General features: G+C 39.9%; 415 protein-coding genes, 5 tRNA genes and 1 riboswitch (2 of these 421 only partly in view). Of the genes, 195 read left to right on the top strand and 225 right to left on the bottom strand.

Annotation, left to right across the window (positions count from 1 at the left end):
* Together VUI23_RS11935 and alr are read left to right on the top strand one after the other, a co-directional pair.
* Positions 1-836 carry the 3' portion of an aminotransferase class IV gene (locus VUI23_RS11935; protein WP_342804504.1) on the top strand. It extends 28 nt beyond the left edge of the window, so the window shows 836 of its 864 coding nt (coding positions 29-864); the start codon falls outside the window, past its left edge; the stop codon is at positions 834-836.
* A 52-nt stretch (positions 837-888) separates the two neighbouring features.
* Complete coding sequence (gene alr / locus VUI23_RS11930) at positions 889-1,989, top strand: alanine racemase (RefSeq protein WP_342804503.1); 1,101 nt, start codon at positions 889-891, stop codon at positions 1,987-1,989.
* A 35-nt stretch (positions 1,990-2,024) separates the two neighbouring features.
* Here alr and fur read toward each other — a convergent pair whose 3' ends face one another.
* Positions 2,025-2,450 (bottom strand): ferric iron uptake transcriptional regulator, encoded by a 426-nt coding sequence (gene fur / locus VUI23_RS11925; protein WP_216047515.1) that lies wholly within the window; start codon positions 2,448-2,450, stop codon positions 2,025-2,027.
* Between the two features lie 282 nt (positions 2,451-2,732).
* Here fur and VUI23_RS11920 point away from each other — a divergent pair, with 282 nt between their 5' ends.
* Positions 2,733-4,742 (top strand): methyl-accepting chemotaxis protein, encoded by a 2,010-nt coding sequence (locus tag VUI23_RS11920; protein WP_342804502.1) that lies wholly within the window; start codon positions 2,733-2,735, stop codon positions 4,740-4,742.
* Between the two features lie 110 nt (positions 4,743-4,852).
* Here the strand turns inward: VUI23_RS11920 and fldA are convergent, their stop codons facing one another.
* The 4 genes from fldA to VUI23_RS11900 all read right to left on the bottom strand — a co-directional run bounded on the left by fldA (position 4,853) and on the right by VUI23_RS11900 (position 8,236).
* Positions 4,853-5,377, bottom strand: a complete 525-nt coding sequence (gene fldA, locus VUI23_RS11915) for a flavodoxin FldA (protein WP_216047513.1) — start codon at positions 5,375-5,377, stop codon at positions 4,853-4,855.
* Between the two features lie 41 nt (positions 5,378-5,418).
* A complete protein-coding gene (locus VUI23_RS11910) occupies positions 5,419-5,637 on the bottom strand; it encodes a DUF2788 domain-containing protein (RefSeq protein WP_216047512.1) in 219 nt (72 codons plus the stop codon).
* A gap of 60 nt (positions 5,638-5,697) precedes the next feature.
* The gene (locus tag VUI23_RS11905; RefSeq protein ID WP_342804501.1) at positions 5,698-6,483 is read right to left on the bottom strand and encodes an alpha/beta fold hydrolase; all 786 of its coding nucleotides are present in this window, start codon (positions 6,481-6,483) and stop codon (positions 5,698-5,700) included.
* Positions 6,484-6,589: 106 nt separating this feature from the next.
* Positions 6,590-8,236, bottom strand: a complete 1,647-nt coding sequence (locus VUI23_RS11900; protein WP_342804500.1) for an electron transfer flavoprotein-ubiquinone oxidoreductase — start codon at positions 8,234-8,236, stop codon at positions 6,590-6,592.
* Between the two features lie 437 nt (positions 8,237-8,673).
* Between VUI23_RS11900 and VUI23_RS11895 the strand changes: the two genes are divergently transcribed.
* Together VUI23_RS11895 and VUI23_RS11890 are read left to right on the top strand one after the other, a co-directional pair.
* Entirely contained in the window at positions 8,674-9,423 is a 750-nt protein-coding gene (locus VUI23_RS11895; protein ID WP_216047510.1) for an electron transfer flavoprotein subunit beta/FixA family protein, read from the top strand.
* Positions 9,423-10,349 carry an FAD-binding protein gene (locus VUI23_RS11890; protein WP_342804499.1) on the top strand — a complete coding sequence of 309 codons (927 nt, stop codon included), beginning with the start codon at positions 9,423-9,425 and terminating at the stop codon, positions 10,347-10,349. Before VUI23_RS11895 ends, VUI23_RS11890 begins: the two co-directional genes overlap by 1 nt.
* 99 nt (positions 10,350-10,448) lie before the next feature.
* On the opposite strand, the gene VUI23_RS11885 is transcribed toward VUI23_RS11890, so the two are convergent.
* The 3 genes from VUI23_RS11885 to VUI23_RS11875 all read right to left on the bottom strand — a co-directional run bounded on the left by VUI23_RS11885 (position 10,449) and on the right by VUI23_RS11875 (position 14,885).
* A complete protein-coding gene (locus VUI23_RS11885; RefSeq protein WP_216047508.1) occupies positions 10,449-10,757 on the bottom strand; it encodes an isoamylase early set domain-containing protein in 309 nt (102 codons plus the stop codon).
* 572 nt (positions 10,758-11,329) lie between these two features.
* Positions 11,330-13,636: a TonB-dependent receptor gene (locus VUI23_RS11880; protein ID WP_342804498.1), complete on the bottom strand. Its 2,307-nt coding sequence runs from the start codon at positions 13,634-13,636 to the stop codon at positions 11,330-11,332.
* Between the two features lie 265 nt (positions 13,637-13,901).
* Positions 13,902-14,885, bottom strand: coding sequence for a helix-turn-helix domain-containing protein (locus tag VUI23_RS11875; RefSeq protein WP_216047506.1), 984 nt, complete (start codon positions 14,883-14,885; stop codon positions 13,902-13,904).
* 152 nt (positions 14,886-15,037) lie between these two features.
* On the opposite strand from VUI23_RS11875, the gene VUI23_RS11870 reads away from it, so the two are divergent.
* The 5 genes from VUI23_RS11870 to VUI23_RS11850 all read left to right on the top strand — a co-directional run bounded on the left by VUI23_RS11870 (position 15,038) and on the right by VUI23_RS11850 (position 20,089).
* Positions 15,038-16,837 carry an acyl-CoA dehydrogenase gene (locus VUI23_RS11870; protein ID WP_342804497.1) on the top strand — a complete coding sequence of 600 codons (1,800 nt, stop codon included), beginning with the start codon at positions 15,038-15,040 and terminating at the stop codon, positions 16,835-16,837.
* A gap of 25 nt (positions 16,838-16,862) precedes the next feature.
* Entirely contained in the window at positions 16,863-17,870 is a 1,008-nt protein-coding gene (locus VUI23_RS11865; protein ID WP_342804496.1) for an NADP-dependent oxidoreductase, read from the top strand.
* Positions 17,867-18,631: a glucose 1-dehydrogenase gene (locus VUI23_RS11860; protein ID WP_216047503.1), complete on the top strand. Its 765-nt coding sequence runs from the start codon at positions 17,867-17,869 to the stop codon at positions 18,629-18,631. Before VUI23_RS11865 ends, VUI23_RS11860 begins: the two co-directional genes overlap by 4 nt.
* A gap of 86 nt (positions 18,632-18,717) precedes the next feature.
* Positions 18,718-19,482, top strand: a complete 765-nt coding sequence (locus tag VUI23_RS11855) for an SDR family oxidoreductase (RefSeq protein WP_342804495.1) — start codon at positions 18,718-18,720, stop codon at positions 19,480-19,482.
* 25 nt (positions 19,483-19,507) lie between these two features.
* Positions 19,508-20,089 (top strand): hypothetical protein, encoded by a 582-nt coding sequence (locus VUI23_RS11850; RefSeq protein ID WP_342804494.1) that lies wholly within the window; start codon positions 19,508-19,510, stop codon positions 20,087-20,089.
* 35 nt (positions 20,090-20,124) lie between these two features.
* Here VUI23_RS11850 and purB read toward each other — a convergent pair whose 3' ends face one another.
* The 4 genes from purB to VUI23_RS11830 all read right to left on the bottom strand — a co-directional run bounded on the left by purB (position 20,125) and on the right by VUI23_RS11830 (position 23,978).
* Positions 20,125-21,498: an adenylosuccinate lyase gene (gene purB / locus VUI23_RS11845; RefSeq protein ID WP_342804493.1), complete on the bottom strand. Its 1,374-nt coding sequence runs from the start codon at positions 21,496-21,498 to the stop codon at positions 20,125-20,127.
* 9 nt (positions 21,499-21,507) lie between these two features.
* Positions 21,508-22,182 carry a high frequency lysogenization protein HflD gene (hflD, locus tag VUI23_RS11840; RefSeq protein ID WP_216047499.1) on the bottom strand — a complete coding sequence of 225 codons (675 nt, stop codon included), beginning with the start codon at positions 22,180-22,182 and terminating at the stop codon, positions 21,508-21,510.
* Entirely contained in the window at positions 22,143-23,267 is a 1,125-nt protein-coding gene (gene mnmA / locus VUI23_RS11835) for a tRNA 2-thiouridine(34) synthase MnmA (protein ID WP_342804492.1), read from the bottom strand. Before mnmA ends, hflD begins: the two co-directional genes overlap by 40 nt.
* Before the next feature lie 135 nt (positions 23,268-23,402).
* Entirely contained in the window at positions 23,403-23,978 is a 576-nt protein-coding gene (locus VUI23_RS11830) for a pseudouridine synthase (protein ID WP_303500964.1), read from the bottom strand.
* A gap of 306 nt (positions 23,979-24,284) precedes the next feature.
* Here VUI23_RS11830 and VUI23_RS11825 point away from each other — a divergent pair, with 306 nt between their 5' ends.
* A complete protein-coding gene (locus VUI23_RS11825) occupies positions 24,285-26,507 on the top strand; it encodes an NADP-dependent isocitrate dehydrogenase (RefSeq protein ID WP_342804491.1) in 2,223 nt (740 codons plus the stop codon).
* Positions 26,508-26,625: 118 nt separating this feature from the next.
* Here VUI23_RS11825 and cspD read toward each other — a convergent pair whose 3' ends face one another.
* On the bottom strand, positions 26,626-26,844 hold the full coding sequence (gene cspD, locus VUI23_RS11820; protein ID WP_342804490.1) for a cold shock domain-containing protein CspD: 219 nt from the start codon (positions 26,842-26,844) through the stop codon (positions 26,626-26,628).
* Positions 26,845-27,051: 207 nt separating this feature from the next.
* Here cspD and clpS point away from each other — a divergent pair, with 207 nt between their 5' ends.
* A complete protein-coding gene (gene clpS / locus VUI23_RS11815; protein WP_303500961.1) occupies positions 27,052-27,372 on the top strand; it encodes an ATP-dependent Clp protease adapter ClpS in 321 nt (106 codons plus the stop codon).
* A 267-nt stretch (positions 27,373-27,639) separates the two neighbouring features.
* On the top strand, positions 27,640-29,904 hold the full coding sequence (clpA, locus tag VUI23_RS11810; protein ID WP_216047493.1) for an ATP-dependent Clp protease ATP-binding subunit ClpA: 2,265 nt from the start codon (positions 27,640-27,642) through the stop codon (positions 29,902-29,904).
* A gap of 91 nt (positions 29,905-29,995) precedes the next feature.
* Here the strand turns inward: clpA and infA are convergent, their stop codons facing one another.
* The 4 genes from infA to trxB all read right to left on the bottom strand — a co-directional run bounded on the left by infA (position 29,996) and on the right by trxB (position 32,691).
* The gene (infA, locus tag VUI23_RS11805; RefSeq protein ID WP_008844395.1) at positions 29,996-30,214 is read right to left on the bottom strand and encodes a translation initiation factor IF-1; all 219 of its coding nucleotides are present in this window, start codon (positions 30,212-30,214) and stop codon (positions 29,996-29,998) included.
* A gap of 78 nt (positions 30,215-30,292) precedes the next feature.
* On the bottom strand, positions 30,293-30,994 hold the full coding sequence (locus tag VUI23_RS11800; RefSeq protein WP_303500960.1) for an arginyltransferase: 702 nt from the start codon (positions 30,992-30,994) through the stop codon (positions 30,293-30,295).
* Between the two features lie 2 nt (positions 30,995-30,996).
* Positions 30,997-31,695 carry a leucyl/phenylalanyl-tRNA--protein transferase gene (gene aat / locus VUI23_RS11795; protein WP_342804489.1) on the bottom strand — a complete coding sequence of 233 codons (699 nt, stop codon included), beginning with the start codon at positions 31,693-31,695 and terminating at the stop codon, positions 30,997-30,999.
* Positions 31,696-31,734: 39 nt separating this feature from the next.
* A complete protein-coding gene (trxB, locus tag VUI23_RS11790) occupies positions 31,735-32,691 on the bottom strand; it encodes a thioredoxin-disulfide reductase (RefSeq protein ID WP_342804488.1) in 957 nt (318 codons plus the stop codon).
* A 344-nt stretch (positions 32,692-33,035) separates the two neighbouring features.
* Here trxB and yfbV point away from each other — a divergent pair, with 344 nt between their 5' ends.
* On the top strand, positions 33,036-33,482 hold the full coding sequence (gene yfbV, locus VUI23_RS11785; RefSeq protein WP_216047489.1) for a terminus macrodomain insulation protein YfbV: 447 nt from the start codon (positions 33,036-33,038) through the stop codon (positions 33,480-33,482).
* A gap of 30 nt (positions 33,483-33,512) precedes the next feature.
* Here the strand turns inward: yfbV and VUI23_RS11780 are convergent, their stop codons facing one another.
* On the bottom strand, positions 33,513-34,001 hold the full coding sequence (locus VUI23_RS11780) for a SprT family zinc-dependent metalloprotease (protein WP_216047488.1): 489 nt from the start codon (positions 33,999-34,001) through the stop codon (positions 33,513-33,515).
* 92 nt (positions 34,002-34,093) lie between these two features.
* Complete coding sequence (gene sppA, locus VUI23_RS11775; protein WP_342804487.1) at positions 34,094-35,956, bottom strand: signal peptide peptidase SppA; 1,863 nt, start codon at positions 35,954-35,956, stop codon at positions 34,094-34,096.
* Positions 35,957-36,213: 257 nt separating this feature from the next.
* Here sppA and VUI23_RS11770 point away from each other — a divergent pair, with 257 nt between their 5' ends.
* The gene (locus VUI23_RS11770; protein ID WP_342804486.1) at positions 36,214-36,765 is read left to right on the top strand and encodes an NAD(P)H nitroreductase; all 552 of its coding nucleotides are present in this window, start codon (positions 36,214-36,216) and stop codon (positions 36,763-36,765) included.
* Positions 36,766-36,909: 144 nt separating this feature from the next.
* Here the strand turns inward: VUI23_RS11770 and VUI23_RS11765 are convergent, their stop codons facing one another.
* From VUI23_RS11765 to VUI23_RS11755, 3 genes are all read right to left on the bottom strand, one after another.
* The gene (locus tag VUI23_RS11765) at positions 36,910-38,082 is read right to left on the bottom strand and encodes a saccharopine dehydrogenase NADP-binding domain-containing protein (protein WP_342804485.1); all 1,173 of its coding nucleotides are present in this window, start codon (positions 38,080-38,082) and stop codon (positions 36,910-36,912) included.
* A 257-nt stretch (positions 38,083-38,339) separates the two neighbouring features.
* Positions 38,340-39,776 (bottom strand): pyruvate kinase, encoded by a 1,437-nt coding sequence (gene pyk / locus VUI23_RS11760; RefSeq protein WP_216047484.1) that lies wholly within the window; start codon positions 39,774-39,776, stop codon positions 38,340-38,342.
* Between the two features lie 200 nt (positions 39,777-39,976).
* The gene (locus tag VUI23_RS11755; RefSeq protein WP_216047483.1) at positions 39,977-40,828 is read right to left on the bottom strand and encodes a MurR/RpiR family transcriptional regulator; all 852 of its coding nucleotides are present in this window, start codon (positions 40,826-40,828) and stop codon (positions 39,977-39,979) included.
* Between the two features lie 287 nt (positions 40,829-41,115).
* Between VUI23_RS11755 and zwf the strand changes: the two genes are divergently transcribed.
* The 5 genes from zwf to VUI23_RS11730 are packed head-to-tail and all read left to right on the top strand — an operon-like array spanning position 41,116 to position 46,749.
* Positions 41,116-42,609 (top strand): glucose-6-phosphate dehydrogenase, encoded by a 1,494-nt coding sequence (gene zwf / locus VUI23_RS11750; RefSeq protein ID WP_216047482.1) that lies wholly within the window; start codon positions 41,116-41,118, stop codon positions 42,607-42,609.
* A 1-nt stretch (position 42,610) separates the two neighbouring features.
* Complete coding sequence (gene pgl / locus VUI23_RS11745; RefSeq protein WP_342804484.1) at positions 42,611-43,303, top strand: 6-phosphogluconolactonase; 693 nt, start codon at positions 42,611-42,613, stop codon at positions 43,301-43,303.
* Between the two features lie 8 nt (positions 43,304-43,311).
* The gene (gene edd, locus VUI23_RS11740) at positions 43,312-45,147 is read left to right on the top strand and encodes a phosphogluconate dehydratase (protein WP_342804483.1); all 1,836 of its coding nucleotides are present in this window, start codon (positions 43,312-43,314) and stop codon (positions 45,145-45,147) included.
* On the top strand, positions 45,137-46,090 hold the full coding sequence (locus VUI23_RS11735; protein WP_216047479.1) for a glucokinase: 954 nt from the start codon (positions 45,137-45,139) through the stop codon (positions 46,088-46,090). The genes edd and VUI23_RS11735 overlap by 11 nt, the downstream gene beginning before the upstream one ends.
* A gap of 5 nt (positions 46,091-46,095) precedes the next feature.
* Positions 46,096-46,749, top strand: coding sequence for a bifunctional 4-hydroxy-2-oxoglutarate aldolase/2-dehydro-3-deoxy-phosphogluconate aldolase (locus tag VUI23_RS11730; protein ID WP_342804482.1), 654 nt, complete (start codon positions 46,096-46,098; stop codon positions 46,747-46,749).
* Between the two features lie 122 nt (positions 46,750-46,871).
* Here VUI23_RS11730 and VUI23_RS11725 read toward each other — a convergent pair whose 3' ends face one another.
* The 8 genes from VUI23_RS11725 to VUI23_RS11690 all read right to left on the bottom strand — a co-directional run bounded on the left by VUI23_RS11725 (position 46,872) and on the right by VUI23_RS11690 (position 56,063).
* A complete protein-coding gene (locus VUI23_RS11725) occupies positions 46,872-48,239 on the bottom strand; it encodes an MATE family efflux transporter (protein ID WP_342804481.1) in 1,368 nt (455 codons plus the stop codon).
* Positions 48,236-49,462, bottom strand: coding sequence for a gephyrin-like molybdotransferase Glp (gene glp / locus VUI23_RS11720; protein WP_342804480.1), 1,227 nt, complete (start codon positions 49,460-49,462; stop codon positions 48,236-48,238). The genes VUI23_RS11725 and glp overlap by 4 nt, the downstream gene beginning before the upstream one ends.
* Positions 49,463-49,617: 155 nt before the next feature.
* On the bottom strand, positions 49,618-50,475 hold the full coding sequence (locus tag VUI23_RS11715; RefSeq protein WP_216047475.1) for a TraB/GumN family protein: 858 nt from the start codon (positions 50,473-50,475) through the stop codon (positions 49,618-49,620).
* A 295-nt stretch (positions 50,476-50,770) separates the two neighbouring features.
* Complete coding sequence (locus tag VUI23_RS11710) at positions 50,771-50,980, bottom strand: hypothetical protein (RefSeq protein ID WP_216047474.1); 210 nt, start codon at positions 50,978-50,980, stop codon at positions 50,771-50,773.
* Positions 50,981-51,314: 334 nt separating this feature from the next.
* The gene (locus VUI23_RS11705) at positions 51,315-53,075 is read right to left on the bottom strand and encodes a sugar phosphorylase (RefSeq protein WP_342804479.1); all 1,761 of its coding nucleotides are present in this window, start codon (positions 53,073-53,075) and stop codon (positions 51,315-51,317) included.
* Positions 53,076-53,093: 18 nt separating this feature from the next.
* Positions 53,094-54,317: a glycosyl transferase gene (locus tag VUI23_RS11700; protein ID WP_342804478.1), complete on the bottom strand. Its 1,224-nt coding sequence runs from the start codon at positions 54,315-54,317 to the stop codon at positions 53,094-53,096.
* Complete coding sequence (locus VUI23_RS11695; RefSeq protein WP_216047471.1) at positions 54,310-55,152, bottom strand: HAD-IIB family hydrolase; 843 nt, start codon at positions 55,150-55,152, stop codon at positions 54,310-54,312. Before VUI23_RS11695 ends, VUI23_RS11700 begins: the two co-directional genes overlap by 8 nt.
* Entirely contained in the window at positions 55,149-56,063 is a 915-nt protein-coding gene (locus VUI23_RS11690; protein WP_342804477.1) for a kinase, read from the bottom strand. Before VUI23_RS11690 ends, VUI23_RS11695 begins: the two co-directional genes overlap by 4 nt.
* A gap of 250 nt (positions 56,064-56,313) precedes the next feature.
* Positions 56,314-56,486, top strand: a riboswitch (molybdenum cofactor riboswitch).
* Between VUI23_RS11690 and moaA the strand changes: the two genes are divergently transcribed.
* From moaA to VUI23_RS11635, 11 genes are all read left to right on the top strand, one after another.
* Positions 56,476-57,444 (top strand): GTP 3',8-cyclase MoaA, encoded by a 969-nt coding sequence (gene moaA, locus VUI23_RS11685; RefSeq protein ID WP_216047469.1) that lies wholly within the window; start codon positions 56,476-56,478, stop codon positions 57,442-57,444. (Overlaps the previous riboswitch by 11 nt.)
* A 2-nt stretch (positions 57,445-57,446) precedes the next feature.
* Positions 57,447-58,043: a molybdenum cofactor guanylyltransferase gene (locus tag VUI23_RS11680; RefSeq protein ID WP_342804476.1), complete on the top strand. Its 597-nt coding sequence runs from the start codon at positions 57,447-57,449 to the stop codon at positions 58,041-58,043.
* Positions 58,044-58,074: 31 nt separating this feature from the next.
* Complete coding sequence (gene moaB / locus VUI23_RS11675; RefSeq protein ID WP_342804475.1) at positions 58,075-58,614, top strand: molybdenum cofactor biosynthesis protein B; 540 nt, start codon at positions 58,075-58,077, stop codon at positions 58,612-58,614.
* A gap of 1 nt (position 58,615) precedes the next feature.
* On the top strand, positions 58,616-59,131 hold the full coding sequence (gene moaC, locus VUI23_RS11670) for a cyclic pyranopterin monophosphate synthase MoaC (protein WP_303500948.1): 516 nt from the start codon (positions 58,616-58,618) through the stop codon (positions 59,129-59,131).
* Between the two features lie 7 nt (positions 59,132-59,138).
* Positions 59,139-59,384 (top strand): molybdopterin converting factor subunit 1, encoded by a 246-nt coding sequence (moaD, locus tag VUI23_RS11665; RefSeq protein ID WP_216047529.1) that lies wholly within the window; start codon positions 59,139-59,141, stop codon positions 59,382-59,384.
* Complete coding sequence (moaE, locus tag VUI23_RS11660) at positions 59,384-59,860, top strand: molybdopterin synthase catalytic subunit MoaE (RefSeq protein ID WP_342804474.1); 477 nt, start codon at positions 59,384-59,386, stop codon at positions 59,858-59,860. Before moaD ends, moaE begins: the two co-directional genes overlap by 1 nt.
* A 269-nt stretch (positions 59,861-60,129) precedes the next feature.
* The gene (locus tag VUI23_RS11655) at positions 60,130-62,385 is read left to right on the top strand and encodes a TonB-dependent receptor (RefSeq protein WP_216047464.1); all 2,256 of its coding nucleotides are present in this window, start codon (positions 60,130-60,132) and stop codon (positions 62,383-62,385) included.
* Positions 62,386-62,395: 10 nt separating this feature from the next.
* Positions 62,396-63,469, top strand: a complete 1,074-nt coding sequence (locus VUI23_RS11650; protein WP_216047463.1) for a dienelactone hydrolase family protein — start codon at positions 62,396-62,398, stop codon at positions 63,467-63,469.
* 21 nt (positions 63,470-63,490) lie between these two features.
* Positions 63,491-63,967, top strand: coding sequence for a Rid family detoxifying hydrolase (locus VUI23_RS11645; RefSeq protein ID WP_216047462.1), 477 nt, complete (start codon positions 63,491-63,493; stop codon positions 63,965-63,967).
* Positions 63,968-64,062: 95 nt separating this feature from the next.
* Positions 64,063-64,413, top strand: coding sequence for a RidA family protein (locus tag VUI23_RS11640; RefSeq protein WP_216047461.1), 351 nt, complete (start codon positions 64,063-64,065; stop codon positions 64,411-64,413).
* A gap of 75 nt (positions 64,414-64,488) precedes the next feature.
* Positions 64,489-64,887 (top strand): YkgJ family cysteine cluster protein, encoded by a 399-nt coding sequence (locus VUI23_RS11635; protein WP_342804473.1) that lies wholly within the window; start codon positions 64,489-64,491, stop codon positions 64,885-64,887.
* A 123-nt stretch (positions 64,888-65,010) separates the two neighbouring features.
* On the opposite strand, the gene cmoB is transcribed toward VUI23_RS11635, so the two are convergent.
* On the bottom strand, positions 65,011-65,982 hold the full coding sequence (gene cmoB, locus VUI23_RS11630) for a tRNA 5-methoxyuridine(34)/uridine 5-oxyacetic acid(34) synthase CmoB (protein ID WP_342804472.1): 972 nt from the start codon (positions 65,980-65,982) through the stop codon (positions 65,011-65,013).
* A gap of 2 nt (positions 65,983-65,984) precedes the next feature.
* Positions 65,985-66,713: a carboxy-S-adenosyl-L-methionine synthase CmoA gene (cmoA, locus tag VUI23_RS11625; RefSeq protein WP_216047458.1), complete on the bottom strand. Its 729-nt coding sequence runs from the start codon at positions 66,711-66,713 to the stop codon at positions 65,985-65,987.
* Between the two features lie 196 nt (positions 66,714-66,909).
* On the opposite strand from cmoA, the gene VUI23_RS11620 reads away from it, so the two are divergent.
* From VUI23_RS11620 to VUI23_RS11610, 3 genes are all read left to right on the top strand, one after another.
* Positions 66,910-67,548, top strand: coding sequence for a response regulator transcription factor (locus VUI23_RS11620; protein WP_216047457.1), 639 nt, complete (start codon positions 66,910-66,912; stop codon positions 67,546-67,548).
* A 45-nt stretch (positions 67,549-67,593) separates the two neighbouring features.
* The gene (gene add / locus VUI23_RS11615; protein WP_342804471.1) at positions 67,594-68,589 is read left to right on the top strand and encodes an adenosine deaminase; all 996 of its coding nucleotides are present in this window, start codon (positions 67,594-67,596) and stop codon (positions 68,587-68,589) included.
* A 175-nt stretch (positions 68,590-68,764) separates the two neighbouring features.
* Entirely contained in the window at positions 68,765-69,478 is a 714-nt protein-coding gene (locus VUI23_RS11610) for a hypothetical protein (protein WP_342804470.1), read from the top strand.
* A 216-nt stretch (positions 69,479-69,694) separates the two neighbouring features.
* Here the strand turns inward: VUI23_RS11610 and fadE are convergent, their stop codons facing one another.
* From fadE to purM, 4 genes are all read right to left on the bottom strand, one after another.
* Positions 69,695-72,157 (bottom strand): acyl-CoA dehydrogenase FadE, encoded by a 2,463-nt coding sequence (gene fadE, locus VUI23_RS11605; RefSeq protein WP_303500939.1) that lies wholly within the window; start codon positions 72,155-72,157, stop codon positions 69,695-69,697.
* 219 nt (positions 72,158-72,376) lie between these two features.
* The gene (locus VUI23_RS11600) at positions 72,377-73,117 is read right to left on the bottom strand and encodes a DUF3108 domain-containing protein (protein WP_252728898.1); all 741 of its coding nucleotides are present in this window, start codon (positions 73,115-73,117) and stop codon (positions 72,377-72,379) included.
* A complete protein-coding gene (gene purN / locus VUI23_RS11595) occupies positions 73,077-73,727 on the bottom strand; it encodes a phosphoribosylglycinamide formyltransferase (protein WP_342804469.1) in 651 nt (216 codons plus the stop codon). The genes VUI23_RS11600 and purN overlap by 41 nt, the downstream gene beginning before the upstream one ends.
* Positions 73,728-74,768: a phosphoribosylformylglycinamidine cyclo-ligase gene (purM, locus tag VUI23_RS11590; protein ID WP_342804468.1), complete on the bottom strand. Its 1,041-nt coding sequence runs from the start codon at positions 74,766-74,768 to the stop codon at positions 73,728-73,730.
* A 245-nt stretch (positions 74,769-75,013) separates the two neighbouring features.
* On the opposite strand from purM, the gene VUI23_RS11585 reads away from it, so the two are divergent.
* Positions 75,014-76,123 carry a DUF2066 domain-containing protein gene (locus tag VUI23_RS11585; protein ID WP_342804467.1) on the top strand — a complete coding sequence of 370 codons (1,110 nt, stop codon included), beginning with the start codon at positions 75,014-75,016 and terminating at the stop codon, positions 76,121-76,123.
* A 1-nt stretch (position 76,124) separates the two neighbouring features.
* A complete protein-coding gene (gene hda / locus VUI23_RS11580) occupies positions 76,125-76,847 on the top strand; it encodes a DnaA regulatory inactivator Hda (protein WP_216047450.1) in 723 nt (240 codons plus the stop codon).
* A 92-nt stretch (positions 76,848-76,939) separates the two neighbouring features.
* On the opposite strand, the gene VUI23_RS11575 is transcribed toward hda, so the two are convergent.
* The 3 genes from VUI23_RS11575 to arsC are packed head-to-tail and all read right to left on the bottom strand — an operon-like array spanning position 76,940 to position 78,302.
* Positions 76,940-77,362 carry a DUF2069 domain-containing protein gene (locus VUI23_RS11575; RefSeq protein ID WP_216047449.1) on the bottom strand — a complete coding sequence of 141 codons (423 nt, stop codon included), beginning with the start codon at positions 77,360-77,362 and terminating at the stop codon, positions 76,940-76,942.
* Positions 77,359-77,949: an NAD(P)H:quinone oxidoreductase gene (gene wrbA / locus VUI23_RS11570; protein WP_216047448.1), complete on the bottom strand. Its 591-nt coding sequence runs from the start codon at positions 77,947-77,949 to the stop codon at positions 77,359-77,361. The genes VUI23_RS11575 and wrbA overlap by 4 nt, the downstream gene beginning before the upstream one ends.
* Positions 77,949-78,302, bottom strand: a complete 354-nt coding sequence (gene arsC, locus VUI23_RS11565; protein WP_216047447.1) for an arsenate reductase (glutaredoxin) — start codon at positions 78,300-78,302, stop codon at positions 77,949-77,951. Before arsC ends, wrbA begins: the two co-directional genes overlap by 1 nt.
* 135 nt (positions 78,303-78,437) lie before the next feature.
* Between arsC and VUI23_RS11560 the strand changes: the two genes are divergently transcribed.
* The gene (locus VUI23_RS11560; RefSeq protein WP_342804466.1) at positions 78,438-78,932 is read left to right on the top strand and encodes a TlpA disulfide reductase family protein; all 495 of its coding nucleotides are present in this window, start codon (positions 78,438-78,440) and stop codon (positions 78,930-78,932) included.
* Here VUI23_RS11560 and VUI23_RS11555 read toward each other — a convergent pair.
* Entirely contained in the window at positions 78,929-80,389 is a 1,461-nt protein-coding gene (locus tag VUI23_RS11555) for a M48 family metalloprotease (protein WP_216047527.1), read from the bottom strand. The genes VUI23_RS11560 and VUI23_RS11555 overlap by 4 nt on opposite strands.
* Before the next feature lie 319 nt (positions 80,390-80,708).
* Here VUI23_RS11555 and VUI23_RS11550 point away from each other — a divergent pair, with 319 nt between their 5' ends.
* The gene (locus tag VUI23_RS11550) at positions 80,709-81,782 is read left to right on the top strand and encodes an AI-2E family transporter (RefSeq protein ID WP_216047445.1); all 1,074 of its coding nucleotides are present in this window, start codon (positions 80,709-80,711) and stop codon (positions 81,780-81,782) included.
* Between the two features lie 66 nt (positions 81,783-81,848).
* On the opposite strand, the gene bcp is transcribed toward VUI23_RS11550, so the two are convergent.
* Entirely contained in the window at positions 81,849-82,316 is a 468-nt protein-coding gene (gene bcp / locus VUI23_RS11545; RefSeq protein WP_216047444.1) for a thioredoxin-dependent thiol peroxidase, read from the bottom strand.
* A 71-nt stretch (positions 82,317-82,387) separates the two neighbouring features.
* Positions 82,388-82,915: an ACT domain-containing protein gene (locus tag VUI23_RS11540; RefSeq protein ID WP_216047443.1), complete on the bottom strand. Its 528-nt coding sequence runs from the start codon at positions 82,913-82,915 to the stop codon at positions 82,388-82,390.
* A 230-nt stretch (positions 82,916-83,145) separates the two neighbouring features.
* Here VUI23_RS11540 and dapA point away from each other — a divergent pair, with 230 nt between their 5' ends.
* The 4 genes from dapA (at position 83,146) to VUI23_RS11520 (ending at position 87,008) form a co-directional block, all read left to right on the top strand.
* The gene (dapA, locus tag VUI23_RS11535) at positions 83,146-84,033 is read left to right on the top strand and encodes a 4-hydroxy-tetrahydrodipicolinate synthase (RefSeq protein ID WP_216047442.1); all 888 of its coding nucleotides are present in this window, start codon (positions 83,146-83,148) and stop codon (positions 84,031-84,033) included.
* Positions 84,034-84,055: 22 nt separating this feature from the next.
* Positions 84,056-85,162, top strand: coding sequence for an outer membrane protein assembly factor BamC (bamC, locus tag VUI23_RS11530; RefSeq protein WP_303500934.1), 1,107 nt, complete (start codon positions 84,056-84,058; stop codon positions 85,160-85,162).
* Between the two features lie 36 nt (positions 85,163-85,198).
* Entirely contained in the window at positions 85,199-86,302 is a 1,104-nt protein-coding gene (locus VUI23_RS11525; protein ID WP_303500933.1) for a phosphoribosylaminoimidazolesuccinocarboxamide synthase, read from the top strand.
* Positions 86,303-86,393: 91 nt separating this feature from the next.
* Positions 86,394-87,008: a flavin reductase family protein gene (locus VUI23_RS11520; RefSeq protein WP_216047439.1), complete on the top strand. Its 615-nt coding sequence runs from the start codon at positions 86,394-86,396 to the stop codon at positions 87,006-87,008.
* A gap of 17 nt (positions 87,009-87,025) precedes the next feature.
* On the opposite strand, the gene VUI23_RS11515 is transcribed toward VUI23_RS11520, so the two are convergent.
* A complete protein-coding gene (locus VUI23_RS11515) occupies positions 87,026-87,424 on the bottom strand; it encodes a hypothetical protein (protein WP_216047438.1) in 399 nt (132 codons plus the stop codon).
* 270 nt (positions 87,425-87,694) lie between these two features.
* Positions 87,695-88,075 (bottom strand): hypothetical protein, encoded by a 381-nt coding sequence (locus tag VUI23_RS11510; RefSeq protein ID WP_216047437.1) that lies wholly within the window; start codon positions 88,073-88,075, stop codon positions 87,695-87,697.
* Between the two features lie 462 nt (positions 88,076-88,537).
* Here VUI23_RS11510 and VUI23_RS11505 point away from each other — a divergent pair, with 462 nt between their 5' ends.
* From VUI23_RS11505 to VUI23_RS11495, 3 genes are all read left to right on the top strand, one after another.
* Positions 88,538-88,975, top strand: a complete 438-nt coding sequence (locus VUI23_RS11505) for a hypothetical protein (RefSeq protein WP_342804465.1) — start codon at positions 88,538-88,540, stop codon at positions 88,973-88,975.
* Between the two features lie 504 nt (positions 88,976-89,479).
* A complete protein-coding gene (locus VUI23_RS11500) occupies positions 89,480-90,379 on the top strand; it encodes an HNH endonuclease (protein WP_342804464.1) in 900 nt (299 codons plus the stop codon).
* 130 nt (positions 90,380-90,509) lie between these two features.
* Positions 90,510-92,468, top strand: coding sequence for a UvrD-helicase domain-containing protein (locus VUI23_RS11495; protein WP_342804463.1), 1,959 nt, complete (start codon positions 90,510-90,512; stop codon positions 92,466-92,468).
* 377 nt (positions 92,469-92,845) lie between these two features.
* Here VUI23_RS11495 and VUI23_RS11490 read toward each other — a convergent pair whose 3' ends face one another.
* Positions 92,846-94,000, bottom strand: a complete 1,155-nt coding sequence (locus tag VUI23_RS11490) for an IS110 family transposase (RefSeq protein ID WP_342804460.1) — start codon at positions 93,998-94,000, stop codon at positions 92,846-92,848.
* Between the two features lie 155 nt (positions 94,001-94,155).
* On the opposite strand from VUI23_RS11490, the gene VUI23_RS11485 reads away from it, so the two are divergent.
* Positions 94,156-94,428 carry a hypothetical protein gene (locus tag VUI23_RS11485; RefSeq protein WP_342804462.1) on the top strand — a complete coding sequence of 91 codons (273 nt, stop codon included), beginning with the start codon at positions 94,156-94,158 and terminating at the stop codon, positions 94,426-94,428.
* Positions 94,415-94,804 carry a hypothetical protein gene (locus VUI23_RS11480; RefSeq protein ID WP_342804461.1) on the top strand — a complete coding sequence of 130 codons (390 nt, stop codon included), beginning with the start codon at positions 94,415-94,417 and terminating at the stop codon, positions 94,802-94,804. Before VUI23_RS11485 ends, VUI23_RS11480 begins: the two co-directional genes overlap by 14 nt.
* 430 nt (positions 94,805-95,234) lie before the next feature.
* Here the strand turns inward: VUI23_RS11480 and VUI23_RS11475 are convergent, their stop codons facing one another.
* Positions 95,235-96,389 carry an IS110 family transposase gene (locus VUI23_RS11475; protein ID WP_342804460.1) on the bottom strand — a complete coding sequence of 385 codons (1,155 nt, stop codon included), beginning with the start codon at positions 96,387-96,389 and terminating at the stop codon, positions 95,235-95,237.
* A gap of 131 nt (positions 96,390-96,520) precedes the next feature.
* On the opposite strand from VUI23_RS11475, the gene VUI23_RS11470 reads away from it, so the two are divergent.
* The 4 genes from VUI23_RS11470 (at position 96,521) to VUI23_RS11455 (ending at position 98,482) form a co-directional block, all read left to right on the top strand.
* Entirely contained in the window at positions 96,521-96,949 is a 429-nt protein-coding gene (locus VUI23_RS11470; protein ID WP_342804459.1) for a hypothetical protein, read from the top strand.
* Positions 96,950-97,183: 234 nt separating this feature from the next.
* Positions 97,184-97,786, top strand: a complete 603-nt coding sequence (locus tag VUI23_RS11465) for a PEP-CTERM sorting domain-containing protein (protein ID WP_342804458.1) — start codon at positions 97,184-97,186, stop codon at positions 97,784-97,786.
* 151 nt (positions 97,787-97,937) lie between these two features.
* Positions 97,938-98,195 (top strand): type II toxin-antitoxin system Phd/YefM family antitoxin, encoded by a 258-nt coding sequence (locus VUI23_RS11460; protein WP_216046741.1) that lies wholly within the window; start codon positions 97,938-97,940, stop codon positions 98,193-98,195.
* Entirely contained in the window at positions 98,183-98,482 is a 300-nt protein-coding gene (locus tag VUI23_RS11455) for a type II toxin-antitoxin system RelE/ParE family toxin (RefSeq protein ID WP_342804457.1), read from the top strand. The genes VUI23_RS11460 and VUI23_RS11455 overlap by 13 nt, the downstream gene beginning before the upstream one ends.
* Before the next feature lie 75 nt (positions 98,483-98,557).
* Here the strand turns inward: VUI23_RS11455 and VUI23_RS11450 are convergent, their stop codons facing one another.
* Both VUI23_RS11450 and VUI23_RS11445 read right to left on the bottom strand, forming a co-directional pair.
* The gene (locus tag VUI23_RS11450) at positions 98,558-98,875 is read right to left on the bottom strand and encodes a CcdB family protein (protein ID WP_342804456.1); all 318 of its coding nucleotides are present in this window, start codon (positions 98,873-98,875) and stop codon (positions 98,558-98,560) included.
* On the bottom strand, positions 98,875-99,120 hold the full coding sequence (locus tag VUI23_RS11445) for a type II toxin-antitoxin system CcdA family antitoxin (RefSeq protein WP_216046738.1): 246 nt from the start codon (positions 99,118-99,120) through the stop codon (positions 98,875-98,877). Before VUI23_RS11445 ends, VUI23_RS11450 begins: the two co-directional genes overlap by 1 nt.
* A gap of 285 nt (positions 99,121-99,405) precedes the next feature.
* Between VUI23_RS11445 and VUI23_RS11440 the strand changes: the two genes are divergently transcribed.
* The 16 genes from VUI23_RS11440 to VUI23_RS11365 all read left to right on the top strand — a co-directional run bounded on the left by VUI23_RS11440 (position 99,406) and on the right by VUI23_RS11365 (position 110,101).
* A complete protein-coding gene (locus VUI23_RS11440; RefSeq protein ID WP_342804455.1) occupies positions 99,406-99,633 on the top strand; it encodes a type II toxin-antitoxin system RelE/ParE family toxin in 228 nt (75 codons plus the stop codon).
* The gene (locus VUI23_RS11435) at positions 99,626-99,910 is read left to right on the top strand and encodes a helix-turn-helix domain-containing protein (protein ID WP_342804454.1); all 285 of its coding nucleotides are present in this window, start codon (positions 99,626-99,628) and stop codon (positions 99,908-99,910) included. Before VUI23_RS11440 ends, VUI23_RS11435 begins: the two co-directional genes overlap by 8 nt.
* A 530-nt stretch (positions 99,911-100,440) precedes the next feature.
* On the top strand, positions 100,441-100,704 hold the full coding sequence (locus tag VUI23_RS11430) for a hypothetical protein (protein ID WP_342804453.1): 264 nt from the start codon (positions 100,441-100,443) through the stop codon (positions 100,702-100,704).
* A 28-nt stretch (positions 100,705-100,732) separates the two neighbouring features.
* On the top strand, positions 100,733-101,125 hold the full coding sequence (locus VUI23_RS11425; RefSeq protein ID WP_342804452.1) for a hypothetical protein: 393 nt from the start codon (positions 100,733-100,735) through the stop codon (positions 101,123-101,125).
* Between the two features lie 40 nt (positions 101,126-101,165).
* Positions 101,166-102,062, top strand: a complete 897-nt coding sequence (locus VUI23_RS11420; protein WP_342804451.1) for a PhzF family phenazine biosynthesis protein — start codon at positions 101,166-101,168, stop codon at positions 102,060-102,062.
* A 96-nt stretch (positions 102,063-102,158) separates the two neighbouring features.
* Positions 102,159-102,530: a MerR family transcriptional regulator gene (locus tag VUI23_RS11415; protein ID WP_342804450.1), complete on the top strand. Its 372-nt coding sequence runs from the start codon at positions 102,159-102,161 to the stop codon at positions 102,528-102,530.
* Between the two features lie 72 nt (positions 102,531-102,602).
* The gene (locus tag VUI23_RS11410; protein ID WP_216046733.1) at positions 102,603-103,595 is read left to right on the top strand and encodes an NAD-dependent epimerase/dehydratase family protein; all 993 of its coding nucleotides are present in this window, start codon (positions 102,603-102,605) and stop codon (positions 103,593-103,595) included.
* Positions 103,596-103,720: 125 nt separating this feature from the next.
* Positions 103,721-104,086, top strand: coding sequence for a hypothetical protein (locus tag VUI23_RS11405; RefSeq protein ID WP_342804449.1), 366 nt, complete (start codon positions 103,721-103,723; stop codon positions 104,084-104,086).
* Between the two features lie 463 nt (positions 104,087-104,549).
* The gene (locus VUI23_RS11400) at positions 104,550-105,143 is read left to right on the top strand and encodes a class I SAM-dependent methyltransferase (protein ID WP_342804448.1); all 594 of its coding nucleotides are present in this window, start codon (positions 104,550-104,552) and stop codon (positions 105,141-105,143) included.
* Positions 105,144-105,209: 66 nt separating this feature from the next.
* The gene (locus VUI23_RS11395; RefSeq protein WP_342804447.1) at positions 105,210-105,656 is read left to right on the top strand and encodes a hypothetical protein; all 447 of its coding nucleotides are present in this window, start codon (positions 105,210-105,212) and stop codon (positions 105,654-105,656) included.
* Positions 105,657-105,902: 246 nt separating this feature from the next.
* Complete coding sequence (locus VUI23_RS11390; RefSeq protein WP_342804446.1) at positions 105,903-106,319, top strand: GNAT family N-acetyltransferase; 417 nt, start codon at positions 105,903-105,905, stop codon at positions 106,317-106,319.
* A gap of 78 nt (positions 106,320-106,397) precedes the next feature.
* Positions 106,398-106,814 carry a hypothetical protein gene (locus VUI23_RS11385; RefSeq protein ID WP_342804445.1) on the top strand — a complete coding sequence of 139 codons (417 nt, stop codon included), beginning with the start codon at positions 106,398-106,400 and terminating at the stop codon, positions 106,812-106,814.
* Between the two features lie 60 nt (positions 106,815-106,874).
* Positions 106,875-107,456, top strand: a complete 582-nt coding sequence (locus VUI23_RS11380; protein ID WP_342804444.1) for a hypothetical protein — start codon at positions 106,875-106,877, stop codon at positions 107,454-107,456.
* A 586-nt stretch (positions 107,457-108,042) separates the two neighbouring features.
* Positions 108,043-108,762, top strand: coding sequence for a hypothetical protein (locus VUI23_RS11375; protein WP_303501583.1), 720 nt, complete (start codon positions 108,043-108,045; stop codon positions 108,760-108,762).
* Between the two features lie 414 nt (positions 108,763-109,176).
* Positions 109,177-109,671, top strand: a complete 495-nt coding sequence (locus VUI23_RS11370) for an N-acetyltransferase family protein (protein ID WP_342804443.1) — start codon at positions 109,177-109,179, stop codon at positions 109,669-109,671.
* A gap of 121 nt (positions 109,672-109,792) precedes the next feature.
* On the top strand, positions 109,793-110,101 hold the full coding sequence (locus tag VUI23_RS11365; protein ID WP_342804442.1) for a hypothetical protein: 309 nt from the start codon (positions 109,793-109,795) through the stop codon (positions 110,099-110,101).
* Positions 110,102-110,280: 179 nt separating this feature from the next.
* Here VUI23_RS11365 and VUI23_RS11360 read toward each other — a convergent pair whose 3' ends face one another.
* Both VUI23_RS11360 and VUI23_RS11355 read right to left on the bottom strand, forming a co-directional pair.
* Positions 110,281-110,520, bottom strand: coding sequence for a DUF2061 domain-containing protein (locus VUI23_RS11360; protein ID WP_216046728.1), 240 nt, complete (start codon positions 110,518-110,520; stop codon positions 110,281-110,283).
* A gap of 575 nt (positions 110,521-111,095) precedes the next feature.
* On the bottom strand, positions 111,096-111,965 hold the full coding sequence (locus tag VUI23_RS11355; RefSeq protein WP_342804441.1) for a DMT family transporter: 870 nt from the start codon (positions 111,963-111,965) through the stop codon (positions 111,096-111,098).
* A 657-nt stretch (positions 111,966-112,622) separates the two neighbouring features.
* Between VUI23_RS11355 and VUI23_RS11350 the strand changes: the two genes are divergently transcribed.
* The 8 genes from VUI23_RS11350 to VUI23_RS11315 all read left to right on the top strand — a co-directional run bounded on the left by VUI23_RS11350 (position 112,623) and on the right by VUI23_RS11315 (position 117,751).
* Entirely contained in the window at positions 112,623-113,129 is a 507-nt protein-coding gene (locus VUI23_RS11350) for an N-acetyltransferase (protein ID WP_303501575.1), read from the top strand.
* Between the two features lie 63 nt (positions 113,130-113,192).
* Entirely contained in the window at positions 113,193-113,582 is a 390-nt protein-coding gene (locus tag VUI23_RS11345; protein WP_342804440.1) for a hypothetical protein, read from the top strand.
* A 135-nt stretch (positions 113,583-113,717) separates the two neighbouring features.
* Complete coding sequence (locus tag VUI23_RS11340) at positions 113,718-114,149, top strand: Rid family hydrolase (RefSeq protein ID WP_342804439.1); 432 nt, start codon at positions 113,718-113,720, stop codon at positions 114,147-114,149.
* 58 nt (positions 114,150-114,207) lie between these two features.
* Positions 114,208-114,810 carry a DUF998 domain-containing protein gene (locus tag VUI23_RS11335; RefSeq protein ID WP_342804438.1) on the top strand — a complete coding sequence of 201 codons (603 nt, stop codon included), beginning with the start codon at positions 114,208-114,210 and terminating at the stop codon, positions 114,808-114,810.
* A 71-nt stretch (positions 114,811-114,881) separates the two neighbouring features.
* Entirely contained in the window at positions 114,882-115,103 is a 222-nt protein-coding gene (locus VUI23_RS11330) for a hypothetical protein (protein WP_216046722.1), read from the top strand.
* Positions 115,104-115,640: 537 nt separating this feature from the next.
* Entirely contained in the window at positions 115,641-116,153 is a 513-nt protein-coding gene (locus VUI23_RS11325) for a hypothetical protein (RefSeq protein WP_342804437.1), read from the top strand.
* A gap of 379 nt (positions 116,154-116,532) precedes the next feature.
* Complete coding sequence (locus VUI23_RS11320) at positions 116,533-117,192, top strand: hypothetical protein (RefSeq protein WP_342804436.1); 660 nt, start codon at positions 116,533-116,535, stop codon at positions 117,190-117,192.
* Between the two features lie 205 nt (positions 117,193-117,397).
* Positions 117,398-117,751: a DUF1428 domain-containing protein gene (locus VUI23_RS11315; protein ID WP_216046719.1), complete on the top strand. Its 354-nt coding sequence runs from the start codon at positions 117,398-117,400 to the stop codon at positions 117,749-117,751.
* Positions 117,752-117,961: 210 nt separating this feature from the next.
* Here the strand turns inward: VUI23_RS11315 and VUI23_RS11310 are convergent, their stop codons facing one another.
* The 3 genes from VUI23_RS11310 to VUI23_RS11300 form a co-directional block, all read right to left on the bottom strand.
* Positions 117,962-118,492 (bottom strand): hypothetical protein, encoded by a 531-nt coding sequence (locus VUI23_RS11310; RefSeq protein ID WP_342804435.1) that lies wholly within the window; start codon positions 118,490-118,492, stop codon positions 117,962-117,964.
* Positions 118,493-118,552: 60 nt separating this feature from the next.
* Entirely contained in the window at positions 118,553-118,762 is a 210-nt protein-coding gene (locus tag VUI23_RS11305) for a hypothetical protein (protein WP_342804434.1), read from the bottom strand.
* Between the two features lie 455 nt (positions 118,763-119,217).
* Positions 119,218-122,235: a diguanylate cyclase gene (locus VUI23_RS11300; RefSeq protein ID WP_342804433.1), complete on the bottom strand. Its 3,018-nt coding sequence runs from the start codon at positions 122,233-122,235 to the stop codon at positions 119,218-119,220.
* Between the two features lie 401 nt (positions 122,236-122,636).
* Between VUI23_RS11300 and VUI23_RS11295 the strand changes: the two genes are divergently transcribed.
* The 3 genes from VUI23_RS11295 (at position 122,637) to VUI23_RS11285 (ending at position 126,612) form a co-directional block, all read left to right on the top strand.
* Positions 122,637-123,869, top strand: a complete 1,233-nt coding sequence (locus VUI23_RS11295; RefSeq protein ID WP_342804432.1) for a DEAD/DEAH box helicase — start codon at positions 122,637-122,639, stop codon at positions 123,867-123,869.
* A gap of 600 nt (positions 123,870-124,469) precedes the next feature.
* Complete coding sequence (locus VUI23_RS11290; protein WP_342804431.1) at positions 124,470-126,176, top strand: protein adenylyltransferase SelO family protein; 1,707 nt, start codon at positions 124,470-124,472, stop codon at positions 126,174-126,176.
* Positions 126,177-126,354: 178 nt separating this feature from the next.
* Positions 126,355-126,612 carry a hypothetical protein gene (locus tag VUI23_RS11285; protein WP_303501553.1) on the top strand — a complete coding sequence of 86 codons (258 nt, stop codon included), beginning with the start codon at positions 126,355-126,357 and terminating at the stop codon, positions 126,610-126,612.
* Positions 126,613-126,914: 302 nt separating this feature from the next.
* Here the strand turns inward: VUI23_RS11285 and VUI23_RS11280 are convergent, their stop codons facing one another.
* Positions 126,915-127,082, bottom strand: coding sequence for a hypothetical protein (locus VUI23_RS11280; protein WP_342804430.1), 168 nt, complete (start codon positions 127,080-127,082; stop codon positions 126,915-126,917).
* A 309-nt stretch (positions 127,083-127,391) separates the two neighbouring features.
* Between VUI23_RS11280 and VUI23_RS11275 the strand changes: the two genes are divergently transcribed.
* The 6 genes from VUI23_RS11275 to VUI23_RS11250 all read left to right on the top strand — a co-directional run bounded on the left by VUI23_RS11275 (position 127,392) and on the right by VUI23_RS11250 (position 132,450).
* Positions 127,392-128,009 (top strand): hypothetical protein, encoded by a 618-nt coding sequence (locus VUI23_RS11275; protein ID WP_216046713.1) that lies wholly within the window; start codon positions 127,392-127,394, stop codon positions 128,007-128,009.
* A 216-nt stretch (positions 128,010-128,225) separates the two neighbouring features.
* The gene (locus VUI23_RS11270; RefSeq protein WP_342804429.1) at positions 128,226-128,699 is read left to right on the top strand and encodes an HAD family hydrolase; all 474 of its coding nucleotides are present in this window, start codon (positions 128,226-128,228) and stop codon (positions 128,697-128,699) included.
* 166 nt (positions 128,700-128,865) lie between these two features.
* A complete protein-coding gene (locus VUI23_RS11265) occupies positions 128,866-129,210 on the top strand; it encodes a 50S ribosome-binding protein YggL (protein ID WP_342804428.1) in 345 nt (114 codons plus the stop codon).
* Between the two features lie 117 nt (positions 129,211-129,327).
* Positions 129,328-129,819, top strand: a complete 492-nt coding sequence (locus VUI23_RS11260) for a hypothetical protein (protein ID WP_342804427.1) — start codon at positions 129,328-129,330, stop codon at positions 129,817-129,819.
* Between the two features lie 355 nt (positions 129,820-130,174).
* Positions 130,175-130,735 carry a gluconate 2-dehydrogenase subunit 3 family protein gene (locus VUI23_RS11255; protein ID WP_342804426.1) on the top strand — a complete coding sequence of 187 codons (561 nt, stop codon included), beginning with the start codon at positions 130,175-130,177 and terminating at the stop codon, positions 130,733-130,735.
* On the top strand, positions 130,732-132,450 hold the full coding sequence (locus VUI23_RS11250; protein ID WP_342804425.1) for a GMC family oxidoreductase: 1,719 nt from the start codon (positions 130,732-130,734) through the stop codon (positions 132,448-132,450). Before VUI23_RS11255 ends, VUI23_RS11250 begins: the two co-directional genes overlap by 4 nt.
* Positions 132,451-132,819: 369 nt before the next feature.
* Here the strand turns inward: VUI23_RS11250 and VUI23_RS11245 are convergent, their stop codons facing one another.
* Together VUI23_RS11245 and VUI23_RS11240 are read right to left on the bottom strand one after the other, a co-directional pair.
* Positions 132,820-134,466: a LamG-like jellyroll fold domain-containing protein gene (locus VUI23_RS11245; RefSeq protein ID WP_342804424.1), complete on the bottom strand. Its 1,647-nt coding sequence runs from the start codon at positions 134,464-134,466 to the stop codon at positions 132,820-132,822.
* Complete coding sequence (locus VUI23_RS11240; RefSeq protein ID WP_342804423.1) at positions 134,463-135,008, bottom strand: sigma-70 family RNA polymerase sigma factor; 546 nt, start codon at positions 135,006-135,008, stop codon at positions 134,463-134,465. The genes VUI23_RS11245 and VUI23_RS11240 overlap by 4 nt, the downstream gene beginning before the upstream one ends.
* A gap of 368 nt (positions 135,009-135,376) precedes the next feature.
* Between VUI23_RS11240 and VUI23_RS11235 the strand changes: the two genes are divergently transcribed.
* The gene (locus VUI23_RS11235) at positions 135,377-138,844 is read left to right on the top strand and encodes a glycosyl hydrolase (protein ID WP_342804422.1); all 3,468 of its coding nucleotides are present in this window, start codon (positions 135,377-135,379) and stop codon (positions 138,842-138,844) included.
* Between the two features lie 231 nt (positions 138,845-139,075).
* Here VUI23_RS11235 and VUI23_RS11230 read toward each other — a convergent pair whose 3' ends face one another.
* The 4 genes from VUI23_RS11230 to VUI23_RS11215 all read right to left on the bottom strand — a co-directional run bounded on the left by VUI23_RS11230 (position 139,076) and on the right by VUI23_RS11215 (position 145,515).
* Positions 139,076-140,569, bottom strand: a complete 1,494-nt coding sequence (locus VUI23_RS11230) for a sulfatase (protein WP_342804421.1) — start codon at positions 140,567-140,569, stop codon at positions 139,076-139,078.
* Between the two features lie 24 nt (positions 140,570-140,593).
* A complete protein-coding gene (locus VUI23_RS11225) occupies positions 140,594-142,069 on the bottom strand; it encodes a sulfatase (protein ID WP_342804420.1) in 1,476 nt (491 codons plus the stop codon).
* 38 nt (positions 142,070-142,107) lie between these two features.
* Entirely contained in the window at positions 142,108-143,574 is a 1,467-nt protein-coding gene (locus tag VUI23_RS11220; protein ID WP_342804419.1) for a sulfatase, read from the bottom strand.
* A 138-nt stretch (positions 143,575-143,712) separates the two neighbouring features.
* Positions 143,713-145,515 carry a glycoside hydrolase 43 family protein gene (locus VUI23_RS11215; protein ID WP_342804418.1) on the bottom strand — a complete coding sequence of 601 codons (1,803 nt, stop codon included), beginning with the start codon at positions 145,513-145,515 and terminating at the stop codon, positions 143,713-143,715.
* Positions 145,516-146,463: 948 nt separating this feature from the next.
* Here VUI23_RS11215 and VUI23_RS11210 point away from each other — a divergent pair.
* The 10 genes from VUI23_RS11210 to VUI23_RS11165 all read left to right on the top strand — a co-directional run bounded on the left by VUI23_RS11210 (position 146,464) and on the right by VUI23_RS11165 (position 157,504).
* The gene (locus VUI23_RS11210; protein WP_303501548.1) at positions 146,464-147,093 is read left to right on the top strand and encodes a hypothetical protein; all 630 of its coding nucleotides are present in this window, start codon (positions 146,464-146,466) and stop codon (positions 147,091-147,093) included.
* Positions 147,094-147,170: 77 nt separating this feature from the next.
* Complete coding sequence (locus tag VUI23_RS11205) at positions 147,171-147,830, top strand: hypothetical protein (protein WP_342804417.1); 660 nt, start codon at positions 147,171-147,173, stop codon at positions 147,828-147,830.
* A 186-nt stretch (positions 147,831-148,016) separates the two neighbouring features.
* Complete coding sequence (locus VUI23_RS11200; RefSeq protein ID WP_342804416.1) at positions 148,017-149,390, top strand: serine hydrolase domain-containing protein; 1,374 nt, start codon at positions 148,017-148,019, stop codon at positions 149,388-149,390.
* 107 nt (positions 149,391-149,497) lie between these two features.
* Positions 149,498-150,010, top strand: a complete 513-nt coding sequence (locus VUI23_RS11195) for a YgjV family protein (protein WP_216046708.1) — start codon at positions 149,498-149,500, stop codon at positions 150,008-150,010.
* A gap of 174 nt (positions 150,011-150,184) precedes the next feature.
* On the top strand, positions 150,185-151,459 hold the full coding sequence (locus tag VUI23_RS11190) for a TIM barrel protein (RefSeq protein ID WP_342804415.1): 1,275 nt from the start codon (positions 150,185-150,187) through the stop codon (positions 151,457-151,459).
* A gap of 66 nt (positions 151,460-151,525) precedes the next feature.
* The gene (locus VUI23_RS11185; protein ID WP_342804414.1) at positions 151,526-152,365 is read left to right on the top strand and encodes a methyltransferase domain-containing protein; all 840 of its coding nucleotides are present in this window, start codon (positions 151,526-151,528) and stop codon (positions 152,363-152,365) included.
* Between the two features lie 133 nt (positions 152,366-152,498).
* Positions 152,499-152,921, top strand: coding sequence for a GNAT family N-acetyltransferase (locus VUI23_RS11180; RefSeq protein WP_303501540.1), 423 nt, complete (start codon positions 152,499-152,501; stop codon positions 152,919-152,921).
* A 155-nt stretch (positions 152,922-153,076) separates the two neighbouring features.
* Positions 153,077-154,075, top strand: coding sequence for an alpha/beta hydrolase (locus VUI23_RS11175; protein ID WP_342804413.1), 999 nt, complete (start codon positions 153,077-153,079; stop codon positions 154,073-154,075).
* A gap of 804 nt (positions 154,076-154,879) precedes the next feature.
* Entirely contained in the window at positions 154,880-155,758 is an 879-nt protein-coding gene (locus VUI23_RS11170; protein WP_216046704.1) for an NAD(P)-dependent oxidoreductase, read from the top strand.
* A gap of 801 nt (positions 155,759-156,559) precedes the next feature.
* A complete protein-coding gene (locus VUI23_RS11165) occupies positions 156,560-157,504 on the top strand; it encodes an AEC family transporter (protein ID WP_216046702.1) in 945 nt (314 codons plus the stop codon).
* A 96-nt stretch (positions 157,505-157,600) separates the two neighbouring features.
* On the opposite strand, the gene yfaE is transcribed toward VUI23_RS11165, so the two are convergent.
* The 5 genes from yfaE to ubiG form a co-directional block, all read right to left on the bottom strand.
* Entirely contained in the window at positions 157,601-157,870 is a 270-nt protein-coding gene (gene yfaE / locus VUI23_RS11160; protein WP_216046701.1) for a class I ribonucleotide reductase maintenance protein YfaE, read from the bottom strand.
* Positions 157,870-159,000 (bottom strand): class Ia ribonucleoside-diphosphate reductase subunit beta, encoded by a 1,131-nt coding sequence (gene nrdB, locus VUI23_RS11155; protein ID WP_342804412.1) that lies wholly within the window; start codon positions 158,998-159,000, stop codon positions 157,870-157,872. The genes yfaE and nrdB overlap by 1 nt, the downstream gene beginning before the upstream one ends.
* A 69-nt stretch (positions 159,001-159,069) precedes the next feature.
* Positions 159,070-161,391: a class 1a ribonucleoside-diphosphate reductase subunit alpha gene (nrdA, locus tag VUI23_RS11150; protein WP_303501531.1), complete on the bottom strand. Its 2,322-nt coding sequence runs from the start codon at positions 161,389-161,391 to the stop codon at positions 159,070-159,072.
* A gap of 492 nt (positions 161,392-161,883) precedes the next feature.
* On the bottom strand, positions 161,884-162,570 hold the full coding sequence (locus tag VUI23_RS11145; RefSeq protein WP_342804411.1) for an HAD-IA family hydrolase: 687 nt from the start codon (positions 162,568-162,570) through the stop codon (positions 161,884-161,886).
* Positions 162,571-162,572: 2 nt separating this feature from the next.
* On the bottom strand, positions 162,573-163,286 hold the full coding sequence (ubiG, locus tag VUI23_RS11140) for a bifunctional 2-polyprenyl-6-hydroxyphenol methylase/3-demethylubiquinol 3-O-methyltransferase UbiG (protein ID WP_342804410.1): 714 nt from the start codon (positions 163,284-163,286) through the stop codon (positions 162,573-162,575).
* Between the two features lie 261 nt (positions 163,287-163,547).
* Between ubiG and gyrA the strand changes: the two genes are divergently transcribed.
* The 8 genes from gyrA (at position 163,548) to pyrF (ending at position 173,988) form a co-directional block, all read left to right on the top strand.
* Positions 163,548-166,238 (top strand): DNA topoisomerase (ATP-hydrolyzing) subunit A, encoded by a 2,691-nt coding sequence (gene gyrA, locus VUI23_RS11135; protein WP_216046696.1) that lies wholly within the window; start codon positions 163,548-163,550, stop codon positions 166,236-166,238.
* 79 nt (positions 166,239-166,317) lie between these two features.
* A complete protein-coding gene (serC, locus tag VUI23_RS11130; protein ID WP_303501524.1) occupies positions 166,318-167,403 on the top strand; it encodes a 3-phosphoserine/phosphohydroxythreonine transaminase in 1,086 nt (361 codons plus the stop codon).
* 3 nt (positions 167,404-167,406) lie between these two features.
* Positions 167,407-168,687 (top strand): 3-phosphoshikimate 1-carboxyvinyltransferase, encoded by a 1,281-nt coding sequence (gene aroA / locus VUI23_RS11125; RefSeq protein WP_216046694.1) that lies wholly within the window; start codon positions 167,407-167,409, stop codon positions 168,685-168,687.
* Between the two features lie 183 nt (positions 168,688-168,870).
* The gene (cmk, locus tag VUI23_RS11120; protein WP_216046693.1) at positions 168,871-169,560 is read left to right on the top strand and encodes a (d)CMP kinase; all 690 of its coding nucleotides are present in this window, start codon (positions 168,871-168,873) and stop codon (positions 169,558-169,560) included.
* Between the two features lie 103 nt (positions 169,561-169,663).
* Entirely contained in the window at positions 169,664-171,340 is a 1,677-nt protein-coding gene (rpsA, locus tag VUI23_RS11115) for a 30S ribosomal protein S1 (protein WP_216046692.1), read from the top strand.
* Positions 171,341-171,421: 81 nt separating this feature from the next.
* A complete protein-coding gene (gene ihfB / locus VUI23_RS11110) occupies positions 171,422-171,712 on the top strand; it encodes an integration host factor subunit beta (RefSeq protein ID WP_216046691.1) in 291 nt (96 codons plus the stop codon).
* A 403-nt stretch (positions 171,713-172,115) separates the two neighbouring features.
* Positions 172,116-173,285 (top strand): lipopolysaccharide assembly protein LapB, encoded by a 1,170-nt coding sequence (lapB, locus tag VUI23_RS11105; RefSeq protein ID WP_303501519.1) that lies wholly within the window; start codon positions 172,116-172,118, stop codon positions 173,283-173,285.
* Between the two features lie 7 nt (positions 173,286-173,292).
* Positions 173,293-173,988, top strand: a complete 696-nt coding sequence (gene pyrF / locus VUI23_RS11100) for an orotidine-5'-phosphate decarboxylase (RefSeq protein ID WP_342804409.1) — start codon at positions 173,293-173,295, stop codon at positions 173,986-173,988.
* Between the two features lie 74 nt (positions 173,989-174,062).
* Here the strand turns inward: pyrF and ald are convergent, their stop codons facing one another.
* On the bottom strand, positions 174,063-175,193 hold the full coding sequence (gene ald / locus VUI23_RS11095) for an alanine dehydrogenase (protein ID WP_342804408.1): 1,131 nt from the start codon (positions 175,191-175,193) through the stop codon (positions 174,063-174,065).
* A gap of 129 nt (positions 175,194-175,322) precedes the next feature.
* Here ald and lrp point away from each other — a divergent pair, with 129 nt between their 5' ends.
* From lrp to serS, 6 genes are all read left to right on the top strand, one after another.
* A complete protein-coding gene (gene lrp / locus VUI23_RS11090; RefSeq protein ID WP_216046686.1) occupies positions 175,323-175,808 on the top strand; it encodes a leucine-responsive transcriptional regulator Lrp in 486 nt (161 codons plus the stop codon).
* 95 nt (positions 175,809-175,903) lie between these two features.
* Complete coding sequence (locus VUI23_RS11085; protein ID WP_342804407.1) at positions 175,904-178,351, top strand: DNA translocase FtsK 4TM domain-containing protein; 2,448 nt, start codon at positions 175,904-175,906, stop codon at positions 178,349-178,351.
* 5 nt (positions 178,352-178,356) lie between these two features.
* The gene (lolA, locus tag VUI23_RS11080; protein ID WP_252728704.1) at positions 178,357-179,001 is read left to right on the top strand and encodes an outer membrane lipoprotein chaperone LolA; all 645 of its coding nucleotides are present in this window, start codon (positions 178,357-178,359) and stop codon (positions 178,999-179,001) included.
* A 2-nt stretch (positions 179,002-179,003) separates the two neighbouring features.
* A complete protein-coding gene (locus VUI23_RS11075; RefSeq protein WP_342804406.1) occupies positions 179,004-180,311 on the top strand; it encodes a replication-associated recombination protein A in 1,308 nt (435 codons plus the stop codon).
* 11 nt (positions 180,312-180,322) lie between these two features.
* The gene (gene crcB, locus VUI23_RS11070; RefSeq protein WP_216046683.1) at positions 180,323-180,706 is read left to right on the top strand and encodes a fluoride efflux transporter CrcB; all 384 of its coding nucleotides are present in this window, start codon (positions 180,323-180,325) and stop codon (positions 180,704-180,706) included.
* A gap of 10 nt (positions 180,707-180,716) precedes the next feature.
* Positions 180,717-182,012 carry a serine--tRNA ligase gene (gene serS, locus VUI23_RS11065; RefSeq protein ID WP_216046682.1) on the top strand — a complete coding sequence of 432 codons (1,296 nt, stop codon included), beginning with the start codon at positions 180,717-180,719 and terminating at the stop codon, positions 182,010-182,012.
* 52 nt (positions 182,013-182,064) lie between these two features.
* On the opposite strand, the gene VUI23_RS11060 is transcribed toward serS, so the two are convergent.
* The 5 genes from VUI23_RS11060 to VUI23_RS11040 form a co-directional block, all read right to left on the bottom strand.
* Positions 182,065-182,403 (bottom strand): TusE/DsrC/DsvC family sulfur relay protein, encoded by a 339-nt coding sequence (locus tag VUI23_RS11060; RefSeq protein ID WP_216046681.1) that lies wholly within the window; start codon positions 182,401-182,403, stop codon positions 182,065-182,067.
* Between the two features lie 8 nt (positions 182,404-182,411).
* On the bottom strand, positions 182,412-182,699 hold the full coding sequence (gene tusB / locus VUI23_RS11055; protein ID WP_216046680.1) for a sulfurtransferase complex subunit TusB: 288 nt from the start codon (positions 182,697-182,699) through the stop codon (positions 182,412-182,414).
* The gene (gene tusC / locus VUI23_RS11050) at positions 182,696-183,055 is read right to left on the bottom strand and encodes a sulfurtransferase complex subunit TusC (RefSeq protein WP_216046679.1); all 360 of its coding nucleotides are present in this window, start codon (positions 183,053-183,055) and stop codon (positions 182,696-182,698) included. The genes tusB and tusC overlap by 4 nt, the downstream gene beginning before the upstream one ends.
* Entirely contained in the window at positions 183,052-183,444 is a 393-nt protein-coding gene (gene tusD, locus VUI23_RS11045) for a sulfurtransferase complex subunit TusD (protein WP_342804405.1), read from the bottom strand. The genes tusC and tusD overlap by 4 nt, the downstream gene beginning before the upstream one ends.
* Before the next feature lie 88 nt (positions 183,445-183,532).
* Positions 183,533-184,210: a Bax inhibitor-1/YccA family protein gene (locus VUI23_RS11040; RefSeq protein WP_342804404.1), complete on the bottom strand. Its 678-nt coding sequence runs from the start codon at positions 184,208-184,210 to the stop codon at positions 183,533-183,535.
* A gap of 303 nt (positions 184,211-184,513) precedes the next feature.
* On the opposite strand from VUI23_RS11040, the gene VUI23_RS11035 reads away from it, so the two are divergent.
* From VUI23_RS11035 to VUI23_RS10985, 11 genes are all read left to right on the top strand, one after another.
* Positions 184,514-184,605: transfer RNA gene (locus VUI23_RS11035), tRNA-Ser, on the top strand.
* 809 nt (positions 184,606-185,414) lie between these two features.
* Positions 185,415-186,059 carry a UvrY/SirA/GacA family response regulator transcription factor gene (gene uvrY, locus VUI23_RS11030; protein WP_216046676.1) on the top strand — a complete coding sequence of 215 codons (645 nt, stop codon included), beginning with the start codon at positions 185,415-185,417 and terminating at the stop codon, positions 186,057-186,059.
* 12 nt (positions 186,060-186,071) lie between these two features.
* On the top strand, positions 186,072-187,898 hold the full coding sequence (gene uvrC, locus VUI23_RS11025; RefSeq protein WP_216046761.1) for an excinuclease ABC subunit UvrC: 1,827 nt from the start codon (positions 186,072-186,074) through the stop codon (positions 187,896-187,898).
* Positions 187,899-187,943: 45 nt separating this feature from the next.
* Positions 187,944-188,525 (top strand): CDP-diacylglycerol--glycerol-3-phosphate 3-phosphatidyltransferase, encoded by a 582-nt coding sequence (pgsA, locus tag VUI23_RS11020; RefSeq protein ID WP_342804403.1) that lies wholly within the window; start codon positions 187,944-187,946, stop codon positions 188,523-188,525.
* A gap of 162 nt (positions 188,526-188,687) precedes the next feature.
* A tRNA-Gly gene (locus VUI23_RS11015) sits at positions 188,688-188,763 on the top strand.
* Positions 188,764-188,767: 4 nt separating this feature from the next.
* Positions 188,768-188,841: transfer RNA gene (locus tag VUI23_RS11010), tRNA-Cys, on the top strand.
* 65 nt (positions 188,842-188,906) lie between these two features.
* Positions 188,907-188,993 (top strand) — tRNA-Leu (locus VUI23_RS11005).
* A 536-nt stretch (positions 188,994-189,529) separates the two neighbouring features.
* Positions 189,530-190,426 carry a YihY/virulence factor BrkB family protein gene (locus VUI23_RS11000; RefSeq protein WP_216046674.1) on the top strand — a complete coding sequence of 299 codons (897 nt, stop codon included), beginning with the start codon at positions 189,530-189,532 and terminating at the stop codon, positions 190,424-190,426.
* A 566-nt stretch (positions 190,427-190,992) separates the two neighbouring features.
* Positions 190,993-194,241 carry a glycoside hydrolase family 15 protein gene (locus VUI23_RS10995; RefSeq protein ID WP_342804402.1) on the top strand — a complete coding sequence of 1,083 codons (3,249 nt, stop codon included), beginning with the start codon at positions 190,993-190,995 and terminating at the stop codon, positions 194,239-194,241.
* Between the two features lie 129 nt (positions 194,242-194,370).
* On the top strand, positions 194,371-194,751 hold the full coding sequence (locus VUI23_RS10990) for a VOC family protein (protein ID WP_216046672.1): 381 nt from the start codon (positions 194,371-194,373) through the stop codon (positions 194,749-194,751).
* Positions 194,752-195,039: 288 nt separating this feature from the next.
* On the top strand, positions 195,040-195,954 hold the full coding sequence (locus VUI23_RS10985) for a choice-of-anchor L domain-containing protein (protein ID WP_342804401.1): 915 nt from the start codon (positions 195,040-195,042) through the stop codon (positions 195,952-195,954).
* Positions 195,955-196,070: 116 nt separating this feature from the next.
* Here VUI23_RS10985 and hutH read toward each other — a convergent pair whose 3' ends face one another.
* From hutH to hutC, 3 genes are read right to left on the bottom strand one after another with little or no spacing between them, the layout of a single operon-like run.
* The gene (gene hutH, locus VUI23_RS10980) at positions 196,071-197,591 is read right to left on the bottom strand and encodes a histidine ammonia-lyase (RefSeq protein WP_342804400.1); all 1,521 of its coding nucleotides are present in this window, start codon (positions 197,589-197,591) and stop codon (positions 196,071-196,073) included.
* Entirely contained in the window at positions 197,584-199,263 is a 1,680-nt protein-coding gene (gene hutU, locus VUI23_RS10975) for a urocanate hydratase (RefSeq protein ID WP_342804399.1), read from the bottom strand. Before hutU ends, hutH begins: the two co-directional genes overlap by 8 nt.
* Positions 199,264-199,294: 31 nt before the next feature.
* The gene (gene hutC, locus VUI23_RS10970; RefSeq protein ID WP_342804398.1) at positions 199,295-200,002 is read right to left on the bottom strand and encodes a histidine utilization repressor; all 708 of its coding nucleotides are present in this window, start codon (positions 200,000-200,002) and stop codon (positions 199,295-199,297) included.
* Between the two features lie 98 nt (positions 200,003-200,100).
* On the opposite strand from hutC, the gene hutI reads away from it, so the two are divergent.
* Together hutI and hutG are read left to right on the top strand one after the other, a co-directional pair.
* A complete protein-coding gene (gene hutI, locus VUI23_RS10965; RefSeq protein WP_342804397.1) occupies positions 200,101-201,312 on the top strand; it encodes an imidazolonepropionase in 1,212 nt (403 codons plus the stop codon).
* Positions 201,305-202,270 carry a formimidoylglutamase gene (hutG, locus tag VUI23_RS10960; protein ID WP_342804396.1) on the top strand — a complete coding sequence of 322 codons (966 nt, stop codon included), beginning with the start codon at positions 201,305-201,307 and terminating at the stop codon, positions 202,268-202,270. Before hutI ends, hutG begins: the two co-directional genes overlap by 8 nt.
* On the opposite strand, the gene VUI23_RS10955 is transcribed toward hutG, so the two are convergent.
* The 7 genes from VUI23_RS10955 to xdhA are packed head-to-tail and all read right to left on the bottom strand — an operon-like array spanning position 202,267 to position 210,305.
* Positions 202,267-203,466: a urate hydroxylase PuuD gene (locus VUI23_RS10955; RefSeq protein ID WP_342804395.1), complete on the bottom strand. Its 1,200-nt coding sequence runs from the start codon at positions 203,464-203,466 to the stop codon at positions 202,267-202,269. The genes hutG and VUI23_RS10955 overlap by 4 nt on opposite strands.
* Positions 203,467-204,795: a guanine deaminase gene (gene guaD, locus VUI23_RS10950; RefSeq protein ID WP_216046664.1), complete on the bottom strand. Its 1,329-nt coding sequence runs from the start codon at positions 204,793-204,795 to the stop codon at positions 203,467-203,469. It abuts the gene before it with no gap.
* Positions 204,796-204,801: 6 nt separating this feature from the next.
* On the bottom strand, positions 204,802-205,125 hold the full coding sequence (uraH, locus tag VUI23_RS10945; protein ID WP_216046663.1) for a hydroxyisourate hydrolase: 324 nt from the start codon (positions 205,123-205,125) through the stop codon (positions 204,802-204,804).
* A gap of 15 nt (positions 205,126-205,140) precedes the next feature.
* On the bottom strand, positions 205,141-205,647 hold the full coding sequence (gene uraD / locus VUI23_RS10940; RefSeq protein WP_342804394.1) for a 2-oxo-4-hydroxy-4-carboxy-5-ureidoimidazoline decarboxylase: 507 nt from the start codon (positions 205,645-205,647) through the stop codon (positions 205,141-205,143).
* The gene (xdhC, locus tag VUI23_RS10935) at positions 205,644-206,498 is read right to left on the bottom strand and encodes a xanthine dehydrogenase accessory protein XdhC (protein ID WP_216046661.1); all 855 of its coding nucleotides are present in this window, start codon (positions 206,496-206,498) and stop codon (positions 205,644-205,646) included. Before xdhC ends, uraD begins: the two co-directional genes overlap by 4 nt.
* The gene (gene xdhB / locus VUI23_RS10930; RefSeq protein ID WP_342804393.1) at positions 206,495-208,873 is read right to left on the bottom strand and encodes a xanthine dehydrogenase molybdopterin binding subunit; all 2,379 of its coding nucleotides are present in this window, start codon (positions 208,871-208,873) and stop codon (positions 206,495-206,497) included. The genes xdhC and xdhB overlap by 4 nt, the downstream gene beginning before the upstream one ends.
* Complete coding sequence (xdhA, locus tag VUI23_RS10925; RefSeq protein ID WP_342804392.1) at positions 208,866-210,305, bottom strand: xanthine dehydrogenase small subunit; 1,440 nt, start codon at positions 210,303-210,305, stop codon at positions 208,866-208,868. The genes xdhB and xdhA overlap by 8 nt, the downstream gene beginning before the upstream one ends.
* A gap of 283 nt (positions 210,306-210,588) precedes the next feature.
* On the opposite strand from xdhA, the gene VUI23_RS10920 reads away from it, so the two are divergent.
* From VUI23_RS10920 to VUI23_RS10910, 3 genes are read left to right on the top strand one after another with little or no spacing between them, the layout of a single operon-like run.
* A complete protein-coding gene (locus tag VUI23_RS10920) occupies positions 210,589-211,233 on the top strand; it encodes a TetR family transcriptional regulator C-terminal domain-containing protein (protein WP_342804391.1) in 645 nt (214 codons plus the stop codon).
* Positions 211,234-211,247: 14 nt separating this feature from the next.
* Positions 211,248-212,162: an allantoinase PuuE gene (gene puuE / locus VUI23_RS10915; protein WP_216046657.1), complete on the top strand. Its 915-nt coding sequence runs from the start codon at positions 211,248-211,250 to the stop codon at positions 212,160-212,162.
* Positions 212,163-212,174: 12 nt separating this feature from the next.
* Positions 212,175-213,182 carry an adenosine deaminase gene (locus tag VUI23_RS10910; protein ID WP_216046656.1) on the top strand — a complete coding sequence of 336 codons (1,008 nt, stop codon included), beginning with the start codon at positions 212,175-212,177 and terminating at the stop codon, positions 213,180-213,182.
* 16 nt (positions 213,183-213,198) lie between these two features.
* Here the strand turns inward: VUI23_RS10910 and VUI23_RS10905 are convergent, their stop codons facing one another.
* Complete coding sequence (locus VUI23_RS10905; RefSeq protein ID WP_342804390.1) at positions 213,199-213,807, bottom strand: cupin domain-containing protein; 609 nt, start codon at positions 213,805-213,807, stop codon at positions 213,199-213,201.
* 55 nt (positions 213,808-213,862) lie between these two features.
* On the opposite strand from VUI23_RS10905, the gene VUI23_RS10900 reads away from it, so the two are divergent.
* Both VUI23_RS10900 and VUI23_RS10895 read left to right on the top strand, forming a co-directional pair.
* Positions 213,863-214,180, top strand: coding sequence for an antibiotic biosynthesis monooxygenase (locus VUI23_RS10900; protein WP_216046654.1), 318 nt, complete (start codon positions 213,863-213,865; stop codon positions 214,178-214,180).
* Positions 214,170-215,021, top strand: coding sequence for a sulfurtransferase (locus VUI23_RS10895; protein WP_342804389.1), 852 nt, complete (start codon positions 214,170-214,172; stop codon positions 215,019-215,021). The genes VUI23_RS10900 and VUI23_RS10895 overlap by 11 nt, the downstream gene beginning before the upstream one ends.
* A 31-nt stretch (positions 215,022-215,052) precedes the next feature.
* Here VUI23_RS10895 and VUI23_RS10890 read toward each other — a convergent pair whose 3' ends face one another.
* The 6 genes from VUI23_RS10890 to VUI23_RS10865 all read right to left on the bottom strand — a co-directional run bounded on the left by VUI23_RS10890 (position 215,053) and on the right by VUI23_RS10865 (position 222,058).
* Entirely contained in the window at positions 215,053-216,306 is a 1,254-nt protein-coding gene (locus tag VUI23_RS10890; protein WP_216046652.1) for an allantoate amidohydrolase, read from the bottom strand.
* A gap of 2 nt (positions 216,307-216,308) precedes the next feature.
* Complete coding sequence (locus VUI23_RS10885) at positions 216,309-217,532, bottom strand: alanine--glyoxylate aminotransferase family protein (RefSeq protein WP_342804388.1); 1,224 nt, start codon at positions 217,530-217,532, stop codon at positions 216,309-216,311.
* Between the two features lie 8 nt (positions 217,533-217,540).
* Complete coding sequence (locus tag VUI23_RS10880) at positions 217,541-218,362, bottom strand: sulfite exporter TauE/SafE family protein (RefSeq protein ID WP_216046650.1); 822 nt, start codon at positions 218,360-218,362, stop codon at positions 217,541-217,543.
* 19 nt (positions 218,363-218,381) lie between these two features.
* Positions 218,382-219,977: a gamma-glutamyltransferase gene (locus tag VUI23_RS10875; protein WP_216046649.1), complete on the bottom strand. Its 1,596-nt coding sequence runs from the start codon at positions 219,975-219,977 to the stop codon at positions 218,382-218,384.
* Positions 219,974-221,161: an amidase gene (locus VUI23_RS10870; protein WP_342804387.1), complete on the bottom strand. Its 1,188-nt coding sequence runs from the start codon at positions 221,159-221,161 to the stop codon at positions 219,974-219,976. The genes VUI23_RS10875 and VUI23_RS10870 overlap by 4 nt, the downstream gene beginning before the upstream one ends.
* Positions 221,162-221,245: 84 nt before the next feature.
* On the bottom strand, positions 221,246-222,058 hold the full coding sequence (locus VUI23_RS10865; protein WP_216046647.1) for a MurR/RpiR family transcriptional regulator: 813 nt from the start codon (positions 222,056-222,058) through the stop codon (positions 221,246-221,248).
* Between the two features lie 101 nt (positions 222,059-222,159).
* Here VUI23_RS10865 and cobB point away from each other — a divergent pair, with 101 nt between their 5' ends.
* From cobB to VUI23_RS10840, 5 genes are read left to right on the top strand one after another with little or no spacing between them, the layout of a single operon-like run.
* Positions 222,160-222,882, top strand: a complete 723-nt coding sequence (cobB, locus tag VUI23_RS10860) for a Sir2 family NAD+-dependent deacetylase (RefSeq protein WP_216046646.1) — start codon at positions 222,160-222,162, stop codon at positions 222,880-222,882.
* Positions 222,879-223,535, top strand: coding sequence for a LysE family translocator (locus VUI23_RS10855; protein WP_342804386.1), 657 nt, complete (start codon positions 222,879-222,881; stop codon positions 223,533-223,535). The genes cobB and VUI23_RS10855 overlap by 4 nt, the downstream gene beginning before the upstream one ends.
* Before the next feature lie 19 nt (positions 223,536-223,554).
* The gene (locus VUI23_RS10850; RefSeq protein WP_216046644.1) at positions 223,555-224,319 is read left to right on the top strand and encodes a hypothetical protein; all 765 of its coding nucleotides are present in this window, start codon (positions 223,555-223,557) and stop codon (positions 224,317-224,319) included.
* Positions 224,312-225,121: a glucosaminidase domain-containing protein gene (locus VUI23_RS10845; protein ID WP_216046760.1), complete on the top strand. Its 810-nt coding sequence runs from the start codon at positions 224,312-224,314 to the stop codon at positions 225,119-225,121. Before VUI23_RS10850 ends, VUI23_RS10845 begins: the two co-directional genes overlap by 8 nt.
* Positions 225,118-225,747, top strand: a complete 630-nt coding sequence (locus VUI23_RS10840; RefSeq protein WP_216046643.1) for a DUF2987 domain-containing protein — start codon at positions 225,118-225,120, stop codon at positions 225,745-225,747. The genes VUI23_RS10845 and VUI23_RS10840 overlap by 4 nt, the downstream gene beginning before the upstream one ends.
* Positions 225,748-225,765: 18 nt before the next feature.
* On the opposite strand, the gene VUI23_RS10835 is transcribed toward VUI23_RS10840, so the two are convergent.
* The 12 genes from VUI23_RS10835 to ccoN form a co-directional block, all read right to left on the bottom strand.
* On the bottom strand, positions 225,766-226,827 hold the full coding sequence (locus VUI23_RS10835; RefSeq protein ID WP_216046642.1) for a patatin-like phospholipase family protein: 1,062 nt from the start codon (positions 226,825-226,827) through the stop codon (positions 225,766-225,768).
* Between the two features lie 15 nt (positions 226,828-226,842).
* Complete coding sequence (ttcA, locus tag VUI23_RS10830; RefSeq protein WP_216046759.1) at positions 226,843-227,730, bottom strand: tRNA 2-thiocytidine(32) synthetase TtcA; 888 nt, start codon at positions 227,728-227,730, stop codon at positions 226,843-226,845.
* A 136-nt stretch (positions 227,731-227,866) separates the two neighbouring features.
* Complete coding sequence (gene uspE, locus VUI23_RS10825; protein ID WP_342804385.1) at positions 227,867-228,799, bottom strand: universal stress protein UspE; 933 nt, start codon at positions 228,797-228,799, stop codon at positions 227,867-227,869.
* Between the two features lie 114 nt (positions 228,800-228,913).
* Positions 228,914-229,651: a fumarate/nitrate reduction transcriptional regulator Fnr gene (gene fnr, locus VUI23_RS10820; RefSeq protein WP_216046640.1), complete on the bottom strand. Its 738-nt coding sequence runs from the start codon at positions 229,649-229,651 to the stop codon at positions 228,914-228,916.
* Between the two features lie 25 nt (positions 229,652-229,676).
* Positions 229,677-230,342, bottom strand: a complete 666-nt coding sequence (locus VUI23_RS10815; RefSeq protein WP_342804384.1) for a sulfite exporter TauE/SafE family protein — start codon at positions 230,340-230,342, stop codon at positions 229,677-229,679.
* Positions 230,339-230,524, bottom strand: a complete 186-nt coding sequence (ccoS, locus tag VUI23_RS10810; RefSeq protein ID WP_216046638.1) for a cbb3-type cytochrome oxidase assembly protein CcoS — start codon at positions 230,522-230,524, stop codon at positions 230,339-230,341. The genes VUI23_RS10815 and ccoS overlap by 4 nt, the downstream gene beginning before the upstream one ends.
* Positions 230,525-230,546: 22 nt before the next feature.
* Positions 230,547-232,934 carry a heavy metal translocating P-type ATPase gene (locus tag VUI23_RS10805; protein WP_342804383.1) on the bottom strand — a complete coding sequence of 796 codons (2,388 nt, stop codon included), beginning with the start codon at positions 232,932-232,934 and terminating at the stop codon, positions 230,547-230,549.
* Positions 232,934-233,425: a FixH family protein gene (locus VUI23_RS10800; RefSeq protein ID WP_216046636.1), complete on the bottom strand. Its 492-nt coding sequence runs from the start codon at positions 233,423-233,425 to the stop codon at positions 232,934-232,936. Before VUI23_RS10800 ends, VUI23_RS10805 begins: the two co-directional genes overlap by 1 nt.
* Positions 233,426-233,495: 70 nt before the next feature.
* Positions 233,496-234,476, bottom strand: coding sequence for a cytochrome-c oxidase, cbb3-type subunit III (ccoP, locus tag VUI23_RS10795; protein ID WP_216046635.1), 981 nt, complete (start codon positions 234,474-234,476; stop codon positions 233,496-233,498).
* Positions 234,469-234,654, bottom strand: coding sequence for a cbb3-type cytochrome c oxidase subunit 3 (locus tag VUI23_RS10790; protein ID WP_216046634.1), 186 nt, complete (start codon positions 234,652-234,654; stop codon positions 234,469-234,471). Before VUI23_RS10790 ends, ccoP begins: the two co-directional genes overlap by 8 nt.
* Position 234,655: 1 nt before the next feature.
* Positions 234,656-235,261: a cytochrome-c oxidase, cbb3-type subunit II gene (gene ccoO / locus VUI23_RS10785; RefSeq protein WP_216046633.1), complete on the bottom strand. Its 606-nt coding sequence runs from the start codon at positions 235,259-235,261 to the stop codon at positions 234,656-234,658.
* 11 nt (positions 235,262-235,272) lie between these two features.
* Complete coding sequence (gene ccoN, locus VUI23_RS10780) at positions 235,273-236,718, bottom strand: cytochrome-c oxidase, cbb3-type subunit I (protein ID WP_216046632.1); 1,446 nt, start codon at positions 236,716-236,718, stop codon at positions 235,273-235,275.
* A 451-nt stretch (positions 236,719-237,169) separates the two neighbouring features.
* On the opposite strand from ccoN, the gene VUI23_RS10775 reads away from it, so the two are divergent.
* Positions 237,170-237,478, top strand: a complete 309-nt coding sequence (locus VUI23_RS10775) for a hypothetical protein (protein ID WP_342804382.1) — start codon at positions 237,170-237,172, stop codon at positions 237,476-237,478.
* 12 nt (positions 237,479-237,490) lie between these two features.
* Here VUI23_RS10775 and bfr (VUI23_RS10770) read toward each other — a convergent pair whose 3' ends face one another.
* The 3 genes from bfr (VUI23_RS10770) to VUI23_RS10760 form a co-directional block, all read right to left on the bottom strand.
* Complete coding sequence (gene bfr / locus VUI23_RS10770) at positions 237,491-237,958, bottom strand: bacterioferritin (protein WP_342804381.1); 468 nt, start codon at positions 237,956-237,958, stop codon at positions 237,491-237,493.
* Positions 237,959-237,961: 3 nt separating this feature from the next.
* On the bottom strand, positions 237,962-238,438 hold the full coding sequence (gene bfr / locus VUI23_RS10765) for a bacterioferritin (protein WP_216046629.1): 477 nt from the start codon (positions 238,436-238,438) through the stop codon (positions 237,962-237,964).
* Positions 238,439-238,558: 120 nt separating this feature from the next.
* Complete coding sequence (locus VUI23_RS10760) at positions 238,559-240,133, bottom strand: cation:proton antiporter family protein (protein WP_216046628.1); 1,575 nt, start codon at positions 240,131-240,133, stop codon at positions 238,559-238,561.
* Between the two features lie 455 nt (positions 240,134-240,588).
* On the opposite strand from VUI23_RS10760, the gene VUI23_RS10755 reads away from it, so the two are divergent.
* From VUI23_RS10755 to glgC, 4 genes are all read left to right on the top strand, one after another.
* Entirely contained in the window at positions 240,589-241,011 is a 423-nt protein-coding gene (locus tag VUI23_RS10755; RefSeq protein ID WP_342804380.1) for a hypothetical protein, read from the top strand.
* Positions 241,012-241,186: 175 nt separating this feature from the next.
* Complete coding sequence (locus tag VUI23_RS10750; protein WP_342804379.1) at positions 241,187-243,592, top strand: PAS domain S-box protein; 2,406 nt, start codon at positions 241,187-241,189, stop codon at positions 243,590-243,592.
* The gene (locus tag VUI23_RS10745) at positions 243,585-244,193 is read left to right on the top strand and encodes a response regulator (RefSeq protein ID WP_342804378.1); all 609 of its coding nucleotides are present in this window, start codon (positions 243,585-243,587) and stop codon (positions 244,191-244,193) included. Before VUI23_RS10750 ends, VUI23_RS10745 begins: the two co-directional genes overlap by 8 nt.
* A gap of 540 nt (positions 244,194-244,733) precedes the next feature.
* Positions 244,734-246,041, top strand: a complete 1,308-nt coding sequence (gene glgC, locus VUI23_RS10740; protein WP_342804377.1) for a glucose-1-phosphate adenylyltransferase — start codon at positions 244,734-244,736, stop codon at positions 246,039-246,041.
* A gap of 50 nt (positions 246,042-246,091) precedes the next feature.
* Here the strand turns inward: glgC and VUI23_RS10735 are convergent, their stop codons facing one another.
* Entirely contained in the window at positions 246,092-246,619 is a 528-nt protein-coding gene (locus tag VUI23_RS10735; protein ID WP_342804376.1) for a GNAT family N-acetyltransferase, read from the bottom strand.
* 590 nt (positions 246,620-247,209) lie between these two features.
* On the opposite strand from VUI23_RS10735, the gene VUI23_RS10730 reads away from it, so the two are divergent.
* From VUI23_RS10730 to VUI23_RS10705, 6 genes are all read left to right on the top strand, one after another.
* Entirely contained in the window at positions 247,210-248,235 is a 1,026-nt protein-coding gene (locus VUI23_RS10730; protein WP_216046622.1) for an HlyD family efflux transporter periplasmic adaptor subunit, read from the top strand.
* Positions 248,235-251,006: a ribosome-associated ATPase/putative transporter RbbA gene (rbbA, locus tag VUI23_RS10725; protein ID WP_342804375.1), complete on the top strand. Its 2,772-nt coding sequence runs from the start codon at positions 248,235-248,237 to the stop codon at positions 251,004-251,006. Before VUI23_RS10730 ends, rbbA begins: the two co-directional genes overlap by 1 nt.
* Positions 251,007-251,009: 3 nt before the next feature.
* Positions 251,010-252,134 carry an ABC transporter permease gene (locus VUI23_RS10720; RefSeq protein ID WP_303499950.1) on the top strand — a complete coding sequence of 375 codons (1,125 nt, stop codon included), beginning with the start codon at positions 251,010-251,012 and terminating at the stop codon, positions 252,132-252,134.
* Positions 252,135-252,294: 160 nt separating this feature from the next.
* Positions 252,295-254,037: a potassium/proton antiporter gene (locus VUI23_RS10715; protein ID WP_342804374.1), complete on the top strand. Its 1,743-nt coding sequence runs from the start codon at positions 252,295-252,297 to the stop codon at positions 254,035-254,037.
* A 327-nt stretch (positions 254,038-254,364) separates the two neighbouring features.
* Positions 254,365-256,083 (top strand): cation:proton antiporter, encoded by a 1,719-nt coding sequence (locus VUI23_RS10710; protein WP_342804373.1) that lies wholly within the window; start codon positions 254,365-254,367, stop codon positions 256,081-256,083.
* Positions 256,070-257,023 carry a universal stress protein gene (locus VUI23_RS10705; RefSeq protein ID WP_216046618.1) on the top strand — a complete coding sequence of 318 codons (954 nt, stop codon included), beginning with the start codon at positions 256,070-256,072 and terminating at the stop codon, positions 257,021-257,023. The genes VUI23_RS10710 and VUI23_RS10705 overlap by 14 nt, the downstream gene beginning before the upstream one ends.
* A 111-nt stretch (positions 257,024-257,134) precedes the next feature.
* Here the strand turns inward: VUI23_RS10705 and VUI23_RS10700 are convergent, their stop codons facing one another.
* The 5 genes from VUI23_RS10700 to VUI23_RS10680 all read right to left on the bottom strand — a co-directional run bounded on the left by VUI23_RS10700 (position 257,135) and on the right by VUI23_RS10680 (position 263,869).
* Positions 257,135-259,855 carry a cation-transporting P-type ATPase gene (locus tag VUI23_RS10700; RefSeq protein WP_342804372.1) on the bottom strand — a complete coding sequence of 907 codons (2,721 nt, stop codon included), beginning with the start codon at positions 259,853-259,855 and terminating at the stop codon, positions 257,135-257,137.
* A gap of 213 nt (positions 259,856-260,068) precedes the next feature.
* On the bottom strand, positions 260,069-260,425 hold the full coding sequence (locus VUI23_RS10695; protein WP_342804371.1) for a hypothetical protein: 357 nt from the start codon (positions 260,423-260,425) through the stop codon (positions 260,069-260,071).
* A 340-nt stretch (positions 260,426-260,765) separates the two neighbouring features.
* Positions 260,766-261,086 (bottom strand): YdbL family protein, encoded by a 321-nt coding sequence (locus VUI23_RS10690; protein WP_216046615.1) that lies wholly within the window; start codon positions 261,084-261,086, stop codon positions 260,766-260,768.
* Between the two features lie 6 nt (positions 261,087-261,092).
* The gene (locus VUI23_RS10685; protein ID WP_216046757.1) at positions 261,093-261,242 is read right to left on the bottom strand and encodes a YnbE family lipoprotein; all 150 of its coding nucleotides are present in this window, start codon (positions 261,240-261,242) and stop codon (positions 261,093-261,095) included.
* 26 nt (positions 261,243-261,268) lie between these two features.
* Entirely contained in the window at positions 261,269-263,869 is a 2,601-nt protein-coding gene (locus tag VUI23_RS10680) for a YdbH domain-containing protein (protein WP_342808214.1), read from the bottom strand.
* A gap of 274 nt (positions 263,870-264,143) precedes the next feature.
* Between VUI23_RS10680 and VUI23_RS10675 the strand changes: the two genes are divergently transcribed.
* Complete coding sequence (locus VUI23_RS10675) at positions 264,144-264,725, top strand: 3'-5' exonuclease (protein ID WP_303499941.1); 582 nt, start codon at positions 264,144-264,146, stop codon at positions 264,723-264,725.
* Positions 264,726-264,821: 96 nt separating this feature from the next.
* Here the strand turns inward: VUI23_RS10675 and VUI23_RS10670 are convergent, their stop codons facing one another.
* The 3 genes from VUI23_RS10670 to VUI23_RS10660 all read right to left on the bottom strand — a co-directional run bounded on the left by VUI23_RS10670 (position 264,822) and on the right by VUI23_RS10660 (position 267,177).
* A complete protein-coding gene (locus tag VUI23_RS10670; protein ID WP_342808212.1) occupies positions 264,822-265,316 on the bottom strand; it encodes a DUF3592 domain-containing protein in 495 nt (164 codons plus the stop codon).
* Between the two features lie 8 nt (positions 265,317-265,324).
* Entirely contained in the window at positions 265,325-265,753 is a 429-nt protein-coding gene (locus VUI23_RS10665; protein ID WP_342808210.1) for a hypothetical protein, read from the bottom strand.
* A 1,229-nt stretch (positions 265,754-266,982) separates the two neighbouring features.
* Entirely contained in the window at positions 266,983-267,177 is a 195-nt protein-coding gene (locus VUI23_RS10660; protein ID WP_216046610.1) for a CsbD family protein, read from the bottom strand.
* Between the two features lie 307 nt (positions 267,178-267,484).
* On the opposite strand from VUI23_RS10660, the gene VUI23_RS10655 reads away from it, so the two are divergent.
* Positions 267,485-269,074 (top strand): Na/Pi symporter, encoded by a 1,590-nt coding sequence (locus VUI23_RS10655; protein WP_342808208.1) that lies wholly within the window; start codon positions 267,485-267,487, stop codon positions 269,072-269,074.
* 11 nt (positions 269,075-269,085) lie between these two features.
* Here VUI23_RS10655 and VUI23_RS10650 read toward each other — a convergent pair whose 3' ends face one another.
* Entirely contained in the window at positions 269,086-270,180 is a 1,095-nt protein-coding gene (locus tag VUI23_RS10650; RefSeq protein WP_216046608.1) for a glycerol dehydrogenase, read from the bottom strand.
* Positions 270,181-270,420: 240 nt separating this feature from the next.
* On the opposite strand from VUI23_RS10650, the gene VUI23_RS10645 reads away from it, so the two are divergent.
* Positions 270,421-271,368: a DnaJ C-terminal domain-containing protein gene (locus VUI23_RS10645; protein ID WP_342808206.1), complete on the top strand. Its 948-nt coding sequence runs from the start codon at positions 270,421-270,423 to the stop codon at positions 271,366-271,368.
* 1 nt (position 271,369) lies between these two features.
* Entirely contained in the window at positions 271,370-271,669 is a 300-nt protein-coding gene (locus VUI23_RS10640; RefSeq protein ID WP_216046606.1) for a chaperone modulator CbpM, read from the top strand.
* A 482-nt stretch (positions 271,670-272,151) separates the two neighbouring features.
* Here VUI23_RS10640 and VUI23_RS10635 read toward each other — a convergent pair whose 3' ends face one another.
* From VUI23_RS10635 to VUI23_RS10610, 6 genes are all read right to left on the bottom strand, one after another.
* Positions 272,152-272,958 carry a DUF1080 domain-containing protein gene (locus VUI23_RS10635; protein ID WP_342808204.1) on the bottom strand — a complete coding sequence of 269 codons (807 nt, stop codon included), beginning with the start codon at positions 272,956-272,958 and terminating at the stop codon, positions 272,152-272,154.
* Positions 272,946-273,527: a gluconate 2-dehydrogenase subunit 3 family protein gene (locus VUI23_RS10630; protein WP_342808202.1), complete on the bottom strand. Its 582-nt coding sequence runs from the start codon at positions 273,525-273,527 to the stop codon at positions 272,946-272,948. Before VUI23_RS10630 ends, VUI23_RS10635 begins: the two co-directional genes overlap by 13 nt.
* Positions 273,527-275,212 (bottom strand): GMC family oxidoreductase, encoded by a 1,686-nt coding sequence (locus VUI23_RS10625; RefSeq protein WP_303499931.1) that lies wholly within the window; start codon positions 275,210-275,212, stop codon positions 273,527-273,529. Before VUI23_RS10625 ends, VUI23_RS10630 begins: the two co-directional genes overlap by 1 nt.
* A gap of 266 nt (positions 275,213-275,478) precedes the next feature.
* Complete coding sequence (acnA, locus tag VUI23_RS10620) at positions 275,479-278,208, bottom strand: aconitate hydratase AcnA (RefSeq protein WP_342808200.1); 2,730 nt, start codon at positions 278,206-278,208, stop codon at positions 275,479-275,481.
* A 268-nt stretch (positions 278,209-278,476) separates the two neighbouring features.
* Complete coding sequence (locus VUI23_RS10615; protein WP_342808198.1) at positions 278,477-279,148, bottom strand: transporter substrate-binding domain-containing protein; 672 nt, start codon at positions 279,146-279,148, stop codon at positions 278,477-278,479.
* Between the two features lie 145 nt (positions 279,149-279,293).
* Positions 279,294-279,548 (bottom strand): hypothetical protein, encoded by a 255-nt coding sequence (locus tag VUI23_RS10610; RefSeq protein WP_216046601.1) that lies wholly within the window; start codon positions 279,546-279,548, stop codon positions 279,294-279,296.
* 136 nt (positions 279,549-279,684) lie between these two features.
* Between VUI23_RS10610 and fabA the strand changes: the two genes are divergently transcribed.
* The gene (gene fabA, locus VUI23_RS10605; protein WP_216046600.1) at positions 279,685-280,203 is read left to right on the top strand and encodes a 3-hydroxyacyl-[acyl-carrier-protein] dehydratase FabA; all 519 of its coding nucleotides are present in this window, start codon (positions 279,685-279,687) and stop codon (positions 280,201-280,203) included.
* Between the two features lie 50 nt (positions 280,204-280,253).
* On the opposite strand, the gene rmf is transcribed toward fabA, so the two are convergent.
* From rmf to VUI23_RS10440, 33 genes are all read right to left on the bottom strand, one after another.
* Positions 280,254-280,430 (bottom strand): ribosome modulation factor, encoded by a 177-nt coding sequence (rmf, locus tag VUI23_RS10600; protein WP_216046599.1) that lies wholly within the window; start codon positions 280,428-280,430, stop codon positions 280,254-280,256.
* A gap of 311 nt (positions 280,431-280,741) precedes the next feature.
* Positions 280,742-282,496: a DUF3466 family protein gene (locus tag VUI23_RS10595; protein WP_342808196.1), complete on the bottom strand. Its 1,755-nt coding sequence runs from the start codon at positions 282,494-282,496 to the stop codon at positions 280,742-280,744.
* 70 nt (positions 282,497-282,566) lie between these two features.
* Complete coding sequence (locus VUI23_RS10590) at positions 282,567-284,456, bottom strand: ABC transporter ATP-binding protein (RefSeq protein ID WP_342808194.1); 1,890 nt, start codon at positions 284,454-284,456, stop codon at positions 282,567-282,569.
* Positions 284,453-284,686 carry a glutaredoxin family protein gene (locus VUI23_RS10585; RefSeq protein WP_216046596.1) on the bottom strand — a complete coding sequence of 78 codons (234 nt, stop codon included), beginning with the start codon at positions 284,684-284,686 and terminating at the stop codon, positions 284,453-284,455. Before VUI23_RS10585 ends, VUI23_RS10590 begins: the two co-directional genes overlap by 4 nt.
* A 20-nt stretch (positions 284,687-284,706) precedes the next feature.
* Positions 284,707-286,806, bottom strand: a complete 2,100-nt coding sequence (rlmKL, locus tag VUI23_RS10580; protein WP_342808192.1) for a bifunctional 23S rRNA (guanine(2069)-N(7))-methyltransferase RlmK/23S rRNA (guanine(2445)-N(2))-methyltransferase RlmL — start codon at positions 286,804-286,806, stop codon at positions 284,707-284,709.
* A gap of 102 nt (positions 286,807-286,908) precedes the next feature.
* Positions 286,909-287,463 carry a cell division protein ZapC domain-containing protein gene (locus VUI23_RS10575; RefSeq protein ID WP_216046594.1) on the bottom strand — a complete coding sequence of 185 codons (555 nt, stop codon included), beginning with the start codon at positions 287,461-287,463 and terminating at the stop codon, positions 286,909-286,911.
* Positions 287,464-287,522: 59 nt separating this feature from the next.
* Entirely contained in the window at positions 287,523-288,533 is a 1,011-nt protein-coding gene (gene pyrD, locus VUI23_RS10570) for a quinone-dependent dihydroorotate dehydrogenase (RefSeq protein ID WP_216046593.1), read from the bottom strand.
* Positions 288,534-288,612: 79 nt separating this feature from the next.
* The gene (locus tag VUI23_RS10565; RefSeq protein ID WP_216046592.1) at positions 288,613-293,451 is read right to left on the bottom strand and encodes an NAD-glutamate dehydrogenase; all 4,839 of its coding nucleotides are present in this window, start codon (positions 293,449-293,451) and stop codon (positions 288,613-288,615) included.
* Positions 293,452-293,702: 251 nt separating this feature from the next.
* A complete protein-coding gene (locus VUI23_RS10560) occupies positions 293,703-296,018 on the bottom strand; it encodes an MMPL family transporter (RefSeq protein ID WP_216046591.1) in 2,316 nt (771 codons plus the stop codon).
* On the bottom strand, positions 296,015-297,046 hold the full coding sequence (locus tag VUI23_RS10555) for a YCF48-related protein (RefSeq protein ID WP_216046590.1): 1,032 nt from the start codon (positions 297,044-297,046) through the stop codon (positions 296,015-296,017). Before VUI23_RS10555 ends, VUI23_RS10560 begins: the two co-directional genes overlap by 4 nt.
* Positions 297,047-297,108: 62 nt before the next feature.
* Complete coding sequence (locus VUI23_RS10550; protein WP_216046589.1) at positions 297,109-298,476, bottom strand: DUF1329 domain-containing protein; 1,368 nt, start codon at positions 298,474-298,476, stop codon at positions 297,109-297,111.
* A 12-nt stretch (positions 298,477-298,488) separates the two neighbouring features.
* A complete protein-coding gene (locus VUI23_RS10545; RefSeq protein ID WP_342808191.1) occupies positions 298,489-300,567 on the bottom strand; it encodes a DUF1302 domain-containing protein in 2,079 nt (692 codons plus the stop codon).
* A 178-nt stretch (positions 300,568-300,745) separates the two neighbouring features.
* Positions 300,746-300,967, bottom strand: coding sequence for a DUF2835 family protein (locus tag VUI23_RS10540; protein ID WP_216046587.1), 222 nt, complete (start codon positions 300,965-300,967; stop codon positions 300,746-300,748).
* Between the two features lie 4 nt (positions 300,968-300,971).
* Positions 300,972-303,563: an aminopeptidase N gene (gene pepN / locus VUI23_RS10535; protein ID WP_342808189.1), complete on the bottom strand. Its 2,592-nt coding sequence runs from the start codon at positions 303,561-303,563 to the stop codon at positions 300,972-300,974.
* Positions 303,564-303,613: 50 nt separating this feature from the next.
* Positions 303,614-305,101, bottom strand: coding sequence for a Na+/H+ antiporter NhaC (nhaC, locus tag VUI23_RS10530; protein WP_216046585.1), 1,488 nt, complete (start codon positions 305,099-305,101; stop codon positions 303,614-303,616).
* Positions 305,102-305,114: 13 nt separating this feature from the next.
* Positions 305,115-306,452, bottom strand: a complete 1,338-nt coding sequence (locus VUI23_RS10525; protein ID WP_342808187.1) for a sodium-dependent transporter — start codon at positions 306,450-306,452, stop codon at positions 305,115-305,117.
* 256 nt (positions 306,453-306,708) lie between these two features.
* A complete protein-coding gene (gene prc, locus VUI23_RS10520) occupies positions 306,709-308,754 on the bottom strand; it encodes a carboxy terminal-processing peptidase (RefSeq protein ID WP_216046583.1) in 2,046 nt (681 codons plus the stop codon).
* 4 nt (positions 308,755-308,758) lie between these two features.
* Positions 308,759-309,409: an RNA chaperone ProQ gene (proQ, locus tag VUI23_RS10515; RefSeq protein ID WP_216046582.1), complete on the bottom strand. Its 651-nt coding sequence runs from the start codon at positions 309,407-309,409 to the stop codon at positions 308,759-308,761.
* Positions 309,410-309,421: 12 nt separating this feature from the next.
* Complete coding sequence (locus tag VUI23_RS10510; protein WP_216046581.1) at positions 309,422-309,724, bottom strand: hypothetical protein; 303 nt, start codon at positions 309,722-309,724, stop codon at positions 309,422-309,424.
* On the bottom strand, positions 309,721-310,191 hold the full coding sequence (locus VUI23_RS10505; protein ID WP_252728702.1) for a GAF domain-containing protein: 471 nt from the start codon (positions 310,189-310,191) through the stop codon (positions 309,721-309,723). The genes VUI23_RS10510 and VUI23_RS10505 overlap by 4 nt, the downstream gene beginning before the upstream one ends.
* 203 nt (positions 310,192-310,394) lie before the next feature.
* Entirely contained in the window at positions 310,395-311,078 is a 684-nt protein-coding gene (locus VUI23_RS10500) for an SIMPL domain-containing protein (RefSeq protein WP_216046580.1), read from the bottom strand.
* A 1-nt stretch (position 311,079) separates the two neighbouring features.
* Positions 311,080-311,337 carry a DUF3862 domain-containing protein gene (locus VUI23_RS10495; RefSeq protein ID WP_216046579.1) on the bottom strand — a complete coding sequence of 86 codons (258 nt, stop codon included), beginning with the start codon at positions 311,335-311,337 and terminating at the stop codon, positions 311,080-311,082.
* A 42-nt stretch (positions 311,338-311,379) separates the two neighbouring features.
* Positions 311,380-312,609, bottom strand: coding sequence for a nucleoside recognition domain-containing protein (locus VUI23_RS10490; RefSeq protein WP_216046578.1), 1,230 nt, complete (start codon positions 312,607-312,609; stop codon positions 311,380-311,382).
* 134 nt (positions 312,610-312,743) lie between these two features.
* Positions 312,744-313,877 carry an alanine--glyoxylate aminotransferase family protein gene (locus tag VUI23_RS10485; protein ID WP_216046577.1) on the bottom strand — a complete coding sequence of 378 codons (1,134 nt, stop codon included), beginning with the start codon at positions 313,875-313,877 and terminating at the stop codon, positions 312,744-312,746.
* A 488-nt stretch (positions 313,878-314,365) separates the two neighbouring features.
* Positions 314,366-314,884: a gamma carbonic anhydrase family protein gene (locus tag VUI23_RS10480; protein WP_216046576.1), complete on the bottom strand. Its 519-nt coding sequence runs from the start codon at positions 314,882-314,884 to the stop codon at positions 314,366-314,368.
* A 28-nt stretch (positions 314,885-314,912) separates the two neighbouring features.
* Positions 314,913-315,773 (bottom strand): acyl-CoA thioesterase II, encoded by an 861-nt coding sequence (locus VUI23_RS10475; RefSeq protein WP_303499912.1) that lies wholly within the window; start codon positions 315,771-315,773, stop codon positions 314,913-314,915.
* Positions 315,774-315,793: 20 nt separating this feature from the next.
* Positions 315,794-317,626 (bottom strand): protein kinase, encoded by a 1,833-nt coding sequence (locus VUI23_RS10470; RefSeq protein ID WP_342808185.1) that lies wholly within the window; start codon positions 317,624-317,626, stop codon positions 315,794-315,796.
* Between the two features lie 15 nt (positions 317,627-317,641).
* The gene (gene rlmJ / locus VUI23_RS10465; RefSeq protein ID WP_342808183.1) at positions 317,642-318,508 is read right to left on the bottom strand and encodes a 23S rRNA (adenine(2030)-N(6))-methyltransferase RlmJ; all 867 of its coding nucleotides are present in this window, start codon (positions 318,506-318,508) and stop codon (positions 317,642-317,644) included.
* Between the two features lie 110 nt (positions 318,509-318,618).
* A complete protein-coding gene (locus tag VUI23_RS10460) occupies positions 318,619-320,208 on the bottom strand; it encodes a dihydrolipoyllysine-residue acetyltransferase (RefSeq protein ID WP_342808181.1) in 1,590 nt (529 codons plus the stop codon).
* A 13-nt stretch (positions 320,209-320,221) separates the two neighbouring features.
* Entirely contained in the window at positions 320,222-321,199 is a 978-nt protein-coding gene (locus tag VUI23_RS10455) for a transketolase C-terminal domain-containing protein (protein ID WP_216046571.1), read from the bottom strand.
* Complete coding sequence (locus VUI23_RS10450; RefSeq protein ID WP_216046570.1) at positions 321,192-322,385, bottom strand: thiamine pyrophosphate-dependent dehydrogenase E1 component subunit alpha; 1,194 nt, start codon at positions 322,383-322,385, stop codon at positions 321,192-321,194. The genes VUI23_RS10455 and VUI23_RS10450 overlap by 8 nt, the downstream gene beginning before the upstream one ends.
* Positions 322,386-322,719: 334 nt before the next feature.
* Positions 322,720-323,514 (bottom strand): DUF2189 domain-containing protein, encoded by a 795-nt coding sequence (locus VUI23_RS10445; protein WP_342808179.1) that lies wholly within the window; start codon positions 323,512-323,514, stop codon positions 322,720-322,722.
* A gap of 222 nt (positions 323,515-323,736) precedes the next feature.
* Entirely contained in the window at positions 323,737-324,264 is a 528-nt protein-coding gene (locus VUI23_RS10440; RefSeq protein WP_216046568.1) for a hypothetical protein, read from the bottom strand.
* A gap of 188 nt (positions 324,265-324,452) precedes the next feature.
* Between VUI23_RS10440 and VUI23_RS10435 the strand changes: the two genes are divergently transcribed.
* The 11 genes from VUI23_RS10435 (at position 324,453) to VUI23_RS10385 (ending at position 338,727) form a co-directional block, all read left to right on the top strand.
* On the top strand, positions 324,453-325,670 hold the full coding sequence (locus VUI23_RS10435; protein ID WP_342808177.1) for a pyridoxal phosphate-dependent aminotransferase: 1,218 nt from the start codon (positions 324,453-324,455) through the stop codon (positions 325,668-325,670).
* Between the two features lie 215 nt (positions 325,671-325,885).
* Positions 325,886-326,482: a 5'-deoxynucleotidase gene (gene yfbR, locus VUI23_RS10430; RefSeq protein WP_342808175.1), complete on the top strand. Its 597-nt coding sequence runs from the start codon at positions 325,886-325,888 to the stop codon at positions 326,480-326,482.
* A gap of 286 nt (positions 326,483-326,768) precedes the next feature.
* On the top strand, positions 326,769-328,934 hold the full coding sequence (locus tag VUI23_RS10425) for a TonB-dependent receptor (protein ID WP_216046565.1): 2,166 nt from the start codon (positions 326,769-326,771) through the stop codon (positions 328,932-328,934).
* Positions 328,935-329,305: 371 nt separating this feature from the next.
* Complete coding sequence (locus VUI23_RS10420; protein WP_342808173.1) at positions 329,306-330,616, top strand: sensor histidine kinase; 1,311 nt, start codon at positions 329,306-329,308, stop codon at positions 330,614-330,616.
* Positions 330,616-331,263 carry a response regulator transcription factor gene (locus VUI23_RS10415; protein ID WP_342808171.1) on the top strand — a complete coding sequence of 216 codons (648 nt, stop codon included), beginning with the start codon at positions 330,616-330,618 and terminating at the stop codon, positions 331,261-331,263. The genes VUI23_RS10420 and VUI23_RS10415 overlap by 1 nt, the downstream gene beginning before the upstream one ends.
* 366 nt (positions 331,264-331,629) lie before the next feature.
* Positions 331,630-332,949 (top strand): anti-phage deoxyguanosine triphosphatase, encoded by a 1,320-nt coding sequence (locus VUI23_RS10410; RefSeq protein WP_303499899.1) that lies wholly within the window; start codon positions 331,630-331,632, stop codon positions 332,947-332,949.
* Between the two features lie 95 nt (positions 332,950-333,044).
* Entirely contained in the window at positions 333,045-334,046 is a 1,002-nt protein-coding gene (msrP, locus tag VUI23_RS10405) for a protein-methionine-sulfoxide reductase catalytic subunit MsrP (RefSeq protein ID WP_342808169.1), read from the top strand.
* An 11-nt stretch (positions 334,047-334,057) separates the two neighbouring features.
* Positions 334,058-334,681 (top strand): protein-methionine-sulfoxide reductase heme-binding subunit MsrQ, encoded by a 624-nt coding sequence (gene msrQ / locus VUI23_RS10400; protein WP_342808167.1) that lies wholly within the window; start codon positions 334,058-334,060, stop codon positions 334,679-334,681.
* A 62-nt stretch (positions 334,682-334,743) separates the two neighbouring features.
* Positions 334,744-335,124, top strand: coding sequence for a hypothetical protein (locus VUI23_RS10395; protein WP_216046559.1), 381 nt, complete (start codon positions 334,744-334,746; stop codon positions 335,122-335,124).
* A 171-nt stretch (positions 335,125-335,295) separates the two neighbouring features.
* Complete coding sequence (locus VUI23_RS10390) at positions 335,296-335,766, top strand: YchJ family protein (protein WP_342808165.1); 471 nt, start codon at positions 335,296-335,298, stop codon at positions 335,764-335,766.
* Between the two features lie 429 nt (positions 335,767-336,195).
* Positions 336,196-338,727 carry a TonB-dependent receptor gene (locus VUI23_RS10385; protein WP_342808163.1) on the top strand — a complete coding sequence of 844 codons (2,532 nt, stop codon included), beginning with the start codon at positions 336,196-336,198 and terminating at the stop codon, positions 338,725-338,727.
* 390 nt (positions 338,728-339,117) lie between these two features.
* On the opposite strand, the gene VUI23_RS10380 is transcribed toward VUI23_RS10385, so the two are convergent.
* From VUI23_RS10380 to yceD, 18 genes are all read right to left on the bottom strand, one after another.
* On the bottom strand, positions 339,118-341,001 hold the full coding sequence (locus tag VUI23_RS10380) for a DUF885 domain-containing protein (RefSeq protein WP_342808161.1): 1,884 nt from the start codon (positions 340,999-341,001) through the stop codon (positions 339,118-339,120).
* 86 nt (positions 341,002-341,087) lie between these two features.
* Positions 341,088-342,539 (bottom strand): amidohydrolase, encoded by a 1,452-nt coding sequence (locus tag VUI23_RS10375; RefSeq protein WP_342808159.1) that lies wholly within the window; start codon positions 342,537-342,539, stop codon positions 341,088-341,090.
* Positions 342,540-342,541: 2 nt separating this feature from the next.
* Positions 342,542-343,714: a M14-type cytosolic carboxypeptidase gene (locus tag VUI23_RS10370; protein ID WP_216046555.1), complete on the bottom strand. Its 1,173-nt coding sequence runs from the start codon at positions 343,712-343,714 to the stop codon at positions 342,542-342,544.
* 220 nt (positions 343,715-343,934) lie between these two features.
* Positions 343,935-344,780: an HAD family acid phosphatase gene (locus VUI23_RS10365; protein ID WP_216046554.1), complete on the bottom strand. Its 846-nt coding sequence runs from the start codon at positions 344,778-344,780 to the stop codon at positions 343,935-343,937.
* A gap of 47 nt (positions 344,781-344,827) precedes the next feature.
* A complete protein-coding gene (locus VUI23_RS10360; RefSeq protein ID WP_303499887.1) occupies positions 344,828-345,601 on the bottom strand; it encodes a glycoside hydrolase family 75 protein in 774 nt (257 codons plus the stop codon).
* A 73-nt stretch (positions 345,602-345,674) separates the two neighbouring features.
* Positions 345,675-346,448, bottom strand: a complete 774-nt coding sequence (locus tag VUI23_RS10355; RefSeq protein ID WP_216046552.1) for a YchF/TatD family DNA exonuclease — start codon at positions 346,446-346,448, stop codon at positions 345,675-345,677.
* Positions 346,449-346,470: 22 nt separating this feature from the next.
* On the bottom strand, positions 346,471-347,358 hold the full coding sequence (gene holB, locus VUI23_RS10350; protein ID WP_216046551.1) for a DNA polymerase III subunit delta': 888 nt from the start codon (positions 347,356-347,358) through the stop codon (positions 346,471-346,473).
* On the bottom strand, positions 347,343-347,981 hold the full coding sequence (gene tmk / locus VUI23_RS10345; protein ID WP_303499886.1) for a dTMP kinase: 639 nt from the start codon (positions 347,979-347,981) through the stop codon (positions 347,343-347,345). Before tmk ends, holB begins: the two co-directional genes overlap by 16 nt.
* Positions 347,982-348,001: 20 nt before the next feature.
* A complete protein-coding gene (mltG, locus tag VUI23_RS10340) occupies positions 348,002-349,000 on the bottom strand; it encodes an endolytic transglycosylase MltG (protein WP_216046549.1) in 999 nt (332 codons plus the stop codon).
* A complete protein-coding gene (pabC, locus tag VUI23_RS10335; protein ID WP_342808157.1) occupies positions 348,993-349,826 on the bottom strand; it encodes an aminodeoxychorismate lyase in 834 nt (277 codons plus the stop codon). Before pabC ends, mltG begins: the two co-directional genes overlap by 8 nt.
* Before the next feature lie 86 nt (positions 349,827-349,912).
* Positions 349,913-351,151: a beta-ketoacyl-ACP synthase II gene (gene fabF, locus VUI23_RS10330; protein WP_216046547.1), complete on the bottom strand. Its 1,239-nt coding sequence runs from the start codon at positions 351,149-351,151 to the stop codon at positions 349,913-349,915.
* 77 nt (positions 351,152-351,228) lie between these two features.
* Positions 351,229-351,468: an acyl carrier protein gene (gene acpP / locus VUI23_RS10325; RefSeq protein ID WP_008844663.1), complete on the bottom strand. Its 240-nt coding sequence runs from the start codon at positions 351,466-351,468 to the stop codon at positions 351,229-351,231.
* 178 nt (positions 351,469-351,646) lie between these two features.
* Positions 351,647-352,387, bottom strand: a complete 741-nt coding sequence (gene fabG / locus VUI23_RS10320) for a 3-oxoacyl-ACP reductase FabG (RefSeq protein ID WP_216046546.1) — start codon at positions 352,385-352,387, stop codon at positions 351,647-351,649.
* 12 nt (positions 352,388-352,399) lie between these two features.
* Positions 352,400-353,329, bottom strand: a complete 930-nt coding sequence (gene fabD / locus VUI23_RS10315) for an ACP S-malonyltransferase (protein WP_216046545.1) — start codon at positions 353,327-353,329, stop codon at positions 352,400-352,402.
* Between the two features lie 34 nt (positions 353,330-353,363).
* Positions 353,364-354,323 carry a beta-ketoacyl-ACP synthase III gene (locus tag VUI23_RS10310; RefSeq protein ID WP_303499883.1) on the bottom strand — a complete coding sequence of 320 codons (960 nt, stop codon included), beginning with the start codon at positions 354,321-354,323 and terminating at the stop codon, positions 353,364-353,366.
* Positions 354,324-354,326: 3 nt separating this feature from the next.
* Positions 354,327-355,358 carry a phosphate acyltransferase PlsX gene (gene plsX / locus VUI23_RS10305; RefSeq protein ID WP_216046543.1) on the bottom strand — a complete coding sequence of 344 codons (1,032 nt, stop codon included), beginning with the start codon at positions 355,356-355,358 and terminating at the stop codon, positions 354,327-354,329.
* A gap of 2 nt (positions 355,359-355,360) precedes the next feature.
* Positions 355,361-355,531 carry a 50S ribosomal protein L32 gene (rpmF, locus tag VUI23_RS10300; protein WP_216046542.1) on the bottom strand — a complete coding sequence of 57 codons (171 nt, stop codon included), beginning with the start codon at positions 355,529-355,531 and terminating at the stop codon, positions 355,361-355,363.
* Positions 355,532-355,541: 10 nt separating this feature from the next.
* Positions 355,542-356,075: a 23S rRNA accumulation protein YceD gene (yceD, locus tag VUI23_RS10295; RefSeq protein WP_216046541.1), complete on the bottom strand. Its 534-nt coding sequence runs from the start codon at positions 356,073-356,075 to the stop codon at positions 355,542-355,544.
* Between the two features lie 108 nt (positions 356,076-356,183).
* Here yceD and VUI23_RS10290 point away from each other — a divergent pair, with 108 nt between their 5' ends.
* A complete protein-coding gene (locus tag VUI23_RS10290) occupies positions 356,184-356,777 on the top strand; it encodes a Maf family protein (RefSeq protein WP_342808155.1) in 594 nt (197 codons plus the stop codon).
* A gap of 23 nt (positions 356,778-356,800) precedes the next feature.
* On the opposite strand, the gene rluC is transcribed toward VUI23_RS10290, so the two are convergent.
* Entirely contained in the window at positions 356,801-357,760 is a 960-nt protein-coding gene (rluC, locus tag VUI23_RS10285; protein ID WP_342808153.1) for a 23S rRNA pseudouridine(955/2504/2580) synthase RluC, read from the bottom strand.
* Positions 357,761-358,483: 723 nt separating this feature from the next.
* Here rluC and rne point away from each other — a divergent pair.
* Complete coding sequence (gene rne / locus VUI23_RS10280) at positions 358,484-361,465, top strand: ribonuclease E (protein ID WP_342808279.1); 2,982 nt, start codon at positions 358,484-358,486, stop codon at positions 361,463-361,465.
* Positions 361,466-361,570: 105 nt separating this feature from the next.
* Here rne and VUI23_RS10275 read toward each other — a convergent pair whose 3' ends face one another.
* From VUI23_RS10275 to VUI23_RS10235, 9 genes are read right to left on the bottom strand one after another with little or no spacing between them, the layout of a single operon-like run.
* Positions 361,571-362,032: a thioesterase family protein gene (locus VUI23_RS10275; RefSeq protein ID WP_342808151.1), complete on the bottom strand. Its 462-nt coding sequence runs from the start codon at positions 362,030-362,032 to the stop codon at positions 361,571-361,573.
* On the bottom strand, positions 362,033-362,779 hold the full coding sequence (locus VUI23_RS10270) for a rhomboid family intramembrane serine protease (RefSeq protein ID WP_342808149.1): 747 nt from the start codon (positions 362,777-362,779) through the stop codon (positions 362,033-362,035).
* 58 nt (positions 362,780-362,837) lie between these two features.
* The gene (locus VUI23_RS10265) at positions 362,838-365,081 is read right to left on the bottom strand and encodes a molybdopterin cofactor-binding domain-containing protein (RefSeq protein WP_342808147.1); all 2,244 of its coding nucleotides are present in this window, start codon (positions 365,079-365,081) and stop codon (positions 362,838-362,840) included.
* A complete protein-coding gene (locus tag VUI23_RS10260) occupies positions 365,078-365,560 on the bottom strand; it encodes a (2Fe-2S)-binding protein (protein ID WP_216046536.1) in 483 nt (160 codons plus the stop codon). Before VUI23_RS10260 ends, VUI23_RS10265 begins: the two co-directional genes overlap by 4 nt.
* Before the next feature lie 15 nt (positions 365,561-365,575).
* Positions 365,576-366,187, bottom strand: coding sequence for a nucleotidyltransferase family protein (locus tag VUI23_RS10255; RefSeq protein WP_216046535.1), 612 nt, complete (start codon positions 366,185-366,187; stop codon positions 365,576-365,578).
* On the bottom strand, positions 366,184-367,194 hold the full coding sequence (locus VUI23_RS10250; protein WP_216046534.1) for an XdhC/CoxI family protein: 1,011 nt from the start codon (positions 367,192-367,194) through the stop codon (positions 366,184-366,186). The genes VUI23_RS10255 and VUI23_RS10250 overlap by 4 nt, the downstream gene beginning before the upstream one ends.
* Before the next feature lie 9 nt (positions 367,195-367,203).
* Complete coding sequence (locus VUI23_RS10245) at positions 367,204-368,292, bottom strand: RDD family protein (protein WP_342808145.1); 1,089 nt, start codon at positions 368,290-368,292, stop codon at positions 367,204-367,206.
* Positions 368,293-368,296: 4 nt separating this feature from the next.
* Complete coding sequence (locus tag VUI23_RS10240) at positions 368,297-369,475, bottom strand: VWA domain-containing protein (protein WP_342808143.1); 1,179 nt, start codon at positions 369,473-369,475, stop codon at positions 368,297-368,299.
* Positions 369,475-370,311, bottom strand: a complete 837-nt coding sequence (locus tag VUI23_RS10235) for a MoxR family ATPase (RefSeq protein ID WP_342808141.1) — start codon at positions 370,309-370,311, stop codon at positions 369,475-369,477. The genes VUI23_RS10240 and VUI23_RS10235 overlap by 1 nt, the downstream gene beginning before the upstream one ends.
* Before the next feature lie 246 nt (positions 370,312-370,557).
* Between VUI23_RS10235 and cysK the strand changes: the two genes are divergently transcribed.
* From cysK to VUI23_RS10220, 3 genes are all read left to right on the top strand, one after another.
* Positions 370,558-371,526: a cysteine synthase A gene (gene cysK / locus VUI23_RS10230; RefSeq protein ID WP_216046530.1), complete on the top strand. Its 969-nt coding sequence runs from the start codon at positions 370,558-370,560 to the stop codon at positions 371,524-371,526.
* A 213-nt stretch (positions 371,527-371,739) separates the two neighbouring features.
* Positions 371,740-372,102 carry a hypothetical protein gene (locus VUI23_RS10225; protein ID WP_252728701.1) on the top strand — a complete coding sequence of 121 codons (363 nt, stop codon included), beginning with the start codon at positions 371,740-371,742 and terminating at the stop codon, positions 372,100-372,102.
* 13 nt (positions 372,103-372,115) lie between these two features.
* Complete coding sequence (locus VUI23_RS10220) at positions 372,116-372,754, top strand: NUDIX hydrolase N-terminal domain-containing protein (protein ID WP_342808139.1); 639 nt, start codon at positions 372,116-372,118, stop codon at positions 372,752-372,754.
* 21 nt (positions 372,755-372,775) lie between these two features.
* Here the strand turns inward: VUI23_RS10220 and VUI23_RS10215 are convergent, their stop codons facing one another.
* The 4 genes from VUI23_RS10215 to ggt all read right to left on the bottom strand — a co-directional run bounded on the left by VUI23_RS10215 (position 372,776) and on the right by ggt (position 376,246).
* A complete protein-coding gene (locus VUI23_RS10215) occupies positions 372,776-373,135 on the bottom strand; it encodes a Fis family transcriptional regulator (protein ID WP_216046527.1) in 360 nt (119 codons plus the stop codon).
* Positions 373,136-373,220: 85 nt separating this feature from the next.
* The gene (locus VUI23_RS10210) at positions 373,221-373,505 is read right to left on the bottom strand and encodes a pyrimidine/purine nucleoside phosphorylase (RefSeq protein WP_216046526.1); all 285 of its coding nucleotides are present in this window, start codon (positions 373,503-373,505) and stop codon (positions 373,221-373,223) included.
* 270 nt (positions 373,506-373,775) lie between these two features.
* Positions 373,776-374,393, bottom strand: coding sequence for a hypothetical protein (locus VUI23_RS10205; RefSeq protein WP_342808137.1), 618 nt, complete (start codon positions 374,391-374,393; stop codon positions 373,776-373,778).
* A 104-nt stretch (positions 374,394-374,497) separates the two neighbouring features.
* Positions 374,498-376,246, bottom strand: a complete 1,749-nt coding sequence (ggt, locus tag VUI23_RS10200; RefSeq protein WP_303499868.1) for a gamma-glutamyltransferase — start codon at positions 376,244-376,246, stop codon at positions 374,498-374,500.
* A gap of 102 nt (positions 376,247-376,348) precedes the next feature.
* Here ggt and rrtA point away from each other — a divergent pair, with 102 nt between their 5' ends.
* Positions 376,349-376,996, top strand: a complete 648-nt coding sequence (gene rrtA, locus VUI23_RS10195; RefSeq protein WP_342808135.1) for a rhombosortase — start codon at positions 376,349-376,351, stop codon at positions 376,994-376,996.
* 30 nt (positions 376,997-377,026) lie between these two features.
* Here the strand turns inward: rrtA and VUI23_RS10190 are convergent, their stop codons facing one another.
* Positions 377,027-379,531, bottom strand: a complete 2,505-nt coding sequence (locus VUI23_RS10190) for a prolyl oligopeptidase family serine peptidase (RefSeq protein ID WP_342808133.1) — start codon at positions 379,529-379,531, stop codon at positions 377,027-377,029.
* 154 nt (positions 379,532-379,685) lie between these two features.
* On the opposite strand from VUI23_RS10190, the gene VUI23_RS10185 reads away from it, so the two are divergent.
* The gene (locus VUI23_RS10185; RefSeq protein ID WP_216046521.1) at positions 379,686-380,228 is read left to right on the top strand and encodes a glutathione peroxidase; all 543 of its coding nucleotides are present in this window, start codon (positions 379,686-379,688) and stop codon (positions 380,226-380,228) included.
* Between the two features lie 245 nt (positions 380,229-380,473).
* Here VUI23_RS10185 and VUI23_RS10180 read toward each other — a convergent pair whose 3' ends face one another.
* A complete protein-coding gene (locus VUI23_RS10180) occupies positions 380,474-381,715 on the bottom strand; it encodes a cystathionine gamma-synthase family protein (protein WP_342808131.1) in 1,242 nt (413 codons plus the stop codon).
* A complete protein-coding gene (locus VUI23_RS10175) occupies positions 381,705-382,331 on the bottom strand; it encodes a 1-acyl-sn-glycerol-3-phosphate acyltransferase (protein WP_216046519.1) in 627 nt (208 codons plus the stop codon). Before VUI23_RS10175 ends, VUI23_RS10180 begins: the two co-directional genes overlap by 11 nt.
* Positions 382,332-382,605: 274 nt before the next feature.
* Here VUI23_RS10175 and VUI23_RS10170 point away from each other — a divergent pair, with 274 nt between their 5' ends.
* From VUI23_RS10170 to VUI23_RS10150, 5 genes are all read left to right on the top strand, one after another.
* Complete coding sequence (locus VUI23_RS10170) at positions 382,606-383,859, top strand: serine protease (protein ID WP_342808129.1); 1,254 nt, start codon at positions 382,606-382,608, stop codon at positions 383,857-383,859.
* Positions 383,850-384,815 (top strand): FHA domain-containing protein, encoded by a 966-nt coding sequence (locus VUI23_RS10165; RefSeq protein WP_303499861.1) that lies wholly within the window; start codon positions 383,850-383,852, stop codon positions 384,813-384,815. The genes VUI23_RS10170 and VUI23_RS10165 overlap by 10 nt, the downstream gene beginning before the upstream one ends.
* A gap of 3 nt (positions 384,816-384,818) precedes the next feature.
* Positions 384,819-385,586, top strand: a complete 768-nt coding sequence (locus VUI23_RS10160) for an NRDE family protein (protein WP_216046516.1) — start codon at positions 384,819-384,821, stop codon at positions 385,584-385,586.
* A gap of 82 nt (positions 385,587-385,668) precedes the next feature.
* Positions 385,669-386,859, top strand: a complete 1,191-nt coding sequence (locus VUI23_RS10155) for an amino acid aminotransferase (protein ID WP_216046515.1) — start codon at positions 385,669-385,671, stop codon at positions 386,857-386,859.
* Between the two features lie 175 nt (positions 386,860-387,034).
* Positions 387,035-388,273, top strand: a complete 1,239-nt coding sequence (locus VUI23_RS10150) for a DEAD/DEAH box helicase (protein WP_216046514.1) — start codon at positions 387,035-387,037, stop codon at positions 388,271-388,273.
* Here the strand turns inward: VUI23_RS10150 and VUI23_RS10145 are convergent.
* The 3 genes from VUI23_RS10145 to topA form a co-directional block, all read right to left on the bottom strand.
* Complete coding sequence (locus VUI23_RS10145; protein ID WP_303499858.1) at positions 388,270-388,725, bottom strand: YaiI/YqxD family protein; 456 nt, start codon at positions 388,723-388,725, stop codon at positions 388,270-388,272. The genes VUI23_RS10150 and VUI23_RS10145 overlap by 4 nt on opposite strands.
* Before the next feature lie 54 nt (positions 388,726-388,779).
* Complete coding sequence (locus VUI23_RS10140; RefSeq protein WP_216046512.1) at positions 388,780-389,343, bottom strand: DUF2058 domain-containing protein; 564 nt, start codon at positions 389,341-389,343, stop codon at positions 388,780-388,782.
* Between the two features lie 76 nt (positions 389,344-389,419).
* Complete coding sequence (gene topA, locus VUI23_RS10135) at positions 389,420-392,056, bottom strand: type I DNA topoisomerase (protein ID WP_342808127.1); 2,637 nt, start codon at positions 392,054-392,056, stop codon at positions 389,420-389,422.
* A gap of 334 nt (positions 392,057-392,390) precedes the next feature.
* Between topA and astB the strand changes: the two genes are divergently transcribed.
* A complete protein-coding gene (gene astB, locus VUI23_RS10130; protein WP_342808125.1) occupies positions 392,391-393,731 on the top strand; it encodes an N-succinylarginine dihydrolase in 1,341 nt (446 codons plus the stop codon).
* A 62-nt stretch (positions 393,732-393,793) separates the two neighbouring features.
* Here astB and VUI23_RS10125 read toward each other — a convergent pair whose 3' ends face one another.
* On the bottom strand, positions 393,794-395,968 hold the full coding sequence (locus VUI23_RS10125) for an Ig-like domain-containing protein (protein ID WP_342808123.1): 2,175 nt from the start codon (positions 395,966-395,968) through the stop codon (positions 393,794-393,796).
* A gap of 122 nt (positions 395,969-396,090) precedes the next feature.
* Here VUI23_RS10125 and VUI23_RS10120 point away from each other — a divergent pair, with 122 nt between their 5' ends.
* A complete protein-coding gene (locus VUI23_RS10120; protein WP_216046508.1) occupies positions 396,091-397,452 on the top strand; it encodes a dicarboxylate/amino acid:cation symporter in 1,362 nt (453 codons plus the stop codon).
* Between the two features lie 52 nt (positions 397,453-397,504).
* On the opposite strand, the gene VUI23_RS10115 is transcribed toward VUI23_RS10120, so the two are convergent.
* The 7 genes from VUI23_RS10115 to pnp form a co-directional block, all read right to left on the bottom strand.
* A complete protein-coding gene (locus VUI23_RS10115; protein ID WP_303499854.1) occupies positions 397,505-398,746 on the bottom strand; it encodes a lipoprotein-releasing ABC transporter permease subunit in 1,242 nt (413 codons plus the stop codon).
* On the bottom strand, positions 398,743-399,432 hold the full coding sequence (lolD, locus tag VUI23_RS10110) for a lipoprotein-releasing ABC transporter ATP-binding protein LolD (protein WP_342808122.1): 690 nt from the start codon (positions 399,430-399,432) through the stop codon (positions 398,743-398,745). Before lolD ends, VUI23_RS10115 begins: the two co-directional genes overlap by 4 nt.
* 10 nt (positions 399,433-399,442) lie before the next feature.
* Complete coding sequence (locus tag VUI23_RS10105; protein WP_216046505.1) at positions 399,443-400,501, bottom strand: CNNM domain-containing protein; 1,059 nt, start codon at positions 400,499-400,501, stop codon at positions 399,443-399,445.
* A 5-nt stretch (positions 400,502-400,506) separates the two neighbouring features.
* Positions 400,507-402,537, bottom strand: a complete 2,031-nt coding sequence (locus VUI23_RS10100) for a S9 family peptidase (protein ID WP_303499997.1) — start codon at positions 402,535-402,537, stop codon at positions 400,507-400,509.
* 189 nt (positions 402,538-402,726) lie between these two features.
* Positions 402,727-404,064 carry a M14 family zinc carboxypeptidase gene (locus VUI23_RS10095; RefSeq protein WP_342808121.1) on the bottom strand — a complete coding sequence of 446 codons (1,338 nt, stop codon included), beginning with the start codon at positions 404,062-404,064 and terminating at the stop codon, positions 402,727-402,729.
* A 126-nt stretch (positions 404,065-404,190) separates the two neighbouring features.
* Entirely contained in the window at positions 404,191-404,499 is a 309-nt protein-coding gene (locus VUI23_RS10090) for a DUF1244 domain-containing protein (RefSeq protein WP_216046502.1), read from the bottom strand.
* Between the two features lie 85 nt (positions 404,500-404,584).
* Complete coding sequence (gene pnp / locus VUI23_RS10085) at positions 404,585-406,696, bottom strand: polyribonucleotide nucleotidyltransferase (protein WP_216046501.1); 2,112 nt, start codon at positions 406,694-406,696, stop codon at positions 404,585-404,587.
* A gap of 310 nt (positions 406,697-407,006) precedes the next feature.
* On the opposite strand from pnp, the gene VUI23_RS10080 reads away from it, so the two are divergent.
* On the top strand, positions 407,007-407,741 hold the full coding sequence (locus tag VUI23_RS10080) for a hypothetical protein (protein WP_342808119.1): 735 nt from the start codon (positions 407,007-407,009) through the stop codon (positions 407,739-407,741).
* A 171-nt stretch (positions 407,742-407,912) separates the two neighbouring features.
* Entirely contained in the window at positions 407,913-409,184 is a 1,272-nt protein-coding gene (locus tag VUI23_RS10075) for an aminotransferase class I/II-fold pyridoxal phosphate-dependent enzyme (RefSeq protein ID WP_303499850.1), read from the top strand.
* A gap of 71 nt (positions 409,185-409,255) precedes the next feature.
* On the opposite strand, the gene VUI23_RS10070 is transcribed toward VUI23_RS10075, so the two are convergent.
* The 8 genes from VUI23_RS10070 to VUI23_RS10035 all read right to left on the bottom strand — a co-directional run bounded on the left by VUI23_RS10070 (position 409,256) and on the right by VUI23_RS10035 (position 415,883).
* Entirely contained in the window at positions 409,256-409,465 is a 210-nt protein-coding gene (locus VUI23_RS10070) for a hypothetical protein (protein WP_342808118.1), read from the bottom strand.
* A gap of 165 nt (positions 409,466-409,630) precedes the next feature.
* Positions 409,631-409,715: transfer RNA gene (locus VUI23_RS10065), tRNA-Leu, on the bottom strand.
* Between the two features lie 22 nt (positions 409,716-409,737).
* Positions 409,738-410,085: a preprotein translocase subunit SecG gene (gene secG, locus VUI23_RS10060; protein ID WP_216046498.1), complete on the bottom strand. Its 348-nt coding sequence runs from the start codon at positions 410,083-410,085 to the stop codon at positions 409,738-409,740.
* A 9-nt stretch (positions 410,086-410,094) separates the two neighbouring features.
* Positions 410,095-410,820, bottom strand: a complete 726-nt coding sequence (tpiA, locus tag VUI23_RS10055) for a triose-phosphate isomerase (protein ID WP_216046751.1) — start codon at positions 410,818-410,820, stop codon at positions 410,095-410,097.
* A 118-nt stretch (positions 410,821-410,938) separates the two neighbouring features.
* A complete protein-coding gene (gene glmM, locus VUI23_RS10050) occupies positions 410,939-412,279 on the bottom strand; it encodes a phosphoglucosamine mutase (protein ID WP_216046497.1) in 1,341 nt (446 codons plus the stop codon).
* Between the two features lie 4 nt (positions 412,280-412,283).
* Positions 412,284-413,111 carry a dihydropteroate synthase gene (gene folP, locus VUI23_RS10045; protein WP_342808116.1) on the bottom strand — a complete coding sequence of 276 codons (828 nt, stop codon included), beginning with the start codon at positions 413,109-413,111 and terminating at the stop codon, positions 412,284-412,286.
* Between the two features lie 94 nt (positions 413,112-413,205).
* On the bottom strand, positions 413,206-415,149 hold the full coding sequence (gene ftsH / locus VUI23_RS10040; RefSeq protein ID WP_342808114.1) for an ATP-dependent zinc metalloprotease FtsH: 1,944 nt from the start codon (positions 415,147-415,149) through the stop codon (positions 413,206-413,208).
* Between the two features lie 104 nt (positions 415,150-415,253).
* A complete protein-coding gene (locus VUI23_RS10035) occupies positions 415,254-415,883 on the bottom strand; it encodes an SAM-dependent methyltransferase (protein ID WP_342808112.1) in 630 nt (209 codons plus the stop codon).
* Between the two features lie 94 nt (positions 415,884-415,977).
* On the opposite strand from VUI23_RS10035, the gene yhbY reads away from it, so the two are divergent.
* From yhbY to VUI23_RS10010, 5 genes are all read left to right on the top strand, one after another.
* Positions 415,978-416,274: a ribosome assembly RNA-binding protein YhbY gene (gene yhbY / locus VUI23_RS10030; RefSeq protein ID WP_216046493.1), complete on the top strand. Its 297-nt coding sequence runs from the start codon at positions 415,978-415,980 to the stop codon at positions 416,272-416,274.
* 224 nt (positions 416,275-416,498) lie between these two features.
* Entirely contained in the window at positions 416,499-417,059 is a 561-nt protein-coding gene (locus VUI23_RS10025; protein ID WP_342808110.1) for a GNAT family N-acetyltransferase, read from the top strand.
* The gene (locus VUI23_RS10020; RefSeq protein WP_342808108.1) at positions 417,046-417,852 is read left to right on the top strand and encodes an SAM-dependent methyltransferase; all 807 of its coding nucleotides are present in this window, start codon (positions 417,046-417,048) and stop codon (positions 417,850-417,852) included. The genes VUI23_RS10025 and VUI23_RS10020 overlap by 14 nt, the downstream gene beginning before the upstream one ends.
* A gap of 114 nt (positions 417,853-417,966) precedes the next feature.
* Positions 417,967-418,188 carry a hypothetical protein gene (locus VUI23_RS10015; protein ID WP_216046490.1) on the top strand — a complete coding sequence of 74 codons (222 nt, stop codon included), beginning with the start codon at positions 417,967-417,969 and terminating at the stop codon, positions 418,186-418,188.
* A gap of 2 nt (positions 418,189-418,190) precedes the next feature.
* Positions 418,191-419,912, top strand: a complete 1,722-nt coding sequence (locus tag VUI23_RS10010; protein ID WP_342808106.1) for a GGDEF domain-containing protein — start codon at positions 418,191-418,193, stop codon at positions 419,910-419,912.
* A gap of 51 nt (positions 419,913-419,963) precedes the next feature.
* Here the strand turns inward: VUI23_RS10010 and VUI23_RS10005 are convergent, their stop codons facing one another.
* The 3 genes from VUI23_RS10005 to VUI23_RS09995 form a co-directional block, all read right to left on the bottom strand.
* Positions 419,964-420,752 (bottom strand): peptidoglycan-binding protein, encoded by a 789-nt coding sequence (locus VUI23_RS10005; RefSeq protein WP_216046488.1) that lies wholly within the window; start codon positions 420,750-420,752, stop codon positions 419,964-419,966.
* Positions 420,753-420,951: 199 nt separating this feature from the next.
* Entirely contained in the window at positions 420,952-421,434 is a 483-nt protein-coding gene (locus tag VUI23_RS10000; RefSeq protein WP_303499840.1) for a peptidylprolyl isomerase, read from the bottom strand.
* Between the two features lie 27 nt (positions 421,435-421,461).
* Positions 421,462-423,849 (bottom strand): ATP-binding protein, encoded by a 2,388-nt coding sequence (locus VUI23_RS09995; protein ID WP_342808104.1) that lies wholly within the window; start codon positions 423,847-423,849, stop codon positions 421,462-421,464.
* 244 nt (positions 423,850-424,093) lie between these two features.
* Between VUI23_RS09995 and leuS the strand changes: the two genes are divergently transcribed.
* From leuS to VUI23_RS09925, 14 genes are all read left to right on the top strand, one after another.
* Positions 424,094-426,697, top strand: coding sequence for a leucine--tRNA ligase (leuS, locus tag VUI23_RS09990; protein WP_303499839.1), 2,604 nt, complete (start codon positions 424,094-424,096; stop codon positions 426,695-426,697).
* Between the two features lie 4 nt (positions 426,698-426,701).
* A complete protein-coding gene (gene lptE, locus VUI23_RS09985; RefSeq protein WP_342808102.1) occupies positions 426,702-427,217 on the top strand; it encodes an LPS assembly lipoprotein LptE in 516 nt (171 codons plus the stop codon).
* On the top strand, positions 427,217-428,239 hold the full coding sequence (holA, locus tag VUI23_RS09980; protein WP_216046483.1) for a DNA polymerase III subunit delta: 1,023 nt from the start codon (positions 427,217-427,219) through the stop codon (positions 428,237-428,239). Before lptE ends, holA begins: the two co-directional genes overlap by 1 nt.
* A gap of 119 nt (positions 428,240-428,358) precedes the next feature.
* Positions 428,359-428,676, top strand: coding sequence for a ribosome silencing factor (gene rsfS, locus VUI23_RS09975; protein ID WP_342808100.1), 318 nt, complete (start codon positions 428,359-428,361; stop codon positions 428,674-428,676).
* Between the two features lie 31 nt (positions 428,677-428,707).
* A complete protein-coding gene (gene rlmH, locus VUI23_RS09970) occupies positions 428,708-429,178 on the top strand; it encodes a 23S rRNA (pseudouridine(1915)-N(3))-methyltransferase RlmH (protein WP_216046481.1) in 471 nt (156 codons plus the stop codon).
* Positions 429,179-429,180: 2 nt separating this feature from the next.
* Positions 429,181-431,094, top strand: coding sequence for a penicillin-binding protein 2 (gene mrdA / locus VUI23_RS09965; protein ID WP_216046480.1), 1,914 nt, complete (start codon positions 429,181-429,183; stop codon positions 431,092-431,094).
* 9 nt (positions 431,095-431,103) lie between these two features.
* Positions 431,104-432,222 (top strand): rod shape-determining protein RodA, encoded by a 1,119-nt coding sequence (gene rodA, locus VUI23_RS09960; RefSeq protein WP_216046479.1) that lies wholly within the window; start codon positions 431,104-431,106, stop codon positions 432,220-432,222.
* Positions 432,223-432,317: 95 nt separating this feature from the next.
* Positions 432,318-433,277 (top strand): lytic murein transglycosylase B, encoded by a 960-nt coding sequence (gene mltB, locus VUI23_RS09955; RefSeq protein ID WP_342808277.1) that lies wholly within the window; start codon positions 432,318-432,320, stop codon positions 433,275-433,277.
* Positions 433,274-434,095, top strand: coding sequence for a septal ring lytic transglycosylase RlpA family protein (locus tag VUI23_RS09950; RefSeq protein ID WP_216046477.1), 822 nt, complete (start codon positions 433,274-433,276; stop codon positions 434,093-434,095). Before mltB ends, VUI23_RS09950 begins: the two co-directional genes overlap by 4 nt.
* 259 nt (positions 434,096-434,354) lie before the next feature.
* On the top strand, positions 434,355-435,527 hold the full coding sequence (locus VUI23_RS09945; RefSeq protein ID WP_216046476.1) for a serine hydrolase: 1,173 nt from the start codon (positions 434,355-434,357) through the stop codon (positions 435,525-435,527).
* Between the two features lie 45 nt (positions 435,528-435,572).
* Complete coding sequence (gene ybeD / locus VUI23_RS09940) at positions 435,573-435,836, top strand: DUF493 family protein YbeD (protein ID WP_216046475.1); 264 nt, start codon at positions 435,573-435,575, stop codon at positions 435,834-435,836.
* Between the two features lie 27 nt (positions 435,837-435,863).
* Positions 435,864-436,505 (top strand): lipoyl(octanoyl) transferase LipB, encoded by a 642-nt coding sequence (gene lipB, locus VUI23_RS09935; RefSeq protein ID WP_216046474.1) that lies wholly within the window; start codon positions 435,864-435,866, stop codon positions 436,503-436,505.
* Positions 436,498-437,460, top strand: a complete 963-nt coding sequence (gene lipA / locus VUI23_RS09930; RefSeq protein WP_342808098.1) for a lipoyl synthase — start codon at positions 436,498-436,500, stop codon at positions 437,458-437,460. The genes lipB and lipA overlap by 8 nt, the downstream gene beginning before the upstream one ends.
* A gap of 81 nt (positions 437,461-437,541) precedes the next feature.
* The gene (locus VUI23_RS09925; protein ID WP_342808096.1) at positions 437,542-438,393 is read left to right on the top strand and encodes a peptidylprolyl isomerase; all 852 of its coding nucleotides are present in this window, start codon (positions 437,542-437,544) and stop codon (positions 438,391-438,393) included.
* 9 nt (positions 438,394-438,402) lie between these two features.
* On the opposite strand, the gene VUI23_RS09920 is transcribed toward VUI23_RS09925, so the two are convergent.
* From VUI23_RS09920 to VUI23_RS09895, 6 genes are all read right to left on the bottom strand, one after another.
* Positions 438,403-438,840, bottom strand: coding sequence for a MarR family transcriptional regulator (locus tag VUI23_RS09920; protein ID WP_216046471.1), 438 nt, complete (start codon positions 438,838-438,840; stop codon positions 438,403-438,405).
* A gap of 18 nt (positions 438,841-438,858) precedes the next feature.
* Positions 438,859-439,143, bottom strand: coding sequence for a putative quinol monooxygenase (locus tag VUI23_RS09915; RefSeq protein WP_342808094.1), 285 nt, complete (start codon positions 439,141-439,143; stop codon positions 438,859-438,861).
* A 113-nt stretch (positions 439,144-439,256) separates the two neighbouring features.
* A complete protein-coding gene (locus VUI23_RS09910; protein WP_342808092.1) occupies positions 439,257-442,319 on the bottom strand; it encodes an SMC family ATPase in 3,063 nt (1,020 codons plus the stop codon).
* A 10-nt stretch (positions 442,320-442,329) separates the two neighbouring features.
* Positions 442,330-443,457 (bottom strand): exonuclease SbcCD subunit D, encoded by a 1,128-nt coding sequence (locus VUI23_RS09905; RefSeq protein ID WP_342808090.1) that lies wholly within the window; start codon positions 443,455-443,457, stop codon positions 442,330-442,332.
* A gap of 130 nt (positions 443,458-443,587) precedes the next feature.
* Entirely contained in the window at positions 443,588-445,435 is a 1,848-nt protein-coding gene (locus tag VUI23_RS09900; protein WP_342808088.1) for a DUF885 domain-containing protein, read from the bottom strand.
* A gap of 127 nt (positions 445,436-445,562) precedes the next feature.
* Positions 445,563-446,897, bottom strand: coding sequence for a M24 family metallopeptidase (locus tag VUI23_RS09895; protein WP_342808275.1), 1,335 nt, complete (start codon positions 446,895-446,897; stop codon positions 445,563-445,565).
* A gap of 164 nt (positions 446,898-447,061) precedes the next feature.
* Between VUI23_RS09895 and ansA the strand changes: the two genes are divergently transcribed.
* Positions 447,062-448,075, top strand: coding sequence for an asparaginase (gene ansA, locus VUI23_RS09890; RefSeq protein ID WP_303499832.1), 1,014 nt, complete (start codon positions 447,062-447,064; stop codon positions 448,073-448,075).
* Between the two features lie 21 nt (positions 448,076-448,096).
* Here ansA and VUI23_RS09885 read toward each other — a convergent pair whose 3' ends face one another.
* The 10 genes from VUI23_RS09885 to malQ all read right to left on the bottom strand — a co-directional run.
* Positions 448,097-450,907, bottom strand: a complete 2,811-nt coding sequence (locus tag VUI23_RS09885; RefSeq protein ID WP_342808086.1) for a DUF349 domain-containing protein — start codon at positions 450,905-450,907, stop codon at positions 448,097-448,099.
* Positions 450,897-451,178 carry a DUF1315 family protein gene (locus VUI23_RS09880; protein WP_216046465.1) on the bottom strand — a complete coding sequence of 94 codons (282 nt, stop codon included), beginning with the start codon at positions 451,176-451,178 and terminating at the stop codon, positions 450,897-450,899. The genes VUI23_RS09885 and VUI23_RS09880 overlap by 11 nt, the downstream gene beginning before the upstream one ends.
* Positions 451,178-451,504 carry a hypothetical protein gene (locus tag VUI23_RS09875; RefSeq protein ID WP_342808084.1) on the bottom strand — a complete coding sequence of 109 codons (327 nt, stop codon included), beginning with the start codon at positions 451,502-451,504 and terminating at the stop codon, positions 451,178-451,180. The genes VUI23_RS09880 and VUI23_RS09875 overlap by 1 nt, the downstream gene beginning before the upstream one ends.
* A gap of 85 nt (positions 451,505-451,589) precedes the next feature.
* A complete protein-coding gene (locus VUI23_RS09870) occupies positions 451,590-453,263 on the bottom strand; it encodes an AGCS family amino acid carrier protein (RefSeq protein WP_216046463.1) in 1,674 nt (557 codons plus the stop codon).
* A gap of 64 nt (positions 453,264-453,327) precedes the next feature.
* A complete protein-coding gene (locus VUI23_RS09865; RefSeq protein WP_342808273.1) occupies positions 453,328-454,455 on the bottom strand; it encodes a M14-type cytosolic carboxypeptidase in 1,128 nt (375 codons plus the stop codon).
* 218 nt (positions 454,456-454,673) lie between these two features.
* Positions 454,674-456,119, bottom strand: coding sequence for a glyceraldehyde-3-phosphate dehydrogenase (locus VUI23_RS09860; protein ID WP_216046462.1), 1,446 nt, complete (start codon positions 456,117-456,119; stop codon positions 454,674-454,676).
* 247 nt (positions 456,120-456,366) lie between these two features.
* A complete protein-coding gene (gene msrB / locus VUI23_RS09855; RefSeq protein ID WP_342808082.1) occupies positions 456,367-456,759 on the bottom strand; it encodes a peptide-methionine (R)-S-oxide reductase MsrB in 393 nt (130 codons plus the stop codon).
* Between the two features lie 30 nt (positions 456,760-456,789).
* On the bottom strand, positions 456,790-458,865 hold the full coding sequence (gene glgX / locus VUI23_RS09850) for a glycogen debranching protein GlgX (protein ID WP_216046460.1): 2,076 nt from the start codon (positions 458,863-458,865) through the stop codon (positions 456,790-456,792).
* Positions 458,866-458,869: 4 nt separating this feature from the next.
* On the bottom strand, positions 458,870-461,053 hold the full coding sequence (glgB, locus tag VUI23_RS09845) for a 1,4-alpha-glucan branching protein GlgB (RefSeq protein ID WP_216046459.1): 2,184 nt from the start codon (positions 461,051-461,053) through the stop codon (positions 458,870-458,872).
* Positions 461,054-461,126: 73 nt separating this feature from the next.
* Positions 461,127-461,373, bottom strand: partial view of a 4-alpha-glucanotransferase gene (gene malQ / locus VUI23_RS09840; RefSeq protein ID WP_303499824.1) — the final stretch only. The gene runs 1,949 nt beyond the window's last position; only the last 247 of its 2,196 coding nucleotides appear in the window; its start codon lies beyond the right edge, outside the window; it ends in the stop codon at positions 461,127-461,129.

The following is a 461,373-nucleotide window of genomic DNA, read 5'->3' as shown; positions in this document are numbered from 1 at the left end:
GTACTTTTATGCCTCAAAGCAAGGCAATGATATCTCCATTAGATCGTGGATTTTTGTTTGGTGATGGGATTTACGAAGTCATACCTGCTTACGATCGCAAAATGGTCGGTTTCACTCCGCACATTGCACGTTTGCAAACGAGTTTATCCGCTATTGGCATTACACTAGATTGGTCTGTCGACAAGTGGCGTACAGTACTGAATGAATTATTGGAGCACAATAGTGGAGATAGCCTAGCGGTTTATATCCAAGTGAGTCGTGGTGTCAGTCCAAAACGTCAGCATGGATTCCCAGATAATGTTAAGCCCACAATGTTTATGATGTGTTATGCCATAAAACCACCGGTTAACTATGATGATTCTGATAACAAAGGATTAGCCTTAGTCAGTCAACAGGATCTGCGTTGGCGTCAATGTCATATTAAGTCTACGTCTCTACTGGGTAACGTTTTGCATTATCAAAGTAGTCAAGATCATAAAGTAGATGAATGTTTACTTTACAATGAAAATAAGCAGATTACTGAAGCATCCTCATGTAATGTTTTTGTGGTGAAAGACAAACAAATTTTCACTCCGCCGTTAGACTCTCAATTATTACCCGGCATTACTCGCGCGATCGTACTAGATTTATTAACCACTCAAACTAACTACCAAGTTTTTGAGCAGAATATTAGTCTACAACAAGCCCGTTCAGCTGATGAAATATGGTTAACCAGCTCGACCAAAAATATCGCTCCAGCAGTGAGTTTAGATGGTGAAGCAATAGCAGATGGAAAAATTGGTGAAATATACAAAGAACTAAACCTGTTATTTAATAAATTTAAATACGATTACTGATTTCTAATTTTAATCGTTAGACATTCCCTTTGCTGTAGGACAGGTATACTTAATGAGTCGCCCCACCGAAATTACTATTGATTTGAACGCGTTAGTGGCTAATTGTAATTATGCAAAATCACTTTCTCCAGACAGTCAGACTGTCGCTGTAGTTAAAGCAGATGCCTATGGTCATGATGCTGTCGAAATCGCTAAAGCGCTGCAACAGCATGTGTCAATGTTTGCCGTTTCTAGCCTTGAAGAAGGTCTCGAATTGAGGCTGCAGGGCATCAAACTACCGATTCTGTTATTGGAGGGCTGTTTTCACCAAGAAGAACTATTTATTGCGTGTAAACAAGGGTTTAGTGTGGTTATGCATAACCAGTTGCAGTTGCAGATGTTACAAAATTTGAATGCTGAAGAAGCGGTTGAAGTGTGGTTGAAAGTTGATACAGGTATGCATCGGCTTGGATTTCAACCTGAAAATGTAACTGCTATTTTTAGCCAGTTAAAAAGCACTAAGCAGGTTAACAACGTGGTGCTTATGACGCACTTGTCAGTGGCTGATGAAATCGATAACCACTTTACCAGCTCTCAACTAAAGAAATTTATTGCTTGTTGTGAACAATTAGAAGGTAAATTTTCAGAGACAATTTATACCAGCATAGCGAATTCGGCTGGGATAAAAGCATGGCCGTTAGCCAGAGGAACATGGAATCGTCCGGGGATTATGTTGTATGGCGTGTCGCCATTTATGTCTAATCACGATATGCAGCAACAACTAATACCAGTTATGACGTTAAAGTCAAAGGTCATTGCACTGCGAAATGTTCCGCAAGGTGAAAGTGTAGGCTATGGCAACACTTGGAAAGCCGAACAAGAGTCTGTAGTGGCAACAATCGCTGTGGGGTATGGTGATGGTTACCCCCGCACAGCTAAGCTTGGAACACCGGTACTGGTGAACGGTCAAAGGGCTAAGCTGTGTGGCAGAGTGTCTATGGATATGATCACGGTTGATGTTACCGGATTGCTAGATATAGAAGTTGATTCTGACGTTGAATTGTGGGGAAAAAGTTTATTGGCTAACGAAGTTGCAAGCTGGGCAGATACCATTGGTTATGAATTGGTAACGCGGATGCCTAAACGAACTCGTCGCCGAATCATTAACCTATAGAAGATTGAATTTCTACTTCAATCTTCTAATTAAGATTACATGTCTTCGTCACAATTCCCATCGGTGCACTCACCATAAAGATACAAGCTGTGATGAGTTAACTTCATTTTGTTCTGACTAGCGACTTCGTCTTGACGTTTTTCAATAATCGGATCTTCAAATTCGATTACTTTGCCGCATTTTAAGCAGACTAAATGATCATGATGTTGTTTGTGGCTAATTTCAAATACAGACTTACCGCCTTCAAAGTGGTGTCTATTCAAAATTCCCGCATCATCAAACTGATTCAAAACACGGTAAACAGTCGCTAAACCTATTTCTTCACCTTGCTCAATCAATAACTTGTATACGTCTTCAGCACTAATATGTTGGTTCGCAGGTTCCTGCAAAACCTCGAGGATTTTAAGTCGTGGCAGGGTAATTTTTAGCCCTGCTTTTTTTAATTCTTTATTTTGATCCATCTGTTTTTCTAAACGATAATTGGTGGGTTCATTATAGGGAAGTAATTCAAATATGAAAGGGATAGCGAACAAACTAATCACTAAAGGGATTAAATATTTCAATTACATCAACATTTTTTTAACATAGCGTGCTTTCTGAACAGATTTACGAATTTAAACTCACAAACTGAGTGCTTGTCCAAATGTTCTATACTGAATTATTTCAAATTGAAAATTACGTCAAATTTAATATCCATTCTTGATTAGAAGGGATAAATCGTTTGGCTAAGTTTAGGATTCGATATGAGACTAAATGTAGTAGGTAAGATTATTGCTGGTTTCGTTTTGGTCGGTTGCGTGATGGTGGTCACCAATATAGTGTCTTATTTTGGATTGGCTGATATTCGTGATTCCGCGCAAAGTGTAGTGCAACAGAAAATGCCGGTGCAAGCCAGCATGTTGCAAGTTCAAACCGGAATTTTGTCACTGGCTACAATATCGACAAATGCTTATTTTGAACAATCCATAAAGCAATTGCAGAGTAATCAACAAACCTTCGATCGGTTGTCCACAGAGTTCACTGTTAACCTCAAAAACCTTAATCAAATAATTGGTGAAACAAATACTGCGTTTCAACTAGGCGCACAGCATGCATCCGCGTATGTTACACAGTCTAAGAATATGTACCAAGCGAGAGTTCAACAGCTGTTATTGACAGCAGAGATCGACCAAAATGCGGCTAATATTATTGCTGTGGCTGACGAAACTAGTGCGCTATTAGGTGACTTAACCTTCTTAGAAGGGGATGCTCCCAATCTCGATATCTTGATTGGTACGGCGATTAATGCAGACAATAAAATTATGCCGTTATTTAGTGCAATAAAAGAGTACATAACAACCAATAACACTGAAATAAGTGAAACGATTAAAGGGGATATTGAATTTACCTTAAGTAATGTAGCAGTCGATATTGACTATTTAAATAGATTATCAGAAACAGTAGACACCCAAGGTTACATTGACGGGCTGAATGCACAATTCTCACAATTACAAAAACTACTGTTACAAGATCCCGGTTTATTCTCAGCTCAACAGGAAAAAATTTCGTTACTTGTTAAAGCAAAAGATTTTAATGTTATTGCCAATCAACATTTAGATAGCGCTAAACAACACTTTTCGACGGTTTTTTCCGAAGTTAACCAAGATACTTTATTAGGGCAAAATGCCATTATCGAAACGGTTAACTCTAACATTTGGAAAGGTCTTATATTTTTATGTATTGCTGTTGCTGCGGCAATAATCTTTGGAAGCATAACGACGCGCAGCATTGCAGCACCCATCGCAAGAATTAATCGTAGTTTAGGACTAATTAGTAGCGGAGATTTAACCCATAAGGCGTATTCAACCAATCAGGACGAATTTGCTATATTGGCAACCAACGTTAATAAAGTCACTGAAAGCTTGCGTGCGGTTGTTGAAAAAATACTATTGCAAGAAGCGTCGTTAGAAAATGCCATGCAAACAACCGCCAATTTGAGTGAACAAACGTTAATTCAAGTTGAGCAGCAAAAACAACAACTCAATTTAACCGCCGCTGAAACCAATTCTATTCGACAAGCGAGCAAATCTAACACGCAACAAATTCAGCATGGTATGCATCAATTGCAACAGGTGAGTAAACAAAGTGCCAATGTGAGTAAATTAGTTTCTTCAACTCATAAGCAAATATCTGAACAAACTCAACAAGCAGAGCAATCCTCTACCATTATTCATCGATTAGACGAAAACAGTAAAAAAATTGGCAGTATATTAGACGTGATTAAAACAATTGCACAGCAGACCAATTTATTAGCATTAAATGCCGCAATTGAAGCTGCAAGGGCAGGTGAGCAAGGGCGTGGTTTTGCAGTCGTAGCAGATGAAGTGCGTACACTAGCAAATCGTACCCAAAACTCGACGGCCGAAATTGAAGCTATGATTGAAAGTTTGCAGCTTGATGCAGAGCAAGCTGTCAAAGCGATTAGCAGTGGTAATGAATTTGCCAAGCAAAGTGAGCAGCAAATTTTTGACGTGGCACAGCAAGTAACACAAATAAATGAAACCATAGATAGTTTACGAAAAATGAATCAAGAAATTGTTAGCTCTACTTTGGAGCAGGATAGCTTGTTTGAGAAAATTGCAATTAAACTGAACAATGTCGTCGATTTGGCTGAGAAAAGTGCGGAATCTACGCATTCTTCAACCGCGGCAAACCAAACATTAACTGATTTGATGGTTGAAATGAAAAAGGCAGTTAGTCAGTTCAAGTTGTAAACGGGGTTGTTTAAACCCCTTGTTGTGCGAGGCACAACAAGGGGTCGACTTTACAAGTACATTCAACACTTTGTTGCTATGTTGATAAAGGGATAAATAATTCGAGTAATTTATGCCAGCTCAGACAAACAAAGCTCTTCGTGAATCTGTTTGCACCAGTCTTTCACTCGCTGCTCGGTTAGCTCTGGTTGACGATCTTCATCGATGCCAAGCCCAACGAAGTGTTCGTCGTCTGCCATGCCTTTAGATGCTTCAAAATCATAACCTTCACACGGCCACTGTCCTACCAAAATCGCACCTTTGGCTTCCACAATATCCCGTATCATACCCATCGCATCTAGAAAGTATTCAGCGTAATCTTCTTGATCGCCACAACCGAAAATAGCGACTAGTTTGTCGTTAAAATCAATTTCTTCCAGCTCAGGAAAAAAATCATCCCAATCACATTGAGCTTCGCCGTAGTACCAGGTAGGGATCCCGAATAAAAGTAAATCGAATTCGGCAATGTCTTCTTTACTGCTTTTAGCAATATCATGAACATCAATGAGATTCTTACCCAGTTCTTTTTGGATCATTTTCGCAACATGTTCTGTGTTGCCTGTATCACTTCCAAAAAATAAACCTACACTTGCCATTCCAACTTTCCTTTACTTAACTAATTCGATGCCTAATTATATTAAATGCCACTGTTTTCCCAAAAGATCTGGATCAAACCTTTAGCAATAAATCCGGCTGCACCTAAAAATAAAACAAGATAAACAACTGCTCGACCAAGGAAGGGCACATTGTTCTTTTTTAATACATCGTGTATCGCAAACCCCATAAGGGCAAATAGCGCGACCAAAGTCAGGTTTAACACGATTGCCTCTATTTGCTCATAATATTCATTTAGCATCGCAAAACCTTCAGAATAAAAAAACGCGCAGAATATACCACACAAAGTGACGCAAGCGAATTACCCACAAGTATCATTTTGCAAAAAATCGCTGACTAAACGATTAAAGATGACTGGTTTTTGTGCATGTAACCAATGTCCAGCTGAACCAATCACTTTTGCACTGCTATTTGGAAACAATGCACTAATGGCAGATTTGTGTTCAGGTAAAATATAGTCTGACTGACCACCTTTAATAAAAAGTACCGGTACCGAGCAAACATTATCACTGCTAATTCCTTCAGAAATTGCGGGGTAATCCCGTTGCAGTAACTGTAAGTTAAAGTCCCAGCGCCAGTTACCATCAACTTGTTTTAAACTTTTTAATAAAAATTGACTTACACCAGGCTCTTTTAAATATTCAGACATCACAGCATCTGCATCACCTCTTGACGTTATACTTTTTAAGTCAACGGCATTTAATGCTTTAAATACATTCTGGTGGCGAGGTGTATAGCTCACAGGAGCAATATCAGCAATGACTAACTTGTCAATTAGTTGCGGGTTATCGAGGGCTATTTTCATGGCTATTTTGCCGCCTAAAGAATGCCCTAAAATGGATACTTTTGTTATGTTCACAGAAGCTATTAACTGTACAATTTTGTTAGCATAGCTAGTGAATGAAAATGCATCAGTAAAAGCCGATTTACCATGGTCAGGTAAATCGATACTCAAAACATTGTGACTGTCCTCAAGTGCTTTTCTTACCATAGACAAATTATCTAGGCTGCCAAATAGGCCATGTAAAAGTACTAAATAAGGTTTTTCAGCTTGATTGCTGCTTAAATGATAATTAATAGATTGCATAAGTGTTTAGATAGGGATAATTGCTCGCTAAAACAAGCAATTTAATTGAATTAATTGCACATAGCCAGAAATTAGCCACATTCTGACTATGTGTTTAACAGATTACTTACATATTAGGGTAATTAGGTCCTCCTGCACCCTCAGGTGTTACCCAAACAATATTTTGCGTAGGATCTTTAATATCACAGGTTTTACAATGCACACAGTTCTGCGCGTTAATTTGCAACTTTTTGTCACCCTCAGGGCTGTCAATAATCTCGTAAACGCCAGCAGGACAGTATCGTTGCGCCGGTTCATCGTATTTCGGTAAGTTTATGACGATGGGAGTTGCCGGATCTTTTAAACGCAAATGGCAAGGCTGATCTTCTTCGTGATTGGTATTCGATAAAAATACTGATGAAAGTTTATCGAAACTAATTACGCCGTCAGGCTTAGGGTATTCGATTTTCGGAAATTCACTGGCTAAGCCTATAGCGCCATGATCAGTAGTCGTATCTTTAAGCTTAAAGAGGACTTTACCACCAAGGATATTTTGCTCAAACGTATTGTAAGCTCCCCCTAAAAAGGTACCAAACTTGTGTAATGCAGCGCCGAAATTCTGTGAACTATAAAGTTCTTTGTACAGCCATGAATTTTCGAATTTTTGTGCATAGTCGGTTAAATCTTGACCCACTTTATCTTGGCTGATTGCCTCAACAATGGTTTCAGCGGCCAGCATGCCCGATTTCATCGCTGTGTGATTTCCCTTTATTTTTGCAAAGTTAAGGGTGCCTGCATCACATCCTACAAGGATCCCCCCTGGAAATGTCATTTTGGGAAGGGAATTATATCCTCCTTTAGCAATTGCTCTGGCACCATAGGAAACCCGCTTACCACCTTCTAAATATTGCTTTAGCACTGGATGCTGTTTAACTTTTTGGAATTCGTCAAAAGGACTCAGGTGTGGATTCTTGTAGTTAAGATCAATAATGATCCCCACTAAAACTTGGTTATTCTCTGCGTGATATAAATAACTTCCACCGGTTTCGCTATTGAGTGGCCAGCCAGCAGTGTGAACCACCAAACCTTCTTGATGTTTGCTTGGGTCGATATCCCAGATCTCTTTAAAGCCAATACCATAATGTTGAGGTGCTTTGTCTTTATCGAGTTCAAACTTAGATATCAGTTGTTTGCCCAAGTGACCACGACACCCCTCGGCGAAAACTGTGTACTTTGCTCGTAATTCCATGCCAGGCATATAGCTGTCTTTGTGTTCGCCAGAAGCACTTATGCCCATATCGCCGGTGATAATTCCGCCCACGCTGCCATCTTCGTTGTATATTATTTCTGAAGCGGCAAAGCCTGGAAAAACCTCTACGCCCAATTGTTCCGCTTGATCGGCTAACCAACGGCATACATTCCCCATACTAACGATATAATTACCTTGGTTGTGCATGGTTTTTGGGGTCATGAAGTTAGGTAATTGCGTCGCTGAGCTTTGATTCTTTAAATAGTAAATGTGGTCCTCAGTGACTTTTGTGGTCAGAGGGGCCCCTCGGTCATTCCAATCAGGAAAAAGTTCGTCCATAGCTTGGGTTTCGAAAACCGCACCAGAGAGAATATGGGCACCAACTTCTGAACCTTTTTCAACTACACATACCATTAACTCTTGTTCATTTTGTTGAGCTAATTGCATAATTTTACAAGCAGTTGATAGTCCGGCTGGCCCAGCACCTACAACTACAACATCAAACTCCATCGATTCACGTTCCACGGGTTTCTCCCCTTATAGATATCTATTAATTAAAGAAATAAACAATTAAGTAACTATCACCCACAGTTACCAAAGTTGATTGATACTATTCATCAAGTATATAGTTTGCATCAACCAAAAAGCAGGTCCTGAAAGTACCTTTTAACCTGTCATTAAAATCAATTAAATCAATATCTTACTTGGCAAATTAATCTTGGTTTTTGGGCGAAATTAAGCTTGAAAAATAGCGCTTTTTATTAACATTAACATAATAAAACTTAAGCTCAAATGGAAATAATGACCTACAATTTATAACCAAAATACGGGAAGCCAGATTTGTAACTTTGATAACACTTAGTTGACGCTTAGGTAAACAGCCAGTAAATTTACGCAACCTTACAAATACGCATAATTTGCGTTATAACTTCTCTACACTTTATATCTGATTAGAGGTAAACATGAAAATTTTAGTGCCGGTTAAACGTGCCATTGATTACAACGTAAAAGTACGCGTTAAAGCCGATAACACAGCGGTTGATTTGACCAACACAAAGATGTCTATTAATCCGTTCTGTGAAATCGCAGTCGAAGAAGCGGTTAGACTAAAAGAAAAGGGTATTGCCACTGAAATCGTGGTGGTTTCAATAGGTGATAAAGCCTGCCAAGAACAAATAAGAACCGCTTTAGCACTAGGTGCAGATCGTGGAATCCAAATTGATACCAGTGAAACGCTAGATTCTTTACAAGTTGCTAAACTTCTATCAAAAGTGGTTGAAGAAGAGCAACCAGGCTTAGTTATTCTAGGTAAACAGTCTATTGATTCGGATAATAATCAAACCGGTCAAATGTTAGCTGCGCTAACAGGTATGCCACAGGGTACTTTTGCATCTGTTGTGGATGTGGATGGTGATAAAGTAAAAGTGACCCGTGAAATTGACGGTGGTTTACAAACTGTTGAATTGAATCTTCCAGCGGTGGTGACTACAGATTTACGACTCAATGAGCCACGTTATGCAACGTTGCCTAATATTATGAAAGCAAAACGCAAACCTATCGATGTTAAAGCGGCTGATAGTTTTGGTGTAACGCTTACGTCGAACGTTAAAACGTTAAAAGTAATGCCGCCAGCACAACGTAAAGGTGGTATTAAAGTAGCTGATGTAGCAGAGCTCGTCGAGAAATTAAAAACAGAAGCGAAGGTGATCTAATGGCTGTTTTAGTATATGCAGAACACGACAATGAACAACTAAAATCTGAAACTCACAAGTTAGTTAATGCGGCCAGTAAAATGGGCGCAGATGTGGTTGTTTTGGTTGCAGGACAAAACTGCACAGGCGTAGCTGAACAAGCAGCTAAGATTGCAGGAGTAAGTAAGGTGCTATTGGCAGATAACGCTGAATACGCTCATCAGTTAGCTGAGAATATTGGCGAGCTGGTCACAGAGTTAGCTGCTGATTATTCTCATGTGATTGCAGCCGCTACCACCACCGGCAAAAACTTTATGCCTCGTGTAGCTGCACTATTAGATGTCGCACAGATATCTGATGTTATTGCTGTTGAAAGCGAAGATACCTTTGTCCGTCCTATTTATGCCGGTAACGCAATTGCTACGGTACAAAGTAGCGACAGCAAAAAAATACTCACAGTTCGAGCTTCAGCATTTGACGCTGCAGAAGAAACAGGCTCAGCTGCTGTCGAAGCAATTGATAATGTGAAGACTTCTGAAAAATCATCATTTGTTAGTGCTGAATTGACCAAATCTGAACGTCCTGAATTAACTGCCGCTGAGGTCATTATTTCAGGTGGTCGCGGAATGCAAAATGGTGAAAACTTCAAGTTACTTGAAGGTATCGCTGATAAATTAGGCGCTGCAATTGGTGCATCTCGTGCTGCTGTAGACGCTGGCTTCGTACCAAATGATATGCAAGTTGGGCAGACGGGTAAAATCGTTGCTCCTCAACTGTATATTGCGGTGGGCATTTCTGGTGCCATTCAACATTTGGCGGGTATGAAAGATTCAAAAGTCATTGTTGCTATCAACAAAGATGAAGAAGCGCCGATCTTCCAAGTTGCCGACTACGGTTTAGTGGGAGATTTGTTTGATGTGTTGCCTGAGCTAGAAGCGGCACTTTAGACTATATAAAAATTATAAAGGCAGTCTGCTGTGAAGCAAAACTGCCTTTTTTATGATTCGTTGTTAGTCGTTTTTTGTGCTGAAGATAGTTAGCAAAAATTACACAGATACGACAGAGTTCTCATCAAAGGAAATTGGTGATGTTACGTAAGCATCGGCGTTCCAATCATTTTCCCATTTTTCATCGTCTAATAAATATCGAAATTGATATTCTGCATCAGCTGGAAGATCTACGGTTGAAGAGAAAGAACCATTTTTCAGTTTCTTCATAGGAGCCGTAGCAGTATCCCAATCATTAAAGTCGCCCACTAAACGCACTGTCTCAGCATTCTTAGCTTCTTCCTTCGATAATTTGAAAGTTACTTTACACACTGGTTTCGATTTAAGATATTGTTTTTTGAAGCTCATAAGCTCCTCCTTTAGGTAATTAAATTACATTAATAGGCTATTAATGCAGCAATATTACAGTTTTAATCTAATTTTGTGAAATATAATTACACCATTTCCCGATTTAATCAGTGCAATCTAAGTGGATACGCCCTCATAAGGTGCGAAATTAAGCTCCCGCTTAAATTTTGTGCACTGATTTGGCGTGAAATCACCTTTTTAAACGGTTTACCTGCTATTTATAAGTTATTAACTCATATATTGTGCCAATTTTCCTTAATCTAGATCAACAAGTATACAATCATCGTTGATTACAAAATTCATTGTCTTGACCAACATAATTTACTGCTTGATGTAACTACCGAAATTCAGATTAAACGATGGGTAATTATAGACTCATATTGTTTGGATTTTGTAGTTTCGAGGGGGAAATTTTTAGTTTAATGATGTGCAAAATGGCAAGTAAAAACAGCTGAAGTCTGTTTCTAATTGGAGATGAAATTATCTGCAGTTTCGCCCTTGCTAAGTATTAAAGCAGATAAAAAAACGATCCTAAAAGGATCGTTTTTATATGTATATGAGGTATTTTTAAATTAATAGAAGCTTATTTTTGCTTCAATACCAAAGATACGTGGTTGGTTCATAATTCCAGTTAGGTTATTGAAATCTATTGCACCTTTTACATTATCTTCATCGGTAATATTTCTACCGAAAAGTGCGATAGTGTAGTTGTTTTGGTAGTTCTCATAACCAATACGCAGTCCACCTTCGTAATTACTATCGGTGGTGAATTCAACTGAATCATATAGGAATAAACTGGTTTCACCTTGGAAGGCCCAATCTGTGAATACAAATAATTCGCCATCATCGCCGATTGGTGTAGCGTATCTTGCGGTGAAGTTGAAAATTGTTTCAGGCGCTTGTGGGAAAGGGTTGCCATCGATGCTTGCGGCATAACCATCAGGACGTGGATCAAATACGGTGCAATTTCCTGTGAATGCAAAATCAGCATTGGCGCCACATGGTAGGATAGTCAAACCACTATCTTGAATTTCTGTGTGGTTATAACTGTAGCCTGCAGTTAATGTTAGATAGTCTGTTACCAAATATTCCACATCAATTTCGAAACCATATCCGACACCTTTGTCAGCATTGATCAGCGCAGTCGTATTTGCACCACCGCCAATTGCACTTAATTGCATGTCGTCAATTTCATAGTAAAAAGCAGCGGCATTGATGCGTAAGGTATTATCTAACAGGTCTTTTTTGATACCCAATTCAGCAGAATTAATGGTTTCTGCTTCTGCAACTGAAGGACTTGCTTCAAATGCAACATCGCGGCCTTGTATGGTTTGCGCTCTAAAACCATTCGCTAGTCGAGCAAACACTGAGGTGTCGTTATCTAGCTTATAATTTGCGCTTAGTTCCCAGCTTAATTGTCCATCATCAACATTGATGTCTTCGTACTCTTGGATTGATGCAGCACCAATTACTAACGCGAAGCCGTCAACATTCTGTTCGCCAACGATCAAAGATTTTTCATCATAGGTATAGCGAAGACCACCAGTTACCTCTAATTTTTGGTTAACTTGATAAGAGGTTTGACCAAAAACAGCCCAAGTCGTGTTTTCATGATAGACGGTGGTCGCGCCGTAAAATCCATCTATACTGGTTACGTTAAAAGATGAATCATAATAAAATGCGCCCACTTGCCAACTCATCGCTTCATCTGTTTCACTGGCTAGGCGAATTTCTTGAGTTAACTGTTCTAAATCATCCAACTTATCTTGTGTAACTGCAGAAAACGCAATGTTACCAGGGAAAGTGGTTTCTTCAGTACCATCACCATTTATATCTGCTGGTTCGTTTAATACTACACCACCATCAATATCACCTAAGCTATAACCTTCAGCTTGTTCGTATGCGGTAATGCTGGTTAAAGACATATTTTCAAGCGCAAATTCTAATTTTAGAGAGGCCCCATAATTGTTGTACTCTTGCGGATTATTGTCAGCACCATTACCATCAATATCGCCATCATAGTAAAGCACGTCACGATCATAATTTTCGTTTAGGTCGTTGCTACCTTTGGTAAATATGTTGGCGCGGAATATAGACGCTGTGCCATCTAACTCTCTGCCGTGAACGTTTAATAAGGCAGAAAAGTCTTCATTTGGTGAGAAGAGTAGTTGTCCACGCCAAGCTTTTTCATCGAAACCACCCATGGCGTCATTTTCGCCAGTATAGGCATTATCAATCCAATCGTCACGATTCTGCGATAAAACTGAAAAACGACCTGAAAGGTTATCGGTTAGACCACCGCCAACAGCACCTTCGAAGTTTAACGTACCTAAATTGCCGACTCCTAATTTCATATAAGCATCGAAGTCTTCAGTGGGCTTCACTGAATCAAATTTTACAATGCCGGCGGTGGTATTTCTACCAAATAGGGTGCCTTGCGGTCCTCGTATTACTTCTACTTGCGAAACATCAAATAATGGGAAGCTTTTTAATATGACGTTTTCTTTTACAACATCATCCATCACAATAGAAACAGGTTGAGATGCGGCTAAATCGAAATCTGAATTCCCCAATCCGCGAATATAAAACCGTGGAGCAACACGACCGTTAGATGTCTCGGCATATAGTCCAGGTACTCTCACTGCTAGTGCAATGATATCTTCACCACCGGAAAAGATACTTTCAAAACGTTCACCGTTTAATGTAGCAATTGAGATTGGAACATCTTGAATACTTTGCGTGCGTTTTTGTGCCGTCACGGTGATTTTTTCCAAACTACGCTCTGCGGCAACGGTATCTTGCTCTTGAGCGAAACTTAATTGGCTAAATAAGGCCGATTGTATGCACAGTGCAATCACTGTTTTATTAAGTGTTTTCATTATATTACCAAGTTGTTAATTTAAATTAGTTGTGTGTTTATCCTTTTGCTTTTTAACCTTGAGAAGAGATAAAAAGCGGATATATTTTTAGAATTGGGTCATGTTTTAAGCTGCAAACATTATTTGGGCGCTAGTGTAATTTTATATTCCAACAGAATCCAATATTTATAGCTCAGATACGACCAATGCTTTAAAGATAGTCATAAATGCCGACATTATTCGGTTATTTTTCAGATTTTTCGTTTGTTATTTAGCGAGTTCGAATTTAACTATAAGTACGAAAGAATTTTTTGCGATATTGACTCGGAGATAAACCGGTTAGTGAGTTGAACAATCGTGTGAAAGAGCGAGGATCTTCATAACCTACTTTTGTCACTATGGCTTCCAACGAAGAGTTCTCGGTTTCTAACAGTTTCTTAGCCGCTTCGACGCGAATGGATTGCAAATATGAAAAAGGAGTTTGCTCTGTGGCAATTTTGAAACGTCGCAAAAAGGTACGATTGGTTAGGCTAACTTGATTCGCCAGTTGGTCTAATGAAATAGGTTGATGATAGTTACTTTCTAACCACTCTTGCGCACGCAAAATCTCAGCATCTTGATGATATTTTTTACTTCTTAATTGCGCGTAAGCGGCTTGATTTCCCCGAGAAATATCCAACACATGGGCTTTAGCTGTATTGGTAGCCACATCATGGCCGCAATATCGCTCAATCAATAGCAGGGCTAGATCGAACCAAGCCATGCCGCCACCGGAACAGTAAATATTACCATCTTGTGTAATGAGTTTGTTCGACAACAAATCAACTTGTGGGTAACGCTTAGCAAATGTCTCAGCATATCCCCAGTGTGTTGTCGCTTTTTTATTATTCAAAATGCCTGCTTCGGCGAGAAAAAAAGCGCCGCTACAATTACTGGCAATATCAGTTCCTTTGCTATTGAAATATTGTAAAAAAGGTAGCAGGTTACGATTTGCTGACAACACCTCTTCGAGTTTTCCGCCTATAGTTGGAATGATTAATATGTCAGTTTGGTCAACATCTTCAATGGCTACTTGGCTCTTTAAAGTGAGGTGGTTGATGCATTCAATATCACGTTTTCCCACTGAAGCTAGCTGAACATTAAAAATTCGTTCAGGGGGTTTGCCTTGCATCCGTTGCCAAGTCACACCCGCTAACGCAAATATATCTAATGCGCCTGTTATTGCACTGGCATAAGCATGTTCATAACCTAAAATGGTGACATTGTGCACGTTAAAATGACTCTATATAAGTTGGGTTTTTAAAAGCTTATCACGATTATGAATGTGTGGCGATATTAGCCATAAAAGAGTCAATAATGACAGTTAGCGTACAGGTCTAAATATGTGATGCTAGGTGCATGATCTAACTAAGGATGCACCTAATGAATGATGAATTAATCCACCCTAAAGAATTACCGTTTCAATTATATGAAGTGCTCGATATTGAATCGTTATTGCAACGTGAACGTTTTGCTGAACACAATAAAGAAACCTTCGATGCCATTTTAGCAACAGCTAACAAAATCGCTTCTGAGAAGTTTGCCACCCATAATGCTATTGCCGATGCAGATGAACCCAAATTTGACGGCACAACAGTGCATATGATCCCACAAGTTAAAGAGGCATTTGATGCTTATAACGAGGCGGGATTCATGGCTGGACGTTATGATTTTGAAGAAGGTGGAATGCAGCTTCCTGAAACCATAATGATGGCAACCTCTGGCTACTTTATGGCGGCTAACCCATCGACTTCAGGGTATGCCTTCTTAACCGTCGCCGCAGCCAATGTGATTGGTAATTTTGCTTCAGAATCGTTAAAGCAACAATTTATGCCAAGAATGCTCAGTGGCGAATTCACCGGCACAATGGCATTAACCGAACCCCACGCGGGTTCTTCACTGGCAGACATACGAACTAGTGCGGTTAAAGCCGAAGATGGTAGTTACCGTATTAAAGGCAGTAAATTATATATCTCTGCCGGTGAACATCAGTTATCTAACAATATTGTACATTTAGTGTTAGCCAAAATTCAGGGCGCTCCTGCTGGCGTTAAAGGTATTTCACTGTTTGTTGTACCTAAATATCGCTTAGATGAAGCGGGCGAGCCAAGTACTAAAAATGACGTTGCATTGGCCGGATTGATTCACAAAATGGGCTATCGCGGCACAACCTCTACCGCATTGAGTTTCGGTGAAAATGGGGATTGTCATGGGTATTTGTTAGGGGAAGCTCATCAAGGGCTTAAGTACATGTTCTTGATGATGAACGAGGCGCGAATCGGTGTTGGTTTTGGGGCCGCTATGATTGGTTATAGTGGCTATCAATATTCTTTAGCTTACGCAAAAGATCGCACTCAAGGCCGTATTCCTCCAAATAATGCACCTACAGATCCGGCGACCGAAATTATTAATCATGGTGACGTCAAACGTATGTTATTGGCCCAAAAAGCCTACGTTGAAGGTGCAATGTCCCTTTGTTTATATGCCGCTAGGTTAGTGGATGATGTGAAAACGTTGGAATCTGCAGAACAAAGAAAAGTGACTGAAGAGCTGTTGGATCTGCTCACGCCTGTGGTTAAAGCATGGCCATCTGAGTTTGGCGTGAAGGCAAATGATTTAGCTATTCAAGTCTTAGGAGGAGCAGGCTATACACGAGAATACCCAGTTGAACAGTGCTGGCGTGACAATCGCCTTAACCCTATCCATGAAGGGACCAATGGTATTCAAGCCTTAGATCTGCTCACACGCAAGTTGTGGCAAGCAAATGGCGCAGGTTTAAACACATTGCAAACCCGCATACTGGCAGATTTTAACACTGCGACGGGAGAGAACTGTGCTCCTTTAGTGAAATTCACTTTGGACTATATGGCAAAAATGCAACCGCTAATTCCGGTGCTTGGAGAAGCATTGCGAAATGAAAAGCTGCCTAATTTATTGGCTAATGCCCAATGTTTCATGAATGTATTTTCGAGCATTGTGATGAGCTGGATTTGGATCCGTCAAGCAAACGTGGCGGAAAAAGCATTGGCAGAGTGCAAAGCTGAAGATAAGTCATATTACCTTGGCAAAATTCAAGCGGCAAAATACTACATCAATTGGGAACTCCCTTTGATAGATAGAGACTTAAAACTACTTCAAGCATTCGACAGTAGTTGCAGCGATATGCAACCCGAATGGTTTTAATCACAAAGAAATGGAAACAACAATTATGAAAAGCAGACAATTTCTTTTAGCTTCACGTCCGGTAGGGACGCCAACGGCAGCAAACTGGGATTTTGTGAGAACAGAATTACCCACACTTGGAGACAATCAGATAAAGGTTAAAGTCCTGTATATTTCTCTCGATCCCGCCATGCGTGGTTGGATGAATGAAGGTAAATCCTACATTCCTCCAGTTGGTATTGGCGAAGTCATGCGAGCCGGTGGTGTCGGTGAAGTGCTCGAATCAACTGATCCTAATTTTAGCGCTGGAGACTTTGTATACGGCGGTTTTGGTGTGACCGATTTCGCCGTTATTTCAACTCAGGGCGTGTATAAAGTTGATCCCAATTTAGCACCGTTAGAGCGCTATTTAGGTGTGCTAGGCATGCCGGGTATGACTGCATATTTTGGTATTTTGGACACCGGTCAGCCTAAAGCTGGCGAAACTGTTGTGGTTTCAGGTGCTGCTGGCGCTGTAGGCACTGTTGTTGGACAAATCGCAAAAATCAAAGGTTGTCGAGTGGTAGGTATTGCCGGCGGTGAAGATAAATGTCGTTATTTGATTGATGAATTAGGGTTTGACGGTGTCGTTGATTATAAAAATTCAGACGTTAAAAAAGCCTTAAAAGAGCAGTGCCCAGATGGTGTTGATGTGTTTTTTGATAACGTCGGTGGCGACATTCTCGATGACGTATTAACTCAGATAAACATGAAAGCCAGAATTGTTATTTGTGGCGCAATCAGTCAATACAACAACACTACAGCAGTTAAAGGCCCTTCAAATTACTTAACATTATTAGTCAATCGAGCTCGTATGGAAGGCATTGTGGTGTTTGATAATATTGAAAATTACGGCAAAGCAGCAGCTGAAATGTCAGGTTGGATCGCTGAAGGTAAACTGATTGCCAAAGAACACGTAGTAGAAGGATTAGAAACTTTTCCTGATACCTTACTGATGCTTTTCAGAGGGGAAAATTTTGGTAAGTTGGTGATTAAAGTGGACCATACATCATGAAAGCTGCAGACGTAGAAAATAAACATATAGTGGTTACAGGCGGGGCATCAGGGATTGGCGCTAAAACTACCGAGTTATTGGCGTCTCGGGGAGCTAAAGTGTTTTTTGGCGATCGTAATGTCGAGGGTGGAAAGGCCCTGAGTGAAGCGCTACAAGCGCAGGGATACGCTGTAGAGTTTTTTGCATTAGATGTTACTCAAAATGATTCTGTTAAAGCCTTTTACGCAGCAGCCATCGCTAAATTTGGACAAATTAATGTGGCCCTCAATAACGCTGGTGTCGACCATACACCGGCACGCATGTTGGATGTTCCAGATGAAGAGTTTCATCGCAATATTGCAATCAATTTGACAGGCGTCTGGTACTGCATGAAACAAGCTATTCAGCATATGCTGGAAGTGGGTGGTGGCCATGTAATTAATTTGGCCTCAGTCGCTGGAGTATCGGGGGCACCGACTATATCCGCTTATGGCGCATCGAAACATGGTGTGATTGGACTGACTAAATCAGTCGCTATTGAGTATGCTCGGGCCAATATTCGGGTTAATGCGGTATGTCCTAGTTTTGTTAAAACTCCCATGGTTGAAACTGTGTTGGCGAATTTTAATGAAAAGCAACAGAACTCTCTGATTGGTGCTAACCCAATGAAACGCCTTGGTGAAGCAGAAGAAATTGCCTATGCAATAGCATGGCTGTGCAGTGATGAATCAAGCTTCATGACAGGCCATTCAATGGTGTTAGATGGCGGATTAACTGCTTAATTAAATTATCCTTAGGCTCTTAGTCGTAAGGGCAATTAATTTCCAGAGCGCTTAAATGCAAAGCTCTTTATTTACAGGAACAAAAAATGAACAAAAATTTATTCGATTTAACTGGGAAAGTGGCATTAGTAACAGGTGCTAGTAGAGGCATCGGAGAGTCGATTGCACGATTACTCGCTGCTTATGGCGCTGAGGTGATTGTTTCAAGCCGTAAAATTGATGGTTGTGAAGCCGTTGCCCAGAGCATTCGCGATAATGGCGGTAAAGCCCATGCTATGGCTTGCCACGTTGGCGAAATAGCACAAATAGATGCTACCTTTGCGCAAATCAAAGAACAGTTTGGTCAACTAGATATTTTGGTGAATAACGCTGCGGCCAATCCCTTTTTCGGACACATTTTAGATACTGATCTTGCCGCCTACGATAAAACTGTAGATGTGAATATTCGCGGTTATTTCTTTATGTCAGTGGCTGCCGGTAAAATGATGAAAGAGCAGGGCGGTGGGGTTATTCTTAATACGGCTTCGGTGAATGCACTTTCGCCAGGCGACATGCAGGGTATTTATTCAATTTCGAAAGCTGCCGTAGTGAGCATGACCAAAGCTTTCGCTAAAGAATGTGGCAGTTTAAATATTCGCGTTAACGCGCTACTTCCAGGTTTAACCGATACTAAGTTTGCATCCGCGTTAACCACTAACGATAAGATCCTAAAACAAGCTCTGCAAATTATTCCATTAGGCCGAGTAGCTGATCCTGATGAAATGGCGGGGACTGTGTTGTACTTGGTATCCGATGCATCAAGTTACACAACCGGCACCACAGTTGTGGTTGATGGTGGTATGATGGCGTAAATACGTCATCAATATAGGTAATTCCATGGTTCATCAGTTAGTGGTTTGTTCGGATATTTTTGGGCAAACGGCGTCCTTCAAACAATGGTGTAACCAAGTTTTACCTGCGGACTGGCAATTAACCATTGTCAGTCCGTATATCTCTTCGGTGAATTTTACTGATGAAGCTTTGGCTTATTCCGCATTTCAACGAGCAGGCGGCATAGAAAAATATGCCATGCGAATTTCAGCCGCTTTAGCAGCCAGCCTTGCCAACAAAACCGTCATAGGCTTTAGTGCCGGGGCAGCTTCACTATATAAGTTGTTGAGTGAAAAAGACTATTCGCAAAGTATCGATAATTTTTATGGTTTTTATCCAGGCCAAATACGTTTTTTTACTAAACTCAAGCCTTCTCTACCAACCCAACTTTATTTTCCCCATAAAGAACCGAATTTCAACATAGATACTGTGATTGACGAATTAGCTATACATGACAATGTGAAGTGCCAAAAGACGGAATTCGAACATGGTTTTATGAACTTGGCATCAAGGGGATACAATAAAGACGCTGAGCTAATTTTTACGCAAGAAATTAAGCAGATATTATCGCTCCAAGCAGGTATTTAACCAACTTGGAACGATAAACATGGTGTAGATGAGGGTTATGCTGTGATTTTTTCAACCAAAGCAATTGCATCGCCAATATAATTTGCGGGTGAAATTTGCTTCAATTCAGTTTTCACATTATTGGGTAAATCTAAATTATCAATAAATTCAGCTATCGCAGCCTGATCGACTTTTTTACCTCGAGTAAGCTCTTTTAACTTCTCATAAGGTTTTTCAATACCATAACGTCGCATTACTGTTTGAATGGGCTCAGCCAACAATTCCCAATTATTGTTAAGCTCGTTAAGCAAACTTTGCTCATTTACCTGTAATTTACTGATCCCTTTCAAAGTAGATTCATATGCAATTACAGAGTAGCCCATACCCACACCGAGATTTCTCAAGACAGTAGAATCAGTTAAATCACGTTGCCATCTTGAGATAGGTAACTTAGTGGCTAAATGATTAAACATTGCATTGGCTAAACCCAGATTACCTTCAGAGTTTTCAAAATCAATAGGGTTGACTTTATGGGGCATGGTTGAAGAACCAATTTCGCCGGCAATGGTTTTTTGTTTAAAGTGACCTAGGGCAATATATCCCCAAATATCTCGATCGAAGTCGATCAAAATAGTGTTGAAACGGGCCATTGCATCATAAAGCTCAGCAATGTAGTCATGGGGTTCAATTTGAGTTGTGTATTGGTTCCAATTTAACCCTAGACTTTCCACAAAAGACTGTGAAAAAGCATTCCAGTCTATATCTGGATAAGCACTTATGTGAGCATTATAGTTACCCACTGCTCCATTGATTTTACCCAAAATAGTGACGTCTTTAATTTGCTCGCGCTGACGTTGTAAACGATGCATGACGTTAGCCATCTCTTTACCCATAGTGGTAGGAGAAGCTGGTTGCCCATGGGTTCTTGCCATCATAGGGATACTTTTATAATCAATGGCTAAGCGTTTAGTCTCAGCAATTAATTTGTCACAGTAAGGCAATATAACTTGTTCTCTTGCTTCACTTAACATTAGTCCATGAGACAAGTTATTGATGTCTTCAGAGGTACAGGCAAAATGAATAAATTCACTGACACTATTTAGCTCTTGGTTATTTTCAACTTTTTCTTTTAAAAAATACTCAACGGCTTTGACATCATGATTGGTTGTTTTTTCAATGGCTTTGATACGCAGGGCATCTTGTTCACAAAAATTATCAACGATATTATTGAGTAAAGTCATCGCTTCCGCTGAAAATGCCGGTACTTCGGTAATTTCGGCGGTGGTAGACAATTTTTGTAACCAGCGTACCTCGACTAGAACACGATATTTTAGCAAACCGTATTCACTGAAATAGTGTCGTAAGGCTGAACTTTTCGAGCCGTAACGGCCATCAACGGGGGAAACTGCAGTTAGTGCAGACAATTCCATGAATTACTCCTATTGAGATTGGTGAATACTGTGTTGTAACGTCAATGCGTTTGCCACAATGCTTTTTCGGTTAAATAAAATTTGTCGTCTTTTACCGCCTAATTGGCGCCATAAAACGGCAGAACGTAGACCACTTAATAAAAGCGCTCGGACTCTATGTTGGTTAGCGTCTTTCTTTAATTGATTAGGGGTGCCGGCTATTTGGATTTTTGCGCCCAAAGGGCTTATTACATCTGAATAAACACTGGCTAAATTACTGATCATTTGTTCATCGAATAAATCTAAATGTAAAGTTTGACGTTGAATTTGCTCTATGCGTTTTGATAGCTCATCTAACTTTTTCGATGATTTTTTGAGTTTGCGCTCTAAGCCTAAGATGCTGGCGATATAACGGGTAATTTCAGCGTCTTTTTGCATAGGTGTATTACCTAACTGGCCAATTAACGTACCCAGTCCAAGCTTTAAGTTTTCGATACTACCATACACTTCAATTGTGCTTTGGGCATCAGTAAGAACTATGCTATTGATACTTGCCTTGAATGCATCGATGTCGGCTTCGCCTTTTCGGGCTACTGACTGCACTAAGGATGCGGCCTGACAAACACCGGCTAAGGCTAAGGTTTTTTCTTTTTCATTGTCTATGTTCAACGCAAATAACTCTCTATAATTCCGCCACCTAGACATTCATCTTGTTGATAAAATACCGCGGATTGCCCAGGTGTCACTGCTTTTTGAGGATCATCAAAAAGCACTTTAATGTGGCCGTTAGGCTGAGGCGTAATAGTACAGGGAATATCTTCCTGACGATAACGTGTTTTTACTGCACAACGTATTTCTTGTTGCGGACCTAAGCGGTCAACCCAATGCAGTTGGTTTGCGATTAAGCCTACAGAGTAAAGGGCTGGGTGATCTGCGCCTTGGCCAACAATTAACACATTACGTTTGACGTCTTTGTCGACGACATACCAAGGTTCATCGCCAAATTCTTTTTTACCACCAATGTGCAAGCCTTTACGCTGACCAAGAGTATGGAACATCAGTCCATCATGTTGACCTATCTCAATACCTTCAGCGGTTTCAATCACGCCAGGTTGAGCAGGTAAATACTGTCCTAAAAAGTCTTTGAACTTTCGTTCACCAATAAAACAAATACCCGTACTGTCTTTTTTATCGTGAGTAATAAGATCTTGCTGCTCAGCAATTCTGCGTACTTCAGGTTTTTCGATATTGCCAACAGGAAAGAGGGTTTTGGCAATATGTTCTTCCCCTAATGTGTACAGGAAGTAACTTTGGTCTTTATTTGAGTCCAAACCACGCAACATTTTCCAGTGACCATTTCTCATTTCACGGCGCACGTAGTGCCCTGTGGCAATATAGTCAGCACCTAAATCTTCAGCTGCAAACTCTAAAAAAGCTTTAAATTTGATTTCCTTGTTACACATAATATCTGGGTTCGGGGTACGCCCAGCCCGATATTCTTCAAGAAAATATTCAAAAACGTTGTCCCAGTATTCGGCAGCAAAATTGATTGTATGTAACTCGATGCCAAGTTTGTCAGCTACTGCTTGCGCATCTGCTAAATCTTCAGCAGCTAAACAATATTCATCACTGTCATCTTCCTCCCAGTTTTTCATAAACAGGCCTTCAACTTGATAACCCTGTTGCTGAAGAAGATAAGCGGCCACAGACGAATCCACACCACCAGACATTCCAACGATGACTTTTATGTTAGCGTTTTGTAAATTTGTGGTCGTGTTCATATTTGACATATTTGCTGGCGAATTCTTGGCTGCTAAATTGGGCGGCAAGTCTAGCAAAATAAAGCCTTTAGATAAATACGCAGGATTACAAAAAAGAACTAATTTATAACCAAATAATTAAACCATAATGGTTTTCTGAACTCCCTATAAAATCCGATATTTTCCGTTCTCTATGCCGTCAATTGTCCACTGCCCAATTTGATAACGAATAAGGCGTAGAGTGGGGAAACCGACGGCTGCAGTCATTCTTCGAACTTGTCGATTACGCCCTTCAGAAATGGTTAACGATATCCAACTGGTTGGAATATTGGCTCTAAATCTTACCGGCGGTACACGTTCCCATACATCTGGAGGTGGAATTTTTTTAACTAGGGCGGGCATCGTTGGACCATCTTTCAATTCGATGCCTTTACTTAATTTACTAATAGCTTCCGGCGTAATATCACCATCTACCTGTGCCCAATAAGTTTTGGCAGTCTTCTGTTTTGGGTTGGCAATTTGATGTTGCAGTCTACCGTCATTGGTTAATACTAATAAACCTTCACTATCCCGATCTAATCGCCCAGCAGCATAAACATCAGGTACATTTATAAAGTTTTTAAGAGTTTTACGATTTTGCTCATCGGTAAATTGGGTAAGCACATCAAAGGGTTTATTAAATAAAAGTACGGTTCTTTTTTGAGCAGTTGGTTTCTTTTTTATGTGTTTTTTTTGATTCATTTTGAATAACTATTCACTTTTTTATGGTTTTCGTGTGCTTGGATCTAGTAAACGGAGTTTAGCCCATATATCATTGTTTGTTAGCATCTATAACCTTTCGTGATGAACTATTTATTGTCGTTGTACACGAAGACTCAATCTAATTTATGCATAAATAATGTAATAAAATACTGGTTATAATAGCTATATTGATTAGAATCTGTGCTCAAATTTTTAAGTTTTTTGATAAATTTTTTAATTATCAGCGCTTTCGTCTGAGTAATTTGGATTAACCAGGCGGTTACGCCGCCACCACTGAGGTATATAATGACTACATCAAAGTCTAAGATTATTTACACAAAAACTGATGAAGCCCCTGCGTTGGCTACATATTCACTTTTACCCATTGTACGTAAATTTGCTACTGCAGCGGATATAGAAGTTGAAGTGAGTGATATATCGTTAGCTGCCAGGATTTTGGCTATCTTCCCTGACTACCTAACCGATGAGCAAAAAGTCCCTGATGCATTATCTATCTTAGGGGATCTTACCCAGTCACCAGAAACAAATATTATTAAACTGCCGAACATCAGTGCTTCAATCCCTCAATTAAAAGCTGCGATTAAAGAGCTACAAGATAATGGTTTCGCGTTACCTGAATTTCCAGAAAATCCGCAAACAGACGAAGAAAAAGAAATTAGAAACCAATACGGTAAAGTGTTAGGTAGTTCAGTAAACCCAGTACTTCGTGAAGGGAACTCTGATCGTAGAGCACCTACAGCGGTTAAAAACTATGCGAAAAAACATCCTCATTCAATGGGGCCATGGAGCCAAGCTTCTCGCACCCACGTTGCCCACATGCATGGTGGTGATTTCTACTCAGGTGAGAAGTCAGTCACGGTAGAGAAGGCGGGTCATGTTCGTATCGAATTCACCGACACTGCTGGTAATAAAACGACGCTAAAGCCGCGTGTTGATTTACTTGCTGGTGAAGTGATTGACGGCATGTGCATGAGCAAAAAAGCATTGTGTAAATTCTTTGAAGAACAAATTCAAGATGCCAAAGAAACGGGTATTTTGTTTTCTTTACACGTTAAAGCAACCATGATGAAAGTGTCTCACCCAATTGTATTTGGACACTGTGTTAAGGTTTTCTACAAAGAATTGTTCGATAAGTACCAAGACTTGTTTGATGAGCTAGGTGTTAATCCTAACAATGGTCTGGGCAGTGTTTACGATAAAATCGCAACCTTACCTGCTTCTCAGCGCGCCGAAATTGAAAAAGATATTAACCGTTGTTATCAAGACCGTCCGCCGCTAGCGATGGTTAATTCAGACAAAGGTATTTCTAACTTGCACGTACCAAGCGATGTTATTGTTGATGCGTCTATGCCTGCAATGATTCGTAGCTCTGGTCAAATGTGGGGTCCAGATGGAAAACCTCAGGATACTAAGGCTGTTATCCCAGAAAGTACTTATGCAACGATTTATCAAGAAGTGATTAACTTCTGTAAAACTCATGGTGCATTTGATCCAACTACTATGGGTACAGTTCCAAACGTCGGTTTGATGGCGCAAAAAGCTGAAGAATACGGTTCTCACGATAAAACATTTGAAATGACCGGTGACGGTAAAGTACAAATAATCGATCAAGATGACAATGTACTTATCGAGCACGCGGTTGAAGAGGGTGATATCTGGCGTATGTGTCAGGCCAAAGATGCGCCTATTCGCGATTGGGTGAAACTTGCGGTTACTCGTGCAAGACTTTCAGGTATGCCAGCAATTTTTTGGTTAGATGATGAACGTGCTCATGATGTTCAACTAATCAACAAAGTAACTGAGTACTTAAAAGAGCATGATACTGAAGGTTTACACATTGAAATAATGGCGCCAGTTCGTGCTATTCGTTACACCATGGAGCGCGCTATTCGTGGTTTGGATACGATTTCTGTTACCGGCAACGTATTGCGTGACTACCTAACTGACTTATTCCCAATTTTGGAACTAGGTACCAGTGCAAAAATGTTGTCTATAGTGCCACTAATGGCCGGTGGCGGATTGTTTGAAACGGGGGCTGGCGGTTCTGCGCCAAAACACGTTCAACAATTTGTTGAAGAAGGGCATTTGCGTTGGGATTCGTTAGGTGAGTTTCTTGCTATCGCCGTATCTCTTGAAGATGTAGCGATTAAAAATGACAATGGTAAAGCTAAGGTATTGGCAGCAGAGTTAGATAAAGCTACTGAAACCCTGCTGAATAATGGTAAGTCACCATTACGTAAAGCGGGACAACTTGATAACCGTGGTAGCCATTTCTACTTGGCTATGTATTGGGCACAAGGGCTTGCTAGCCAAACTGAAGATGCTGAATTGGCAGAGTATTTTGCACCAATTGCAAAAGCATTAAGTGACAATGAAGAAAGTATTGTTGCGGAAATTGATGCAACTCAAGCTAAACCAGCAGATATTGGTGGATATTATTATCCAAATGAAAGCTTAATTACTAAAGCAATGTGTCCAAGTTCTACACTAAATTCAATTATTTCTTAATTGTATTTGGACTTTATCGATCGCATCCATTAGGGGCGGTCGATAAACAAGACACACAAAAAAGCAGGCAATGTATGCCTGCTTTTTTATTTGAAAAGTAGTATTAAGTCTAGCTTAACTATCTTTCAGGTTCGTCGCTTATGCCTATGTTCTCTGCATGTAAGCCTTTTGGGCCTTGCTGAATTTCATAGGTCACTTCTTGACCTGCTTTTAAAGAACGATAACCGTCCATCTTAATCGTGGAGTAATGTGCGAAAATATCTTCTCCACCATCATCAGGGACAATAAAACCGAACCCCTTTGCATTGTTAAACCATTTGACTTTTCCGACCGCCATACATCTGCTTCCTTTTAATCCCTTGAACTGACACTGCTTAATCCCCACTATAAGTATAGTAAAGATAGGGCAAATCGACTGCATAACGTTTTACCCTATTTAAAATGTAGATATTTTAACCTACAAATGTCAAGGTCAAATTAATTTAATCGACAAAAATTGTAAAAAACAGCACAATTTAAGTCAAAACGGCACTATTATTTGAATATGAGCAAAGATAATACGATAAGCATAGATCACAACAAGCACTTAGAAGCGGTTAAAAAGAAAGTTGAACCGCCTCCGATGTACAAAGTTTTGATCAATAACGATGATTACACACCGATGGATTTTGTTATCGAAGTGTTGATGCGCTTTTTTAATATGGACGCAGAAAAGGCCAGTCAGCTAATGTTAACTGTCCATTACCGTGGTCGCGCTGTTTGCGGTGTTTATACAGCTCAGATCGCCGAAACCAAGGTGATGCAGGTCAATCAGTATGCCAGAAAGCATCAGCATCCATTGATGTGCAGTATGGAACAAGCATAAACGAACTTAACTACGGTTAAATGTCTTTAGCTAAAGTTTTTATGCCGCTGATCGCACAAAACATTTGATTTTAACCTTTGAATCAGAGAGTCTGATTACGAAGAAAGATGTGAAAATGGAGGCTTTAACCACTGAAATGTTAGTTTCTAAACAGCGTTTTTGTGGCTAATAAACTGATCAATAAGGTTTTATCCGTATTCCAGATAAAAATCAGCGTCAGTTTACTTCAGGGTTAACTAACCAACCCGATTTTAGGAGGGTATAAGTATGTTGAATAAAGATTTAGAGCAGACCCTTAACGAAGCGTTTATATTTGCCAGAGAGCATCGTCATGAGTTTATGACGGTGGAACATCTGTTACTAGCGCTTTTAGATAACAAAGCCGCCAGAGAAGCTCTCAAAGCTTGTGGAGCAAATATTGAGTCAATAAAAGCTGAGTTGGTCGATTTTGTCAAAGACACGACTCCGCTAATCTTAGAAGATGACACTAGCGACCGTGAAACGCAGCCCACTTTAGGGTTCCAGCGAGTGCTTCAGCGCGCGGTTTTTCATGTGCAGTCATCTGGCAAAGAAGAAGTGACAGGTGCCAATGTTCTGGTAGCGATTTTCAGTGAACAAGAATCTCAAGCGGTTTATATTTTGAAAAAAACCGATGTCACACGCTTGGATGTGGTTAATTTCATATCCCATGGTGTGAGTAAAAATGATGAAGAATCCAGTATTGAAAACCAAGAAGAGACTGTCGAAGGTGAAGAAAATACCTCGGTGCTTGAAAAATATTCTTCCAATTTAAATGTTCTGGCCAAAGCGGGTAAAATTGATCCTCTTATCGGTCGAGATGCTGAATTAGAAAGAACCATTCAAATACTATGTAGACGACGCAAGAATAATCCACTACTAGTGGGCGAAGCTGGCGTCGGTAAAACCGCCATTGCAGAAGGTTTAGCGTATCGCATAGTGAATAACGAAGTGCCTGAAGTAATAGCTTCATCAACAGTCTACTCATTAGATTTAGGTGGATTATTAGCGGGAACTAAATACCGTGGTGACTTCGAAAAACGCTTGAAAGGTATTCTTAAAGAGCTGAGTAAAGATGACGATGCGATATTATTTATCGATGAAATTCATACCATCATAGGTGCAGGTGCCGCATCAGGTGGTGTTATGGATGCATCTAATTTGTTGAAACCTAAGCTTAGCAGTGGCGAGCTGCGCTGCATCGGCTCTACTACTTATCAGGAGTACCAGGGTATTTTTGAAAAGGACAGGGCGCTTGCACGACGTTTCCAAAAAATTGATGTGGCAGAACCCAGTGTGGCTGATACCACAAAAATTCTTATGGGGTTAAAAAGTCGCTATGAGAAACACCATAGTGTGCGCTTTACTAATCAAGCGATTAAAGCGGCCTCAGAGCTCTCTGCTAAGTATATAAACGAGCGTCACTTGCCTGATAAGGCTATTGACGTGATCGATGAAGCAGGGGCTTCACAGCGCTTATTACCCGTATCTAAGCGACGTAAAACTATTGGTGTAGGTGAAATAGAGCACATTATTGCCAAAATGGCCCGTATTCCTGAAAAGTCAGTATCAGCTTCTGACAAAGAAACACTGAAAAATCTGACACGGGATTTGAAATTAGTCGTGTTTGGACAAGACCAAGCCATTGAAACCTTATCTGATGCGATTCGTTTGTCTCGTTCAGGTTTGGGAATTGAAACTAAACCTATTGGTAATTTCATGTTCGCTGGTCCTACAGGTGTCGGTAAAACAGAAGTTACTCAACAATTAGCCAAAATTATGGGTGTAGAGTTGGTCCGCTTTGACATGTCTGAATATATGGAACGCCATGCGGTCAGTCGATTGATTGGTGCTCCCCCAGGCTATGTAGGCTTCGATCAGGGGGGCTTGTTAACGGATGCCGTGATTAAAAATCCTTACTGTGTTGTGTTGCTTGATGAAATTGAAAAAGCCCACAGTGATATTTACAACATTTTGCTACAAGTGATGGATCACGGAACCTTGACCGATAACAACGGACGCAAAGTTGATTTCCGTAACGTGGTTTTAGTTATGACCACGAATGCCGGTGTGCAAGAAACCATTAGAACGTCGATTGGTTTCAAACAGCAAGATCACAGCTTTGATGCAATCAGTGAAATTAATAAAATATTTACGCCGGAATTTAGAAACCGTTTAGATGGGATCATTTGGTTTAATCACCTTGAGTCAGATGTCATTCTTCAAGTGGTGGATAAATTTATTATTGAGCTGCAAGTACAGCTGGATAACAAAGGTGTGTCTATGGAGATTGACGATGCAGCTCGTAATTGGATTGCAGAAAAAGGTTACGACAGAGCAATGGGCGCGCGTCCAATGGCCAGAACTATGCAAGAGTATGTGAAGAAAAATCTAGCTAACGAATTGCTATTTGGTGAGTTGGTGAATGGTGGTAGTGTTAAAATCACCATGAAAGACGATAAGCTTAAGTTTGATTATTCTAATCAAAGCTCTAAACAAGCCAGTAAAGTGTAATCGTTTAAGTTACTAGTTGTTGCTAGTCCAGATAAACAAAAACCCAGCTAGGCTGGGTTTTTTTATGCTCAATTAGCAAAAGGAACGTCTCTTATCTGGCGCGATAAATGATACGGCCTTTTGTTAGGTCGTAAGGAGTCATCTCAACTGTTACTTTGTCGCCAGTTAATATACGTATATAGTTTTTGCGCATCTTTCCTGAGATGTGCGCAGTGACGACGTGTCCGTTTTCTAATTCAACCCGGAACATAGTATTAGGAAGTGTGTCCAATACGGTACCTTCCATTTCAATACAGTCTTCTTTCGCCATGTAAGTTGTTTACCTCAATTAATAAGTGTCAAAAATGCCGCGCAGATTTTGCCCAATATAAGAGCAAGAGTAAAGGACCTAAGTGCTTTTTTTTGTGATTAATTGCCATTTATTGTCAATAAAGCGCTGGTGAGGGTAAAAATTAGCCTTGTAGCTCATTTTTTGACAGGCATCTATCTGATATCCCAAATACAAAAATGTTTTATTATTGAGCTTGGCTTGTTCAATTTGTTTGATAATTGCGTAAGTTCCAATGGACCGATTGGTGAATTCAGGTTTGAAAAATGTATAAAGAGCGGAAAAACCGTCACTCAAAACATCGGTAACAGCAACACCTATTAAAGTGTCATCTAAGTGGAATTCAATAAAAAGAGTGTCTAACCAATCACAGTCGATGAATCCATCATATTGATTTTTGCTTGCAGGAAACATGCTACCGTCGTTATGGCGTTGATTAATATATTGGGCGTAAATTGGATAATACTCAGGTTTATTTTTCGAGCTGGTAAACACTTGAATATCGGAATTCTTATTTATAATTCGCCGTTGGCTTTTCGACGGTAAAAAGTTATTAGCTGGAATTCTAATTGATTGGCATGCGTTACATTGGCGACAATGAGGGCGGTAAATTTGATCACCGCTACGGCGAAAACCCTGCCCAAGTAAATAATTGTATTGGTTATCCAGTTCATCATCAGTGTCTGTCACTAGCACTAGCAACTGTTCTTTCTGCTCGGCTAAATAACTGCATGGAAATTGTTGAGTTAGTCCAAATTTCATGTTCATACCGACAACATCCGAGGAGTCCACGAGTTAGATGTTTGTTTTTCTGCCGCAGAGGATAATAATCTTAAAAAAGTCGCTCTGGGTATCTCTTCACAACCTAAAGTGGCTAAGTGGGGGTTTTGCATTTGGCAATCTATAAGTTCTACACTATTCGTTCTCATCAGATTAACTAAATAGTGAAATGCGACTTTAGAAGCGTTGGTTTGTAGGCTAAACATGGATTCCCCGCAAAAAACATTATTGACGAAAACACCATATAAACCACCAATGAGTTGTTTATTATTCCACACCTCAATAGAGTGGGCGTAACCGGCCTTATGCAGCGCTTTGTATGCGTTTATCATATGCGCTGTTATCCACGTACCACTGTCTTTACGAGGCGCATTGGAGCAAGCATCGATAACATCATTGAAGCGTTCATTAACTGTTACCTTTGGATTGGTCTTGCGGATATGTTTGAGTAAGCTTTTGCTGCTTTTGTATTTTTCAGTGAAAACAACCCCTCTAGGATCTGGGCTCCACCAAAGAATAGGTTCTCCTTCAGAGAACCACGGGAAAATTCCGTGCTGATATGCGCTGACTAAACGTGCAACACTCAGATCCCCTCCAAATGCCAGTAATCCATTAGGATCAGCTAGTGCCTCGTGAGGGGAAGGAAAGGTTACGGAAGCGTCAAGCTTATGCAGCGAAATCATTTACTATATATTCTCATACACAAGCTTGACGTGTTTTCCTTAATTTTCTAATGCATCCAAGAATTTTTCTGCATCTAACGCGGCCATACATCCTGTACCGGCAGATGTAATTGCTTGACGGTAAACATGGTCGCATACGTCTCCAGCGGCAAATACACCTTCAACGCTAGTCTGCGTTGCATTACCTTCAAGACCGCTCTTAATCTTAATGTAGCCATCTTTCATATCCAATTCACCTTCGAATATGTCGGTGTTAGGTTTGTGTCCAATGGCAACGAACAAGCCCATAATATCAATTTCTTCAGTCGCACCAGAATTGACATCTTTGATACGCACGCCGGTTACGCCCATTTCATCACCTAGCACTTCATCAAGGGTTTTGTCGAGATGCATTACTACGTTGCCGTTTTTCGCTTTTTCAAACAAACGATCAGACAATATTTTTTCACTTCTAAATGAATCACGTCTGTGAATAACATGAACTTCTGACGCAATATTAGATAAATATAAAGCTTCTTCAACGGCAGTATTACCACCGCCGATAACCGCTACTTTCTGGTTACGATAAAAGAAACCATCACAAGTAGCACAGGCTGAAACCCCTTTACCCATAAATGCCGTCTCAGATTCCATACCCAAATATTTGGCTGATGCGCCAGTTGCAATAATCAGAGCGTCACAAGTATAAGTGCCGTTATCACCTTGAAGTGTGTAAGGGCGTTTAGACAGGTCAGTTTTATTAATGTGATCGAAAATGATTTCAGTATCAAATTTTTCAGCATGTTTTTGCATTCTAACCATAAGGTCAGGACCGGTTAATCCCTCAGGATCGCCGGGCCAGTTTTCAACTTCTGTTGTAGTGGTAAGTTGTCCGCCTTGCTGAATCCCTGTAAGTAGTACCGGATTTAAGTTTGCTCGTGCAGCATAAACCGCAGCAGAATAACCTGCTGGTCCAGATCCCAAAATCAAAAGACGTACGTGTCTAACATCAGACATATTTAGTTCTCCAAAAGTAGTCAGGATTGAACCAATCCATCTGACCAAAAAATTAAATAAAAAGTGTTTCTAAACATATGGATTTTTTAACTAGATTCAACGGTCAAAAAATTATTTAGATCAAATATTTTAAGTTTTAAGCAAACCTTAATAAAAAGTTCTGATTAATATTCACTTAATGGGCAAATAAATAATCATCGTTTTTATATTATTTATCTATTTTACGTGGTTTTGCCCGTTGTTTTATCCTGAATTCTACTATTTCGTTAATTTATTTTGGTAAAATTAGCGATTAAAGATTATTCTTATAGTTACCAGTAGTTAATCAATCTGCAAGGATTCAAATGTCCCAGAGCATGACCGGAATTTTCAAAGATGGTCAAGAGTATATGAAAACTTGGCCGATGGAAAAGCAGCTGAATGCACTTTTTCCAGAGTATCGTGTGATTAGCGCTACTAAATTGTCGATTACAATTATGCCCCCCATCGCTGTATTGAGTGCGTTTTCTATTATTAATTTTTATGGTGATATTTTCATACCTCAGGGAATCGCCATTGGTGCATTTTTTCTTAGTCTTCCTCTGCAAGGATTAATGTGGCTTGGTCATCGTTCTAACCAAACTCTTCCTCCTGCCTTACGGGCGTGGTATCAAGAAATTCATCATAAGATGCAATTACAAGGGGTGACCGTTAGCCAACAACGGGCTAAACCTCGTTATAAAGAACTGGCGAAATTATTAAAAACTGCCTTTAAAGAACTTGATAAAGTGTTTACAAAGCAGTGGTTTTAGTAGCTTTTGGATTATTAATTTAATTGAAAATCAGGTTATTTCTAGCAACTCTTGTTGGCACTTCCGGCAACAATAAATCTGTTGTTTGTTAACCACCTTGTTATGCCTTCTCAACGTCAGCTTAACTGTCCCGCACTGACACTTATAGTCAAACATTTTACCTTGGGTCTTGGTTGTGTCCATTTTATGTCTTACCGTTGCGGGTAAGTTGAACACATTATTCATAATTGATTGCCATTCAATACCATGGGGTTTCACACGTTTGAATAACTGGAATGTAATGATGTGAGCAACTTCGTGAGGAATCACAGTAACAAGAAACTCGTCAAAATTATCCATCAATAAAGTGCTATTGAGCTTTATCAGGTTTTTTTGTAAGTGAGCCGTTCCTGCTATATTTCCCCGTTGATTAAACATCAGAGTAGGGGCTACAAACTTTCGATGAAAATAAACTTCAGCCATTTGAATACAGTCTAATACTCGCTGCTGAATTATTTTTTGTTGTGCAAAACTGATCATTTAATTGAAATTGTTTTTAGGTGCTTATTTGAGTGTAGAGGTGATGATTAATGGCCTAACTAGACCATTAATCATCGAGAGGATAATAGAGGTTAGTTTATTTCACAAGCTAAACAATGAGCATAAACACCATTAGGATCATTCAATTTTGTGACGGCATCTACCTCTTCAACTAGTTGTTTAACAAAGCCAGCTAGCGCAGAATCTTTTTTGGCGAAGCTGCCATGTCCAATTGTTTGAGAAGCTTGCCCTAAGAATTCTTTCCAGAATTTTTCACTAGGGCTTAAATCTCGTTCGACATATTTGGTTTCGTAGTTTTCCAGTTTCGCTAAATCTGCCGCAGCGGAAACGGCATCATCTAAAAACCCTAGGTTATCAACTAAACCTAATTCTTTCGCCGTTTCCCCAATCCAAACTCTACCTTGGGCAATTTTGTCGACAGCTTCCACCGTCATGTTTCTTTCCTTGGCAACTAAGTTAAGAAATTCTTGATAACCATGATTTATGCTCATTTGAATAACTTGGCCAGCTCTAGGATCAAGTGCTTTAGTCACGTTCAATCCAGAGAAGTCCGTGGTACCCACACCATCAGAGTGAATGCCTAAATAATCAAGGGTATTTTCAAAGGTCATAAACATGCCAAAGATACCAATAGAGCCAGTAACAGTGCTAGGCGCTGCCCAAATCTCATCCGCAGCAGCTGAAATCCAATAGCCACCTGAGGCACCATAAGTACTCATCAAAGCAACGACAGGTTTATTTGCAGTTTTTAGGTTTTCAACTTCTTGGCGGATAATTTCAGAGGCAAATGCGCTGCCCCCAGGGGAGTCTACATACAATACTACTGCTTTGACCGAGTCATCTAATCGGGCTTTACGAAGCAACTCAGCAGTACTGTCACCGCCGATGTCTCCGGCTTTTTGAGTGCCGTTTAAAATCGACCCTTTGGCGACCACGATTGCAACATGATCAACATCAACTTGTGGAAGATGATAAATGGGTTTAATTACTTTTAAGTAATTATTTAGGCTTATTTGACTAAAACTCTTATGGTTTTTGTCTTCGCCGACAATATCAATTATTTCTTGTCTTATAGCTTCACGAGTAGGCAATCCATCTACCCAACCGTTTTCCATTGCGTAGGCTGCAAAATCACCATCAACTTGTTCAAATTTGAGTAAAAATTGATCTAGATCTTCATCAAAAGCGCTAGTTGATAGATTACGTGCTGCAGCAACATCTGCTTTGTATTGATTCCAAAGTACTGTCAACCAAGCTTTATTTGCTTCTTTTGCCGGCTCAGACATGTCATCGCGAATGTAAGGTTCAACAGCCGATTTATATGTGCCTACTTTAAACACATGAGTTGTCACTTTTAACTTTTCTAAGGCTGCTTTGTAATAGGTTGGGTAACGTCCATAACCTTCAAACATCATCGCGCCCATAGGGTTCATGTAAACTTTGTCGGCTTTACTGGCCAGGTAGTACTGACTTTGAGTATAGTAGTCTGCTATGGCATAAACAGGCTTTCCACTTTCTTTAAAATCGTCAATGGCCATTGCCACTTGCTTCATTTTATCCATGCCTACATTGCCCATACCTTGAAGTTGCAGAATCAAGGTTTTAACGCGATTATCATGTTTGGCATTTTCTAACGCGAACAGCACATCCTTTAATAACACTTCTGGATTTTCTGGCTCTTGACCAAAAGCTTCTTCCAAAAATTTGTTCATTGGATCAACATAGCGTTTCTCAATCACGATATCGCCTTCAATATTGAGAACTAATGCTGTACTTTTAGGAACCAACACTTTGCCATCATCTTTCATTAGCATCGCAATGAAACCGATAGCCAAAATAATAAAGATAATATTAAAAAATGCTTTTCGACAGAAATTTAAAACTGTCCAGATTCCAACAAAAAAAGATTTAGTCCAACTACTACCATTTGCCATATAGAAATTCACCTGAAATTGTACAATTTGCTTATCCTAACGAATTTTAATAATTAAGCGACAATACAAATGTAATTTTTTATGAATGAAATGACTTTTGTGGTAATTGTGCTCAATTAAACGGCAAAAGATTCGAAACCTCGGGCGCTAAAGCTTTAACGACAATTAAATTCACAAGGAAATTCAGATTGCAGTTGCAGTAAAACAGTGAAGTTTGCATACTAATATATCAATTCTGATTTAGTCACTGGGTTAATATGCAAGCTATTGAATTATTGTTAAACAGACGCTCTCAACCAAGATTGAAAGGGCCAGCCCCTCAAGGTCAGCAGCTTGAAATAATTATGCAGGCAGCATTGCGCGCGCCTGATCATGCCGGTTTAACACCGTGGAAGTTTGTTGTTTGTCAGGGAAGGGGACTAATTAAGTTAGGTGAGATTTTCGAAGAAGCGGCAATTAATGAAGATCTAGATGAAAACCAGATTAAACGGGCACCACAAATGCCGCTTCGAGCTCCTATGGTTATTGTCGCTATCGCCAAATACTCAGAGCATGAGAAGGTGCCATGGATTGAACAAGTTGCTTCCGCTTCGTGTGCCGTCCATGCAATGCAAATGGCTGCGGTAGCACAAGGTTTTGGCGGTGTATGGAGAACAGGAACATTCGCTCAAAATGAAGATGTTAAATGTGCATTTTTCTTAGAAGAAAAAGATGAAATTGTCGGTTTTCTCTATTTAGGTACGCCTACAACAGAAGCGATGCCAGCCCCGCAGCGCAGCAGCAGTGATTATTTTGAGTTTTGGAATTAGTTACTCAGACCATAATTTTGCCTAAGCGCTAAACGACTGAAAGAAAAAACGCCCCATTTTGAGGTGGCCCTCAGTAATTGGATTGTCCAACTGTTGAGGCCTCGTTAGATTTGGGGCGTTTTAGATGGCTAGATAAAAAGCTATTTATTCGACATTAAATGTCATGCCTGCTTTGTCAATTAATCGGCTGATCAATTTATCTCCCATTGCTGGCGCCGTAGTCCAAATACCACCTTTCACTGTTAGCTCATCCTTAGCAAGGCAAACGGCAGACTCCGAAATCATTTTAGAGGTCGTGCCATAGCCCGGGTCCATGTTGCCTTTTACTGAAACAGTTAACTGATTTTGGTTTTCTTGAGCTGAGAAAATAACATCAAAAAAGCCTGCTTCACGTTCCTCTTTACTTGGCCCTTCACCAGGTTTTGGTCCCTCGTCACTGGCCATGCTTTTGTCTGCAGCAACGTGGTCTGCAATTGCTTTGCCTTTTTCACCAGGGCCGGTAAACATCATTTCGTCGTATACAAAATCCTCGCCATACTGATGGGATAATAAATAATTTGAACGATGTATATTCCGAGTATTGATTGCCGCCATAATAAAAGGAGCAGACCAACTATTAAACTCTTCTTCATAAATAGGTTTATTACCCAAAGGCTGTTCAGGGCCTTTAAACGTCGGCGTTAGTGCAAATGGATTTAATAATACCTGCATTACCGATTTATCTTTTCTCGCGGCCGCCATGGTAGCTTGTAGACTGGCTTTAGTGCCACCAGAAAACGTACCTTTCATACCTCTTACGCGACCTTTAACTCGGCTAAAGGTATGTGAGAATTTTTCTTTTGCTTTTTGCTGAAGAAAATACACACCCAAGTCAAAGGGGATTGAATCGAAACCGCATGAAAATACGATTCTAGCGCCACTTTTTTCCGCGCTATCTTGGTGTGCGGCTATCATGTCATGCATCCATGTAGGCTCACCACACAGATCCACATAGTCGGTACCAGTTTGTGCACACAATGCGACTAAATCATTGCCATATAACTGATATGGCCCTACAGTCGTCAACACTACTTTGGTGCTTTGTACAAGAGATTTCAGGCTGTCTACGTCGTTTGAATCAGCGATTATGCAATCTACATCGGAACTTAGGTTTAAGTTCGATTTTATTTCGTTTAGTTTGCTGAGGTTTCTGCCCGCGATAGCCCAGTTTAGATCTTGTTTGCTTGGGTAAGTTTTTGCTAAATATTCTGCAACGAGTTGACCGGTAAAACCTGTTGCGCCATATACAATCACATCATAAGTTGGTTTCGACATCATAATAGCTACTAATCATTTTCTAATTATAGGAAGCATGATAGTAAACAAAATAGATACAAATTAAGAGTTGATATGATTTATTAGCGACTATTGATATGGAGAATAGTTGATTTAAATAAGGGCTGATTGAAAAAGCCTTGCGGCTAGAAAAAGCAGAAACAAAAGATTGGGGAAGGGCAGATTTAGGAATTAAAAAAGCACCATTGCTAAGGCTAGCAATGGTGCTCATTAAATTAAAACTGAAATTGAAACTTTATTTAGGGAACAGTAACAATCTTAAATGCGTTAGTAGAGCCTATGGTTTCCATTTCATCACCATAAGTCATAACAAAACAATCACCACTTTCAACGATACCTTTGCTTTTTAAAACATCAATAACGTCTTGTTTCAATTTACCCGGCTCACTGCCTCGAGAATCGAAATAAACCTGTTTGACGCCTCTGAAAAGGGCCATAGTATTTAACGTTGATTCGTGTCTTGATAAGGCATAGATAGGCAACGAAGTAGTAATGCGAGACATGATTTTAGATGTGTTACCACTTTCGGTTAACGCTATCAAAGCTTTGATGCTAGCCAAGTGGTTGGCCGCATACACTGCTGAAAGCGCAACAGTCTCACTCACTGATGTGAATTTTTCATCGACGCGGTGTTTAGATATTTTAACGCTTGGGTGAGTTTCTGCACCTTCACATACTCGCGCCATCGCGGCAACGGTTTCGATGGGGAATTCACCGGCTGCGGTTTCGGCAGAAAGCATCACTGCATCTGTGCCATCTAATACCGCATTTGCCACGTCCATTACTTCGGCTCGAGTTGGCATAGGGCTGCTGATCATCGACTCCATCATTTGCGTAGCAGTGATCACTACCTTGTTCATTTGTCTGGAGCGGGAAATCAATTTTTTCTGTACACCAACTAACTCTGCATCACCAATTTCAACACCTAAATCACCACGGGCAACCATTACCGCATCTGATGCTTGGATAATGTCATCTATTGCTTCATCACTGGCGACTGTCTCAGCTCTTTCGACTTTGGCGCAAATAAGCGCTCTACAACCTGCTTCTACCGCAAGTTTACGAGCATAATCTAAATCAGCTCCACATCTAGGAAACGACACGGCAAGATAATCAACGTCCATTTGTGCGGCCGTTTTAATGTCTTGTTTGTCTTTCTCTGTTAACGCTTCTGCAGATAACCCGCCGCCGAGACGGTTGATGCCTTTATTGTTAGACAGCTTTCCACCTACAGTTACTTTGGTGAATACTTTTCTACCTACTACTTTTTCAACTAGCAGTTGAATTCTGCCATCGTCTAATAACAACAAATCATCAGGGTGCACATCATCTGGTAGGGCTTTGTAGTCAATTCCTACAGATTTTTGGTCGCCATCTTCTTTGCCCATTTCAGCGTCAAGAATGAATTCATCACCGATGTTTAATTTAATTGGACCATCTTTGAACCGAGACACTCGAATTTTTGGACCTTGAAGATCACCAAGGATAGCAATGTATTTCCCCAATTTTTTGGCCACATCTCTTACAATTTTGGCTCTATTAATATGGTCTTCTGCAGTTCCGTGAGAGAAATTCATACGCACGACATTTGCGCCTGCCTTGATAATACCTTCTATCATTTCAGGGGTGTCTGTTGCGGGTCCAAGAGTAGCGAGAATTTTAGTACGTCTTAACATAGAGTTTAGTGTCCGACTTGGTTTGTTAAAAAATAACCTGAATTGGCGAATAAAAAGCCGATTTGTGCTTTTTCGGCAAATAATCTGACAGCAAACTCAGGTTTTTGTAATTTTATTACAAAATAGTAGTGCAAAGTTGCGTAAATGTGAATTAATTTAAGTAAATACTTTGATGAATATTAAATGACAGTCACTGTAAGCTACTCGTCTCGCTTTTCAAATCTAGACCCTCTGAGTGTATCTTTTACACGTTTTAGGTTTTCTCTAAACTTACCACCGCGTCTTAAAGTAAAGCCGGTAGCGAGAATATCAATTAGAATTAATTGCGCGATTCTGGATGCCATTGGCATGTACATGTCAGTATCTTCAGGCACCTCGAGTGATAAAACTAAATTACACTCTTTGGCTAATGGGCTATTTTTAGATGTTATCCCAACTACAGTTGCATCGTTTGCTCTGGCAATATGTGCGATCTCCACTAGGCTTTTTGTTCTGCCAGTGTGTGAGATCAATACGACGACGTCATCTTCAGTGCTGTTCATGCAACTCATACGTTGCATCAAAATATCTTCAAAATAGACAACGGGAACGTTGAATCTAAAAAATTTATTAAGGGCATCGTGGGCAACAGAAGCACTTGCCCCTAAACCAAAAAACGATATTTTTTGAGCTTGGGTAAGCAAATCAACGGCACGATTGATTGTATTGATATCGACTGATTGCCTTGCAACTTCTAATGACGCCATGGTTGATTCGAATATTTTTTTAGTATATTCCTCAGGCCCGTCATTTTCCTCGACATGTCGATTGACATAGGGCGTTCCGTTGGCAAGACTTTGGGCAAGATGCAGTTTGAAATCTGGAAATCCCTTAGTGTCTAGGCGACGACAAAACCGATTAACGGTTGGTTCGCTGACATCTGACATTTTAGCAAGTGTAGCTATACTTGAATGTATTGCTGTTTGAGGATTATCTAAAATTATATCCGCTACTTTTCTTTCAGATTTACTAAAAACGGATTTATTTTGTGTTATTTTTTCAAGAATATTCATCGGTGCATAAATCTTATTGTTTTGTTGCGACTTAGTTTAAACGACATTTAACACTACTTTTGTCGGTTTGTTACAGTAATTGTTGTAAGTTTTTACCAAATTAGCCAGCATTTTTTATAAGTTTTGTTAAAATAACCATATTATTTGTAATTAAACAAGAGACGTAATATGTTGTAATATTACAACATATAATGTTAAATTTTAGCTCAATTGTCATAATAAAACGTAATTCATTTGTTGTAATTACATTTTATTAGTGTTCATTCTTCTATATATAGGTCATTAAAATGGTGTTGGAAAATTCTATTGAACCGTGCGACTTTGTCCTTTTTGGTACTAAAGGGGATCTGGCCCGCCGTAAATTATTGCCGGCTTTATATCAGTTAGAAAAAGCAAATTTAGTCCACGCCGATTCACGTATCATCGGTGCGGCTCGTCAAGATATCAGCAACGAAGAATATGTTGAGGATGTTAAAGATAGTATCGTTGAATTTAGTGGCGAAGCCCTATGTGAAGATACTTGGAATCGTTTTTCAGAAAAATTAGATTATGTTTGTGTCGACATGAAAGACATAAATAGTTACCCATCGTTTAAACAGCATGTAGATAGATCGCGGACTATGGTTTGCTACTTAGCAACGCCACCTTCTATCTTTGGTGACATTTGTAAAGGCTTGCACAATGCAGGTGTTATCGATTCGAGTGTACGTGTTGTGCTTGAAAAACCACTTGGTCATGATTTGAAGTCGTCAAAAGTCATCAACGATCAAGTTGCTGAGTTCTTCGACGAAAAACAAATTTATCGAATTGATCACTATTTAGGTAAAGAAACTGTTTTAAACCTTGTTTCATTACGCTTTGCCAATTCAATTTTTGCAACCAATTGGGATCATAACTGTATCGACCATGTGCAAATTTCTGTGGCTGAATCAGTTGGGATTGAAGGCCGTTGGGGATATTTTGATGAAGCTGGTCAAATGCGCGATATGGTGCAAAACCACTTGTTGCAAATCCTAACGTTGATTGCCATGGAACCGCCCGCAGTTTTAGATGCAGACAGTATTCGTGACGAAAAGTTAAAAGTGTTGAAAGCGCTTAGACCTATTACCGCTGCCAATGTACAAACAGATACTGTACGTGGTCAGTATGTAGGTGGTTTTGTAAAAGGCAAAGAAGTACCTGGCTATTTGGATGAAGAAGGCGCTAATACCAAGTCTGAAACAGAAACCTTTGTATCACTCAAAGTTCATCTAGATAACTGGCGTTGGGCAGGGGTTCCGTTTTACCTGCGTACTGGTAAACGTTTGCCAAGCAAAACCAGTGAAGTCGTTATTTACTTTAAACGCCAACCTCACAATTTATTTGGGGAAAGTTTTGCGCAATTACCACCTAATAAATTAACCATTCGTCTGCAACCTGATGAAGGTGTTGAAATTACCGTAATGAACAAAGTACCTGGGCTAACTAGTAGTGGTTCCATGGACTTGCAAAAATCGCGCTTGAACCTAAGTTTTTCTGAAGAGTTCAAAGATGACCGTATTGCCGATGCTTACGAAAAATTACTGTTAGAAGTGATGATCGGTAATCAGGCATTGTTCGTGCGTCGTGATGAAGTTGAACAAGCTTGGACTTGGGTTGACGGAATATTCCGCGCTTGGGGTGCCAACAATGATTTACCTGAACCTTATCAGGCTGGTACTTGGGGTCCAGTAGCATCAATAGCGCTGCTAGCTCGAGATAATCGTGCATGGTATGAATCGCGAATTGGGAAGAAAAAGTAATATGGCGCTAATTGAAACTAAATATTCTTCAGTTGAGCTTTTGAATCAAGATTTTTCAAGTCAAATCGCAGATATCTTGAAACAAGGAATAGCCAAAAACGGTCGAGCTAGTTTAGCCGTTTCAGGTGGACGTACTCCGGCTGCGATGTTTAATCAGCTTTCTAAGCAAGACTTAGAATGGGAAAAGGTAGACGTAACCTTAGTTGATGAACGCTGGGTGGACGAAAGCGATCCGGCGAGCAATGCTGCAATGGTGAAGCGTGAACTATTGATCAATAAAGCCGCAGTGGCGAATTTTTTTGGATTAAAAACATCAGAGGCCGATGCCTGTGATGCCGTGTCTTTTTTAAATACGAATTTAAGCAAGATAAAAACGCCTTTTGATGCGTTAATTCTTGGCATGGGTGAAGATGGTCACACCGCTTCGCTGTTTCCCTGTTCTGAACAATTGGAACAAGGCTTAAATACCAATTTAGATAGCGATTATATTGCGGTTACTCCTACCACTGCGCCAAATCAAAGAATGTCACTAACATTAAAAAGTATACTCAACAGTGAAAATATCTTTTTACATTTAGTGGGTGAATCTAAAAAACGTATTATCGACATTGCTCAGCAAAGTGATGACGCCTTGGAAATGCCTATTCGAGCCGTCTTTAATAATACCGATGTAAAACTTATTTGGGCTGCTTAGGAGAACATATGAATTCTGTGATTCAAGAAGTAACCGAGCGGATTATCGAACGAAGTCGACAATCCAGACAAAATTATCTAGACAAAATTGAAAGCGCACGCTTGCAAGGGCCACATCGTGGTGTTTTATCTTGTGGCAACTTAGCCCATGGTTTTGCTGCCTGTAATACAGAAGATAAAGCTGATTTAACTAGCTTAACTAAATCAAATATTGCCATTGTATCGTCATACAATGACATGCTTTCTGCACACCAACCTTATGAAGCTTATCCGCAAATACTAAAAGATGCTATTCGTGATATCGGTAGTGTTGCCCAGTTTGCCGGTGGTGTTCCGGCTATGTGTGATGGGGTTACTCAAGGTAATCCTGGCATGGATCTGAGCTTGATGAGTCGTGATGTCATTGCTCTTTCTACCGCAGTAGGGCTGTCGCATAATATGTTCGATGGCGCATTGATGCTGGGCATTTGTGACAAAATCGTCCCAGGATTATTAATGGGCGCTTTGAGTTTTGGACATTTACCAACAGTTTTTGTACCTGCGGGTCCAATGCCTTCTGGTTTACCTAATAAAGAAAAAGCGCGCGTACGCCAAATGTTCGCTCAAGGTAAAGTAGGGCGCAAAGAGTTACTTGAATCAGAATCGAAAAGTTATCACTCAGCGGGTACGTGTACCTTTTATGGTACCGCTAACAGTAACCAATTAGTGGTTGAGGTGATGGGACTGCATTTGCCAGGCTCTTCTTTTGTTAATCCAGGTACGGATTTACGGGATGAATTAACTAAAGCCGCTGCCCGTCAAGTGACTCGATTAACCGATTTAGGTGATAATTATACGCCTATTGGTCATATTGTGGATGCCAAAGCATTAGTCAATGGCTTAGTCGCATTACTTGCAACAGGTGGCTCAACTAACCACACCATGCATTTAGTTGCAGTCGCACGCTCTGCGGGTTATGAGATAAATTGGGATGACTTTTCTGACATTTCCAATGCAGTACCTTTGTTAACACGGATTTATCCGAACGGTTCTGCTGATATTAACCACTTTACTGCCGCTGGCGGTATGGCAGTTTTGTTTAAAGAATTGCTAAGCGCCGGTTTATTGCATAACGATGTGAAAACCATTTGTGGCGAAGGGTTAGAACAATATACCAAAGAACCTACATTGAAAGATGGCGAGTTGACTTGGCAAGATGGTCCGGCTGAGTCATTTGATCCTGAAGTGATCTCATCTGTTGCTAAACCATTTAAACCCGATGGCGGTTTATCTGTTTTGCATGGCAATTTGGGCCGTGCGGTGATGAAAACTTCGGCATTACGTGAACCTCATTGCAAAATTAAAGCTCCGGCAGTGGTATTTGAAGATCAGTTCGAATTGGCCGATGCCTTCAAGGCCGGTGATTTAGATAAAGATTGTATTGTTGTCGTTCGTTTCCAAGGTCCGGCAGCGATTGGTATGCCTGAACTGCATAGTTTAACGCCGCCTCTTGGTGTGTTGCAGGACAAAGGCTTTAAAGTTGCTTTAGTCACCGATGGTCGTATGTCTGGTGCATCTGGAAAAGTACCAGCTGCTATCCATGTGACCCCTGAAGCCTATCACGGTGGTTTGTTAGCCAAAGTCGAAAGTGGCGATTTAATCGAGCTCAACACTGAAACCGGTGAGATGTGTTTATTGGTTAGCACTGAAGAATTGGCGAAACGAAAAACTAAAGTGGCACAAACTGACAAACACCAAATTGGTATGGGCCGTGAAATGTTTGCTTCTATGCGCAACTCTCTAACGGGTGCAGAGCAGGGCGCATGTTCTCTATTTGCTGGATCAGGTAATCAACATGACCTCTAAATTCGTAGCCGATGTCGGTGGGACAAATATTCGTATTTGCCAAGTTGAAGGACATAACTTAATCAATATCAAAAAATATTTATGTGTTGATTTTCCTACGATTGAAGATGCGATTAAACATTACTTTAGCGAATTTCCAGAGGTTAAGTTTAGTTTTGGGTGTATCGCAATAGCGTGCCCGGTAATCGGTGATTGGGTAAAAATGACCAATCACACATGGGAGTTTTCCATTGACCAGCTAACCAAAGGTTTATCTTTGGATTGGCTGGGGGTTATTAATGACTTCACTTCTGTGGCGCATTCATTGCCAGTGTTAAAGGATGATCAAAAAGTTCAAATTGGCGCTGGTGCGCCAAAATTGAATGCCAATATTGCTGTTTTTGGACCAGGTACGGGTTTAGGTGTAGAACACCTCACTTTTACGGATAAAGGTTGGAAAGCTCTAGATGGCGAAGGCGGACATGTTGATTTTGCCGCAAATGACGAGAATGAATTCGCTATTTGGCGCTACCTTAAAAAGAAATTAGGGCATGTGTCTGCTGAAGAGGTTTTATCAGGCCGTGGCATCGTACATATCTATGAAGGGTTGGCAGAGAAACATCAGCAAGCAGCTATTTTTGCTGATCCAGCCCAAATTACTGAAAAAGCGCTATCTGAAGAATGTGAAATCTGCGTAGAAACATTGCAGCAGTTTTGCAAAATTATGGGTAGTTTTGCAGGTAACTTAGCGCTTAATTTAGCAACCTATGGCGGCGTATATATCGGTGGTGGTATTGCTTCACGTTTTGTTGACTTTATTAAAAGTAGTAAGTTTCGTGCTCGTTTTGAAGACAAGGGACGATTTAGACATTATGTCTCTAACATCCCAACCTACATCATTACAGAACCTGATCATGGTTTACTGGGCGCAGCTGCCTATTTACAACAGAATCATAAGGAGTAAGCAATATGTCATTTAATTGGAAAATGAGTTCGCAAGAAGTTTTTAGTCAGGGGCCAGTCGTACCTGTATTAGTTATCAAAAATATTGAACATGCAGTACCTGTTGCAAAAGCTTTAATAAAAGGCGGCATTAAAGTACTTGAAGTGACATTACGCACTGAAATCGCTCTTGATGTGATCAAAAAAATCGCCACTGAAGTTCCTGAAGCCATTATTGGTGCTGGTACAGTGACTAACGAAGCGCAGTTAAAGCAAGTTGAAGAAGCAGGCGCTATTTTTGCAATTAGCCCAGGGATGACTACCAGCTTATTGGAAGCAGGCAAACGTTGTTCAATATCTCTAATCCCAGGTATAGCTTCAATATCTGAGCTGATGACTGGATTGGATATCGGTTACACACACTTTAAGTTTTTCCCTGCAGAAGCTTCAGGTGGTATAAAAGCGCTGAAATCTATTGGCGGTCCTTTCCCTGATATCACGTTTTGTCCAACAGGTGGAATCGGTCCGAATAATTATTTAGATTACTTGGCTTTGCCAAACGTTCAGTGTGCTGGCGGTTCTTGGTTGGTGCCAGACGATGCGGTTGAAGCGGGTGATTGGGATCGTATCACTGAGCTTGCTAAAGCGGCGGTTGAAGGTGCTAAAACACTTTCTAAGTAGTGTTTTTTAGCCACTGAAATGAAAAAAGCTTGTATTTATTACAAGCTTTTTTTGTTGGTGAGACAGATGTGTTTAAACCTTTTTTTGAAAGCTCTATTGTCACCGGTTTAGTCTAAAAAACCTTAAGCATTGTCAAACATTTCAGGGTGTAATCTCAATCGTTTTTGAATAACACTCAATCTGAACCCCAACATAATAGCGGCACTTGTTAACCCGCAAATAAAACCGATCCAGAATCCAGATGCACCTAAAGCAGGTACAATAAAATCGGTTAGCGCTAGAATTATTCCGGTTGGCAAACCCACGCCCCAATATGCAAAAAAGCAAATAATGAACATCGCAGTTGTATCTTTGTATCCCCGTAATGCACCTGCGGATATTGCTTGAACAGAATCGGAAAGCTGAAACATTGCAGCTAGGGTCATTAGGCTCATGGCCAGCTCAATCACTTGCCGATTTTCAGTGTAAAGCATGGAAATTTGTTGTTTAGCGACTATGGTTATGATTGCTGTAAAACACGCAATAAAAAGGCCTAAAAGGATTGCCGTTTTGGTTGCCAATGCTGCGCCAACCTGATCTTGTTTACCCCAAAAATGACCTACACGTATAGTTGTTGCCATACCTAAACTCAGTGGAAACATAAACATGGTCGCTGAAAAGTTGAGGGCGATCTGGTGCGATGCAACGGTTAATGGTCCAAGTGGTGACAATAGCAGTGCAACCACACCAAATAAGGTCACTTCAAAAAGTAAGGTCAACGCAATCGGAAGTCCCAACTTTAAAGTAATGTAAATTTGTCTAATATCGGGTTTTGACCAGTTCTGAAATAAATTGCTGTTAATACGCTTAGACAAATGGATATAGAGTGCGGTGCCAATAAACATCGCAAAAAATACTAAGCTTGTTGCCAAACCACATCCAACACCACCCATAGCCGGCAAACCAAATTTACCGTATATCAATATATAGTTTGCTGGAATATTGATGATTAACCCTAATCCCATGATTAACATAGTCGGTTTAGTAAATGACAAACCTTCGCAATAATTACGCAAAATTTGATATCCAGCGAACGCTGGGGCTGATACAACAATGTACTTCATGTAATCAGTAGTGATATCGCGTAATTTGTCTTCGATGTCCATCAACGAAAACCAGTACTCTATAAAGAATACTGAAAGAGCAATACAGATCGATACTGGAATAATCAAATAAAACGCTTGGTGAACCTTTTGCGCTGCTTTTTCCGATTCGCCAGCTCCGTGCAGTTTCGAGACGATTGGCGGAATGGCCATCGCTAGACCTTGTACAAAGCACAAGATGGGAATGGTAATGCTGAACCCAATTGCCACTGCTGCCATATCGGTTGCTGAATAGCGGCCTGCCATGATGGTATCGGACACACCCATTAAGGTTTGGGTAATTTGAGCAATAAGCAGCGGCCAAGCAAGGTTTACTAGCTGCTTTAATTCGGTTTTTAAATTAGTCAAAATAATTCAATCTTAATTTTTGCGCCTGTCGGCAAGTTAGTCTGTTCTTTTTCCAGGAGAATATAACAATTTGCGGATGCTATGGATGACATGATGCCAGAGCCTTGACTACCATTAGGTTTTACCCAATATTCTCCGTGTTCGTCTTGGTATGCTATGCCTCTTTGAAAATCAGCACGCCCAGCTCGCTTAAAAATAGGAGCAGCGCAGGTAGCGTTAATCGTAAACTGGTTAACGCTTTTGCGTCCCATAAGTTTATGTAATAGGGGCGTTACTAGTTTTTCAAAGGTGACATAAGAGGAAACGGGATTTCCAGGTAAACCACAAAATATGGCATCATTAACCATACCAAACGCAAAAGGTTTTCCTGGTTTAATCGCGACTTTCCAAAAATCGATGCGTCCTACTTTTTCTAATACTTGCTTAACATAATCAGCATCGCCTACGGAAACCCCGCCACAGGATAAAATTAGATCCGCCTTACGACTGGCATCTAATAAAACGTCTGCAATTTTATCGGGATCATCTTCTATGATGCCATAATGAATGATATCTACATTCATTTGCTGCAATAAACCCTGTAATGCGAATCTATTACTTTCGTATATTTGACCATTTTTCAACTTATCGCCAGGCACCACTAATTCATCCCCCGTTGCGATAATTGCCACTCTAGGTTTGCGCAATACAGTTACTGAAGGTTCTCCAATCGAGGCTAATAATGCCATATGTGCAGGCGTGAGTTTTTCTCCCGCTGCGATAACTTGCTGTCCTAATTGGATGTCTTCACCGGCAAGGCGAACACTGTTACCTGCCTTTGTAGCTTGATTCAAAACGATGTTATTTTCGTGTATCGCTACGTTTTCTTGCATCATGACGGTATTCGTACCGGCGGGCAGGATTGCGCCTGTGGTTATTCTGATGCAGTGTCCCGCTTTTACCTCATCATCAAAGGGCTGCCCAGCTAAAGCTTGTCCTTGAATGGTTAATGTGGTGCCTTGGGGTAATTCGTGGTCAACCTGAAACGCAAACCCATCCATTGCTGAGTTATTTTTTGGCGGCACTTGCAGTTTTGCAAAAATAGCCTCTGCGGTGATTCGGTTCAATGCATCTATGATTGAAATAGTTTCCTGCTCTACTAAGGTATCGCATTGCTGCAACATTTTATCTAGTGCATTTTCAATTGGCATTAAGTTCGGCATGGTGGAGTCACTATTTTTCATTCAAATTAACACTAAAGCTGGAAGTAAAGGAGGGCGCTAATATAACGTGATTTTAATGGGTTACCAAATCAAAATAATCAAAACTTTGACTATGATTGTATATAGAAAAGAGGTAGTTAGCGCATTGTGATTATACTAACTACCTAGAAACGAAATTAGTATTTTTCGATGCTGTAGCCTTTTTCTTGCATTAATTTAAGTACGCTTTGCTCACCCGCTAAATGTAATGCCCCGACTAAAATTAATTCGTTTTGTTGGTTGTCAAAAAGTTGTTCAATCTTAGGTAGCCAGTTTTTATTACGCTGAACTAATAATTGATCATAAATCTCTGGATAATCACGCTGCATTTCATCAATACCTATTTCTGCTAATTTGTCTAAATCACCGGCACGCCAAGCATTAATCAGTTTTGGCATCATTTCTTTTATTTTTGCTACATCTTTAAGGCTATAGGCAATCATGGCGTCTTCTTCCCCTTTACCCATGTCTGCCAGCATAGCCATTTGTTCTTCAGGCTCTTCAAACCATTTTGCTTGCTTTTGATCGCCCATACCCTTGGTAGAGTAATATACATCTACGCCAGCACTGCTTACCCCCATCATTTGCAGTTCAATCATCGACAAGGTGACGGATAAAAAGCTCGGTTTTAGCATAGAAAATTGTTGCAAAGAGAGATTACGTTGTTGTAAATGAGTTTCAAGATCTTGGTAGGTTTGCTCTGACAAAAAGTCTTTAATGGTCTTACCATCTTGCAATAAAATATACTGTAATGATTGCTGTTGGAATTCGGGACTATTCATTCTGACGATATCGGATTCAAATACTAGCGTATCTGAAGCTTGATAAGCTTTTTCAAACTCTTCAGGCAAAGGATAATCTGTTGCACTTAATACATGGATTGTGCCACCGATAATTACAAAGTCATCTCCTTTACTTATTTTCCATAAGGGTGCGGCTTGCGCATAAAAAGATTGCAAAACCATAAATAATGAAATGAATAAAATTTTGTACATGCTGTAAATTCCTTGACGTATTGCTTACTAATTATCCAAATAAAAGAGGGAGTACTTTAGGTTAATCGTGACAGAACAAGTGATGTTGTTTACTTGACCATTTCGTTCAATTAAACGTCGATAATACTTTTATATGATGTCTGAACCTATTGATAACATATTTTAATTATTAAAAATATGCCTAATTAGGTTATGGCTGGGGAAATAATATAGGCAATTGCGTTAGCGGGAAAAACAAAAAACAACACCAACTCAATGTAGGTGTTGTTTGAATGTTGAATGACTATTCGAAACCTTAGTGTTCGGCTAACTCACTAGGGGTTAGGTAACCATCTTTGTTCATATCTAATTCTGCAAAAACGGCTGACAACGCTGGATCGCTTGCCGCTTCTTCTACACTTATACGACCATCTGCATCTGTATCTAAAATTGATATTTTGTCTTCTTGTGCATAAACAGAACTACTGGCTAAAACGAACGCGCTGATAAGGATAGCTTTTTTCATCTTCATATCTCCACTTGATTTAGATTTTCGTGTTTCGGATTAATACAGGCACTACTCAAATTGCCTCTTAACAAAACAACAATAACGTTTGTTGTATAAGTGGGGTATTACACTTACCGTGCCAGAATGGAGATGTCTTTTAATATCATATGGTTATGATTAATTTGTGTGGGGAGGGTTGAAATGCTGCGAGAAAAGCATGTAAATAACATGTTAATGTGTGTATGTTCGGTCACACTAATCGAAGGGGTAAAATATTTATCAAATAAATCATGGAGATAGGGTGGTGCAAAAAAGTGACAGCAAACTATCCCCATGACTTATAACATAGACTTTACATACTGCGAGTGTTACTTATCCAAACCGTTTGATACGGCGATAAAATAAAATCAGAATGATCTAAAATGATTTCATTTCCAGTGATGAGATCCCACCAACAGTCTGTTCCAATTAAGTTAATATCCGACATAACAACAGTTTGCTGTGTATCAGTGATATTGCTTATACAGAATATGCTTTGTCTTCTATCGATACTTTGTCGCCAAAAGCCAAATAATTTATTCCCTAACTGCAAGGTAAATTGTGTGGCGTTGGGATGAAATGCCTTTTGATTAATTCGAATTGACAGTAAATGATTCATCCGTTGAAGTGCTATGGCATGCTGGCTGTCTTTATTACTCAGTTGATCTTCAAGTTCCGACATATCCCAGCGCCTACGGTTAATGGAGCGATTCTGGCTGGTATTAGTGACCCTTTCATAATCATTCCCGGTGGCCAGTAAACTATGCACATACAACCCAGGTATGCCTTCAAGTGCAAACATAATTTCGTGAGCACAAATGAATCTTTCCATACCTAAATTATCAGGTCCTTTAGTGGTTCCTTTTAACGCATCGAATAAAGCGATATTAATTTCGTAGGGTTTTTGCTTGCCACCGGGTAGGGTACGCCAAGACACCATCCCGCCAAAACTCTGCATAGTGTTAACCAAGGTATTGATTTCTTTTTCATCGAGTAAACCCTCTGCTGGGCGCAGACCTATGCCGTCATGGGAGGCAATAAAGTTAAAATAGGTCGTCCCGTTTTGTGCAGGGGGCATGCTCATTTGCCAGTTCTTTAAATAAGTACAGTCTCCGGTAACCAATGTGTTGACCAACAGCGGTGGCAATGAAAAGTTGTACACCGCATGGGCTTCGTTAGCATTACCAAAATATGTGAGGTTTTCACGATTAGGAATGTTAGTTTCTGTAATAATAATACTGTCGTTTTGCGCATATTCGATTAATGTTCGAAGTAAGCGAATAACTTCATGGGTTTTTTCCAAATTGATGCAGGTAGTGCCTGATTTCTTCCAAAGAAAAGCAACCGCATCTAACCTGAAAATTCTGACACCATGATCCAAGTATTGACGGATTATTGAAACAAAGGCCGCCAAAACCTTAGGATTTTGAAAGTCAAAGTCCACCTGATCATGACTAAAAGTGCACCACACTTTTTTAATTCCGTTCTCGGTTTTGGTTTCCCGTAACAATTCCGATGTGCGCGGTCTTACCACGTTAGAGATATCGTAATCGTCATCAACAGTGAAGAAAAAATCACTGCCAGTGCCTTCACATTTAATAAAATTATCAAACCATACGCTGCGCGAAGAGCAGTGATTAATGACCAAGTCGGACATTAAGCGATAATTGCTGGAAATTGACTTAACGTCTAACCAATTACCCAGAGATTCATTCACACTCGAGTAGTCAATCACCGCGAAGCCATCATCTGAACTATAAGGAAAAAATGGCAATATATGCACCGCATTAATTGTATCTTTCACATATTTGTTCAAAAACTGGTGTAACGTTACCAATGGATTCTGCGTTTCTGACTCTATGCTATCCCCATAGGTAATTAATATAATGTCCTGTTCGTTCCAATGATTTTGATGAGGCACTGGAACCTGTCTATCGCTTACCTCATCTAATCTCATTGTAGTGATAAGAGACTTTGCGATTTCCTCACTACTTTGAGGAATATCAACCCCTTGATAAATGACATCTAAGTGATGTTGTACTTTTTCACACAGCCAGGTATAAGCTTCAGACATTTATGTATCCCCTTACTGTTAATATCGAAACTCTTCGTAGTCCATTTCAACTGCATCTTTGATGCGCTCAAGTATATCTGGAACAGCACTAATAACTCGGTTCCAACTCGGTATGAAGGGGGTTTCCATTGGGTTTTCAAGGAAACTTTGACCTGCTTTCATAATGTTTTCAGCAAACATTTCTACCGCTTTTTCTTCTCTATGGATGTCTAGTTCTAAACCATTCATTACCGCATCGTTGTGGTATGTTTCAACAAAATCTAATGCAATACGAAAATAGGTCGCTTTGAGTGTACGGAAGGACTCATTGGTGAATGTAAACCCTTGCGTTGCCAACTTACGAAATAGTGCTTTGGTAATGTCTATGGACATTTTAGACAAGCCACCTTGATCGTTATGTAAGGATAGATCTTGGTGTTTGTGGTCATAAGTTTCAGCAATGTCTACCTGACACAAACGATTATGGGAGTAGTTTCGGTGCATTTCGGACAACACGCCTATTTCTAATCCCCAATCGCTAGGAATACGAATATCATTTAACACATCACGTCTGAATGAAAATTCGCCCGCCAATGGATATCTAAAACTGTCCATGAATTCTAAGTATTCGTTATTACCTACGGTGCGTTTTAACGCTCGTAACAACGGAGTCACTAATAAGCGGGAAACACGACCGTTAATTTTCCCATCTGCTACACGGGCATAATAACCTTTACAAAATTCATAATTGAACTGTGGATGAGCAACCGGATAAATCAATTTGGCAAGTAAGCTTCGATCATAGGTTAAAATGTCACAATCGTGCAGCGCGATGGATTCTGCCCGTCCTGTGGCAAGAATATAGCCCATGCAATACCAAACATTGCGGCCTTTACCCATTTCTTTTGGCGCTAAGCCCATGTCGGCTAATTCTTTATCAATGGCTTTTAAACGCGGGCCATCATTCCACAAAATACGATGGTGTTGCGGAAGTTTGTCAAAAAACTTAATAGCGTGCTGATATTGTTCTTTTGAAGCTCTGTCCAAACCAATTACAATTTCATTTAAATAAGGAACTTTGCAAATATGATTGATGATTTCAGGCATTGCTTCGCCCTCAAGTTCAGAAAACAAACTTGGCAATAGCAGCCCTAAAGGACGTTTTTTAGAAAAGGCCAACAATTCAGATTCCATTTCATCAATGGGACGTTTTGAAAGTTGGTGTAATGTTGTGGTTATTCCGTTTTGGTAAAAATCAGCCATTTTCTGGCTCCTTTAACGTTAAATTTAATATTTTTTGAAGACATTCAGTCCAACCCTCAGGTCCTTCGAGTTGGCTATCAAACACATTTTCTGTACGTTGTAATTGCGGGTAGTCGTTAACGGGAGACTTGATGCGCACTGCAATGTCTGCAGCATCAAGCATAGCAGCATCATTTTGACCGTCTCCTAATGCAATTGAAACCCAGTTTATCTCTGGATATTGGCGTTGTAATTCACCGACAAACCAATTTAACGCTGCACCTTTATCTGTTTCTCCTGAAATATGAATAAAGCGTCCGCCTATCAGGGTTTTAGCCCCCAATTGTGTGACGCACTTGATAAATTCTTTCTTTTGTTGTTCGCTTCCAAGCCATAATACTGGTTCACCGTATAACCTATTTGCAGCCCGTTTTGCTTGTTCCGGTTCTAATCCAGTAGCATCACATATCTCGGAAAGTGTCATTTTTGAAAAGTGGGTAAATTGACCGGCAAAATCACTTTCAATTTTCTTTAGTAAACTTAACCAATAACTTTTCTTGGAGGTGAAATTGCGAACCCAATTTTTACCAACCCATTGGGTATGTGCGGGTTTTTTCTTGAAGAAACCATGTGGGATATGGATTGCCGCGCCATTTTCCACAATGAACGGACCTTGTAAGTCTAATTGCTCGGTCAATTCCTGCATTTCATCATAGGTTTTACTGGTATTCGGAATAACTGGAATATTATTTTTTTTCAAAAAAGCGAGCATCTTTTTTGCGGCTTCGTGGCTGTAAGAATGATGATCCAGTAATGTGCCATCCATATCGGTAAAAATGACAAACTGGTCGCTCATTTTATCCCCTTTACGTTGATAATTTTTCGATGTTTATCTAATTCAAATACGACATCACAGGTTTCACTAAGAGTAGCCAAACTCTGATCCGTTAGTCTTTGATAGTGCTGAATAAATCGTTTAATTTCGTTTGCTGACATAATCCCACTGTTAGCTTCAGAATTCGAAGCAGTTGCCAATTTTTGGATAAGTTTTTGTTCTTGCTGCAAGCGCCAATCAAATACACATTCAAAAGAAGGTGCTTTTAACATTACCCAAAAATCCATTAATTGATATAAGTTTTGATATTCAGTTTGCAGTTGTTGATTAACAAAAGTGCGCCAAACGCTATTGCTGTCTTCTTCAGACTCTAAGGTGTTTACCGGAACTGACAGCTGCTCGTTGGTTTGCGCAGTGACTCCCCAGCACCAACCTTCCATCAATATAATATCCACAGGCTCTTCGATGATAGGCCAATCTTCCGTTGGGAAAGGGTCGTCTGTTGCTTTATTAAACCGTGGAATGGCAAACCCAGTTTTGCGTTCCTTTAAACTGAGCAATACTTGTTTTAATAACGCTGTATCGTGGGTCCCTGGTACGCCACGGGTCGCTAATAAAGGATGTATATTTTGCGCTAACTGTTGTCGATAATCTTTTGAAAAATAAAAGTCATCGAGTGAAAGGTTTATCACGCGCAGTTGTTTTATTTCTACTAAATAGGTGAGTACCAGTTCTGTTAGGGTGGATTTACCAGAACCTTGGCAACCATTAATACCAACAAAAATCGGCCCTTCTGCACCGTCATGGTGCATTTTTAGTTTTTCAGCTAAAGGGATGAACCATGTTAGCGCAACGTCGCCAAAGTTCGCATCGAGTTGGTGTTTTTCGATAAAGGCTTCAAGTAGCCTTTTAGATTCTGGGGTTACCTTCAAAATTAGCCTTTATAGAGTAAATAATTAATTGGAATTTTCATTATCATCAAATAGAACTTACAACAAACGTGCCAATATGGTGCTAATTTTATTTATACAATTGTGCAAAATAAGATTCATTGATTTCAAATAAGCTCGATTATCTTCATCAACAATAAACAATTTGCGTTGCACCTCAATAGTGAGGTTAAATGCCATTATCAACAATGCTATACTAACGCTCAGTAAGATCTTAATATAGTAAGTGATAGTAAAAATGAAACTCCGAGCCTCTATTACTAAGTATTGAAATACAATATAGGTAGTTTTGGCCGCAACTATAATGGGTTGCCAGGGTAAATTGGGAAACTAGTTTGCCTCCCGCTACATGTTCAACAATTTGGTTGTTCGTGACTTTGGAAAGGTGTTTAACGTGTTAAAAGATAAATATGGACGTCGCTTCCATTACTTGCGGCTGTCCGTCACAGATGTTTGTAACTTCAGTTGCGACTATTGCCTTCCTGATGGTTACCAATGCGACTCCGATCGTAATTTTTTAAGTTTGTCTGAAATTCGCCAAATATGTGCTGGTTTTGCAGAGCTAGGAACTAAGAAAATTAGGATAACCGGAGGTGAGCCCTCATTACGCAAAGATCTCCCTGAGATTATACAAATTGCCGCCTCAACACCTGGTATTGAACAGGTTGCAATTACCACCAATGGTTATCGTTTAGAACAGCAAATCGACTCTTGGGTAGATGCGGGTCTGAATTCGCTGAATGTCAGCATAGATAGCCTTGATCCTCGCATGTTCGAAAGTATCACCGGACACGATAAACTCGAAACGATTTTGGCAGGTATCAGTCGTGGTATTGAACGTGGCTTAAAAGTCAAAGTAAATGGCGTGCTAATGCGCCAATATAACGGTAACGAACTCAGTGTATTTTTAAACTGGTTAAAACATACACCTATTACCTTTAGACTTATTGAATTGATGGAGACGGGTGAAAACAAAGATTTTTTCAAATTAAATCATTTGTCTGGTGAGCCAATTCAGCAGTATCTAACTGAAAACGGTTGGAGCCCAGTGATCCAAAATAACACCGCCGGGCCCGCTCAAGAATTTTGGCACCCTGATTATCAGGGTAAAATTGGCCTTATCATGCCTTACAGTAAAGACTTTTGCGCGACCTGTAATCGACTTAGAATAAGTGCAACTGGTAAGTTACACCTATGTCTTTTTGCTGATAAAGGTTTGGATATTCGAGAATATTTACAACAACAAGATACACAGCAATTACAGCGACAATTGCAAAAATTGTTAGGTGATAAAGATGCAACGCATTGGTTAGATCAAGGTTTCACGGGTGCCACTAAACACTTGGCAATGTTAGGCGGTTAAAGATGTTGGCTGAACCAGACTGCTTAAGCAAAACCTTGGGACTGATTTTAGCCGGAGGGCGGTCTAGTCGAATGGGGGTTGATAAGTCCACATTGAATCTGGCTGGCGTGTCTTTTTTACAACTTGCCATCAATCGTTTTGAATCCATCGGGATCAAAAATCAGGTGATTAGTTCTAACACCTTAAAAGGTGCGCTTACCGACAGATTGATTGATAAGGGGCCTTTAGCTGCACTGGATGCGGTGTTAAATCTTCCTGAACATCGATTAGCCAATGTCGACAGCTTATTAGTTGTTCCCATTGATATGCCGGTATTCCCAGCAGATAGTCTAAAGCAACTTGCTTTACAGGGGCGAGAACAGCATTCAGCTTGTTATTTCCAATCTCATCCTATGCCGTTTTTTATCATCTTAGATGATAATTTTAAGCAAACACTCAATGGGCAAATTCAATCCAATGATCGATCTATATTTTCGTTGCTGAAAAAACTCGCCGCAACTGAAATTGAATTGTCTGAAGACCAAATTTCACAACATGCTTTTTATAATGTAAATACGCCCGAACAAATGCAACAAGTGAAACAAATGTTTCCATGCTAGATGGGGTTTAGAACAGTTTTATGGAGGACAAATGCCTGCTACCAATAAGTTTATAGCACTGAATATCGCTGTGTTAACTGTGTCGGATACCCGAGATGAGGAAACTGACACATCGGGACGTTACCTAGTTGAGGCGGCAAGCAGTGCTGGGCATCAAGTGGTGGAGAAGCGAATTTGTAAAGATGATAAATATCAACTGCGTAGTATCGTTTCTAATTGGATCTTAGCGGAAAATGTTCAGGTAGTGATCACCACTGGCGGCACAGGCTTTACACCAAGGGATATGACTCCAGAAGCATTAGAAGTACTATTTGATAAGCAAATCGAAGGGTTCGGCGAGCTATTTCGACATATTTCTTATCAACAAATTAGTACTTCTACTGTGCAATCCAGAGCGCTGGCAGGAATGGCAAACGGCACTGCTATATTTTGTTTACCAGGTTCAACTGGTGCATGTAAAACCGGCTGGCAAGATATATTACTGGAACAATTAGATAGTCGTCATAAACCTTGTAATTTTGTGGTTCACCTAAAAAACCTCAATATTGAGCAATGCGAAAGTAGGGGATAAGGTGAGTAATCAGTCAACAGAAAGTGGAAAAAGCCTAAGCCATATCGATCACAAAGGTCGGGCAAATATGGTGGATGTAACCGACAAGGCCGTCACTCAAAGAACGGCCAGAGCGTCTGGATTTGTGCAAATGCAGGCTGATACATTAACTATGATCGCAAATGGACAACACGCTAAAGGTGATGTTTTTGCGGTGGCTCGCATTGCAGGTATACAAGCCGCGAAAAAATGCGCTGATCTAATTCCGCTGTGCCACCCATTAATGCTATCTAAAGTACAAGTGGATTTTAATGTTGATACAACAACAAATCGCGTAAATATTTTGGCTACCTGCAAACTGGCGGGGCAAACTGGCGTTGAAATGGAAGCGCTGACGGCTGTTTCTGTCGCTGCATTGACGCTTTTTGATATGTGCAAAGCGGTTGATCCGCATATGTTGATTGGCGATATTAAAGTTGAGCAAAAAAGTGGTGGAAAGACAGGCAATTGGCACCGCAGCGAATCTCAATCGTGTTAAAGAGGGTTTGATGAAAATACTGTTTTTTGGTCAACTGAGAGAACAACTGGGTGTTGCAGAATTATTGTTAAGCGAAACCCCCGATACTGTGCATGCTTTGCGTGATGTTTTGGCTTCTAAGGGCGAACTTTGGCAACAGTATCTATCAAGCGGTAATATTTTGGTTGCGGTTAACCAGACCATAAGTGACTTTGATACTGTTTTACAAGCAGATGACGAAGTGGCGTTTTTCCCTCCGGTCACTGGAGGCTAATGATGTTTAAAGCAAGCCAGTTAATTAACATTCTCGTACAGCCGCAAGATTTTGAGCATGCTGAAGAATATCAACGACTGAAAAATCATGGTACTCAATATGGTGCCATTGCTACCTTCACTGGTTTAGTTCGGGATATGAATTTAGGTGCAAATGTTAAGGGATTATTCCTCGAACATTATCCCGGAATGACGGAGAAAGTACTCGAAGATTTGGCTCTACAAGCGACCCAAAAGTGGTCATTAGGCGCAATCACTATCATTCATCGAATTGGGCAGTTAGATGTCAATCAACAGATTGTGTTTGTCGGAGTGAGTGCTAAACATAGAAAAGAGGCGTTTGAGGCTTGCCAGTTTTTAATGGATTTTTTAAAAACCCAAGCGCCCTTTTGGAAAAAGGAACTTAGGGACGATGCTGAGTATTGGATTGAAAAAAGACAATCTGATGATCTTGCTGTACAAAAATGGAGCAAGTGATAGGCTTCGACTTTCACTATCCCATAAACTCTTCCTAGACCTAAATAACCGCTAATTTGGAGTTAATTGTAGCCTCATTGGCTATTTATATTGCCGTTTATAGGCGCGTTTTATCCGCAACAAATCATGTGTAAATTAACAAATTTTCTAATTTCATTAACAACTTAGCTTGCCAAGTTAAGAAAATACTATCAACATGGTACAACTGAACAAAATAGTTAATCTAATTAAATGATTTGTTTTATAAAAAAGAGTAAAAGGAACCTCTAATGAAAAGTCTAGTTACTGATTTACCCAGCAAATTTTCCATTTGTCAAAAAGGCCTGATTACCAGTATCGCATTAGCTTTGTCTTCCAACAGTATCGCTCAACAAACACCGCAAGCGGATACTGACAATGAAGAAGAATATGAAGTCGTTGTTGTTACCGCCCAAAAAAGAACCCAACAATTATCTGAAGTCCCCATCGCAATTTCGTCTTTCAGTGCGTCCAGTATTGAGCAAACTGGGATTACCCAATTAACTGAACTTGCTGATTTCATTCCTAATTTATCCATTACTCGCACCACTGACTTTACCTCGGCCATTACGATTCGTGGGGTAGGGGCGAACAGCCGAAATATCGGTTTTGACACGCGAGTAGGGGTTTATTTGGACGGCGTATATCTTGGTCAGTCTCCAGCTCTAAACCAAGAGTTACTTGATTTAGAACGAGTAGAAGTATTACGCGGACCACAAGGTACCCTGTTTGGTAAAAACACGGTAGCTGGTGCAATTAATTTAATATCCAAAAAGCCGTCTGACGAGCTCGAAGGAAAATTGAGTGCTTCTATAGGTAACATGGGCGCTCGGGAAATTCAGGGCCAGATTAACGTACCCATTTCGGATACCAGTGCGGCTAAATTTTCGGTTACTAAGTTGGATCGTGATGGGTATATCAAAAACCTTACGACAGGCAACGATTTAAACGAGCGTGATGCCTTAGCTTATCGCGGTCAGTTTCGCTCACAACTATCTGACAAGTTAGAGCTTAACTTTAGCGTAGATGGACTGAACACCGAACGCCTATCATTTTTAGGGGAAGCGATTTCCGATACCCTAAGCACTATGCTGGATTTGGCTGCTCCTGAGAAAGATGAAGTCGCCACCACTATAGATACCTTTGAGAAGCGCGATATAGTCGGCGGATCATTAGACTTGTCTTATTCTATGGACAATGGCTACGACATAAAATCAATTACAGCATATCGTGATACCGATATTTTTTATCGTAATGATTCGGATTATGCAGCGGCTGATTTATTGGTGATTGAATATTCTGATCAATATGAGCAGTGGTCTCAAGAATTTCAATTCATCTCTCCACAAAATGATTCCGGCCTTGATTACGTCGCTGGATTGTATTTATACCGTCAAGACGCAGATACTCGACGAGATGCAATCAATGGTGTCCATTCATTCTTGTTTGGGAATGTACCAGGTTCAGTCGTAACCAATACCGGCTTTGTGACAACTGACAGTTATGCAGCTTATTTTAACGGTGGTTATGACCTGAGCGAAGACAGCTCGCTTGCTTTGGGATTGCGCTATACGGATGAGACAAAAGATCTTGATTGGTTGCTAGACGGTTCTGCTTCAGGGATTTTTGGTATTGGTAGTACTGACGGTCAACTGGTCGACTCACGTAGCGACAACTATGTATCTTATGCACTGAGCTTTAACCATGCTTTTAATAAAAACCTAAACGGTTATGCTAAATATTCAACTGGTTTTAAAAGCGGCGGTTATAATCTCGACTTCATCACCAATGCCGACCTCGCAGCGGGTATTCAATTTGATAAAGAAACCGTTGGTAGTGCAGAGTTGGGTTTAAAAGGTAACTTTTACCGTAACAGCTTAATTTTAAACTTCGCAGCATTTAGTTCTGAATTTAAAAACTATCAAGTTAATCAATTTATAGACTTGGGTAATGGTGCATCCTCAATTTCAATCCGTAATGCTGCCAAGGCGAATACCCAAGGTATAGAGCTTGAAATGACTTATAGACCTATTAGCAACCTAGAAATTCAAGCAAGTATGGGATTACTGGACACTGAATTTGATAGCTTTCCCGGTGGCCTAACTGGTGGCGGTAATGCCGAAGGAAAAGATCTAATCAATGCACCAGACAGTAATTTTTCGATTGGTGCTCAGTATATAACTGAAATTAGTTCACTTAACGCTGATTTAACGTTGCGCTTTGATGTTACTCACAGTAGTGGATTTTTTACCACAGTTGATAATGTCAAAACTGCAACGTTGGCCGATGGCACTGTTGTCGATTTTGGCCATGTGAACAGCATCACTCTAGTTAACGCGCGCATAGGTCTACTCGGCACTAACAATGGTTGGGAAGCGTACCTTTGGGGCCGTAACTTAGCTGACGTTCGTGATCCGACTGATAATCGTAAAGACTTTTTCGGTACGGTTACTTCAAATTATCAAGAGCCTCGCACTTACGGTGTAGAAGTGGTTTATAGCTTCTAAGGAGAAAACAATGCGAGTATTTTTGTTGTGTTTAGCATTTGTCACATTTGCTAGTTTATCTCAGGAAAAGAGGCAGCCACCAGCGTTGCCTGATTTTCCAGATTATCCGCCAGTAAGTGAAGTAACGGCGCAGACCAATGGCGATGTTTACTTTTCTTCAGTTACCCCTGGAGATTACAAATGGCTTGTCTTAGCGGAACAAAATCTCGCTGAAACTACCGTAAAAGCGCAATTGTTCTTGCCCGAAGGGGCAAGTGCCAGCAATCCAGTTCCTGCAATGGTAATTATTCACGGCAGTGGGGGAATTCTGCCTAGCCGTGAAATTGCCTATGGTCAATGGATGGCTGATCACGGTATTGCTGGTTTAGTGGTTAATTCCTATGGAGCTCGGGGCGTAACTGACGAAACGCCCTATGGGCTGCGAGTGGCCATTGTCAGCGATGCAGATGAAACTGCTGACGCATACGGTGCGCTAAAATTTCTAAACCAACATCCGGCAATTAATCCCGAAAAAATTGGCTTAATGGGCTTTTCCTATGGCGGAATGGCGACCCGTGCCGCTTTGGACAGTCGAATTCATCAAAATATGGCCGCGAAGGTTTTGCCTTTCGCCTTACATCTAGATTATTACGGCCCATGTCATTTTGATTTACAAACCGCTAAAACTACGGGGGCGCCATTATTTAGCTTACGTGGGGCAGAAGACAAATCAAATGACTTGGAGGCCTGTGCACGTCTTGAGAATCGTTTAAGAGACGCAGGTTCCGCAATTGGCAGTACTATCTTTCCAAGTGCTGGACATGGCTGGGAAATGGCTACACCAAGACAATTCATCGCCACCTTAAATCCAGCACCCTGTAATCAAGTTTTGTTGGAAAACGGTGATTGGCAAATAGACGGTAAAACAATTACTGTGCCTGATGAACTAAGTCGCCAAGAAAAGTATCTTTTCCGACTCGGCTTATTAGGACAAATGAAACAGTCTTGTATGTCTGAGGGATATATCATGGGACAAGATAAACAAACCCATGGATTATCTAATTTGCTACTTTCCCAATATACCTCAGCCTATTTATTAAATTAATCTCAGCACAATGGAGTTGCTATGAAATCGTTTTCGACTGTAATCTTTGTTTTATGTAGTTTGCTATTGTTGTTTCCAATTAGCAGTCACGCCAATCCACAATCTAGCAACAGCATAAAACGTCTTAGTTCTGAGCAATTTAAACAGTTAAATTTGCCCTTTTCCCAAGCAGTAGAAGCGAATGGGATCTTATATTTATCAGGCGAGTTAGGTGTGATCCCCGGCCAACTTAAACTAGTGGAAGGGGGCGTGGTAGCCGAAACACATCAAGCTCTGCAAAATATTAAGGCAACCTTAGAGAGATTTGGTTCAGGCATGGACAAAGTGATCAAATGCACCTTGTTCTTAGCTGATATTAACGAATGGGGGGATGTCAACAAAGTCTATATTGAGTATTTCAAAGAGTCTCTACCTGCTCGCAGTGCCGTTGCTGGTAGCGGTCTTGGTTTAGGCGGTAGGGTTGAAATTGAATGTATGGCTTTGGCCGCAGACGCATAAAAATCGGAGCCGGCGGCTGGTTATTTGAAATTTAAGTTTAGCCAGTCGTTGTGTTATTCTCGCCCGCATTCAAACCTGCCAAACAAACATACACTATGATAGAAAGAATCGAAAGCACCCCGCGGATGAGCCGCATTGTTAAACATAACGGCACCATTTACTTATGTGGGCAAGTCTGCAAAGACGCTGAAAAAGATATTACTGAACAAACAACTACTATGTTGGAAAAAGTCGACGAGCTTTTACATAAAGCAGGAAGCGATAAAAATCACATATTGTCAGCAACCATTTATGTCAAAGATATGAGTTACTTTTCTGCGATGAATGCCGTATGGGATGCATGGGTTCCAGAAGGCCACGCACCGGCTCGTGCCTGTGTTGCTGCAAAAATGGCAAGAGAAGCGCTGTTGGTCGAAATATCAGTGGTTGCAGCAGAAAAAAGTTAAGCACAAGTTTTACGCCGCGCGTAATCTATATTTTTGTTAGACTAGCGCGCTATATCGATTATAAATTAGTAAATAATGAAAGATTGTAATCAATGCGGAAAGTGCTGTATTAAATACGGCGGTGGCGATCTTAGCGCGAGTAAAGAAGAAATTGATTTGTGGGAAATATTTAACCCCGAGATATTTGAATACGTTAAGAATAATCAAATATGGTTCGATCCTGAGTCGGGAAACAGATTGAAAACCTGCCCATTCTTGGAAATCGAGCCTCAACAAAACCCGCTTTCCAGCAAAAAGTATAGCTGTAGCATTTACCAAAATAGACCAGAAGATTGTCGCCATTATCCCAGTCTTATTTCAGAAATGATAAGGGATGAATGTGAAATGATTGAAGTTAAAGATTTAACAAATCAAAAGCAGGCGCAAAAGAAACTTGATGTTCTGATGCAAGATAGTCGCCCTGCAAACGGTTAATAAGCTGGCAATCACAAATAGGTGATTGCGCTTAATGAATTCACTCGCTATGTTTGCGCAGAACATGTGTTGCAGTGGCGTTAAGCCTAGCGTTTGTATCTGCAGTTATCCCTAATTACATGCTTAAACCGTTGCCGTGAGCACTGCTCGAATGGGTGCAGGGTAGCCCTCAATCGTTTTTGTATGATCGTTGGGGTCGAGAAAATCAGCTAATGATTGACTGTCCATCCACTCTGTTTTGCGTTGTTCATCTAAACTTGTAGGTCCTACATCAACCACTTTTACATGTTTAAAGCCAACTCGTTGCAACCACACAGTTAGCGCCTTTGTACTGGGCAAAAACCACACATTACGCATTTGTGCATAACGTTCTCCGGCCATTAATACGCTGTGCTCATCCCCCTCAACTACCAGCGTTTCTAGGACCAATTGTCCACCAGGTCGCAGTTGCTGTTTCAGTTGTTGTAAAAAATCAATGGGGCTACGTCTATGATATAAAACACCCATAGAGAAAACCGTATCGAAGGCTTTTAAATCAGGGAGTTGTTCTACGCCAATGGGTAACAAATGAATGTTAGGGTTAGGATTAAAATGTTTAATGACCTGAAATTGCATTAAAAACAATTGCGTTGGGTCTATGCCTACAACAAAGTTTGCATCTTCCCCAAGCATCCGCCACATATGGTATCCACTGCCGCAACCAATATCTAATACTGTCCTGCCTGCGAGGGGTTCAATATGGGGCAGCACACGGTCCCACTTCCAGTCTGAACGCCATTCTGTATCAATAAAAATATCATGAATATAAAATGGACCTTTGCGCCAAGGTTTAAACTGTTTTAACAAACCGGTTATTTGGCGTTTGGTGTATTCATCAATATCGTCTGCAGTACCCATTCTAACCGCTTCTTTCAAATCGGTCTGTGACACATTAGTTTGCGGAAGTTTGCTTAGCAATTTTTGCCATTTGGCATAATCACCATGTAACTGCTGCTTTTCCCAAGCCGAAATTTGCGCGGGCAATACTTCTAGCCAATCACTTAATTGAGTCTGTGCAATAAGCGCATAAAATTGTTTAAACCAGTCATGAGCCATACTTATTTAACCACCAACATTGAAGTGAAATTGAAGCAACAAAACCACATCACAAAATTCTTAAAGCCCGCATTGGCCAACCTATTTTGATGGGTAGGTATGGAATCAATTAGCATGACGTTTTCAATTGCAGAGCGTTTTTGACTTATTTCCAATTCGCTGTATCCGTTATTTCGTTTAAATTCGTGATGTAAATCAATCACTAGTTCATTGGCTAAGCTGTTTTCATGACTAATTTTTTCAGACAGCACAAGAACCCCGCCAGGTTTCATCCCAGAGTAGATTTTTTGGATAAGAAAATCTCGTTGATTCGGAGGGATAAACTGCATAGTGAAATTCAGCACAACTACCGAGGCGTTGCTAATCTCAAAATCAAGAATATCATCACAGTAGACATTTACCGGTATGTCAGATTTAAATGCGTTGAGATGCAGTAGGCATTTATCTACCATTGCCTGAGAGTTATCAACGGCTATGATTTTACAGTCCGATTGTTTAACACTGCGACGCATGGCTAAACTCGCCGCACCTAACGAACAGCCTAAGTCGTATAAATTGCTGTCTTGCTGAGCAAAGCGATTGGCAATTAAACCTATATTATCGATAATGGTGCTGTAACCCGGTACCGAACGTTGGATCATATCTGGAAATACTTGCGCAACCGCTTCATCAAAACAGAAATCGTTTACTTTTGATTTGGGTTGCGAGTATATCGCGTCTTTTTGGCTCATCGTTTATAACTCACAAACACGATTAAAAAAATTTTCGGCAATTCTACCTGTGGCGATCGGTGTAAGCAAATCGAGCTAAAACTTTGAATATTTGAATACAACTGTAAAAACTTAGTTTAAACTTATCAAAATATAGACTAAAGTCTAAGCGTAATTTTGACGATATATTAATAATTAAAAATACAAGGGAAGTTTCATGCCAAAATTTCTAATAGCGGATGACCATCCGTTATTCAGAGAAGCATTAAAAGGTGCTTTGACTCCTTTATATGAGGAAGTGCAATTCGTTGAATCAGATGGGCTTGAAACAACGTTAGAGTCAATCCAAGCTTGTTCGGATATTGATATCATACTGCTTGATTTAAGCATGCCAGGCTGTGAAAAATTTTATGGGGTAATTCGTGTTTGTGGAGATTTCCCTGACATCCCTGTGATTGTTATTTCTGCTAGCGATCATCCCAAGATAATCTCTCAGGCCCTTGGTTACGGCGCAAAGGGCTTTGTTTCAAAATCAGCTGCTGTTGCATCCATTGCAGAGGCAATAGATACCGTTCTTGAAGGTGGTACTTGGGTACCTGAAGATTTGAAAAGTAGTATCGATAGCATATCTGGTGAGCAGCAAGAGATTGCATTGATGGTTGCCGAGTTAACCCCAAAGCAGTTTCAGGTGCTGAATTATTTGCAAGAAGGCTTGCTTAACAAACAAATCGCTTATGATATGGATGTGACTGAAGCAACTGTTAAAGCGCACACTAGTGCCATATTTAAGAAGTTGAAAGTTAACACCAGAACGCAAGCTGTATTGTTAGTTGAAAAGTTGCAGTCTAATATTTAGATATTCCGAAAACTCAAATTTAACTAATTTTTCAAGGTCTTTTTGATGATAGATTATGCTTTGCCATTAGTTGATTTGCATCGGCATTTAGATGGTAATATTCAACCCCATACAATATGGGAACTTGCCCAAAAACATCATATTCAATTACCTGCTAACACGTTGCAAGAAGTGGAACAGTTAACCCAGATTAATGATAAAACCAGTGATCTGTTGGCTTTTCTGGCAAAACTTGATGTGGGTGTGTCAGTTTTGGCTGACTATGATGCTTGTTATAAAGTGGCATATGAGAATATGCGAGATGCTAAGAATAGTCGCTTAGATTACGTTGAATTGCGCTTTTCTCCTTACTACATGGCTAAATCTCACGATTTGAATATGGTTGAGCTGATTGCCGCTGTTATTGATGGGGTCAGAGCCGGCGAAAAAGACTTTGCTGTGAAAGCCAATTTAATTGGCATATTGAGTCGCACCTTTGGTGCACAAACTTGTATGCAAGAACTTGATGCTTTATTGGCTTACCAAGACGACCTAGTTGCACTAGATTTAGCTGGCGATGAATTGGGTTATCCTGCTGAATTATTTATGGATCATTTTGTAAAGGCCAGAGATGCAGACTGGCACATTACCGTCCACGCCGGAGAAGCAGATGGTCCACAAAGTATTTGGAATGCGATATACAAGCTAGGCGCTTCTCGGATTGGTCATGGTGTTACTGCTGTGCAAGATGAAAAGCTGTTGGCGTATATGGCAGATAATAAAATTGCGATTGAGTCTTGCCCAACATCGAACTATCAAACCGCTACTGTAAAAAATTTAAAAAAACATCCGATGGCGACATTTTTAAAGCACAATGTTTTAGTCACTTTAAACACTGATGATCCTGCCGTTTCAAATATTGATATTGCCCATGAATACCAGATTGCGCATGAAGTTTTAGGGATATCAGAGCAGCAATTAAAAACCATCCAACTGAATGGGGTTAAAGCTGCTTTTTTAAGTGACGATGAGAAAAAAGCATTGTTAAATAAAGGCGTATAAGGGGCAGAGCATTCCGCTTAGCGTTAGCTTAAACCCAAGGTTGCGAATAACACAATTCAACAGTAGTAAAATCCCTAAGGTTTGGCATCTGCTAAAACAATCCTAGTTTTATGGCAACTAATGATAGGTTGCCCATGAAAATTTGCATGTAAAATATGACAGGTCCAAGCCTTCTATGAAATCAATTCTATTGTTAAACATCCTCGTTTTTATTGGGTTAATCAGCGGGTGCGCGTCGCAACCAAAGGTTTATATTTACGGCAAATACCTCGATAAACAACAAACTAATGAACTCAATGAAGCGTTAACGGCACGCAATTTTTTAGTTGAGTTTAATGATTTCGATTTTCCCACCTCGATTACCCAAAATACCATCTTGTATTCATTATTATTAGAGGATGCCGAAACGTTAACGGTTGCACAAAACATATTTGAACAATTAGATATAGCTGTCGATAATGTGCAAGGTTTGACGAATGGGAACCATTGGTACACGAAAAACTCGCTAGCTTTATTTGTATTTCCAGCTGAAACAAGTCTTCATAGCGGTGTATTTAAGCAAGATCTTGCACAAACTTATCAGCTTGAAGTAAACGAAGATTGCCAATTGAAGGCTGATTTAGAATTGAAGCCCAATGGCAAATACCGTTTTATTATCGATAATCCCGCTACACAGCTTAACAAATATTTACAGGGCGATTGGCTTTATCGGCAATATCCATATTTAGAACTTCGTCCTGATAAGGAACCTTATAGTTCAGGGTATTTTCAGATTTCTAAAATCTCAGAGCAGGATCAGATCAGTAAAATTGATTTTATCCGTTTAACGGCTATTGAGTCTAAAGTTGTTCCTGCTGGTTGCACGCTAGAATTCGGCCTCCGCTATTAACCATTAGCAATGGGGGAGTTTTAATCTGGTTAATTTGTTAGCGCGAGGATGAACGCAGGTTTGTAGGTTTTAAGCTGACAAAAAAAATCCCACTTAGTAAGTAGGATTTTTAGTTCTAGGCATATTTTCTAGTTCTAGACGGTCTATCCCTATTCAGTTCTAGACAGTCTATTCCTTTTCAGTTCTAGACAGTTTTTCTAGTTGCTAAAAAGTGCTTTAGCTTGCCTTGCTGCGGGGCTTTCTTTTAGGTTTGAGTAGGGTTTTATCAGCCATTAGCTCTTCAGGTGCAAAATCGTCAACGTTGATAGTATCTAATCTGCCTTGTTCAGCCCGTGCCATTAATTCAGACTCTTCTTCGGTTAGCACGCCCAATTCCAATCCTTTTTTGCCTACTTCATTTAGCTGCGTAAATGGATAGCGCTCATCTGCAGCTTTACACACTTTGTCATACAGTGGTTCAGCGGCTAAAATGTCATCTAAAATTTGCTCCAATTTACCCATAGGATTGCCTTCGTCACGACCTAGGTATTGACCTTCAGCTAGACGATTACGGGCCTCACCTGGGGTTTGTAAAAGGGTGGCAATTTTATGATCCAATTCATCACCAGGTTTGGTGAAACTCTTACCAAACGGCATAATAATCGCCCGCAAGAAATAACCTAAAACTTTATTGGGGAAGTTATGCAATAACTCATCAATAGCCGTTTCCAATGAATAAAGGCTGTCTTGCATTGCGCGGTGTAACAGCACTAAGTCTTCTTTTTGACGACCTTGGTCATCAAACTTTTTAAGGGTAGCTGATGCTAAGTAAAGATAGCTTAAAATATCCCCTAAGCGCGCTGAAAGCCTTTCTTTGCGTTTTAACTCGCCGCCAAGAACAGCCATTGCAACATCTGATAATAATGCCATATTGGCACTGTAGCGCTTCATTGCTTTGTAGTATTTACTGGTTTCATCATCAAAAGGCGCATCGGCTGTGATTGCTCCTGTTAACGAATACCACCAACTTCTGAAGAAGTTACTCATTGCAAAACCAATATGACCAAACACTGCATGATCAAATTCTGCTAAGGCTTCACTTTCATCTTCTTTACCTGCGGCATACATTTCTTTTAACACAAATGGATGACAGCGTATTGCGCCTTGGCCATAAATCATCATGTTACGGGTCAAGATGTTTGCACCTTCAACGGTAATTGAAATAGGTGTTCCTTGATAAGCTCTACCCAAATAATTATTTGGACCAAGCATTATGCCTTTGCCGCCGTGAACATCCATGGAATCGTTTACTACTGAACGGATATTTTCGGTTAAGTGATACTTACAAATCGCTGAAATGACAGAGGGTTTTTCGCCTAAATCGACACCTTTTGTGGATAGACTTGTTACAGCATCCATCATATATGCGTTTGAGCCGATACGACCAAGCATTTCTTCGATGCCCTCCATTTTACCCACAGGAATTTTGAATTGGCGACGAATTCGCGCGTAAGCGCCCGTTGCTAGGGCAATTGATTTTGTAGCACCGGCAGCTGTTGAGGGCAGGGTGATACAACGTCCCACCGATAAACACTCAACCAACATACGCCAGCCTTGGCCAGCCATTTCTGCACCACCAATTATGTAGTCTAGTGGAACGAAGATGTCGGTGCCTTTCAAAGGCCCATTTTGGAATGGGATATTTAAAGGAAAGTGTCGATTACCAATTTCTAACCCCTTTGTATCGCGCGGGATTAAAGCGCAGGTAATTCCTAAATCTGACTCACCACCCAACAGACCTTCTGGATCTGTCATCTTGAAAGCTAAGCCAATTACAGTGGCGACGGGAGCTAAGGTAATATAGCGTTTATCAAAGGTAAGCTTCATACCAATGATTTCTTCGCCTTGCCAAGTGCCTTTGCACACTACACCAGTATCTGGAATAGCGCCTGCATCTGAGCCTGCTTCTCTACCGGTTAACGCAAAACAAGGTATTTCTTCCCCAGTAGCGAGACGCGGTAAGTAGTGATCTTGTTGTTCAGTGGTACCATAGTGTTGTAACAGTTCGCCAGGACCTAAAGAGTTGGGTACACCAACGGTAGTAGCCAAAACCGCATTACAACCTGATAACTTTTGTAATACTCTGGATTGCGCATAGGCGGAAAATTCCAAACCACCGTATTTCTTTTTGATGATCATGGCGAAGAATTTGTTGTCTTTAAGAAACTGCCAAGTTTCAGGCGATAAATCGGCACGAGTGTGGTGCACTTCCCAGTCATCAACCATACGACAGGCTTCTTCAACAGGCCCATCTAAAAATGCTTGCTCTTCCGCACTTAAAACTGCTTTTGGAATGGCATGCAATTTTCTCCAATCAGGATTACCGCTGAAGATTTCACCGTCCCACCAAACAGTACCGGCATCAATTGCTTCTTTTTCAGTAGTGGACATTTCCGGCATGATTTTACGATACATATCGAGCATTGGCTGTGTCATGTATTGCTTTCTAACAGATTCCATATTCAACGGAATCGCAATGCCTAAAAACACTAACCAAGTGAAAAAGCCAACATATCCAAAGGTAGTTGCAAGTAGCAACACTAAGCCAACAATTACACAGGCGTTAAGTAACCTCAATCGGAGAAAACTGACTACGCCTACAGCACCGATAACGGTGACTAACCACAATATAATATTCATTCTAAAGACCTTTTTCTGACCAAGAAGTAAAAATATGCCTGTTTTTGATGGAGATCAAATGCATTCATCTTATAGCTAATTATAAGCATGGCTATATTACTGATGTTTTCAAGGCTAATTTGCTATTTAGAGGGGTTCCTTGAGTGAAAAATAAGCATTCAAAAGTAATTGAATGCTATTTATCACGTTTCTTGTACGTTATTGCTAAGGAAATGGATGTTAGTTACTTGCCGCAGCTGTTGTAAAAGCAGAAAGCTGGATGTCGCCTTGTTCTTCGCCATCCTTAAATTGCTTCAATCTTACTAATTGATAGCCGAGTGATGGCGCAAACCATGCGTAGGTTTCGCGAGTGGAATTAGGACGGACTATTTTAACTTTAACACCTTCTAGTAAACCATAAGGAAGAGAAAGCTGCTCAGTTGACATCACAACTAAATTGTATTGTTTTAATTCGCCGCGATAGTTCAGCAGATTGTACTGTAATTCTTTTTTACCGGCAGCAAGCTGCAGTTGTATGTCTAACCGGTAAAGTTGGTTATCGAATTCATCATGCCACTGTACGCTGGATTCATTATTGATTTTGATGGAGTTTTTTTGCCGATCAAATTGAGCGACTAAACTTTTGTCAGAACCGAAACCGGTGCGTTCGTAACTGTATTTGAAGGGAATAATGTTATCGTCATTAAAGCTAAATAAACTCACTTCTGTGCGTTTATCGGATAAAAAGAACATTGAAACCTTAGACTGATAAGATAAACGAAAACGTTGACGACCAAGAGACTCAAGTTTTAAGTTTGCGGTACCTAGTTCTTTACCAAAACGAAATGCTTTGTAATGGGCATCAAATTCGGTTAATTCGGCAGCGTGTACGCTAGCACCCAAGTTGAGGCAGAATAATACTATTCCCCATAACAAGCATTTAATCAGTCGCATATCCGTTTTGTGGAAGTTCCTGTCCATCTAATACTGCCTTATTGTTGATCATCAGTAATCGCTGCTTACAAAACCAGTCTACAACAAGTGGATATATATTTCGCTCTTGTTGCTGGACCCTTTCGGCTAATTCAGCAGCTGTATCATGCTCAAAAACTGGTACTTTGGATTGAATAATCACAGGACCACCATCAAGTTCTGGTGTCACGAAGTGCACGGATGCACCATGTTCCAAGTCTTTTGCATCAATGGCTTTTTGATGGGTATTTAAACCTTTGTATTTAGGTAACAAAGAAGGGTGGATATTGATCATCCTGCCACTGAAGCTAGTTACAAATTGTTCGGTTAAAATACGCATAAAGCCAGCGAGTACCACTAAGTCAGGTGAGTATTTATCTATTGCTGCTTTTAAAGCTTGGTCATATTCAACACGGCTGTCAAACTCTCGGTGATTAACACAAAGTGCATCGATTCCGGCATTTTCTGCTCGTTGTAAGCCAAACGCAGAGGGTTCATTGGAAATAACCGCTGTGACTTTTGCTAAATCAGTTTTGTCACTGAAATAGTCGATAATGGCCTGTAAATTAGAACCATTACCGGAGACTAATACAACGATTGATTTTGCTGAACGACTCAATTAAACAATCTCAACTTGTTCTTGTTGCTCACCGCATTCAGCGATTTCACCTAGTACCCAAGCATTTTCGCCCAGTTCATTTAGGTAATTTACCGCTGCTTGCGCTTCTGCTTGTGGTAATACAATCATCAGACCAACACCACAGTTAAAAGTTCGGAACATTTCGTGGTCGGTGATATTTCCATTTTCTTGAAGCCAATCAAAAATGGCAGGTCTTGTCCAACTGTTGCGCTGAACTACTGCTTTTGCATTGTCAGGTAATACCCGAGGAATGTTTTCCCAGAAACCACCACCGGTGATATGAGAAATAGCATGAACACTGTGCTTTTCTAACAAAGCTAAGACAGATTTAACGTAAATCCGTGTTGGTTCGAGCAAGTGATCAGCAATAGTACTGTCTGCAAAGGGGGTTTCTGGATCTGTACCACTGACTTCCAGTACTTTTCTGACTAAAGAATAGCCATTTGAATGAGGACCTGAAGAGGCAAGGGCAATGATTGCATCGCCAGGAGCAACTTTACTACCGTCGATTACTTCATCGGCTTCAACAACACCTACACAAAAACCAGCCACATCGTAATCGTTACCGTGGTACATGCCAGGCATTTCAGCGGTTTCGCCACCAATCAGTGCACAGCCAGATAATTCGCAACCTGCACCTATGCCGCTGACCACTTCGGTAGCCGTATCTACATCAAGCTTACCGGTTGCGTAATAGTCTAAAAAGAATAATGGCTCTGCACCTTGAACAATCAAATCGTTAACGCACATAGCAACCAAATCGATGCCGATACCAAAATGACGTTTAAGATCCATCGCTAGTCTTAATTTGGTACCTACACCATCGGTGCCTGATACGAGTAAAGGAGAACGATACTTTTGAGGAATTGAGCACAATGCACCGAAACCTCCCAAGCCGCCTTTCACTTCTGGGCGGTGAGTTTTTTTGGTCACGGACTTGATTCGTTCTACCAGTTGATTTCCTGCATCAATATCGACGCCTGCGTCTTTATAGCTCAGAGATGGGTTAGAATCGCTCACAATATTCCTCAGTAAAAAATTTTTGCGGATTTTATCAGTATGACAAAAGAAAAGGTACTGTAAATCGAGGTATTTTCTATCTAGACAGTAAACATCGTCAATCAAGAGGTTATTTTTATCTGATAAATATTGCCAAATCGCTTGAAAAACGTACGGTAAAGGCAAACAAGCTTTAAACAAATGGTGAAATTTTAATTTAGATCTATGACAATACCGCTTTGAATTTTCAAGAGTGTTTAATACTAATGCGTTGTCTGCTGTTTTTAACATTGTTAATGGTCGCCCAACTTAATTGGGTAAACGCCGCTGTTGTCGAGGGTTTGTACAATGCGTCTGTTGTGGTTTCAGACCAATCTACGAATGCGCAGAAAAAGGCGGTTAAGCAGGCCCTAGCAGAAGTATTGGTTAAAGTTAGCGGCAATCGCGCGTTATTAAATGATCAAGAAATTAAATCGTATTTAAACAATGCACAAAATATTTTGTTGTCGTACGCTTATGAATCAACACCTGAAGGTTTACTTTATAAAGCTGAATTTGATGTCAATAAAGTGGAAAGTGTTCTACGTTCAACAGGATTTTCCATTTGGGGTAAGCATCGACCGCAAACACTTGCATGGATAGCGATTGAAGAAAAAGGCACGAATTCCCGTAAATTATTGACAGACAGCATTCATCAAAACTTGATAGAGATGGCAAAAGAAACAGCTCAACGTCGGGGAATAGAAGTTGCTTTTCCGGTGATGGATTTAACGGATATCCAACAGGTAAGTGTTTACGATGTTTGGTCGAGCTATACCCAAAATTTAGTCCAAGCCAGTGAGCGTTATGACACCGAATATGTGATGTCAGGGCGTTTATTCTATCGCGATGAGCAGCCCGTTGTTAATCAGTTTGAAGGTGATCCTGAAATACAACCAGAACCTAAAAAACTCGACGTTTGGGTTCTCGAATGGATAATAACTCGACGAGGAGCATTTGATTCTGGTGAAGTGGAAGCTAGTTCCCCTGAACTTGCAATGCAAAAAGCGATTGATATGGTGGCCGATGAGCTAGCTGCTAAATATGCTATTGAAGCTGTGGCTGGGAACTCGGTTGAAAACAAAACGGAAATTGTAATCGGCAATATTTCATCTCTAACTACTTATATGGAAGTTCTCAACTTTTTAAACAACTTATCAGTGGTTATCGACGTTAGATTGATTGAACAGCAAGGTAGTTTCTCTACTTTTGAGTTAGAGTTATTTGGTGCCAAAGAAAATCTTGACGAAGCGTTTAGGTTAGACAACAGAATGCAAAGTCCAATGGATGATTTTAGCCAACCTGTAGTCAATAAACCCTATTTTTGGAGACCTTAATTTGGTTGGCGATCAGTTACCAAAACAAATTTCTTTAGATGTTGATTTGCCTGACGAACAGACATTCGACTCTTTGGTCGTTGGCAGTAATTCGTTAATTTATCAACATTGCGGTTTGCTTGTTGAACAAAACGACTCCACTGAATTGCCTTTTCTGACCTATATTTCAGGGGCTGCGGGTACGGGGAAAAGTCATTTGTTAGTGGCGATGTCACACAATGCAGCACAACAACAAAAATCCCACTTTTATTTGGCATTAGATGCCTCTCTTCGCTATCCCCATACTATTTTAGATGGAATGGAAAACATTCAGTTGTTGTGCATAGATAACATTCAACATATTCAGCACAGTGAAGATTGGCAAAGAGCGTTGTTCGATTTAATTAATCGTATTCGTGAAACCCAACACTGTAAACTTGTGGTGAGCTGTGATCGTGGACCTAAACAACTGCAATTTGAGTTAGCTGATTTGGTCTCACGTTTGGCCTGGGGGATTAGCTTTAGCTTAGCGCCACTAGACGATCAAGATGCGTGCGAAGCCTTAAATATTAAGGCCAAGCAGCGCGGGATCAGTATCTCCCGTGAATCACTGCAATTTCTGATCAGTCATGCTAAACGAGATATGCATAGCCTTGTCGCTGCCCTAGATGAATTGCAGTTTCAAGGCATTCAAGAAAAACGTAAAATTAGTATTCCCTTCATTAAACAAGTGCTTGAACTTTAATTGTTCAGTTTATCTTGGCCAATTAGCAACTAAATCATTAATCACTTTTAAACCACTAGCCACTTCTCTGTAAACATCAAATGCTAAGCGGTTTATTTTCCGAATGTGGCTTTTTCTTTAGCCATTTCATCTTTCAATTTTGGAATGCTTAATCCTAATTCTTTACCTCTAAGACGTGCATAAAAGCTGCAACCAATAAACATTCCAACACTTAAAACAATCTCGATTAACGCATAATAACGTTCATTTTCTACCGCGTAAAAGCTGGTGAGGCCATGCATGATATAAAACATGACAATAAAATTGGCCCACGCATGGGTATAAGGTTTGCCCCTTAAAATCCCCGACATTGGTAACAACAATGGGATGGTCCAAACAAAGGTTAGAAAAATTTCAAATTGTTCACTTCTGCCTGTGGGGTTCGCCAACAGGAGATGCCAGATTGGAACCCATATTAACAACAATAGGTAACTTACTAAGGCTAATTTTCGATAAATACTGGTTGGAATTTTCATTTTTGTCCTAGTTTTTGCGCTAACATGGCAAGTCGTTTTCCCTGTGCAATGCACAGTGATTGTTCGTCTTGACTTAATATCGATTTGTTTTGCAAACTAACGTGGGTCACGCCATAGGGGGTTCCGCCGGTTACGGTGGAATGTAACTCGGGTTCAGAATAGGGCAGACCACTTATTAGCATGCCGTGATGCAATAACGGGATCATCATGGTTAATAATGTAGACTCTTGCCCACCGTGCATACTGCTAGAGGAGGTGAACACACATCCTGGCTTACCATTTAGATTGGCTGACAACCACAATGAAGAGGTTGAGTCCCAAAAGTGTTTCATCGCACTACTCATATTGCCAAAACGAGTCGGGCTGCCGAGAGCTAAACCACTGCAGTTCGCAAGTTCGTCCAAGCTCACATAAGGATCACCTGATTCAGGGACGGCCTGCTGGCTAAAATCTATGCCTGTGGCTACCTTAGGCACAGTGCGCACTATCACATCAGCGCCTTGCATCTGAGCACCTAAGGCTATTTTATTGGCTAAATTTCGGGTAGCGCCATGCAGGCTATAATACAAAACTAAAATGGGACCCACTAGAGAATTTCCAGCACAGCTTCTGGTGGGCGTCCGATTTTAGCTTGTGTGTTATTCACCACAATAGGACGCTCAATAAGCTTAGGGTAGGTGGCCATTGCCGCGATTAACTGGGCTTTGGTAACACTGTCTTCACCGAGATTATTATCCGTGTAGTCTTTTTCTTTCACGCGCATCATTTTTCGTGGATCATCGATATTCAATTGCTCCATGAGTTGTTCGATTTGCGAAACCGTTAATGGCGTCTTTAAATATTCAATTATTTCCGGCTGATAACCCTTTTCGGTTAACAACTCTAATGTTTGACGACTCTTGCTACAGCGAGGATTATGATAAATTCGTAAGTTTTGCATAATATGATTACTTTTCATTGCCAATTAAATTGCAGTATTCTAAAGGTTAATGCACAACGGCAACAAATGTTATTTGGATTTGTTCGAATAATTTCATGTTGAGACGAATTAGAAGTATAGGGTAGCGCAAAGTTTATGTTTAAAAAGTTAATCTTCGTGAGTTGCGGTTTAGCTGCGGCTATAGCTGGTTTTTACTTGTCGTTGAGCCTCAAATCTGATTTTACTACTGTGGAAGGGCAAAGTTACCAATGGCAAGATTTTGAAGGACAGTATTTAGTCGTGAATTATTTTGCAGAATGGTGCGCCCCTTGCCTGAAAGAGCTCCCTGAATTAAATCAGTTTGAATCTTTTGCGAAGGAGCAACCCGATGTGTCGTTGCTGGCGGTTAACTTTGATAATTTAGGTGATCCTGAGTTACAAGAGTTAAAACAGAAGTATCAAATTGATTTTAGGGTTATATCCGGATTGCCAGAAAATGCCGTTTTTCACAAGCCGAATTCCCTACCTACTACCTTTATTATTGGCCCTGACGGTGCACTAATTAAGCAGCTACAAGGTGAACAAAATAATGCTAGTTTACAGAATATTATCACTCAACTGCGTCAGCGACACAGCTTAGCGTCAAGTTAAAGGGCTTTAATCTTGTCTATTTGCTCTCTAATTTGATCGATTCTGGCTCTAATTCGTTGTTTCTCTAATTGTCGGTCACCGGCAAAATTATATGCACTGTGCAGCTCATCTATGGCTCTAGGATAAGCTCCAACTAATGCAAATACTTCCGCTTTACTTTGATGCATCTCTAGCATCTGACGATTTTCAAGGTAAGCATCTGTGAGTAACTGCAGGGCCAACAGATTATTCGGATTAACCAATAAGAAGTCTTTTAATAAGCTAGTAGCTCGTTTTATATCACCTTTTTTAACCAGTATATTGGCTAAATTCAATGCAATCACACTGTTATGAGGGGTGTGTTTTGCCTGTTCTGATAGCATCGCAATAGCAGGTTCATAATCCTTTTGCGCGATAGATAAGTCGGCGGCAATATCCAAGTAGAAAAGATTATCTGGATCGCTCTGAATCAGTTGCTGCACGATATTCTGCGCTTCGGCATATTGTTCATTTTCAAAATACGACAATGCTAATCCATACAAGGCGGATTGTTTGAACACATACTTTTGCTTATCAATGATGTCTTTGAAACCAGTAATATTGTCTTTCGGATTTCCATAATAGCGAGCCACGATTCTGGCTTTGGCTAAATGAAAACTGAGTCTTTCGGGAACCTGTCTAACGTTATATGAACTGGCTCTACTGCGGGCATCTGCAATACGAGATTGAGGCAATGGGTGAGTCATCAAATAAGCGAATGGAGTGGATTGAAGGCGGTACTTTTCCGCTAACTTTCCAAAGAATGTGGCTGCCGCATTGGGATCGTAACCACTTTGTGCGAGCACTTGAATGCCAATTCGGTCAGCTTCGCGCTCGTTAGAACGTGTATAGTTAATCGACGCTTGTTGGGCTGCGGCGTTGGTTGCACTTAATGCTGCCATGCCCGCTTCAGGGTTTGCTAAGGCCAACAATACACTACCAAATATTGAGGCTAACTGAAGGGGCGAGGATTTTTGTTGAGACTGCATCTTACGAGCAATATGACGTTGGGTAACGTGGGCAATTTCGTGGGCTAGTACTGATGCCAATTCACTTTCGTTGTCTGAATTGAAAATTAACCCAGTGTGTACACCTATGTGACCACCAAAAAATGCAAATGCATTGATATCGGCACTATTAATTAGAAAAAATTTGAACGGAAATTTTACGTTATCAGCTTGCACAACCAAACGGTTTCCCAAATCTTGCAGGTATTCGTCTAATAAGGGATCGCTCAACAGCGGAGCTTGACCTCGAAGTTGGCGCATTAATATGTCACCAATTTGGATTTCTTTGTCAATGCTGATGGCATCCGACGCCACCACACCTATTTCAGGTAAGGCGTTACGTTGGTGCTGGTCGCTTACCTGCGCTATCGCTGAAGTTGATGAAAAAGCGAAGACTGCAGAAGCTACTGCTATAAAAAGACTCTTGGTCATATTTTTCAAACTAACTTCTCTCAAATTTTTCTATCCACTCTAAATGTATGGGTTAATGCGTCTGTTTGAAACAGCTATAGGCAAATAAGTTCAGTTTTATACGTCAATATTGTGTAAATCTATCGGTAATATATCATTACACTATGTATATAGGAGCAGATATCTTAAATTCTAATTTCACTTAAATTTAATTATTAATCGTGCAAATATAGTGTAAATTATTATGCAGTTATAAAACGAACCTCACAGCAAGTTGCATTACAGTCATTGTAGTGTTCAGGAAACAACCCCACAGAAGTAAAAATAGGCAGGAAATCACATGTTTGAGATGTTAGATCGCTGGTATAAGCGTAAGTTTTCGGATCCGGATTCTCTTATGCTGTTAATGCTATTGATCTTTGTATCGGTATTGTTCGCAATTTGGGGCGATATTTTGATGCCAGTCATTGTTGCAGCTGTTATTGCATATTTACTTGATTGGCCTTTGATGCAGTTAATGAAGTTGGGATTAAGCCGGGTCTATGCCACCGTGATTATTGTGTTGGTGTTTATTGCGGTTTGTATTTTAACCTTTATTGGTTTAGTGCCCGTTATTACTCAACAAAGTGTGAATTTGATTAAGGAAACCCCGCAAATCTGGAATAAAGGTCAAGAGTGGCTGTTAACTTTGCCGGATCTGTACCCCAATTTCATCCAAATTTATCATATTCAAAATGTGTTGCAGGAGATCAATCAAAAGATTGTACAAGTTGGTGAAACACTTATTTCAGCTTCATTTAGCTCGTTGGCAGATTTAGGCGCAATTTTAATCTATTTGATTTTGGTGCCGTTGATGTTGTTCTTTATGCTCAAAGATAAGGACGTATTGATTGCGAATCTGCTGCGGATATTGCCAAACGAGCGACGTTTGATCAAACAAGTGAGCTCAGAAATGAACTTGCAAATTGCCAATTATATTCGTGGAAAAGTAATTGAAATTATCATTGTTGGTGCGGTTTCATCGGTGACATTTGCGTTTATGGATTTACGCTATGCTGTGCTGTTAGGGGTGTTAGTTGGATTTTCTGTGTTAATCCCATACATAGGTGCGGCAGTGGTTACTTTGCCCATCGCCATAGTGGCGTTATTTCAATGGGGTATTACTCCCGACTTTTGGTATCTAATGATTGCCTATGGCATCATTCAAGCGTTAGATGGCAATGTGTTAGTGCCGATCTTATTTTCAGAAGCGGTCAGTTTACATCCTATATATATTATCGTTGCCGTACTGTTTTTCGGTGGTCTGTGGGGCTTTTGGGGCGTGTTTTTTGCGATTCCCTTGGCAACACTGGTTAAAGCGGTGATAAATGCGTGGTCACCCAGTGTAACTTATACCCCTGAAAGCGGAACTTAAGGTAGGCTTTAAACACACAAAAGGGAGCTAATATGCTCCCTTTTTCGTGTTTAGTGTTTGTGCGTATTAGTTGTTGCTTAAATAGTCTAAAACGACTTGGTGGTGGTCTTTGGTTTTGAATTTATCAAATACATGGGAGACAACACCTTGGGGGTCGATCAAAAACGAGATGCGGTGGATACCGTCGTATTCTTTACCCATAAACTTTTTTGGTCCCCACACGCCAAACTGATCTGCCACAGCATGATCTTCGTCTGACAATAATGTGAAGTTTAGTTGTTCTTTGTCGGCAAATTTCGGCAAACGTTTTTGTGCATCTGGGCTAATGCCTAAGGTAACCACATTAAGTTTGTCTAATTGTGCTTTTGAATCTCGTAAACCTTGTGCTTGCACAGTGCAGCCTGGGGTCATTGCTTTCGGGTAAAAATACACTAAAACATTTTTACCTTTAAAATCGGCTAATGAGACGGGATTATCATTTTGGTCTTGTAAGGTAAATAGCGGGGCTTTGTCGCCAGCTTTAAGTCGATTCATGGAAAAATCCTAATCAGTTGAGTTATGTTTAACAATCTATTGGCATCTACGAATTTATCAATTTGTCCAAATTAATGGTTTTCGCTGATTTTGCCTTGCAAATTTAAGCTATCCAGTAGCTCATTGAATTGTTTAGTGAGCCCGACCATATCACCTTCAAGAGGCATACTAGCTACAAATTTAACTTTCATCTTTTCTTTTTGGCTATCTTGGTCGGTAAAAGTGTGTTGACGCAATGCACTAATAGCAGCATCGAAACTGGTTAACAGGGTTGAAACCTTATGAATCACGCCAGGTATATCGTCGCCGCTGATTTGCACGTCGATGAGATGCTCCAAGTTTTGCTTACTGTGGCGCTTTGTACGTTTCATCATAGACAGGAGATCATGGCTCTGGCAGGTTTGTGGTATTTTCAGCTCAGCCTTGGTGATTTCTAATTGCGAACCTTCCAGAATCATAGTTAGGGAAAAGTCTTCGCCATAAATAGCTTGCCGACTATCCAATATATTGCAACCTGTGGCGCTAACGGTATTGGAAATTTCACTTAAAATTCCCACATTATTGCCGCCCATAATGGTAACGATGAGTTGTTGTTTCATTAATTAAAATTAATTCAAAGTAAAAACGATGGGCGCATTATAAAGGAATTTTTAAGCTATTAAAAAACAACTATTTAAGTTTATTGATAAGGAACTAATTTAGCAGCAGAAAATCCAACCCTGCGAATCTTGTCGGTAAACAAAATAGGGCATTACTATTTTATTGATTATGTGCTTGTTTTTAGCGGGCTTGATCATTACCATTAGGCGCTCATTTTTGTGGAGAAAACATGTTTAAAGGTAGTTTTGTAGCGCTTGTGACCCCGATGGACCAAAACGGGGACGTAGATTATGTTGGCCTTAAAAAGCTAGTTGAGTTTCATATTGAAAATGGTACTCATGGTTTAGTGTCTGTAGGCACAACTGGCGAATCAGCAACTTTACCCTTTGAAGAACACATCGAAGTGGTGAAAAAGACGGTTGAATATGCAAATAATGCTATCCCAGTAATTGCGGGCAGTGGTGCGAATTCTACCTCTGAGGCTATTTTCTTAAGTAAACAGTTGGCCAATACCGGTATCGCCGGTTTTTTGAGTGTGGTGCCTTATTACAATAAACCACAACAAAAAGGCATGGTTGCGCATTTCGAAGCTATAGCGGATGCCACCGATTTACCGGTTCTGCTATATAATGTGCCGGGCAGGACGGTCGCGGATATGCTTCCTGAAACGGTTGCGATATTAGCAAAACACAAAAATATCGTAGGTTTAAAAGATGCGACTGGCGATATGCAACGTTTAAAAGAAACCCAAGCTGTAGTACCCGAAGACTTTTTGTTACTTAGCGGTGACGACTTAAGTAGTTGTGAATTTTTATGCAACGGTGGTCACGGTGTGATTTCAGTAACGGCCAATATAGTGCCGGCGGAAATGGCTAAAATGTGTGAATCTGCGGCAGCTCAAGATTTTGAACAAGCAAAAAGAATTAATCAATCGATTGCAGCCTTACACGAGGCGTTATTCATAGAGCCCAACCCAGTGTTGCCTAAGTGGGCTTTATACAAAATGGGCTTGATAGACAGTGCTTTTTTACGATTACCATTAATTCTTCCGGAACTCCAATCCAAAAAAGATATCGAAGAAGTCATGCGTGCAACAGGCATTCACATTAATGGTTAGAAAATACACTAAGGAAAAAAGCATGGCTCGATTGACAATGTTAGCAGTATGTCTAGGTGTAGGCGCGTTAAGCGGTTGCACTAGCCTTGAAGAAAGGCAACGTGCCAATGGTAATTATGATTACGTAGAAGCTGAAGAAAAAGTACCGTATAAAGTACCCAGTGACGTAGATACACCCTATTTAAAGAGTGATTATGACATACCTCCAATAGGAGAAAATGCCCCTAAAGAGTTGGTTGGAGATAAAGTTACGGTGACATCACCTTCTTTAGTCCTGCCTTTAGTGTCTGGCTCACATGTAGAAGAAGGTTTAAAAGAAGCGACGGTTTGGTTTGATCAAATTGATGATTCAGAAGCCTTAGATACTACGATTTGGAATTCGGTTATCAGCTTTTTAGATGATCGGGATATCGGTGTCGTGAATTTTGACAAAGAAGCACAAATATTAGTAACCGATTGGATGATTATTGAGCCTGATAAAGATAATGGCTGGTTTAATTGGACGACGACAGAGCGGAGTATTGGTCGACGCTTTGAATTCAACCTTGATATTAAACCTCATGGTCGAACGGCAAAACTGAAAGTACAATTACGTGATTACCTAGAAACCATTGGTGATGATGTTATTGCCGATATCAATTTCGAACAATCTCGCCGTAACGAAGTAGAAATATTAAACCAAGTTATTAGTCATTACGAAAAGCAAGTGCGCTTGGAAGATGTAAAGAGAATTCGTCAAATTCGTAGTGGGTTTGGTCTGGAAATGGGATTCAACCCAGATGGCAATCCTGCTTATGTAGTTGATGGTCAATATGATTTGGTTTGGCCCCGTCTATTGTTAGTGCTCCGTAAACTGGGCTTTAACGTGAAAGATTTAGATAAATCGACTGGGTTGCTGTTTGTAAATTACGGTGGAGCTGAGAGTTCTTGGTGGGATAACTTATTCTCTAAGAGTGATGGTCAGCTTGATTTAGAAAAAACCGACTACCGTATCCAAGTTAAGAAACAAGGTCCGAAAACGTCATTTACCTTATTGAGTGAAGAAAGCGAACCCTTTGAAGTCAAAAAAGTGACTGATTTGTTCCCTGCGTTTAAAGAAGCGATGGGCACAGAGAACTTAGATATTTAATCGAAACAACTAGCATTTAATTGGAATTTGCAACAAATGAGTTTAGCCAACACGGTTTTAGCGGTAAATGATGACTTACCGATTCGAACCCATGCTCCCGTTCATAGCGGAAAGGTTCGCTCGGTATATTGGTTAACTGAACAAGACAGTCGCCGGCTGATTCAGCAACACAATTATGATGTGGCAGAAGACACGCCTTTAGCAGTGATGGTTATCAGTGACCGTATTTCTGCGTTTGATTGTGTCTGGCGCGCTGAAGGTGGTTTAGACGGGGTACCTGGCAAAGGTGCAGCGTTAAATGCGATATCTAATCATTGGTTTGATTTATTTAAACAACAGGGTTTAGCAGACAGCCACATTCTTGATGTTCCTCATCCACTGGTTTGGATAGTACAGAAAGCCAAACCAGTTCTAATTGAAGCTATTGGACGACAGTACATCACCGGCTCTATGTGGCGAGCATATAGTAAAGGTGACCGTGACTTTTGTGGTATCAAATTACCTGAAGGTCTTGAAAAAGATAGTAAATTACCTGAATTGCTTATCACGCCGTCAACGAAAGGTGTTCTGAAAGGGATACCAGGTGTCCAAGAAGCAGATGATGCCAACATAACAAGGCAGTCTATTGTTGAGCATTTTACCCGTTTTAATTTTAAACAATTAAGCGATGTGGATTTGTACGAAAAGCTGTTAAAGCAAGGTTTTGATGTTATCTCTTCGGCGTTGGCTGAAATTGATCAAATATTTGTTGATACAAAATTCGAGTTTGGTTATGTCAAAGACAGACAAGGTAACGACAAGCTAATATACATGGATGAAGTGGGGACTCCCGATTCGTCACGTATTTGGGATGGTCCTGCATATCGCAATTCACAGGTAATTGAGAATTCTAAAGAGGGCTTTAGACAAATGCTATTGCAGTATTTTCCTGAGCCTGACATTTTGCTTAACAAAGACAGAATGACCGAGCGGTTCGCGTTAGCGCAAAATAATTTACTTCCGCAACAAGCACTTATGGATTTATCTCAAACCTACGTGAATATAGCTGAAAAAATTACCGGTAAACAATTACACCTTAGCGATAATCCTAAACAAGAAATTATCGACGTGCTCAAAGACAATTACGGATTGGTTGATTAATTTAACCAGTCCGATAGCTCAACTCAAAAAAAGTTAGTAGCGCAAAACAAGCATTAACGTGAGTCAAGTTTAGGCTTTTGCAGGGGGGAATATGTCGAATAACTATCATTTTTATCAGCCCAAAGATGGTCATCCGTTAAAACATGATCCATTCAATGCCATTATCGCTCCAAGACCAATTGGTTGGATATCTACAGTCAATCAAGATGGTTCTGCTAACCTAGCGCCATATAGCTTTTTTAACGCATTTAATTACACACCACCGATTATCGGTTTTTCTAGCATCGGTTATAAAGACAGTGCAAGAAATGCGCAACGCAGCGGTGAATTTTGTTGGAATTTGGTTAGCGCTACGTTAGCCGAAGAAATGAACCAAACGAGTGCTATGGTTGATGGCGATGAGTTTGAATTGGCAGGTTTACAAAAGCGAAAATCAACTATTATCAGCCCCCCACACGTAGCCAAATCACCAGTGGTTATGGAATGTAAAACGACACAGGTTATTCAATTAAAAACCGCAGATAACAGCCTCTGTGAGACCTTTTTAGTTTTAGGGGAAGTCGTTGCGGTGCATATTGAAAAGTCGGCAATTGTCGATGGTGTTTACCAAACCGCCTTTAATCAACCCATTATGCGCGGCGGTGGGGTAGGAGACTATTTTTCAGTAGATGAAGCACAAAAATTTGAAATGTTAAGACCTAAATAACTCATTCGAATAAAATGCTAACTCGCTATTTGTTGTTTTTGGATTTCCTCAAACCACATTAACGCTTCATCTTTATTGCTGAAATATTGAATATTTTGATGTTTGAAAGATTTGACTCTGTGCCTAGCGATTTGTGCGATAATCTTGTTTTCTATGAGTAAGGCTTTGCCTATCATATTACGGGTATTTAACCACTGATTAAACTCATCAATAATAGTGTAAGCCTCAGGAGTTGCACCTTCTAACTGCAGCATATCTGCAAAGATTAGAAAATCTTTATTGCCAAACTGTTCAAGCAACTCTCGCGCCTCCTGTGCAAGATGGGTTGTAGTTGCAGCATTAAACATTCCCACGAAACGCATAAATGCAATGTTGCCGTCGATATACAGGTTGTAAGAACCATAAGGCGTTTTCATAATCATTTTCCTCTTGATTAAGTTTGCATAGCCCAGGTTGCAAACGGGTTAAATTATTCCTTGAATAGGTGAATAATAGTCAAGTTGACGATAAAATAAACATAAATAATGCCAATTTAGCCTAAAGTATAAGGCGCATAAAATGCTGTTTTTGCTGGTTTGGTGCGCTTGAAAGTAAGCTGAATCTGAAGTAAATCGGTTTAGTGTTTATAAGCGTGTTTTTTGATAGAGAGAGGTTGCTTAGGTTTGCAATTATCTAATTTGGAATGTCTATTTTATCTGTTTAATCCACTTCACAGCTTCGTTAAAATCATGGAAATATCTTAAGTTCTGTTTTTTTAATTCAGGTACTCTTTCAGACACTATTTTTCCCACAACGTCGTTTGAAACTACGATCGCTTTGGCTGCCAAATTTTGGGTATTCACCCATTGATTAAATTTATCGATCATTTCATATCCCTCAGGAGTAAGGCCCTCCATAGCGCGAATATCGATAAGATTACAAAAGGGTTTACCATCAAATTGGCTAATCATTTTTCTCGTTTCACTCAAATATGCCTGAGCTGTACTGCCACTAAACATACCGGTAAACGTTTGATAAACAACGTTGCCTTCAACACGAAATTGATAAGATCCAAGAGGCGTTTTCATTGAAGCCGTTCACCACCCAATTAATTAATATGACTCGTTTTTAGAGGGGACTCACTATCACCTGATCTAAATATGACATAAGCGTTTAATTTGAGAAAGTATAAAGGGAATTATTTTTCACTGCGAAGAAAAATCATTGTATTGCTTTGCCGAAGCATCAATTTTACTTATTAAGTGAAAACAACGTTAAAAATCATCCTCAACTGGAAAACAATCAATCTCAATAAATGATTTATCCCAAAATAGTGCTTTTTTCCAGATAACAGCGGATTTCAAGAAAATTTCCAGATTCCAATCAAATATCATTATTTAGTTTGCCTATATTTTTATACTGTACAGGGAGTTACCTACTATGCTAAAAAAGATACAATAGATAATTAAGGAAAATTTCGGTGTTATTTCAAGGAATTTTTCTAACTAAGAATATTGTTATGTTGCAATTGACAGTGGAGGTTTGAAAAATTGAAATTGAAGATGCTTACATGCTTATTTATTTTCTTTATTTCTTCAACTCAGGGATCGGAAAAGCAAATTTGGGGTGAGCTAGCGTCCCTAGATACTATTGCAATTGAAAAGAGTTCTATCTCTTTTTTATTAGAACAAATGCCTGATCTAAAAGGCGTTGAAATTAAGCTAGTACAAATAAATGCCCAATATCACAAGAATGGTCCTTCACTTGAATCTTTGTTTATTCATGCAAATTCTTTTAAACCAATCTCTGAAAATAAAACTCTTGGCGTTCAGGATCTAAGCTACGGTATAAGTCATTACATGGAACTTATTAGAGTAGAGTTTTCAACTGGTGGCATACCTGAACGCATCAGTTATAACGAGCCTCTTCTTGGGCAAAATAAGGAAGAATCACTAGAGAGGTTTAAAGAGTTTTATGACTCATACTAATATTTGTAGTGGGCAACATAACAAAACAATCAACATCATTCGCTTCGCTCATTGGGAAAAATCCTCGCTGGCACTTCGTGCCAAAGCATTCGGCTTTTCCCGTTATTGTAAGCGTTATAGCGCTTTGTCTCGTCAAATTATTAGTTGCTCTAAAGGCTGATATTTTCCGTATTTCTTTGAGTTAACTACCGCCTTTTTCCGTAATCGGCCAGTGCTTTAATTAACTAAAAATAATTCCTTCCCAACCAGTTTTATCAAATTCAGTCCAAAGTAACGTTTATCAATAGTTGTAGTTTTCTGGCAGTTTGGTTTAGTCTAGGGTAATAATTTTAATCAATGTTGTTGTGTTACAGGCTTGTGGCGGCAAAGCCGCGAAAGTAAAGTGGGGTGGCGCAATAACAAACAAATGTTGCTGACCCAAACTCGCGGCCATTGTTCGTGCCTCACAAAGTGTAGGCCACCAGTTTGTGCAGCAAATTCGGGCGTTAGGTTTAATAGGTTTCTATGACAATTCTATTTTGTAATATTGGCTGGATGGAAAGATATGAAGGTATCGATGGAGACACTATTGAACGTGGTGGAGCCTATAACGACACGGAAATTGGCCATGAAGTATGTAATTTTTCTAATGTTAATGGATCTGTATTCGGATATGTACAGCCAACTGGGCAAATAAAAATAGAGAGGCTTGGAGCTGATAAAAAGTCTTCATTCATTGAAGGTGTAACCGTTGTTTGGCTAGCAGGACCTGAATCTGGAGGGACAGCAGTGATTGGTTGGTACAAAGACGCTACTGTTTACAGAGAAAAACAGAGATTATTACAACCATCTGACGAACAAAGGCTTAATGGAGTTGAAACATATAGAGTGAAAGCATTATGGAGTAATGCTGTTTTATTACCTATAGAAAAGCGTACATTATTAATTCCTCGGGCAGTAAAAGGAGGCATTGGACAAAGTAATGTTTGGTATGCAGATTCTCCGGATAGCTTGGTTCATGTATCAAAAGTAAATGATTTAATTGGTGGCATTACAGAGAGTGATGACACTCCTGATGTAGACGAAGAAGCTTTTGGAACTGAAGGAAATCCTCGTTTAAGAGCTCATATAGCCCGAGAGCGAAATTCAAGCATTATTAAGAAAAAGCGAAATAAAGTTCTAGCAGAAAAAGGGGGTTTAAAATGTGAAGCTTGTAACTTCGACTTTTTTGAGGTTTACGGAGAATCAGGGAAAGAGTTTTGTGAAATTCATCATTTGGTACCGTTACATAAAAGCGACGGCATAATTAAAACTAAATTATCTGATTTAGCAGTTGTTTGTTCAAATTGTCATCGAATATTACATAGAGCCAAACCAATGCTTTCTGTAGAAAGCCTAAAAAAAGCTATCAAACGTAAAAAATAAACCTAACAAGGTCAATTAAACGGAACTAAAACAGTGGGTTAAGTTTTGCTTCGCTACACATTATAACCCACTATTTTAGTCCGCTTATTGCGGCGTTATGCTCAAAGTAGTTCAGTCAAACTGAGAATGTATGGCCAAAATATTTCCAAACCTTGAAGTCATCAAGAAAAGCAAGCAGAAGCCGACTGAAGGTGAGTTATTTCTTCTGAATGAGTTGTCGCAGAATTTTGATGCGGAAGTGGAGATATACTTTCAGCCATTTTTTAATGGTGAAAGACCTGACATTATTATTATTCACCAGATATTGGGTGTAATCATAATCGAAGTAAAAGACTGGGACTTGTCATTTTATAATTTGGATGAAAACAACAAATGGCATGTAAATAAAAATGGGGCGGTAATACGCTCACCGTTCGCCCAAGTTTTTGGCTACAAGAAGAATATGTTTGAGCTTCATATTAATGGGCTTTTAGAAAAAAACTTAAACAATAAGAATTTTTACAAGGCGATATCTTGTTACGTTTATTTCCATAGCGAGAACAAAGACTCTATTCAAAGATTTTTTTCTCCCAGAATGGACGAATTCAAGAATATGCTCAGAGAGCATAATAATACATATGCTGAAAACCCAATAGACTATGATAAATATGAAAGAAAGAGAGAATGGCTGAACTCAAAAATAAGAAGGTTTGAAAGGGATTTATATAAACATGCTGTCACCAAAGACCAGTTAATGAAGCTCAAGTTTCCATTTTCTAGCAAAAGTGAAATATTTCCATTATCAATCTATGAGACTTTCTTAAGATATTTACAGCCCCCTTTCCATTATCTTAATGATGGGAAAGAAATAGAGTACACAAAGGTTCAAGAAAGGCTTGTAACCAGCGAGCAAGGAAAACGAGAGAAAATTAAAGGTGTTGCAGGATCAGGTAAAACCACTGTACTGGCAAAAAGAGCTGTAAACGCACATGCGAGACATGGAGGTAACGTTCTTATACTCACGTTTAATCTTACTCTTAGGATGTACATTAAAGACAAAATAAATGAAGTGAGAAGTGATTTTTCCTGGGGAGCTTTTGGCATCATTAACTACCATAGATTTATGAGTGCAGCACTCAGTCAATATGGAATAGACGTAAGTGTTCCTGAAGAAATGAAAAATGATAAAGATAAGCTCAGTGCTTACCTAGATTCGAAATACTACTCAAATGAAAATGTTTTTGAAAGTTGCGAAATTGAAGAGAAATTCGACACAATATTAATCGATGAAATTCAAGACTATAAGCCTGAGTGGATAAAAATAATACGTAAATACTTTTTAACTGACCAAGGTGAAATGGTTCTTTTTGGGGACGAGAAGCAGAATATTTACGAAAGGGAAATTGATGAAGAAAATGCCACAAAAGTAGTTCAAGGTTTTGGTCGCTGGAATAAGCTGTCTAAATCTTTTCGTTATAAAGAAGATTCTCACATATTAGATGTTGCAAAAAGGTTTCAGGAAGTATTTTTTAGTGGTCGGTACGAACTCGATTTTGCAGAGGCGATGCAACCCGCGTTGTTAGGAGTTGGGGTCAATCAATGTGTATTGATTGACGCAAGCGATATCAATTCAATTGTTAATTATGTTTTTTCTGTCGCAAAACGTGAATCTATTCACCCAAATGACATGGTTATTCTTTCATCCAGCATTTCTCAAATGCGGGAAATCGATTTTTTAATAAGAAAAAATCCAAATTTTAACGAAAAAACTTTGACAACATTTGAAACCAAAGAAGCTTATGAATCTTTACGCATAGGCCGTAGTGAAATTGAAAAAATAAGAAGTAATAAAAAATATGGATTTAACCTGAATAGTGGTGTTTTAAAGATATCGACAATACATAGTTTTAAAGGTTATGAATCACCAACTGTTTTTTTGATTGTTAATGAGCTAGATAACGCGGAGTTGGTTTACGTTGGCCTCACAAGGGCAAAGTTCAACCTGGTTGTTTTTGTCATAAAAAACTCTAAATATTCCAACTTCTTTGAAAGCGCTCTTGAAGTAATTCAATTATCAGGCGCTATAGAAAACGATATGGAAAGAGCATAACAAAGTGCTGCTGTCGGACAATTTTTCCGCTACACTACAAAATTGCCGCAGAGCACGGCGTTGGTATGACTCCCTTTGTCAATAAAAACCGAGTGTCTCCCTGACATTTTTTCGGTCCATAATTAATTATTCTTTCACTCAAATAAATTGAGCTAACGCACCGGATGAGGCAGTAATGTCGTCGGTTGTCATGCTGGTATCCGTAGGTTACTTATTCAGTGAATAAGCAGAGCTGACCTTACTCGTTCCGCCGTGACACCTTCTCATCAGTCTATGCTCGTGGATCAATAACGGTTAAGTTACTGCCATCATAACGCCCTCGTAGGTTGTGCCACATTCCGCGGCCTGATCCGAATGCGTTAACTCAAAACTTGTCATCATGCGGGTACTCGACTTAATCTTAGTTTGGGGTTTACTGGTGTGAGTACCACCTCTTTGGCAATGGCCCAAATGTAGGCTGCCATTTCTCGGGCAATTGCAGTAATGATTAAATTGTAATGTTTGCCTTTTTTATTCATGCGTTGATAGCGTTTACACAATCGAAGTTGTGCTTTCCACGCAATATCGACGATATCTTTGGGTAAGCCTTCCTGTCGTAATTGAATATCCGTCGAGATATTAGCTGGGTATCGATAACTGTGAGCGCCCTCAATGAGTAACCGTCTTGCTCGACCATTACCGCATTTGGTAATGGCCCCTAAATGCCGTTTTCCGCCTGACGAATGTTCACTGGGAACCAGACCGAGGTAAGCCATTAGTTTTCTGGGGTGGTCAAAACGATGTAAGTCTCCGAGTTCAGCGACTACGCCTACTGCAACTAGTAATCTTACTCCCCGCATTGCCTGAATTGCTTTTACCACAGGATAATATCGCCATTGAAATACATGGTGGGTTAACTCATTGTCGAGTCGTTCTAAGCGACGTATTCGTTCTTCAATGGTTTGCAGTTGTTCTTGCAAAACGATGTGCTGAGCTGGGTGGGGCAGTATCAATTCGGTTAACCAGCGCAAGTGTTTCTTTGACCAATTGGCGGAGCCTGCATAACGAATATTATTACGTAGCAACAACGCTTTGAGTTGGTACTTAGCTTCTTTTAAATCTTTCATCGCCGCTTCACGTGCGCGAGATAAATCCCGCACCGCTTCATCTTCTGGCTCGGGTACATAGATAGGCGTGAGATCTTCTGATTTGAGTAATTTGACTAGTTTGAGTGCATCACGTCTGTCCGTTTTAATCCGTTCACCCGGCTTTTTAGGAATGAGGGACGGTGCGACCACATAACAACAGTGGCCTAGGCTGGTGATCAAACGATAAATCCAATAGCCACAAGGTCCTGCTTCATAGACAACATGTAATGTTGCACCTGGATATTTAGACTCGAACTGCCTTATGAGTTTTTTCATGCTGACTTTAGACGACGGTATTCTGCCATAATGCACAGGCTGTGCCCCTCGTTGCTCTTCGCAATAAGCCACTTCGTTAAATTCTTTGTGAGTATCCAATGCTAAAAAAATTATGCTATGTTTGTTCATGCTAGCCTCCAAATGATTTAGTCTTTAGCAAACTAATTATGGTTCCGGCCAGCGCTCTGGTGGCTTTTAGCTAACCCACGAAAATGCGGAGGCTAGCATTATCAAAGGGAGTCATTGTGTCTAGCTGCCATGCAGAATTAAAGTAAGGAGAAAGTTTGAAATCACTGGATAGAGATAAAGTTGCACAAAAACTTAGTGAAAAAGGGGCAACGAAACCTTGCCATAGATGTGGTCAAAATGCATTCACAGTATTAGAAGGGTATACAAATATCCAGCTACAAGATGACTTTACAGGTGGTATTGTTTTTGGCGGTCCGAGTGTCCCTGTAGCTCATATCGCTTGTAATAATTGCGGTGCATTAACTTCCCATGCCCTTGGTGCATTGGATATGCTTCCTAAAGAGGAGGCTACTAATGGAAAACAATGATCAAGTAGCGAGTTTTAGCACAGGTGATGAAAGTCGTTTTGTTAACGAGCGTAGATCAAATGTTAAGTCTGATCTAATCGAAATAACAGAAGATAAACTGGAAAACATCCTTATAAAGCACATTAAGCGAATGGGAACTAGAAAAGGTTGGTTAGCCCCATTAGGTTTATTTATTTCAGTTGTGTTAGCTAATGTATCAGCTACATTCTCTGCAAAATTTGGAATACCAGCAAGTACATGGGAAGCTATTTTTGTTTTGTCTGCAATCGGCTCAGGAGTTTGGCTTTTAGTTAGTCTCATTGCTATGTGGCTTAACTGGAAGGAAAGCTCAACTGATTTTCTTATTTGTAAAATTAAAGATTCAGATGAGAGTTAAGGGCAGCTAACAAGGCATTTAAACGGAACAAAAATTGTTGGTTATGTTTCGTGCCTCAACAAGTTTAACCAACAATTTTTGTTCCGCTTAATGCGGCGTTGGTATGACTCCCTTTGTCAATAAAAACCGAGTGTCTCCCTGACATTTTTTCGGTCCATAATTAGTTATTCATTCACTCAAATAAATTGAGCTAATGCACCGGATGAGGCAGTAATGTCGTCGGTTGTCATGCTGGTATCCGTAGGTTACTTATTCAGTGACTAAGCAGAGCTGACCTTACTCGTTTTGTCCCGCGCCGGTCACCGGTTGCACCTTCTCATCAGTCTATGCTCGTGGATCAATAACGGTTAAGTTACTGCCATCATAACGCCCTCGTAGGTTGTGCCACATTCCGCGGCCTGATCCGAATGCGTTAACTCAAAACTTGTCATCATGCGGGTACTCGACTTAATCTTAGTTTGGGGTTTACTGGTGTGAGTACCACCTCTTTGGCAATGGCCCAAATGTAGGCTGCCATTTCTCGGGCAATTGCAGTAATGATTAAATTGTAATGTTTGCCTTTTTTATTCATGCGTTGATAGCGTTTACACAATCGAAGTTGTGCTTTCCAAGCAATATCGACGATATCTTTGGGTAAGCCTTCCTGTCGTAATTGAATATCCGTCGAGATATTAGCTGGGTATCGATAACTGTGAGCGCCCTCAATGAGTAACCGTCTTGCTCGACCATTACCGCATTTGGTAATGGCCCCTAAATGCCGTTTTCCGCCTGACGAATGTTCACTGGGAACCAGACCGAGGTAAGCCATTAGTTTTCTGGGGTGGTCAAAACGATGTAAGTCTCCGAGTTCAGCGACTACGCCTACTGCAACTAGTAATCTTACTCCCCGCATTGCCTGAATTGCTTTTACCACAGGATAATATCGCCATTGAAATACATGGTGGGTTAACTCATTGTCGAGTCGTTCTAAGCGACGTATTCGTTCTTCAATGGTTTGCAGTTGTTCTTGCAAAACGATGTGCTGAGCTGGGTGGGGCAGTATCAATTCGGTTAACCAGCGCAAGTGTTTCTTTGACCAATTGGCGGAGCCTGCATAACGAATATTATTACGTAGCAACAACGCTTTGAGTTGGTACTTAGCTTCTTTTAAATCTTTCATCGCCGCTTCACGTGCGCGAGATAAATCCCGCACCGCTTCATCTTCTGGCTCGGGTACATAGATAGGCGTGAGATCTTCTGATTTGAGTAATTTGACTAGTTTGAGTGCATCACGTCTGTCCGTTTTAATCCGTTCACCCGGCTTTTTAGGAATGAGGGACGGTGCGACCACATAACAACAGTGGCCTAGGCTGGTGATCAAACGATAAATCCAATAGCCACACGGTCCTGCTTCATAGACAACATGTAATGTTGCACCTGGATATTTAGACTCGAACTGCCTTATGAGTTTTTTCATGCTGACTTTAGACGACGGTATTCTGCCATAATGCACAGGCTGTGCCCCTCGTTGCTCTTCGCAATAAGCCACTTCGTTAAATTCTTTGTGAGTATCCAATGCTAAAAAAATTATGCTATGTTTGTTCATGCTAGCCTCCAAATGATTTAGTCTTTAGCAAACTAATTATGGTTCCGGCCAGCGCTCTGGTGGCTTTTAGCTAACCCACGAAAATGCGGAGGCTAGCATTATCAAAGGGAGTCATTGTGTCTAGATTGCCCATGAAGTTTCTGAAATCTTTAGTTTTACTGTCATTGATTAGTCTGTCCTCGTGTTATCGAATACATCATGAGCCATATGGAACAATGCATTTTTCAGTTTCAGATATGGATAAGGCAGAACTCATTACTGTTCTCGACTCGTTTGCAACTGACAATGCACTAGTTAAAATTCAAGAAGGTGGTGAGAGAATACTTTCCCAGGAAATGAAACAACACGTTCACGCGATATACGAAAATTCAAGTAACTATCAATTTGCAGTTCAAAATTTTCTAAATGAATTCTGCTACTCTTCGTCATCGTACGATTTCGACAAAAATGATCATACATTGGCTGAGGAACTTTCGAAGAAGCTAAAAAGTAGACTTGAATCCGTATTTAACGAAAGAATTACTTTTTACGTTGATCAGTATTGCAAACAGGCAATCTAACAAACGCATAAAAATGGACGCCTAACAGTTGGCTGGCGCTCATTCTTCGCTAAGTTTAGCCAACTGTTATCCGCCATTTATGCGGAGCGTTAGGCATTAAGATGGTGTCGATTAATTTTACACTCGCCATTGGGAAAACAGAAAGATAGAACAAAAACAATAGGTTAAAAACTGGCCCGTTTATTGCTCTTCGTCATTGGGTTTATATTTAACAATTATTAAAAGGGTTTTCTTATGAAAATATCAATGCTTCTGTTTGCGTGTATTTTTGCCAGTACAGCAAACGCAGGGCTGATAACAAGCTCCTCCGACTCTTCAATATCAGGGGCTACTGTAATTGACTTTGAGTCGCAGACTATTGGCTCGTCTTCTAGCTACACTATTGGTGATGTTACATTTTCAAATGCAGGAACAGGCACCTTAGGAATTGCGAATTATACTACCGGTGGAGTATATGGAACTTCCGGGTTGGAGCTTTCAACCAGCGCAGCGGTAGGATCATTCAATATTGACTTCTCTACATCGGTTTCAGCTTTCGGCATGATATGGGGTGCCGCTGATGGGTATTGGAATATGAATATTTTTGATGATTCAAGCACCCTTCTAGAAAGCCTATTTGTTCCTGCTCAAACATCGCCTTACATTGGTTTTATTGGTGCAAACACAACGAATATTTCTCGAGTGGAGTTTGTCGGACAGTATGCCGACTGGGTTAAAATCGATGACTTTAGCTATGTAACCGAGAGCGCTACGTCAGTGCCAGAGCCTACTTCCATTGCTTTGTTAGGTCTTGGGTTGGCTGGCTTGGGTTTTTCTCGTAAAAAAGCAAAAGCCTAACAAGCGCATTAACTCGGACAAGCAAAAAAATGGGGCTTTACTGCCCTATTTTTTTGCTTGCGGGTTATGCGAGCGTTAGCCGTAAATTTGAAACGGCAAACGCGTGTGATACTATAGTGATACATTTGCGCATTTTATAATTGGATTCATCATGAGAGTAGAGCTAGTAACAACATTAAAGCGACAAGCAACCAAGATATTGGCTGAGCTACATTCGTCAAAAGAACCAGTGTTAATAACAGAGCATGGACAACCGTCTGCATATTTAGTTGATGTAGATGACTATGAGTTCATGCAACAACGAATGCAGATACTCGAAGGTGTTGCTCGAGGCGAGCAAGCTATTAGAAATGGCGATACATTCTCTAATGAAGATGCAAAAGAAAAAATGAGTAAATGGCTGAAGTAAAATGGACTGCTCCTGCTTTAAATGACTTAAACGAAATAGTTGAATATATTGCGTTAAGTAATTTACCTGCAGCCAAAAATTTAGCACAAAAGGTGTTTGATAAAGTTACTAGACTAGAGAGACATCCTGAATCGGGGAAAATCCCGCGTGAATTAAAAAACTTAAACTATAGAGAAGTTGTTGTTAATCCATGTCGTATTTTTTATAAAATAGATAATGATCTAGTTTATATACTTCATGTTATGCGGCAAGAGCGTGATCTGAGAAAGTTTATTTTACGCAGCTAAATACGGCTAACAAAAACTTCATGGTTGGAATTTTACTGCTGGTAAAGCGCTCCTAAAATCCCCATATGCAAAGCGTTATATGCCAGTGATGGCGAAGTCTATCGCATCTATCAACAACGCTCTTGACGCTTCTAATGTACCAACAGGGTTTTTAAGCACATCTTCGGGTATAGAGGTAAGCTGCTGGGTCATAAATAAGTAAGTGCTGCTATCAAACTCTATTTCAGGCGTTAATTTTTTCATTAACATGCTGGGTTTAGCGTTTACATTTGTCAATGGCACAACTAAGCGAGTGGCCAATTGATCGATTACCGAATTTTGGACGTCGACTAGATAAGGATAAGCCTCTCTCGTTTTCTTACTTGGATTTTTGTATACATCAAATTGCGGCATTAAAAATCCCTGTACTCATCGCTTAAACTACCGTTCTCGGCGACAAATTCATTGTAGGCCTCTACCGCAGCCTTGTTTTCTTGTTTCCATTTTTCAGCTTCTATAAATTTAAGTTTATTGCTTAATGCTTGCTCTAGGGTTGCAGACAAGTTAATTTTTAAGCTTCTGGCCTTTTCTAACAAATCACTATTGAGGCTTAAATTTGTTGCCTTTTTAGGTGCGGCTAAATCGTAAAGGTCTGCCATTGCTATGCTCCAACTTAATTTTTAATCAGTATACGCATAGTAATGCGCATTTAAAAGCATGGTTGGCATATGACTAACACATCATGCTCATTCGCTGCGCTCATTGGGACGTTAGCCATTCAATTCTCTATTTGATTTTGGTAATCCATTGGATTACGCTCTGTGAATGCAAAATACAATAGCCGAACTACCTGAGTACATCAAACGTACTGATTCTCTTTAAATGAATCAGAGCGCAAGGATGTTATTGACTACTTATCTGAGCATCCCAAAGCGAGGACTCTAATGGAAGGTACTGGTGGTATTCGGAAATTGCGTTGGAGTAAAGGCAATAAGGGTAAGAGCGGAGGCATTCGGGTAATATACTACTATCATGATGAACGTATTCCGCTTTATTTATTAACGATGTTTGGGAAGAATGAACGGGCTAATTTAACGAAAACCGATAGAAACTCTCTTTCGAAACTTGTCAAAATATTGGTAGTAAAAGCTTTGGAGAAACATAATGACTAGTGCATTTGAAAGTATTGCTCAAGGTCTAAAAGAAGCAATAGATCTGAACGATGGCAAAAAAGTAGCAGCCAGAGTTCATAGAGCTCCAGACGTTAATGTGGCTGAAATACGGCAAAATCTTGGACTAACTCAAATGGAGTTTGCTTCGAAATTTTGTATTAGCGTTTCAACTCTACGTCACTGGGAAAGAGGTGATCGTAATCCACATGGCCCAGCACTTGCTTTGTTAAACGTGGTTGCTAAAGAACCTCAAGCGGTTTTGCGAGCACTTGGCTAACAAAAACATGAAGTCGGACGTTCCCGAAGAGCACGGGCCCCCCGCTTATGGTAATTGTTATGAGCCAATAGACTATGACATTTTTTGAATTTTCCGTTCTTTTAATTCCAACCTCTTGTCTAGTGTTCGCCTACCTGTTTTGGGTTCGTGCTAAGGAAAGGCCACGTTATTTTACTGCTCTTTGGTTGGTGTTTCTATGTTTACTATTTATCTTGGGTTGGCATACTTGGGAACCAGAACATGAAATTAGCCAATTCGGCAGTGCTTTATTGGTAAGTGCTAGTATTTGGTTAAATGGTATCCCCATGGTTACTACAATAAAAACTAGTAAGTTAAGATTTTGGGTAATTCCATTATCTGGGCTGCTGGCTGTTTTATCGGTATATTTTTGTTTTTACCTTTTAGCCATCACCAATCAATTATGGGGGCTCTAATGGCACATAACAAAAAAATCATTGTGGGAATTTTACTCGCTGAAAAAGCGCTCCTAAAATCCCATATGTTAAGCGTTATGTGCCAAGGAAATTGAAGTGGGGTTAATTGAATCTATATTGATTGGTTTGCAATTTGACCGATTGCAAAAACCATTGGTGTTTTTCTCAATGCTTATTGGCTTTTTCTTTTTCTCAGTCGCAGGGGGGGGCGTTCTTTATGGCGTATCAGAAGTAGTTTTTAGCGACAAGGAGGGTAAAGATGCAATCATTGGTCCTTTAGTCGGGATGATCGCTTTTTCTCTCCTATTCTTTGGGCTGGCTGCGGTTTGTGGTCATTTTATAAAAAAGTGCGTGAGGTAATGTCACATAAGAATATTGTTAACTGCCTATGAAATTGACCACCGACTTTGACAAACTAGGATTTCATGACGCTTCAATTGAAAAAATTAAGCGTCAGTCTGAATCTGTTATTTTGGATATAAAAGGTGCATTTATTTCAAAAGAACACCCTGGGTCAGGAGGCCAAGACTGGAAGGTCGAAGAAGCTACATTAGAAATTCTCGGTGTAGCTGAAGAGAGAGCCACCTATTGGGATGATGACAAGGCAGCAAAGGATCATCCCGAGCCAAAATTTCCCCTGGATGAAATCATGCATGCATATTTTATGGATGGAGTGTTTTTATTCGAAGGGTTTAAACAAACAGAACCATGGTACGAATGGTTTATAACTGCAAATTCATTTATCTTGGAGGTTAAAAGTGCATCCAAGCTCAGTAGTTAACAAAGTAAGGTTATTACGGCGTTAGGCGCAAGGGAAATTCATGCATACATTAAGATTCAAAAAGATAGATGCTTTTGCCTCCCAATATTCAACAGGGAATCCAGCAGCTGTAGTATATCTTGACTCAGCAGAAAAGCTTTCCAGTGCGGAAATGTTACAACTAGCAAAAGAACTGAAAGGGTTTGTCAGTGAGGTTGGTTATGTCAGTCCAGGGACTGATACTGATTACCACCTTCGATATTTTTCTTCTGAAAGAGAGGTCGCCTTCTGCGGACATGCAACAATAGCTATCCTAAACGACATAGTCGCCAATAGTAAGGCAATGCAAGAAAAGTCAATATTGTCTATCTCGACAATGACTGATCGTTTAATGGTTGAAAACCGTTACAAAAGTGAGAAAAGCGTTTATATATCGGCACCACCCGCTCGGTTCTCCTCAAAAAATATTAGCATAACTGATATTGTCTCAGCATTTAATTGTCACATTAATGACATTGACCAATTACAACCAATCCAAATTGTGAACGGAGGGCTTGAGACTCTTATTGTCCCTATAGCTGGACTAGAGTCCATACTTTCTGTGACGCCAGACCTTCAAACTCTCAACAAATTTTGCATACAAATTGGAGTGGATATTATTATCTTGTATTCGTCAGAAACTGTTGCTCAAGAGTGTAAATATCGGACGAGAGTTTTCGCACCAACATTTGGTTACCTTGAAGATCCAGCAACAGGTTCAGGCAATTCAGCTTTAGGTTATTATCTCTTAAAGCACGGAAAGTGGGATGGCGAGATGATAAAAATAGAGCAAAATAGTTTCCGAGACTCCCCGAATTACGTGCAGATTTTTTCAACAGAAACTGATATTGAAAATTGTCAGGTCTGGTTTGGTGGAGGAGCAGTCTTAAGGATAGATGGGGTATATATTTTATGCTAAAAAAGCTTGCCCAAAATGGCCCAACAAGAAAAGTAAACGGACGGTTTCACCGCCGCTTATTGTGGTGTTACACCCGACTTAGAATTGAGTGAAAACATGTATATAGGAGAAGTTTCGAAGCTAACCGGCGCGTCAAAAAAAGCGATCCATCACTACGAGGAGCTAGGGTTGTTGTCGGAGGTGTCTAGATTAGGAAAGTACCGCATTTATGATAAGCATCATGTAGTTATAATCTCAATGATAAAGCGGGCGCAATCTCTGGGCTTTAAACTTTCAGAAATGCTGCCGATGATGAAGGTTAAGGCGAAAGAGAATCGCTTTCCGATCGAGATTGCTATAGATGCAATAGAGCAAAAGCAGAAGCAAATTAAAATCGCGATCGAACAAGCCAAACAGTTAGATGTTGAGTTAGGATCATTAAAAAAAGAACTGATTGATCAATTTTCGTTTGACCACGCAGACAATTAAAAACGCTTGACTGTTCCCCTAGGGGAAGAGTTTATAGTCTTGTCACTTAATAATCTGATAGGTGAATATAAGATGTCTAATGTGTGTTTAGTAACTGGGGCAAACGGTCATTTAGGGGGGAATTTAGTTAGAGAGCTCATAGCGCAAGGAGAAACGGTAAGAGCAGGTATGCGTGATATTCAAAATGTGGATGATTTTTTTCACTTGAATTGCCAAGTCGTTTATACTGAAATGCAGGATATAGAATCAATGAAAAAAGCCCTGGAAGGTGTTGATATTTTATATCATGTTGCAGCTGTATTTAAGCATTGGGCTAAAGATCCTATTAATGAAATCGTCGAGCCGAATGTGAAAGGGACTGAAATTGTCCTTAAAGCTGCGGCACAAGCCAATGTTAAAAAAGTTGTTTATGTTAGCTCGGTTGCGGCTGTAGGACATGATGGGACTTATCTTGATGAAAATAGTTGGAACGCTTTATCTGACAATGCCTATTACAACTCTAAAATAAAATCAGAGCAAAAAGCATGGGAGCTGGCAAAAAAGTACCAACTTTGGATGGTTTCCGTTCTACCCTCAGCAATGATTGGTCCCCATGCCAATCGACTGACAGACACTATGCAGTTTATTGAAACAATTAGAACCAATAAGCTTTTAGTAGATCCTCATTTTTTCTTTAATTTCGTTGATGTTCGCGATGTGGCAAAAGGCATAGTGGCTGCTACTACGAAAGGTAATTCTGGTAGCCGCTACATATTGGCAAATAACAGAGCTTCGTCACTTCCTGAGATATACAAAGCAGCCCAATCGGCAGGAATTAACCTTAAGGTTCCAGCACGCTTACCAAAATGGTTGATGTATTTTATTGCCTTATGCTCAGAGCTAGGAGCTAAGATGACAGGTAAACCAGCTGAGCTTATTAGAAGCCAAGTGGCCTTATTCTACGGCGTAAGGCAAGAGTATGAGATAGCGAAAGCACGTAACGAACTGGGATACGAACCTCGCTCAGCCTCAGAAGCTTTACTTGGCGTATTTGAGTATCTTAATGGGCGCCAAAGTGAAAGATAGCATAACAAGTCAATGCTCGCGGAGCCAGCGACGTTGCCAATCATTTGTGATGTTGCTACGCTCCGTTATACCACTAAAATGGCTCCACTTCGCTGGGCCGCTGGCAGCACTTGGAAAGGAATCATATGTTTAAGCAAATTGTTCTTTTTGGAATTAGCTTGGCATTCATTACACTACTTTTTTCATTCTATGCCGCGTGGTATGCAGATATTCAGGTTTCGTTGATAAATAACGTTCTCAATAGCCTTATTTTTGCTTTCGTCGCCAGTATCGGTTTTGCTGTAGGTTGCAAAATTACCAACTTCCAATTCAATTTTAAGCAGCTTTCGATTGCAGCTATTGGCGTCTTTTTGTTTAATCACTCTCTACAAAATATACTTGATACAGCTAGCAAGCCTATCTTTATTAAAATATTAGTAATTTTTGCTGTAGCGTTACTTCTTTCCTGGCGCTTACCTGTCATCTTCAACAAACGTGCAGCTAAAAAATGAATTATGATGTTCGTAAATTCACCGAGAATCTTACTCGCAGGCCTTCGGCCAATGGGCTCCTAAAATCCCCATATGTTAAGCGTTACAGCACGTAAGCCTTTTAATTTTCTGTATAGCGAAAAGGCTGATTTCTTCTGTATTTCTCTGACTTAACTAGTGCTTTTTTCCGCTATCGACCAACCGATTTTTTATTTCAAATATTTCCAGCTAAAATGGTTTTCTCAATACCAGTTCAATGTACCACCATCGATAGTTGTAGTTTTCTGGCGGTTTGCTTTAGTCTAGGGTAATTATTTTAATCAAGGTTGTTGTGCTAATTGCTTGTGGCGGCAAAACCGCGATAGTGAAGTGGGGGCGCATTAATAAACAAATATTGCTGACCCAAACCCAATTGCTACTGCTCGTGCCTCGCCAAGTATAGCCAGCAAGTTAGCACTTTTAATACGGAGGTTAAGGCTCTCAAATGGAACCATCTGCACTCGGTAAAAAATACGACAAAATTGCTCAGTGGTGGCATGACCAACACATAGAGTCCTTTTATGGTGTCAGTCAATTTGAACGAGCCATTGGATATGCCTCGAATGGTGGAAAAGCACTTGATGTAGGTTGTGGTGTCGGGGGAAGGTTTGTGAATATATTGCAACATCGCGGCTTTTCGGTTACTGGACTTGATGTTTCCAAAGAAATGGTAAAGCTGGCTAGCAGTAACCACCCAGAACACTATTTTTTACACCAGGATATTTGCTCATGGGATACAGAAGAAAAGTTTGATTTCATCGTTGCGTGGGATAGTATTTTTCACTTACCGCTTGTTATGCAAAAGCCTGTTGTTGCGAAGTTATGCCAGTTTTTAGCCAAAGGGGGGGTATTAATATATACATTTGGCAATGACGAGGGAGAGCATACTGATCAGTGGCACAATGATACTTTTTACTACAGCTCTATTGGTATTAACGAAAATATGAAATTACTTATGAATAATGGACTTTCTATTTTACATCTTGAGCTAGATCAGTATCCTGAAAAACATGTTTATACAATCGCCACTAAGCCTTAATAAATGTATCTATTTGACCGCTTTGGGTAGCAAATTATAGCGGCGTTAGGGCACAAAGGAATCAAGATGCGGAGTGAATTTCAATACTTTATGAATCAAGATGATCATGCAATCTTTGACGATCATCTTCGCAGCATTGATGGAGTGAGCATCAAGCAAGGGAAGGGCTTTGATGAGATTTTACTAGATGATGGCTTCATCCAGTATAAACGAAGCCTCTTAGAAGACGGAATCCTAACTTCCGGTCGCATTGCAATTGCTTCCACTGACTTGGATGGTGCTTACAACTTCTCATCACATCAGGCTGTTGAGTCACTGTACAAAAAATTAAGAAAATGGCTTAAAAATCGTAGCGTCAATTCCTTAGTGTGTTACAACGAGACGTCAGAGAAACCTGCGAAACAAGCTGTTAAAACCTTTTGGCTAGGAACTGGCGCTGAGAAAGCACTCACTGATTCAGCGATTAAGCTAAAGCAATTTAAAATGGGCAAGGCCGTATTCGAGCTTGCATAAAACCCCAACAAAACGCTTCGGCCGACGGGCCAAAGGCGCACGCGGCTGAGCGTAATCGTTGAGGCTGTAGAAAATGGTCGAAGCCAAAAAGCTATCGTGCTCTGCTTTAAATGTAATTGTTGTTCAATAGTGAAAGCTATCTAGGTTTCACATAGCAGTGCATTTTAAAGTCAGATTAGGCTAATTTTTATAGTCAATTTTAAGGTGAGGGTTTTTCTACACCCTAATTATATGTAAAAGGAAGTTATGAGCATCGAATATAAAATTAATCACCCAATAAGTGCGGATCAATTCATAGCGCTGTTGACTGATTCGACATTGGGTGAGCGCCGACCAATTCAAGATCGGGAATGTATTACGGGTATGATCTCGAATAGCAATCTTACGGTTAGTGCCTGGGACTCCGAAAAGTTGGTGGGTATTTCTCGCTGTATGACAGATTTTCATTACGCGTGCTATCTGTCAGATTTAGCCGTATCTGAAAAGTATCAAAAATTGGGCATTGGTAAGCAATTACAAATTCTCACCCAGAATCAGCTTGGGCCACGTTGCAAACTAATCCTTATTGCAGCACCGGCAGCCAATTCATATTATGAGCATATTGGTTTTTCAAATAATCCGCGTTGCTGGGTACTTGAGCGTGATGCAAGTGTTCACAGCTAACAAGGCGATTAAATTCGCTCCCTACAGTCGACGGACGTTCGCTAGCACCGTATATGACAGTGTTAGCAGCCATTCATCATGAATAAATGGCGTATCGAATATAATGCTAACTACACTAAAACTCCCTTGAGCTTTTGGGGGCACAAAGATTTGGATCATGAAGTTTGGGCATATGCGAAAGAATTTGATCCGAAGTTACCAAGGGCGATACCTTGTAGAGGCTTTCCAATGCTCATTGTTGATGTACTTGTTGTTCAATTAATATTTGCATCAGTAGCTGAAGTAGAGCACTTTCTATTTGTAATTGGCCAAAAAAACATGCCTACAACGCAGCAACTGTCTAGGCAACGTATTAACAATTATGGGCCGAATAGACATTGGTTACGCCGTTTACCCTCTAGTATCAAAGCTTGGTCTAAAAGAAAGCGAATTATTCCAATAGTGGAGAAAGGGTTGCATGAATTTCGGGAAGGTAGTGCTTTTTCAACTGCTTAAAAATAATATGCGGTTCTTAGGGGGCGCATTATTTAACTGTTATGCTACAAGGAACATACAGTGTTAAGACTTACCGCTATTATTACTTCGTTGCTGTTTGTGACTTCATGCGCAGCAACTTCACCTCAATTGAATTTAGGTACTCCTGTAAATATTTATGGTGTTTCATCGTTATCACCACAAAATGGAAGTTGGTCTGTTATCACTTCAACTGGTTATCAAGTTGTACTTGGGACAAAGCTAAACGATAACAGTAGTGGCATCATAAATATGTCTCTATATCAATTACCTGAATTTTATTCAGACCAGGAATTCCTGACACACGTGGTTAAGCATAGAGCATCCTCAGCAGATATCGGCAGGTTTGAACTTAAACAAAATACCGAAGAGTTAGTAAAACTAAATGGTGCAACATGCGTAAAGCACACAACCATTTCCCAAGATAACAATGCCAAAATAGACAGCAATAAATCAGCGTCAATGCAGATAGAATATCTTGGCTATAATTGTATACACCCTTTTAAAAAATCTGTAGGTGTTCACACAGAATATTCTTTCCGTCACTTTAAAGACAAAGAGCACCCAGAGCTAACTAAAAACGCGGAAGAGTTTTTTAGTAACATAAAATTTAAAGAGCTTTAGTAGCATAACTAGGTGTTAGGTCTCTATTATTTGATTTTTAACCCTAAATCCCTGGAGAAACCAGTGCAAAATTTGTCAATACTGCGTTTTCTGAGCGCCTTATGCAGGTAATGAAGAGACTGAAAGTGGAACGCGCACTACATTCTTAAAAGGATCTCACAGGGAAATTCAGGTATTACGCAAGAAATTTGTGGGCAAAACTTGGAATATTATGATTGGTGTAAGTGCAATCAATCACGAAGGGGAATATGGTGCTAAATTCTTTTATCCTGATAATGCTATAAATACCGATAAGTCGACATGGCGGACGTTTTCATTTTCCAACGTCAAGGCCGTCAAAAAATGAACCTTCAACCTAACAAGTCTATAAATTGTGATTCGAACTAGCTTGTCAGATTCTATTGCAAACAACGCAATTAAACTGCCAGCTTGTCTTACACATTATTGAGGTGTTATGAAAACGCACATTGAATAAACGCGAGTAAATAACAATCGCATGTTCTGGGTCAAAAAAGCCGTTCTTTGTTTCTCTGATTTTTTAGGCCAGTGATGCGAAGTGTTGATCCGCTAAGAGGAAATTTCAGCAATGGATATAGTGATAGAGATACTTAAAAATACTTCGCTGTGGGAGATATTATTTCTATTTGGCTTAATTTATTTATTCTCCAATCGGGGTTTTAGAGAGCGTATAACCAAAATTAAATTTGGCGATTTTGAACTTGAGCTAATGGAGTTGAAGAAAGAGGTACAGGAGGGCAAAGAAAAGATAGTTGAATTAGAAGCTGAAGTTGAGAATGATCGCAGGTTGTTTGAAGATATTTTGGACAGTTTCGACCCTAGTGCGCCTGTAAGCGAACTAGCGGCGGCAAGAAGAGCAATTAAATCTGAAGCTCAGAATCTTTCGGAAGTTGATTCCTTGAGGAAGTACCTAAGAATGGGCGCACAACCTGAAGAGCTATATGTGGCTGCCGTTAGTATCAGAGAACGACGCCCTGTCACTTTACTTCCTGATTTAATTGGCTTTCTTGATGAGTTGTCTGATGATCGAGAGCTCGGCGGCTTTCGGTTGAATACAGTTTGGACTCTAGTAAGCGCCTTACATTTAACACTTATATCTTCAATTAGAGACGGAGTAGGCTCCAAACTGAATCAAACTAAGCTTAATCAGGCGGAGAAAATGCTCTGCAAACTCGAGAAGCATACAAAGGTTCAGTCTGATAGACCTGACAATCCCTTGAAGGGAATACGTGGACCAGTAAAGCATGCGTTAAACTGGGTAAAAAAGGGAATTAAAGATACGGCCTAACAAGAAAAATGTACACGACCCAATAGTGTTTGGCTCTTTTTATCATAGCCTAGGGCAATCCACAGAATCGGTCGCGTTATTGGCAGCGTTATAAGACATGGAGAGTTCGTAAATGTATGAGAGTCAAATATTTCAGCAATTTTGATTAGTTGGTTTTCAATATTATTAGTTATTTTTGTTGTTTAATTTTGCTTTTAGTTTAACTGCGTGGTTTCAGTGGTGGAAGTATGGGAACAAAAAGTTTTTTCTGAAAACACTTTTTGTTTGGCCTATCAGTTTTTATTATAGGCTTAAATTTGTCGCGTTTGACGATAATGGCAGCTAACAATTTTGGCCACTCAAACACACAAGAAACCCGCGCCAATGCTTTTAAGCGTTGGGTATAAATGTATTTTTAACTACTAGGAACTGTTAATGATAATTAGAGATGCGGTTTTAGGTGATGCCTCAGAAATTGCCGAAATCTACAATTTCTATGTTGTAAATACGTGCATAACTTTTGAAGAGAGAAAAGTTTCAGATGAAGATATGTCTATTAGACTTAGCAAAGTCGCAGACTGTAATTTACCATGGATTGTAGCCGTTTTAGATGAAGCAATTATTGGATATGCCTATGCAACCAAATGGAAGGAAAGAAGTGCTTATCGGTTTTCCGTAGAGTCAACGATCTATCTTTCTAGTGAATATCATGGAAAAGGTTTGGGTGCCGTTTTATATGAATCGCTCCTTAGTAAGCTTAAACCTATCGGGATAAATAATGTAATTGGAGGCATAACTTTGCCTAATCCAGCTAGTGTTGGCTTGCACGAAAAATTGGGAATGGAAAAAGTCGCTCATTTTTCTAAAGTAGGCTTTAAATTTGATAAATGGTTAGATGTTGGGTATTGGCAATTGAGTCTACGTACCTAACGACAAAATTAAGTTCGCCGGCTACGCGCTCTGGGACGCTAATATGTGAAGTGACTCGATTTGCTCTGGTTTTAGTCCACATGCCAGCGCTCCTTATTTAAAAGTTAGGTGCACAAGTATCATGTTTAGAGTTTTTATTTTGTTGATTAATTTTGTTTTAGCTGATTTTAGTTTAGCGACAGAAAAGGTAATTATTTCAAGCTATGCCAAATACCTTGCAAGCAATCAGCTTTTAATAAAGGGCGAAGTTTATACCTTTGATGAGCTAATGGCACATTTGGAAAAGGAGACTTCTCAAGGCAATATTATCGACCTTTCAATTTCTGGAAAACCTTCTGAGCAAGATTTGATATTGGCTTTAGCGGCTAAGATCCAACAAAGACCTGAATATAAAGGTGATGGCGTAGCTGTCTTTATTATTTCGTGGTAATAGCTGCGTGGTAATTTTTAGATGTAAACTTAACAATCACATAACGTTCATTCGTTGCGCTCTTTGAAACGCATTAGGTAGTTGGCTTGGCCATTTTTGCCGTCGGGCTACACCCACATATTTGGACGTTTTATTCTAAGGGTCAGGGCAATAAAGTACTTTTTGTATTTTATTGGTCACTAAGATAGCAATGTCATGTCGTTTTGTGGAAAAGCCTGCTTTGCATTGCCATTTCCATTCCGAGCAGACTGGCTTTCAAATCTTTTCCATACACGTTCGTGAAAATAGAATACAACGGTATTAACCGCAGGCTCTACAAGGGCTACTGCACCACCTATAACGGCACTGCCAGTTAATAAATAAGTTACTGTAAATGCCACTGAAAAGTGCAAACAAGCGAAGGTAATTGTCTTTTTCATAATATTTTACTCAATTAGAATTTAAATCTGATAATGAGAATTATTATCATTAATGGGTTTGAAAGCCAATTGATTTTTACGAACACTGTCATCAAATAAATCAATCGTACAAAGTAGGGCGTATTGTAATTAGCGAAGAAGTGCAATGCGGTCGACTTAAAAAAGCGGCATTTCAAATCATATTTATATACTGATCAGAGCATTTAGAAAAAAAATTTGTAAAGCATTAGCAGCTATTTCTATCATCACCTTTGCTGAATTGAAAGAGACTCAAACTATAGATTTATGGACGCTAACCCAATAGAAAAAAGGTAATTAATGCCGCTATTCAAATACGATAATTTCTAAGTGAAGCTTAAATCTACTACTAATTTATAGCCATATTGTTTGAAGTAAGGGGGTAGAAAATGTGAAGATTTAACGCAGATTGCATTAAATAAGAGACGCTCCTGGTACGGCAAATAAGTTCTTTAACAATCTTAAATATCGACGCCAACCTCATGTTGATGATTTGCTTGTAGTCGTTATAAATGAACAATTGACGGACAGAGCAGGCTCGAGCGCAAATAAAACAGCTAGACACTCATATCAACGGCTTTTTTCGGGGTAAAACTACTGCCGATAGAAGCGACAATAACCAGTGCAATGGCAGCCCATTGTAGCAAACTTAAGTGTTCGCTAAGAATGGCCAAGCCTGCAAGCGCTGCAATGGCTGGCTCTAAACTCATGAGTACGCTAAATGCCTGTGTAGGCATGTTTCTAAGGGCGACCATTTCCAAAGAGTAGGGCAAGGCACTGGATAGCACGCCAACCAATAATCCTAGTGGTAAAACTTCCCAGCTAAATAATGCTAATCCTTGGGTCACTACGCCAACAGGAAAAAGCATGATGGCCGCTACCGTCATACCTAAGGCCACTGTCACGCCACCTGATACTTGTTTGCCTGAGCGAGTGCCAAACAAAATATAACCAGCCCAGCATCCGCCAGCCCCCAACGCCATTAACGCACCAGCTAAGTCTAAACCTTCTGTACTAGTCAAATCAGGCATTAGCAGTACGATCCCTGCTATGGCACAGGCAACCCAAACGAGGTCACTTTTTTGTTTAGAGGAAAACAATGCCACAGCTAAAGGACCTGTGAATTCAAGGGCGACGGCTATACCTAACGGAATACGTTCTATTGCCAAATAGAACAGGATATTCATACCGCCTAAACATAGACCGTAGATAACAATGCTGCGCCAATCACTGCCATGAGGAAGAGTGCGCCACGGACGAAATACTAACCAAAGTATGGCAGCTGCGAATCCTAATCGTAGTGCAGTAGTGCCTTCTGGACCAACTATCGGGAAAAGCTGTTTGGCTAAAGACGCTCCAGACTGAATAGTCACCATTGCCAACAAAACACAGCCTATGGCAGTGAGAAGTACACGATTGATTTGCATCGAGATATTCCCGAAAAATTAATAAATTGAAGTGGCCGCATTTTACATGAAGAAATATGAATTCACACTGCATCTTGCCTATTTCAAGCTGCAATATTGCTGCTGGATATGACGAACTATTTTTGTTGTGTTTGGTGCTTTATTAGAATAGCTCAAAAGAATTAGCATGAAAAAGTGGGCGGGAGCTATTTTTAGCATAATTCGTCATAGTTTGAAGGCTAAATCTAGGCTGTATTTGTAGAGTGGTTGATTGCTTCCTCTATTCCTGATTTTGCAACGTCCATATTCACAATTTGATTCCAGCGCTACTGAGCTTTTATCCGCAGGAACTTTTTTACTAGGGCTATATTTCATCTTTAACGGTATTGTATCTCTTGGGCAGTATTATTTAGTGTTCAAATCTTTATCGGAACCTGAGCTATTTTATTTTTGGCAAGGAATTGTGAGCCTAATATTTGGCCTTACGCTGAGTGTGTTTTCTTTTAGTTTATCAAAGTGCTGGAGACTTATAAGGTTTGCAGGTACATAACAAAGTTAATCAAGTGAGTTCCTTCATCGGCGGACGCATATTCGTTGGCTGGGGCTCAATCTTCGCCAATTTTTGCCGACAAGCTTGCGCTCCATATGTGAAGCGTTAATCTTCTGGGAGATGTCCGATTGAGTATTCGTATCCGAAAAGAACAATCAAGCGATGTTCAAAGTATCCATGATGTTACTGTTGCAGCGTTTCTTGATGTAGCACATACCGATCACACGGAGCAGTTTATTGTTAACGCACTTCGTGAATCTGGTGTGTTATCGATTTCCCTTGTTGCTGAGGATGGAGGCAATATCGTAGGCCATGTGGCGCTTTCTCCTGTAACTATTACTGATGGTGCCAACAGTTGGTATGGTTTGGGCCCTATCTCAGTTCTTCCCAATAATCAGTGTAAAGGTATTGGCTCGAAACTCATGAATGCAGCTATTCAAGTGCTAAAGAATATAAAAGCTAAAGGTTGTGTTGTGCTCGGAGACCCAAGTTACTATCATCGTTTTGGCTTCAAGCCTACAGAGGGCTTGGTGCTACCTGATGTACCACCGGAGTATTTTCAAGCCTTGTTGCTTCAAGGAGATGCATCTCAAGGAGTTGTTACTTATCATGAATCTTTTTCTGCAAAGGGGTGAAAATGAATATGCGGCTAATAGTAACCGCATCATTTAACTGTTATGGCTATAAGGAAATTCCGAATGATTAAATGGATATCGTCGCTCTTTAGTAATAAAGAAGACGAAAATCAAGATGTAAAGAGCCCCTATGCCGCTATAAAGGTTTGTTTTGACGAAAAAAATGCGTGGGTACATTGGCCAGAAAAGGAACCACAGTCTATTGCTTGGAATGAACTTATTGGCGTAGCGGTGGAAACAACTGATGAAGGTCCATTTGTTGAGGATGTGTGGTGGCATTTGGCAACCAAAGACGGAGTTATAACTTATCCTAGCGAGGCCACTGGAGCCGGTGAATTTCTGAGGCGCCTTCAAGATATTCCAACTTTTAATAATGAACGGCTCATAAAATCAATGTCATCTACAGAGAATCAAACCTTTATACTTTGGGATCATGAAGGGCGTCATGAATAAATCGATAACAATCGGCTCAAACCGACCTCCACTACATTGCTCGTTTGTGCTTTTCCGCTACACTCGAAAAAAACTATCAGTCCCGTTCGGCAGCTTAGCCGGACGTCATATTTACTGCATATTATAGGAGTTCAATTGCTAAATTTAGCCAGAATAATAGTGTGTTTATCTAGTTCGCTCTTTCTTTTAGGGTGCGTCAATACAAACAAATCCATTGAAAGAAAAAGTTATTTCCCTTGGGAAAATGAAACTGGCTACTCGCAAGTGGTGAAACATGGCAACACTTTATATGTCTCAGGTATCACAAGTGAAAAGACTACTTTTGATGGGCAAATAGATGACATTTATACTAACATCAAGAAAATGTTGGCTGACTATGGTGTTGGTATGGATGCAATTGTAAAAGAGGTTATCTTCACTACAGATATTGAAGGGTTGAGGGCGGCTATTGCAACGCGAAAGGCTCACTTTAACGGTAAATATCCATCTTCAACTTGGGTTGAGGTTAAAGGACTCTGGAGCAAATCTCACTTGCTAGAAGTTGAGATAGTTGCTGCGTTACCATAATTATAACAATACGAGTCAGTCACACAGTTAACGTTAGTTTTTCAAGGAGGAATTGGATTTGGATGTTATTTTTTCTTACGCAGGGATTATTGCTTCAGTATGGATAGTTATAGGTATTTATATTGCTTCTCGGTTTTATCCAAACTATAGCCATTTAAAGCAATTTTGTAGCGAACTAGGCGCTTTTGATAGTCCTACTCAAAAACTGTCTCCTGCAATTAATAACTATCCATTAGGGGCGTTGCTCGTTGTTTTTGGATATTACTTAATCATTGCATTTCAGGCGCATCTACCAACTGTAGCAATAGGTGTAATGGTTATTGTTCATGGCATTTGTACTTGGGTATGTGGTTTTTTTCCGATGGATGCCGACGCATATACACAGTATCCTTCTAAAAGCTGTAAAATTCACTCATGGTCAGGGCTAATAATGCTCGCTTCATTCATCATTGCTCCGCTAATCGTTGCCTTTTCCAGCTATTATCCGTTGCCACTTCGAGTTTTTTCGGTTGTGTGTGTTTTGGGTTGTTTTTATTTTTCCTATAGATTAGCTAAAGCATTTAAAATAAAAACTGTTCCTGGGCTCCATCAAAGGCTCAGCTACGGCTTTCAGATTCTATGGTTGTTTGTTTATTCTCTCTGCGTGGTAGCTAAAGCCTAACAAAAAAGTGTTAGCAGTTACTGCGTTCAAAAGTTCAGCTATTATCGTTATGATACAAGGAGATTTCGTAAATGTATGAGAGTCAGTCAAATATTTCAGCAATTTTGATTAGTTGGTTTCCGCTATTGTTAGTTATTATCGTTGTTTGGTTGATCCCTTTATTTGTAATAGGAAAGTCAAATAAAGTGGGGAAAAAAGAAAAGCTACTCTGGTTATTTGCTACTTTTTTTGTGAGTTGGGCAAGCTTCATACTCTACTTGATAATTGCACCAATCTTAAAAGATGACGAGTAATCTGCATTATAATAAACCAATCAACTCGGTCTTTCGCAAAAGGCGTGTCAGCCGCTTATTTGAGGGGGGAGGCATTGTGGATAAATTTGCGCACATTTTGAGGATACGATTAATTTTTCCGGCGATACTAGCTGGAATCATTTGTTCTATAGGATTGGTTTGTTTTAATTACACCGCTAATGATTGTTCCGTGTTTACTCGTCTCAGTTGCAATAGCATATATTTATCTTTATCAATTTAAGCTTTGTAGTTTAATCGCCAATAATGGACCTTATCAAAATACTAGAGTCTATTTATTAACTACTATATTGTCTTTGGTATTAGGTATTGTTGCAGTCGGCTATATGTTCCAGTATCTCAATAAAATTGAATTGGTGTTGTTTTATCCAGACATTATATTTACTTTAGCGACTATTCCACATGTGTTTGTTTCTATCATTTTAGCAATTTGTTATTTCAGAAATAAAGCTTAATAAGGCCATTAAAAGCGGGCCGGTAACCGTTTATGGCGGCGTTTATGCAAAAAGGAGTTTTAGAATGCTCTTCGATTGGTTTAGCTCTGCAAAGCCAAATGTATACCTAGGCTCGATAGCAGTGGTAAATGATAGCAATCTTTCCAAAATAGAGTCATTTTTTTCCATAACGGGCAATTCACTACAAGATCATATTCACCAAAAGCTCGAAGAGATTTTTTGTCTTGAGCGTATTTCATCTATCCAAGAACCTAAAAAATCAGATGTTGGTTTGGATGTTGTTATAGTTAGTTTACATGGCGGTGATGCATTTTCCATAAATTTTGGAACCGTTGGTCTACCTATATTTTGGCGTCCCAAAATTAAGTTAGTGTCGCGGCTTTATAATCTTAAGCAAAATAAGACAATTAAAACGTTCAGCGTTTCTAAATCCGTTACATGGGGTGAATTTATAGCTAAACAGTTTAGTCTTAAAGGTCTATTTCGTTGGGGCCCCCTTTACCATAAGGAAGACATGGAAATCTTACTGTATCAGGCATGTTTTGAATTAATAGATAGAATGCGTAAGGCTATTTAACCTGTGGTTATAACAAACAAATTAAATCACTGACTCGCGCTTTTTTCCTCAGTTTATTGGCGCATTAGTCATACGATGAGATTCGCATTACTTTAAATTTCGGAACACTCATTGCGTTTTCCTTTTTCTTCAGGAAATGAGTACCCACCTATCTAGCGTCAAGATAAAGCAGCTGTGCCCTCTACGTGTATTTCGGTAAGGCTGTTTGTTACGTCATTTGCTAAGATAAAGTTGCATATGTGAGTATGGCTGAAAGGACAAATCTGTGGAAAAACGTTCGGGTTTTCCCTGTTTAAAAAGTTAGCTTTTGTTACATATTAAATTCGTTAATAACTATTCTTTTAGGTAAATTCAAATTTTTCTAATCAAGGATAGAGTCGTGAATAAATTACAAAAATTGGCGGGCGTTGCAGCACTTTTTGAGGCTGCTATTTACATATCAGCTTTTATTTTTTATGGCGCGTTTTGGGATTACCCAGTCAGTTCAGATGATACACAGAAGTTTATCTTTCTAACGAATAATCAAGTGGTTTTATCGGTAGTTAATTTAGCTATGTATGTTGTCTTTGGTGTTTTTCTGGCTGTATTAGTTTTAGCAATCCATCAACGGATGCACACTAAAGTCCCTGTTTTATCACAAATAGCCACAGCTTTCGGTATTATTTGGGTTGGCCTTGTCATAGCAAGTGGAATGATTGCAAACGTAGGATTAGGGGCTGTAATTGATTTGTCAGCTAAAAACCCAGAGCAAGCAATGACGCTTTGGGTTGTTATTAATACCGTAGTTGAAGGGTTAGGGGGAGGTAACGAAGTCGTAGGAGGATTATGGGTTCTGTTATTGAGTATTGCAGGTTTAAAAACTGGTGAACTACCTAAATTATTAAATTGCTTTGGTTTATTTATTGGTACTGTTGGTATTCTCACTATTTATCCTGCAGAAGTACTGACAGAAATATTTGGTTTGAGCCAAATATTATGGTTCTCTTGGTTAGGTGTGGCAATGCTTATGCGCTCCAATAGCCCTGCGCAAGTTCGCTAAAATCAATCCCTAAAAATGATAAAGCAGGCGAGTGTAAAATTAACCCCAATTCATATTTATAGAATTGAAAAATCTAGATGTTCAAGGCAAAGTAGATAAAGTTAAAAAATAAACAGAGAAGTAGGAAATGCACAAACAAAATTACCTTTTTTCTACAGGCTCGTTATGTAAATTTTCAACCTATAAAGTATACAAGGAATAATATATGTCTTATGTCGATGGGTTTGTTGCCGCTGTACCAACTGTAAATAAAGAAAAATATATTGAACATGCGAAGTTATCTGCGCTCGTTTTCAAAGATCACGGAGCATTGAAAATTACTGAAAGTTGGGGAGATAACGTTCCTGATGGTGATATTACATCCTTCCCAATTGCAGTGAAGTGTAGCAAAGATGAAACTGTCGTGTTTTCATCTGTTGTATGGCCAACAAAGGAAGTTCGTGATGCCGGTTGGGAAGCAATTATGAACGACCCTAGGATGGACCCAGAGCAAAACCCAATGCCTTTTGATGGCAAGCGTTTAATATATGGCGGCTTCGAAGTTATTTTAGAAGAATAACGTCGAGAAATAGTTAACATAAGAGCAAACTAAGCACGAGGAATGCTGTAACCAGCGCCACTTCTAAAGGAGTGGCGCTGAGTCGTTTTATTATCCAGTTTGAGGAGCGCTTCGCAAAGCACATTAACTAAATGGCAGTTACACAGAATCTGTTACATGCTCAATCTGTTACAAGAGCAATGAATCCTTTAGAACTCGCTAGACTGTTATTTATCTCTTTTTGGGAATGCCAAGTATCTCCAGCGCTTCTTCACTAAGCGCACGTGCCCTTTGAAGATCCTCAAGCCCCCACTTGCTCTTTTGCTCGTCATTTATCATCCATTGCTGTAATCCTGACATAGCTCTTCCAATGGCAATATTTAAACAATTAATCGCTCTTGCTACTTCAGGGCTAGGTGCTTCTAAACACGTAATTTTATTTAAATCATTTCTCACTCGATTTAACTTTTCTAAACTAATATCCATTCTCGTTTTGCGATCGCCCACTTCAGCATAGGCACAAGCACGGTCTATGTAATGAGCAACCGTTTGAAAAGTCGGTGCGGCATTACGTTCTTTGTTTTTATTCGTTTGTTTTTCGCGCAAAATAGAAAATATTATGGGAACGGAAATAGCGGCAACAGCGATAACCGCTGCTATTATCGCCAACCACAGTTGCCATTGTGGCATAGGAGCGCAAAGTGAATCACTCCAAGGAAAACAATAGTTAGTTAAATTTTCAGTTGATGGATGCTGTGTCACTCTAAATACCTTTTAGTGGTAGTTAAGGTTTGGGATTAATTAACCCAGTTTAGTATTAAGTTATTGGTTATGCACACAAACTTCTTGTTTTGGGGCTTCCACAACGAAACATTGCAAGTTACTGGCATATCGTACTAAATGTAATTTTACATAGTTATTTGCTAGTTCTTCGCCAGCGACATAGATAACAGCGTACTCATTAATAGCAAGGATAATTTGATGCCACGTGACAGTGGCAATACCATCACTGCCACTGGGGGCGGCCTTCACTAAAACCTATCTAATCATCTGCGGCTTTGTATGCAAACAGTGATAAACTTGAGATTGAGATAATAAATCCTAACGAGCAAGTATGAGGTTATTTAGTTTTTGGAAAACGATGTGTATTTGTTTTATTCCGCTGGCGATTGTCTATCAATTGCTTTGGACCTTGTTTCTCACAGATATGCCTGCGCAATTCTGGACGAGTAGTACATCTAGTCAGTTTGTATTTTTTAAAGGGGTAGGTGAGTTAATGATGTATTCACTTATGCTCTGGTTTTTAATTTCACGAACAAAAACAGATTCATCCACAAGCAAAACCCTATTTTGTACGTTACTTGGCTGCATTATTTTATACACTAGTTACGCTATGTTAATGAGGTTGCCGTTTAGGTCAATAGTCGCTTTTAATTAATGTAAAAACCATCGATTTCAGGCACATTCGTCCTATAGCGCTTACAAAACTAGCTTGTATGTTTATAAGCAATTTGATTTCTACCATTTTCTTTTGCTTGAAAAAGCAAGGTGTCGGCTTCCTTAATGCAGCGAGTTAAATTGTTGTCGGCTTGCACGACAGCTAAACCACCAGAAAGTGTTATTTGAATTTTTTCAGCTGTGCCGTTGAGGGTGAAATCGGCGACCTGACTTCTTACTCTCTCTGCTATTTTAAAGGCAATTTCAATGTTGTCAGTGTGAATCAATGCAATAAATTCTTCGCCTCCCCAGCGGCCTAGTTTGTCATCAACACCTAACGAGTTTTGAATTTTTTGAGATATCGCAATCAACACTTCATCTCCTACGTCATGGCCATATGTATCATTTATATTTTTGAAAAAATCAATATCGAATAAAACGATACTGAAAACTTTGTTAGCGTTATTTTTACTGTTATTGCTACTTTCATTATATTCAGCCAGTTGCTTTTTGGCTGCGTGGGTAAAGCCTCTGCGATTAAATATATTCGTCAGTGGGTCTAAATCAGATAACTTACGCAATTTGTCGTTAGCCAGGGCTAAATCCCGTGTTTTATTGGTGACTTCATTGGCTAAATGCTGTGAACGCAAATAAAGGCTGTAAGAGCGCCAGCGGGCATATAAATAGATACTCAGAAGTGCCAATATTATCCAAAGTATCAAAGCCACATTTGACAAATACCAAGGTGGTGAAACCTCTATGTCCATGGATACATGATCTGCTAACCATTCTCCGTATCTATTCGTGGCTTTTATTTCAAGTACATAATGACCAGCAGCTAGTGATGTATAGGTTATTGAGCGTTTGTTGCTTTTTAGCTCCTGCCATAGAGAATTAAAACCTATTAATCTATGGGCATATTTTATTTTCTCTGGGGCGACCAATTCAGTTGCAGCAAATTCAAATGTGACGACTATGTCACTATCCTCTAACGCCAAAGACAAATCTTTGAGCGTTGATAAGGGATCGTTAGTTGTATTAATTTTGCGGCTACCTAAATGTTCATTTAAGATATCGATATGTGTAAGATTTAACCTTGGGTTTACTTTAGGCCTGACAATTTCGTCTGGGTGAAAATGGGTTAAACCGTCTGAACCAGCAAAAAAGATACGACCGTTTGAGTTAATCGATTTACCACCAATAAAATAGCCGCCTTTAGCGGTTCCATCAGTACTGTCGTAAAATTCTAAACTAGAATAGTCTGCTGCTATTTTAGCTATCCCTTTGATACTGCTAACCCAAAAATTTTTCTGCTGATCTTTTACAATAGCGGCTATTGAAGCATCTTTTAACGAACTGGTTGGAAACAGCTCAGTAAAGTGCAATTTACCTGTTGTTTCATCTTCGGTCATATTAAACAAACCTTTAGAATTCACAGCCACTAAATACTGGTTGTTAGATTTGCTAGATATCCACGAAATATAATTTCCAGGTAAAGAGTCGCTAGGTAAAGAATTAGGGTTGTTATTATCATGTTTATAATTCAGTTGGGTTTTTTCAAGTGGATTGACTTTTATTAATCCTTTCGGCGTTGCTAACCAAACTTTATCCGGTCCACTAACATGAATACCTAAAACTCTGTCGGCTTCGTAGTGATGAATAATTTCAAAGGTATTAGGGTTATAGTGATACATGCCATTAGATACCGTACCTAAATAAAGATTTCCTTGCTCGTCGTTTTCTATTGAGTAGATAGGGATGCCATTTAAACCAACACTCGATACACCATTTTTACTGTCGTTAAGACGTGCTAATCCTACTCGTGTGCCTATCCATAACATGTCATTTGCAGCTGAATAATGGGTTCCTAATAAAATATTGCTCGTACCTTCATTAATGTCATCTTTTTCAAAATTGACCAACGTACTGGAACTTAAGTTTGCTTCGATCTTCCAAAGACCTTCAGGGGAGGTCGCCCAGAGTGTTCCTTGATTATCTACTTCTGCTGCAAAGATAACTTTATTGTTGTCTATAGCGACTCTTTGAAAGAGTAAAGATTGGGGGGAAACCACACTAAATCCGCTAACTAAAGTGCCATATAGAACTTGATCAGAGGCATCTATGAACAAGCTGTTAATTTTCGATTTACTGTCTGAATCAGCGTTTGAAGTTTGGATTGGAGTAAGTGCTTGTCCATTTTTCACATCTGAAAAAATATTTAGGCCAGAGTTAGTGGCTACCCATACTTCACCTGATTTTGTTTGTTCGATATCGTTAACGATATTATGTGAAAGACCTTGCTCTTTGGAAAAGTGTTGCTTTGTAACCGGTTCATAATTAGCGTCAAAGGTATAATGAAAAAGACCTTTACCATTTGTGCCAACCCAAAGGTTTTGGTTTGAGTCGATAAATACTGACCATACCAAAACATCACTCAGTAGAGTGGGTAGCCATTTTTGCGATCGGGTATCTAGCCTAAATACACCAGCATTAGTAGCGAAATACAGTATATTTTGCTGATCAGATACAATTTCATATATGGTTAACATCGCCGGTGAGTTGGGCATATTAACTTCACTGAAGCTTTCGGATAAATTTGCTTTAGTAAATAGCTTCGAGTCCGCTTCGAGCCATAAATCGTTATTTTGGTCAAAATGTAAAGCTGTGACTCGTTGATAGTCCTCTCCTGGATTGGATGAGAGGAGAATATCTTCCATTTTTCCTAATGCATTATTGAAGCGATGCAATCCACTGGTGGTAGCCAACCATAAATTGCCATTCTCGTGATTAAGTTCAAGATCGTTAATACGAGTAGAAAGTAAGCCATTTTTCGTCGTTGCCGTTTGAGCAAAGTTGACGAAAGAATAACCGTCAAATCTGTCTATTCCTTTTTGAGTCGCCAGCCAAATATAGCCATCTAAATCTTGCTCAATATCGTATACGGTTATTTGTGATAAGCCATCTTGGGTACTTAAAGTACGTTTAGATAGCAACGCTTCCTTGGCGCTCGAAGAATAGGCATTTGCTACTATCCCAAAAAAAAGAGCTAGGCTAATCCATAAATGCAAAGTTGATACCTTCCTGTACTTAGTTTTTTTGTTTACATATCATGCTTTTAGGCTAGTTCATTAGCTGCAGATTTTAATATGTAAAGTGAAAGGGCGGTTACTTTAATTAACAATAACACCTGTTTGAACCACTCTGCCAATTGATTCAACGAGACTACCTTATTAAATCATATTGTTAACATACTAAAATAAAACAATGAGTTACAGAAGATATTAGTGATTTTAATGTACGAAGGGCATTTATATTGACGATTATGTTTTTTTTCGGATATGAATAGAGTAACGATTGCCTAAAACTATATTGAATTACAGGAAGTGCTATTAATATTTGGTCGAAAAGTTTGGCATATAGGGTAGGGATGGTATAAAGAAAACAAATAATCAAACATTGTTAATAACAAATGCTTTTTTCTTCATTAGATTTAGATGAATCTCTTACTGATGCTGTTACGGCATTGGGGTATGAGAGTCCAACACCTATTCAAGCACAAGCGATCCCTGTGATTTTGGCCGGCAAAGATGTTATGGCCGGTGCGCAGACTGGGACCGGTAAAACCGCCGCTTTTTCGTTACCTATTTTACAACAGTTGATGCAACACTGCGATGAACCTAGGCCTATCCGCGCTTTGATATTGACTCCGACTCGCGAACTCGCCCAGCAAGTATTTGAAAGTCTCGTTAGCTATGCATTGTATACCCAACTTAGGGTAGCAGTTGCTTACGGCGGGGTCAGTATTAACCCCCAAGTCGCGACGATTGAACAAGGAGTTGACGTTTTAGTGGCCACTCCTGGGCGATTACTAGACCATATTGCCAAAGGTAGTGTTGATGTAGGCCAACTTCAGTTCATTGTCTTTGATGAAGCAGATCGAATGTTAGATTTGGGGTTTAAAGACGAAATCAATCGAATTTTAAAGCGAATTCCAGAACAACGGCAAACCTTACTATTTTCAGCTACTTTTGACGATGCACTATTCAAATTAAGTAAAACCTTACTTAACAACCCTGAATTGATCGAAGTGAGTGAGCGTAACGCCGCTGCCACCCAAGTTGAACAGTTAGTTTACACAGTTGATAAAAATCGTAAACGCGAACTCACCTCTTTTTTGATTGGTTCAAAAAATTGGCAACAAGTGCTTATTTTTACGCGCACTAAACAAACAGCAGATGCTTTAGCTAAAGAAATATGTAAAGACGGCATTAAAACCGAATCTATTCACGGGGATAAATCACAGGGTGCTAGAGAGAGAGCATTATCTGAGTTTAAACAAGGAAAAGTGCGCGCTCTAGTGGCAACCGACGTGGCGGCGCGGGGCATTGATATTATCGATTTGAAATACGTCATCAACTACGAATTACCTTTTGTTGCTGAAGATTACATTCACCGCATTGGTCGTACAGGTCGAGCAGGTAATAGCGGTCTAGCCATATCGCTGATGAGTCCAAACGAACAATATTTATTAGAGGCGGTTGAAAAAGTACTGAACACTGTTTTGTTGTCACAGTGGCTACCAGGATATGAGCCTGATTTGACAAAACAAAACCTGAAAGAGCAACGAAGCAGTAAAGGTAAACAAAAACAACAAGCCAGAAACAAAGCCCTTGGTATTAAAACGGGTAGAAAGCGTAGGTGAATGGGGGGTTTTATGCGCGGGGTTTACTTTTAATTCGCGTCGCTCACCGTAATCCATGACGTTTTTCAAGCCTCATCCATGAGGCTCAATTTACTTTTCTTCAACAGCTAAGAAAAGTAAACAAAAGAAGCCGCGCTCCCGCCAAGTTCTGATACCTGCGCGACTCGCCAATTAAAGGCCGCAATGATTTGTTCCCGACAAGGCATTGCTCAAATGACATCCATGTCATTTATCCTTTATTTGTCTTCGTTGCTCGGTGAACTTGGAGTCGCTGTAAGAGACGTAAGATCAAAAGCATGCACCGAGCTTACTTATAATGCACGGGGTTTGCTTTTAATTCGCGTCGCTCACCGTCATCCATGACGTTTTTCAAGCCTCACCCATGAGGCTCAATTTACTTTTCTTCAACAGCTAAGAAAAGTAAACTAAAGAAGCCAGCCTCTAGCCAAGTTCAATTGCTTAGGTAACTTTCTAAAATGGAGGTCACAGTGAGTTCTTTTAGGTATGAGGTGTAGACGAATTAAAATCATAAGAATGACGAATCTAAATGCAATATACTGTCTTTTATGAATTTGATTTGAAAAAGGGTGCTTGAATTCCATGGCTAAGCGACCAATTACGGATGTTCCAGTAAGTGTAAAGACTCTAGAAGATTTGGCTAAGTTAAGCGACTACTCCTTAGTTGATAATCTTAATTGCGACCCTGATGCCACTCAAACAGGCGATGATTATCAGCCTAGACAAGTGTTTTCTGGGCATTATGTTCCTGTAAAGCCCACACTCATTGATGATCCTCTATATGTTGCCCACAGTGAAGCATTCTTCGCTGAATTAGGTTTTGATGACAGCCTAGCGCACACAGAGGCGTTTACTCGATTATTTTCTGGCGACATATCCGCTGTACCTTCGCCAATGCGTCCAGTTGGCTGGGCCACGGGCTACGCATTGTCAATTTACGGTACTGAATACATTCAGCAATGCCCTTTTCAAACGGGTAACGGTTATGGTGATGGCCGTGCGGTTTCTGTTCTTGAAGCTGTTATTAATGGTAAACGTTGGGAGATGCAGTTAAAAGGTGGGGGACGCACGCCTTATTGCCGCGGTGGTGATGGCCGTGCCGTATTGCGTTCAAGTGTTAGGGAATTTTTAGCGCAAGAACATATGCATGCCTTGGGTGTGCCTACGTCTCGATCTTTATGCCTGTTCGTTTCGCAATCAGAGCAGGTAAGTCGCCCTTGGTATTCGCAAGGTTCGTATTCCACCAACCCAGATATGACAGTCTCTAACCCTGTGGCGATTTCAACCCGGGTAGCTCCTTCGTTTTTACGTGTTGGCCAACTTGAACTCTTTGCTCGTCGAGCGCGGGTTAATCAATATCCAGACGCACTTAAAGAGTTAGAGATGATTGCGGTGCATTTGATTGAGCGAGAATATGCAGATGAGGTCAATCGTGAATTAGCAATTGCAGATCAAATTGTGCAATTAGCCGTAGCATTTCGCGAGCGATTAACTTCGCTGATTTGTCACTGGTTGCGCGTTGGCTACTGCCAAGGAAATTTTAATAGTGATAATTGTGCTTGCGGTGGTTATACACTCGATTATGGTCCTTTTGGCTTTGTTGAGAGGTTTGAACCTTATTACCAACCCTGGACGGGGGGCGGACAACATTTTTCCTTTTTCAATCAGGGGGCCGCAGCACAGACCAATTTCAATATGTTTTGCAAAGCCTTGCAGCCTTTGCTCGTATCATCGGCTTCGGCAATGGCTTCATTGAATCAGGTAAATCTTGAGTTCGCTTCAGTCATGCAAGAAAAAACCAATACGATGTGGGCGTCTAAACTTGGCTTGTCGTCTTTTGACCCTGAATTATTCAATCAACTGATCTCGCTGATGGTACAAACCTCTGTTGACTACACTATCTTTTTTCGGGAGCTTTCAGCTATCCCTGACGATATTTCTAGCTTAAGTAAAAGTTTCTACAATGCTCCATCGGGCGCATTAACAGCACAATGGGAAAAATGGCTGCATAGCTGGCGAAGTTTAATTGATAATGCTGAGGATGGTTTGCAAAAAACAGCGCAAATAATGCAGCAAGTTAATCCTAAATACACATGGCGAGAATGGCTAGTCGTGCCAGCATATCAGCAAGCAAGTGTCGGGAATTTCAAACTTGTTCATGAATTGCAACAGGTATTAACACAACCCTATGCTCAGCAGCCGATTGAAATTGAGAAAAAGTACTACAGCTTAAAGCCACATGTTTATTTTGATGCGGGTGGCGTGTCTCACTACAGCTGTTCTTCTTAACTTTAACACCTTACTGGTTCCGGTGTTTTTAGGTAATTTCAATTTTGCCTTGCGTAATATGAGCACTGTTTTTTTGCTATAGGTCGGGTAACCTATCACGGGATTAAAAGTACAAGGAGTCATTTTGAACGCTAGGCGAATTTCATTTATCTTATTAATATTTTCTGGATTGGCTTGCTTGTCATTTCTTATCTGGCCAATGATGGTGATACTCATTTTGCATGGGGTTAAAGGCTTGACCGCTAGTGATATGGGTATTGCTGTTTTCCTTACGCTGTTCATACTTACATATCCAATTACCGTATCTATTGGCTTTATTATGTCTTTGGAAGGCTATCGTAAAGCAAAGATTAAAAATGGTTTATTGGGTTTATCCGTTTCTTTAGGGCATTTAATGATTGTGTTTATTTTTATGTACTTTAAGGGCGGTAATTAGTACTAGTAAAACATAAGTTACAGCACAAACATCAAGCTTTGTTTTATATCGCCACTGACGAAGTTTTGCGAGTAAGCGAAATTAACCTAATGATTTTTGATTTGTATTAGCTCTATAATCTCAAGCCGATTCGTTAGTGTATCGCTTTAAAGTACGACAAAATGCACTTATCTCAGCAAAAGCAATGTCATTGGATTTTCTTCCAATTGTTATTTTTGTAGTTGATTAGTAATACGCCGAACCTTCCACTGTTTGCAAAAACCTCAGTGATCACCCTAATTTTTGTGATACTGCAACAGACCTTATCTACTTAAAGTTTCATCCAGTCCGCTTCTTACCTTTTCTAATGCAGCAGCAAGGAAGTTAATCACGTTCTCGATCTGCAAAACTCGCTCTTTGAATTCGGCAGTTTTGGCGACTACAACATTTTCAGTCATAGAAGGATCATAACTGTCTAAAAAAGCTTTCATGAGTTCGCTAAGGTCGACGAATGAAATGTCAGTCTTTTTTGCGCTGTTAACAAACACATAATGTCTATTCCCATCGTTTATTGGGGCGCATATTCATTGGCTCGCTCATTCTGTAGTTATTTCAATTAACTATTTTCAATTGTTAATTGAGCGCTAAAAAAATTATGCTATGTTTGTTCATGCTAGCCTCTAAATGATTTAGTCTTTAGCAAGCTAACTCTGGTTCTGGTCGAGGAGGCTGGCCCTTTTTATAGAGGTTCTTGTGAAATCATTCTGTGGATCAATTAATCATCAAAATTAGGGGGGGATATGGACATACCAAATGGCATTACAATAGGCTCGAAAGTGGCAGTAATTCCCGGTTACGCCTCGGGATTTACACATAGTGGAAGTGTGATTGATCTTTTGAATAAACAGAATTACTGTTGGATAAACAGAGGGGATCCAATCGCTGAATTCAAAATTAATGGAAGTTACAATAATAACGTATTGTCTAGGTTAATTGCTTCTAAAGTTCATTCTGTTTATGTTCCTAGTCCTGTTTCTGGACTTCTGTTGAACACCAAGTTAAAGGATGAAACGTTATCCTACCTCGAAGATTGGAATTCATTGAAAGCTCCTCCATTAGTTAACTTTGCTGTGCTATTACCAGATGATGAACCAAAGCCCGAAACGGGGAAATACATGTATAAAAATATGTGTAATCTTGCTCGTCAAATGAGTCATTACTATTATAAAAATTCTCGGTATTGGAGCATGGAAGCTTTTTCCCCTGATATTTTGACACGTTTAATAGATGTACAGTTAAGCGTGAATCCTCTCATATTTGATGTTTTACCCAAATGGGCGGATCATTTAGATGAGGCGCGTATAAATAAGCCGGAATTAAGACCCTATATCAAGCATATTCGTGCTATTGAAAATTAGTAAAAGCATAGCTAGCTAACCCTTAAATTAACGGTTTATATAATTGGGGGTGGGGGCGTAATAGCATTGAGATTAGATAGGCTTTCATCAATCAAAAGATATTTATTCAGGTAGTTGCTACCTAACTATAGTCTGCATCCGCCTGAAGACTTTTAGGAATTCAAGCATGTGTTTGTTTCCGATTGAAACCTGGGTATTGTGCATAAGGTGCAAAAATTGAACAAAACTTATCTTTTTGACTGGGGCGATACATTGATGGTCGACTTTCCAGATCAGCAAGGAAAAATGTGCAACTGGTCAAAGGTGGAAGCTGTGGCAGGGGCATATGAAACATTACAGTCGATCGCAGCCAATTCCACTATTTATGTAGCAACCAATGCGGCAGAATCAACTGCTTTAGACATTGCAGCCGCGTTCGCAAAAGTGGGACTTGCAAAGTTTATCGCTGGCTATTTTGGTCGCTTCAACCTAGGCGTAGCAAAAGGCAGCAGTGAATTCTATGTGAAAATAGCAGCCAATATAAAGCAGCAAACATCCAATATGGTGATGGTTGGTGATAGTCTAGAAAGGGATATTATTCCTGCCATAGAAGCTGGACTAGAGGCGATTTGGCTTAATCATTCTAATCAGCCAATGCCGTCTAATTTAACCTGCCGGCAAATTAAAAGCTTACAGGAACTTTGCACTTAACACCGAGTTTAAGGCATGAGGTGGTGTCAAATATGTTGGATTTTCTAACAAATATTCGGCAAAGAAAAGTGCAATTTTCTACATCAATGTGTGGACGAAGGCCTAATCTTCCCCAGTTCATTTACAACACATTGCGGTTAAAATCAGGCAAGAGAAAGGTGGCAATTTGACATCAAATAATCTTCACAATAAGAGTAAGCGGCTCAGAAAAAAGCTATTTTTAGGTGAGTTTGCCGTTTATGGATTTGAGTTTCATTGCTCCGTCAATTTAGATGCCGACAGTAACATGCTTGAATTTATGGAGCAGATAATTGATTTGGCCGAGAGTCGAAAACTTCGTGTTGGAGGTGGTGGCGATGGGTCTGACTTTACTATGTTTGTGTGTTCAGAATATCGCTACGGCTCTGTTACAAATGCAGACCGTGAAATTTTCAAAGCATGGTTAACTAATCACTCCTTGGTTTCGGGGCTAAAGGTTGGGGAGATTGTTGATGCAAATTACGGCGTTTAACATGGTGTCTAAAACACCATTCAGCCCGTTATTGGGTTTCACTTTATCTTGTTGCTAGCGACATTTAACCACTTAACACGGGGTTATATGATGAAAAAATACTGAAGGAAATGGGTAATGTCAGATGCAAGTTTTAACAGTCGGATATCAGCCTATAAGGCAATATTTTCTAGCGGAGAAATCCAAAAGACATATCAAGATTTAGTGGCTATTGTGCAAAGCCTTAGAACTAGTTTTGCGACAGAATACAAAGACCAATTTTCGGTTGCTAATGTTCTTCACGGTTACATCGACTTCACCTATTTTTATCTACAAAATGAATTCCTTAAAAACCGAAAGCTAAAACTCGCTTTTGTTTTTAATCATCAGAAAATTCAATTTGAAATTTGGCTGCTCGGACAAAAAAAGGACGTGCAATTGGCTTATTGGAAAAAGCTAAAAAGCACAAAATGGGTAAATGAAGAAGTCATGCCTGAGTATGCTATTTTCGAAATTGTGTTATTGAGTAACCCAGATTTTAATAATTTTGATAGTTTATCGGAGTCAATTCATAGTGGGTATCGATCTTTGTCTCGGGAAATTTGTAATACATTGGAGGACTATGAGTAGTGGCACACAATAAAACGCGAAATCTCTGCTTGCTGTTAATGGAATAAAAAATTCGAGATGCTTCACCAAATTCGTCCACCGACACCAATTGAACGCCTAGTACAGTATTGGTAAGGGGTGTCTATCGATTTTTATCTCCATCACGTTGTTAATTCATTTGATGATTCCAAGTTGAAAATAAATTTTTAAATAACTGTTTATATACAGTTTTATTGTGTTTTTAGATGGTGAGGATTAGTTCTGAATAGCTAATAATTGACATTATGTGATTTTATTTGATTGTAATTGATGTTTTGTTGGTTGTATTATTTCTCGTAAGTAGATCAATTGTGCCGAGTAATCCATCGGGGGTAATGTGGAAATAAATAGACGAATATTCTTAGGCTCTATGTTTTATATGGTTTCAGCATCTGTTATTCCCTCTGGCCTAAAGAGTGCATTAAAACTTAAAGTCTTTAAGGCAGACGCCAAATTTTTTAACGCGACCCAAATAACTCTGCTTAATGACATAGCGGATATAATGATACCTGCAACGGACTCTGCAGGAGCTTCGGATTCGCATACTGCACAGGTATTAGATGAGCTCATGGTCTCCTGGGCGACGCTTGATACTCAAACACAGTTTTCCCAGTTCTTGTCTGAATTTCAATCTCGAGCATATACCGTTTACAAAAAAAGTTATCTAAATCTTTCAAAAGCTATACGAGGTGATTTTTTGTTAGAGTTAGACAATAAAGCATTCGAAAATTCAGAAACTGAGTTCTTTACAGCCTACAAGCGAATTAAGGAACTTATATTCCATATTCATTACTCTTCGCCAGAAGCTAATCCACACTTTTTTCTTATTCCTGGTGGTTACAAAGGAGCACTTAATCGTGATGAACTTGCTGAAATCAACAAGAGAAAATATCTATGAATGAGGAATTCGATGTCATTATCGTTGGGTCAGGGATTACAGGCGGGTGGGCCGCGAAGGAATTCTGTGAAAGAGGTTTCAAAACACTGGTATTAGAACGAGGTAGAAATGTAGAACATAGAGGGCCCGAGTACAAAGATTTTCAAGCTCCGTGGGAGTTGCAAAATAGAGGTATGCCAGATGAATCTCTTGCTGCGAATGGGCACTACGCAACGCTTAGAAAGAAAGGACACCTATATAAAACGGATGCACTTCATTTCTTCGTTGACGATAAAGATAATCCATATAGCTATCCGAAAGACAAACCATTTATGTGGACACGCGGGTACCAGCTTGGTGGACGATCTCTAACTTGGGGGCGACAAGTTTTACGCTGGAGCGTCAAAGACTTTCAATCCAACGCAAAAGACGGCCATGGCATACCTTGGCCCATAGAATATCGTGACCTTGCGCCTTGGTATAGTTATGTGGAAAAATTTATTGGTGTATCAGCCAATAAAGATGGCCTTGATAGTGTGCCTGACGGGGAGTTTCAGACGCCATGGGAGATGAGCCACGCAGAAAAGATTATTTCGGAAAATATCGCAAAAAAATACAAAAATAGACACCTTATAATTGGCCGTTCGGCGAATCTAACTTCCCCAACAGAAGAGCAAATTGCTTTAGGCAGGGGAAAGTGCCAAGCTCGCTCGTACTGTCGAAGAGGGTGTTCGTTCGGTGCTTATTTTAGTTCTCAATCTGCCACCTTACCCGCAGCTGAAAAAACGGATAATTTAACTGTTGTGACTGATGCTATTGTCGAAAGTGTCAATTATAACGAGAACGAAAAACGAGCCTCTGGCGTTACTGTAATTGATACTAATACTAGAGAAAAAAGACAGTACAAAGGTAGAGCTATTTTCATGTGTGCTTCAGCATTAGGCACGGTTCAAGTATTGCTAAATTCAAAGTCATCAAGCTTTCCTGACGGTATTGCTAATTCGAGTGGAATGCTTGGTCATTACATTATGGGTCACTTTACAGGAGTTGTTGCAAGCGGTGATATTGTAACAGATGAAGACAAGTATGCGTTTGGTCGTCGGCCTATTGCCACTTATATACCAAACTACCGGCATGACAAACAGAATGATGCTGATTTTGTAAGAGGATTTGGTTTTCAAACTACTGCTCAACATAGAATGTTATCTAAGCCAACTGCTAAAGAAAGAGGTATAGGCATTATTGCGAAGCAAAGGGTAGGGCAAGCAGGTCCATGGCGTTTCAGAGCATTTATGTATGGTGAAATTCTACCTTATTATGACAACGTAGCCACATTACATCCTACTCAAAAAGATCAATGGGGTATGCCCATTCTGCATATTGATGCGGAAATAAAAGAAAATGAAAGAAAGATGATCCGGCAGGCAGCTAAGGACATCCAAGATATTTTAGAAGCGGGTGGATGCTCCAACATTACGGTTAATGCGTCGCCAGTTGATAAACATATCCCTTTAGGAAAACAAGTACATGAAATGGGGGGCGCATGTATGGGAAGTGATCCTAAAAACTCAGTATTAAACGGGTGGGGGCAGTCACATGATGTGCCAAATCTTTTTGTTACTGACGGCGCTTGTATGTCTTCCAGTGCCACCCAAAATCCATCTTTAACTTATATGGCTATAACCGCTCGCGCAGCAGATTATGCTGCTAAATTATTGAGTGAAAATATAATCTAAGATATTTAATCTACTTGCTTCCGACATGATTCAACGTATCGCGATATGCTGTGGCATTGCAAATCAGCACCTGCTCAATCATGCAACGTTAAAGAAAATATAGTTTGTTAGGAGTTTATATTTGATGGCGAAAAACTGTTGGATAGACCACTATTGTTATTAGACATTAATTTGCTGTGAACTACAAAAATGCGTTTCAAACGCAAGGTTGATGTTTGACCAATCATTAAACTTAGGTGAAATATCTCATTTTTAGTTTGTCTGTCTTTTCTTAAATGTCGTTCCAAACTTGCCATGAATCATAAAATTAGGCTAAGTGGAATAATGTCATTTTTGAACGCTACAGATTGAGTAAATTCGTATCTTAAATCAGCGAAGAATCTCTAACGGTTGCCCTGTTGCAAGATCTATTGAAATAGCGTGTTGATGCGGAACCGCTATGTGAATTGTCGATGGTAGGGCATCTATCGACGGTTTCATTCCATAGTAGTTAAGTCCTTTGCGCGCGTTATTGTAATGAGAAAGGATAATAAAGGGCGAAAGGGCAAAGTCATAAAAAGCGACTTCATCAATAATCCCGGAATACGCTTCCCCAGCATGGCCAATCGCATTAGGTGAATTGCCTATGTTTGCTAATCCCGACCCTCCACTTAGTACTTTTGAACCAGCAGGGTACTGAAAAAAGGCTAGCTTTTCTCCGTTGATATAAATTGCCTTTTGACCCGAGTCTACGTCGTACGTGGCGACAACATGATAGAAATCACCATTTTTAAGTTCTTGAAGTGTAGGACGGCCACCTTTCCCATCTAATGGAAGTTTTAACTCGTGATATCCTTGACCCAAAATATATAGCCCAAAACTAAGAGATGCACCAAACTCTCCCGCGGGACGAACGACAGCTTTATCTCTGTCATGCTGAAAGCTGAGCAACATACGGTGATCTTTATCACTTTGATCTTTCCTAAATATTTCATCAATTTCACCATATTGTCCACTTCCAGGGCCCTCTCCAGTGTATTGAGGTATGATTAAAGCTTCTATACTGACACCGTCAGTCACAGAAAATGAACCTGTTGCTGGTGCTGTTCCCCCGCCACTACCTACATTGACACGAGCATCTGCACCGTTATCAAATGACGCTGCACCTCTGCCTATTATTCCTGACACCCTTTGAACACCTTTATCAATTAAACCTACAGCAGTTCCGGCTAAATCAAGCGCTCTATCACTTTCACCATCGAAGGACCAATAGTGTTTAGGACGCCACTTTCTGGGGCTTAGTAAGACCTTTTCGTCGGCAGTTAAAATGGCATTATGTCGTGATGTTTCCAGTGACAGTGCACCGCCGTGGGATTGCAGATCGAACGTTTGAGTATTTATGGTCAGATTAGTATTAGAATTGGGCTTTACTACTAAGTGTCCAGTTCGGAAACTTACTTCATTTGCGTTATACAGTTTTAAAGACGATTGCGGACCAATGACTATCTCATCTTCTGTGGTTAATTCAATCGTCGTAGGAATTATCGTCTTATACGTTCCGGGATGAACATGCGCTCCAGATACGCTTCCGCTACCATCAATCAGTAGTTCACCGGTTTTCACGATTCCAATTGATGTGGTCCCTTGGTTCCAGAAAAATAACGTACTTATACAAATTAAGAGAATGAGTAAAACTAGTCCATAGACAAAATAAAAATAAGACTTTTGAGCGCGTCGATTGTCTTTGTCTATTTGAGAGGTCGCGTCGAGTAAGTGTGGTTGCTGCTCTTTTGCGCTTGCTAAAGGTCTTGCAAAAACTTCGTCGATAAGCGTTTTTCGATGAACCACTTCGAAATTAGGCACTGCATCTGATTTCAGTTGCATATAAAACTCAAGGTATTCAATATAAAAATGTTGAGCCTTTGGATCATTAGAAAGAAGATTTTCAAGTTTGTTCTGCTGCTTCGAGGTGGCCGAACCACTAATAATCGATTCTGCAATATCAACTATTTCTGAGTACTTCTCTGTTCTGTTCAACTAGAAGCCCCTTTCTTATTTTGATCAACGCAATCAAATAATTTTTTACGCAGCAGATGTATGGTTTTGCGAATACCATAGATTGAACGCCCCGTTTTATCTGCTATCGCTTGCGCACTCATATTTTCTACGTAAAAGCCGTAAAATATTTGGTGCGCTGAGCCTGTTAGCTGTGAGATACATTTTTGCAACATATGCCACTTACTCTCTTCGAGTGTATTGCTTTCAACATTTTCAATAAGTTGATCGAAGAGCTCATCACTTATCCCTACTACGAACTTTTTGTTTTGACGTCTATAAGTTCTTACACAGTTAAATACTATTGCATTCGCCCATTTTGAAAAACTGCTACCTATCTCGAACTTATCAAACTCTTGCCAAAGTATGGTACTCGTTTCTTGGAAAATATCGTCTGCTGCTGCTTTATTCAAAACCAAAGCATAGATGTAAGCATATATTCGTTTACGCTCAGCTTCGAAAAGTTCTAAAAAACTAGAAGACGTATTGTGTAAATGAGAGGAACTTTTTTTGGGTAAATGCATAGTTAAAACGAGTATGTCCCAGACTAATCACTTTTAAAATTGATCCATGCCAATAATCATTCTAGTAGAAATGCAATGCATCAATTATTAATGAAAACAAACCGCAAAATTGTTAGTTGTATGGTTCACAATACGTTAACACTAAAGATTCATTATGACCAGTGTTGACGTGTTTTTGTCATTTGCGCGATGATTTTTTCGTAACATGACCGTCAATTAATTACGTTTTAAATTGTTCGACTATCTCTTGTTTGTGCTCTATCGAAGGTTTTTTAAGAAATATCTTTCAAATAGGGTATCAATTGCCAAACGACAGGCCTTTCTTTATATCGCTTGGAATACAAAAACGATAATAAAATGAGGCTTTCATGAAGTTTAGACATCAAATACTAATATTAACAACTGCTTTAAGTATTGGCATTTTAACAGGCTGTGAGAATCGACATAGCGCAATTGATAAAAAGCAAATAGACACCGACAATCAAACGGAAGCTTATGAATTAAGCAAGCCAAAATATGATGCTTTAGTTAAAAACTTTCAGTCACCACCTAGTGAGACCAAACCATATACTTGGTATCACGTGATGAATAGCAACATGTCAGCTGTAGGGATTACCAAAGATTTTGAGAGTATGGCTGAAGCTGGTATCGGGGGAGTACTGTATTTCAATCTTGGGCGAAACATTTCTAAAGGTAAGGTACTTTTTAACTCGGAAAAGCACATAGAATTGATCGGACACATGGCATCTGAAGCTAAGCGTCTTGGTTTAACATTTGGTATTCACAACGCCGATGGCTGGTCTTCAAGTGGTGGCCCATGGAATAAGCCAGAACACAGTATGAAGCAGGTAACTTGGAATGAAACCATAGTTACCAGTAATGCTAGTAACAAGGGAAAAGTGAGCGTCAAACTAGACCAACCTATGACGATGCTAGATTACTATCATGATATCGCTGTATTGGCATATCCATCATTACCTACTGACAAAATTGATGCTGAACTTAAACCTGTGATAACAGCATCAGACCCTAATTTTGATGTCACAGTTGTAGATAATATTGAAGTTGATAATGTCTCGTCAATTGAGTCAAAAAACGGGGAACCCGTATGGTTACAATTTACTTATGAAAAGCCCGTTACCATCCGCTTTGCCAGTGTCGATATAAACTGGGGTAAACACATAAACTATGAACTTCAATATTCACATGACGGAACAAACTTTAAGAAACATACCGATATGCGAATTAATCGCCCAGGGCGTGTGCGTTGGGCACTTGATTCCGCTTTCGAAGGTATAACCGCTAAATACTTTAGAATTGTTGCAGATAAAACCTTAAACATATTTGAAGCAAGACTCGCTTCAACACCTAGAATGGGTAATTATCTAGGTCGAACTTCAGCAACACATACTGAGTATCACCACCTTCCTCCAGTTGGTAATCCAGATAAAGCACACATTATTGATTCAAGTAAAATTATCGACCTGACAAATAAACTAGCGGACGATGGTCGACTAACCGCAACTTTACCAGAAGGTGACTGGACTATTATGCGGTTTGGTTACACTGCAAAAGGAACTACTAACATACCTCCTACCGATGAAGGTCGAGGTCTTGAAGTCGATAAGTTCAGCCGAGCAGCGTTTAAACACCATTACAGTGCTTACGTTACTAATGTTATCAATAAAGTAAAAGAAGTTGCGCCAGGTGTAATGCAATATTTAGAGATTGATAGTTACGAAGTGGGCGGACAAAATTGGACGCAAGGTTACGATCAGCAATTTAAACAAAATAAAGGCTACTCCTTAGTACCGTTCTTACCCTTGTTTGCCGGTAAATTCGTTGATTCTATAGAAACTACTGAGGATGTAACTTGGGACATACGTGATTTCAGCAATAAGTTGATTACTGAAAACTATTACGAGTACTTTACTGAGTTAGCGCATCAAGATGGATTAAAAACCTATACAGAACCTTATGGTCATGGCCCATTTAATGAGTTAGATGCAGGTAGTAAAGTTGATATACCTATGGGGGAATTCTGGCTAAAAAGAAATATTTATATGTTGGCATCTGCTATATCTGTAGGCCACACATACGATCGTAATATCATATCAGCAGAAGCTTTTACCGCCACAGTAGATCACAACTGGAAGTTTAATCCTGCTTATGCGAAATTTGATGGCGACAAAACATGGGCTTTAGGTGTTAACGAGTTTGTATTCCATAGATTTGTCCATCAAGCAAATACGCACGTTGTGCCCGGTATGACCATGGATCGATGGGGCGCGCATATTGATGCTACTCAGCCTTGGTTTAATACGGCTGGGAAAGCCTGGTTTAACTACCTCTCACGCGGTCAGTACATGTTACGTCAAGGACAACCTGTTATCGACCTTTTATGGTATCTAGGTGAAGCGACACCGACAGGTTGCCCAGATAGACGTCAAAAAGAAAGTAAACATATACCCACTTATATCAACTACGATTGTTTAAACACCGAAAAGCTAAACGAGTTGTATTACCAAGATAAGCGTTTTCAATTAAACCACGGTGTAAAATACAAAATATTGATGTTGAGTAACCATGACACATTATCATTTGGTTCAGTGCAAAAGATTTATCAGTTTGCCAAACAAGGTGGAGTGATAATTGGAGAGCCAATAAAACATTTGGTTGGCCGCGATATTAGTCCCGAGCAACAAACCGAATTTGCAAAGATGGTGGATTTTATTTGGTCTCAACCTACCACACATGTTGAAGTTAATACCCCTGAAAACTGGGATAATTTATACAACAAACATGGTTTTAATTACGACTTAAGAATTAAAGATATTGAAGAGCTATTTTACACCCACAGAAAGAGCAAGGATCTTGATATTTACTTTGTCTACAATGATAGCGATAAACGTAAACTGTTCGATGCTAGCTTTGAGGTCAGTGGTAAAATACCTGAGTTGTGGGACGCCAATACTGGCAAAATTAAAAGAATTGCCGCTTTCGACATCCAAGATGGAACCACCAACCTAGCATTCCGTTTAGCCCCAAATGAATCAGCATTTGTTGTTTTTCATAAGAATGCATCTGACAAAGCTAGGTTAAGCCCAGAGGTTATTCGTCAATACGATTTAGAGAGCCTATATAGCGAACATTATGACATTCAACTTGTAGCAACAAAGAATCAAGATGTTATATTAGAACGAGAAGGAGTCAAAAACGTTACTTTTGATGGCGTTGCCAGTGAACAAATATTGGAAGGTAGTTGGAGCGTCTCATTTGAAAAAGAGTATGGCTTAGACCAGAACTTTACGTTTGATACGTTAATTAATTGGAAGGAGTCCACTAATCCTGAAATACGCGCTTATTCTGGGATTGCCACGTACACCAAAACGTTTGTCGTTAATGCGGAATTACTCAACGAACATGAGTATATAGATTTGGATTTAGGTAAGGTTAGTGATAGTGCGCAGGTGTTTATTAATGGTAATGAAGTCGGCACCGCTTGGCTTTCGCCATTTACTTTAGATGTAAAGGCATATCTACAGCAAGGTGAAAATACACTGACGGTTAAGGTCGCAAATTCATGGAGCAATCGTTTAATAACGGACGAAAGCCTCCCTGATAGCTCGCAGTACTGGCAAGCTAATGGTGTACACGTCCCTGTTATGCCTGATTGGTATACGAACAATGAGCCTCTACCTAATGCAGGTAAAAAAGGTCATCGACGTACTTTTACCACTTATAAGTTCGTAAAAGAAGGAGATCCTCTAGTTGATTCTGGATTATTGGGGCCCGTGACTTTGAAGGCAAAAAAGTCTATTGAATTGCGTCTTTAGTAAACTGTTATACAAGCTGAATTTTGAAATGGCGCAAAGAGAATTTCTCTCTTTGCGCCAAAAACATTACGACCGTTGTCTGGGCAATATCATAAAACCTTATCAGTGCAAACATGAACACTAGTAAGAGTGCGCAACACATTATTCAAGTTTGAGCTTGTATAGGCCTACCGCATAATCTGCGGAATTATTATTTCAATAAGTATGCAAAATGTAGAACTCGTTCGAAATCTAGTCTGATTTCCCGTCGCTTTCCTGTTTCAGAGCGTTAGAAATCTTCTTGAGATTGTATGTGGCATTATATTCGGGGTTCAACTGCGTCGGTATATCGGCTTTTACGCTTTGTTGCCAACTTAAAAGCTTAGCTTTCAACTCGTTAAGCTTCTCAGGATAGACGTCTTTTAAATTAGTTGTCTCAGCAATATCATCTTGTAGATTGTATAGCTCAAAGTCATTATTTTCGAAATATTGGATTAGTTTCCAATCTCCACTGCGTATAGCACTTCCAGGGCGAGTTCGAAAAAGGGGATCTTGACCTTGGTCTGTGGGGGCATGATGCGCCTGTAAGTAGATAGGGAAGTGCCAAAACAAATCTCGCGTAACTTGCTGACTTTGACCAAGCAACAAGGGGCTCAAATCGGCACCATCTAATATTTGTGCAGGGCTATCGGCTTCAACAAGTTTTTGTATGGTTGGATAGAAATCAGCATTGATGACTGGGGTATGGTTAATACCAGGCTTTATTTTACCAGACCAACGAAACAACAAAGGAACGCGCAAACCGCCTTCGTAATAAGATCCTTTTCCGGCTCTTAGTGGAGAAGGAAACGAAGACATCCGGTAGCCACCATTGTCTGAAGTCAATATGACTAACGTGTTGTTATCTAAATTTTCTGCTTCTAGCATATTTATTATACGGCCAACGTTTTCGTCCATAATCTCTACCATGGCTGCATATGTTGCTTGCTGCTCACTCTTAATCCCTTTTTTATAGTACTTATCAACCTTGTCAACGACAGCTTGATAGGGGGTGTGAACAGAATAGTAGGGAATGTAGGCAAAAAACGGTGTTTCGTCTTGGGATTTCATCCAACTAATCGCCTCTGTGGTCAAACGCTCAGTTAAATACTCTCCTTCAGGACCGTCTTCTATATTAGGCAAATTATAAGGGCTAAAATAATGAAAAGTCATACCCTGATGACTACCCGCTACATTTACGTCAAATCCTTGTTTATCAGGGTCGGCTCCTAAGTGCCATTTTCCAAAAGTACCTGTTGTATATCCAGCACTTTGTACGGTTTCACCCAATGTTATGACGTCAGTGTTTAAGCCTCGTTTATTTTTAATTGGAATTAGCTTACGAGTTTTAACATCGCCACGATCCGAAGGTGATACGGTGTAGACACCGTGGCGCGGACCATACTGACCAGACATCAAAACAGCCCTACTCGGTGCGCAATTAGCTGCTCCTGCATAGGCATTATCAAAACTTAAGCTTTGTTTTGCGAGCGCATCAATATTTGGGGTTTCGAATAAGTCCGATGATTGATTGTAACCCACATCAGACCATCCCAAATCATCCACCACAATCATCACAACATTTGGTCTTGTTGGCTTCAATCCCAGAAGTGAGTTTGCGTTTAATTCGGATGTTGATTGGGTCGACACACGGCTACAGGAAGCAAGCATGAAGCTTATTGCTATTAATGATAAATACGATTTCATTGCAAATCCTTATAAGTTCAAATTCTACCAATGCTCTATAATCAGGTAGTCTTCTTGCTTTAGAATGTTTTGATGTTTTTGTTCGACGTGGGTTCTTCTTGGCGCTTTGTTTTGATCTAACTTAAATGTAGGTACTTTGAGTAAAGGCACATTTCCCATCCTCTCATCAAGAAAGTCATCTTGTGTTTCCATCCAGGAAAACAATTCTGTCTGCAAACGTTGTTTCACTCCTTGCAGGTGCGCCACATTGATAAGATTAACCTTTTCGAATGGGTCGGTTTCGAGGTCGTATAACTCTTCGAATGCTACACCACTGTGCTTCTGCGCCCCTAAGCGCAAAAACACATTTATATTTTCGTTTTCCGTCAGATTTTCATCCAGAACTTCCTGTGCATTAAAGTTTCGAATGTATTTGTAGCGTTTATCTTGAATCATCCGCGAAGGAAAAACATGGGCGTTAATAATGTTTTGATTTGTACTTACGCCGAATACATATTGATGAATAGGTTTATCTACCCCAAGTAATAAAGGCAATAAGCTTTTTCCATCCATACTTTGATCTGGTTTTCCACCGGCAATGTCAATAAACGTGGGTAACACATCAGTAAAGTGAACCAACTGCGAAGTATGAGAATTAGGTTTGATCACTCCCGGCCATCGCGCTACAAATGGCACTTTTAAGCCAATATCTTTGACGCTGAATTTACCGGAAACGCCGTGGTCAGCACTGTAAATAAACAACGTATTATTACCTAGATAGCTTTCTACCATATCAAGTACATGTTCAAGTTGAACGTTGTCCTCTTGAATGCTTCGATAATATCCGGCTCTTTTTTTGATGTAGTTAGGATTGTTTTTTAGATGTTCATTGTATGGATAAAATTCTAGTGTTTCAGCATTTGGATTAGCAACATCAAAATACTCACCGTGGGGATACTTTGATGCAATAAACATTACAAACGGCTTGGTAGCCGTTGAAAGGTAATTCTCTATATCTTCAAGCGGAATGTAATCACGAGGTACACCTGATTTTGGTACTGGTTGCCATTCTTGATCCCAATCAAAAACATTCGATGGTTTAACGTGGCTTTTTCCCGCTAATACGACTTCATAGCCAAGCTCTCGCATCTTTTTTGTAACCGACTTAATATCTGGTTTAGTCGGAGTATGATTTGCAAATGCACCATTTTTCAGGGGGTATTTTCCAGTAAATAGCTGGGATCTACTAGGGGCGCAAATCGCTTGTCCTGTAAATGCATGGGTAAATAGCATGCCTTCTTTTGCAAGTTGATCGATTGCTGAAGTTTGAACCTTTTCGTTTCCATAAACGCCATAATCCGTGAAATCCTGATCATCGGCGAGATAAAAAATAATATTTGGACGACTCTCTTTTGTAGGAGTTTTGTATGTTGCAGAAGCAGGTACTTCGCGTTGAGCGCAGGCCGCTAATAAATAAGCCAGCAATAACGCAAAAACACACAACAAGTATCGCAGTTTCATGTGACGCTTCCTTAAAATAATCTATGCTTTCATAACGTTTAATTAGTAATGCATTGGCGCGATTCTGTGCAATCTCGCAGCATCACTTTCAATTTAGCCCGTTGATTCTGGTACTCTGGAAGCGCTACTTTATTAACGGTTTCATGTGGGTCTGTGCTTAGATCAAATAACATTTCTTCGTTTTTAGAATTGCCAGATAAGTACGAGGTAAAAATTAACTCCTCAGTGATGACAGAATCGCCCTCTTTAAAACGACTATAAATCTGTTGTTTGTGCGCTAAAGTTGGATTCTTTATGACATCTAAAAAACTCTCCCCATCAATATTGTTTGGTTGTGGAATTTTTGCCAAATCCATCACTGTTGGGAAAATATCGATTAATTCTATCAGCGCATTTGTCTTTTCATTCTTCGCCACCGCCGGGCCGGAAATAATAAGCGGAACTCGCAATGCTGTTTTTAGTAACGTATGTTTAGTCCAGAAATTGTGCTCGCCTAAGTGAAAACCGTGATCGCTGACTAAAATTATGGTGGTTTTTTCGCGCATACCTAACGCTTCCAGCTGATCAACAACATCTCCCACAAGCGCATCAATATAACTTACGGACGCGTAATAACCGCGTTGAGAGGCGGTATGAAATTCGTCGCTGTTGTATGAATAATCTCCAAAACTATAGGTCTTAATTTCCCCTGAACCTCGTAATAAAGCGGGTGAATTACTGGGCTTAGTTCTGTGAAAAAACGGCGTAAACTTCTCCGGAGGATGAAGTTCGTAATATTGTTTTGGCGCATAAAATGGCAAGTGTGGACGTATGAAACCTACACTTAAAAAGAATGGCTGTTGTTTAGCGGCTAGTGACGTCAAAGCTTGTAATGCTTTTTGTTTAACTTTTCCGTCGGGATAGGCTTCATCATCTACATCTGCAATTTCGTACCAAGGAATTCCGCTGGTCTTAGCAGAGGTATATTGATTTTCATGTGCGTGGTTGAAATCATTGAGACTTAGTGAAGTAGTATGAGGCATCCCTGAAGTGTGTACCCCTTCACTCCAACTGACCTCTGCTAGGTCTCCAGAATTGTGAAATATTTTTCCAATTGCCATTGTACTGTAACCAAATTCGCGCAATGTTTGTGGCAAAGACTTAGCGCCAGGTGCGTCTTCTTCAGCCAGCGTTTTGTAATCAATAAACCTATCTTTTGTTGGTCTGAGACCGGTAAGAAAACTGGCTCTTGAAGCTCCACATACAGGAACATTCGCATAAGCATGATTAAAAGTGACACCGCTTAATGCTAACGCATCGATATTCGGAGTGACGGCATTTTCATCTCCGTAAGCACCTAATACTGGACGTAAGTCATCTACAACGATCAGCACAATATTTTGTTGATTCTCTACGGAAGAGTTAGACTGAGAAATTGGTAAGTTGCGAGTATCATGTGATGTGGTACAAGCAACAATCAAGCTTGTTAAAAATACCACTGAAGCACAAACTATTGTTTTTTTCATATTTATTAAACGCCATGAGATTTGACTTTTGATGTGTGACAGTCGGACTTTATAACCAGTGATACGACACATTTATTAACGCTCGACAAAACCGCTAAGGTTTTGCCGAGCTTCTTTGATAGAAGGTAAACCATCAACTTAAAATACAGTTTGTAGTTTGCCTTTTGGTCCGTCGTAATCGTACTTAAACCAATCGACGTCGATATGACCAGCATCCTCGTTCTCATTCCAAGAAAAGAAGCCAAGTCTGTCGCCAGTCCATTTACCAAAACTAATCGTAAATGTTGGGCCAAATGCTCTGAAACTTTTACCATCTGTACTGTATTCGTAAGTGGCTTGATTTCGAGTATTAGAAGTACGAACGTATAACGTGTCGCTGGTTATTACAGGTCCTTGCGTTTTGTTGCTCATACCATCCATATAAAACAAACGCGTTTCACCATTTTCTTGACCTTCAACACCCAATAAATTGAACGTTCCACCGTATCTTACAAATCCAGCCAATTGCCCAGAAGCGATACCACTGATATCAAATTTAGCTACAGCAGTACCTGTTGTAATCCCCATAATACGCTGACTTAGGGTGTTGTTCGCACGCCAAAAGTCACCATCAGAACCGTCATTATTTGTCCATTCGTTAATTTTGGGACCATATTGTGAGCCTTGAGGTAGCACCTTGCTTGCTTTGAGTCGCAGCCAACCTGGGCGCTCTGTCAGTGACCAATGGCTAGCTCTTGGATTGTGATTCCATTCCCATTGCGGACCTAATTTAGCACTTAAAAAGTCGTCATCAGATTTTGGAGAAGAAATTGGATAGCCTTTGATTGGTTTTTCAAAACGTTTTACCGGCTCACCTATTCCATCATTGTCTTCATCGATGCCTATAATAGGCCAATCATCAACCCACGTAACCGGTTCTAAGCATTGAGGGCGGCCTTGAAACGGAATATCATCGTTTTGAATCAACTGATGCATATACCACCAGCTACCATCGGGCGCTTGCATTAGACCGCCTTGACTGGCGCTGCGATCACCAAATTCAGAGCCTTTTTCAAGTACTGTCCGCACTTCATAAGGTCCATAAATACTCTCTTTTGAGCGAAGAACTAGCTGTTTTCTGTCGTTTTTAGGATTCTTAACACCCGGCTTGGTTGAAGTATCGCCCATAGTCCATTGCGCCATAAAGATATACCAGTAGCCATCTTTTTTATAAATTTTGGCGGCTTCTGCACCTAAACCTGTATAAACGAGTTTTCCTTCATCAAGAATTTTAGTTCCATCCCAACTCATGCGGTAAATTCGATTTTCATTACCCTCTATTTTGTTGTTCGCGCCTTTTTGTTTAGTACCAGAATTAACAATTATGTATGCTTCTCGAGTATCTTCGTCCCAGAAAACCGCTGGGTCATCCAAAACATCAGCTTTGGGTAACATCATGATGGGTTCGCTCCACGGACCTTCTATGTTATCCGCAGTCGTCACCATAAGCCCATGTTGATAATCGATTTGATACACATACCATTTTCCTTCATGGTAGGCTATATCTCCAGCCCATACTCCAAACGAATAACCGTTCATTCTGTCCCAATTGTATTCTGGCGCCCAAGATAAACTGGGAAAGGCGTGACCAACATTTTCCCAATTAACCATATCTTTTGATTTTAAAATTGGCATACCTGGAGACATATGTTGTTTCGAAGTGATCATATAATACGTATCACCTACTTGTTCTATATCTGAATCTGGGTAATCTGCGTTTAATATCGGGTTAATGTATGTACCGTCCCCTTGATCACCAAAACTACCGGTTTTAGCTGTAGTTTGAATAATTTCTTCAGCAACAACCTTGTTGGACGCTTCGAGCTGGCAACCGGTGACTGCGGTAAGCAAAATTGACGAAAGTCCAATGTGTTTATATCTAATATTTCCAAATTTTTTCATATGGCTACCATTAGCAGTTAGTATTTATGCGAGTGCATTCTGAGTTAACAATATTTACATTTTGACATAATTTGATTACATTTGACAAATAATAATCAATTATAATCATATTTGGTTATTTGGAATTTTAGTTTTAAGGAATATTTGTTTACTTGTGAAATGCTCAAACAAAATCGCCTTTTTCTAAAGCTTATTGGTATTGTGTGAACATTCGGCCCAGTTTTAAGTTAAAACTAGAATTGTTAAAGAGTATTATGCTCATTTACGCAATGCTTAGATTTTTGGATGAAATTCCTACAGCTCTCAGGTTTTATTGTGTGGATTTATACTGAGTGAGCTTCTGTAGAGAAAAGCCACCTGATAAAGTTTTGTTTGGTTTAGATGTGCCGAGAGGTTATTGTCCTACGCAATACAAACAACGCTAAAAGTTAAATATAGTATCCATTTAAAAGTTAGTATGCCGTTCTAAGCGTCTTTATCATTTAACGGTCATACCTGGTTTTTAGTTTACGGTCTTCCTCTTATATTGGGTTTTGATTTTTAGTGAAGCCTTTGGTTATTTTACTCCTTTGCATGTAACGAAATTCAATCAATCTGCAGCCTGTTTTTCGACAAATATAGGTGGCAATTTATCTATATCCCCCCCAATATTGCGACTGTAAATCACGGCATTCGCTTTTTTATTGGAAAGTTAAATGAGCTCATTTAAAACACCCAAAAAAAATAAAGTATCTGTATCTTTGTGACTTATTTTAGCCAATAATTATCCGTTTTTTTATCAGCTATTATGGGTTAAAAGCTGGTATGAAAACCCCATCAGCAGATTTAATCTACAACCACATAAAGGTGTATATGAAAATAGACCTTTAAGTCGTGACTGTAATGGTCGTGGCCTGTAATGAAAGACTGCTCAGCTAAATTAAATGTTAATTACCAAGGAGAGTAGTGATGAAGTTATACTGTTTAGGACTGTTTTTTATTATCTTTGTGAGTGGTTGTTCATCTGTCCCGAATGTAAAACTAAAAAAAGAAAATTTCGAGCAATTACAGACTGTAAAACTCGAAGCTAGTCCAAATGACAATTCGATGCTATCCGCGATAAGCACCGTTGAGGTTCAATGGACTGGTGTCAGTTATCATCATTTTGGAATTGCTAGTGATGGTCTCGGAGTAAGAGAGCTTGCGTTACAATTTATGGATGAGCACCAAATAAGTCTTAATGAGATTGTGCAGAACCAATTTATTGAAAAAGTAAACGCAGATAACTTGAAGATTCGATTTGATAGTAACTCGCAAAATAAGTTGGTTATTACACTCAATGTGGTGGTGTTAGGAATGGTTCATGGTTTTTCTGACGAGTTTAATTCTCGTTTCAATATCGCTGCACAGTTATTTGATAGCGCGGGTAACATTATCTGGTCGTATAATGCTATTCCGATTTCTCCCGTTGCACCTGGATATTCAATAAAGTTAAAAACGTTATTTTCATCGAAAGAATCAATGATGAAGTTTTTTAATGCAGCTTCAGAACCTATTGTGCAAAAACTGTATGATGATTTTAAGCGGGATCTAATGTAAACCTAACGAACTTAAAGGTTGGGCTGATTCATGGTGGGGATTTGCGGCTTAAATGTTTAACCAAAATTAAGAAAAATATGTTGCAACTTAACGAACTATTAAAAAAATTTGAAAGCCAATTGAGCGCTGGGAGTCATGATTCACCTGCGAATCAGGCGTTGATCGACGAAGCTAAAGCGTTTATGAATACGAATCCAGAGTCCAGAGTTAAACTTGGTCCTTTGGTTGGAAAATTAAAGTCTATGCCGAAGCAGAACCCTGATTTAAATTTAAATTGGGTCGCACTGTTGAATGGTTGTATTGCTATTGGGCATCGTCCAAAAGTGAAGATGCTTGAGAATATGAAGGCTTGTGGGGCTACTCACATATTCACCTTACTTTCTGAAAAAGAGGGTGCTAAAGATATAGGGCGTGCAACTGTAAAAAACGGTTTAAGCTGGTTGTGGTTGTCACTAGAGTCGGCGGAGCCGCCTGAGCCGAGTAGATTTGAAGAAATAGATGATATTTTTAACCTTTGTGTAAAGGCGCTACAAAATGGCGCTCAAATATATATCCATTGTTCTGCAGGAATTCATCGCACCGGCATGATAGCTTATGCTTTATTCCGATATGTAGGTTTAGATTCTGGCAAGTCCACATCCTTGTTACAACAATTAAGGGATGTAACCAGCGAAAATGTAGGTGAGCACAGAAAAAATTGGGGCGACACCTATGCCAATCAGTTGACAAAAGGTTGAGTCAGGCGTGATTTAATCGACGGTTTTTGAATCCAGCAAAGACGAGTGGTCGCAGTAAAGCAAAATTCTGTTGCATGCACCTCACAAGATCACTTAGCTGTTCTTATCACCTTAGGAATGGGAATTGGGTTATCAAAACGTGTTAATTATGGGGGGGGGGGGGTTAAATAATAGGGAGCCTTTTAGGTGTACAAAAAGTTATTAGTTAGTTTTTATATCGGCATGTGCGCAATTAATGCGGCAGCAAAACAAAGTGATTTTGATGCGGTTTTACAATGTCATACCCATGCTGACACACCAGGAATGGCTGTTAGGTTAGAGCAGTCTGGTAAACATATTTACAGTGGCGCGGCGGGGATCGCAAATATCGAAACAATGGAAGCGCTGCAAATAGACGATATATTTCAGATAGGCTCGGTGACTAAAACATTTACTGCTGCCGCGATTTTAAAATTATCAGAACAGAAAAAACTATCTCTACAAGATACATTAGGCCAGTTTATTGAAGATATTAATCCAGAATATAAGGATTTAACTATTGATCGTGTTTTAAGTCATACTTCTGGCTTACCTGATTATTTAGCTGACCCTTCGGTAACTATGCTTTATGACCATTACGCTGCTATTGAGCAGGTTATTCAAAGCATTAGTAAGCAACCCCTTAGCGAAAAGTCCGGTCTGAAATATCGCTATTCCAATTTAGGCTATGTTTTATTGGGCAAAGTGATTGAAGTCACCTCCGGCATGCCTTATGACCAGTTCATGCTTAAAACCTTCTTTAAACCATTAAAAATGGACGATACTTTTGTTATTACTAGTGGAACATCTGCCGGAAAAGTGAAAGGTTACACCAGTAGCCGTAACCAACCCGAACACTATCTTATTCCAGAAGAAGTGACAGACAGAGCATGGAAAGTAGATCGCAGTTGGATTTATTCTGCTGGTGCTATTGCCTCGACACTCAAAGACATGAGTCTTTGGCAAAACGGATTAAAATCGGGACTGGTTATTTCCGAACAAAGTTATCAATTAATGACCAGTAACGCGCGATTGGATAATAATCAGCCTGTGAATTACGGTTATGGACTAGATGTATTCTCGATAAGTGGATTACAGAGTGTTAGTCATCAAGGTATGGTTCCGGGATTTTTTGCTTGGCATGTCTATTTTCCAAGTGAAGATTTAACCGCTACTGCTTTTACTAATATAGATAGCAAGCATCCAGGTCCAGCGTTGTTAGACATGATAGGGCTTCAATTAAAGCTTTCACCTAAGCCAATTGGTGGGGAACAAGAAGTCGATGATTTAGCGACATCTTTGGTCGGCAATTATCGGGCTCCAGATTCGAAAATTTTAACGATTTCATTCGAACAGGGGACACTTTATTCCCAATATCAAGGCGAGAATAAACGAAAGCTTATCCCACGAGAAAATGATTCATATTCCTATGAGTGCACAGAAAATTACTTTCAGTTAAGAACTGTGGAAGGAAACGCCGAACTTGTTCCGGTTTACCTGTACCAAGGGGAACAAGAAAGCTTGATTAAATTGTCAATTTAAGAAAATGATTAAGTCATTGCTTGAACATCGATGCAGCAGCCGAGTATGGCGGATATGTGGTCTTTAGCTGTAGCAGCGTATATCAATGATCATTGTTTAGGAAATACATGCCAGATTTTTTACTTTCTCAAGTGCTAGTTACATTCACTCTTACGATAGAGTGCTTTGCTATGCAACTTAAGGATAAAAATCGTCTTTTAGCGCTTTTATCCGTTAGCTGTTTGTTTAATGGTTTTCATTATCTGTTACTTGATCAACCGACTGCAGGTTATATTTTCCTGTTTTCTAGTTTTCGGTTTTTACTTTCGATCAAATGGAAATTTCAATGGATGGCAGCCGTGTCACTTGTCGTTAGTTTATTTATTACCGTTTATACGTATATTGGTTTTTTGAGTATTTTAGGATTTGCTGCGACGGTTTTTGTTACCACAGGCTCATTTAGTCATAACGATAAGTTTTTGCGGATTATGATGATATTGGGAGGATCATTATGGCTAATACATAATATTATTTTATGGTCTCCTGTAGGTATATTAGTTGAAATCGTTTTTGTTGGCAGCAGTGCAGTGGGGTTTTATCGCTATTACATTGCCCGTAAATTAAGTAAACCCACAGTATAATCAATCACCAGTATTCAGGCCTTGTGAGATGTATTGAGTGCATTAATGACGATCATGGCGACTTAAAGTGGATTGCTAAAAATCAGAATATAGCAGCTAAAGTTAATAATTAACTTTTGCCTTGATAGTTGACAACCTTTCGGTTCTCAAATAAACAAACAACAGGTTACAAGTATGAGAATTTTAACTGCGTTAACGTTGATTTTTGTTTTCACTCAAAACAGCTTGGCACAAAATTCCATCGACTCTCAAGTTGACCGCTTACATCAATATGTTGGGCATTGGGTAAGTAGCGAGCATGCCGGTACAGAAAGTATCGCCACATTTCCAGCCATTAGAATGCACAATACTTCGACTATGAATAAGCTGTCGATGCAAGTAGAAGTGCTGCAATATCAAGATGGGAAATATCTTCCCATACTGACTGAGCTGATTGGTTATGATGCTAAGAGCAAGAAAATTATTGCGTTAGGACAAAATCAGCATGGCGTTATTTTCAAAGGAATGGGGCGTTTTACATCTGAAACCAAATGGGAAATGCAAGATATGGATATGTTGGGTAACTTTTATTTGCGAGTCGAATTTGACTTTCAAAGTCCAACCAATGTGTTACTAGAAGGTTATGATGAATCCGGTAAAAGTCTTTGGAAAACCCGCTATATTAAATCAAATCCAAAGGATAAAAATATTGGTATTCAATTGGTTTCTGTCCATCAGCAAATGTTGAAAGATCCCGAAAAAACACTGCGTGAGTTGGCTAGAATGGGTTATAGCTATGTGGAAACATTTGTTTATGAAAATGGTACTTTTTATGGCATGCCAGCAACAGAGTTTCGGGATTTAGTCGAAGGCAACGGCATGCAGTTTTGGGGTTCGATGACGTTTCATGATCTCCCTGCTGCTGATGATTGGGAAGACGCGTTGGAATGGTGGTCAAAAACCATAGATGATCACGTGGCAGCAGGAGTAAAGTATTTAACAACGTCCAACAATCAACTTTCATCCATAAAAAACAAAGGTGAACTAAAACGCTATAGCGATTATTACAATGCGATAGGGAAATTATGCCGTGAAAAGGGGATCACTTTCGCTTTCCACAATCACGCTGATGAATTTAAAACTGTTGAAGGCACTCGCATTTATGATTACTTTTTGGAACATACCGATCCCGAATATGTTTATTTTCAAGCTGACATCTATTGGATGCAAGTAGCTGGTGTTGAACCCATCGATTATTTTAAAAAATATTCAGATCGATTTTTAAGTTGGCACATCAAAGATTATAAGGAATTGGGGGCAAGTGGCGAGATTGATTGGATGGCGTTATTTCATCATGCTGACTTTAACCCGCCAAAATACATGGTTGCCGAAGTGGAAGATTATTCCTACCCGCCTATGCACAGTGTGCAGTTGGCTTGGGAATATTTGTACCATAGTGTATTAAAGTAAACTGCATTCCATTGTGCTTACTATTGTAGTGTTAGTGCTGCTTGATTTTATTGAAGAATCGACAGGATGAGTGTTGTGTCCCATGATGAACGAGTCTCAGAACATTATTTACATGGCGATTTGCTAAGTGCCATCGAAGCAGCGCTTTGTGCCCTGGGTAAAACCTCCGAAAATCTAACCTTAGACGATCTAGCTCCAGTCGATGAGTTCCATATCGGTGGACGTTTAGCAACAGATAATCTCATTGACCAACTTAAGTTTTCTAAGCGAAGTCACTTGTTAGATGTTGGTTGTGGTTTAGGGGGCGCTGCACGACACCTAGCTTCTAAACACGAAAGCCGCGTTACCGGTATAGATTTAACATCGGAATATGTCGAAACAGGAAATGCCTTGAGTGGCTGGTTGAATCTTGACGAATATATTAGGCTTTATCACGGAAGTGCTTTATCAATGCCGTTTCAAGATAATATGTTTGATGGCGGTTATATGCTGCATGTTGGAATGAATATAGAGAATAAAACATCGTTATTCTGTGAAATATATCGTGTGTTGAAACCTGGCTCAGCTTTTGGGGTGTATGATGTTATGCGTCAAAACGATGGTGAACTGATCTATCCAGTCCCGTGGGCGACTGAAAGTAGTAACAGTAAATTATCCACTCCAAGCCAATACAAAAAGGCCTTAAGTGATGCTGGCTTTGCGGTTTCAAGTGTAAATAATCGGGGCGATTTTGCCATTGACTTTTTTAGGCAGCTACGAGCAAAAACACAGTCTAGTAGCGATACTTCACCGTTAGGACTACATATTTTGATGCAGGACAACACGGCACTTAAAATGAAAAATATGATTGAAAATATTAATAATGGGCTCGTTGCTCCCGTTGAAATTATTGCTAAAAAGGTTTGAGGTTTATAACAAAAAAGCTGCAAGTAAGAAGTGATCAATCGTTTAAAATTGGTGATTATATATCTGTAGAAACATAATCAGGTCAACGATTTGGGTTTTCAGGTGAAGCCATAACTGTTGTAGGATAATTAAATTGAATGAATTTAAAATTTCATCGAATCCCAACGATTTAGATATAGAGGTGGTTCACTCTTTTATGTCTAAAACTTCGTGGGCTAAAAATATTCCCCTTGAAACCTTTAAAAAGTCGATTACGAATTCGTTAGTATTTGGCGCATATAACCAGTTGGGCGAGCAGGTGGGGTTTGCTCGTGTTATTACCGATAAAGCAACATTTGCGTATCTTGGAGATGTGTTCGTAGCAGAATTATATCGCGGTTTGGGGATCAGCAAATTACTTATGCAAGCTGTAGTGTCACATCCAGACTTGCAATGTTTACGTCGTTTTATGTTAGCAACAAGTGATGCTCATGGTCTGTATTCTCAATTTGGGTTTCAAAGCCTAGAAAACCCCGACATAATTATGCAAATTTGGCAGCCTAATATCTATGATTAGAGTAGGAGCTAAGCCATCGGTTGAGTAACGTTTTTACAACTTATGCTAGGCTTTGCAAATTTAATACGTACGCAGAAGCTAACACCTAGGGTGATAGAGATAGTTTGCAGTAAATCATGCGTAATAGATCAAATTATTATTAGGGATTGAAGGACATGAAAAGATATTTTGGAGGGTTAGTCGTAATTGCTTGTTTAAGCTTTGCGTTGCCAGTTTTCGCTGACAGTACCGTCAAATTTAATAAAGAGTTAGATGGGTTTGAATATCCATTTGACGTACATACTTTTATTTTCAATTCGCAAAATCAAGAACTGAAAATGCGCTATATGGATGTGGGCAACAAAGACGCAGAAAAGGTCATAGTGCTGTTACATGGTAAAAACTTCTCCGGTTACTACTGGGAGAAAGTGGCGAACGATCTGGTGAAGCAGGATTACCGAGTAATTATTCCCGATCAGATTGGTTTTGGTAAGTCATCTAAACCCAATTATTATCAGTATAGTTTTGCTCAACTGGGTTTAAATACTAAGTCGTTGTTGGATAGTTTGAAGATTGGAAAGTATGACATTGTCGGTCATTCTATGGGCGGAATGTTAGCAGTGACCTTTGCTGTAAATTACACTGATTCAGTGAACAAACTCATCCTAATTAATCCTATTGGACTTGAAAATTACAGTGAATACGTAGAATTTAAAGATATAAATTTCTTTTATGCAAGAGAGCTCAAAACGACCTTGGCTGGGGCAATAAATTATCAAAAAAATAATTACTATGACGGCAAATGGTCAACTGAATATGAAAAGTTACTTTTTCCCTTAGCAGGAATGTTAGCCGGTGACGATTGGCAAATTGTTGCTTGGAACAATGCATTGACCTATGGGCCCATATTTTCTGAAAATATTGTCGCTAAGTTTCCTCAAATCCAAAATAAGACCTTTTTGATTATCGGCACACGCGATAAGACGGGGCCTGGTCGAGGTTGGCTAAAATCTGGAGTCACTAGAAAATTAGGTGAATATACTAAACTTGGTAAACAGGCTCACAGCTTAATCAAGGATTCGGTTTTGTTTGAGTTAGAAGGGTTAGGGCACATGCCACATTTTGAAGATTACCCAGCCTTTATTGAGGCGTTTCACAAAGCGCTTGAGCAATAATAGAGAATTAATTTTGATTAACCCTAATCCGCATAAGGGACTAGTGACGAGCGCCTTGTAACGTATCTGCAGCCAAAAAAGAATGAACATTGGCTACATCGCGGCTTATATCTTGGCTTTGCTGCGGCTGATGTTCAACTTTCCCGAAACGTCTGTAAATTAGATAACACTATTAATTTTTGTGCCGAAGGTAGACCAATTACGCCACAATGGGCATGCGCTTACGCGATGACTTATCAGCAATTCGATTTCATTGTTAATACTAGAAAGTTTAAGAAAAATAATCTTTGTGATTATTTAGTCTACGCTTTATAGAACGCAAGAAAACAGGTTAGACGTTTAACTGTAGGTTTGCGGCAGAATGAGTTAATCAGTTTACATAATTAAAATTATGCTGTTGTGTCTAAAAGTCAGTCGGTAACCGTATATTATTACCAATTTGTTATTATTATTTTAAATTTGGTAATGACATATGGTTTTAGATCTCCTACAATGGTTTGATCATTTGGTAATGACATTGCATATGTGATTTTTAAATTTGCTAATTGGTGTGAATGGTAGAGTTTCAAAATTGGCTATAATTAGTCAGGATATTTTTGCAAAAGGCTAACCTTTAATTTACGTATTTATTTATTCGTAATTGTTAGATAAGCAAACATCTATTTGAGTAAATTCCATTTTTTAATCACCGATTGAGTCATTCAAGAACAGCAATATTGATAGCTGTTCTACATTTGCTTAAATTTTAACAGGTGTATATTCTTTTATACTCAACTTTACATACCAAAACTCCAGGAGTTAGAAATGACAAAACCAGTAATCGGTTTCATCGGCCTCGGTCTGATGGGCGGCAATATGGTAGAAAATTTGCAGAAAAAAGGCTACGAGCCAATTGTAATGGATCTGAATAAAGATGCTGTTGCAGCAGTTGTTGCACGAGGCGGAAAAGCCGCAACTTCTGCAGCTGAATTAGCTGCAGCAAGTGATATCATCATGCTTGCCCTTACTACCTCTGAAATTGTCGAGAAAGTTGTTTACGGCGAAGACGGTATCCTTGCAGGCATTAAAGAAGGTGCTGTATTGATTGATTTCGGAACATCGATTCCGGCTTCTACTCGTAAGATTGGTGCTGATCTTGCCAAGAAAGGTGCGGGCATGGTTGATGCTCCTTTAGGTCGTACTCCAGCTCACGCTAAAGACGGTCTTCTAAATATCATGGCTTCTGGAGATAAAGCTACGTTTGACAAAGTTAAACCAGTGCTTGACCAACAAGGCGAAAATGTCTTTTATCTTGGTGCACTAGGTGCCGGTCATACTACTAAACTAATTAACAACTTCATGGGTATGACAACGGTTTGTACTATGTCACAAGCTTTTGCTGTAGCTGATCGTGCAGGTGTTGACCGTCAACAATTGTTCGACATCATGTCTACTGGTCCATCAAATTCACCATTTATGCAATTCTGTAAGAATTACGCTGTTGATGGTGTAAGTGATTTAGGTTTTTCTATTGCTAATGCAAATAAAGATCTAGGTTATTTCCTTAAGATGGTTGAAGATCTTGGTACACGTGCTGAAATTGCTGAAGGTACTTCTCATAACCTTCAAGCTGCATTCGATGAAGGCATGGGTAACGGTAACGTTCCAGAAATCTTCGATTACTTCCTTAAGTTGGAAAAGTAATAAAGATTTAATTGGAGCCAAGCATAACGCTTGGTTCCATTAAATAAGTACCCTCATATTAGCTGCGGTCACTGTGTAATCAGGCTGAGCTAGTATGGTTTGAATCCGATAACTAAATCGTTGAATATGTGTTTGTAGTTTGCTTGTCAGCTCTCACTTTTCATCAGTTTAATTATCGGATTTTTTGTATGTGGCGAACAAAGAATCCAATTGAAGTGAGTGTTGGTATAATTATTAGCAAATGTCTTTGCTATTTTTCATATAAATTTCAACCTCATGTTGTTTGTTTACCTAAAAACGATCCAGAAGTGTTGAGCTTTGCTGCAGAGCTATAAGCCGCAAATGCTTACAATTACCTCTATTGCTGCCTTTTAGATTTAGCCGTAAACTTGCATAACAATGGTAAATTTGAAGGTACATGGTTATCTGGTCTAGTCTGCAAAAACGAGCGATAATAGGACTGTTTTTACTGTCAATTTTAGGACTCTTGCTCTTCGCTTTTTATTGGAATGAAGCCCGTAAAGAGGTGGTTTTTCTGTGTGCTAATTTTAGCCAAGGAGTGAGCAAAACTAGTGTCTTGAGGCAGCTCAAAACAGTTAATCTTTCGAGCTTTACAATGCAGAAAACTACAAGCGGAGATTTAATAGTATTAAGCAGTGTGTTTAATTTTGAAATTTACCAATGTGTTATTGAAATAGATTCAAATGGACAAGTACACAGGGCGCAAATCAAATAGAATATAGTCCTACTTTGTTTTTAATATTCCCGTTTTACCTACATATTCATTAATTAGGACTCAAATTGCTTTCTGACTTAAATTTTTCGTTGCAGATAACCACACCTATATTCTTTATCATTGGCTTGGGCTTTTTATTCAAACGCATTGGTTGGTTGAATGATGATTTTGCCAAAATGGGGTCCGCTTTAGTATTTAAAGTCACCTTACCGTGTTTGCTTTTCACAAAACTATCAATGACTGATTTTACGCAAGGTTTACCCACTGCATTGGTGATTTACGGCTTTATTGCGACCCTAGTTTTGTTTCTGTTTCTGGACGTTTTCGCCACACGATTTATTTCTGAACGAGCGGATAAAGGCGTATTTGTGCAAGGTGCGTTTAGAAGTAACATGGGGATTATTAGTTTAGCTTTTGTGGTCAGCGCATATGGCGAAGACACGCTAGCTATTGCGTCAATCTATTTGGCGGTAATAACCATATTGTTCAACGTCTTGTCAGTGGTGACGTTGTCGCGACACATGCATCAAAATGGCTCAAATGGGTTCGCTTCTATTTTCCTCAATATTGGTAAAAACCCGTTAATTATCTCTATTGTTTTAGGTGTGGCTGTTTCACTGTTGAATGTGCCTGTGCCTGAAATAGCGCTGCATACAGGTGAATACTTCGCTGGTATGACGCTGCCATTGGCTTTGTTATGTGCCGGAGCGTCTATTCGAATCAAGGAATTCCATTCTTCCTCGGTACTTTATTGGTCATCCGCTATGAAGTTAATAGTGCTTCCTTTGGTGATAACACTAGGTGGCGTTCTTATTGGGTTTAGAGGTGAGGAGCTTGGTGTCTTGTACCTTATGTGTGCGTCCCCCACAGCAGCGGCCAGTTATCCAATGGTACAAGCTATGCACGGTAATCATTACTTGGCTGCCGCCATCATTGCGGTGACCAGCATAGGCTCAATGTTAACCACTACTTTAGGTATATTTTTATTGAAAGTATTTGAATTAATTTAGGCGTTAACTGCTGGATTTTAGATGCTCAGCGGCTAATTGAAATTAACATGAGACTAGAGATTGAAGGATGATTTAATGGGTCTAACAACTGATAAACTATACAAGTTTAATTTTTATGTCTCCCAATGCTACCGAACAACAGGGTAGAAATTCGTCATCATCAATGTAGGCTAAAGGATCTGTCGTGTAGTCAATGTCACCATCTATTAGTTTACTTCTGCAAGCACCGCAAAATCCCTCTCGACAATGATAGTGAACTTCGATATTGCGCTTTTCCAAGCTTTCTAAAATAGTGTCTGATTGGTCTGTGAGGATAGGGGGGTGATCACCGTCAATGGTGATCACGTATTGTTTCTTCTCGGACATTAAAGATCGAAGTCGTCAAAGTCACTGGCATTTACTTCAGCGTCAATTTGACCGACCAAGTAAGAGCTTATTTCTGATTCTTGTGGGGCAACTTGTACGTTGTCAGAGTTGAGATAATTATTCATCCAAGGTAACGGATTGCTGGTGATATCAAAAGGTTGACCCATGCCAATAGCCGACATGCGATGATTGGCAATATATTCAACATATTGACACAATATTTCTTCATTCAAGCCAATCATTGAGCCTTGTGCAAATAAATATCCAGCCCATTGTTTTTCTTGTTCAACAGCTTGCATAAATATTTCTTTAGCTTGGTCTTTTAACTCTTCCGCTATTTCTGCCATTTCAGGATCATCTTTGCCTTTTTGCCAAAGATTAAGAATATGCTGCGTCGAGGTTAAATGTAGATTTTCATCTCGTGCAATAAGACGAATAATTTTCGAATTACCTTCCATTAATTCGCGCTCGGCAAATGCAAATGTACAAGCAAAGGAAACATAGAAACGTATGGCTTCTAGGGCATTGACAGAGTTCATACACAAATACAGTTTTTTCTTTAATTCACGCATAGTGATGGTGTAAGCAACTCCATCAATTGTGTGTACACCTTCACCCTGGGTTTGCCAAAGTTGAGTATAGAAAATCAAATCATCATAGTATTTTGATATATCACCTGCTCTTTGCTTGATTTGCTCATTGACAACAATATCATCAAAGATCGCGCTAGGATCGGTAAACAGGTTACGCAAAATGTGTGTGTAAGAACGTGAATGTATGGTTTCGAAAAATGACCATGTTTCTGTCCACGTTTCTAATTCAGGTAACGAAATAATTGGAAGAAATGCAATATTTGGGCTTCTTCCTTGAACCGAATCTAACAAAGTTTGATATTTTAAATTGGAAATAAAGATATGTTTTTCAGAGTCACTTAAAGACTGGAAATCAACCCGGTCTTTACTGACGTCAACTTCTTCTGGACGCCAGAAAAAACTAATTTGTTTTTCAATTAATTTTTCAAAAATACTGTGTTTTTGCTGGTCGTATCGAGCAACATTCACTGGATTGCCGAAAAACATAGGTTCCAATAAAGGATTCGTTGGTTTTTGATTAAAAGTGGTGTATTTCATTTACCGTCAGTACTCTGTGAGGTTTAACACTGGGTGGCGCGCAATACGCCACCAAACTTGGTTTTTGGTTTAGATCTTACATGCACCACCGGCACAATCATCATCTTCTTCCAAGACAACTTCTTGAGCCAAAGGTGTAGCGACTTCTTTTTTCAATTCAAGTTGTGAAGTGTCAGAAGCGCCATCTCGTGTATTGTGGTAATACAAGGTTTTAATACCCAATTTATAAGTGGTTAATAAGTCTTTTAACAACAATTTCATAGGTACTTTTCCGCCTTCGTATTTACCAGGATCGTAACTCGTATTGGCAGAAATCGTTTGATCGATAAATTTTTGCATGATGGCGCATAATTGCAGGTAACCATCGTTGGAATTGATATCCCAAAGCAATTCGTATTGCTCCTTCAATCTATCGTATTCAGGTACCACTTGTTTGAGTACGCCATCTTTTGAGGATTTAATACTAATATGCCCACGAGGTGGCTCTATACCATTTGTCGCATTGGATATCTGTGAAGACGTTTCTGACGGCATTAATGCTGATAACGTACTGTTTCGCAGCCCGTGTTCAACAATTTCTTTACGCAAGGATTCCCAGTCGTAATGAAGTGGCTCGTCACATACCTTATCCAAATCTTTTTTGTAGGTATCAATGGGCAATATACCTTGTGAATAGGTGGTTTCATTGAACTTAGGACAAGCACCTTTTTCTTTAGCTAGGTTATTTGAAGCTTTAAGAAGATAATACTGCATGGCTTCAAAGGTTCTGTGTATTAGCGCATTACCACTTCCATCTGAGTATTTTTTGCCATTTTTAGCCAAGTAGTAAGCAAAGTTAATGACACCTATACCCAAGGTTCTTCTATCAATTGACGCACGGTATGCAGCAGGGACTGGGTAATCTTGATAGTCTAACAAGCTATCCAGAGCGCGTACCGCTAAGTCAGCCATTTCTTCGAATTCGTCAAGGCTTTCAATTGCGCCGAGATTAAATGCAGATAAGGTACAAAGTGCGATTTCGCCATTTTCGTCGTTAATGTGCTGTAAAGGTTTGGTTGGAAGGGCAATCTCCAAACACAAGTTGCTTTGTCTAACCGGTGCAAGTTTCGGATTAAATGGACTGTGAGTATTACAGTGATCAACATTTTGCAGATAAATACGCCCTGTACTTGCACGCTCTTGCATAAATAAACTAAATAACTCTACTGCTCTGATTTTCTTTTTACGAATAGAATCATCTTGTTCGTACTTAACATATAAAGCTTCGAACTCATCTTGATCCGCAAAGAAGGCATCATAAAGCCCTGGTACATCGGAGGGGCTGAACAGCGTGATATGTTGATCCTTGATCATGCGTGTGTACATAAGTTTATTAAACTGAACACCGTAATCGAGATGTCTAACTCGATTTTCTTCAACACCGCGGTTATTTTTAAGTACCAATAAAGATTCTACTTCTAAGTGCCATACCGGATAAAATAAGGTTGCTGCGCCGCCTCGAACACCACCTTGAGAGCAACTTTTCACCGCGGTTTGGAAGTATTTATAAAATGGGATACAACCGGTGTGGTAAGCCTCACCACCGCGAATTTCACTGCCTAGAGCACGAATACGCCCAGCATTTACGCCGATACCAGCTCGTTGACTAACGTATTTTACGATCGCGCTGGCAGTCGCGTTGATCGAATCTAGGCTGTCGCCAGCTTCTATCAATACACAAGAACTAAATTGACGGGTAGGGGTTCTAACGCCCGACATAATTGGCGTAGGCAAAGAAATTTTAAATAATGATGTGGCATCATAGAAACGTTTTACATAATCTAAACGTGTGTCTTTTGGATAGTTAGCGAACAAACACGCTGCCACTAAAATATACAAAAATTGGGCACTTTCGTAGATTTCACCGGTCACGCGATTCTGAACTAAATATTTGCCTTCCAGTTGTTTAACTGCTGCATAACTGAAGTTCATGTCGCGCCAATGATCCATATATTGATCTAGTTCATTCAGCTCTTGCTCTGAGTAGTCTTCTAAAATGTGTTGGTCATATTTTCCCTTAGCAACCATCTCTTTTACGTGAGTAAGCAAAGTAGGTGGTTCAAACTGACCATAGGCTTTTTTACGCAGATGGAAAACGGCTAAACGAGCTGCAAGATATTGATAATCAGGTGTATCAGTAGAAATTAAGTCTGCTGCTGATTTGATCAAGGTCTCATGAATGTCTTCGGTTTTGATACCATCATAAAATTGAATGTGAGCTTTGATTTCAACTTGAGAAACTGAAACATTTTTTAGGCCTTTGGCCGCCCAAGTTATGACTTTGTGAATTTTGTCCAAATTTAAGACTTCACGTTCACCATCGCGTTTCGTGACATTTAGAGAGTTATTCATGTATTTGATAGCCGTATAAGATAATTAGCGCCCCATGCTCTGAAAAATAAAATTTAACGAACACATTGTTTTTGTATATTAACGTTTTAAATTCTAGCCACACTTCATGGAGTAAATTGATCGCATTGAAAAGCGTTTACTTCCGGTTATTTTTTAGAATAGTTAGAAAAAATGTGACGAGCACAAGATAGAGGTGTTTACCTCTATTTGCAACCCAATATGTGGTGGTTTTATCGCCAAAAAAACTCAACCAATTGATATGTTAGTATTGACTAACTTAGAAGCTGCATTAGCGAATGAGTTAAGCCGAATGCAAGCAAATTTTAGATTAAATTAAAAAGTTAAATTATTTTTGAAGGACAAAATCTATTTTTAGAATATCACGATATATAGTGTTTAAAATCTCAACTGTCACTATATCTGGTATTCTTTATGCTTCCCCCTGTTCATTTATGAAATGTGAGAGTGACATAAATTTGATGAATTTTGTGCCTAGGTTAGATCGTGTAACTGACTGAACTGACTTATCTCAAAGTCTGCTTTCCAATTAACCACTTCTTGTTGATCTTTAATGTAACCATAGAGCGCCGCGACACTAACCATATTTGCGTTACGGGCGGCTTCAATATCTCTAAGCGCGTCACCAACATATAAGGTATTTTGTGGATTCAATTCAAGCACTCTGGCGGCTTCTAAAAGCGGCAGAGGATGGGGTTTACGTTTAATATAAGTGTCGCCACTGATGATAATCCCGCAACTTTGCATAATTGGGAAGTGGGTCAGTAATTGCGTGGTTAAAAATCCAGGTTTGTTAGTGACAATCCCCCAAGGAATAGCATTTTGATTCAGAAACTCTAAGCTATCTTCAACCCCTTCAAAGCAGGTTGTATCAACACAAACATTCTGTTCGTAATGGTCAAGAAGCATTTGTCTGCATTTCTGCAACGCTTGCTTTGACAGGGCTTCAAAATCCTCTGCAAACCCCAATTTTAACAAACCAAGGGCACCGTCTGATGCAACACAGCGGTATTCCTGAGGCTGGCAGGCTGGGCGATCATAATGGGCAAGCACATGATTAAGGGCATTACCCAAATCAGCCGCGGTGTCTAACAAGGTGCCATCCAAATCAAATAAAATGCCAGCGTACTTGTCATTAAATAAATTGTTTTTCGAGACCATCTTTACACTTCACTTTTCTGGCAATGCACAATGTAATTTACATCAACGTTTTGTTCAGAAAGGTAATATTGTTTGGAAAAGGGGTTCATATGCAAACCTGTCATGTGTTTAGTGATTAAATCTGTGCTATCGACCCAACTTAATAATTCAGAGGGTTGGATAAACTTCTCATACTCATGGGTGCCCTTAGGAACCAGGTTCAACACTTTTTCTGCGCCAACAATAGCCATCAAATAGGATTTCAGGTTTCGATTCAATGTGGAGAAAAACACATCACCGCCAGGCTTAACTAACGCAGCACAAGCTCGTACAATTGAGGCCGGATCTGGCACATGCTCTAACATCTCAAGACAAGTCACGATGTCAAATTGATTGGCATGCTGCTCAGCCATTTGTTCAGCAGTGATTTGTTGGTAGCTTACTTTTACACCGGATTCTAAACCGTGAAGTCGCGCTACTTCTAAGGATTCAGAAGCCATATCAATACCGGTAACTTGTGCTCCTTGCTTAGCTAAATACTCTGATAAAATACCGCCGCCGCATCCAACATCAATAATGCTTTTGTCGAACACCCCGTTAGTCCGTTGCTGAATGTAATCTGCTCTTAGCGGATTAATTTCATGCAAAGGCTTAAATTCACCTTCTAAATCCCACCACCTAGACGCTAAAGCCGAAAACTTATCTATTTCTGCAGCGTCTACGTTTTGATTGGTCATTGTTCACTCCTTTTTCATCTGTTTGCTATTATAAGCTGTCATTAATTTAGATAACCAGACCTTTATACCCGAAGATATGCTAAATAATTGTTTGATTGCACACTATATAAGCTAATCACGGCTATTTATTTTGTTTTCTCGGTGGTAGAATCTACAGTCGATTTAGAACCCACTATAACTATAAGTGAAGTCGAACTTTTCAAACTGACTTGACCAGTTTCATCAGTAGATTCAGATAATAATTTAGGGACAAGGCTGTATATGACAGACAATGCCAACGAAATTCTCCCCATTAATATAGAGGAAGAACTTAAAAATTCTTACCTCGACTATGCAATGAGTGTCATTGTTGGACGTGCACTACCGGATGTGCGTGATGGGTTAAAACCTGTTCACCGCCGCGTATTGTTCGCCATGAATGAGTTGAAAAACGATTATAATAAACCGTACAAAAAATCCGCTCGTGTAGTAGGTGACGTGATTGGTAAATATCACCCTCACGGTGATACTGCTGTTTACGACACCATTGTTCGTATGGCGCAGCCATTTTCCTTGCGATATATGCTAGTTGACGGCCAAGGTAACTTTGGTTCTGTTGACGGTGACTCCGCAGCTGCGATGCGTTATACCGAAGTGAGAATGGCTAAAATAGCCCATGAACTTCTCGCCGATTTAGAAAAAGAAACCGTTGATTTTGTACCTAACTATGACGGTACAGAACATATTCCAGACGTACTACCCACCCGCGTACCTAACTTATTAGTTAACGGTTCTTCAGGTATTGCGGTAGGTATGGCGACTAATATTCCACCGCATAACTTAACTGAAGTTGTGAATGGCTGTATCGCACTTATCGATAATCCCGATATGACCATCGAAGAAATCATGACTCACATTCCAGGTCCTGATTTCCCAACTGCAGCATTAATCAGTGGTCGTAAAGGCATTGATGATGCGTATCGCACAGGTCGCGGTAAAATCTACATGCGCGCACGCGCTGAGATTGAAACTGAAGATAGCGGTAAAGAAACCATTATCGTGCACGAAATTCCTTACCAAGTTAACAAAGCAAGGTTAATTGAAAAAATTGCTGAACTGGTAAAAGAAAAGAAAATAGAAGGTATATCTGCTTTACGTGACGAGTCTGATAAAGACGGTATGCGTATTGTTGTTGAAGTGAAACGCAATGAATCAGCAGAAGTACTGTTAAACCATTTATATGCTCAAACACAGTTACAAACTGTATTTGGTATTAATATGGTAGCCTTGGATAACAACCAGCCTCGCGTATTTAATCTAAAAGACATTTTAGAAGCCTTTGTTCTGCATCGCAGAGAAGTGGTTACCCGTCGTACGGTTTATGAGTTGAAAAAAGCCCGTGACCGTGCCCATATCCTTGAAGGTTTAGCGATTGCCCTGGTTAATATCGATGAAATCATCGAGTTAATTAAAGCCTCGCAAAGTCCAAGTGACGCTAAAGCATCTTTGGTCGCTCGTGGTTGGGCGTTAGGTGATGTGGCTGAAATGCTAGCTCGCGCTGGTGATGATGCGGCTCGTCCTGATTGGCTTGAACCTCAATTCGGTATTTCCGAAGGCGAATATTTCTTAACTGAGCAGCAAGCTCAGGCAATTTTGGACTTACGTCTACATAAACTAACAGGTTTAGAACACGACAAAATCTTAGCTGAATATAAAGATCTATTAGACGTTATCGCTGAACTATTACGCATTTTGTCTAGTTCAGAACGTTTGATGGAAGTGATCAGAGAAGAGCTTGAGTTAATTCGTGACGAATATGGTGATGAAAGACGCACTGAAATTACCGCCGCTACACACGACATCGACATGGAAGATCTTATCGAACGTGAAGATGTAGTAGTGACACTTTCTCGTGAAGGTTACGTGAAGTATCAGAAACTTTCTGACTACGAAGCGCAGCGACGTGGTGGTAAAGGTAAATCTGCGACTAAAATGAAGAACGAAGACTTCATTGAAAAGTTATTGGTTGCTAATACCCACGACCATATTTTGTGCTTCTCAACCCGTGGCCGCTTATATTGGTTGAAAGTATATCAATTACCATTCGCTAGTCGTAACGCTCGTGGACGTCCAATCGTTAATATTCTTCCACTAGAAGAAGGTGAACGTATTACTGCTATTTTACCAATTCAAGAATTTGAAGAAGGTAAATTTGTATTAATGGCAACTGCAAACGGTACAGTTAAAAAGACCGCACTTTCTCAATATTCACGTCCTCGTTCAAACGGTATCATTGCGGTCAACTTAAACGAAGGTGATGAATTAATTGGCGTTGATATTACAGACGGTGAAAGCGACATTATGTTGTTCTCAGATGCAGGTAAAGTAGTTCGTTTTAACGAAAAACAACGTGATTCTGAAACCGGTGAAGTAAAACGTGACCCTGAAACGGGTGAAGAGTTGTTAGCGCTGCGTCCAATGGGCAGAACGGCCACAGGTGTTCGCGGTATCCGGTTGCAAGAAGGCCAAAAAGTGGTATCACTGATTGTACCTAAAGGTGACGGCGCGATTTTAACCGCAACTGAGAATGGTTTCGGAAAACGTACTCCTATTGCTGACTACCCAGCTAAGAGCCGTGCAACACAAGGTGTTGTATCTATCAAGGTTTCTGAGCGTAATGGTGCAGTGGTTGGTGCAGTGCAAGTGTTCGAAGGTCAAGAAATTATGTTGATCAGTGACCAAGGTACTTTGGTTAGAACACGTGTTGATGAAGTCTCTACCGTGGGCAGAAATACTCAAGGTGTCAGACTAATCCGCACTGGCAAAGACGAACATGTAGTGGGCTTACAGAAGATAGAAGAGATTGAAGCAGAAGATTTAGAGCTATTAGAAGGCGAAGATGCAGTAGAAGCTGAACAAGCTGAAGTTGCAGACGATGACGCTGGACAACCAGACTCTGACGCTACTGAGTAGAATCTTAAACGCTAGTTTTTAATCATACTTAAAACGAGTGGCTTATTCCGCTCGTTTTTTTTCGGGAGAAAATCAAATTATGGCAGTTACTTATAATTTCAGTGCAGGTCCTGCGATGTTACCTACTGATGTTATGTTGCGAGCACAACAAGAGTTTATTAATTGGCAAGATCAAGGGTGCTCGGTGATGGAAATGAGCCATCGCAGCAAAGCTTATATAGAGGTTGCTGAGCGTGCCACTCATAATTTGCGCAAGCTACTGGCAGTTCCTGATGATTATCAAATACTATTTACCCATGGCGGCGGAAGAGGGCAGTTTTCAGCTGTACCCTTGAATCTATCTGCAGTGGGTGACCATGCTGATCATTTGGTCACCGGCTCTTGGTCTAAAGGTGCGGTTAATGAAGCGCAAAACTATTTAACTGCTGATGTCGTGGGTGGCGTAGAAGTGGTAGACGGCATAACGCAAGTGCAATCCCAAAGTAATTGGCAGTTAAACGATAAAGCGGCGTACTTTCATTACTGTCCTAATGAAACAGTCGAAGGTATTGAAATAAACGAAGTGCCTGATACTCAAGGGGTACCTATTGTCGCTGATATGTCGTCGAATATTCTGTCCAAACAAATTGACGTCAATAACTATGCCGTTATATACGGTGGAGCGCAAAAGAACATTGGTCCTTCGGGATTGTCTGTGGTCATTGTGCATAACAGCATGTTAGACAAAGCTCGTGTGGAAACCCCTTCCATTCTTAATTACGGTTTGATCGCAAAACACGACTCTATGTACAACACGCCGCCAACATTTGCTTGGTATTTGGCTGGGTTAGTATTTGAGTGGTTGCTTGATATGGGCGGTGTTGCTGAGATTGAAAAGCGTAATAAACAAAAGTCTGATCTGTTGTATAGCGCGATAGATAGCAACGATTTTTATTCAAACAGCGTGGCTGTACAAAATCGTTCGCGCATGAATGTGCCGTTTCATTTAGCCGATACAAAATTAGATGCTTTATTCTTAGAAGAGTCCGAAGCTGCTGGTTTGAAAGCATTAAAAGGTCACCGAATTGTTGGTGGGATGCGTGCCAGTATATACAACGCGATGCCAATCGAAGGGGTAAAAGCGTTGATAGACTTTATGAATGATTTTGCTAAAAGGAACGGATAAAACATGCAACAACTAAGACTTGAGCCTATTTCCAAAGTACAAGGTACGGTGAATGTTCCAGGCTCAAAGAGTTTATCTAATCGCGCTCTTTTATTGGCAGCTTTAGCAAAAGGTGAAACCACGCTAACTAATTTACTCGATAGCGATGATATCCGGCATATGCTGGATGCATTGAGCCTGTTGGGAGTTGCTTATCAACTTAGTGACGATAAAACTCAGTGTATTGTCCAAGGTAATAATGGTGTCTTCAATACCGATAGTAAGATAGAAATGTTTTTAGGTAATGCAGGCACAGCTATGCGTCCGTTGTGCGCAGCACTAGCTGCCTCAAATGGCGAATACGTTCTTACCGGTGAACCTCGTATGGAGGAGCGTCCAATTGGTGCATTGGTTGATGCGCTATCTCAGGCTGGCGCTGAAATAAGCTACCTAAAAAGTGATGGATATCCACCGTTACATATTAAAGGGAAAGCTCTTTCAGGTGGCAAAATCCAAGTCGATGGCAGTGTGTCTAGTCAGTTTTTAACCGCAGTACTTATGGCTGCACCGTTATTTTCTGATGACAGTCAAATTGATATTATTGGCGAATTGGTCTCTAAACCTTATATTGATATTACCCTAGATACCATGGCCAAGTTTGGGGTTACCGTTGAAAATGACAACTATCAGAGTTTTAAAATAACAGGTAATCAAACTTATCAATCGCCAGGCACATTCTTGGTGGAAGGTGATGCTTCATCAGCGTCTTACTTTTTAGCCGCCGGTGCTATCAAGGGCGGCACGGTAAAAGTGACAGGTGTGGGCGCTAAAAGTATTCAAGGTGATATTAAATTTGCGGATGTGCTTTCCGCTATGGGCGCAAAAGTGACTTGGGGTGATGACTTTATCGAAGTCACAGGAGCACCATTAACAGCCATTGATATGGACATGAATCATATTCCCGATGCCGCTATGACAATCGCGACTACTGCATTGTTTGCCACTGGCACCACCAAAATGACGAATATTTATAATTGGCGGGTTAAAGAGACTGACCGTTTAGCAGCAATGGCTACTGAACTGCGCAAATTAGGTGCAGAAGTAAAAGAAGGTCATGACTTTATTGAGGTTACTGCTCCGGCAAAATTACAAGAAGCGGAAATTGATACTTACAATGACCATCGTGTGGCTATGTGCTTTTCACTCGTTGCTTTAAGCGATACTGCTGTGGTGATAAATGATCCAGGTTGTACGGCTAAAACGTTCCCAGACTACTTTGAACGATTTGCCAGCATTAGTGACTAATATTTTCTAGTAACTAGAATAAGAGATGGCTAATGTCATCTCTTGGTTATCTTTATTATTAAACGAAATGTTAAAATTGTGTTTCAAATCAATGTGTTAATTGCTAATTAGATAGCTTGCATTGCTTATGTTTCGTTAACGAGTATAATTCCGCCCGATTTTTAACTCAGCTCAGGAGAGCACATGCAAGTATCACCAGTCATCACTATCGATGGTCCTAGCGGTGCAGGAAAGGGAACAGTGAGCGCGTTATTGGCCAAAACACTAGGCTGGAACTTCCTTGATAGTGGCGCGATATATCGTGTTTTAGCGATTGCCGCGATCCATCATCAAATTGAACCTGACGATGAAGATGCTCTGCTTCCTCTAGCCAGTAGTCTAGATGTTAACTTCAATACCACTAACAAAGACAGTAAAGTCATCCTTGAAGGCGAAGATGTTACCCATGAAATTCGCACTGAAGAGGTAGGCAGTATTGCTTCTAAAGTAGCTTCTTTACCGCGTATTCGCGAAGCATTATTAAGACGTCAACGTGCTTTTCGAGAAGAGCCAGGTTTAGTTGCCGATGGTCGTGATATGGGAACCGTAGTATTTCCTAACGCAGAAGCCAAAATATTCCTAACGGCTAGCGCAGATGAAAGGGCCCAGAGACGATACAATCAGTTGAAAGATAAGGGGCATGATGTTAATATTGCGCGCCTTTTAACCGATATCAAAGCAAGAGACGAGCGAGATGCTAACCGAAGTGTTGCTCCGTTGGTACCTGCTGATGACGCATTAGTGCTTGATTCTACACACTTAAATGTAGAGCAAGTGCTTGAAAAGGTTAAAGAATTTGTTGGTTCAAAACTTAGTGTCCAATGCGCTCTTTAATTGCTCTACCCGCCAGATAACGGATTAATCTGGTTATGAACAACAACCCCACGTTAATCGGATTTTTCGTGGATACACTTAAAAGTAACTATTAAAGTAATCTATGACTGAAAATTTTGCTGATTTATTTGAAGAAAGTTTAAAAGAACTTGAAACACGTCCTGGTGCCATCGTTAAAGGTACTATCGTATCAATTGATAAAGACATTGTTCTTGTTGATGCAGGTCTTAAATCTGAAAGCGCAATTCCCGTAGAGCAATTCAAAAACGCTGAAGGCGTCCTTGAAGTAGCCATTGGCGACACAGTAGATGTTGCTTTAGACGCGGTTGAAGACGGTTTTGGTGAGACTATTCTATCCAGAGAAAAAGCTAAGCGTCATGAAGCTTGGGTAGAACTTGAAAAAGCTTACGAAGAAAAAGAAACCATCATTGGTGTTATCAATGGCAAAGTCAAAGGTGGCTTTACTGTTGAAGTGAATACAGTGCGCGCATTCTTGCCTGGTTCATTAGTTGATGTTCGCCCAGTTCGCGACACAACTCACCTTGAAGGTAAAGAATTAGAATTTAAAGTTATCAAGTTAGATGCTAAACGTAACAACGTTGTAGTTTCTCGTCGTGCTGTTATCGAAGCTGAAAGCAGTGCAGAACGTGATCAAATACTTGCTAACCTTGAAGAAGGCCATGAAGTTAAAGGTATCGTTAAGAACCTTACTGACTACGGTGCATTCGTTGACCTAGGCGGTGTAGACGGTCTACTTCACATTACTGATATGGCTTGGAAACGCGTTAAGCACCCAAGTGAAATCGTTAACGTTGGTGACGAAATTAACGTTAAAGTATTGAAGTTCGACAAAGAGAAGTCTCGTGTTTCTCTTGGTATGAAACAAATGGGCAGCGATCCTTGGCAAGAAATTGCTAACCGTTACCCTGAAGGTTCTAAATTATCAGGTGCGGTTACTAACCTTACTGACTACGGTTGTTTTGTTGAAATCGAAGACGGTGTTGAAGGTTTGGTTCACGTTTCTGAAATGGATTGGACTAACAAAAACATCCACCCATCTAAGGTTGTTAACCTAGGTGATGTTGTTGAAGTTATGGTTCTTGAAATTGACGAAGAACGTCGTCGTATTTCTCTAGGTCTTAAGCAATGTAAAGCTAACCCTTGGGAAGAATTTGCTAAGTCTCACGAGAAGAACGATAAAGTTAGCGGTAAGATCAAATCTATCACTGACTTCGGTATCTTCATCGGTCTTGACGGCGGCATCGACGGACTAGTTCACTTGTCTGACATTTCTTGGAATAAGACTGGCGAAGACGCTGTTCGTGAATACAAGAAAGGTGATGAAATCTCAGCTGTGGTATTGCAAGTCGACCCAGAGCGCGAGCGTATTTCACTAGGTGTTAAACAGATTGAAGAAGATCCGTTCAATAAGTATCTGACAGATAACAAGAAAGGTGCTATCGTTACTGGTAAGGTTACCGCTGTAGACGCTAAAGGTGTTACGGTTAACTTGGCAGAAGAAGTAGATGGTTACGTTCGTGTTGGTGATTTGACAGTTGAACGTTTAGAAGATGCTTCTGAAGTTGTTAATGTAGGTGATGATCTTGAAGCCAAATTTATGGGCGTAGATCGTAAGAACCGTATCGTTAACTTGTCGGTTAAAGCGAAAGACCAAGCAGACGAGAAAGAAGCTATCGAAAAAGTAAATCAACAGCCAGATGATGCTGGATTTGCTAACGCGATGGCCGAAGCATTCAAAGCTGCTAAAGGCGAAGAATAAAACTTATGCTCAGGCACTTGAACCAAAGTGCCTGATTGTCAGTCTCATCGGTAAAGTATTTTTGATTAACGGAGATTTCTAATGACTAAATCAGAACTTATTGAAAGGCTCGCCGATAAAGCTCGTCACGTTCCTGCTAAGGATGTTGAGTCTGCAATTAAAGAAATGCTAGAGCAAATGGCGCAAACCCTTCAAAAGGGTGATCGCATAGAGATACGTGGCTTTGGTAGTTTTTCGTTGCATTTTCGTGCTCCTCGCGTTGGCCGTAACCCTAAAACCGGTGAAACGGTTAAACTGGAAGGTAAATACGTTCCTCACTTTAAACCTGGTAAGGAATTGCGTGAACGTGTTAACGAAGGTCTGGCACATTAAGATTATTTTATATTAAAAAAACGGCACTCTTTTTAGAGTGCCGTTTTTGTTTGGGTGACAACTAGGTACATAGTTTTGTACTATAAGCTTTGATACCGCTTAATAAGCGTTTTTCCTTAACAATTTGAGGTTTAAGATTGAAAATATTCCTGATCGTTATCATTTTCATTATTATCATGCTGGTAGCATCACTTTTAGGTGCAAAAAATGATCAAGCCGTGATGTTTGATTATTTAATGGGTTCCATGGAAATGCGCCTCTCAATTTTATTAATGTCTTTTTTTGCTGCCGGCGTAATATTTAGCTCGTTAGTTTTCACACTTGTTTGGCTTAAATTAAAATGGCGCATCAATCGGTTACAGAAACGTAATCGCACAACTGACATTGCAAGTAGTTAATCTGGATGCTTGAATTACTTTTTTTATTACTTCCTGTTGCTGCTGGTTATGGTTATGTCATGGGACGCAATAGCGTCCGTCAAGCACAGCGCAAACAATCCAGTATTCTCTCTCGACATTACTTTAAAGGTTTAAACTTTTTATTGTCTGATCAACCAGATAAAGCGGTTGATACATTAATGAAAATGATGAGCTTAGACAGTGATACCGTTGAAACTCATATAGCTATGGGAAATTTCTTCAGACATCGTGGTGAGTTAGATCGTGCTATTCGTGTGCACCAGAATTTGGTTAGTAAACAAGAATTGTCCGAATCGCAAAATAGACAAGCGCTACGAGAGCTTGGTAAAGATTATATGATGGCGGGCTTTTTAGAGCGCGCCGAAAATGCCTTTTTAGAATTATTGGACAGTGATAAACATTTCCTAGACGCCCAACAGCATCTATTTAGCATCTATCAAACTACAAAAGAGTGGGATAGAGCGATAGAGCTTGGTGAGCGTATGATGGATTGTCACGGTGATAGCGATGAATTGTGTATACGTATTTCTCATTTTTATTGTGAACAAGCATTAAAAATGATCAAACAAGAGAAATATGAAACAGCTGAAAAATCGCTACAAAAAGCAATTGCGGCTTATGAACACGGGGTAAGGCCTTGGTTGATTTTAGGCGATCTATCCATTCAACAGGGTGATTATCAAAAAGCCTTCGATTATTTAAAAGAAGTGCCTGTTCGCGACATCAGTTGGTTTAGCGAAGCAGTACCTAAACTAGAACAATGTGCTGAGAAGCTCAATAATGATGCTCAATTAGAAGCGGTTTTAGATTTATATTGGCAGCAATGTGCGACTTCGTATTTAGCAAAAGTGAAATTGTTAGCTAAAAAAGAGAATACTGAGACTGCGGAAACGGTATTGTTCGACCAATTGAAAAAAACGCCAACCATGAAAGGCTTTAAAACCCTGATGGGCTTTTTTATTGAAGACGAAGTCGACGATAAAACCCGTGAGAGTCTGACAATGGTTAAAGGATTGGTAGAAGAACAAATTAAAATGCGGCCAAAGTATCGTTGTTTGAGTTGCGGTTTTTCCGGACGTCAAATACATTGGTTGTGTCCATCATGTAAGAAATGGGGTGTGGTAAAACCAATTAAAGGGTTAGACGGAGAATAGTCGATTTATGAGTGATACAAGAGTCATAGTTGCATTAGATTTTGATAACAGGGCCAAAGCATTAAATTTAGTTAGCCAACTTGATAGTAATTTATGCAAATTAAAGATCGGTAAAGAAATGTTTACCTATTTTGGTCCTGAGTTTGTAAAGGAATTAGTTAACAGGGGGTTTGATGTTTTTCTAGATCTTAAATTCCATGACATTCCAAACACTGTCGGCAAAGCATGTTTGGCAGCGGCCGACTTGGGAGTATGGATGTTAAATGTGCATGCTTCCGGTGGTCCTAAAATGATGGAAAACGCCAAAACTCAACTAGCTACACTAGGGGCGGACCAACCTAAACTGATAGCAGTGACAGTGCTCACCAGTATGGAACAGAGTCAACTTAATGCAATTGGAATACAAGATTCTCCTGAGCAACAGGTTTTAAGACTGGCTAAGTTGACAAAAAATTGTGGGTTAGATGGGGTAGTGTGTTCCGCACAAGAAGCCCCGATTCTGAGAAGCTCCTTAGATAAAGATTTTCTATTGGTTACTCCCGGTATTCGACCTTTAGGGTCTGATAAAGGTGACCAACAGCGAGTGATGACACCTCCTGAAGCAATATTAGCAGGGGTTAATTACATGGTTATTGGCCGACCAATTACTCAGGCTGCCGATCCTCTAAGAGCGTTATTGGATATTAATCTATCAGTTGCTTAGAGTAATTAAATTAGAAACAATAAAAAAGCTGCTTTAAAAGCAGCTTTTTTGTGTGTGACGTGCAATAGTCAATATTACATTTCTATTGCTGCACGTGCGTCCATATATTCTAGATTTAACTCTTTACCTAAGGCGTCAACCACTGCTTTATATGTTACTTTGCCTTTATGGACATTCAATCCATTTAACAAGTGAACATCATCAAGCATTGCTTGTTTTGGTCCTTTATTGGCTAATGCCAAACCGAAAGGTAGTGTTGCATTATTCAATGCCATAGTTGATGTTCTTGCTACGCCACCGGGCATATTAGCAACGCAGTAATGGACAACACCATCAACGATGTAGACAGGATCTTGATGAGTTGTAGCTTTTGAGGTTGCAAAACAGCCACCTTGATCTATTGCCACATCAACCACAACTGAACCCTCTTTCATGTTAGCAATATGTTCTTTGCTAAGTAGTTTAGGTGCTGCCGCTCCTGGAATTAATACTGCTCCAACGACCAAATCGGCTTTTGACGAATAGTAATCTATTGCATCTATGGTTGAATAGACGGTTTTCACTTGGTTAGCAAAAATATCGTCTAATTCGCGTAAACGAGTTAATGAACGATCTAAAATTGTGACATCAGCACCAAGGCCAATTGCCATTTTGGCAGCATTAGTGCCCACAACACCACCACCAATTACTAGTACTTTACCTGGAGCTACGCCTGGAACACCACCAAGTAGTGTGCCGCTACCACCTTGTGCTTTTTCAAGATAATGAGCGCCTGCTTGTACAGACATTCTGCCGGCAACTTCACTCATCGGAGCCAAAAGAGGTAAACCGTTTCTATTGTCTGTAACCGTTTCATAGGCGATACAGGTTGCGCCAGATGCAACTAATAGCTCCGTTTGCGTTGGATCAGGTGCTAGATGCAAGTAAGTATAAAGGGTCTGGCCTTCACGAAGCATTTTACATTCGTTAGGTTGTGGCTCTTTTACTTTCACAATCATTTCTGCACGGGCAAAGATTTCTTCTGCTGTGTCAATAATTACCGCACCAGCAGCAATATACTGATCATTATCAAACCCTATTGAAGCGCCAGCATTGTTTTCTATCAGTACTTCGTGGCCATGTGTGACAAACTCTTTTGTCGCAGCAGGTGTTAATCCAACACGGTACTCATGATTTTTAATTTCCTTAGGAACTCCAATTAGCATTTTTAACCCAACCTTTTGAATTGCAAGAATAGGCACGCAGTATATGCGACATTAAAAAAACTTTTGTTCTGTTTTTATGCTTTATGCAGTATATTATACTGATAAATTAATGATATGCGGTTTTAAATAATGCTGGTAAAAACCCCAAAACACCTCGACAGAATCGATCGTAACATCCTGATTGAATTACAAAAAAATGGAAAAATTTCAAATGTCGATTTGGCTAAATCCGTTGGATTAAGCGCCAGCCCTTGTCTAGAAAGGGTTAAGCGTTTAGAACAACAAGGGTATATCACAGGTTATTACGCACAACTTGATCCACAAAAGTTAGGCGCTGCAATGTTAGTTTTTGTGGAAATTACGTTAAGCAAAACCAGTGTGGATATTTTCGAAGAATTTTCTACGGCGGTGAGAAAACATGATGATATTCAAGAATGCCATCTAGTTTCTGGCAACTTTGATTTTTTACTTAAAGCTAGAGTCGCGGATATGTCTAGTTATCGAAAATTACTTGGGGATACATTATTGCGTTTACCTGGTGTCAGCGAATCACGAACTTATGTGGTTATGGAAGAAGTTAAGCATACTGCTCAAATTAAAATCAATCTGAAGTAAATAGCACTCAATGGGAGAGCATTAACTAGGATTTTGGCACTGTCACTGGTAAGGTATGGGTAGAAAAATAATACCTAGAATTGAATTATAGTTTTATGGCGCGTCTATCTGGAATACAACGAATAATGGAAGTGGGCATGATTTTATCATGTGCCTTCGCATTTTTTATTCTGCTTGCTTTAGCATCTTTTAATAGTGCTGACCCGAGTTGGTCTCAGGCTGGATTTCAAGGAAATATCCATAATTGGGTAGGGCCTATAGGTGCTTGGTTTGCCGATGTGCTATTTTTTAGTTTTGGCCGCTTCGCGTATATTTTGCCGTTTATAATAGCCTTTACTGGCTGGTTTTTATTTCAGCAAGTTAAACGCATTGAACAAATTGATTATTTAACGATTGGCTTACGTATTATTGGCTCAATATTATTTTTAGTGGGTATTTCAGGTATTTTGAGTATCAACTTTGATGATATTTTCCATTTTTCTGCCGGTGGTATGATTGGAGACGTAATCAGTAGTTCGTTAATTCCTTACTTTAGTTTAGTTGGTACTACATTACTGTTACTGTGCTTTTTGTTGACGGGGATAACCTTGGTCACTGGCATTTCCTTAGTGACGGTCGTCGATAAGTTAGGTGAAGTAACTATTTTGTCGGGATTGTTTTTATATCGCACTCCAAAACTAATTCAACAAAGTCCTATTGCAAGGTTAACTTTTAAATCAGCTAGCAATGAAACAAGTGATAATGACGTAGAGATCACTACATTTAAGGCCGCTGAACGAGCCACTCCCATAGAGCCAACGATTACTATTCCTGAAGAAATATTTGAACAACCTAAACCTGAGCCTAAACCCAGTATTTTGTCGGTGTCTGAGCTTAAAAAGAAAATAACCGGTAAAAAAGAAAAACAAAACACCGAGCAACCAGAACCATTTAAGGCAGAGCCCACGGCTGATATTCAAGCTGAAACTATACCTAAACAAACACAAAACACCACAGCACCTCATTTAAATGGCAATGCAAAACCAGTAGGGGAGGTCGATGATTCTTTAGGCCCGTTACCTTCATTTGACTTGTTAGAACGTGCTGACAAAGTTAAAAACCCCATTACCCAAGAAGAATTGGATATAGTTTCCCGCCTAGTGGAAGAAAAATTATTAGATTTTAATATTGAAGCTAAAGTAGTGGGGGTTTTTCCAGGTCCGGTTATTACGCGCTTTGAGTTAGACCTTGCACCTGGCGTGAAAGTAAGTCGAATTACCGCATTATCTAAAGATTTAGCTCGTGCTATGTCGGCAATGTCCGTTCGGGTGGTTGAAGTTATCCCCGGCAAATCAGTTATTGGATTAGAGTTGCCGAACAAAAATAGAGACATGGTACGTTTAAGTGAGGTTATCGCATGCCAAGCTTTCCAAGGCAACGATTCGCCACTGACTATGGTGTTAGGTGCCGATATATCGGGCAAACCTGTGATTGTGGACTTAGCTAAAATGCCACATTTATTAGTTGCAGGTACCACAGGGTCCGGTAAGTCGGTAGGGGTCAACGTGATGATCCTCAGTTTGTTGTACAAATCATCTCCAGAAGATGTGCGTATGATAATGATTGATCCTAAGATGCTAGAGCTCTCGGTCTATGAAGGCATCCCGCATTTGTTGTCTGAAGTGGTAACTGACATGAAAGAAGCGGCGAATGCATTAAGATGGTGTGTAGGCGAGATGGAACGTCGTTATCGATTGATGTCAGCTTTAGGAGTTAGAAATCTTAAAGGCTACAACGCGAAAATTAAACAAGCTATCGAAGACGGACAACCTATCAAAGATCCACTGTGGCGATTCGAAGAAAGTATGGAAACCGTTGCCCCCGATTTAGAAAAATTGCCAGCCATTGTCGTTGTGGTTGATGAATTTGCCGACATGATGATGATTGTTGGGAAAAAAGTGGAAGAACTGATTGCTCGAATCGCGCAAAAGGCGAGGGCAGCAGGAATTCACTTAGTGCTTGCCACACAGCGTCCTTCAGTGGATGTTATTACTGGACTAATTAAAGCCAATATTCCCACCCGTATTGCCTTTCAGGTGTCGTCGAAAATTGATTCTCGTACCATCTTAGATCAACAAGGAGCAGAGTCGTTGTTGGGAATGGGGGATATGTTGTATTTACCTCCTGGCACAGGCGTACCCACACGGGTGCACGGAGCCTTTGTTGATGATCACGAAGTACATGCCGTGGTTGCAGATTGGAAGAAACGGGGCGAACCTAATTATATTGATGAAATACTCAATGGTGAAAGCAGTGCAGAAGTTTTGCTGCCTGGAGAGCAACCAGAGGGAGCCGATCAGGAATTTGATGCGTTTTACGATGAAGCCGTGGCGTTTATTACTGAATCTAGACGGGCATCTGTTTCCAGTGTGCAGCGAAAATTCAGAATTGGTTACAATCGCGCAGCAAGATTAGTTGAACAAATGGAACAAAGTGGCGTCGTAAGTGCTGCGGGTCACAATGGTACTCGTGAAGTTTTAGCACCACCGCCACCAAAGGATTAATCAAAATGAGAAGTAAATTAATCAAGTCATACTGCGTATTTGTTGGAATTTTGATGCTTTCGAGTATCAGCGTCGCTCATGGGAACCAAGGCGATAGTCCAGATGCCAGTGAAAATTTAAAACAGAAATTACTATCGTTAAAAACCTTTACTGCTGCATTCGAACAAAAAGTTACTGATGGACAGGGGGAACTAGTGCAAGAATCCTCCGGTCAAATGACATTGAAACAACCCAACTTAATGATTTGGCAGGTGAATTCTCCTGATGAAAACCTGATGGTCGCTGATGGCACAACACTATGGTATTCAGACCCTTTTGTTGAACAAGTAACAGCGATTAACCAAGCCGATTCTGTGTCCAACAACCCCATCGTATTATTGACCAATCCAAGCAATGAGCAGTGGTCAGAATTTACTATTACTTACGCTGATAATGATGTGTACAGTATTATTGCAATATCGCCAGAATCGCAAATTAGCGAATTAAAATTAAAATTTGAAAATAATCAGCTGAGTCAGTTGAGTTTTATCGATCGCCAACAACAAACCAGCCAGTTAACTTTCTCAGATGTAAAACAGAATATTAATATCGGTGATGAACAATTCGTTTTTACCATTCCCGATGGTTTTGATTTGGACGATCAACGCTAAAAATGGAATTGGATTTTAACGATACTCCCTCATTTGAACCTTTAGCGGCCAAAATGCGGCCCAAAACGGTTGACCAATACGTTGGTCAACAACACATTATCGGTCCGAATAAACCGTTACGAAAATCATTAGAGAACGGCAATTGTCATTCAATGATTCTGTGGGGGCCACCAGGTACCGGTAAGACAACGTTAGCCGAGATTATTGCTAGCCATTGTGACGCTCACATTGAACGCATTTCTGCGGTTACCTCAGGGGTCAAAGACATCCGCAGTGCAATTGAAGTCGCCAAGCAGCATGCCGCGGTAAAAAGCAAACGTACCATATTGTTTGTAGACGAGGTCCATCGTTTCAACAAAGCTCAGCAGGATGCGTTTTTGCCTTTTATTGAAGACGGTACTGTGACATTTATTGGTGCGACCACAGAAAACCCTTCTTTTGAACTAAATAATGCGTTGTTGTCTCGTGCCCGAGTCTATGTTCTACAAGCATTAAGTTATCAAGACCTACAACAGGTTATAGAACAGGCTTTGAAAGACAAAGTGAATGGTTTAGGCAATCAAGCGATTCAAATTGATGCAGTTGCTCAAAAACGCTTAATAGAATTGGCTGGCGGCGACGCTCGTCGATTGCTCAATTATTTAGAACTAAGCGTGGATTTTGCGCAAGAGGGCATTGTTGATATTGAAACCGTCGCTCAAGCTGTGGGAGAAAAAGTCTCACAATTTGATAAAGGAGGAGATCTATTTTATGACATGTTGTCTGCGTTTCATAAATCCGTTCGAGGATCTTCTGCTGATGGTGCTTTGTATTGGTACGCCAGAATATTAACCGCCGGTGGCGACGCATTAGCAGTAGCAAGGCGACTTTTAGCGATATCCACTGAAGATATTGGCAATGCCGATCCCAGGGCCATGCAGGTTTGCCTAAATGCATGGGATATTTACCATAGGGTGGGTGCAGCGGAAGGCGAAAGAGCCATTGCGCAAGCCACTATTTATTGTGCTTGTGCTGCAAAAAGTAACGCCGTTTACACCGCATTTAAAGCGGCCATGGCTGATGTAAAAGACAAGCCTGATTATCCAGTACCGGCACATTTACGGAATGCTCCTACTAAGATAATGGCTGATTTGGGGTACGGCAAAGATTATCGTTATGCCCACAATGAACCCCACGCATATGCTGCCGGTGAAAATTATTTTCCTGAAGAAATGCCCGATACTGAGTATTATCAACCAGTTGAACGTGGACTTGAGACAAAAATTAAGGCTAAATTACGTTTCCTAAAAGATTTAGATGGTAAACAGTAAAAGGGCAATTAATGACGCACAGTATCGCTATTTATAGTTATATCGCTGCAGGTGGGGCAGTTGGTGCGTGCATGCGCTTTTTTCTTTCACAAATGATGCTGCAATGGTTTGGTAAAGGCTTTCCTTTTGGTACACTGCTGGTCAATGTGGTTGGTTCGTTTTTTCTTGGTTTGGTGTACGCGTTAATTGAACACGGCCAAATAGAAATAGTGTTATGGCGAACTGCAATTGGTATCGGTTTACTCGGTGCTTTTACTACCTTCTCAACCTTCTCTGTGGATACTTTGTTGCTTATGCAGCAAGGGCTTTGGTTGAAAGGGATCTTAAATATCTTTTTAAATATAACCTGTTGCTTGATGGCAGCATGGTTAGGAACGCAATTGGTTAAAGGTTAAGAATTAACAAATGTTAGATCCAAAATACTTACGTAACGATATAAACGCAACCGCCGAAAAATTAAAAAGTCGCGGTTTCACCCTTGATGTAGAAGCATTTAATGCATTGGAAGAACGTCGAAAAGCGTTGCAAATGCATACCCAAGAATTGCAAAACGAGCGTAACGTTCGTTCCAAATCTATTGGTAAAGCGAAAGCATCTGGTCAAGATATCGCTCCGCTGTTAGCTGAAGTGGGAAAATTAGGCGACGATCTTGATGCTGCAAAATCTGAGTTAGCTGAATTGCTAGAAGAAATTGCCGCTTGGTCTCAAGGGATTCCAAACCTGCCTGATGAATCCGTTCCTGTCGGAAGCAATGAAGACCAAAATGTGGAAGTCAGTCGTTGGGGAACACCACGAGAGTTCGATTTTGAGGTGAATGATCACGTAGATGTGGCGGAAAAACTGGCTAAAGGCTTAGACTTTGAAACTGGGGTGAAACTTTCTGGTTCGCGTTTTGTTGTGATGCGTGGACAAATAGCTCGCTTAAACCGAGCGTTAACTCAGTTTATGTTAGATTTGCACACTACTGAGCATGGTTATACTGAAATGTATGTACCATACTTAGTTAACGAAGCAAGTATGTTCGGCACCGGACAATTTCCTAAGTTTAAAGAAGATGCATTTCATACTATGCCGGCCACTGAAGAGGGGCAGGGCTTGTCCCTAATTCCTACCGCAGAGGTGCCTTTAACGAACACCGCTCGCGATGAAATCTTCAGTGCCAATGAATTACCTATAAAGTTAACAGCGCATACTCCGTGTTTTCGAAGTGAAGCGGGTTCATATGGTAGAGATACCAAAGGGTTAATTCGAAATCATCAATTCGATAAAGTTGAAATGGTGCAGTTAGTCAAGGCGGAAGATTCATTTGATGCGTTGGAAGAGTTGACAGGTCACGCTGAGAAAGTGCTGCAATTGCTAGAGTTGCCTTATCGTAAAATGTTGCTGTGTACTGGCGATATGGGATTCGGTTCTTGTAAAACCTATGATTTAGAAGTGTGGTTACCAGCACAGAATACCTATCGTGAAATTTCTTCGTGTTCTAATATGTTGGATTTCCAAGCGCGTAGAATGCAGGCCAGATATCGTAATCCTGAAACTAATAAGCCAGAGTTATTGCATACCCTAAATGGTTCTGGTTTAGCCGTAGGACGAACGCTGGTAGCGATTCTAGAGAATTATCAGCAGCAAGATGGCTCAGTGACCATTCCTAAAGTGTTAATTCCTTATATGAATGGCGTTGAAGTAATCACCGTTAGCTAATAGTTCAGAATGCAGTATGATTCATGCTGCATTCTCTTTTTAGCCAATTTGATTACAAACACTTTGCTGGTTTTGGCAGCCCAGCAATCTTGGTAGCTTGTTTAGCGGGACCTTTAGGAAATAAACGCTGTAAGTAGCGACTATTGCCTTTTTCAGGACCATATTCGTTGGCCATGGCTTTTACTAATGCGCGAATGGCAGGGCTGGTGTTAAATTCCAAATAAAAGTTCCGCACAAATGTCACTACTTGCCAGCGATTTTCGTCTAATTCGATATTCTCTTTAGCTGCAATGACTTCGGCTAATTCAGGCTCCCAATCATCTACAGATAATAGGTACCCCATTTTATCAGTGGCAATTTTTTTATTGTTAAACTCGATGTAATGTTCCATTTATTCTACTACCAAGATATTAAGTTATCGTAATCAAGTGTTAAGGCGACAAAACCATTATAGTCAATCATGAGAATTGGAAATTCGTTACACTGGATACCTCTAGCTATGCAGTCAGGCTCAAGGGCATACAGATTTTTTGTGCGCTGCGATAGTTGCTCACAGATAGGAGCTGAATTTAATGCATAGACTGCGTCTTGCATCAATAATATGCCGTCATTAGCATCGATACGTGACAGCGCATTTTCTAGATTAGTATTGGAAAATGGACTTACTGAAAATTTATGTAGGATCATGACAAAGTAATTATGTTATCGGATTTTTGAAGCTGGGCATTTAACTCTGAAGGCGTTAATAGCTGACAACTTACATTTAACTGAGCTTTATCAAGCCCCCGTTTTTCTAAACTTTCTTTACACACAAAAATATTTTCAACATCATAAAACTCAAAAGCACCGAAGCTTTTTGCAAAATGCTTATGCTCTAACTCTCCTGGATTTTGATTTGTAAGTAACTGAAACACGCCATCATCAATAAAGAATACGCTGACGAATTGGCCAAAACTTGCTGATGCTAAAACTAAATCCACCGACTCTTGTCCAGCATTGTTGTTCATTGGTCCGGTTTGATTAATGATTGCCAGAGACTTCAAAATTGAATACTCCTGTCACTTTCATTCAGCATGCTAACTAGCTCGCCAATACCCACGGATTGAAAAGGAGGATTAAGATTGAATAGAGCAGGTGTGTCATTTTGTAGCGCGTCTTGTTCACTTAAAATTCCCCGTCGATTGGCTGCTGTTACACACACTTGCAAAGGAATAGCGTGTTTATCTGCTAATTCACACCATTTAGGGTAAATTGCTAATTCATCAGAAAGCATTGTTTGAAATGAATTGGCAAGCTCTACACCTGATTGGTAAAAGAAAACGCCAGAGATACTATGTCCATCTTCGATCGCGGCTTGAACAAAACGATAGGCACTGTAGCAGTCCTGAGATTCAAGTGGGGAAGAAGTAACTATTATGCAGAAGCTAGCCAAATAAATGATCCCATATTAACGGTGACATTAGTTGCCACATAAAAAAACACCCCAGCAAAGCTGAGGTGTTTTAGCATATCAAAAAATATTAATCGTCGCCGCCAAAAGCACCTAGTAAGTGCAAAATTGACGTGAATAAGTTATAGATGTTTAAGTACATTGAAACAGTCGCGCGAATGTAATTCGTTTCACCACCATTAACAATTCTACTTGTATCAAATAAAATTAGTCCAGACATGATGAACACAATGGCTGCGCTAATGGCTAAACTTAGTACTGGTATACCTAAGAAAAGGTTAGCAAGACTCGCTACTACAGCAACGATTAAACCTACCATCAAAAAACCACCCATAAAGGAAAAATCTTTCTTGGTAGTTAATACATAAGCTGATAAACCAAAAAATACTAACGCAGTAGTACCTAAAGCTTGCATTATTAGTGCAGGGCCACCAGGGAATGCTAAATAATAGTTAAGCATTGGCCCTAAAGAGCCACCTAATAAACCAGTAAAAGCAAAAACAAACAAAATTCCACTTGAGCTGTTTTCAACTTTATTTAAGAAAAATATCATTACCAAAGCTGCCAGACTCATAATCATTGCTGCGCCTTGGCCAAGCCCCATGGCCATTGCTGCGCCTGCACAAACTGCACTAAACGCTAATGTCATTGCTAACAACATGTAAGTATTGCGGAGAACCTTATTGGTTTCCAATACTGATGGGCGAGAACCAACCCTGTCTACATGAGCATAACGATCTTGATCCATAAAAAACCTCCAATAGGCATATAAAAGTGAGTGACTTAGCAAATTGCTATAGTATTGTTTAATTAGTCTATTTGTATGGTGTTTGGTTCACTTTTTCAAGTATTATCGTATCAACTCTTTGTAACAAGCCATATATTGTCGAAATAGCGAACAAATCGGACAAAGAAAGAGCGTTTGAATAAAAATTTGCGTTATCCTCTTTACAAGCTGCAAAAAGGTCATTAATATTCGCCCCACTTCGGAAGCGCAGAACAATTTAGCTCTAAAGCAAATAGTTCAATTCGCTAAAGAAGTACAAAATTCGGATAGCTGGCAGAGCTCGGTTTAATGCACCTGACTTGAAATCAGACGTACGGTCAAACGTACCGGGGGTTCGAATCCCTCGCTATCCGCCACATTAAAAAACCCGCACTTGTTGCGGGTTTTTGCTTTTTTGTCCTCGCAGAAATGAAATGCGGGATTAAAGCCACCGCCTACAGCGAACCGTAGCATGGCCTTTAGGCCATGGATGTTAAATTGCTAATCGCCGGATTAAAGCCACCGCCTGCAACACACCGTAGCATGGCCTTTAGGCCATGGATGTTAAATTGGCAATCGCGGGGCTAAAGCCACCGCCTACAACAAACCGTAGCATGGCCTTTAGGCCATGGGTGTTAAATTGCTAATCGCGGGGCTAAAGCCACCGCCTACAACACACCGTAGCATGGCCTTTAGGCCATGGATGTTAAATTGCTAATCGCGGGATTAAAGCCACCGCCTACAACGAACCGTAGCATGGCCTTTAGGCCATGGATGTTAAATTGCTAATCGCGAGGCTAAAGCCACCGCCTACAACACACCGTAGCATGGCCTTTAGGCCATGGGTGTTAAATTGGCAATCGCGGGGCTAAAGCCACCGCCTACAACGAACCGTAGCATGACCTTTAGGCCATGGGTGTTAAATTGCTAATCGCGGGGCTAAAGCCACCGCCTACAGCGAGCAAAAACATATCTCCTACTTATTTTCGTTTTTAAGTTTCAAATTAACCCTATACAGGTTATTTTTAATCCCGCTATAATTGCTCTTTATATGTTTCCTCAAAGGGATTTTAGGATTTAGCTAGAAGTTTGTAATTAATATTTGTCGAACTATGTATCTAAGAAGACAAATATTAATTACAAAGTCTGATGAATATAGTGCTGTAGATTGATTTTGGGGTAAGCTTTGATAAAACTACTTTTAGTAGATGACCACGAATTGGTGAGAACCGGTATCCGTCGCATTCTTGAAGATGTTGCTGATTTTAAAGTTGTTGGTGAAGTCAATAATGGTGAGGAAGCGATTAAATTTTGCCGCAACTCTCCACCTGATATTGTGCTTATGGACATGAATATGCCAGGTATTGGCGGGTTAGAAGCAACGAAGCAAATTATTCATTATGCCCAAGATTCAAAAGTAATAGTGGTTTCTGTGCATACCGAAAACCCGATTCCTGCAAGAGTGATGCAATTAGGCGCATACGGCTACATCACTAAAGGTACTGAACCGCAGGAAATGGTCATTGCTATCCGTAAAGTTTCTTCTGGTCAACGTTATATCGCGCCTGAAATTGCCCAGCAAATTGCCATAGGTCAATTAAACCTTAATGATACTAACCCTTTTGATCAGTTATCTCGTAGGGAACTGGAGATTACTATTATGCTTACCAAAGGGAGCCGAGTGCCAGATATTGCAAACAAATTAAATATTAGTGCCAAAACGGTTAATACTTACCGCTATCGAATGTTTGAAAAATTGAAAGTTGGGTCAGATGTGGAATTAACCCATTTAGCCCTGCGTCATAATTTAATCGATAGTAATCAACTATAAAAAATTGGCATGATGGATAAAGCAGTTCCTTTTGATCACAAAGGCTTTCTAAAAAATCTCACTTCAAAACCCGGTGTCTACCGGATGTATAATGATAAAAACGACGTTATTTATGTTGGTAAAGCGAAAAATTTAAAAAAGCGTGTATCGAGTTATTTTAGAACCAACGTCGACAGTATCAAAACACAGTCGTTGGTCAGGCAAATTGCAGACATGGATGTGACTGTTGTACACAGTGAAACGGAAGCATTCATTCTTGAAAATAACTTCATCAAGAAATATAAACCTCGATACAACGTTGTTTTACGTGATGATAAGTCTTACCCCTTTATTTTCCTCTCCGAACATAGACATCCTCGTTTAGCATTGCATCGCGGATCAAAAAAGTTAAAAGGCTCTTATTTTGGACCATACCCAAGTGCTTGGGCAGTCCGAGAAAGTCTTAGGACTATGCAAAAGCTTTTTCCGATTAGGCAGTGTGAAGACAGCTATTATCGAGCGAGAAGCCGTCCTTGTTTGCAGTATCAATTAAAACGTTGTGCAGGTCCTTGTGTGGAAGGTTTGGTGACGGACGAGGAGTACACTGAACAAATTAATCTTGCGACTATGTTTTTGAAAGGCAAAAATCAGCAAGTTATTGAAAGTCTGGTGAATAAAATGGAGCAAGCCAGTAAAGAGTTGCGTTTTGAATCTGCCGGCCGCTATCGCGATCAAATTAGTGCCTTGAATAAAGTTCAAGAGCAACAGTGGGTGAGTGGCAACGAACAAGAGATGGATGTGTTAGGTTTTGTTTATCGTAACGGAATAGCCAGTATTCAAGGCTTATTTATCCGTGACAATAAGTTGTTAGGTAGTAAAAGCTTTTTTCCAAAAGTACCTAGCCAAACGACAGAAATGGAAATCTTACAATCTTTCGTTTTACAGTTCTATTTAGCTGGCAACAAAACCATCCCCAAACAAATTGTTATGCCAATGGGGTTAGAAGATGAAGACGCGATTACAAAACTGTTAAGTGCTGAAGCTGGATACAAGGTTAAATTTTACAAAGGTGCCAGAGACGAGAAAAAACGTTATTTACAACTGGCCATCACCAACGCTGAGAACGCATTAGAAGCTAAACAGAATCAACAAAAATCTGTGTTTGCTCGTTATTTGGAGTTGGAAAAGGTATTGGAGTTCGAGCAACCGATTCAACGAATGGAATGTTTCGATATCAGCCATACATCTGGCCAGCAAACTGTTGCCTCTTGTGTAGTGTTTAATCGTGACGGACCATTTAAAACAGATTATCGTCGCTATAATATTGAAGGTATCACCCCTGGGGATGACTACGCTGCTATGGCGCAGGCATTGAGCCGACGCTATAAACAACCTACTGACGAATCTAAAATTCCAGATATCGTTTTTATTGATGGTGGTAAAGGCCAATTAGCCCAAGCAGAAGCGCATTTTGAAAATTGGAAAGCCCCTAAAAAACCATTGTTAATTGGTGTGGCTAAAGGAACGAGTCGAAAACCTGGGTTAGAGACGCTTATTCTTGCTGGGAATCATGATACTATACCCTTGTCCGCCGATTCCCCAGCACTACATTTGATTCAACATATTCGAGATGAATCCCATCGTTTTGCTATCACCGGTCACCGACAACAGCGTCAAAAAGCTAAGCGCACCTCCGTATTAGAGTCAGTTCCCGGAGTGGGTGCTAAGCGGCGACAAAGTTTATTAAAGTACATGGGGGGAATCCACGGCGTCTTGCAAGCTAGCCGAGACGAAATATCCCGAGTGCCTGGAATTAGTGAAGAGCTTGCTGATATTATTTATGAGCATCTGCATTCTTAACCAAGACTCAAATACTGGAAAATTAAGCAAAGGTTAGATAGAAGTATGTGGACAATTCCAAATATTATTACCATGTTAAGAGTCGTACTCATCCCTGTATTTGTGGTGGTGTACTATCTCGATTGGGAGTGGGCCAGACAAGCTGGAGCATTTATATTCTGGTTTGCAGCGTTAACTGATTGGTTTGATGGTTACTTAGCACGGAAATTAAAGCAGTCTTCTGCATTTGGGGCATTTTTAGACCCAGTGGCAGATAAACTGATTGTAGCTGCCGCATTGTTAATGATTACCCATAGTTATAATACTGTGTGGATCACTATTCCTGCGATTTTGTTAATGTCGAGGGAAGTGTATATTTCAGCGCTGCGCGAATGGATGGGGCAACATGGTAAAAGTGACATCGTTGCGGTTTCATTTATAGGTAAAGCAAAAACCATGGCGCAAATGCTTGCGTTGATCGGTTTATTGTCTGAAATGGATTATTTCATGGGATTTCCCATCTATTGGGTGAAACTGGGTTACGTATTATTATATATTTCTGCGGTGTTGTCGGCTTGGTCGATGGTTTCTTATACAGTCGCAGCTTGGAAAAGCTTAACCAGTAATGAGCAATCTAGTTTAAAATAAACACGGTTTGCTCGAAATTGATGCGTTTAAGTCATTTTTCGTGCAAACAGTACAAAATCATCATTTTTGTTGTTGACAGTTATCTCTTTGAATGTAAAATGCACGCCATCATTTAGCGAGAGCCAAATGTAATTAACTGAAAAGATTTAGAAGCAGTTAAATGCGGGAATAGCTCAGTTGGTAGAGCACGACCTTGCCAAGGTCGGGGTCGCGAGTTCGAGTCTCGTTTCCCGCTCCAAATTGGCGGAATGGCAGAATGGCTATGCAGCGGATTGCAAATCCGTGGATCTCGGTTCGACTCCGGGTTCCGCCTCCATAACGCCTCCTCATTTAGTATGAGGCTTGGAAAACCCTCTCACAGGTTATGTGAGTTCATCCGATGCCCGGGTGGTGAAATTGGTAGACACAAGGGATTTAAAATCCCTCGATCGTAAGATCGTGCCGGTTCAAGTCCGGCCCCGGGCACCATTCTCTTTTTAGAGAATTCAGCAATACTTCTTCATTTATTTCATACTTCAATATGCGCGGACTTTAACAGTCGCTGTGTATTAAAATTTCCAGTTCAACAGTTAGCCATATCAGTTGGTTTTGTCGGTGGTGGCTTTAGCCCCGCGATTGTTAATTGATGTCCATGGCCTAAAGGCCATGCTATGGTTTTTGTATGCGGTTGCTTTAACCTCGTGATTGTTAATTGATGCCCATGGCCTAAAGGCCATGCTACGGTTTTTGTATGCGGTTGCTTTAACCTCGTGATTGTTAATTGATGCCCATGGCCTAAAGGCCATGCTACGGTTTTTATATGCGGTGGCTTTAGCCCCGTGATTGTTAATTGATGTTTATGGCCTGAAAGCCTTGCTACGGTTTTTGTAGGTGGTAGCTTTAGCCCCGCGATTGTTAATTGATTAGATCAGGGATGTGTTTTACTCTGCTTTCTTTTATTTCAGACGTAACGATAACTGAATAACCTGTTATCTGTTCGACCTCATTAATGGAGTAGGATTACGATGCACTTTGTGCACTATTGGAAAAATATTTTACGGGATACAGGTAAGCTGTGGTTGGATGAAAATGCCTTCAGTTATGCTGGGGCTCTAGCTTTTTACACACTGTTTTCGTTAGCGCCTATTGTCATTATTGCAGTCACTGTGATTGGCCTAGTTTTAGGGGAAGACGCCGCTCAAGGGCAAATAGTCGCTCAGTTTGCTGACATCATGGGCAAAGAGGCTGCTGCTGTAGTTGAACGTGCGGTAAGCCAATCTCGAATAGAAGCTTCAGGAATATTACCAACTTTACTGGGGGTTGGAGCATTGATGTTAGGTGCAACCACGGTATTTGGTCAAATGCAGTATTCTCTAAATTCAATATGGGGGGTAACCGCGAGTCCTGATCGCAACGGTTTGTTTTTGCTAGCCAAAAAACGATTATTTTCATTAATGGTGGTGCTATCAATCGGTTTTGTATTGCTTGTGTCTTTGCTACTTGGTGTAGCTTTGCGAGCCGTGCTTAATTACACCGCTGAGTTTCTACCATTCGTTGAAATGTTACTCGGAAGCGCTGAGTTTATCGTTTCATTGGCGATGATCGCACTGTTGTTTGCGACTATTTTTAAAGTACTGCCAGATGTCAAACTCAGTTGGAAAGATGTTATGGCGGGTGCTCTGGTCACCGCGATATTGTTTTCATTAGGCCGTTATGGGATTGCAGCTTATCTGGCTTATACCGCAACCGCGTCTGCCTATGGTGCGGCTGGTTCAGTGGTGATAATTTTACTTTGGGTTTATTATTCGTCGCTAATCTTGCTATTCGGGGCTGCATTTACCCGTGTTCATTTGGAGGCTAGAGGCAAATCTATAGTGCCGCGTAATACTGCAGTACGAATCGATAAACGAATAATGTCGTAGGTTTTCTGTTTCGTGTAAGCGCAGGAGGAGAGGGCACAGACAGTCGGATTAGGCGGTACAAACAGAACGCCTAAAAATCATATGTACAACGAAACCTTCAAATGGTGTTTTCACAGCGGTTCCCAAGACGGATAAAACCATCTTTTTAGATCTTAAGATGTAATGAGTTGTATAAGTTTAATGCACACAATGTGTGCATTAAACTATTGATAGCGGTTTATCTGAGCCTTATTATATGCTTTACTTAATCGATTTAGTTTGAATTAAGCATGCAAATGACTAACTTAAGCGTAGGCAAATTAGGTTATTTGAAGTTTTGCGCTTAATTGAATTGAAACTTGTATGCTAAATAACTTGTGCAGCTATGATTGGCGTGAACCTTGCTCGCTAACTTTATATTAAGCTAAGTACTGTTATGGCCCTAAGTAGTAAAACAAGTAGTTAAAGACGTAACTCATTTTTGAAATCACGGTGGTAATTTATCGATCGTACTAAAAGCATAATGTGATTAACTTTTTCAAGATGCACATTTTCAGCATCTCTTTTCCACAGTGATAGGAACGACTATGCAAGACATTAACTTAAGAATCAGCCTAGATAAATATTATCAGCAAATTAAGGCGGTCATAATTGACAAACAGCACCCTATATCGGGGTTATTGCCGGCTAGTACTGCGATAACAAATCATGGTAATTATCAAGATGCGTGGGTAAGGGATAATGTTTACAGTATTTTAGCGGTTTGGGGACTAGCGTTAGCATATCGCCAATTGGATGATGATGGAGGGCGTGGATTTGAGCTTCAACAGCGCACGGTAAAATTAATGCGTGGTTTGTTACGGTCAATGATGAGTCAGTCAGCTAAAGTCGAAGCCTTCAAAAAAAGCCGTAGTCCAGATGATTCCCTGCATGCAAAATATGATACCGCGACCGGCGACAATGTAGTGGCAGACCATGAATGGGGACATTTGCAAATTGATGCGACCTCTGTATTTTTGCTGACACTAACGCAAATGATCGCATCTGGATTAGAGTTAATTTGGAGCGATGAAGAAGTTGATTTCATTCAGAACTTGGTGTTCTACATTGAACGCGCTTATCGCACACCAGATTTTGGTATTTGGGAGCGTGGGGCTAAATCTAACAGCGGACATGTTGAGCTAAACGCAAGTTCGTTAGGCATGGCCAAAGCCGCGTTGGAAGCATTATCAGGATTTAATTTATTTGGCGCTAAGGGCTCACAAAATTCTGTTATTCACGTTGTACCGGATAATATCGCTCAAGCCAATATTACGCTAAGTGCTATGTTGCCAAGGGAGTCCATTACCAAAGAAATAGATGCAGCTTTGTTGAGTGTTGTCGGCTTTCCGGCGTTTGCGGTTCCAAATCAAACGCTTTCGGATAAGGTACGGAACGATATCATTGGTAAACTTGAAGGTAGATATGGGTTAAAACGTTTCCTACGTGACGGCCACCAAACCGTGTTAGAAGATGAAGGTCGTCTTCACTATGAAGAACAAGAGCTAAAACAATTTGAAAACATTGAGTCAGAGTGGCCTTTGTTTTATGCCTATTTGTATTTAGACGCCATTTTTAGAGATGACAGAGAGCAAGTGGAGCATTATCGAAATCGTTTAGACTCGGTGATGGTTGAGCAAGAAGGTCATCTACTGCTTCCCGAATTGTATTATGTGCCTTTAGAATCCATTGATAAAGAGCGAGAAACTCCACATTCGCAAGATCGTTTGCCAAACGAGAACGTGCCTCTTGTTTGGGCTCAGAGTTTATTCTTATTAGGCGCGATGTTGGAAGATGGACTGTTACGTCCGGGTGACTTAGATCCGATCGGACGTCGACATGTTAAACCTGTCAAACAACCAGTTGTTCAACTAGTATTTTTGGCTGAAGACGAAGCACTGCAATCTGAATTGGCAGGCAGTGGACTAATGACAGAAACGATCAGCGATATTTCACCGGTTAAGGTTTGTCGACCAGAAGACATTGCAACTATGTATTCGCAAGTCGGTGCGAATCAGTCGTTAGGATTAACTGGGCGCTCTTTTAGGATCCCCAAAAGTTTAACCACAAGCCGAGTGTATGTATTAGGCAAATCACGTTTTGTTTGCTTAACCCCATCTTTTATTCAACAAGCGTTCTTTTTAAGCTATGACATCGATTTTATGGTTCGACGCTTCAAAAGTGAGTTGAGTTATTTGCATCGAAATTGGACGGAAACAGGCAGACCTACCGTGACCGTTATGTTAACTCGTCAAATGTTAGATGCTGACAGAACTTCCTTTTTCGAACTGATAAAAAAGATTGATTCCGGTTACGTAGACGGTATTCCTGTGAAAATGGGCAAAATGGCGCAACTCACTCCTACAGCGGCAATTGAGCGTTTTGATGATTTGAATGGCTATGCGTTACCAAATGAAATATCCATTAGTGTTACGCCATTTAGAACTACATTAATCTCTAGCGGCTCCAATGCACCTTTAACACAAAGTGAAGAAGTTGAAATCTCCTTTATCACTGATACGCAATTGCTAGCAGATAGATTGGCCGCCTCAGATAATTTATTTGAACAAGTCGAAATTTTATCGGTATTGGTAAAACTTCAAGGGTTGGATTCAACCATTACCTACAGTGATACCTGTTATCGATTAACAGACGCGCTTGAAGAGGTTTATAGTGAAGCAGGGCGCTTACGGCTTTGGTCTGTTTTGCGCCATGCAGCAGGCTTATTAGAAAAAGTAGATGGTGATCTTGGCTTAGTGGTAAGCGCAATCCTGGTTGCTCAGAAAAACATTCAAGTTGGGCGTTCTTATACCGACGAATCGCTTATATCTAGGCCTTTAACTGATGACGAGTTATTAGCAAAAATTCATCATTATTGCCGTGATGATGTGCGCGACCAAATTTTAACCCAAGAAGTGTTGTTATGCCTTGGATTGTTAATTAAAGCACGTCCCGAATTATTCAGAGAATTAATGACGATCCGTGTCAGTCACCTAATTATATTGCTTACCAGCCAAATTGCGCGTTCACAGAAGTTAGCTACCGATGAAGCGTACGAAAGTTTGATGGCCATGGCACCGTCGGTCATTCAGGAACGCTTGGAAGCGGTATTAGAAGATTATCAATCACTCTCTGATTTACCGCAAAAAATGGAAAAATTGCATGCTAAAGGTATTTCCGAAAAACTAAACTGGCAGCAAAACTTAGGGCTTGAACAACTTTCTACGCCCAAAGATGGCTGGTTAGTGTGGCGACAACATCAGGGGATTATTGACCGTCGTTCTGCATCTTTCAATCAACAGATTTGGCAAATTTTACACCATACGCCAGGGCTAGTGATTGGTAATAAGATGGACCGCAGGAATCGCATTGATAGCGGTATTGTATTGAGTGATATGACTCCTGGAGAAACAGCCTTTGCGCTGATAACAGAACACCTGTTGAATAATATTCATGCCGCAGAATATCGCCAATTAACCATTGAATCATTAAATGCAATGGCAAGCTTTTTTGAACAAAATTCAAGTTTGAAAATCGATGAGCCGATTATTGTTGATGCTACTATCGGTCACGCTGTCAAACTAGCTTATATCGACAAATATCCCGATAGAGTAGATAGTTATACCGATTATAAGAGTCAGGCATGGGATTATTTTTACACTCTATCACCACAAAAAACCACAGCATTTATTGTGTCTGCTCTGAGTATGTTATTAACGGTTCGCTCTAGTGCGAATGAACAGTTTGAACCACAACAGGATGACAAAAAGAAGGTCAATTCTGAAGCAGACGAATAAAATACGTTTAACAATGACTAAGTTTAAATAAAAACGTATAGCGCAAATTAAAGCTGAGATTACGAATAGATTATTGGTGTTTTTCACGGTAATCTATTCGTTCAGAAAATGATTTAACGGAGTAAAGTTATGTTTAGTCACATTATGTTAGGTGCAAATAGCATAGAAGAGTCGAAAGCGTTTTATGATGCTACTTTCGCTGAGTTAGGTTGCAAACCTGGTGTCATTGACCCTAAAGGTCGCTGTTTTTATATAACTGATACTGGTATTTTCGCAATTACTAAACCAATTAATGGTGAGCCTGCAAGTCATGGTAATGGCAGTACTATTGGTTTTTCAGTAGATAGTCCAGAACAAGGAAATGCTTGGCATGCTGCTGGTTTGGCAAATGGTGGTACTGACTGTGAAGATCCTCCTGGGATCCGCAAATCTCCTTCAGGTGACATGTATTTAGCTTATTTGAAAGATCCAGCAGGAAATAAACTCTGTGCTTTGAAGCGCATGGGCTAAGCGTTACATTATTTATATTTATGTCTGCCGAATAAGGCAGGCATAAATTGTTAACTTGTAATCTTTTTCTTATACCTCTTATTCAGTTTTTTCTGTCACAATTTTCTGTCAAATAAATTTACACATCCACTCCTTTAAGCAACCTGCTTGTTTTTATGTTTTTGTTTTTACAAAGATAAATATTTTGGCCTATGTTATGCTTGCTCATAAAATGAACAAAACTCAAGGAGTAGAGGTATCATTGGGTTTTAAGATAAAACATGTTTACATTTGATAAGGATTAATCTAATGAAAATAAAAAACCTTGGCATTTCGCTATTCTTCGTCTCCTCTTTTAGTGCTAACGCAGGATTGTTAGGACTGGATTTAATTGAAACTGGCGATGACGCTATCTCTGACATTACCAGTTCTTTGGTTGTTTCCGGTGGTGGTGTAAGTGTAATTGCAGGTAGTGAAACCTTTGTAGGGGCAATTGGTGATGGTTTCAGCAGTAACTCTGCCCAGTCTGGTATTTTTTCCGGTGTTAATATTACTGATGGCTCTTCAACTGTCAGTATGGGAGAAGGTGCAGTATTAACCAGTGGTACAGCGAACATACCTAGTCTTAACACAGAAACAAGTTTTGACCCTTTCACTCCAGGAACCGGAGGTGATGCAGACTTAACCGCAATTTTGAATGATGCGGGTGCGCCATCATCAATAACCAATGATGTCAATTATATAGAATTTGATTTCATGTTGGGCGCAGGTTTTAACGCTATATCTCTAGATTTCATATTCGGTAGTGATGAATTCCCAGATCAGGGAGTCACTGATGTGTTCGGTGTATTTGTAGATGGAACCAACTATGCGTTTTTTCCAGATTCAAGTTTAGTGTCGTTTGTTGAAGGAGCTAATGCGAGTAACTTCTTGGATAATACAACAGGATTATTCGATATAGAGTATGATGGATTTAGTCAGAACTTAAATCTAATCGGTCTGGTTGATGAAAGTTTAACTCAGCATACCATTAAAATTGCTATCGCTGATACGTCAGACAGCGTTTATGACAGTGGCGTATTCTTAAGTAACTTAACTGGTATTTATACTGACAACGACGGTGGAGTGAATAATCCACCGACTACCAACGTCGATGAACCTCTAGGCGTTTTTTTATTGCTCAGTGGACTAGGTTTAATGATGCGGTTGAGACGTCGTAGCTAAGTGTATTTGTGAGAATATAAGAGACCAAGTTTAACTTGGTCTTTTTTTTGTCTGTAATCTCACTTTTGCAGTTGAAGCTTATATCATCCCAATGTGCCTAAATTAATGTTGCCTTTTTACAGCAGTTTTAATTGGACGAGATCTGAAAGTGCGTGACTGCGAATGAGAGTTTTTGCATTCTCAATATCAGGTGAAAAATATCTATCTTTATCGTAAAAAGGTACTTTTGAACGCAGTAAACGCTTAACTTTTTCGAGTTGAGTACTGGATGTCAAAGGCGCTCTAAAGTCCACGCCTTGGCTTGCTGCAAGCCACTCAATGGCTAATATTCCCGCCACATTATCATAGATATCTCTTAATCGACGGGCAGCAAAAGTAGCCATGGATACATGATCTTCTTGATTTGCAGAGGTTGGCAGTGAATCTATAGACGCCGGATGAGCATAGGTTTTATTTTCGCTAGCTAGCGCTGCACAGGTGACTTGGGCGATCATAAAGCCGGAATTGACCCCGCCATTTTCAACTAAAAATGGGGGTAAACCGCTAAGATTATTGTCGATCAGTAATGCCATTCTGCGTTCTGCCAAAGATCCTATTTCACACAATGCAATGGCTAACATATCAGCGGTCATAGCAACCGTTTCAGCATGAAAATTGCCGCCAGATAAAATATCTCCGCTATCTGCAAACACCAGTGGGTTGTCTGATACGCCATTCGCTTCAACAAGCAGGGTTTGCGCGGCAAATCGTATTTGCGCTAAACAGGCACCCATTACTTGAGGCTGACAGCGCAAAGAGTAGGGGTCTTGTACTTTGTTACAGCCTTGGTGGGAATTGCCTATAGTGGAAGATGCCAATAGTTGTCTATAAGCCGCTGCGATATCCGTTTGCGCTTGATGTCCACGGACAACATGAATACGTTCGTCAAAAGGCACTCTCGAGCCCAACGCGGCTTCCACGCTTAAACTGCCGATTGCAATGGCACTGTTTAATGCGTTTTCGGCATAAAACAAACCTTGCAGGGCAAAAGCGGTTGACGCTTGTGTTCCGTTTAACAGCGCAAGCCCTTCTTTTGGTGCCAATGCAATCTTCGATAACTTGGCGATTTTTAATGCCTTTTTAGCTGGGTATTTTTGACCTTGAAAAAAGGCTTCACCTTCACCAAGCAGCACTGCACTCATATGTGCTAATGGTGCTAAATCGCCAGACGCTCCAACTGATCCTTTTTCTGGAATGGCTGGATAAACTTGCGCATTAAATAGAGTGATAAGGGCATTAATGACACTTAATCGAATACCTGAAAATCCCCTTGCTAATGAGTTAATTTTTAGAAACATCATTAACCGAACGGTATTATCAGGCATGAAGTTACCTGTACCAGCAGCGTGGGATAAGACAATACTGCGTTGTAATGCCTCTAATTCATGTTGCGGAATTTTGGTGTTTGCAAGTAAGCCGAATCCAGTATTAATACCGTAAACTGTTTTGCCTTTTTCGATGGTATTTAACACTGTTTCTTCAGCGGCATTAATGCCTTCAATGGCAGACTCATGTAACTCCAATGGAACATGCTTGCGATGAATCTTAGCTAATTGTTCAAGACTAACCTGACCTGGTTTTAAGATGATTTTAGCCATGGTTAGCCTCTTCTATCATAGGCAAATCTAAGCCTTTTTGTTTTGCACATTGAATTGCAATATCATAACCGGCATCAGCATGGCGCATGACTCCTGTGGCTGGATCATTAAGCAATACTCTTGCTATGCGCTCATCTGCCTCGGATGTTCCGTCACAGACTATGACTACCCCAGAATGCTGGCTAAATCCCATACCAACGCCGCCGCCATGATGCAAACTTACCCAAGTCGCGCCACTAGCCGTGTTTAACATTGCATTCAATAGGGGCCAATCTGATACTGCGTCTGAACCGTCTAACATACTCTCTGTTTCACGGTTAGGGGATGCGACAGAACCAGAGTCCAAATGATCTCGGCCAATTACAATGGGAGCGGAAAGTTCACCTGAGCGAACCATTTGATTAAAAGCTAGACCAAGTTTTTGTCGTTGTCCTAAACCTACCCAACAAATTCTAGCGGGCAGACCTTGAAATTGAATTCGCTGTTTGGCCATATCTAACCAATTATGTAGGTGAGGATCATCACTGATCAGTTCTTTTACTTTGGTGTCAGTTTTATAAATATCCTCAGGATCACCAGAGAGTGCGACCCACCGAAATGGACCTATACCTTGGCAAAATAGTGGTCGAATATAAGCGGGCACAAAACCTGGGAAATCAAATGCATTATCAACTCCCGTTTCAAATGCCATTTGACGAATATTGTTACCATAATCTAGCGTTGCTGCTCCCTTAGCTTGTAAGCGTAACATTGCGTTGACTTGTACCGCCATTGACTTTTTAGCAGCTAGAACTACTCTATTTTCATCTTTTTTACGTATTTTAGCAGCTTGATCAAGTGTCCAGCCCTGTGGAAGGTAACCGTTTAGAGGATCATGGGCACTGGTTTGATCGGTGACTACATCGGGAATATTGTCTGATTCAGCAATTTCACTAAATACGTCAGCGGCATTTCCCAATAATCCTATTGAGATGGCTTCACCATTTTGTTTCGCTTGCTGAAGTAATGCTAAGCCATGATTCAAATTTTTGGCTTTTTTGTCTAGGTATCCGGTTTTTAAGCGGAAATCTATGCGGCTTTCATCAACGTCTACCGCTAACATTGAAAAGCCTGCCATAGTCGCCGCTAAAGGTTGAGCTCCACCCATTCCTCCTAAACCACCGGTTAAAATCCATTTGCCTGCTGCTTGTCCATTAAAGTGTGCCTTGGCGATACTTACAAATGTTTCATAGGTTCCTTGAACTATGCCTTGTGAACCTATGTAAATCCAAGAACCAGCAGTCATTTGCCCGTACATCATTAGACCTTGTTTATCTAACTCATTGAAATGTTCCCAAGTCGCCCAGTGAGGTACTAAATTTGAGTTGGCGATGAGTACTCTAGGGGCATTTTTATGGGTCGGAAACACGCCTACAGGTTTACCACTTTGCACCAATAGAGTTTCGTCATCGTTAAGCCGTTTTAGCACTTCTACGATTTTATCAAAACACGGCCAGTTTCGTGCTGCGCGACCAATGCCGCCATATACTACTAACTCATGAGGATGTTCTGCGACCTCAGGATCTAAGTTGTTCATTAACATCCGCATTGGTGCTTCAGTTAACCAACTTTTAGCGGTTATATTGCTGCCTGTTGGCGCTTTTACTATGCGTTTGGAGTAACGTTTGTTCATGCTTGAATGTCTCTCAATTAGAGGACTCTTGTTAAAGAGCCTGAAAGTCTAGGTGGCCACCCAATCGATATCGATTGCCTGGATGGTAAAGGCTGGCAAAACTCACTATGCCTTTAGCTGAAAAGGTACGACGTGAAATCAATAAACAAGGTTGTTCTATAGCAACAGATAGTGCCGCTGCAATGTCTGGTGTAGGTAATAAAGCTTCTATTACATGGTCTGCTTCGGTTAGTGGGGCAACCTGATTAAGATAGCGATTAGCCGTTGTATTGTTAAAATCCTGCTCGATGTAATCTTGTGCATAATGAGGATTTACTAAACGGTCTTCTAATTGAATAGGCGTATCGTTTTCTAGGTGAATTATTTTAGTATTGTAAACAAGAGACCCGACAGCCATCCCTAACAAATTTGCTTGATGTGTATTGGCAAATATTTTTTGTTGGCATATCACCTGATTCGAATAACTATGACCCCGTTTTAAAACTTCGTCATCAATACTATTAATTTCTAACATTGAACTCATAGGTCGCTGATCATTCACAAAGGTTCCTAAACCTTGCGAACGTAATAAGATCCCTTCGTTAACTAAATCTGTCAGCGCTCTTCGTGCCGTCATCCGGCTAACACTAAATTGCTCAGCTAGTTTATTTTCAGAAGGAACCTTATCCCCATGCTGCATTGTGCCATTGGCTATTTGTGCCAATAGATGGGATTTTATTTTGACAAAATGTGAGGCCATTAACTTGTTATTTAATTGTAAATAAAATGCATCTTACTTGTATATACAAGTTACCGCAAGTACACTGATTACTCGTGCAACGGTACTATAGAGATCTTATGTCGAATCCCTGCGATTACCTTATTTACAACGTTCAAATAGCTACTATGTTGACTGGCTCTGCCCCCTATGGCGAAATAAAAAATGGCTGCATCGCAATAGACGGCGAGCGCATCGTTTATGTTGGTGAATTGTCTAATTTTTCTGGAAATGCGAAAAGCAAATTTGATGGCGGTGGAAAGTGGATATTACCCGGCTTTATCGATTGTCATACTCATCTAGTGTATGGCGGTGACCGTGCCAATGAATTTGAAAGGCGACTCAACGGTGAAAGTTATCAAAGTATTGCTGCTAAAGGTGGTGGCATAAAAAGTACCGTAAGCGCTACCCGTAAAGCGACAGCAGATGAGTTATTAGCGTCTGCAATATTAAGGGCTACTGCGTTAGTCAATGAAGGTGTCACAACGTTGGAAGTAAAGTCAGGTTACGGTTTGGACTTAGACACTGAAATAAAAATGCTACAAGTTGCGAAAAAATTAAGTGACGAATTACCCGTTAAGATTCTTGCAACTTACTTGGGTGCCCATGCGTTGCCAGCCGAATTCGCTCAGGACGCGGATGCTTATATTGATTTCGTTTGTGAGGAGGTCATGCCTAAAATAAGCGAATTAAAGTTAGCTGACAGTGTGGATGTGTTTTGTGAAAGTATCGGTTTTAGTCCAGCTCAATGTGAGCGAGTATTTAAAGCTGCTCAACAGTTTGGGCTAACGATTAAAGCTCATGTAGAACAACTTAGTGATTTAAAAGGTGCGAAGTTAGCATGTGATTATCATGCTTTATCCGTTGATCACATTGAATATCTGCCTGCATCTGATGTATTTAATTTAAAGCTATCCGATACTGTTGCAGTTTTGCTTCCTGGCGCGTTTTACTTTCTAAATGAAACACAGAAGCCGCCCATTGAAGCATTACGAAAGCAACAAGTACCAATGGCTATAGCCACCGATTTAAACCCCGGAAGTTCTCCTATCGCATCAATTCTCACCTGTGCCAACATGGCTTGTGTGTTATTCGCACTAACCCCTGAAGAAGCATTGCGAGGCATTACCGTAAACGCTGCCAAAGCGTTAGGCTTAAAAGACCGAGGAGAAATAAAAGCTGGGTGCCGAGCCGATTTGTGTTTATGGGATATTTCCCATCCAGCGCAACTCGTTTATACAGTAAATCAATACAAACCCGTTAGTAAATGGTTTGGAGGCAAGCTTGTTTAGTCAAAATTCTCATTTTCATTGGACTGGACGAGTCGACAATGAAGGCGGAATTAACAGCCGTCGCTGGCATCAAGTCATGGAACAAACCACGTCGCAAACGGATATCGCTTTATTGGGATTTAGTTGTGATCTTGGTGTGGCAGTCAATAAAGGCCGAGTAGGGGCGAAAGCCGGTCCTAACGCGATTCGCGCTAGTCTGTGTAGTTTGGCTTGGCATTTAGACAAATCAATTAAAGATCTGGGAAACGTGGACTCCCAGCATAACCTGGAAGAAGCGCAACACAATTATTCTCAACAAATTAATGCTGCGTTAAATTCATCAGCGTTTGTAATTGGTTTGGGCGGCGGACACGAAATTGCCTTGGCCAGTTACTCTGGCTTACGCAAAAATGTGCAGGCTAAAACAAAACCTAAAATAGGCATTATCAATTTCGACGCGCATTTTGACTTGCGCATACCGTCGCCTAATGCAAGTTCTGGTACCGCTTTTTACCAAATAGCGCAAGCTTGTAAACAATACACTGACGCATTTCATTATACCTGTTTGGGCGTTGCTAAACCGGCTAATACGCAAGCATTGTTTCAATGCGCGCAAACACTAAAGGTAGGCTATTTATTAGATGAAGATTGTCAGTTAGATGCGGCGAAATCGTTGCTTACACCTATGCTGCAAGAGGTTGACGAACTTTATGTTACTGTTTGTTTAGACGCTTTTTCTGCGTCCCTTGCTCCTGGTGTTAGCGCGCCAAGCTCTTTCGGTATTTCGCTGCCTTTTGTTATATCCATCATTCGATGGTTGAGCACCCAGCAAGTACAAATGAATTTTAAATGGAGGTTAATGGATATTGCAGAACTGAATCCAGTATTCGATATTGATTCTCGAACCGCTAAGTTAGCGGCTCGTATTTTGTTTGAATCAGTTCATGCAAAAGCAGAGAGTATCGACAATAGCGTTTAATTTAAATTTTGCAGGTACCAATCTGCTACTAGTTTTCGCTCTTCATTTGTCATTTGAGTTTTATTTAAAAAGGGCATATCACGAGTCACGAATACCCGTTGATAAATGACGCTTAATTTGTTTTCCACATCTTTCCAATCATCCATAACTAAGCCCAGTGGAGGCGACGGAAACATGGGGTCTGTTGGTGTTTTTGAATGACAAGAAACGCAGTGGCTATCTAACACTTGTTTCACTTGGCTTTGAGAGACTAATTCCGTGCCTTGCTTAGTTTGTGGCTCTGATGTGGTTAATATATTCGGAGCAGAAACCCAAATTGCAATTGCCAGCATAGCCACAGCACCACTAATTAAGATTGAAGGTTTAAATACACCGAGATGTTTTAAATTGAAAAAGTGTCTTATCCATGCCGAAACCACACATAGTGCTATCAACACTAGCCAGTTCTGCTCGTGTAAATAAGTCATGGGATAATGATTGCTAATCATGATGAACAAGATAGGTAGGGTGAGGTAGTTGTTGTGTACTGAGCGTAACTTAGCTTTCTCTCCCCAGCTTGGGTCGACCTCTTGTTTGTTCTTTACGGCATCAACCATGGCTCTTTGTGACGGCATGATTTGCAAGAAGACGTTTGCCACCATGATAGTTCCAATCAGCGCTCCAATATGTATGTAAGCGCCACGCCCGCTAAACCATTGGGTTGCCAACCAAGCCGCAACCGTTAACAGTATTAATAGAAAGATCGCGAATAACAATGGGCTTTTTGCTAACGGACTGCGGCAAGCTACTTCATATATCAACATGCCGCCAAATATTAACCCTAAACCCATTAATACAGCTTGGCTTTGGGTTAACTCCATAACATTAGGATCGATTAAAAAAGCAGACGCCCCAAAGTAATAAACTAAAATAAGTAAACTAAATCCACTTATCCAAGTGGTATAGGCTTCCCATTTAAACCAATGTAAGGTTTCTGGGATTTTTTCAGGGCCGTATTGATATTTAGCGACTTCGTAAAAGCCACCTCCATGAACCGCCCACAAATCGCCTTTAATGCCTTTGTTCTTTTTCCATTCCGGTGGTTGCTGTAAGTTGTTATCTAACCAAATAAAGTAAAATGATGCGCCAATCCAAGCCACACCCGCGATAACGTGAAACCAACGAATAAACAACGATACCCAGTCCATCCAAACCATTTAATTGCTCCTCGTGGGTTGTTTAAACACCGCTTTTCCGGCGATGTAAGTGGCTTCAGTGGTTCTTTCATCTGCCAACATGCTCAATGCAAATAACACATCAGAGGGTAAGTTGACAGTCCCTTCTGTTATTAAAGAATCTGTTCTTATTTCACTAAGCTGACTAAATTTAGGATCCAGTACGACAAAATCTGCATGACTACCTGGATTTAAATTACCAATACTATGTTCCAGATCTAATGACGCTGCGGTACCTTGGGTCATCATATAAAGGCCACTTAATGCAGACAGCTTACAATGATTAAGTTGGCAAACTTTATAAGCATCCCCCATGGTCCTTAGCATATTAAACGAAGTGCCGGCACCAACATCGGTCGCCAACGCGACATTTACAGATGATTGCCTTGCTTTGTCTAGGTTAAATAAGCCGCTGCCTAAGAACAAATTAGAAGAGGGGCAAAAGGCAATAGTTGCTTGTGTTTGCGCCAATAAATCCCATTCAGCTTGCTGTAAATGAATACAATGACCAAACACACTGCCTTTTCTGACTAGGTGATGATGATCATATACATCTAAATAGTGTTGATGTTGTGGATAAAGTTCTTTTACCCACGCAATTTCATGCATATTCTCAGATAGGTGAGTTTGAATATATACATCTTGGTATTGTTGCGCTAATTCGCCTAAAGACGCTAACTGCGCTTCAGTGCTTGTTGGTGCGAATCTTGGTGTTAACGCGTATTTAGTGCGATTTTTGTTATGCCATTTTTCAATCAGTTCAGCGCTGTCTTTTTGCGCTGACGTTGGACAGTCTTGTAAATCTTCAGGACAGTTTCGGTCCATGCAGACTTTACCAGCAATCAGCGCCATTTGATGTGCAGTCGCGGCGCTAAAAAGTGCATCCGTAGCTTGCTTATGCACGCTGGAATACACCATTGCAGTAGTGGTTCCGTTACAAAATAACTGGCTTAAAAATAACTCAGCCATGGCATGGGCATAGTCATGGTTCTGAAACTTAGTTTCTGTTGGGAAAGTAAAGTTCTGTAACCATTGCAGTAACTGTTCACCATAGCTAGCTATCATCTCGGTCTGTGGGAAATGTAAATGGCTATCAATGAAGCCTGGAACTAACAACTTACCTCGGTAGTCTTCAACCGCTAAAGACACATACTCGTCGGGCAACGCTGAATAGTGGCCAATTGCTTCGATTTTACCGTTACGCGTAACCAAATAACCGTCCTTATAGAACGCGTAACCCTCATCTGGAGAGCTTGTTGTCAAAGGGAAGTGCAAAATACTACTGCGAAATATTTGTAAATCTGATTTCATATAGTATTAGCTGCCTCGGTAACTACTGAAACCGTACGGCGATATCAATAAAGGGACATGATAATGGCCGCCGTCTTCAGGTAAATTAAAGCTGACATCAACGAATGGGTAGAAACTCTCACCGTGCTTTTCGATTAAATAGGTTTCTACATAAAAGCGCAATTGATATTGACCAGCAATAAAATTAACGTCGCTCCATTGATTACAACGTCCATCATTATCCGTTTGAGCGTCAATAATTTTGCCATCAGGAGTCGTGAGTTGTAGGGCTAAATCTGGCACAGGTTTTCCCGCTGCCGTATCAAGTACGTGACTAGATAAGCTATTCATAGATTTCTTCTCTGTTTAGGCGGTTAAGCCTTTTTTGATTCTTAATAGTGCAATTTTTAGCTGTTGCTCTGCTGCTAACCCAATTTCAGTTTTACGATCGTTATGAATGCGCTTCTGAATCGCAGCTAACATGTTCTCAGCGCTTTGTCCGGTGGCACAAATAATGAAAATAAACTGATTTTTTTCAAGGTACTGCTGATTTAAGCGGTGAAGTTCCTGTAACACTTTTGGATCTGCGCCTATGGTACTGGCTTGTTCTTGTTCCGCTAAAGCGGAAGTATTAGCAAACTTAGCTTCTAAGGTTGCAATATCTCCGATCATTGGATGGGCTTTAAAGGCTTCTAAATAGTCTTCCTCAGTGAGTGAAGGCCATTTATGACTAGCGACCTCGTTAATTTGTTCAATTGATGTGAAAGGTCGAGACTGCACCATGAATGTAGACCAAACAGAGGATTCACAGCAACTTTTAAACCATGTGTAAGCTTCGTGGTCTGGTAATTTATTGAGTTCATCTAAGGTCATAATAATTTCGCTATTTCTTTGGTTTGTAACCAAGCAGCTTGGCTATTTTGCGATTCATTTGATTCATGTTTATTGAGTAAGCCAATGAGTTGACCGGCAATAGAGACGGCAACTTCAATAGGGCGTTTACCTGGAATATCAGTAATACCAACAGGACAGACTAATTTTTCTAGCATTGGGGCGCTAATCCCATGATTAGCTAAGCGTGTTCGAAAACGTTTGGCTTTTGTTGCAGAACCAATCAAACCTAAATATTCGACACTATCGATATTTAACGCTTTGTGGACCAGTTCAAAATCCAATTGGTGATCATGGGTCATAACCAATACGTAATTGACTGGGTATTCATCCAAAGCGTCGGTGCAATCTTCTGCAATTAAGGCGCTTACATTGGTGGGTAACTGAAGTTCTGATTTATCTACTTCATCAAACATCTCTTGGCGTGAATCAACCCAGACAATATTCAAAGGAAGTTGCGATATTATCGGCACTAGCGCCTGAGCGACGTGACCTGCGCCGAAAAGCATTAACTGATTAACGTGCTGGCAGAATACTTCAAATAATACATGAGTCGCACCGCCACAGCATTGGGCTAATTTAGCACCTAAAGGAAAATACTCTACATGTTGACTTTGGCTTTTTAGGGTGAGTAATTCGCGAGCTTTTTTAATCGATAAATGTTCAAGTTGACCACCGCCAATGGTGTCAAAAATCCGATCTTCGGTTACCACCATTTTGGTACCTTGCGCTCGAGGCGTTGATCCTACAGACCCCATTACGGTCAACACAACATAAGCTTTTGCGTTATTTTGGCAGTGCATTACACCATCAAACCACTGGTTCTTCATCATGCTGGAGTGTCCATCGAAGTACGGATGTTTTGACAAGCTTTTAGAATTTTCTCAGGGGTGGCCGGGGTATTTAATTGTGGATCTAATGCATAGTTAGAAACACTGGAAATTGCATCCTTAATTGCACACCAAACGGATATCGCCAACATCAAAGGTGGTTCGCCCACCGCTTTAGAGTTGTATATGGTATTTTCAGTGTTGGCGTGGGGATAAAGTTCGACATTAAATTCCCTAGGGGTATCACCAATTGCTGGAATCTTATAAGTTGCGGGATTATTACTAATTAGTTTACCGGTTTTATCCCACAATAATTCTTCGCTGGTCAACCAACCCATGCCTTGTATAAATCCTCCTTCAATTTGGCCAATGTCGATGGCTGGATTGAGGCTGTTACCGACATCATGGAGAATATCCACACGTTCTACTCGCATTTCACCGGTTAGGGTATCAATTAGCACTTCGCTACACGAGGCGCCGTAAGCAAAATAGAAAAAAGGACGCCCTTTGCCTGTTTCCCGATCGTAATGAATTTTTGGGGTTTGGTAGAAGCCGGTAGTTGAAAGCGATATGCGCTCAAAATAGGCTGCTTGGATCAATTCGGCAAAAGGGATTTTAAAATCCTGAATACAAACATGCTGATCGACAAACTCTACATCATTGACGCTTACAGATTGTTGGTTTGTATTTTGTTGTTGCGCCGATTGTCTTGCGAATAGCGCGAGCATTAATGGCGCTAAACGTTGTTTAATTTCAATACACGCATTTTGCGCGGCTTTACCATTCATATCTGTACCACTAGATGCAGCGGTGGGAGAGGTATTGGGCACTTTATCGGTGCGTGTTGCTGTTACCTCTATTTTATCAATTGGCAAGCCAAACTCGTTCGCTACCACTTGCGCCACTTTAGTATGTAACCCTTGACCCATTTCGGTGCCGCCATGGTTTACTTGAATACTACCGTCAGTGTAAACATGCAGCAGCGCACCCGCTTGATTAAGGTGTTTAGCGGTAAATGAAATACCAAATTTTACCGGAGTTAATGCCAAACCTTTTTTAATAATAGGGCTGGATTGATTGAATTCTTGGATTTGTTTTCTGCGATTCCAATAATCACTGCTGTGTTCCAATTTTTCGAGCAAATCAGGCAGAACATTTTGCCCGATTGGCATTCCATAATGGGTTTCATTTACCCCAACGTTTTGGTACAAGTTGCGTTTTCTAGCAGTGAGCGGGTCTATTTTTCTATGCCGAGCAATCTTATCTAGCATGTCTTCAGCAACTATCATTCCTTGGGGGCCACCAAATCCTCTGAAAGCGGTATGAGATACTTTATTGGTTCTGCATCTATGTCCAACCACTTCGGTTTGACCGAGGTAGTAGCCGTTGTCAACGTGAAACATTGCACGGTCAACTATTGCATCAGATAAATCAGGGGAGTGTCCGCAATCACCATTAATTTCAAATTCACTGGATTGAATGAGTCCGTTTTGATCAATGTTCACTTTATATTTGTTAGTAAATGGGTGACGTTTCCCTGTCACCTGCATATCCTGCATTCTCGGTAGGCGTATTTTTACTGGCACTGATTGACGATGGGCCAAAATCGCGGCTATGCATGCCCATTGTGCTGCTTGTGTCTCTTTACCACCAAATCCGCCACCCATGCGACGCATATCAACGGTGACTTTGTTGATTGATACATCTAGCACTTCAGCAACCAATTTTTGCACTTCGCTTGGATGTTGACTAGATGTATAGATCATCATTCGATCTTCTTCTTGGGGAATAGCAACTGAAACTTGACCTTCGAGGTATAAATGTTCTTGGCCACCTACCTCTAAACAGGATTCAATTTGCTCAATATTGTTGTTCTTAATTTGAGATGGGAGGGTCTGTTGCATTTTGTGCGCAGGACGCACAAATTCCTGTTTTTGATGAGCTTCTTCAGTGCTCAAGGTTGCCGATGATGGGCTATATTCAATCTCGGCGTTTAGAACAGCTTGTCTAGCTAATCGAGTAGATGTGGCTAAAACTGCGAAAATAGCCTGACCATTAAACGAAATTTGATCGCTGGTGAGTATGGGATCGCCTTTAAATACAGGCCCAATGTCTGTGTGCCCTGGAACATCCTCAACTGTAATTACATCGACTACGCCAGGGCTAGCCCAGACTTTTGATAAGTCCAGTTTTTGAATCTGCCCACAAGCGATCTTGCTGGTTCCGATAGCAGCGAATAAGGTATTGGCTGGTAAATTTTTATCATCAACATAAATGGCTTTACCTGTAACGTGACGATTAGCACTATCATGTTTACTGGATGTTCCAATCTTGCCACTAGGTGTTTTGTCGATTGCCAGATCAATTAATTTACGCATGATTTACCACCCGTGTTTCAATTATATTATTTTGTTGGGTGTTCTCTAACCAGAATCGATGCCATAAATTCACCACTAAATCAGAACGATATTGGGCCGAAGCGCGCACATCGTCCATTGGTTTAAATGCATTTTGCAAAAGCTGCTTACCCAATTCTAGGGTTTCAGAGGCGTTCCATGTTGCGCCTTGCATTGCTTGTTCAAATTCGTTCGCAGTCACCGGACTCGCAGCAACACCTCCAAATCCGGTACTTATATTTTCAATTTTATTGTCTTTTATAACAACATGAAAAACGGCGCAAACAGCGGAAATGTCATCCTCCATGCGTTTTGAAACCTTGTAGGCTTTTAAAACTGCGTTTGTTTGCAACAGGGGAAGGTGAACAGAATCAATCCATTCCCCGTTTTGCATCGCTGTTTTACGATAATCTAGAAAAAACGATCTGGCGGGCACTTGTCTGGTGGCATTGCCATTGTCTAACAATATTTGCGCATTTAATGCCAACAGAACCGGCGGCATATCACCAATGGGAGAGGCGTTAGCTACATTTCCACCAAGGGTTGCTTGATTCCGAATAGGCACAGAAGCAAATCGCCACAATAATTCATCTAAGCTTGGGAAGTGACTCAGTAGTGTGGGTTCGATTTGGTTAAATGGTAGTGCTGCCCCAATCTGTAAATGGGTATCTGTGACTGTTAATTTGTTTAGTTCTGGAACAGATTTAAGGTCAATCAAACAGTCCAAATTGTTTAATTGTTGGGTCACCTCTAATGCCAGATCAGTGCTGCCTGCAACATAACGAGCTTCAGGGTAGGTTTTGACCAGGTCCGCTAATGCTTGTCGTGTAGTCGGTACATATAGCCCATCTAATCCCGCATTCTGATTTTTGATGGCCTTTAAACTTTCTATTGTTTGCTGTTCAACCTGATCAAATTTGTCGGAGGTTTTAGATTGGCAACTATTTAGCGCTGCATCGATAATAGGGCGGTATCCTGTGCAACGGCATAGGTTGCCCGATAATGCCAACTCCACATTGTGTCGGCTGTTTGGCTTGTCTTGATGATATAAAGCAAAAAGCGACATCACAAAACCAGGTGTGCAAAAACCACATTGAGAGCCATGCTGTTCTACCATTGCCGATTGCACCGGGTGCAATTGCTTGCCATCAGACAAATGTTCTACAGTGATAAGTTGTTTACCCTGCAAAGCACTGGTAAAAGTAACGCAGCTATTGATTGACTTGTATTCAATACCATCTTGTTGCTCATTCAATTGCGCTAATACTACAGTACAAGCACCGCAATCACCTGAAGCACATCCTTCTTTAGTACCACACAACCCTTGATGTTCACGAAGGTAGTCTAAAACCGTTAAATCTGTTTCCACTGAGTCAATATCAGTCTTCACATTGTTAAGTAAAAATTGAACCATAGTTTTTCCCGACTACCGATTGGTTATCCATTATCTTATATATCAATGTTCTAGATTATTTGAACAAACTAATATTGCGAATTTTTGTTTTGCTTGATTACCTTTATACATATAATATAAAACCTGACCAGCTGGTCAACTTATATTGAATGTAATTGATGATTTTATTTAAAATAGTTTGCATGGCGACTTAGAAATGCCAAGAACTAATGATACATTGTCAAAAGGAAGATAGATGCATGCCTTAAAAGGCTTCAACCTTCAATAACAGAAATAATGGACCATGACTGATAATAAAATCAATAAAGAAGGCCGAATAGGCGCAGCAAACAAACAATTAATATTAAATGCAGCAGAACATGAGTTCGCAAAACATGGATTTAAAGGCACTCGCATTCAGCAAGTTGCTGATAGAGCGCAATTACCTAAAACCAATGTTCTTTATTATTTTAAGAGTAAAGAAAACCTATATCTTGCAGTTTTACAGCAAATCTTAGAATTATGGAACTCGGTTTTTGATGAAGCTACTAAAGATGATGATCCAGCGGAAGTGTTAGCCAGATACATAAAAGATAAAATGGAATTTTCATTAGTTAGACCAGAAGCTTCTCGGATATTCGCATTAGAGATCATCAACGGTGCTCCAAATCTTTACGGTTTTTACAAAGACCAACATGCAGCTTGGATGAAGGGGAGAGTTGAAGTTATTAAGCATTGGATGGATGAAGGTAAAATTCAAGTTTCCAATGCCCATTATTTGCTTTACCACATCTGGGCGTGTTGTCAGCACTATGCAGATTTTGCAGCACAAATTACTCACCTTGAGGGTAAAGAAATGGATAGAGCGGAATTTGAAAATGCGACTAAGTCGATTATAAGTTTAATTTTGAAGGGTTGTAGTTTAGACATACCTGAGCAATATCGATAAGAAGGAATAGAAATATGCAATCCTATCCTCGTGATCTCAAAGGGTACGGGCAATTCCCACCAAAGCCTAAATGGCCTAATAAAGCTAAAATTGCCATTCAGTTTGTGTTGAATTACGAAGAAGGTGGTGAAAACTGCGTATTACATGGAGATGAATTCTCAGAAATATTCCTGTCTGAAATCATAGGTGCCAAAGCCTATGCAGATAGACACCAAAGCATGGAAACCTTATATGAATATGGTAGTCGAGCCGGTTTTTGGCGGATTTATCGTTTACTCAACGAGTTGAATGTCCCGGTAACCGTTTTTGGTGTCACCATGGCGTTGCAGCGAAATCCAGAAGCTGTAGAGGCGATGTTAGCGTCGAATTGGGAAATTGCTAGTCATGCCATGCGTTGGATTGACTATCAAAATATGCCAATTGAAAAGGAGCGTAAGTTGATTGATGCGTCAATCCATTTACACGAGAAAATAACCGGCACTAACCCTAGCGGCTGGTATACCGGCAGAACCAGTCCGAACACCCTTAAGTTAATCGCAGAACGAGATGATATTGTTTACTGTGCAGACAGCTACGCCGATGATTTGCCTTATTACGACCATCACTATAGTAAACCGCTTTTGATTGTTCCTTATACCCTTGATACCAATGACATGCGTTTTGCTACACCCCAAGGGTTTAATAATGGCGAGATGTTCTATCAATATTTAAAAGACGCATTTGATACTTTATATTTGGAAGGGGAACATAGCCCTAAAATGTTGTCGATTGGTTTGCATTGTCGAATTATAGGTCGTCCTGCAAGAATAGCAGCGCTGCGTCGTTTTATTGAATATGTGCAGAGCTTTGAAGATGTGTGGATGTGTACCAGAGAGCAAATAGCCCAGCATTGGCTAACTCACTTTCCCGTGGAACAATCAAAGCGATAATAAAGAGCAGATATGAACAACTTAATTCAACTATTACCAAAAACGGAATTGCATCTTCATATCGAAGGTACTTTAGAGCCTGATTTATTACTTGAGCTGAGTAAAAAACACAAGCTTAAATTACCTTATCAAAGCATCGACGAAATTCATAAGGCGTACAATTTTGAAGATCTACAAAGCTTTTTAGATCTGTATTATTTAGGCGCATCTGTGTTGGTTGACGAAGATGATTTTTATCAGTTGATGTGGCGTTATTTGCTGAAGTGCAAAGAACAAAATATTGTTCACACTGAAATGATGTTCGATCCTCAAACCCATACGCAAAGAGGGATTGCTTTCGAAACGTTTATGTCTGGGTTTATTCGCGCCATTGAGGATGCGAAGCAACAATGGGGTCAATCTAGTTTGTTGATAATGTCATTTTTACGGCATTTAAGTGAGCAAGAAGCCATCGATACTTTACAATCCGCTATTCCTTATTTTGAGCATATCGATGCAGTAGGATTGGATAGTTCAGAATTAGGTAATCCACCTGAAAAATTTGCGCAGGTATTCGAACAAGCCAGAACCCTTGGTTTGCCGTGTGTCGCCCATGCCGGAGAAGAAGGACCGGCGGATTATATTTGGCAAGCCCTCAATTTACTGAAAGTAGATAGAATCGATCACGGCGTTAGAAGCAGTGATGATCCTAAATTGATACAAACACTGGCAGAGTTGCAAATGCCGTTAACTGTGTGTCCTTTATCAAACACTAAACTTTGCGTGTTCGATGATATGTCAGAGCACAATATTCTCGAGCTATTAGAAAAAGATATTCTAGTCACTGTGAATTCAGATGATCCTAGTTATTTTGGTGGCTACTTAAATGAGAACTACCTAGCGTTACACCAGGCGCTCAATTTAAACCAAGAACAACTTATAACCTTAGTTAAAAACGGCTTCACAGGAAGTTTCCTTTCAGCGCAAGAAAAACAGCAATGGGTGCAGGAAATAGACAAACTAATCCAAACCCGAATTTAACATCACTACCGCTAAACTAGTGTTGGCGAGTTAAGCGTTTAATCAGTGTTTTATGCTGTGGAAAATCTTTTATCAATGTTTGTCTTTCAGCTAATTGCATATCTTCATACTCAAATCCAGGAGCTACGGCCTCACCAATCAATCCATATCCGTTTTCACCTGTTACCGAAATGGTTGAGGCTTTCCACACACCGCCTTTTACAACAAACTGGTACTCATGTCCGGCAAGTACGTCAGGACCCAACACTTTCGTTTCTAAACTCCCATCAGGGTGTATAAGATAATAAGTGATTGGATCACCGGCATGAAAATAATGCATGATGTCTGACGTATTGCGATGAAAGTGCCCTATGGGACTATCCGCAGTGAGTAGGTAATATATTGACGTCATCGTCACCCTAGAACCCTTTGGTGTGTTGACTAGAGGTTGACTGTCTGCTTTAAATGTTTGTTTGAAGTATCCACCTTCGACATGTGGTTCCAGAGCTAATTTTTCGACTAATTGTTTAATTGTTGGATTTTGCTTATGTTCTGCCATATTGACTTGCTGAATACTTTGTTGTGCACAAGCACCTAAGGATAACGCTAAAAAACTTGCAGTGAGATAATATATGGGTAACTTCATTAATATGCTTTGAGTCGGTTTAATTAGGTTACTTACTATATCAAGGAGTTTAAGAATGACGCAATTGGCTAAAACACCTTCACCGCCATATTATGCGGTTATTTTTACGTCGTTGCGCACTGAGGTTGACGAGGATTATGCTGCCACGTCAATCAAAATGCTTGGGTTAGCGCAGCAAATTGATGGTTATTTAGGGGTGGAATCAGCGAGGGAAGAATTAGGCATTACGGTATCCTATTGGCGTGATCTAAAATCTATTCAAAATTGGAAGAAACAACAAGACCATCTGGCTGCCCAGGCATTGGGAAAACAAAAATGGTACAGATCGTATTCAGTAAGAATAGCTAAAGTAGAGAGAGATTATGAATTCTGAGCAGAGTCAAACAAATAGGGCGCTTATTAACCCAGAACAATTGCAGTTGTTATTAAACACTGAATCGGTACAAATGCTGTTTACTGATGTTGCCTTTCCGGTGAATTACGTTAGTAAACAAAGTGAAAAGTGTTATATACCTGACTCCAAACTATTCGATTTTGATTCCGTTTTTGTAGATAAAGACAGTGGTTTACCTCATTCACTACCCCCGCCGACATACTTTGCACAGCAGATGTCTAAACTTGGTATTAGTAATAATGCTACTTTGGTTATTTATGATGACCAAGGCAGTTTTAGTGCACCAAGGGCATGGTGGATGTTAAAAATTATGGGGCATAAACGAGTATTTGTTTTGGATGGAGGACTTCAAGCTTGGATTGATGCCGGTTTCAAAGTGCAACCAACACTCCTTCAAAATCCGCAAAAAACCAATTACCAAGTAAAATTCAACTCTGATTTGTTGGTGAATAAACAACACATTATGGACAACTTAAATAACCCTGATTTCACGGTTGTTGATGCTCGAAGTCCTGCTAGATTCAATGGTACAGAGGCTGAACCTAGGAAAGGAGTAAGAAGTGGGCATATACCACATTCACATAATTTGCATTATGCCCAACTACTTAATGACGGTAAGTTCATTGACACAGCGAGTATTAGGCGACTTTTTAAACCTTTTACTAATGCTGCAAATGTCCAGCTTCACTTTTCCTGTGGTTCAGGTGTCACCGCTTGTATACTCGCCCTAGCGGCTTACCAAATAGGCATAGAAAACTGGAGTGTCTATGATGGGTCTTGGAGCGAGTGGGGGGCTGATCCACTTTGTCCCATCGAATAAATATCGAAATTAATGGTGAAATTAGTTTGCTCTAGGCTACAAGCTCGCTACTTTCACCATATTGCTTTGCTAATTGGTCAACATATGACTTTAGCACTAATAAAGTATCATTAACGTCTTCGAAGTTAACTGATTCTGCAGGGTTATGGCTAATCCCTTTCGCGCATCTCACAAATAACATACCAGTAGGACACAGTTCGGCCATTGCCATCGCATCGTGACCAGCTCCCGAACTCAACACAAAGGGTTTTATTCTGTTCATTGCGCAGGCTGATTCAAGCTGCGACATGATGTCTGGGTGGCAGAGTGTCGCATCGGCTTCATGGGTCAGATGTTCGGTTACAGTAAGGCCCCTTATTTGCGCTATATACTCAACTTTTTGTTTGATCTGTTCGATGCATAGGTCACGTTTGCTATTATCTAAACTTCGTACATCTAAGCTAATATCCACTTTACCACTAATTACGTTAACGGCATTTGTTAGCGATTGAATCTGTCCTACAGTGGCAACAACTTCATGCTCAATTGCGGCTTGTTCTATTGCCAAAATCATTTCAGCAGCACCTGCAATCGCGTCTTGACGTAAGGCCATAGGCACGGTTCCCGCATGACCTGCGTGACCCTCTATCTCTATTTTGTAACGTTTTGCGCCAGCAATTCCGCTGACAATTCCCACCGGTAGATTTTGACTTTCAAGTACAGGGCCTTGCTCAATATGCACTTCAACAAAACCCAACAAATTACTTTGCGCTCTGCTCGCATTGTGAATATTGTTAATATTCAGCCCAAAATCTCTCAGTGCGGTAGCTACGGTTAATCCGTCTTTGTCCAGTAAACTGGCCCATCTATCTTGCCAAGTACCAGCCACAGCTCTGCTGCCTAATAAAGTCGTACCGAAACGGGTGCCTTCTTCATCAGCAAAGCCAACAATTTCTAAGTTAAAGGGTAACGTAATGGAATTATCAGCAAACCATTGCACCAATCCTAATGGTAAAAGTACACCAAGGATGCCATCGTATTTACCACTGTTAGGAACAGTGTCTAAATGACTACCTATTATTAACGTTTCGGCATCAGGGTAAGGGCTTTTATAGCATCCCCATTGATTGCCGGCCTCATCTTGCCATGTTTGCATGTTGGCTTGTTCCATCCAACTTGCTACTAATTGATTTGCGAGTTTATGTTCATTCGTCAAATAGCGACGATCTATGTATTCAGGACTTTGACTAATCAAAGCCAATTCGTCACATCGTTTGAGGACAGTTTGAACATAGGAAGTAAACATCTTTAGTTCTCCTCATTAGTGTAAACATCAAACGCCATATCAGTGGCTAGTCCAGACTGCAATTGATGACCAGCACGCCTTAAGGTGTTTTCAAGTGCTTGTAAAGTATGTAAAACCGTGTCTTTTCTGGCGTTATAACCCATGGTTCCAATGCGCCAAATTTTGCCGTGTAACGGGCCGAATGAAGTACCTATCTCAATGTTATATTGGTGTAGAAGTTGTTCACGAATTTGCTCGCCATTCACATTGTCTGGAATATAAACTCCCACAACATTGTTCATTTTATGAGTTAAATCGCCAAAGGGTTTTAAGTTCAAACCTTTAACACCGGCGAGCATAGCGTCACCATGTAATTTGTGCCGCTTAATACTGTTTTCTATGCCTTCGTCCAATAATTGGAGGGCGCACTCTCTGGCTGCGTATAACATTGATGTTGCTTCAGTATGATGATTAAGGCGTTCTTCTCCCCAATAATCCAAAATCATCGGAATATCGAAATAGTTAGAACGAATACGTAAACCTAATCCATCAGCATGTTGTTCGTTTCGAATTCCTGCTTCAACGTGTTGTCTGCGCCTAACCCTTTGCACGTATTTTTCACTTAAGGTTATAGGTGCACTGCCGGACGGGCCGCCAAGACATTTTTGTAACCCGACTGAAACGGCATCTAATTTCCATTCATCAGTTTTAAACGGATTACCACCAATAGATGCTGTGGCATCGCTGTAAAATAACACGTCATACTTTTCACAAATTTCACCAATATTTTCTAATGGCTGAAGCATGGTTGTAGAGGTGTCACCTTGAACTAAAGCCAAGACTTTAGGGCGTATCTTTTTGATTGCTTGTTCAATTTGTTCGGGCTTGAAAACTTCCCCCCAAGGAGCTTCAATAATATGAACCTTTGCACCTGCACGTTCACTAATTTCAGCTAATAAATGCCCAAAACGTCCAAATACGGGTACTAAAACATCGTCGCCGGGTTCAATGCATGAAACCAAAACAGCTTCTATACCCGCTCTGGATGTCCCGTCGATTAACAATGTCGCTTCATTGTCGGTGTTAAAAACACCTCGGTATAACGACATAACTTCGTTCATATAGCCTGTCATAACGGGATCGTATTGACCTACCAACTGGGTCGACATGGCATTCAGTACTCGTGGATAACAATTTATTGGACCAGGCCCCATTAAAAGGCGCGGTGGAGGACTAAGTAAAGACATGATTCTCCTTAAAGTAGAACTTGAGCAAGCATTCGACCGCCCGTAATTAATAGTGCAACAGCAAACACTCTTTTCAGTAAATTGCCATCAAGTTTAGCGCCAAGTGATGCGCCCACTGGAGCAAAAAGTACGGTAAGAGGAACGATGCAAACAAAGCCGACTAAATTGACTAATCCATAGGTAAAAATAGGGGCATCTACCGGTGTTTGACCAAAAATCAACATAGTTAGCGCACCTGGCAACGAGATTAATAATCCAATCGCTGCTGCCGTTCCTACAGCTTTGTGTGCCGGATAATTAAAACTGGTTAAAATTGGCACGGATAGGGTTCCGCCACCGATACCAACCATGGAGCTCAGCATGCCAATGATACTGGCAATTAGGCTTTGGCCCGCTCGGTTAGGAAGTTGGTTAAAAATTGGAGGTTTGGATGCTCTAAATAGCATGTTTAACGCCGCAAGGGTGGCAATAATCGCAAACATCAGCGTTAACCAATAACCATTTACAATGGTCACCAAGAAGCTACCGACTAGGACACCTAGTAACACAAACATCCACCAAAATTTTAATAATTCGAAATCAACATTGCCTTTTTTGCGATGGGAGCGAATCGAACTAACGGATGTAGGTACAATAGTGGCCAATGACGTCGCAGTGGCAATTAACATGGCAGAGCTGGGATCAACACCAAAATGTTGAAACAAGAAATACAGCACTGGCACTATCACGATTCCGCCACCGACACCCAGTAAACCCGCTAATATACCTGCGAACACACCAGTCGCCATCAACGCCAGTATAGTAGGGTAATTTTCGATTATTAAATCCATGTACTTTTACTTCTCTTGTTTAGTAAGGAAATGCTTTACCGTCGCTACGTGGATCGGTAGCTGCGCTCACTTTGCCATCAGGATTATGCACAATCATCCCAGCATGCCCCATCATTTCATTGTTTGGAGGTACTATTGCTATATCATGGCCCTTCGCCTGCAAAGATTCGATCACTAAGGGATCAAGGTCTTCCTCAATTTTCAAATTGTGTGATTGATCCCCCCAAGTTCGACCTAGTAGCCAACGAGGGGATTCAATTGCTTTATCCATGGGCAAGTTTTGAAAAACATGACGACTAAAAATCGCAGCTTGTGTTTGCGGTTGACCTTCGCCACCCATAGTGCCGTAGCTAATTCGTCGACCATCATGTAATTCTGCAAATGCAGGGTTAAGGGTATGAAATGGTTTTAAACCAGGTTTTAAATATTGGTTCGAATTAACATCTAAGCTAAATGATGTACCTCGGTTGTTCCAAACAATCCCTGTAGAATCGGAAACAACGCCACTTCCAAATTCCCAGTATAAACTTTGAATGTAGCTCACCATTCTGCCAGAGCTATCACATGCACCCATCCAAACCGTGTCACCTAGTTTGGCTTCGTTTGGCCAATCTAAGGCTTTAGTTGCGCTGATTTTGGTTGCTAATTCATCAATAATAGATTGTTCAAGCATGTCCGATAATGGGCGTTCTAATCGGCTCTCATCAGTCACAAATTGATTGCGTATTAGGAATGCCTGTTTGGTGCATTCCACTAATAGATGCGGATATTCGTGTTCTCCAGCGGCCAAATGTTTAACCTTGTCAAACAAAGCTAAAATTAATAAAGAGGCTACGCCCTGTGTGGGTGCGCCAAGGTTGTAGAGTTTACCAAGGGAAACATCAACACTAAGTGGGGTAACTAACTTTGCTTGATAGTCAATGAAGTCTTGTTCACGAAGTGGTGACCCTGAGGCCGTTAAATCAGCTGCTAATTTTTGGCCAATTTCTCCACGGTAAAAATCGTCCAAACCTCTTTCAGCTAGTTGAGAAAGGGTTTTTGCCAATTTGGGTAATTTTACTATTTTTCCCTTTTTAAGGGCTTTTCCTTTAATTAAAAATTGCTCAAAAGGCGGGCTTTGATGCAAATCATCAAAGGTCTTAAAACTTGCATCCGTTAAACTTTGAGTAACTTCTAAGCCCCATTCAGCTTGTCCAATTGCGGTGGATAATAGTTCTTCTAAAGGTTTATTAGCTTGCCATTGTTGGCTAATTTCAAGCGCTTTTTGCCAACCCGAAACCGCACCAGCCATTGTCAATGCAGCCTTTCCACCTCTCGATGGTATTTCGCTAAGATCTTGGTAGAACTCTGAGGTCGCAAGGGCCGCAGCACATCCGCTGGCGTCAATGCCGATTGGCGCTTTACCAGGTTCGCTAATTAACCAAAATCCGTCTCCGCCTAAACCATTCATATGTGGGTAAACTACTGCTATAGATGCTGCAGCTGCAACCATGGCTTCAATGGCTGTACCACCTGTGTCTAAAATATGTTGACCGGCCTGAGCTGCTGCATAATGCGGAGCAGTAAACCCTGTTGTGGTCGATGTATGTTCCAGATTTTGTATTTTATGTTTCATTCAGCAGTTTCCATAAGCTTCTGACCTAAACTTAGCAATGCTAAGTCGCTATTTTTAGGACCTAAAATCGACAAACCATAGGCTGTATTATCATTTTTAAATAACGGCATATGTAATTGTGGACAACCCGTTAAACCGGCTATACAGGTGAATTGCATTAGCTTTTTTCGATATTCTGCAATTTCTGATGCGGAGGTATCTAATCTTGGCGCAGGACCCGGTGTAGTGGGTAGTATTAAATACCGGTCTTGTTTTAACAGTGAAGAAATGTCTGTTTGCAATTTTTGCTGTTGCTGAATTGCCGACAATTCATCTTCTTTTGTTAACGTTTCACACCATTCAAAGCGTTGTTGAATATCTTCGGCAAACTTGGGTCGTGAGTTTATTATCCAATCACCATGAGTTTGCCAGATTTCTCTTCCTTGTAAAACTCTAAATGCGTTAGAGGCTTGTTCTACAGTTTCCGCGGATATCTCTTTGTCTTTTATCCAGCAACCATTAAATTTGCTTTCAAGCCAATTAAAAATTTCTTGCCTATGCTGACTAAGTCCCACAAGTTCACTGAGTACAACCGGCGTATTAAGAGATTTACTGTTTTCTTGTTGATCTGGTATCAGACATTTAGCGATAGCTAACGCATCTTGAATCGTATTGGTTATAAAACCAGCGGTATCGAAAGAGGGGGCGAGCGGCACAACCCCTTTTAATGATATTACTCCGTGGGTAGGTCTAAAGCCGACTAAATTATTATAACTCGCTGGTACACGAATAGATCCACCGGTATCTGTGCCTAAACCAATTCGGGCTAGATTACGCCCAACAGCAACAACAGAGCCACTTGATGAACCACCACTAATACGTTCTTCGTCCAAGCAATTAACCAGTTCAGGATAATGTATATTCTGACCGTTAAGACTGTAAGCTAATTCGTCAGTGATAGTTTTACCCACAAATTCGGCACCGGCTTCTAATAAACAGGCGACAGTCTCCGACGTTTGCGTTGGAACCGGATGTGTAGCAGCCCAATCTGGGTTGCCGGCGGTTGTGACAATGCCGTCAATATCAAACAAATCTTTAACCGCCAAAGTCCAACCTTTTAAGGGCTGTGATTTCGAACGATGACTAGTTTTGTTTATATCTAAGTTAACGGGCAGTACAAATGGCGAGTGAAATGAAGACTTCATGAAACCAAACTTAATTAAACATAGCCTTATGAAACAACTGTTTCACCGATTAGTCAAGAGAAACAGTTGATTGAATGGTGGTTTTTACTCTAATTCGTCTAATTGTTTGAATAAATTGGAAATTGCATCAATACGATTTTGTTCAGCGTACCTATCGGAATTGAGAATTTGATTGCATATAACTGAAATTACACTCATAGGAGCAGAGTAGCTGTCTAAGGGTAATTCTTGTCCTAGTTGACATATAAATAATTGGTTTACCTTTTCTTTGTATATTTGTGCCGAGGGGTCGGCCATTAATACAAGTTGTTTTTTAGGGATAAGATCTATCAATTTTTCAACAATTTTGGGGCGTCGACGAAAGGCAATAATAATGACTAATTCGTCGTTAGAGATATCTTCAATTTCTTCACCAAGGGTTTGACCAGGAAGGGGTAAAAGCCTTACTTTTCCTCGTACTTGCAGAAGCTGTTGGCGAAAATGCATCGCCACCGGGTAGCTATTTCTAAAGCCAATTAAGGTTATTCTAGAAGCAAGTGTTATCGACTCTACTAGTTGAGTAATATCTTCAGGTTTTACATTATCCCAAGTTTGTCTTATTCGATCTAATTCTTGAGTGATATAATCGTTGTTCTTATGCACCGTGCCTAACGGCATACCAGCATTACGAGCTTGGCGCATTTGATCTTTTACTTGTTGAAGGTTGTCATAACCTAACTGCCGAAAGAAACGACTTACGGTTGCTTTAGAGGTGAGGGTGATTTGCGCTATTTCAGCTACAGATAAATTTAAAACATCAGTTGGGTTTTGTTGCAGATAATTAGCAATTTTACGCCCATTTGGTGACAGCTGCTGGTAAGATTGAGAGATAAGCGCTACAAATTTTGATTTTGGCAAACCATTTTCCAAGATAATGAGTTAATCCAGATCTAGTGTAACCAAAAGCGCGTCATCTACAAAGTTTAAACGCTTCAAAATCAAGGAATATAGTACAAATCATGTTTAAAGGGTTTACAAAATCATCCAAGGTGGTGGTGTTAACTGGCGCTGGCATTTCCGCCGAGTCAGGTTTGAAAACGTTTAGAGATAATGATGGTTTATGGGAAAAGCACCGTGTTGAAGATGTTGCAACTCCTGAAGCATTTGAACGTAATCCCGACTTGGTCTATCGTTTTTACAATCAGCGCAGAGCGCAATTACAGTCGCCAGAAATCGCCCCTAATAAAGGTCATTTAGCATTGGCTGAATTAGAGGAGTATTTAGCAGACAACTTTCTTTTAATTACCCAGAATGTTGATAATTTGCATGAAAGAGCAGGCTCAAAACGACTTTTACATATGCACGGCGACTTATTAAGTTACCGCTGTTTAGGAAGTCAAAAAGTAACAGAAACTTTTGATTCTTACGATCAAAATAGTCAATGTGATTGTTGCCATCAACCGAATATGGTTCGACCGAATATTGTGTGGTTTGGTGAAATGCCAATGTATATGGACGAAATATCTGAAGCATTAGCAAAAGCCGATCTTTTTATATCTGTAGGGACTTCCGGAAACGTGTATCCTGCTGCTGGGTTTGTTCAACAGGCGAGTCTTTATGGTGCCCATTGTGTTGAGCTAAATTTAGAACCAAGTAACGGTTTTAGTGCGTTTTCAGAGAGTCACTATGGACCTGCTACAGAAGTTATTCCTGATTATATAGAGTCGCTAATAAAGCCATGATTTTTCCTGATTTATCCCCATATTGGTTAGAGTTCGCTGCTATTGCTAGCTTACATTTTTTTGCGGTTGCCAGTCCTGGTCCTGATTTTGCTGTGGTTTTAAAACAAAGTATAAGTAGTGGAAGGCGTTCTGCTATGTATACCAGTGTGGGTGTCGGCGCGGGAATTTTGATCCATGTTACTTACTCTTTATTGGGCATTGGTATCTTAATTAAAACCACACCATGGCTATTTCAAGTATTTGCCTATTTGGCGGCAGCTTACTTGCTGTATTTGGGCTGGGGGGCTGTCCGCAGTGTGCCAAATAGATTAGAAAATGATGTATCATTGCAAGCACAACCAATTGAGAAACAGGTTACTTCTGATAAAAAGTCTTTCTTAATTGGCTTTATGACAAATGGATTAAACCCTAAAGCTACTTTGTTTTTTCTAACCGTATTTGCAGTTGCTGTAGCCCCACAAACTCCAATGCTAATAAAATTTAGCTACGGCATTTATTTAGCTTTTGCGACGGGCATATGGTTTTGTTTTTTGTCGTACATAATGAGTGGCTCTAAAATTCGCTCTTCATTACTGAAAAATGGTTATATTTTTGATCGAATCATGGGCGTTATTCTAATTGTATTAGCCATTAACCTCCTTTTGTCCACTTAATTTAACGAATGAAATATTGATGTTTAAACTCATACAAAAAAACTATTCAGAACTTATTAAACAGAACTTAAATGGTGAATATAACTTTAACTTGAAGAATATATTGGCCAAGGGATTTAAAAATACTACTGGTAGTATTTTAATTTTCTTGCAAATGTTACTGGTGGTTTTTGGACTAAGTTTGTTAATTGCAACGGCATTTTTCAAATTTAATGATATACAGACCATGGAACAAGTAACTCAAAGTCATCTGATGACATTGGATTTAATTATTCAAATGGTTTTAGCGCCTGTCACTGCAGCATTGATGTTACAAGGAGCTCGGTCTCATCTGAAGCGAGTGGGTTCTGTTAAGTTTTTATTCTCAACCATTCCACAAGCAATCCCTATATGTTTGGTAACCGCATTTATAATCATAATAACTAAAGCTGGGATGACGTTATTTATCTTGCCTGGTTTATATTTAATGATCGCTACGAGTTTTGCAGTATTATTGGTAGCAGATAAAAAGTTCACACCAATAGATGCATTATTACTTTCTATTAAGATGGTAAACCGTTATTTATTCCCGTTCACTATTTTATATGTCGTATTTTTATTGTTGTTGCTACTTTCGATAGTTTCTTTTGGGATTGGTTTGCTACTGTTTTTACCCTATTACTATAATATTAATGGTTTATTGTATTGTGAACTTTTTGGTTACGGTAACAGTACAGACAATAACAATTTAAACGATGAGACCCAACAACAAGGGTCTGATGGAGATACTACATTTGATGCATAACGTTGACTTTCCAGGCCCTAGACGGATTCTCTATTTGGGAATAATCTGGGTGTTTGGCGCTGTAGTGTTAAGTTACCCATTTTTATTTCCACCAAAGGAGTTAGATCCTTTTGATGAGCAAAATATCGCTCCTTATGTAGAACAAAAAATGCCTAACTTCGCTAAGATACAATCAATTACGGAACGGAAAAAAGCATTTTTCGACTATTTGTTACCTGCAATTCATCATCACAATAAAGTGATTATTCAAAAACGGGATTTTCTGAATGAAATAAAAAACGCAATTGAACAACAATTGCCTTTTAGTTATTTGCAGCAAAAGAGACTCGATTCACTAGTGAAAGAATATCGCGTTGACCCTGACGACGATTTGAATTCAATCGTGGACCGATTAATGCGTCGAATAGACATTATTCCTGTTGAGTTGGTGCTTATGCAAGCAGCGAACGAGTCAGCTTGGGGAACCTCTCGATTTGCTCAAAAAGGTTATAATTTTTTTGGACTTTGGTGTTTCCGAAAAGGGTGCGGTTTTGTACCAAAACGGCGAAATGAAGATGCCGCTCATGAGGTGGCTAAGTTTAAAAGTTTGGATCACGCAGTGAGTACCTATTTCCGCAATTTAAATCGACATGATGCGTATAAAGAGTTAAGGGCGATTCGTCTATCTTTGCGTGAAAACGACAAACAAATTACAGCAGAAAAGCTAGCCAAAGGGTTGAAAAGTTACTCCCAGCGGGGTGATGAATATATCGAAGAGTTAATCAATATGATACGTTTCAATAGGAAGTTTTTACCAGTATGAAAATCTTAAGTTTTACCTTAGTGTTGTTTAGTTTTTGTGGTTTGGCTTTTGCTGATACACTTTCAGTTGAATACTCAAGTTTTTACAGTCACCTTAAAAAAATCGATAATGAAGAAACACCTGCATTGCAATTTGCATTTGGTTTTAAAAACGTCAGAAATGGCGATTTATGTGAAATTAAAACCGCTAATATAGTCACTCAAAAAGTCACACTACCTGTTACAGTAACGCCTGAAAACCGGTTTTTGTTACCCACCGAAAAAGCATTAAGCCAAGCTAAAGCAATTGTCGAATTTGAACTATTAGAAAATAATAATCAATGTGACATGTCAGTTCAGTTGGAAACTAAACCTTCTTATTTAAAACAGCAATATACACATCAAGAGTTACAAGATTTGTATCAGCAATACACAGTGTTTTTTGATGATATGGGCAGCTTTTTGTCGTTCCTAATGCCGTCAGTTACCGGCTTGCAGTTTTATTTCGATAATGTTGACAGAGACTCTATTCCTGCCGAAATTTATCTCGATGAACATCATGCAGTAATTACCGGAGACTGGCTAGAGCAGGGCAATCAGATCCAGTTTTCTGAAGCCCCATATCGCGTGACAGCAATAACCAAATAACGATATCCGTAGAGTGAATTAGTCGAGACGCAATTGATATTTAATCTGCGCAGCAACACGGTTGACGCTTTGACGCCCCTCTTCAATTAACTCAGCCGCGCGATGAAACTCCATAATGCCAAAGTCGCGTAACTGGGGTTCAATTAGTATATCGGGGGGATCGCCAGCTAATCGCGAGCGGGTGACTCTTGCCTGAAGGATATCTAACGAACTGGACATGACACCTAACATACTAGGGGTATTGTCAGTTAATTTAACATTTGATGATTTTTGCGTCGCCGTTACTTGCTCCGGCGTTTCTACCTGAGTTTCTGAGGTGGTTATTTGCTCTTCACTATTGGCGTCAAAGTCAGAATCCAGTGCCATGTTTTCTAGATCTTCTAAAGATTCAAGCTCATCATCGTCCATATCATTGTCTTTTTTGAACTTGCCACTGAAAAGACGCTGCATAAACGACTGACTTTTATTAAAAAAATCATTGGTTCGTTTTTGATTATTTTCATGTTCCATTTGATATTGAGCTTGAACTTCAGGCCTAAAATCTGCACTTAGATTAACCGCAAAAACAAAGTCAGCACCTAGTTGCCGACAAAGATTTACCGGCACTGGGTTGACCACAGCACCATCCACTAGCCAACGGCCTTTGTGCGCAATGGGTGGAAACAGGGCAGGTATTGCACAGGATGCTCTAACCGCATCCGCAATAGGACCTTGAGTAAATGAAACCTCTTTACCACTATATAAATCGGTCGCCACAACACCTAAGGGTTTGGATAAGTGTTCAAAGTCTCGTTCGCAAAAATTGTCTTCGAGGGCTTTAAACACTTTAATTCCGCTAGCCAGTCCACCTTTACGAAATCCAACCCCTAACAGTCCTAAAACTTGCCACTCAGTTAGAGAGCTTGCCCATTCTGCGAGTGGATCCAGTTTATTGCTTGCATACGCGGCTCCTACATAGGCACCAATGGAACAACCAGCGACCACGTCAACCTTGATGCCTAGTTCTTCTAACGCCTGTATTATACCGATATGCGCCCAACCTCGAGCAGCGCCGCTTCCTAGTGCTAATCCAATTTTCATTTACTAAAATGATCCTTAACTAATATTGATTATTTTGACAGTGTCATCAGCACTTGTTGAAGGTGTAGAAAAATCTTCTTGATCAAATCCAATATCACCGTTAACAAACGGTGTTTGTTGCGTCTCTAAGGTTTTAAAGTCGAAAAGTTCACTATCGGCAAGATGCGAAGGCACGACATTCTGCATTGCCCTAAACATACTTTCAATCCTACCCGGAAAACGCTTGTTCCAGTCTACTAGCATGTTTTTAATAACTTTGCGTTGTAGGTTCTCTTGCGAGCCACATAAATTACAAGGAATAATCGGGAACTCAATTAAATCAGAATATTGTGTAATTTCTTTTTCAGCACAGTAGGCTAGGGGGCGAATGACCATTTGTTTGCCATCATCGCTGACTAACTTGGGAGGCATAGATTTTAAGCGTCCGCCATAAAACATGTTTAAGAATAGTGTTTCTAACATGTCGTCACGGTGGTGCCCCAACGCGATTTTAGTTGCGCCTAGTCGGGTTGCCGTCTTGTAAAGTATCCCTCTGCGTAATCTAGAGCATAGTGAACAAGTTGTTTTTCCCTCTGGAATTTTATCTTTTACAATCGAATAGGTGTCTTCCGTGACGATTTCAAATGGAACTTGCAATTCTTGTAAGTAGTTAGGCAGTATCTCAGCGGGGAAGCCTGGTTGTTTCTGATCTAAATTAACCGCAATAATTTCAAATTTAATTGGCGCAATCTTTTGCAGAAACATTAAAATATCAAGCATGGTGTAACTGTCTTTTCCGCCAGACAGGCAGACCATTACCTTATCGCCATCTTCGATCATATTAAAATCGGCAATTGCTTTGCCTACATTTCGTCTTAGGCGCTTTTGAAGTTTATTAAAACTGTATTTTTTACTCTCAGACAGAGACTCGACCTTACTCATCTTATTCCTAGAAAAACATTGCTATCAGCGCGGATTATACCTGTCCTCATAAAGGACATAAACACCCTAAATTTAAATGTTTGCAGTCATTTTCTAAGAATCACAAGGTTATGTAAGGTTAATGTTTAAGAGGACACTCAAAGCCTTCTGGTTTAATTGCTAAAACGTCACAATTGAGTGAATCTATTGTATGTTCAGCCGTGTTACCGATAAGGGCGGCTGTAATACCGGTGCGACCTACAGTACCGATAACCACTAACTCTGCGTCGATAGCTTTTGCCACTGAAGGAATGACATCCTCAGGCAAACCTTCACTAAGATGCTGATTTTCTTGTGGGATATTGAATTCTTGAGCGTGCTCAAGCATACATTTGGCGTGGTGTTGTTTAACTGACTCTGTATAGCCAACCGGATCGAACTCTGGTATTTCGATGGCAATATTAACCGGTGTACCTGGGTAAGAATTAACCAAGTTTACATGTCCTTCCAGTAAATCAGCCATCAATCCAGCGGTTTTAGTGATTAACTTGTTTAAGCTATGATGTTCTTCATCTTCACTGCCCACATCTACCGCAGCTAAAATATTGCCATTAATAGGCCAATCATGTTCTTTAACAAGTAAAACTGGAACCGGTGATTTACGTAGGATATGCCAATCAGTCGGGGTGAATATCACTGACTTTAGGGTGTCATGCTCGTGGGTTCCTTTGACGATTAAATCATAGCTGTGATCAATCACTTCGAACAATACACTTTCATATGGCCGATTATGCCAGACCACTTTTATATCTACTGAAATAGATGAGTTAGCCGCTAGGGGTTCAACTATATTGGCAAGCCAATCGGTTTTGTCATCCACCACAGCTTGGCGCATCGTTTCTCTTTCATCCACGGTGAGCATAGTGGTCATTTCATAAGAGAAATCATATATGGAGAGAAACGCGGTAATACTAGCGCCGGTTTTTTCTGCCAATAAAAGCGCTCTTCTAAACGCTTTTTGATCTTCTGAAGTTGGGTCTACAACAGCTAGTATTTTGTTAAATACGGACATAAATTAATTCCCTTCAAACGTTTACACTACGTATATTAAGTGTATGGCTACTTTAGCTAGTTTGCCAATTAACAGACTAATTGTTTTGACCTGAATCAATTTAAATTAAAAGACTTAACCGCAGGCTTGTTTATTTAAAACGTGTTCACCAAGTTTCTCTCTAAGTACCGCCAAATTGAGAATTTGTATAAATTTCCCATCAACTTTGATGATATTTTCTTTTTGAAAACGGGTGAGTAAACGACTCACGGTTTCAACAGTTAAACCAAGGTGATTACCAATTTCGTTTCGGGTCATGGTTAAATTAAATTCTAATTCAGAAAAACCGCGAGAGCGAAAACGATCTGATAGATTAATTAGGAAGTGGGCAAGACGTTCTTCTGCTGTGCGCTTGTTTAATAACATCATGAGACTGTGATCTTGGTTTATTTCTGTGCTCATAATTTTAAGCATTTCTTTGCGCAGTGTAGGAAGTTGTGCGCTCATAATATCTAACTTGTCGTAAGGTAACTCACAAACCATGGAGGTTTCCATCGCTTGATTATAACTTTGATATTTTTCAGAAAATAGTCCATCAAAGCCGACAATATCACCGGGAAAATGAAACCCTGTAATTTGTTGTTCGCCATCGGGAGAGGTTATGTAAGATTTAAATGAGCCCGTTCTTACTGCAAACAGCGACGTAAATTTTTGCCCAGGAATAGTTAATTGATCATTTTTATGCAAAGGGCGCTTGCGTTCTATGATTTCGTCCAAACTCTCCATTTCAGTCTGATTCAGAGCCACCGGTATACATAGGTGATTAAAACTGCAGTTTTGACAGCGAATACTGAACTTGTTCGGATCTGACATTAGTTAATTCCAATTAATTCATTAGTTACCAATTATGAATCCCTTGGTAACATAAAATCAAGCCAAATAAGCATAATAAGACTGCAACGCTTCGTTTTACCACTGGTTGGGTCAACCATCCTCTTATTTGGCTGGCGCTGGCTCCCATTGCTAACATGATGGGCAAAGTTCCCAAGCCAAAGCAAAACATGGTGATAGCACCTTGTACCGCACTGCCGGTGGAAACACTCCATGTTAACGTCGAATAAACCAATCCACAGGGCAACCAGCCCCAGATTAGGCCATAGGGTACAGCATAGATTGGGTGTTTAAAGGGAATGAAACGCTTTGATATGGGACTAATTATACGCCAAAAAATAGCGCCAACTTTTTCTACTTTAACCAGTAGTTTTGACCACTGTCCCACATATAATCCAAGCAGAACCATAAATACTCCGCCAAAAAGAGTCAGTGCTTGAGGATTGATAAAGGATTTTGTGGTGACGATCTGACCCAACAGCCCAGCGATTGCGCCAGCGAAACTATAAGATAAAATGCGGCCTGAATTATAGGCAATTAAATACGGCCATTGTGACTTATTCTTTGGTAATGCAAAGGTAAATGAGGTCACAATTCCACCGCACATCCCAGCGCAATGCACACTTCCAGCAAGTCCGATTAATATTGCAGAAAACCAGCTTAAGTCGTTCATTTGTCGTTAGTTTTTGGCTTTTTTACTTGTACTTTTTTATCCACGTCATCATCGAATAGAATGTTGTATCCTTGACGCTCTAAATCTTCAAACTGATTGGATTTGACCGCCCAAAAAAAGATCCCTATGGCTAACAGTACTAGCACAATAGCGATGGGGATTAGCACATAAATGATACTCACTTTAATTTCCTATTAGCGCTGGTTAACGTAGTAAACGAATAGAGTTTGCGACCACAATAATTGAACTTAACGACATGCCAATTACGGCCATCCACGGGCTTAAATATCCGGCTACTGCTAGGGGAAGAATTAACGCGTTATAGCCAATGGCCCAAACCATGTTCTGTTTGATTTTGGTACGCACTTTAATCGCCATACTAACAGCAAACTTAACATTACTTAATTTTGAATTTAATAAAATGATATCGGCAGAACGTTTCGCCATGTCACTGGCGTCACCTACCGCAATTGATACATCAGCAGCGGCCAAAACTGGGGCGTCATTGATGCCATCACCAATCATCAAAACTTTGTGTCCTTTGGCTTGTAAGTTTTGAATGTATGTCAGTTTTTGTATTGGCGTTTGTCTAAAATAAACGTTTGGGATACCTAAAGAATCAGCGACCAAAGACGCGTTTATTTCTGAGTCACCACTTAACATCACCAATTGTTTGCTGCGTAAGTCATCGACGAGTTGTTTTGCGTCTTTTTTAACTACATCTTTTACGCTAAATGCAGCAATTAACTGATTGCCCAATTGCAGATAAACTCGAGAGTCATCCTCAGTGGGTCGTAAACCATCACTGTTATCAAGAATACTTATGTTACCTATCTTAACGACTTGAGATTGGTAGGTTCCTTGTAAACCTTTTCCCGCCACAGTAACTACTTGGGAAACTGCGCAGGGGGTCTGAGATTGAAACGCGTGAGATATCGGATGTTTTGAATAGAGTTCTAATCCAGCAGCTAAATTATAAACAAAAGTTTCATCTGCTGCGTTAAAGAGCTCGACGTCACTTACACTGAAATGTCCATTGGTTAGCGTGCCTGTTTTATCAAAAATCACGGTGTCGACATCAGGCATAACATCGATAATATTTGCTCTTTTAACTAATAAGCCATATTGATTTAATTTTGCTATTGCACTGGTTAAAGCCGTCGGCGTTGCCAAGCTAAGGGCGCAAGGGCAGGTCGCAACTAGGATTGATATGGCAACCCAAAAAGCGCGTTCTGGTTGATAAGCCAGCCAGCCAACGTAACTTATTAAGGTGATACCTAGAACAATTACAATAAAGTACTTGGAGGCAATATCTGCATATACAGCTGCCTTGGGTTTATCTGAAAGAGCTAACTCTTGAAGGCGTAAAATTTTGTTCACCAGGGACAATTTAAGCTCGTTTTCAACTTCAATTTCAAAAGAACCTGATAAATTAATGGTTCCGCCATAGACATGAGCGCCGGTGCTTTTTCTGATTTTTTCTGATTCACCGGTCAACATAGATTCATCCACGTTGCCATTTCCGTTGATTATTACCCCGTCTACTGGAAAAGTTTCTCCAGGACGGACTACTATTTTTTGTCCTTTTTTAAGATGTTTGGCTAATACCGAAGTTTGCTTATTATCGTCATCAATTTGCATCGCCGTTAATGGAATATACTTAAACATATTTGCCGATATTAGGCTGGCCTGATGTCGTGAACGATGTTCCAAAAATCGGCTAATCAGTAATAAAAAGATAAACATACATACGGATTCAAAATAGATTTCCCCCGTATGGGAAATGGTTGCCCAGGCACTAGCCACAAAAGTGCCAATAATTGCGATTGAAACCGAAAAATCCATATTTACAGATCCCATCCGCAGCGAACTAAAAGCACTTTTATAAAAAGTAAATCCAGAATACAGTACAACCGGGGTGGTCAATAAAAAACTAACCCAATGAAGAAACTCTTTGGTCGCATCATCTATTGAACCGAAAATGCCGAAATAAAGACCAATGGCTAACATCATAACTTGCATGCTCATTAAGCCAGCCAATCCAATTCGTTTTAAATAGTTCTTGGATTCTTTCTGATAAGAGGCTTCATGTTCGTCTGCTTGGAAGGGAAGTGCGTGATAGCCGATAGATTCTAGTTGTCCGATGATTTCACTAAGTTTTAGTTCTGAATCTATCCAATTAATCGTTGCTCGACGTGCAGATACGTTGACTGCAATTCGTTTAATTCCGGGCGTTTTTAAAAGTTGTTTTTCAATCAGCCAACCACAGGCAGCGCAGCTTATTCCTTCGATGGTTAATTGTATTTGTTTTTGGCTGCCGTCATCGACCACAAATTCTTGCTGAATCTCTTCATGATCGTATGCTTTTAAGGTATCGAGTGTTTCGGTTAGTAATTCATCTCCCTTGTCGGCAAATTCGGTTCTGAAGCGGTAATAATCTTCTAGTCCGTTGCTGACAATTGCTTCAGCCACAGCTTGGCAGCCAGGGCAACACATTTTGCGAGGCTCACCTAAGATGTCTGCCCAGAAGACTTCTCCATTTATTATTGGAAGCCCACAATGATAGCAATTTTGTGAGTTACTATTTTGCATTAAGGATTAAAGTTGAAAGGGGCTTTTTGTGGTAAACCTGTATCCTGCATTATCTTCCATTGCTCATTCAAAGGTGAAAGAGTTAACTTCCATTTACCAGTAATAGGTTTCTCTGCATTAGCTTTGTAATTGCCATTTGCATCTTGGGTCAACAATAACGAAAAATCATTATCTTGGAGCGTTGCATGATAAAAATGCAGTTTTAACGCTTCACCAGAAGTGGGTTTGCCTGATAAAAACTCAAGTTGTACTCGACTACCATCAATTGTCAAAAGTGTGGTGATACCTTGAGCTTTGGCTTCTTGAATTTTAGTTAGTTCTAAATTGATGCCTTTGCCTTCCTTGTAATAGTCATCTATGACCAGACTATCCTCAGTATTTAAGGCAAGATTTAACATGGTGACACTAAGACATATGGAAACAACGGGTATGGTGATTAAAAACCAAGGCCAAAATTGTTTGTACCAAGGTGTTTTATCTGAGCGATTCATTAATATTTACTTCTTATTTAAGAACACAAAGCCTCGTTAAACGAGGCTTTGTTAGGTAACAACTCAATGTTTATTTATCTTTAGATAAACTATAAACATAGGTAGCCACTAGGTGTATCTTCTTCTCTCCCAAAGTGTTTTTGAAAGAGGGCATAACACCAGCTCGTCCGTAGTTAACAGTTTCAGTGACTACGTCGGTGCTGCCACCATATAACCAAATATTATCTGTTAAGTTCGGAGCGCCTAGCGCTTGATTACCTTTACCATCTGCTCCGTGACAAGCAGAGCATACTGCAAAGCGTACTTTACCTGCTTCTTTTAAGTCAGGGTCAACTTGTCTACCACTTAAACTTAACGCATAAGCAACGACTTCTTTAACACCTTGCTCACCAAAAGAAGGTAACCATGCGGCCATATTGGCTTGGCGACCATTTGTTAAGGTTTCAACAATCTTCTCTGGCGTTCCACCGTATAACCAGTCATGGTCAGTCAGGTTAGGGAAGCCTCGTTGACCACGAGCATCAGAACCGTGACACTGAGAACAGTTTTGCATAAACAAACGCTGACCAATTTTTAGGGCTTCTTCGTTATTAACTAACACTTCAATTGGCTGTTCGGCGTATTGGTTGAAAATTGGCGCAAATTTTTCTTCGGCCTTTTCAAGTTCACGATCATATTCAACACCAACACCACCTAAACCGAAGAGGGCGTTTTTCGCTTCTTCTCGAGACGCTAAAACTGCATCTTTTGATTCTTGCAGGGTTTGAATATCTTGGTTTGAACTTTTCCAACCTAACAAACCTTTCCAATTCCCTAAACCCGGATAAAGTAATAAATACAAAATCCCCCAAATCATGGTCATGTAGAACATGATTGTCCACCATTTAGGTAGAGGGTTATTGATTTCGATAATACCATCAAACGAATGATGCATATCGTCACCTTCTTCAACGCCTGTTTTATTCAACAGACACCAGCGTAAGATTAGGTAACACCCTAGAATTGTTCCCAATGAGATTACTGAGACCCAAATACTCCAAAAGCTACTCATTTATCGAAGACTCCCGCTCTTTTTTTTCTGATTGTTGGGTTGGCTCATCATCAAAAACCAAATTTTCTGCTTCATCAAAGCGTTTTTTAGCGCGGCTGCTAAAAGCCCATACCACTATGCCGATAAAGCAAACAAAAACCACAACTGTAAATATGCTACCCGCTGCACCGTAATCCATACTATTTCAGCGCCGTTCCAAGAGATTGTAGGTAGGCAATTAAAGCCTCCATCTCTGTTTTACCTTGTACTGCTTCTTTTGCGCCAGCGATTTCTTCCTCGCTATAAGGCACTCCAAAGTCTTTAAATACACGAAGTTTTTTCTCAATTAATTTGCCGTCAAGTGTATTTTCAGCTAACCAAGGGAAACCAGGCATATTGGATTCAGGTACTACGTCTCTAGGATTAAGAAGGTGAACGCGGTGCCAATCATCACTGTAACGACCGCCGACTCTTGCCAAGTCAGGACCAGTTCGTTTTGAACCCCATAAAAATGGGTGTTCCCAAACTGATTCACCTGCGACAGAGTAGTGTCCGTAGCGTTCTGTTTCTGCTCTAAATGGACGAATCATCTGGCTATGACAACCAACACAACCCTCGCGAATATAAATATCTCGCCCTTCCATTTGCAAAGCAGTGTAAGGCTTAAGACCTTCTACTTTTTCCATTGTTTGTTGTTGGAACATTAGTGGTGTAATTTCAACCATGGCACCAAAACTAATCGCGATTAGAATAAATATCGCCATCAATCCAATATTCTTCTCAACCAGCTCGTGAACGTTCTTCATCTCAAATCTCCTTATGCTGCTTGAGGTTGAGGTGAGTTTTCAGGATCTTTAGAAAACTCTTCATTAGGTGTACGTACGGTTTTGTAAACGTTGTATGCCATCAATAACATACCGGCTACTACGAACACACCACCAATAAAGCGAACAAAATAGAAAGGCTTAGATGCTTGTAGAGATTCAACAAAACTGTAAGTTAGAGTGCCGTCTGGGTTTACCGCGCGCCACATCAAACCTTGCAATACGCCTGACATCCACATAGCGACTATGTATAACACCACGCCAATTGTTGCTAACCAAAAATGCACGTTAATCCATTTAACGCTATACATAGCAGGTTTATTAAACAACACAGGGATAAGGTGATAAATCGAACCGATTGAAACCATTGCTACCCAGCCTAACGCACCAGAGTGAACATGTCCTATTGTCCAATCCGTATAATGTGATAGGGCATTAACTGTTTTAATAGCCATCATCGGACCTTCGAAAGTCGACATGCCGTAGAATGAAAGGGAAACAATTAAGAAGCGTAAAATTGGGTCGGTACGCAACTTATGCCAAGCGCCTGACAACGTCATAATACCGTTGATCATGCCACCCCAAGAAGGTACAAATAGGATGATTGACATTACCATTCCAAGAGACTGTGTCCAGTCTGGCAATGCTGTGTAGTGTAAGTGGTGAGGACCGGCCCAAATATAAAGTGAGGTAAGTGCCCAGAAGTGAACAACAGACAGACGATAAGAGTATACTGGTCTGCCGGCTTGTTTCGGTACGAAGTAGTACATCATACCCAAGAAACCTGCGGTTAAGAAGAAACCTACGGCGTTATGTCCATACCACCACTGCATCATAGCATCTACAGCACCAGCGTAAATCGAGTAGGATTTAAACAGTGATACTGGTATAGCCATACTGTTACCGATGTGCAATACCGCAACGGTTAACATGAATGCGCCGAAGAACCAGTTAGCTACATATATATGCGAAACTTTTCGGATAACAATAGTACCGAAGAAGTTGATAATGTACGCCACCCAAACCAAAGTGATTAAAATATCGATTGGCCACTCTAATTCTGCGTATTCTTTGGTAGTCGTTAAACCTAGTGGAAGAGTGATTGCCGCTGAAACAATAACCGCTTGCCATCCCCAAAACGTAAATGAGGCCAACTTATCACTGAATATCCTAGCTTGTGATGTTCGCTGCACTACATAATAAGAAGTGGCAAACAGCGCACATCCACCAAATGCAAATATAACTGCATTAGTGTGTAAAGGACGCAATCGAGAAAAGGTGAGGTAAGGAATGTCAAAATTTAAGGCTGGCCAGTAGAGTTGTGCTGCGATAAACACACCTACTGCCATCCCAATAATTCCCCATACGACAGTCATTATGGCAAACTGCCTAACGACTTTATAGTTGTATTCCGGATGTACTTGGCTGGCTACGCTCATATCAATGGATCTTCCACATCATTATTTATGACAAAAATAATTAACTATTTTTGTATTGTTTTGTTATGTGTATGTGACACTATTGTCACGGTTTTTACATTTCATTAACTAAGTCCCTGAATTCACTTCGGAACTTAGATTTTGCAGACGGGATCATAAAGTTTTTGCTTTGAAAAAGATAGCATAAACACCATTAGCTTGATCTTAATCAATAGATTTTCAGCATTTCTTGTTTTTATAGTAGTGATCATTCAAACTGACTTTCAATAAATCTCATAAACAGACAGTTAATAGGCACAACACTCTGATTAAACGCACCTTTCCTATTATAGTTGTGATTTTGATTCTTTCCGTTGTTTATTCATTAAATAATCAAAAAGACTCAATTTTAACTAAAAATCTTTGTTATCTCGAAGCGCAGTCCTGTCGAATTGAATTAGACGATTCAATAATGCAGGTGAGTTTTTCTGACTTTCCTATTCAGATTGAAGAGATGCTTAATTTATCGATAATTTACGATACGCATTACGTGGTTAGGCGAGGGTGGCTTGAAGGTACTAATATGTATATGGGTAAAACCCCATTGTTTTTGAAAACAAGTCGAATAGACAAGTTAAATAATCAAGTGAACTTAGATGCAGAGTTGTTTATTGGTGCTTGTAGTGAGTCGAATATGAGATGGAAATTAACCATAGAGTTGGAAGATATACAAACCACTGATTTAAAAACGGTTTCAGTATTCTTCCAAACCCATGCTTAAGTAGAGATCTAATTACATTTGTGACTGCAAGTAGTTAGATAAGCCAAGACGTTTGATTAGGCCTATTTGTTGTTCTAACCAATGTGCATGATCCATTTCGGTGTCTTCTAATAAGACCATTAGCATATCTCTGGTCACATAATCTTTTTCCGCTTCACACAGGGCGATTGTTTTCTTTAGTTCGTCTGTAACCGTGTATTCAACGCGCAAATCACTTTCCAACATTTCAAGCACGTCTTTACCGACTTTGAATCCTGAACGCACTGTCATGTCGGGAGTGCCTTCTAAAAATAACATACGTTCAATTAGCTTAGTGGCGTGACCCTTTTCATCATCAAATTCATGGGCAATACGCTCATGAAGTTTAGTTAATCCCCAATCGTCATACATTTGAGAATGGATGAAGTATTGATCCATTGCTGCCAATTCATAGGCTAGCAAGCCATTTAATGAATCTATTATTATTTGATTACCTTTCATAACTTAATCTCCCGAGCCCACTTGCGTTTGCAAGTAATTTTCCAAACCTAACGCTGAAATTTGGTATTCTTGTGTTTCCAACCAATCCAAATGCGCTTCTTCATATTCCAATATTTCTTCTAATAAATCGCGAGATACGTAATCTTGTTCAGATTCGCAAAGAGCAATCACATTTTTCAGCTTGGGAATTTGTTCTAATTGAAACTTACTGTCGCACTGCAACATTTCAACGGTTTCTTCACCAATATATAGCTTTCCAAGCATTTGCAAGTTGGGCAGACCTTCTAGAAACAAAATACGTTCAATTAACTCGTCGGCTTGTTTCATGTCTTTTATAGACTTTTTATAACAAACTGAATTCAGTTTTTCTAATCCCCAATTTTTATACATCCTCGCATGCAAAAAATATTGGTTGATAGACGTAAGCTCAGTGGTTAGCACCTCATTCAGAGCTGCTAATATATTGGCTTGACCTTTCATTTCAAAATTCTCCTAAAACAGTATGTGGCAAGTATAGACCAACAATCCGTGAAATGTAATATTTTCCTTAAAAAACAAATGGATACCCAATGCTAACAATTATCATTTTTGATTCCCTTATTACTTACTGGAAAGGGATAACATTTGTAAGCTCTCTTCAGCGAAACCCGTACCTGCCTCTGTGAAGAAGTTGAATACCTTGTCTGCCCCCGCTTTTTGGAGTAATTCGATTTCATCTTCATAGCGCGCAATGGATGCCACTGTTCCTTGATAATCAGCGTTCCTAAGTTGTTGAGTGATATTACTAATATCTTCTACTGATGGGACCGCCAACATGACGATATCGGTTTGACGTAAATCGAAATTTTCCCAAAAATCTACATCTTCACCGTCACCAACAAACACTTGCATGTCTTGTTTTTGCATTTTGCGTATTCGGTTTGGATCAGCGTCCATTCCCCAAACTTGTTCTTTCATAACGCTTTCCAATGCCTTATACGCACCTTTACCGACTCGGCCCATTCCAATGATAAGCACACGTGCATTATCTGGTAAGTTATAAATATCTTCTTTTAAGCGTTGCGGATGTTCATAATTTTTAAGTTTGTGTTTGATTCGGTTGTACTGTTGATGCGAAGAACGATAACCAAAACCGGTGAAAAGGAAAGAGATAGACACCGCCAGAGCCAGTACAACCAACCAGTGCTTTTCGACTAAATTTTCATTTACTAATAAGGCAACAACGATAAGTCCAAATTCACTGTAATTGGCCAATACCAAACTCGCTAAATACGAAGTTCTTGCTCGTAGACGTAAACGAGTAAATATACTGAAGAATAGTCCGAATTTAAGTGGAATGAGGCAGCATAGTAATAATGCAGTAAGCAACATTTCTAATGTGGGTAACGCGGTGAAACCGATTGACAAGAAAAAGCCGATAAGAAAAAGATCTTTGAAACTCATTAGTGATTTAGATAATTCAGAGGCTTTTGCTTGATTAGCTAACAACATACCAAGAATAAGCGCACCAAGATCGCCTTTAAGTCCCACTAATTCAAATAATTCATAACCACCAATTGCAATCAGAAACCCCATTAACGGTAATAACTCACCGTGACCGGCTTTATCTAGTAACAATGACCAAATTGGTTTTGCTAATAATAATAGAAGCAATAACACCGCCCATATTGAAGGGATTTTACCGGTGGCAATTACCAGGAAAATCACCGCAAAAATATCCTGCATAACCAAAATACCAATCGCGACTTTTCCATGCCTTGTCCGAATTTCACCACTTTCTTCTAGTATTTTTACAATACAAACCGTGCTGCTAAAACTAAGTGAAAAAGCAATGAGAGCACCGGTTACAATATTTATATCCGCAAAATATCCAATTCCTAATGCGGTGAGGAAAACAAAACTCGAAGCGACGATGAGTACCCAAAGCATCATGTGTAAACTGCTGCCCATCCATACTTCTGATTTAATCAGATCTCTAATATTGAGTTTAAGACCTATAGTAAACAGCATTAGGGTAATGCCAAGGCTTGCTAATGTATCTAGAGATGCATCAGGTTCATAACCCATAAAATTTAAGCTAAATCCAGCAACCAAAAATCCAATCAATGGCGGTAAACCTATGATTTTCATAATTAAACCGCATAAAAATGCTACTAGGATGAAAGCGAATTCCATAATACTCCGACAATAGATATGTAATAGATAGATTTAATTAAATAATATACTCAGAGATAAAGATGCATTAAATAAATTAATTGTAATAACTTAGACATTGTTCAGATGGGTTATGTTTGTGTTAACCCTTAACTATTTTTATCTCTATCAAATTGGATACATTATTTAGATGGATTTTGTATAAATGTAGTGATCCCAATGTTTATTTTTTTGGGCGAAAAGCTCGTTATACCAGTTGGGCCCAACTATTTGCTATTGTTTGGCATCTTTAGGTGCACGTCATTTAAGTTGAATATATTAGAGCACAAATTTGATTAAGGTGAAATCTTACATTTATTAGAAAGTTTTATAAAAACTTCAATCACTTACCTTAATTAGCGTTATAATGTATTCAAACTAAGCATCTGCTTAGATATACATTTGCACAAATGGTTTACGACTTTTAAGGTAATTATATGAGTGATGATGCAGCCGCTTTTAAAATCACTCCCATGGGAGATATTCTTTTTATTGTTTTAAAAGGGCTTTGGACCGTTCAGGCTGATCTTTCTTATATTAGTGAATTGTCACTATTAACAGGAAAGAAAAAAGGCCGTGATTGGGGGATATGCGTCGACATGACTAATTGGACGATGCCACAAGAAGTGTTTGAATCTCCATTTAAAAGTAAAATATCCTTGAAACGAAGAAATCAAATCGGTGAAAGTTGGGTTACTAAATCTTCAACCCAAGGACAAGAGTTGATGCCCTTTTTCGAAGACGTATCATTTACCCCGCAACGATTTGATGATCTTAACGATGCCTTGTCTTATTTAGAAAATCTTGGGTTGAAAGTGCCTAGTTCTGAATCGGTAAAAAAACACACTTTAATGGATTAGTGATAAAATACAATTTGCTTTACGCTCATTTAAGGCTAAGAAAAATATTCAACACAAGGTATTACAATCAATATATCTAAACGCTAATTTGCATTCCTTTAACTGGTCTCATGCAAGGAGCAATAACAAGTTTTTAAATTTTTACTCGTAAGTGTATTTATAGGCCAATGTTTAAATGGAAAAGAAAATAAACACCAACAAATGGCGTATTAGTTTTTCTCCACAGATCGCTATTCTTATTTATGCGGTTATCGCTGGCGCAGTTACTTCGGCACTAATCGCTTTTCTAATTTTGTACATTGAGACGCAAGAACGTGCTTATATCGACAATGTAACTCAAACTACCGCTAACAAAATTAAAATATTGTTAGAGGAAGATATAAACACACGAATTGTGTCATTGACAGAATTTACTCAACTATCCAAAATATCGAATAATTTATCCGATGTCGATTGGAATTTAATTGCACAAACTTTGTATGATACGCAACAGGGTTATCAAGCAATTAGCTGGGTTGACAGTACTTTTCAAGTAAAAAAAGTGTTGCCCGTTGAACAGAACGAAATAGCATTAAATATTGATTTAAATGCTGTTTCAGCGTCGTTATCTGCAGCCGTGAAAGCTCAAAATAGCACTCATTCAGCATTCACAATTCCTATTTCTTCAGTGGATGGAAAATCCGGTTTCGGAATATACGCACCGGTTTTTAAAGGTCTTGGCAGCACAAAACAATTACAAGGTTTTATCGGCAGCGTGTTTCTTTTTAACACCTATTTTAAAGAAGTATTGCCTTCTTATTTATTGTCTGACCATCAAATACTGTTGACTGTAGATGGTCTGCGTATCTATCCAAATACACTCACTAGTAATTTAATTGATACTCGATGGAATAAACACGCAGCATTTACACTTGAAGGCCAAAATTGGCAAATTAATATTGCACCTACCAATGAGTTTTTAGCCCACAAACATTATCGAATAATCAAAATTTTAACCTTGCTCGGTGTACTGCTCAGCTTTTTTGTGGCACTTGCTTTTTATGCTGTTTTGCTGTCACGCAGAAAAGAAAAATACATAAAGGATGATCGTAAAAAAACTGAGCATTTTTTAAAAATGTTACCAGGGATGGCATATCAATCCTTTAACGAAAAAGGATGGCCAATAATATTGGTAAACGAGGAATGTGAAGAATTAACTGGATATTCTAAAGATGAATTCGCAAGAGATAGCATTATTTGGGGACAAATCATTCATCCCGATGACTATGAACGGATTGTGAAATTAGTCGACAAGGCAGTAAAGCAACAACGACGCTTTGAATTTGAATATCGGATAGTGACAAAAAACAATGAAATTAAGTATGTTTGGGAAAGAGGAGAGCCGGTACGTTCCCATTTAACAGAAGACTTTATATTGGAGGGGTTCATAACCGATATAACTTCTATTAAACAAGCACAAGCTGACTTGATACATAGCCACGCATTTTCTGAGGCAATTGTTAATTCAGTGGTTGAGGCGGTTATTACCATCGACCAAAAGGGCAATATAAAAAGTTTCAATAAAGCTGCCCTCAAGATGTTTGGCTACTCTTTTAAAGAAATCAAAGACAAAAACGTAAAAATTTTAATGCCTCAGCGTCAAAGTGAGCAACATGATCAGTACTTAGCTAAGTACTTAGAAACAAATGAAACTCATATTATTGGAACTGGACGTGTGTTAACGGCCAAGCGCAAAGATGGTTCAATGTTTCCTATTCATTTATCGGTCAGTGAAATTGTTAATCCCGAAGGCAGAGTATTTGTTGGTTTAATTCGAGATATTACCGAGCAAATAGCTTCAGAAGATAAAACTCGTCGATTAACCGAACAATTAGCTCACTTTGATCGCTTAAATGCGTTAGGGGAAATGGCCGTTGCAGTTGCCCATGAAATTAATCAACCACTGACCGCAATAGCATTATTTTCAGCAACTGCTAAAAATATGTGCGAAAAACAAAATTTCGAAATGCTCCCTGAGTTATTAGATAAATTAACTCAACAATCACTTCGTGCTGGCAGTGTTTTGGAGCGTGTGCAAATAATGACTAGAAAAGGCGATAGTCAAAAAGAAGCGGTTGATAGCAATATATTAATCGAAGAGGTCATAAAATTAATTGAACCTATTTCACGCTTACATGAAATATTGATTCAGGTAGAAACGGGTGACCAGCATGTTGCTGTCTTTGTTGACCGAGTACAGATCCAACAAGTGATACTGAATTTATTGCGAAACGCCATGGAATCAATGCAAGCAATTGACTTTAAAAATGGTAATGTATTAACAATTAGAGCGTCTCAAAGCGAAGCAAACACGTTTCAGATTTCGATAGAAGATACAGGTTGTGGTTTATCTCAAAAGTTAAAAGACGAACTTTATACGCCATTTAGCACAACCAAAAAGAATGGAATGGGGATTGGGTTGTCAATTTCCAAATCAATTATTGAAGAACATGGTGGACACTTAATGTTCAAAGATAATAAACCATACGGGACCGTTTTTTATTTTACGCTACCGATTTCAGGAGGAAAAACACATGACTGATCAGCAAACGGTATATATCATCGACGATGACGAAGCTATCCGTGATGGAATGGAAATGTTGCTTGCATCGATTGGACTTAATGCTAAAAGCTTTGTGAATGGCCAGGAGTTTTTGAAAGAGTTCAATGACGACATGAAAGGGTGCATCGTACTCGATATTAGAATGCCGAAAATGAGTGGTTTAGAATTACAATTAAAGCTAAAAGAACTAAATAGTTTGTTACCTATCATTTTTATCACAGGCCATGGTGATATACCGATGGCAGTTGAAGCTATGCGAAACGGTGCTATTGACTTCATCCGAAAACCCTTCAATGATCAAAATTTAATTGACCGAATCAATGAAGCCCTAGCGTTAAACTCCAAACAAAATGCCTGTATTGATAATAAGCAGAAGGAAGTCAGAAAAATCAGTCTTCTGTCTAATCGGGAAAAGGAAGTATTCAATTTAGTTACCGAAGGGGCAATGAATAAAATGATTGCGTCTGAGTTAAATATCAGTGAGCGAACCGTTGAGGTTCATCGCTCCCACGTTATGGAAAAACTTGGCGCAAAAACCTTGGCGCAACTAGTGCGAATAAAAATACTGTCGGAACAGTAAATAAAAAAATGGAGTCCATCTATGGTTGGATGTGATGAACTCCAAAGAGGAACTGAAACCTTTGTTTCAGGTAGTTGCTGTGTATATGTATACACAGGAATAGCTTAACTACTATCGCTTAATCAGAATATTGGGGGTTACCGCTAAATGCGCGAGACTAACCTGTGGAAATCCCTAATAGATATCGTAAAACTAAATCAACTATTTAGCTGTCGTTTTTAATTCCATGATTACATTAGATAAATTCCCAATTGCGCAAATTGTCTTTAATTTTCGGATGTTTTGGCTTTAATAAGCCGTTTTTTGACAAAAAACGGTTGGTAAAAAATAATCCCCACAAAAACATGATTCAAAAGTACGTATTTCCCACAATTAATTACGAGAAATCTCCAATAACCCAATCCTGATGTGAAACGTAAACTTAGTTTTATTGGCGTTACGACACACCCTTAAAAAATTAACACTATATCTTCTACAGATGTTAACAACATTTTTCAAAATCCGAGCGTTAACTATATTTTTAGAAATAAAGGAAGGCAGATGGTAATTTCAAATAGTCGGTATGTAAGTCATTTAACACGGGATACGTTAGCTCTGGTTTTAGCTGGAGGGAAGGGAAGTCGTTTATGTGAATTGACACAACATCAGGCAAAACCGGCTGTTCATTTTGGCGGTAAGTTTAGAATTATAGATTTCCCGTTGTCGAATTGTGTTAATTCAGGAATTAGAAAAATAGGTGTAATGACACAATATAAGGCCTATAGCTTATTACGACATCTGGCCAGAGGTTGGGGACATTTGAATAGAGAGTTGGGGGAATTTGTAGAATTACTTCCTGCGTCTCAACAATACTCATCAAGTTGGTATGCCGGTACCGCTGATGCACTTTATCAAAATATTCGGTTTATCCGTGAAAACGCCCCAAAATATGTGGTTGTATTATCTGGTGATCATATTTACAAAATGGATTACGGAGACATGCTTGCTCAACACGCACAAAGTGGAGCAGATATGACCATATCTTGTATTGAAATGCCAATTGAAGAAGCCGCAGGTAAATTCGGCGTAATGTCCGTTGATCAAAATAGCAGAATTACTGAGTTTCAAGAAAAACCAATTAATCCTTGGGTTATGAAAAATAAACCAGGTTCAACTTTAGCCTCTATGGGAAATTACGTATTTAGCACTGAGTTTTTGATTGAAAAGCTAATTGAAGATGCAAAAAATAACGAGTCTCAGCACGACTTTGGTCATGATATTATACCGAATGTGATAAAAAATAATCACGTAGAAGCGTTTGTATTCCGCTCAGAAAACCCAAATGAGGCAACTTATTGGCGAGATGTGGGCACTTTAGATTCATTTTGGCAGGCAAATATGGATTTAGTTACAGCAACGCCAGATATTGATTTATACGATAAAGATTGGCCAATATGGACTTATCAGAAACAATCTCCCCCTGCTAAATTTATTTACGATGAAGAAAAACAAAGTGGTTATGCCGTTAATTCCAATGTTTCAGGTGGATGCATAATATCGGGCGCTATTGTCAAACAATCTCTATTGTTTTCTGATGTGCACATAGAAAATAACAGCTTTGTGGAAGATTCGGTAATTCTTCCCCATGTGAAAATTGGTAAAAATGTTAAAATTCACCGAGCTGTTATCGACGCAGATTGTGAGATACCTGATGGTTTTGAAATAGGCATTGACACTAAGTTAGACAAAGCCAGAGGATTTCGAATAAGTCAGGGAGGAGTTGTGTTGGTAACAAGTGATATGTTAAGCGAACTTAATAAAGTCGAAATATATGAACAGAATAACCAACACAAAAGGTTAAGAGCTTAAACAACAGAGTGCTGGTTAGCTTGCATATTGTAAATCCATAGAGCCCCGTTTTAGCAGGGCTCTATACTGTATATAACCAGCGCATCATCTTCTGGATCTAATTCCATTTTCATTCCCACACTTTGTGCGAACTTATGCATTTTGGTATTACTGCGTAAATCAATGGAATACAGTCTTTTAATACAATTTGCTCTAGCATGCACATATAGATGATTAAATAACTCAGTGCCTATACCAAGGTGTTGGTATTTATCGGCTACAACGAGCGCCATTTCCCGTTCATTTTTTTGCTTACCATTCACATAGCGACACACACCAATTTCTATTTCATTCCCATCTTCTTCAATGGTGGCAATGTAGGCCATATTATTTACATAGTCGATATCACACATTTTTTTCAACATTGATGGAGATAATTCTCTTATCCCTTCCATGAAACGGTTGTGTTTACTTTGCGCAGAAAGATTTTTAACGAATTCAGCTTCTATGTTTTGATCATCAATCGAAATGGGGCGAATTGTGACATCTAGTTTGCCAATTTTTAAATGGGAATGATCGGTGGTAAGTCTTACTGTCATAATTGATACTCTTTGCTAACAAAACACTCTCCTAATCGATTAGTATAGTATAGACCTCAACAGCAACAATAAGGGAATATGCAAAACATATTGTGGTTACTACTTAATACTTTGCTCAATTACCCCTTAAAAATTTCACTTATTAGCATAAATTACGAGCGTAAATTGATGGTTAACTAAGTAAATACGTGAAGTTTGCATAATTTGTTCTCTTCTATACGTAGTTTCCACATTTTAGTAAGAGGAATCGCTAATTTATAAAGGAGCCATTCAATATTAAAATTCCGTACATTAGACAAATTGTTGTTGATCTTTAACTTTGTTTACAGCTTCAATCTTGAGTAGTATCCACAATTATATTTCGCCTATGCACATTAAAACATGCTCAAGACCGTTTCGATTAAAAGCGTGTGAAATCACTCAATTTTCTCTCAACTTTATTGATTTTAAAAAATGATAAAACCATGACTTAAACGAGTAGAGCATTGGTGACAAAGTGATTGAAGAACATAAACCACCTTGTAACCAATCTATTTTAGCGCTCCCGCTTGTCTAAGAAAAATTTTAAAAAGTAACGTTAAGGACAAACAATGAAGCAAGGTAATAAATTACCTTTTAGCGCAGTATTATTGGTAATCGTAGCGGTCGCGTTTTGGTTGCTTTGGGATTATATCCAACAACCTTCTTTACCTTCTGATTTCGCTTCAGGTAACGGTCGTATTGAAGCTGTACAAGTGGATATTTCAACCAAGATTGCCGGCCGCGTGCAAGAGGTCATCGCATCTGAAGGTGACCTTGTACAACCTCAACAAGCGTTAGCCCGTATCAATACCGATCAATTGCAAGCCCAATTACTGCGTGCCGAAGCCGATGTGGCTGCAGGTGAGAGTCTAATAGCTTCCGCTAAAGCCTCCATCGCACAAGCTAAAGCCCAACAACTTTTAGCTAAACAAGAGTTATCTCGGGCCAGTGATTTAATTAAAAAATCGGCCATTAGCAAAGAAACATACGACACTCGGGTAAGTGCTTTAGCGGTTGCTGATGCGTCAGTGGAGGCTGCTGATGCGATGCTTATTTCTCGCCAAAGAAATGTGGATGCACTTAAAGCTGGAGTGCATGAAATTCAAACGCAAATTGAAGATGCCACTTTAGTATCACCAAGTATTGGACGAGTGCTTTATCGTCTTGCAGAGCCTGGTGAAGTTTTAGGCAGCGGCGGCAAAGTATTGACCATCATTAATTTAGCCGACGTGTATATGGAGATATTCTTGCCTTCTAGTCAAGTACATCGTATTGCTATTGGCGCAGAGGCGCGGGTCAAGCTTGATATTCTCGATTATCCTATTCCAGCCACCGTTAGCTTTGTATCTCCGGAGTCTCAATTCACGCCAAAACAAGTAGAAACGCAAAGTGAGCGAGATAAGCTGATGTTTCGGGTGAAAGTAAGAATTCCTCAAGAATTAGTGTTATCCCATATTGAACAAGTTAAAACTGGCGTTCGTGGGGTTGCCTATGTGCGTCTTGCGCCCACTGATAATGAGTCTCCGTCAGAATGGCCTGAGTATTTACAAAACTTTCCACCCGCTTTGAATTTATCTGAAAAAAGCGGTAACTAATGGAAAGCGCTAAGGCAGACACTCAGTCTACCGTTGCTAAGATTCGGGACGTTAGACATATATATAAAAATACTCTGGCCTTAGATGGTATAGAGTTAGATATTCCATCAGGTGTAGTGATAGGGCTATTAGGCCCTGACGGGGTGGGTAAATCTACCTTGTTAAGTTTAATTGCCGGAGCACGTAAGCTGCAACAAGGACAACTTGAGGTGCTCGGTGGCGATATGGGGTCGCAAGACCATCGCAATAGAGTTGGTCCGCGGATAGCGTTTATGCCTCAAGGATTGGGTAAAAATCTCTATTCAGAACTCAGTATCGAAGAAAATTTAGATTTTTTCGGTAAATTATTTGATTTAAGTGCCGCTCAGCGTAAAAGCCGAATTAAAAAATTAACCCTTGCTACTGGTTTAAATTCTTTTTTAGACAGACCTGCAGGAAAACTATCTGGCGGCATGAAGCAAAAGTTAGGTCTGTGCTGTTCACTAATACATAATCCAGACCTACTCATTTTGGATGAGCCCACCACAGGGGTAGATCCCCTATCACGACGTCAATTTTGGCAACTAATTGCCAATATTCGTCAAGAACGCCCGTCAATGACAGTGGTTGTGTCGACTGCCTATATGGACGAAGCTGAAGGATTTGATTGGCTAGTAGCGATGAATAATGGGGTTATATTAGAAACTGGCACCCCAAACGAACTGAAAACAAAAACCGGTACTGACAATCTTGAAGCCGCATTTGTTAAACTGTTACCAGAAGATATCCAGAAAAAAGACATCGAATTAGTTATTCCACCATTTGAACAATCAGATGCTACGCCGGCTATCGTCGCTGAGAGCTTAACCCGCAAGTTTGGTGATTTTACAGCGGTTAATAAGGTTAGTTTTGATATTCAAGCAGGTGAGATATTTGGTTTTTTAGGTTCAAACGGTTGTGGCAAAACCACCACAATGAAAATGTTAACTGGCTTATTGCCAGCTTCTGAGGGGAAAGCCTTTCTTTTTGGACAAGCTGTAGATGCGTCTGATCTGGAAACCCGTAAACGGGTCGGTTTTATGTCTCAAGGGTTTTCGTTGTATGGCGAACTTAGTATTGAAGAAAACCTCATCCTACACGCCAAATTGTTTCACTTACCTCGTACTAAAATGCGCAACAGAATTGATTCGTTGCTAAAACGTTTTGCATTGGAAGAGTTTAGAGCTTCACAAGCGTCATCATTGCCACTAGGCATACGACAAAGGCTGTCACTTGCTGTGGCTGTTATTCACGAACCAGAGATTCTTATATTAGATGAACCTACCTCAGGAGTAGATCCAGTTGCTCGCGATGGTTTCTGGGAATTGTTAATCGAATTGTCCCGACGTGACAAAGTTACCATCTTTATTTCCACTCACTTTATGAACGAAGCAATGCGCTGTGATCGTATCTCCTTGATGCATGCTGGCCAGGTATTAGTCTGCGATACGCCACAAAATTTGGTTGCTGAAAAAGCCGCAGATTCGTTGGAAGATGCTTTTATTGAGTATATTCAAGCTGCAATAGGCGAGAGCCAGACTAGCGATAAGAATTCAGAAATGGACGTGAAACTGGATATCGCCAGCGACTTGCCTAGTGAGCAAGAAACCCATGTTCCTCCTAAGAAATTTAGTTTATTTAGGCTATTTGCATATAGTTTTTTAGAAACCAAACAGGTCATACGTGACCCGATAAGATTAGCTTTTGCTTTTTTAGGCAGTGCGATCTTGTTAGTGGTGATTGCCTATGGCATTTCGCTGGATGTTGAAGACTTAACGTTCGCGGTCCTTGATCACGATCAAACCCCACAAAGTCGTCAATATATTAGTAATTTCCAGGGGTCACGCTATTTTATTGAAAAAGACGAATTACACACCCAAGAAGAATTGGAATTGCGCTTAAAATCCAATGACATCACCTTGGCCATCGTTATTCCTCCAGGCTTTGGTAGAGACTTAAAAAAAGGTGAAACCCCTAGCGTATCTGCGTGGATAGATGGCGCGAATACCACACGAGCAGGCACCATTGAAGGCTATGTTGCAGGTGGTCATATTAAATACCTAACGTTGCTGGCCACCGAGGCCGGTATTGATGCCTCAGCTTATTACAATGTTACGTTAGAGTCGCGATATCGCTATAACCCTTCGTTTGAGACTATTTATTCTATAGGACCCAAAACGCCGGCAATGTTATTGCTACTTTTTCCGGCAATTCTGATGGCAGTTAGTATTTCCCGCGAGAAAGAAATAGGTACCATTACTAATTTTTATGTAACGCCCACCAGCACACTGGAATTTTTAATTGGCAAGCAATTACCTTACATTTGCATTGGGCTAATCAATTTTTTCATTCTGACATTGATGGTTGTATTCCTACTTCAAGTGCCACTAAAAGGAAGTTTACTGGGCTTGAGCTTAGGCGCGTTATTTTATGTTTGTGCTTCAACCGGTTTTGGATTGTTAATTTCATCAATGACGAAATCACAAGTGGCTGCTATTTTTGCAACCACAGTACTATCGGTAATGCCCACTATCCAATATTCAGGAATAATACAGCCAACCTCGACCTTAGAAGGGATAGGCCAATTTATTGGTTCACTTTGGCCTGCCACTTATTACATGCATATGAGTGTAGCGGCCTTTACCAAAGGTTTAAGCTTCAATGATTTAGCCCAAGATCTTTTTATTCTGGCTATTTTTGGTCCCTTATTTGTATTGATGGCCTCGGTCATATTGAAGAAACAAGAGGCGTAACCGATGAAATTGTGGTCGAACATTTTCTACCTCGGTACTAAAGAATTACGCACAGTCATGCGAGACTTTGTCGTAGTGGGGCTGGTCATCTATTCATTCAGTCTCGATATATACCTACAATCAACAGCCATCAGTGAGTCGGTCAATAACGCATCAGTGGCAATTGTCGATGAAGATAATTCAGCTCTGTCGAGAAGAATTACCAATGCACTCTATCCACCATACTTTAAACAACCAGAACTGATTAGTGCAGATCAGATTGATGAAGCCATGGATCATGATCGTTTTATTTTTGTCGTTACGATCCCGCCAAACTTTGAAGAAGATGTGCGCGGCCATCGACAACCGACTGTGCAAATCGATGTTGACGCAACAGCAGTTTCGCAAGCTAGCCTTGGAAATAGCTATATTCAGACTATTGTGAATAAAGAAGTTAATCATTACGTAAATCGATCAGACCAAGATACAACATATGCGGTGACGTTAGTCTCTCGACGTGCATTTAACGCAAATGGAACTGGTATGTGGTTTGGTGCAATTAATGCGTTACTGAATCAAATTACGATGCTTACTATCATACTCACAGGGGCAGCACTTTTAAGAGAGCGGGAACATGGAACCATTGAACATTTGTTGGTTATGCCTCTCAACTCTTTTCAGATAGCGATGTCTAAAGTGTGGGCAAATGGTCTTATCATTCTGATCGCGTTCTCTATATCTATGTGGTTGGTTGTAAGTACATTATTGGATGTGCCAATTACTGGTTCCCGATGGTTATTGCTTGCCGGTACTACGGTTTATTTATTTGCAGCAGCAGCCATTGGTATTTTCCTTGGTACTATTGCGCGTACTATGGCTCAGTTTGCATTACTGTTAATGATCGTGATTATCCCGATGATGTTACTGTCAGGTGGATTAACCCCCATAGAGAGCCAACCGGATATCATTCAACCTTTTACTATGCTTTTACCGTCTCGACACTATATGGCGTTCGCACAAGCTGTGGTCTTTCGCGGTGCTGACCTAGTCATTGTTTGGCCACAACTGCTATATATGATTGGGCTGGGTTCTGTTTTCTTCTTTTCAAGCTTGGCATTATTTCGCAGAAGCATTGCCGCAGAGCACTAATTCTTTTTGGTTATAAAATTAACCTTTTTCATTTATTATTAAGGAGCACTAGATAATTAAAAAATATGTAAGTGAAAGCGAATTTTAGTAAATTTAGCCTAATAAAATAGCGTTGTTAGGAAACAATACTTATCTGAAGTTTGGGCTAATTAGGAACATTATGACAATAGATCTCATATACCAAAATATATTTGGCGCGGCTATTCTCGCTTTACTTTGTGTTATTGCGACAGTACTCACTCGTCGCATCGGGGCTCCAATTCTTTTGGTTTTTTTACTGTTAGGCATGCTTGCCGGAGAACAAGGTTTAGGGGGGGTGAAATTTGACGATTTTAGCCTCGCTTTCCTATTTGGAAATGTGGCATTAGCCATTATCATTTTTGACGGTGGTTTAGGTACTCGTAAAGACACTTTTCGTGTAAGCCTCAAGCCAGCGTTATCTTTAGCTACCGTTGGCGTTTTAATTACCGCCGGCATTACCGGTTATGCCGCCCATGCGATTTTAGGATTACCATGGCAAGAAGGTTTACTAATTGGTGCAATTGTTGGTTCTACTGATGCTGCAGCAGTATTCGGCTTATTGAGGAATGCTGGATTAGAACTGAAAGAGCGTACTGGAGCCACCCTCGAAATTGAATCTGGATCAAATGATCCCATGGCCATATTTTTAACCATTACTTTAGTACAAATTATACAACTTAGTGGTGATGGTAGTCAGGGTTGGACAATATTTAATGAGCTTTTCCGTCAAATGGGACTGGGTCTAGCCATAGGTTTTGCAGGCGGTTATGTGCTGTCACAATTGTTAAGACGCGTACCCCTGCCTGTTTCATTGTATCCATTGTTGGCGTTAGCTGGCGGTATTAGCCTGTTCGGTTTGACCACACTTTGGGATGGAAGTGGGTTTCTCGCGATCTTTATTGCTGGGGTAATGATTGGTAATACTTCAATTCCTTATAGCAATGATATCCATAGATTTCATGATGGTATCGCTTGGTTGAGTCAAATTGGTATGTTTTTAATGCTAGGCCTTTTGGTTACGCCGAGTAATCTGGTCCCGATCATAATTCCGGCTATGGCAATTGCTTTTGTACTGATATTTATCGCCAGACCATTGGCAGTATTGATTTCGTTACTGCCTTTTCACTTTCCATGGCGGGAACAAACCTTTATTAGTTGGTGTGGGTTACGTGGTGCGGTTCCAATTATCTTAGCGCTATTCCCATCATTGGCTGGATTAGAGCACACTCAGACCTATTTTGAATTGGTTTTCTTTGTGGTTTTAATTTCTTTAGTGTTACAAGGTTGGACAATGGCTCCAATGGCGAGATGGTTGCAAATTGAATTGCCGCCAACGGCAAAAGAACCTGAATATTTACAGTTAAAGATAAAACACGAACAGGATAAAGAACTCCTTATATATCCTGTTCTAGCCGGGAGTCGCGCGGCTGAGTCGACTATTAAACAATTGCCGTCAGCTGAAGGAAGTCAGATTGTTGGGGTTATTCGCAGAGGTATTCTTGCCGATGTTGAAGAGCACGAAAAATTGTTAGGGGATGATCAAGTGATGATTTTGGCTACCAGTAGCGCAAGACCTGCATTTGGCCGTTTTTTCGCTTCTGCTGCGCATTCGTCCTTCTTAGAATCTGACCGTTTCTTTGGTGAGTTTGTTTTGAATCCAGAGGCTCGCTTAACCGATATAGCTCACGTCTACGGGTTCGACGTCGCCCCGTCTAATGAAGGCATCACTATAGAGCGTTACCTTATCAATCATTTTCACGGTAAGCCCGTGGTTGGAGATCATGTAAAACTAGGTCAAGTTAAGCTAATTGTTCGAGAAGTTAATGGCGATCATATTGTATCTGTAGGTTTAAAGTTAAAAGCGGTTGAAGACAAAATTTGACATGAATAAGCCCTCAACCATTATCAATTTACAAACAAAAGAGATGGTTAAATTTATTCTCAATAATGCGTTAGCTGGTATAATTAAAAGCTATCAATGAAACCTTAACTGACTAAAGTTGTTTCACTGAATTGGACAGTTTCTGCCGCTAAAAGCTGCGCTATTACTGACTGGCATAAATTGCAGATGAAGACTTGATAAAGGGGGGGGTTAGGTTTATTAAACTCCCAATGAGCAGCGGTGGTGCGTTGAACATTAAATGGATAAGTCAGGTTACTATCAATTAAATAATGAATCGACACGACTACAAGGAATAGGAATGCTGTTGTGAACATTTTTGATATTATTTCTCGATCATCTTTCGCAGAAATTGCCGCGCTCTTAGTGTTAGCCGCTTTGCTGGGCTTTATCGGCCTGCTTTTGCGGCAACCTCTTATTGTCAGTTTTATTGCTGTAGGTCTAGTCGCTGGCCCATCGGTTTTAGATATCGTCCATTCTCAAGAACAAATTAAACTCTTATCTGAATTGGGTATAGCGGTACTGTTGTTTCTAGTAGGCATCAAACTCGATGTTAAATTGATTAAATCCATTGGCGGGGTATCGGTTTTAACCGGTCTTGGGCAAGTTGCCTTTACTTCTTTAGTGGGATATTACATTGGTTTAGCCATAGGTTTAGATCAGATTACTAGTGTATATGTAGCTGTTTCGCTCACTTTTTCATCCACCATAATTATTGTAAAACTTCTGTCAGATAAGCGTGAAATCGACTCCTTACACGGTCAAATTGCGTTAGGGTTTTTGATAGTACAAGATTTGGTCGTAGTGTTAGCTATGATCGTTTTGGCCGCCATCGGTATTGGTTCTGGTCATGGTGGTGATTCATCTGTCTTACAGGTAGCCGCTTCAGGAGTTGGCTTGGTTTGCTTTGTGATCGTTTTTGTTCGCTATATTGCCAATCCCCTTACAGAAATATTAGCAAAAGCCCCAGAATTATTGGTTATTTATGCTATAGCACAAGCAGCGTTATTTGCTGCAATTGGAGATCTAGTGGGGTTGGGCATGGAAGTAGGGGGGTTATTAGCAGGCGTTTCTTTAGCCTCTACGCCATATCGTGAAAGTATTGCGGCTAGACTCGCGCCCTTACGTGATTTTTTATTATTGTTCTTTTTTGTTGCGTTAGGTGCTTCGCTAGATCTGACCCTACTGGGTTCTCATTTTCAAGGCGCAATCCTATTTTCATTGTTTGTGCTTATTGGTAATCCTCTAATTGTTATGATTATTATGGGGATATTGGGGTATCGCAAAAGGACCGGATTTCTAGCAGGTTTGACAGTGGCACAAATAAGCGAATTCTCATTGATTTTTATTGCTATGGGTATCAGCTTAGGCCATGTACCCTCAGATATTTTAGGATTAGTGACTTTAGTCGGCATTGTCACTATCGCAGCATCAACTTATATGATCACTTATTCCCATCAATTGTATGGATTTTTTGAACCCTTTATTAGTTGGTTTGAGCGTCCTGGGGCACCTCGAGAAAAAGCCACTGAACACCTTTCCGGTGAAGATTACTCGGTGATTATCTTTGGGCTAGGCCGTTTGGGGACCGCTATTGCCATGCGTTTGAAACAGAAAGGAATCAAAGTGTTAGGCGTCGATTTTAATCCTGCTGCGATAAAACGTTGGAATTATCTGGGTCTAAGTACCGAGTATGGCGACGCAACTGATGCCGAATTTATTCTTGAATTACCCCTCAAACGCGCTAAATGGGTGTTATCAACCATCCCGCATCACCAAACTGGCTTATCAGCAGAAGACACACGAAGAACCATAGTTCAATTAACTCAAGTTGCTGGTTTCACTGGCAAGCTTGGCGCTGTTTCACATAGTAGCGATGATAGCGAAGAGTTAGCCTTACTTGGTGTTGAACTGATTTTAGAACCCTTCCAAGATACCGCAGATCGGGCAGCTAGTGTTTTACTCGATGGACTTTATGTGCAATCAAATGAAAATGTAATAGGAGATACTCAATATGAAAAGGTTTAAGAACTTTCTATACGTAATGAGCAATCACATGAACGAACCTTCACCCGCACTAATGCGAACAGTTTCCCTTGCTAAAAACAACCAAGCAGATTTAACCTTGCTTTATGTGCTTCCTAAACTTTCTCTTCCAAAAAGTACAGGTATTGATAAGCACAAACTCGAAGAAAATATCCTCAATAGTGAACTCGAAAATTTACAACAGTTGATTGCTTCCTTGGATAACGAGGTAAACGCAAAAGCTCAAGTCAGAGTAGGTAAAAGGTATTTAGAAAGTATCCGAGCCGTTCTTTCCCAAAAATATGATTTGGTGGTAAAAGAGGCTGATAAAGTTAGCTGGTTAGATCGCTTAATCGGCAGTGATGATATGCAATTACTACGCAATTGTCCTTGCCCAGTGTGGTTAATGAAGAAAGATGAACAGGCTGAATATAAACACGTTATGGCGGCGGTTGATTTTGATTCAGAAGATGATGAAACCTGTAACGATGAATTAAATGACATGATCATTGAACTCGCAGGGTCAATATCCTTGTCTGAATTTGCCACATTGCACGTAGTAAATGCGTATGACGTGCCTGATGCTGGATTTATTAGCCTTTGGGTCGAACAACCAGAAAAAGTTGAAAGAGAATTGTACGAGTCGGAGTACCGTAATAGAAAATTTAGGATGGATTCTATATTTGATGAGTTAAAACAAAAAATAGGAGAGGAGGCTTTCAATTTCTTATCCCTTCGCTCACACATAAGTAAAGGCAACCCCGGTCAGGAATTGCCTAAAATAGCCGATAGCATTAAAGCCGATTTAGTGGTTATGGGAACCGTTGCACGGACAGGTATTGCAGGACTTGTTATTGGAAATACTGCTGAGACTATTCTTTATCAATTACAAAGTTCAGTGTTAGCGATAAAACCTAAAGGCTTTGTATCTCCGGTTTCGTAAGCATTAAAACGGTTATTTAAATGGTGGCTGTTGTTACTAATCTCCTTTACTAAAAATAGCTCTTATTAGTGCAGGAGATTAGATGAGTCAGTAGTTTAGATAATCGTTGAGTTAGTTGCTATTTTTTACTTTTGTAAACGCTAAACGTAGCTGTTTTTCAATTTCAATAATGGTAAATAGTGCAACCCCAACAGCGACAATTATCAGACCATCCCAAAAAGGAATTGCCACAGTATCAAATACAGATTGAAGTGGTTTTAAGTAAGTGATGGCAAATTGAGCTAGTGTAATGGCTAAAATTACTGACCACACAAATTTCGTGCCGCGAATCGCCTTCCAGGTTAACGATGTGCCATAAATATTACGGATGAAGAAAAGGTGAAAAATTTCCATAACAACCAGCGTATTTAACGCGATAGTGCGAGCCAGTTCAATTGAATAACCTTTTTCAATTGCATATTGATAAATACCGAATACACCGCATAAAAATAACAGCGAGACCAACACCACATGCCAAATTAATCCAGCGTTCAATAGCGGCTCATTGCGGCTTCTTGGCGGTCGCTGCATAGTATCTTCTTCAGTTGGTTCAAAGGCCAATACCACCCCGAGTGTGATTGCCGTGACTAAATTTATCCATAAAATTTGTATTGGGGTGACAGGCAATGTCATTCCCATTAATAAAGCCACAATGATTGTCATGGCTTCACCGGCATTAGTGGGTAACGTCCAGCTAATTACCTTTTTCAAATTATCGTAAACGGTCCGTCCTTCCGCAACAGCTGCGACAATGGAAGAGAAGTTGTCATCAGCTAATACTAGGTCAGCTGCTTCTTTAGCCGCTTCGCTGCCTTTTTGTCCCATCGCAATACCGGCATCCGCGCGCTTAAGGGCAGGGGCATCATTCACCCCATCCCCCGTCATGGCAACTGTCATTCCATGGGATTGTAGGGCCATAACGAGTCGTAGTTTGTGTTCAGGACTTGTACGCGCGAAAATATCACAATCGAGGACGATTTGGCGTAACTGAGTATCATCCAGTTGGTCTAAATCTGCACCAGTAAGGACCTTTTCAAGGTTGTGCAAACCGATTTGTTTGCCAATAGCCGCCGCAGTTTTAGTATGGTCGCCCGTTATCATTTTGACTTGTATACCTGCGCGGTGACATTCAGCTACCGCCTCAATTGCCTCTTGCCTAGGGGGATCGATCATGCCAACTAAACCTAATAAGGTTATACTGCCAGTTATATCCTGATGTTCCAGAACGGAATGCTCTGGCGGCATTGATTTTACCGCGAAAGCTAAAACCCGCTGACCTAAAGCTGCGATAGATTCTGATTGTTGATTCCAGTAGTTTTTATCAAGTGGTTCTGTTGAACCATCCGCGCCTCGTTGATTTTCACACATCGCTAATATTTGTTCAGGCGCTCCTTTGATAAATGCAAAAGCGTGTTGTTCGTGATCATGGTTTAGGGTAGCCATAAATCGATGTTTAGCGTCAAACGGAATAGCGTCTGTGCGTGTCCATAGGGCTTTTTCTTGGCGAATATCTAAATCCATTTTCCCAGCGAATGCTAATAAAGCGCCTTCCATAGGATCACCTTCTACCGTCCAGTTATCCCCAACCTCGCGAAGCGCCGCATCGTTACACAGTGTTGATGCTCGAGCTATTTCTTCGAGCATAGAATGTTCATCCAGAGTGACTGTATTGTCGCCTAATTTTAGTGTGCCCCTAGGCTCGTAGCCGTTTCCGGTTAGGGTAAATAAGTGCTTGTGGGTAAGAACAGACGAAACCATCATTTCATTGCGGGTCAGAGTTCCAGTTTTATCGGTACAAATGACAGACACAGAACCCAATGTTTCAATCGCTGGTAGTCGTCGGACGATGGCATTTCGACGAGCCATAGCTTGTACGCCAATAGCAAGTGTAATCGTTAGTACCGCTGGTAAACCTTCAGGAATTGCCGCAACGGATAGGCCAACTACAGCCATAAACATTTCAGTAAAATCGTAGTTCGCTACAAAAGTACCAAATACAATTAATAAAGCTGCGATCACCAAAATGAACACCGTTAACCATTTTGCAAATATTCCCATTTGCGTAACTAGGGGAGTGGTTAGTGTTTCAACTTTATTCAATAACCCACTGATGCGTCCTATTTCAGTATCCGGCCCAGTAGCAACGACCACGCCTTTGCATTGTCCACTAGTAACTAATGTTCCTGAAAACGCCATACATGAACGATCGCCCAAGGATGAATTTACATCTACCAGTTGAATGTTTTTTTCTACAGGAACCGATTCACCGGTTAAAATGGCTTCTTGGATGTATGCGTTATGCGCGCTGAATAATCTCAAATCGGCAGGGACTTTATCTCCAGCCTCTAAAAGCACGATATCACCAGGCACTAAATTTTCGCCATCAATGGTAATTCGTTCACCGTCGCGAATAACATTCGCCTTAGGTGCTAGCATGTGACGAATAGCATTCATTGCTTGTTCGGCTTTGCCTTCTTGGATATAACCAATAATGGCATTAGCAATCACAACCGTTAATATTACGCCGCTATCTATCCAATGCTCAAGCAACGCAGTAATGATTGCAGAGCCGATTAATACATATATTAATATGTTGTGAAAGTGTGAGAAGAACCGTAGTAAAGGATTTCGCCCTGAAGTTTGCGGAAGTCGGTTAGGTCCATGATTTTTAAGCCTTTCTATGGCATCGCTTTGGGTTACGCCTAACTCATTTGAGTTTAATTTAGCAATAGATTCTTGTGCAGAAATAGTATGCCACAACAACTGAGTCCCAGCGGTTTTTACTTTTTCCATTCTAACCGTCCTTTCCTATTACAAACATCCACACTCTAAGTACAAATCGCTTTTAGGCAATTTTCTTTTAAAATTAGATAGGTGATTTAATGGGGTTAATTTCAGAATGGGGAAGTATAAAGGTTCGAAAAATCAGTCGATATAGGTAATAGTACGTATTATTTTCGTGGTTTTGATCGGGACCTTAAATGTCGAAGTGAGTTGTCTATATAGTTAGGTTTTTTTGCGTTTTAGCTTTCTAACTTGATGCGCAATGAATCTTGGGAGTAAAACAAAATTTAGAAAAATAGAAATAACTAAAATCGTTGCACTGAGAACGATTGTTCCTACCGCAATTATTTCTAATATAAATGGAGGATGATTAAAACCGAACCTCAAAAATTTTGCTAGTGCATAACGGTTAGCCGTGATCAAATCATCAAGCCAAATACCAAGGTAAATTAACCCTAAGCCAGGTAGTAATAGCCACAGGGCGTTGGAGATTACTACCATATAGTTTAATCTAGCATTTACTCTTTGAGCAACGGTTTCCGCGTAAAGAGTCGAGGTATAACTCTTAATTACCAACATTGACCCTAAGCCGACAGTAAAGATCATACACAGTAACCATAAGTGCCGCGTCATCTCTGGTAGTCGATCAGGCTCCCTTGAACTGCTTAAATCCGCAACGTACCAAATAGTAGCTAGATAAATCAGAAAAGCCAAAATAGCGAGTAAAAATATTGGAAAGATCCGTTTATTTTGCTTTTTTCAATAATTGCTGATGTTGTTTATTTTTTTCTTCGAGACGTTTTAATGCATCCATGCATAAATCTCTGTCAGTTTGCTCATTGACCATATTGCGGTCGTGCAAGCTGAGGCTTTTGACAATCAAATGATGATATTTAGATAGTCAAAAACCCCCTGACCATTATTTTTTCACCCAATCACCATCATATTTGATGTAGTGTCCCTTAGCGGTTTTTTCGAAAGCTTTTTTAGCGGCTAATTTTTCAACTTGTGCTAAAGATATATTATTTTTATTTGCCAACTCAATGTATTTCGCTTTGCGTTTAACATTGATCTCACCAACTAATTCCATCACATCAGAGCGGTTTACTACCGCGCCTAAATAGCCGTTGTCTTGTTCGCCGACTAAACCACTTTGTTTAGCATCATCTAACTCTAGAGCAAATACAGCGCTACAAAAGAGTAGGGTACTTAACATTGTTATACGTAAAAATTTCATCATAACTCCTTAAAATAATTCACTGTCATCACTGAAGATATCATCTAATTCTTTGTCAACTTTAACCCTAATTTCATGGTCAACTTTAACGTTAATATTAATTGTAATCGGTTCTTTGGTTTCAACTTGCACTGTGTGCGTACAAGCAATGATAAACATTGCAGGAACCAATATGAGCAGTTTTTTCACAGATTCTTATCCTTATTTGATAATCTTTGTTGAATGCGTTTTTCAATGGAATTTTGAACTGAGTTAGTTATTCGCATTGACTTAAATAACGTGAAAATGTTTTCTTTATGGCTGTAATTAAAGTTTATTTCTTGGTTTTTTTCAGGGTTAATTCCATTTATTCCGATTTTCAAATCTAACCAGCCATCATCCGACAGAGATACTTCACTTGAAAGCTTGCTAAATTCGACATTTTCTAAAAAGGCCAATTGATCTTGCTGTTGTTTGATGGCGTTAAAGGCTTCGTTATTGCTTATTTTTAACTTACCAGGCCCATCGTTTAATAATATACCTTTGTCAATTGTGCTGAATCCGGAGTCCCAATAAATGGGTAGATCTCCAGATACTTCACCGCTAACTTCGATACCTTCTTGATTTTGTAAATCTACCAGTTGCTTTAAATCAATATCATTAATATCCAGCATAAGTAATTGTTTTCGGTTGTCTAGCCAAAAGTCAGAAAGTGTCACTTGTCCGCCAATAATGTGGGCTTGGGCAAAATCTAACTTAGGCACACTATCGTGCATACTTAAACTTGCGTCAATCTGCGTCATGGGGACGCCTACATTAATCTCTTCTACGTTAATTTTGCCATTGTTAAGCTGAATTCCAGATGAATCAAGTATAAATGGAGCGTCAATTTGTGCATTTATTATCTGATAATCTTGGTATTCGGCGCTCAAATTATTCAGCATAGCCTTACCGTTGAAGTCACTTTCGTCATTTGCCTTTGTTAAACTCACCGCTAGTTTTCCGGTTAACAAATTCAGCTCTGGCGCTAACTGTTTCACAATGGAATTAAGATAGGTTACTGACTGTTCAGGCACTAAAACCGATATATTTTGCTCATCGTGAAATAGATTCCCTAATAAACCAGAAGGCAAAGTAAACTCATGGTTCCCAGCTAACTTGTAGGGTTGAATCTGGCCGTTAACTTGATGGTTAAAATCGAAACTACTTATATTGACAGTATTTGCAGTAATGCCTTGTAATTTTGATTTCCCGTTGCCACTGATTTGTTGAAATTCAGCGAAACTAAGGCTGAGATCGTTACTAACCGTTTTCACCGCAAATTTATCATTTTGAATCCCTTGCAGCTTAGTTTTAAGATTAACGGTTAACAGAGCGATTGTGTCTTGCTCAATGTTAAAATCAGTGACCAGAGAACGAATAGTTAAAGCTTTATTTGTTAACTCGTTAGCCTGAATCTGACCATTACCACGTGTTTTCCAAGGGCCATCAGCGCTTTTTAATAAAGAGAAATCGAAGCGAGTATTAACGGATTTAATTGTGCCTAAATCGGTTGTTACATCGCTAATCTGAAAAAGGTTTTTAGTACCGCTAATTCGAGTTTCTTCAGCCTCTTTTAAAATACTCCCAGAGGCCGTGATATTTAGTTTTGCGTCAATAGGTTGAGCACTATCAGCACTTAAAATAGCGGTTGCATTGGAATTTAGTGTCATCTGATAATTTAATTTCACATCGTTTTGACTACTTATTTGAATATCATTCAACTTAATTTTTACTGGATTTTCCACTGCATTAGACATGAGGTTAATTTCTGGCAGCGTAATACCCGATTGAGATACAGTATTAAGTGCAGGGATGTCTATTAACCAAGAATCTAGATTGACTGCAGTGGTAACCGCTGTCGCCGAACTACATTGACTCGTTGTTACTTGAGTGTGTAAAGAGCTAAGGTCTATTTGCAGTTGCAACGATGTCAAAATTAACTGGGTATCAATGACCCCATCAACTTGCAGTGGGATCGCACAATTATCAAATGTAATAACATTGCTGAGGTTAAACTCATGTTGGCTTTGAAGCATTGACCCTGAGTATTGAAAATGGCTTTGAATTGGCATTTCCATCAAACCTTGCCAATCTTTAATATAGCCTTGATAAGGCTGACTCATTATTTCAAGTTGCTGGCTTTGCGATAAAATTAACTTTCCAGACCAATTAAAATCGCCGCTAACATTGCCTTTAGCTATCACCAGATTTGCCTCTATGTCACCTCTAATGGCCAGTTCCGAGCGACTGGGTTGAAAAATGCTAATACTTAAAACGTGTTCAAAAAGATAAGAATCTATATTGATTTGGTCAATTTTAATCAGCGGCAAAAGCTCTGGCAGTGACCATAACTCATTGTTAGCTACTGTTTGCTCAAATGCGACAGGGTTTGCTTCAGGATCAGCGTCTGATGAGTAGGGGATTTGTTGATGGAGTACATCTATACGTTCGATATTGACATTGGCTTGAGTAATAAAATTGCGTTTAGAAAACTCGCTTGAGGCAATAGTATATTCTGCGTTATTGATTTGAATCTCTATACCTTCGGCCTTGAGACATATTGTTTTGATGACTAATAAAGGATCCATACCAACGTCGAAGTCTAAACATTCTATGGAAACATCCTCTGTTAGCCAAAAGGAACTTACCCATTCTACCAACGAGTTTCTAAACACAAACGAAAACAGCAGCGCTAAAATAAGCACCAAACACAAAACGACGAAAGTTCGTATTACTTTACTGATGGTTGATTTCTTTTGTGTCACTTAGGTTATCTTCCTGATTTCTAATGCACTTTGTTAAGTCATTGTGTTAAATCATTATACTCAGTCTTTAGATACGAATTTAAACTGAGTTTAGATAATTGAATATTAACATGGACATTACGCAACATAATTAATTCCTTAAGGTTTTTTTATATCTCCTAGATAGGCGCTTTGTAGGTAAGATATTCATTATTTATCGTCGAAGATGAGTTGCCCAAACAGGTGAACTTGATTTACGGTGTACTTCCTAAAACTTTCTAAATAGAGGTACCTAGTGGATAGGCCAACAAAGGATGAAATAAATCAATTACCGATATTTGTCGGCTTACCTGTAGATAAAGTAGAAGTTGTGACTACTGACAAACGAGCAAAACAAGTTTTACAAATACTAGAAGAGCATGTTGCACTTGGTTTTGATACTGAATCTAAACCTGTATTTGTTAAAGGGGAGGTTTCTGATGGCCCTCATTTAATTCAGTTATCCACGCTTAATAATTCATATTTATTTCAAACGCATTTTTTGGACGCGTTAACTGTAATTTTGCCTATTTTGCAAAATCCAGAGATTAAGAAAGTAGGGTTCGGCTTAACCGTTGATCGAAAGTTGTTGCGTAAAAAATTTGCTGTTGAATTGGTCAATACAGAAGAGTTGTCTAGTTCAGTGATGCAACATCTTAATCTAAAGGACAAGGTTGGGGCGAGATTAGCGGTTGCCATGGTACTGCATCAAAAACTCTCGAAATCTGCACAGAAAAGTAATTGGTCAAATATAACGTTAACAACAAAACAAATACTTTATGCATCCAACGATGCTTACGCGAGTTTATGTGTGTATAACAGGCTACAGCAGCATTAAATAAAAAATAGGGAAGGGTTATGGTTGTTGCATAACGCTAAATGAAAATCCACTAAAGTGCTGTTCTGAGGCGATACCTATGTGCTTTTTAAGACCTCAAGCACAGTATTCTTGAAAATATAACAGCAGCGGGATAACCGCGATACCGAAAGTGATAACCATACCAATAACGCCTGGTTTTAATAAATAGCTTTTAGCGGGTGCTTTAGGGTTATAAATTACATTTACGCTGCCATCTTCATTTTTTTTGATCTTATTTAACTGGGTTTTAAGGATGAATTTAGCATTGTGCGAGGCAATTATAATCCATGGAGACACTCGTTTTCCTTGATACACTTTACCTGAGACCTGATACGCATATAACGAGTTCACTTTATATTCTTGGTCGGATAAAAGAATTTGCGGTACTCCCGATTGTTCAACAGAGGCTGTTAATAAAGTACCTTTTGCTACAGGCCACTGTCGTATTAAAATTTGTTTGATAAAAGAATATAAGCACACTATCAACAGATAGAAGACGACAAAAAAGAGTACACCTTGCTTTTCTCCTTCAGAGGCTAGCCCCCACATTTCTTTTGTATACTCAATCATCTGTTTAATTACCTCAATTGTTGTTTTATATCAGAAACAACAGTTTGATAGTTTCCAAAAATAGTAATACATGCGTCAGCGTTACATATTGAAGTGTAGATACGAAATGCCGAATTGCTGTCCTTTTTAGACAACTCCGATACTTTAAACTGGTTCAATCTATACGAGTTACTGTCTAAACTTAAATCCGCTACCAAGTTTGAAATAATGCTTTGATTAAAATCATTAGCAGTAACAATCACTTCACAAATGTCAGACTTAATATTATTTGCTGAACAATAATAAGATATTTGCGTTTGATTACTTTGTTTTATATTTCGGACACAATTGCTGGGCAATTCAATTTTCCGATCAAAAATAGCTATAACGGGTTTTGAATCAGACGCTTCAACACAAAACCCTAAAAATACCAATAAGCTGAGGTACCGTTGTTTCATAAATACTTTTTCACTACAAAAATCTAAATTATTTAGCTATAGCTAACAATAACTAAATAATTTAGCTAAAGGTTAATAAATTCGCAAAATATAACCATGATTCACTTACCACATTGAGAAAAAGTATTTATTTGCAGCTATTTAAACCCATGTAACACTCTAAACAATCACTTCATTTTAGCTATTGCTAGGCTGTCAATTTTCAAATACCAAAAAAATGACACTCAATTATTCTTTTAAAATACTAATGTTTGAAATGCTAATCACAAAGTACTGAGATCACAGAGATAAACTAGAATAGGTAATCGAGAAATTTTTAAACAAGACTCGATTAACCACTAACTAGTAAGATTTACTAACTGGGCCTTGGTAGCGTTCAATAATTGAAACGTCAGTCGATACTTGTAAGTTTCCGAGAAAGAAAAACACTTTCAATTATTAGCCAAAGAGTAATTTCTAGCTGTTTGTAGAAACAAAAACAAAACATTCAATCAGATCATATTTCAACGATCAGTGTTTAAAAGTATCTAGGGCTTTATAAGAAGTGAACCTATTAAATCATAGTATTCAATAATTGCCATTCAACAAGCCAACTCCAATCAAATTAAACGCAAGAGTTCCTACAAAAATAATTTAATTATTAAATTCAAAGAGGGGTGACAAAATCTCATTTAGCCTCAATACGTCAATTCTGGTGGTGTCGGGCAGCGAGAGTAAGCACTTATTAATAAAACTATATTTAATTTAACATAATATACATTATACGAATATTGGTATTAATGTGGATGAGAGGGCTTCTCGGGCGTTTTTGATAAAATATGGGCTTATTTAACGAGTCTGTGTGCTTCTGCTTTTTGAATTTAACGTACCTAAGTTGTCAGAATTTACGTACGGTGCTGTTACTCTTATTTTTGTTTTGAGCAAACTAGATTCAATTAGAAGATTTGTTTTAGAGGAATTTATTTTCTGTGGCCATTTAATCTTTGTTGGATCATCACTTTAACTTAATAAGCACTCATCCGTTTAAATTGAGTGTTTAGAGGTTCGAACATACTCTTATAAGATTCAGAGTTTTAAGATTTTGGGAATTGAGATTTAGGGTTTACTCAGGAATGATTCAGGAAGTTATTACATGAAGCTTTTGAAATATGGTTAATGATCGTTTCTTAGTACGGTATAAAAAGTGGTCGGTATTTACCGACCACTAGTTTTTTTAAAGTAACGAGAAATTAGCTATTAAGGAATTGATCGACTTGTTTTTCCGCTTCTTCTTTGGATTTTCCATAGGACTGCTGGACCTTACCAACTAACTCTTTACGAGTACCTTCCATTTTATCAAGGTCATCATTGGTAATCTTTCCCCAGTTCTTCTGTACTTTACCTTTTAACTCTTTCCAGTTGCCTTTAATTTGATCATCATTCATAAAATTCTCCGTTTAGTGTTGAAGTTAAATAAGACGTTTGTTGACTGCACTAGGTATGGAGCAAAGACTGGACCATGTGGACGTGGCAACTCGTTTGGTATGCTCAAATTGGCTAAATGCATTGATTTAAAAGAATTATTTTCTTACCTATCTTTTTTATTGGTTCAAAATTGTGTTTTCTAGACTAATCTAATATCTGCATCTGTGAAAATATTACAGTGTCAGGGTTACAAAATTGCATGATTAGAAGAGTTTCAAGCTGGACACATTGTGTCTCAGTAGCATGGATAACTTATGGGCAAATTGAATGACAGATAAATGGACACTATTTGCAGAGATTTTAGGCGGCGTCGGACTTTTCTTGCTTGGCATGATAGTTATGACTGACGGTTTAAAAGATCTCGCAGGTAAATTAATTAGAGTTCGTTTAATGGAATACACTCGCAGCCCCTACTCTGGCGCACTTTGTGGCGCGTTGAGTACAGCCATTTTACAATCCTCTAGTGCAGTAACTGTGGCAACGGTCGGCTTTGTAAGAGCTGGTTTAATGACTTTTAGTCATTCGCTAGGCGTTATATTTGGCGCTAACATAGGAACAACCATTACCGGATGGTTGGTTTTATTGTTTGGGTTTAAACTTAAACTCGGTGTAATTGCGTTTCCGCTTATTTTTAGTGGCGCTCTTCTTCGTCTGTTTGCTAAAACGAACTTAGCCGCATTAGGGCTAACTATTGCGGGTTTTGGACTTATTTTTGTAGGAATAACTGAACTCCAACAAAGTATGTCTAGCCTGCGAGATTTTTTCTCATTCGAAGGTTTGTCGGTTTCCACCTTATTGCAAAAATTAACGGTTTTAGGTTTTGCTATCCTTTTTACCCTCGTTACCCAATCATCAAGCGCCGGTGTCGCCGCTGCATTAACTGCGCTTTATTCCGATTTAATTGATTTTGAAGTAGCAGCAACCCTGGTGATAGGAATGGACATTGGCACTACTGTAACCGCACTAATGGCAACAACGGGGGCATCTATAGCCGCTAAGCGTACTGGCTATTCTCATGTGATTTATAATCTATTTACAGGTGTAACCGCTTTAATGTTTGTTACGCCTTTTGTAGTGGCATGGGAATATCTTACGGCAGAGCCTATCGTTGAACATGCAGAAATAGCGCTAATTACTTTTCATTCGGCGTTTAACTTACTCGGGATCATTATTGTTTTACCCTTTAGCAACGTTTTTGCAAAAGTGATAGAACGCTTAATTCGATCTAATCAAAAAACAAATTCAGATCAGTTAGACGACAGCATTCTTAATCAACCTTCAATTGCACTAGATTTAGCGCTGGATTCGTTAAGAAAACAAATGATTTCGTTATTAAAAACCACGTCAGAAATATTGCAAAAAGACACTTCAATGGCCACTAAACTGGTTGAACTACAGACCGATATTGATGTTTCTCGTGAATTTATAGATTCCATCCCGGTTGAAAACAGCGCGCAACAAGAACGCCTATTAAATATGATTCACACTTTGGATCATATGCAAAGGTTACATGAACGATGCGAAGAATTACCCAGTCAAAGGTTTTCTAATTCCCTACCCACTGAACTCAATGATTGGTCTATTAAACTAAACGAGGCAATAACAACATTAGTCAGCGGAATTGAGCAAAACCAATGGTCAACACCAATGAAAAAAGTGACTGAATTATACAAAAAACTCAATTCTGAACATCGGGAATTTAGGCATAATATACTTACAAGAGTAACCAACGATGAGTTTAACATAGTAGATGCAACTAACATGCTGGATGCTTTTCGCTGGTTAGTCCATGTCGCCCAACACATTGAAAGGTGTGCAAACCACTTGTCAGAGTCAAGGGCTTTGACAAATGGTTAACTCCATTAGATTTATAATTTCTTTCTACGTCTACCTTCGGCATCTGCGGCTTTAATGCAATGCATGACTTTTCTATGGGTTACTTCATAAGGCTCATTATGGATAGTTTCACCCTCAGCACATGCTCGTTTAGCAACTTTCATTAGATCATCTTCCGTGGGATCAATCATTCCAATATCCTCAAGACAAATAGGTAAACCGATTGATTGACAAAAATCGAATACTAAATCAATGGTTTTACTGGGCCTATCAGTGAGAAACATCATTGCTTGAAGTCCAATTGCGACTTTTTCACCATGATAATAATTGTGAGTAGCTGCGATAGTCGTTAATCCGTTGTGGATTGCATGTGCTGCTGCCAAACCGCCACTTTCAAAGCCTAATCCACTTAATAACGTATTGGCCTCAACTACATGTTCAAGTGCGGGCGTTACTATGCTGCTTTCACAAGCGCGTTTTGCATATAGACCATATTCAATCAAGATTTCATGACATAACTTAGCTAAGGCATAAGCACTTAGTGGCCCTACTCTGCCGGTCATGTTTGTGCCGCGTTTTACTCTGCAATCTTCAGCTTCAAACCAAGTGGCAAATGCATCTCCCATGCCTGCCACTAAAAATCTTACCGGAGCGTGGGTTATGACATTAGTGTCGACTAAAACCACCTCAGGGTTATGTGGCAGTACTTCATATCGATTAAATGAACCATCGGAATTGTATATTACGGATAACGCGCTACATGGTGCGTCAGTAGAGGCAATGGTTGGAATTAAGATGATCGGACAATTTTGTTTGTAGCCGACAACTTTAGCTGTATCAAGTGTTTTACCACCGCCAATACCAATAATCACATCACTGGTGTCACCGGAAAACCGTTCACATAGCTTGGTTATTTCTTGGTCGCAACATTCACCACCAAAAAGCTGTAGTTTAGAATCATTTAATTGACCCAAAGCCTCTTTAAACATTCCATTATTACTATCAGTAACAAATTTATCAGCTATGATAAAAGCTCTCTTGCCGTGTCTTGCTACTTCTTCAGGCAGAATGCTTAGTGCTTGGTCACCTTGAACATAACGACCTGGGAATATCGAAGTGGAAATCATCTGAAAGGCCTCGCTGTTGTTTGAAGATGTATATTAATTTAAAGCAATAGCCACGTTTTATGTTGATCTACATCAACAACATTTGCTTCTTAGGGATACAAACTAGTAATACCATTTATATCGCGATCATGAAGGAACTATAATCAGACTGATACATACAAAATATGTATGAGGTCAAAGAATTATTACGCCGAACGATGTAAACATTATGTCGCTCTAACTATCGGGTAAGGAACATGTATGGATTTTAAAGATTACTATCAAGTTTTAGGTGTCAAAGATGACGCTGATTTAAAAGAGATTAAAAAGGCCTATCGTAAACTTGCACTCAAACTTCATCCCGATATGAATGCAGCTCCAGACGCAGAAGAAAAGTTCAGAGAAGTGGCTGAAGCCTACGAAGTATTGAAAAATGAAAACAAACGAGCCGAGTATGATCAATTAAAACGTTACGGTGCTCAAGGAGGAAAAGGGTTTGATGTCCCGCCCGATTGGCAGCCTAGTGGAAACTATGAACATTCACCTGGTTCTGGAAGTGCTGATTTTTCCGACTTTTTTAATTCAATTTTTGGTGGTGCAAATCGTCAACATCGACAATCACGTCAAACAGAGTCTGACTTATTTAAGGGCCAAGATGTTGAATTAGAAGTACCACTGTTTTTGGAAGAATCTGTTAAAGGCATAGTGAAAAGAGTGGAATATACAGTTCCTAATTTAACCGGTAATAGAGTTGAACAGCTGAAGAAGTCACTTGAAGTTAAGATTCCTGAAGGGACCTCTGATGGCGAGCGAATTAGAGTTAAAGGTCAAGGAGTACCAGGAAGTGAAAGCAAATTAAATGGCGATTTATATTTACATATTCGTTTAATACCCCACCCTTTATTTGATGTTCAGGGCCATAACCTATTACTTACCTTACCCTTAGCTCCTTGGGAAGCTGCACTTGGTACTAAACTCGAGGTGCCGACGTTGTACGGGAAAATTAGTCTTAATATTCCAGCTAATAGCCGCTCAGGACAAAAGTTACGTGTGAAAGGTAAAGGGCTTAAGCATAAACAGCAGCAAGGTGATCTTTTTGCCGTGATTAAAATAGATATTCCAAGCAAAACAACTCCTGAAACAGAAAAATTGTGGGCTCAATTAGCTGAAGCCGCTAATTTTGATCCTAGAGCAGATTGGAGCAATTAAGATGTCAGAAATTACACTTCACCTTTCAATTCATGAGTTATGTGAATACGACGAAATTACCCAAGACTCGATTTACGCAGTTGTAGAATACGGGATAGCCATACCCATTGAAGGAAATACTATTTCTGAATGGATTTTTGATTTAGACAGCGCTCACTGGATAAAAAAAGCCGTTCGACTTAATCAGCAATTTCAGATTGATTGGGTTGCTACTGCAATGGTCATTGAGTTAATGCGTCAAAAAGAACAATTAGAGAGAGAAAACGACCAACTAAAAACTAGAATAGAGCGTTTGCTTTAGTGTAAATATTTACGGTTTTAATAAGATAAAGGTCAACTATATTTGTAGTTGACCTTGTCTATTTCAATTAAATTGTATCCTCAAAAACGGCCAGTAAATAGAACAAAAAAGCGTTTTTCTGAAGGCGAATTTGCATCAAAGTCATTTAAATAATGCCACTTTTTAAGCACGTCTACTTGACACAAACTGCCCATTTTTATTTATAACTACTCGTTAAAAACAGCACGATAAAACACACTAACAATACGATTTTGAACAATTTGAATTCTAAAACCTATAATCCTTAAGGTCGAAGCAACTTCGCTTTGAATTGTTAGAACTTTCCATGTAAAGAATATTCAATCTATACTGCTGTTGGCCTGCAAGAGTTACGCATAACCTTGCGTAACTTCACACTATCATCAAAATCAAAATAAGACTGTCTAATTTAGTTAAAAAACACACTGTATAGCCTGATATTTGATCAATTTATTAGGTTTTTTTTAAGGTGTATTTTTTAATTCTCTAAGCCAAATATTTCTGAAACTGACTTTATTTCCGTGGTCTTGTAATTGAATTGGTGCGCAGCCATGAGCCTCATAACTTGGTGCTCCAATCCATTCTGTTTTACCTTTTATTTCGGTGTGGTTTTGTACAACAACTCCGTTATGTAAAACCGTAATAAAAGCAGGAGAAGTTAATCTATCCCCATTAAATTTTGGGGCCTTATAAATGATGTCATACACCTGCCATTGACCTGCAGGTCGCATTGCATTAACCAATGGTATACTTTGTTTATAGACGCTAGCTGCTTGTCCATTTGCATAAGTTTGATTGTTGTATGAATCTAATATTTGAATTTCATATCTTTGCTGCAAAAAAACACCACTGTTGTGGCGTTGTTGTCCCTCAAGCCTCGCTACTTCTGTTGGCGTTTTCCACTCTAAATGCAATTGAATATCGCAAAATTCTTTTACAGTTTTAATGTCTCCTGCTCCAGGATTAACAGTCAAGCTGCCATTTTCAACTATCCATTTAGCATCTTCATTAGATAAAGATCGCCATCTAGACAAATCAGTCCCGTCAAATAATACAATTGCATCGGAAGGTGGACGATTCTCTGGTGCCGAAATAACCTTAGGGACAGGCTTCCAAACCTCGGTTTTTTCAGCTTGTTGCCAAGGTTCAATAGGCGCTTCACCAGCAATACTTTGGCCCCCAGAAAGAGCAAAGCCTATCGCAAGCATTAGGGGGATTTTTGAAAAACAGGAAATGAATAAATATTCTGTTTTTGGGGTTATCTGGCCCATGCTCTATCTCCTTTTTTATAATCCAAATCGCCGTTATAAGATCCTGGGATCGCTACATGGCGTAAGACTTTTGTTGCTGCCAATTCAGAGCTAAAAAAACTAAACAAAACTAATTGTTTGAGCATCGTAAAATAGTGAATAGGAACGGATTTATTCGCTATTTGTTGTTTGTTTTGATGAATATATTGTTTAGCTTCGGTGTCGAGTTTAGTGAGTAACTGCGTTTGCTGATTTGCACTAAGAAGAAGGAAGGCTTGATTAAATTCATCACTAGCTTGTTTTTCAATCTCTATAAGCCCTTTTTTAAATATCTGTTGTTCTTCGGCCGTATAACAATCTGTAATTATTATGGCTATGGTTAGACCTACATTGGCTTGCTTCGCGCCAGGAGTATCAGTTTGCGGAATAATGGTTTCTCCCAATTGGTTGAACAAGATAACGTCTTCTTGATTAAAGCTCGTATCAGTTAAAGATACCTTTGGCCGTAAGTCATAAGCCAGAGATTGACCACCAATAAATGCAGTGCCGGTGGCTGCAGCAATCATTTTTAGTAATTCTCGTCTTTGCATTACAAATTCCCTTTTTTAAGTTCTTCCACTGCAAAAGCGGCAGCTCTAGCGGTCAATGCCATATAGGTTAATGACGGATTGACGCAAGATGCAGAAGTCATACATGCTCCATCAGTTACAAACACGTTTAGTGCGTCCCAAACCTGATTATTTCCATTTAACACCGAGGTTTTGGGATCTCTGCCCATACGCGCAGTTCCCATTTCATGAATTCCCATTCCTGGGTAATAGCCTGCATCAAAGCCTTCAATATTCTTTAACTTTGCAGCATCAAAAAAATCGATTGCATCTTGTTGCATGTCTTTGCGCATTCGATACTCATTTTCCTTAATTTCAACGTCCATGGCTAAAACCGGTAACCCCCATTTGTCTGTTACTTTATGGTTTAAATAGATCCGATTTTTATGGTCAGGTAACATTTCTCCGAACGCAGTCATACCGATCCGCCAAGCTCCAGGTTCACTGATTTGTTCTTTTAAATTCGCTCCAATACCCATTTCCGCAACATCCCGCCCCCAGCCTTGACGGCTAGCACCGCCTTGATAACCAAAGCCTCTTAAGTAGTCTCTGCTATCACTCCCCCAATTTCGGTAGCGAGGAACATAAAAGCCACTGGGTCGGCGTCCGTAATAATATTTATCATCGAAACCTTCAACCTCAGCCGAGGCCCCTGCGCGAAAATGATGGTCCATAACATTGTGACCTAATTCACCACTACTGCTGCCAAGTCCTCCCTGCCAAATGTCAGTAGCAGAATTCATTAATAACCAGGCAGAGTTTAGTGCAGATGCATTAACAAACACGATTTTACTGTTGTATTCGATTGTTTGATTAGTCTGGGCATCTATGATCATTACGCCTGTGGCACGTTTTTTATCTTTGTCGTAGATTATTTCTTTTACAATGGAAAATGGGCGCAAAGTTAAATTGCCGGTTTTAACGGCGGCCGGCAATGTTGAAGACTGAGTACTAAAATAGGCACCAAATGGACACCCGTACCAACATTTATTGCGATATTGGCAGCCTGTCCTACCTTCACTGGGTTTCGCTTCTGTCATATTGGCCGTTCTACCGGGAATTAGATGACGAGTTCCTTTAAAAGCTTTTTTAATTCGCTTGGCGACTTCTTTTTCAACACAATTTAACGCCATGGCAGGTTGATATATCCCGTCAGGTAAAACATCTAAACCGTCACGATTTCCGCTAATTCCTGCAAATCTTTCCACATAGTCATACCAGTCAGAGAGATCTTCATAACGAATCGGCCAATCCACTGCTACGCCCTCTTTTTGATTGGCTTCGAAGTCTTCTGCATTTAATCGATAACTTTGACGTCCCCACAATAAAGAACGCCCTCCCACATGGTATCCACGAAACCAATCAAACCTTTTATCTTCGGTATAGGGGGCATCTTTCTCATTCGCCCACATACCAAAAGTTGACTCATTTAATGGATAATCACGACTAAGCACCGGGTAGTCTTGTTTCATGTCTTGGGTTGCTAAATCTCTATGGGGGAAGTCCCATACTTCTTTGTGAGCGTTTTTATAGTCTTTGATGTGTTCTACGTTTTTACCTCGTTCTAACATCAAAACCTTTAAACCTTTTTCACACAGTTCTTTGGCCGCCCAACCACCACTAATTCCGGAGCCCACGACTATTGCATCATATTCGTTTGTCTTCATAGTTCGTCCTTTTAAGCTGTAGCTTCTTAGAAGGTAAATTTTTACTGCTTCGACGTGACGAATACACGATTACAAAGCATTTACGTATTATTTACTTATTTGTAATGTTAAACGTTTAAGAAAAGTTTGACTAGGGGGGGCAATTCAGAAAATAAACAAGATAGTAAAATTAATAATATTCTTAGTGGTTTTAGTAGTTTTGTTGAAGCAAAAATCGTTTAAGCCAAGCTCCTAATTTAAGAAGCTTGGCCTATTCTTTTTGGGTTTTACAACAGTTTTCTGATCACGAACTGCAGGATTCCGCCATGTTTGAAATATTCAAACTCGTTGGGAGTATCGATGCGAATGTCAGCATCAAAACTAAAGGGTTGTTTATTGGCGCGGTGAACATTGACCACGACACTCTTCTGATCACTGGATATAGCATCAATGTCGTAGGTTTCAGTGCCATCTAGCTTGTAAGTTTCTGCACTTTGTCCTGATTTAAATTGTAATGGTAATATGCCCATTCCAATTAAATTTGATCTATGGATCCGCTCATAACTTTGGGCAATAACGGCTTTGATTCCTAGCATTAAAGGTCCTTTTGCAGCCCAATCTCTAGAGCTTCCAGTTCCATATTCCTTGCCTGCAATAACGATAGTTGGCGTTCCACGACTTTTATAAACTTCAGCGGCTTCAAATACGGTCATTTCCTCAGACTCTGGCTGCAAACGAGTCCATCCACCTTCGGTTCCAGGTGCAAGTTGATTTTTTAAACGCACATTTGCAAAGGTGCCTCGCATCATGACCTCATGATTACCACGTCGTGAACCATAGGAATTAAAATCCGTTTTATTGACGTTTTGTCGCTGTAGATATTTTGCTGCTGGAGTATCTAATCCAATAGTGCCAGCTGGTGAAATATGATCAGTAGTTACACTATCACCTAATTTTAGAAGACACTTAGCACCTTCAATGGGGTCAATATCGGTAGCCTTCGCTGTCATTTTTTCAAAAAATGGCGGGCGTTTTACATAGGTTGATTCTGGCCAATCATAAATATCGGAATCAACCGCTTCGAGGTCATTCCAAATCTCTCCACCGTCATAGATAGCGCCATACTTTTCAGTAAACATGCTTTTATCCACTACTTTTTCGACAATCTCGGCTATTTCCTCATTACTCGGCCATATATCTCTTAAGTAAATAGGTTTTCCATCTTTGCTGGTGCCTAGGGGTTCTGAGGTCAGATCTATATTCATGTTACCTGCAAGCGCATAAGCAACAACAAGAGGTGGAGATGCTAGATAGTTTGTTTTGACTTCTGGGTGAATGCGACCTTCAAAATTACGGTTGCCTGAAAGAACCGAAGAGACTGTGAGATCCCCTGAATTGATCGCTTTCGATATAGGATTCGGAAGAGGACCTGAATTGCCGATACAGGTTGTGCAACCATATCCCACAAGGTTAAAGCCTAGTTGATTCAGCTCTTCAGTTAACTCAGCCTTATCTAAATACTCTGTCACAACTTGTGAACCTGGGGCAAAGCTGGTTTTTACCCAAGGATGAACATGCAAGCCCAATTTATTGGCATTTTTAGCCAATAATCCTGCGGCGACTAACACAGATGGATTCGAGGTATTAGTGCAGCTTGTTATTGCTGCGATGACGATAGCACCATCTTCGATGTCAAAGCTTTCACCATTGTATTGGCATTCGACCTTTTTACTAATGGGCTCTTGCCCCTGCCCGCCTTCATTTTCATAGCGGCCTTCGATGGTATCCTTTGGCGCTATTTTCAGATCAGATTGATCCGACACCCATTTTTTAAAGCTACTGGCAGCATCATTAAGGGCAATTCTATCTTGGGGTCTTTTGGGCCCAGCAATAGATGGAACTATGCTGGATAAGTCTAATTGTAATTTATCATGGTATTGGGCTTCACTTAGGCTATCTGAGCCCCACATTTTTTGCGCTTTGTTATATTGCGTAATGTACTCTATCTGTTCTTCGCTGCGACCGGTTAACCTTAAATAGGTTACCGTTTGTTCATCGATTGGAAACAAACCGCATGTGGCTCCGTATTCGGGCGACATATTTGCAATAGTTGCTCTGTCTGCGACCGTCAAATGTTGAATACCTTCACCGATAAACTCAACAAACTTCCCTACCACCCCAAACTCACGCAACTGCTGAGTAACCGCCAGGACCATATCGGTAGCGGTGACCCCAGGTGCAAGCTTGCCGGTCAATTCCATTGCAACGACTTCAGGAATTAGCATTGTCACTGGCTGTCCTAACATGGCAGCCTCTGCCTCGATGCCGCCTACGCCCCAGCCCATGACGCCAAGTCCATTTATCATAGTGGTATGTGAATCGGTGCCAACTAAAGTGTCTGGAAACAGAACTTTATTACTAACATCGGGATCTTCACTATCTTGTGCAAAGGTGACACGAGCCAAATATTCTAGATTGACTTGGTGAACAATGCCTTTTCCTGGCGGCACAACTTTGAAATTGTTAAAAGCTTTTTGTCCCCATTTTAAAAATTGATAGCGCTCTTTGTTTCTTTTTACTTCAATTGCAGTGTTATGTTTAAACGCATCTTTACTGCCGTACTCATCCACCATAATTGAGTGATCGATCACCAAGTCGACCGGCTTTAACGGATTGATTTTTTTAGGATCCCCTCCTAAATCATTCATAGCATCTCGCATTGCAGCTAAATCTACAACAGCTGGAACACCGGTAAAGTCTTGTAAAATCACTCGGGAAGGGACAAAGGCAATCTCGGTGGATGAGGCGGCGTTATTATCCCATTTTATTAAGGCATCAATATCTTCTGTTTGTACAAAATCGTTATGACTATGCCGGAGTAGATTCTCCAGAAGCAACTTTGCAGTTAATGGAAGGCGTTGAAGTTGTTCAGCTGAAACAGCTTTATTAATGTCGTAAAAAAGGTAATTTTTACCGTCAACAGAAAGAGTAGATTGATACTTTGAAGATGAATCCATGGTGCTTCCTTTTGTGTGCATTTAAAAATGGTACTTTGAAAGACTGAGAATTAAATCTAATAGCTTTTAGAGCGGGTTCCCATCAAAATCGTTCCATTAAATAAAATATTCTTTGTTTATGTTCTTTGAGTAATTCAAAGCAATTTGTTAGCCAATTCGGCAATGGCCATTTGAAGGGGAAGATAGAAAGGAAGAGTGTTTAAAGTGTATAAAAATTTTTCACCCATTGTAAAAATTACATTTTCCACAAAGGGTATATAAGTTGAAGTTAATCAGCGTAATATTGTTCTCTGATTCTTTTAAAATCTCCGTTTTGTTTAGCTGTTCTAATTATTTGTTCAATCTCTGCTTGTCTTTCGGTAAATTTAGAAGATTTACTTAGCCCAAAAAAGTAATTGCGCTGAGCTTCTGGCTGATAGAGTGCAGGTACAATAGTTACTTCACTTTTTACGGTTTCCAATAACTTATTGGTACTGTGAGCAAAATGCACAAAACCGTCTACCCTCCCTTTTTCTAGTAAACCTATTTTTTGTTTTAATGTAGATACTTTTACTGTTTGCGGCCTTTCAGTTAAGCTCAGTTCAGGAAAATAATTCCCGCGAATAGTAACCGCAAAAGTGGATTGTTTAAATTCCTCAAAAGAAGATAATCGATATTTATCTTCTAACTTCACGAATAAGGTGTTTTGAATTGATTCGTAACTCGGTTGCAAAATAATGAAGCCCTGATCCGGCGCAGCATAATGGTGGACTCCAACCACTAAATCTAAATGACCATTCCTGAGTTCAACTAATCGACGACCAAAAGATAATGGTGTTATGACAAGATCGGCATTCAATTTATCCGCCATATAATGTAAATACTGTGCATGCAATCCGTTGGGAAATTCTGGCGAAACGGAAGAGTGTAATATATATTTCGCTGTGCTCTTTGTTGCCATCGTTAAACAGCTAAGCAGGATAAAACAAAACAATTGAAACTTTTTAATAACGAAATCCTTAGTACTCGAAACTACTTTGACTAATTTAAATTTTATTATCCGTTAACTATGCACAGATTTTTAAGTAATTTATGGCTATTTCTGATTAACGCTTATGATCTTTTAGCCATTCATTTAATAATTTAATTTGACCGCATTTATAAGCAGCATAAGTTATCCGCAATGCATTAGACAAAACCTCATTGTCGGTCCATTTGGTTTTATCGCGGATTTCATTGTAACAGCTCATCGCATCTTTGGTTACGTAACCACGAACTTGTTTATGACCCAACTCTTTTTGTCGTTGTCGATAGCGTTTTTGCTTTTCTGCGTTTGCGACTTTTTTCTGGTTTTTTTGCATTTAATATAATATCAATAAAATTTAACGTTAGAATAGCTACAAAATAACAGTTTGTTTGGAAAATTTCACTGTTCAGAGTTGTTTAGCTTACAAGTGTTCGCTAAATTAGACACTTTATAAACTAGAAGAAGCCTAAATGAGTAATTTTAAATCAAGTTTTAGCCGTGAAGATCTCTTAGCATGTAGTCAAGGGGAGCTTTTCGGGCCAGGTAATAGTCAATTACCCGCTCCGAATATGCTTATGATGGACCGTATTGTAACGATAAGCGAAACAGGCGGAAAATACGATAAAGGGTATATTTTAGCCGAGTTAGATATTTCTCCTGATCTTTGGTTTTTCGATTGTCACTTTCCTGGTGATCCAGTTATGCCTGGTTGCTTAGGACTCGATGCAATGTGGCAGTTAGTTGGATTTTTCTTAGGATGGTGTGGCGGACCAGGTAAAGGACGTGCCTTAGGTGTTGGTGAAGTCAAATTTACTGGGCAAATTCTTCCTACAGCCAAAAAAGTTACCTATAAAATTAATATGAAGCGGGTAATAAAACGTAAATTGTATATGGGAATGGCTGACGGTGTTGTTGAGGTGGATGGCAGAGAAATCTACGCTGCTGAAAACCTAAAAGTTGGTTTATTTCAAGACACTAGTAGTTTCTAGTATTTTAAGAACCCACTAAAATACAAAAGCCCCTTTCGGGGCTCATTTTCCTAACGGCTGTTTAAACCAATATTACGGTCTTCGATAGCCTCTCGCCATCCTCCTAACCACTCGGAACGAGATTCAGTTGTTTGAAATGGACAGATTTCTTTAGAACGCCCTGAAATACCTGCTTGATAGCCTTTTGAATGAGCACGGGAAAGTTTGTCGCGTTTTTGTCTTTTCATTGAGTGACCTCTTGTTGAAACAAATACATGTGATTATCTGAACCACAATACTGAGACTATCTTAAACACAAAAGGGTTCAATATGTTGATGCATAAAAATTCCCTATTTATCAATAAATATATGATTAATTTAGGTTTTTATCTTTACACCAATTTTGAATATAGTTTGGTTTTTTAATACCAAATTAATATTACAATTTTGTGACGTCAACAAATGCGCGGTCTAGGTTGAAGTTAATCAAAAATCATAAAAAAGCCCCGAAACAAATGTCGGGGCTCAAAGTTAATTTTTGTTTAGCTCTAAAAGATGATTAGGCTTTAAATTTTTGTCTTAACCGACCACCGAAGACGAACAAAGCAAGTCCCAATAGATAATATAAACTGCCACCTTTACGCTCAACAGTCTCTTTAATTAGATGACAATCATCTATACTACCGCCTGGAATAGGCACTAATTTAACTGCCACAGACATATTCTGGAAAATCGTATTACCACGAGCATCTAGTGCTAACTCGCCATTAATGGCGGTGCGCTCGCGATATATCACTGCTGTTGCGGTAATTTCATCGTTATCGTTAATATCAATGCCTTGCACGATGGTATAAGGGGTATCACAGCTTAATAAATCGTTTATATTGGTAAACTCTTCAGTATTGATATCGTAAAGAAAAGCTTCTTTTCGACGGCTACCGATCAAATCTGTGTCTACCTCACCTTCCCCAACAACTAAACCGTTGTTGTTGATGCCTCTGGCAATACTTGACGAGCTTTCAAAGAAGTCGTCCGGGAAACTAAGAACGTCACCACGATAATCATAAACAAAAAATTTATTACGAGTCGCTGAGGTGATAATTTTATTGGCATAACCAACGACAACGTCATTATCATTTATATCTAAAGCGGTACTTTCTAAATATTCTTCATCACTGATGAATCCATGCACATCGTCTCCATCAAAAACAGCAGCTTTGTTTATCACTACCGTCTGTGAATCCTGATAAAAGTCATTAGAAACGCCTACTGCGATGCCATTATTATTGATGGCATTAGCGCGGCTTTCATAGAACCTAGTATCACCAGGTGCAGGTTCTAATATTGTGCCCAGCTCTCTACTATTTAGAAGTTCTCCGCTTGAACTAAACTCCCAAATGATCGCCCTACGCAAAAATGTTTCGTCAACTGGATCGCGATTACCCAAGGAATTAGCGAGTTTTGACCGCACTCTGCCTTGATATTCATCACGGAGTTGCCTTAAACAGTATTCTTGAGGAATGTCGCCTCTTGCTTCTTTGTCGTCACATAAATCCACAACGTCATCAAAGCCGTCGATAACATCCACAGATCCATATCCAGCGACTTCAAAACTATCATTGATATCATTTGCAACACTTATCCCTCCCAACAGATCTTCAATGGGAGGAACTTCGATTGTGACACCGTTGATATCCATAAAACCACGAACGAGGAAATCTTGAACGTGGTATTTTAGGTTCAAGCCGTTTTCATTTCGGTAGTTGATTTTTTGGAATGGAGCTTCTCCAAAACCTACGATAGCAGAAAAGTTATTAATTCCGGTGGCCAAAGTATCAGCACTTTTTGTTAAACCTTGAAGATCTTGTTCGATGACATCGAAGCCAATTTTTTCTTCTACTTCAGTATTTTCCAATACATAACTTTGCACAGTTGCAATTTGTTGTAGAAAGGGATTGGTTGAATCATTACTTTGTGGGTAAAAGATGTTAGTCGTTGTAGCGTCGGAAGTGATGAAACTATATAAAATCAGTAAGTCATCATCATTAATATTGCCCACAGATGCGCCATCTGCATCTGTTAACGTATTAATTAATGCTTCGCTTTCAAAGTTAATTAAATCAACATCTATTGGCGGATTAAAAGGGTTAGCAATCGATGCTGCGACTTCCCCTCGATCATTAATTGCTCTAGCATAGCTGTTAATCCCTTTATCTCTTAAAGGTAATTCCACAACTGTATATTTTGCTGCTTGCGCTGAACAAATGGTTAGCGCACAAAGGGTTAGCCCAGAGGCCAGCCGATTCATTTTCATTACGTATCCTGTAAATTACTACTTAATTAGCTAATTTCGGTATTTTGATATAGCAAATACATTTGGGTATCTACATACCTTCTAGCTCATCCCATCGTGCATACGCTTTTTCCAGCGAACTTTCACAATCTGCTAGTTCATTGATTGCGGTATTAAATTCATCTTGGGACTGCTTAAAAAATTCCGGATCATTTATTTTACTTTGTAAAGCTTGGACTTCATTTTCCAGCTTTTCTATTTCTAGTGGTAAAGAATCTAGCTCTAATTGATGTTTATAAGACAACTTTTTTGTCTTTTTTATTACCGGTTGAGACTTAGGACTCGCTGATTTTACAGAAGTTTCGTCTTCTGTGGGTTTTTTTTCTGTTTGATACCAAGTTTCGATATCAGTATAACCACCAACAAACTCTTTAAGCTCACCATTGCCCTCAAAAAACAGGCTAGATGTTACGACATTATCAACAAATTCTCTATCATGACTTACTAAAATAACGGTACCTTGGTAACCGGAAATTAAATCTTCAAGTAACTCCAAAGTTTCCACATCTAAATCATTTGTTGGTTCATCTAGAATTAGTATATTTGAGGGCTTTAACAATAGCTTAGCCAACAATAATCTATTTTTTTCTCCGCCAGAAAGTGACCTAACCGGTGCGTTAACTCTATCTGGCGTAAACAAATAGTCCTGTAAATAACTCATAACATGCTTGTATTGGCCATTAACCAACAAATCACGCTTTCCGTCACCCACTACATCAATAACACTTTTATCTAAATCTAAGGCTAATCGGTGTTGGTCAAAATAGGCAACTTCTAGATTAGCTCCTTGTTTTACAGAACCCGACTGGGGTTGCAAACTACCTAATAACAAACGTATCAGGGTACTTTTACCACAGCCGTTGGGGCCGATTAAGGCAAGTTTATCGCCTCTAAATACATTTAATTCTAAATTATTAACAATAACTTTATTGTCAATTTCATAGTGCAAGTCGACGGCTTCAAACACAATCTTGCCGGAAGAGTTACTGGCACTAACGGTAGCTTTCGCTCTGCCTTGCAATTTATTCCTTTGCGAATGCTCTTGGCGCAGTGCTTTAAGTGCTCTTACCCGACCTTCATTACGAGTACGACGTGCTTTTATACCTTGTCTAATCCATTGCTCTTCTTGGGATAATTTTTTATCAAACTCAGCGTTAGCATTTTCTTCGTTTTTAAGATCTTCGGCTTTTTTATCTAAATAGGTTTGATAGTTACCAGGATAACTGGTGAGGTTACCGCGGTCTAAATCGATAATTCTGGATGCCACAGCGCGGATAAATGCTCGGTCGTGACTGACAAAAACTACCGCGCCTTTGTATTCCTTAACAATTCCTTCAAGCCACTTAATCATGTGAATGTCTAAATGGTTAGTTGGCTCATCTAGCAATAATATGTCTGGGTTCCCCACCAAGGCTCTAGCTAGCGCGGCTTTTCGACGCCAACCACCAGATAAATAAGATAATTGCTGATTACCATCCAAATCCAATAAAGTCAGTACCTGACTAATTTGTTGCTCAAATTGCCAAGCATCTTGATGCTCTAACTTATGTTGAAGCTGCTCTAAAACTTGTAGATTTTTATCAGATGGATCGGTAGTCACTAAATTTATTTGGTGGAAATAGGCCTTTAATAACTCACCTGTTTCAGCCATACCTTCAGCGACATAATCAAATAGTGTTGACTCAACACTTTCCGGCGGATCTTGCGGAAGACGAGATATTTTAACGTTAGGTGAAATAATTCGTTGGCCATCATCTAATGGCTGGTCACCTTCTAAGACTTTTAGTAACGTGGACTTACCACAACCATTACGGCCTACTAAACAAATACGTTCGCCAGGGTGAACCACTAATTCGCCTTTGTTTAAAATGGCAGGATGTCCAAACGACAGTTGAGCATTTTTTAATTGTAATAAGCTCAAGCTAAAAACTCCTTCAGTTGCATTAAATCAAATGGCCAGCCTAATTCTTTCTGGTTGTCTTGGCGTTGGATAACCGGAATTCGTGCGCCATATAAATGGTATAACTGATGGTCTGATTTCACGTCAACAGTGGTAACTTCCAAGTCATAACTTGTTGCTACTTCTGCTAACAAAGCATGAGCTAAGTCACACAAATGGCACTGTTTTCCAGAATAGAATTTTAACTGCATGTATCAATTATCTCGTTTATCTAGTCTTGCTTGGTAAATATCCAGCAGTGGTGAATTTTAGGATTACGTTTGAAGTCTTCAGGCAATGTTTTTTGACTTATATTTTCCACCGATAGCCCCAGTGACTTAACGGCACTTTCATCCAATTTAAAACTGCGTAGATTATTAGAAAAAATAATCTCACCCTTTGGATTTAAGCGCTGGTAGGCATGTTCAAGCAGTTGCATATAATCACGCTGAACATCCCAAGTTGAATCCATTCTTTTAGAATTAGAAAATGACGGAGGATCGATAAATATTAAGTCATAAGTTTGCTGATGGTCGGTTAGCCAATTAATACAATCCGCTTGAATAAATTGATTTGCGCAATTGATGTTGTTCAACTGAACGTTTTGTTTCGCCCAGCTAATATAGGTTTTCGACATATCAACTGTGGTCACTGATTTTGCACCACCTAATCCAGCGTGCACAGAGACACTTCCGGTATAGGCAAAAAGATTCAACACATCTTTATTGCTTGATCGTTGTTGCACAATTTGGCGGGTAATTCGATGATCTAAGAACAGTCCCGTATCAAGGTAATCAGACAGGTTAACTAAAAACTTAGCCCCATTTTCGTAAACCTCTAAGGTAACTTTCTTTTCAGCTACCTTTTGATACTGTTCACTGCCTTTTTGCTTTTGGCGTGTTTTCACTACAATTTGCGTTGAATTCACCCCAGTCACTTCGGGCAATGCCAAGAGTACGTCATGCAAACGTTTACGGGTCTTTTGCTCTGGAATATCTTTTGGCGCAGCGTACTCTTGCACAACTAACCAATCAGCGTAACGATCTATTGCTACGTTGTATTCGGGCAAATCGGCATCATACAAACGAAAACAGTTAGTATTTTGTTTGTTGAGCCAACGAGATAGGGACTTAATATTTTTAGCTAAGCGGTTGGCAAAATCTGATTGCGGCTTCACCGACTCTTTAACAATGACATTCTTTTCATCTAAAACGTAATTAACCAACTGACACTCAATAGCCCCGTTCATTAATTTGTAATCTTTATTGGCAACCAATTTCAGCTGTTTAAACAGGTCTCTATTAGCAGTGAGTAAACTTACTCGCCAACCTTGAAAGTGTTGTTTTAAATGTTCGCCCCATGATTGGAACACTGGTAATAGTTCAGTCAGCTCATTTAATCTTTCCCCGTAAGGTGGGTTAGACACTATGTAACCGGCTTCGCAATCAACTTGTAATTTAGTCGCATCAGAATTGAAAAAAGTAATGTGCTCAAGCATTCGGGCTGAATCGGCATTTTGTTTTGCAGTGTTTAAAACTCTTCTATCCAGATCATTAGCATATATTTTTGCCTCAGGCTGTACTTGAGCATCCAGTGCCTCATCAACTAATACTTGCCAAAGTTCAGCTTGATGTAATTTCCAATTGCTGAAGCCCCAATGCTGTCTACCTAAGCCAGGAGCAATATTACATGCCATCAATGCCGCTTCGATGGCAATGGTTCCTGAACCACACATTGGATCAAATAATGGCTTAGAGCGATCATTATTCCATCCACTACGTAATAACATCGCACAGGCTAAATGTTCTTTTAAAGGAGCTTGTCCCGTTTGCTGACGATAGTGACGTTGGTGTAAGCTGCGGCCCGAAATATCCACGTATACCGCAAAATTTTCTCTGCGTACTCGAGCATGAATTCTTATATCTGGCTGAACTTTACTGATCGACGGTCTTTCGCCAAAATGATGGCTAAAGGTATCAACAATTGCGTCTTTAACCTTTAAAGCACCAAACTGGGTGTTATTAATCGTTCTATTGGTACCCACAAAATCAACCACAAAGGTATTTGAAACGCTAAAGTGATCCTGCCACGGCACAGTTGCAACAATATCATACAGCTCTTCGGCAGTATCTATTTTGCCTTCGGCCAATTGCACAAGAACACGATTCGCTAACCGAGACCACAGACAAACTTGGTATACGTCTTTTAGCTCACCACTAAAATACACCTGACCAGGTCGCATTTTTAAACTGCTATTCGGTAATAAAGTCGTTAACTCGTCAAGCAATAGCCCATCGAGTCCCCTTGAGGTTGTAACTAGAATTTCAAACATGTATGTACCAGAAAATAAAATCTCGGCGATTATACGGGATAAAGGCAGAGGGTATAAGGGTTATTATTGAATAGCGGATTATATTTGTATAAAAAATGAAGATTAAAAATAAGAAAAATTGTCTGATTGTTCGTCGCTGTCATCTTCAAGTTGCTCTAAGCTCAACAATCTATCGGACAGCACATTTATTAACGAAAACTGACTATGTACTTTATTATCGGAGGTTGTAAACTCTTCAGATAAATTTAAACATAATACTGAACTACCCTGTTGTTGCAGAGTAAGCATCAGGTAACTTTCACCATTGCAGCTTAACCAAGCCAGTTGCTGCTCCTCACTATGCAAACAACAACTATTTTTTTGGTATAACCAGCTTTTGTTTAAAACCGGTTTATGAAAGCACTTCGCAGCAGTTGCGTTTAATGCAATTTGAGTCTTCACACTATCTTCGAAGGGTACATTGGAGTTATTTACCGCTTCAAGTGATTCAATGAAACATTGAGAATGCTGAATTTCAAAGTACAAATTCTCTGGAATCAGCTTTAACTGAGAATCCAAATAAGCAGTTTGAAACGATAATCCAGCATTTAACTCAATCATCAAAAAATGTGACTGTTTATCTATAAACCATTTCCAATGACCTGATGGCAACAACATAGAATATAAACTTCAGTAAAGGCTATTTTATCTAGTGTGAATTTATCACAATTACAGCCTTATACTAATCCTTTCACTATTTGTTTTATCAGTGGAGGTCCCTGATAAATAAAGCTGGAATATATTTGCACTAAACTGGCTCCCGCACTTAGTCTCTCATTTGCAGTAGCACTAGAATGAATCCCACCTACGCCAATGATAGGCATTGCACCATCTAAGTATTGCGCTAGTTTCTTAGTTATATGCAGGCTCTTATCAGTTAGCACTTCTCCACTTAACCCGCCAGCTTCTTTTGCATAGCGCAAGCCTTCTACAGCAGAACGATCTAGCGTGGTATTGGTGGCTATGACCCCATCAATTCCGGTTTTAACTAAAGATGCAGCAATGCCCTGCACTTCCTCATCGGTTAAATCAGGCGCTATTTTGACCACAAGTGGCACATATTTACCGTGAAATTGGGATAATTGCTGTTGTTCATTTTTTAGGCCCAACAGTAAGTGATCTAATGCTTCACCATATTGCAACGATCTTAACCCTGGCGTATTGGGAGAAGAAATATTAACTGTGACATAATCTGCATAGGCGTAAACTTTTTTCAAACAGATTAAATAATCATCTAGGGCGTTCTTTTCTTCTGTTTGTTTATTTTTACCAATATTAATACCTAAAACCCCATCATATTGGGACTGTTTCACCTGCTCAACTAGATAATCAACACCTTTATTGTTAAATCCCATGCGATTAATGATAGCTTTCGCATCAGGCAATCTGAACATGCGTGGTTTTTCGTTACCAGGCTGTGCTAGAGGGGTTACGGTGCCAACTTCGATAAAGCCAAATCCCATGGCAGAAAATGCATCAATACATTCGCCATTCTTATCTAATCCTGCGGCAAGGCCTAATGGATTTTTGAAGGTTAATCCTAAACATTTAACTGGATGGTCTTCTACCGTCTGCTGATAGGTTAGCTTTAATAAATTATGTTGAGAACGTTTCAAATAGTTTAACGTGAAGTCATGACTCCATTCTGGGTCACATTGAAATAGTGCTTTTTGCACAAGTGGATACATAAAAAGACCTCAACAAAAAGCCCTGATTAGCAGGGCTTTATTATTAAAAACAACTGGATATTAGTATACCAATACCCCATTAACTGCTCGCGTTTATGCTAAGCAACATCAATTCTCTTAGTGCCACAGAGAATTTAGCAAATTCATGAGAATTACTGGTTTTGAATTCTGACATCATATGATACCAGCGTTCCAACAATATGGTATTGTTCTCCATCCATTTATTCAAAATTTCTTCAGGATCATTGTTATCTGGTGCACCAGATAACAATACAGTAGTAAGCGATCGTTGCTGCCAATCTAACTCTTCACGATAAGAGGCTCTGGCGAGTGCTTGCCAATGGTTGCTTACTGTTTGGTTGTTAATTTGATCAAGGAACCAATGTAACTGCAATTTTGAACCTAAATTGAAGTATAAGCTTGCTGCCACATCCAATTTTCGGTTTTCTGATTGGGTCATTTGGGCCAAATCTAAACTGCAGAACATATTGCTCAAACTAGCGACTTTGTAGGCAATATTTTTAGGAACACCTTGCGCCACATAATCTGAAGTGGATTTTTCCAATTGGCTATATTCTGTATCAACTAAGTAGTTTTCTAAGTTTTCACTTAACGCGCTAAAAGTAGAAACGTACAAGTTAACTGACTCGGTGATAGACAGATTTTTTTCACCGTGGCGCAAGAACCAACGTGATGCTCTGCGCATTGTTCTACGCATTAGATCGAGCATTCCCAATTGGGTTTTTGCTGAAACCTTGTTGTCTAAACTTTCTATTTCTTGCCACAATGCATCGATACCAAATACAGCTTTAACAACCGAGTATGCCGTCGCCACTTCTTCCACTGCAGCACCGGTTTCTTCTTGCATCCTAAACACAAAATTAAGCCCCATATCATTAACCATATTGTTGGTTAATTTAGTCGCTATAATCTCAGCTCGCAGCGGATGGAATTCCATCTGCGGTACAAACCTGTCTTGCAGTTTCTGCGGGAAGGCACTAACCAGTAATTGCTCATGGAAAGGATTGTTAGTGATCTGTTCGATATTTAACTTCTGTTTTAAAACCATTTTGCCGTAAGCTATCAATACCGATAGTTCTGGTCGTGTTAAGCCTTTACCCAAAGCTTGTCTATCCGATAATTCATCGTCAGATGGAATAAATTCGAGTTCTCGATTTAACGCCCCTTCTCGTTCTAAACCATGTATGAATCGCAGTTGCTCTTTAAGTAGCGTAGGACCGCCATATTCAGTAATGGATATTGATTGAGTTTGACGATAGCAATCTTGTATCACTAACTCGGCAACATCATCGGTCATAGAGTAAAGTAACTCATTGCGTTGTTTACTGGTTAAATCACCGGCGCGAACCAAAGCATTCAGTAAGATTTTTATGTTCACTTCGTTATCTGAACAATCAACCCCACCTACGTTATCGATAAAGTCGGTATTTACCCTACCGCCTTGAGATGCATATTCGATGCGGCCCATTTGGGTTAACCCTAAGTTACCCCCTTCACCAATAATTTTGGCGCGGACATCTTTACCATTTACGCGAGTATCATCATTGGCGCGGTCCCCAACTTCACTGTGGGTTTCTTTGCTACCTTTGACGTAGGTGCCAATCCCGCCGTTCCAAATCAAATCAACCTGCATTTTTAATGCATTGTGAATAAGTTCATTAGGAGTCATAGCTGCCTGAGTCGTACCTAACCATTTTTTCATTTCATTGGTTAATTTGATCGACTTCGAGGCGCGACTAAAGATACCGCCGCCTTTAGAGATTAGCGATTTATCGTAGTCATCCCAGGTCAGAGATGGATTTTCAAACAAACGTTTTCGTTCTGCATAACTGTTTGCGGTGTTTGGATCAGGATCAAAGAATATGTGTAAGTGGTTAAACGCACAGATTAAACGTGTGTGTTTTGATAACAACATTCCGTTACCAAACACGTCACCTGCCATATCGCCGATGGCAACACAGGTAAAATCAGTGGTTTGACAATCAATATCAATTTCACGGAAGTGACGTTTTACTGATTCCCATGCACCTCTAGCGGTAATACCCATCTTCTTGTGGTCGTAACCGATACTGCCACCTGAAGCAAAGGCGTCACCAAGCCAAAAATTGTATTCATCGGAAATGCTGTTCGCAATGTCAGAGAAGGTCGCCGTTCCTTTATCTGCCGCCACAACCAAATAAGGGTCATCTTCATCAAGTCTAACCACATTTTTAGGCGGTACGACTTCACCATCAATAATGTTGTCAGTGATATCTAATAGGCTGCGGATAAATATGCGATAGCAAGCCTGCCCTTCTTTTTGAATCGCGTCTCTACCTTGATCCATGGGTAAGTTTTTACAAACAAATCCACCTTTAGCGCCCACGGGTACTATTACCGTATTCTTAACTTGTTGGGCTTTAACCAATCCAAGTACTTCGGTTCTAAAGTCTTCTCTTCTGTCAGACCAGCGCAAACCGCCTCGTGCTACTTTGCCACCGCGTAAATGCACACCTTCAATTCGAGGGGAATACACAAATATTTCATATTTTGGCAAAGGAAGAGGCATGTCTGGAATTAATTCAGGCAGCAACTTAAATGACATATAAGGTTTTTCGTTGCCATCTTCATCAGGTTGATAGAAGTTGGTTCGCAAAGTGGCCAAAATCATGTCTAAATAACGGCGAATAATTCGATCATCATCTAGATTAGATACTTGGTCTAGGCGCTCTTTAATATCACTTAAAATACTGTCGTTTTTCTTTTCACTGCGTTTTTTATTTGGATTGAATCTATTGGCAAATAATTCAATTAGTTTTTTTGCAATACTTGGGTAATTAGCCAGTGTGTTTGCCATGTAAGTCAAACTAAACGAACTTCCGGTTTGACGCATATATTTTGCGTAGGCCCGCAATATAGTGACGTTCCGTCCGGTTAAACCGGCACCTAAAACCAACCTATTAAATGGGTCGTCTTCTAAGGTGTTGTGCCATACTTTGGCAAACGCATCTTGAAACAATGCTTGCGCTGCTTCCATGTCTAAGTTTTGACTATTACTGTGCAGCATTGAAAAGTCCATAATCCAATGCACATCGCCATTTTGGCATTTTATTTTATAGGGACTTTCATCAATTACCCGCAAACCAAAGTGTTCAAGCATTGGCAATACAGCAGACAAATGAATGGGTTCCTTACGGTGAAACAGTTTTAGTTTAACCGCTTTAGAGTCGTGACCTTCTTCTTGAGGTCGATAAAACAACATATCCAGGGTATGAGATTCGGTAAGTTGTTCAAGCTTACTGATATCGACTAATGCAACGCTTGGTAAGTTTTGTTCTGTATAACTGCGAGAAAATGCATTACCGTACATTTGTTCTATGGCTTTACCAGCTGCTTCACCATAGGTTGCGCTAATAGAAGCTGCCAACCTGTCATTCCAACTTTTGGTTAGCTCGATAATATTCTTTTCAATTTCCTTCACATTAAATTCCGCATTGTTATCTTTCACTCGTGCAATGTAGTGAGTACGCGCATAAACAGACTCAGAAAAATAAGTAGTAAACTCTACTTGTTCTGTACTATTAAAAGACTTTTGTAATAATTCTTGGGTCTCTTTACGTAACTGCGTGTTGTAGCGTTCCCGCGGAACATAAACCATACAACTAATAAAACGACCAAATGCATCTTTACGTACGAATAATTTAGATATTCCACGTTCCTGCATTTGAAAAATGCCCAATATTATCTTGCCTAACTCTTCATCATCACCTTGTAGCAACTCGTCACGAGGATAAGTTTCGATAATATTGACGAATGCTTTGTACGCGTGTGAGTTTTTATCAAAACCGGAATGTCCACAAATGCGTTCAATTTTGCGTTGTAAAACAGGCAACTGTGTAGCGCTGCTATTGTAGAATGAAGCTGCATACAATCCTAAGAAGCGGTGTTCGCCAATTACATTACCGGCCTTGTCGAAACATTTAATACCTACATAGTCCATATACGCGGGACGACTTACTCGCGCCCTGCTGTTGGTTTTAGTTAAAATAAGCGGGTTTTTACTTAATGCTTCTTTTTGCGCCGATTGTGGCATATTAGATAAAATTCTATCGCGGTCGCTTATTGAATTTTTCATCAAACCGAGACTGGTTTCGTTTTTAGGCGTCCAACGATGATCACCTTCGATAGCGTTTACGTCATAGTAGCGATAGCCCATTAACGTAAAGTTATGATCATTTAACCAAGTTAAAAACTCCATGGCCTGAGTTTGTTCGTCTTTGCTGACGGGGCAATTTGATGAAGGAAATTCATCAATTATGCTGTTTAATTTGTCGCGCATTGACTCCCAATCTGAAACCGCTAATGATACTTCACCGACCACAGACAGTAGTTCACTGGTTAGTTTATTCAGCGCTTCTCTAGTGACTTGCCTATCAACTTCAATTAAAAAAACAGTTTCACGTATTTTTTGCTTAACTCGGCTTTTGCTAGATAAAAATGTATCTACTTCACCTTTATCATTTCGCTTTAGACTAATAGGACTATGTAACAATAAATGTGAGGTTATATTCAGGCGATTTAGAGTCATCCTGACAGAATCAACTAAAAACGGCATGTCCCTAACAATGATCTCAACGATAGTGTGAGAGGATTGCCAACCGTGTTTAGATATTTCTGGATTAAACACACGAATTTTTGGCTGTTGACCGTCATATTTAACAAACTCATTCCACAGACTTAATGTCGCACCATATAAATCGCTGTCATTGCGATTTTCTAAGTCGTCTATCGAAATGTTCTTAAATAGTAAACGAGAAAATTGCTCCACTAATTCGGCATTGGATTTATCGATTTTTTTATTAATCAGTTTAAATACGTTTTCTAGCAGTACTGAATGTTGGCTATTGGCAACCGTCATTTTATTACCTTGTAATGATAAAAGTGCTAATTTTTCTTAACACAATAAATAGGTTCTTTTTAGATTAGTCAAAATGCTGAGATATATACAGTTTTTGATAATTTAGTTGCTCTATTTTCGCTAAAAATTGAAGCCTTTAAAAGGATTAAATTAACTATAAATTTACAATAAATATAAATATGCAAGGAATCTAATTAAAAAAGGGCCGAATGGCCCTTTCATTGAAGTTTAAGCAAATAATTATGCAAAAATTATTTTTGTTTTCGCCAGAAAACAGCGGCTAAAGCCGGTAAAACTACGATAGCACCCAACATATTTACGACAAACATGAAGGTTAATAGTATACCCATATCCATTTGGAACTTGAGAGAAGAGAATACCCAAGTACTCACACCTACCGCAAGCGTAATACCAGTAAAGAGAACGGCACTACCTCTTTCTTTCAATGCTTCAAAATAAGCCTGTCTAACCGGCATGCCTGATTTAAGCTTAATGTTCATGGTCGATAATATGTAAATACCGTAATCCACACCAATACCTACACCTAAAGCAATGACTGGTAATGTAGACACAGTAAGTCCAATTTCTAAAAATGTCATCAATGCCTGAGCTAATACTGAAACAACATACAGAGGAATAACCACTGACATTGTAGCCCGTAAAGAACGGAAGCTCAGTAGACATAAAATAATCACTGCACCAAACACATACATCATCATTGGATTCTGCGCATCATCGACAGCTTCGTTTTTAGCCGCCATTACGCCAACAGGGCCAGATGCCAAACTAAATTTAAGCTCATCTGTTTCGTAATCCTGTCTGAAGACTTTAACCGCATCAACCACGCGTTTAATGGTTTCTGCTTTGTGATCTTCCATAAACAAGATGATCGGCATAACTGAACAATTAGTATTGAGCAAACCAGAAGACGTTGGGATTTGTGCAATTGCCTGCACCAAGGTTTGCTGATTACGCGGAATAACACGCCATTTAGGATTACCTTCGTTGTAACCTGCGTTGACTAATTTCGCCACCGATGGGAGGCTAACAGTTGATTGTACTCCTTCAATGTTGCCCATTTTCCACTGCAATTCATCAATCGCATTCATTACTTCATAGGAAGTACATGCCTCAGGCGTTGTTTCTACTAAAATGGAAATGTAATCGACACTGATGGCGTATTTATCGGTTATCAAAAATGTATCTTGATTGTAGCGACTACTTTCGTGCAGCGCAGGCGCACCTGCATGCAAGTCACCAATTTTCATTTTTGACGATTGAAGCCAACCAAATACAAACAAAACGGCGGTCACAATTAAGATTAAATATGCCACTTTAGGAGTCGAACAATGAGCAATCGTATTCCAAAATTTATCGGAACGATTTTCTTTGTTCTTAAATTTGTTTTTATATGAATCACTAAATTTCACATAAGACATCAGCACCGGCAATAGGATCAGGTTGGTCAATATAATGACTGCAACACCCAAACTAGCGGTTATTGCTAACTCTCTGATGATACCAATATCGATCACTAACAGGGTCATAAAACCGACGGTATCAGATAGCAACGCAATACCACCAGGAATCAGTAAAGTTCTAAACGCACTTTCAGCTGCAAATAGCGCAGTTCCGCCTTCAACAACACGTTTGCCTACTGCATTAATCATTTGCACACCGTGGCTTACGCCTATGGCAAAGACTAAGAATGGTACTAAAATCGACATAGGATCTAAGCCAAACCCTAGAATGGTTAGCAAACCTAATTGCCAGACAACGGCTATCACTGAACACAGTAAAGGCAATATGGTGAGCATGATTGATTTGGAAAAGAAATAAACCATTACGGCAGTAATTGCTAATGCAATGGCAAAAAACAACAGTACGTCTTTGGCACCATTGGCAACATCGCCAATCATTTTGGCAAAACCAATTATATGAATAGTGGTATTTTCGTTTTCGAATTTACCCCGTAATTGCTCTTCTAATTGATCAGCCAGTACTAGGGTATCTAATTTTTCGCCCGTTGCTGGGTCAATATTAAGCAACTGCGCAGAAACCATGGCACATTTGAAATCATCTGAGACCAATTGCCCAACTATGCCGGCCTTATCGATGTTTTGAGAAACTAAGGCTAACGCGTCTGGGTTTGTTGAATCAAAGTCTGCAGGGATCACTGGACCACCAGAAAACCCACCTTCAACAATTTCAGTAAAACGAGTGGAGGACGAAAATAATGATTTAACTAAAGAACGTTCAACGCCGTTAATGAAAAACAACTGGTCATGTACGTTTTTCAGCGTATCGAAGAATTCGGTGTTAAAAATATCACTATCTTTATCACATACTGATACCAATATACTGTTAGCACCGCCAAAATCTTTAGCATGCTTCATATAGTTGACCATGTATTCATGATTCAACGGTATATTTTTAGTGAAGCCTGCGTCTAATTTAAGTTGCGAAGATTGGTAACCTAAAAACGCAGTGGTTAACGCAAACAGTATTATTACAATAATCCGATTTCGAAAAATTGTGTTTACACAAAAATCAATCAATTTAGTCATAGGTCTTTACTAATTCCTTCGCAAACTGACTCGCCTTCGTTATACAAAACACTTTTAATTCCTTCAGCTGTGGCCAAAAGAATATGGTTTTGAAAAGAAACAGCAGCATTTATCGCTTTGCCATCATCAAAATGTGCATTTGAAACATTTGTATCATCAACACACACAACGTTACCGCTATTACCCATCGCCACAAACTGGGATTGAGAAATAGGCATAATCACATTTAATGAGGAAGTTATCCCTGAGTGGATGGTCATCCAGTTTCCATCATTAGCAGTCATTCTGAAAATGTTGCCACGCAAACCAACTGCAACAATATCGCCATTATTCAACTGCTGTATATCGAAGAACGAACCATAATAGTTTACGTCCATACGCTGCCAAGTGTGTCCTTTGTCTTCGCTTTTAGCCAATAACCCAGACTCCCCAGCAATATAAATGACATCATCAACCACTAATATTTTATTTAGGTGAGGTAAAATAGAGACCAATTCAGATTGATAAAACTCTTCATCTTCTAAGCGAATTTCTTCTAAATAGTCAATATCATCTGGATGGAGGAAACCCTGGTGAACTTCTTTTTTCCAAGTAACTCCGCCATCAACGGTGCGCATGAAAGTGCCGTATGCACCAATGGCTAAACCTTCTTTAACATCTAAAAATGTTACATCTAAAAGTGGTTTCTCCAACTCCGGGGCAAACATTTGAATTTCCCAAGGTTGGCCTTTTTCCGACTGATGTAAAATGACCGCATCATGTCCCACTGCCCATAATTTATTCTCAATGGCAGTCACAGCGGTAAGAGTAGATAAGGTTGGAATTGCTTGCTGTTGCCATTTTTCACCATCCTCTGAAATCAGAACATGGCCACGCTCGCCAACAGCGACAATGCGTTGCGCGGTTTTAGTGACATCTAATAATAGCGATTCTTTTGCTAAAGGAGCCATATAAGACTCTTCAGAAGACGCTGAGAATGCACTTAAAGAACTCACAAACAAAATTGTTAAAATTTTACTTCGATTCATTTTCTTCTTTTCATCTTCAGTTACAAAAACGGCTGGCAGAGCCAACCGTTTTTTTTTGCTAGTTAGCGTATCCCTTCTCGCCTAAGGGCTTGGGCGGTAAACTCTTTCTCACTAGGTCTAACAGAGAAATCGTAGACTTTATCTTCATTATCAAGTCCTAATGCCAAATAACGTCTTGAATTAAGATCATGATATACATCTAGCGTAGACCAATGTGTGGGAACATCGTAGTAATTTAATCCATGAGCAACTGCTACCTTGTACAAATCGCCACGGTTGTCATACATATCCACGACTTGTACTTGCCAACTATCTTCGTCAATGAAAAATACTCGTTTAGAATATACGTGACGGAAACCTTCTTTTAAAGTAGCTTCAACAACCCATACACGGTGTTTTTCATAACGAGTTAAATCAGGATTGATATGTCCAGGTGTTAAAATTTCTTCGTACTTCACTTTATCACTATGCAGCGCATAGCTATTATACGCGACGTACATTTCTTTTTTACCTTTTAATTCCCAGTTATAGCGGTCAGGTGCACCGTTAAACATATCGAAATCGTCGGTTGTACGCAATCCATCTGACGCAGTTCCTGGCGCATCATAAGCAATATTAGGTGCCCGTCTAACACGACGTTGCCCTGTATTGTACGTCCAAGCTTGACGTGGCTCACGCACCTGATCCATGGTTTCATGCACTAACAATGCTGTTCCGGCTAAACGAGCTGGTGAAGTAATCGACTGTTTGAACTTCATTAACATGTTGTTTTCTAACAGTGCTTCAGGTGTTGCATCACGTTTTGCATATTCAACTAATAGTATTTCATCGAATCCTATTACCGTGTAATCACCAGAAGCTGTCGGTGCTGCTTGCCCACCATTTCGTTCAATGCCTTCGCCACGAAAACGTAAAATATGGTTCCAAATTGCTTCTACACCCGTTTGTGGAATTGGAAAAGGTACACCAATAGCGGCATTCTTTATTCCGTTTCCGCCTTGCACTAGCTCCGCCCGTGATGCGTTCGCTTTAGCTGCATCGTAAACATATTGAGGGTTAGAGGCAGTACGACGAGTTTGATATACGGGCATTTCGTATGTTTCTGGGTAAGTTTCAAAAAGTTTGATTTGCCCAGCACTCAAAAAGTCAGCATATTCTTTGTAATTTTTACCCGTAATGGTAAATAAAACCTTGTCTCCTGGAAAAGGGTCAGGATGAAAGTCTCCCGGTGTATAACCTGCAGGAGGTGTTGTAATTCCACCATCCCAAGCTGGAATGCTGCCATCAGCATTACCCGCTTTTTCTCCGCCAAGTGGCGTGAGTTCAGTGCCAAGTTTCGCTGCTTGCTCTTGAGATACTTTCGCATGAGCAAACGAAACACTTAGTGCCAATGCCAAAGCAGAGGTTGTTACTACTAAATTCTTAATCATTTCGTTTTTCTCTTAAATCGAGTATTTAAAGTTGACTGAAACAAAGTCGCGATCTGAAAGTGCGTTCGAATTACCGATTCCACCCCAGAAACTGCTGTACCCTACCGCAGCTGAGAATTTACTCAAATAATCAAACTCGAAAGTTAAATTAGCTGATTTCACATCTTCGGTGAACAGGAACAATGGATCAGGTGTTGTACCCTCTACGTCATGAGAGAATGTCGCCCGTGTTCTGAGGTTTACTCCGGAAAACACGTTATTGAAGTCGGCTACCGCTAAGATCCGATATCCCCAAGCATAATCCGTTGGAAATGGATTTGTTTCAGGACCATTTGACAATCCAATGTGTAGACCTTCTCTGGTAGAAATAATATTACCACTTTCATCCCGTAAAGGCTCTAACGAAGGTGTTCTTGATGTGCCAGGTCCATTTAATCGTATAATGCTTGGATCAGGCATATCTTCAATGCTCACATAGCCTACTTCACCAAGTAATATTAAATTATCGGTTCCAAAGGCTGGCCCAAATACATGGGTTGTAGTTAATTGCATCTGAATAGTATCAGATAACACAAAACCTTCTGCTGTTTCGCCAGGACCAACCGAGCGACCGATATTACCCATTTGCGAGATACCCGCAAAATCTGGGCGTATACCTGCATTTGCCAACTGCTCAGGCATCGCGGTGTAAAGTAGTTCTACATCATCAATTTGTAATGGTTCATCAACACGATAAGCGATTTCACCAGCAACAGCAGTTTCACCAACGTTGGTGTTAAAACTGAAACCATACAACTTAATATCTTCAGGATACATAAATTGGCTTTCTGTGAAGGCGTCTAACGAGGTAATGTTGTCACGTGTGATTTCATTAGCGGCTAAGTAAGCAATATCTTGTGCAATACCTTCGGCAGTAAAATCGGATGTTGTACCGGAAATTAGCGGACGCTGACTATGGTAATTTATATGATAAATACTGAATTCCGTATCATTTAAATCAGCAGAATAGTAAGACATTTTAAAACCGTATTGACCTTGGTCATCGGCGTCGGTATGAGCTGCGTCACTATATCCTCTTACCGCTACTTTAGTAGGATAAGCCAAATAAGCAGCTGCAATTTGAGTCGAATCAGCACCGGCCAATAATGCCGAACGTAATCCATTTAGGCTCTCTAATAAGAAATCTAAATTAATATCTGGGTTACCGCTGAAGCCCAATTGAATATTTTGAGCCTGCCCGCCCTCACCTGCAAAATCATTAGTCGCAAAGTAACTACCTGCTTGCGGTAATCTACTGCGCTCCCACTCATACTGATAATACATCGACATACTTAAGTTTTCGGTTAAACCGAAGGAGGCGAAAACCATGCCGACAGGAATGAAAACTTCTTTTAGCTCTGCACCTGGAGCTTGTGCTCGAGTCACATCCACAGGGTTAGTGGTGTTTATACCGTGTTGGATGAAAGTACTTTCCCCCCAACTAACCACCTGGTTACCAATACGCAAAGTGACAGGTACGTCACCAATATCAAAGTCCGCATAGAAAAATGCGTCTAACAACCTGACATCTTTACATAATTCTTCTGATGCCTGAGATGCAGCACAAGGATCTTGGGTTTGACCGGTAATCGGATCCGCCCAGTCTCTAGAGCTGTCGTTTAAAGCAAAATCGTAAAAATAGAGTCCGCGAGCAAAAAATCCCATATTGTCATAACGGATATCTAATTCATGGGTGCCTTTGAAAACCGTCGAAAAGGCTTCACCTTTATCAAAATTTAAATTTCCCAAGTCACCATTTGTTGAATAAGAGCCATCAGCGCTTGCCCACACATCAGATGATGGATAAATAACATTGGTAGCCGCATTATAACCTGTCCAATCAAAATTAGGGTGATTGCTGTTACCAATCAAAGAAAAGTCCCGCTCTTCAACTCGAATGCTCGTTCCTAGCGAAAAGTTTGAGTCAAAGTTTACTGACCAATCTCCACTCTCCCATGACGCGGCGTAAAGATTTGCGGAAGTCATAACAGAAACGGCGGCTATGCTAAGTGCAAGCGGTGACTTTTTAAACTTCAAAGGTCCACACTTCATATTTTAGTTCTCCCTAGTCGTCAGAAAATACAGACGACGTTTATTTAGTAGCAAATTATTCACAAAATCATTACATCATTTCGACCTGATAGCAAGAAGAAATCGTACCAGTTAACAATTTGTAAAAATCTACCATTTTCAATAGGTTGAAAATCAATCAATCGTTAACAAGGGTAAATTAGCTCACTTTTTCAAATGAAAAGACTTTATTTTCAGGAGTAATTATAAGACGAAAACGCCCATTTAACCCGAGTCGGGTTACAAATGGTCGTAAATTAAAGGTGGGAAGTTGAACACTCTCGCCGTTCTCAGAATAAAGAATAACGGCATTATTAGATGATAGATAAAGCTTCTCACACATTTCGTAAGAAGCTTTTAAATTAAAATAATATGTTCGCATAGTGTCATTGATAGCTAAGGCTTTTGCTCACTTTTTCAAATACGTCTTTACTTAAATTGGGAAGCGCCATTAATCGCGTTAATTGGTACTTCATTAAATCAGCCCGTATATCATCCATTTTACGCCATTGGGTTAAAGGCGTAACAATTCTAGCGGCTACCTGCGGATTTCTTGCATCTAACTTAAGTAAATAATCGGTTATATATTTATAGCCTGAACCGTCAATCGCGTGAAAACCAGTAGCGTTGTAGAACGCAAAAGTACCGATAACTGATCGAACTCGGTTTGGATTATCATGATTAAACTGTTTGTGACTCAATAATAAATCTAGACGCGCTAAAATATCTGGAACCTCACAACTTGCGTGCAACGCAAACCACTTATCCAGAACTAAGGGGTCATCAGACCATTTTTGTTCAAATTTATCCATTAGAATTTCAAAACAAGGAAGCACTGCAGATTGAGCGGCTTTAAGTGCGCCTAGTGTGTCAGTCATATTGTCTGATGATTCAAACTGTTTAGTTACTAGGCTATTACCTTGCTCAGTTTTGGCTAAATAATATAAACACAAATTGCGTAACTTACGCTTATTAACTTGTTCAGATTCATAGTCATAACCAGATTGTTGGGTCGTTTGATAAACAGTTGCAAAATACTCTGAAAACGTTTTGGCGATATAAATTTCCAGTTCTTTTCTAGCCTGATTTAACTCCACCACATAATAACGTGGGACTTGCTGGGCTAACGTTTCGATACTCGGTAGGGTTAACATTTCAGCGATCAACGCTAAGTCAGAGGATGCTTTTATGTCCTTCAGCAATCCATCGACGAGTTTATCGATGGCCTTATAATTAACACTCAATTTAGAACTTGCTGGCGTTTTGCCGTGTAAATATTCACTAAAAAGGGTTTGAGCAGCATCCCAACGAGAAAACCCATCTTGGCTAGATAAGGCGATTTGCAATAAAGCGTCGACTGAATAGTTAAATTCGAGTTTAACTGGGGCGGAGAAATCAGCTAATAATGCAACTGTCGGTTTTTGTTCAAACCCAGACTTAACTAGTGACTGTTGATTGAGTTTAAGATTGAACAGTTCAACCGTTGTTTTCCCGCCTTTAGTAATCAATTCTAAACGGATAGGTATGTGTAAATCTTGTTTGTCTTTTTGATCGGCAGTTGGATTATTGATTTGTTTGAACTCAAGAGCATACTCTCCTTTTTCAGCATCAAAACTCTCAGTAACATTCACAATAGGCGTGCCTGACTGTCCGTACCAACGTTTGAATTGTGACAAATCAACTTGATTAGCGTCTTGCATTGCGCTCACAAAATCATCGCAAGTAACAGCTTGTCCATCATGTCGTTTAAAATACAAGTCAATGCCATTTTTAAACCCTTCCTGACCCAACAAAGTGTGCATCATGCGGATTACTTCAGCACCTTTGTCGTAGACAGTGACAGTATAGAAATTATTCATTTCAATAACTTCGTCAGGTCGAATAGGATGAGACATGGCGCTGGCATCTTCGGCAAATTGATGTTCTCTCATCACTTTGACATTTTTTATCCGATTCACCACTGGAGAACTCATGTCTGCACTAAACTGTTGATCGCGAAAAACCGTTAACCCTTCTTTTAAACTGAGTTGGAACCAATCTCTACAGGTCACACGATTACCTGTCCAATTATGGAAGTATTCGTGGGCTATCACAGACTCAATATTGAAAAAATCTTCATCTGTTGCCGAGGCACTATCGGCTAAAACATATTTACTATTGAATACATTTAAGCCTTTATTTTCCATCGCTCCCATGTTGAAAAAGTCCACGGCAACGATCATATAGATATCAAGATCGTATTCTAAATCAAAAACTTGTTCATCCCATGCCATCGCTTTCTTAAGGGAAGCCAATGCATGATGACCACGACTCGATTTACCTTTATCAACAAAAAGCTGTAATAAAATTTTTCTACCAGAAGCCGTTTTATAATGATCCTCGAGGAGGTCAAAGTCTCCAGCAACCAAAGCAAATAAATAGCAAGGTTTCTTGAATGGGTCATGCCATTTAACCCAATGACGGCCATCTTCAAGCTTACCGCTGTCAACTTTATTACCGTTAGATAATAAGAATGGGTAATTCTTCTGATCGGCATAGATAGTAACTGTATATTCAGCCAAAACGTCAGGTCGATCGATAAAATAGGTTATTTTGCGGAAACCTTCAGCTTCACACTGAGTGCAATAGGCGTTAGCAGTTTTGTACAACCCTTCTAACGAACTATTCGCAGCCGGATTAAGTTCTGTAAATATTTCTAAATAGAAGTCTTCAGGGACATTTTCAATTATCAACGACGTTGATGTTTGCTGATACTTTTCAACGCTTTTACCATTTAATTTAACATCGATCAGTTCTAACTCTTCACCATCCAAAACAAGTGGATGTTGATGTTCACCGTTACGCTTAATACGCAACTGACTCTTAACTTGGGTTTTTGGCTCTTCAAGTTTTACCGATAAATCTACCGTGCTAATGAAAAAATGGGGAGCTTGATAATCTAAACGGCGTTTTGCTTTGATAACACTATTGTCGGACATACTTTGACCTAATTGAAAATATAAAAATACCGAATTGCGCCCAGCAAAAGCTAACTTTTACTGGCAACCGGCTCTGCGTATGCAGGAATTGGTACTCTGAGAATTTTAATCCCTAAATAGGCATACACGATAGCTAAAATAGGATTAATCAGATTAAAAAAGGCATAAATAGCGTAATCTAGCGCACCTACCCCTAAAACACCGCCCATGTAGGCACCACACGTATTCCAAGGTATTAGAGGCGAGGTTAAGGTTCCGCCATCTTCTAAACTACGAGATAGGTTTAATTGATGCAAACCACGCTTTTCATACTCATTCTTATACATGCGCCCAGGCATCACTATAGCCATATACTGATCCGCCGTAATCACGTTAGTAGCAAAGCAGGTCAATATAGTTCTGGAGATCATGTCACCAGCCGATGTAGCACCTTTTAAGATAGCGCTGACAATTCGTTTTAATAGCCCGACTTTCTCCAGTACAGCACCAAAGGTAAGTGCGCACATAATTAGCCATATAGTATTGAGCATGCTAGACATTCCGCCACGACTTAACAAGTCATTCAACACATCACTATCGGTACTAAAATTAACCCCTGCATAAAGCGCTGTCCAAACAACAGTGATACTGGCAACGATTCCTTCGCGTTCATCTGTAGCAAAGCTTTGAACGACTTCCGGTTGAAAGGCAGCAGCCCAAATCCCCCCTAAAATGGCGCCAATAGATACCGCAGGGAAAGCTGGCACTTTTTTCAGTGCTAAAACAAGCAGCACGGCTAACGGGATAAGTAAATGTAATCCCAAGTTAAATTCAGACTCCAGCAGATTTTGCATATCCACAATACCTTGTGCTGATGCCTCTTGACTTGAGTTAAAGCCTAAAACCGTAAATATTATTAAAGTGATTATTATGCTTGGAACAACTGTCCACAGCATATATTGAATGTGTTCAAATAAATTTGTCCCGGCAATTGCTGGCGCTAAGTTAGTGGTTTCCGACAAAGGAGAAATTTTATCGCCAAAATAAGCGCCAGATACCACAGCACCAGCAGTAACAGCTTCCGACATCCCCATGCCATTGGCGACTCCCATCAAGGCAACACCAACAGTAGCGGCAGTTGTCCAACTACTGCCAATACTCATGGCTACAACAGAACAAATCAAACATGTTGCTGCATAGAACAGTGATGGGTTGAGTAGTTCTAATCCATAGTAGATTAAGGTTGGAACTGTACCAGATAACATCCATGAACCAATTAAAGCACCCACGGCCAATAAGATTAAGATCGCACCAAGGGATAATGAAATTCCACTGACAATACCCTTTTCTATTTCCTTCCAGGTATAGCCATTTTTAATCCCTATCATGGAAGCAATGAACATCGCGAATATCAAAGCGATTTGATTGGGACCGAAAGAAGAATCACTGCCGTACCAATAAACCGACGAAAATAACAAACAAATTAAGATTACGATCGGTATTAATGCATCGAGAATTGTCGCTTCTTTTATGACTTTTTTATTATTATTGTTGTCCATTGGATTGATTTCCTTATCCTGTCACTGAACGATAAAACATGATGAAAATGACCACAGGACATATAAATTTCACATACCAAGGCCAAATTTTCCAAAATAACGAATGTTCGACCTCTTCATCCCCTTTGCGAAGCTCAGTTAATATATGATTCCGACGCCATACCCAACCTGCAAATATACATAAAGCGAGACCTAATAGAGGTTGGCTATATTTAGTTGTTAAGCTGATCACCAGACCAAACAAACTTGAGAAATTAAAGATGATAATCGAACTTGCGACAAAAACGCATATCGCTAACAACCAAACCGCTTTGGTGCGCTTAACGCCTTTACTCTCCACGACATAGGCGACGGGCACTTCAAGCATTGAAATGGATGAGGTTAAGGCGGCAATTACCATCAATGCAAAAAATGCGAAAGCCACAAAAATGCCCACTGATCCCATAGTATCAAATAGTGCAGGCAACACGGTAAAGATGAGGCTATCACCTTCAATTAACGCACCGTTTTCAGAAAATATTTGTACACCGTTATGCAAGGCGACATACATAGAAGGGATAATTAGCATCCCAGCAAGTACTGCCACGCCAATGTCGACTAACGCAACTGAGGCGCCAAGTGACGGTAAACGTTCATTTTTACTCACATATGAACCGTAAACTAGCATAGTACCAACACCAAGAGACATAGAGAAAAACGCCTGTCCCATCGCATTAATAAGTAACCCTGGATCCATAATTCGGCTGAAATCAGGAACTAAATAAGCCTTCCAGCCCTCAATCGCACCATCTTGCAATGAAACGTAACCAATGAGTAATACAATAATAATCATTAGCGTTGGCATAAGTCTCACTGACCAACGTTCAATTCCTTTGCTAACACCTCCGGTTACAATAGCGGCAGTGAGAATAAGAAATGCACCAGAAAAGACTAAATTTCGGAAAATGGATTGGCTCGTCAACCAATTTGATAACGTATCTAGAGCGAAGAAATGGGTGACTGTTTCTAGGAAAAAAGCCAACATCCATCCGGCCACAATGGCGTAGAATGCCAGAATTAATGAAACCGTTATAAACCCCCAGACGCCAGTAGCTCGACCTAGTTTACTACCAGATATTTGCCCAAGGGCATCTACCATATTAGCTCTGGTAGCACGACCGATGATTAATTCAGCCATTAAAACCGGATAAGCCAAAAGGAAAGCTAAGACTATGTAAACCAATACAAAAGCGGCTCCCCCATTACTGGCTACTTGGGTAGGAAACCCCCAAATATTACCTAATCCAACAGCTGAACCAGCTGCAGCGAGTATAAATCCAAGTCGAGAAGAAAACTCTCCACGTGCGTTCATTCCGTACCCTTTTATTATTATTGTGTTTAGCTAACTTTTTTAGCCATTTTGGGAATACTATACCGCTATGACCTCAAAATACCCATATTTTGCAATTGATTATCCTACTTAAAAATAGCATTAAATGTCGTGAGTGACGATTTGCATAAATTTAAGTTCAGCTTGCAAGGTCTAATATTTTTTCGTATCGAAAAATAATTTATTGATGTTATAAAAAAAGGGCTATTAAAAATAGCCCTTTAATAGTAACTAAAAATTACTTTTTTGCTGAATGAGAAGCGTACATCCCAGATGATACTAAATCGAATGTGATATTAGCTGCTTCATCTAGGAATGGATCAATTTCATCCATGTCTTCTGGTAAATCATCAAGTTTTTCAACTTTTTCTTTGCCTGCTCTGACCAAGCGTTCATTCGCTCTTTTAAGACGCATAGCTTCTTGTTCGTCTTTTTCTTTTATCCGTTCAGATTCAACCAAAGAAATCGTCTTTTTATCTTTTTCTTTTTGATATCGTTGAATGTCTTCAAATATATAAGCAAATTCAGGATCATTTTGAATACGCTTCAAATGATTCTGTTCCATCACCGTGAGTACATTAGAAGTGTCACCGAAGGTGGAATAATTCACCCGCTCAATACTATCCCAAGGAAGCGCATTTTCTTCTTGGCTTTCGCCCCAATCTTCAGGATTAATTGCTGACGGAAATTTGATATCTGGAACAACACCCATGTTTTGAGTACTGCCACCGTTTATCCGATAAAACTTCGCAATAGTGTATTGAATACTCCCCAATGGATTGCTGTACAAATCGTAAATACGACCAAGTGGACGATGACGTTGCACCGTTCCTTTACCAAAGGTCTGTTCGCCTAGTACGACTGCACGACCGTAATCTTGCATAGCTGCAGCAAATATTTCTGAAGCCGATGCACTGTAGCGATCGACAAGTACGGTTAAAGGACCTTCATAATAGGTAATCCCATCGGTATCTTTCTCAGTTCTTGTGCGCCCTGAAGCATCATGTATCTGAACTACTGGACCTTGATCAAAAAACAATCCAGAAAGTAAGGTTGCCTCAGTTAACGAACCGCCACCATTACCGCGTAAATCGACAACAATTCCTCGTACCCCTTTTTCTTTTAAATCTGCCAACTCTTTCTTAACGTCGGTATGCAGATTGTTGTAGAACGAAGGTATGGTAATGACGCCAAGTTTTTCACCAGCGTGATTACCTGTTTCTGGTACATAAACCTCTGATTTAGCAGCTCTATCTTCTAGCTTAATTTTATCACGGGTCAAACTAACCACTTCTGGCACATTAGACTCAGATGCACCTTTTAACACTTGCAGCTTAACCACACTTCCTTTTGGACCTTTGATTAATTCCACGACTTCATCTAAACGCCAGCCAATAATGTCAACAAAATCATCTTCGTCTTGGGCTACACCGACAATTTTATCTTCTGGCTTTATTTTTTTGGATAATTCAGCTGGACCACCAGGAACAACACTGCGAATAACAGTGTAATCGTCTTCACTTTGCAGCACGGCACCGATCCCTTCAAAAGATAGATTCATTTCCATATCAAAACGATCTGTACTTTGCGGAGATAAATAACTTGTATGTGCATCGACACTGCGAGCAAAAGAATGCATTACAGTTTGGAATACATCTTCGCTTTTAGTTTGTGATAAACGTTTAATTGCACGTTCATAACGTTTGGTTAAAAGATCTTTAATCTCTTCAGCTGTTTTACCTGCTAATTTTAAGTTTAAAGCATCATATTTAACTCTTTGACGCCATAACTCATTCAATTCTGCGGTAGATGCAGCCCAAGGCGCGTCTTCACGATCGAACTCTAATGAATCGCCCTTTTTCTCAAAGTCGAAAGGCTTATCAAGTAGCGTAATCGCATATTTAAAACGCTCTAAGCGGCGGTTTAAATTTATCGAATATACTTTGTACGCGTCATTTAAATTGCCTTGGGCGATAGCCTCATCGAAATTTAAACGATACTTTTCCATCTCTTCAATATCCGACTTCAAAAAGAAATTACGATTGAAGTCTAATGTTCTGATGTATCGATCAAAGGTTTTCGCTGACAAGCTATCATCAATTTTAATTGGCTTATAATGCGAGCGTAACAAGTGGGAGCTTATTCGTTTAGCTGAAGCTGAGTGCTGAGATTCCTGCTCTAGACTAGGAATATTGATCGCTTCACTCGAAGAATTAACCGCGATTGCACCAGCACTCAAACAAAACAATGCGCTACATACAGAAACGCGTACAAATTTATTCATATTACTACCTCTTTGGTCGAGCTAGGCGCAAATTATCTGCTTGCACTTTCACTATCATACCTGTTTGCAGTTGGACGTGAACTTCATCTTTTGAAATATCGGTAATGGTCGCAGGAAGTGGACTCTTTCCAACCTTAACGGTAACTTCGGTCCCTACCACTAAATTTGATTCAGTCAATTTTTCCGGTGGTGGTTGCTTTATTGGTTTATTTTTTGGAACTTTAGTTCCCTTAAATTGCGTTTGATTTGATTTTTCACGCTTTTCTTTGTGATTTTTCTTATCAGCGGCAGTCTTAGACGGATTATTTAGTTTGCGTTTTTCCGCTACCTTGGCCTTACTTTCAGCTAATTGTTTTATCGCATGATCAGCATGCTCTTTTTCAATTGCATCGCCTTGATTGCCATCTAAGTCAATTCGAAAGCTCCCCTCTTTGACACTGTGCAAATAACGCCAGCTATTTGTGTAATGTCTAAGAGATGCGCGTAATAATGTTTTACTAACCCTTTCATCGTCTTTCAAACGCTCGGAAAGCTCTTGAAAAATACCTATTTTTAAAGGTTTCGCTTCACCTTCTAAGGAAAAGCATTTTGGGAAAGTTTGTGCCAAAAAAGTAATGACTTCTTTGCTGTTTGAAAATTTTTGTTGGTTTTCCATTCAATCTACTAATTAATAATTTTGTTCATAATCTTCATCGTGTTCTGCATCATCCCAAGTTGCCAACAGTTGGTCAACCCAGTCGTGCAAATCCGCGTCGTCGATTTCCAAGAGATAACTGTCTTCGTGCCAGTTTACCCATATATGATGTAGTATTTTTTCCAAGCGACTCGTGTCTATGTCTTCATCAGCAAGATCATAAGCCAAATGCAAAATCGTATTTAATCGTTCCGCTGCTTCTTCAGCGTCTTCATCCCAGTTTTCGAGATCCGCTGGCGTAGCCAACACAACATGAACATCTACAAGACTTTTCAAATGATAGTCTCTTGTAAAATATCAACGATCTGTTGTAAACCTAGCCCATCTACAGAATCGAAACGAGCTAATGAGGGACTATCTATATCTAACACACCAACTAAGCGCCTTCCTGATAAAATAGGTATGACTATTTCAGAATTACTCGCTGCATCACAGGCAATATGCCCTTCAAACTGATGCACATCGGTTATGATTTGCGTGGTTCTATTCATAGCTGCCGTTCCGCAGACACCGACTCCCATAGGAATTCGTATACAAGCAGGTTTGCCCTGAAACGGTCCTAACACTAATTCATCGTCTTCAAAAAGATAGAATCCTGCCCAATTAATGTCTTCTAAACTCATAAATAATAGCGCACTCAAATTTGCTAAATTTGCAATTAAGTTACGCTCATCACCTATCAAGGCTTGTGCTTGCTTTGCAAGGCTTTGATAAAAATCAGTTTTTTCTATATCTTTTGACATCTTTACCTTCAGGCTATCGGCTTATTTTTACAACGAGTCGTTATTTAAAGGGATTTTAACCTTCAATCACCAGAATTTCAGCGATTTTTTTAAGCTTTGTGATTTATAAACCATAGATAGCGGCTTGTTGAGAGATTAATTTGCTTAATCTCTCAACAAGCGCGGCGATAAATGTTAGTTAAAATGACGTGGGGATAAGGAGGCTATTTGGCAATACTAAATGACAGTGTCACACTCGCATTTATTTCATTTAATCCTGGTAAATATTGCGCCGCCTCATTAAAAACTGACAGTGAACGAGCAGATGGTTGTGGCGCAGGTTGATAACTCGATGTTTCCTCAACATTCACCACTGAGCCCAATCTGATCTGCAAATTCTTAGCTAAATGTTTGGCGCGCTCGTGACCGTCAGCGATCGCCGCTTCTAACGCATTCAGATAAGCTTGTTGTTGATCTTCTACTTCATAACGAAAGCCATCAATTCTGCTAACTTTCAAGGCAAATAGATCATCTAAAATTGCGGGGTAGTTTTTAAAATTTCGCAACGTAACATTAATATTACGATTGAACACATAGCCTTTTTGAATGTTTGATTGTCTCTCACGCTCATACCAAGGGTATAGACTCAAAGACATTGCTTGGATATCTTGTTCAGCAATTTTGTGTTTAGTTAACACCGACAATATCTTTTGCGTTTTTGAACTGACTAAATCATTTAAAGCCGCAGAATTATCACCTTTCTCCTCTACCGCAATCGTAAATTTTAGAATGTCTGGAGCTTGAAATATGCTGCCCTGCCCTCTAACTGTAATAATGTCACTGCGTGACTCATGGGCGGATATGGCAAAACTAGTTAATAATAAAAAACAAACAACAAATATACGCATTTTATTTTAATCCTTTTTGTGTAATCACAGCGGCTCTATCCATAATGAAGCTGACCTTGATATATTTGTCCTCTTCATTTCCCCATATACATGAGTGTGTGCCAATAACAGCCTCACAGTTATCGGCTTTTCCTAAAATCATTTCTACATCCGATTTTATCATGCCCATTTCAACTCTATCGTAATTTGCATATGTGACTTTTGAGCAACCCGCCAAAAAAACACAGACAATTGAAAACATGATTAGTTTACGTAACATACCTTTACCTTCTATAAAAATGTCTAATACCTAACCGTTAGTTTAACCAAAAAACCAATAGGCCACCAAAATTGCAGTAACAATACCTGCAAAATCAGCAGCAAGGCAGCAAGCAACGGCATAGCGACTATGCTTAATGCCTACAGCCCCTAAATACACGGCTAGAATATAAAACGTGGTTTCTGTTGAACCTTGCAACACCGAAGCAAGTCGCCCCGCAAAAGAGTCAGCTCCATGGTGTTGCATTGTTTCAATCATTAAAGCTCTGGCACCAGAACCGCTTAAAGGTTTCATCAATGCATTAGGTATTGCATCAACAAAACGATTATCGATACCGATGAAGTTTACACCATTGGCAATTATTCCCATCAAGATGTCTAACAAGCCGCTCGCTCTGAGCATTCCTATCGCAAATAACATAGCGATTAAATAAGGAATTAGTGAAATAGCTAATTCAAATCCTTTTTTAGCCCCCTCGACAAACAACTCATAGCAATTGAGCTTTTTATGCGCACCAACACTTAATACTATGACAATAAAAGTTAATAGCAATCCATTTGCAACTATAGAAGATTGCGCAGCCATTTGCTGAGCACCTAAAGAGGAGAAGTACAGAATTACGGCCGCAATTACGGAAATAATAGCAGCGCCATAAAAGAAGATTACACGGTTAAATAAATTAATTTTTTGTACCCAAGATGTGACCAATAAGCCAACCAATGTGGAAGCAAAAGTAGCCAATAAAATAGGGATAAATACATCCGTAGGGTTAAGCGCTCCTTGTTCTGCTCGGTATAGAAACACAGCGATTGGAAACAACGTCACCGAAGAGGTGTTCATCACTAAAAATATTATTTGCGCGTTGGTCAGACGTGATTGCTGAGTATTAAGGCTTTGCATATCTTGCATTGCTTTTATACCAAAAGGCGTCGCAGCGTTATCTAATCCCAAAACGTTAGCGGATATGTTCATAGTAATACTGCCGATGGCAGGATGCCCTTTAGGGATTTCGGGCATTAAGCGGCACAGCAAGGGCTCCAACACTACCGACAACTTAGTGACTAAACCAGAGCGTTCGGCTACTTGAAAAATCCCTAACCAGAAAGCAAGTACACCTATTAACCCAATGGAAATATCAACGCTCAATTTCGCCATCGAATAAACAGCGTCCATCACGTCTTTAAAACTGCCAATGTGATCATTAAAAATAACTTGCCAGAGTGTGGCGATGAATGCTGACAAAATGAACGCTAGCCAAATTCTATGTAACATAAGTAAGTATCGTATTTAGTAATACCAAGTAAATTACCATAGAATCAATAGGCTGTGAGCAAATCCTGTTTATTAGCTTTTAATAAACAGGACTTTTTATTGAGTTTGGGACTGAGAGTTGCGTCTTTTAGCGATTAATCGCTAGCATTAAGAACTGCTCTTAAACTATCGATGCAATAGTTCACGTTTTGTATATTTGAACCATATCCCATCAGACCAATTCGCCAAACTTTTCCAGCCAATGAGCCTAATCCTGCACCAATTTCTAAGTTGTATTCGTTAAGTAAGGTTTCTCTTACTTTGGCGTCATCAACACCATCGGGAATACTCACGGTATTGAGTTGCGGTAAACGATACTTTTCTTCAACAATGAACTTTAAGCCTAACGCTTGCAGTCCATCTCTTAGTTTAATGTGCATTTCTTGATGACGCTTCCAAGCGGCTTCTAGCCCCTCTTGTTGCAATATCAAAAGCGCTTCATGCAATGCATATAAACTGTTTACCGGTGCAGTATGGTGGTAGGCCCGTTTAGCACCTTTACCCCAATACCCCATAACCAACTCCATGTCGAGGAACCAGCTTTGAATCGGCGTTTTTCTAGCTTTAATGGCGTCGATCGCTAGCTGACTGAACGAAACGGGAGACAAGCCTGGCACGCATGACAAGCATTTTTGTGTACCTGAATAAATCGCATCGATTTGCCAATCATCCACTCTAAGTTCACAGCCACCTAGGGAAGTAACGGCATCCACTAAGGTTAAACAATTATACTGTTTCGCAAGTTTACACAACGCTTGGGCATCATTCTTAACCCCTGTTGAGGTCTCAGCATGTACAAATGCGACAATTTTAGTGTCTTTATTTTCTTCCAATGCTTGTTCTAGTTTTTTTATGTCCGTTGGTTTACCCCATTCGTCTTCAACCATTACGGCGATACCACCACAACGAATCACGTTTTCTTTCATACGCCCACCAAAAACCCCATTTTGGCAGACGATCACTTTGTCACCTGGCTCAACTAAATTAGCAAAGCAGGCTTCCATACCAGCAGAACCTGGCGCTGAAACTGGCATAGTTAATTGATTCTTTGTTTGAAATGCATATTGTAGGAGAGATTTAATCTCATCCATTAGATCAATAAATTGCGGATCTAAATGCCCAATAGTCGGTCTAGATAGCGCCGTCAGTATTCTTGGGTCAACATCTGAAGGTCCAGGCCCCATGAGAGTACGAACCGTTGGTATAAATGATGTAGCTAGTGAAGTCATAAATTACATTCTCAAAAGGTTAAAACTGCCTTAGTGTTACAGGTGACTGACTAAACGACAAGATCAGCATAACCACTATTCATAAAAAGAATGTATTTAGCCAACTGTATTCCCCATATTTCTTTTAATTAGCCAAAATATTGTTCAGTTCACACCAATGATCTGTGGATAAGCTGTAGACAAGGACTGTATAAAGTGTGGTTTAGGTGTTGATAAAGGATGGAAGTCATTTGTTTTTGTGATGCAGGACACTGATTTTAAGACGTTTTTAAATTTAGTTTCAAATTTGTTTAATTTTTGTGCAAACTTGTTCTAAAATAAATATTCGAATCAATAATTTTGATTTTGAAGACTTCTCCCTGAAGAAGTTGAGTTAGCGCAAGGCTCTTTCCAAGAGCCATTCCCCTAAGCCCGGAACTAGTGATAGTACCGGGCCTTTTTTATAAGGGGGAAAAAAACCGCCAAAAAAGCAGTGTAAAATGTCTATACTATTCTTCGATCAGCTCACTCATGTAGCGTTTCGCATTATTCACGTAATGTTCGGCAGAGCCTTTTAACATTGCTTGCTGTTGCTCATTTAGGGTCTTAATAATTTTGGCTGGGCTTCCCATTACAAGGGAACCATCTGGTATTTCCATGTTTTCAGTAACCAAGCTATTTGCGCCAATTAAGCAATAACGACCAATCTTTGCCCCATTTAACACAACAGCATTGATGCCAATTAGGCTGTAGTCACCTATTTCACACCCATGCAACATCACTTTGTGTCCTACCGTTACACCTTTGCCTAGAATTAAGGGGATATCGTAATCCGTGTGCAAAACAGAGCCGTCCTGAATATTCGTATCTGGCCCCACTGTTATCTCGTCACAATCACCACGAATAACAACATTAAACCAAACGCTGCTATTTTCTGCCAAATTAACCGAACCAATCACATGACTACCAGGCGCGATAAACGCGCTCTTTGCAACAACGGCTTTGCGTTTTCCGATTGAATAAATCACATTAACTCTCCTTTAGCCTTTAGTCGCTTCACTTTTTAACTTGTCGCATTAGCCCTTCTTGCATGGTTGAAGCCACAAGAACCCCTTTTTGATTAAAGAACTGACCGCGAACTAACCCTCGTACGCCACCAGTAAATGGACTTTCAGCGACATATAATAACCATTCGTCAAATTTGAATGGGTGATGAAACCACATTGCATGATCTATGGTTGCCATTCTAAGTTGTTTATTTCTAACCGAAATTCCATGGGGCTGCAAACAAGTACCCAGAAAATGGTAATCTGATGCATAGGCCAGCATGGCATGATTTAAGTTTAAATTATCCGCTATGATTTCTTGTGCGCGCATCCATATATAACGCTTCGGCTCCGATTTAACCGGTTCCAAGGGATCTATGGTTTGTACAGTCCTGCTATCGATTGGCTTATGATAACTAATTGCTTCTTGCATTCGCTCAGATATTTGATCCAATGTACTTTCAAAAAAAGTTAAATCAGATTTCACTTCCTGCGGTGGCGGAACATCTGGCATATCGGCAAACTGATGCTCTAAGCCTTTCTCGGGTGTTTGAAAAGACGCAGTCAAATAGAATATGTTTTTGCCATTTTGTATTGCTTTTACGCGACGGGTTGAAAAGCTTCTACCATCTCTGACATTTTCCACATCATATAACACTGGATGGTTTGCATCACCGGGTAATAAAAAGTAAGAATGAAAGGAATGAGAAACTCTACCTTCTGGCAAGGTGTTATGGGCTGCGGCTAACGCTTGTCCCATAACCTGTCCGCCAAATAGCGCGCGGAATCCCAGATCCCAGCTTTGTCCTCTGTAGAGCGAATCTTCGATTTTTTCTAACTGCAATAATGACTTTAATGTCACTTCTGCCATGTACTACTCCCCGTATATTTTTAGCGCTTATTTGTTTTTAATTTTTTTGGATGAAACTTCTCTGGTAAACCCGAAGCATGTTCAAAGTAACGAGTGTCTTTATACGGCAATTTCATAAATCCTGAAATCCCCAACCCTTTAATTTCTGAAACTAAGTCGATAATTTTATTTAATAATGCCTTAAATTCACTCTCCATACTGTGATCCAGTAATGTGTAATAACTATGAATTTTAAGATGTGTAGGTAAAGCTTCAAATATAATGCAACCGGTATGATGAATACTATTTAATTGCCGAATAATTACCATCATATTGTCAGGAAGGGCTAATAACTCATCAGGATCTTCGCCATCTTCAAAATAAGAATGGTTACGACTCTGATCTTCTGTAATGGATGTTTGGCTCAATTCGTAAGGTATTTGCATATGGATATTGGGTTGGTAGGGTAAGTTTTCGTCTTCCCGTTCAATGTGTAAGGTATCTCGCGCATTAAACATACAGCTTTTAAACACCCCTACTCTATGAATCGCTCTTGCTAAAGTAACGACATTGTTCACAGAAACATCAAATGAACGTTTTAATGTTGGATTAAAAAGATTCAAACTAGAATCAATATAAACCCCTTCTGGCAGCCACCTAACTACTAATCCGCCAACAACGGGATATTTACCTAATCTACCCACCGCAGATATAAATGCTTTTTCTGTCTCTCCCATACCTTGCATGTAGTTTTTATAATAACGTTCAAACTGAGCGTCATTTACATAATGTAGGTCGGAAGTAATGTCGCTATTTTCTAGTTTTAAGAATGAGCGTCTAGAACTGTAAACTACCGTATCAATTTCTTTTTTCTTGGCAAAACTCCAAGTAGGAATAAGTGCAACATGATCTTCGACGTCTGTTTCACAAAAGACAATATTTTTCATGAATTTCATGTTTTTAATAAAATAGTCGCCACCCAATTTACGTTGTTTAGGATCTTCACTTAACATCGCGCTAAGCACTTCAGATAATTCCTTGGGTAAGCCGAGGGAATTTGGTTTTATAATGTGTCTACCGAAGCGGCTTGACTGACCTGACGCTAATGCATATAAGGTACTTGCCAGCCCTTGTTCATCGAATCTGGGACTGGATAATTCACCATTTAATTGTTCATCTCCGATGAAATAAACGTCCCCAAGGCGTGCATTGGTTTGTTGCAAATCACTCGACATTAAATCCATAACATTGTTAGCGATATATTGGCCTTGGTGATCCATTTGCGCAAAAACACTGGATCCCCAATCGATTAAGCCAATTGATTCAGTTTGCTCGTCGAACACAATATTGGAAGGTTTAATATCGCCGTGCACAATAGGTTTAGTGATACCTTGCTCTTGGTGTTGTCGTAAAAAGATTAAGATGTCACAAAGTTGTGCTGCGATTTTTGTAATTAGCCTCGCCGATAAAGGTCCTTTTTGCAGTGAATATACTTCTAAATCAACGCCCTTGGCTCTTTCCATTACCAAAATGGCTTGTTTTTTAATCCGTTGAAATTCGATTAGTGATGGTACGTAGGGGTGCTCTACCTGACTTAACATATAGGCTTCATCTTCCAATTGCTCTTGCACATGTTGAGGAAGATTGATCCGAGAAAACTTAAACACTAATTGATTCTGACGTGGATCTTTGCCCGCAAAAGCAAAGCCAAAAGCACCTTTCCCAATTAGCTCTATTTCACTGTAGCCCAATAACTCGAGCTGTTCTTTACACAGTTTTATCCAATCTTTTAACTTTTGCGCATCTTTGTGAGACAAAAGATAAATAGATTGTTCATCAGGAATATAAAAATGTTTTAGATCAGCTACAGTCATTTTAGATGGCCTTAGTTAGTCAGGCTTTTTCAACCATTCTACGTAAGCTTTGCCATGTGCATCATCACCGCCAAGATGCGCGACTAATTCAGGTAAAACATTCTCTAGATCAGTATCCAGTTGCCATGGAGCATTAACGATAATTAAACCAGACCCATACATACCCGCATCACCTTCATTTTCAGTAACATGCATTGCTACATTGAGCACGCTTTTACAATCAAGGGCAGCGATTTCACTGATCATTTTTTCACTTAATCCCGCCTTTTGACCTGCACGACTAGATAAAAGTGGATACCAAATTGCAAAAATGCCAACCGACCATTTCTTAATGGCTTTAGCGAGTGTCATCACAACCTGTTGATATTCGTCAGCGACTTCGTACGATGGGTCTATTAGGACTAATCCCCTTGCAGGAATCGGTGGCAATATTGCTAATAGTCCTTCATAGCCATCTCTGTGATGTACACCAACCTTTGCTAAAGATCCAAAATCCGCCAAATTATGGCGTAAATTGTCTATCTCCGTATTGTGCAACTCCATGCATACTATTCTATCCTGCTCACGAAGCATATTAGCAGCAATCAGGGGCGATCCTGGATACTGATTATTTTCAATAAAATCATGTGTAAGTTGTTGATATTCCGCTATATCTTGTTGTTCTGACTGGTATGCTTGCATAGCGGTTATGCCAGTTAAAAATTCTTTGGTTTTTTGCGCCTCTAGTCCTTGCAGTTCATACAAACCCGCACCACTGTGAGTATCAATGTAGACTGCGGGCTTAGCTTTGATTTTAAGCTTTTTGATGATCAACATCTGGGTAATATGCTTTAACACATCAGCATGATTACCTGCATGAAAACTATGACGATAACTTAACATTTGAATGGCTACTTATATAACTGAACATCAGCTAATGATACCCAAATAAGCCAGACTCACCAACGTTTAACCAAGAGGTGCCAGATAAAAATTATATGGCACCCTACAACCTAACTTAAGTCAGTCAGCATACTTATTGGGTTTTCGAGATAAGATTTCCACAAATTACTAAACTTAAGCATAGTTGCGCCGTCAATTATACGGTGATCTCCAGACCAACTTATATGCATTATATTGACCGGAATTACCTTATCATTTAGATCAAAACGAGGTAGTCGTTGAATCTTTCCGAGGGCAACAATTGCACTCTCAGGCTTATTAATTACTGGTGTCGCTGTAGTGCCACCAATCACACCCACATTGGAAATACTAATTGTACCGCCTTTTAAATCGTTACTAGAAAGTTTACCTTGCCTTGCAAGTCCTACTAATCGTTCGACTTCTTGCGCAATTTCAAACAATGAAAGGTTTTCAACTCCCTTGATATTGGGAACAAGCAAGCCTAATTTGGAATCAACAGCAATACCAATATTGTGTTGTTTGAAATAAGTAATTTCAGTGCATTGTTGGTTCACTTGGCTATTTATGATTGGGAACTGTTTTAAAGCCAAAGACAAAGATTTAATGAAAAATGGCATTAAACTTAACTTAGTGCCTTTATTCTCAAACTCCTGTTTAAGGTCGCTACGTACCTTCATTAAGTTATCCATTTCGATCTCGTCACTCACACTAAAGTGCGGAATACTGAACACAGAGTCTGTCATTTGTTTAGCCATTTTCGCTTTAATTCCGCGAATGGTTTCAACCTTATTCTCGTGGCTGTCTTGTGATGCTGCATCCTCATTGGTAACAGCATTTTGTAAAGTTTGTGGTTGATTATTTTTGTTTAGATGGGCGGTTATATCATCTTTCAAAACGCGACCTTTTTTACCGCTTCCTAATACGCAGGTAATATCTAAACTATTTTCTCTAGCTAAACGCCTAACAGCGGGACTAGCTAAGGCTTTACGTTTTGCTGACGTGGTTTGGCCAACTTTAGGCGTAGTGCTTTGTGGTTCTGAAATTTTATTGCTATTTACCGATCTAGGCTGACTAGCTTGAGAACCTTCAGAAGTCACAAGAGAATACAAAGGGTTATGGACTTTTGCTATCTCCCCTTGTTGATAATATAACTGACTTATGACACCGGAATATTTGGCGGGAATTTCCACAAGTGCCTTATCCGTCATCACTTCAACCACAGCTTGATCTTCTGCAACCGTATCACCTTCTTGAACAAGCCATTTTACGATTTCACATTCAATAATACCTTCACCTATGTCAGGTAAGATAAAATCAATCGCTTCAGTAGATTGTGTCTGGATCCCTTGCTCTTGTTTACTTGAAGCATGTGCTGGCTGAATCAATTCCTCACTTTTGTGCTGTTGTTCACTATCACTTTGTATTTTGCCTTGTCCACTCTCGGAACCACCATCTAAAGCGAATAGTGGTTCATGGACTTTTGCTATGTCACCAGCTTTGTAATACAGCTTAGTGACTTTGCCAGAATGCATTGCTGGGATCTGCACGGTTGCCTTGTCAGTCATGACCTCAGCAACAGGCTGATCTTCCTCTATCAGATCACCTTCGCTTACCAACCATTCAAGAAGTTCACATTCTACAATTCCTTCGCCAATATCAGGCAATATAAAGTCATTCATGTTGTTCTCCTGATTAATAATTGACTGAGCGCTTAATGGCTTCGTAGGTTTTTAAATGATCTGGCATGTATTCCTTTTCGTGTGACAACGGATAAGGTGTATCTAAGCCACATACTCGAGCTATAGGTGATTCAAGATTTAAGAAACATTTATCTTGCACTGTGGCTGCAATTTCACTGGCAAAGCCGCCTGTTTGTGGAGCTTCATGGTTAATTAACAAACGTCCGGTTTTCACCACTGACTCGCATACGGTTTCTACATCCCAGGGCAATATGCTGCGTAGATCGATAATTTCACAGGAGATACCGTCATTTTCAGCCATCTCAGCTGATTTTTGCAGTATTTCCACTTGCGCGCCCCACGCAAGTAAGGTTATATCGGTGCCATTTTTGACAAGTTCTGCTTTGCCTAGCGTTAATTCGTAATCTTCCTCTGGTACCTCGCCCACAGACGCTCGATAAAGGCGTTTAGGCTCCATAAACAACACTGGATTGTCGTCTCTAATTGAGGCCAATAACAAGCCTTTAGCTTGATATGGATTGCGAGGAATCACTATTTTCATTCCAGGGATATGTGCGAAAAAAGCTTCTGGAGATTGTGAATGATAATGGCCACCAGCAATCCCACCACCGTATGGCGTTCTAATCGTTAAACTACCGCAGGTAAATTGACCGCCAGAACGATATCTAAACTTGGAGGTTTCATTTACGATTTGATCAAAAGCTGGAAAAATATAATCGGCAAATTGAATCTCTGCTATTGCAGTTGAACCTTGTGATGCTAAGCCGTTGGCGAACCCTATTATCCCTTGCTCGGTCAACGGTGTATTAAAACAGCGCTGCTTACCGAACTTTTCTTGTAAGTTGCTGGTTGCTCTAAAAACGCCTCCAAAATGACCGACGTCCTCGCCAAATACCATCGCCGTTTTATCTGCTTCCATTGCCGTTATTAATGCATTATTCACGGCTTGTAACATGTTCATTTTAGTCATTTTTCATTCTCCCTGAAGTCTTCGGATAGGCATCTGGGTACTGACGAATATGTTGTTTGAGTAGTTGCAGTTGTTCTTTTAAATGCCATGGTGGCGTGTCATAAACATCCTCAATAATATCCTCTATGCTATTAATCGGTTCTTTTTCTACTTGTTTTAAGGTTTGCAAAACTTCTTGACGAGACTCGCTAGCGAAGTCTTTGATTGCTTGTTCATCAAACCATCCTTTACTTTTCATCCACTTTTCAAACCGTAAAATAGGATCTTTTAGTTTCCATTTGGCTTCCTCTTCTTTGGAACGATATCCGGTAGGATCATCAGAAGTTGAATGGGCTGCTAGTCGATACGTCATGGCTTCAATTAATACCGGACATTTTTCTTTTAAAGCAACTTCTCTGGCTTTTTTTGTGGCGGCATAAACAGCTAAAACATCATTGCCGTCAACTCTAATCGTGCGAATACCGTAGCCTATTCCGCGAGAAGCAATACCATCTCCAGCAAATTGTTCTTCTGCTGGTGTAGAGATGGCGTAGCCATTATTCCGACATAAGAAAATAACCGGACAATTTAACACTGCGGCCATATTCAGACCTGCATGAAAATCTCCCTCAGAGGCGGCACCTTCACCAAAATAGCAAATAGTTAAGGCATCCAACCCAGCCATTTTTTGACCGTATGAATAGCCTGATGCTTGTGGAATTTGAGTTCCTAATGGAGATGATATAGTCATGAAATTTAATGTTTTATCCCCATAGTGAATAGGCATTTGACGACCTTTGTTTGGGTCTTTTTGATTACTAAACATTTGATCCATAAACTGCTTAGTCGTATATCCGCGATACGCTAATGAACCTTGTTCACGGTATTGAGACATGATCATATCTTGCGGCTCTAACGCTGCGGCACTGCCTATTGTGGCAGCTTCTTCACCTGTACAGGCCAAATAAAAGCTGATCCTGCCTTGTCGTTGTGCGGCAATCATGCGTTCATCTAGAATCCTAATATAGTGCATCGTTTTTAGGATTCTTTGTGACACTTCTTGGTTTAACTCCGCGCACTCCTCGTGGTTGTGAACCTTGCCTTCGGGCGATAATAACTGCAGCATGGGAATATCGACTAAACCGTTGGTGATCATTTCCACGTTATGGACCATCCCAATATCGGAAAGATGATTTCTGTCTTTCATCTAAAAACCTATTTTTAAGAGTTAAATAAACTGTTATCAATATGTTAATTCTAGTTCACAAATTGCGGAGATGTGTTGCGAAAATGAATTGCAGAAATTGCACAAAGTACAGAAGTATTCTAATAAGCCCAATACAATTAGGATGTTTATCCTAATTGTGAATTTACCTAACCATATCTAGTTTATTTGCCTAACAAAGTAGGATTTAACCAATAAAAAGATGATTCAATCAGGGATATGACGATGCAGTTGTATGCTTGTTCAAAATTGCAGGAAGATTAAATAAAATCGGAAAAAAGGGTCTAAAAATTAGACCCTTTTAAAACTAGTGCAGTTACTCAAACTTACGCTCGCGTTTAGTTTGTATTGTTTCTATGTAGCCATGCCAAGTAGCATAACCAATTAGCGGCATTAACAATACGAATCCAACAAACCCTGTGAGAAAGCCGATTACCACCGCGACAAATATAATCATCGCCCAAACAAACATTGGACCTTTGTTTAACCAAACAGCATTTACAGTAGTTAATACCGCAGTAGCCAAATCTACTTTACGTTCCATCAATATAGGTTGTGTAAAAGCGCTGAGTAAAAATACGATGCCGGTGAAAACGGCTCCTACGCAGGTCCCCAATACTAAGAATGGTAATAACTCTTCTAAGTTATCTCCTAGGTATGAAGGGTACAGTGCGTGGATCATTGAGGCTACGCGTAACCAAAATATCATCAACACCATTAACAATATACCAAATCCCCATTCGTTAACTGCATTGCGTTTCACCGCTTTTATGGCGTGCCATAAAGTGGGCTTATGACCTTTACCAAATTCCCAACTGATATCATACAGGCCTGCTGCCAAAAAAGGCCCTATCAACATAAAACAAACCATCGCTGGCAAAATAACCAAGTGCCAACCTGTGAGTGCAACTAAATAAGTAATTAGCCAAGGAATTAGTGCAAAGAACACACCAAAGAAGACGGTTAAAATAGGTGCTCGTAACAGATCTCTAAATCCTAATGCAAGCCATTTAAATGGATCTGAAAACGCTAATTCATTACAAGGAATAACTCGTGCAATATTACTATCTGTTATTGCATTGTGAGGTTCTTCTTGGAAATGCTGTGACATACTTAACTCCAAAATTTTAAATCGATTCGGTTGGAAACACATCTATAATTCAAATTGGACATATCAATAAGTATAAGCAAGCAAGGGAAGTTTGCCATTTATCCGCTGAAATATTGTTCACCTAGATAATTTCCCAAGGTTTAAGATGTCCTCTATGAATATAGCTACAATTAACATATTTGTAACATTATTCAAATAATATTCGATTGGGAGTCGAAATGCTTAGCGATTAAAATCGGCAGGACGCCAACTCAGTGAGGAATTAAAATAACCAAAAAGTGCATTGTTGAGATCAGAAAAACTGGTGATTAATTCTTCTGAATTAGAAACACACCTCCAAACAAAACGATGGCAATTATTTTTGATCAAATCGTAGTCGCTATAATTGTACAATTTCGAAACGGCAGTTTTTGCGGCATGTGGTGAGATTAGCGCCTCTCCTAAATCGTTACAAACCACATAAATACATTCACCACTTCTTTTAGTTAAGAAACGTTGCGGTGAGATACCGCGTATTAAGCCATTCCCTTTTAATTCAATAATATTGCCATCAACCCAAATTCCGGTATGTTCAAACACACCAAATATCCCACAACACACAATAGCGCCGTCTTGAAGGTGAACGAAGGATTGCTCTTCTCCAGGGTAATGTTTAACGTACTGGCGTTTAATTTTATTTGCTCGATGAACTTTGTCACCAGCGTACAGAGCTGCTATTCCAGCCCCTAACCAAATTAATGGAACAGGCATAATGGTGTATTCCTATAATGAACTGCAATTTCAGAGTGCTAGATCTTAAAAAATAAGACAACAATTAGTTTGTAAACAGATGTTATGCAAAAAACATGAGTCTTATATAAAAAAAATTATTAAATCCCTCTTAACACCAACCCCCAGGCTGTATTATTCTGTGTTATCAAATCAAGGTATGGGCATTCATGAAAATAATTAATAAATCCAACAAATTAGAGGGTGTGTGTTACGACATTCGAGGACCGATCCTGGATGCCGCTAAAAAAATGGAAGACGAGGGGCATAGGATCCTCAAACTTAATATAGGTAACCCTGCCCCATTTGGATTTGCAGCCCCAGAAGATATTCTAAAAGACGTTATTCATAATTTGCCTACCGCGCAAGGGTATTCTGACGCCAGTGGCATATACGCAGCTCGTGTAGCCGTGATGCAGTATTACCAGCAAAAGAACATTAAAAATATCTCGGTTGATGACGTCTTCATTGGAAATGGCGTCAGCGAATTAATCGTAATGGCAATGCAAGCTTTGTTGAACAATGGTGATGAAGTGCTGATTCCAAGCCCAGATTATCCATTGTGGACCGCGGCTGTTAGTTTATCCTCTGGTACCCCAGTACATTATAAATGTGATGAACAAGCCTGTTGGTTTCCAGATATTGACGATATTCGCAGTAAGGTCACCTCCAATACCAAAGCAATTGTACTTATTAATCCAAACAACCCTACCGGTGCGGTATATAGCAAGGCGGTATTGCAGGACATCATTGAATTGGCAAGAGAATTTAATTTGGTTGTTTTCAGTGATGAGATATATGACAAAATCTTATACGACGACGCCGAACATAATTGTATTGCTGCAATGGCTGACGATTTGTTTTTTATTACGTTAAGTGGTCTTTCGAAAAATTATCGAATTGCTGGTTTTAGAGCCGGTTGGTTGCTGGTCAGCGGAAATAAATTGATCGCTAAAAACTATATTGATGGAATTAACATGCTCGCTTCAATGCGAATGTGTGCCAATGTCCCCTGTCAGTATGCGATTCAAACTGCACTTGGTGGATACCAAAGTATTAATGATTTAATTGTTGATGGCGGTCGCTTAAAAATACAGCGAGATATTGCCACTAAAATGTTAAATGACATTGATGGTATCAGTTGCGTAGTACCAAAAGGTGCAATGTACTGTTTCGCCAAAGTTGATGCCGAAAAATTTAATATTACTAACGATGAACAAATGATCTTGGATCTATTAACCAAAGAAAAGATCCTGTTAGTACACGGAAAAGCATTCAACTTTAAAGATGGTTGCTACTTTAGGTTGGTTTTTCTACCCCATAAAGATGAACTGGAAACGGCCATTAATCGTATTGGTAATTTCTTCTCTTACTACAAGCAAGTGTAATTAAGCACAACTTCAAATGAGAGTGTAATTATCTACACTCTCATTTTTAAAACACTTACATTAATAATGTAGTTTGCAATACAAATAGCAGAAAAGTTCAACACTTCGATGTATCATTTACCCCAACTGCTAATTGTTTTCGTAAATAGGTAGATCTAAGCCTATTCCTTCATCAAAAACTCATTTATTACTTGGTAAAATCAAAGGTCGTTATTATGAACCAAAGTACATTTATGGCATGGATAATTAGAATGCCATTACTAGAGCGTTGGGCGTTAATGCATTGCTTTCAATCAGAAAATGTATCTGAGCACTGTCATCAAGTGGCCGTGATTGCGCATTTGTTAACAGTGATTAAAAATAAGCGCTTTAATGGCAAGTTAAATCCAGAAAGAGCCGCTACTTTAGCCTTGTATCACGAAGTTTCAGAAACCAAGCTGCAAGATATCAACACCAATACAAAGTACCATAACCCTGAATTCACTAAAGCATTTAAAATGCTCGAAGACCTAGCTGAAAAAGAATGTTTGTCAACGTTACCTGAAGATTTACGCAGCGAAATGGAACCTTTGTTAGTGCAGTCTGAAGTTGATCCTGAATATAAAGCCATTGTAAAAGCGGCTGATATTTTACAAGCCTATGTGAAAACTATGAATGAGCTACGTTTTCATAACGATGAATTTTTACACGTTAAAGACAAACTAGATAAAACCATACAAGAACTTATCGTTACCATGCCTGAAGTTGAATGTTTTGTAGAAATTTTTTTGGACAGTTGCACTACAACCCTAGATAAGTTGTCTGAAACCTAGCTATAAACAACGCTTCGCTCACAAAATTTAATCTTTAAGTGGCTTAATTCACAGTTTATTGAGTCACTCAAAAGATACGTTCTCCCCATCCGTTGCGCTTAGCTCAAAGAAATAACGTCTTTGACTATTATTTTGTTAGCCTACTTCTGAGCCCTAACTACACCTTAGCTAATGTCAAAAAGAGTCAATTTTTGCGTTGTACTGTGGAACAGGAATTTTTCCTATATGAAGTTCATTTAGCGATGTATAGCATATGTTTTTTGTTAAATAAAAGTGAATAAAAAGCATGACTCTGAAACCAACGCTAATCAGTACGGCGATACTGTCATCGTTATTACTGGCCTCATACCCCACTCAAGCTGTAGATAACATTGCGGACATTGAAAAGCTAACGGTTAATGGTATTTTGCCATCAAGGCTTGAAGCTGTTGCCGGCTCTTTTGATATTCTTGGAGAGGACTATTTACAGGCTCGTCGTCCAATTTCGGTAAATGAGCAGTTAAGAGCACTGCCAGGCATAATGGTTGTCGCAGATGGCAGTATGAGTTTTGATTTAAATATCGGTATCCGAGGACAAAACCCACGGCGCAGTGCGAAAGCGATGGTGATGGAAGATGGTATGCCTCTTCAGTTAGCTCCCTACACGGATCCGGTGAATCACTATGCTACGCCTTCAACATCGGTTACTCGAGTAGAAGTTGTAAAAGGTGCTGGTCAGATTTTATATGGACCTCAAACATTAGCCGGAGCAGTCAATTTTGTGACCAAAGCGGTGCCAAGAAATGGTGAAATTCAAGGTAGCTTTACATCTCGTTTCGGTAATCAAAATTTCCAAGGTTTACATGGAAGTGTTGGTTATGGAAACGACAAAGGTGGCCTTATGTTTGAACTGGCACAAACTAAAGGTGATGGTATTTTTTACAACAGTGACTACGACATCAAAGACTATCGATTTAAGGGCGAATACAACATTACCGATAAGCAAAAAATAGGGCTCAAGGTAGTTCACACAAAAGATCGTCGGAATCAAACGGAAAACTATCTCACTCGCGATGAATATGCAAACGACCCTTACGATCACCCTACGGCGGAGCTAGACAAATGGCAACAAGACCGTGACATTGTACAACTCACCCATACATTTGAGGTTAATAACAAGCTCACCTTGAGCTCTCAGGCTTACTACAGCGATATTTTTCGTAATGGTCTTCGGGGTTCGAATAGCGGCAGAGAGGTTGACGGAGTTTGGGAGTCTCGGCTACGTAATTGTGATGCTATAGGTGATACCAACGGCGACGGTAATATAACGGTTTCCGATATTGCTAACTCTGATATTAATTTATGCGGCGGTCGTCATGCTCCCCGTCAGTATTTTACTTGGGGCGCAGAAAGTCGCGCTGACTTTGCACATAACCTATTCAACCTTGAAAATGATGTGATTGTTGGGGTACGTTTTCATAAGGAAGAAATACATCGTCAACAAGTATATGCAACCACAACTGCACAGCGCTTGGATTACCAATTAGCCTTAGTCGAAGGCGACGATCTCGAAGGGGAGCGTTTCGACGGATACGCAGTGTCTTATTATGCGCAAAATACCACCTATATCGATAATTGGTCTGTTACAGCTGGTTTTCGCTTTGAAGATGTAAGAACCAGAGACAGTGACGATTTCTCCACTAATAGCGTATCTGACGATTATACTAAGTTCCTGCCAAGCTTAAGTATCGCTTGGAATGGCATAAATAACACAACCGTTTTTGCAGGCGTTCACAAAGGCATATCACCAGCTCGAGCAGATCGCGATCTTGATGCTTCTGGAGCACGCGCCGTACCAGAAGAAAGTACCTTATATGAAGTCGGTATGAGGTCGAATTACGCAAAAGGGGTGATGTTTTCTGGCGCAATCTTCCATAACGATATTGAAAATACTATCGTTGATAATGGCGCAACATTTGATAACAGTGGCGAAAGCGAACAGCAAGGTATTGAACTAGCTGGTCGGATTAACTTTGCTGACATTTATGGGCAAACAAATAATGTCTATTTGTCTGGCGCTTATACTAATTTATGGACAGCTAAATACATCAAGGCTTCTGACCCAGATAATGATGGCAATCGAATGCAGTATGCTCCTAAGCAATTGATCAATCTTGATTTTGGTTATGAACATGCCAGTGGCATTGATGCAAGGATTGGGGTTCAGTATGTGGGAGAGCAATTTGTAGATGATGAAAACACCCAAGAAGAAAGTGCCAATGGCATTGAGGGGACAATATCAAGCTACACAATTTGGAATGCAACCGTGAACTACTATATTCCAGATACCCAAGTAACGTTATTTGCTAGCATCGAAAATGTGTTTGATAAAACTTATTTAGTCAGCCGAAATGAGGGCAAGTTAGCAGGTCGTGAACGTTTGTTCTTTGGAGGTATTACCTTTAATTTTTAAGCGGTTTAATTGCTACTCGAAGCAAACTCAAAAGGATGAAGAAGTGCGGTTTACCACTCAGTACTTGTTCATCTTTAAATTTTTTAAAAAGAAGCACAAACATCCAATAATCAGCACACCGATAAATCCCTAAGACTCCTACACTTTATTGGCTACCTATAAACCTCATACTGGCCTCGATTATAAGAAAGCTAAGTATTGCAATAGCTAAAATAAATCTCCCTTTAACAACTCAAAACCAATCTTACCCCACTTTTCCCCCTTAGTTCCAAAGTATGAGAAATTTGAACCCAAGGAACAATGCCTATGGTGCCTGAGATGAGTATGATCAAAAGTACAGAATCAAGAGACGGATATTGGAATTCTACAAAATGAGTATGCGCGCTCTTATCAACTTTAGAATTATTGCCTCAGTCATAGTGATTTTAATTTTCAGTATTATTATTGCGGTATGGCAAGCTAGAGTCTCTGTTGAAAAAGAAGTTCGCTCATCGATTAACCTAGCCGTCCAAATGATTGAATTTGGGTTTGACCATCTGTCTTCCGGAAGCGAACAAAAGCATGCTTGGTTTGAGAAAATTGCCACTATGCAGCCAGCGAGGCACCTGAATATATCCATTGAAAACACCAAAAGCTCAACCGTCAAGGGTGAAAGCCATTATCAAAATCCAGAAGAAAATGCGGCTCCACGCTGGTTTATTAAGTCTGTAATGGCGGATTTTCTAACTCATAATTACGATATGGAAATTGCAGATGGATCAGTAGAAACGATTTTCATTACCGCTGATCCTATGGATGAAATTAACGAAGCCTGGGGAGAAACGAAAGTATTTTTCGGCTCAATAGCACTGATGCTATCGGTAATATTCTTCACCGTAAACCTCGTTTTTAACTCCATGCTAAAAGCCGTTAAAGCGATTCTATCTGGCTTACGTCAAGTTGAAACTGGCCATTTTGATTTGCAATTACCGCATTTTAAAATTAGTGAATTTAATACCATTGCAATGGAAATTAACGGTATGAGTCGGGCGTTAAAAAACGCACAAACAAATAATCAAGCGTTAGCCCTGCACAGCATGAAGATTCAGGAAACTGAACGACAAAATATGTCTCGCGAATTACATGATGAAATGGGCCAATCTTTAACAGCAATCAAAGCGATGGCCGTAACATGCCAACAACCGAAAACCGATGTAAAGGCGATTACCGATTCTATTATTAAAATTTGTGACCATTTATCTGTTGTTGTTCGCTCAATGATGAAAACGCTTCACCCTCTTAGTTTGTCAGAGCTTGGTTTAGGCGCAACCTTGTCGGAATTGGTCACCGAATGGCAGCGACGAAATGAAACATTATGCTTTGATCTTGAATACGACCCGTCATTGGAAAGCTTAAGTGATGAAATTGCGATCCATGTTTATCGAATAGTCCAAGAATGTCTAACTAACGTTGTGCGTCATGCAAACGCGTCAAAAGTAGAGGTTCTTATCAACAAAGACGCTGATCAGGTAAAAATTACAGTAACGGATGATGGTCAAGGTAAACAATTCAATCCAGCCGGGTTTGGTTTATTAGGTATGCGCGAACGGGCTGAAAACCTAGGTGGCCAATTCCATATTGAGTCCATCGAAAACTATGGTGTAAAAGTCACAGTGGAACTGCCTTATTGGGAAGACAAGTAATGCAAACAAATAAATTGAAGGTTTTGTTAGTAGATGATCATATGGTCGTGAGGGCTGGATTTAGAATGTTACTCGCCTCGCAAGATTTTATCGGTGATATTGTTGATATTGAACGTGGTGAATTAGCAACCAAAGAATATCGGCGTTTTAAACCTGATGTGGTTGTTATGGATTTATCGATGCCTGGAATTGGTGGTCTTGAAACCATACGTCGGTTATGCAAATGTTATCACGGTGCGCTCATTTTAGTGTACAGCATTCATAATGAGAAGATTTATGTAGAGCGCGCATTAGATGCAGGAGCAAAAGGTTACGTCACTAAAAACAGTGCTGCAGAAGTCTTAGCTGAAGCGGTTGCGGTTATTGCAAGTGGTAAGGAATATATAGAAAAAGGCTTGTTACCCAACAATACTGAAATACGCTTCAATGGACCGAAAAAGACCAAACATAAACTTAATCTCCTTTCGCCAAGAGAATTTGATGTTTTCAGGCTGTTATCTAAAGGTTTAAACGCTCACAACGTTGCCAATGAGCTTAGTCTGAGTTACAAAACAATTTGTAACTACAATACACAAATTAAAAACAAACTGAATGCTAGCACATCAGCAGAACTGGCGAATATCGCCATGGTTCATAATATTATTTAAATCCAACGAAATGAGAAAATGAGCTTAAATACTTCGCTATCAATATGCTGGTTAACGACTAGGTATTAAGCAATCGCCAAGTTGAAATGCAACTATGTTAAAAATAAACAGCTTATACGGTTGTTTTTCATCCGTTTTATATCCATAACAACCTCTGTAAATACAGAATAATTCTGCCCTGCCCTATAACTAACAGGCAAGTGACTTTGTAGTATAAATAGGTTAATTTAATCTTATAACCTGTGTACAAAAGGCTGAAGGGTTGCGGATGACATTCAACAGGGTAAATCAATAAAACCATGAGTTTGAGTAACAAAAATGAAAACTCGATGTATCAAAACGGATTAAATAAGTAGGATATTTTAGATGTGGACCCAAAGAAGAGAATCAAATCAATCTATTCGCACAGGCGATCATCGAAATCCCTATCAACGAGACAAAGCGAGAATATTACATTCTGCTGCATTTAGACGTTTACAGGCTAAAACCCAAGTTTTAGGTGTGGGCATGAGTGATTTTTATCGAACGCGATTAACTCACTCGCTAGAAGCATCACAAATTGGTCAGGGCATAACAGCACAACTCCGCAATAAATACCCAGAACTTACCCAGCAACTTGATGTAAATGAACAGCTAATCGAAGCACTCTGTTTGGCCCATGACATTGGACACCCACCCTTTGGGCATGGTGGCGAAGTGGCGTTACATTATAAAATGTACAAACATGGTGGTTTTGAAGGCAATGGGCAAACCTTTAGAATTGTCGGAAAATTAGAACCATACACATTAGAACATGGCATGAATCTGAGTCGTCGCACTATGTTAGGTTTAGTTAAGTATCCCAACTTTATCGATAATCTTACCAATCAGCGGATCGAAACAGATCAAGTGCCTCATCGCCAAGTTAAAGCCGATCTATGGCATCCACCCAAGGGTTTATACACTTGTGATACGGAAATGTTTAATTGGCTGTTAGAGCCATTGTCTGAGAACGATAAAAATAAATTTGTAGCCTTTAATCAGTTTGACGATAAACACAGTAAAACACGCTTCAAAACATTTGATTGTTCCATAATGGAATTGGCTGATGATATCGCCTACGGTATTCACGATCTTGAAGATGCTATTGTCATGGGAATCATTCACCGTGAGCAATTCCAACAAGAAGTTACTGCAAAAATTAAAGATTTAACGGATTTCGTTTTATCTGAAAATATAGATTCAATCACTAACAAACTATTTAGTGAATATCACCATCAACGTAAAGACGCCATTGGTGCGTTAGTAAACGCGTTTATCACCTCCATCGAGATCGTTCCCAAAACAGAACACTTTGATGAACCCCTATTAGCGTATGACGCGGCGTTCCCTATCTCTTGTCATAAGGCGTTAGGATTGTTCAAGACATTTGTATTTAACCGCGTTATTCGTAAGCCGGATATTCAATTAATTGAATATAAAGGACAACAGATTGTGATGGAACTGTTTGAGGCCATTCAGTCCGATCCAGCTCGGCTATTACCAGAGAACACAAGAGTTCGATGGCGAGCAGCAGAGTTAGAAAATAATGGAAACCGGGTTATTGCAGATTACATATCTGGCATGACCGATGGTTTTGCATCTAAACTCTACAGCACTTTGTTTTTACCCAAGTCTGGCAGCATTAACGATCAATTTAGCGGTTAAACAATTGTCTTTTTATTAAAAACATTGCAACTTTTTATCCAATTCTTCTTTCTATACGTACAAGCGAAGCGTAGTTTGAATATATTGGATGGTTAATGTTAATAAAAATTCCCAAAAATAGTGATGAATCTGAAAGTCAGGTAACAGCCAAAGCAATTTATCAGCAGCGCAGAAGCATGTTGAAGGCAATGGGATTTTTAGGCACAAGTGCCCTACTTGCTAGCCAACCCGCCCGCGCATTAGGTTGGTTTTCTAATGATCAAGAAGGATTCGAAACCAAGCCCTTGTCATTTACTAAATCGACTCAGTTTAGTACTTCAGAAACACTGACACCATTGGACAAAGTTACCTCTCATAATAATTTTTATGAATTTGGAACCGCTAAATCGGATCCAAAAGAAAATGCCCAAAAATTCAAAGTTGAACCTTGGACGTTAAGCGTAGATGGCTTGGTCGAAAAGCCAATCACCCTAGATTACGATGCTCTGACTAAACTATTTCCACTGGAAGAACGAATTTACCGCCTTAGGTGCGTTGAAGCTTGGTCAATGGTCATACCGTGGATAGGTTTTCCTTTAGCTAGTTTGATCAAGTTTGCTAATCCCCTTAGTTCTGCTAAATATGTCGCCTTTGAAACCTTAGATGATCCTAAACAAATGCCTGGTCAAAAAAGTCGCTTTATTGGCGGCGGAATTGATTTTCCTTATGTTGAAGGTTTACGAATAGACGAAGCATTACATCCATTAGCGTTATTATCGGTTGGGCTATACGGTGAAACCTTACCCCCACAAAACGGTGCACCAATTAGACTCGTAGTGCCATGGAAATACGGCTTTAAAAGTATCAAATCTATCGTACGAATCAAATTGACCGACAAACAACCGCCAACCACATGGCAAAAGCTAGCGGCCAACGAATACGGGTTTTATGCGAATGTGAATCCAGCCGTTTCTCATCCCCGTTGGAGTCAGGCAAGTGAGCGAAGAATTACTAGTGGTGGTTTATTTAATCAAACCCGTACGCCAACTTTACCATTCAATGGCTATGACGAAGTTAGCCATCTGTATAAAGGTATGGATCTAAGACAGTTCTTTTAAGTGACGTTTAAGTGAAATTAAAATTAACCAATAGACGTATATTTTGGCTAAAAGTGGTAATTCACCTAGCTGCATTAGTGCCTTTATTTTGGGTCTTTTATCAAGGCTTTATTGATCAGCTAGGCGGAGATCCAGTTAAAGAGCTTCTGCATTTTACTGGTATTAGCGCCTTTAATTTGCTGCTGATTTCACTCCTTGTGTCACCCTTAGCAAAACGATTCAGGATAGCTGCATTAATTAGAGTGCGCAGGTTGATCGGGCTTTATGCGTTTGTGTATGCCTTAACGCATTTCCTGAGTTATATACTTTTTGAACTACAACTAGCTTGGCAACTTGTTATTTCGGAAATCATAAAACGCCCCTACATAACAGTTGGGTTTATTGCTTTTGTCATTTTGTTATTACTCACAATGACCTCCACTACATGGGCCCAGCGTAAATTAGGTAAAACATGGCAAACCCTTCACAATTTTGTGTATATCGCAGCAATTTTAATCGCATTCCATTACATTTGGTCGGTCAAGTCAGACATCCTTCAGCCTTTAATTTACTGGGCTTTATTGTTGCTTCTGTTGTTTTTCCGGAAACAAAAATTTATTCAATTGATTAAAAAATGTAAAAAAACACTTGCATGAACATATATACAGTACTACTGTATATACAACCACTGTATATTAATACACTATTGAGGTAGTTCATGGCACAGGTAGATTTAACACAACAACAATGTTTACCCAGCAATAATCAATTGCATTATCAAAACTATATGGCTCATTATGGTCTTAACGAGCTATCTGATGCTAAGTGGATGTATTTAATTTCTGACCGCGTTAGCTTTTCAGGTAAATTTGATAAGGCCATTCGATTAAACAAACCAGCACAAGATACTTTGTTCAATTGGCTAGAGAAAATTGTACTTGCTGGTCAATGTTCAGTTTTATTTGTAGAAAATCTGCCAGTTGATGATATTCGTACAGCTAAAATTAAATCCCTTTGCGAGCAAAACTTTATAACCTTGATTAATTTAACCTTAGACTCCAAGCTACCAGATAATTTAATAATTGGTCCTTGGCATTAATGTTTGTGGCGCACTGAGCTTGCGTCAAGCATTAAAAGTTGAGGGATAATACTAAGAGACTCATTTGCTTACCGCAAATACTCACAGTGTTGTTTTTCGTAAGCTATTGTTTGTTACTCAATACTAGATTAGATTTAAGATGTACCTGAATATCATAGAGTTGTTTAAGCTGTGCTGAATAGTAATCATGAATGCCCCTGTTGTAGTGGCGAGTCCTTTGAAAATTGTTGTAGACCTTTTATTTCAAAAACAAAATACCCTGATACTGCTGAACAATTAATGCGTTCACGGTATAGCGCCTATGCCAAAAATAATTACCAATATATTTTAGATACATACGCTAAAGCCTCCCGCCAAAACCTATCTATTAAAGATCTCCAGCAAAGTGACAATGAGACACAGTGGCTGTCCCTTAAGATTGTTAATTGCCCAAGTGAAAACATTGTAGAATTTAAAGCTTATTCTCGTTCGGACAAGACATTTTATTTACTTCATGAAGTATCTAACTTTATGTTAGAAAATGAACACTGGGTCTATGTTGACGGAGAAATAAAAGACGACACAGGTCAAGTCCAGCTAAATCGAAATGATCAGTGTCTATGTGGAAGCGGAAAAAAGTATAAAAAATGTTGCATGGGGTAACCCAGTGAATTACTCGCTAACGTCATTTAGTCATTAGAATCATTTTATAACAATTTCAATTTAAGACTGACTAACAGCTATTCAAGCAATTATTAAGTCACGCTAAAAATTTCTTTATTTTTATAAAAAATTGCATCTATCGATGCTCAAAATGGCAATGCCACTTTAGTTCTCGTTACATTTACTCTTGTATTATTCCTTTGATTTTATTGGTTAAAAATCAGTCTTTGTCAAATTTTGAGAAAAATACAGATAAAAATCGCTCTGATTTGACGTTTAGTTCAATAAGTATTTGCAGTTAGATTTTAACAGTCTAAGATCATAGACGACCACTGCCACAATAATAATAATTTGAGCCTCAAAATAGAGAATAGATATCAAAAATACAGCGCAGGGTTATTTCATATTAAACATCAGGACATAACATACATGAAAAAAACACCTATATTCAAAACCAAAGAACATTGGTTAAAAGTCGCGTTAATGATGAGTGCTTCGACCGCCATTTTCACTTCCTTACCAGCTCTTTCTCAGCAATCAGCAGAAGCAGATACTGAATCGGTCGAAAAGATCAGTGTCATAGGTTCTCGTCGTCTAGGACGAACAGTGGAAGATAGTCCAGTTCCTATCGATATTATTGGTGGCGATGCCCTCAACACAACCGGTCAAACAGAAACAAATATGATCTTAGGCAGTTTGCTGCCAAGTTTTAACTTTCCTCAGCCTTCATTAACAGATGGCACAGATCACGTTCGCCCTGCACAACTGCGTGGTCTAGCACCTGACCACACGTTGGTTTTGGTTAACGGTAAGCGTCGCCATTCTAACGCTTTGCTTAATTTAAATGGCTCTACAGGACGTGGTTCCTCAGCTGTTGATTTAAATGCAATACCAGCTAATGCGATTGAACGTATTGAAGTATTAAGAGACGGCGCAGCTGCGCAGTACGGCTCCGATGCTATTGCCGGTGTCATCAATATTGTTTTAAAAAGTGCGAGCAGCGGTGGTTCAGCATCAGTGACCTATGGCGCAAACGTAACCACTATGGACGGCGTTCCTGATTTAAACGATGTAGGCATTGGTGAAGACGGTAATTTAAGCTTTACTGAAGGCGGCGATCGCGAATTAACTGATGGGCAAACTACGACGCTAAGAGGTAATATTGGTTTAGAGCTTGGAGATGACGGCTTTATTAATATTTCAGCTGAATTTCGCGACCGCAGTGCAAGTAATCGTTCTGACTACGATACTCGCGAAAACTACGCGCGCTTGGAAGACGGTTCACTCGACCCTCGCGAGCTGACCTGGGATCGCTACAATCATAATTTTGGTAATGGTGACGTAGAAGATATGGCCGTATTTGTGAATGCCGGCCTAACATTGAATGCAGAAGCTGAATTATATGCCTTTGGCTCATACAGTACCCGAGAAGGTGAAGGCGGTGGATTTTATCGTAGAGCACAAGATAGCCGCAATATTGAATCTATTTACCCAGATGGATTTTTACCTATTATCACTTCAGATATAAATGATTATTCATTGGCCACTGGTATAAAAGGTGATTTGAGCGATTGGAATTATGATGTATCAGCAGTTTACGGTGAAGATGAATTTAAATTTGGGGTAATCAATAGCTTAAATACATCTCTTGGGCCAACTAGCCAGACAGAATTTGATGCAGGAACTCTAATTTACGACCAGTTCACTTTAAATATCGACCTAAGTCGAGAAGTTGACGTAGATGGATTAGCCAGTGGGGTTAACGTAGCGTTAGGCGCAGAGTATCGCCACGAAGGTTACGAAATTAAAGCCGGTGAAGAAGCATCCTATATCCAAGGTGAATTCGATGGTGCAGCAGGCTCGCAAGTATTCCCAGGGTTTACTCCTGAATCAGCTGGTGACAACAGCCGCCACAACATCAGTTTGTATGTGGATTTAGAGGCCTATGTAACCGATGACCTGAACGTGACTGTAGCTGCACGTTATGAGGATTATTCTGATTTCGGTTCAACAGTGAATGGTAAAATCGCTACCCGTTATACGCTTACCGAAGACATCGCACTTCGCGCATCTGTATCAACGGGGTTTAGAGCGCCATCTCTACAACAACAGTATTTCACCTCAATCGCGACAGTCTTTGTTGACGGTGAACCAACCGAAACCGGTACTTTCTCACCTAGCAGTGATGTCGCAATAGCCCTTGGTTCGCCGGGTCTAGATGCTGAAGAATCAGTAAACTACGGAGCAGGTATCACCTGGTCTCCTGATTCTAACGTGAGTGTGTCTGTTGATTATTACAACATCAAAATTGACGATCGTATCGTGTTATCTAACAACCTATCAGGTGCGGAAATTGAAGCCTTGTTAGCAGGTACAGGCGCTAACCGTGCACGCTTCTTTTTAAACGCTATTGATAGTGAAACTTCAGGTGTGGATGTAGTGGTTTCATATAACACTGACATTCAAAACTGGGGAGATATCGCCTTTAATGCGGGCTTTAACTACAATAAAAACGAAGTTACCGACATCATAGATCCGCCAGATGTATTAGCCGGTGCAGGCTTTGATCAAGACAACTTATTTTCAGATGTAGAGTTACGTCGTTTTGAAGTTGGCTCGCCTAAAACCAAACTTAACCTAAGTGCAGTTTGGAGTATGGATGAATGGCATGCCACATTGCGAACCACTCGTTATGGGGAAACTCAAGAGCCATCAACAGATCCGGCAACAAATGAAGTATTACCTAACAAATGGGTGACAGACTTGGATGTCAGTTATGACGTATCCGACAATCTAACCCTTACCTTAGGGGCAAATAACTTGTTTGATGTATACCCTGATACTACCCGTGAATTAGTCGATGAAGTAAGCACCTTTTCACGATTGTTCCCATACTCTGGCTTTTCACCGTTTGGTTTCTCAGGCCGTTTTGTCTACGGTAAAGTTTCAGTTACTTTCTAATTTTTTCAATGAGTGACTTTTGCTGAACAGCAAAATGAGATTGAAACGCGAGAGTATAAGTGGATACAGTGAATGCTGTATCCACTTTTTTATGGTTTTTCTGTTTAATCCATTGTGTTTCTGGGCAGACAAAATCATACCGACTTTAATTGACCGAGCTAATCACCCAGTATAGAGGTAAGCAATTTTTCGCCCACACATATCCCGTCAAATCTGAAACTGATTTTCTAAGGGGGCTTTTCTATAAAAGTAACCTTTCTTATTGTTTCGCTTTCGATGGTGTGTGAACAAAGGTGTTTATTTAGAATACCATTGATCATTTCAAGCAAACTGAAATGATCAATGTTCTTCGAGTAGCAATACAAGATTTTAATTCTTGCATATACAAATTTAGATTTTTGAATCTATCCATGCATGTATATTATCTGTCAATACAGTTAAATTAACCGCGCCATGGATAAGTATTTGATCGTTAAATTCTGGCAAAGAAAATTTATCTCCCAATTTTTCTTTAGCCAATTTACGTAATTCAAGAATACGAATTTGCCCCAATTTATAAGAGGTCGCTTGTCCTGGCATGACAGCATAGCGCTCTACTTCTCTGGTTATGGATGCGACACTTTGCCCAGTATTTTTGTACATCCAGTCAATTGCCTGTTCTCTACTCCACTTCTTGTAATGGATTCCCGTGTCTACCACGAGTCGAGCGGACCTAAAAAGATCTGATTGCAATCGACCAATATCACCTAGAGGATCGTCATCGTATAAGCCCAGTTCTTTAGCAAGTAATTCAGCATAAAGCGCCCATCCTTCCCCATACGAACTAAACCACAGCATATTACGAATCATAGGCATATCTTCAATTTCTTGAGCGATACTAACTTGCAGGTGGTGACCTGGACTCGCTTCATGATAAACCAGAGTCGGCAACGACGGGATTGGCCAGTCAGCTGTATCCTTTAAATTGATCCAAAAAATGCCGGGACGAGAACCGTCTAGGTTTGGTGAGGTATAATAACCACCAGGAGAGTTGTCTTGTTCATAAATTGATATACGACGCACTTCAACTTCGGCTTTTGGAATAGTGTTAACAATATTAGGTAGTAATAACTCTACTTCTCGCATTTGTGAGTTAAGATCAGTCAATAACTTGTCTCGCCCTTCATCGGTATTTTGATATAAATTGGCAGGATCTTCTGACAAGCTAATGACTCTTTCGATAACATCGCCTTGCGAGTAACCGACAGACTTTAGGAGTAAATCTAGTTCAGCCTTAATGCGGGCAACTTCGTTTAACCCTAGTTGATGAATTTGTTCGGCGTTCAAATCGCCAGCACCAAAGTTTTGCAGCGCTAAATCATAGCGTTTTTCACCATCGGGCAGCGCCCAAATACCTGGTTCACTTTGTGCTGAGGCTAAAGTGGCAGTAAGTGCTTGGTGAAGTCTGGCATAACCTGGATAGACTTTTTCCAATGTGATTTTTTGAGCACGTTTAACATACTCTGCGCGCTCTGCATCACTAATACCTTCCACCGATTTTAAACGGTTATCTAACACCACTACTAGTGGGTTTTCAGCGGGAATGGAACTCGTCATGCCATTGATCACATTTAACGCACCTTCAATGGCAAATTTAGGTGGGATTACACCGTGTTTGGCATCTAAGCCCACAACATCAGCCATATCTGTAAACGCTTCTTCTAACAAACTCAATCTCGTCAGATAGTTTTCTACATCCGCTTTATTATTTAGAGGCTGTTCAGTTTGAAGGGATCTTGGTAAGTCTATGTGTATACCCGTTAACTGAGTTATTGAATAGGGGGTATAAATTGAAAGTGGATCAAATGCGCCGAATACATAGGGTTCAAATCGTTTTGTCATTGCAATGGCATTAGCTAAAACATCATAAGTCGTTGCCGCAGTTCCAACTAATAGTGAACGGTCAATTTTCAATAATTCAGCTTCCATTGAATCTCGTAAAACTTTTGAATTGGCAATATTTTCAACGGAATAGTCTGCAAGTTTGTGGTTAAAGCCCCCCCCGAAATATTCTTCCGAAACACCTAAGGTTGTCGCCAGTGTTGGTGTGCGCTGCAATAACCCTTTAGTTTGTTTGTCCATCAAGGCTAAAAATGCAGCCGTTTCGTCTTGATTAGTTTGTTGTTGAACTACTAATTTAACGTCTTGCTTACTCTCTGGCATTTGAGGATTACTAAAACAAGCCACTAAGTTAAGTGTCATTGCTGTTGTGATGCATATTTTGAATAATTTCATATTTTCTTCCCTTGCTTTGGGTTTACTTTTGAGAAGTATTTACTTTTCTCTATCCTAAAAAATTAGCTTAATACAGCTATTAGCACTTATTTTTTTCTATATTCGAGAGCTGGAGCACGATCACCAATCATAGACTTATATTTCAACGAGTCTTTTCTTTCAAGGTATTCTTTTTTCGCTGCTTTAAGATTATCAGGATCCGCGAACAAACTGATTGCGGTTTTCGTTAATACATCACTGGCTAAATACATGCCCTTATATCCGATACCTGTACCACTCATTGCTGAAGCTTGCCAAGTATGGGGGGGTGTTCCTCTTACCCAGGTAGCACTTGAGATTCCTACGGTAGGCACCTGCCAACTAACATCACCCACATCGGTAGAAGCTGACCATACAGCAATTTTTTCACTAAATGGAAGCGCCGTGCTGTGCTCATCATCACTAAAAGAATGGTTTAAGGTTTGACTGATTTTTTTAGCAAATTGTTGTTCATCTTTGGATAATTCAATAGGTTTGGCAGCTAAGATAGCTTGGTCGGCTAACCTAGATAAGGCAACGTTAGGAAGCACACTCCATACACCACCGGTAACTTCGACCTCTACTTTGGTTTGGGTACCAAGTGCAGCACCATTTGCCGCATTAGTGACTCTATCCCACAGAGATAATACCACCGCAGGTTCTGGAGAGCGGACGTAGTAATATACTTCGGCAAACTCAGGAACAATATTTGGCGCTGTGCCACCATGGGTAATAACATAGTGAATACGAGTGCCGTCTGGAACATGCTCCCGCATTAAATTTACCATCATGTTCATAGCTTCCACTCCATCTAACGCAGAACGCCCTTTATCAGGTGCCGCGGCAGCATGTGCCGCTACGCCATAGAAACGAAACTTACCGCTTTTGTTGGCCAGTGAAGTATACGGAGCTGCTGTTGTGCTATCCGATGGATGCCAATGTAAGGCAACGTCCACCTCATTGAACAAACCTTCCCTCACCATATACACTTTACCAGAACCGCCCTCCTCAGCTGGCGTGCCAAACACTTTTATCCGACCTTGTTTGGGGTGTTCATCTAAATAATCAGCTAGCGCCAACGCAGATCCAATTACGCCACCTGCAAACAAGTTGTGGCCACAAGCATGTCCATCATGTACATGATCATTACTTACAATCGGCTGTTTATCAGGTGTATTATTGACTCCCATTCCTGGAAGCGCATCCATTTCAGCGAGTAAACCAATTACTGGTCCACTTTCACCGTATTGTGCAACAAAAGCAGTTGGCATTCCTGCGATCCCTGCTTTTACGGTGAATCCGCGTTCAGTCAGTACTTTTTGCATCAGCGCACTACTATTATGCTCAAGAAAGCCTAATTCAGGTGACTCCCACATGGTCTTAGCAATTTGTTTCATTACCGGTTGGTATTTGTTAGTGGACGTTACATCTTCTTGGTTTTGTGCCAGTGCAACATTTGCAAAACTAGTTATTACACACAATAAACTTGCTGCTATTCCCTGGTTAACTATTTTTTTCATGATTATTTCTCGCAGTTAGTTTGTTTGCAGTTATCGATATAAAAAGATTCTGGTGCCGTGGCAATAAGAGTACTGATCAACGTATTGGCAGCATGCCTAGCAACATAGCGGGTTTTTTCATCCGGTTCATTGTCACCCACTTCGTATGTCACACCGTGTACTTTATAAGTGTCGGCAATAAATTGTTTAAAAACCCCTTTTCCAGGAGATGTGCCGGGTTTATCAACCACTTTAAATACACCTTTGGTTTTTTCTTGCAGTGCGGCTAACCAATCTATTACCAAAGATGTAGGAGCAATATTTTCTTCCATCGGAATGCTGTAAAAAACATTGTTATAAGTTGAGTGGAAGTCCATTCCCATCACTATTTTACCGCCGCCTTGGGTGATCTTATCTAAATATGTTTTCACCGCTTTGGTTTCAGGTTGCGAGAAGGTATTCCAATCCCGATTAAGATCTTTATGACCAAGATTATGTCGCCAATGCCCATTCGCAACACCATCAGGATTTAAATTAGGCACAACCAACACATTAAAACGAGATAGAAATGCTTTTTGGCTAGCTGTAGTGGTTAGGAATTCATCTAAAAAAGAAAACATTGCCACCGCCCCAGTTACTTCAGGTGGATGTTGACGGCCAATAAAAACAACCCATTCGGTATTATCTTTATTTTCCAATACGAAAGCTGAAATAGCACGACCTTCAGAAGAGTTGCCTAAACTAAAGGCTTGTATGTTAAATTTATTACCCGCTGATTTGAGCCAAGTTGTGTAAGCATCATTGGGAACGGGTCGTTGAGCTGCAACATAGGTTGGTGTTGAACTAACATCAAGTTCAACTAACATACCCTGCTCATTTGTATCAAATGCTAAACCATTCCAGTTAACTTGATCTTTGCTGACTTTAGGAAGGTACCTGGGTGTATATCCTTCAAAGGTTAATAATATATTTACGGTTTTAGGCACCTTTGTTTGAACACTAAAATAATACCAAGGACTGGGGTTGACGGTCTTATCTTCAGGCATAAAAGTTAGCACGTATTGCCCGCTTTGATTTAATTCGCAATTATCTAAACGTCCTGATTCAAAATTAGCTGAAAAAGACAGCTCCTCAAATTCGCAACCGTTGGCGATAACGGGAGCAAAAGCCAATATAACTAGTAGTATTCGAAACATGAATTCTCCATAAGGTAAACGCAGGTAGGATAATCTAAGCATGGTTATTTTATATTTAGTATTAAAGGTTAAAATTTAATGGCTAATATGGCTCTGTAACGAAAGTGTACAAAAGCCATAATTAGGAAATTTATGGTCAACGATGGTTAATTTAGAGCTTAGGCACATTCGTGCGTAAATTTAAAATGAATACCACATCGATTTTGTGACTAACTAACAATCAAAGTCCCTTGAGGTTTTGAAGTGTTGGTTTGTCTAAAACCTGTATCCATGAACCATAAGTAGGATTGCCTAAAACAAACCATTTCACTCCCCAATTATCTTGGTATTGAGTGACTAATTCTTTTCGCGTAGTTGATGAAATAGCAGATTTCACATTCGGTAAAAAGTCGCCTAGATCATCACCGATCAACATGATGATACGATAGGACTGTGCAACCAATTCACGTCTTGATTGTTTTTCAGAACTCCAAGTTGATTTTTCTTTTTTTAGAAATAATTGCTTAGCATTAACCTGTTTTATGCCTACATTCTTTAGGTTATTTATGGTTTCCTGCTTTTGTGGACAGCTATCTGAAACACTTTTTCTGGCCTTACATTCTCGGTTGGTAATATAAATAATCTCTATACCCATTTGTTGAGCATGGTTGATAAATGCCACTGCTCCTGGAATCTCTGGTGCGGCTTGCATCGCCACCCATTGATCCCATTTTTTTGAGTCATAGGTGTGATTATGCAAAATCATATCAGCTTGAAACTGTGAGTTATCGAGCACTGTTTCATCTATATCTAATACAATAGCTGGTGGTAAATTAGCATAATTATTTTGTTGTTCTACGGCTGAAGTCCAACTTGTATCATTTAACGCATTGGTTAATTGCAGCTCTGCCGCTTTATAGGTTTGTAGCGCGTTTGCTTGGTATTCTGCAGAGGTTTGCATCCACAAAGTACTATTCAAATTGGTTAACTCATTAGTGGTATCGACTGATGATTCCTTATGGATCACCACACAACCGCTAAGACTCACAACCACGGCAAGACTAAAAAGACCTACTAAAAATCGCATCTACAAAAACTCCTAACTATCTTCTATTTACCATCGTAATGGCACCTTTACATTGATGCTGAACAAGCCAAAAGACTTTCGGCACCACCAACCGATTCTACTAACTCTTTGCCAACACTATGTATTTCTTCAATATCTAATGGCCAAGGATATTTTTTCGACGAATATGGGAATAATACGTAAAGAATATTTCCTTTTGGTTTGCCAGCCCCATTTCGTGGATTTACATTCGTTCCACCAAGATTTTCGGCTAAAGCCATAGATATCTCTCCCAAACTGGCGTTCGAAGGACCCACATCTGCCACTACAAAGGCACTACTTTCACCGGATTTGAGGTTAAAAGCCATGCCAATATCACCTAGGCGGCCTGTCCCTTTTTTACTGTAAAATTTACCGGGAAAAACTAAATACGGAATTTTGGTTGCATCAACATATCGAGACACGTCCAACATATCTTTATTTTTATCAAACAAAGACGTTTTGGATATAAAATAGCCCGCAAACTCACCATCTTCTTGAATATAGGGCTTTGTTGGATCATTTGGATCTTGAACTAAAACAGAATTCCACCAACTATGGTTTGGATAGCCTGCATTTAAATAATTATCTAACCCCGTATTATCGGGGTGATAAGCGTTTGGCGCACCGTCAGCGTCTATCGCTTTATGTTCAGTTTGAAAAATAAAGGCTGACTTAGATGAATTAAGTAACAACCTTTCTTGTTGGTAATTTTGCCAAGAATCAAAGTCACACTCTACTGCATGAACTAAAAAAAATGGTATTGATAAACAGACTAGGAACGTTTTTAAACGATTTTTCAACTGAAACGACTCCTAACGCTAAATAATTTAAGTACAAACTATAGTCTAAACTAGCCTTATCAGAGATTATTGTTTATCTACGGGTTATTCCATCAAACAAATCGTAAAAGTTTTGAGTTGTCACCGCTGCTAGTTCTTCAACACTCACGCCTTTAAGTTGAGCGATAAATTCGGCCACTTCGACCACATAACCAGGTTGATTTTGTTTGCCACGATAAGGTATTGGAGCCAACCATGGTGAATCAGTTTCAATTAACAACTTGTTTAATGGCAATGCTTTCACTACTGCTTGCAGCTCTTGAGCAGATTTAAACGTAACTATTCCTGAAATCGAAATATAAAAGCCCATTTCAATAGCAGCTTCCGCCATTTCTAAAGATTCAGTAAAACAGTGCAGAACGCCTTTAGTATGTTCAGCTTTGTGTTCTCGTAACAACGCTAAAGTATCTTCACGGGCATCACGAGTATGAATAATCAGTGGTTTCGATAACTCGTTGGCAACTTTTATATGATCAACAAAAGATACCAGCTGTACCTCTTTGGTGTCGCTACTGTAGAAGTAGTCTAAACCAGTTTCACCCACAGCCACCACCTCGGGTCTTGACGCCATGGCTAATAAGTCAGCATAACTGCATGCATCTTCTTGATGCAGTGGATGAACTCCGCAGGATACAGAAACGTCATCAAGTTCAGTGACTTTAGATAACATTTGTGGGAAGTCTTTTACCGACACAGCCACACATAGAAAGTGTTCAACTCCGCGCTGTTTAGCAAAGTGAATAACCTCTTTAAGTTCTGCGCTTGTTTTGTCTAATTTGTCTAAATGACAATGGGAATCAACAAACAAAAATAACTCCTCTTATAATTTTTTATTGGCTAATTAACCGACGATAATCCGTCAACATATCAGATAATATCAACAAACGATTCACGCCGGGATTTTGCAAAGCAATTGAGGCTTTTATTAATTTATCTTCTAGCTTCCATAACAAGCTATTATGCAGTCCCGTCATTGCTAGTTGTGACAAATCATATTGCAGCCATAAAACCACTTGTTCTGCTTCTTTTTGCCACTTTTCTGCGAGTGCTAAAGTGCTGGTTTGTGCTTTTTTTAACTCATCTAAAGACTGCGTGAAATCAGTAAAAGTAAAACCTTCTTTATTGGCCAGCTGAGAAATGATTTTTAATGGGCATTGACCATAAATACGAATTATATCGTCGTTAACACCTGCAACATTTTGGGAGGCTAACCACTGTTTACACTGCTGAAAACTCGGCGCGTGTAAATTGACTTTTTCGCAACGACTGATAATCGTAGGCAATAAGCGTTCAGGATAAGCGGAAACTAAAAATAAAAATGTATTTTCCGTGGGCTCTTCTAAGGTTTTTAAAAGTGCATTTGCAGCAGACTCAGTCATGCTTTCTGCCTGCTCTATAATTAACGTCTTATTACCCGATAGATGGGCTGTGCTAGTCAGCTTTTGAATCGCAACACGAATCAGATCCACACCAATTTGTTTCTCAGATACAACGCGATGCAAATCAGGGTGCGATTGTGCATCGAAAAGTGTACAAGATTGACAACTCCCACAAGGCTTGTTTGAGAGACTTTTACATAAAATGGATTTAGCTAATTGATTACAGAAATCGGTTTTGCCAATTCCCACCGGTCCCTTAACTAAAAGAGCATGATGCAAACTACTATTTTGCGCACGTTGACTAAGTTGTCGATAGGTTTCATCTAACCAAGGGTACACGATTGATCCTTTAAAAAGGTCGTTAAAGCCGTCTTAATATCTCGATGTACCAATTCGATTTTCTGCATTGTATTGATTGTGAAAATGCTGTCATCTTGCTCACACAATTGTAGATATCGATTTCTGGTCCGCTCAAAAAAAGAAATGTCTTCCAACTCTATTCTATCAAGCTCTCCCCTGCCTCTAGCTCGTTTCAAGCCTTCAGTTGGCTCAACATCCAAATACAACGTAAAGTCAGGTTTAAAGCCATTCAATGATAATTGACTTAAGGTAGTCATCTTTTGGCTTGAAATACCTCGTCCGCCACCTTGATAGGCTTGAGAAGATAAATCGTGACGATCACCAATCACCCAACGCCCTTGGGCTAAATTTGGTTTGATGACATTTTCAAGCAATTGCACACGAGCGGCATACATTAATAACAATTCGGCTTCAATTGTCACTTTTTCCTGCCAAGCATGTTTTACACATTCACGAATAGATTCAGCCATAGGCGTACCACCAGGTTCACGGGTACAAACCACCTCTAATCCCGATAGTTCGAGCTGTTCTTTGACCGTGGCGATTGCGCTGCTTTTACCCGCACCTTCTAGGCCTTCAATAACAATAAATTTACCAGACATTCAATTAGTTACTTTTACTTCTATTTAAGTTGATATTGCCTTACGGCTCGGTTGTGTTCTTTTAAGGTTTCTGAGAAATAATGGGTGCCATCACCTTTGGACACAAAATAGTATTCTTCTGTATACAATGGGTGCAATACGGCATCGATACTTAGTTTGCTTGGCATTGCTATGGGCGTTGGAGGTAATCGCTTAATAACATACGTATTATAAGGAGTAGCTTGTCTCAGATCTTTGCGTCTAATATTACCATCAAATGCATCGCCCATTCCATAGATTACAGTAGGGTCTGTTTGTAAACGCATTCCACGATTGAGCCGATTAACAAAGACCGCAGCGATTCTTGGACGTTCAATTGGCACCCCTGTTTCCTTTTCCACAATCGAAGCCATAATTAATGCCTCGTAAGGATTATTGTAGGGTAAATCCATTTGTCTGGTTTGCCATGCACTGGTTAAGTAGTTTTTTAATGCTACATGGGCCGTTTTTACAATGTCTTCTACTTTGGTGCCATTGGTAAAGTGATATGTATCTGCCAATAGCCATCCTTCTATAGACTGACCCGGTAAATCAGGGGACAACATCTCCAGCCATTGCTCGTCAGTTTTTGTTGATTTGATTAAATGCGGGTGATTGTTTAATTGCACTAACCAATCTTGCCAACGTAGGCCTTCAATTAAGCTTATTTGATAGGTTTTTTCCAATCCTCTGGATAATTTATCAAACATATTGCGCGCGCTCATTCCTAAACTCAACTCATAGGTTCCGGCTTTGATTTGACTTAGTTCTGGTTCGAGTTTTAATGCAGCTTTAATAAGCACCGGATGCTTTAGTATTGAGCGTTCATATAACTTATTTATTACGGAGTGGGCGTATTGTCCTTTTTCGACCACCAAAATTTGACTACCCACTATATTCAACGGGTTGTTAAACGCGGTGTTTATCTGATACACCAATACAATCATGACAGCAAAACTTAACACTATGGTCGCTAATAAAAACTTTAACCACCTACTCATTTAAAACTACCTCGTGTTGATTGGCACTGAACCAATCAGAAAAGACACTTTGAGTGCTATCTAACATTAATTTTTGTCCGTCAATAACGAAGGTTTTGACTTTGATAATTTTCATAAGGCTATTGGATATAAATGCTTCATCGCAATCGAGTAACGACTGCAAAGGATGATTTGATATGGCCAAAGGCACCTTAGATTTCCCCATTACATCAACAATATGGTTACGCATAACGCCGGAAACACCGCAATTATCTAAGTTTGGTGTAAACCACTGTGTTCCTTTGCGCCAAAACAGATTCGCTGCGCTACACTCAATAACATGCGAATCTGTGTCACACACAATAACATCATCAACCTGCATGTTTCGCATTTCGTGTTTAATTAATACTTGTTCTAATCGATTTAAATGTTTAATACCGGCTAATAAAGGTTGTTTAGCCAGTTGGATAGTGCTTAACCCTAGCGTCAAACCTTGTCGACTTAAATCTGCGTAGTGTTTAGGCATGTCAGAAACACTCAAATAGCAGTGTGGCGACGTGACTCCAGCGGTATCATAACCTCGGCCTCCATACCCTCTGGAAATGACTGCCTTTATAACCTGGTTTTCATGAATTAACCCAAACTGTTCAAGCTTACCTTGCAAACTATGCCAATTTGTAAAATCGATTTTTAATCGAGCACACCCCTCTTTTAATCTCGCTATATGTGCATTTAACAGTTCAATTTTATTATTTGTTACACACATGGTCGTAAAACAACCGTCACCATAGGTTGCAATCCTATCGCTGCTTGATATACGGTCATTAGAGGAAAGTTCGATTATCATTTTTTACCAACAAAAAAGCCCAGTAAGAACTGGGCTTAATCTTAAACTATTGAATGTGCTAAGCAATAATTCAATTTAAAATGATACTACATTCTTTTAAATAACAAAGAACCGTTAGTACCACCGAAACCAAACGAATTACACAATGCATATTCCATACTAACTTTTCTTGCCGTATTAGCAACAAAGTCTAAGTCACAACCTTCACCTGGATTATCCAAGTTGATTGTGGGAGGCGCAATCTGATCACGCAAGGCTAACAGCGTAAAGATTCCCTCTACTGAACCGGCCGCACCAAGTAAATGACCTGTCATTGACTTGGTTGAACTGACCAGAACTTTATCTGCAGCAGCACCGAAAATACGTTTTACCGCAGCGACTTCAGCCTTATCACCTGCAGGTGTAGAAGTACCATGAGCATTAATATAACCGATTTCAGTAGCCGGTAGATTGGCATCGTTTAATGCATTTTCCATCGCAGCTGCTGCACCTTCACCATCAGGTGGAGGAGAAGTCATGTGGTAGGCATCACCGCTCATACCAAAACCAACTAACTCGGCATAAATGGTTGCACCTCTAGCCACAGCTTGTTCGTACTCTTCAAGCATAACAACCCCTGCCCCCTCACCCATAACAAAACCATCTCGGTCTTTGTCCCAAGGGCGGCTAGCTTTAGTCGGGTCATCGTTGCGTGTTGATAATGCTCTCGCTGCTGCAAATCCACCTAATCCCAAAGGTGAAATTGAAGACTCGGCACCGCCTGCTAACATTGCATCGGCATCACCATAAGCGATAGTGCGAGCAGCTATACCAATATTGTGTACGCCGGTAGTACAAGCGGTAACAATATTTAAATTTGGGCCTTTCAGTCCTTCAAAAATAGATAAGAAGCCTGAAATCATATTAGTAATAGTGGCAGGAACAAAAAAAGGAGTTAGTTTTCGTGGACCACCGGCTAACATTTTCTTATGGTTTTCTTCGATAAGGCCTAAACCACCGATACCGGAACCAATTGCCACACCTACTCTTTTCGCATTTTCAGCTGTTATTTCTAACTTCGAGTCGGCTAAGGCTTGTTTTCCCGCGGCTATTCCTAATTGAATAAAGCGGTCCATCTTTTTTGTTTCTTTCTTGGGGATATAACTTTCCACATCAAAATCTTGGATCTCACCGGCAAACCGAGTGCTAAAATCAGATGTATCAAATGATGTGATGGGACCTATTCCACTTTTACCTTGTAAAATGCCTTCCCATGTAGTGTTGGTGTCTCCACCTAATGGTGTCAGCATGCCAAGACCAGTTACTACTACGCGACGTTTAGACACATAGGCCTCCGCATAAAATTCATTATTCTAAGTATAAAGAAGAAAACGGCCCAGATTGAGCCGTTTATAGGAGTATCTTACGCGTCTTTATTAGCGTTAACGTAGTCGATTGCAGATTGAACTGTAGTAATTTTCTCAGCTTCTTCATCTGGAATCTCAGTATCAAACTCTTCTTCCAAAGCCATTACCAATTCAACAGTGTCTAATGAATCTGCACCCAAATCATCCACAAATGACGCTTCAGCTTTTACTTCTTCTTCTTTAACGCCCAATTGCTCGACGATGATTTTTTTAACGCGCTCTTCGATGTTACTCATGATTCTAGTTTTCCCTATAAGTAGCTAGAGTTTAAATTTCCGGTAGTTTATTCAGCTAGCCTCTGTCTTGCAAGCAAGACAATTAACTTTTTATCTGGTCAAACCACCGAATCAAATTAGTCTAATAAACAATATATTATCAATCAACCTTAAAAAGCATGACTGTTTAATATGTCTATTAGCCCATATACATACCGCCGTTTACATGGATAGTTTCACCCGTAATGTAAGCAGCATTATCACTTACTAAAAAGCTAACAGCCGCGGCAATCTCTTTTGGCGAACCTAATCTGTTAGCTGGAATATCTTTAAAAATGGCTTCTTTTTGCTCGTCAGTCAATGACTTTGTCATATCTGTATCAATAAAACCTGGCGCGACAACATTTACTGTGATGCCTCGTGAAGCAACTTCACGTGCTGTAGATTTACTAAAACCTATCACACCCGCTTTAGCTGCAGCGTAGTTTGCTTGCCCTGCGTTACCAGTGGTTCCAACAACTGAACCAATATTGACGATTCTACCATTGCGTTTTTTCATCATGCCACGTAAAACCGCTTTAGTCAGTTTAAAAATTGGAGTTAGGTTAGTATTTATAATATCTTCCCATTCCTGATCTTTCATTCGCATCAGCAAATTATCACGTGTCACACCTGCATTATTCACTAAAATATCGATTTCGCCATGATTTTCTTTAATTTTAGCTAATACTTCATCAAGAGATGCCTGATCAGTTACGTTTAACGTTAGACCTTGACCACCGAATTTAGACAGGTATTCAGTAATTGAGTCAGCACCTTTATCAGATGTGGCTGTGCCAATTACCACAGCTCCTTGTTCTGCAAGTGACTCTGCGATAGCACGTCCAATACCTCGACTTGCCCCAGTTACCAGAGCAACTTTTCCGTTTAAATCGTTCATTTTAATACCCTATTACAGTAGATTTTGGACTGATTCGACCGTGTTCAAAGCGTCTGTTTCTATGGATTTATTAATACGTTTTATAAGACCAATAAGTACTTTTCCCGGCCCGACTTCGTATATTTTTTCAACATTTTGACTAGCTAAAGACTCAATAGTCTCTGTCCATCTGACCGGACAATAAAGCTGTCTTACAAGTGCGTCTTTAATGCTATTTGCGTCTTTAGGTGAATTTACATCGACATTATTAATGACCGCAACACTCGGTTCTGCAAATGCAATTGACTCAATTAACCCAGCTAACTTTTCAGCTGCCGGCTTCATTAATGCGCAGTGCGAAGGCACACTAACCGATAATGGTAAGGCTCTTTTTGCACCCGCTTCTTTACACAAATTTGCTGCGACTTCTGCAGCTGAGGTAGTTCCGGCGATAACCACTTGTCCAGGTGAATTAAAATTCACCGCTGAAACAACTTCACCAGTTTGTTGTTGCGCCTTTTCACAAGCTTCTAGAATTAAATCATCTGCCAAGCCTATGATGGCATACATAGCCCCTTCACCAGCTGGGACAGCTTGTTGCATGAATTGTCCTCTAGCTTCGACTAATTTGACGGCTTCTTTTAAGCCAATCACATCGGCACACACTAGCGCAGAATATTCACCTAAACTGTGCCCAGCCATATAGTCTGGCTTGGCGTAACCTAAATCCATGAGTAATCTGTAGATTGCCACGCTCGCTGTAAGGAGCGCAGGCTGAGTTATATGGGTTTGATTCAGCTGCTGATTTTCATCATGTTGCACTAAATCCCATAAATCATAACCTAAGGCTTCAGAAGCTTCACTAAAAGTCGTTTGAATTTGTGGATACTTCGCAGCCAGATCGGCTAACATTCCAACTGTTTGAGATCCCTGACCGGGAAACACAAAAGCTTGTTTAGTCATAAATCATACCTTGGGTGTATTTAAACAAAAGTAATTAATATTTTACGAGCGCTGCTGCCCAGGCGAATCCACCACCAAATGCTTCTAACAATAGATTTTGGCCACGTTGTATACGCCCATCTCGTATTGCTTTATCTAGTGCTGTTGGCACTGTTGCAGCAGATGTATTACCGTAATTTTCTAAGGTTAGAACAACTTGGTCCAAAGACATTTCTAACTTTTTGGCCGTTGCTTTAATAATCCGGAAGTTTGCTTGGTGAGGAACCAACCAATCTAAATCCGATTTTTCCATATTATTTGCTTTTAAAGTCAGCTCGACGACTTCACTAAGTTTAGTGACAGCGACTCTAAAGACTTCATTTCCTTTCATGCTACCCCAGTTTTCATGCACAGATTGTTCATTGCCATGTTCAACATGTCCAATTTGTAACAAATCTCCGTAGGAGCCAGCAGCATTAATATGAGTTGACAGAATACCAGGCTCTTCACTGGCTTCAAGCAGTGTTGCGCCAGCAGCATCGCCAAACAAAATCAGCATTGATCGATCTTCGGGATTGATCATTCGAGACAAACAATCCGTCCCAATAACTAAAACCCGTTTAACCATGCCTGTTTTAATGTATTGATCTGCAACACTCAGGGCATAACAATAGCCAGCGCATGCAGCAGCGATATCAAACGCAGGGATGCCGTCAATATCTAATGCTTTTTGTATTTCACAGGCGGTGCTAGGAAGAGCGTATCGTCCGCTTGTCGTGGCACACACAATCATATCTATAGAGCGTTTATCAATACCTGCAGCTTCAATGGCTTTAAGCGATGCCTCATATCCCATTGTTGCAGCAGTTTCATCCGCTCCTATAATTCTTCTTTCTTTTATTCCCGTTCGATCGGTTATCCACTCATCAGTCGTATCTACCATCATCTCGAGATCTGCGTTGGTACGAACTTCTGCAGGGTAATAACTTCCAGTACCTATTATTCTTGAGTACATATTTTAAGAGCGCTCCATTAAAACGGATTCAATTTTATCTTTTATTTTTTTCGGAACTTGCCGTTGTACTTCTTGTTCAGCTTCCTTAATCGCAAACAAGAAAGCATCCGAAGAAGCATTACCATGGCTCTTGACCACAATTCCGCGCAATCCTATCAGACTAGCGCCGTTGTACTGGTCGGGGTTCACCCTTCGATAGATTTTTCTTAACAGTGGAAGGGCTATTTTGGCTAATAATTTTGTCCACCAGTTTTCATTGGATACGCGCTTAGCTTCTTCTAAAACAAGGGTCGCTAAACCTTCACAAGCTTTCAAAGCGATATTGCCAACAAAGCCATCAGTTACCACAACGTCAGCACAATTAGTAAAGATATCATTACCTTCGACAAAACCAGTATAATTTATTCCTGGGGCTTGTTGTAACAACTGGGCAGTAAATTTTACTTGGTCATTGCCTTTAATTTGTTCTTCACCAACATTTAGCAAAGCCACTCTTGGATTATCAACTCCAGCGACTTCCTGTGCTAAAACCGATCCCATAACCGCATATTGAAATAAGGTTTCTGAATCACAATTAACATTAGCCCCTAAATCCAATAGAAACAACTTATGATGATCATCAGTGGGTAATGCAGATACTAAGGCTGGCCGGTCAATACCTGGTAAGGTTTTTAACACATGATAAGCAATAGCCAATAGCGCACCAGTATTACCGGCACTAACGCATGCATCAGCATCACCGCACTCTACTCTTTCCAAAGCACGGCGCATGGACGAATCTTTTTTATTTCGCAGGGCTGAACTTGGTCTTTCATCCATAGCAACATGTTCTGAGCAATGCTGAATTTCAACACGTTCTTGGATTGATCTATTTTGGGTGCTAATAACTTTGGAAATGATTTGTTCATCACCACAAAGTATAAAATGCAAATGGGGAATTTCGTGCAGTGCTTTTAAAGCAGCAGGAAGAGTTACATGGGGGCCGTTGTCGCCCCCCATAATATCTAACGCAATGGTTAGACGGCTAAAAGTCATTGCTAGTCAGCGATAACTTTTTTGCCTTTGTAGTAACCGTCAACAGTCACGTGATGACGAAGATGCGTCTCACCTGAAGTTGAATCTACAGACAAAGTCGCTCCAGTCAAAGAATCGTGTGCACGACGCATACCACGCTTTGAACGAGTTTTCTTGTTCTTTTGTACAGCCATTACATTACTCCTAGTCTCGCTTAAGTTCTTTCAAAACCGCGAAAGGGTTTGGACGTTCATCGGCCGGTTCAATCTTACCAAACTGCATCTCATCCCGCTTTATTTTGCAATCCTCCTCTGCATGAAGGGCGACAATAGGCAAAGACAATATTAGTTCATCCTCGAACAACTGCAGTAGATTGATTTCTCCATGGTCATTGACCTCTACCGGTTCGTAAATGTCCGGCAATTCAACTGCATCATCTGTTTCAACTGCTTTCCGTCTAATCGGACTAAAACAAAATGATGTGTGAATTGAATGAGCAAATTGCTCATTACATCTCTGACAGACAAGCTCCACTGATGTTGATAGTTGTCCTTGAAAAAAATTCAGACCCTGCTCGTCTTTATCGAATCTTACTTCAGCTTCAACAGTATCAGCAGCGGTGGCCACTGCGCTAAGAAAACGCGCCATGTCAGAAGTCATCATCACCCCCTGATAATCAGAGCGTTTTGTAGCACTTTTGACTGGTTCGATAAACTTGGGCAATTTCACTTTCTGCATAGGGCGCGCATAATATAGATTGTAAAGCCGTTAGTCAAAGGAAAATATAGCTAAAAGTACCCTATTCCCTATAATAATTAAGACTTTTTATTAACAGAACGGAAAATTGTGAAAATTGTACTCGCTTCCACTTCGATATATCGTAAAGCGCTCCTTGATAAACTGCAACTCGATTTCACTTGCCACAAACCAAATGTTGTTGAAAGCCGTAAACCTAATGAATCAGCGAAACAGATGTCGTTACGATTAGCGCAAGCAAAAGCTGAAGAAGTGGCTGAGCATTATAATAGCGGACTAATAATAGGTTCGGATCAAACCGCAAGTTTGGATAATGAGATATTAGGAAAACCAGGGAATGCTAAAAACGCTAAAGCACAATTGCAACAATGCAGCGGTAAAGACGTCACATTTTACACCGGTTTAAGTGTTATTGAGGCGGCCAGCAAAAAACAAATATCTATAGTAGAAGAATTCAAAGTAAGTTTTAGAGACTTAACTGACAAGCAAATTGATAGTTACATTGCCAAAGAAGCCCCATTTGACTGTGCCGGTAGTTTTAAATGCGAAGGTTTAGGCATTAGTCTGTTTACCCAATTACAGGGGCGAGATCCGAATTGCTTAGTTGGCCTGCCACTGATTGCCCTATGCGATGTATTAGCTGAATTTAAAATCGATGTGCTTACATTAAACTCGCAAGTTTAGATTATTTCACAACGCAGTGAAATTTAGGCTTCTCGTTTTCTTAATTCTTTGAGCACATTGCTTAATGAACTATCCAGATTAGCCGTGTGACTCATTTGCTTTCCGCTAACTGGGTGCACGTATAATATTCGATGCGCATGTAAAAATAATCTATTCAGACCTAGTTTTGTCATGTAATGATTAAACTCTTCGTCCTTATACTTGCTGTCACAGGCAATTGGATGGCCAGCGTGTTGACAGTGCACGCGTATTTGATGAGTCCGTCCAGTAATCGGTGATGCTTCAACTAATGTGGCTTGGGCAAACGATTCTAAAATACGAAATCGAGTTTCAGACTCTTTGCCTTCTGTAGAGACAGATACTATACGTTCGCCAGATTTTACAATATTTTTAAGTAATGGCGCTTTTACTTTAAAGCGATTTTCAGGCCAGTGCCCTTGAACCAATGCTTGGTATCGCTTATCCACCGTTTTTTCACGTAGTTGTTCGTGTAAGTGTTTTAGCGCAGAACGTTTTTTAGCTATTAATAGACAACCTGATGTATCTCTATCTAGGCGATGCACTAACTCAAGGAACTTAGCCGTAGGACGTAACGCACGTAATGCCTCTATCACTCCAAAACTTAAACCACTGCCACCATGCACTGCCATTCCGGATGGTTTGTTAACTACAATTAACACTTCATCTTCAAATAAAATGTGTGATTCTAAAGTTGCTACTTTATCAAGCTTAGTAGAAGGAGCTTGGTTATTGGATTCAGACACTCTGATGGGAGGTAACCGAATCTCATCTGCGTCAACTAATTTATATTCAGGTTTGACACGTTTTTTATTCACGCGTACTTCGCCTTTACGCAAAATTCGGTAAATCATACTTTTTGGAACGCCTTTTAACAAAGTACGTAAAAAGTTATCAATTCTCTGCCCCTCGTGCTCAGCGTCGATTGCTAAAAATTGTACTTTATCAAAGTTTGAATCCGTCATTTAAGGGCCCGTAGAATTTTGCTATATGAGTTTCGATTTAGCCTAACGCAGTTTGATTGCGACGCTGATTTGACAGCCCAGTGGTCAAACGCTAGCTTTTAGCAATATAGTCCATCAGGCTCAGCGCCTATTCTAACTTAAATATTTAAATTAGGTTTAAAATTTTAATTGCTTGCCAGAGTGTTAGGTTTAATGTGATAATCCGACCGTTTAGCTGGCTTTGCAGTTGCATAGCAGTAAACAATGCGATGAAAATTAGAATTTGTATGGCATCAACGAAATAAAATTCGTAACACATAATGATGCATTGCTGCTGTCGAAGTGAGTATTTTTTCGATTGGTTGAGCAAGCAAATTCACATCTCATCATGCGATATACAATAAAAAAGTACCAATCGCAGAATAGTAAGAATTGAATTTGGCAACAAACTGATGTGTTTTGTTTAACATCACGTCAGTTTGGAAAGATAGACAAAAAATTTATTGGGGTGAGGCGTTTCACCCAAGGGTCTGAAGTTAAAATTACAACTCGTAAAACTTTAGTTTCCCTAATGAAATCATATGCTTAAGGTAACACCTTGGCACATCCAAACGCGCACAAGATCTGTTTTTACAGTCGTGAGACTGAAAGTGATTTCAGCTTGATGCAGCTTGCAAGCCACGTTTTTCAGTTCTAAATTATTCCGCATTCGGTACTAAAACCGAGTCTTATACAATGAAAAGAATGTTAATAAACGCTACTCAACAAGAAGAGTTGCGTGTTGCATTGGTCGATGGACAAAAGCTTTATGATCTTGATATCGAAAGCCCTGGACACGAGCAAAAAAAAGCCAATATCTATAAAGGAACTATCACCCGCGTTGAACCCAGTTTAGAAGCTGCATTTGTTGATTACGGTGCAGATCGACACGGTTTCCTCCCTCTAAAAGAAATAGCAAAAACTTACTTTCCACAAGGTTATAAGTTTGACGGTCGCCCAAGCATCAAAGATGTGATTAAGGAAGGCCAAGAAGTTATCATCCAAATAGATAAAGAAGAGCGCGGACAAAAAGGTGCCGCACTGACAACCTTTATTAGTTTGGCTGGTAGCTATTTAGTATTAATGCCTAATAATCCTCGTGCAGGCGGTATATCTCGTCGTATCGAAGGTGATGAGCGAACCGATTTAAAACAATCGTTGAATAAGCTTGAATTACCTGATGGCATGGGCTTAATCGTTAGAACCGCAGGCGTAGGTAAATCCTTTGAAGAACTCGAGCATGATTTAAATGTGCTAATTCGTCATTGGAATGCCATTTCAGAAGCGTCTGAAACCAAACCTGCCCCTTTCCTTATTCACCAAGAAAGTAACGTTATTGTACGAGCTATTCGTGACTATTTGCGTCGTGATGTAGGTGAAATCTTAATTGATAGCCAAGAAGTGTTTGAAAAAGCACTACAGCACATTCAACTCGTTCGACCCGACTTTGCCAGTCGTGTTAAGCAATATAAAGGTGATGTACCACTTTTTAGTCATTATCAGATAGAAACCCAAATCGAATCAGCTTTCCAACGTGAAGTGCGCTTACCATCAGGTGGCTCAATTGTAATTGACCCAACTGAAGCAATGATTTCAATTGATATCAACTCTGCACGGGCAACAAAAGGCGGCGATATCGAAGAGACAGCGTTCAATACTAACCTTGAAGCTGCTGATGAAATTGCCCGTCAATTAAGATTACGTGATGCCGGTGGCCTTGTGGTTATCGACTTTATCGATATGACACCAGTTCGTCACCAAAGAGAAGTAGAAAATCGTCTTAAAGATGCCGTCAGACATGACCGAGCAAGAATTCAATTGGGCCGAATTTCACGTTTCGGTTTATTAGAAATGTCTCGTCAAAGGTTACGTCCGTCCCTCGGTGAGTCAGCACATATAGTGTGTCCTCGTTGTAGTGGTCACGGTAATATCCGTGGTACTGAATCATTAGCGCTTTCTGTTCTTCGCATCATGGAAGAAGAGAGTATTAAAGACAACACTGGACAAATAGAAGCACAATTGCCCGTCAATGTAGCTACCTACTTGTTAAATGAAAAAAGACGTTCAATTCAATCTATTGAAAAGCGTCATGGTGTAAACTTACTTATTATTCCAAATCCTAATTTGCAAACGCCGCATTATCATGTAGCCCGCAGACGTCCAGACGATACAGTTACTGAGGCGAGTTATAATATTGAGTTAATGGAAACTCAATCTTCAGAGGTTGATAACCCTACACAGGAAATTAAACCTAAAGAGCAACCAGTATTACAAGGTTTAGCCGCGCCTCAACAAGCGCCTGTTACAGCCAAAGCTGAAGAGCCAACATTGATTGCTAAGGTTTCTAAATGGTTGTCAGGTCTATTTGAAAGTGAACCTGAAACAACTACCAAAAAACCAAGTACAAATACGCAAAACAAACGTCCACAGCGCAATAGCCGTAGTCGTAATGAGCGCTCTGGTAACCGCAAACCTAAAGCTTCTGATCGCAAAGACAAGTCAGATCGTAATGACAAACCTCAAGCTGAAAAGCGTGATCAAAAGCCAAAACAACGTCGCGACAATCGTAATAAATCTCAAGAAGCAAAAACAAATGATGCAGCTAAAGAGAACGTAACCAGTCAAAATCAACCGGAACGTAAAAACGAAAAAGTTGCTGAACGTAGAAAAAGACGCGATACCCGTCGAAATGTCCGTGGTGAGAAAACTGAAAATGAAAAAGCAGTAGCTCAGCCGCAAGCAGAAACAGCTAAAAACACGCAGCCTAAAGTAAAAGTTGAAGACGTTAAGAATGATGAACTAATCAATTCAACCCAAGCTGAAGCAAACAATTCTGTTGTGGATGAATCTGTCAATACAGAGACTAAAGACGAAGGGCAAACAGAGCGCAGTAGAAGTAGACGCTCTCCTCGACACATTCGAGCTGCGGGTCAAAAACGCAGAAAAGAAGGTGCAGGAGTTGAAGAAACAAATGATACTGATAACGCCGAAAAGCCTGTTGTTGATGTAGCTCAAGACGAACTTAAGTTTGAGTCCCATGATACACCGTCTGAGCAACCAAACGATGCATCAGAAACAGCTAAAGCGGAAAAACCTAAAGCTAAACCTCGTACCAGAAGACGTCCGAAGAAAGTCGAAGAGAGTAACGCTGAGTCAACTGCTGCTGAGCAAAATAAAGATGAGTCTTCAAAACAGGATGTTGCTGAAGCGAAAGCTGAAACTGCTACTGAACAAGCAAAAGAACCGGTTAAAGCCGCTAAGCCTGTGAAGGAAAAAGCAGCTCAACCCGAGCAAGTGGAAATTCAGTTGGACGCAGATAATTCTGATGCGCCAGTTCAGCAGGCTAAGGAAAAAGTTGAAGAAGCGGCTCCCGCCCCTACCGAAACTATAGCGCCGATTAAAGTTGACGCTGAACAGCAACAAGAGACGCCAAAACCGACTAAAGTTGAAGAAGTAGCAAGCAAACCAAAGCCTGCGAAAAAACCTAAAGTAACGGTGACTAAAGCTCCTGTTTCACATCCAATGGCGAAGCCTAAAGCGATTGACACTGACTTCAATGAAATTGAAATTAAAGCATTAGCTGCAGATAAACGAGCGGGCCTGAAAGTATCAGGAAAAACCGCATCAATGGCTAATACTGCAAACAGCTCTGCTGCTGCAGCAACCAAGCCAGGATCTGTCGCCTAAATAGACACAAGCGTTAAACCTTAAAACGCCGGTGAATTTTCATTCACCGGCGTTTTTTTATGTGTACTAGTTGCCTTGTTTCTAAATTCAGCATTTGCTTAATATTTAACTATCTATAAAACCGGCCAAGTTTACGCAAACTCCAGCAGAACCGTGAAGCAAGGTCTGTTTTAAATTTTGTTTAATTTCTGTCTTTTTATAAGTGCTAGCATCTACCATCACATAAATCACCTCAGCAAGGCATATAGGTTGCCTGCTATCCTGCTGACACATTTCAACATGTAATGTGAAAGAAGTATTCCCCACTTTTGAGACCCAAACACTCATTTCGATCACATCATCAAATTTTGCAGGGCTTTGCCAGCTTAAATTTAAATTAACAACTTGATTATCTAAACCTTGTTCTAGCAGTTTATTAAAGCCACCAATTGCTGCCCGCATAAACTCGGTAGCAGCTAAATCGGCATATTCCGCATATCGACTATTAAACACAACTTGTTGAGCGTCACATTCAGCGTAACGAACTCTTATCAACACTTTCATCGGTATATTGGCAGAATTGGGCATTTAGTCATCCTCTGTTCGTATAGGGTTTGTTTTCTCTTTTCCGGAATCGCTTACATCAGTTGTTAATTCAACTAAATCTTTTTCATCGTCGACGATAGGGTCGGATTGTCGAGCGCTTAACCACTGCTCACCGATTATTGGATCATCGGCATTTTCAGGATCTTCCCATTCGTATCTTTTAATTATCGGTTTAGGGTCAAGTTTTCGCCAAAGTAACGCACTAACTATTCCAGCAACAGCGCCAAATAAATGATATTCAAAAGAGATATTTTCTTGCCGTGGGAAAATGGTCATGGTCATTCCACCGTACATAAAAAATGCAGCCATCATAATGGCGATTGAGCTCTTATCTCGTCTAAATAAGCTAACAACAAATAAGTAGAAAAACACACCGTGGGTTAATCCACTGGCTCCAAGATGATAAGCATTTCTGGCGAAAAGCCATACGCATACGCCAGAAAATAACCAAACAAATAGGATGACTCGCCAGCGTGAACGGGGATATCCGTATATTAGGAATACTCCTAGAATCAGCAAAGACAAGGTATTATTAAATAGATGTTCTACTGATCCATGTACCAAAGGTGCGGTAATTATTCCCAATAAACCTTTTGAAGAATGTGGGTAAACGCCTAACCAACTAAGATCGACATGAAATAATATTTCAAAGGATTTAATGCACCATAAAAAGCCAATAAAAAAGCTGATTGTAATGATACTTGTTTTAAAAGATGGCTTTGTTTTCATTGTTTAATGATATGGGCATTTTGCTTAAACAAAAGATGCCCATACAAAGCCATGATTTTTATACAGACATATAGTTTTTAATTGGTAAGTCTCGAATACGCTTACCACAAGCATGAAATATGGCGTTGGCTACACTTGCGGCTACTGGTGGAGTGCCCGGCTCACCAACCCCGCCAGGAGGCGCATCTGACTCGATTATATAGGTTTCTATTTTGGGACATTGATGCATGCGCAATACCTTATAATCATGGTAGTTAGATTGCTCAACCGCACCATCCTTAGTTGAAATTTCTCCCAACAGCGCCAAAGACAAACCAAAAATCATTGATCCTTCTTGTTGTGCCCGAACACGATCTGGGTTAACCACAGTGCCAGCATCTATACTCGAATGCATCTCTAGTACTGTCACTTTGTTATCCACGACCTTCACTTTTGTTGCAACAGCACAATAACTGACAAAACTACGATGAACACAAATGCCCCACCCTTCGTTTTCCTGTGTCGGCTGATCTGCACCAGACTTTGCGATTACAACGTCAAGTGCGTGTTTTATGCGCTTAATATCGACAGGGAATACATCTTGCGGCTCACCATAGTTTTGATAATCAAAATCATCCGTTTTGGGGTCCACTAAACGGTTTTCGCCGAGTAATTGATGCCACATTTTATACGTCGATATACCGGCTTTTGATGCTAACTCATCGACAAAAGAACCCTGCGCAAAAGAATGTTGAATATTACACACAGAGCGCATCCAACCAATCCTAATATGACCAGTAGCCTTATGGGTTTCGCACGATAAATTGTCTACCGCGAATGGCAAATCACCAAACCCTAAAGACAATTCATTCATTTGCGGCTCATCAACTGTGCCGGTAAACGTCCACATAATACTTGGGAACGCAGTCCGCTGTAGCCACGATGTTATTTGCTTTTTGGCATCCATCGCTGCGGCCATATGTAGCACACTTACCGCATGGTAAAAGCCTTGTTGAATATCATCTTCACGACTCCAAACCACTTTCACCGGACGATTTAGTTGTTTGGCCAATAATGCTGCTTCTATGGAGTAATCTGGTTTAGCTTTTCTTCCAAATGCACCACCTAAAAAGGTGACATTTATAATCACTTTATCAAATTCAATACCTAGCGCTTGAGCCACGTTTTGCTGGGTTACTTGAGGAGATTGTGTACACGCCCAAATTTCACAAATACCGTTTTTAAATACCGCTGTTGCTGCAGGTGGTTCCATTGGTGCTTGTGAAAGGTAAGGGACACTATAAGTAGCACTGTGTGTATCTGTTGCTTGTTCAATATCTGCATAAACGTCGCCTTCTACACGAATCGGTTTGCCTTTACTGACGATACGACTTTTTAGCTCGGCAATATAATCCGCAGAAGTGTGTGCAGCATTTTCACCTAGCTCCCAATCAATATTCAACGCTTTACGACCTTGCAATGCCGCCCAAGTGCTATCGGCAATAACAGCAACCCCATTCATAGGATGAAACATAACCGGTAAAGGTTGCTCAGGCATTTGAATGGTATCGATAACCCCTTTGACTGACTTAGCTGCGTCAGCGTCAAACGACTTCACAGTCGCTCTCAACACTTTTGATCGTTCGATACTGGCATAAACCATCGACTCTAATCTAACATCCTGACCAAATTCAGCTTGACCAGTCACGATTTCAGCAGAATCGATACCAGTAACGGGCTTGCCAATCAGCTTGAAATCTTTTTTCGACTTGTAGGTTAAGGTTTCAGCTTTAGGAGGAGATAACTTACCGGCAGCTTCAGCAATGTATCCAAAACTCACTTTACGCTTTGAATCTTTATGATGTACATAACTATCTTCAGCATAAACACTGTTTACATCTACTTTCCACAAGTCTGCTGCTGCTTGTTCAAGCATCGTCCTAGCAGAAGCCCCCATACGTCTTAAGATCGTATAGAAATTACGAATTGAACGTGAGCCATCGGTGTTTTGACTACCATATTCTTTATTCGCCAATCCTTGTACCACAGATACTAAATTCCAATCTGCACATAGCTCTTCTGCAACTACCTGCGGTATAGAGGTACGAATCCCCTGACCCATTTCACTGCGGTGACATATTATGTTGACGCGATTATCGGATTGAATACTGACAAACAGATTAAGCTCGACATCAGCTTGGCTTGTTTGCGCCCATACAGGCTTGTAACCTGCTAGACTACTAGCGAGTACAAAACTACTGGCACCAATTCCTGAGACTTTTAAAAACTGTCGGCGACTGACATTTTCAATTTTATGGTTCATGCGTCATCTCCCACGTTTTTTGCCAGATCGGCTCCTTTAGCCACACTTTTTATTGCTGCTTTGATTCGAGGGTAAGTACCACATCGACAGATATTACCTTGCATGTAATTATCGATATCCTCATCACTGGGTGAAGCATTTTGTGATAATAAAGCCACAGCACTCATAATTTGTCCTGACTGACAATAACCGCACTGGGGAACGTTGTGCTCGATCCACGCTTTTTGGACAGGATGCTCGCCAGATTTAGATAATCCTTCAATAGTCGTTACCTGCTTTCCCGCTACTGCTGAAATCGGCATAACGCAGGCTCTGACTGGTTGCCCGTCAATGTGTACAGTGCAAGCGCCACATTGCGCCATACCGCACCCAAACTTGCTGCCAGTTAAACCCAAAGCGTCTCTAAGCACCCATAAAAGCGGCATAGTCGGTTCAACATCCACCTGTTGCTGTTTACCATTTACACTGAAATTAATCACATTATTGCTCCTAAATTAGCGGGAGGACAGATTGCACCAACGACGCATATCCTCTGAAGTATCTATATCAAATTGTGCTTCGGGCACCTTAACCCTAATTAAATCTTGCTTATGAGCCTGCAAGATTGATTTAGCACCTTTATGTAAATCTGTATTCGAACTGCCTATATTTAACAAATCAGAGAATCGTTTGGCTGGGAAACAAGCTGGCACACCCACATTTCCCCCATACTCTGATGTAACGATTGAATCTATGTTGTTTAGCGCTTTGCTACATAGTTTAGCAATTTGTGCTGATTGCACAGCAATTTGGTCTGCTAAACCAATGAAAATATGGCTGGCTTGTGGATACCGCTGATTAACGATAAAGTCGACACCAGTGCGAATACTTTCACTCATACCTAACTGCCAATTTTGTGCTACAACGACCTCAACCGATAGATCAATTTGCTGTTTGATCAGATTTGCGTTCGCGCCTAGAACAACAACGATATTATCTAACCCTGCGAGCCTATGTTGTGCAATAACTTTATTCAACATCGGTTGTCCTTGGACAACCGCTAATTGTTTTATGCTCCCAAAGCGTTTTGCTTCGCCGGCGGCGAGTATCAAGCTAATAATGCTCACACAACACCGCTTATTGACTTAGCGTCTTTTTGCGCTAGAAAACTGTGTACTTCAGCAATCATTGACAGTGCTATCGACTCTGGCAATTCGCCACCTAATCGCAATCCGATGGGGTTAGCAAAAGGAATAGCGAATTCTTCTCTAACTAATCCAGCCTGTTCAAACACGCGTTCTGTGCGGTGCAAAGGCCCTAGCATCCCAACGTATTTTGCTGAACTTTTTGATGCCAGTATTAAAGCTTGAGCATCAATAGTGATGTTATGGCTCATAATAATCATTGCATCAGTTTGCGCCAGCCAATTTGATTGTGCAGCTTTTTCGATTGTTGTTGTCATTGGTTGTTTAATTATCGCAAACGCACCCGGGAAATAGCTACTTCTTCCGTGGCTAGTTCGCGGGTCGAGCAACGTAACTCGCCAACCTAATTTAGCCGCAATGTCGACAACAGGACGAGCATCCACTCCCGCACCTACAATACACAAGTTGATCGGCGGACTAAGGATTTGTTTCAGAAAAACCCGTCCATTTCGTTCGTCTCTTTGCACACTCGCTTGTGCAGTTCGAGGTAACTCTGAGAATTCGACATTGGCAACACCACTGGCTATTTCCTGAGAATATAAACAATAGCCATTGTCTGCCAAACGACGGTAAACGTTGTCTAGTTGTAAGTAATGATTATCACTGCTGATAGGCTGCAGTAATATCCTTACTAAACCACCACAACCTATACCGAGCTGCCAAGCAAGATCCTGCTCTTCAGTCATATCGTATTCAACAATTCGGCCTTGGCCATTGTCCCAACATCTGCGAGCTTGGAGCATAATATCTGACTCCAAACAGCCACCACTTAAAAGCCCATAGTACTGACCTAAATCATTAATTAACATGTGCGCGCCGGACTTACGATACGACGAGCCCTGGGTCTCAAAAATAGTGGCTAAGACCCACTTACATTCGTCTTTCTTCGGATACCAAATATCTAGAATGCTAGAAAATGAATTTGCCATTCAAATCGCTTATTGTTTTGCTTTTAATCTAATCACTAAAGTTTCAGAAATCTTGTCTTGAATAGCTTGACGATTTGGATCCCAGTAAACTTGTAAAAAACCAAGCAAACCTGTGGCTAAACCGGCACCATAGCCCCCGTATCGCCCAAAACTTTCCCAAACATTCAAACTACTGCCATCGAGTTTAATCACTTTAATGCCAAATAGCTTTTTGCCAATAGTCTGGCCTTTTAATAACACCATTAATCCAGTGAAATAAACCGCTGCCCAACCAAAGCCTATGCCTAAATCTGAGGCGATACCTTTGAACCATTTTACGATACTGTAATCTTGAATCGATTTAGTCTTTGGTTTTACATCGACTATTGCCTGTTCTTCCTTGGCAACCTTATCGGCTTCTGCCTGCAATGTTTCAAACTGGGCTAATAATTTTGTTTCTAAACTTTGATATTGAACGTCACTTAACTCAGTACGACTTTTTTCAAAAAACTCATCCAACATTTCACTTTTTGCGGATTTGGGTATTGCCAATTCAACCAAGTCTTCAACAAATTCATCACCAATATTTGACCAACAAGTTTCTGCATCTGGACAATCGCCTTGTGCTACTTGTTTTTGAATTAAACTGGTTAACGCTGCGTATGTTCCAGTAAACACCACCACGTCAACGGCTTCTGCAGCATTAACTTCATGCTCATTACTGGACTGTGAATTAGACCAAATCGCGGTATCATTTCGGAATAGACCCAAAATCCCAGCGGCAATTAACAATGTGGCCAAAATCCGCACTAGCAAAATTGCTGATGGTAAACGATTTTCACGTTTTAAACGGCGACTCGTTACCCACAATAAAATCGCAACAAGTATTGCCAATGCGTTACCAGTAACACCAGACAGTATTGCAACCAAGATTAAATCGACAGACAGCGCTAGAGCGCGACGAGTGGGTGTAGCCAGAGGTGTACCAAATAATTCGGGGGACACTTCAAAGGCATAAGGTGTAATGACATCTCGTGTTTCTTGGCGTTGCTGGTGTTTAGAGGTGTGCGCTTGCGTTTCAACGTTTGCTTGTTGTGTTAATGTTTCCTTGGCATCCATATGTTTACCTTTTTGTGAGCGCTTTAATGCCCTCGCTTAGTCCTTCAATCGTTAATGCATACATCTTACCCTGCATTAAATCTTTTAATATTTGTATGGATGCATAGTATTGCCAATGTTTTTCCATTTGCGGATTTAACCAAATAGCGTGAGGAAAGTGATCTGTAAGTCTTTTTAACCAAACAGAACCGGGTTCTTCATTCCAATACTCAACGCTGCCACCGGGATAGGTAATTTCATAAGGTCCCATAGTCGCATCACCGACAAACACTAATTTATAATCGCTGCCATATTTATGAATGATATCAAAAATTGATATGACTTCATTACTACGTCGTTTATTGTCTTTCCAAACACCTTCATACACGCAATTATGGAAATAGAAATACTCTAAGTGTTTAAACTCAGAATGTACTGCGGAAAACAATTCTTCACAAGACCTAATGTGATCATCCATAGAGCCACCGACATCAAAAAACATCAATACTTTTATAGCATTACGACGTTCTGGTACCATATGAATATCTAGCCAACCAGCATTTTTTGCAGTTTTTCCGATTGTGGTCGGTAAATCTAACTCTTCGCTTGCACCAGTGCGCGCAAATTGACGTAGTTTTCGTAACGCTACTTTAATATTACGAGTGCCAAGTTCGACATCACTGGCTAAGTTTTTATATTCTCTTTTTTCCCAGACTTTAACCGCTGAAGATTGACCTTTGCCTTTATTGCCAATGCTGATCCCTTCAGGATTATAGCCATGGGATCCAAATGGTGAGGTGCCTCCCGTACCAACCCATTTATTCCCTCCTTGGTGGCGTTTCTGTTGTTCGTCTAAACGCTTTTTGAGGGTTTCCATTAGCTTATCCAAACCGCCCATGGCTTCTATTTCTGCTTTTTCAGCATCACTAAAATGTCTTTCTAATTGTTTTTTCAACCATTCTTCAGGAATGTCTTTGCCAAACAGATCAATAGTTTGAACACCTTCAAAATAATCAGCAAAGGCCCGATCGAACTTATCAAAATGGCTTTCATCCTTTACCAGACAAAGTCTAGACAAATAATAAAAGCCTTCGGTATCAGCAAAAACAACTTGCTGTTCCAACGCATTTAAAAGATCTAATAATTCTCTTACCGTCGCCGGAACTTGGTATTCTCTAACTTTAAAGAAAAAATCAACTAACATTAGCGTCTAGCCATAAATGCCAATTTTTCGAACAAATGAATGTCTTGTTCGTTTTTAATTAGCGCACCATACAGTGGAGGAATGCTGTTTTTGCCATCTTTGTTCTGCAACGCTTCTGGCGGAATATCTTCTGCAACCAAGAGTTTTAACCAATCGATCAATTCGCTAGTAGATGGCTTTTTCTTTAAGCCAGGCATTTCTCTTAAATCGAAGAAGGATTCGAGTGCTTGCGCAAGGAGATCTTTTTTCAAGTTAGGAAAATGTACATTAACGATTTCTTTCATCTGTTCTTTGTCTGGAAACTGTATGTAATGGAAAAAACAACGACGCAGAAACGCATCAGGCAATTCTTTCTCATTATTGGATGTAATAATTACGATAGGACGTTTGGCGGCTTTTATGGTCTGTTTAGTTTCATAAACAAAAAACTCCATTTTATCCAATTCTAAAAGTAGATCATTTGGAAACTCAATATCTGCTTTATCTATTTCATCAATTAATAAAACTGGGGGCTTTTCGGCATCAAATGCTTGCCATAGTTTTCCTTTGATAATGTAATTGCTGATGTCTTTGACCTTTTCGTCACCAAGCTGAGAGTCACGCAAACGAGATACCGCATCATATTCGTACAACCCCTGTTGAGCTTTAGTTGTTGACTTTATATGCCACTGAATTAATTCAGTTCCTAAACTACTAGCCAATTCTTCTGCCAGCATGGTCTTGCCGGTACCTGGCTCGCCCTTGATCAACAGCGGTCTTTGCAGTGTAATGGCAGCATTAACGGCGAGTTGCAGTTCTTTGCTAGCAATATAATTTCCGGTACTACTAAATGGCATCAATCACCTCAATAATTAAAAAATGTAAATATAAAACTAAGATATAGCAAAAAGCACTTTGAAAATTACTCGTTGAGCACAATCATAACAAGGTACAAAGTTAAGCAAACTTATTGAATTTTGCTATTTTCATGAAAACGAGTGCTTGTTAAGTACAACATTAACAGCCTAAAATAGTTATTCAAATAACAAAAACACATCAAAGGGTATCACTGAAAGTTACCTAAACCTATGCAAGGATATAGTATGCAAGTTTATGATGATAATTCGCTCGCTATTGGCAACACGCCTTTAGTTAAATTAAATCGTGTAGTTTCTACTGGCAACGTTTACGCCAAAATGGAATCACGTAACCCCAGTTTTAGTGTTAAATGCCGTATTGGCGCTAACATGATTTGGGATGCTGAAAAACGCGGTATCCTAACCAAAGACAAAGAATTAGTTGAGCCGACCAGCGGTAATACTGGTATCGCATTAGCATTCGTAGCCGCTTCTAGAGGTTACAAATTAACCTTAACAATGCCAAGTAGTATGAGCTTGGAGCGTCGTAAATTGCTTAAAGCTCTTGGTGCTAATGTGGTGCTTACTGAAGCGCCTAAAGGTATGAAAGGCGCTGTTGCCAAAGCACAGGAAATTGTTGCATCAGACCCTGGCAAATATATCTTACTTCAACAATTTGATAATCCTGCTAACCCTGAAATTCATGAAAAAACCACAGGCCCTGAAATCTGGAAAGATACAGACGGTAAAGTGGATATTTTTGTTGCAGGTGTAGGCACAGGTGGAACTATTACTGGTGTGAGCCGATACCTGAAAAACACCAAAGGTAAAAAAATCCTGACTGTTGCGGTAGAACCAACTGATTCTCCGGTTATCACTCAAGCTAAAGCGGGTGAAGAACTTACTCCTGGTCCACATAAAATCCAAGGTATAGGTGCAGGTTTTATTCCCGGCAACTTAGATTTAGATATTGTTGACCAAGTAGAACAGGTGTCGAATGATGAATCTATAGAAATGGCTCATCGTCTGTTAAAAGAGGAAGGTATATTGGCTGGAATTTCAACAGGTGCAGCTATGGTTGCGGCAAAACGCCTTGCAGAAAAACCAGAAAATGCAGACAAAATGATCGTGGTTATTTTCCCAAGTTCAACTGAACGTTACTTGAGTAGCGCTATGTTTGCTGGCGAATTTACAGACCATGAAGAAGTGCAATAGCACAAACTGCGTTTAGTAGAATAAAAAGAGCAGGCTTTAGGCCTGCTCTTTACTTTTAAACATAGAAAACGCAGACTGTACCTGTGTTCAATTTAACTCTATTTATTCATCATGATTAATCACCAGTATTTACGTTTTTTAACAATAAGTGTTTTGCTTTTATTCCTTCAAGCTTGTGATACGCAAAGCAAAAAAGGAGCCGGTAAATATGGCATGATGGATACCAACACTCCGGATTACGCTGCTGTAGAATTTTTCCAACATGTGTATAACGATAAAAACCTGAATAAAGCCATTGCTATGAGTTCTAAACGTATGGCGAAATTGCTTAAGTCTTATCGCACCAACCGCAATGTTCAAAGACACGTATTCGACCTTGTTTATGATGAAGTGGATATACAACCTGATACTGGTAACAGTATTGGACGTAACGAATTTGCAGAGTCAGCGGTTGTCACTCTATTTTTCACTGGTACCTTGTACGATGAACGAGTTGAAGATATTCGTGTTGTTGAAATGTTGCGGGTAGATGGCAAATGGTTGGTCGATAAGATTCAACCAGATAAGTACCTATAACAGTTTCATGGAAATGTCTGATAAAGACCACGCTTCCATTTGGCTTTCTCACGTTAAGCGACTCCACGCGATTGCCGAATCAGGTTTAGCATTTTCTCCTGAAGAATTTGACCGCGAAAGATTTACAGAGATTTCTCATATTGCGCAACAAATGATGAGTGATTTGGCGTCTGTACCCGTTAAACAAATTTCAGACTTGGTTACCCCTTTTCATCGTCGGTATGTGACACCACAAGTTGAAGTGCGCGGTGCAGTGATAAAAGACGGCAAAATCCTTTTAGTGCAAGAAAAAAGTGATAAGAAATGGACTCTGCCAGGTGGTTACGCTGATGTTGGCTTGACCGCAGTGCAAAATATCAAGAAAGAGATCGAAGAAGAAGCAAACGTCTATGTCAGTCACGCTCGTTTGATATCGTTACGACACAAAGCCTCAGGAGACTATGATCCTGACATCCGTGATTTTTATAAAATGCTATTTTTATGCGAGCCCATTGAGCCAATTAATCAAACAGCTGGGATGGAAACCTGTGGAGCTGACTTTTTTACTTTGCAACAAATTCCCCCACTCTCTACTGGCAGAACAATAATGCGCGATTTACAGGATGCATTCGACTATCATGCTGACCAGAACAAACTCACCACCATTGAATAATCGTTTAAAATAGTTTTTAAATTAATGGAATAACCTGAGACGTTTATCCCAATTTCCTTGATGGCTCATTGCACACGCTTCTTCGCTATCAAAAAATACATTATGTTTGGGATTCTTCAATAAAATCCCCACTTTTAATAATTGTTTATGGATTAATTTTCGTAAATAGGCATCTTGTTGCTGTGCTTTTGCATCGATAACCTGTTGTTCCGTTAAAAACACGCAAGTAATGACTAAACTAGACGGGAAGTTACTGTAATCGGCTGTGTGAGTTAACCAGTCAAATCCTTGAACAGTTCGTTTCGCTTCTTCGCACACTTTAGTCAGTGCCTTAACGGTATTTTCATCTAACTTTTTTACTGTTGATTTTGCAGAGGACATTTGACACTTAAATTAATTGAAAATTGGACACTTTTTTAAATAAAGTGCCCGTCAGTTTTAACTAAACTTTAGCAAATAAAAACCACTATTTACCGTATGTACAAAGATAAGCAGTATCTACTGTTACTTTTACTTGAAATTTCACATTTGCTTCAATGGTAAAGACCTGATTAGTTGTAAAAGTTTGCCATTCTGTTTGTCCTGGCAACAACACAGTTAACGCACCACTCACCACTGTCATGGTTTCAAATTCGCTAGTACCAAACTCATACTCTCCTGGCGCCATCACCCCAACCGTAGCGGGTAATGTAGCGGTTTGAAACGCCATAGAAGTTACTTTCCCTTCAAAATATTCATTTACTTTAAACATGTTAAGCCTTTATCTAATTATTAATGGCGAATAACTTAGCAGTTTTCATAAAAAAACACACAATCAAAAACAGCTAAATTAGATTACCTAGCTCTAGAACAATAGGATTTTTTATCAACGAGTAGAATATATCAGTGGTAATCGAGGCTAAAGAAAGCGCACAGCGACGCTCAATTTTTCAAGGTTGAATGTTTATAAACAGCGAAGCTAAACAATATTTGTTTAGCTTCGGGCATAACCTGATACAAATAAGCGAACGATAGTGATCTACTACCCCGCCTCGCAAAGGTTCGTTTGTTTCAAATCAATATCGTTATCTTTGGCTTGTTCAATGACATCTACATCTTCTAAAAACAACATATAACCATCTTCTTTGACGGCTTGCAGAAACACATCTACTTCCAAGGATGCAAAGTTATTTAAATTACCAAAACAATTATTCTCAGTGCTGATGGCAAATTCTCCTCGTCCTTTAGCATCTAACGCTTTATATTGCTTGGCTTTAGCCAGTAAATCTTTCATTGCTTGGGCATCGCTATCAGATAACTTAAGAATAGTAACGCGCTCATTATCTTCAATGTCGTCTAACAAAATTTCAGGCATTTCTGAATGTTGATATTGCAGTATTTCCACACTAAAATTATGTTCTTCGTAAAAAGCAGGCAAGCTATCGTTTCCATCAGAACTGTAACTCATGAAAATTTTAGCTGCGCCATTTTTCACCTCGATACTTTTATCGGTGCGCAGTGCAATTCGTATATCCTGAGGCTCCATATCAAAAGGGGAAAATTGTGACATTTTGTACATGGTCGATATAGGCATACTCATGCAACCACTCAATATTACTGTGGCGACCATCGCACCGAACATTTTTAAACTAGACTTCATTATCATTCCTTTGGTTAAGACTTCTACGCCTCAAATTTTTTAAACTATCATTAGCTATTGCTACCGTGGATGCCTTTACATTAAGCATAGGTTTAAACAATGCTTTAATCTCCAACCGCGACACCTTCCCTTCTCGGATCCGCACCACCTATAATTTTTCCGTTTTTAAATTGAATTCCGTGAAGCCCGCTATTTAAATCAATGATCTTAACGTTATGGCCCATAGCACTCAATTTAGCTTCCCACTTCTCTAAAGAAGTGCCTTTTTCTAGCGCAGTATAATCATTTCGATTGGTGATTTTAGGTAAATTAATAGCCTGCTGAATATCCAATCCCCAATCGACTACACCTACAATAGTTTGCGCCACATAACTGACAATTCGACTGCCGCCGGGAGAGCCTATTACCAACATTAGTTGACCGTTTTGGTCAAATACCATAGTAGGACTCATGGCACTACGAGGACGTTTATTAGGTTCGACTCGGTTAAGGGCTGGACGATTATTAGGACTAGGATTCAATGAAAAATCAGTTAGTTGATTATTCAGTAAAAACCCTTCAACCATTAACCCTGAGCCAAAGCCAAATTCAATACTGGTGGTCATGGCAAGAGCGTTACCTTCTTTGTCAACAATGGAAACGTGACTAGTATTAGGTAATTCAAAGGATGTATCCATGCCAATCAAAGAAGCATTGATATAAGGTTCACCGGCTTCAGCCTTGCCCATATCTTTATCTGCTTTGATTAATTCAGCACGTTGCGACAAATAAGTTTGATTAATCAATGCGGCAAAGGGCAATTGCACAAAATCACTGTCCGCAATGTATTTATCCCGATCGGCATAGGCTAATTTGGATGCTTGTGTGAATAAATGAATAGATTCTAATGAGTCTGGATCCATTTTTGACAAGTCATAGTCTTCAAGCATTTTAAGTATTTGTAATACGCTTATGCCACCGGAACTAGGAGGAGCCATGCCGCAAATTTTATATTTACGATAGAATCCACAAATAGGGTCCCGTTCTTTCGCTTGGTAATTTTCAAGATCTTGAACACTTAATTTACCGGGGTTAATTGTTGAATACTGAACGGTTTTCGCGATTTTATCCGCCAATTCACCTTTATACAGATAATCGGCTCCTTGTTCTGATATTTTTTCGAACACTTTAGACAGTTTAACGTTGGTTTTATTTGTCCCTTCTTTGAGTTCTATACCATTTGGATAAAAATAGGTTTTAGGATTTAAAAAGGCTTCTAAGCCAGGATGAAAACGCAATGAAAGAAGCTTCTCTAAACGAGCCGAAACCGTGAAACCTTTCTCTGCTGTATTAATCGCATCAGTAAACAGTGAATTCCAAGGTAATTTGCCAAACTGTTTGTGTGCTTTCTCTAATGCTTTTAACGCGCCTGGTACGCCTACAGAACGCCCACCAACTACGGCATCTCGCCATTTTAAGGGTTTTCCTTCATGCATGAACAAATAAGCATTAGCTTCTGAAGGCGCCGTTTCGCGACCATCAAATGTATGCAGCTTTTTAGCTTTATTATCCCAGTATAAAATGAAATTTCCGCCACCAATACCTGATGATTGCGGCTCAACAAGGGTTAGCATCGCTTGAACAGCAATGGCGGCATCGATAGCACTTCCACCATTACTAATAATATTTTTACCTGCCCATGAAGCATATGGGTTTGCGGACACCACCATATATTCTTCAGCAATCCGTGCTTTTTTCTGACTAACACCAGTGGCGGCTTCTGGCTCGCGATCTTCCCTAGTCGTTTGCTTAGCGTTAACTTGGTTAAACGATATTAAACAGAGTACGCATATTACTTTAAACAATGATTTCACAGACAATCTCAATAAACGGCTTTTGGGATGATGGAAAGATAACGAGCCACAGATTAGGATGCAACACAAAATGTAGTTATTAAAGCATTCTTGTACGAAATCATGGATTTAGTTAAGGTGTTCACCATTATTTATAAATATTATGTTGGCAACTTGTTAAATTTACCCATAAAATTTCAACAAATAACTGGGCCTATTTTTATCGCGCTCTTGTGCTGTTTATTGTGGCTATTTGAACCTACCACTTCGGCTTATTTAGCATTGCAGCGAGAAATGGTGCTAAACGGCGATTGGTGGCAATTTCTCAGTGCTAATTTTGTGCACACCAATAGCAACCACTTATTGCTTAATATTGCAGGCATAGGCTTACTTTGGGCTATTCACGGACAATATTACACCCTTAAAAATTATCTATTAAGCACCTGGCTGCTAAGTTTGTTTGTCACCTTTGGCATATTCTTTTATTCACCTAATCTAGATTGGTACGCAGGCCTTTCAGGTGCTTTACATGGCATCTTTGTTTACGGAGCATATTTAGACATCCGTCATAAAGTAAAATTTGGCTGGATTTTAATGTTAGGAGTTTGGGCAAAAATTATTTACGAACAACTATTTGGCGCAGACCAAATGATCACTGAATTGATTGCTGCAAATGTAGCTGTTGATGCTCATTTATACGGTGCAGTGGGTGGTTTAGGATGTATCTTAGTTTACTGGATAAAAAATAAATATTTGCCTCAGAATACCTGAGGCAAATAGACAATTAATAAGTTTATAAGTTTATAAGTTTTCTTCAAACAATTTAAAGATTCTACGATACTCGTCTAACCAAGAACTCGGTTCAATGAAACCATGAGATTCAACTGGATAAATAGCCGTTTCAAAGTTTTGTTTTTCTAATTCAATCAATCGCTGTACCAAACGCACTGTATCAACAAAAAACACATTTGAGTCAACCATAGGTGCATTGATAAGCAGTGGTTTAGTCAGACCTTCGGCAAAATAAATAGGTGAACTGCGTTCATAGGCAATAGGATCAACGTCGGGAGTATTTAGAATATTGCTTGTGTATGGATGGTTATAATGTGCCCAATCCGAAACAGGACGCAAGGCAGCGCCAGCTTGAAAGAGGTCGGGCTCAGTAAACAGTGCCATAAAGGTCATAAAACCACCGTAAGATCCGCCATAGGTCCCTATTCTATTTCGATCGACATTAACGTTGTTCACCATCCAATCAACACCATCAACCAAATCTTTTATTTCAGGTTTACCCATGTGTCGATAAATAGCCGTGCGCCAATCTCTGCCGTAACCTGCGGATGCACGATAGTCCATGTCTAAAACAACATAACCTTTTTGCACCAGCAGATTATGGAACATGAATTCACGGAAGTAAGCTGACCAACCTAGGTGAGAGTTTTGTAGATACCCTGCTCCATGATTAAATATTACAGCGCGTTTTTTCTCTCCTTCACCTGCATCTTTAGGCGCATATAAACGAGCATAAATGGGTTGTTGAGCATGAGAAGATTTAATCGGAACAATCTCGGGAATCGTCCAGTTGATTTGCTTAAATGCCTCACTAGTCGTGAATGTTACCTGTTGCGCTGGCTCCTCAGAACCTAGTGTTTTCACGAATAGCTCTGGCGGCATGGTTAACTTAGAGTGAGTTAACAATAACTTGTTTTGGGCGTCATTAAGTAAATAGTCAGTGACACCATTTAAGTTAGTTAACTCTTCAATATCACCACTGTTTAAATCAACCCGATAAATTTCGTAAATGCCAGGATGTTTTTTATTTGCTTTGAAATAAATATATTGGTCATTTGCGGTTAAAGTTAACTCATCAACTTCGTACTCACCACTAGTGAGTTGTTTTGCATTACTATTTAAATCTTTTAAATAGAGATGCGCATACCCACTTTTTTCCGATAAAAAGTATAATTTTGATGAGTGATTCAACCATCCAAAACTATTGAAGTTATAATTAATCCAAGCATCATCGTGCAATCGATCCTGGGTCACTAACGTTTGCGTCGCAAAATCTACTGTGGTTAACCAACGATCCTTGTTATCCCAAGCTTCCAACATGATCGCAACATTTTCACCATCCGCTTGCCAAGCAATAGCGCTTTGATTCCATCCCCAATCTACCAATAAACCTATATCTCTGGGCAGTCGATTACTTTGATAGGTTAGTCCTTTGGCTTCTGCATTTTCTCGTTTAACCTGCTCTAAAACGTCTTCGTTATATCCGGGCAAGCTCTTATAGGACAGTTCTTTTTGTGTGCCCGTTTGTAAATCTAACAACCACAAATATTGGCTTTTGGGCTTAGCATCCGCCACCCGGTGCCTAACTTTCTCAGCTTTAATACGGCCATCTTCTTTAATGTAATTGGGCATAATATCGCCTTCATCTCGACTTGGCGTATCTTTTTCGATGGCTAAAATAAGATATCTACCATTAGGAGAAAGACTTGCATCGGCGGTTTTATTATCAACAGGGAAATAAAAAGGTTCAGGGGTGGTTGATTGATTCTGTTCAGAAATTTGCGCATTAAACTCGAACTTGTCTTGTGTGCGCTGCCTACGATCACGCAAAACTTCAATCAAATTCAATTGCTGCTGAGCGATATAATCTTTAGCGGGTTCGTTGGCTTGCGGTGCTTCTTTGAATTCCCAACTCACCAATTGTTCAGTTATACCTGAGGCAACATCGATGGCATAAATTTTGTTATAAACTCGATAACTCAACCTACCATCTTTTAAAAACTGTAAATTAGTTAAATATTGGTCACTGCGGGTAAGCTGCGAAATCTCACCTGAGTTAAGGTCTTGCATAAATACATTTTGTTTAAACACCCATGCAACTTTGTTTCTGCTTTGGTTAAAAACCTTATTTTTATAGGAAACCTGATGGTAATTTGCAATTGGAACTAAATTGGCCGTTTTCGATGATACCGGCTGTTGAAATAAATCTTTGACCACAGATCCTTCACGTTTCTGTGAATAGAAATAACTATTTCCATCTAGTGACCAATATGGAGATTGAGGTTGTCTACCAATCCAATCTGGATCAGCCATTATGTTTTGTAGGGTTAACTCCTCGTTATTATCACTCAGATAAGAGGCTTGTTGTTTAATTGGCTGATAAATTGAAGCAACTTCCCTATCTGTATTAACCAGATTAGATTCAGCGGGGGCTTCAGAAGTTTGAATTCCAGAACAAGCGAGTAAACTTGAGGTGATAGTAGAAATAATGAGCAGTTTAAAGCTTTTTTGCATTTTTGACTCTCTGCTTTTTGTTATAGTCAGTAGAACGTAAAGCACTATTAAAACGCATGAAAGTATTTAGGTAAACAAGTGATCTAAAATTGCTTAATAAAGATAGTAACGTTTAGCTGCCAAATTTTTGTTCTGTCAAAGCAACGGAGTTTTCATGAAAAAATTAGTATTACTATGTAGTTTAGTTGTTACCCCTATGTTTGCCTCTGCAAACGAATGCCCAGATGTTCTAAAATTTATGAAACGTAAATTAAACTCTCAGGAAACTGTAAACATGTGCAGTGAATACCAAGGAAAAACACTGCTTATAGTAAACACCGCTAGTAAGTGCGGTTACACTCCTCAATTTGAAGGACTTGAATCCTTATACAGTGAATATAGAGATCAGGGGCTTGTGGTGTTAGGCTTTCCCTCACATGATTTTAAACAAGAATTTAGTGACGAGAGTAAAACCGCTGAATTGTGCGAACTTACCTATGGTGTGGAATTTCCAATGTTTGAAGTCACACGGGTAAAAGGCGCAAACGCCGATCCGTTATTCCGTAAACTATCCAAACAAAGTGGTATGGAGCCTGGATGGAATTTCTATAAATACTTAGTGGATAAAAATGGCAACGTCGTAAAAGGGTATAAATCCTCAACCAAACCATCTGATAAAGAATTTCGAAAAGATATAAAAGAAGCGATAGCACTCTAACTGTTTTAGTCTTGCTAGCCTTCACTGATATTTAAAATATTAGACAAAAAAAAAGCCCCGATAAACGGGGCAATAAACACACATCACTTGGAACACACAATGAAATGTTTTACTGTTTTAGCAATAAAACATCTTTACAACTAATTATTAGTCAATGATAAAAATAATTAGTTCATAATATTTTGTGAAATTTAAATATTTTCATCCAAGCAATTGAATTTTATAGATTTATTTCGATTAAATAATTAGATCTTAGTAAATGCTTGTTCAAAGTCTGCAACAATATCGTCAATATCTTCGATACCGACCGAAAATCTAATCATATTCTCATTAATCCCCATTTGAGCTCGTTGTTCAGCGCCATTTTCATAAAATATTGTAGAGGCTACCGGCAAACATAAGGTACGAGTGTCACCTAAGTGCGTCGCTATCACTACAGTCTTCAATGAATTAAGAAATTTATGAATATCCAATCCAGGTGACAAATCCATACTAAATACACCACCATAATTACCATTAAACAATTCTCTGGCGATATAGTGTTGTGGATGGTCAGCTAATCCGGGGTAATAAACATTGGCGACTTTACTGTGCCCATGTAAATAAGTAGCAAGTCTTAGCGCGTTTTGACAGGTTCTTTGCAGTCGTAATGCTAAGGTTTCTAAGCCCACAGAAATTTGTTGCGCTGAATGAGGCGATAATGTCGCGCCCAAATCACGCAACCCTTTTTTACGAATTTGCGTCATTCCCCAGGTGGCAGGATCTCCCACTCGGTACAAATCAAAAATATTTGGATACGCTGACCAATCGTAAAAGCCGGTATCAACCACAGCACCACCTAATACATTGCCGTGACCAGCAATATATTTAGTCAATGAAGTAACCGTTAATGATGCTTTCACTGCTTTAGCATCAAATATATACCCTGGTGTCATAGTATTATCGATGATAAAGAGCAGTTTATTTGTTTCACAGAACTCACCAATAGCTTGTAAATCGGCAACCTGAGTAACAGGGTTAGCTATGGTTTCGGTAAATACCATTCTGGTATTTTCTTTAAGCTCTTGAGTTATCAAATTGATATTCGTGGTATCAACATAGCTAACTTGAATGCCTAAACTTTGCAATGTCACCATTAAACTACTGGTATTGCCGAACAAAAACTGGCTGACAATAATATGATCGTCTTTCTTCAATAGCGCCAACAGCATAGAGGAAATTGCCGCCATTCCAGTGGCAAAAGTAACTGCTGCTACGCCTCCTTCTATATCAGCCAACATATTTTGTAAGGCTGCGTTAGAAGAAGAAGAAGATCTCGAATATACATGTCCTATTTTCTTTCCTTGAAAAACGGCAACTAAATCATTGACGTCTTCAAACTCAAAAAGTACAGAATTACTAGTAGGAGAATGAACAGAACCATCTTGGGGCTTGTTTAAAATGCGGTCTGCATGCACAAGCCGTGTTGTAAAACCTTTATTTTTCAATCGAACTCTCCGCGGGAAAGGCTACCTGGGAAGGAAATTTTGCGTGCACTTTAGCATAAAACCCATAAACTTTTTGCATTTCTAAAGAGTTATCTTCTTTAGGATGAAAAACCGGTCCTAAAACGATGGATTTATGACGATAATCTAAGCCAATTAAAAACACCGGAATATTCGCTTGTTTAGCAATATGTAAAAAACCACTTTTCCAAGGATAAATTTTACTGCGGGTGCCTTCAGGGGCAACCGCTAACAGCATTTTATCTTTTTGTTTAATTTTATCAATCATTTGATTCACTACCCCATGGGATTGTGAACGTTCTATTGGAATCCCTCCCCAACGGATTAACAACGATTTAAACGGTGGAATAAAAATACTATGTTTACCAAAAAAGGTGATTTTAAGCTTTAACGCAAACACAGCGGCCATGCCAATTACGAAGTCCCAATTAGAGGTATGAGGCGCTACCGCAATGACCATTTTACTATAGGCAGGAAATTCACCTTCAAATTTCCACCCCAAAACATGCAAGACGGTATCCCCTAAATATTGACTGAATCGATTACCTAAGCGGGGAAGATTTGCAGATAATTTTAGCTTTTTTAATGTTTTAGGCATGTAATAAAATTATTTAGAATATTAATTGCGTTCATATTCTCCTATTATACACTCAAACCAAAGGAATAAAGTTGTTACCCCACTTTGACCTTTTAAATAAATGCTAGTGCGCAACTTTTTGCGACCTACAGGGTCAAGTAAAGTAAGTGAGGGAGAATAGTAACTCCGTTTATTTTAGCAAGAACAAACACCCGAGATTAATCATTGCAGCAATTTTTAATCGGGATCCAAACAATTCCTTGTTTCCATCATCAGTATTTTAATGGGATTTTTAGTGCTAAGAATTATTATTTTTATATCCTTGTTATATAGCCAACATACTTTTAGTCAGCAAACGGCTCAAAACCTGTTTAGCCAATACCGCAATTCACTCTATCAAATTCAGATGATTGATAAGGAGTCTGGTAATAAATCGTCCATCGGTTCTGGATTTCGAGTCAGCGAGGATGGCGATATTATTTCAAACTATCATGTCATTTCTGATTTTGTTTATTTCCCCGATAAATATCGAATTCAATATTTAGATTCAAATGGCAATACTGGCAGTTTGAAACTTAAAAATTTCGATGTAATCAATGACTTGTCGTTGCTGCAAATCGCCCCTGAACAAACAAGTGGTTTGCCGTTTAAGTTAGCTCAAGACCTACCTCTACAAGGTTCAAATATATATTCATTGGGTAACCCCCACGATTTAGGCATGATAGTGGTTCCAGGTACCTACAATGGTTTAAAAAAGAATAGTTTTTATCAACGTATTCACTTTACCGGTTCAATCAATCCAGGAATGAGTGGCGGGCCAGCGGTAAATGGGCTCGGTCAAATCGTTGGCGTCAATGTTGCTACAGCGGGCAATCAAATAGGATTTTTAATTCCGTTACCAAAAGTGAAAGCATTATTTAACTCACAAGAACAAATAGACGTCGAAGATTACAAATCACATATTCAAAAACAACTACAAAAAAACCAAGGGAAGATGATAGCTGAAATATTGTCGACACCTTGGTCTCACTCGCCTCTAGGCAAAGCGAGTGTCCCCGAAAAAATCTCAGACTTCATATCCTGTTGGGGTGGTTCAAACGCCAGTGAAAAAGATGTTAAGTTTTTATCGGTTTCAAGTCGGTGCCGAATCGGAGAAGCGATATTCTTAAACGGTAGATTACAAACCGGAGAAATCGAAATAGAGTTTGAATGGCTCACTAGTGAACAACTCAACACCTTTCAATTTCATAATTTTTTGACCCAAAAAATTGCCTTTACGCGACCAGGAAATCAGGCTGGTAAAAATGATGTGACCAACTATCGTTGTCAGCAAGATATAGTGTCAAATCAACACCAAGTTTCTCAGAAAAGTATTTTGTGTGCTCGAGCTTATAAAGATTTTGACGATTTATATGATGTTTTATTTATCTCCGCCAGCAATGACTACTCAGATGGAAGTTTAATCAGTCACTTTACCCTAGCAGGGGTGAGTGCAGATTCAATGAAACAATTTTCTAATCAATTTATGGATTCCATGTCATGGCAATAGTTGTTGAAGTACTGTCGAAAAACGGCAAGGTGTTAAGTTATCAAACTTTTGGAAAAGAAAAAATTTCGATTGGCAGAGCATACGATAATGATGTCCGCATTGACGACCCTTACGTGTGTCCAGAACATATCGTTATTCAGGCAGAGGATGATACCGAAGCTCTGGTGTTAACTGATGTTGATTCATTAAATGGTGTGAAAATTAACGGTTCTCCAGGTGCTAATGCATTAATTGGCTTTGATGACATAGTCACCATAGGTCGTTCTCGTTTGCGCATCTTTAAAAATACGCAAAAAGTTTCGCCGGCCATTGTTCTAAGTAAATTAGAAGAAAAAATGGAATGGTTATCCATGCGCAGATTATGCGCAGGTTTAGCCATTGTGTTCATTGCGCTTGTGTCTGCTAATTTCTATTTCAACAGCATCGTTGAGGTTAATGTTTCGCAGGTAGTGAAAGTGAGTTTAAGCGCCGCTGCTGCAGCCTGTATATGGCCTTTTTCCTTTGCATTGCTATCAATTTTAGCGAAGAAAGACGCCCATATTGTGAGCCAATTTAATTTACTTTGGCTGTTTTTAATTAGTCATGAACTACTCAGTTATTTGCAAGCCATCTTGCAGTTTAATTTAAGTTCGGTGCAGTTTATTTACTGGTTTATTTTATTGATAAAAGGTGCGCTATTCTTTGCGTTTCTGTGGTTTACGTTATTTATTGCCTTCCACCAGTCGAAGAGAATGCGAAATAGCATCAGCATTACTGGTACAGCTTTACTGGCAATGTACGTGTTGGCTCCGCATTTGTTCAATACCCAAAACTTCGTCGCAGCGCCCCGATACACTTCGCAAGTTCTGTCTCCAATTTTCAGGATTACAGCACCAGAAACCACCGAGAAGTTTGTTGAGCGGTCCGACAAACTAATTGAAGGATTGAAACAAGAAGTTGAAAAGGGAAAAGAGTAAGCAATGTGTATTCTTTTCATCGCAGTTGAGCAACACCCAGAGTACCCGTTAATTATAGCGGCTAACCGTGATGAATTTCATCAACGGCCGACTGTACAATCTGATTTTTGGCAGGATCATCCGAGTTTGCTCGCGGGTCGAGATTTAGAAGCAGGTGGTACATGGATGGGGATGAATAAAAATGGTCGACTTTGCGCATTAACCAATGTCAGAGATCCGCAAAAAATTCTGAACAATGCGATTTCAAGAGGCCACTTGGTTAGTGAATTTTTGATTAACCAAGATTCTCAACAGGATTATTTGACTAAATTGCGTGACAGCAAACAACAATATAATGGCTACAATTTGATGTTTGGCGAATGGAATGACCTATCTGTTTACAACAATCATACCGATAACGTCAGTAAATTGGGGCCGGGTGTATATGGTCTGTCAAACGCTGACTTGAACAGTCCTTGGCCTAAAATAAATCAAGGTGTCACTAAACTGCGCGAGCATTGCCAACAAGCTGTATCGTTAGATACGGACAAATTATTTGAAATACTGCTTGATCAAACCCAAGCAAAAGATGAAATGTTGCCTAAAACTGGCGTTCCTATAGATTGGGAGCGAAAATTATCGTCAATTTTTATTCAATCTCAGGATTATGGAACTCGCTCTTCAACCTTGTTATTAGTGAATAAAAACAAGCATGTAACTTGGTTAGAGCATACATTTGACCCTCAAGGTATTAACCGCAAACAACGTGAGTTTAACTTTTACATTCAATAAGCTCATATATTACTCGAAATCTCTCTAATTACTGGCATAATAGCGGCTTCTTTTTTTGCCTGTTATTTATTGAGGAATTGCTGTGTTAGAAGTGTTACCAAAATTACCCGCTGATCCTATTCTAGGTTTATCTGCTGCATATCGTGAAGATCCGAATCCTAACAAGATAGATTTAGGTGTAGGTGTATATAAAGATGAAAACGGTAATACTCCAATTCTCAGTTCTATTGCGAAAGCTCAAAAAATTCTATTAGCACAAGAGACAACCAAAACTTATATCACTCCACAAGGTGTTCAAGGTTACATTAACGGTATGTTGCAACTACTTTTAGGTAAAGGTCACCCTGCCCTAATTGAAGATCGTGTTGCTGCTGTGCAAGCTCCAGGCGGATGTGGCGCATTGAGAGTTCTTTCGGAATTAATTAAACGTTGTAACTCAGAAACAACCGTTTGGGTAAGTGACCCAACTTGGGCCAATCACATCCCCCTAATCGGTAGTGCTGGATTAAAAATCGAAACCTATCCGTATTTCGATAAAGCAACTGCAAGCATTAAATTTGATGAAATGGCAGATTGTCTTAAGCAAGTTAAAAAAGGCGACGTAGTGTTATTGCACGGTTGCTGCCATAACCCAACGGGCGCAGACTTAAGCAAAGATCAATGGCAATCAGTGTTAGAATTAGCCCAACAACAAGGTTTTGTGCCTTTTATTGATGTGGCTTACCAAGGTTTTGGCGACGGACTAGAAGCTGATGCCTACGGTGTGCGTTTATTAACTGAAAACTTGCCAGAAGTAATTATTGCAGCGTCTTGTTCTAAAAACTTTGGTTTGTATCGTGAGCGTGTTGGTCTTGCAGTGGCTGTGACTAACAGTAATGCGGTTAGACAAAGCATGCAAACTCAAATTCAATCAATCGCTAGAGCGATTTATTCAATGCCTCCTTCATACGGCGGTGCGTTAGTAGATATAGTGCTAAATGATCCTATTCTAAAAACCGAGTGGCAGTCTGAAGTGGAAGATATGCGTGTTCGCATGCAGTCCTTACGTCAACTATTAGTCACTAAATTAGCCGAAAAAGGCGCAACCAAAGACTTTAGTTTTGTGACTCAGCAAAAAGGTATGTTTTCTTATTTATGTATCAGTCCTGAACAAGTTAAAGCAATCAGAGACAAGCATAGTGTATACTTTGTTGATTCAAGTCGAGTCAACGTAGCTGGTATAAGCTTAAAAAATGTCGATGCGTTAGCTACCGCTTTGGTAGATGTTTTATAAACACTCTTCAAAATGCGCTCTTCACTGAGCGCATTTCTTATCTTGTTAGCCAACGTGTTGTCATTTAATTAGCAAATAGCACTTCGGCTCAAATTATTTGTATTTTCTTGCGTTTAATACTTAGATATTAAGCAATGAACATATCACCTGTATTTTACTTAATAGAGAAACTTTAATGAATTTTAATACCCTTGGTTTAGGCCAAAACATTGCCAATGCCCTTATTGAAAAAGGCTACAATGAGCCTACGCCAATTCAAGCACAAGCCATACCTGCAATTTTAGACAATAAAGATGTCATGGCCGCGGCACAAACAGGCACAGGCAAAACAGCCGGCTTTGTACTCCCAATTTTAGAAAAATTAAGCCATCAACCCCGTCCTAAAGCGAATCAAGTAAACGCGTTAGTTTTGACCCCTACACGGGAATTGGCCGCTCAAATTGCGGATAACGTTAAGGCCTATAGCAAAAACTTAAACGTCAGACACACTGTTGTTTTTGGTGGCGTTAGTATTAATCCACAAATGATGGCATTACGTAAGGGTGTAGATATTTTAGTGGCGACACCTGGACGTTTATTAGATTTATATAATCAAAAAGCGGTGAAGTTCGATAATTTACAGATTTTGGTGCTTGATGAAGCTGACAGAATGCTCGATATGGGATTCATTCACGATATTAAACGTGTCATAAAATTGCTGCCACAAAAACGCCAAAACCTTTTATTCTCTGCTACCTTTTCTACCCAAATTCGCGAGTTGGCTAAGAGCATTGTCAATAATCCAGTGCAAATTTCAGTGGCTCCGGCAAATAAAACGGCGGATAAAGTTGAACAATGTATCCACCCTGTTGATAAGAGCAAAAAGTCTGCTTTACTGTCTCACATTATTAAACATCAAAATATGGATCAAGTATTGGTGTTTAGTAGGACTAAACACGGCGCTAATCGCTTAGCTAAGCAATTAACTGCTAAAGGCATCATATCATCAGCGATACATGGCAATAAGAGTCAGGGCGCTCGTACGAAAGCGTTAGCGGAGTTTAAATCGTCAACCATCCAAGTACTTGTCGCTACCGATATAGCAGCTAGAGGTTTAGACATTCACCAACTCCCCTTCGTAATTAACTATGATTTACCCCACGTAGCAGAAGATTATGTGCACAGAATAGGACGCACAGGACGCGCCGGTGCTACTGGGCATGCCATATCGCTAGTTACTGTAGAAGATGTGAAGTTATTAAAAGATATCGAACGTGTAATCGGCGAAAAAATTAATAGAGTTGAAGTCAAAGGCTTTGAGCCAACAGAGAAGTTAACGGAAACGTCTGCCAACCCTCAGCCTAAAAAAGCACCTAGACCTAAAAAACCTCGTAAGCCAAGACCAGCAAGGCAAGCTAGACCCAAAGCAGATTAATTGGGGCGATGGAATTGCGTTAGCATCCGATCTAAGTGATTGGCAAAGTTTTGTCGGTCTGTTTGATTTAGCGCCGGAGGCCCGCCAGTGTTAACACCGCTGGCGCGCATGGTGTCCATAAAGTCACGAATATTTAGTCGGGAACGCACATTTTCCTTGTCCATCAATTCACCTCGAGGACTCAAAGCGTTACACCCCTTTTCAATCACTTCTGCCGCTAAAGGAATATCGCTGGTAATGACTAAATCACCGGCTTCACAACGAGCAACAATCTCATCATCAGCTACATCAAATCCTGAAGAGACTTGCACAGAAGTGATGTTTTTACTTGCTGGTACACGAATAAATTGATTCGCAACCAACGTCATTTCAACGCCAGTTCGTTGCGCTGCTTTAAATAAAATGTCTTTGATAACATTCGGACAGGCATCAGCGTCAACCCAAATTTTCAAATTATCATGCTCCTACAAAATGTTGAAATACAAACTCAGCAAATTATTAGCCGTTTACCACACTAAATCATCAGGGATCTCATAGTCTGCATACCATTCGTCTTCTTCAGCGGTACTGGTAGATTTAGCTTCGGCTTGCTCTGCAGCATCCGCACGATAAACTACCGCGTCTTTGTCACGCAAGGCTATTTTATCTGCAACTGGCATAGGTACAATTTCGTATGCACCATCGAGCACCACTATCGCTAGCTTACCTTGGCTAATTCGATTACGGGTCTGTTGATTCACATACAGACGTTTGATCAAATTATCATGGCTAAAATTACACGGAATATCACCGTTGTCTTTGGGTTGCTTATTCAGCTCTACAAGCTGTTTAATCTGCGCCAATACCGCCTTAGATTCGGCTAAAGCTTTCGCTTCTTGGTTCAGTTTTCGGTCTTTTTCTTGCTTTTCACGAAGCGCTTTTTGAGCCGCAATTTGCGACTCATTTTTATTCACAACTTTATGTTTTTGTTGCTGTTTAACTTGCTTGTGTTTTTCTTTTTTAGCTTGCTTAACTTTGTTTTTATCGGTTAAACCGGCTTTCAATAATTGTTCTTGTAATGACAGTGCCATAATAAAATACTCTTTGAATATTCTAGAAATAAAAACGGCAGTTTTCACTGCCGCTAAAGGTAAATTGTAAACAAGGCTATTTGCCTTTTTTACGCTTATCTTCGACAACCCATTTACCATCTTGATACCAAGCTGACCAACCAGTTGCTTTGCCTTCTGCATTTTCAGACGTTACATATTGTTGTTTAGTTTTACGACTAAATCGAACCATTGTTGGATTGCCATCAGGATCTTTTGCAGGTGCATCAGCCAAATAATAAAACTTGGGTGAAATGCGATCCCTAAACCTGGCTAACTCATGCACCATCGGCGCTCTTGTTTCACGAGATTTGGGGAAATTATGGGCTGCCATAAAAATACCCGCAGCACCATCACGAAGCACAAAATGCGCGTCCGATTTTTCACATTCCAATTCAGGCAAATCAACCGGATCTTCTTTAGGTGGAGCAGCTTCACCATTTCTTAGTAATTTACGGGTGTTTTTACACTCTTCGTTTGTACAACCGAAATATTTACCAAAACGACCATTTTTAAGTTCCATGTTCGAACCACACTTATCACATTCGATAATAGGTCCATCATATCCCTTAATTTTAAAGGTCCCTTTTTCAACATAAGTACCCGGACAGGTCGGTGCATTACCACAAACGTGTAACTTGCGGGTCTCGTCAACCAAATAACTATCCATAGCTGTACCGCAAATATCACATCGACGCTTAGATCTTAATACTTCTGTTTCCAGTTCATCTTCATCATCCACTTTAATGACTTCGTCACCTGGGGTCAGATTTTTAGTACCAGTGCAGCGCTCTTTTGGTGGTAAGTTATATCCTGAACACCCAAGGAACACCCCTGTTGATGCAGTTCTTACATTCATAGGGCGACCGCAAAGATGGCATTCAACATCGGTTTCAATAGCTTGATTAAGGCGCATACCACCTTCTTCAGGCGGTAATTCAGCTTTCAGCAAACGTTGATAGAAGTCTTCATAAAATTCATTTAAGACATCTTTCCAGTCACGAATTCCATTGGCAACATCATCGAGTTGTTGCTCCATGTTGGCAGTGAAATCAAAACTGATTAAATCAGAGAAATTATCCACTAAACGGTCGTTAACGATCTCTCCCATTTTTTCTGCATAGAAACGTTTGTTGTCTAGTTTAACGTAACCACGGTCTTGAATAGTGGAGATAATACTGGCGTAAGTTGATGGACGACCAATTCCTCGTTTTTCCAATTCTTTAACCAATGACGCTTCATTAAACCGTGCAATTGGTTTGGTAAAATGTTGTTTAGGATCCAATGCTTTAAGATCAAGTTTCTGACCTTCTTTTACATCGGGTAAATTAAGATCGTTATCGCCTTTACCTTTAACTTGAGTTTGAACCCGCGTCCAACCATCAAATTTCAATACCCGACCTTTGGCAACTAATTCGTACTCACCGGCCTTCACCTTGATAGTACTAGCATCGTATTTCGCCGGCACCATTTGACATGCCACAAATTGACGCCAAATTAATTCGTACAATCGTTGAGCATCACGCTCTACTTCAGTTAATGACTCAGATTTCACAATCACATTGGAAGGACGTATCGCTTCGTGAGCCTCTTGCGCCCCTTCTTTACTGCCATATGAAATAGGGTTATTGGGTAGATAGTTAGCACCAAATGATTCTTCAATATAACCGCGACAAGCATCCACTGCGTCTTTACTTAAATTGGTCGAATCCGTACGCATATAGGTAATATGCCCAGCTTCATACAGACGCTGTGCCATCATCATGGTTTTCTTAACACCAAAGCCTAAACGAGTACTTGCTGCTTGTTGCAAAGTAGAGGTAATAAAGGGAGCAGACGGTTTACTTTGAGTTGGCTTTGATTCGCGGCTAATGACTTCATAGGAAGCATTTTTTAATGCCTCTAAAGCGGTGTCAGCTTGCGATTTATTGATCGGTTTAAAAGCATTACCTAAGTGTTTAGACACTAACATACGCAAATCGGTTTGCTTGGCATTTAAGTCAGCATGAATATCCCAAAACTCTTCTGGAACAAAGGCTTTAATCTCGCGCTCACGTTCAACCACTAATCGCACAGCAACAGACTGAACGCGGCCAGCAGAAAGTCCACGAGCCACTTTTTTCCACAGCAGTGGTGACACCATGAAACCCACAACACGGTCTAGGAAACGACGTGCTTGTTGCGCATTTACTCGTGCAATATTGAGTTGGCCAGGATCGGCAAAAGCCTCTTGAATGGCGTTTTTAGTAATTTCGTTAAAAACCACTCGTTGATAGGTTTTTCCTTCACTACCTAGCAACTCCTGCAGGTGCCATGCAATGGCTTCCCCTTCTCTATCCAAATCCGTTGCGAGATAAATGGTGTCTGCATCTTTAGCCAGCTTTTTTAATTCATTTACTACTTTTTCTTTGCCCGCGAGAATATCGTAATGGGCTTTCCAATCGTGTTTTGGATCAATTCCCATTCGATCAACCAGCTTTTGGTATTCGAATTCGCGAAGGTAAGTTTCGCGTTTTTTCTCGCTCCACTCTTTTAGCTCTTTAGCTGGTTTTTTAGCCGGAGCTTGACCTAATGCCTTTGTTGGTAAATCTCTAACGTGTCCAACACTAGATTTAACAATAAAATTTTTGCCGAGATATTTATTTATTGTTTTCGCCTTAGCTGGCGACTCGACAATAACCAATGATTTTGCCATAAATTATTCATTAACCTTTGTTTTATATGGGTTTTACGCCATTTTTAGGGAGTTTCGTTAAACTTCCTGTCGCATTTTGCTTTTTTAACATATATCGGCAAAGTGAATAGAAAACAAGTTCTTCTTAATACTTATCTACTTTTTGAACTTTTAGCTGCACCAAATATGCTCAGAATTTATACAGGCGCATTGGCAAGTACATTAAAAGACGTATAATCGCCACCAATAGTAAACAGAGCAAGCCCATTTCGCCTAGTTTTTTATAAATTTATTAACGAAGACGAACGAATAGTGGGCAAGCTTGAGTGCATTTTTATTGCAATGAGGTGAGCGAGTGAAACAAGTTGAAGTCAATTTTGATGGTTTAGTGGGTCCAACCCACAATTATGCAGGTCTTTCGATTGGTAATGTTGCATCCCTAAGTAATGCAAAAGCGTTTAGTAGTCCTAAACAAGCAGCATTACAAGGATTACAAAAAATGAAAGCCTTGCATGATATGGGTATGGTGCAAGGAATATTAGCCCCACAAGCAAGACCTGATATTGATACTCTCAGACGTCTAGGCTTTACAGGCAACGATTCAAGTGTGCTTGAGCAAGCCTCAAAACGTGCTCCTGAGGTTTTCAGGGCTTGTTGCTCCGCTAGTAGCATGTGGACCGCCAATGCCGCTACCGTGTCTCCTAGTGCCGATACGAGTGATGGCAAAATTCACTTTACCCCAGCAAATTTGACCAACAAGTTTCATCGCTCTTTGGAACCTGAAGTCACTGGCAGAATATTGCAAGCAACCTTTTCCAATGACAAATACTTCCAGCATCACACCCACTTGCCAGACAATGAACACTTTGGCGATGAAGGCGCAGCCAACCACACCCGGCTTTGCACCGATTATGGTCATGCTGGTGTTGAGATGTTCGTATACGGTCGGTATGCATTTGACAGCAGCAAGCCCGCACCTAAGATATTTCCAGCTAGACAAACCTTAGAGGCCAGTCAAGCGGTAGCCCGTTTGCATGGTTTGAGTGATGACACTACCGTGTTTGTACAACAAAACCCTGACCTGATTGATCAAGGTGTATTTCACAATGATGTGATTTCAGTGGGTAATCAAAATGTACTGTTTTATCATCAACAGGCGTTTCTTGACACGCAAAATGTGTTAGATGAAATTCAACGCAAATTTGGTGACCAAAAATTGCATTTCATCCAAGTGGATACCAAAACGGTCCCCGTTCAAGATGCCATAAAAACCTATTTATTTAACACCCAAATCATTACTCTGGCAAACGGTGAAATGGCCATCATCGCCCCTACTGAGTGTCAAGAAAATTCCACGGTTGCTAATTATTTAGAGGAGTTGATAACCCTAAATACGCCGATTAAAAAAGTGCACTATTTTGACGTAAAACAAAGTATGCGAAATGGCGGTGGTCCAGCTTGTTTAAGACTAAGAGTAGCAATGACGGGTTCTGAGCTAGAAGCAGTTAATCAACACACTTTGATGTCAGACGCAGTTTTTACACGTCTAAACAAATGGGTTAATAAACACTACCGCGATCAATTAAGTGTTGACGATTTGCGTGATGCGGCTTTACTCGATGAAACCCGCAGTGCTTTAGATGAATTGACCCAAATTTTGAACTTAGGATCGATTTATCCGTTTCAACGACAGTAAATAACCACAATTTAGACATAAAAAAACCTCGTAATTACGAGGTTTTTTTTATGCTTCAGAGGTTAAAGAGCGTCATCACATGAAGAACCGGTTCCAAACGGACTGCTAGGCGGTGGTGAAGCTTCATCATCCAAATCGTCAGCGGCAACTGAAAAAGTGAAATATTGACTTTCAATAGCTTCACTGCCAGAAGATTGGCCAAATACTGCGACTTCAACATCTGCCCAACCGCCATAAGCCCTTGGGTAACGAACTTCTAATTTTGCTTGACCGTTTGAATCAGTTTCATTGTTACCATCGGTAAAACCAATAGTCCCAACAATACCTGGAGTTAATTCTTCATCTCCATTGGTATCTTCACCACTGTCAAGAATCCCATTGCCATTGATATCTTCGTTGGCGCAAGTTGCAGTTACATTCATCACCCACACATCAGTACCGTAAACCCAAAACCCTTTTCGATAAACGCCATCTTCTGTGAATTTAACCGGTGTTAAAGATGCGGTTAAAGAAACATTTTCCACGGCTCGACCAACAGAGTCACTGACAAACACAGAAAACTCTTTTAAATAACTTGAATCATCTGGCGATACCAATAAGTTCCCTGTTCCTAATGAAATATCAAAGGCTCTATCACCCACAGTTAGGGTGGTAAAATCAGTCACAGATTCATCATCAGCAACGTCTGCATAAACAATGACTGCATCTTCACTGCTCACCGCATTAGAAGTATAAACAGTGGAAGCGATTCCGTTACTGTCGGTTGTTGCCGAGTTTGGCGACACAAAACCACCACTGACATCGTCCACTCTGAAGTTTATGACCTTGCCTTTAACAAGATTTCCGGTGATATCACGTACGACAGCGGTAATGGTGGATGTTTGTCCATCTGGTCCGATTAAATCAGGTGAAGCATCAACAATGATAGTCGCCGGCTCAGTAGCAATAAATTCAAATTGCGTTCTGGCACTCACGGTATCCTCGTTTCCATCAGTCCCTAGCGCCGTAATAGAAGCTAATCCAGCATTGCTTGAATGTATCTCAAAAGAAGCAACCCCGTTGCTATCGGTTATCGCTGAAGAAGAAACAAATTCTCCACGCGAAGAACTCAAAGTGACTTCACCACCAACATATGCAATATTGTCTTTTAACCAAGTAACTTCCAACGTTGAGTTGGTATTAAGTGGAACATCTTCGGTTGGCACTGTGGTGAAGCTAAAGCTATCTTCTTGCACAGTAAAGGTTAAACTTCCTTCGGCATTTAACGCACTGGCGGTAATTTCATTTTCACCAGAAGTGGTGGCCACATATTGAATACTTACTTGCCCTTCTGTGTCAGTTGTTGCTGAGGTTGCGATATCCCCTTGTGACGCACTTAGTTGAACACTTTGATTCGCCACCCCGTTGCCATCGGAATCAGCCACTTTAATAGTGACATCTATGGTATCGCCTAGCACCACTGAAATAGGGCCGTCTACATTCACTTCGGTGCCGACAACCTCAATATCGACTGTTTGATTAAAGGTACCCGAAGAAACAGTCGCGGTAATCGTTCTGTTTTCTGGATTATTGCGGCTAGTCAGCGTTGCTCTGGCGGTGCCATCTTCTGTTGAGGTGCCTTGTACAATTTGCAATTCCGCACCATTGTTAGCAGAAAAAGAAACATCTACACCGGATAACAAAATATTTTGTGCATTTTTCACTACGGCAATTAGTTCTATTTCATCAGAACCACTGGATGCCAGTTGAATTGAGCTAGCGTATAACTCAAGAGAAGCCGGTGTCACACCTGATTGCGAAGTACCAGAAGAACTAAAGCCCACTTGCCCTTCTGTCCCGTCTGAAAGCGCGCCAGTAACCAAACCATCACCAGAGCTTGCACCAACCAGCAAACCTATAGTGGCAACACCGTCAGCATTGGTCAACGCAGTGCCCGTATCGTTATCAAAGGTCGCTAGGCCGTCTTGGCTAAAGGTGAATGTCACTAATTGATCTTCTACACTACCACCGGAACTAGTTACTGTCGCAGTCACTATTAATGGTGAAGTGGAAGTCAGTTCGTTCACTGTATTTCCATTTTGATCAGCAATAGTTAATGTAACATCGTAAGTTACTGTAGTGTCGGTTCCGCCAGTGCTTGTACCAGAAGAATCACGCTCTACTGAGCCTCCTCCGCCACATGCTGACAGAGTAAAAATCAATAGAGCTGCGAACAACATCTTCAAACGTGAAGTCATGCAATTTTTCCCACAAATAATGTTTTTCAATTCAAGTACCTGTTCTAAGTCATTTTATAGTTTTGCTGAAGACCTAAACTTGCTACGCTATCCAAAAATCAATAATAACTTTAGGACAAAAAATGCAGCAATCTCCAAAAAAACTTGGTCTCACCGCTAAAATCTTTATCGGCATGATTGCCGGGATAATTACCGGTGTTATTTTAAAATGGTCATTTGATGATAGCGGAGATTTAGCATTTAGTGTATTCGGGTTAACAGTTTCTACGTATGACGTTTTAGTCAATGGTATATTTAATGTAGTTGGCCAGATTTTTATTAACAGTTTAAAAATGCTAATCGTCCCCTTAGTCTTTGTATCTTTAGTCTGTGGGGTTTCTAACTTATCTGAACCAAGCAAGTTAGGACGTCTGGGCGGTAAATCTATTTTGCTGTACATCGGCACCACAGCGGTTGCTATTACCATCGCGATGGTTGCAGCGCTCATTGTTCAACCCGGTGCAGGTGTGCCTATTCCTACTGATGCGGTATTCGCAGCAAAAGAGCCGCCCTCTTTGGCTATGGTGATTATCGATATCTTCCCATCGAATCCTTTTCAAGCATTTACTGAAGGTAAAATGTTGCAAGTCATAACCTTTGCGGTTTTATTTGGCTTAGCCATGGCCATGGTAGGCGATGCTGGTAAACGAGTAGCAGCATTATTTGAAGATTTAAATGCTGTAATTATGAAGCTAGTTACCATATTGATGAACTTAGCCCCCTATGGTGTGTTTGCGCTTTTGGCAAAACTATTCACAACCATCGATGAAGGACGAATTGCTTCTTTGGCCATCTACTTTGTATTGGTATTTGCAGTATTGATATTTCATAGTCTGGTTAACTATTCAATTATTCTTAAACTGTTGACCGGACTGAATCCCAAGTTCTTATTCTTAAAAATGCGTGAAGCCATATTATTTGCTTTCAGTACTGCAAGCAGCAGCGCAACTTTGCCCGTTACCATGGAAACAGCAACTAAAAAATTAGGGGTGAGTAAATCAGTTGCATCTTTTGTAGTTCCGTTAGGTTCAACTATCAACATGGATGGGACCGCAATCATGCAAGGGGTAGCAACCGTATTCATTGCACAGGTTTATGGTATCGACCTTTCAACTGCTGATATGTTAATGGTGGTATTAACCGCTACGCTAGCCTCCGTTGGCACAGCTGGCGTGCCTGGTGTTGGCACATTAATGTTATCTATGGTGCTAGTACAAGTTGGCTTACCTGTTGAAGGCGTAGCCTTGATACTCGGTGTAGACCGCTTGTTGGACATGACGAGAACGGCAGTCAACATCACTGGAGATTGTATGGTTTCTTGTGTTGTCGCGAAGAGCGAAAATGAACTAGACGAAGCTATGTATTACGATATGGATGCAGGTGTAGATTTTGAAAATGTGGACCTCCATGATTTTAAATCCACCGCACCAGAGTCGAAGGATTAATATTCCAGATGAAAAAACACTAAGCAGCAATGTATTCTACTTGAATAACTGCTTAGTGTTGCCCTAGTGCCTCTGCAGGATTTATTTTGGTTGCTTTGAAGGCCGGATAAATAGTTGCCAACAAACTCAAACAAATAGCGATTAACGCGGTAAAAAAGACTTCACTCCAGCGCAACTGTGAAGGTAAAAAATCGATAAAATAAACATCCCCTGAAAGAAATTTAACGCCACTGACGTTTTCAATAAAAATCGCTATCGGGGTTAAGTATTCTGCCAATAACACGCCACATATCACCCCAACCAAAGTTCCAATGATACCGTTTACCGCACCTTGCAATACAAAAACTTGAATAATTAATTTATCCCTTGCGCCCATCGTTTTGAGCATAGCTATCTCCGCTCGCTTTTCACTAACAGCCATAACCAAGGTTGAAATAATATTAAAGCATGCGACACCAATGACTAAAGTGAGCGCCACATAGACGACCGCTCTAACCAATTGAATATCTTGATACAAATGTCCTTGAGTTCGCATCCAATCAGACATAAACACGTGCTGTGTGAATGAAAAACCAAACTCCCGTATGGCACTATTGGCGATGAAAGGATCATCGAAACGAAAACGTAATCCTTGCGCCCCAGTAACAGTGCCGAGAGTATCTGCCGCTAACTTTATGTGCATAAAACCTATTTGGGAGTCTAACTCGCCACCAATGGCAATTTCTCCAGCCACATTCAACCACACTGTTTTCGGAGCTGAAAACGACAAGTCATCGGAAATTTGCGGTAGCACCAATTGCACTTTGTCACCCACATTCACTGCAAGTTGTTGCATAATTGAGCGCCCTAATAACACACTGTTAGGGTCGGCTTTAAAATTTGCCCAATGATTTTTGCCCACTTGCTGTACTAGTCTGTTGTTTTGCGCGTAATGCAAATCAATCCCTACCAACTCAGGCACCGCTTTCATTTTATTGCCTTTTTGCAATAAGCCTGAGGCCTTAATATAAGGTTCAATCGAGGTTATTCTTGGATCGGAAGACAAGCGGTTGAGTTGTTCTTGCCATTTTTCCAGACCAGTGCCTTCATATGCATATATCTCACCGTGAGGGATATAGCTTAAAAGTTGATTTTTCAGCTCTCGTTCAAAGCCATTCATCACCGATAGCAACAATATCAGCACCATACACCCTAAAGCGATACCCAAGGTAGATGATGCGGAAATGAATGAAATAAAACCATTTTGGCGTTTACCTGAACGGAATCGCCAAGCTAATTGTGCCACTAAACTCATACAGCAGCGCCCTGCTCTACGAGTTTTCCATCAGTAATATTGAGGGTCCTATCTAATTTAGAGGCCAACTCGGTATCATGGGTTACCACTATAAAGCTGGTCGCTATTTGCTCGCGCAATTCGTTTAGTAAATGATAGATACTTTGCCCTGTTTTGTGATCCAAATTACCTGTAGGCTCATCCGCTAAAACGAGATCTGGCTGAGTTACAAGCGCCCGCGCAATGGCAGAACGCTGTCGTTCTCCGCCAGACATTTGTGACGGTTTATGGTCTAGTCTGTGGCCTAACCCTACCCGTTTTAGAATATCTTCTGCCTTGTGCTTAGCTAGGTCACTCTTGGTTTTACCAATTAGTAGCGGCATAGCCACATTTTCTAGTGCTGTAAATTCGGGGAGTAAATGGTGAAATTGATATACAAAGCCTAAGCATTTATTGCGAAAATCAGCTTGCTGTTTTTCATTAAATTTAAAGATGTCTTGCCCTTTAAACAAAACGTTACCTGAAGATGGCGTATCCAAAGCACCCAAAATATGCAATAAGGTGCTCTTCCCCGACCCTGAGCTGCCAAGTATGGCTACTTGCTCTGCTTTACCCACCTGAAAATTAACCTTATCTAAGACTTGCACTGAAGAGTCATTTTCTTGATAGGTCTTACTGACATTTTTACAGATTAACAACTGTGACATATTCTCTACTTTATTTTTGTTCTTGCTGTTGGTTAAACAATTCCCGTTCACGCCGTTTCCACATGAGCCTTGCAACTTTTTTCATACTAACGTGCTTATCTTTCTCATCGACAATTTCGAAACCTAAAAGACTCTCAAGCAAATCTTCTAAGGTCAAAATACCATCCATACCACCATACTCATCAACCACTAATAGTATGTGCGAACGTGATTGCAGGAAATGTGGGAAGGTTTCCGCAAGATTTGTGCTACTCAGCAGAGCAACCATGTCTTTGCGATATTCTGAAAGCAATTTAGACCCATTGCCCCGCGCTTGCGCTAATATCAAATCTGATTTGAGCACGAAGCCACTGATTTTTTCAGGCTCTTCGTCTTCATACACAGGAATTCTCGAATACACTTCAGTTGCATGTTTATGATAGAAGGTTTCAACAGTCATATTTTCAGACACTTTAAATACCACAGTCCTGTGGGTCATCGCATCCCGGACTTTTAAGTCATCTAAACTCAGTAAACTCTGCAGTATATTGGCTTCTTGGTGATCCAATAGTCCTTCGTGTTTAGATAATTCGGTCATTGCGTGGAGTTCTCCACGACTCAGTCCTTTCAAAGGACTTTCTTCGGTGAAGCGACTGGTTAACGCATTCGCCATTTTTACAAAGGGGTACAAAATCCAAACCAGATATTTCAGAAAATAAGCTGTAATTGGCGCAAGTTGACGCCAATAAGTCGCTCCTAAAGTCTTAGGAATGATTTCTGAGAACACTAATATCAACAAGGTTAATATTGCCGACGCCGCACCTAGGTACGCATCGCCAAAAACCACTGCGGCTTGGGCTCCGGCTCCAGCGGCCCCCATAGTATGGGCAATGGTATTGAGAGTTAATATCGCCGCTAGCGGTTTATTAATATCGGCGGTTAAATCATGTAAAATCTTCCCTGATTTTTCGCCTTTATTCATGGATACAGATATGTATGCTGAAGAGATACTTAAAATCACCGCTTCAGCTACCGAGCATAAAAAGGAAAATCCCAGTGCAACAACTACGTATATTATTAGTAGCACCATAAAAATTAACTATCGCCCTCTTTTTTCGGTTTATGTTGCTCAAACCACCACAAAATGTATTCTACCTTAGCCATCAAATTACTCGGTTTACGGTAAATACTATGGGAGGCATTTGGAATTCGAACCATCGCACTTTCCACACCTTGAATTTTTAGTGCCTGATAAAACTGCTCTGATTCAGATATGGGGGTTCTATGATCCGACTCGCCAGTTAATAACATAGTTGGTGTAGTCACATTGCCAACATAACTGATAGGTGAATATTTCATGTATTCGTTTAGATTATCCCAAGGTTTTCCACTAAACCAATATTGATAAAAGAATGGATAGAAATCAGCAGTTAACACAAAGCTGTACCAATTAATCACGGGCTTAGCTACTACCGCGGCAGCAAAACGTTGAGTGTGTCCAATTGACCATGCTGTCAGAGTGCCACCACCAGAACCACCGGTAATAAATAGCTGCTCAGTATCGATAAAGCCTTTTTCAATCAGGCTATCAACTCCAGACATCAAATCATCGTAATCTTGACTCGGATAATTTTTATCTATGCTATGAGCAAATTCTTTTCCGTAACTAGAACTACCACGAGGATTGAGATACAAAACAACGTTTCCTGCCGCGGCAAACAATTGTATTTCCATTGAAAAATGCGGTCCATAAGCAGTCACAGGACCACCATGGATCTCCAAGATTAATGGGTATTTTTTGCTCTTATCGAAACCAGGAGGATAAGCTATCCAACCTTGAATATCTTGATCATCTGCACTCGATTTAAACCAAATCTCTTCAATCTGGGCCAAGGTTTTATGGCCTAACGCATCATCATTGAGGTGGGTTAATTGTTTGGTTTGTTTATTATCTACAATGCCTACATCAGCAGGCCGCAAAGGATTGGAGTATGAAATCGCTACTTTGCCATTTTCACTAACTGCAAACTCTGCACCTGTGTAAGGTCGGCCATACGATTGGCCTCCTAATTTATCAGACAAAATGCTACGTTTATCTGCAGATTTTAGGGATTGCATGGCTAAAATTGTTTTGCCTTTGTCATCATATTGGATATACAGATTTCGACTTTTCTGATCCCAGGCGATAGCGTCTATACTGCGATCCAGTCCTTCTGATTGGAAAATAGTTTCACCATCTGAAAGTTGTTTAACATACACTTTAGCATTGTCATAATTTTTACGTTGGTCATCAAAACCAATATATGCAATGTATTTCCCATTCGGTGACACCTTAGGACTAGTGTCAGGACCATCACGATCAGTCACCTGCTTTATCGAACTATCGGTAATTGATAAAGCATAAATTTCACTATTTAGTGGCTCAAATTCGCGATTCTCTGAGCGATTGGCGGAAAAATATATGAATTGACTATCTTTACTCCAGCTTAAGTCACCACCATTATCAAACTCATCATTGGTTAACTGTCTGGGCGTACCACCGTCGGCGGATAAGATAAATAATTCGGTTGTCCCCGGAACGCTGTAGCCCCCACCATCAAATCGGTAATAAACATCATCAATATAAATGGCCTGCTCTGCCCATTTTGCCCCAGGTGGTTTACCAGAAAGGCTAACCGGTGATTTAGGTTTGCCATTTACGAACATACTAAAGGCGATGTATTTTCCGTCAGGAGACCAACTCAAACCGCTAGGAGAAGAAACCAAATTAGTCAGTTTTGCTGTTTTACCGCTTTCTAACCAAGTCACATAAATCTGAGGTTTACCAGTTTGAGTCGAGATATACGCGAGTTTACTGCCATCGGCCGATAAAACCGGGTTGAAATCTAACTGTTCGCCAGTAGTGACCGGAAGCATAACGCCAGTTTTAGTATCTACAGACCAAATATTGCCAAGCTTCCTGTCGCTTTGAATATCCATAAAATGACGGACAAAATATACTGTTTTGCCATCTTGGCTTATGCTTAAGTCTGCCGCATACTCAATATCAAATATATCCTGAGACTTGAGCACCTCTATCTCGGTTTTCGCATTAATTGTTGGAGAGATTAACCCACCAATCAACATAAAAGTGACTATAACTTTTTTCATTTTTATCCCTAACCTTTTTGGGCGAACAAATAGCTTATCGCATTTTCTAAAAAATGCCTTGTAAATACGACATTTAGCTTAAGAAATTTTAACGGTAATGAACGGTAATCAAGACGTTTCTATAGGATTTGCTTAATTATGTATTGATAAGATGAATTCCGACATCTACTCCAAAACGATCAATTTCCCTTCTAATAACGCAGCTTTGACTTGGTCATTAAATAACATTAACCAAGTTGGAGGCATGTTTTTACGCCAAAACCCAGCAGGTTCCGACTCCCCAGGTACTTTAATAATCGGCCAGTCAGTTAATTGATTAATTAAAGATATATCACCACTGAACCGACAAAATCCATTACGTAACAACGATATATATTTATCTTTGTTTAAATCAATAGGTTGGTTTACTTCAAAAGTATTGCCAGGTGCATAGCTAAAGTTATGGGCATTTAATACTTCATAAGCACCTAATTGTTGTAAGTCACCTAATTCACTAATAAGTGCTAGCTTTTGGTGCTGCTGTTTAATCGCCACATCGACACTGAAACTGGCATTTACGGTATCGACGTTCAAGCCCCGTATGATTAGATCGCTCAACCCGTTTTCAATATTAAATGGTAAAGAATTGTAATCGAACTCTAGCACTTTGTTGTATGACTGCTCGGCAATATGATGAATACTATGCAATAAACATAAAAAATTTAAGCGTCTAGCATTTTGTCTATTTGAATCGTTAAAAGTTGCCCCAGATTCGATTAACACACAAGCAATTCCTTGGCTGCAAGCGAGATCACCAAAAGCCCGCTGTGAATAACTATCTTGATACTTTGCAACCTTTGCAAATAATTCATCAGACATATCTGAAAGCATCGCAGCGATTAATTTCATGGCATTACACCTATGTTCAGGGATACTTTCCTGAGCGTCGCCTGCGGGCGCGAGAAACGCCATTTCTACCGGCTTCAAAGTGTCCTCAATACGATAATATTTCGACTGATCGTGGAGGTTGAAAGCAAAAAGTGGCTTAATATTGTCGAACAATGATTTTAATACTTTACCTTCGGGGGTTTGTAACGCTGCAGCATCTCGGTTTATGTCGATGCCTTGTGCATTTTCTCTAGTTTGCTGCTGTGCACCATCTGGATTCAACATTGGCACTATATGCAAGGTAACTTTGTCTAGAATCTCGTTCAACCAAGGACGTATTTTGTTTTGCTGGAAAAACTGAATTAAATCCAACAAAGCCGCGGTTGCCGTTGGCTCATCACCGTGCATTTGTGACCAAAATAAAATCGCTATGTTGCCTTTGCCAACAGTAACCATTTGTATGGGTTGACCTAAATATGAATGCCCCACAACTTGCTTGCTCATAAAATCAGTATCAACAAAAAAGGGGTCGGCAAGGTGTTCCAATACATCTTGGGGAAATACGTGGGGTTTGTCTAATTGAGCAATTCTGGCGCTGCTATAAAGCTGTTCTAATACGTTATTCTCGGGGAACATGCTTACTCCGAACTGTCGTTACTTGTTATGTCTATGTATAGATTAGAACGGTTGACTAGATAATTTAAATAACTTTAGTTGCTAATAAGCATATTCGCAATTAACTAAGTTACCGTCATCAGTAACTTAGTTACAGCCGCCTTTTTGTGCTTGTCTGGCATCAAAAGCCGCTAATTGTTCTGGCGTTGCTTTGGCTTGGTATTTTTCCTTCCACTGTGCGTAAGGAATACCGTATATTTTTTCACGGGCTTGTTCGTAATCGATCTCTATCCCTTTTTCTTGTGCTGCAGCCTTGTACCATTTGCCCAAACAATTACGGCAAAAGTCCGCCAAAATCATCAGATCGATGTTTTGTACATCTTTATTATCATCTAAATGTTTCAACAAACGTCTAAAAGTAGCCGCTTGTATTTCAATTTCTGTTTGTTTATCCATTATAAATCCTGCGATTGATAATCAATTTAGTAAAAATCAAAAAAGGAGCTTAGCGCTCCTTTTTTATGTCATATAAATTTGAAGATTAGTCTTCAGATGGTGCTTCAGCAGCTGGTTTTTCTAACAGCTCTTTGATGCTTAAGCGCACACGGTTCTGACGGTCAATTTCCATTACTTTCACATCGACCATTTGGCCTTCAGAAAGATAATCAGAAACTTTATTCACACGCTCGTGAGCGATTTGTGAAATATGTACAAGACCTTCTTTACCTGGTAACACTTCAACGAATGCACCGAAATCAACAATACGAGTCACTTTACCGTGGTAAGTTTTGCCCGCTTCTACTTCAGCAGTTACTTGCTCAATTTTAGCAATCGCAATTTCTGCTTTAGCTAATTCAGTAGCAAATATCTTAATAGTACCGTCGTCTTCAATTTCAATATTAGTATCTGACTCTTCAGTGATCGCACGGATCATTGCGCCGCCTTTACCAATAACATCGCGGATTTTATCCTGGTCGATTTTAAGAGTATAGATACGCGGGGCGAATTCAGACATTTCATCGCGGTGACCACCAAGCGCTTCATCCATAACACCCAAGATATGTAAGCGAGCTTCTTTAGCTTGCTTAAGGGCTTTTTGCATGATTTCTTGGGTAATACCTTCGATTTTAATGTCCATTTGAAGTGCAGTAATACCATCAGTAGTACCAGCAACTTTAAAGTCCATATCACCTAGGTGATCTTCATCCCCTAGAATGTCAGATAAAACAACGAAGTTTTCGTCACTTTTCACTAAGCCCATAGCAATACCTGCTACAGAAGCTTTAATCGGAACACCCGCATCCATAAGTGCCAAAGATGTACCACATACTGAAGCCATAGAAGAAGAACCGTTTGATTCTGTAATTTCTGACACAACACGAACTACATATGGAAACTCTGCTTCAGACGGCATAACCGCTTGAATACCACGTTTTGCCAAACGACCATGACCAATTTCACGACGCTTAGGAGAACCAACAAAACCAGTCTCGCCTACACAGTATGGAGGGAAGTTATAATGCAACATGAAGCGACTGCTAGCCATGCCACCTAGTTCATCAATCATCTGTGCATCACGTTCTGTACCAAGGGTAGCAGCAACTAATGCTTGAGTTTCACCACGTGTGAAAAGAGCAGAACCATGAGTTCTAGGAAGAATGCCAGTATTGACATGTAACGCTCTGATCATATCTGGTTCGCGACCATCAATACGCGGCTCACCAGCTAGTATACGAGAACGTACAACATCACTTTCAAGATCGTGCAGCATTTCCGACACTTCTTTCGGGTCTTGCTCAGGATCAGCTTCTAAAATAGCGGCTACCGCTTTTTCAGTGACAGCAACAACAGCGTCTTTACGCACCATTTTGTCTGAAATCTGATACGCTTCTGTCATGCCAGCTTCAGCTAATTCTTTGATTTTGCTCTTAAGTTCAGTGTTTTCTTCAACAGCTGACCATTCCCACTTAGGCGTCGCAACTTCTGCAGCAAATTCACGTACAGCATTCACTACAGCTTGGCTTTGCTCGTGTCCGTACATTACAGCACCAAGCATCACTTCTTCAGAAAGAATACTAGCTTCTGATTCAACCATAAGTACTGCACTTTCAGTACCAGCTACAACCAAATCTAATTCGCTTGTTTCAAGTTCTGAAGTTAGGGTATTTAGAATGTACTCACCTTCTTTGTAACCAACACGTGCAGCGCCAACAGGTCCGTTAAATGGAATGCCTGAAATCGCAAGAGCCGCAGAAGTACCAATTAGAGAGATGATATCGGTAGGAATTTCTGGATTAGCAGAAACAACGGTAATGATAATTTGAACTTCGTTCATGAAGCCGTCTGGAAATAGAGGACGGATTGGACGGTCGATCAAACGTGCAATAAGTGTCTCACTTTCAGAGGGACGACCTTCACGTTTAAAAAAGCCACCTGGTATTTTACCAGCAGCGTATGCTTTTTCTTGGTAGTTAACCGTTAATGGGAAGAAGTCTTGCCCAGCTTTGGCATCTTTTTTACCAACAACACTGACTAATACAGAAGTATCGTCCATGCTGGCCATAACCGCAGCGGTTGCTTGACGAGCAATTACACCCGTTTCTAGCGTTACAGTATGTTGTCCATACTGAAATGTTTTAGTAATAGGAGTCACTATTTATCCTTTTTAATATTTTCTTATATCGCTTTCAAATGCGGCGCATAGTATAGCTATATGAAGGGCAAATCGACAGTGAAATTTATATTTAATCTAGGTTAATTTACGTTTTTCGGCATTTTTACTGATTAACTTCGTTCAAATAACAATAAGCAGAGGATCACTAAGCAATAGTTGAGTGATATATTTTAAACCTTGGTCTAAAGTAGTAAGTAAATCTAGGTCGAAACCGCAAATTAGTTTTTGCACTAATAGTTATTTAGATTACACTCTCAGTTAGTCATAAAAACGTAACAAAAATGTAATAATGTCATCAATCAAGCGAACAAAGTTATCATTTAAAATTCTGTTTGTACTTTGTATTAGTTTTAATGCAAATGCGAATAACACCAGCGGTGTGACTGGTCCAATAGTAAAACCCAACGATCAATCCTTCCAATTTCGTGCTGCTTACACACCAAGTGAAGATGGTGAAAGAGAACAAATGGTAGCAAGAATGAACGTTCAAAAATCGATTAGTGATTCTGTGCGATTACGCTTAGTTGGTCAGGTACGAGATACTACAGGAAGCTATGAACTTGACTCTATTTCAGCTGATTTGTTATGGCAATTTCAGCACAAAGAGGATGGAATATGGGACAGTGCCGTTCGATTTGATATAAAAACTCGCAAAGCCCATCGAAGTGAAGGCTTATCGTTCAAATGGACGAATAGGTGGTCATTTGCTCCTAAATGGGCTCTGACCCAAGTACTTTCGTTTAGTTGGGATATAGGTGGTGACAACCCTGCCACTGGAACCTATTTAGAATCGCGCACTGGCATAACCTTTAAAACCGACAAAAACCTCTCATTAGGGCTCAGTTCCTTCAATCAGCTAGGTAAAATTGGTGATTTTGGTAGTACAAATCAATATAGCCACCAAATTGGTCCCTCGATTTCTGGCAAGGTAGAAGGCATTTCATATTCAGTTAGTTATTTAGCCGGCGTTTCCAGTGCCGCCAGAGATAACGTTTTTAGAATATTTATCGGAAAATCCTTTTAATTAATCATCTGTCAATCACTGCAGATTTCAATTGGCAGGGTTATTAATTACCTTCTAACGGTTTTGAATGATTAATAACTAAATCGATTTTACTGGTAATACTTCCTTAACTATCATAAGTTTTCCAAATACTTAAATAAGTAGATCACCTCAACCTTACAGAGAAAAATAATGAAATTAGAGTCAATAGCATTACATGAAGGGTATAAATCAGAAGAAACCACTAAAGCCGCTGCGGTTCCAATATATCAGACCACCTCTTATACGTTTGATGATACACAACATGGCGCAGATTTATTTGACCTTAAAGTTGCAGGAAATATCTACACACGAATAATGAATCCAACAACTGACGTCCTTGAGAAGCGCGTCGCAGCAATGGAAGGTGGTATTGCTGCGGTCTGTGTATCTTCAGGTATGGCAGCCATTACCTACGCGATTCAATGCATCTGTGAAGCCGGCGACAACATTGTAAGCACAAGTCAATTGTATGGCGGTACTTATAATCTATTTGCCCACGCTTTGCCTCGTCAAGGTATCGAAACTCGCATGGTTTCATATGATGATTTTGATAACTTTGAAAAATCCATTGATGATAAAACTAAAGCGATTTTTTGTGAATCCATCGGCAACCCAGCAGGTAACGTGGTTGATATTAAACGCTTGGCAGAGATTGCCGACAAGCATGGTGTACCATTAATTGTTGATAATACAGTTGCCACCCCCTATTTATGCAGACCCTTTGAATTAGGCGCTCATATTGTTGTGCATTCACTCACCAAATACATTGGTGGACACGGAACGTCAGTAGGCGGAGTTATCGTTGATTCCGGTAAATTTGATTGGGTTAAAAACAAACAGCGTTTTGCAATCCTAAATGAACCTGATCCATCTTATCACGGTGTGGTGTATACCGAAGCCCTAGGTCCGGCAGCATACATAGGTCGTTGCCGTGTGGGTCCACTTAGAAATACCGGTGCAGCAATATCTCCTTTAAATTCATTTCAAATACTACAAGGATTAGAAACCCTTGGTTTACGGATGGATCGCCATTGTGAAAATGCAGAAAAGTTAGCGGCTTATTTACTCAAACACGATAAAGTCGAATGGGTGAACTATGCAGCCCTACCTGATAGTCCTTACCATGAGAACTGTAAAAATATCACTTCAGGCAAAGCATCTGGCGTCTTGAGTTTTGGCATCACTGGCGGCCTTGAAGCAGGCACCAAATTTATCGATGCATTAAACATGATCCTACGCCTAGTGAATATTGGAGATGCAAAATCATTGGCTTGCCACCCAGCATCAACGACCCATCGCCAGCTAAACGAAGAAGAACTGGCTGCTGCGGGCGTTAGCACTGATTTAGTCAGAATTTCGGTGGGTATTGAGCACATCGATGACATCATTGCCGATGTTAGCCAAGCTCTAGATAAAGTATAGAAACCTGCAAATACTCTTAGATCCTTACAGCGTTATTTTGGTTAAACTAAAATAGCGCTTTTTAATCCAAGCTAAAATGTTAAGTTTAAGCACAAAAAAAGGCCACAGCAATTACTGTGGCCATTTTTATATTTGGTGCGGATGGAGAGACTCGAACTAATAGTACCTGTTGGTCTAACTCTATGTTGTAAGCCTTTGCCGTCTAACAAGGTGTAATCCTTGTCTTTTGGCTTAGCTTGTTTCACTTCTGTATTAGTGAGTGGATTGATTGTTTTAGCCATTTTGGTAACACCAACTCTATTAATTTATTCTAGTGTTACCTACAGTGTTATCAAAAATGCTGGTTTTTACAACACTTTACTAATTCTCTTTGGCCATAAAAAAACCCGAGAGGCTTATATTTATTAGCCTTTCGGGTCTTTATTGGTTCTAGGTGAACCTTGTATTGGTGCGGATGGGGAGACTCGAACTCCCACGGCCTAAGCCACAGCCCCCTCAAGGCTGCGTGTCTACCAATTCCACCACATCCGCGATGTTTTATTTAATCAAATACTTAGTTAGGGATCTCGTTTGATTCTTTATTATTTTCTTGATTTGGAATATCAGAATCTACTGGCTGTTCAATTACCCCTAGGTTCTCAAATTCATCAACAGATTGGCTTTTATCAGCAGTTTGATTTCCTAAAATCAGACTAATCACGAAAAACAAAGTGGCTAGAATCGCTGTAGTTCTAGTCATAAAATTACCAGAGCCAGTAGAGCCAAAGACGGTATTTGAACCACCGCCACCAAAAGATGCGCCCATATCTGCACCTTTACCTTGTTGTATTAGGACCATACCTATCAACATCAAAGCAACTACTAAGTAAACAACTATCAAAATTTCGTAAAAATACGTCATGTTATGTCTCTAACCTTTTGCCGCTAAGCAAATATTTAAAAATTCCTGTGGTTCCAAACTGGCCCCACCTATCAACCCGCCATCAACATCGGGTTGTGAAAACAATTCATTGGCATTGGCCGCTTTAACACTGCCACCATACAAAATACGCAAACCACCGGCAACACTAGTGTCTAGCTTACTCAAATACTCACGAATAAATGCGTGCACTTCTTGAGCTTGTAAAGGGCTTGCAGTTTTACCAGTGCCTATCGCCCAAACCGGTTCATAAGCAACAACAATATTGTCAAAGTTAGCAATTCCAATCACATCAATTACAGCATCTATCTGCCCTTGAATATGATTAAAAAACTCACCACTTTCACGCACAGCTTCTGGTTCACCTACACACAATACTGGAGTTAAACCATGTTCTAAAGCCACACTCACTTTTTTCGCAACTAGGGCATCACTTTCACCATTATCAGTTCTTCGTTCAGAATGACCGACCAGCACAAAGTCACAATTTAGCGATTTAAGCATTGAACCTGACACTTCACCAGTGTGCGCGCCAGAATTAAATTCGCTTAGATTCTGTCCACCAATTGTTCCGTCAAAGTGTTCAAAAGCGCTTAGAAACGGAAACGGAGGACAAACCAAAACATCGACTTCCTGCAAACTGGCACCATTAAGAGTGTCCATCATCTGCTTGGCAAGTTCGATACTGCCATTCATTTTCCAGTTGCCTGCAACCATAGGGCGACGTTTGTTCTGCACTTTAATCTTCCTTAGCCCAGCGAAAAAGCGGGCGAGATATTAACTAACCCTAGTAAAATATACAAGTAGGCTAGCGTTAATTTATGATGCTAAATAGCTATTTGGTTAATTTACGCACTGCATCTGCAATAAATTCAGCCCAATTAGTCGAATCTTCTTGTTTTTCGGCCTCTACCATTACGCGAATAAGTGGTTCAGTACCACTTTTTCTTAACAACACTCGGCCGGTTTTACCCAAATTTGTTTCAGCTTCGATTACAGCTTCTTTAACTTTAGCGTTTTCTAACGGATTCTCGCCTTCCTCAAATCTAACATTCACCAATGTTTGAGGGTACATATCCATACCTGAGCATAATTCATGGAGACTCATTTGAGAACGCAACATTGCAGTAATAACTTGCAAACCGGCTAATATTCCGTCACCTGTAGAAGTAACATTTAAATTGAGTACATGCCCTGAGTTCTCACCACCAATTGCCCAACCACGTTCTTGCAACAATTCCATTACGTAGCGATCACCGACATTACTTCTTACAAAAGCTACACCTAGTTTGTTTAAGGCAATCTCTAACCCTAAATTACTCATTAACGTGCCAACCACTCCTCCATTCAAACGTCCCGATTTTAATGAATCTCGGGCAATGATATAAATGAGTTGGTCGCCGTCAATAATGTTACCTTTGTGATCCACCATCATAATGCGGTCACCATCACCATCTAAGGCAAAACCTAAATCTGCGTTGTGTTCTAACACGCTTTCCTGAATCGCTTTCATTGAGGTTGCTCCCACCCCTTTATTGATGTTTAAACCATCGGGAGTAGTACCAATTTCAATAACTTCAGCGCCTAGCTCCTCCAGTACATTCGGAGCTATATGGTAGGTCGCACCATGGGCGCAATCGACCACTATTTTTAAACTTTTGAGATTCAGATCAGAGGGGAAGTTACCTTTACAAAACTCGATGTATCGACCTGCAGCATCTTCGATCCGATAAGCCTTACCTAATTTATCAGAGGCAACGCATACCATAGGTTTTTCCATTTCCTTTTCAATAGCTAGTTCTATTTCGTCATCTAATTTATAACCATTAGCGGAAAAAAATTTTATTCCGTTATCGTAAAATGGGTTGTGAGAAGCACTGATTACAATTCCCGCTTCAGAACGAAAAGTTTTGGTTAAGTAGGCTATAGCTGGAGTTGGCATCGGACCGAGTAGCCCAATATTAATGCCCGCAGCGGATAAACCAGCTTCCAAACAAGACTCAAGCATATATCCAGATATCCGTGTATCTTTACCGATCAGTACTTTGTTTGTACCTTGGCCTGCTAGCACCTTTCCAGCCGCCCAACCTAGCTTCATTACAAACTCAGGATTGATCACACTTTCGCCAACTTTGCCGCGAATACCATCTGTACCAAAATATTTTCTTGAGCCCATTACATTAATCCTTATACGCACTCAACGCTAATACTACTTTTACAGCATCAACTGTTTGTTTGACATCGTGCACTCGCAAAATCGATGCACCTTTAGTTAACGCTATTGTCGCAGCTGCTATACTGCCAGCTAATCTTTCGTCAACTTCTCTATCTAATAGATTTCCAATCATCGACTTACGTGAAACGCCAATCAACATTGGTAAATCCAATTCTTTCATTTCTTCAAGTCTATCAAGTATTTGATAATTATGCGGTAATGTTTTACCAAAACCAAATCCAGGATCAATCATTAATAACGATTTGGGGATTCCTGCTCGCAAGCACTGTTCAATTTTTGATTGTAAAAATGCTATAACGTCGTTAACCACATCATCATAAGTTGGTGCCTGTTGCATATTTTTAGGTTGGCCTTGCATATGCATTAAACAGATTGCGGCACCCGTTTTAGCGGCGGCTTTTATTGCCCCTTCTTCGGATAATGCGCGGATATCGTTGATCAGCCCTGCCCCAGCATCAACGGCATGCTTCATAACTTGAGGTTTACTGGTGTCAATCGAAACTACGACATCAAAATTAGCATGGATAGCCTCAATCACTGGAATGGTTCGATCAAGTTCTTGTTGAACACCGACATCTTGAGCACCGGGTCGAGTCGATTCTCCTCCAACATCTATAAAATCAGCGCCTGCTGAGATCATTATTTCTGCTTGAGTTAGCGCATTGTCAAGACCCACATATTTACCGCCATCGGAAAATGAATCTGGAGTAACGTTCAAAATCCCCATCACTCGAGGAATAGTTAAATCAATGTGTTTATCTTTAAACTGCATAACGTAATTTACACACTACAAAAATGGGATAGTAAATACAAAAAAGGTCGAGTCAGCACTTGTCTGAGTCGACCTAATTTTAATAAGTAACGATTTAACTAGTTATATCGCCTGGCTTACCAACGGTTGGAGGAGGAGTACTTTTATCCTCATCCACGCTAACTGTAGCACCACCAGTGGGTTTGTCATCGGAACCTGGGTCACGACTATCCCAATCAGCAGGTGGTCTTACAGGACGACGAGCCATTAAGTCATCAATTTGCTTAGCATCGATGGTTTCATATTTCATCAAAGCATCTTTCATAGCATGCAAAATATCCATATTTTCGTTCAAGATATTCTCTGCACGTTCATAATTACGATCGATGATTGATTTGATTTCAGCGTCAATCGCACGAGCTGTATCATCGGACATATGCTTAGCTTTAGACATGCTACGTCCAAGGAACACTTCGCCTTCTTCTTCAGAATAAAGCATTGGTCCCATCTTGTTAGATAGTCCCCACTGGGTCACCATCTTACGGGCAATATCAGTGGCTCGCTCTATATCATTTGAAGCACCAGTAGTGACACCTTCTTCTCCAAGGGTCAGTGCTTCGGCAATACGACCACCAAATAAACTAGAAATCATACTTTCTAAATGCTGCTTACTGTGACTGTATTTATCTTGTTCAGGTAAATACATTGTCACACCTAAAGCCCGACCACGGGGGATGATAGAGACCTTATAAACCGGATCGTGTTCTGGAACCATGCGACCAACAATCGCATGACCAGCCTCATGATAAGCAGTATTGGTTTTTTCTTCTTCAGACATCACCATAGATTTACGCTCAGCGCCCATCATGATTTTATCTTTGGCCTTATCGAACTCTTCCATGGACACAACACGTTTATCAGAACGTGCCGCAAACAATGCAGCTTCATTAACGAGGTTAGCTAAATCAGCCCCTGAGAAACCAGGTGTGCCTCTTGCAATAAGTGAGGCTTCAACATTGTCACCAATAGGAACTTTACGCATATGTACTTTAAGAATCTGTTCACGTCCGCGAATGTCTGGTAATCCAACCACTACTTGACGGTCAAAACGACCTGGGCGCAATAACGCAGGGTCAAGTACATCTGGGCGGTTAGTTGCCGCGATGACGATAATTCCTTCGTGACCTTCAAATCCATCCATTTCAACCAACATTTGGTTCAATGTTTGTTCACGTTCATCGTGACCACCGCCTAAGCCGGCACCACGTTGGCGACCAACAGCATCTATCTCATCAATAAAGATTATGCACGGCGCTGATTTTTTAGCCTGTTCAAACATGTCACGTACCCGAGAAGCACCAACACCAACAAACATTTCAACAAAATCTGAACCTGAAATAGTAAAGAACGGTACTTTAGCTTCACCTGCAATGGCCTTAGCTAGTAGTGTCTTACCGGTTCCAGGAGGGCCAACCATCAACACACCTTTAGGTATTTTACCGCCCAATTTCTGGAATTTAGTAGGATCTCTTAAGAAATCGACTAACTCAGATACATCCTCTTTTGCTTCATCACAACCAGCTACATCAGCGAAAGTTGTTTTGATTTGGTCTTCACCTAACAAGCGCGCTTTGCTTTTGCCAAAAGACATTGCTCCACGACCACCGCCGCCTTGCATCTGACGCATGAAGAATATCCACACACCTATTAGCAATAACATTGGGAACCAAGAAATAAAAATCTGAGATAGGAATGAAGGCGTTTCAGGCGGCTTGCCTTCAACTACAACACCATTGCTAATCAAATCGTTCATTAAATCAGGGTCTGTGTATGGAATATAAGTTGAAAACGCGTCTCCGCTGGTTGTAGTACCAGTGATCTCGCCTGTTTGTCTGTCTATGGTTGCTTGTCGCACAGTTTTTTGATCTACATTACGTACAAACGTAGTGTAATCAATTTTCGCCTTGCCTGTTTCGCCTGGCGTAAAACTATTAAACACGGACATCAACACAACGGCGATGACCAACCATAGGATTAAATTTTTTGCCATATCGCTCAACGCTTTTAACCTCTAAAAGTAAAATTCTGTCTGTAGGCTCACGCTTAATTCGATTACTTAACAATCAATCAAGTCTTTGCCCGGTTAGCAGTACTTCAAGAGTACTACAGTTTATATCCTGCCGCTACCAGATAAACCTCGTTTGATTTTGCTTGTGCGTAAATCAGTTCACTGGTATTCACTACGCTAAATGCGTCTTTCAACTCACTATAAAACTCATCGAAACCTTCACCTTTATATGCTTTGACTATAAAAACACCGTTTGGTTTTAATATTTGCCTACATAAATCAAATGCAAGTTCCGATAAATAGGTATTACTTGCTTGCGCCGCCGTAGCAGAGCCATTCCCGTTAGTTGTTAAATCAGATAACACTATATCTACGGGTTTACCGCCTATTTTGTTCAAAAGTGTATTAAGTACCGCTTCGTCACGAAAATCACCTTGGATGAAATCAACTTTTTCAATTGGTTTCATATCCAAAATATCACAGCTAAACACTTTACCTGAATCACCAACTAAACTTGCAACATATTGTGACCATCCTCCAGGCGCGGCACCTAGGTCGACAACTCTCATGCCTAATTTGATGAAATTAAACTTCTGTTGGATTTGCTCTAACTTAAAAACATCTTCGAAACAGTCTCCTTGATTTTGTTGCTTTTGAACACTTAGATCATCAAAATGCTCTTTTATCCATAATTTACTGCTTACTGAATACGTCTTTTTTGCCATGCATGTCGTTTCTTATTAGGTATAAAAGCAAGATGGCGTTAGAATAGCTATTTTCAACCGTAAATTATCAATAAAATTGTAAGAAATAATCTAAATGAAGTTATCTAATAAACAGAAACAATATTTAAAAGGCTTGGCCCATCCTTTAAAACCCATAGTACAATTGGGTAATAATGGCCTTACCGAAGGCGTATTAGCTGAAATCGAAAATGCCTTAAGCTTCCATGAACTCATTAAAGTTAAAGTACCTTCTGATGATCGAGAAGAAAAACAACTTATTATGGATGCAATCATTCGTGAAACATCGGCGATTCAGTTGCAGGTAATTGGACACACATTAATTATGTATCGTCAAAGTGAAGAGAAAAAAATCAGTATTCCAAAAGTTTAACTGATTTTTCTGGATTTCATCTATTACCTTTTTGCTAGGTACACTGTGCTGGGATTTATAATTTAGATCCCATGTTAGCCTCCTTGCTCCAGTTCCCCTTCTCATTTCACAGTTTACTGCTTGAATTTTGGGGTATTGGAATTGCCACTAATTACTGTACGTAAAATAGAATGTTTGTGCATATACAAATTCTGTAACAATGTATGTAACTGCTTTGCTAATAAATGGATATGGAAATTCTAAAAACACAGTATCAATCGAAAAGATTTCGATTTAAAACACTCATAAATGAAGATCTAGACCTGTTCTGCGAGCTCTATTGCAACGACATTGTCATGGGTAAAATCATGCCCAAATTGACCCGCCAGCAAGCCAAATCTCTATTTCTAGGCATATTAAAAAAGCAACAACAATGTGCAAATGAATTTTGGCGTATTGAATGTATCGTATCGGGACAATCCATAGGTATCCAAGGTTTTATGGCCGATAAGAGCCAGAGAAAACACAATGATGCAGAATTCGGGATTCTATTAAGTCCTGAGTTTTATGGTAAAAATATCGCAACTGAATCGGTTACCGCGATGTTATTTTACGGTTTTAGACACTTAGCTCTGATGTCTGCCCACGCCTATTATAATGCGGACAATATCGCTATTCAAAAAATTGCACATAAACTTAATTTCAAAATAGAGGCTGACAATAACCAAGCCAACAAAATGCGTTGTTCTATTAGCAAAGATGATTTTTTAAAATCTAATGAGGATACAAATCTTGTTATCAAATAGCCATAGTGAAAAAGCAGGCAGTATCGTATGTGTGGGTCTAGGAATGATTTTAGGGTCGCATATTGCTCCTTTGTCGCAGCAATTTATACAACAAGCTGATGTGGTTTTTATGAGTGTCACCGATCCTTTAACCGAAGCATGGATTCGTAAAATGAACCCTAAATGTCAAAGTCTGCAAATATTTTACGCTGATGGTAAAGATAGACGAAAGAGCTATCAGGAAATGGTCGACACTGTTATGGCTGAAGTTGAATTAGGCAAAAATGTGGTTGCTGCCTTTTATGGCCATCCAGGTGTTTTTGCTTGGGCTCCTCATAAAATAATCGAACTCGCTAAATTAAAAGGGTATCACGGCCACATGGAGCCAGGTATTTCTGCTGAAGATTGTTTGTATGCAGATATGGCAATAGATCCAGGTCGATGGGGGGCGGTACATCTAGAGGCCAGCCAATTTATGCTATATGAACGTAAAGTGGATGAATCGGCTTATTTAATTCTATGGCAGCTAGGCTTTGTAGGTGATCTCAGTATGTCAAAATATGAAACAGACGCTGCCTACCGTCATCTTTTACAAGAATTATTAACTGAATATTATCCACCGACGCATAAAATAGCGATTTATGAGTCACCTACTCTACCTACCGAAACACCAAGAATTGAATGGTTTCCGTTAAATCAACTAAGCCAGATCAGTGTTGAACATTTTTCTACTTTAGTGATTCCACCGTCTATACCCAAAAAAATTGACGCTGAAATGCATCGAAAAATGAAAAACCTCTCGAAAGTACAATAAAAACCTGAAAAATAGCAGATAGTCCCTTCCACAAGTATGCCAAGTGTTTAATAATACGGGCCGTTTAAATTGTTTATTCATCCGATATTTTTTTAATCAAAATAAGGTGCCAATATGTCAGCGTTACAATTATTAGAACAACTAGCTGTTAACCCCGACTTTAAAAGAGAATTGTCTGAACAGGGACAACATCCTCTAGCCTTAAAAGCTAAAAAAGACATAGAAGAAATGCGTCAAAAACAAGGAAAATTTTGGTGTGCGTTGATGCCAGCAAAAGATGATGAGCAAAAAGAAGAGGAGTCTGAAGAGCAGGAAGACGCACCAAAAGAGAGTTGAAAATGCGTTTTGTTGTAATTTCTGTTGTTTTTTTATTGAGCTTATCGACTCCACTTACGTCGCTTGCAGATGTAACGACGCTGTTGCATAAAGCAGATAAAATAAGAAGTTCTGATTTTAATGCTTTTGAAGCGCTAATGGCAGAGTTGGAAGAAACTGATGAACCATTTGAAACCCAGCAAAAGCATTTCTATCACTTGCTTAAAGGTTATCAACTTACTTTCAACGGAAAAGTGGATGAAGCCATCGAGCTGTATAAAAATATAGAAAGTAGTAATGCTTCGGAAACGTTAAAATTGCGAGCGCTAAGCTCTTTAGTTAATAATTACGCAGTTAAACGTGATTTTTACTTTGGGGCGAAGGCAATTAACCGTTTGTTCGACCAACGTGAAAAAGTACAGGATGAAGAGGCCTTAAACAGTAGCTTTGGCATTGTTGCAATTTTTTATAATCAAGCCCAGCAATATGAATTGGGATTAAAAGTAGCCAACCAACTTTTAGCAAGAAATACAACTAATCGAACGCAATGTTTTGCGCGGCAAATAAAAGTTGAATCAGAATTTGAACTGGCAAAAGTGCTTACTGATTATCAGTATGCGCAAGAAAGTATTGATTTTTGTAAAAGTAACAATGAATTTTTAGTCGCAAATATCATTATTATGACGGTGGCAGAATCATTAACCAACGAAAGTCGCATCAAAGAATCCCTCAAATTATTGCAAGACGCCGAGAAACAGACTGTAGAGAGTAAATATCCACCACTAATTGGTGTATTTTATAGTTTGATGGCAAATAATTATTTACTTTTAGATCAACCTGATTTAGCTAAAACATATGGTTTAAAAGCCTATGACAGTATTCAAAATTTTGGTTTAACCAAAGGCTTAGTAAGGTCATTGGGGGTGTTATATAAAGCTGCCGAAGCTCAGGGCGACTACCAACAAACCGTTGAATATTTAAAACGATTTAATGAAGCTGAAAAAGCCTATATAGATGACACTAAAGCTCGAGGTCTTGCGTTTCAACAAGCTAAATACGAAAAGTTGGAGCAAGACAATACAATCGTTATTTTAGATAAACAAAATGCACTATTACGCACACAAGCAGAATTAGCCGCCGAACAATCACGTAATAATCGACTTGCCCTTACTTTGGCTGTCTCTCTACTTATTTTGCTATTTGTTTGGTTATATCGCAGCAGAAAAATCCAAATAAAACTGCGAAAGTTGGCAGAGACTGATGAGCTAACGGGGATCAGTAATCGTCACCATTTCAATCATCGAGCGAAAAGAATAATTGACGATGCTGAAAATCAGAAACAGCCTGTTAGCTTTGTGTTGTTTGATTTGGATCACTTTAAAAAAGTGAATGATACTTACGGTCATCAAACCGGAGATTGGGCACTTAAAAAATCAGTAAAAGAAGCAAAATTAGTATGCCGATCAATTGATCTTATTGGCCGCATGGGTGGCGAGGAATTTGGTATTGTATTGCCAGGTTGTAACGTTGATGAAGCTTGTAAAGTTGCTGAAATCTGCCGTGCTGCCATTGCCAGCATCGATACCCACGAAACCGACCATCAATTTAAAATCACCGCTAGTTTTGGTGTTGCTGATGCTTCGACTTGTGGATACAGTTTAGAAAAACTATTTGCTGGTGCAGATACTGCTTTGTACGAATCTAAAGAAAACGGTCGTAATCGGGTTTATCAATTTAACCAATGATAACCCCGCCTCTACCGCAAATCTAAATACGCCTAACTAGGTGCTAACATGTTAAGCACCTAGTTTCTGCCAAGTGGATTTGCCCACAATACCATCTTCTTTCAAACCATTGTCCTTTTGGAACATGATAACGGCTCCTTCCGTGCCCGCACCGAAGTCATTATCAATTGACAGCACATAACCTTTGTCAGCTAGCATCTTTTGTAATTCCCCCACCTTATCACCAAAGGATCCGCGACGAAGAACCACTGCGTTATCGCCATCATTCAGCGCTATCCGGATACCTTCAATACTAGCTAAAGCTCGTTTGGCTTTTTGCAGGTATTTACGCCTATCATCTAGACCGTTAGTGCCACCATTTACAAGCTTTGTAACCCTGATTAGGTCGTCGAGATCAGCGGCAGCATTAATTTTTCTGGAACGCCAATATTCACAGGCAATTTTAAGGGAAATGGCCGGATCAGCAGCAATTTGAGGATCATCCTCCAAGGGCAAGTTGAGTTTTTTACCATACTGTCGATAATTGGCTCTGCCTGTTAATTGCAACAGACCACGACCTTTGTAGCGTTTACCGTCACCAATTTGATCATTCCCCAAATCACTCCTGCCTTCATAGGCTGCACCTGATGCGAACTCTTCGGTGGTTCGAAAACCTGCACACTCATGGGTAACTTGTCCCATGAAATGAGCAATCCGCAGTCTGGTATTAATTTGATAACTGGCTAAGGTTGGCGCGAATATAGCTGAAAGCTGACCAACTATTCGCATTTGTGCTTCTGCTTTGTCACCTGAGAATCGCGGTGCAACCGCCAAGATGAAATCGCCATCCACTGGAATCATGTTAGATGTCCTTATGTAATGAAAACAAAGTGCATTCTAACTGCGATGCATTAATTACCTATCCATGTGAAGTAATGTGTTGTTAAAAAGGATAGGACTTAATTAAGATAGCGTAAATTCGCGAAATCGTTAAATATTTAGCGTAAATTTTTAATTCACGCTAAATATACTTGATGGTCGTTGAAATGAATAACTTCTGTTAGTGATGGTGGCCGCCAACTCCGTGAGCGTGTCCATGAGACAATTCTTCATCAGTGGCATCACGTACATCTTCCACTTTTAAATCGAATTTAAGGGTTTGCCCAGCTAACGGGTGATTAATATCCACAGTAGCCATAAATTTACCCATCTTAACAATGGTCACTTCCCTAGCACCGTTTTCAGTTTGCAAAACAGCTGTCATTCCCGGTTTCCATTTTTTAGCCCCTTGCAAATGCTTAACGGAAACCCGCTGTTCTGCATTTTTAATCACTTCACCAAAGGTTTCTTGGGCTGGAAGTTCAACGCTGAACTCATCTCCAACGCTTTTACCTTCTAGGGATTTTTCGATGCCAACCATCATATTGTTATGACCATGCAAATATGCCGCAGGATCACTAGCAAAACTCGTTTCTAACTCGTTACCTTCAAGATCATTAATTCGATAATGAAACTGAACCACTTTATCTTTACTGATTGTCATATTTTTCTCTTACATTTCATTGTGTTGTTAATCTCCGTCTGCACCGTTGACTATTGAAGCTATGTTATACAAGCGATTTACCGCCAAGTAATTCATAGTGCCTTTCGGATAGCGTCCTCTAGAATTTAGCTCACCGGCTTCTTTACCGGTCAACAAAGACAAAGCTTGGTCTACAGTGGCAACGGTGTAAATGTGAAATACACCTGATCTTACGGCTTCGATTACTTCGCTATTAAGCATTAAATTAATATGATTAGAATGCGGGATAATCACACCTTGAGTGCCATTCAATCCGCGATGTTGACAGAGCTTGAAAAAACCTTCAATTTTTTCATTTACACCGCCAATAGCTTGCACTTCACCATATTGATTTATTGAACCCGTAATGGCTAGGTCTTGTCGTGCTGGCACTTCTGTTAACGCTGAGATCAGCGCGACTAATTCACCTAATGACGCGCTATCTCCATCAATATGCCCATACGATTGCTCAAGGGCTATATTAGCAGACAGTGTTAAAGGGAAATACTGCGCATACTTGTTACCCAAATAGCCGGTAAGTAACATAACCCCTTTGGAATGAATGGGTTGGCCTAACTCGACCTCCCGTTCTATATCAACCACGCCATTTGCACCCGCGTACACGGTTGAGGTGATTCTTGCAGGTGTGCCAAAGACACTGTCACCAATTTCCAGAACCGTCAGGCCATTAACTTGGCCAATAGCGGTTCCTTCGGTCGCAATCAATATCTGACCTTGCTTAATATCTTCCAATAATGCCTGACTTACCCGCCCTGTCCTTTCAATTTTTGCCTTTAAAGCGGTTTCGATATGACTAGTTTGAATTTCACTTGAGTTTTCTAAACTGCAAAAATAATGAGCTTCATTAATTAACTCGATCACATCTGAAAAACGTGCAGACAGGTTCTGCTGATGTTCGGCAAGTCGTAAACTGTACTCGACCAAACGGTACATCGCCGAATCAGAAATACTATTCAAACCAAGTGATATCACATGATTGCGTACCCGGCCGACAAAGTCATAAAGGGTACGTTTATTGAGCGGTATTTCATGATCGAAGTCGACTAATACACGAAATAATTCATCGAATTCTTCGTCATAATCTTGTAGTAAATAATATAAATCTCTGGACCCCAATAACACCACTTTCACGTTCAGCGGAATTTGTTGCGGATTCAACGTCATAGAATTAACCATTCCCACGTCAAGTTGCGGCAACTCCATTTTGAGCTGTCCAAATTTTAATGCGAGTTTTAAGGAATCCCAGACAAACGGTTGGTCAATCATTTTATCTGCATCTAACAAAAGATAGCCGCCATTTGCCTTATGCAATGCGCCACTTCGAATCATTCGATAGCTGGTGTACATCGAACCTTGCACATTTGTGTATTCAATTTTACCAAATAGACTTTGATGGGTGGGATTCGGTTCGTAAACTACCGGAGCCCCATCGTTTAAATGATGAGATACCAAAATATTAGGTAGGTATTGTTCTTCTAAAACATCACGTTTATCGTATTCATCTTGCTTATCATCTTTAATATCGCCAGCAAGTAATTCAACGATGGTATCGACTAAATGGGATTTCAATTGCCTTAAAAATTTTAGAATGGCTAATTCGTTGGCATACTTGTGCTCTAAGTCTTTTAATAGCGGTTTGATGCCTTGCTCAGCGGTATCACGCTTGAGTTTACGTAACTGTTCAGATGATTGACGTTTCCACTTAGGCAACTCCAACAAAGCTTCACTTAAATAATCCTCTAATTTGTCAATTAGTTGATAATAATGCTGACGTTGCTGATCATCTAATTTAGTGAAATCCGCATCTGTGATCGGTTTGTCATCTACAATTGGTGAAAAACTTATGGTGCCATTTTCTTCAAACAAGGCAACGTTTTTAGATTGTGCATACTGTTCTACCTTATCAATAGCCCTGTCATAACGTTGATCGAACTCTCTAGCAATGGCCGCTTTTTTACGTTGGTATCCAGGGTTATCGTAGGCGGCAGGAAAGGTATCTAAGAGCTCGTCAATTAAGCCCTCCATATCTTTATGTAGCAGCTTACTCTCGCCGGGTTTTAAGCGCAGAACGAAAGGTTCCCTTTCTTCTTCAAAGTTATTGATGTAGCACCACTCGTCTGGTGTAGGGACTTTATCTACTGATTTGGCAATATATTCTTGAACTAGGGTAAACCGGCCCGTGGCATGCTCCCCCATAACATAGAGGTTATAACCTTTGGCTTGTATGCCCAAACCAAAAGACAGTGCTTCTCTGGCTCTTTGTTGTCCGATAAATGTAGCCAACAATGCATTATCGTCGCGCAGCGCTTGATTAATCAAACGACGACTAGGGATTGCGGTTAATTGTTCAACACTAAGTGATGTAGGTTGCAGCATATGTCTATTTTGAAGTTAATTTGGCCACAGTGAAACCTTTATGTTGAATTGTGTCAACTGTCAAACCCCTTAGTAATTTCAGTTTCGGCTAATTAATAATCATACTAACCGTTTTTAATTGCTCTAAACTGCATTTCCGGTTGTTTGCATACGGCTAGCTAAGGTATTCTTGAAGGAATAACATTAAGAAGTCCTTTTCGCTTCTTTTAACAGATAAATATACTATTTTTGGAATTCCGTGTTAATGGCTGACAAACAATACGACCCGCAAGAAATTGAATCAAAGGTACAATCCCATTGGGAACAAAATGACATATTCCGAGCTGAAGAAGATGCTAGTAAGGAAAAATTTTATTGTTTGTCGATGTTTCCCTATCCAAGTGGTCGTTTACATATGGGCCATGTTAGAAATTATACCATTGGCGATGTAATCAGCCGTTTTCATCGTATGCAAGGCAAGAACGTATTGCAGCCTATGGGTTGGGATGCATTTGGACTGCCAGCAGAAAACGCAGCGATTAATAATAATACTGCTCCTGCGAAATGGACCTATTCAAATATTGATTACATGAAGCAGCAGCTCAAATCTCTTGGATTTGGCTATGATTGGAACCGTGAATTAGCAACCTGTAAACAAGATTACTACCGTTGGGAACAATGGTTTTTCACTCGATTATATGAAAAAGGCTTAGTTTACAAGAAAAATGCTACAGTAAACTGGGACCCGGTTGATCATACCGTATTAGCTAACGAGCAGGTGATTGATGGTCGCGGTTGGCGCTCAGGAGCCTTGGTTGAACAAAAAGAAATTCCTCAATGGTTTATTAAGATAACCGACTATGCAGAAGAGCTTCTGCAAGATTTGGAACAGTTGGAAGACTGGCCAGAGCAAGTTCGCACTATGCAAAAAAATTGGATTGGGCGTTCTGAAGGGGTAGAAATTAAGTTTGAGCTTGCCCAAGCAATCGATAATATCAGCGAATTTGAAGTTTATACCACCCGTCCTGACACGCTATTGGGTGTGACTTATGTTGGTATTGCGGCGACTCACCCTATTGCCCTAGCAGCAGCAAATAGTAATCCAGAATTGGCCGCATTTATTGAAGAGTGTAAAAACACCAAAGTAGCAGAAGCGGATATGGCCACTATGGAGAAAAAGGGCTGTGCAACAGGTTTGTATGCAGTACACCCTATTTCCGGTATCAAAGTCCCGGTCTGGGCCGCTAACTTTGTGTTAATGGATTACGGCTCAGGTGCGGTTATGGCGGTACCAGGACATGATCAACGAGATTATGAGTTTGCCACAAAATATAAACTGAATATTACCCAAGTAATTGAACCACTTGATAACAGCGGTCTTACCTGTGACTTAAGTGAAGCGGCATTCACTGAAAAAGGTAAATTAGTTAATTCTGGACATTTTGACGGATTAACCTCAGAACAAGCATTTGAAAAAATTAGTCAAGAATTAGAAACTCAAGGTAAAGGTCAGCGTAAGGTTAACTACCGTCTTCGTGACTGGGGTGTTTCGCGCCAACGTTATTGGGGTTCCCCGATTCCTATGCTGAATCTGGAGAATGGCGAATCTGTCCCCGTTCCAGAACAAGATTTGCCAGTTGTCTTACCCGAAGATGTCGTGATGAATGGTGTTGTTTCACCTATTAAGGCGGATCCAGAATGGGCTAAAACCGAATACCAAGGCCAACCTGCGCTACGTGAAACAGATACCTTCGACACCTTTATGGAGTCATCTTGGTATTATGCACGCTATACAAGTGCACAAAATGATCAAGCCATGTTAGATCCAGCACAAGCAAACTATTGGCTGCCAGTAGATCAATATGTAGGCGGTATAGAACATGCCATATTGCATCTATTGTATTCGCGCTTTTTCCATAAGTTATTGCGGGATGAAGGCTTAGTAGAGTCTAGCGAACCATACAAACGGTTGCTTTGCCAAGGTATGGTTTTAGCCGACTCTTTTTATCGCGAAGATGAAAAAGGCAAAAAGCAGTGGTATTCACCGGCAGATGTGGATACTCAAAAAGATGAAAAAGGCCGAATTGTTAGTGCAACATTAGCCAGTGACGGTAAAGAAGTTGAATTTGGCGGCATGACCAAAATGTCAAAGTCGAAAAACAACGGCATCGACCCTCAACAGGTCATTGATGTTTACGGTGCAGATACTATTCGTTTGTTTACTATGTTTGCTGCGCCACCAGAGCAGACGCTTGAATGGATTGATTCTGGAGTAGATGGTTCTAACCGCTTTTTAAGACGTTTTTGGAAATTGGTGCAAGATCATTTAGCCTTAGGACCCGTTGAAAGTTTATCTGTTTCAACCCTTAGCACTGATCAAAAAGCACTACGTCGCCATATTCACAAAACCATTGATAAAGTTAGCGATGACCTAGGTCGTCGTCAAACCTTCAATACAGCGATAGCGGCGATTATGGAACTGCTAAATCACCTACAAAAAGCGCCTCAAGATTCAGCCCAAGATCGTGCGTTGTTAGATGAAGGTTTACAAGCAATGGTACTTATGTTGAATCCTATAACACCGCATATATGCCACGAATTATGGGAACAATTTGGACACACAAGTGAAATTTCTTTTGAAGCATGGCCACAGGCGGATCAGTCAGCCCTTGTTGAAGACGAAAAACTTATCATTGTACAAGTCAACGGTAAGGTTCGAGCTAAAATGACGGTGGCGGCCGACATGCCAGAAGCAGAAGTTAAAGAACTCGCTATTGAGCAACCAAACGTAACCCAATTTACTGATGGTAAAACACTTAGAAAAGTAATTTATGTACCAGGTAAATTAGTTAACATAGTGGCAAACTAATAAGATGAAAACTCTTTCAGCCCGTGCTTTTTTATTATTTCTTTTGATCTTTGGTATACAAGGTTGCGGCTTCAAACTGCGAGGTTCACAGCCTTTGCCAAACGGTATTCAGCAGGTCTACCTGTCTGGCCCTAAGGAATATTCACCTTTAAAACGCGCGGTGAAAGAACACTTCGATTTCTATCAGATAGCCTATGTGGCTAACATTCCTGTGCAACAAAAAGACAGCACTATTGCTATTTATTTGTATCCAGACAGCCTTGATAGAAGGTTACTTTCACTTTTTAGTAGTGGCCAAGTCGCGGAATATGAGTTGGTATTGACCATTAAACTGCAAGTCATTTTTCCTGATAAAGAACCGCAAATTGTAGAATTTGATATTACTCGGGAATACCAAGATGATCCCGATGCTATTTTGGCTAAATCTCGGGAATTAGACTTAGTGCTTAAAGAGATGCGTAATCAAGCCGCAGATCGCATTGTCAGAATGTTACCTAGTTTGGATAGCCGAGAACTTTAATGCAGGTCTATCCAAATCGCTTGGCCCAACATGTTAAACAAAATGACCATAGTTTTTATATGGTTTTTGGTGATGAACCACTGCAAAAAATGCTGAGTATTGAAGCAATACGCAAACAAGCATTACAACAAGGATTTGACGAGCGCCAGCAACTCACAGTAGACAATCAATTTCAGTGGTCCAGCCTAATCGAAGCAACCCAAACTTTATCACTGTTCAGCTCAAAACAGTTTATCGAATTAGAACTACCTACAGGCAAACCGGGAACGGAAGGCAGCAAAGTGCTTTGTGAACTCGCTGCGAATTCTCATGCCGATACTATCGTACTCATACACGGGCAAAAGATTGGACGTGATGTACAAAATGCTAAGTGGTTTAAAGCATTAGACAAACAAGGTATTTATGTTCCCTGTTTTGCCCTAGAAGGCAAGCAACTGCAGCAATGGGTTGCAGGTTATATGAATGAGACAGGCTTAAAAACCGGACCTGAGTCAATCAAACTGCTAAGTGATTATTGTGAAGGAAATTTATTAGCGGCCAAACAGGAAATCGACAAATTACTGTTGTTGTATCCTAACGGCGTGGTCACTGAACAACAAATCATTGAATCCGTGGTTGATCAGTCTCGATTCAACGTATTCCAATTAGTCGATGTCATGCTTTCAGGTGACGCTGATAGAATGGTCAAAATGTTGTATCGATTAGAAGCTGAAGGAGTAGAACCGACTATAGTGTGTTGGGCTTTGACCCGAGAATGGCAAGTTTTAAGCTCCTTACTAGCGGATAAACAAGCAGGTAAAGCGATCAATTGGAACCAACATCGGATATGGAAAAATAGACAAGGGTTCTATATGAGTGCCTTGCAACGGATTTCCTTAGCAACCTTAGACAATATCCAGCAAAAACTGCAAATATTGGATCAACGAATAAAACAATCGCAAGTAATGCGTCCCTATGTTGAGCTGTGTCATTTGTGTTTATTATTTATTCCGTTTGACTTAACTTCTATACCATTAGAATAACTGCAATCGTTACGCGTAACGCTGCAACCCCTTTATAATTGAAGTAATAGATAGCTATGCTAGTTTGTTATTATTTCTGATACAATTCACGTTGAGAAAACGTTTTAAGAGGAACACAATTGGAAAGCGACGAATTCAAAAAATTTGTAATCGATAAAATCGAAGACCTTAAGGCCAGAGACATCGTTGATATTGATGTAAAAGGCAAGTCTACAGTAACCGACACTATGTTGGTTTGCTCGGGGAATTCGAAACGTCATGTGGCGTCAATTGCACAAAATGTAGTTTACGAAACTAAGAAAGCGGGCCATCCGCCTCTCAGCATCGAAGGTCAAGCCGAAGGCGAATGGGTGTTAGTAGATCTTGGTGAAATTGTAGTGCATGTAATGCAAGATCAGACTCGTGATTTCTATCAGTTAGAAAAGCTTTGGGCATAGCGACTAAACTCAATCTAGGAAATTAGTTCTAATGCGCATTCAACTGATAGCAGTAGGCACCAAAATGCCCTCGTGGGTGGAAACAGGTTATCGAGAATATGAGCGCCGTTTTAACGGCGATTTATCGTTAACCTTAACCGAAATTCCTGCAGGGAAACGAGGCAAAAATGCAGATATTAAACGGATTTTGCAAAAAGAAGGGGAACTTACCTTAAATTCAATACCCAAAGGTAACAAAGTTGTCACCCTTGAAGTAACAGGAAAAGCCTTGACCACAACTGATTTGGCGCAAAACCTTGCCGCTTGGCAAATGGATGGCAGAGACGTGAGCTTATTGATCGGTGGTCCTGAAGGACTCGCGCCAGAGTGTATCCAAGCCAGTGAACAAAAGTGGTCGCTATCTGCCCTCACCTTGCCGCACCCTTTGGTTCGTATAATTGTTGCTGAGAGTTTATATCGTGCTTGGTCGGTGAATGCCAATCACCCTTATCACCGAGAATAGTTTTGGCTGTTAATCGCGTAACTATTAAAGACCATTCGGCCGAAGCCAACCTTTTTGCAAGACGCAGCTTCATTGCAATGCTATTGGTTTGCGTGGCGATGGTGTTAATAATAAGCAATTTATATTATCTGCAAGTATCAAAATTTTCCGACTATCAAACACGCTCCAATGGCAACAGAATAAAAGTGCTGCCGGTTGCTCCCAATAGAGGTCTTATTTACGACAGAAACGGGATTCTACTAGCTGAAAATCGACCTGTTTTTTCATTAGAGGTAATTCCCGAAGAGATAGAAGATCTCGATGCAACCCTTACCGAACTAACTAGTTTACTTAATTTAAGTGAAGATGAAATTTCTGACTTTAAAGCCAATATGAAACGAGTAAGACGGTTCAAACCTGTATCCTTACGTAATCGCCTAACGAATACTGATGTGGCTTTATTTTCAGCTAGCCAACATAAATTCCCAGGGGTGTCGATTGAAGCCAGATTAACCCGTCATTATCCTTTTGGTAGCGCACTTACTCACGCGTTGGGCTACGTAGCAAGAATCAATAAAAAAGACTTACAAAAACTCAGCGAAGCCGGGCAAGAAGACAACTATGCTGCTACCCATGATATAGGCAAGCTAGGTATCGAAAAGTACCATGAAGAATTACTCCATGGCGAAGTGGGATATCAAGAAGTAGAAGTGAATAGTAAAGGACGGATTATCCGTACGTTGAACTTTCAACCACCTGAACCAGGTCAAGACTTGATCCTCAATATTGACGTTAAAATGCAGTTAGAAATACAGAACATTTTGGGCGACACTCGAGGTTCAGTGGTTGCACTAGATGCAAAAACCGGTGGTGTTTTAGCGCTTTATAGTAACCCCAGCTATGATCCCAATTATTTTGTGCACGGTATCAGCAGTAAAAACTATTCAAAACTACTTCAATCAACCGATAGACCACTGATTAACCGCGCAACACAAGGTCAATATCCGCCTGCATCAACGGTTAAACCGCACTTAGCGTTAGCAGGCTTAGAAGAAGGTGTTATCGACAGCGAAACTCGTCTTTTCGACAATGGCCGTTATCAACTAAAAAATGTTAGCCATGTATGGCGAGATTGGATTCCTTGGGGTCACGGTTGGGTAGATGTCAAAAAGTCAGTAGAAGTATCCTGTGACTTTTTCTTTTACGATTTAGCCTACCACCTCGGTATAGATCGCATTAACGAAACCATGACAGAGTTTGGTTTTGGTGATTACACCGGAGTTGATATTTATGAAGAATCAGATGGAAATATGCCAAGCCGCGGTTGGAAAAAAGCACGCTATAACGAACCTTGGTACATCGGCGACACCATTTCGGTAGGCATTGGGCAAAGTTATTGGACCGCAACGCCACTGCAATTAGCAAAGTCGGTGAATACGTTGGTAAATAAAGGTAGACGAATTGTTCCTCAAATATTACGAGGAAGAATTGTAGAAAATGAAATGGTTTTAGATCCGCTAAAAGAACTCCAACCCATCCCCATAAAAAACAGTGAAAATTGGGATCTGGTTCTAGCGTCTATGTATGGAGTTATCCATGAACCTCATGGTACAGCGCGGGGCGCTTTTGTAGACGTTAATTATGAGCCTGCTGGCAAGACCGGTACTGCTCAAGTTGTGTCTATTGCACAAGATGCAAAATATGACGCTGAAAAGTTAGCAGAAAAACATAGGGATAACGCGATGTATATCGGTTTTGCGCCTTATGATGATCCGCAAATTAGCATTGCTGTCGCACTTGAAAATGCCGGTGGAGGTAGCTCCCAAGCTGCGCCAATCGCTCGAAAAGTGATGGATTTTTATTTTAAAGATAAACAGCATCAGTTGGTTAAAACTAACGTCGATGAATCTGAAACCGATAATCAGACACAACAATAAGCATTGACTATGTTAAGAACAAAATTAGAACCAAATAAACAATCCATTTTCACCAAAATACACATAGACGTTACTTTGTTGATTGGACTATTAGTTCTAATGGCTGTGGGTTTAGTCACTATATATTCTGCTGGCGGCCAAGATATGGCGTTGATACAACGACAAGTAATTCGACTTGGAGTCGCCCTATTAGTCATGTTCATGTTAGCGCAAATCCCCGTTTTGGCGTATCAACGAATGTCGGTGTATTTTTATATCGCAGGCGTGTTAATGCTGGTTGCAGTATTACTTTTTGGGGTGTCAGGAAAAGGCGCGCAACGCTGGCTAGATTTAGGGGTTGTGCGATTTCAGCCATCAGAAATAATGAAATTGGCCGTTCCGATGATGATTGCTTGGTATATTAGCCGCTACAACCTGCCCCCCAAAATCTGGAACATTTGTATCGGATTTTTATTTGTGGCTGTACCGACATTATTGATCGCCAAACAACCAGATTTAGGTACCTCACTGTTAATCGCCAGTTCAGGCGTATTTGTATTATTTCTAGCGGGCATGAGTTGGAGCCTGATATTAATGGTCACATTTTTGTTGTCGGCCTTTGCGCCAGTTATGTGGTTCTTCCTAATGAAAGAATATCAAAAGCAGAGAGTTTTGACTTTTCTTAATCCTGAGAGTGATCCCTTAGGATCCGGATACCATATAATTCAATCCAAAATAGCAATAGGTTCCGGTGGTGTTAGCGGCAAGGGGTGGTTGCAAGGAACACAGTCCCAATTAGAGTTTCTACCGGAAAGACACACCGACTTCATTTTTGCGGTATTTAGTGAAGAGTTTGGTTTGTTTGGAATATTGGCGCTGTTAGCCATATATTGCTACATCATAGTGGTTGGCTTGATGATCGCCATGCGAGCTCAAGATGCATTCGCTAAACTACTAGCTGGTAGCATCACCTTAACCTTCTTTGTTTACGTATTTGTTAATATGGGAATGGTCTCTGGTTTATTGCCGGTAGTGGGTGTGCCTTTACCACTCGTCAGCTATGGCGGAACATCAATGGTGACTTTATTAGCCGGATTTGGCATTCTAATGGCAATCAGTACCCAAAAACGTCTGCTTTCCAGACAATAATAACTAAATAAACGGCCTAAGCGGGCTGATTTCCAAGCGGAGAGAAAATGCGTGCGCTAACAAAATGTATATTGTTTTCCATTTTATGCCTGAATATGACACAAGGAATGGCTAACCAAGACGTCGATTCAAAAGTTGATGCGCAAATAGAAGAGTTCATTACAATGATGGCTGAAAAGCATCAATTTGATCCCGACTTTATAAAACAAACATTAAACGGGGCTAACAAGAACCAGACTATTTTAGAAGCCATTGCTAAACCTTGGGAAGCCAAACCTTGGCATCAATACTTCCCTATTTTCCTAACTGAAAAGCGTCTTGCCAAAGGACTAGCCTTTTGGCAAGAGCACCAAGAGGATTTGCAACGAGCTGAGCAAGAAACCGGAGTCCCTGCTCAAATCATTGTCGCGATTATTGGAGTTGAGACCTTTTATGGCACGTATAAAGGTAAATATTCGGTATTAGATGCATTGTATACGCTGGGTTTTTACTACCCTCCCCGTGCCACTTTTTTTAAAAGTGAATTAGCGGAATATTTTCTACTCACCCGAGAAGAAGGCTTCGATTTAGCCGATGTTAAAGGTTCTTATGCTGGGGCCATGGGCTGGGGTCAGTTTATCTCTTCTAGCTATCGGCATTATGCAGTAGATTTTGATGGCGACGGCGTTCGCGATCTTTTAAACAATCCCACAGATGCGATTGGCAGCGTGGCTAATTACTTTAAACGTCATGGATGGCAATCAGGCGAACCTATTGCATTTAAAGCAACAGTTGCAACATCCAGTAATAAAGTTGATGATTTAGTCAGTAAAAGCTTAAAATATAAGCACACATGGCAAGAGTTAAGTGACGCGGGCGTAAGACTAGATGACAAAACTTCCTTATCAGCACAACAAAGCGTGAAATTACTCGCATTTGAACAACCTGATAATACTGAGTATTGGGTAGGACTACCTAACTTTTACACGATAACTCGCTATAATCACAGCCCATTATATGCCATGGCAGTATTTCAGTTTAGTCAACAGCTACAACAAGCAATGGAATTAAAATGAGAATAATTGGTTGTTTGATACTTTGTGCGCTAATTGCGTCTTGTAGTAATACAGGTCGTTATAGCCAGCATTCAGATTCAAAACCAAAAACGATTAGTCGAGATATTGATTTTCGTGATGTGCAGCCTAAATACGAACCATATCTTGCCGCATCGATGCGACCGTACACTGTTTTAGGCAAATATTATAAACCTCTTACAACAGGAAAAGGCTACGTTAAACAAGGTATTGCATCTTGGTACGGACAGAAGTTCCACGGCCATTTAACCGCTAACGGCGAAGTCTACAATATGTTTGCCATGAGTGCCGCCCATAAAACCCTACCGCTGCCATCGATCGTCAAAGTGACAAACATAGAAAATGGTAAAATTGCTGTGGTACGAGTCAATGACCGAGGGCCATTCCATCACAATCGTATCATCGATTTATCTTATGCAGCAGCGATGAAAATTGGCGTGTTAGATACCGGAACGGCTCATGTGAAAGTAGAAGTAATGCACGTGGATCAAAATGGCATGCTGACTGTAGGTAATACACCAGCGCCATCAGCGTCTGAAATAGCATCAGCAAAAGCAGATAACCAGCTATTTATCCAAGTTGCGGCTTTACAAGATGCAACAAAAGTACAAGCATTAGCTCAAGGTCTTCAAAGCCAGTATCAAGTATCCGTCAACACACCAAACGAAAATGGTCTATTCAGATTGCATTTAGGTCCTTTGGATGATGAAAATCATGCAGAACAACTTTTGCAACAATTAAAATTAGATGGCTATAACAGTGCCTTTCGCATATACAGCCAAACGACTATGACCCCCTAATGAAGTTGTATACTGAGTTGAAAAACAAGTTAAACTTTTTTTAACTTTTAGTGGTCGTAACATGAGTTGTAATTAAGGGAATTGTGGATATTTAGTGAATACCCATGCGTCTATTGTTGAGCCAAATATGTCGTCCGCCATAAAATCTAAACGATTAAACGAACTTGAAGATATTTTTCACGAAAGTGATTGGCAGAAATGATATATTACGCACCGCTCAAGAAACACTTTTTAAAAGATTAATAATAATGGTAGGTCAATGAACAATATTAAGTCTATTTTTTTCGGGTTGTTTTGCTCAGTAAGCACAGCCGTATTTTCGGTTAGTGCATTTTCAGCTGTAGTCATCCCCCCTCCTCCGACCGTTGCCGCTAAAGGCTTCTTGTTGATCGATCATAATACCGGTCATGTGATTGCAGAACTAAATGCGGATATACAACTTGCTCCAGCAAGTTTAACTAAAATGATGACCAGTTATGTTATCGGTAATGAACTCAAGTTAGGTAATATTTCAGAATCCGATATGGTGACGGTATCTGAAAATGCGTGGGCCAAAAACTTTCCAGATTCATCGAAAATGTTTATTGAAGTCGGTAAGCAAGTTTCAGTACACGATTTAAATCGCGGCATTATCATTCAATCAGGTAACGATGCTTGCGTGGCCATGGCGGAACACATTGCCGGAACAGAGAGTGCATTTGTTAGTTTAATGAATGCCCATGCTGAAAAATTAGGCATGACATCAACCCATTTTGTTAATAGTCATGGTTTGCATGATGCGGATCATTACACGTCTCCCCGTGATATGGCTATTCTTGCCAGTGCACTAATTAATGATGTTCCTGAAGAGTACGCCTTGTATGAAGAGAAAGAATTTACTTACAACGATATAAAACAATATAACCGTAATAGTCTGTTGTGGGACAAAAGCTTAAATGTAGACGGGATCAAAACCGGTCATACTTCTGATGCTGGTTACAGCTTAGTTACATCTGCTACCCAAGGTGATATGCGCTTGGTGGCAGTGGTTATGGGCGCTGATAGTGAAAGAGCCCGTAAAAATGAAAATAAAAAATTATTAAAGTATGGATTCCGTTTCTTTGAAACCGTCACGCCATATAAAGCGGGTGACAGCTTTGTTTCCCACCGTATTTATATGGGTGATAAAGAAACTGTAGACTTGGGAATTAACCAAGACACCCCCATAACTATCCCTAGAGGTCAGGTCAAAAATCTCAAAGCAAACTTTGAACTAGAAAAAAGTTTGGAAGCCCCCATCGCAAAAGGTGAAGTGGTTGGTAAGCTATTTTTGCAACTAGAAGGTGAAGATATTGCTGAATACCCGTTAGTCGCCCTGCATGAAGTGCAAGAAGGCGGATTGTTTGACCGGGCATATGATTATATAAAATTACAACTTGGATTTGGTGACTAGTCAATTCACTAGCATTCAAATCCCTAAATTAGTGAAGAGTAAAAAGTGGATACTAAATTCGATCAATTGTTGGATTTTCCTTGTTTGCAGACATTCAAAGTAATGGGAGTTGCTCATGAGCAGCTTCCTAATGATGTTATTTCTTGTTTGCAGAACCATGCACCAGGTGATTACAGCCCAACAGTAAAACCCAGTTCTAAAGGTACCTACCATTCGCTATCTATTAGCGTAAAGGTGACTAGTAAAGAACATATGGAAACCATTTACACTGAGTTATCTAGCTTAGAATTAGTAAGAGTTGTGCTGTAATGAAATCGGTAGTGGCGTTTGCGTAATATGTCTTTAGTTGTTCGTCAATTAGGTAAACAAAGTTATCAGCCCATCTGGCAGGCAATGCAAGATTTTACCGATTCTCGAGACGCAACTGTTGCAGATGAAATATGGTTAGTTGAACACTTACCTGTGTTTACCCAAGGTCAGGCTGGTAAAGAAGAACACTTATTAGCACCTGGGGATATCCCCGTGGTGAAAGTCGACCGAGGTGGACAGGTTACTTATCACGGTCCAGGTCAGCAAACTATGTATGTTTTGTTGGACATTAAGCGGCGTAAGCTTGGTGTAAGGAACTTGGTAACTGCCCTTGAAAGCTGTGTTGTGAATACTTTGCAGGATTATGCAATCAACGCTTATCCTAAAGCTGACGCTCCTGGGGTATATGTTGACGAAAAGAAAGTCTGCTCAGTTGGGCTACGTATACGTAAAGGCTGCTCATTTCACGGCTTAGCATTGAATGTAAACATGGACTTGTCGCCATTTAATCGTATTAATCCTTGTGGCTATGCTGGCCTTGAGATGATAAATTGCGCAACTATTGGTGGCCCGCAATCTGTAAATGCAGCAGGCACTAAATTGGTTGAGCACTTTTGCAATTTGTTAAATATTGATCACAAAGAATATAAAGAAGGTTTTGATGAGTAACGCACGACCACAAGCTGGAGTAAAACTCCGCGATGATGAGAAAGTAAAACACATTCCCATTACGATTGTTCCCACAGAAAAAGAACAAATGTTGCGTAAGCCTGAGTGGATCAAAATTAAATTACCCCGTACAACGGAAAAAATTGATCACATCAAACAAACCCTGCGCAAAAATAATCTGTATTCTGTATGTGAAGAAGCAAGCTGCCCTAACTTAGCGGAGTGTTTCAACCATGGTACAGCTACCTTTATGATTTTGGGTGATATCTGTACCAGACGTTGTCCATTTTGTGACGTTGCCCACGGAAAGCCTTTACCTCCAAGTGCAGAAGAACCGATTAAACTTGCTAAAACCATTGCTGAGATGGGATTAAAGTACGTGGTCATTACGTCTGTTGACCGTGATGATTTGCGTGATGGCGGTGCTCAACATTTTGTCGATTGTATTAATGCTATTCGTGAACACAGCCCATCGACCAAAATTGAAGTACTGGTACCCGACTTTCGTGGCCGTATGGATCGCGCACTAGAAATATTTAAACAAGGTGTGCCAGACGTGTTTAATCATAACTTGGAAACCATACCTCGTCTTTATCGAGAATGTCGTCCAGGGGCAAACTATCAGTGGTCACTCGATCTTCTCAAAAAATTCAAAGAACAACATCCTGAGATCCCGACTAAATCAGGCTTAATGATGGGAATGGGTGAAGACAAGCAAGAGATAAGCTTAGTGTTAGACGATTTGCGTGCTCACAATGTTGATATGCTTACGTTGGGACAATATCTGCAACCTAGCAAACACCATTACCCTTTAAAACGTTATGTACACCCGTCTGAATTTGACGAATTAGGTGACTATGCTCACAGCATTGGATTTACTCACGCAGCCTGCGGACCTATGGTGCGTTCCAGTTATCATGCTGACAAGCAAGCCGCTGGGGTCGAAGTAAAATAGCCAAAAACCTAATTAAGTTTACGGATTAAACAAAGCCCGTTAATGTAGTCATTAACGGGCTTTTTTATACAAGGAATAACCATGAAACCTTTCACTACACTTTTAATCGTTGTTGCATTCTTTTCTTGTTCAGCTTTGAGTAAAGTCCAAACAGAATGGCGTGCACCTAGATTAGAAAACCAAGTTTATATGCAAACTGACGAAGGATTAGTGATCATCGAGCTTGCACCATTTATTGCGCCTAATCATGTTACGCGGTTTAAAAACTTAGTGAACCAAGGTTATTACGACGGCTTAGACTTTTATCGGGTGATAGACGGTTTTGTTGCCCAAGCAGGTGATCTTGAGGATAAAAAACCAACTCAATTTAATAGTCCATTAAAGGCAGAGTTTACCCGCCCTATTCCCCCCATTAGTGCCTTTCAACTGGAACAAAAAAATGATTTCATGGCACCTGAAACTGGCTATTTACATGAATTTCCTGCCGGTCGAGATTTACAAAGTAAAGAAGAGTGGCTTCTTCACTGCCCAGGTAATGTAGCCATGGCCAGGGATGTAAATAAAGACTCAGCCACTACCCATTTTTATATGGTCATTGGCCAAGCTACTCGACACCTAGATCGAAACATGAGCTCCTTTGGTCAGGTTATCTATGGCATGCCTGCCTTGCAATCCTTAAAACGGGCAAGTGTCAATGAAGCGAGTGGCGTTATCGTACAAGCTGAGCAGCGTAGTAAAATACATTGGATTAAAATGGCAGAAAATATTGCCCCTGAAGAGCGCATTAAAATTGAAATACAAAAACAGGACTCTGACGCCTTCCAAAAGCGTTTACAAAGCGCTCGTGGTTTAGAAAGTGAATTCTTTCACTTTAAGGGTAACGGTAACTTGGACATGTGCTACTACAAGCCCAAAACTTACATAAACGAATAACGGTTTTATCTACACCGAGTGGCTTTGAGCACTCAGAATGTCAAAATAGCCGGGCAATATTGACCTCAGTAATTCTTTACTTGTTGGAGTCAAAGATAGCAAAACTGCCCTTGCATCTTGCTTATCCTTTTTGGAAGACAATAACGAGGCTGCAATAAGCTTCTTTATGGCTCGACTCAATACCGGCTTTGATACATCTAACCTTTCTGTTATTTCATGGGCAAGGAGGTGATCACGATCCGGCTCACGATCAATCACCATCATGACTAAAAATCGTAATTGAGAAAGGTTGTGGCTAGCAAAGTAGTCCTCTAATTTTCGAATCAAAGTGCTGTATTCTCGCAGTCCTTGCAATTTTTTAGCGACATCTTCACTTCGCTCAGGAAAGTAATCTTCACTGTAGCGGTTTATCATTGCTTGAGTCGGTAGCTCTTTTAGAAAAAACATACTTTTAAACTTCTACCATTATTTAAGCAAAGCTATGGTTTTTATCTCAACAGGCTCAGCTAACCAGTCTTGATAAGCAGTAAACACCTGTTTTGTATAATCTTGCTGATAATGTTGTTCAAGGGCACTTTCATCCTGCCATTGTTCATATAAAAATAGCTGTGTTTCACTTTGATTTGTGTGGACGTCAAATTGCAAGCAGCCTTCTTCTTTTCGAGTAGCCCCTAATATTCCAAGGATAGCTTTTTTTGCATATTTAAAATATTGGGGCTTTGGTGTAATGGTGGCAAAGATACAATGCACAGAGCAGTCCTTAATCAAAACAATATAGTTACCATGATAACTATATGCACTAAGTTGTCAAGCAGATATGTTTTTTTGTCTATTTATGCCATGGCTTTTTATATTCAGACTCGTTATGCAGTTAACACCTCAATTTGACTACCCGCTCTGCCTGATTTCACATCAACTCGCAGGGCCATTTGACTTTTTAACTCACTAACATGGGAAATGATCCCAATCATGCGGCCAGTGGATTGCAAATCGATTAAAGTGCGGATGGCTAAATCTAACGACTCAGAGTCTAAACTACCAAACCCTTCATCTATAAATAATGTATCCAGTCGAATACCACCTGAATAGGACTGCACCACATCAGACAAACCCAAGGCTAATGATAAGGCAGCCATAAAGGACTCTCCCCCTGACAGAGTGGCAACAGGACGCGATTTGCCGGTGTAGGCATCATCTACTTCCAGTTCAAGTCCAGATGCTTTGTTGCCTTTCGCACGCTCTTCCTTGCGAATAAGTTGATATCGGCCTTTACTCATTAACGACAATCGCTGTGAAGCCTGTATCAATACATCATCTAACAAGACACTGAGCACAAATCGCTGCAAACTAACTTTATCACCGGTGAGTCCGTTAGATACCTCGTATAAGGTTCCTACGGTTTGATATTGCACTTCAAGTGCTTGGTTCTTTTTATGGGCAGCAATTAACTTGGTTTGCACCGAAAGAAGCTGATTTTTGCGCTCTTCTAATTCCCGCCATATGCGATCTTTTTCATTAAGCACTGAATTAGCCAAAGCAAGTTCGTCTTGGATCACAACAAGGTTAGGTTTGCTTTGGGCGGTTAACTCAGATTTAAGTTGGGAAACCGCTCCGGTTAAATTATCCAGCCTAGTTTTAAACTCTTCAATATTGGTTTGTAACTCAAGTTGTTGTTGATCACTTAGTTGCGCGGCTAAAAAAGCGTCTTCATTAATAAACTCACTTGCCCCTAAAGCGGTTTCCCAATTTTTTTCGGCCTCTCGACTTTCGGTTTCCAACTCAGCTAAATTTGCCTGTAATGCCTGGTTGTTGGCATGACCTTGGTCGAATTGAGATTGGGCGACTTCTTTGTCTTGTCGAGCAGACACTAAGGCCTCATTAAGCTGGCTAATCTTACGTTTTAGACCATCTATATTGGATTCTAGCTCGGAAATATTACGTTGCTGAGAGGGGACTTGTTTTTCAAGTTGCGCAACATTCGCTTCAGCTGTGATCAAACCTTTCTCATCTACCGCTGCTTGGTCTTGCAAACCAGAGAGTTTAGCTTGGTACTCTTTGAGTGTGTTTTTATTGTTTTCTAGGTTTTCAGCTACAGTTGTCAGGTTTTTTTGAACCCTTAATAACTCACTGACTTTGTGCTGCTGAGTGTCGTGCTCAGTTTGCATCTCTTCTATGCTTTTAGATGCAATATCGCCTAACTCTTGGTTTAGGGAATCAATTAAGCTCTGTTTAACGGTTTCCTTGCTGACAGCGTTATCTAATAGTGCTTTTGCCTTATCTCGCGTGTTAGTTGCTTGTTGTTCTAGGGCTCTAACCTCATCGACTTTTTCTTTGCTGGTGAATTCAATAACACCTTGTGTCGTGGCAATATTAGGGTGCTGCAAACTACCACACACAGGACATGCCTCTCCGTCTTCTAACTCTTGGGCCAAAATAGCCGCTTGACTAGCATGCCAAGAAAACTCGGTTTTTTTAACTAAGCGTGAACTGTCTAATAAGCTATTTTGGGCTGAATCATAATCACGTCTGGCCAGAGCACTTTGCTGTTGCAGTTGCTTTAATTCGTCCCGTAATTTCTGTAAATTTTTACCCTTGGTCAAGTTTTGACTTAACTTTTCAAGTAATAGTTGTTGTGCTGCGATGGCGCTTACTTGCTCTGAAAGTTGCTGCCATTGTTGTTCTAAACCCATTATTTGTGAACTGATAGTGTCTATCTGACCTTGTTGCTTATTAAGTTTACTTTTACTCTCCGTCGCCTGTGATTGGGCCTTTTCTTTTAACACTGTGGCGGCGTTTAAGTTTTGCGCCACTTTTAAAAACTGTTCCAGTTGATTGAGTTGTTTTTGCACAGACTCAACTTGTTGCTGCTCAACTTGTGCGGCGCTAAATCTTTCTACTGCTTGTTTTAACTGGGCGTCATATTGGCTTAATGCCGATTGACTGTTAGCTAATTTTTCCTGCCCTTGAGCTAGTTTTGATGCCACGCTCTTTTTGTCTTTAAAAAGAGGTGCTAACTTTTGTGCAACTTGGGCAAGCCTCAGCTGTTGTTTTAGCTTGTCGAACGCGGGAATGGATTCTTTAAGTTGTTCTAACTCATGACTTTTCAACTCAAAGTCGGTGAACTTTTTAACTAATTGATTAGCCGCTTCTAAGGCTTTTTCCGTTTGTTTAACCTGGCTTTGTGCATCTTGTTTTTGAGTAAATGCCAGTACAAGTTCTGGTTTTATCTGCACAATGCTTGTTTCAACCTGCTCTTCTGAGTTGACGTCAGCACTTTGCAATATGCCTTTTATTTGGTTCTGATGTTGCTCCACCGCTTTTTTAATCTCTGCAGCTTGGAGTTTTAAACCATCTTCAATCCTCTTATAGATGGAAGTTTGAAATAACTGGCTAAATATTTTTTCGCGATCTTTAGAGTCCGCTAACAACAATTCTCTAAACTTACCTTGAGGTAACACCATAACCTGACGGAATTGTTCAACATCTAATCCAATAAGACTTCTAATCTGGTTGTCTGCTTCTTTCACGCTAGATGAAACTAGTAGCCGATTGTTCTCGCTACCATCAAGCTCCCAAAGGCTGGCTTTGGAATTTTGCGACGTGGTGCCTTCTCCAACACTCTTAGCCCTCTCTTGCATAGGGATCCGAGAAATACGATAAGCCTTATTGCCCAAGCTAAAATCTAAGGTTACCTCGGTCAGTAAATTTATATCGGCGAAATCACAGCGCATTTGTGAGGCTGAGCGTTCAGCCCCGGTTGTTTGGCCATATAAGGCAAAACAGATGGCATCAAGTATGGAGCTTTTGCCCGCGCCTGTAGGGCCATTTATCAAAAATAAGGGGTTAGATCCCAACTCCGCAAAATCAATACATTCAGTACCAGAAAAAGGGCCAAAAGCATGTACAGTCAGTTTAAGTGGCTTCATGTTAATGTCCCTATTTGGTTAATCGATTAATTAGTTCGGAGACCAATTTATCTTGATCCTCTGACATGGCTTGGCCGGCAATTTGCGAATAGAAATCTCGAAACATATCCAGCTCCCCTTGCTTTAACGACTCTTGATTTAATTGTGTTGAGTTGGTTTCTAGCATGCCAGGTTTTTCAAGGTGCAACACATTGGGGTACACCTCTCTTAACTTACCCATGGGATCTAAGATTGCGTGCTTATCTGTTAGCCTAACCAAAAGATAATCGTCATTGTTGGGGTCGACTTTACCTTGTTCTAAAATAGTGCTTAATTCACCTTCAATAATACGCATGTCTCTGAGTGGCTTAAGCGCTAGGTGTGTCATTGATACTGGCATTTCAGAGTCGAATTCAACCAGAGTTACACCTTTTTTCTGGTGCTGCTCTGAAAAACTATATTTCATGATCGAACCAGAGTAACGGATATGTTCTTTTCCTTTAAACTGCGGACTATGCAGGTGCCCTAAGGCCACGTAATCAAAGTCGATACAAGGTTGATAACTCACTCGGTCTGCACCGCCTATTTGTAATGGTCGTTCAGAGTCAGATTCGCTGGCACCATCAATAAAACAATGGCTGATCAACACATTTTTTTGTTTGTCTGACATCACTTTTTTAATTTCTTCGACCAAGTAACTGTGAGCCTCATCATAACTGCTAACCTCCACATCAAAGGTATTTCTAACCATTGCTGGCTCACAATATGGAATACCGTAAAAAGCAACTTCACCCCCTTTTATATCAATGATAGTTGGCTGTGTAATCTGCTGTAAATCACCGATAATATGCAGGCCAGATTGTTTCATGTGTTTTGCGCCAAACCTGACTCTTTCAGCACTATCATGATTTCCTGGAATCAAAATAGTTGGAATTTTTAAATCTATACAGATAGTTGTAAGGACTTGATCAAGCAACTCTACTGCGTTAGCTGGCGGTAATGCACGATCATATATATCCCCAGCTATAATTAGCGCATCAACTTCTTGTTGTTTAATGTACTCGATCAACTGATTAAGCACATATTGTTGATCTTCAAGTAGAGAAACGTTGTGGAATTGACGGCCAATATGCCAGTCTGAGGTATGTAAAAACTTCACAAAAGTCCTTTAAAATTACGATATTGGAAATTATTAAGGGAAATAAAAAGGCGAGACCTAAGCCTCGCCTATCATACTAACTCATCGAAAGAGCGCTGAAAACGCTGTAAAGCTAGCAAACCTTATGTGTTTAACTTTTTTGACTCTCGATCCAACGGTCAATTTTAGCTTCAAGAATGGGCATAGGTAATGCGCCATCTATTAGCACTTGGGTGTGGAACTTGCGAACGTCGAACTTATCACCCAGTGCGGCAGAGGCTTTATTGCGCAACATACGGATATGTCGTTGACCTATTTTGTAAGCGAGCGCTTGGCCGCCGATTGAAATATAACGTTCAACTTCTGCAACAACATCGCTTTTGGCCATAGATGAATTGGCTAACATGTAGGCGATGGCCTCCTCTCTAGTCCAGCCGAATGCATGTAATCCAGTGTCGACCACTAAACGCATAGCACGCAATTGTTCGTCGCTTAGTCGCCCGTACCACATATAAGGGTCAGTGAAGAGCCCTAACTCTTTACCTAAGCTTTCTGCGTATAACGCCCAACCTTCAGCAAACACAGTGTAACCACCAAATTTACGGAATTTTGGAAGGGATTCTACTTCTTGCTGAATCGCGATTTGGAAATGGTGCCCGGGTGCCGCTTCATGAATACTTAAGGTTTCTAGTGAAAACTTTGGTTGGCCTTTTAGATCACGGGTATTAATATAAAAAATCCCCGGTCTCGAGCCATCCGGTGCCGGAGGCATATAACTGGCTCCTGCTTCAGAAGCTTCCCTGTATGCCTCAACCGGTTTCACCACGTAATCCGCTTTAGGAAATACTTCAAACAGTAATGGTAGTCTTTCATTAATCTTTTCTTTTACTTCTGTATAACCATCAATGATCCCTTGCTTAGAATCGAAGTAAAATTGGTCATCTGTACGCAAAAACTCGAAAAATGCAGGTAAATCCCCTTCAAAGCCGACAGTTTCTTTTACTTTAATCATTTCTGATAAAATGCGAGCCACTTCTTGCTTGCCAAATTCATGTATTTCTTCAGCGGTTAAAGGTAATGTGGTATTCGTTTCGATTCGGTATTCATACCATTTTTTACCGTTAGGAAGTGCCGATAAGCCAACAGTATCACGGCCATTTTGCAGATATTCGCCTGCTACAAATTTTGCCACCTTGGCATATGCAGGAATAATGACTTGCTTAATAACGGCAATATATTCACTTTTTAATTTAGCTTTTTCATCTTCGGATATATTTTCATTATCCTCTAACGCGGCTACTGGGCCGTAAAAAACGCTTTTGCTAACATCATCTACAACATGAGCACTTAATTGCGGTATCAGCTTTTCAATAATTGGCTTGGGATGGACTACACCTTTTTTAATGCCTTCTTGCATAGTCGTAATTACGCTGTCCATGTAAGCAGAAAAGCCAACCGAGCGCTTCATAAAGTTACGATAATCTTGCGCGGTATTAAAAGGCTGTGCACTACTGCCTGAGCCTAACATTGCAAAATAACTATGTACGCCACCGAACTGACTTATTGGCATCAAGTGTTCAGGCAATTCAAACTCTCTGATACCTACTTCAAGATCCCGTTTAAATACTTCATAGCTCAATAAATCCTGACCACTCAATTTACTTGAATCGATAGTATTAACAGCCGCTAAATATTTCTTCTCAAAGGCTAAACGTTTAGCGAAAACAGCTTCCGTTAGCGGTTCATCAAATTGATCGTTATATTTAGTTTCGCCAACAAAAGTAGAATAAATCGGATTAAACGCCATACTTTCATTAAAGTAATTTTCAGTTAATTCTTGGATTTTTTTCGACTCAGTTAATTGAGTCATTTTTTCAGCCGCCACCTGATTACCCGTTGAGTTGTCCGTGCTGTTACCTGCACAACCCGCTAAAGCAATTGATACAGACATAGCGATCAGTGCTTGTTTTATCGCCATCGGCTTAATTCTAATTTTCATATTTTTTTCCTGTGTTAGTGCGTGTTTTTATTGTTAGATGTCAAGCATAACAAAGCACTTCGAGACTAGCTTGATAATATAAATCCTGTAACACTTTTTATTTCTAGAAAGTGTTATAAATCATGCTCTATTTAGGCTGAATTAGGTGGAGTTTTGTTTGCCGGCCATCTAGGTAATGCACTCCGCTACTATCAAAAAATGCATTTTCCTCTAACATAATCCGAATTTCCTTTTTCCATTCTGGAATAAAAGAAGCGGCATTCAATTCGATGGAATAAGCGGTGTTGAGGTGCAAGGGATAATCACCTGTGACCGGCACACCACCTTGAGAATCCCACATCCCAAGAGTGGTTCCAGCTGCATGACCATGATAACCAATTGGGTGAGTATAAATTGAGGGTTTAATACCCTCAGCAATAGCTTGCTCTCTAGACATCTTTAGTACTTCATTTCCAGTTCGTCCTGGTTTGAAGTTATTGGTAAAAATATCTTGTAATCGATTAGCTTTTGTAAATGCCTTTTGCAGATAGTCAGGTGCATCCGTCTCACCTGGTTTTAACACATAAGCATGCTGTTGTTGATCAGAATGTAAACGCAAATAAACCAATCCGAAGTCCACGTGCAAAAGGTCACCCGCTTGAATAACCTGTTCCGCATTGCTAGCTGTAAAAGCTTTTAAATGGTCAAACTTCACTGTACTTGAGCGTTGAATTGAAACGGATGGATGAAACCAATTGGTTAATTTTAGTTCTCTGCTTTTTTCCCTTAACCACCAAACCACATCTTCCGTAGTTGTTTCTCCGGGAGTAATAACCTGATTGGAAAAAGCCTCAGCAATTAAGCGATGACCGATTTTAATTAAGCTTGGATACACTTCCATTTCTTTGCCGCTACGGGTTTCTAACCACGCGATGGCTAAATTTTGTGATGAAACCACTTTGTTGGATAGCTCGGAAGGCAAAGCGTCCATTAACTCTTGGTATTCTGTTGCACTCAGACCATCAGCTAAAGCAAAATGAGCAGATTTATTGAGGGCTATTTTTTGTGGATTTTTTTGTTTTATTAATTCCACAAGGCGTTGCCATTGGTTGGGTTGTTTTTCTTTATCCCATCCTTTTCTAAACATGCTATCGACGTCGTATCGACTTACTGCAAGACGTTCCACAGCTTGTCCATTTCCGGGATTAAACAGCACCAAAATAGTTCTGCGTCTAGCCGATAACCAGGTTGCTGGTAACATGGTTTTTAACACTGGATCTTCGTTATACTCCCTAGATATCAAAATCCACATGTCGATCCCTTCCCGCTCCATCAACTTGGGAAGCGTTCGCTCAAGACGATCTTTGAGTATGTCATCTATTAATGCTGCACGTTCGCGCATACTCAACACTTCTTCTGAGTGGGAAGTCGCTGCGAACAAAGTGCTTACTAGAATTATCGTTAATAAAGTAACTGTCTTTATATTAATCAAAATTTGTCCTTTGCTTTTGAAAAACTACCCACTTTAGATAGTTACCTCGTTATCATCATTTTTGTAAATACTCAGTGAAATTACAACAATATATCGTCAATAAGGGAATATTTCAGGTTAGAATGTCGGCATTGCATTAATAGACATAAAAAATAATGACTCACACTAAAAAACGAATTTACGTGGCCTATACTGGCGGCACAATTGGTATGCGCCCTTCATCCCATGGTTATGTTCCAGTCTCTGGTTTTTTGACCGAGACCCTTAATAATATGCCTGAATTTCATCGCCCTGAGATGCCCGAATTTACGATTCAGGAGTATCAAAGTCTAATCGATTCTTCAGACATGAGCCCCCATGATTGGCAAAACATCGCCGATGATATCAGTGCTAACTATGCCGACTATGATGGTTTTATTATCTTGCATGGTACTGATACGATGGCATATACGGCTTCAGCGCTATCCTTCATGTTAGAAGACTTAGGCAAACCAGTGATTGTGACAGGCTCGCAAATTCCTCTTGCTGAATTGCGTTCAGACGGTCAAGTAAACCTGTTAAATGCCCTTTACATCGCGGCTAACTACCCTATTTCCGAAGTATCATTATATTTCAATAACCGTTTGTTTCGTGGAAATCGTAGTCGCAAAGTTGACGCTGATGGTTTTGACGCTTTTGGCTCACCAAATTATCCAGAACTACTTAGAGCGGGAATCGATATCGAACTTATTGCTGGGAAAATCAGCCAAGACAGCCAAAAAGTAATGAAGGTCAGCCCTGTAAATGCACAACCCATAGGTGTAGTAACCTTGTATCCGGGGATCAGTGCAGAAGTCATTAGAAACACCTTACAGCAACCAGTCAAAGCGTTAATTTTATTGAGTTATGGTGTCGGTAATGCACCGCAAAACCCGGCGTTGTTAGCACAACTCAAAGAAGCCCAGCAGAACAATATTATTGTACTAAATTGCACACAATGTTTTAGTGGTAAAGTGAACATGAGTGGCTATGCAAACGGTCATGTATTGCGTGAAGTTGGAGTGGTGTCTGGACATGATATGACACCAGAAGCAGCATTAGCGAAACTACATTATCTGCTCAGTAAAGAGCTTCCAGTGGAAGAAATAAAACGTCAATTAATAACAAATTTGCGCGGTGAATTAAGTTAATTCACCGGCCAATTTTTGCATTTAATTGATAAAGTGGGATTTTACCCGTTCGAGTAACTGCCGATCTTTATCACTCGCCTCTGCAGCTAATTTCCCTTGTTGAATAAACTGTAATAGTAATGTGTCTTTATCTAGCTGTTCACCGTGTTGTAACTTATCGGTCATCATTTGTAACTGCAGATTTTTACGCAATTGAGAATCCTCTTTTGGACTTTCTTCAGATCCAAGAATCTCCAACAAAACTGCAATTTGGTTACGGTTAAAATCAGTCGCTTTATCACTAAGGTAAGCTTGTCTCCATGCTTGGGGTAACTGCTCTACTAAGTCTTTAGTTTCTTGCTCACTGATTGAGCCGCCTAACAATTTGAATACGTTATCTAACATTCGGCGCTGCTTATCACTAGTCACCGATCGTTTTTTGCTGGCGAGTTGTTTCTCAATTTTGATTAATTTACTGCTAAGCGACTTTAAGACCTGTTCATTATCATCAAGACTGGCTCTAAATTGCTGCAATTGTTCAACTACTTTCTCAATAGCAGATAAACTGTCGGCACCATCTGCTCCTTGTTGAATCCCCTGCAAAGCAACTTCAGCTTCTTCAATGCCTTTTTGCAATGCTTGTTTATTGTTGTTTTGAATGTCATTGCGTTTTGCAAATAACTGGTCATTAACATGTCTAAATTGTTTCCATAATAAAGCGTCTTGTTTGCGACCAGCATTACCGATTTCTTTCCACTGATGTTGCAGCTTTTTGGCTTGCTCAATTGCTTCATTAATATCTTCATGGGTAAGCAACACCTGCGCTTTGCTAATTAGCATTTGCTTAGATTCTGCGTTGTCATGGTGGAATTGCTGAATTTGCGCTTTTAGTGGTTTGAGTGCATTTAAATATGCCTCATTGATTGTATCTAATATCTTATAATCCACTTTACCAATACGCTTCCACTGCTGTCGAATTTGACTGACTTCTTCCGCTATTGCACTGACTGATTTCTCTTCAGTTTGCAATAATTTGCAGCGCTCGATTAATGCTAACTTTTGCAGTTCATTGTCTTTGCGTTGAGACTCCATCTCAGCGAAATGTATGCGGCAAGGTTCAAATGCTTTTTCAATCGCCATATCGAAGGCTTTGTTAAGAATAGTGTCCGCCTCTGAGTCTGTATTGCCGAGACTATTCCAAGCACTTCTTAGGCGTTTAACCTCCGCGACTTGTTGTTCAACAGGCAATGGATGCAAAGCAATAGTTTCGGCTTCTTTGAGCACTGTAGGTTTACGAGGTTGAGCAATGTACTGTTGCCAATCTTTTAGATTTTCAACTTGTTCTTTAATTGCTTGGAGTTGACGGCTAACAAAATGTTGATTGCGTTCAGGAAGTTGCTCATACCAACTTGTGACTTTTTCATACAAGCCCATTGCAGCATTATATTTACCTTGGGAAATCAGTCCGTCGATGGCTCTTAACTTGGCTTTACAGCGATTTTCGTTCTGTTTTACATCATCTAAAAGCTTTTTTAATCCCGCGTTAAACGCTTTACGGCAATCCTGCCACTCAACTTCAAGTTCCTTAGGCCAACCTGAACCGTAAGGCGCAGACAACGCTTTCCAATATGATGTTTGCTCAGTTAAATACTCTTTAGAGGCACTAATCTGGCTTATATCTGTAGGCGGCTTGAGACGTTTAAATTGCTCAATAAACTCTTTACCAAGAGTCACCGCTTTTTTAAATTCAGGCAAACGTTCTAAGGTTGAACGGCATTGAATAATTTGTGAAGAAATAGATTCCCAAATTCGTTTTAGTCCAATATCGTGGGATAGTTCAGGAAATATTATAGTTAATTGTTGCTGACAATCTTGCAAAGCATGTTCATAAGCTTCCACAGCCCCAAGAGTTACCTTTTCCACATCTTGTGACAACTCTTTATTCGCTTCAGCTAAAATTAAATTCACTTTTTGTGCAATTTTTTCTAGCTGTGCATTAAGCGCTTTAAATTGCTCTGCTGCTTCGAACTTGGGTGCTAATTGTTGAATTAAGCTGGTGACTTTGTGGCTAATTTCGTCGAAGCGCGTATTTAATTGCTCTTTTGTTTCGTCATTTAAACAAGCAAATTCTTGTTGCAGAGCAGTAAATGAATCCGTCAGTTCTCGGTTTTGTTGTTTGATTAATGCATAGTCAGATTTATCTTTTAACGCCAATAAACGAGACAGTACTAATTTTGCGTCTTTCTCAATTTCTAAGGGCTTGAGTTTTGCTTCTTCGATTTTTTGAAGCTTACTGGTAATCGCGTCTTTTACTCCACTAAAAGCCGTTCTTTTTAACGCTTTATTTAGAGTAGACTCATCATCTATCAATGCCAATAAACTCAGTTGTACCTTTTCATTATTGCTATTGATAAATTGTTGTTTGGTGACATGGGGCTTATTTAGCTTGTTTAATACCTTGAGCAATAAACCAGACTCATCATTTTTAACCGATGGTAATTGCAGCAGCTTTTCCAACAATGAATTACTTTTGCATTCAGCAATAAATCTTTGTCTTTCCTGGTCGGTGATCAACAAATCACCTTGTTCAAACAAAGCATTTTCCACTGTGATCTGTGCCCGTTTCTTAACCCGTTCAGACTTGGCTGTTTCAGCCATTTTACACCACAGCGCGAAACTATTTAGTCGCGTTAAAGCAGCCAAACTTACATTTGGATCTTCGTCATTAAAGGCGAGCTCGTGTAATTGAGTCTTATGTTGAGATTCTTCTGGGATTAAGTTTGCAATTGCTTGGATTCTAACTTGCGGATTAGGATCCTGATATTTGGGTCGAAAAAAGTGTTTAAAAATCATCCTGCTTGAACCGTGCTATGCTGCTTTGTGGAGCAAACTGCTCTTTAAGTTGTTGACGGCTTTTATGATTAATTTGGCCATCAGCATTTAACGTCATATGTTGATCAAGTTTTAAAACTTTAACCTGATACATCATAACCGCTTGCATGCTGCTCTCTCGTTGGCTTTCTGTCAAGGGCAAACCATCAAGCCATTTTCCCGTTTCCACTGCTTGTAGCAGCTTTTCATAGGTATCTTTTGTCATTGACGACACTAACGCATCTATACTCACTAATTAGCTCGCTTTATAAAAATTAATCGAATTCGATTGACCACGTACCAAACAAAACCAGTAACGGAAACGGCAATCGCCATAGTATGTTGCAGGTCACCGGGTTGCGCCCCACCCCAATACATAAAACCAAAGCCAGCCACAAACATCAACATCGCCAGCAAAGACTGGTTTTGTATACTGTGTTGTTTCTTAAATTTGTTTAAATTCTTTTTTCGTAACAGATCTTCAGCAGATGCATCGCCCACCAGAAAATCACAATGGGAACAAGTATCCGCTTTATCGGAAATTTTCTTATTGCACGAAGGGCAGTCTATCAGTGCCATATTTATACTCCAAATACAAAACGTTGACGGTAGTTTTACCTCCGTCAACGCTACACAAATCGATTATTGCTTATATTTTACTAAATCAGGATTTATTTTCTTTATTAAATCTTTCCCAATAATCCTTAACCGAACTTTTCATCTCTTTACTGAGCATTAAAATACCAAACAAGTTCGGTAAAGTCATGACAACGATAGCGACACTTGCCAATGTCCAAACTAACTCAGTGTCTGAAAATGAAGCCCAAACAAAACCGGCAACATAAACCACTCGGTATGGCATTACTGAGCGCGGCCCGAGTAAATAAGTCATTGCCCTATCACCATAATAAGACCACGCGATGGCAGTCGAAAAGGCAAACAACAATAGTCCAACAGAAACTATGTATTGGCCAAAATCACCGAAAAAGCCTTTAGTAAATGCAATAGTGGTTAAGCGCGCCGAGTGTACCAAAGATTTCCCGGTTAAAATCAAGTTTTCTTTTACAATGCTGCCATCCACTATTTTGACTGAGCCGGTGAATAAATCTTCGTTTCCACCCACGGTAAACATCACATCTTCAGCCAAAGAACGAGCATGAATAATCGTAAAACCACTACTCACCGCTTTGCCAGATACAACTTGAATATCACCATTGTATTTTTCAACGCTTGAACTACCGATATTATTTAAATAGTGGTACAAGTTTTCTCTGTCTTGTGGATCTTCTTCAGAGTAACTACCCGCGACTATTTCTAAACTGGAGCGTTCGAATTGGTTGATATGTTTATCTTTCCAAACACCAGAAGATAAAATAACGAGACCGGTCAAAGTACAAATAACGATAGTATCGATAAACGGCTCTAATATTGAAACCATACCTTCAGACACAGGCTCTTTGGTTTTTGCTGCCGCGTGAGCGATGGGAGCTGAACCTTGACCCGCTTCATTGGAGAATAAACCACGATTCACACCTCGGTTAAATGCATACGCAATAGAAGCGCCTAAGAAGCCTCCCGTTGCTGCTGAACCGGTAAACAAATCTGAGAATATTGACGTAAATGAAGGTCCGATATTTTCTAAATTGGCGAAGATTACGGCTAAAGCTCCGATTAAATAAATCAGCGCCATAAAAGGCACAATTTTAGATGTAACCGCTGCTATACGTTGAATTCCACCTAAGATGACTAACGCAAGTAGAATCCCTAGTACACTACCAACAATCCAAGGTTCAAAGCCGAAGGTCTCTTCAATACTAGTGGCAATACCATTACTTTGCGGTAAATTACCTGTACCGAAAGAACTGATTACCGTTGCAATCGCAAATGCCACCGCTAACCACTTCATATTGAGACGTTTATCCATGTAATACATGGGGCCTCCAGCCATAGTGCCATCTTCGGTTTTTTCGCGATATTTATGAGAAAGGGTCACTTCAACAAATTTGGTAGTCATACCAAAAAATGCAGTCGCCCACATCCAAAACAATGCTGCTGGTCCACCGAGGAAAATAGCAAATGCTACACCACTAATATTTCCGGTACCGACAGTACCGGATAAAGCTGTAGTTAAGGCTCTAAAATGACTGGTATCACCGGGAGAATCATCACTATCAAACTTACCGGTAACCACTTTCCACGCATGCTTAAAATAACGTATTTGCGGAAAACCTAGAAAAATTGTAAAAAACAGACCTGTTCCCAACAAGATAAATGGAAACAGAGCATTGCCCCCTAAAAAACTATCTAATAGCTTTAAAAAATCATGAAAAACTTCCAAACGACTCCCCTTTTTTTATTGTTATATCGTGTTTAATACAAGTTTCTAATTGTGTTTTATTTCACTAACGTAAATCATCAATCACAGCATTCACGGCTACGAGTAAATCTTCACCTAACTGTTTGCATCTTTCTGGAGACCAGCCATAAGCCGCATCTGGCAAAAGCGCATTATCTTTAAATGGCATTTCCAAGGTATAAGCTAAACAATCATATAATTGTCCAACCGCATTAGTCGCCACTGTCATATTACCTTCACCAGGTGCATCTTTGTCGTAACCAAACTCATCTTGGAATTCCGGTGTGACCGTTAAAAAAGCTGACTTAAACGCATTTTCTAACTTTTCGATTCTTTTACTGTAGCCGGGATTTCCTTCAGCACCGGCGACAAAATTATAAGGTAACGATTCGTCTCCATGAATATCTAAAAACAGATCTACCCCTGTCTCACGCATTTTCTGCATAACCAAAAAGACTTCAGGGCTTTTTTCTAAACTAGGAGATTGCCATTCTCTATTCAGGTTTGTGCCAACTGCATTAGTGCGCAAATGACCACGGACGGAACCGTCTGGGTTCATGTTAGGCACAACGTAAAATATTGCTTTGTCTAGCAATCTTCTGGCCACTCCGTCATCAGGATCGAAAAGACGCATTAATAGCCCTTCAATTAACCATTCAGCCATGGTTTCGCCGGGATGTTGTCTTGCTGTTATCCAAACTACGGGTTTTTCTTCTTCGGCTTGCCCTATTTCTAACACTGACATGTCGCGACCATCCAATGTTTCACCTAAATGGTGCAATTGACAATCGTTATTCACTTGGGCGCTAGCTAATAAATCTAAATGTCGTTCGTAACTGTAGGGTGCAAAGTAAGCAAAGTAGGTGTGTTTATGCTCTGGGGTGAAGGAAATAGTTAGATTGTCACCATCAAAGACACTGTCGACTCTAAACCATTCCTGTCGGTCGTAAGACGCTACAGCTTGATAACCTTCCCACCCTTCAGGATAGGCAGATTTAGCCAAGTCACTAATTTTAATCTTATGCTCTAAAAAGGGAGTGGAATCTAATTTAAAATGAAACCATTGATAAAATTCAGACTGGTTGTCATTTCTTATTTGTAATTCGATTTGTTTTGGATTTTCTGCGTTGATTACGACGATATTGCCAGAATCAAAATTGCTGCTTATATTCACATTCAGACTCACTGATATTTTAACCGACATCAATCTACCATAATCTGATAAAAAATGGGTTAGGCTGAACCACTAATTTAGATAAAAAAATCAAATTGGCTCATAAATATAAATAACTAAAAGAGAAGTATTTCGCGCGGGGATATCGAGTAAAACAGCTTGCCGCCCTAATCAAATGGACTTTCTGACCAAAACGGCAAATCTGTGAATTTAATTTTTTAAGCTGGAATTGTTGGGTAAGTTAAACCTGCCATAGCTTGCACTACGCGCATAACCTGACAACTATATCCAAACTCATTATCATACCAAACATATAAGGTAGCACGATTACCTGCAACGATAGTGGCTTGCGAATCAACCACTGATGCTGCTCGTGAACCAACTAAGTCAGTAGATACAATTTCAATAGACGAAGTAAAATCTACCTGGTGTTGCAATGAAGAAAACAATGAAAGGTCGCGCAAGAAATTATTCATTTCCTCTTTATCTGTCGACTTATTCAAATTTAAATTCAAAATAGCTAGAGATACATTTGGCGTTGGTACACGTATCGCGTTGCCAGTTAATTTACCTTCTAACTTCGGATAGGCTTTGGATACGGCTTTTGCTGCGCCTGTTTCCGTAATAACCATATTTAATGCTGCACTGCGACCACGTCGCTCTGCTTTGTGGAAATTATCGATTAGGTTTTGGTCATTGGTAAATGAGTGAACCGTTTCAACATGACCGTTTTCAATACCAAACTGCTCATCTAAGGCTTTTAATACTGGTGTAATAGCGTTAGTTGTACAACTAGCGGCCGACAGAATAGTATCGTCGCTGGTAATATCACTATGGTTTACACCGTAAACAATATTTTTAACGTCGCCTTTTCCTGGTGCGGTCAAAATAGCCTTTTTAGTGCCTTTCGCTTTTAGGTGTAGACCTAAACCGTCGCGGTCACGCCAAATACCCGTATTATCAATGACAATGGCATCTTTTATACCAAATTGAGTGTAATCAACACTGTCTGGGGAGTCTGCGTAAATAACTTGAATAAATGAACCATTCGCTTTTATAGCATTGCGTTCGTGGTCAACTGTTATGCTGCCACTAAATGGACCATGAACAGAATCTCTGCGTAGTAAGCTGGCACGCTTTTCTAAGTCACCGTCTTTTCCGCCACGAACGACAATGGCTTTTAGGCGTAACTTATTGTTTTTACCTTGACGCTCAATAAGCAATCGAGCCAACAGTCTTCCAATTCGACCGAAGCCGTATAAAACCACGTCTTGAACTGGGTGATTATCTTGCTTTCCTGCAATACTAACTAGCTGTTCATCTAAGTAGGACTTGATGTCCATATCTTTAAATTTATCATCGTGATGATATGCGTAAGCTAATTTACCTAAATCAATGTGTGCAGGTGCTAATTGAAGCTTGCTCATTTCTTCTAGAATTGGCCAACTTTCTCTTAGTCGAAGTTTATCACCTGTATGACGTCTAACTTTACGGTGAGATTTTATAATGTCGATAGCGCTGGCACCTAACATAGGTCTTCCAAAAATCGAGATTTCAACAGCGCTGTCACGATATAATTTACCAAGTACAGGCTGCATCAATTCAGCGTATTCTTGACGCTCTTGCCAACTGCCCATGAGTTCCTGTTCAAACTGCTGATTCATTCTTTACTACCCTAATTTGTTAATAGCATCAAAAAACGCGGGTATTCTAAAGGTAGTTATGCATATCACCAAACTGGTATAAAGTTTCAATTTTTAGACAAAATAGTAATGAAAGCAGGTATTGAATGTAATTTTACCTCATAAATTTCCGTTATGAAGGAGAACAACGCCTTATGCAGGAAATTAGCTAGGAATTCCTGTAAAAATATTACAAAAATTATTTCTAACTATTTTAAAAAACTGCGATTTATTCCGCTTTTTCAGGTGAAAACTTAACGGAAATTGAATTGACGCAATAACGTTGGCCTGTAGGTGCTGGGCCATCGGGGAAAACATGTCCTAGGTGAGCTTCACAATTTTTGCACACTATTTCAATTCGTTGCATACCCAATGAATTGTCTTCATGGAACGCCACATTGTCATGTTTAGTGTGTGCGGAAAAAGACGGCCAACCACAACCTGAATCAAATTTATCTTCAGATGAAAAAAGAATACTGCCACAACAAGTACAGGTGTAGTTCCCAGTATCTTTATTATGCAGCAATTCCCCAGTAAAGGGTCTTTCAGTGCCTTTTTGTCGGCATACTCTATATTCTTCTTCGGTTAACTTTTCACGCCATTGCTCATCGGTTAATTTCATCGAAATCTCCAAAGTAGAATTTAATACTGATTAATTACAGCTTCGTTTAAATACAGTAACACTTCGATAGGCTTGCAGGAATACATTCGATATTTTGGTTTTAGGTTGTAACGACGGCTTCTTGTATCGTGTATCAAGTTCTAACGTCCAAATTCCGCTTGGTAGTTGAAAACGAACATCATGATCGTAGGTATTAAAAATTAACAACAAATGTTCGTCTGTATGTTTGGGGCATCCTTTCAATTCAACCGCAAAAGATTGTTTATGGGGATCTTGCCAATCCGAATCCAATTTATTTTCACCATCGGGTCGATACCAATTCACTTCATCAACGTTGTGATGAAGATTGTACTCGTCATCTTTTAAAGACAAGTCGGTTAAAATAATGCTGCTTTTTCGCAATGCAATCACTTGTTTACAGAATGCCAGAAAGTCTTGTTGTGACTCGTTTAATTGCCACTGTGACCAATTTACCTCGTTATCCTGACAGTAGGCATTATTATTCCCTTGTTGTGTTCGACTCAGCTCATCGCCACCTAACACATGGGGAATGCCTTGGGAAAGTATTAAGGTCGCGAATAAATTACGCTTTTGTTTTTCGCGCAATGCATTGATATTTTCGTCCTTCGTTGGCCCCTCAACACCGTAATTAGCAGACAAGTTATGCCCATGACCATCTCGGTTATCTTCTAAATTGGCTTCGTTATGCCGACTCGAATAACAAACTAAATCATGTAACGTAAATCCGTCATGATAAGTCACATTATTCACTGACGAATGAATTGAGCGCCGACCTTTTGGGAATATATCTCTGGATCCTAATAAGCGGGTTGCAAATTCTCCGGTTAAACCGACATCACCACGCCAAAAACCTTTAACCGTATCTCTGAACTTGTCGTTAACTTCTTGCCAGTTAGCAGGAAACTCTCCCAAACGGTAGCCACCATGGCCAATATCCCAAGGTTCTGCTATCAACTTAACGCCAGCCAAAATAGGATCTTGACGCAGTGTCGTTAAAAAGCCTGAAGTGCTTGAAAATTCATAAGGATCTCGCCCTAACCCAGCGGCCAAATCAAATCTAAAGCCATCCACGCCCATATAACTAACCCAATACCGCAATGCATCCATCGCCATCTTCATGACATAAGGTGAAGCCGTATTGACACTATTGCCGCATCCAGAATAATTGACGTAATGCTCGAAATTCCTAAGATCGTGTTCATCTTTCTCAAACAGATAAAAAGACGCATTATCAAATCCCTTAAACGACAATACTTGGCCATCAAAGCCCCCTTCCGCGGTGTGGTTAAATACCACGTCCAAAATAACCTCTAATCCCGCTTCATGGTATTTTTCCACTAAGGTTTTGAATTCAGCAATAGGGTCATCAATGGCATAGCGCATCTCAGGGCAGAAATAATTAATTGGGTTGTAACCCCAATAATTTGTCAGTCCTTTTTCAGTGATATAAGGCTCTGGCATAAACGCCATAACGGGTAAAAATTGTACAGCCGTCACCCCCAACTCTTTTAAATGCTGAATAATTGCTGGTTGGCAAGCACCAAGATACGTGCCTCTGAGGTTTTCAGGAACATCGGGATGGAGTTTTGTCAGGCCCTTAACATGGGCTTCGTATATGATAGTTTCGCTTAACGGAGTGCGAGGTCTTTGATGGTCGTCGGTTAAAGGTGGATTATTTTCAGCGACAACCACGCACTTTGGCATCATTAAAGCGCTATCACCTTCATACTTTTTGCGGTTCCAATGTAGCGCGCGATTTAATTGCTTTGCGTAAGGGTCGATCAATAATTTTTCTGGATGGAAACAGTTACCATTACAGGGTTTGTTCTCGCCTTGGGTGCGATAGCCATATAACTGGCCGGCTGAAACACCTTCAATATGGCCATGCCATACTTCACCAGTTTTTGCTTTCAATTCAAAATATTCTATTGGTTCTTCAGTGTCTTGCTTAAAAAGACAAAGCAACACTTGTTGAGCATTTGGACTGTGGACTGCAAAATTACAGCCCGTTTCTGTTAAAGTCGCACCTAAAGGAAGGCATTCACCTTCGGTTACTGAAAAACCATGTTGTTTTGAATTAGCCAAATTTTCACTCTGTTATTTGTAACATCAATGTAGCCAAAGGAGGCATATTAATACGAATAGAATAAGGTTGATTATTCCATTTTACCGCTTCAGATTGTACATTTTTAAGTACCTTGTAACCACTACCCCAATATTTTTTGTCGTCAGAATTAAGTATTAAATGGTATTCACCTTCTTCAGGAACCCCTACTCTAAATTCATCCCTTGGTACTGGCGTAAAGTTACTAACCGCAATCACCGTTTGCTGTCCATTTTTAGACTTTCTCAATAACGAAAGCATAGATTGCTCAGCATTCCCATGATCGATCCATGCAAACCCATCAGGATCATGATCACTTTCATATAGCGCAGGATAAGTGCGATATATGTTGTTTAGATCTCGATACAAAGATTGAATGCCTTTGTGTTTATCAAAATTAAGCAAATCCCATTGTAATGAAGCGTCATGATTCCATTCAGAACTTTGCCCAATTTCATTGCCCATAAAATTCAATTTTTTACCTGGGTGTGCATACATAAAGCCAGCATAGCATCTCAGATTGGCGGCTTGCTGCCATTCGTCACCAGGCATCTTTCTAAGTAATGCCCCTTTACCATGCACCACTTCATCGTGGGAGATAGGTAGAACAAAGCTCTCACTAAAGGAATAAACCATGCTGAAGGTTATTTCACCATGATGATAACGTCGGTAGGAAGGGTCTTTACTGATGTAATGCAACGAATCGTGCATCCACCCCATGTTCCATTTAAATCCAAAACCTAAACCACCTTCGAATACGGGTTTAGACACTTTAGGAAACGAAGTCGACTCTTCGGCGATGGTCATTGCCCGAGGGAACTTCTCATAAACGGCTTTATTCATCCATTGCAAAAAGCTGATCGCTTCGTAATTTTCGTTTCCGCCATCAACATTGGGGATCCATTCACCATCTTTACGGGAATAATCCAAGTACAACATAGATGCTACAGCATCTACACGCAGTCCATCAATGTGGAAATGTTCTATCCAAAACAATGCGTTGGCCACCAAAAATTGACGCACTGTATCTTTACCAAAGTCATAGATACAAGAGTTCCAATCTGGATGCCAGCCTTTACGCGGATCTTCGTACTCGTAAACATGAGTACCATCGAAACGAGCTAATCCGTGACCATCTTCGGGGAAATGCGCCGGTACCCAATCGATTATAATGCCAATACCATTTTGATGGCATTTATCTACGAAAAATTTAAAGTCGTCGGGATCGCCAAATCGACTAGTGGGTGAAAACAAGCCTACAGGTTGATATCCCCAAGAGCCATCGAACGGAAACTCAGAAATCGGCAATACTTCCAGATGAGTATATCCCATGTCTTTCACATAAGGGATAAGGTCATCGACCAATTCGCGGTAACTTAAATAGGTTTTATCTGGATCAGTTGGTCGCTTCCAGGAACCTAGATGCACCTCATAAATACTCATTGGCTGTAAGTATTTATCTGCTTTTGATTGCTCTATCCATTCAGCGTCATTCCATTGATAATCATTTTGATTAAATATAATTGATGCGTGAGATGGATACTGTTCAGCACTAAAACCCACAGGATCAGCTTTGTGAGGCAGTTGATTGCCATTCGCATCTTTAATTTGATATTTATATCGTTGGCCGGCAGATAAACCTGGAATAATTAAAACCCAATAACCCATTGACGTTTTTTGCATCGGATGGCAACTGCCATTCCAATAGTTAAAATCACCAATAACAGATACAGCCTTAGCGTTAGGCGCAAAGACCGCAAATCGAGTTGCCTCTATTTTTTTATCCAGTCCAACGTCTAAAGATATTAACTGTGCCCCCAATTGCTGATACACATTTTCAGGGGCATGATCAACATAGTGCACCGCATGGAATGCTTGTTCTTGAAACTGATAAGGGTCTATAAGGTCATAGGTAGTTTCTTTAGTTTCCACTTTCAAACCATAAACCAAATCTTCTTTGACCTTTTTAAACTGACCACAAAACAAATCTGTTTTGTTTTTTCGCTTTAGCTTGCCAACGTTTTTTCCAGAATCTAAGTCAAACACACTGACATTTTTTGCTCCGGGTAACCAAACATTAAATTGGGTTATTTCTTCAATGGTTTTTTTACCTAAAAATTCAAATGGTTCAGTACAATTAGCTTGCTTTAATTCTTCTTCTATTAACATTGATTCGCCTTATGGGTTAACGTCAGTTCAAAATATAGAACCTTAACCGTTTAAGTAAAGTATAATTACAGAATTACTTTGCGTTGTCTCTAGCCTTCGTTAGCTTTTTCGCTAAAAGCACAATATCGGGATCAGAGAATATTTGCTCTAAATCCTGATTTAGTTTGCGCTTCCAGTTTGGATATTCTTTGAAAGTACCAGGTATGTTGACAGGTTTATCCATTTGTAACCAGTCTTCAAGTTGCAAACTGAGTAATGCGCTAGACCCAGTTGCCATATGCACCTGCATGTCATAGTTTAACTCTTTGCTCATACCAAGA

The organism is Alteromonas sp. M12 (assembly GCF_037478005.1).
Classification (GTDB): domain Bacteria; phylum Pseudomonadota; class Gammaproteobacteria; order Enterobacterales; family Alteromonadaceae; genus Aliiglaciecola; species Aliiglaciecola lipolytica_A.
This window is presented reverse-complemented; position numbering and strand designations above follow the sequence as displayed.

Bases quoted from the DNA above. Each gene is read 5' to 3' on its own strand.
- VUI23_RS10395 (WP_216046559.1), top strand. From the start codon at position 334,744: ATGGCACAGGTAGATTTAACACAACAACAATGTTTACCCAGCAATAAT.
- uspE (WP_342804385.1), bottom strand. From the start codon at position 228,799: ATGTCCGTATTTAACAAAATACTAGCTGTTGTAGACCCAACTTCAGAA.
- VUI23_RS11655 (WP_216047464.1), top strand. From the start codon at position 60,130: ATGAAAAGTCTAGTTACTGATTTACCCAGCAAATTTTCCATTTGTCAA.
- VUI23_RS11355 (WP_342804441.1), bottom strand. From the start codon at position 111,965: ATGCAAATCAATCGTGTACTTCTCACTGCCATAGGCTGTGTTTTGTTG.
- VUI23_RS10125 (WP_342808123.1), bottom strand. From the start codon at position 395,968: ATGACTTCACGTTTGAAGATGTTGTTCGCAGCTCTATTGATTTTTACT.
- VUI23_RS11850 (WP_342804494.1), top strand. From the start codon at position 19,508: ATGGTTCATCAGTTAGTGGTTTGTTCGGATATTTTTGGGCAAACGGCG.
- secG (WP_216046498.1), bottom strand. From the start codon at position 410,085: ATGACGTATTTTTACGAAATTTTGATAGTTGTTTACTTAGTAGTTGCT.
- VUI23_RS11680 (WP_342804476.1), top strand. From the start codon at position 57,447: ATGTTGGCTGAACCAGACTGCTTAAGCAAAACCTTGGGACTGATTTTA.
- hutI (WP_342804397.1), top strand. From the start codon at position 200,101: ATGTCGAATCCCTGCGATTACCTTATTTACAACGTTCAAATAGCTACT.
- VUI23_RS11360 (WP_216046728.1), bottom strand. From the start codon at position 110,520: ATGAAAAAGACAATTACCTTCGCTTGTTTGCACTTTTCAGTGGCATTT.
- VUI23_RS11240 (WP_342804423.1), bottom strand. From the start codon at position 135,008: ATGCATTTACCCAAAAAAAGTTCCTCTCATTTACACAATACGTCTTCT.
- infA (WP_008844395.1), bottom strand. From the start codon at position 30,214: ATGGCGAAAGAAGACTGTATTGAAATGGAAGGTACCGTATTGGACACA.
- VUI23_RS11695 (WP_216047471.1), bottom strand. From the start codon at position 55,152: ATGAGCGACCAGTTTGTCATTTTTACCGATATGGATGGCACATTACTG.
- VUI23_RS11375 (WP_303501583.1), top strand. From the start codon at position 108,043: ATGGATATAGTGATAGAGATACTTAAAAATACTTCGCTGTGGGAGATA.
- lipB (WP_216046474.1), top strand. From the start codon at position 435,864: ATGTCTTTAGTTGTTCGTCAATTAGGTAAACAAAGTTATCAGCCCATC.
- VUI23_RS11385 (WP_342804445.1), top strand. From the start codon at position 106,398: ATGAATAAATGGCGTATCGAATATAATGCTAACTACACTAAAACTCCC.
- VUI23_RS10150 (WP_216046514.1), top strand. From the start codon at position 387,035: ATGAATTTTAATACCCTTGGTTTAGGCCAAAACATTGCCAATGCCCTT.
- VUI23_RS11405 (WP_342804449.1), top strand. From the start codon at position 103,721: ATGTTTAAGCAAATTGTTCTTTTTGGAATTAGCTTGGCATTCATTACA.
- lipA (WP_342808098.1), top strand. From the start codon at position 436,498: ATGAGTAACGCACGACCACAAGCTGGAGTAAAACTCCGCGATGATGAG.
- VUI23_RS11855 (WP_342804495.1), top strand. From the start codon at position 18,718: ATGAACAAAAATTTATTCGATTTAACTGGGAAAGTGGCATTAGTAACA.
- nrdB (WP_342804412.1), bottom strand. From the start codon at position 159,000: ATGAAATACACCACTTTTAATCAAAAACCAACGAATCCTTTATTGGAA.
- VUI23_RS11890 (WP_342804499.1), top strand. From the start codon at position 9,423: ATGGCTGTTTTAGTATATGCAGAACACGACAATGAACAACTAAAATCT.
- VUI23_RS11000 (WP_216046674.1), top strand. From the start codon at position 189,530: ATGCACTTTGTGCACTATTGGAAAAATATTTTACGGGATACAGGTAAG.
- VUI23_RS10450 (WP_216046570.1), bottom strand. From the start codon at position 322,385: ATGAAAGACAGAAATCATCTTTCCGATATTGGGATGGTCCATAACGTG.
- ihfB (WP_216046691.1), top strand. From the start codon at position 171,422: ATGACTAAATCAGAACTTATTGAAAGGCTCGCCGATAAAGCTCGTCAC.
- fur (WP_216047515.1), bottom strand. From the start codon at position 2,450: ATGGATCAAAATAAAGAATTAAAAAAAGCAGGGCTAAAAATTACCCTG.
- lolA (WP_252728704.1), top strand. From the start codon at position 178,357: ATGAGAAGTAAATTAATCAAGTCATACTGCGTATTTGTTGGAATTTTG.
- VUI23_RS10760 (WP_216046628.1), bottom strand. From the start codon at position 240,133: ATGGAATTCGCTTTCATCCTAGTAGCATTTTTATGCGGTTTAATTATG.
- VUI23_RS10375 (WP_342808159.1), bottom strand. From the start codon at position 342,539: ATGAAAAAAATAGTTAACCAGGGAATAGCAGCAAGTTTATTGTGTGTA.
- VUI23_RS11060 (WP_216046681.1), bottom strand. From the start codon at position 182,403: ATGGAACATTACATCGAGTTTAACAATAAAAAAATTGCCACTGATAAA.
- pepN (WP_342808189.1), bottom strand. From the start codon at position 303,563: ATGTCCGACAATAGTGTTATCAAAGCAAAACGCCGTTTAGATTATCAA.
- rlmH (WP_216046481.1), top strand. From the start codon at position 428,708: ATGCGCATTCAACTGATAGCAGTAGGCACCAAAATGCCCTCGTGGGTG.
- pabC (WP_342808157.1), bottom strand. From the start codon at position 349,826: ATGATAATCGAACTTTCCTCTAATGACCGTATATCAAGCAGCGATAGG.
- lrp (WP_216046686.1), top strand. From the start codon at position 175,323: ATGCTGGTAAAAACCCCAAAACACCTCGACAGAATCGATCGTAACATC.
- guaD (WP_216046664.1), bottom strand. From the start codon at position 204,795: ATGAAATCAGATTTACAAATATTTCGCAGTAGTATTTTGCACTTCCCT.
- rpmF (WP_216046542.1), bottom strand. From the start codon at position 355,531: ATGGCTGTACAAAAGAACAAGAAAACTCGTTCAAAGCGTGGTATGCGT.
- VUI23_RS11215 (WP_342804418.1), bottom strand. From the start codon at position 145,515: ATGAAAAAATTTGGAAATATTAGATATAAACACATTGGACTTTCGTCA.
- VUI23_RS10205 (WP_342808137.1), bottom strand. From the start codon at position 374,393: ATGAAGTCTAGTTTAAAAATGTTCGGTGCGATGGTCGCCACAGTAATA.
- VUI23_RS10225 (WP_252728701.1), top strand. From the start codon at position 371,740: ATGATGGATACCAACACTCCGGATTACGCTGCTGTAGAATTTTTCCAA.
- lptE (WP_342808102.1), top strand. From the start codon at position 426,702: ATGAAAACTCTTTCAGCCCGTGCTTTTTTATTATTTCTTTTGATCTTT.
- rrtA (WP_342808135.1), top strand. From the start codon at position 376,349: ATGGATTTAGTTAAGGTGTTCACCATTATTTATAAATATTATGTTGGC.
- glmM (WP_216046497.1), bottom strand. From the start codon at position 412,279: ATGGGCTCAAGAAAATATTTTGGTACAGATGGTATTCGCGGCAAAGTT.
- tmk (WP_303499886.1), bottom strand. From the start codon at position 347,981: ATGTCTGGTAAATTTATTGTTATTGAAGGCCTAGAAGGTGCGGGTAAA.
- VUI23_RS11525 (WP_303500933.1), top strand. From the start codon at position 85,199: ATGAGTTTAGCCAACACGGTTTTAGCGGTAAATGATGACTTACCGATT.
- VUI23_RS11495 (WP_342804463.1), top strand. From the start codon at position 90,510: ATGGCCAAAATATTTCCAAACCTTGAAGTCATCAAGAAAAGCAAGCAG.
- VUI23_RS11470 (WP_342804459.1), top strand. From the start codon at position 96,521: ATGAAGTTTCTGAAATCTTTAGTTTTACTGTCATTGATTAGTCTGTCC.
- VUI23_RS11190 (WP_342804415.1), top strand. From the start codon at position 150,185: ATGAGAATTTTAACTGCGTTAACGTTGATTTTTGTTTTCACTCAAAAC.
- VUI23_RS11295 (WP_342804432.1), top strand. From the start codon at position 122,637: ATGCTTTTTTCTTCATTAGATTTAGATGAATCTCTTACTGATGCTGTT.
- VUI23_RS09995 (WP_342808104.1), bottom strand. From the start codon at position 423,849: ATGCTGCAACCTACATCACTTAGTGTTGAACAATTAACCGCAATCCCT.
- hutC (WP_342804398.1), bottom strand. From the start codon at position 200,002: ATGGCCTCACATTTTGTCAAAATAAAATCCCATCTATTGGCACAAATA.
- VUI23_RS11460 (WP_216046741.1), top strand. From the start codon at position 97,938: ATGAGAGTAGAGCTAGTAACAACATTAAAGCGACAAGCAACCAAGATA.
- pyrF (WP_342804409.1), top strand. From the start codon at position 173,293: ATGAGTGATACAAGAGTCATAGTTGCATTAGATTTTGATAACAGGGCC.
- VUI23_RS09900 (WP_342808088.1), bottom strand. From the start codon at position 445,435: ATGAAAATTAGAATTAAGCCGATGGCGATAAAACAAGCACTGATCGCT.
- VUI23_RS10095 (WP_342808121.1), bottom strand. From the start codon at position 404,064: ATGTTCCCCGAGAATAACGTATTAGAACAGCTTTATAGCAGCGCCAGA.
- VUI23_RS10010 (WP_342808106.1), top strand. From the start codon at position 418,191: ATGCGTTTTGTTGTAATTTCTGTTGTTTTTTTATTGAGCTTATCGACT.
- VUI23_RS11040 (WP_342804404.1), bottom strand. From the start codon at position 184,210: ATGGATCAAGATCGTTATGCTCATGTAGACAGGGTTGGTTCTCGCCCA.
- VUI23_RS11515 (WP_216047438.1), bottom strand. From the start codon at position 87,424: ATGAAAACGCCTTATGGTTCTTACAACCTGTATATCGACGGCAACATT.
- VUI23_RS11225 (WP_342804420.1), bottom strand. From the start codon at position 142,069: ATGAAACTGCGATACTTGTTGTGTGTTTTTGCGTTATTGCTGGCTTAT.
- VUI23_RS10120 (WP_216046508.1), top strand. From the start codon at position 396,091: ATGCAGCAATCTCCAAAAAAACTTGGTCTCACCGCTAAAATCTTTATC.
- VUI23_RS11880 (WP_342804498.1), bottom strand. From the start codon at position 13,636: ATGAAAACACTTAATAAAACAGTGATTGCACTGTGCATACAATCGGCC.
- VUI23_RS10815 (WP_342804384.1), bottom strand. From the start codon at position 230,342: ATGAACGACTTAAGCTGGTTTTCTGCAATATTAATCGGACTTGCTGGA.
- VUI23_RS11705 (WP_342804479.1), bottom strand. From the start codon at position 53,075: ATGTCTGAAGCTTATACCTGGCTGTGTGAAAAAGTACAACATCACTTA.
- xdhB (WP_342804393.1), bottom strand. From the start codon at position 208,873: ATGCGTAAATTAATTGATCTGGCAATCGACAAAACACCTAGTGGCAAG.
- VUI23_RS10685 (WP_216046757.1), bottom strand. From the start codon at position 261,242: ATGTTTATCATTGCTTGTACGCACACAGTGCAAGTTGAAACCAAAGAA.
- VUI23_RS10840 (WP_216046643.1), top strand. From the start codon at position 225,118: ATGAAAATCTTAAGTTTTACCTTAGTGTTGTTTAGTTTTTGTGGTTTG.
- VUI23_RS10645 (WP_342808206.1), top strand. From the start codon at position 270,421: ATGGATTTTAAAGATTACTATCAAGTTTTAGGTGTCAAAGATGACGCT.
- pgsA (WP_342804403.1), top strand. From the start codon at position 187,944: ATGTGGACAATTCCAAATATTATTACCATGTTAAGAGTCGTACTCATC.
- moaE (WP_342804474.1), top strand. From the start codon at position 59,384: ATGATGTTTAAAGCAAGCCAGTTAATTAACATTCTCGTACAGCCGCAA.
- VUI23_RS11085 (WP_342804407.1), top strand. From the start codon at position 175,904: ATGGCGCGTCTATCTGGAATACAACGAATAATGGAAGTGGGCATGATT.
- VUI23_RS11275 (WP_216046713.1), top strand. From the start codon at position 127,392: ATGGACATACCAAATGGCATTACAATAGGCTCGAAAGTGGCAGTAATT.
- topA (WP_342808127.1), bottom strand. From the start codon at position 392,056: ATGGCAAAATCATTGGTTATTGTCGAGTCGCCAGCTAAGGCGAAAACA.
- VUI23_RS11185 (WP_342804414.1), top strand. From the start codon at position 151,526: ATGAGTGTTGTGTCCCATGATGAACGAGTCTCAGAACATTATTTACAT.
- aroA (WP_216046694.1), top strand. From the start codon at position 167,407: ATGCAACAACTAAGACTTGAGCCTATTTCCAAAGTACAAGGTACGGTG.
- acnA (WP_342808200.1), bottom strand. From the start codon at position 278,208: ATGGATTCATCTTCAAAGTATCAATCTACTCTTTCTGTTGACGGTAAA.
- acpP (WP_008844663.1), bottom strand. From the start codon at position 351,468: ATGAGTAACATCGAAGAGCGCGTTAAAAAAATCATCGTCGAGCAATTG.
- VUI23_RS10235 (WP_342808141.1), bottom strand. From the start codon at position 370,311: ATGCCATTTAGTAGTACCGGAAATTATATTGCTAGCAAAGAACTGCAA.
- VUI23_RS11770 (WP_342804486.1), top strand. From the start codon at position 36,214: ATGCAAGCTATTGAATTATTGTTAAACAGACGCTCTCAACCAAGATTG.
- VUI23_RS10540 (WP_216046587.1), bottom strand. From the start codon at position 300,967: ATGCGAACATATTATTTTAATTTAAAAGCTTCTTACGAAATGTGTGAG.
- zwf (WP_216047482.1), top strand. From the start codon at position 41,116: ATGGTGTTGGAAAATTCTATTGAACCGTGCGACTTTGTCCTTTTTGGT.
- ccoN (WP_216046632.1), bottom strand. From the start codon at position 236,718: ATGAGCGTAGCCAGCCAAGTACATCCGGAATACAACTATAAAGTCGTT.
- VUI23_RS11290 (WP_342804431.1), top strand. From the start codon at position 124,470: ATGGCTAAGCGACCAATTACGGATGTTCCAGTAAGTGTAAAGACTCTA.
- yhbY (WP_216046493.1), top strand. From the start codon at position 415,978: ATGAAGTTATCTAATAAACAGAAACAATATTTAAAAGGCTTGGCCCAT.
- VUI23_RS10165 (WP_303499861.1), top strand. From the start codon at position 383,850: ATGGCAATAGTTGTTGAAGTACTGTCGAAAAACGGCAAGGTGTTAAGT.
- VUI23_RS11170 (WP_216046704.1), top strand. From the start codon at position 154,880: ATGACAAAACCAGTAATCGGTTTCATCGGCCTCGGTCTGATGGGCGGC.
- VUI23_RS10990 (WP_216046672.1), top strand. From the start codon at position 194,371: ATGTTTAGTCACATTATGTTAGGTGCAAATAGCATAGAAGAGTCGAAA.
- VUI23_RS10365 (WP_216046554.1), bottom strand. From the start codon at position 344,780: ATGCGATTTTTAGTAGGTCTTTTTAGTCTTGCCGTGGTTGTGAGTCTT.
- rne (WP_342808279.1), top strand. From the start codon at position 358,484: ATGTTAATAAACGCTACTCAACAAGAAGAGTTGCGTGTTGCATTGGTC.
- VUI23_RS10500 (WP_216046580.1), bottom strand. From the start codon at position 311,078: ATGCGTATATTTGTTGTTTGTTTTTTATTATTAACTAGTTTTGCCATA.
- bfr (WP_216046629.1), bottom strand. From the start codon at position 238,438: ATGAAAGGTCAAGCCAATATATTAGCAGCTCTGAATGAGGTGCTAACC.
- VUI23_RS10755 (WP_342804380.1), top strand. From the start codon at position 240,589: ATGAGTGATGATGCAGCCGCTTTTAAAATCACTCCCATGGGAGATATT.
- xdhA (WP_342804392.1), bottom strand. From the start codon at position 210,305: ATGGTTCAATTTTTACTTAACAATGTGAAGACTGATATTGACTCAGTG.
- VUI23_RS10545 (WP_342808191.1), bottom strand. From the start codon at position 300,567: ATGAAGTGTGGACCTTTGAAGTTTAAAAAGTCACCGCTTGCACTTAGC.
- VUI23_RS09925 (WP_342808096.1), top strand. From the start codon at position 437,542: ATGAAACCTTTCACTACACTTTTAATCGTTGTTGCATTCTTTTCTTGT.
- VUI23_RS11870 (WP_342804497.1), top strand. From the start codon at position 15,038: ATGAATGATGAATTAATCCACCCTAAAGAATTACCGTTTCAATTATAT.
- VUI23_RS10610 (WP_216046601.1), bottom strand. From the start codon at position 279,548: ATGCAAAAAAACCAGAAAAAAGTCGCAAACGCAGAAAAGCAAAAACGC.
- VUI23_RS10115 (WP_303499854.1), bottom strand. From the start codon at position 398,746: ATGAGTTTAGTGGCACAATTAGCTTGGCGATTCCGTTCAGGTAAACGC.
- VUI23_RS11390 (WP_342804446.1), top strand. From the start codon at position 105,903: ATGAGCATCGAATATAAAATTAATCACCCAATAAGTGCGGATCAATTC.
- VUI23_RS10485 (WP_216046577.1), bottom strand. From the start codon at position 313,877: ATGACTTCACTAGCTACATCATTTATACCAACGGTTCGTACTCTCATG.
- VUI23_RS10630 (WP_342808202.1), bottom strand. From the start codon at position 273,527: ATGCAAAGACGAGAATTACTAAAAATGATTGCTGCAGCCACCGGCACT.
- VUI23_RS10905 (WP_342804390.1), bottom strand. From the start codon at position 213,807: ATGAAGTTACCCATATATTATCTCACTGCAAGTTTTTTAGCGTTATCC.
- VUI23_RS11175 (WP_342804413.1), top strand. From the start codon at position 153,077: ATGAAAAGATATTTTGGAGGGTTAGTCGTAATTGCTTGTTTAAGCTTT.
- VUI23_RS11280 (WP_342804430.1), bottom strand. From the start codon at position 127,082: ATGAAAGCTTTTTTAGACAGTTATGATCCTTCTATGACTGAAAATGTT.
- VUI23_RS11765 (WP_342804485.1), bottom strand. From the start codon at position 38,082: ATGATGTCGAAACCAACTTATGATGTGATTGTATATGGCGCAACAGGT.
- fabG (WP_216046546.1), bottom strand. From the start codon at position 352,387: ATGAACGATTTAAACGGAAAAGTTGCTCTGGTAACTGGGGCAAGTCGA.
- VUI23_RS11480 (WP_342804461.1), top strand. From the start codon at position 94,415: ATGGAAAACAATGATCAAGTAGCGAGTTTTAGCACAGGTGATGAAAGT.
- VUI23_RS10625 (WP_303499931.1), bottom strand. From the start codon at position 275,212: ATGAAGACAAACGAATATGATGCAATAGTCGTGGGCTCCGGAATTAGT.
- VUI23_RS11315 (WP_216046719.1), top strand. From the start codon at position 117,398: ATGTCTTATGTCGATGGGTTTGTTGCCGCTGTACCAACTGTAAATAAA.
- pyrD (WP_216046593.1), bottom strand. From the start codon at position 288,533: ATGTATCCACTTGTGCAAAAAGCACTATTTCAATGTGACCCAGAATGG.
- VUI23_RS11920 (WP_342804502.1), top strand. From the start codon at position 2,733: ATGAGACTAAATGTAGTAGGTAAGATTATTGCTGGTTTCGTTTTGGTC.
- VUI23_RS10505 (WP_252728702.1), bottom strand. From the start codon at position 310,191: ATGTCAAAAGATATAGAAAAAACTGATTTTTATCAAAGCCTTGCAAAG.
- VUI23_RS10705 (WP_216046618.1), top strand. From the start codon at position 256,070: ATGAAAAGGTTTAAGAACTTTCTATACGTAATGAGCAATCACATGAAC.
- VUI23_RS11620 (WP_216047457.1), top strand. From the start codon at position 66,910: ATGCCAAAATTTCTAATAGCGGATGACCATCCGTTATTCAGAGAAGCA.
- cspD (WP_342804490.1), bottom strand. From the start codon at position 26,844: ATGGCGGTCGGAAAAGTCAAATGGTTTAACAATGCAAAGGGGTTCGGT.
- VUI23_RS10665 (WP_342808210.1), bottom strand. From the start codon at position 265,753: ATGAAACAACGGTACCTCAGCTTATTGGTATTTTTAGGGTTTTGTGTT.
- gyrA (WP_216046696.1), top strand. From the start codon at position 163,548: ATGACAGACAATGCCAACGAAATTCTCCCCATTAATATAGAGGAAGAA.
- fldA (WP_216047513.1), bottom strand. From the start codon at position 5,377: ATGGCAAGTGTAGGTTTATTTTTTGGAAGTGATACAGGCAACACAGAA.
- holA (WP_216046483.1), top strand. From the start codon at position 427,217: ATGCAGGTCTATCCAAATCGCTTGGCCCAACATGTTAAACAAAATGAC.
- bfr (WP_342804381.1), bottom strand. From the start codon at position 237,958: ATGAAAGGTAATCAAATAATAATAGATTCATTAAATGGCTTGCTAGCC.
- nhaC (WP_216046585.1), bottom strand. From the start codon at position 305,101: ATGGACAACAATAATAATAAAAAAGTCATAAAAGAAGCGACAATTCTC.
- VUI23_RS10835 (WP_216046642.1), bottom strand. From the start codon at position 226,827: ATGAAAATTGGATTAGCACTAGGAAGCGGCGCTGCTCGAGGTTGGGCG.
- VUI23_RS11395 (WP_342804447.1), top strand. From the start codon at position 105,210: ATGCGGAGTGAATTTCAATACTTTATGAATCAAGATGATCATGCAATC.
- bcp (WP_216047444.1), bottom strand. From the start codon at position 82,316: ATGAATCGACTTAAAGCTGGCGACAAAGCCCCGCTATTTACCTTACAA.
- VUI23_RS10275 (WP_342808151.1), bottom strand. From the start codon at position 362,032: ATGCCCAATTCTGCCAATATACCGATGAAAGTGTTGATAAGAGTTCGT.
- VUI23_RS10565 (WP_216046592.1), bottom strand. From the start codon at position 293,451: ATGACGGTTGCCAATAGCCAACATTCAGTACTGCTAGAAAACGTATTT.
- fabA (WP_216046600.1), top strand. From the start codon at position 279,685: ATGAGTAATTTTAAATCAAGTTTTAGCCGTGAAGATCTCTTAGCATGT.
- ccoO (WP_216046633.1), bottom strand. From the start codon at position 235,261: ATGAAGAACGTTCACGAGCTGGTTGAGAAGAATATTGGATTGATGGCG.
- VUI23_RS10995 (WP_342804402.1), top strand. From the start codon at position 190,993: ATGCAAGACATTAACTTAAGAATCAGCCTAGATAAATATTATCAGCAA.
- lapB (WP_303501519.1), top strand. From the start codon at position 172,116: ATGCTTGAATTACTTTTTTTATTACTTCCTGTTGCTGCTGGTTATGGT.
- VUI23_RS11445 (WP_216046738.1), bottom strand. From the start codon at position 99,120: ATGGCAGACCTTTACGATTTAGCCGCACCTAAAAAGGCAACAAATTTA.
- VUI23_RS10875 (WP_216046649.1), bottom strand. From the start codon at position 219,977: ATGAAACATAAAATACAAAATCTGGAACATACATCGACCACAACAGGG.
- VUI23_RS11735 (WP_216047479.1), top strand. From the start codon at position 45,137: ATGACCTCTAAATTCGTAGCCGATGTCGGTGGGACAAATATTCGTATT.
- rluC (WP_342808153.1), bottom strand. From the start codon at position 357,760: ATGACGGATTCAAACTTTGATAAAGTACAATTTTTAGCAATCGACGCT.
- fnr (WP_216046640.1), bottom strand. From the start codon at position 229,651: ATGTCAGATCCGAACAAGTTCAGTATTCGCTGTCAAAACTGCAGTTTT.
- rlmKL (WP_342808192.1), bottom strand. From the start codon at position 286,806: ATGTTTGAAATTCTAGTTACAACCTCAAGGGGACTCGATGGGCTATTG.
- VUI23_RS11700 (WP_342804478.1), bottom strand. From the start codon at position 54,317: ATGGCTGATTTTTACCAAAACGGAATAACCACAACATTACACCAACTT.
- VUI23_RS10775 (WP_342804382.1), top strand. From the start codon at position 237,170: ATGCAGGTGAGTTTTTCTGACTTTCCTATTCAGATTGAAGAGATGCTT.
- VUI23_RS11325 (WP_342804437.1), top strand. From the start codon at position 115,641: ATGCTCTTCGATTGGTTTAGCTCTGCAAAGCCAAATGTATACCTAGGC.
- VUI23_RS10525 (WP_342808187.1), bottom strand. From the start codon at position 306,452: ATGAACGCACGTGGAGAGTTTTCTTCTCGACTTGGATTTATACTCGCT.
- VUI23_RS11345 (WP_342804440.1), top strand. From the start codon at position 113,193: ATGATTAAATGGATATCGTCGCTCTTTAGTAATAAAGAAGACGAAAAT.
- clpA (WP_216047493.1), top strand. From the start codon at position 27,640: ATGTTGAATAAAGATTTAGAGCAGACCCTTAACGAAGCGTTTATATTT.
- clpS (WP_303500961.1), top strand. From the start codon at position 27,052: ATGAGCAAAGATAATACGATAAGCATAGATCACAACAAGCACTTAGAA.
- uraH (WP_216046663.1), bottom strand. From the start codon at position 205,125: ATGAATAGCTTATCTAGTCACGTACTTGATACGGCAGCGGGAAAACCT.
- VUI23_RS10715 (WP_342804374.1), top strand. From the start codon at position 252,295: ATGACAATAGATCTCATATACCAAAATATATTTGGCGCGGCTATTCTC.
- VUI23_RS10025 (WP_342808110.1), top strand. From the start codon at position 416,499: ATGGATATGGAAATTCTAAAAACACAGTATCAATCGAAAAGATTTCGA.
- add (WP_342804471.1), top strand. From the start codon at position 67,594: ATGATAGATTATGCTTTGCCATTAGTTGATTTGCATCGGCATTTAGAT.
- VUI23_RS11235 (WP_342804422.1), top strand. From the start codon at position 135,377: ATGAAGTTTAGACATCAAATACTAATATTAACAACTGCTTTAAGTATT.
- puuE (WP_216046657.1), top strand. From the start codon at position 211,248: ATGCAATCCTATCCTCGTGATCTCAAAGGGTACGGGCAATTCCCACCA.
- VUI23_RS11575 (WP_216047449.1), bottom strand. From the start codon at position 77,362: ATGAAAATTCCAACCAGTATTTATCGAAAATTAGCCTTAGTAAGTTAC.
- VUI23_RS11860 (WP_216047503.1), top strand. From the start codon at position 17,867: ATGAAAGCTGCAGACGTAGAAAATAAACATATAGTGGTTACAGGCGGG.
- hflD (WP_216047499.1), bottom strand. From the start codon at position 22,182: ATGTCTAGGTGGCGGAATTATAGAGAGTTATTTGCGTTGAACATAGAC.
- VUI23_RS10080 (WP_342808119.1), top strand. From the start codon at position 407,007: ATGTCATCAATCAAGCGAACAAAGTTATCATTTAAAATTCTGTTTGTA.
- VUI23_RS10615 (WP_342808198.1), bottom strand. From the start codon at position 279,148: ATGGCAACAAAGAGCACAGCGAAATATATATTACACTCTTCCGTTTCG.
- VUI23_RS11905 (WP_342804501.1), bottom strand. From the start codon at position 6,483: ATGCAATCTATTAATTATCATTTAAGCAGCAATCAAGCTGAAAAACCT.
- VUI23_RS10670 (WP_342808212.1), bottom strand. From the start codon at position 265,316: ATGATTGAGTATACAAAAGAAATGTGGGGGCTAGCCTCTGAAGGAGAA.
- VUI23_RS10855 (WP_342804386.1), top strand. From the start codon at position 222,879: ATGATTTTTCCTGATTTATCCCCATATTGGTTAGAGTTCGCTGCTATT.
- VUI23_RS11400 (WP_342804448.1), top strand. From the start codon at position 104,550: ATGGAACCATCTGCACTCGGTAAAAAATACGACAAAATTGCTCAGTGG.
- fadE (WP_303500939.1), bottom strand. From the start codon at position 72,157: ATGAATATTATATTGTGGTTAGTCACCGTTATCGGTGCTGTAGGCGTA.
- bamC (WP_303500934.1), top strand. From the start codon at position 84,056: ATGGCTCGATTGACAATGTTAGCAGTATGTCTAGGTGTAGGCGCGTTA.
- VUI23_RS11230 (WP_342804421.1), bottom strand. From the start codon at position 140,569: ATGAAATCGTATTTATCATTAATAGCAATAAGCTTCATGCTTGCTTCC.
- VUI23_RS11830 (WP_303500964.1), bottom strand. From the start codon at position 23,978: ATGAATCAAAAAAAACACATAAAAAAGAAACCAACTGCTCAAAAAAGA.
- VUI23_RS11540 (WP_216047443.1), bottom strand. From the start codon at position 82,915: ATGAAACAACAACTCATCGTTACCATTATGGGCGGCAATAATGTGGGA.
- VUI23_RS09950 (WP_216046477.1), top strand. From the start codon at position 433,274: ATGAGAATAATTGGTTGTTTGATACTTTGTGCGCTAATTGCGTCTTGT.
- VUI23_RS10790 (WP_216046634.1), bottom strand. From the start codon at position 234,654: ATGGATTACGGTGCAGCGGGTAGCATATTTACAGTTGTGGTTTTTGTT.
- rbbA (WP_342804375.1), top strand. From the start codon at position 248,235: ATGGAAAGCGCTAAGGCAGACACTCAGTCTACCGTTGCTAAGATTCGG.
- VUI23_RS11650 (WP_216047463.1), top strand. From the start codon at position 62,396: ATGCGAGTATTTTTGTTGTGTTTAGCATTTGTCACATTTGCTAGTTTA.
- hutH (WP_342804400.1), bottom strand. From the start codon at position 197,591: ATGGCTAAAATCATCTTAAAACCAGGTCAGGTTAGTCTTGAACAATTA.
- aat (WP_342804489.1), bottom strand. From the start codon at position 31,695: ATGATTTCGCTGCATAAGCTTGACGCTTCCGTAACCTTTCCTTCCCCT.
- msrB (WP_342808082.1), bottom strand. From the start codon at position 456,759: ATGAAATTAACCGATGAGCAATGGCGTGAAAAGTTAACCGAAGAAGAA.
- purB (WP_342804493.1), bottom strand. From the start codon at position 21,498: ATGGAATTGTCTGCACTAACTGCAGTTTCCCCCGTTGATGGCCGTTAC.
- VUI23_RS10185 (WP_216046521.1), top strand. From the start codon at position 379,686: ATGAAAAAATTAGTATTACTATGTAGTTTAGTTGTTACCCCTATGTTT.
- mltG (WP_216046549.1), bottom strand. From the start codon at position 349,000: ATGAGTAGGTGGTTAAAGTTTTTATTAGCGACCATAGTGTTAAGTTTT.
- ccoP (WP_216046635.1), bottom strand. From the start codon at position 234,476: ATGAGTAGCTTTTGGAGTATTTGGGTCTCAGTAATCTCATTGGGAACA.
- VUI23_RS10490 (WP_216046578.1), bottom strand. From the start codon at position 312,609: ATGTTACATAGAATTTGGCTAGCGTTCATTTTGTCAGCATTCATCGCC.
- VUI23_RS10160 (WP_216046516.1), top strand. From the start codon at position 384,819: ATGTGTATTCTTTTCATCGCAGTTGAGCAACACCCAGAGTACCCGTTA.
- VUI23_RS10735 (WP_342804376.1), bottom strand. From the start codon at position 246,619: ATGACAGTAAGACTTACCACCGATCATTCCCATTTAAAAATTGGCAAA.
- VUI23_RS10175 (WP_216046519.1), bottom strand. From the start codon at position 382,331: ATGCCTAAAACATTAAAAAAGCTAAAATTATCTGCAAATCTTCCCCGC.
- glgB (WP_216046459.1), bottom strand. From the start codon at position 461,053: ATGTTAATAGAAGAAGAATTAAAGCAAGCTAATTGTACTGAACCATTT.
- VUI23_RS11730 (WP_342804482.1), top strand. From the start codon at position 46,096: ATGTCATTTAATTGGAAAATGAGTTCGCAAGAAGTTTTTAGTCAGGGG.
- prc (WP_216046583.1), bottom strand. From the start codon at position 308,754: ATGAATAAATTTGTACGCGTTTCTGTATGTAGCGCATTGTTTTGTTTG.
- VUI23_RS11710 (WP_216047474.1), bottom strand. From the start codon at position 50,980: ATGAAAAAAGCTATCCTTATCAGCGCGTTCGTTTTAGCCAGTAGTTCT.
- pgl (WP_342804484.1), top strand. From the start codon at position 42,611: ATGGCGCTAATTGAAACTAAATATTCTTCAGTTGAGCTTTTGAATCAA.
- VUI23_RS10885 (WP_342804388.1), bottom strand. From the start codon at position 217,532: ATGTCTTTACTTAGTCCTCCACCGCGCCTTTTAATGGGGCCTGGTCCA.
- VUI23_RS10730 (WP_216046622.1), top strand. From the start codon at position 247,210: ATGAAGCAAGGTAATAAATTACCTTTTAGCGCAGTATTATTGGTAATC.
- VUI23_RS10070 (WP_342808118.1), bottom strand. From the start codon at position 409,465: ATGGCTAAAACAATCAATCCACTCACTAATACAGAAGTGAAACAAGCT.
- VUI23_RS11475 (WP_342804460.1), bottom strand. From the start codon at position 96,389: ATGAACAAACATAGCATAATTTTTTTAGCATTGGATACTCACAAAGAA.
- VUI23_RS11885 (WP_216047508.1), bottom strand. From the start codon at position 10,757: ATGAGCTTCAAAAAACAATATCTTAAATCGAAACCAGTGTGTAAAGTA.
- VUI23_RS10575 (WP_216046594.1), bottom strand. From the start codon at position 287,463: ATGTTGTTGCCATCAGGTCATTGGAAATGGTTTATAGATAAACAGTCA.
- VUI23_RS10420 (WP_342808173.1), top strand. From the start codon at position 329,306: ATGAGTATGCGCGCTCTTATCAACTTTAGAATTATTGCCTCAGTCATA.
- cmoA (WP_216047458.1), bottom strand. From the start codon at position 66,713: ATGAGCCAAAAAGACGCGATATACTCGCAACCCAAATCAAAAGTAAAC.
- VUI23_RS10640 (WP_216046606.1), top strand. From the start codon at position 271,370: ATGTCAGAAATTACACTTCACCTTTCAATTCATGAGTTATGTGAATAC.
- VUI23_RS10245 (WP_342808145.1), bottom strand. From the start codon at position 368,292: ATGGATGCCAAGGAAACATTAACACAACAAGCAAACGTTGAAACGCAA.
- VUI23_RS10415 (WP_342808171.1), top strand. From the start codon at position 330,616: ATGCAAACAAATAAATTGAAGGTTTTGTTAGTAGATGATCATATGGTC.
- VUI23_RS10470 (WP_342808185.1), bottom strand. From the start codon at position 317,626: ATGACTGTAGCTGATCTAAAACATTTTTATATTCCTGATGAACAATCT.
- VUI23_RS10585 (WP_216046596.1), bottom strand. From the start codon at position 284,686: ATGCAGTTAAAATTCTATTCTGGAAAACAGTGCCATTTGTGTGACTTA.
- VUI23_RS11520 (WP_216047439.1), top strand. From the start codon at position 86,394: ATGTCGAATAACTATCATTTTTATCAGCCCAAAGATGGTCATCCGTTA.
- VUI23_RS10555 (WP_216046590.1), bottom strand. From the start codon at position 297,046: ATGAATCGAAGTAAAATTTTAACAATTTTGTTTGTGAGTTCTTTAAGT.
- trxB (WP_342804488.1), bottom strand. From the start codon at position 32,691: ATGTCTGATGTTAGACACGTACGTCTTTTGATTTTGGGATCTGGACCA.
- VUI23_RS10310 (WP_303499883.1), bottom strand. From the start codon at position 354,323: ATGTACTCAAGAATAATAGGTACTGGAAGTTATTACCCTGCAGAAGTT.
- folP (WP_342808116.1), bottom strand. From the start codon at position 413,111: ATGCAGTTTAAAGATAAACACATTGATTTAACTATTCCTCGAGTGATG.
- yfbR (WP_342808175.1), top strand. From the start codon at position 325,886: ATGAACCAAAGTACATTTATGGCATGGATAATTAGAATGCCATTACTA.
- VUI23_RS10650 (WP_216046608.1), bottom strand. From the start codon at position 270,180: ATGATTTCCACTTCGATATTCCCAGGTCGTTATGTTCAAGGTGACCAA.
- arsC (WP_216047447.1), bottom strand. From the start codon at position 78,302: ATGCAAAACTTACGAATTTATCATAATCCTCGCTGTAGCAAGAGTCGT.
- tusB (WP_216046680.1), bottom strand. From the start codon at position 182,699: ATGATCCTACATAAATTTTCAGTAAGTCCATTTTCCAATACTAATCTA.
- VUI23_RS10890 (WP_216046652.1), bottom strand. From the start codon at position 216,306: ATGTTTACTTCCTATGTTCAAACTGTCCTCAAACGATGTGACGAATTG.
- VUI23_RS11645 (WP_216047462.1), top strand. From the start codon at position 63,491: ATGAAATCGTTTTCGACTGTAATCTTTGTTTTATGTAGTTTGCTATTG.
- VUI23_RS11455 (WP_342804457.1), top strand. From the start codon at position 98,183: ATGGCTGAAGTAAAATGGACTGCTCCTGCTTTAAATGACTTAAACGAA.
- VUI23_RS11560 (WP_342804466.1), top strand. From the start codon at position 78,438: ATGTTTAAAAAGTTAATCTTCGTGAGTTGCGGTTTAGCTGCGGCTATA.
- VUI23_RS10435 (WP_342808177.1), top strand. From the start codon at position 324,453: ATGAAAATAATTAATAAATCCAACAAATTAGAGGGTGTGTGTTACGAC.
- serC (WP_303501524.1), top strand. From the start codon at position 166,318: ATGGCAGTTACTTATAATTTCAGTGCAGGTCCTGCGATGTTACCTACT.
- VUI23_RS11800 (WP_303500960.1), bottom strand. From the start codon at position 30,994: ATGAAATTTGGACTAACTCAACAATTTCCATGCAGTTATTTAGCCGAG.
- VUI23_RS11465 (WP_342804458.1), top strand. From the start codon at position 97,184: ATGAAAATATCAATGCTTCTGTTTGCGTGTATTTTTGCCAGTACAGCA.
- VUI23_RS11410 (WP_216046733.1), top strand. From the start codon at position 102,603: ATGTCTAATGTGTGTTTAGTAACTGGGGCAAACGGTCATTTAGGGGGG.
- VUI23_RS09860 (WP_216046462.1), bottom strand. From the start codon at position 456,119: ATGAATCAGCAGTTTGAACAGGAACTCATGGGCAGTTGGCAAGAGCGT.
- fabD (WP_216046545.1), bottom strand. From the start codon at position 353,329: ATGACTAAACAAGCTTTTGTGTTTCCCGGTCAGGGATCTCAAACAGTT.
- VUI23_RS11250 (WP_342804425.1), top strand. From the start codon at position 130,732: ATGAATGAGGAATTCGATGTCATTATCGTTGGGTCAGGGATTACAGGC.
- VUI23_RS10270 (WP_342808149.1), bottom strand. From the start codon at position 362,779: ATGAAAACAAAGCCATCTTTTAAAACAAGTATCATTACAATCAGCTTT.
- rpsA (WP_216046692.1), top strand. From the start codon at position 169,664: ATGACTGAAAATTTTGCTGATTTATTTGAAGAAAGTTTAAAAGAACTT.
- VUI23_RS10560 (WP_216046591.1), bottom strand. From the start codon at position 296,018: ATGACTAAATTGATTGATTTTTGTGTAAACACAATTTTTCGAAATCGG.
- VUI23_RS09945 (WP_216046476.1), top strand. From the start codon at position 434,355: ATGAACAATATTAAGTCTATTTTTTTCGGGTTGTTTTGCTCAGTAAGC.
- VUI23_RS11450 (WP_342804456.1), bottom strand. From the start codon at position 98,875: ATGCCGCAATTTGATGTATACAAAAATCCAAGTAAGAAAACGAGAGAG.
- moaB (WP_342804475.1), top strand. From the start codon at position 58,075: ATGCCTGCTACCAATAAGTTTATAGCACTGAATATCGCTGTGTTAACT.
- VUI23_RS10370 (WP_216046555.1), bottom strand. From the start codon at position 343,714: ATGTTTCGAATACTACTAGTTATATTGGCTTTTGCTCCCGTTATCGCC.
- uvrC (WP_216046761.1), top strand. From the start codon at position 186,072: ATGGATAAAGCAGTTCCTTTTGATCACAAAGGCTTTCTAAAAAATCTC.
- cmoB (WP_342804472.1), bottom strand. From the start codon at position 65,982: ATGGCTCATGACTGGTTTAAACAATTTTATGCGCTTATTGCACAGACT.
- VUI23_RS10495 (WP_216046579.1), bottom strand. From the start codon at position 311,337: ATGTTACGTAAACTAATCATGTTTTCAATTGTCTGTGTTTTTTTGGCG.
- VUI23_RS11600 (WP_252728898.1), bottom strand. From the start codon at position 73,117: ATGGACAGGAACTTCCACAAAACGGATATGCGACTGATTAAATGCTTG.
- uraD (WP_342804394.1), bottom strand. From the start codon at position 205,647: ATGACCTTAGATGAACTCAATAAATTACCAGACCACGAAGCTTACACA.
- VUI23_RS11555 (WP_216047527.1), bottom strand. From the start codon at position 80,389: ATGACCAAGAGTCTTTTTATAGCAGTAGCTTCTGCAGTCTTCGCTTTT.
- mnmA (WP_342804492.1), bottom strand. From the start codon at position 23,267: ATGTCAAATATGAACACGACCACAAATTTACAAAACGCTAACATAAAA.
- VUI23_RS10445 (WP_342808179.1), bottom strand. From the start codon at position 323,514: ATGTCACAGCATTTCCAAGAAGAACCTCACAATGCAATAACAGATAGT.
- VUI23_RS10635 (WP_342808204.1), bottom strand. From the start codon at position 272,958: ATGGGCCAGATAACCCCAAAAACAGAATATTTATTCATTTCCTGTTTT.
- VUI23_RS11415 (WP_342804450.1), top strand. From the start codon at position 102,159: ATGTATATAGGAGAAGTTTCGAAGCTAACCGGCGCGTCAAAAAAAGCG.
- proQ (WP_216046582.1), bottom strand. From the start codon at position 309,409: ATGGAAAACCAACAAAAATTTTCAAACAGCAAAGAAGTCATTACTTTT.
- VUI23_RS10190 (WP_342808133.1), bottom strand. From the start codon at position 379,531: ATGCAAAAAAGCTTTAAACTGCTCATTATTTCTACTATCACCTCAAGT.
- VUI23_RS10550 (WP_216046589.1), bottom strand. From the start codon at position 298,476: ATGATTAAGAATTTAGTAGTAACAACCTCTGCTTTGGCATTGGCACTA.
- VUI23_RS09875 (WP_342808084.1), bottom strand. From the start codon at position 451,504: ATGGCACTGATAGACTGCCCTTCGTGCAATAAGAAAATTTCCGATAAA.
- VUI23_RS10895 (WP_342804389.1), top strand. From the start codon at position 214,170: ATGAATTCTGAGCAGAGTCAAACAAATAGGGCGCTTATTAACCCAGAA.
- VUI23_RS10035 (WP_342808112.1), bottom strand. From the start codon at position 415,883: ATGGCAAAAAAGACGTATTCAGTAAGCAGTAAATTATGGATAAAAGAG.
- xdhC (WP_216046661.1), bottom strand. From the start codon at position 206,498: ATGATGAAGAACCAGTGGTTTGATGGTGTAATGCACTGCCAAAATAAC.
- VUI23_RS10075 (WP_303499850.1), top strand. From the start codon at position 407,913: ATGAAATTAGAGTCAATAGCATTACATGAAGGGTATAAATCAGAAGAA.
- crcB (WP_216046683.1), top strand. From the start codon at position 180,323: ATGACGCACAGTATCGCTATTTATAGTTATATCGCTGCAGGTGGGGCA.
- VUI23_RS10805 (WP_342804383.1), bottom strand. From the start codon at position 232,934: ATGCAAAATAGTAACTCACAAAATTGCTATCATTGTGGGCTTCCAATA.
- VUI23_RS10005 (WP_216046488.1), bottom strand. From the start codon at position 420,752: ATGATTCCAGTGGATGGCGATTTCATCTTGGCGGTTGCACCGCGATTC.
- VUI23_RS10220 (WP_342808139.1), top strand. From the start codon at position 372,116: ATGTCTGATAAAGACCACGCTTCCATTTGGCTTTCTCACGTTAAGCGA.
- VUI23_RS10920 (WP_342804391.1), top strand. From the start codon at position 210,589: ATGACTGATAATAAAATCAATAAAGAAGGCCGAATAGGCGCAGCAAAC.
- VUI23_RS11755 (WP_216047483.1), bottom strand. From the start codon at position 40,828: ATGAATATTCTTGAAAAAATAACACAAAATAAATCCGTTTTTAGTAAA.
- VUI23_RS11715 (WP_216047475.1), bottom strand. From the start codon at position 50,475: ATGTACAAAATTTTATTCATTTCATTATTTATGGTTTTGCAATCTTTT.
- VUI23_RS10655 (WP_342808208.1), top strand. From the start codon at position 267,485: ATGACAGATAAATGGACACTATTTGCAGAGATTTTAGGCGGCGTCGGA.
- VUI23_RS10800 (WP_216046636.1), bottom strand. From the start codon at position 233,425: ATGAATCGCTCAGATAAAACACCTTGGTACAAACAATTTTGGCCTTGG.
- VUI23_RS11420 (WP_342804451.1), top strand. From the start codon at position 101,166: ATGCATACATTAAGATTCAAAAAGATAGATGCTTTTGCCTCCCAATAT.
- VUI23_RS10440 (WP_216046568.1), bottom strand. From the start codon at position 324,264: ATGCCTGTTCCATTAATTTGGTTAGGGGCTGGAATAGCAGCTCTGTAC.
- cysK (WP_216046530.1), top strand. From the start codon at position 370,558: ATGCAAGTTTATGATGATAATTCGCTCGCTATTGGCAACACGCCTTTA.
- VUI23_RS09910 (WP_342808092.1), bottom strand. From the start codon at position 442,319: ATGAAGCCACTTAAACTGACTGTACATGCTTTTGGCCCTTTTTCTGGT.
- VUI23_RS10595 (WP_342808196.1), bottom strand. From the start codon at position 282,496: ATGAAAATGAATCGGCTGGCCTCTGGGCTAACCCTTTGTGCGCTAACC.
- VUI23_RS10140 (WP_216046512.1), bottom strand. From the start codon at position 389,343: ATGGCACTGTCATTACAAGAACAATTATTGAAAGCCGGTTTAACCGAT.
- VUI23_RS10215 (WP_216046527.1), bottom strand. From the start codon at position 373,135: ATGTCCTCTGCAAAATCAACAGTAAAAAAGTTAGATGAAAATACCGTT.
- glp (WP_342804480.1), bottom strand. From the start codon at position 49,462: ATGAAAAATAGTGACTCCACCATGCCGAACTTAATGCCAATTGAAAAT.
- VUI23_RS11075 (WP_342804406.1), top strand. From the start codon at position 179,004: ATGGAATTGGATTTTAACGATACTCCCTCATTTGAACCTTTAGCGGCC.
- tpiA (WP_216046751.1), bottom strand. From the start codon at position 410,820: ATGGTTGCAGGCAACTGGAAAATGAATGGCAGTATCGAACTTGCCAAG.
- VUI23_RS10660 (WP_216046610.1), bottom strand. From the start codon at position 267,177: ATGAATGATGATCAAATTAAAGGCAACTGGAAAGAGTTAAAAGGTAAA.
- cobB (WP_216046646.1), top strand. From the start codon at position 222,160: ATGTTTAAAGGGTTTACAAAATCATCCAAGGTGGTGGTGTTAACTGGC.
- VUI23_RS10870 (WP_342804387.1), bottom strand. From the start codon at position 221,161: ATGAAGTCTTCATTTCACTCGCCATTTGTACTGCCCGTTAACTTAGAT.
- VUI23_RS10880 (WP_216046650.1), bottom strand. From the start codon at position 218,362: ATGGATTTAATAATCGAAAATTACCCTACTATACTGGCGTTGATGGCG.
- serS (WP_216046682.1), top strand. From the start codon at position 180,717: ATGTTAGATCCAAAATACTTACGTAACGATATAAACGCAACCGCCGAA.
- VUI23_RS10750 (WP_342804379.1), top strand. From the start codon at position 241,187: ATGGAAAAGAAAATAAACACCAACAAATGGCGTATTAGTTTTTCTCCA.
- VUI23_RS11635 (WP_342804473.1), top strand. From the start codon at position 64,489: ATGAAAGATTGTAATCAATGCGGAAAGTGCTGTATTAAATACGGCGGT.
- mltB (WP_342808277.1), top strand. From the start codon at position 432,318: ATGACACAAGGAATGGCTAACCAAGACGTCGATTCAAAAGTTGATGCG.
- VUI23_RS10100 (WP_303499997.1), bottom strand. From the start codon at position 402,537: ATGTTGATTGGTGGGTTAATCTCTCCAACAATTAATGCGAAAACCGAG.
- alr (WP_342804503.1), top strand. From the start codon at position 889: ATGAGTCGCCCCACCGAAATTACTATTGATTTGAACGCGTTAGTGGCT.
- VUI23_RS11500 (WP_342804464.1), top strand. From the start codon at position 89,480: ATGACAATTCTATTTTGTAATATTGGCTGGATGGAAAGATATGAAGGT.
- VUI23_RS10745 (WP_342804378.1), top strand. From the start codon at position 243,585: ATGACTGATCAGCAAACGGTATATATCATCGACGATGACGAAGCTATC.
- VUI23_RS11330 (WP_216046722.1), top strand. From the start codon at position 114,882: ATGTATGAGAGTCAGTCAAATATTTCAGCAATTTTGATTAGTTGGTTT.
- plsX (WP_216046543.1), bottom strand. From the start codon at position 355,358: ATGACTTTTAGCCGTCTAACCATTGCGTTAGATATTATGGGGGGCGAC.
- VUI23_RS11220 (WP_342804419.1), bottom strand. From the start codon at position 143,574: ATGAAAAAAACAATAGTTTGTGCTTCAGTGGTATTTTTAACAAGCTTG.
- VUI23_RS10695 (WP_342804371.1), bottom strand. From the start codon at position 260,425: ATGTTGGTAATTAAGAGTTATACCTCGACTCTTTACGCGGAAACCGTT.
- VUI23_RS10460 (WP_342808181.1), bottom strand. From the start codon at position 320,208: ATGAATGACTTTATATTGCCTGATATTGGCGAAGGAATTGTAGAATGT.
- VUI23_RS11825 (WP_342804491.1), top strand. From the start codon at position 24,285: ATGACTACATCAAAGTCTAAGATTATTTACACAAAAACTGATGAAGCC.
- VUI23_RS10850 (WP_216046644.1), top strand. From the start codon at position 223,555: ATGTTTAAACTCATACAAAAAAACTATTCAGAACTTATTAAACAGAAC.
- VUI23_RS10385 (WP_342808163.1), top strand. From the start codon at position 336,196: ATGAAAAAAACACCTATATTCAAAACCAAAGAACATTGGTTAAAAGTC.
- VUI23_RS10720 (WP_303499950.1), top strand. From the start codon at position 251,010: ATGAAATTGTGGTCGAACATTTTCTACCTCGGTACTAAAGAATTACGC.
- dapA (WP_216047442.1), top strand. From the start codon at position 83,146: ATGTTTAAAGGTAGTTTTGTAGCGCTTGTGACCCCGATGGACCAAAAC.
- VUI23_RS11370 (WP_342804443.1), top strand. From the start codon at position 109,177: ATGATAATTAGAGATGCGGTTTTAGGTGATGCCTCAGAAATTGCCGAA.
- VUI23_RS11195 (WP_216046708.1), top strand. From the start codon at position 149,498: ATGCCAGATTTTTTACTTTCTCAAGTGCTAGTTACATTCACTCTTACG.
- VUI23_RS10105 (WP_216046505.1), bottom strand. From the start codon at position 400,501: ATGGTGCTACTAATAATATACGTAGTTGTTGCACTGGGATTTTCCTTT.
- VUI23_RS11440 (WP_342804455.1), top strand. From the start codon at position 99,406: ATGGAAGGTACTGGTGGTATTCGGAAATTGCGTTGGAGTAAAGGCAAT.
- VUI23_RS11145 (WP_342804411.1), bottom strand. From the start codon at position 162,570: ATGGTCTCGAAAAACAATTTATTTAATGACAAGTACGCTGGCATTTTA.
- yfaE (WP_216046701.1), bottom strand. From the start codon at position 157,870: ATGTCCGAGAAGAAACAATACGTGATCACCATTGACGGTGATCACCCC.
- ubiG (WP_342804410.1), bottom strand. From the start codon at position 163,286: ATGACCAATCAAAACGTAGACGCTGCAGAAATAGATAAGTTTTCGGCT.
- yfbV (WP_216047489.1), top strand. From the start codon at position 33,036: ATGTCCCAGAGCATGACCGGAATTTTCAAAGATGGTCAAGAGTATATG.
- VUI23_RS11610 (WP_342804470.1), top strand. From the start codon at position 68,765: ATGAAATCAATTCTATTGTTAAACATCCTCGTTTTTATTGGGTTAATC.
- VUI23_RS10910 (WP_216046656.1), top strand. From the start codon at position 212,175: ATGAACAACTTAATTCAACTATTACCAAAAACGGAATTGCATCTTCAT.
- VUI23_RS10955 (WP_342804395.1), bottom strand. From the start codon at position 203,466: ATGGTTTGGATGGACTGGGTATCGTTGTTTATTCGTTGGTTTCACGTT.
- glgC (WP_342804377.1), top strand. From the start codon at position 244,734: ATGGTAATTTCAAATAGTCGGTATGTAAGTCATTTAACACGGGATACG.
- VUI23_RS11895 (WP_216047510.1), top strand. From the start codon at position 8,674: ATGAAAATTTTAGTGCCGGTTAAACGTGCCATTGATTACAACGTAAAA.
- hutU (WP_342804399.1), bottom strand. From the start codon at position 199,263: ATGAACAAACGTTACTCCAAACGCATAGTAAAAGCGCCAACAGGCAGC.
- VUI23_RS10240 (WP_342808143.1), bottom strand. From the start codon at position 369,475: ATGTTAGTTGATTTTTTCTTTAAAGTTAGAGAATACCAAGTTCCGGCG.
- VUI23_RS11435 (WP_342804454.1), top strand. From the start codon at position 99,626: ATGACTAGTGCATTTGAAAGTATTGCTCAAGGTCTAAAAGAAGCAATA.
- nrdA (WP_303501531.1), bottom strand. From the start codon at position 161,391: ATGAATAACTCTCTAAATGTCACGAAACGCGATGGTGAACGTGAAGTC.
- VUI23_RS10250 (WP_216046534.1), bottom strand. From the start codon at position 367,194: ATGGCAAATTCATTTTCTAGCATTCTAGATATTTGGTATCCGAAGAAA.
- rlmJ (WP_342808183.1), bottom strand. From the start codon at position 318,508: ATGTTAAGTTATCGTCATAGTTTTCATGCAGGTAATCATGCTGATGTG.
- rmf (WP_216046599.1), bottom strand. From the start codon at position 280,430: ATGAAAAGACAAAAACGCGACAAACTTTCCCGTGCTCATTCAAAAGGC.
- VUI23_RS10985 (WP_342804401.1), top strand. From the start codon at position 195,040: ATGAAAATAAAAAACCTTGGCATTTCGCTATTCTTCGTCTCCTCTTTT.
- ald (WP_342804408.1), bottom strand. From the start codon at position 175,193: ATGCTAATTGGAGTTCCTAAGGAAATTAAAAATCATGAGTACCGTGTT.
- VUI23_RS10900 (WP_216046654.1), top strand. From the start codon at position 213,863: ATGACGCAATTGGCTAAAACACCTTCACCGCCATATTATGCGGTTATT.
- VUI23_RS11260 (WP_342804427.1), top strand. From the start codon at position 129,328: ATGTCAGATGCAAGTTTTAACAGTCGGATATCAGCCTATAAGGCAATA.
- VUI23_RS10690 (WP_216046615.1), bottom strand. From the start codon at position 261,086: ATGATGAAATTTTTACGTATAACAATGTTAAGTACCCTACTCTTTTGT.
- lolD (WP_342808122.1), bottom strand. From the start codon at position 399,432: ATGTCACAGTTGTTAATCTGTAAAAATGTCAGTAAGACCTATCAAGAA.
- sppA (WP_342804487.1), bottom strand. From the start codon at position 35,956: ATGGCAAATGGTAGTAGTTGGACTAAATCTTTTTTTGTTGGAATCTGG.
- pyk (WP_216047484.1), bottom strand. From the start codon at position 39,776: ATGTTAAGACGTACTAAAATTCTCGCTACTCTTGGACCCGCAACAGAC.
- VUI23_RS10015 (WP_216046490.1), top strand. From the start codon at position 417,967: ATGTCAGCGTTACAATTATTAGAACAACTAGCTGTTAACCCCGACTTT.
- VUI23_RS10000 (WP_303499840.1), bottom strand. From the start codon at position 421,434: ATGACAATCAGTAAAGATAAAGTGGTTCAGTTTCATTATCGAATTAAT.
- VUI23_RS10425 (WP_216046565.1), top strand. From the start codon at position 326,769: ATGACTCTGAAACCAACGCTAATCAGTACGGCGATACTGTCATCGTTA.
- VUI23_RS11210 (WP_303501548.1), top strand. From the start codon at position 146,464: ATGAAGTTATACTGTTTAGGACTGTTTTTTATTATCTTTGTGAGTGGT.
- VUI23_RS10410 (WP_303499899.1), top strand. From the start codon at position 331,630: ATGTGGACCCAAAGAAGAGAATCAAATCAATCTATTCGCACAGGCGAT.
- VUI23_RS11865 (WP_342804496.1), top strand. From the start codon at position 16,863: ATGAAAAGCAGACAATTTCTTTTAGCTTCACGTCCGGTAGGGACGCCA.
- VUI23_RS09920 (WP_216046471.1), bottom strand. From the start codon at position 438,840: ATGTTTTTTCTAAAAGAGCTACCGACTCAAGCAATGATAAACCGCTAC.
- VUI23_RS11585 (WP_342804467.1), top strand. From the start codon at position 75,014: ATGCGTTGTCTGCTGTTTTTAACATTGTTAATGGTCGCCCAACTTAAT.
- VUI23_RS10455 (WP_216046571.1), bottom strand. From the start codon at position 321,199: ATGACTAAAATGAACATGTTACAAGCCGTGAATAATGCATTAATAACG.
- VUI23_RS11205 (WP_342804417.1), top strand. From the start codon at position 147,171: ATGTTGCAACTTAACGAACTATTAAAAAAATTTGAAAGCCAATTGAGC.
- VUI23_RS11550 (WP_216047445.1), top strand. From the start codon at position 80,709: ATGTTTGAGATGTTAGATCGCTGGTATAAGCGTAAGTTTTCGGATCCG.
- VUI23_RS10700 (WP_342804372.1), bottom strand. From the start codon at position 259,855: ATGGAAAAAGTAAAAACCGCTGGGACTCAGTTGTTGTGGCATACTATT.
- VUI23_RS10845 (WP_216046760.1), top strand. From the start codon at position 224,312: ATGCATAACGTTGACTTTCCAGGCCCTAGACGGATTCTCTATTTGGGA.
- cmk (WP_216046693.1), top strand. From the start codon at position 168,871: ATGCAAGTATCACCAGTCATCACTATCGATGGTCCTAGCGGTGCAGGA.
- VUI23_RS11910 (WP_216047512.1), bottom strand. From the start codon at position 5,637: ATGCTAAATGAATATTATGAGCAAATAGAGGCAATCGTGTTAAACCTG.
- VUI23_RS11490 (WP_342804460.1), bottom strand. From the start codon at position 94,000: ATGAACAAACATAGCATAATTTTTTTAGCATTGGATACTCACAAAGAA.
- VUI23_RS10090 (WP_216046502.1), bottom strand. From the start codon at position 404,499: ATGGATAAACAAACAGAAATTGAAATACAAGCGGCTACTTTTAGACGT.
- VUI23_RS11510 (WP_216047437.1), bottom strand. From the start codon at position 88,075: ATGAAAACGCCTCTTGGATCTTATCAATTTCGTGTTGAAGGCAACGTT.
- rodA (WP_216046479.1), top strand. From the start codon at position 431,104: ATGTTAAGAACAAAATTAGAACCAAATAAACAATCCATTTTCACCAAA.
- VUI23_RS09885 (WP_342808086.1), bottom strand. From the start codon at position 450,907: ATGATTTTTAAACACTTTTTTCGACCCAAATATCAGGATCCTAATCCG.
- msrP (WP_342808169.1), top strand. From the start codon at position 333,045: ATGTTAATAAAAATTCCCAAAAATAGTGATGAATCTGAAAGTCAGGTA.
- VUI23_RS10210 (WP_216046526.1), bottom strand. From the start codon at position 373,505: ATGTTTAAAGTAAATGAATATTTTGAAGGGAAAGTAACTTCTATGGCG.
- ansA (WP_303499832.1), top strand. From the start codon at position 447,062: ATGACTCACACTAAAAAACGAATTTACGTGGCCTATACTGGCGGCACA.
- VUI23_RS11780 (WP_216047488.1), bottom strand. From the start codon at position 34,001: ATGATCAGTTTTGCACAACAAAAAATAATTCAGCAGCGAGTATTAGAC.
- edd (WP_342804483.1), top strand. From the start codon at position 43,312: ATGAATTCTGTGATTCAAGAAGTAACCGAGCGGATTATCGAACGAAGT.
- VUI23_RS10475 (WP_303499912.1), bottom strand. From the start codon at position 315,773: ATGGCAGAAGTGACATTAAAGTCATTATTGCAGTTAGAAAAAATCGAA.
- yceD (WP_216046541.1), bottom strand. From the start codon at position 356,075: ATGCAGAAAGTGAAATTGCCCAAGTTTATCGAACCAGTCAAAAGTGCT.
- VUI23_RS10380 (WP_342808161.1), bottom strand. From the start codon at position 341,001: ATGAAATTATTCAAAATATGCATCACAACAGCAATGACACTTAACTTA.
- VUI23_RS10265 (WP_342808147.1), bottom strand. From the start codon at position 365,081: ATGAACCATAAAATTGAAAATGTCAGTCGCCGACAGTTTTTAAAAGTC.
- leuS (WP_303499839.1), top strand. From the start codon at position 424,094: ATGGCTGACAAACAATACGACCCGCAAGAAATTGAATCAAAGGTACAA.
- VUI23_RS11425 (WP_342804452.1), top strand. From the start codon at position 100,733: ATGAAATTGACCACCGACTTTGACAAACTAGGATTTCATGACGCTTCA.
- VUI23_RS11640 (WP_216047461.1), top strand. From the start codon at position 64,063: ATGATAGAAAGAATCGAAAGCACCCCGCGGATGAGCCGCATTGTTAAA.
- VUI23_RS11365 (WP_342804442.1), top strand. From the start codon at position 109,793: ATGTTTAGAGTTTTTATTTTGTTGATTAATTTTGTTTTAGCTGATTTT.